Genomic DNA, 457347 nt, shown 5'->3' on the forward strand with positions numbered 1-457347 from the left:
GTCTGGGTGTGGAAGCGGAGCATCAGCGACTTGGGGTTCTTCGCGCCGAACTCCTCCTTCATCACCCGCGCCCAGATCCGGCGGGCCGCACGGAACTTCGCGACCTCTTCCAGGATCGTCGTCCGCGCSACGAAGAAGAACGACAGACGCGGAGCGAAGTCGTCGACGTCCATGCCGGCCGCGACCGCGGTCCGCACGTACTCGATGCCGTCCGCCAGCGTGAACGCGATCTCCTGCGCGGGAGACGCACCCGCCTCCGCCATGTGATAGCCCGAGATCGAGATCGTGTTCCACTTCGGGATCTCGGCCCGGCAGTACTTGAAGATGTCCGCGATCAGGCGCAGCGASGGCTTCGGCGGGAAGATGTACGTACCCCGCGCGATGTACTCCTTCAGCACGTCGTTCTGGATCGTGCCCGTCAGCTTGTCCGCCGGAACACCCTGCTCCTCACCGACCAACTGGTACAGCAGCAGAAGAAGCGAACCAGGCGCGTTGATCGTCATCGACGTCGAGACCTTGTCCAGCGGAATCCCGTCGAACAGCACCCGCATGTCGTCGATCGAGTCGATCGCCACACCCACCTTGCCGACCTCACCCGAGGAGATCGCCGCGTCCGAGTCGTGACCCATCTGCGTCGGCAGGTCGAASGCSACSGARAGACCCATCGTGCCGTTCGCGATCAGCTGCTTGTACCGGGCGTTCGACTCCGTCGCCGTACCGAAACCCGCGTACTGCCGCATCGTCCACGGACGACCCGTGTACATCGACGGATACACACCACGCGTGAACGGGTACGAACCCGGCTCGCCCAGCTTCTCGGCGGGATCCCACCCCTCCAGAGCCNACGGACGACCCGTGTACATCGACGGATACACACCACGCGTGAACGGGTACGAACCCGGCTCGCCCAGCTTCTCGGCGGGATCCCACCCCTCCAGAGCCYCCGGCCCGTAGACCGGCTCGATCGGCAGCCCCGACTCCGACTCGCGCGCCATGTGTTGTGCCTCCCCTGTGCTCAGACCGACTGATGGACGTGCCCGTTCAGGCCCAGGTGATGAGCCGCTTCGGTTGCTCCAGGATCGCGGCGGTGTCCGCGAGGAACTTCGAGCCGAGCTCGCCGTCGACGAGCCGGTGGTCGAAGGAGAGTGCCAGGGTGGTGACCTGACGCGCCTTCACCTTGCCCTTGTGGAGCCAGGGTTGGAGCTTGATCGTACCCACGGCGAGGATGGCGGCCTCGCCCGGGTTGAGGATGGGCGTACCGGTGTCGACGCCGAAGACGCCGACGTTGGTGAGGGTGAGGGTGCCGCCCTGCATGGCCGCGGGGGTGGTCTTGCCCTCGCGGGCCGTGGAGACCAACTCGCCTAGGGACGCCGAGAGTTCCGGCAGGGTCTGGGCGTGCGCGTCCTTGATGTTCGGCACGATCAGGCCGCGCGGGGTGGCCGCGGCGATGCCCAGGTTCACGTACTGCTTGAGCACGATCTCCTGCGCCGCCTCGTCCCAGGCCGCGTTGATGTCCGGGTTCCGCTTGACCGCGACGAGCACGGCCTTCGCGATGAGGAGCAGCGGGTTGACCCGCAGGCCCGCCATGTCCTTGTCGGACTTCAGCTCCTCGACCAGCTTCATCGTCCGCGTGATGTCGAACGTCACGAACTCGGTGACGTGCGGCGCGGTGAACGCCGACCCCACCATCGCCGCGGCGGTCGCCTTCCGTACGCCCTTGATGGGGACACGGACCTCCCGGGCGTCCGGCAGTACGGCGGGGGGCGCGGCCGGCCGGTCCACGATCTCGCGCGTGCCGATGTCGACCACGGCGGCGGCGTGCACGTCGGCGCGCGTGATCGTGCCGCCCCCGCCGGAGGGGCGGACGACGGTCAGGTCGACCCCGAGGTCCTTGGCGAGCTTGCGGACGGGGGGCTTGGCCAGTGGGCGGGGGCCGGCGGCGGGGCCGCGGCCGCCGGGGGACGTGCCGTTGGCCGGCTTGCGGGGGCGGCGCTTCGCGGAGGACTCCACGACTCCGTAGCCGACCAGGACCGGCCGGCGTTCCGGCCGCGCGGGCTCGTCCGCGGTCTCCGCGGCCGTCTCCGTGACGGCCGTGACGGCGGGGGCTGCCGTGACGGCCGGGACCGCGGCGGGCGCCGAGGCTCCCGCGCCCGCCGGGCCCGCCGTGTCGACCGAGATGATCACGGCGCCGACGTCGACCGTCGTGCCCTCGGGGAAGCCGATCTCCCGTACGACCCCGTCGAAGGGGACGGGGAGTTCCACCGCCGCCTTCGCCGTCTCGATCTCGCACACGACCTGCCCGTCCACGACGGGGTCGCCCGGCTTGACGTACCAGGTGAGGATGTCGGCCTCGGTCAGCCCCTCCCCCACGTCGGGCATCCTGAATTCGCGAATCGCCATGATCTCTTTTCCCTCTTGCGCCTAGTACGCCAGCGAGCGGTCGACGGCGTCGAGCACCCTGTCGAGGCCCGGCAGGTACTCCTCCTCCAGGCGCGCCGGCGGATACGGCGCGTGGTAGCCGCCGACCCGCAGGACGGGGGCCTCCAGGTGGTGGAAGCTGCGCTCCGTGATCCGGGCGGCGATCTCCGCGCCCGCACCGTAGAAGACCGGCGCCTCGTGGACGACGACCAGACGGCCGGTCTTCTCGACCGAGGTCTGGATCGTGTCGAAGTCGATCGGGGACATCGAGCGGAGGTCGAGGACCTCGATCGACTTGCCCTCCTCCTCGGCCGCGACGGCGGCCTGGAGGCAGACCTTCACCATCGGGCCGTAGGCGGCGAGGGTGAGGTCGGTGCCGGCGCGGGCCACGCGGGCCTCGTGGAGCTCGCCGGGCGGTGCGTCCCCCGCGGCGGAGCCGCTGTCGGGCAGGGTGACCTCGCCCTTGTCCCAGTAGCGCCGCTTCGGCTCGAAGAAGATGACCGGGTCGTCGCTCCGGATGGCCTGCCGCAGCATCCAGTACGCGTCGGACGAGGTCGAGGGCGACACGATCCGCAGGCCCGCGACGTGGGCGAACAGCGCCTCCGGGGACTCGGAGTGGTGCTCGACCGCGCCGATGCCGCCGCCGTACGGGATGCGGATGACGACCGGCAGGCGGACCTTGCCCTGCGAGCGGGCGTGCATCTTCGCGAGCTGGGTGACGATCTGGTCGTACGCCGGGAAGACGAAGCCGTCGAACTGGATCTCCACGACCGGCCGGTAGCCGCGCAGGGCCAGGCCGATCGCGGTGCCGACGATGCCGGACTCGGCGAGCGGCGAGTCCATGACGCGGCTCTCTCCGAAGTCCTTCTGCAGGCCGTCGGTGACGCGGAAGACACCGCCGAGCTTGCCGATGTCCTCGCCCATGAGCAGGACCTTGGGGTCGGCCTCAAGGGCCGCGCGCAGGGCCTCGTTGAGCGCCTTCGCCACGGGAAGACTCTTCGTGACCATGACTAGTTGCTCCGTCCGGCGTCCACGAAGGACGCCTGGTAGGCGGCGAACCGGGCACGTTCCTCGTCGACGAGCGCGTGCCCGTCCGCGTACACGTGGTCGAACATCGTCATCGGGTCGGGGTCGGGCATGGTCCGGACGATCTCGCGGACGCGCCGTGCGAGCGCCTCCGCCTCCTCGTCGAGGGCGGCGAACCAGGCCTCGTCGGCGTGACCCTCGCGCTCCAGGAGCCGGCGGAGCCGCAGGATCGGGTCCTTGGCCCGCCACTCCTCGACCTCCGCCTCGTCGCGGTAGCGGGTCGGGTCGTCGGAGGTGGTGTGGGCGCCCATGCGGTACGTGAACGCCTCGACGAACATCGGCCCGGAGCCGGTCCGTACGTGGTCGAGGGCGGCGCGGGTGACGGCCAGGCACGCGAGGACGTCGTTGCCGTCGACCCGGACGCCGGGGAAGCCGTAGCCGGGGGCGCGCCGGTAGAGCGGGGCCCGCATCTGGCGTTCGGTGGGCTCGGAGATGGCCCACTGGTTGTTCTGGCAGAAGAAGACGACGGGGGCGTCGTAGACGGCGCCGAAGGTGAAGGCCTCGGCCACGTCGCCCTGGCTGGAGGCGCCGTCGCCGAAGTAGGCGATGACGGCGGTGTCGGCGCCGTCCTTGGCCACGCCCATCGCGTAGCCGGTGGCGTGCAGGGCCTGCGAGCCGATGACGAGGGTGTAGAGGTGGAAGTTGCGTTCGGCGGGGTCCCAGCTGCCGTTGCTCGCGCCGCGGAACAGCGCGAGGAGGTGGGCCGGGTCGACGTCCCTGACCAGGGCCACGCCGTGCTCGCGGTAGCTGGGGAAGGCGTGGTCCCGGGGCCGCAGGGCGCGGGCGGAGCCGATCTGGGCGGCCTCCTGGCCGAGCAGCGAGGGCCACAGGGCCAGCTCGCCCTGGCGTTGCAGGGTGACGGCCTCGGCGTCGAGGCGGCGGGCCAGCACCATGTCACGGTGGAGGCCGCGCAGTTCCTCCGCGCTCGGGTCGACGGCGTACTCGGGGTGGTCGACGCGATGGCCCTCGGGAGTGAGCAGCTGGACGAGCTCGGTGGTCATTCGGGGTCTCCGGGTCTCGGTCTCAGTCGGTGCCACGGCATATGTGGGGCTCCGCCGCCGCTCCCTCGGGTTCGCCCGCGAGGAGGACGAACGGAGGCACTGTCGAGGCGGTGGGCGGCTGTGCGGCCGGGGCGAGGGGCGGTGCCGGGAGGGCCGTCGTACGGCCCAGGGCGTCGTCGTACACGAGGTTGAAGAGCTCGACGCAGGGCAGCGTCCGGGCCAGGTGGGCCTGGAGGCCGGGGGCTTCGAGGGTGAGGCGGACGTCCGAGACGGCGATGCCCCGGTCGGTGGCGCGCAGGTCGACGCGGAAGACGCCGAAGCAGAGTCCGAGGTGGAGGACGGCCGCGGCGGCCTCGGCTGCGAGGTCCTGGGGGGTGTGGGGCAGCCCGGTGGTGGGGGCCCAGCCGTCCTCGGTGGGCGCAGCGAGGAGGAAGACGTGGGGGCGGCCGGAGACGAAGGCGCCGACGGCGGTGAGCGCGGTGCCCTCGGGTGCCCGGTCGGGGTCCTCGTCGACGAGGAATCCGCCGGCGGCGAGGGCGGCGAGCCGGGCTCCGGTGTCCTGGACGCGGCGGACGGCGTCCGGGTGGTTGCCGGGCAGGTCGAGTGCGGCGGCGAGGCGGGCGGCGGCGAGCTGGACGTCCTCGCGCAGTCCGAGGACGAGGTCGAAGCGGTGGCCGGCGGCGCGGCGGTCGCGGGCCCAGGTCACGCAGGCGTCGGCGTGGACGCTGTCGAGGCCGGTCGCCTCGTCGGAGAGGATCCGGGCCTCGGGGCCGCGGGCGGCGAGGAGCTCCGCGCGGTCGAGGACCCAGGTGCGTACCCCGCTCGACCAGGTCTCCAGGAGGGTGGAGTTGGCGGCGGCCTCGCCGGGGTGCCGGTGGGGTGCCGCCGCTCCGAGGAGGAGGGCGACGGGGCCGCCCGGGGTGGCGACGGGGGCCGTGGTGGCGGGGGCGGCGGCGGGGGCCGTGATGTCCGGGGCGGCGGGCCGTGCGGCGGGCCGGTGGCGTTGCTGGAGCATCTGTCTGCCTCTCTGCGCGGAGAGAGCGGGCTGGGGATCTCCTCTCCGGGTTCCCTGGCGGGTCGGAGGGGAGGGCGGGGCCGCCGGGCGGGTGGGGGGCCGCCCGGCGGCGCTGGTCAGGACTTCGGCTCGGCGTCGGCCGCCGGGCGGCCGGCGAACCCGAGGAGGCCGATGGCCAGGTTGGCGGCGATCCAGACGAAGAGGACCAGGAAGCCGCGCTGGAGCGCCTCGGTGAACGCCTCTGCGGTGCCGACTCCCTGGGCGGTGAGCTCGGCGAGGCGGGAGCCGACGACGGTCGCCGTGACGGCGAGGGCGAGGGCGCCGCCGACCTCGGTGGAGGCGTTGAGGATGGCGGAGGTGGTGCCGGCGTCCTGCTCCGAGGCGTCCTGCGTGCCGACGACCGGGGCCGTCATCATGCAGAGCACCAGGCCGACGCCGAGGAGCGCGGTGACGGGCAGCAGCAGCGACCAGTAGCCGCTGGTGGTCTCGGCGCCGAGCATCAGGACCAGCATGACGGCGAGCAGGACGGTGCCGATGACGTACGGGACGCGGGGCCCGAACTTGGCGATGAGCACCGGGACGGCGCCGGAGACGCCGAGCATGGCGAGGCAGGTCGGGATGTAGGCGAGGCCGACCTCCATCGGGGTGTAGCCGAGGCCGAGCTGCATGTACTGCGGCAGCATGAAGAAGGCCGGCAGCATGAGGCCCGCGGTGATCAGCTGGGCGACGGTGCCGGTCGCGACGGACCGGCGGCGCAGCAGGTGCAGGGGCAGCAGCGGCGCCTTGGCGGTGCTCTCCACCCGGACGAACACGGCGAGCAGCACCACGGCGGCGGCGAGCGAGCCGAGGGCGGTCGCGTCGGTCCAGCCGTCCGTGCCCGCGGTGACGATGCCGAAGACCAGCGCGAGGAGGCCGAGGGTGCCGGTGAGGGCGCCCAGGACGTCGGCGGGCGGACGGGCACCGGTGCGGACGATCTTCGGGACGTACACGAACGCGGCGGCGATCAGCAGCACCCCGATGGGGACGTTGATGAGGAACGCCCAGCGCCAGTCGACGTCGGTGACGGCGCCGCCGAGCAGGGTGCCGAGGCTGGCGCCGACGCCCATGACGGTGCCCCAGATGCCGAGGGCCTTGGCGCGCTCGGCGGGCTCCGGGTAGGTCGTGACGAGGATGGAGAGGGCCGCCGGGGAGAGGATGGCGGCGCCGATGCCCTGGAGGCCGCGGCCGGTCAGCAGCATGCCGCCGGTGTCGGCGGTGGCCGCGGCGAGCGAGCCGAGGGTGAACAGGGCGATGCCGCTGACCAGGACGGTGCGGCGGGCGAAGACGTCGGTGAGACGGCCGCCCAGCAGCATGAGGCCGCCGAAGAGCAGCACGTAGATGTTCATGACCCACTGGAGGCCCGTGGTGCCGAGGCCGAGGTCGCCGCGGAGCTGGGGCAGCATCACGTTGGCGATGGTCGCGTCCAGGACGCAGACCAGCTGGGCGACGGCGACCACGGCGAGGACCAGTCCGCGCTTGCCGGGGGCGGGGGCGTCCGGGCCGGTGGATCCGGCCGGCGCCTGCGGCGACGCGGGCCGGGTGTCACGGGTGGTGTCCCGAGCGGTGTCCCGGGCGTCGATACTCATGTTCTCTCCTGCCTCTGCTTGGTTCCTCGGCGGTTCACGCCGCGCTGATGCGCTCGTAGATGGCGGCGAGGCTGCGGTCGGCCAGCAGCTTGCCGACGGGGACGCGGGAGCCGGTCTCGCGCTCGACGGCGGCGACGAGGCGCAGCATGTGCATCGAGTCCCAGCTCACGACGTGGTCGAAGTCCGCGGAGAGGTCGTCGACGCCCAGGGGCAGGTCGAGCTCGTCGCGTACCAGGTGGATGAAGTCCTCTTTGGTCATGACGCGGTGCCTTCCAGGGTGGAGTCGAGCAGGATGTGGGTGGGGACGGCCGGGAGGTTCTCCAGGTCGTGGCGGAAGTGGAGCTCGTCGTCCGCCGTCGCTGTGGGGGTGAAGCCCATGGAGGGCCAGAACTCCCGGACGTTCTTGTTCTTGGCGGTCGGCCGGTAGCTCGCGAGGACCGCGCGGGCGCCGGTGGCGGCGGCGTGGGCGAGGAGGCTCGCGACGGCGGTCTGCTCGATGCCGCGGGCGAAGACCCGGCAGGAGAGCAGCATGTTGTCGACGTGCAGTTCGTCGCCGGATCGACGGGCGAAGACGGCGCCGACGACGCCGTTGTCGCCGAAGCGGTCGCCGGAGCGGATCGCGAGGACCAGGTGGTCGGGGTCGTCGACCCGGGCGGTCACGTCGGCCGGCTGGAGCCGCACCGTCGTGAGGTTGAACTGGTTGGTGCGCAGGGAGAGTTGCGCGACCCGGTCGATGTCCCCGGCGCCGGCCTCGGCGAGCTTGACGCGGACGCCGAGCCCTTCGAGGTACTCCTCCATGGAGCCGGCGTTCTCGAGGAGTTCGGCGCGCTCGGACTCGGTGCGGTAGAGCGCGGCCCGTGCGCGGTCCTCGTCGGTGAGGCGGGCGGTGTCGAACCAGCCGTCGGCGAGGAGCTTCTCGATGTGCAGGGCGGGCTCTTCGTCGAGGCGGACGACGGCGACCTGCGGGAGGCTGTCGGCGACGAGGCCGCACTCGAAGGGCGAGTCGTCGGCGAAGACGAAGCTGTCGACGCCGAGGTTGAGCTTCTCGGCGATGTCGAGCAGGTTGGCGTCCTTGGGCTGCCAGTTGGCGTTGACGCGGGCGAAGTCGGCTTCGCGCAGCACCATGTCGGGGTGGTCCTTGAGGACCTGGACGACCGGCTCGTGGTCGTTCTTGCTGCTGACGGCGAGCAGGATGCCCTGGGTGCCGATCTGCTTGACGACCCGCTGGAAGTTGCCGAAGGCCTCGCCGCGGAAGGTGGTGGCGGCGGCGATGCCGTCCGGGCCGTCGTCGCCGAGGATCCCGTCCCAGAGGGTGTTGTCGGCGTCGACGACGAGGACCTTCTTGGTGCGGCCGCGGAGCATGCGGGAGAGGTGGGCGACCTCCCGGGCGTAGCGGGCGAGCAGGTCGTCGCCGAGGTTGGCCTTGGCGTAGGCGGCCATGCGGGGCTCGTCGAGCGGGACGCCGGAGGCGACGACCGGGTCGAGGTCGATCACGTGGATCCGCGGGTTGCCGAGGGCGAGGCGCAGCAGGCCGCTGTTGAAGTCGCGCCAGGCGATGCCGGCGCGGGCCCGGGACTCGTGGTCGATGAGCTGGTGGGTGACGCTGCGGGGCAGCGGCACGGTGTTGAGGACGAGTGCGGCCGTGGCGTTGCCGGTGAAGGCGGTGGCGAGGCTCTCGATCTGGGCGAGCTTGCGCTCGGCGGTCCGTACGAGGTCGTCGGCCTGCCAGGGCGTGCCCATCTCGTCGAGGAGGGTCTGCGGGTCGAGGATCCACAGGGCCAGGTCGACGTCGGGGGCGTGCAGGGCGCTCGCCGGGTCGCGCAGGTCGCGCAGGTAGGCGTCGAAGTCGCCGAGGCGGTCCTCGACGAGGACGCCGTGGCGGGCGAACTCGGCGGTCAGCGGCGCTCGTACGCCTCCGATCGTGGAGTGTCCCGTGAGGGCGACGACCGCCGTCTCGGTGTCCGGGCGGGCCGTGAGGACGGCCTGCCGGTCGAGCTGGGCGAGGAGGTTGCCGGCCCGCCGGAAGTCGGCGTCCGCGCCGCCGGACACCATGGCGGCGAGGAGCGGGGCGACGGACGGGTAGTTCTCGGCCAGAGTGCCGTCGGCGCGCAGGGCGCGCAGTGATTCCAGCGGGGACTTCCGGGTTTCGCGATCCGCCGGGCTGGATACCGTGGTCAATGATCTCTCCTCACGCGCGCGCCTCCGTCGGCCGGGCCCTGTCCTCGGTGTGCGGACAGCTCGTCGGTACGGACAGCCCGTTCGTACGGGCGGTCGGTACGGGCCGATCGTCGGTGGCGGCGCTTGAGCCGGACTCGCACTCGTGTCCAGCGCCCCCGTACGGACCATGGATTTCTCATGCATCGGCACGTTCGGGGTTCATGGGAGGCCGGTGACCTGGGCACTGTCGCCCCAACAGGCGGGCGGGCCAGACTCGGTAGCACCATGAGAGCTGGCGAGTGGAGGGGTGGAGCTGCATGGACATCAAGGTCCTGGGGTCCTTCGAGGCTTCGGAGAACGGGGTGGCGCTCCTGCCGACCGCGGGGAAGCCCCGGCAGATCCTCGCGCTGCTTGCCTTGCAGGCCGGCCAGATAGTGCCGGTTCCCACGCTCATGGAGGAGCTGTGGGACATGGAGCCGCCGAGGAGCGCGCAGACGACGCTGCAGACGTACATCCTCCAGCTGCGCAAGCGCATCGAGGCGGCGCTGCCGCCGGAGGGTCCGCGCCGGGCGAAGGACGTGCTGGCGACCCGGTACGGCGGATATCTCCTCGACATCACGCCGGAGGAGGTCGACGTGCACGCCTTCGAGCGGCTCGCGGCGGCCGGCCGCCGGGCGCTGGATCTCGGCGACCGGGAGACGGGATCGCGGCTGCTGCGGCAGTCGCTCGCGGTGTGGCGCGGCCGGGCGCTGGTGGACGTGCACCACGGGCTGCGTCTCGGCGTGGAGGTGACGCGTCTGGAGGAGAGTCACCTGTGCGTGGTGGAGTCGCGGGTCGAGGCCGATCTGGCGCTCGGCAGGCACCACGCGCTGCTGTCCGAGCTGGCGGTGCTGACGGCCCGCCATCCGATGCACGAGAACCTGTGCGCCCAGTACATGACGGCGCTCTACCGGTCCGGTCAGCAGTGGCGGGCTCTGGAGGCGTTCACCGCGCTCCGCGGTTTCCTCGTGGAGGAGCTGGGCGTGGAGCCGTCGCCGCGGCTCCAGGAGCTCCAGCGCGCCATCCTCAGCTCCGACCCCCGGCTGACCCGCTTCACGCTCCGTACCGATCTGACGGTCTGATCTGCCCATCCGCGCGGAACCCCCGCACCGCGGAAGCCCGCACCCGCATGTTCTAGGAGTCCTTCATGCTCTCGTCCCTCAAGGCCTTCAACCTCCTTGTGATGTTCCTGCTGGAACTCTCGGTGTACGCGGCGGTCGCCCTGTGGGGGTTCACCACGACCGACAAGTGGCCGTTGAAGCTGCTGCTCGGTGTGGGTGTGCCGGTCGGCCTGATCGCCGTGTGGGCGCTGTTCGGGGCGCCGCGCGCCACGTACGCGGTGCACGGCGGCGGCCGGGTGCTGCTCGAGGTGCTGTGGTTCGGAAGCGGCGCCGCCGCCCTGGCCGCCTCGGGGAGGCAGGGCTGGGCGGCGGCGTTCGCGGGGATCTTCCTGGTCAACGCCGCGCTGCGGCTGCTCTGGAACCAGTGAGTCCGGGGTGGGTCGTCACCACTGGGGGGACTCGGTGAACTCCAGGACGGCGACGGTCCACATGAAGCCGACGCCGACGCCCATGGTGATCAGCAGGTCGCCCGGCTGCGGGTTCCTGGCCTCGACCACGTGGTTCATGCCGATGAGCTGGTCGCCGGCGCCCATGTGGCCGAAGTCCTGGCCCCAGTCGTACGTGGTGGTGGCGCGGTCCACGCCGAGCAGCGAGTAGAACGAGAACTGAGCGATCGTCTCCGCGATGTTGGCGTGGACGAAGAAGCGGGCGTCGGACAGCTTGGCGTCCGCGTCGTCGAGCGCCTCCTGGAGCACCTGGGAGGCGTTCTTCGTCATCTGCTGGATGACGTGGTCGTAGGCGCCCTCCTCCTTGAGGAGGTAGTCGGACTTGCGGGTGCGCAGGTCGACCGGCTTGCCGTCGAGGAACGGGCCGTCGGTCCAGCCCTGCGTGCCGCGGTAGATGGGCTCCAGGGAGGAGTCCGTGTAGGTCGCGGTGGACTTGAGGCGGGCGAAGCCGCCCTGGTTGGAGAGGACGAGGGCGCCGGCGCCGTCGCCGTACGCCTGCTGGCTGTCGGAGCCCCAGCGGTCGAAGTACGGCAGCCGGAAGGCGTCGCCGGTGGTGACGAGGGCGGCGGCGGGCTTGCTGCGGCTCGCGAGGTGCGAGGCGGCGATCTCCAGGCCGGCGAGGCCGCCGTTGGAGCCCTGGCGGATCTCCAGGGAGAGGCCGGTGCCGCCGACCGTCTCGTTCTGTACGTAGTTGACGGGGGTCCAGAAGTCCTGGCCCTGGTGGCCGACGCAGCCGTGGAGCACGATGTCGTACTCCTCGTGGGGGCGGCCGGCGCGCTCGACGGCCTGGCGGCCGGCGTGGGCGGCCATGACCGGGCCGGGCTCGTCGGCGCGGGCGACGCGGACGGCGCGGATGCCGTTGGAGGTGGCCTCCTCGGCGTCGTAGCGGCCGGCGGCGACGGCCTCGGCGGCGGTCTCGATCTGCTCCGGAAGGTAGGCCCCGAGTCCGGCGACGTACAGGTTGTCCCAGCGCATGTGCGTTCTCCCTCTGAAGGTGGTGCGTGTGTGGTGTGCGTGCTGTGTCGTGCGGTGCGCGCTTACGCGACCTGTACGTCGTCCGCCAGGTCGAGGCAGGCCTCGATCTGGCCGACCACCTGGTCCGCCAGGGCCGGGAAGCCGGAGTCCAGGAAGTAGAAGTGGCCGCCGGGGAAGAACCGCTGGGCGAACCGCGCCCCGGTCTCGCGGCGCCACAGGTGCATGGCGGAGGCCGGGGCCCAGGCGTCCTGGGTGCCGCCGAACACCGTGAGCGGCGAGCTCAGCGGCGAACGGCCTGGCGCGGGGCGGTAGTTGTCCACGGCCTTCAGGTCGGCGCGGACGGTCCGCAGGAAGCGGTCCAGGAAGTCGCTGGCCTCGGTGACCCGTTCGGGCATGCCGCCGAGGTTCAGCATCACGTCGAGGAGCGCGGTGTCGTCGAGGGCGTGCAGCGGTACGGCTCCGACGCCCGGGTGCAGGGGCGCGACCCGGCCCGACGCCCCGGTCCACACCGGGTACCGGCCGAGGGCCTCCAGGGCCCGGGCGGTCTCCAGGGCCACCACCGCTCCCATGCTGTGGCCGAACAGGGCGAACGGCGCGTCGTCGTCCGCCCACGGCAGGACGTCGGCGACGACGGTCTCCACCACCTCGGCCATGTCGTCCAGTTGGGGCGCCGCCGCCCGCCTGCCGCGTCCCGGCAGGTCGAGCAGGAGCAGGTCCCAGTCGGCCGGCAGATGGCGGACGAAGGGGTAGTAGACGGCGGCGGAACCGCCCGCGTGGTGGAAGCCGATCAGCCGGACCGCAGGCCGATCGACCGGGCGGGGCCGCAGGAACGGGCTTCTGACGACGGTCACGTGTCCACCCCCATGGCGACGCAGACCTGCTCGCTGAGGTGGGCGAGGAGATCGGCGACCGGCATCTCCACCGGGCAGTCGAGGGTGGGCAGTTCCACCCCGTACTGCTGCTCGACGCTCTTGGTGAGGAGCATCGCGGTGAAGGAGTCGCCGCCGACCTCGCAGAACGGGACGTCGGGGGCGAGCGCCCCGTCCGCCTTGAGCACGGCGGCGAGCTCGGTGGTCAGATAGGCGCCGATCTCGGCCCGGTCGAGCGGCGCGGTACGGGTGGCGGCGACCGGGACGGGCACGGCGTGCACCGGCTCGGGGGCCGTCTCCTCGATCCAGAACCGCTTGCGCTGGAACGGATAGGTCGGCGCGTCGACGAACACCGCGCCGGGCGCGCCGAGGTGGTCGAGCCGCAGGGGCGCGCCGCCCCGGTAGAGCGCGGCGAGCGCCTCGGCGAGGAGGCGGGGCGCGTCCTCGGGGCCGGCGCCGGTGAGCGGCAGGCTCTGCCCGCCGGCCGTGATCCGGGCGCCGGGGGCCGCGTTGTCGGTGGCGAGGGTCGTCTTGACGCCGAGCAGCGTCAGGACGGCCCGCAGCCGGGCGGCGGGCGTGCCCTCCGTGCCGGTCGCCCCGGCCAGGCCGGGGAAGTGCCGGGCCAGTTCGGCGAGCGCGCCGTCCAGGGCCGCGGTGTCGGAGCCGGCGGTCAGGACGACCCGGTCGGCGGAGCGCGCGCCGTCCGCCGGCTGCCCGGCGGCGAGGGCGTCGGCCAGGGCGGCCGCGTCGGTGCCGACGACGGCGAGCCGGTGGCCGAAGTGGACCCGGCCGGCACGCAGGGTGTGGGCGAGGGAGGCGACACCGGCGGCGTCGAGTCCCGTCAGCGCCTCCTGCACCCGCTCGGACAGCTCGGCGAGCGCCCGGGGGTCCTTGGCGGACAGGGTGAGCAGCTCCGGGTGGTGCGCCAGGGCGTCCACGGGGGCGGCGGGTGCCGGGGCGTACGAGGAGAGCACGGCGTGCGCGTTGGTCCCGGAGAGACCGAAGGCGCTGATGCCGGCGGTGCGGTCCCCGGGGGCGGCCGCCCACGGTGCCGCCTCGCGGGGCACGGTGAGGGCGATCCGGTCCCAGGGGATGAGCGGGTTGAGCCGCCCGTCGCCGGGCTGGGCGCCCGCCGGGACGGTCCCGTCGCCGAGCATGAGGACCAGCTTCAGGACGCCGGCGATGCCGGCCGCGGCCTCCAGGTGCCCGATCCGGGCCTTGACGCTGCCGAGGGCGACGGGGGCGGTCCGCTCCCCCGCGCCGGTGCCGAGGACGGCGTCCAGGGCGCCGACCTCGATGGGGTCGCCGAGGGCGGTGCCGGTGCCGTGCGCCTCGACGTAGCCGACGGAGCCGGGGGCGACCCGGGCGTCGGCCAGGGCCGCGCGGATCACCTCCTGCTGGGCGGGGCCGCTCGGCACCGTGAAGCCGGAGGAGGCCCCGTCGTGGTTGACGGCGCTGCCCCGGACGACGGCGAGGACCGGGTGGCCCTGCGCGAGGGCGTCGTCGAGCCGCATCAGGGCGACCATGCCGACGCCCTCGCCCCGGCCGTAGCCGTCGGCGTCGGCGAGGAAGCTGCGGGACCTGCCGCCGGGCGAGAGGGCCTCGCCCTGGCACAGGGAGACCATCAGGTCGGGGCCGAGGATCAGGTTGGCGCCGCCGGCGAGCGCGTAGTCGCACTCGCCGCCGCGCAGCGCCCTGACCGCCTGGTGGATCGCCACCAGGGAGGAGGAGCAGGCGGTGTCGACGCTGGTCGCCGGGCCGGAGAGGCCGAGCGCGTAGCTGATCCGGCCGGCGACGAAGCAGTGGCCGCTGCCGGTGCTGTGGTAGGGGTCGATGCGGCTGTAGTCGCCGTCGTGGACGAACCTGCGGCCGTACTCGGAGGCCATGACGCCGACGAACACGCCGATCGGCAGCCGGTCCTGGCGGCGGGCGGCGATGCCGCCGCGCTCCAGGGCCTCCCAGGCCACTTCGAGCAGCAGGCGCTGCTGCGGGTCCATGGTCTCGGCCTCGCGCTGGGAGATCCCGAAGAACGCCGCGTCGAAGGAGGCGATGTCGTCCAGGAACCCGGCGCGGTCCACGTAGGAGTGGCCCTCCTTGCCGCGCTCGGGGTGGTAGACGGACCGCAGGCCGGTGCGGTCCTCGGGGATCGGGCCGACGGCCCGGGTGTCGGGGTCGGCCGCGTACAGGAAGTCCCGGTACGCGTCGGGGGTGTCGATGCCGCCGGGCAGCCGCATCGCCGTGCCGACCACGGCCACGGGGGCGTGGGTGCGGGCCTCCAGCTCGGCCACGCGGTCCTTGAGGCGGCGGGACAGCTTGAGCTGGTCCTGGATGACCTGCCGCAGTGCTGCGGTGTCGGGGCCGGTCGCCATCACTCTGCTCCTGCGTGGGTGGGTGTCGCCGTGTTCTCGGGTATCGGTATCGCCTTCATCGCCTGCTCACCGCTCCTGGGAGAGGTCGTCGTGGACGGCCTGGAGCAGATCGTCGAGGGACAGCTCGTCGAGCTCCTCGGACGACGGCCCGGCCTGCGGGGTGTCGGCGGTGCTGGGCACCAGGGCGGACACCGGCGTCTTCGCCGGTGCGGGGGTGGTCGTGGCGAGGGCGGCCGGCGACGCGGCGTCCTCGGCCAGGAGGAACTCGCTCATCGACAGGACGCTCGGGTGGTCGATGGCGACGGTGGCCGGCAGGTCCTTGCCCATCGCGTGGGCGAGGGCGGCCCGCAGGTCGATCGCCATGATCGAGTCGAGGCCGAGCTCGGAGAAGCCCTCCGCGTCGGCGGAGCCGTCGGCGGGGAGTCCGTCGTCGGAGCCGAGCATCCGTGCGACGAGCGAGCGGACGGCGGCGCGCAGGACGTGCTCGCGCTCCTCCTCGTCCGTGCCGTGCAGGCGCTCGGTGATCCAGCCGGCCGGTTCGGCGTCGCCGCCGGCGGCGCGCTCGGCGGCCGGTGCGGGGCCGGTGAGTTCGGCGACGAGGGCGGCGCGGGCGTGGCCCGCGTTCTGCTCGGCGTACCGGGCGGGGTCGAGGCCGACGACGACGAGCCGGGCGAGCGGGGCGTCCGTCGCGAGGGCGAGCGGGCCGGCCGCGTCGGCGTCGGACAGGGCGCGGATGCCGAGGCGTCCCGCGGCGCGTTCGACGGCCGCGGCGGCCGCCATGCCGCCCTTCGCCTCCGGGACCCAGGGGCCCCAGTTGACGCTGACGGCGGGGACTCCGCGCTCGCGGAGGTGTTCGGCGACTCCGTCGAGGTAGCCGTTGGCCGCGGCGTAGTTGGCCTGTCCGGCGGCGCCGAGGACGGCGGAGACGGAGGAGAACAGGACCAGGGCCTGCGGGTCGTGGCCGGTGATCGCCTCGGCGAGGACGTCCGCGCCGCGTGCCTTGGCGTGGAAGACCTTCTCGTACGAGGCGTCGGTGAGGGAGCCGAAGGCCGCGTCGGCGTTGACGCCGGCCAGGTGGTAGACGGTGCCGAGGGGTCCGTCGGCCGTGGCGGCCGCGACGGCGGCGGCCACGTCGGCGGGGTCGGTGACGTCGCCGCGGACGACGGTGACGCGGACGCCGGAGGCGCGCAGTCCGTCGATGACGCCCTGTTCGGTCTCGCCGGGGGCGGACCTGGCCATCAGGGTGAGCCGGTCGCCGCCGCGGGCGGCGTGCGCGGTGGCGACGGCGAGGCCGAGGGCCCCGAGTCCGCCGGTGACGAGCGCGCCGCCGGCGGGGCGGTCCCCGTCGGGTTCGGCCGCGACCTTGACGAGCCGGGCGGCGCGGACGCCGTCGTCGGTCAGCGCGAGGCGGGTCTCCCCGGGCAGCGCGCCGATCAGCCGGGCGAGGGGCCGGGCGGTGTGGGCCGCGTCGAGCCGGACCCGGGTGAGGCGGCGGTCGGCCTGCTCGGCCTCCAGGGCGGTCGCCATGCCGAAGAGCGCCTCGCGGAGCGGGGCCCGTCCTGCGGAGCCGTCGACGGCCAGGAGGTACGGCAGGGTCTGCGGGAGGGTGCGCAGGCCGGCGGCGAGGGTCCGGGCCGCGTCCAGGGCGTCGCCCGCGTCGCCGGTGCCGGGGGCGGCCCAGCGGGCGTCGACGACGAGGTCCGCGTCGGGGTGGGCGGGGAGTTCGCCGGTGTGGACGACGGCCCGGTGTCCGGCGGCGGTCAGCGCGGCGACGAGTTCGGGGACGCCGTCCTGGGAGGCTTCGTCCCCGAGGACCAGGACGCCGAGCTTTCCGCCGGCCTCCGGGGTCTCGGCGAGCGGCGCCCAGTCCAGGGTGTGGACGAGGCCGTCGCCGCGGAGGCTGGCCTCCAGGACGGCCCGGGAGGCGTGCCGGATGCGGAACTCGTCGGCGGTGAAGACGCTGTGCTCGGCGCCGGTGACGGCGTCCCTGGCGTACAGGTGGAGGTCGGCGGTCTCGACGCGCAGCCGGTCGTTCGGCAGGGGTTCGGCGCGCAGGACGCGCACCCGGCCCCACAGCTCGCCGTCGGCGAGCGGACGGCCGTGGAAGGAGAGCTCCTTCGCGGCGAACGGGATGGCGAGCGAGGGCGCCTCGACGGCTCCGTCGTCGACGAGGAAGACGGCGATGCTCTGGAAGCAGGAGTCGATCAGGCCGGGGTACAGCTCGTATCCGGCCGGGTCGTCGGGCAGTTCGGGCATCGTGTAGCGGACGAGAGCCTCGTCGCCCCGGATCCACACCTCGTCGATCCACTGGAAGGACGGGCCGAGGGTGTAGCCGAGCTCCCGGAAGTAGTCGTAGAACTCGGTCCGGGTCAGGTGCCGGTCGCTGGAGTCGATGAAGGCGGTACGGCTCTCGGCGGGCGGGCGGTGGGCCTCCGGGGTGCTGGAGTAGCGGCCGCCGATGTGCTTCTGCCAGACGCCGCGCTCGGGGTCGAGCAGGCTCTGTACGGAGAGTTCGGCGCCGCCGTCGGCGGTGGGCCGGTCGACGACGATCTGCGCCTCGTACTCCTCGCCGTCCTTGATGACCAGGGCCCGCGGGCAGATCAGGTCGCGGACGACGACGGGGCTGCCGTCGTTGCCGAGGGCGGACAGGACGGTCGCGAGGTGGGACGCGGCCGGGGTGACGACCGTGCCGTAGAGGCGGTGGTCGGTGAGGTACGCCGGGAAGCCGGAGCTGCGCTCGAAGGAGAAGGCGCGGCCCGCGAGGCCGGGCGAGCGGAGTTCGGCGCCCCAGTGGCGTCCGGCGCCGGCGCGGAGGGCGGCGGGGACGTCGGTGCGCGGGCCGGTGCCGCGGCTGCCGGCCGTGGTCCAGTACGCGGTGTCGGCGAAGGGGTAGCGGGGGGCGTCGGCCCGGCCGGTGCGGGCCCCGGTGATCTTCGTCCAGTCGAGGCTCTGGCCGCGCTCGTAGAGCGTCTTGGCGGCGCCCAGCAGGACGGCGCGGTCCTGGCCGCCGCGGCGCAGCGACGGAGTGGAGCCGCCCTCGGGGGTCAGGCCGGCGGCCCGGACGAGGTTGACGAGGGTGCGGTCGGGGCCGACTTCCAGGAGCACGTCGACGTCGAGTCCGCTCAGCGCGCGGGCGCCTTCGACGAACCGGACGGGCCGGCGGATGTGGTCGGCGAAGTAGGCGGGGGTGAAGGTGTCGGGCCCGGCCTCGGTGCCGGTGACGTTGGCGATGACGGGGAGCTTCGGGGCGCCGAACTCCAGGCCCGCGAGGGCCTGCCGGAACTCGTCGAGGACCGGGTCCATCAGCCGGGAGTGGAAGGCGTGCGAGACGGTCAGCGGACGGCACCGCACGCCCTGGTTGCGCAGGCGCTCGGCGAGCGCGTCGAGCCGGTCGGAGGGGCCGGCGACGACGACGGACTGCGGTCCGTTGACGGCGGCGACGTCGACTCCGGCCTCCTCGGCCCAGGCGGCCACGGTCTCCGGGTCCTCCGGGACGGACAGCATCCCGCCGGGTTCGGTGGACTGCATGAGCCGGGCGCGGTGGGCGATCAGCGTCATGCCGTCGTCGAGGCTCATCACCCCGGCGTGGACGGCCGCGGCGATCTCGCCGACGCTGTGGCCCATGACGGCCACGGCGCGCACGCCCCAGGACTCCCAGAGCGCGGCGAGCGCCAGCTCCAGGGCGACGAGGGCGGGCTGGGTGATCCGCGTCTGGTTGACGACGGTCGGGTCGTCGCCGTAGAAGACCAGGTTGAGGAGCGAGTCGCCGAGGTGCGGGGCGAGGGCCCGGTCGCAGGCGTCGAAGACCGCGCTGAACACCGGCTCCGTCTCGTACAGTTCGCGTCCCATGCCGAAGTACTGGGCGCCCTGGCCGGAGAAGAGGAACGCCACCCTGGGCGCCTTGACCGGGCCGGCGGCCGGGGTCGCCGAGGCGAGCGCGGCGAGCAGCTGCTCGCGGTCGCGGCCGAAGACGGCGCGGCGCACCGGGAGATGGGCCCTGCCGGCGCCTGCCGTGGCCGTGAGCTGGGCGAGCGCCTCCTCGGGGGTCTCCTCCAGGGTCCGCCGCCACTGCTCGGTGAGCCGGTCGAGACCGGCCGCGTCGGGCGCGGAGAGGGGCAGGAGGAGTCCGTCGGCGGCGTCGCGCGGCGGGGTCTGCGCGGCCTCGACGGCGGGTGCCTCGCCGATGACGACGTGGGCGTTGGTGCCGGAGAAGCCGAAGCCGGAGACGCCGGCCAGGCGCGGGACCTCGCCACGGGCCCAGGTGGCGCGGGAGTCGACGACGCGGACGTTCATGTCGCGCCACGGCACGTGCGGGTTGGGGTTCTGGAAGTGCAGGCCGCCGGGGATGCGGCCGTTGCGCAGGGCGAGGACCGTCTTGAAGACGGAGGCCATGCCGGAGGCGGACTCGCAGTGCCCGATGTTGCTCTTCACGGAGCCGATGAGCAGCGGTTCGCCGGGGCGGCGGCCGGGGCCGAAGACGTCCCAGGCGGCTTCGAGTTCGATCGGGTCGCCGAGCGAGGTGCCGGTGCCGTGCGCCTCCAGGTAGCCGATCTCGGCTCCTTCGACGCCCGCGTCGGCGAGCGCGGCGCGGATGACCTGGCGCTGCGCGGTGCCGTTGGGGGCGGTGAAGCCGGAGGAGGCTCCGTCCTGGTTGACGGCGCTGCCGTGGATGACGGCGAGGACCTGCTCGCCGTCGCGCAGGGCGTCGGAGAGGCGGCGCAGGACGAGGACTCCGCAGCCCTCGGCGCGGACGAAGCCGTCGGCGGAGGCGTCGAAGGTCTTGCAGCGGCCGTCGGGGGCGAGCATGTGGGCGCGGCTGACGGCGACCGAGCAGGAGGGTGCGGCGATGACGTTGACGCCGCCGGTGAGGGCCCGGTCGGTCTCGCCGGAGCGCAGGGAGCGCACGGCGAGGTGGAGGGCGACGAGGGAGGACGAGCAGGCGGTGTCGACGGCGAGGGCGGGGCCCTGGGTGCCGAGGTAGTAGGAGAGGCGTCCGGCGGCGGCGTTCAGCGCGGTGCCGGTCGCGAAGTAGGCGTCGAGGGGTTCGAGGCCGCCGCTCTCCAGGACGCGGGCGTAGTCGGAGTTGGAGATGCCGACGAAGACTCCGGTCCGGCTGCCGGCGAGGGACTTCGGGTCGGTGCCCGCGTCCTCCAGGGCGTGCCAGGCGGCTTCGAGGAGGAGCCGTTGCTGCGGGTCGAGGCTCTCGGCCTCGCGGGCCGGGACGTCGAAGAACGCGGCGTCGAAGCGGCGGATGTCGCTGAGGAAGCCGCCCTGGTCGGTGGAGACGGAGCCGGGGCGGGCGCCGGCCGGGTCGTGGAGGGCGGCGGTGTCCCAGCGGTCGGCGGGGACGGGGCCGACGCCGTCGCGGCCCTCGTCGAGCAGGGACCAGAACTCCTCGACGGAGTCGGCGCCGGGGAAGCGGCCGGCCATGCCGACGATGGCGATGGGCTCCTGGTCGGTGGGCGCGGGCTGTTCGGCGGCCGGTTCCGGCGTGGCGGCCGGGGCCTGTACGGGGCGGACGGCGGCCGGGGCCTTGCGCGGCGCGGGGGCCGTGGTGCGGCCGGCGAGGCGGCCGGTCAGCTCGGCGGAGAGCCGCTCGACGGTCGGGTGGCCGAAGACGTCGCCGATGCCGACGTCGACGCCGAGCGTCTCGGTGAGCGCGGCGGCCGCGTCGACGGCCATGATCGAGTCGAGGCCGAGGTCGAGGAAGCCGGTGGTCTCGGACAGGGCGGTGGGGTCGTCGTGGCCGAGGATCCCGGCGAGGACCTCGCGGGTGCGGCGGGTGACGAGGGTGGGGCGGCGGTGTTCGGGGGCCTCGGCGAGTTCCCGGGCGAAGGCGGCGGCCGGGGATTCGGTCGGGGTGGCGGACTCCGGGCCGGTGGGCTCGTCCGCCCCGGTGAGGCCGTCGAACAGGGGCCGGGCTCGTACGGAGTTCATGACCGTGCGGAAGCGTTCGGCGTCCAGGCGGCAGGCGACCGTGTGCGCGCCCGTGCCGTTTCCGGCGAGTCCGGCGAAGCCCTCGGCGGGGGCGACGGGGCTGACGCCCATCCGGGCGAGGAGCGCGCGGGCCTCGGGGCTCGCCATGCCGTCCAGGTCCCAGGGGCCGAAGGCGACGCTGGTCGCCGGGATGCCCTCGGTGGCGCCCAGTGCGGCGATCGCGTCGAGGCCGCCGTTGGCCGCGGCGTAGGCGCCGTAGCCGTCTGTGCCCCAGACCGCCGACACGGAGGAGAGGTGGACGAGGAAGTCGAGCGGCCAGTCGGCGGCGAGCAGGCGCAGCCAGGCGGCGCCGGTGAACTTGCCGGCGAGGGCGGTGGCGAAGGTGTCCGCGTCGGCCTCGGCGAGCGGCAGCCGGTCGATGCTGCCGGCGGCGTGCACGACTCCGCGTACGGGCGGCAGGCCGTCGAGGACCGCGAGGGCCTCGGTGAGGCGGGCCGCGTCGCCGGTGTCGGCGGATGCGTACACCGCCTCGACTCCGGCCGTCGCGAGTTCGGCGAGCAACTCCTGCGCCTCTGAGGGAAGTTCGTTCTGCGGCCGGCGGCCGAGGAGGACGAGGTGCCGGGCGCCGCGGGCGGCGAGGTCGCGGACGAGTCCGGTGCCGATGGCGCCGAGGCCGCCGGTGAGGACGTACGTGGCGTCGGGGCGGACGGGCAGCGGGCGCAGCGGCTCCGCGGCGGGCCGCAGCCGTGCGGTGTGGGCCGCGCCTTCGCGGACGGCGATCAGGTCCTCGGCGGAGCCGTCGGCGAGGGCCGCGAGGGCGGCCGTGGCGTCGGCGGCGGTCGGGACGGCCGGCAGGTCGACGATCCCGCCCCAGGTGTCGGGGAACTCCAGGGCGAGGACCGGCGCGAGGCCGTGCAGGACGCCGTGGTCGGCGGCGGCGATCGGGTCGGCGCCGGTCACCTGGCGGACGCCCGCGGTGACGAGGTGGACCCGGCCGGTGCCGGCCGGGAGGGCGCGGACGGCGGTGGTCGCGGCGGCGCAGAGGGCCGCGGCGTGCGCGGTGGGCGCGGCGCCGTCGAGCGCGGTGGGCAGCGGGGCGGCGGCGAGCGCGAGCAGCAGATCACCGGTGTGCCCTGCCTGAGCCCAGCCGTCGGTGTCGGCGGGCAGCGCGTCGAGGACCGTGACGGTACGGCCCGCGGTGCGGGCGGCCTCGGCGAGCAGGGCGACGGTGGCGCTGTCGTCACCGGCGACGAGGAGGGGGGCCTGCGATGCGGTCGCGGCCGGGGTGTACGGGATCCACTCGACGGCCAGCGCGGGCAGCGGCTCCACGGCGGTGTCCGACGGGGGCAGGGCCGCGGTCGCCGGGGCGGCGGTCTCCGGCGCGTACCGGACCCGCTCCCAGGGGTAGGCCGGCAGGTCGGCGACCCGGCGCGGGAGCGCGGAGGCGGCGGCGGTCGTCTCCGGGGCCGCCGTGCCGTCGGCGAGGGCGCGCAGGGCGGCGGCCGCGTCGGCCGGTCCCCCGGCGGTGATCACGGCGCGCACGGCGTGGCGGGCGCGGCCCTCGGTGACCGTGTACGCGAACGCCGGGTAGGCGTCCTCCGGCAGTTCGGCGACGCGGTCGGCGAGCCGGCCGGCCCAGGCGCGCAGGGCGTCCTCGCTGCGGGCGGTGATCTCGAAGCCGGTGACGGGGGCGGAGTCGGCCGCGGGGGTCGCGAGCTCGTCGGCGGTGAGCGGGCCGATGACGACGTGGGCGTTGGTGCCGCTCATGCCGAAGGAGCTGATGCCGAGGCAGTCGCCCGCGCCGTCCTCGCCGGTCCACGGGGTCTCGCCGCGCGGGAACTCGATGCCGGTGTCCGCGATGTCGATGCGGGGGTTGAGGGTGTCCAGGTGGACGACGGGCGGGACCGCGCGCCGCTTGACGGACGCGACGCCCCTGATGAGTCCGGCGATGCCGGAGGCGGCCTCCAGATGGCCGATGCTCGTCTTGACGGAGCCGATGCGCAGCGGGGCGCCGCCGTCGCGGCGGCCGAGCGCCTCGACGATCGCCTCGACCTCGATCGGGTCGCCGAGCGCGGTGCCGGTGCCGTGGGCCTCCAGGGCGCCGATCGCGGCGGGCGTCAGGCCCGCGTCGTCGAGCGCGGCCTTGATGAGGTTGATCTGGGCGCGGACGTTGGGGGCGGTGAAGCCGGAGGAGCGGCCGTCCTGGTTGACGGCGCTGCCGCGGATCACGGCGTGCACCCGGTCGCCGTCGCGCAGCGCCTCGGAGAGCCGCTTGAGGACGACGACGCCGCAGCCCTCGCCGCGGGTGAAGCCGTTGGCGCGGGCGTCGAAGGTCTTGCAGAGACCGTCCGGGGAGAGGGAGTTGGTCTGCTGGATGAGGCGGGTGGAGCGCGGCGACAGGATCAGGTTGACGCCGGCGGCGATGGCGACGTCGCACTCGTCGCGGCGCAGCGCCTGCCCCGCCAGGTGGACGGCGGTGAGCGAGGACGAGCAGGCCGTGTCGACGGCGACGGCCGGGCCCATCAGGCCCATGGTGTAGGCGATGCGGCCGGCGGCGAAGCAGTGGCCGTTGCCGGTGAGCCAGTAGGCGTCCTCCTGGCCCGCGGGCTGCCAGTCGCGGTAGTCCTGGCCGGTGACGCCGACGTACAGGCCGGTCCGGAGGCCGGAGAGATACTCCGGCGCGAAGGCCGCGTCCTCCAGGGCCTCCCAGGCCACTTCGAGGAGCAGGCGGTGCTGCGGGTCGAGGCTGCGGGCCTCGCGGGGGCTGATGCCGAAGAATCCGGCGTCGAACTCCAGTACTTCGTCGAGGTAGCCGCCCCGGCGCGGGAGGGTGTCCCACTCCGCGGCGAACGGGCCCTTGCGGTGCTCGGGCATCGGGGCGACCAGGTCGCGGCCCTCGGACAGTGCGTCCCAGTAGCCGTCGAGGTCGACGATGCCGCCGGGCAGGCGGAGGCCGACGCCGACGACGGCGAGCGGTCCGCTCTGCCCGGAACGGGCCTCTTCGAGTTCTCCGCGCAGCCGCTTGATGGTGTCCATCGCGCGGCTGAGCGGGGTGGTGGCGCTTCGCCCGGCACCGGTCTTCCGGTCTGCCGATTCCTCATGGGTCGGTTGCGTCGTCACAAGAAGGTCCCTCGCGGTCGGCATGTCGTACTGACTGGTTTCAAGGAGCCGGGCGGAGCTCCACTCGTCCTACGGGTGGGCGTCTTCCGTACCGCCGAGACGTCCGGTGAGCATTCCCGCGAGGGCCGCCGTGGTGCCGTAGGTCCACAGCAGCGTGGGCGACAGCTTCATCCCGAAGGCCATTTCGAGGCGGTTGCGCAGCTCCAGGCTCATCAGTGAGTCCAACCCAAGTGACTTGAAAGGAGCTTCACGGTCGATGGAGCCCGCCTCGAGCCGCAGTACACGGCCCGCGAGTTCACGGATCTTGCCCTCGACGAGGACGGGCCGCTCCGTGTCGGAGGAGCCGCGGAGCCGTCCGAGGAACTCCTCGGCGCCGCCGCCGGCGCCCGTGGCGCCGTCCTTGGCGAGCTCGGCGATGGCACGCCAGCTGGGCTGTGCGGCCGTCTCCGGGTACGCGTCGAACCAGTGCCGGGCGTCCAGGGGGACGTACGACACGACCTGCCCAGGGGCGTCCAGGAGGTGGAACAGCGCCTGCCAGCCCTCGGCGGCCGTGAAGCCGGTCATACCGTGGTCGGCGAGGCGTTCGCCGCGGATGGCCTCGTCGGCGGCGAGGCCGATGTCGGCGAACGGGCCCCATTGGACGGCGAGCGCGGGCCTGCCGCGGTGCCGCCTGGCCTGGGCGAGGGCGTCCATGAAGACGTTGCCGGCCGCGTAGCCCGCCTGTCCCGGGTTGCCGACGAGGCCGGCGACCGAGGAGAAGAGGACGAACAGGTCGAGCGGATCGTCCTCGGTGAGGGCGTCCAGGTGCCGGGCGCCGTCCACCTTGGGCGCCAGGACCTTGTCCAACTGGGCGCCGGTGAGGTTGGCGACGACCGCGTCGTCCAGGACACCGGCGGCGTGGAACACACCGCGCAGCGGCGGTAGTTCGGCCCGTACGCGGTCGAGGACGGCGGCGAGTCCTCCCCGGTCGGCGACGTCCACCGGGAAGGTGGTGACGGTGGCGCCGCGCTCCCGCAGCGCCCCGATCCGGGCCAGGGCCGCGTCACCGGGCGCGGAGCGGCCGAGCAGGACGAGACTGCGGGCGCCGTGCTCCACGAGGTGTTCGGCCAGGGAGAGGCCGAGCGCGCCGAGCCCGCCGCTGAGGAGGTAGCTCGCGTCGGGGCGCAGCCGCCCCTCGGGAAGCGGCTCCGGTACGACGGCGGTGACCCGGCCGGGCTCGGTGAGGACCAGCTTGCCGGTGTGCTCGCCGCGCGCCATGGTGCGCAGCACCTCGGCGGCCCGGTCGAAGGCGTACGGCGTGACGGGCAGCGGCGGCAGGGTGCCGTCGGTGACCTTCTGCCACACGGCGTCCAGGAGCTTCGCGAAGCGCTCCGGGCGGCGGGTGATGAGTCCCGCGACGTCGACGGCGGCGAAGCTGATGCCCTTGGCGAAGTCTCGGAGGCCGATGGTGCGGGAGGCGTAGATGTCCCGCTTGCCGACCTCGACGAAGCGGCCGTCCTCGGCGAGGGCGGCGAGACCGAGGTCGATCGCGGCGCCGGAGAGCGAGTTGAGGACGACGTCCACGCCCCGTCCGCCGGTGACCCAGGCGACGTCGTCGGCCCAGGACAGGTCCCGGGAGTCGAAGACGTGGTCGATGCCGAGGGCGCGCAGTCCGGCGCGCTTGGACTCGGTGCCCGCGGTGGCGATGACGGTGGCGCCGAGCGCCTTCGCGACGCCGACCGCGGCGAGGCCGAGGCCGCCGGCCGCCGAGTGGATGAGGACGGTCTCGCCGGCCTCCAGGCGGGCCTGCTCGGCGAGCGCGTACCAGGCGGTCGCGGTGACGAGCGGGAGTCCGGCCGCCTCGGCGTCGGTCAGGGCCGCGGGGACGGGCCTGACGTGCCCGGCGGGCACGGTCAGGTGGGAGGCGACGGCGCCGAAGCCGCAGGCGACGACCCGGTCGCCGACGGCGAGGCCGGTGACGCCGGGGCCGACGGCGGCGACCACGCCGGCGCACTCGCCGCCGATGAGGCCCGCTCCGGCGGAGGTGTCGGGGTAGGTGCCCATCGCCTTCATCACGTCGATGAAGTTGAGGGCGGCGGCGGTCACCTCGACCTCGACCTGTCCGGCGGCGGGCGCCGTCCTGGCGTGCGGGCGGAAGGCGAGGCCCTCCCAGAGTCCGGTGCCGTCGGGGCTCAGCCGGAACGGCTGGGCGGGTCCGGCCCAGGGGGCGGTGACGGTGCTCTCCGTCTCCTCGCCGCGGACGACCCGGCCGACGTGGCGGTCGGTGCCGCGCAGGACGACCTGGTCCTCCGCGTCGGCGACGAGCAGCTGCCGGGCGCAGGCCTCGGCCCAGTCCTCGGCGCCGGTGCGGACATCGAGGAGGGTGGCGGCGAGCTCGGGGTGCTCGCGGCGCAGGACCCGGCCGAAGCCCCAGTAGAGGGCGGATCCCGGGTCGGGTGCCGTGTCGGGTGCGGCGTCCGTGCGTACGGATGCGGCGTCCGCCGGTACGGACTGGGCGCCGTCGGTGACGACGAACGTCCGGGGCGGCACGGGCAGCGCCGTGACGGCCTTGACGGTGGCGGCGAGGGTGAGCAGGCCGGCGCGCTGCGCGTCCAGGCCCCGGTCGGCGCCGGGCGCGAGGAAGACGAGGCCGGAGGCGCGGTCGATCTCGCGCAGCGCGGCGGCGAGACCGGCCGTGTCGGCCGTGTCGGCCGTGTCGGCCGTGTCGGCCGTGTCGGCCGTGTCGGCCTTCAGGACGTCGATGCTGGCGCCGGCCGCGGTGAGCGCGGCGGCGAGCCGGGCGCCCTGACCCGAGGCGTCGCAGACCACCCAGTGGCCGGGGGCGCGGTCGGCGGCGGGGGCCTCGGGGGCCTCCTCGGCGGGCCGGAAGGCGAAGCGGTGCAGGCGCGCCGGGTCGACGCCCTCGGCGGTCGCCGTGTCGATGACCTGGAAGGCGAGGCCGGCCATCCGCAGCAGCGGGCGGGCGTCCTCGTCGTAGCAGACCAGGTCGAAGGTGTCGTCGTCGTTGCGGACGGCGTGCGCCAGGAGCGCGGAGACGTGGGCCTCGCGCGGCAGGGCGTAGTCGACGCGCCGGACGGCGGTGGGGACGACGGTGGCGTCGCCGGGCAGCAGGGCCAGGGTGACCTGGAGCGCCGCGTCCCACAGGGCGGGGTGCAGCTCGCCCGGGCGGACCCCGGCGAGGCAGCGGTCCGGCAGCCGCACCTCGGCGAGCGCCTCGCGCTCGGCGACGCTCAGCGTGCGCAGGCCCTGGAAGGCGGGACCGTAGTTGAGGCCACGCTCGCCGCAGGCCGCGTAGAAGGCGTCCGGCTCGACGTCCCGGGCGTCCGCCGGCGTACCGGGGAAGGCGGGCAGGTCGGGGGCGGTGTCGCCGCCGACGCGGGCGGTGGCGTGCCGGGTCCAGCCGTCGGCCCCGGAGGCGAGCGAGCTGAGCGTGAAGCCCGCCGACGCGGCCCCGTCCTCGCGCCAGACCGCGCCGAGGCGGACGGGCTCGTCGGTGAGGGTGAGGTCGCTGCGGAACCGGACGGTGTGCAGGGCGCCGGGATTCTCGCCGGTACGGGCCCGGGCGGCGGCGACGGCGAGCGCCAGCATGGCGGCGCCGGGCAGCACGACGGCGTCGTACACCTGGTGGTCGCGCAGCCACGGCAGGTCGTTCAGGGACAGCTCGGTGCGGCCCTCGTGGACGTCCTGCTCGGTGGTGGCCGGCGCGAACTCGAAGGCGAGCCCGCCGGGTCCCGCCGTACGGCGCACGGCGTCCGGCAGCCAGAAGCGGGAGCGCTGCCACGGGTAGGCCGGCACGGGGGCGCCCGGCCGGGCCGGCAGCGCGCCGAAGGGAGCGACGCCCTGGACGTAGGCGCGGGCGAGCGCCTGCGTGAAGTCGCCGAGGGAGCCCTCCTGGCGGCGCAGGCTGCCGAGGACGGCCACCGGCTCCTGCCGGGTGGCGGCCAGCTGCTCGACGGCCGGGGAGAGCACCGGGTGGGGGCTGATCTCGACGACGTGGGTGACGCCCGCGTCGAGGAGCTTGCCCATGGCGTCGGCGAAGAGCACCGGCTGCCGCAGGTTCGACGCCCAGTAGGCGGGGTCGAGGGAGTCGCCGTCGAGCTCGCGGCCGACGACGGTCGACATCAGGGGGACGGCGCCGCGCCGGGGGCGGATCGGGGCGAGCGCCTCGATCAGCTCGTCGGTGAGCTCGTCCATGTGGTGGCAGTGCGAGGCGTAGTCCACGTTGACCAGGCGGCAGAAGGTGCCGTCGGCCTCCAGGAGTTCGCGGAGCATGAGGACGGAGTCGGTGTCGCCGGAGAGCACGCAGGACGAGGGTCCGTTGTTGACGGCGAGGGAGACGGTGTCCTCGAAGCCGTCGAGCGCCTTGAGGGCGCCCTCGACGTCGAGGTCGACGGCGAGCATCCGGCCGCGGCCCGCGGTCCGCTTGGCGAGCGCGCTGCGCAGCGCGATGATGCGCGCCCCGTCCTCGTACGAGAGGTGGCCCGCGATGGTGGCGGCGGTGACCTCGCCCTGGCTGTGTCCGACGACGACGTCGGGCTCGACGCCGGCGGCCCGCCACAGCTCGGCGATGCCGATGGACATGGCCCACAGGGTGGGCTGGACCTGGTCGTTGTGGTCGAGCCACTCCTCGCCGGCGGCGCCGGAGAGGACGGCCTCCAGGTCCCAGGAGATGTACGGGCGCAGGGCCTCGGCGCAGCGCCGTACGGTCTCGGCGAAGACCGGGGACCGCTCGTAGAGTGCCTGCCCCATGCCGGCCCACTGGGAGCCCTGGCCGGGCAGGACGAAGGCGACCTTGCCGCGCTCCTTGGCGCGCCCGGTGAAGGTGCCGGGCAGCTCGGCCTCGGGCTCGGCGACGAACTTGGCCAGCCGGTCGCGGAGTTCGGCGGGGTCCTCGGCGACGACGGCGGTGCGGGCGGCGAAGTGGTCGCGCTCCCGGCCGAGGGTCGCGGCGAGCGCGACCGCCTCGGACGCCGTGACGCCCTCGGGCAGGGCGTCGAGCACGTCGGCGGCCCGCTGCCGCAGGGCCGCGTCGCTGTGTCCGGTGAGCGGAAGGAGCAGCGGGGCGGAGACCTGCGGCTCGTCGGCCGGGGCGGCCTGCGCCGGGGGCGTGCGGAGCACGACGTGGGCGTTGGTGCCGCCCCAGCCGAAGGAGTTGACGCCCGCGAACCAGGTCCCGTCGGCAGGGAGTTCGGCGGCCTCGTTGGCGACCGCGAGGTTCAGCTCGCCGAAGGGGATGTTCGGGTTGAGCTCCTCGGCGTGGAGGGTGCGCGGGATCGTCCGGTGCTTGAGGGCGAGGACGGTCTTGACGATGCCGGCGAGGCCGGCCGCCGCCTCCAGGTGGCCGATGTTCGACTTGGCCGAGCCGATGAGGAGGGGGCCGGCCTCGGCGCTGCGCGCGGTGCCGAGCGCCGTGCCGAGGGCCTCGGCCTCGATCGGGTCGCCGCGCAGGGTGCCGGTGCCGTGCGCCTCGACGTAGCGGAGGCGGTCGGGGTGGACGTCCGCTTCGGCGTAGACCCGGCGGAGCAGTTCGGTCTGGGCCTCGACGTTCGGGGAGACCAGGCTGTGGCCGCCGCCGTCGTTGTTGACGGCGCTGTTGACGATGACGCCGTGGATGCGGTCGCCGTCGGCGAGGGCCGTGTCGAGCCGCTTGAGGTAGAGGCTGATGGCGCCCTCGCCGCGGACGAAGCCGTTGGCCTGGGCGGAGAACGCCCGGCAGTGGCCGTCCGGCGACAGGCCGCCGAAGTGGGTGAGGCCGATGGAGTTGTCGGGCATCAGGATCAGGTTGACGCCGCCGACGAAGGCGCCTTCGAGGTCGCCGGAGCGCAGGGCGGCGACGGCGAGGTCCAGGGCGACGAGGCCGGAGGAGCAGCCCGTCTGGACGACGAGGCTGGGGCCGCTCAGACCGAGGAAGTACGAGAGGCGGGCGGCGACGATGTCGAGGCCGTTGCCGACGGCGCTGTGCTGGGTCGTCTGGACCCCGCGCTCCTTGCGGGCCAGCTCGTAGTCGTGCCAGAGGGCGCCGACGTAGACGCCGGTACGGGTGCCGCGGACCGTGGAGGCGGGGATGCCCGCGTCCTCCAGGGTCTGCCAGCCGACCTCCAGCATGAGGCGCTGCTGCGGGTCGAGCTCCTCGGCCTCGCGCGGCGAGATGCCGAAGAAGCCGGGGTCGAACTGGTCGACGCCGTCGACGAGTCCGGCGATGCCGGGGATCTTCTTGACGGGGTCGAGCTGGACGGAGGTGTCCCAGCGCTCGGGCGGTACGGGGCGTACCGCCTCCTCCCCCGCCATCAGGAGCTTCCAGTAGCGGTCGACGTCGGGGGCGCCGGGGAACCGGCCGGCCATGCCGACGATCGCGATGTCCCGCCGGGGGTCGCCGTGCCCGTCGCTGTTCTGTGGCAGGTCAGTCACGGCTCGCCTCCTGAAGGATCGGGCTCGCGGCGGCGGGGGCGGGCGCCGGGGCGTTCCGTGCGGCGGCGAGGTCGACGGGGTCGATGTCGTGCCGGGCGTTGATGACCTTGTTGAAGATCCGGTACTTGCCGGGGAGCGAGTTGAGGAGCCGGAAGCGGAGGCGGCGGAGCCGGATGCCGCGCGGGTCGCCGATGGCGAGGAGGCCCTCCTGCATCCGCTGGAAGCCGGTGACGTGGATCTTGTGGGCGCGGCGCTTGGCGACGAAGTCGGCGAGCTCGGCCTTGGTGACGACCTTGTCCTGACCGCCCTTGGCGAGCGAGGCGGCGATCACCGGGACGATGGTGATGGCGTCCTGCATCGCGAGGTTGACGCCCTGGCCGAGGATCGGGGTGGCGGTGTGCGAGGCGTCGCCGATGAGCAGCAGGCCGTCGCGGGCCCACTCCTCCAGCTCGGCGGTGAAGATCTCCAGGAAGCCGGTGTCGTCCCAGGTGTGGAGGTGCTCGTCGACGAGCGGGGCGAGCTGCGGGGAGATCGCCATGATGCCGCGCTTGAAGGACTCGAAGCCGGCGGCCCGCAGGTCCCCGAGGCCGCGCTTGGGCAGGTTGTGCCCGATGCGCAGGGAGTCGGGGAAGGTCGGCAGGACCACGAGGTGGCGGTCGCCCTCGATGACGAGCTGGGCCTCGCTGCCCCACTCCGGCGGGCGGGGCACCAGGAAGGAGAGGAAGTCGCGGGCCATCGGCTGGACGTCGGCGACGAGACCGGAGGCCTTGCGGACCTTGGAGAAGCGGCCGTCGGCGCCGATGACGATCCGGGCGCGGACGGAGACCTTCTCGCCGCGCCGGGTCAGGACGGCGCCGCGGACGGTGCCGGCCTCCTCGACGAGGGTGGCGAAGGACCAGCCGGAGAGGTAGACGTGGCCCGGGAGTTCGGCGGTGGCGCGGTTGAAGATGCGGATCAGCGCGGGCTGCGGGATGTCGATGGGCAGCGGCAGGCCGGCGAACTTGGAGTAGTCGACGCGCAGTACGGGCCGCTGCTCGGCGATCGTGGTGACGGCGGTGGTCTCCAGGAAGCCGTGCTCGCGCAGGGCCGGGCCGAAGCCCAACTGGTTGAGCGAGGCCACCGACGGCGCGGCGATCGTCTCGCCGCGGAAGCTGCGCTCCAGGCTGGTCTGCTTCTCCACGAGGACGGTACGGATGCCGCGGCGGGCGAGCAGGCAGGCGAGCAGGGAGCCGGCCGGGCCTCCTCCGACGATCAGTACGTCGGTCTCGTCCGGTATTCCGGCGGAGCTGTCCCGGCGGTCGGATTCGGTCATGCCAACTCCCAGTTGTCCAGGCGGTTCTTGATGCCCGCGAGGATTTCGGCGGCCATCGCGCCGTCGAGTACGCGGTGGTCGAAGACGAGCGAGAGGGTGAAGACGGGGGCGACGGCGACGGCGCCGTCGCGCACCACGGGGGCGTCGGCGATGTGGCCGACGCCCAGGCCGAGCGTTCCGGTGATGAGCGGCAGGATCGCGCCGACCTGCTCGTGGCCGATGGAGGTCACGGCGAAGGTGCCCTGGAGGGCGGCCCGGCGGACGGGGTTGCGCATCATCGTCCGGTAGACGGCGCGGAAGGCCGGCAGGGGCAGTCGCTGGAGCCGCTTGATGTTCGCGAAGGGGCCCTGGTCGTCGACGTCCGCCGTCTTGTAGTGGTCGATGGCGGACTGGACGGCGGTCACGTCGAGGGCCTGGACGTCCCGCACGATGCCGGAGACGACGCAGCGCTGGCCCTCGACGGTCTTGTCGAAGAGCACCTTGGCGTGGACCTCGGGCGAGGTGGTCAGCTTCGGCGAGCGGCCGCCGAGGATGACGGCGCGGGCGTCGGGGTAGTCGGCGAGGACGTCGGCGGTGGCCTTGACGACGTAGCTGACGTAGCTGACGGGGGTGGCGGCGCGGGCCCGGGCGGCCCGCAGCGCGGTGGCGTCGACCTCGGTCATCAGATAGACGTGGGAGGTGCGCCGGGCGTCCTCGAGGAAGACGTACGTCTGCTTGCGGGCGGCGGGCAGCGGCGAGGTGACGGCGCTCATGCCCGGGCTCCGGCGGCCTCGGTGTCGGCGACGAGGGACGCCAGGTCGGCGAGGGTCTCGGCGGCGGTGAACCGGTCGTAGTCGAGCGGGGCGCCGAGCTCGCGCTCCAGGTAGACGAGGATCCGCAGCTCGTTGACCGAGTCCCAGCCGTCGATGGACTGGAGCGGGGCGTCGAGGGCGAGGGTGTCCTCGTCGACGTCGAGCAGCTGCGCGACGGCCTCGACGACGGTCGCCACGGCGGCGTCCCGGTCGTGCTCGGAGGGCCCGTTGGGGTTCGCCTCAGGGGGCATGGAACTTCCCTTCGCCGGTGCCGACCGCCACCCAGTCGGGCAGTTCGGCGAGTTGAGTGAGGTCGTGGCGGAAGTCGCCGTCCTGCCCGGTGAATCCGAGGGCGGGGTAGAAGTCCGCGAAGCGGCCGTTCTTGGCCGTGGGCACGTGCTTGCCGCGGACGCCGGGTGCCCCGGCGTCGCGGGCGGCGCGCAGCACCAGGCCGACGACGGTCTGTTCGATGGAGCGGGAGAAGACCCGGCAGGACAGGACGAAGTTCTCGACCGTCCAGTCGCCGTCGGTCTCCCGCACGAGGGCCAGGGCGCCGACGAGTCCGTTGTCGCCGAAGGCGTCCGTGGCCCGGACGCCGAAGAAGGCGGCCCGGCCGGTCTCGACGCGCCGGGCGACCTCGTCGGCCCCGTAGCGGATGCCGGTCAGGTTGAACTGGTTGGTCTTGCCGAAGAGCTGGGTGATGCGGCCGCCGTTGAGCGTCCCGTACTCCTCGACGGTGATCTCGGTGGCCAGCTCCCGGAGGTAGTCCTCGACGCTGACGGCGGTCTGCCGCAGTTCGTCGCGCTGGGCGCGGGCCCGGTAGAGCGAGCCCCGGACGCGGTCCTCGTCGGTGAGGGCGAACTGGTTGAACAGGCCGGCGCGGGCGACGGCGGAGGCGTACCCGGCCGGGTCGTCCGGCAGGGCGACGACCGCGACCTCGGGGCGCTGGGCCTCCATGAGGCCGCGCTCGGCCGGGTTGTCGTCGACGAAGACCATCGAGTCGGTGCCGATGTTGAGCTCGGCGGCGAGCGAGGCGATGTTGCCGGGCTTCGGGTCCCAGTTCGCGCGGAAGGCGGAGAAGTGGTCGGGGCCGAGGACCATGTCGGGGTGGGTGGCCACGGCCTCGCGGGCGACGGAGTCGTCGTTCTTGGAGCAGACCGTGAGCAGGACGCCCTGCCGGGACAGGTCCTTGGCGAGGGCCTGGAGTTCGGCGTGGGCGGAGCCCGGGAAGGAGCCGCCGATCTTCAGGGCGGGGATGCCGTCGTCGCCGACGACGCCGCCCCACAGGGTGTGGTCGAGGTCGAGGACGAGGCACTTGCGGGCGCGGCCGAGGCGGGCCAGGACGACCCGGGCGACCTCGCGGGCGTACGCGTCGAGGAACTCCTCGCTCCAGGCGTGGCCCGCGATGTGCCGCATCCGGTCGGTGGCGGCGAGCGAGCCGGCGCGTGCGGCGAGGCTGTCCGTGGCGAGCACCACGACGTTCGGGCGGCCGGCGAGGTCGAGGATGCCGGCGTTCATCCGGTGCCAGGCCGCTTCGACGCGGGCCTTGGTGGCGTAGTCGACGTACCGGTCGCGGCGCAGCGCCGACAGCGGCAGGGTGTTGAGTACGGCGACGCCGCCGGGCGCGCCCTCGAAGGCCGTCAGCCAGGCGTCGAGCTCGGCGGGGAGCGCGGCGCACCGGGCCTCCACCTCGGCGGCGTCCAGCGGGTCGGCGACCTTCTCGAAGACGGCGGTGTCGTCGAGGAGGCAGGCGGTGACGGCGGGGGCGGGCTCCTTGAGGTTCGGGGCGCCGGAGAGGATCTCGAACCGCCACTGGTTGAAGCCGGTGGTGGCGGTCTCGGGCTGGACGCCCTCTTCGAGGAGCGCGGCCGTCAGCAGGTGGGGCAGTGCGTCCACGGTGGAGCTCGCGAGCAGCCCGAGGGCCACGGGCGCGTACCGGCCGGTGGAGGCGAGCGCGGCCCGGACGGCCTTGCCGCCGAGGAGCATGCCGGCGGCCTCGCGGTCGAGGGCGTCGTCGAGGGAGCGGAGGAGGCCGGGGACGCGGTCGGCGGAGTCCGCGATGCCCGCGCGCTTGAGGGCGCGGAGTGCGGTGAGGGCGTCGCCGGTCATCACCGGGCTCCGTTCTGGTGGCGCAGCGCGAGGCCCGAGGTGATCCACTTGGAGGACTCGACGTTGGCGACGAGGAGCCGTCCTTCGACGCCGAGGCCGGAGCGGATGCGGCGCATCGCCCGGTTGAGCTGGATGAAGGGGACGGCGTTGCCGTTGTTGCCGGTGTCGGCGACGCAGTTGACGGCCTGTTCGGGGCGGACGCCGAGGCGCTTGCGGATGGAGTCCGTCATCACGCCGTTGAGCTGCGGGAGGAGGACGTGCTCGACCTCGTCGAGCTGCCAGCCGGTCTCGGCGGTGAGCTCCTTGAAGATGGACTCGGCGTGCTCGGGCACGTGGTGCTCGATGGCCTTGTAGTCCTCCTCGCCCCAGGACTCGCGGTGCGGTCCTTCGGGCCCGTCGAGGAGCGGGGCGCCCTCGACGCCGAACCAGCGGGCGATCTGCGCGGGCTTGCGCCCCATGCCGGTGGTCCGCAGGAAGAGGTGCTCGACGAGGAGGCCGGGGCCGTCCGGGTCGGCGTCGACGACGGCCGCGCCGGCGCCGTCGCCGAAGAGCGCGAAGTTGATGAGCTCGGCGGGCGACATGGACTCGATCTGCCCGCTGGAGGGGAAGAAGTTGAGGCAGGTGTCGGCGCCGATGACGAGGCCGCGGCGGAGCCCGGAGGCGAGGAGCGCGCGGGCGGTGTAGAGGCCGGTGAGGGCGCCGGCGCAGCCCGACATGAGCTGGAAGGTGGGGACGTCGTTGAGCCCGATGCGGTCGGCGACCAGGTTGACGGTGGCCGGCATCAGGTGGTCGGGGGAGGCGGTGGTCAGGACGAGGAAGTCGAGTGAGGCGACGTCCACGTCGGCGTCCGCGAGGGCCGCGGTGGCCGCGGCGACGGCGAGGTCGCCGGTGCTCTTGGGTACGGAGGGTGGGGAGTCGGCCGCGCAGAAGTAGCGGGTCCGGTTCCCCGTCATCATGTCCAGCCACTTCTCGTGCAGGCCGAACCGCTCGGCCATGTCCCGATTGGTGACGGGTTCGCCCGGCAGCACTTCGCTGAATCCGGTGAGCCTCATGCCGTCGCTCCAGTCAATGTGGTGTTGACCAGGTCGAGCAGTGCGCGCGGCGTCTCCGCCGAGGCCACCCCGTCCCGGTCCAGTTCGACGCCGTACTCGCGTTGGATACGGCCGGTGGTCTGGAGCAGCGCCAGCGAGTCGTACCCCAGGTCCTGGAAGACGACGTCGAGGCTGCCGGTGTCGAGGACTCCCGGCGACTCCCGGTCCTGGAACTCGAGAAGGATCTCGCCCAGCTCCCGCAGGGTGAGTTGTGCCATCGTCAATTACCCCTTCACCACGGCAGATTCATCCGCTCCGGCGCGTCGGGGGCGGGGCAGCGGGCTTGTGGCCGGCTGCCCCGACCCGGGCGCCTGCGGTGTGAAACCCCCTCGGATCCCGAGGAGGCCCCACCGGCTCCTTAACCATGGCGGGGGTGACTCGACGACCCCTTGAGTGCAGGTAGATCCAGGTCAGGCGGGCCTGGACCGCTTGATGGCGGCCAGGATCTGGCGGTTGAGGGCGGTGCTGGCCCGGGTGTCGGGCCGGCCGGAGCGGCGGGTGTCCTGGAGGGCGACGGCGGCGACGTGGCCTCCTGGCACGGGGCAGGTGGCGAACCGCCAGGTGTGGTCCTCGACGAGGGTGCCGTCGGCGCGTTCGAGCCGGGCGTGCCCGGGCCCGGCGCGTTCGCCGCCGTCGCCGCGCTCCCTGGCGTCGCCGTCGTCGCCGTCGACGCGGAAGCCGAACTCGGTGAAGGGGAAGCGCAGTCCCTGCCCCAGGGCCTTGCTGTAGGCCTCCTTCAGGGTCCAGAGGCTGAGGAGCCGCCCGTTGCGCTCCGCCTCGGGGGTGCGGGCGATCCGCCGGCGTTCCGGTTCGGTGCACATCAGCCGCTCGACGTCCTGGCCGCTGAGCCGGCGCGTGGCCGGTTCGGTGTCGATGCCGACGACGCCGAGGGAGGTGATGCCGCAGAGGAGCAGGTCGGCGGTGTGGCTGAGGCTGACGTCGATCTGGTCGTAGCCCCGGAGGTGGACGCGGCCGTTGAGCCCGTACCGCAGCTCCAGGGAGTACGGTTCCGTGCCGAGGGCGACGGCGGCGGTGTGCCGGATGAGCATGCGGGTGGCGAAGAATCGTTCCCTCAGGTGGGTGCCGGCGAGCTTGCTGTACCGCTCCCAGTCCCGGCCGAGGATCTCCCTGCGCTCCTCCTCCGGCGGCAGCTGGGTGCGCCACTCGTCGAGCGAGGCGTGCACCATGCCGAAGCCGGAGCCCTCCAGGTCGCGCAGCAGGTTCCCCCACGGCCCGGCCGGGCCGCCGACGCGGCTCGGCGCGGGCGGGAAGTCCCGGTCGGCGACGACCGCGTTTCTCTCGGCAGTGCTCATCCGGCGAGTCCGGTACGGAACAGGTCGAGGCTCTGCGGCACGCGCACCCGCGCCAGGACCTCCTCGCAGAGGCGGGTCTCGATCTCGCGGGGCAGCGGCGGTACGGACCGGCCGACGCGCCGCAGCAGCCGGTGCAGGGCGAGGACGAGCCAGGTGGGTTCGTCGAGGAACTCGTCCGGGCCGACGCCCGCGTTGAGCCAGACGCCCACGCAGGCCGAGGCGGCGAGCAGCAGCGCGTACCGCTCGCTGAGCGGGAAGGTCCGCGTGTCGAACAGCAGCCCGTCCTCGTCGTCGGCGAGCCCGGCGGCCTCGCGCCGTATCTCGTCGGCCTCGGCGCACAGCCCGGCCACGAGGCCGGTGAGGAGCTCGCCGTGCGGGTGGCCGGTGAGCGCGGCGGGCAGCCGGCGGGCGGCGTGCCCGAGGTAGTCGAGGAGCCCGTCGCCGCCGCCGAAGCCGGAGAGCCGCTCGCCGTCGAGCGGAGGCAGCGGCGCCTCCAGGCGGAACAGCTCGGCGGGCGTGGCGGCCGCGTCCGGGTCGGCGACCGCCAGGGCCGGCAGGTAGGGCGCGATGACGGACTGGCAGATGGCGCTGCTGACGTGCCCGAAGGTGATGGTGGACAGGTCGCGGAGCTGCTTGCGGAAGACGGCGTCGTGCCCGCTCTCCGCGTGGAAGGCGTCGCCCATCACCGCCGACAGGTCGTAGAGCGCCTCGCCGACGATCTTCGGGACGATGTACTTGGTGACCGCGGCCAGCACGTCGCACTGCTCGGGCAGCAGGTGCGTGGAGCGGCCCGCCGTCAGGGACAGGCAGTCCCCGATCAGCAGGTCCGCGAACGTACCGGCGAGCGCGGAGCGCGCCGAGGCGTCGCCCACCACGCCCTGGGTGCCGAGGTCGCGTTCCTGGGCGGCGCGCACGGCGGCCCGCAGGGCGGTGTCGGCGAGGCCGATGGCCATGGAGGGGAAGGCCGCGTGCACGGCCGGGTAGGCGCGCAGGCTGAGCGCCACCCCGTCGCCCCAGGTGCCGACGAGGGACTCGCCGGGCAGCGGGCAGTTCACGAACTCGAGACCGGCGGCCTGGAGTCCGCGGACCCCGGTCGTACGGTGCCGGGGCAGCGCGCGGACGTGCGCGGGCGGGACGGACGCCGGGTCGAACATCAGGATCGAGTAGTCGGTGGCGCCGTCGCCGGTCGAGACGAAGCCGACGATCAGCTCGGCGTTGTGGGCGTTGTTGATGGCTCCCTTGCGGCCGTTCAGCCGCAGCATGCCGTCCTCGGCCCAGGCGGCGGTGAACTCCTGGGCGTGGAACTCGCTCTCGTGCTCGAAGCGCTGGCAGGCCACGCCCACCGTGCCGCCGCGGAGGATGACGTTGGCCATCCGGGAGCGCTGGCGCGCGTCGCCGTTCAGCCACACCATCTGCGCGCCGAGGAACGGCGTGAAGCCGTGGCTGAAGGCGAGGGCCGGGTCGCGGCGGAAGAACGGCCGCATGACCAGGCCGAGGAGGTCGACGCCGGCCATCCGGCCGCCGAGGTCCACCGGCACGGTCTCGGCCGGCATGCCGAGGCTCTGGAACCGCCGGATGCCGATGACGGAGCTCTCCCCCGCGTCGTCGGCGGCGAGGACGGCGGCGAGGCCGACGGGGTTGTCGGGGCTCCACGGATCGCCGAGACCGTCTTCGATCTCGGCCACCCGGGCGCGGGTGCGCGTCAGCCGGTCGGGCTGCCACTGCGGATCGGCGCCTAGCGCGGCGGCGATCAGTTCATCGGGTTCGTACATGGTCACCCCAGGGCGTCAGAGGGGGCATCGGCGGACAATCCCTCGCACCCTGTCGACAGACGCTGGAGACAGCCTTGACCGGGAGTCGACCCGGACGAGGCCCTTCGGGGTACGGCACGCGACGGACGGGTGTCGACGGGCCGGCCCGCTCGTGCCGGCCGAGCCGCTCGCGCCGGCCGGCCGCTCGTGTCAGCCGGCCGCTCGTGTCAGCCGGCCGCTCGTGTCAGCGCGTCGGCGAACCCGCCCTGCGGATCCCGTCGGCCAGCCAGCGGTGCACGGTCGCGCCGCGCGGTGCCGTCCCCCCGGTCGCGCCGAGGTCATGGAACACGGAGCTCTCCAGGGTCAGTTTGAGCAGGGCCAGGTCCTGCGGCGTGGTGAGCGGGTCGTCGGGGGCGTGGCCGACCCACACCGTCCCCCGGATCTCGTACAGCTGCTCCGGGCGCAGCGCCAGGCCTCCGAGGAGGTACGGGAGCTGCTCGCCGCCCGCCGCCCCGGTGGCGGCGACCAGCGCGTCGACCGTCGCCGGGGGGAGGCCGAGGATCCGGTCGGGCTCCTCGAAGAGCCGGGAGACGGGGGCGCCGACGAGGTGGACGGAGGCGATCCGGCGGTCGCTCGCGGCGGCGGTCAGCGCGGGGCGTCCGCCGAGGTCGAAGCCGATGACGCGGGTCCGCCGGGTGTCGGCGGTGTGGGCGTGGCCGTCGATCAGCCGGGAGACGGAGGCCGCGGTGCACTCCGTGCAGGGCACGGGCCGGGGCAGGCGTACGGCGGCCACCGCGTGGCCGTGGTCGACGAGCCGGCCGAGGAGGGGCGCGCACTCGGGGCCGCCGCCCAGGGCCCCGCCGACGACGAGCACCAGCGGCCGTGCGGGATCGAGCCCGCCGCTCCACCAGACCGGGTCCCGACCGCTCGCGGGCACGGGCCCCCGACGGGTGTCGCGCAGGGCCATCCCTCACTCCTCTCGGCGGCCACGGCCTGTCCTGAAGGTGTCCGGCGGCTCACGGCAGGACGACCCCTGGGGGGCATGCTGACACCGCTCGCTCGAATCTCGTCGGAGTCGTCGGTCACTTCCGCTGAAGCGACGCCGATTCGCCGCCGTTCCACCCGGGTTCGAGCGGGACGTGAGCGGCCGGGACGACGCTCCGGGGACGGCGGCGGCCCTAGGGCCCGGCCGCCGCCCACGAGCGGAGGAGGAGCGGTGGACGGAGTGCCGAACCGCGCCCTGGGACACGCCGTACGGGTGGCCAGGGGCGTCTACCGGGCCTTGGTGGCCTTCGGGTCCATGTGGCTGCCGCTCCCCGAGGACCAGGTGCGGCGGATCGTGTACGGGGAGGGCGAGGACCACGGTCCGGAGGCGGGCACCGCGGCCGCGCCCGCCGCCGTACCGGCGCCCGCACCCGTGCCCGTACCCACGCCGGCAACCGTGCCCGTGCCCGTACCGGCGTCCAGGACGCCCGGCCCGCCGCCCGGCCATCCGGAGCGGCTCTGCTTCGAGGTGCCGCTCAGCGAGGTGGAGCTGCGGCTGGCCCGGGAGTTGAGGGGCGTGTGACGGCCTCTTCCCGGTGACCGGCCGCCTCCCGGTCGGGGTCAGGCACTGCGCCGGGACTCCAGGGTGGAGCGCCGCTCCGCCGCAGGGGGCTCGGGGCAGCACTCCGCCGCTCCTGGATCCTCGGTCAGGAGGGCTAAACCGTCCTTCACGGCGGCCGCGTCGGCCGGGACCGCGACGACGAGCCGGAAGGTGGAGCCCCCGGTGTCCACGCCGCTGTGCAGCCGGCCTCCCACGGCGGCGGCCCGCGCCGCCAGGTTGGTGAGGCCGGTGCCGGTGCTGTCGGAGTCGACGAGCCCCCGCTGCCCCACCCCGTCGTTGACGATCTCCAGGCGGACGAATCCCTTCCGCTCGGGATCCGTACTGGTCGTGATGGAGCAGGTACGGGGCTGGCTGTGCCGCAGGACGTTGGTGACGCCCTCGCGCAGCACGGTCGCCAGGATCGTGTTCGCGATCGACGAGAGCCCCGTGCAGTCCACCTCGATCTCGGACCTGATGCCGGCCGCCTTCAGCACGGACCCGGCGGATTCGGCCTCGACGAGGAGCGACATGTCCCGGTAGCCGCGGGCCACTTCGCGGACGTCCGCCAGGGCCTGCCGGGAGATCACGAGGACCTCGGTGACCTCCTCGCAGGCGCGCTGCGGGTTGCTGATGATCAGCCGCTGGATCAGCTCGTTCTTCAGCGTGATGGACGAGAGGCTGTAGCCGAGCAGGTCGTGCAGGTCCCGGGCGAACCGGAGCCGCTCCCTGGCGACGGCCATGCGGGCGAGCTCGCCGCGCGAGTCGTGGATGGCGGTGGCCAGCATCGCGAGCCGGGCCATGGAGTACAGGACGAGGCCGGTGAGGGCGGTCGAGACGCCCATGTAGGCGATGTCGACGGGCCGCAGCTGCTCGGTCGCGGAGATCGCCATCACGCCGGCCACGGTGAGTCCGTAGAGCGTCCAGCCCAGGACCGGCGAGAGCCGAAGGAGGAACGATCCGGCGAGAAAGCCGGCCATGCCTCCCCAGTGCCATCCGAAGAGCGCGAACGGCACGAAGGTGACCAGCGCCTGGAGGATCAGGGACCACGGATGCAGCCGCTGCCTCAGACGCGCGAGATGCGGTGCGAAGTGCACGTACTGGAGAGCGGCCAGCACCGGTGGAATGGTGAGACAGGCAGTCAGCTCCGACCTCCCCGGCTGGGCTTCGAGGACGTTGACGGCCTGCATCAGCAAGTAGCCGAGGAACACCACCGCTACCAGGACATTGGCGATTCCGGGCGCGGGAGCGGCTGAACTGATGGCCGACAACTCCCTTTTGCCACCGGACCGTTCTGTGGCACCCGGCCGCAGCGAGGTGAGTCTCAGGCGAGAGGCGCCCTGTGCTGTCATCGGATCCAGCCCCCTGTCGGCCCCTCCCCCGGGGCCACCCATGGCCGGATCATAACCACACGGATCCGGTTCATGTCGCTCCGTGGCCGGATTATGGGCGTCCGCATGTCCGGGTCGCGGGACGATCTCCCGACTCAAGCGATTTGTCACCGTGGTGAAAATCTCATGCTGGTGAGGGTGAAGCGATCACTTGTGAAGAAGTCGCGAAGTTTCGTCTACTCCTATCGAGCAAATCACGGCCTCACCAACCGCTGACATCACGGGAGTTGCCATGAACAAGTCTGTCATCACGGCCCTGGAGATCGGCTCGATCGAGCAGGAGCTGGCCTTCGCCGAGCTGATGCTCCACACCTTCGTGGACCCGGCGTTCGCCGCCCGCTACGCCAGCGACCCGGACGCGGTCCTCAAGGAGTCCGGCATCGCCCTCGACGAGGGCGCCACCGCCCCGGCCATCCCCGCCCCCACCGGGCTCGGCGGCGTCACCGAGGAGTACGCGGCGATAGCCCCCGACGGCACCACCCTGCTGACCCTCTGCATCCGCGCCCTGCCCGCCGCCGCCCTGGCTCCGCTCTCCCCGGCCGGTCACTGAATCCGTACGTCCGACATGTCAGGGGAGGGGCACACGCATGCGCATGGGGTTCAAGGAGCATCTGCGGGCCGAGGTCGTGCCCGGTGAAGCGACGTACGTCATCTCCGAACGGGGCATCACCGCCTTCGACGACGCGCGGGTCGCGGTCGTCGCACCGCTCCTCGACGGCACCAGGGACTTCAGGTCCCTCGTCGCCGACGCCTCTCCCCACTGCTCGCCCACGGATGTCGCCCTGGCGATCGGCCGTCTCAACGAGGCCGATCTCCTGAACCGCGACCCGGTGCGGGCGACCCCCACGGCGGCCGCGGCCGCCGCCTACTGGGAACTGGCCGGCGCCCCCGGCCCGTTATCCCTCTCGACCGTACGGGTCCGGGCGGTCGGCGGCGCCGACGCCCGGTCCGCCGAGCAGGCCTGCACCGCCTCGGGCCTGCTGGTGAGGGAAGCCACCGACGACGATGCCGACGCCCCCGCCGACCTCACCCTCGTCGTCTGCGACAACTACCTCGACCCCGAGCTAGCCGAGGTCGACGCCGAGCAGCGCGCCGCGGGCACGCCCTGGCTGCTCGCGAAACCGCACGGCACCACCCCCTGGATCGGACCGCTGTTCCGGCCCGGCGACGGCCCCTGCTGGCAGTGCCTGTCCCACCGGCTCTCCGGCCACCGCGGCGCCGAGACGCACCTGCGCCGCGCCCTGGGCCGCCCGGTCGCGCACCCGCCGGCCGAGACGCCCGCGAGCCTCCTCCTCGGCAACCAGCTCGCCGTCGCGGAGTGCGTGAAGTGGCTGGGCGGGCACCGCCACCCCGGCCAGGACGGCGTCCTCACCTTCGACACCTTCAGCCTCACGACCCGGGTGCACCCGCTGCGGGCCCGCCCGCAGTGCTCCGGGTGCGGCGACCCCGGCCTCGTGGCCCGCCGGGTCCTCGCCCCCGTCACCGTGACCTCCCGCCCCAAGGCCGACCTCACCGGCTCGGGCCACCGCTCCGCCACCGCCGAGCAGACCCTCCGGCGGTACGAGCACCTCATCAGCCCCATCACCGGCGTCGTCAAGGCCGTGCAGCGCGACACCCGCGGCCCCGCCGGGCTCAACTCCTTCCGCGCCGGCCACAACCACGCCCGGGGGCCGCGCGGCCTGACCGGCCCCGCCTCCGAGCTCCGCAGCGAGAGCGGCGGCAAGGGCATGACCGAGCTCGACGCCCGGGTCGGCGCCCTGTGCGAGTCCCTGGAGCGGCACTCCGGCATGTACGAGGGCGACGAGCCGGTCGTACGGGCGAGCTGGCGCGAGGTCGCGGACCGGGCCGTCCACCCCGCCGACTGCCAGCTGTACGACCCCCGTCAGGGCATGGAGCCCTTCGACGAGGACGCGCCCGTCGACTGGACCCCGGTCTGGTCGCTGACCCGCGGCGAGCACCGGCTGCTGCCCACCGCGCTGCTCTACTTCGACGCCCCGCGCACCCCCGGCCTCGGCCACGTCCGCGCCGACTCGAACGGCAACGCCGCAGGCAGCAGCACGGAGGACGCGATCGTCCAGGGCTTCCTGGAACTGGTCGAGCGGGACGCGGTCGCCCTCTGGTGGTACAACCGCACCCGGCACGCCGCCGTCGACCTCGACGCCTTCGACGAGCCCTGGATCGGCCGGATGCGGGAGCTGCACGCCTCGCTCGGCCGCGAGGTGTGGGTCCTCGACGTGACCGCCGACTTCGGGATCCCGACCTTCGCCGCCGTCACGCGGCGCACCGACAAGCCCGCCGAGGACATCCTCTTCGGCTTCGGCGCGCACTTCGACCCGAAGGTCGCGCTCTGCCGCGCGCTGGCCGAGGCGAACCAGATGATGCCGGCCGTGGCCGAGGTCCGGGCCGACGGCACCGGATACGGCTGCCGGGACGAGCGGCTGCTGCACTGGTGGCGGACGGCCACCACGGCGGCCCACCCCTACCTGCTGCCCGATCAGCAGGCCCCGCTGCGCGGCCCCGGCGACTTCGCGTACGCCCCGCGCACCGACCTCCGCGACGACGTCGCCGCGATCGGGGCGGCGGTGCGCGAGCGCGGCCTGGAGCTCCTCGTCCTCGACCAGACCCGCCCGGACGTCGGGCTGCCGGTGGTCAAGGTGATCGTGCCCGGCATGCGCCACTTCTGGGACCGCTTCGCCCCCGGCCGTCTCTTCGACGTGCCCGTGAGCCTCGGCAGACGGTCCGCCCCGACCCCGTACGAGGAGCTCAACCCGGTCCCGCTGTTCCTCTGAGACCGGCGGAACAGGCTACTCATCAGTACCTCTTGAAGTTCGTGTGAACTCTGGACGACGACGGAGGCGGCAGCTCCACGGCCGCCTCCGTCGTCGTACACATCGGGCCGTCCCCGCCCGCGCGGCAATCGAAAATAGCCAGTACGCTCCATCCCCGTCGTGCGAGTGCGCACGAATGTCCACGGAGTCCGCGGGGGTGGAACGAAGCTTGATCAGGATCCTGATCGCCGAAGACATGCGCATGCTGCGCCGTGCTCTGGTGGAACTGATTTCCCTGGAGCCCGACATCGAGGTGGTCGCCGAGCTGGAGACCGGCACCGAGATCGTGCCGCGCGTCGAGGAGCTGAAGCCCGACGTGGCCGTCCTCGACATCGAACTGCCCGGTGTCGACGGCATCGCGGCGGCCGAGGCCCTGCACCGGCGGGGGGCCGGTGCCAAGGTGCTGATCCTCACCAGCCTGGGCAGGCCCGGCAATCTGCGCCGGGCCCTGGACGCGCAGGTGTGCGGCTTCCTCCTGAAGGACGCGGAGCCGGGCCGGCTCGCCGAGGCGATCCGTGCCATCGCCAAGGGCGAGCGCGTCTTCGACCCGCAGCTGATGCTCGCCGCGCTGGGCGCCGCCGAGTCGCCGCTCACCCCGCGCGAGGCGGACGTCCTGCGGCTCGCGGCCGAGGGCGACGACGTCGACGAGATCGCCGGCGCGCTCTACCTCTCGGCCGGCACCGTCCGGAACTACCTCACGGCCGTCGTCTACAAGCTCGGGGCCCGCAACCGCGTGGACGCCATCAGGATCGCGCAGACCTCCGGCTGGCTGTGAACCCCTCGCCGCGGGCGTGAGCCGGGAGCGTGGACCCGGACCGCGAGTCGGGACCTGAGCCGGGAACGTGGGCCGGGAACGTGGGCCGGGAACGTGGGCCGGGAACGTGGGCCGGGACCTGAGCCGGGAGCGTGGACCCGGACCGTGAGCCGGGACCTGAGCCAGGAGCCTGGGCCCGGACCGTGAATCCGTCACGGTGTGGCCGGGCACGGTTCACCCTTGGCCTGTTTCGGTCTCACTGGTCCCCCGGCACGGGCGCGTGCGACGGTGGAACCCACGACGAGGAGGAGGCATCGATGAGGATCGACATGCTGGGCCCGTTCTCCGCTGCCATCGCCGGCGTGCCGATCACCCCGAGCGCCCGCAAGCCCCGCCGGATCCTGGCGCTGCTCGCCCTCCACGCCGGCCAGGCCGTCCCGGTCTCCGCCGTCGTCGACGAGGTGTGGGGCCCGGCCGCCGCCCCCAAGGCGCACATCACGGTCCAGACGTACGTGCTCCAGCTCCGCAACTACATCGGCCAGGCCCTGAAGGACCCGCGCGCCGCCCGGGACGTCCTCGTGACCCGCCCCGGCAGCTACGCCCTCCTGGCCGACGAGGGCACGGTGGACGTCCACGCCTACGACCGGCTGTGCGCCCAGGGGCAGTCGGCCTTCGAGACCGGCGACGACACGGCCGCGGCCGCCCGCTTCCGGGAGGCCCTCGCCCTCTGGAAGGGGCCCGCGCTCGACGGCGTCCAGGACGGTCCCGCCCTCGGCCTCGAAGCGATGCGCCTTGAGCAGAGCCGTACGGACGTCCTGGAGCGGTGCCTGACCGCCGAGGTGCGGCTCGGCGCCGGGGAGCGGCTGCTGCCCGAGCTGTCCGCCCTGGTCGAGGAGCACCCGCACCACGAGGCGCTGCACGGGCTGCTGATGACCGCGCTCGCCCGCTCCGGCCGCGTGGCCGGCGCGCTGACCGTGTACGAGACGGTCAGGGCCCGCCTCGACGAGCGCTTCGGACTGCTTCCCTCGCCCGACCTCCGGCGCCTCGGGCAGGAGTTGCGGGAGCGCGCGGGGCAGGGCTCCCACCTCGCCTGACGTCCGGACTCCAGCGTCCCCCTAACGAGGCTGGACCGCCTGGGGGTCCCCTGGTCGCAAGAGCGTGCGCAAAGGTGCGCACGGCGCGGCCGGAGGGCGAACCCATGCGTGTCCTGTTCACCGCGCGGCACTCCGTCTCGCACCTGCTCGCGATGACGGCCGCCGCACAGGCCTGCGCGGCCGCGGGCCACGAGGTCCGCACGGCCGGCCCGCCCGGCACCCCCGTCTCCGCGGCGCTGCGCGGCACGTCGCCGCCCGGCCCCGGCTGGCACCCCGACCTGGTGGTGTCGGCGGAGGACGGCGCGGCGGCCGAGTCCCGCCGTGGCGCGCGCGTCGTGCGGTGGACGCCGCTCGACCACCGGAGCGCCGACGGACCGGCACCGGTCCGCATCGACCCCTGCCCGCCGGGGCTGCGCGACGGCGCCGACGCCGGCGGCGAAGCGGACGCCCTGTCCGTACGCCAGCCCACCTGCCACGCCGGGCAGTTGCCGTATCAACTGCGCGAGCCGCATCACCTGCTGCGGGTGTGTCTGCGGCCGGGACCCTCCGGTTCGCCGCAGAGCTGGTCGCCCGAGCGGCTGCACCTCGTCGCCCGGGCCGCGCGCGGCCTGGACGTCGAGGTGATCGCCCTGGTCCCCGCCGCCGAGCGGGCACGCCTCGGTGACGCACTCGGCCCCCAGGTCCGGTTCGCTGAACCGGAGTTGCTCGGACCGGTCCTGGCCACCTGCGTGGCCGTCGCCCACGAGGGCGGCCCGGACGTGACCCTGGAGGCCGCGGCCCACGGCGTCACGCAGCTGGTGATCTCCGACCAACGCCCGGCCGGCGACCGGTTGGACCGGATCGGCGCGGGCCGCCGGCTCGTCGCCGCCGAGGATCCCCGGGAGACCGGGAGTTCGCTGCGGCTGCGCCGCCATCTCGCCGACCTCCTCTACGGCGGCCGGGCGTTGGCGACCGCCCAGCGGCTGCGCTCCGCGATCGCCGCCCTGCCCTCGCCCGAGGCCTTCGCCGGCCGCCTGGAGGACCTCGCCGCCCGATAGAGGGCGTCCGGCCCCGCCCCGTACACCTGCCGTCCCGCCGGGCCCCGTACATCTGGCTGAGGCCCCGCCCGGCACACCGACCGTCCGTCCGCCCGTCCGAGGGGCCCCGCCCCTCCCCACTGGAGGCCACCGCCATGAGCGCATCGACCCCGTTCCCGCTTCCGCCGCACCCGGCGGATTCCACCGCCACGCCGGTCCGCCCCCTGCGGATCATCAACGGCAACCCCACGCCGGAGGAGGTCGCCGCCGTGACGGCCGCCCTGCTCGCGACCCTGCACCGCGAGCCGCCCCGCCCGCAGAGCACCGGCGCCGACCGCGCGGCGCGCTGGAGCAGGTCGCACAGCTCGCAGGCGGCGGGCTCCTGGCGCTCGGTGCCCCGCGGCCGCTGACCGGCCGGACGGCCACATACGCGTGCGCGCCGTACGGGATGCCCTCACATCCCGTACGGCGCGCACGATCAGCCTCACTTGTCCGTCGGCAGCGACCGCCCCTCACCGACCGCCAGCGGCCACAGGTCCGCCGGGTCGCGGCCCGTCTCCCGCCAGGCGGCGCGAGCCCGTTCGAGCGGGTCGAGCAGCGGCTCGCCCGACAGCGCGAACGTGCCCCAGTGCATCGTCGCCATCCTGGCGGCGCCCGCGTCGAGGCAGCCGCGGACGGCCTCCTCCGGGCTGACGTGCGCGTGGGAGAGCAGCGCGCGCGGCTCGTACGCGCCGATCGGCATCAGCGCCAGGTCGATGCCGGGGAAGGCCTCCCCGATCTGCCCGAAGTGCGGTCCGTACGCCGTGTCCCCGGCGAAGTACACCCGGTGCCCGGGACCGGAAAGCACCCACCCCGACCAGAGCGTGCGGCACAGGTCGAAGGGGCCGCGACGGCTCCAGTGGCGGGCCGGGACGCAGCCGAAGCGGACGGCGCCGAGCTCCGCCTCCTCCCACCAGTCCAGCTCGGTGACCTCGCCGAACCCGCGCTTCCTGAACCACTGGCCCAGCCCGGCGGGCACGAACACCGGTGTCGTCCGCGGCAGTCGGCCGATCGTGGCGGCGTCGAGGTGGTCGTAGTGGCTGTGGCTGATCACGACGGCGTCGACCGGCCCGACCGCGTCCCACTCCACGCCCGGCGGGGTGAGCCTGCTGCCCGCGCCGAGGATGGCCGAGGACCACACGGGGTCGGTGAGCACGGTGAGCCCGCCGATCCGTACGACGTAGGTGGCGTGCCCCACCCACGTGGCCGACGTCCCGTCCCCGTCGGAGCCGAACCCGCCGCTCCGCTCCGCCTCCGGGCGTACGGGGATGAGCGCGGCCTGCGACCGGTCGGCCGGCCGGAGCTTCCCCGCGACGACCGCGGCCAGCATGTCCCGGGGGCTCGGCAGCGGATCGGCGAGCCGGTGCCGGTACCCGTCGGGCCGGTCGCACCGCGCCCCGACCGGCCGCCGTACGACCTCGGGGCCGGCGCCCGGGTCCGCGTCCGGGCCGGCCGGCCGGGCGCCGGTCATGCGGAGACCGCCGCCTCGGCGGTCCGGGCACCGAGCTCGCGCAGGGCGGCCTTGTCCAGCTTGCCGTTGGGCAGCCGCGGCAGGGCGCCGACGGGGACCACGCGGTGCACCCGCTCGGCCTCGGGTCCTCCCTCGGCGGTGAGCCGCTCCTCCCACGTGTCCTCGGCCCCGTCCCGGACCGCCACGAACGCGGTGGTCAGGAGTGGGCCGTCGGTGCCCGGCGCGGGGAGGCCGAGCACCGCGCACTCCCGGACGGCGGGATGCGCCGCGAGGCGGCGCTCCACCCGGCCGGGCGAGACGAGCGCGCCCGCGTGGTGGTAGAGGTCGACGACCCGGTCGAGGACGTACAGGTCGCCCTCGGGCGAGAGCCGGCCCGCGTCGCCCGTGGCGAACCAGCCGTCCGGCCCGGCGGCCGGCCGCACCGCGAGCCCGCCCTCGCCGTCCGGCGAGACGTAGCCGAGGGCGACGTGCGGGCCGGTGATCTCGATCTCGCCGAGCCCGCCGTCCGTCACCGGCTCCCGGGTCGTCAGGTCGACGATCCGGGTCGCGGCCTCCGGCAGGGCGGGGCCGACCGACCCCTCGGGTGCGCCGGCGGCCCCGGCGGAGTGGGCGAGACCCGCCGTCTCCGTCAGCCCGTAGCCCTGGACGAGGGGCGCGCCGAAGGACGCGGTCAGCCGGTCGGCCGTGGCGGGCGGCAGCGGGAGCCCGCCCGTGCCGACGAGCCGGACGTCCGGCAGGGCGAGGGCCTCCGGCTCGGGGTGTTCGGCGAGCCCGGCCAGCTGGAACGGCAGGGCGTAGAAGTGGGTGGCGCGCCGTTCCCGGGCCAGCCGGACCGCGCCGAGCGGGTCCGGGCCCGCCGCCAGGAGCTGCGTGGCTCCGGCCGTGACGGCGGCGTTGAGGTGCATCGGGTGGTAGAGCGGCAGCGCGTTGAGCACGACGGCGTCCGCGCCGACGCCGTGCGCCGCGCCGATCTGCCGGGCGCCGGTGAGGAGGTTGCGGTGGGTCAGGGCGACGCCCTTGGGGCGGCCGGTGCTGCCGCTGGTGAACATGATCGCGGCGATGTCGTCGGGACCGGCCGGGACGCTCTCGTACGCGTCCTCCGTGGCGTGGGGCAGCTCCTCGAAGGTCACCACGGCCCGCAGCGACGGCACGGCCGCCAGGGCGGGGCCGACCTTGGCCCGCACGTCCGCCGCGAGCACCACGGCCGCGGCCCCGACGGAGCCGAGCAGTCCCTGCCAGACGGGCGGCGGGAGGAAGGGGTTGACGGGCGCGACGATGTGACCGGCGCGGGCCACCGCGTAGTAGACGGCGGGGAAGTCGGCTCCGAGGACCGAGGAGACCGCGACGACCTCGCGCCGCCCGGTGCCGAGCAGCCCGGCGAGCAGGGCGGCGATCGCGTCGACCCGCGCGTCGAGCTCCTCGTACGTCAGGGCGGTGCCGGCGGCTTCCACGGCGAGGTGCCGGCCGGACCGGCGTGCGGCCTCGCGGGGCAGCGCGCCCAGCAGGACCGGCGCCTCCTCCGAGGGCTCAAGACGCTGTGCGACCACGATGTTTCCCATCCCTTCTCCGGCAGGTCTTCCGGACAGCCTCTCCAGCCGAACTCGAGCGGACGTCGAGCGGTGGTGAACAAGGCCCGCCCGAGCGCCCGCCGAGCCGCCGGGGCCAGCCTGCGTCCCCACGCCCCGCGCATCCGGCGCATCCCGTGCCCGGCATGTCCCGCGCGCATCCCGCGCCCGCGCCCCGACCGAGGAGCCTCCGTGCCCGTGTCCCTCACCGCCGCCGCCCGCCGCCAGTCCCTCCTGGACTTCTACGCCCGCCAGATGCACGCCGCCGACGGCGACGACGTCGACGCGTACGCGGACACGTTCACCGAGGACACCGTCTTCCGCAGCAACGCGCTGCCCGGACCGGTCCAGGGCCGGGAGAAGATCCGCGCGGCGACCCGCAGGCTGGGCGACGCGCGCCGCGCCGACGGGGTCGTACGGCGCCACCTGCTGTCCTCCCTGGCCGTGACCGAGCTGGCGGACGGCGCGCTCGCCACCCGCGCGTACGTGCTCCTGGTGGAGACGGCCCGGGAGGGCGCCCCGCAGGCGTACCTGAGCACGGTCATGGAGGACGAGGTCGTCGCGGTGGACGGCGGGTGGCGGGTGCGCCGCCGTGACGTGCTGCGCGACGACCTCCCGCCGCTGGGGGACGTCGCGGCCTGAGAGCGGACACGGAAGCGGGGCGGAACCCTTCCCGAGGGTTGCGCCCCGCTTCCGCGTCCCGCGCCGTCGCTCACTCGGGGACGTGTGCCACCGCCCGGGTCCAGCCCGCCCCGGCCCGCGCGATCTTGACGGGGAAGCAGGTGACGGTGAAGCCGAACGGACGCGGCAGGGCCTCCAGGCCGGCGAGCCGCTCGATCTGGCAGTACTCGACCTCCCGGCCGGCGAAGTGCGCGGGCCACAGCACGTCGCGGTCGCCGGTCTCCTGGAACGTCTTGATGATGTGCCCGAAGGGGGCGTCCAGGCTGAAGGCGTCGGTGCCGATCACCCGGATCCCGAGGTCGAGCAGGTAGCGCACGGCCGAGCCGTCGAGCCCGGTGAAGTCGGTGAAGTAGCTCTGGGTGCCGACGCGCGCGGCGGCGCCGGTGTCGAGCAGCACGATGTCCAGCGGCTGCGGCTCGTACCCGATGTCGGCCACCGCCTTCCGCAGCCGGTCGGCGCCGACCGTGCCGGTGCCCGCGTCCCGCAGGTCGAGGACGAAGGCCGGGCGGTGGAACCAGTCGAGCGGCATCTGGTCGATGGTCCGGGGCACGCCGTACGTGCCGCGCGAGCCGTAGTGGGCGGGGGCGTCCACGTGGGTGCCGGTGTGCGCGGTGAGGGTGAGGAAGTCGTTGGTGAGGAACTCCCCGTCGGGGAGCACGGAGGTGTCGAAGTCGACGCCGAACACCCGCTTCATGCCCTCGGCCATGTGCCGGGCGCCCTCCTCGGCGGACATGATCGTGTGGGTGACGGTGTCCGGCTCCCAGAAGTCGCCGTCCACCGGCGAGGAGAGGTCGATCAGAGGCATGGGCGTGCTCCTTGGCAGTGGGCGGGTGGCCGCGGTCGGGACTCGGGCGGAAGCCGCGGTCGGGACTGGCGCGGTGGCGGCCATCGTCGGCGGCCCTCCTCGTACGCCCCTGGAGAGACTGTGAACCGGCCGCTCTTCAGCACCGGCCGAGCCCTCTTCGAGCCGCCCCGGCGACCGTGGTGGCGGCGGCGCGGGCCACCGCGTCCGCCGACCGCCCCACCACCGGAGGGAACACCATGCCGACCGTCCAGTCCGACGCCCCCGCCACCGGAGCGCAGACCGAACTCCGCCACGAGGTCGAGGAGTTCTACGCCCGGCACTTCCAGGCCGGGGACGGGGGCGACGCGGTCGCCTGGGCCGAGGGCTTCGCCGTGAACGGCTCCTTCAGCTCCAACGCCCGCCCCGAGCCGGTGGTCTCGCGCGCCGTCATCCTGCCCGCCGTCACCGCGATGTTCGCCGCCCGTACGGCGGAGGGCGTGCAGCACCGTCACCTGCTGAGCCAGCTGACCGTCGAGCCGCGCGAGGACGGCACCGTGCTCACCCGCTCGTACGTCCTCGTGGTCTCGACGCCCCGCGAGGACGGTCCCACCCTGCTGGCCAGCACCCTCGTCACGGACGTCCTGAACCGCGAGGAGGGCGCGCTGCGCATCCTCAGCCGGCACGTCGACCGCGACGACCTGCCGCCGACCGCCGCGCTCTGACGCGGACCGCATCACCCTCACCACCCGCCCGACTCCGTGCCCCGGTCTCATCCCCCGTGACCGGGGCACGGTCATGCGGTCATTCATGCGGTCATGCCCGGCCGTGCCCGCGCGAGTACACGGCGAAAGGGGCGGGGCCCGGCCACCTTCCGGTGGTCGGGCCCGTTCAGGCGGCGACCGCCACGGCGTCCGCGCCGTTGACCAGTTCGAGGAGGAGCGCCGGCGTCTCGGCCTCCGCCACGACGTCGTCGGGCAGGGACACCCCGAGGTCGCGCTCGATCCGGCCGGTCGCCTGGAGCAGGGCCAGCGAGTCGTATCCGAGCTCCACGAAGGGGGTGTCGAGGATGTCGCCCCCCAGGTCCACGCCCTCCTCCTCGCCCGCGCTCTCGCGGAGGATCTGCAACAGGGTGTCAAGCGTCAGCCGGGCCATGGTGGAAGTCCCTTCCCTACAAGCTCTGTTGAGCCACTTGAGTCTTTTGAATCACTTACAAGGAGATTCTCGGCCGTCTTCCTCGACGACCGATCGAGCGGATCTGAACACTCCACATCCCTCTGGCCCTCCCTCACTTGCCGGGTGTCGCGCACCGCGAGACCGACGAGGTGGGTGCCGGCCAGCGGCAGCGTCGTGAACCGCCAGGCCGGGTCGGCCACGGCCGTCCCGTCGTCCCGGAGCAGCGCGGCCCCTCCCCCGGGCCCGTCCGGCCGGAAGCCGAACGTCGTGAAGGGGAGCAGCCGACCCTGGGCCAGGGCCTTGGTGTACGCCTCCTTGAGCACCCAGAGCCGCAGCAACCGGGCGTCGCGCTCGCCCTCCGGCAGCCGGGCGAGCGCGGCGCGTTCGTACGGCGCGCACATCCGGGGCTCCAGGCCCGTGTCGTACAGCCGCCGGCCCGCGTCCTCCACGTCGACGCCGACGCAGCCGACGACGGTGACCGCGACGCACAGCAGGTCCCCGGTGTGGCTGAGGCTCAGCGCGACCCCGGGCCTGCCGCGGACGAGGGGGCGGCCGGTGAGTCCGTAGGCCAGCTCGATGCCGTCCGGCTCCGTCCGCAGGGCCCGCGCCGCCGCGTACTTGAGCAGCAGCCGGCCGGCCGCGAACCGCTCGGCGTCGGCCCCGTGCCGGGCCTCGTACCGCGCCCGGTCGTCGCCGAGCAGCGCCCGGAGCCGCGCGGGGGCGGTCAGGTCGGGGTGCCACGGCGCCACCCGGGACCACACGACGGCGGTTCCGCGGCGCTCCAGGTCACGGGCGACCGGCGCCCACGGCCCGCGCGGCCCCGGTACGTGCCGGGGTACGGGCGCCCGGCCTTCCGGTGCCGGGCTCATCCCGCGAGCACCCGGTCGTCCAGGTCGTAGCTGCGGGCCTCGGCGGCCCGGCGCAGGACCTCCTCGCAGAGGGCGGCCTCGACCCCGGGCGGGAGCGGCGGGGCGGCCCTGCCGAGCCGGCGCAGGATCCGGTGCAGGGCCACGGCGAGCCAGCCGGGGTCGGCGGCGCGGGCGTCCGGGGGGCTCTCCCGCCAGACGCCGAAGCCCGCGGCGGCGGCGAGCAGCAGGGCGTACCGGTCGGTCAGCGGGAACACCCGGGACGGGTACGGCCCCGCCCCGAACCTCCCGAGTCCGTCGCAGGCCTCCTGAAGGCGGACGGTCTCGGCGGCGAGCAGCCCGAGCTGGGCCCGCAGCGTCCGGAGGACGGGATCGGCGCCCGCGAGCCGGAGTTCGCCCGGCGCCTCGGCGAGGAGGACGCAGAGCCCGTCCCGGCCGTCGGCCGCGGTGAACACGGCGGGGTCCAGGGGCGGCAGCACGGGTCCCGGGCGGAAGAGGACGGCGGGCGGGGGCGCTTCGCCGGTCCAGCGGCCGCTGCCGATCCAGCCCAGGTGCTGGGCCATGACGGTCTGGCAGACAACGTTGCCGACATGGCCGAAAGTGACCGTGGGGAAGTCCCGTACGTGCTTCTGGAGGATGGCGTAGGCGCCGTCCCGCGCGTGGAAGGCGCCGCCCAGGATGACGGAGAGCGCGTTGAGGTTCTCCTCGACGCCCGCCGGGACCAGGTACTTGGCGGCGGCGGCCAGGACCGGGGAGCCGCCGGGCAGCAGGTGCAGGGCCCGGGCGGCCGTACGGGCGAGGGCGTCGGCGAGCAGGAGGTCGGCGAAGGCACCCGCGACGGCGGTCCGCGCGTACGAGACCTGGGGCAGCGGGCGGCTGAATGGCCGCTGCTCCGTCGCGTAGAGGGCGGCGGTGCGCAGGGCGGTGTCGGAGACCCCGATGACCATGGACGGGACGGCCGCGTGGATGAGCGGGAAGACGGAGAGGCTGTGGCGCACGCCGTCGCCCCAGCTGCCGAGCAGCGCGGTGCGGGGCAGCGGGCGCTCGGTGAACTCCAGGCTGCCGACGCGCAGTCCGCGCATCCCGGCGGCCCGGCGGGTCTCGCCGCGGCGCACCCGGGGGCCGGTGAGCGCGGCCCGGTCGAGCAGGAAGAGCGAATGCCCGCCGCCGCTCTCCTCGGCTTCGTCGCCCTCATATCCCTCGTCGCCCTCGCCCGTCCTGGCGAAGGCCACGACGAGGCGGGCGTCCTGCGCGTTGTGGACCGCTCGCTTGCGGCCGTCGAGGAGGAAGCCGTCCGGGGTGCGCCGGGCGCGCAGTTCGTCGCTGACGAACTCGTTGCCGTGGGCGAACCGGTGGTACGCGATGGTGGCGCGGCCCCCGGCGAGCAGGACCTCGGCGGTCCTGGCCCGCTGGGTGTCGTCGCCGAAGGCCCAGACCGCGGTGGCGGCCATGAAGGAGGTGAGCGCGCTGCCGACGCCCAGTGCGGCGTCGCGGCGGAACAGGGCCCGCAGGACGGGCCCGAGTTCGTCGGTGCCGCACAGCCGGCCTCCGAGGGAGGCCGGCACGAACTCGGCGTTCAGACCGAGGCGGTCGTAGAGCGCGACGCCCGCGGGGGGCAGGACGCGCTGCTCGTCGGCGGCGAGCACCGCGGCCCAGCCGACCGGGTTGGCCGGGTCGCGCGGATCACCGAGCGCGGCCTCGACGGCGTCGATCCGCGCACCGACGGGAACTCCGACCGGCACACCGGCCGGAACGCGGTCCGAAACGCTGGCCGGCACACCGGCCGCAACGCCGTCCGAAACCCCGACCGGCGCGCTGCCCGATGCCTCGGCCGACGCCCCGGCCGGACCCTCGGCCCGCGCGCCCCGGGCCCAGGGGGTCACGCCCGGGCGGCCTCGGCGTACGCCTTGGCGTGCCGAAGCGTGGTGGAGCTGTTCGTGCCGAGGGCGTGGCGCACGAGGGACCGGGCCTCGGCGAGCGTCGCGCTCTCGCCGAGGGCCTGCCGCACGCCGGCCGGGTCCAGGGTCACGGTGTGCCAGGAGGTGGCCGTGACCTCGTCGCCGTGCTGGACGATGGTCCAGCGCCCGGTGTGGCCGGCCATGACCGGCGGCACCTTCAGCTGCTTGTAGACGAGCAGGCCCCGCTCGGGGAAGCTCACGCGGACGGAGCGGGTGTTGTGGAGGGAGCCGTCGGGGCTGCGGGTGTCCATGTCGAGGACCTGGATGCCGCCCTCCTCCTCGGTGAAGCGGGTGGCGGCGACGTGCGGCAGCCGGGCGGGCCACTGGTCGGCGCGGTCGAGGAACGCGTACACGTCACGGGCGGAGCCCTGGATCCGCTCGCTGTCGCTGAAGGTGAACGTCAGCTCCTCGCCCTCGCCGCCCGCGGCGGCCTGCTCGGCGGTGTCCCGCAGGGCGGCCAGCTCCTTCACGCTGTTGGTCTCGACGGCCCTGGCCACCCACTCGGCGGCCTCGGGGTCGTCGTCGACGACGGCGTAGTCGTGCAGCAGGACCACGCGGCAGCCGCCGGCCGGGTCGGCCTCGACCTGCCATTCGCCGCCCATCGCGGCCACCGGCGCCGAGGAGACGACCTGGCGGAAGACGATCGTCCGCGCGGTCCGGTCCAGGGTGCGCTGCGAGGCCCAGGAGCGGACCTCTCCGTTGGCGAAGGCCCAGATGCGCAGGGCCTGCTCGGTGCCGTCGTCCTGGGTCACCTCGGCGTACACGGTGGGCCCGAAGACCTGGGGCCACCGGGTCACGTCCGCGACCAGGGCGAAGACCTCCTCGGGCGGGGCTGCGACGACGGTCTCGTGCCGGGTGACGTGGATGGTCGGGGCGGTGGTGGTCAAGGCGGTCTTCCTTCCGGGGGCGAGGCCGGCGCCACCGCCGGGAGGGGCGGCGCCGAGAGGGGGGTGCCGAGAGAGGGGGTGTGGACGGCCGGGACTCCGCGAACGCACGCGGACGGTCGTCGGCGGACGGTCGCGGACGGTCGTCGGCCGCGTGCGGGTCAGTAGTTGCCCAGGCCGCCGCAGACGTTGAGGGCCTGCGCGGTGATCGACGCGGCGGTGTCGGAGGCGAGGTATCCGACGAGGCCCGCGACCTCCTCCGGGGTGGAGTAGCGGCCGAGCGGGATCTTGGCCTGGAACTTCTCCAGGACCTGCTCCTCCGTGGTGCCCCAGTGATCGGCGTACCCCTGGCGCACCCGGCCCGCCATGGGCGTCTCGACGTAACCGGGGCAGACCGCGTTGACGGTGATGCCGGCACGGGCCTGGGCCAGCTCCAGGCCGAGGGCCTTGGAGAAGCCGACGACGCCGTGCTTGGAGGCGGAGTACGGGGCGGCGAGGACGACGCCCTGCTTGCCGCCGGTGGAGGCGATGCTGATGATCCGGCCGGCCTTGCGCTCCAGCATGCCGCCGGTGGTGAGCGCCTCGCGGGTCAGGCGGAAGACGGCGTTGAGATTGGTCTCGATGACGTCCTCCCACAGCTCGTCGGAGAGCTCGGCGGTGATGCCGCCGCCGCCGCGGCCCGCGTTGTTGACGAGGACGTGCAGGGGGCCGAAGCGGTCGACGGCGGCCCGGACCACGTCCTTGGCGTCCTGCTTGGAGGTGACGTCGGCGCGGACGCCGTCGGCCTCGTGGCCGGCGCTCCGCAGCTTGTCGACGACGGCGCGGACGTCGTCCTCGTTGCGGGAGCAGACGAAGACCGCGTGCCCCTGCTCGGCGAGGAGTTCGGCGCAGGCGAGACCGATCCCGCTGGTGCCGCCGGTGATGAGGGCTACGCGGCGCCCGCTGTTGCTGTCCATCTCTGGTCCTCTCGCTCTCGCGTGGAAGGGGTGGTGGGGGTGACGGTGTCCGAGGGGGCGCGGTGCCCGAGCCGATGCCCGTGGTCGCGCAACTTCCCGGCCACGGTGGCCAGTTGCTTGATGTCGAGCTGCGCTCCCGCCCGCACCGGGGAGAGGGGTACGACGGCCGATCCGTTCCGGGTGACGGCGGGGTGGCGGCGGGCGAGCATGGAGAGCCCCTGCCCGGGGCCCGCCTCGACGAGGAGGAACGGGCCGCCGCCGACGGGCCCTTCGCCGTCGAGGAGGTGGCTGAGCGCCGGGCCGAAGAGGACGGTCCTGGCCGGCTGCATCGCCCAGAACCCCGGGTCGCTCAGCTGCGGTTCGGCCAGCGGGCGCGTGGTGTACCCGGAGACGACCACGGTCCGCGGCGCCTTGTAGGCGATCCGCTCGTACGCGGGCCGGGTGCTCGCGCAGGCCGCCTCCACGGACGGGCTGTGGAAACCGGTGGTGGCCTTGGCCCGCATCCAGGTCAGCGAGCCGGCGTCCAGGGCGTCGGTGACGGCGGACAGATGGGGCTCGGGTCCGGCGATCATCACCTGCGAGGGCGCGTTGACGGCGCCGACGACGACCTGCGAGGTGAGCCAGGGCTGGAGCAGCGCCGGGCTCGCGGCCACCGCGGCCATCCCGCCGCGCGGGGCGGTGGCGAGCGCCCGTACGCGGGCGTCGAGCGCGGCCACCGCGTCGGGCAGGTTCATGATCCCGGCGAGGACGGCGGCCGCGTACTCGCCGGCGCTGTGCCCGACGAGCGCGACGGGCCGGACGCCCCAGGAGGCGAGGAGCGTGCCGTAGGCGACGTCGAGGGCGAAGAGGAGGGGCTGGGCGCGGGTGACGTCGTCGATGTCGACGAGCGGCCGCTCCGCGAGCCAGTCCTCCCGCACCCGCCGCCCCTCGGCCCCGAGGAGCCCGAGCACCTCGTCGACGACCCGGGTGAAGACCCCTTCGGTGCCGTAGAGGCCGTGGGCCATGCCGGGGTACTGGGAGCCCTGCCCCGGCAGCATGAGGATGACGGGGGTGGGGCCGGGGCCGCTGCCCGGAACCGCCCCGTTCACCGGCCGCTCCCCCGCAGGACGACCGCGCTGTTGAAGCCGCCGTGGCCGCGGGCGACGACCAGGGCCGTGCGGAGCCGGGCCTCGCGGGCGGGGCCGGTGACCAGGTCGAGGCCGTACGAGGCGTCGGGGGCGTCGACGTACGGGGTCGGCGGGATCACGCCGTCGCGCAGGGCGAGCAGCGCGGTCGCCGTGTCGAGGGAGCCGCCGCCGGCGAAGAGCCGGCCGGTGCCGGCCTTCGGCGCGGTGACGGGCACGCCGCGCGCGCCGAAGACCGCGACGAGCGCCTCGGCCTCGGCCCGGTCCCGCTCGGGCACGCCGGACGCGTCGGCGAACACGACGTCCACGTCGGCGGGGGCGGCCCCGGCCTCCGAGAGGGCCGCGCGGATCGCCCGCTCCAGGCCGGGCGGCCGTCCGGAGCCGGGCTTCGGGTCGAGGGTGGCCGCGTATCCGGCGATCTCCCCGTACACCTGGTGAGCGCCGCGGGCGCGGGCCGCCTCGGCCTCCTCGACGACGAGGAGCGCCCCGCCCTCGCCGGGCACGTAGCCGGACGCCTCGGCGGAGAACGGCAGGTAGGCGCGCTCGGGGTCGTCGACGCGGCTCAGCTCGCCGGTGGCGATCTGGGCGACCCAGCCCCACGGGCAGAGCGCGCCGTCGACGCCGCCGGAGACGACGAGGCCGGTGCCGCGGCGCAGCTGGCGCCGGGCGTGACCGAGCGCGTCGATGCCGCTCGCCTGGTCGGTGACGAGGACGCCGCTGGGGCCGCGCAGCCCGTGCCGGATGGATATCTGGCCGGTGTTGACGGCGTAGAACCAGGCGAAGGACTGGTAGGCGGAGACGTACTCCTTGCCCTTGCTCCACAGGTTCTGGAGCTCGCGGTGGCCGAACTCGACGCCGCCGCCGGAGGCGCCGGTGATGACGCCCATGCCGTACTCGTCGAGTGCGGCGGTGTCGACGGCCGCGTCGGCGAGGGCCTCGTCGGCGGCCTTCAGGGCGAGCTGCGTCATGTGGTCGGTCTGCGGGATCAGCCTGCTGGGCAGGTGCTCGGCGGCGTCGAAGCCGTCGACCTCGCCCGCGATCCGGGTGGGGTACTGCGTGGCGTCGAAGCGGGTGAGGGGCCCGAGGCCGCCCTTCCCGTCGAGTGCGGCCTTCCAATAGGCCTCGACGCCCAGGCCGTTGGGCGCGGTGACGCCGATGCCGGTCACTACCGCGGTCACGGGTTCCTCCTGTCGGGGGCGGCGAGGACCATCGCGGTCTGGAAGCCGCCGAAGCCGCTGCCGACGCTCAGGACGACGTCGGTGCGGTGGTCGCGCGCGGTCAGCGGCACGTAGTCCAGGTCGCAGTCGGGGTCGGGGTTGTGGAGGTTGGCGGTGGGCGGGACCACGTTGTGCTCGATGGCGAGCGCGCAGGCCGCGATCTCCAGGGCGCCGATGGCGCCGAGCGAGTGCCCGATCATCGACTTGATGGAGCTGACGGGCACGTCGTAGGCGTGGGCGCCGAGGCTCCGCTTGAAGGCGGCGGTCTCGTGGCGGTCGTTCATCTTGGTGCTGGAGCCGTGCGCGTTGACGTAGTCGACGGCGTCCGGGGAGATCCGGGCCTCGCCGAGGGCACGGTCGATGGCCTCGGCCATCTCCCGTCCGTCGGGCTTGAGTCCGGTCATGTGGTACGCGTTGCAGCGCGAGGCGTAGCCGGCGATCTCGGCGTAGATGTGGGCGTTCCTGCGCCGGGCGCTCTCCAGCTCCTCCAGGACGAGGACGGCGGCGCCCTCGCCGAGGACGAGGCCGTTGCGGGTGAGGTCGAAGGGCCGGGAGGCCGCGTTCGGCTCGTCGTTGCGCGGGGTGGTGGCGTGGATGGCGTCGAAGCAGGCGGAGGTGATCGGGGAGATCGGGGCCTCCGTCGCTCCGGCGATCATCACGTCGGCGCTGCCCTCGCGGATGAGTTCGGCGGCGTGGCCGAGCGCGTCGAGGCCGGAGGTGCAGCCGGTGGAGACGACGGCGGAGGGGCCCTCCGCGCCGGCCTGCCAGGCGAGTTCGGCCACCATGGAGCTGGGCACGAAGTGGCGGTAGAGGTCGGCGACCGCGTACTCGTGGTCGACCTCCCACTTGCGTCCGCCGTCGCTGACGACGACGTACTCGCGCTCCAGGCTGGTGGTGCAGCCGACCGCGTTGCCCAGCGTGGAGCCGATGCGGCCGGGGTCGTGGGCGGAGAGGTCGAGGCCGCTGTCGGCGAGGGCCTCCCGCGCGCTGACGACGGCGAACTGGGCGGCCCGGTCGAGGCGCCGGATCTCCTGGGGGCTGAGCCCGGCGGCCCGCGGGTCGAAGTCGACCTCGGCGGCGAGCCGGGAGCGGAACGGCGAGGCGTCGAAGTGGGTGATGGTCCGGGTGGCGGAGCGGCCCGCGGTCAGCAGCTCCCAGTAGGCCTTGACGCCCACGCCGCCCGGGGCGACGGCCCCGATGCCGGTGATGACGACTCTGCGGGTCACCGGCGCACCCCCGCTCGGCTGCGGAGCGCCTCGGCGGCGGCTCCTCGTCCGACGTGTACGACTCGGGTCACGACTGTGGTCCTTCCACGTGGGTGGATATGAGCGGGGCGGCGGGTACGGGCGAGGTGGCGGGGACGTCCGCCGGCGGCACCGGCGGGGTGTCGAGGACGCGGACGACGGCGCAGGACCAGGTGAATCCGGCCCCGATGCCGGCGAGCAGGCAGAGCTCGCCGGGCCGGAGTCCGCCGGTGGCGGCGAGGTGCGCGAGGGCCGCGAACTGGTCGGCGGCGCCGAGGTGGCCCACGGTGCGGCCCCAGTCGAAGACGGTGCGCTCCTCGGGGATGCCGAAGGGCTGGAAGAAGGCGGCGTCGAGGCGGCGCCAGCCCAGGTTCGGCAGGACGAAGCGGTCGATCCGGTCCAGGGTCACGTCGGCCTCGGCGAGCGCCTGCTTGAGGGCGGCGCGCTGTCCTGCGGCGACGCGGGCGACGGTGAACGACATGCCCGCCGCGCCGACGTAGGCCCGCTTGTGGCGTTCCATGTCGACGACGGGGTGCAGGGCGAACGGCGCCGCGCCGAAGGGGTCGTCCCCTCGGTGCATGCCTTCGAGTTCGGGGTCGGCGACGGTGGCGAGGCTGAGCAGCCGGGCGAACCCGGCGCGCCGGGAGAGCACGAGCGCGGCCCCGGCGTCGCCGTAGAGGGTGCCCGGGTCGGAGCGCCACCGGTCGAAGGCCGGTTCGCAGAACCGGTCTCCGGCCGTGAGCAGCGCCGCCGACCTTCCGTCGCCGCCGAGGAGGTATCCGGCGGCGAGGTCGAGGGCGGCCATGCCGCCGTTAGACATCTGCCGCACTTCCAGGGCGGGGCCTTCGCCGCAGGGGACCTCGCGCTGGATGTACGAGGCGGGCGGCCACAGGTCGTGGCCCTGGTAGTGCACGGTGGCGTGCAGCAGCAGGTCGATGTCCGCGGGGCCGAGCCCGGCGTGGGCCATGGCCCTGCGGCCGGCCGTGACGGCGAGCACCGGGCCGGGCTCGGACGCGGACACCGCGACGCTGTCCATCCGCATCTGCCGGGCGGTGCGCTCGTCGATCCGCCCTTCGGCGACGGCGTCGCGCACCCGGCGGGTTGCCGGGACGCTGCTGCCGACCCCGGCGATGAAGATGTCGCGTTCGTACCTCAACTGGGTCCCTCCACAGGGATGCTCGGGCTGTGTACGGGGGCGGTCGGTCAGCCCCGCGCGCCCACCGGCTCCTTGACGGGGCTCTCCGTACCGGCGGCCGGGGTCTTGGCCTCGGTCACGCCACCGGGGGTCGCGGTCTCCTTGCGTCCGTCGAGCCACAGCGACCAGACGGCCGCGGCGGCGACGGCGGCGGCGCCGATCCAGAGGGCGGTGACCATGCCGTCCACGAAGGTGTGGGCGTCGGTGTAGCCGCCGTAGGAGGCGAAGACCGCGGCGAGCGCGGCCACTCCGAAGACGCCGCCGAGCTCCCGGATGGTGTTGTTGACGCCGGAGGCGATGCCCTCCTCCTCGCGGCGTACCGCGCCGAGCGCCAGGTTGGCGGCGGGCCCGAAGTACAGCCCCATGCCGAGGCCGTTGAGGACGAAGGCGGGGAGCAGGGTGAGGAAGCCGGAGGTCTCGGTGACGGTGGCGGCGATGAGCGCGAGGCCCGCGGCCTGGAGCACCATGCCGGCGATCACGATCGGCCGGCCGCCGATCTTGTCGGAGAGGACGCCGCCGATGGGCGCGGCGATGAGGGTCATGCCGGTCCAGGCGAGGAGCCGGACGCCGGCGCCGAGCGGCGAGGCGCCCTGCACGGTCTGCACGTACTGGGTGACCAGGAAGATCGAGCCGAACATCCCGAAGTACATGAGGAGCGAGACGCCGTTGATGGCGTTGAAGCCGCGGTTGCGGAAGAGCGAGAGCGGCATCATCGGGTGCGGGGTCCGGCTCTCCCACACGAGGAAGACCACGAGGGAGATAACACCGACGGCGAAGCTCCCGAGGACCCGGAGGCTGGTCCAGCCGGCGGCGTTGCCCTCGACGAGACCGAAGACGAGACCGAGGATGCCGACGCTGGCGAGGACGGTGCCGGCCAGGTCGAGCGGCTTGCGCTCGCCGTGGCTCTCGGCGAGCCAGCTGGGCGCGAGGGCCAGCAGGGCGATGCCGATCGGCACGTTGATCCAGAAAATCCACTGCCACGACAGGTAGTTGATGACCACGCCGCCGACGACCGGGCCGAGCGCGACCGCGAGTCCGCCGACCGCGCCCCAGATGCCGAGCGCGGCTCCGCGCTTCTCCGGCGGGTACGCGGCGGAGAGCAGCGTCAGCGTGAGCGGCAGGACGATCGCGGCGCCGATGCCCTGCACTCCGCGACCGGCGATGAGCAGCCCCATGCCGGGGGCGAGCGCGGACATCACGGAGCCGGCGGTGAAGACGGCGATGCCGAGGGTGAAGAGCCGCTTGCGTCCGAACCGGTCGGCGACGACCGCGGCGGACAGCAGGAGGACGGCGAAGACCAGGGTGAACGAGTTGACCGTCCACTCCAGGGCACTGAGGCTGGCGTTCAGGCTGTCCCGGAGCTCGGGGAGCGCGGTGGTGACGACCAGGTTGTCCAGGGACACCATGAACACGGCCACCGCGGCGACGGCGGCGGTCCGTCCCGGATGGCCGTGTGTCACCCCGGAACCTGTGGGCGGTACGTCGATGGAGGCCATCGTGGGAACCCTCTCCTTCTTCACAACGTCGACTGCTGCCGTGAAGAAGGTCACCCCGGGCGATAGCGCACGGCTGGAGCACTTCTGAAGCGGCCCGGAGGCCGGATCCACCGGGAAACCCGGGATGCCACCTCACATTCTCGGTGGCTGCGTCGTCGGACTGTCGGGACGTCGGGCAAAGGGCGCGGGGAACCACTGTCGGGAAGCTGAGGAATCAACATGTTGCGAAGAATGGCTTCGTTGCCCGGTGGAAGAGTGGGGAAGTGGGTCGTCCTCGCGCTCTGGGCGGTGCTGCTGGTCCCGGTCCTGATGCTGGCCGGCCAGCTCGGTGACGTGGAGGAGAACGACAACTCGGCCTGGCTGCCCGGGAACGCGGAGTCGACGAAGGTCGTCGCCCGGGCGGAGAATTTCCAGCGCGCCGACACCGTGCCCGCGCTGGTGATCTACGACCGGCCGGAGGGCATCACCCCCGCCGACCTGGCCGAGGCCCGGGCCGACGCGGAAGCCTTCAAGGGCATAGAGAACGTCGTGGGGCAGCCGCAGGGCCCCGTGCCGTCCCAGGACGGCAAGGCGATCCAGACCGTGGTCCAGGTCCAGAAGGACAAGACGGGCTGGGAGGGGATCGGCAAGACCGTCGACGCGCTGATCGAGGTAGGTGAGGAGAACGCCGGGGGTCTCGGCGTCCACGTCACCGGACCGGCCGGTTACGCGTCCGACTCGATCAAGGCGTTCAGCGGAGGGGGCGCCCTGACGACGATCACGTCCTTGGTGGTCGTCCTGATCCTGCTGCTCACCTACCGCAGCCCGGTACTGCCCCTGCTGCCGCTGCTGACCGTGGGCGTCGCCCTGGTCACGTCGGAGGCGGTGATCTACCTGCTGGCGAGGAACGCCGGACTCGTCGTCAACAAGCAGACCAGTTTCATCCTGACCGTGCTGGTCTTCGGCGCCGCCACCGACTACGCGCTCCTGCTCATCTCGCGGTACCGGGAGGAGCTGCTGCGGCACGAGGACCGGCACGAGGCGATGGCGGAGGCCCTGTACCGCTCCAGCCCCGCGATCATCGCCAGCGCCGCGACCGTCGCGGTCAGCCTGATGCTGCTGATGCTGGCCACGCTCAACTCCACCCAGGGCCTCGGTCCCGCCTGTGCCGTCGGCATCCTCGTCGGCCTGCTCGCCATGGTCACCCTGATGCCGGCCCTCCTCGTCGTCTGCGGCCGCTGGATCTTCTGGCCGGTGAAGCCGTCGTACGGATCGGCCGGGACGGCCAAGGAGGGCGTCTGGACCCGCGTCGGCACCGCCGTCTCCCGCCGGCCGAGGATCGTGTGGATCGGCACCACCCTCGTCCTCGCCGTCATGGCGATCGGGGTGCTCGGGCTCAAGGCCGACGGCCTGTCCAACAAGGACCAGTTCACCGGCACGCCGCAGATGGCCGTCGGCGAGCGGATCAAGTCCGAGCACTTCCCCGCCGGGTCGGGCGACCCCGTCTTCGTCGTGGCCGAGGCCGCCGCGGCGGAGCAGGTGCGGACCGCGCTGACCGGCGTACCGGGAGTCGTCGGCGTCTCGACGCCGGTGATCAAGGACGGCCAGGCCCTCATGCTCGGGGAGCTCAAGGACGACCCCAGCAGCCGGACGGCGATGCGGACCGTCGAGCGGGCCAGGGTCGCGGTCCACGGGATCGAGGGCGCCGACGCGCAGGTCGGCGGCAGCACGGCGATCATGCTCGACACGCAGGAAGCCGCCGCCCGCGACTCCAAGGTGATCATCCCGATCGTCCTGGTGGTGGTGCTGCTCATCCTCGCGCTGCTGCTGCGGGCGATCGTCGCGCCACTGCTGCTCATGGCGACGGTGGTGCTGTCCTTCGGAGCGGCCATCGGCGTCAGCAGCCTGGTCTTCGAGCACGTCTTCGGCTTCGCCGGCGCGGAAGCCTCGTTCCCGCTCCTGACGTTCGTGTTCCTGGTCGCCCTGGGCATCGACTACAACATCTTCCTGGTCACCCGGGTACGCGAAGTGGCCCTGCTCCACGGCACCCGGCGCGGCGCGCTGGAGGGCCTGTCCACCACCGGCGGCGTCATCACCTCGGCGGGCCTGGTCCTGGCCGGCACCTTCGCGGCGATGGCCTCACTGCCCCTGGTCTTCGCCGCCGAGCTCGGCTTCGCGGTGGCCTTCGGCGTCCTGCTCGACACCATGATCGTCCGCTCGGTCCTGGTCACCGCGCTGACCCTGGACGTGGGCCGCTGGATGTGGTGGCCCAGCAAGCTCTTCAGGTCCCACGACACCCCCCGCCCCCCGGCACCCAAGCCCGACCTCGAACCCGCCCTCAGCGGCAGCTGACACCCTCACGCAACGAGAAGGGCCCCTGCCCCAGCAACGCGGCCGACCGCCACGTACTCGCCCCGGGCCGACCGGGGCGAGTAGCCCGCACGTCGTGAAGCGGGAGGCGGCGACCGGTGGGCTCCGCCGCTCCCCTCACCAGATCGGCGCTCAGCCTTTCTCGGACAGGCCCGGAAAAGCCATCGGCCGGTCGCAATCAGAAAGCGCGGAGGTACACCCGGGCTTGCTCGGCGTCCAGGTTCTCGATGTAGATCTCCATCCACGCGACGTCGCGACGTCGGTAGTCCTTGACACACGGCGGGCAGACACCCGCCCAGAGGGCATCTTTGAGTGTTTTCGGCTCTGAGAGTCCAAGGTGCTCGAAGAGTTCGGACTCTTGTGTCGACTTGATGCCCCATGGCGCCAGCGGCTCTTCGGAGTGCAGGTCCTTGGCGACCTGGGCTGCGGTGGCCTTGCCGGTACGGAAGGAGAGGATGTACTCGTCTTCGCGCGGGTTGACCTGCACGGCACCCTTCACGTCCGCGGCGCCCTCGGGGATCTGAATCTTCATGAACGCGGCCGCTTCGGTGGCGCCGGCACCCTTCTCCCAGTACGGATAAGCGCTCTCGCGCGTAGCGCTGCCGGGAGCCCCGGTCGAACACGACGTGAGAACCAGCGCGGAGATCAGCGCGACCAAGAGGCTTCCGCGCGTCTTGCGCCGCCTGTTCACCGGTTCTCCTCGTCGCCCCGCGAGACGTCCCCGCGGCCGCCCGATCGGCCGGGGTCGGCAGGGTTCACCGTAGGGCTCGCGTCGCCGTTCAAGTCGTGGGTGAACGTCGAGCTGCTACCACGCATGTCGAACTCCTGGGCGATACCGACAGTATGCAGGTGCCCCATATCATCATCTTTGATGATGATTCCTCCATCGAATGGCGTTTGCTTGCCTTTATCCCAGTTGTATCGATCCCATACGTTGACCTGGTAATCCAGTGACACGTCAGGCTTGCCGCCCTCGCCGGGCCTGACTGTGACCATGCCCGAGATGGTCTGCTGGTGCGACCCCAGGGCGTGGTACCAATCGGTGTCCTTGGTGAACGTGCCGCCGTACTGATGGCTCTCCACCGGAATAGTGACGGGTTTGTCGCCCCCGGCCTTCTCGAATTCGGCCAGCGCCTTCCTGCGCCACTCTTCCCGGTTTCGCGCGATGTGGATCTCTTCGATGTCGGACCGGAACTTGGCGTCGTCGTGCAGCATGCGGTTCACGTCGACATCGAGGGTTTCGCCGGTGCCACGCAGGTAGTGCAGCATGTTTCGGGATGCTCCGGTTTCGCCGGTGATGTCGCCAACCGTGGCGAGGCCGAGGGCCAGGGCGTGGAATTCCACGTCGCGCGGCGTGGGGTCTTCCACGTTGAAGGGGCCGGAGCCGGGGTCGGCGGAATGCCACTGGTACTGCGGATCCATGATTCCCGCCGCTCGCAGTTCGTCGCCCCGTTCCTGGAGCAGGATGCCGCGAGTGACCGGGGCGAGGCTCTGCCACCAGGCAGGGATGTCCTTGCGGTCCTTGGGCATGTTGGCGGCCTTGCCGGCCTCCTCCAGGGACGGGTAGGGGCTGACCTGGGGGTTCCGGTTGAAGCCGTTGAAGGTGCCGTCCATGGGGTCGGAGTCGAGGACGACGCCATCGAGGGCCACGCGGATGCCGTCGTCGGCGTCGGTGACCGCCTTGACCGCTTGAACGAGCTTTTCGGCCCACTCGTTCGCCTGGGTACGGGCGGTCTGCTGGAAGTCAGGGTCATGGACGTAGGCCGTGCGCTCGTCCTCGGTGAGCCGCTCCGTGTCGAAAGCGACCGTGCCCTGGTCGGAGACGCGCATGCCGGCCTTGACGGCCGCGTCACGGATCACCTTGAGCCGGTTGCGCAGGTCGGCGAGCTGCGTGTGCGCGTCACGCAGGATGCGTGCGACGGCCTTCGCCTCCTTCTGCGCTCCTTGGAGCTCCTCGAGCGTGACGGTGAACCTGGCGTTGGCGGCGTTCGCGCTCAGCCCGATCCACGACTTGCCGAGCGAGACGCCGTGGACGTCCTTCTCGTACCGGTCCTCGAGCGTCTTGAACTTGGCGGCCATCTCCTCCCACTTGCCCGCGGCGGCGGTCAGCGTGGACAGGTCGGTGCTCATGGCTTCGTGATAGGTCGGCATGACTCCCCTGCGGCCGGTCGATCGGCCCGTCAGATGCCTTGGATCCGCGACTGGCGGGCCAGCCGGGCGGCGATGTCGAGTTCGTTGTTCTGCACGCTGATGCCGGTCGCGCTGAGGGCCTGCTTCTCCGAGGACAGGCGACCGAGCAGCATCTTGACCTGCTTCTCCCACGTCTCGTGGGCTCGCTTCAGCGCGCCGGAGGTGTCCCAGCCGTGGCCGTCTTGTGCCCCGAACGCCTTGACCGCGGCATTCGTGGTCTCGCCCGCGTGCTTGCCGTCCCTCGTGACCCCCGGCTCCAGGTCGTCGTCGATCGCCTTCGCCGCCGCCTTCTTGGCCGCTGGGCTGGAGGCCAGGTCCGGCTTGCCGGCACCACCACCTCCCGCAGTCGGCGCGAGCTGGTTCAGCCGCATCGGCGTGGACTGCTGGGCTGCCGCGTTCGCCTTGATCTGCTCCCATTCGCCCCAGGCCATTACGTCTCCCCCTGCTGGTAGTCCCTGAAGTAACTTAAGGAACGGGGCCGCATACAGAAAGTTAGATCGAGTCAGAGGGCGTTGGAGTGGCTGAATCTCGCCGCGGCCGGTGCACGCTCCTGAAACCGTGCGTTTCGCGGGGTCAGGACCGAGTGGCTCTTGTCCGTGGAAATCGAATCTGCCCCCCACTGGACGGCCGCTTGGTCCGCAATCAAAAGGTCATTCCCGTCGCCGAGTGGCGACTGGTCAGGGCGATCACCTCCGCCACTCCTGCGGCGTGCCCCCTCGATCGCATGGAGAACCAGTGCGTCCGCTGTTGCGAGCACGTGGCCATGGCGCCCACCAGCACCAGCGGAGTGACCGAGAGCTCCGTGTACGAAGCCAAGTTCACGGAGGCCCAACAGAAGACCATCGGGGTGTAGGACGCGAAGCCGACGTCCGACAAGAACGAGGTCGAGCACGGCGAAGCGGTCGTTGGCGAGCATCCCGTTGATCACGTCCGCTGCAACGGCCGGCTGTGGTGCTCAGATTGGCCGGGCGGCGAATGGCACAAGCTCGCCCGAGCTCGCGGGGATTCCGTGGATCTCGATGACGAGCGTTGCGGCCCGCTGCGCCCAGTTGCCGCACTGTTGTCCGAGGGAATTCCAAGGGACTTTCCGCCGCCCAAGCGGCAAGCCCCCGAAAGACCGGAAAGGGCCTCCGACGCAGGTCAGAGGCCCTTCCGAGGCAAAGCCCCAGGTGGGGGGGCAGACGAGTCGGGCTGTACGCCGGGTTCTGTGCCCCGGGACCTCGCGGTCGTCGGGGCGACGGCCATCCATCTAGGACCGGCGTTGCCGCCGGCCTCCTGCGGTCTACCCGCGGACTCGGGCGAGCAGCCCTCGAACATCCGCGCAGGGACACCGAGGTGTCCCCTCTTGACCTTGCTCCGAGTGGGGTTTACCTAGCCGCCTGAGTCACCTCAGGCGCTGGTGGTCTCTTACACCACCGTTTCACCCTTACCGAGGACCGAGGTCCCCGGCGGTCTGTTTTCTGTGGCACTGTCCCGCGGGTCACCCCGGGTGGCCGTTAGCCACCACCCTGCTCTGTGGAGCCCGGACGTTCCTCGGGAAGATCCGAGGATCTCCACGCGGCCGTCCGCCCGGCTCGTCTGCCGTGCCGACCATGCTACCCGCCGATTCAGAGGAAGTCGGCCGTCTCCAGGTCGAACCCGAAGGGCTCGGGGAGAGGAAGGCTCTTGCCGAACGGCACGGCGTGGAGCTCGCGGTAGTCACCGCTCTCCGGGTCGGTGAAGAGCGTCACCGTGGACGTGTCCCGGTCGACCAGCAGGTAGAGCGGGATGCCGCCGCGGGCGTAGCAGCGGCGCTTGACCTCCCGATCGGCGTTCGGTCGGCCCGAGGTGACTTCCAGCACCATCGCCACGCCGGCGCAGGACATCCAGGAGTCGGCGCCCGCGAACAGGTCAGCGTCGACCGGAGCGAACGTAAGGTCCGGGATGACGTGGTTCCTCGGCCGCTCCACGGCGCTCGGCGGCTTCAGGCCCTTGTTGCCCGAGACGTCCATATCGACCACGGACCGCCTGATCACCTGCCTCAGAACCCGGCTGATGTACTTCTCGTGGTCCCCGTCCGGCGGCGGTGTCACGACGATCTCCCCCTCGATCAGCTCCGCGCGGAAGCCCTCCGGCGTCTCCAGCGCCAGGAAGCCCTCCAGCAGGACATCCGCCTGCGTGAGCGGTTCGTGCGGCATGGCAGTCATGTCGTGATCGTCGGACATCGAGGCACCCGCCGTCCCTGTGATCGGGGTCGTTCCCCCGATCGTGGCACATGATCGGGGGCGGGCTCCGGAGCGAGTGCTTGACCTTGTCGCAGCGTCAGGGTTTCTACTGAGGCCCATGCGTATCGGCGAGATCGCCGCCCTCGTCGGGGTCACCCCGCGGGCCGTGCGGCACTACCACCAGTCCGGGCTGCTGCCCGAGCCGCCGCGGCGGGCCAACGGGTACCGGGAGTACGGGATCCGGGACGCCGTGCTGCTCGCCCGGATCCGGCGGCTGACCGAGCTGGGGCTCGGGCTCGACGAGGTGCGCGGGGCGCTCGCGGACGACGAGGGGCGGGGGCTCGTGGAGGTGCTCCGGGAGCTGGAGGCGGACCTCGCCCGGCAGGAGGCGGTCATCCGGGAGCGGCGGGAGCGGCTCGCCGCGCTGCTCGACCGGGCGCGGGACGGGCTGCTGCCCGCCGAGGGGCCCGTGTCGGAGGAGTTCGGCGAGCTCCTCGCGGGGCTCGGACCGGCCTCCGACTCGCCCATGGCGGCGAAGGACCGCGAGATCCTCGCCCTCCTCGACACCGTCGTCCCGGAGGAGGAGCGGGCCAGGGTGATCGGCATGCTCCACGGGACGGCGGAGTACGCGCACGAGGTGTACGCGCGGCTCGACGACCTCGCCGAGGCGGCTCCCGACGACCCCCGCGTGGCCGAGGCCGCCCGGGTGCTCGCCGACGCCCTGCCCGACGAGGCGGGCTGGGAGCCGCCCGCCGAGGGCGCGGACGGGCTCGCGGACGTCTTCTTCGGCGACCTCGCCCCCGCCCAGTCCGCCGCCGTCCGCCTCGCCCTCCGCCTCGTCCAGGAGCGGCAGCAGAAGGGGAAGCGATGACTCGGCGCGCCGGCGAAGCCGCCGTCATACGGGGCCTGCGGTTCGTCGCGTACACCGCGCTGCCCGTCGAGGTCGTCCTCGCCGTCTGTCTCGTCGCCGGCGTGCAGATCCCCGGTGCCGTCCTCGCCGTCGCCGAGCTCGTGGTCGTGGCGCTCCTCGTCGCCGAGGGTCTCGTCTTCCGCCGGCTGCGGCGGCGCGGGCTCTCCGTCCGGGAGGCCGTCGCGGAGCTCGTGCCCGAGCCCGTGCTGCGGCTCGTCGGGCACGAGCTGCGGCTGATGTCGAGCCTGGGGCGGTGGGTCGCGCGGCGGCCGCACGGCGTCGACGGCGCGACCGGCGTCTTCCCGCACGCCCGCGACCAGGCCGCGCTGATCTACGGCTTCGCGTTCGTCTGCCTCGTCGAGACGGTCGGCATGTCGTACCTGCTCGCCGACTGGCCCGCCGCCCACGCGATCGTCCTCGTCCTCGACGTCTACACCGTGCTCTTCGTGCTGGGCCTGCACGCCGCCTCCGTGACCCGGCCGCACGTCCTCACCGGCGACGTCCTGCGGCTGCGGCAGGCCGCGCACGTGGACGTGTCCGTACCGCTCGACCGGATCGCGTCCGTCCGGCGCGAGTCGCTGTTCTCGCACGAGAAGACCGAGGGCGAGCTGAACCTCGCCGTCGGATCCCAGACCTCCGTCACCGTCGAGCTGGCGGAGCCCGTCGACGTGCCCCGGCTCCTCGGCGCGCCCCGGGCCGTCCGGATCATCCGCGTTCACGCCGACGACCCCAAGGCGCTGGCCGACGCCCTCACGCGGGCGCGAACAGCACCTTCGCCGACCCCGGGTCCGCCTCCGCGAGCCTGACCCGCAGCCACTCCCCCAGCGGCAGGTGGGAGGTGCCGCCCTGGATCCGGGCGACGACCGCCGGGTCCTCCAGGTGGACGGTGCCGACGGCCGGTTCGCGTTCCTTCACGTCGATCACGTACGCGTCGAAGACCTCGCCGACCCGCTCGCTCAGGAGCGCCGCCTCGACGATGTCGACGCTCTCGCGCTCGACGGTGTTGGCGCGGCGCGTGCCCGCCGCCATCTCGTCGGGGAGCGCGGGCAGCGCGGCCCGCACCCACTCGGGCGGTTCGTTCCCGGCGACCGCCGCCACGCACAGCTCGCCCGCGTACCGGTCGACGAGCCGGCGCAGCGGCGCGGTGCAGTGGGTGTACTCGTCGGCGACGGCGGCGTGCACGGCCGGGGTGGGGATGAGGCCGTCGGTGAAGACGGTGTACCCGGCGCCGCGCAGGAGGGTGGTGCACTCCTGGAGGAAGGCGGCGTGGCGCGGGTTCGCGGGGTCGGCGGAGCGGACGACGTCCGCGTACGAGACGTGGTGCGGCCAGTCCACGCCGAGGGCCCGCGCGGAGCGGCGCAGCCGGGCGACCGCGCCGTCGGGGGCGGTGGGCAGGGTGCGGAGGATGCCGGTGCCGGCGGCGGTCATGAGGTCGGCGGCGGCCATGCCGGTGAGCAGGGAGATCTGGGCGTTCCAGCCGTCGGCGGGGAGTGGCGCCCGGTAGGCCAGGGAGTACGTGTGGTCGCTCTCGACGATCTCCTGTTCGGGGACGCTGAGGGAGATCCCGCCGCGCTCGGCTTCGAGCGCCTCGCGGAGCCGTCCGATGTCCCGGAGCAGGGCGAGGGGTTCCTCGGCCGTGCCGGAGTCGATCTGCCGCTGCGCGCCCGCGTAGTCGAGCTTGGCGCGGCTGCGGACGAGGGCGCGCCGGACGTCGGTGGCGACCCTGCGCCCCTCGGCGTCGAGGTCGATGCGCCAGAGCAGCGCGGGGCGGGGCTCGCCGGGGAGGAGGCTGGCGGCACCCTCCGAGAGGACGGGCGGGTGGAGGGGGACCTTGCCGTCGGGGAAGTAGAGGGTGAGGACCCGCCGGTGGGCCTCGGCGTCGAGCGCCGAGCCGGGCGCGACGAACGCGGCGACGTCGGCGATGGCGTAGTGCACGCGGTAGCCGCCGTCGGCCCTGCGGGCCAGGTGCATGGCCTGGTCGAGGTCGGTGGAGGTCGGCGGGTCGATCGTGAAGAACGGCAGGTCGGTGGCGTCGTGGTCGGGGAGCCGGGGGGCCTTCGCCGCGGCTTCGGCCTCGGCGAGGACGGCGGGCGGGAAGGCATCGGGGATCGCGAGCTCGGTACGGAGTGCGCGCAGGGCGGCCCGCAGCGGAGCCTCGGCTGCGCCGGTCACGTGGATGTGGCGGCGGGGCATGGACCGAGCGTATGGCGAGGGGTGGGGTGCGGCACTTTGTAGGCTGGACAGCCGGGGCCGCACCCCCACCCCCGTCCGTACGAAGGAGAACCACCGTGCTCGTGCTGTTGCCGCCCTCCGAAGGCAAGGCCTCCTCGGGGCGCGGGGCGCCGCTCAAGCCGGAGTCGCTGTCCCTGCCGGGGCTCGCGGAGGCGCGGGCCGCGGTCCTGGACGAGCTGGTCGAGCTGTGCGCGGCCGACGAGGAGAAGGCGCGGGAGGTCCTCGGTCTGAGCGAGGGGCTGCGCGGCGAGGTCGCGAAGAACGTCGAGCTGCGGACGGCCGGCGCGCGCCCGGCGGGCGAGGTCTACACGGGCGTCCTGTACGACGCGCTGGGCCTGGCGACCCTGGACGCGGCCGCCCGGAAGCGCGCGGGGCGTTCCCTGCTGGTGTTCTCGGGGCTGTGGGGCGCGGTGAAGGTGACCGACCGGATCCCGTCGTACCGCTGCTCGATGGGGGTCAAGCTGCCGGGGCTCGGCGCGCTGGGCGCGCACTGGCGGGGCGCGATGGCGTCCGTGCTGCCGGAGGCGGCCGGGGACGGGCTCGTCCTGGACCTGCGCTCGTCGGCGTACGCGTCGGCGTGGAAGCCGAAGGGCGAGGTGGCGGCGCGGACGGCGACGGTGCGGGTGCTGCACGCGCCGACCCGGAAGGTCGTCAGCCACTTCAACAAGGCGACGAAGGGCCGGATCGTCCGGAGCCTCCTGGAGGCGGGCGCGGAGCCGGGTTCGCCGGAGGAGCTGGCCGTGGCGCTGCGGGATCTGAAGTACGTGGTGGAGGAGGGCGGCAAGGCGGGGGCGCTGGACGTGCTGGTGGACGAGATCCACTAGACCGTCATTCATTGCACCCTGCGCAACGCTCGTTGCGCATCACGCTCGCCATGGGCACGATGAGGCCCATGACGAGCGTGTTCGACCTTGCCCCGGAAGCCCTGGAATCCCTGGAAGTCCCGGCAGCCCGGGAAGTCCCGGAAGTCCCGGCAGCCCGGGCAGCCCGGGCAACCCCCGTCGTCCCCGTCGTCGTGATCGAGGACGCCGCCGACGCCGTCCCCCTCGCCCGCGCCCTCGTCGCCGGCGGGCTGCCGTTGATCGAGGTCACCCTCCGCACCCCCGCCGCGCTCGACGCGGTCCGCGCGATCGCGGCCGAGGTGCCGGAGGCGGTCGTCGGCGCGGGCACGGTCGTCTCGGCCGCCGGGGTCGCGGACGCGGTCGGCGCCGGGGCCCGGTTCCTGGTGAGCCCGGGGTGGACCGAGCGGCTCCTCGACGCGATGCGGGCGTCGGGCGTGCCCTTCCTGCCGGGCGTCTCGACGACCTCGGAGGTCGTGGCGCTGCTCGAACAGGGCGTGGAGGACATGAAGTTCTTCCCGGCGGAGGCGGCGGGCGGCGTCCCGTATCTGAAGTCCCTCGCGGGCCCGCTCCCGCAGGCCCGGTTCTGCCCGACGGGCGGCATCTCCCTCGCCTCCGCCCCGGCCTACCTCTCCCTCCCGAACGTCGGCTGCGTCGGCGGTACGTGGATGCTGCCGCCCGACGCGCTCGCGGCCCGCGACTGGGCCCGGGTCGAGGCGCTGGCACGCGGGGCGGCGGAGCTCCGGGCCCCGCTCAGTCGCCGGGAGCGGTGAACTCGACTCCCAGGTGGTCGGTCACCGGGCGGTAGCCGAGCCGCTGGTAGAGGGCGTTGCTGGTGGGGTTGGCGAGGTCCGTGAAGAGCAGGACCTGTGAGGCGCCGCCGTCCCGCGCGGCCCGGCTGACCGCCTCGGTGACACCGGCCGCGTAACCGCGACCGCGCTCGGCGCGCGGGGTGTAGACGAGGTGGACCCGGGCCTGGCCCTCGATCGTGGGCGAGACGCAGGCCATCGACACCGGGCGGCCGTCGGGCGCCTCCCAGAGGACGAGTCGGCCGTCGACGACCCGTTCCGTGACGTGGCCGGTGAAGTCCCTGCCCGTGGGGTCCTCCCCGATGTCCAGGGCGAACTCCCGGGCCCAGGCGGAGAGGAACGGGATGTCGGCCTCGCCCGCGACCCGAGGACGTCCGGCCGGGGCCGGGTCCGGCGGGACCAGCTCGCCGAGCCGGAAGAGCCGCATCCGGACGATGGCCGTCCAGGGCCGCCCGGTGGCCTCCGCGAACGCCTCGACGGCCGCCGTCTCCCCCCGGACGACCGTCGGCTCCTCGCCGGCCGGGAAGACGAGCGCGCGGGCCGCCGCCATCGTCACGGCCCCGAAGGAGGGCTCGCGCGGCGGCGACACCGCGAGCGCCCCGGTGACCCGGCCGTCGGGCTCGGCCCACCAGCCGAGCCGCCCGGCGGAGTCCATGAGGGTGAGCACGGCGGTGTTACGGGCCGCCTCGGCGGCCAGCAGGTCGGCCGCGGCGGCCCGGAAGGCGGCGGCGTCCTCGGTGAAGTACCACGTCATGAACGGTGATGGTGGTACGCCACCGGGGACCGGGTCCAGCCTTTTACCGCACGCCCGCCCGCCTGCACGCCCGCCCGCCTGCCGCCGCCACGGCTCGGCGCGGATGCGCTCGGCGCGAATGTGCTCGACGCGGATGCGCTCGGCTCGGATGTACTCAGCGCGAATGCGCTCAGCGCAGGTGCGAGGTGTCGTTGAGGAGCCGTACGGACGCGTTGCCGTCGGCGTAGTAGGCCACCGCCGAGATCGAGGCCGCCGACAGCTCCATCCGGAACAGCGACTCCGGCGGGGCGCCGAGCGCGAGCCGGACCAGGGTCTTGATCGGGGTGACGTGGGTGACGAGGAGGACGGTACGGCCGGCGTGGGCGGCGGTCAGCCGGTCCCGGGTGGCGGCGACCCGCCGGGCGACGGCCGCGAAGCTCTCGCCTCCGCCGGTCGGCGCGGCCTTCGGGGAGGCCAGCCAGGCGTCCAGGTCGTCGCCGTACCGCTCGCGGACCTCGCCGAAGGTCATCCCCTCCCAGGCCCCGAAGTCGGTCTCGCGCAGCCCCCGCTCGACCTGCACGTCGAGCCCGAGGCGGGCGGCGACGGCGGCGGCGGTCTGGCGGCAGCGGGTGAGGGGCGAGCTGACGATCTCCTGGATCGTGCCGCGCGCGGCGAGCGCCTCGGCGACGGCCTCGGCCTGGCGCAGCCCGGCGGCCGACAGCTCGGGGTCGGTGCCGCCGCTCCCCGAGAACCGCTTCTCGGGCGTGAGGGCGGTCTCGCCGTGGCGCAGCAGGACGAACGTCGCCGGAGCACCCATGTCGGGCCCGGTCCACCCCTGCGGAGCCTTCTCCGCCTGGGTGGTCGCCTCCGTCCGCGCGGCCGAGGCGAGGGAGGCGCGGGCCTGCGCCGCTACGGCCTCGTCGGGGGCGAACAGCCCGTCGTCGACCTGATCGGAGGCCTCGGACGGCTCGACCGTCCGTGTCGCGAGCGCCGCACGCGCGCGGGCCGCGCCCGCCGCCGCGTCGCCGGGCGGGCCCGACGGCGGCAGGCTCGCGGCGCTGCGGGCGGCGGCGGTGTCCAGCGCCGCCGTCGAGCCGGACGGCTCCCACTGGCGGCCCTGCTTGCCCGCGTCCATGGCCTCGTTGGCGAGCCGGTCCGCGTGCTTGTTCAGCTCGCGCGGGATCCACTCGTAGCGGACGCGGCCCGCCGGGAAGACCCGGCCCGCCTCGGCCGCCAGCGGCTTCATGTCCGGGTGCTTGATCTTCCAGCGGCCGGACATCTGCTCGACGACCAGCTTGGAGTCCATGCGGACGTGGACGGTGGCGTCCGGGAAGAGCTCCCGGGCCGCCGTGAGCCCCGCCACCAGGCCCTTGTACTCGGCGACGTTGTTCGTCGCCACGCCGATGTACTCGGCCGCCTCCGCGAGCGTCTCGCCCGTCACCGGGTCCAGGACCACGGCCCCGTAACCGGCGGGCCCCGGGTTGCCCCGGGAACCCCCGTCGGCCTCGACGATCACCTCACGCGAGGACGGAGACGGCATTACAGACCGGACTCCGAGGTGCGGACCAGGATCCGGCTGCAGTTCTCGCAGCGGACGACCTTGTCGGGCGCGGAGGCGCGGATCTCGTTCACCTCGGTGACGTCGAGCTCCAGGCGGCAGCCCTCGCAGCGGCGCTGGTGCAGCCGGGCCGCGCCGATGCCGCCCTGCTTCTCGCGCAGACGGTCGTACAGCTTGAGCAGGTCGGCCGGGATGGAACCCGCGACGAGCTCGCGCTCCTTGGTGACGGAGGCGGCCTCGGCGTCCAGCTCGCCCTGGGCGGCGTCGCGCCGGGCGGTGGCGTCGTCGGTCTTGGCCTGGACGGCGGAGACCCGCTCGGTCAGCTCGGAGACGCGCTCCTGGGCGGACTCGCGGCGCTCCATGACCTCCAGGACGATCTCCTCGAGGTCGCCCTGGCGCTTGGCGAGGGAGACGATCTCGCGCTGGAGGTTCTCCAGGTCCTTCGGGGAGGAGACGGCGCCGGAGTCGAGCCGCTGCTGGTCGCGCGCGGAGCGCTGGCGGACCTGGTCGACGTCCTGCTCGGCCTTGGTCTGCTCGCGGCCGCAGTCGCTCTCCTCGGTCTGCGCGGCGACGAGCAGGTCGCGCAGCTGCGTGAGGTCCTTGGTCAGCGACTCGATCTCGGCGTGCTCGGGCAGCGACTTGCGCTTGTGGGCGAGCTGCTGGAGTCGGACGTCCAGGCCCTGGACGTCGAGGAGGCGGATCTGGTCGGCGGGCGCGGCGTTCAGTTGGGGGCTCCAGGGGAGGTGTGGTGGGAGGACCAGGGGTCGGTGACCGTCTTCGAGACGTGGACGCGGAGGTCCCAGCCGTGGCGGTCGGAAATCGCGTCGAGCTGGGCGGCGGCCTGCTCGCACCAGGGCCATTCGGTGGCCCAGTGGGCGGCGTCGACCAGGCCCAGTAGGGACTGTTGGGTGGCCTCGGAGACCGGGTGGTGACGCAGGTCGGCGGTGAGGAAGGCGTCCACGCCCGCGGCCCGTACGGCGTCGAAGAGGCCGTCGCCGGAGCCGCCGCTGACGGCGACGCGGCGGACGGTCATGCCGGGGTCGCCGGCGACCCGGATGCCCTGCGCGGTGGCGGGCAGGCGCTTCGCGGCGCGGGCGGCGAACTCGGCGAGGGTCTCGGGGTGGTCGAGCTCGCAGATCCGGCCGAGGTTGTTCTCGGGCACGAGGGGGCCGGTGACCCGGAGGTCGAGCGCGCCGGCGAGGGCGTCGGAGACGCCGGGCTCGGCGGTGTCGGCGTTGGTGTGCGCGACGTGGAGGGCGATGTCGTGCTTGATGAGGTGGTGCACGACGCGGCCCTTGAAGTGGCCGGCCGAGACCGTCGTCGTACCGCGCAGATAGAGCGGGTGGTGGGTGACGAGCAGGTCGGCGCCGAGGGCGATCGCCTCGTCGGCGATCTCCTGGACGGGGTCGACGGCGAACAGGACGCGGCCGACCTGGGCGTCGGGGTCGCCGCAGACGGTTCCGACCGCGTCCCACTGCTCGGCGCGCTGGGGCGGCCAGAGGGCGTCGAGCGCGGCGATGACTTCAGACAGGCGGGGCACGAAGGAAAGGCTACCTGTCTCGTCTTTGCGCCTAAACCGGCGGAGCTCTCGCGGAGGTGCCGGGGCGCCGTCGGGGTTGCTCGATGCGTGGTCGCGGTGGTCTCGGACGGCAGAGCGCCCGGTGCCGTCGACGGGCGCCGGGCGCTGCGCGCTCCTACTTCTTGACGAGGTCGGTGCGCAGGTCGTCGAGGACGCTGTTCGCGGCGGTCACGCCGAGGCCGAGGTACCAGGTCTCGTCCGGGACGTCCTTGGCCTGGCCGGCCTTGACGGCCTTGAGGTTCTTCCAGAGCGGGTTGGCCTGGGCGGCGTCCTTCTTGGTGGCCTTGGCGTCGCCGTAGACGCCGGTGAAGATCCAGTCGGCGTCGGCCTCGTCGATCTTCTCGGGGCTGATCTCGGCGGCGAGGTCGTCGATCTGCTGGTTCTTGGGCCGGGGCAGGCCGGTGTCCTCCAGGATCGTGCCGATGAAGGAGGCCTTCGCGTAGAGGCGGATCTTGCCGGGGAGGTAGCGGACCATGGAGACGGTCGGCTTGTTCGGGCCGATGTCCGTGCCGAGCTGCTTCGCCTTCGTCTCGTACGCGGAGAGCTTCGTCTTCGCCTCGGCGGTCTTGTCGAGCGCGGCGGCGTTGAGGAGGTAGTTCTCCTTCCAGGTGAAGCCCGGGCGGATGGAGAAGACGGTCGGCGCGATCTTCGACAGCTCGTCGTACTTGTCGGCGGCGCGCAGCTGGCTGCCGAGGATGAGGTCGGGCTGGAGGTTGGCGATGGCCTCCAGGTTGAGGTTGTTGATGGTGCCGACGGACTTCGGGGTGCCGGCGTCCTTCCCGAGGTAGGCCGGGATGCCGTCGTCTCCCTCGGAGGGGGCGTAGCCGACGGGCTGGATGCCGAGGGAGACGACGTTGTCGAGCTCGCCGACGTCGAGGACGACGACCCGCTTGGGGGCGGCCTTGAGCTCGGTCTTGCCGAGGGCGTGGGTGAGCGTGCGCGGGTACTGGCCCGGCTTCGCGTCGGTGCCCATGGCCGCGGTCTTGGCGGCGGCGTCGCCGAAGTCCTTGCCGCCGGTGGCGACGTCCTTCTTCTTGGTCGCGTCCTCCTTCGCGGAGGCGTCGGATCCTCCGTCCCCGCCTCCGCAGGCCGCGAGGGAGAGCGCGGCGGCGAGGGCGACGACGGTGGCGGTGCCGCGACGGCGGAAGGACATGGGAAGGCTCCTGTACGTGCTTCGTGAGGCGCTCCGGGCATCCCTGGGTGCTTCCGCGGGTGCTTCCGGGCGCGCTTCTGTACGGGGTGACGGGCGCAATCGAACGGAGCCACAGGCTCCGCTTAGGCTCGCCTTACCTTACTCATCACGGGTCACTCCAGCACAGCCACCCCCTCCCCCTCAGCCGAACCGCCGGACGACCACCCTTATGTGTGAAGTGACCGGGCTCGTGTTGTTCGGCAGGAAGTGCGAAAACTAGCTTCGTGGCCGGAGGTGACGAGTCGATGACAGCGTGTGCCATCGAGACCGCGGCCGAGGACGACGACCGCGACAAGGACCCCACCGGGTCGGCCGGCTTCACGATCACGGCCAACGGCGCGTACGCGGCCAGGCTCGCGGGCGCCGGTGACGCCCTGTACGTGGAGAGGTGGACGCTCGACGGCCCCGAGCCGTACGCCGTACCACTCCCCCTCGGCCAGCCGGAGGAGCCGCACGCCCAGCTGCTGCCCCTCGCGGACGGCCGGGTCCTCGTCGCCCGCCGCGTGGACGGGCGGCGGAACACGTTCTCGCTGCTCTACCCCACGGGACCGGCCACCGGGGAGCTCCAGCTCGGCGCGGTGGAAGCACCCGGCTCCGAGCGGCTGGTCCTGCTGCCGCCCTCGCCGGACGGCATCTGCGCGTACGCCATGTGCGTCGGCCCCGACACGACGACGCTGTGGCTCGTCGCGGGCGGCGCCTTCGGCCCCGAGCAGATCGCGGAGGTCAAGGGCCGCTGCACGGGCGGGGTGTGGCTCGACCGCACGGGCCGGATGCTCGCGCTCGACCGCCGGCTCGACGACGGGCCGGTGAAGGCCGTCGCCGTCGACCTGGAGCGGGGCGGCGAGGTGACACCCCTGCTCCAAATCACCGAGGAGAGCGACGACCGGCTGCTCCTCGCCGACCCGGACAGCGGGCTGCTCCTCATCGGCTCCGACGCGCCGTCGCCGGGTCGCGAGCGGCTCGGCTGGGGGGTGCTCGGCAGCCTGCTGCCGGTGCGGTTCCCGGAGTGCCTGCGGCTGGACGACGCGGCGGTGACGCCGTTCGCGGTGCAGCCCGGGCAGGTGCTGATGCCGGAGAGCTGCTCGGTGGCGCTGCGGATCGACGCGGCGGGCGGGAGCTGGGTGGGGACCTGGGAGCCCTCGTCACGCCGGCTGGCCCAGTCGGCCGCGCCCGTGGGCTGGCTGGCCGGAGCGGGCCTGTGGACGGCCGGGGGCGTCCTGCGGCTGCCGTACGCGACGGCCGGGGCGCCGTGCGGGCTCGCGGACCTGGAGACCCCGCCCGAGCCCCTGCCGGTGCCGGTCGTGGTGGTCGCCGACGAGCCCCGGGTGTGCCGCCCGGTGCCGTTGCAGCAGGCACCGCTGGGCGACCGCAAGCCCGCCGGCTGAGACGGGACTTCCCGTAGCGGACCGGCGGACCGGCGGACGGACGGACGGTCAGCCGAGCCGCTGCCGCAGGCCCGTCTCGGCGGACCGCTTGATCGCGTCGAGCAGGCGGTGCGTGCGGACCGCCGCGCCGAAGTCGGGCCCGAAGGACTCGCCGGTACGGATCGCCCGCGCCAGGTCCGCGTACACCTGGTGCACATTGCCCACCGGCGACGGCACCCCGGCCGCCGCCGGACGGTAGCGGTCGGGCAGCGCGAGCGTGTCCACGGGGCCGCCGTTGACCTCCGCGCGCGTGAGGACGAACTCGGGTCCGACCAGCGAGTCGTCGGTGGAGCGCAGGACGAGCCGGCCGGCCCGTCCGTGCACCTCGACGCGGAAGCCGTCGCCCCGCGGTCCGCCCGTCATGAAGTGCGCGGAGGCCGCGGCCCCCGACTCCAGCAGGCCCGCCACCACGATCTGGTCCGGCGAGGTCACCTCGATCTCCTCGCCGGTCTCCTGAAGGGTGACCGTGCGGATCCGGGTCGTCAGGGACGCGGACAGCTCGGCGAAGTCACCCACGATCGACCGGTACATGTCGAGGGAGTGGCCGCCGACGACCGCCACGTGGTTGACGCCCTTGGTGTGGTCGAACAGCGCCGTGTACCGCTGCGACCAGACCTCGGGCGCCGCGAGCGAGTAGGTGAGCGAGGTGGACAGGACCTCGCCGACCGCGCCCTCGGCGAGCAGGTCGCGCAGGTACCGCACCATCGGGTGGTGGCGGGACTGCAGCCCGACCGCGGCCCGGACCCCGGCCGCCTCCGCGCTCGTACGGAACCGCTCGGCGGTCTCCGCGTCGAGTGCCAGCGGCCACTCGCTGTAGACGTGCTTGCCGGCCGCGATCGCCGCGTCCACCAGGCCGTCCCGCTGCGGGAGTTGTACGGCGATGGTGACCAGGTCGACCTCGGGGTGCGCCATCAGCTCCCGGGCGTCGGCGAAGGCGTGCCGGGCCCCCCACACCTCGGCCGCGGCGCGCGCCGACTCCGGGCTCGTACCGGCGACCGCGGTGATCTCGTAGTCGTCCTGCGAGGCCGCGAGGGCGGGCAGGTGGATGGCGCGCCCCCAGCCTCGCTCGGCGTGCGCCCCGACGACTCCTACGCGAATCCTGTCCGCCATGGTGACTCCCCCTGCTCCGACCCTGTTCCGGTGACAGGGATCATGGTCTGGGACCATCGGCCGCAGGGGAAGGAGGCACATTCATGTCCCAGGGGAACACCGATGTGACCGTCCAGGTCAGCGCCGTGCGGCAGTGCGAGACTCCTGCCGCGGAGGCCGCCTGTTCCGTGCTCGACGTGCTCGGCAGGGTCAGCGGGAAGTGGAGCATCGGCATCCTGCTGGTCACCACGCAGGGCCCGGCCCGCTTCACCGAACTGGAGCGGCAGCTCAAGGGCATCAGCCGTCGCATGCTGACGCTGACCCTGCGCAATCTGGAGCGCGACGGCCTGCTGATCCGCACCGTCTTCCCGACGGTGCCGCCGAGGGTCGAGTACACGGCGACACCGATGGCGCGGGAGCTGTACGACTCGCTGGTCGACCTCGCCGGCTGGGCCGAGCGGCACGTCGAGGCGATCGACCGCGCCCGGGTCGCGTACGACGGGACATGACGGAGTCCGCATCATTAAACTCACGGGTTGCACAGCAAGGCCGAAAGACCGATTCATACGGGGTGAGTTGCACCATGTCGGAAGCAAGCACGGAGGGTAAGGAGCCGAACGGCTCCGGAAGGCACCGCGGAGAGGCGTCGCCGGCGGAGGACTCCACGTCCTCGCCGCACGGTCGCCACCGCCGCGAACCCGACGCGCAGTGACCGAGTAGTCCAGCAGACGGTTCAGCATGACTGTTCAGCACGGTGAAGGGCCCCGGGTCTCCCCGGGGCCCTTCACCGTTCCCCACCTTCCCCCCTGACCGTCCCCCGCGTCAGCCCTTCTTCAGGCCCAGGACCTCCGCCGCGGCGAAGGTCTCGCCCGCCGGGCGGGACGCGTAGTGCGGAGTCAGCACGGAGTCCAGTTCCTCGTACGTGAACGCCTCCTTGGCCGTGTCGAACTTGGCCGACACCCTGGGCCGGTCCACGACCGCGACCATCCCGCCGTGGACGACGAGCAGCTGGCCGTTGACCCCGGCCGCCGCCGGGGAGGCGAGGTAGCCCACGAGCGGCGCCACGTGCTCCGGGGACAGCGGGTCGAGGTCCCCCTCGGCCGTCGGCTCGGCGAAGCCGGCGAAGACGTCCTCGGTCATCCGGGTCCTGGCCCGCGGGCAGATCGCGTTGGCCGTCACCCCGTACCGCGCGAGCGCGAGCGCCGACGAGGTGGTCAGGCCCACGATGCCGCCCTTGGCCGCCGCGTAGTTGGGCTGGCCGGCGGAGCCGGCGAGGAAGGCCTCGGAGGAGGTGTTGACGATCCGGCCGTAGACGCCGGTCTCCCCCGCCTTGGACCGGCCCCGCCAGTGCACCGCGGCGAAGTGCGTGGTGTTGAAGTGGCCCTTGAGGTGGACCCGTACGACGGAGTCCCACTCGTCCTCGCTCATCGAGAAGACCATCCGGTCGCGCAGGATGCCCGCGTTGTTGACCAGGACGTCCAGCTTCCCGAACTCGGCGACCGCCAGGTCGATCAGGCCCCGAGCCGTCTCGAAGTCGGAGACGTCGCCGAGGTGCGCGACCGCCCGGCCGCCCGCCGCGCGGATCTCCGCGGCGACCTCCTCGGCGGGCGCGGCGGAGGCCGCTCCGGAGCCGTCGCGGCCGGCCTGTCCGTAGTCGTTGACGACGACGGCCGCACCGAGCCTGGCCAGTTCGAGCGCCTCGGCGCGGCCGAGGCCCCGCCCGGCGCCGGTGACGATCGCGCTCAAACCCTCAAGAGGGAGTGACATCTCGCAGAAGTCCTCTCAGGTCTCTGATCTCGGATCTCAGATCTCGATGCAGGTGCGGAGCGCCGTGCCCGTCCGCATCTGCTCCAGTGCCTCGTTGATCCCGGCCAGCGGCACCCGGTGGGTGATGAGCGACTCCAGGTCGACGCGGCCGGCCCGCCAGAGCGCGATGGTCCGCTCGTACGACGTGAGCACGTCCCCGCCGCCGTACATGGAGGGCAGGATCTTCTTCTCGTCGAAGAACAGCTCGAACATGTTGAACTGGAGGAAGTCGTCGAGGGCGCCCGCGCCGACGACGCAGAGGGTGCCGCCGCGCCGGGTCGTCTCGTAGGCGGTGCGGGCGGTGGCGGACTTGCCGACGACCTCGAAGACGTAGTCGAAGCCCTCCCCGCCGGTGATCCGCTGCTTGGCGTCGGCGAGCGCGTCCGGGGCGACGGCCTCCGTGGCGCCGAAGCGCAGCGCGGCCTCGCGCCGGGACTCGACGGGGTCGACGGCGATGATCTGGGCGGCGCCCTGGAGCTTGGCGCCCTGGATCGTGGAGATGCCGACACCGCCGCAGCCGATGACGGCCACCGACGAACCGGCCTCCACCTTCGCGGTGTTGATGGCCGCGCCGAGGCCCGTGGTGACGCCGCAGCCGATGAGGGCCGCGATGTCGAAGGGCACGTCGTCGGGGATGGGGACGGCGCAGCCCGCGGGGACGACGACCTCCTCGGTGAAGGTGCCGGTGCCGGCGAAGCCGAAGACGTCCCCGCCGGGGCGCTTGAAGTTGGGCGTGCCGGCGTTCATGAAGCCGGCGAGGCAGAGCTGCGTCTGGCCGCGCTTGCAGGCGGGACAGACGCCGCAGGCGGGCAGCCAGCAGAGCAGGACGCGCTGGCCCTGGCTCAGGTTCGTGACGCCGTCGCCGACGTCGAGGATCTCGCCCGCGCCCTCGTGGCCGGGGATGAAGGGGGCGGGCTGCGGGAGGACGCCGCTCATCGCGGAGACGTCGGAGTGGCAGAGGCCGGTGGCCCGGACGCGGATCCGCACCTTGCCGGGGCCGAAGCCCACCGCCTCGACGTCGTCGAGGACTTCGAGTTTGTCCTGGCCGATCTCGTGCAGTACGGCTGCGCGCATGGTGCGGCTCCCCTCAGGAGTTCAGACGTGGGACGGAGGTGTCAGGAGTGCTCGACGACGGTGTCGGCGAGTACGGGGGCGTCGTCGCGCTCCACGGCGGTGACCGTCACCTGGACGCTGCCCTCGGCCGCCCACATCCGGACGCGCAGGGTCTCGCCGGGGAAGACGATCCCGGCGAAGCGCGTGCGGTACGAGCGGACCCGGGTGACGTCTCCGTCGAGCAGGGTGTCGACGACGGCCTTGAGGGTCATGCCGTACGAGCAGAGGCCGTGCAGGATCGGCCGGTCGAAGCCGGCGAGCTTGGCGAAGTCGGGGTCGGCGTGGAGCGGGTTCCAGTCGCCTGAGAGCCGGTAGAGCAGGGCCTGTTCCTCGCGGATGGGCCGTTCGACGGTGGCGTCGGGCTGCCGGTCCGGGAGCGCGAGGCGCTCGGAGGGTCCGCGGTCGCCGCCCCAGCCGCCCTCGCCGCGGACGAAGATCTGGGCGTCGCTGGTCCAGAGCGGGCCGTCGGCGTCGGAGGCCTCGGAGCGCAGGACGAGGACGGCGGCCTTGCCCTTGTCGTAGACGGCGGCGACGCGGGAGGTGGAGACGGCCCGGCCGCTGACGGGGACGGGCCGGTGGAGCGTGACCGACTGGCCGCCGTGCAGGACGGCGGCGAGGTCGATGTCGATGCCGGGGGCGGAGAGCCCGCCGACGACGCCCATGCCCGCGCCCGCGACGGTGGCGAAGCTGGGGAGGACGTGGAGCCTGGACTCCAGGGTGTAGCGGAGCTCGTCGGGGTCCGTGGCAGGCACGCCCGCACCCAGTCCCAGGTGGTAGAGCTGGACGTCCTTGTGGTCCCAGGAGATCTCGGCGCTGCGGGGTTCGGCGGCGACGGCCGTGGCGGGGTCGATCGGCATCGGGCTGCTGCTCCTCGTGGGCGAGGTGGCGGGGAAAGACCTCGATGCGACCGTCCGCACCGTCGGTCGCACCGAGGCCGTGCGGGACCGTCCCGGAACGCGGCCGTTCTAGAACGCGTTCTAGGTCGGTGGATCTCATGTATAGCCGAGCCGAAAGGAGTTGGGAACCCTCCGGGCACGGCTTGCCTGACGGTACGTCAGAAAGGGTGAGCCGGCGCCACCCGGGACATTTGTCACGGCCAGGTCCGTACATTCACGCCTGCCGCGCCGGGCCCCCGGATTCGTAGCGTCGTCCCCATGGACAACGAACCCGCGGTCGCCTTCGAGGCCGCCACCAAGGCGTACGGAACCGTCCGCGCCCTCGACGACCTCCACCTCACCGTCCCGCCCGGCGAGACCGTGGCCCTGCTCGGCCGGAACGGCGCCGGCAAGTCCACGGCCATCGGCCTCCTCCTCGGCCTCGACTCACCCGACAGCGGCCGGGTCCGGCTCCTCGGCGACACCCCGGACCGCGCCGTCGCGGCGGGCCGGGTGGGCGCGATGCTCCAGGAGGGGCGCCCCACCCCCCGGGTCACCGTCCGCGAGCTCGTCTCCTTCGTCGCCCGGACGTACCCGTCGCCGATGCCGGTCACGGAGGCCCTGGCGCTCGCCGGGCTGACCGAGCTGGCCGACCGCCGGGTCGAGCGCCTCTCGGGCGGCCAGGCGCAGCGGGTCCGCTTCGCCGTCGCCCTCGTCGGGAACCCGGAGCTGATCGTCCTGGACGAGCCGACCACCGCCCTCGACGTCGAGGCCCGCCAGGAGTTCTGGGACGCCATGCGCGGCTACGCGCGCCGGGGCAACACCGTCCTGTTCTCCACCCACTACCTGGAGGAGGCCGACGCGCACGCAGACCGGATCGTCGTCCTCGACTCCGGCCGGCTCCTCGCCGACGGCACGGGCGAGGAGCTCAAGCGGGCGGCCGGCGGCAGCCTCGTCGCCTTCGACCTGGCGGGCGGCCCTACGGAATGGCTCGGGACGCTGCCCGGGGTCGCCTCCGTCGAGATCCGCGGCGACCGCGCCCGGCTCCGTACCGACGACTCCGACGCCACGGTCCGCGCCCTGGCCGCACGGGACGCGATCCGGTCCCTGGAGGTCGCCCCGGTCTCCCTGAACGACGCCTTCCTCACCCTGGTCCACCGGACCCACGAGCGACTGGAGCTCGCCAAGTGATCACCGCCTACGTACGTCTCGAAGCCCGGCGCACCCTGCGCGAGACCGGATTCGTCATCTCCACCGTCGCCGTCCCGGTGATGATGTACCTCCTCTTCACCAACCTCGGAGGCTCGGACGGGACCGACTGGAAGGCCGCGGCCATGGTCGGCATGGCGGGGTACGGAGCGCTCGGCGCCGCCCTCTCCGTCGGCAACGCGATCTCCGAGGACAGGACGACCGGCTGGCTGCGCCAGCTGCGCATCACCCCCATGACGCCCCGCCAGGTGGTGACCGGCCGCGCCCTGACCGGCGCCGTGGTCGTCCTCCCCTCCATCGTCGCGGTCCTCCTGGCGGGCGCGCTCGTCAACGGCGTCCGGATGGCGGCCTGGCAGTGGGTGGCGGTCGCCGTCACGCTCTGGCTGGGCTCCCTCCCCTTCACCCTCCTCGGCATCGGCAACGGCTACCGCCTCTCCGCCCAGACGACCGGAGTCGTCAACGTGGCCTGCAACCTCGGCCTCGCGGTGGTCGGCGGCCTCTGGTTCCCGACCGTCCTCTTCCCGTCCTGGCTCCGCACGATCTCCGAGTACACCCCGACGAACCGCTTCGCGGAGCTGGGCGTCGCGGTGACGGAGGGCACGGCGCCGGGGGCGGCGGCCCTGGCGGTCGTGGCGGTGTGGGCGGCACTCTTCGGCGTGTACGCGGCGGTCTCGTACCGTCGCTCGGCGAGGACGGTGTGAGGAGGGGAACGAGGGAAACGGCGTGAGGGACACGACGGCACAAGGGAGACGACGGCATGAGGAAGAGGGCGACATGAGGAAGACGACGGCATGAAGAAGAGGGTGGCGGCATGAGGAAGACCACGGCATGAAGAAGAGGGTGGCGGCATGAGGACCTGGCGGCGGTGGAGAAGGGTGGCCCGGGCCCACTCGGACCGGGGCCCGACCGGCCTCAGCCTCCTCCCCTGGCTCCTGATGGGGATGGGCGCGCTCTCCCACCTCCTCGGCGGCGAGGCCCCGAACCCCTGGATCGGCGGCCTCGGCCTCCTCACCTTCAACACCCTCTACATCGCGATCATCTTCCGCGCGTTCGTCCCGGAGCTCCGCGAGTCCCGCCTGACGTGGACCCTCCTCGGCGCGCTGGCGGCGCTCACCTTCGCCCTGGCCATCGGCTACGGACGGGAGTGGCTGCTCTTCTTCCCGCTCCTGGGCCTGGCGGTGGGGGCGGTGGTGCGCCGGGGCAGGAAGCTGCCCCTGGTCACGGTCCCGCTGGTCCTGGGGGCCGGGGTGGTGACGTTCTGGCGGGACGACTGGGACTCGATCAGCGTGGTGTACGGGACGTTCATCTCGGTCATGGTGACGGCGGCGATCCTCGCCCTGGACGAGACGGTCCGGCAGCTGCGGGCGACCCGGGAGGAGCTGGCCCGGTCGGCGGTGGAGAAGGAACGGCTCCGCTTCTCCCGGGACCTGCACGACCTCCTCGGCCACACCCTCTCGGTGGTCGTGGTGAAGTCGGAGGCGGTACGCCGCTTGGCGCCGCACGACCTCGACGGCGCCCTGTCCCAGCTCGCGGACATCGAGTCGGTGGGCCGCCAGGCGCTCACCGAGATCAGGGAGGCGGTCACGGGCTACCGCGAGGGCAGCCTCGCCACGGAGCTGGACCGGGCGCGCGACGCGCTCTCCTCCGCCGGCATCGAGCCGGTGGTACGCCGCTCGGGCCCGCTCCTGGAGCCGCAGACGGAGGCGCTGCTCGGCTGGGTCGTCCGGGAGTCGGTGACGAACGCGGTCCGGCACAGCGGCGCGACCCGCTGCGAGATTGCCCTCGACGGCACGGCCGACCGGGCCCGCCTCACCGTCACGGACGACGGCCGGGGCCCGACCGAAGGCCCCCCGGGAACCGGCCTCCAGGGCCTGCGCGAGCGCGTCGCGGCGGCGGGCGGCACCCTGGACTCGGGCCCGGCGCCCCGGGGCGGCTTCCGGGTCACGGCGGAACTCCCCACGGAGACCGGGGTCTCGGCGGACACTCCGCCCCGGCAGGACTGCTGACGCGTGTGATCGAATCGCAGACGACCCGCCTCACCGACGGCATCCCCGACGCATGGCAGGTGGTGATCGCCGAAGCCGATCACCACCTGCCGCTACGGGCTCCCGGCCCCCTTCTCGACCGCAGTTGGGCAGGCCCCAACGAGTGGTCCCGCCTACGCTGTTTGCTGTGACCGAGATGCCGCAGGACCACCGCCCGACAAAGTCCGTCCGCGTCCTCCTCGCCGAGGACCAGGGCATGATGCGCGGGGCGCTGGCCCTGCTGCTCGGGATGGAGCGTGACATCGAGGTCGTGGCGCAGGTGGGGCGGGGTGACGAGATCGTGGATGCCGCGTTGCTCGCGCGGCCCGATGTGGCGCTTCTCGACATCGAGCTGCCGGGGCGCAGCGGGCTCGACGCCGCCGCCGATCTGCGGGACGAGGTGCCGGACTGTCGGGTGCTGATCCTGACGACGTTCGGTCGGCCGGGGTATCTGCGGCGGGCGATGGAGGCCGGTGCGGTGGGGTTCCTGGTGAAGGACGGGCCCGTGGAGGAGTTGGCCGAGGCGGTGCGGAAGGCGCTGCGGGGCGAGACGGTGATCGACCCGGCGCTCGCGGCCGCCGCGCTCGGCGCGGGGCCGAATCCGCTGACGGCCCGCGAGCGGGAGGCGCTGGCCGCCTCGGTGGACGGCGCGACGATCGCGGACATCGCGGCGCGGCTCCATCTGTCCGAGTCCACCGTCCGGAACTACCTCTCCTCGGCGATCGGGAAGACGTCCACCCGCAACCGCATGGAGGCGGTGCGGGCGGCACGTCGGCAGGGGTGGTTGTAGAGGGCCGGGGGTCCTAGAGGCCTTCGGTGAGCGACGCCGTCCGCTGCGCCTCGAAGTTCCGGACGTACGCGTCGAAGACCGTCGCGTCCTCGTACTTGAGGAGCGTCTCGTCGTTGTACCGGAGCGCCGTCACCGTGTAGGTGTGGCTGCCGGTGAAGACGATCTTCTTGTTGACGCCGCCGTAGTACGTGCCCTCGACGAGCAGGTACTTGGTGTGGGAGTCGGAGCCGCCGCGCTTGTCGTTGTCGAGCTGGTGCAGGGTGATGCGGCCCTTCCCGGTGACGGGCCTGGTCAGCCAGTTGGCGACCTCCGACATGGCCTTGCCGGTCGTGTCGCTCCAGTTGTCGAGGGACCGGTAGACGATCTCGATCTGGCAGCCCGCGTTGGCGAGTTCCCACAGCTTCTTGGCCACGTCGGTGCGGGTGATGTGGCCCTGGGCGATGCGGATCTTCGTACGGCCGTCGGTCGTGCCGAAGCCCGGGGAGTTGCCGCCGCAGGAGTCAGGGGTGCCGACCGGCGCGACCGTCCCGAGGATGTTGACGACCGTGTCCGAGCCGGAGCGCGGGAAGAAGTAGACCTTGGCCTTGCCGGCCTGCGTGTCGTGGGCGTAGTCCGCGACCTGCGGCGTCTGCCCGATCGCGGCGGCGGCCTGGTCGGTGAAGTACCGGGTGTACGCGTCGAACAGGGCCGGGTTGTCGGCGACCGTCAGCGCGTCGTTCCACCAGTCGTCGAGGTCCTGCGAGGTGAGGTTCCCGGAGGACTGCACCACGACGTTGTCGGCGTAGGTGTCGCCCTTGCCCTTGGTGCGGGAGAACAGGAAGAACTTGTTGTGGTTGACGTTGTCGTACGTGCCGTTCGGGTCCGTCTCCGTGGTGCCGGGGTCCAGGGCCAGGCAGGCTTCCTCCGTCTTGCAGCTACGCACCCAGGAGTCGGGGCTGCCCGCCGGGTCCGCGAGCCGGGTCTTCAGGGTGTCGAGCCCCGCGGACTTGCTGTCGTCGTCGACGACGACCTGGACGGTGACGCCCCGCTTGTGGGCGTCGCCCAGCTTGTTCGCCAGGTACCCCGACTGGAACAGGTAGAGGGAGATCCGGATGGACGACCCCGCCTCGGCGCCGTCGACGAGGTCGGCGAGGTGGAAGAGGATCCGTCCCCGGGCGGCGGCGTCCGTGCTGTTCGGCTCGTTGAACAGGGCGCCGGTGGTCACCGCGAGGACCGGCTCGGCCGACGCCGACGGCGCGACCGTCAGGGCGGCGCCGACGGCGAGGGCCGTCACGAACGTTCTGAACTTGCTCTTGATCGATATCACGAGGACATGGTGGCCTGTCGCGCTCCGGCGGCCGACTTCGGGAGCCACAGGAGCATCAGGACCGAAGCCGCCACGAGGACCGCGGCCGAGACGCGGAAGGCCATCGCGTAGCCGGGGACCAGGTAGGCCTGGGAAGAGGCCAGTTCCGCGACTCGTTCGAAGGGGACGGGGGTGGGAGCGGTCGCCGTCGCCGCGGCGACCGTGGAGAGGACGGAGAGCCCGAGGGCGCCGCCCATCGTGCGGGAGGTGTTGACGAGGCCGGAGACGAGGCCCGCGTCGCCCGGTCCGGCATGCGAGGTGGCGAGCGTGGCCAGCGGGGTGGTGGCCAGGCCGAGGCCCACCATCATCAGGACGCCGGGGCCGAGGATCGTCCCGAGGAAGGTGCCGTCGGCGGTCAGCGTCGACTGCCAGGCGAAGCCCGCGGCCCCGAGGAGCGCGCCGGCCACGGCGACGTTCCGGGCGCCGAAGGCCGGCATGAGGCGCGGGGCCAGCTTGGAGCCCAGGATGACGCTGAGGGAGCTGGGGACGAGGGCGAGGCCCGCCTGGAGCGGGGTGTAGCCGAGGACGTTCTGCGCGTACACCGTCATGAAGAACCACATGCCGAAGGAGCTCGAACCGCACAGCAGGATCGCCACGTTGGCCGCGGACACGGCCCGGTTGCGGAAGATCTTCAGCGGCATCAGCGGGGCCGCCGTGCGCGCCTCGACGGCGACGAAGACGGCGAGGAGGGCGAGGCCGCCGAGGAGCGTCAGGAGGGTGGCCGGGTCGCTCCAGCCCGCCTCCTCGGTCTGGACGATGCCGTACGCGAGGGTGGCGAGGCCGCCGGTGACGAGGACGGCGCCCGGCAGGTCGAGGCGGCGGCCGCTGCTCGTGGGGCCCTCGCGGAGCCAGAGCAGCGCGGCGGCGAGGACGAGGATGCCGATGGGGACGTTGATGAGGAGGACCCAGCGCCAGGAGAGCAGGTCGACGAGGAGGCCGCCGACGAAGCCGCCCGCGGCGCCGCCGGCCGCGCCGACCGCCGTCCAGGTGCCGATGGCCCGGGTGCGGGCGGGTCCGGCCGCGACGGCGCCGGTGACGAGGGTCAGCGTGGCGGGCGAGAGGAGGGCGGCGCCGAGGCCCTGCACGGCGCGCGCGCCGATCAGGTACTGGCCCTCGGGCGCGAGACCGCCGACGACGGACGCGGCGGTGAAGAGCCCGAGCCCGAGCAGGAACATCGCCTTCCGCCCGTAGAGGTCGGCGGCCCGGCCGCCGAGCAGCATGAAGCCGGCGAAGGCGATCGAGTACGCGCTGAGGACCCATTGCAGCCCGAACGCGGAGAGTCCGAGGTCGGTCCGCATCGACGGCAGGGCGACGTTCACGACGGAGACGTCGAGGACGACGAGGAACTGTCCGGCGCAGGCGGTCAGGACGACCAGCCACGGGCGGGGCGTGCGTATCGGGGAGGTGGGGGAGGGGGTGTCCGTGGCGGAGTCGGTCTGCGGCATGAATGTCATGGTCGCAGACCGCCTCAGCCCCGTACATGGGTATTCCGCCCTACGGCCTGCGCAGCGCCCCGTGCCGCCGGGGCACTACGACCTCCGCAAGCGCCCCCGCCTCCGGGGCCTACGCCCTACGCCTTCCGCAGCAGTGTCACCACCGCAGCCCCGCCCAGCCCGATGTTGTGCGCGAGCCCGACCCGCGCCCCCACGACCTGCCTCGGTCCCGCCTCGCCCCGCAGTTGCCACACCAGCTCCGCCGCCTGCGCGAGGCCCGTCGCGCCGAGCGGGTGGCCCTTGGAGATCAGGCCGCCGGACGGGTTCACGACCCAGCGCCCGCCGTACGTGGTGGCGCCGGACTCGACGAGTTTGCCGGAGGCGCCCTCCTCGCACATGCCGAGCGCCTCGTACGTGAGCAGTTCGTTGATCGAGAAGCAGTCGTGGAGCTCGATGACGTCGACGTCCTCGATGCCGAGCCCGGAGCGCTCGTACACCCGGCGCGCGGCGGCCCGGGACATGGGGCGGCCGACGGCGTCGATGCAGGAGCCCGAGGCGAAGGACTCGTCGGTGTCGGTGGTCATCGCCTGGGCGGCGATCTCCACCGCCCGCCCGCGCAGCCCGTGTTCCTCGACGAACCGCTCGGAGACGACGACGGCCGCCGCCGCGCCGTCGGAGGTGGGCGAGCACTGGAGCTTGGTGAGCGGCCGGTGGACGGTCCTGGCGGCGAGGATCTCGTCGACGGTGTAGACGTCCTGGAACTGCGCGTTCGGGTTGTTGGCGGAGTGCTGGTGGTTCTTGGCGCCGACGGCCGCGAGCTGCACCTCGGTCGTCCCGTACCGGTCCATGTGCTCCCGCGCCGCGTTGCCGAAGATCTGCGCGGTGGGCGGGGACATCTCGAAGCCGTGGGCGGCGGCCATGATCCCGTAATGCCGGGCGACGGGCGAGGTCTTGAAGTCCTCGGCGCCCGCCGAGCCGCCCCCGCCGAGCGAGCCCCGGGCCATCTTCTCGAAGCCGAGCGCGAGGACGCAGTCGGCGATGCCGCCCTCGACGAACTGGCGGGCGGTCATGAGGGCGGTGGAGCCGGTCGCACAGTTGTTGTTGAGGTTGTAGACGGGGATGCCGGAGAGGCCCAGTTCGTACACGGCCCGCTGTCCGGCGGTGGACGGCTGGAAGCAGTAGCCGACGGCGGCCTGTTCCACGCTCGCGTAGGGGACGCCCGCGTCGGCGAGGGCGGCCGTGCCGGCCTCCTTCGCCATGTCCCAGTACTGCCAGTCCCGGCTCTCCGGCTTCTCGAACTTCGTCATCCCGACGCCGACGACGTATGCCTTGCCCATGAGCTGTTCCCCCTCAGTCCCTCGGTAGGCCGAGCAGGCGCTCGGCGACGACATTGAGCTGTACTTGGGTGGTGCCGCCCGCGATGGTGAGGCAGCGGGACATGAGCATTCCGTGCAGCGCCCGTTCGCCGGGGCCCTCGCGCAACGCGCCCTCGGGGCCCAGGAGTTCGAGGGTGAGTTCGGCGACCTTCTGCTGGTGGAGGGTCTGGACGAGCTTGCGGACGCTGGCGCCCGCGCCCGGTTCGAGGCCGGAGACCTGGAGCAGGGTGGTGCGCAGGCCGATGCAGGCGAGGGCGTGCGCCTCGGCGAGGAGCGCCCCGATCCGGGCGCGGACGGAGCTGTCGGCCTGCGCGGCCTGCTCGATGAGGGCTTCGAGGCCGGTGTCGAAGGCGACCTGGTCGGCCATGTGGACGCGTTCGTTGCCGAGGGTGTTGCGGGCGACCCGCCAGCCGTCGTTCACCTCGCCGACGACGGCGTCGGCGGGGAGGATCGCGTCGTCGAACCACACCTCGTTGAAGAGGGAGTCCCCGGTGATCTCCTTGAGCGGCCGGATGTCGATGCCGGGGGTGTTCCGCATGTCGACGAGGAAGTAGGTCAGCCCCTTGTGCTTGGGGGCGGTGGGGTCGGTGCGGGCGAGCAGGATGCCGTGGTGGGCCCACTGGGCGGCGCTCGTCCACACCTTCTGTCCGGTGATCCGCCAGCCGCCGTCCTCGGTGCGCTCGGCGCGGGTGCGGAGGGAGGCGAGGTCGGAGCCGGCGCCGGGTTCGGAGAAGAGCTGGCACCAGAGGCGCTCGCCGCGCAGGGTCGGCCCGAGGTGGGTCTCCTGCTGCTCGGGGGTGCCGTGGGCGAGGAGGGAGGGCACGACCCAGGCGCCGATCCCGAGCCCGGGGAGTGCGATCCCGGCCTCGTCCAACTCCCTCTGCACGGACAACTGTTGGAGCGGGTCGGCGCCGAGTCCGTACGGCTCCGGGAGGTGCGGGGCCGCGTAGCCGGTGGGTGCGAGGGCGCGCCGGGCGGCGGCCGGGTCGAGCCCGACGGCGGGGGCGAGGGCCTCGCGGGCCTCTCTTCTGTACGCGTCGGCCTCGGGCGGCAGGTCGAGGCGGAGGCCGCGCCGGACGCCGTCGGCGGCGTACCGCAGGGCGGCGAGCCGGTGCAGGTCGCCGGAGCCGAGGAGCTGGCGGGCGACGACGGCGCGGCGGAGCAGCAGGTGGGCGTCGTGCTCCCAGGTGAAGCCGATGCCGCCGAGGATCTGGATGCAGTCCTTGGCGCAGGTGTAGGCGGCGTCGAGGGCGGTGGCCGCGGCGAGCGCGGTCGTGAGGGAGCGGACTCCCTCATCGGCGTCCTGGCCGGCGCGTGCGGCGTCCCAGGTGAGGGCGCGGGCCTGTTCGAGCCGGACGAGCATGTCGGCACAGAGGTGTTTGACGCCCTGGAACTGTCCGATGGGCCGCCCGAACTGCTCGCGGGTACGGGCGTGTTCGGCGGCGGTCTCGACGGCGCGGGCGGCGGTTCCGCAGGCGTCGGCGGCGAGGAGGACGGCGGCGAGGTCCCGTACGAGACCGGTTCCGGAGCCGGTCTCGACACCGACACCAATACCGGCACTGGCGCCGGCACCGACTCCATGGGAATCGGTACCGAAGTCGAGTTCGCGGGCGGCGGGGACGTGGGCGGCCCGGGCGGTGATCTCACCGGTGGGCCGGGTCGGGTCGGCGCTCTCGTGGGCGCGGACGGCGAGCCCTTCGGTGTCCACGGCGAGCCAGACGGAGCCGTCGGCGGTGGCGGCCCGGAGGAGGACGAGGTCGGCCTGCGCCCCGCCGAGGACCGGGGGCGCGGCGCCGTCGAGGAGCCAGCCGCTCGCGGTACGGACGGCGGCGAGGCTCCCCGTGCCGCCGAGGGCGACGGCGGCGATGCGCTCGCCGCGCGCGATCGAGGCGGCCAACTCCCCCTGTCCGGCGCGGTGGAGGACCTCGGCGGCGAGCACCGAGGGGAGGTACGGCCCCGGCAGCAGCGCCCGGGCGGCCTCCTCCACGACGACGGCGAGGTCCACGAGGTCGCCGCCCCCGCCGTCGTACTCCTCGGGGAGGTGGAGCCCGAGGAGCCCCTGCTCGGCGGCGGCGTCCCAGTACGCGGGCCGTCCGGCGGCGGCGTCGGGGACGTCCAGGTGCTTGCGGACCTCTTCGGGCGGTACGGCGCGGGCGAGCCAGCCCCGGACGGATCGGCCGAGCTCCCGCTGTTCGTGCGTGATGGCGATGCCCATGCGCCGCAGACTAGAACACGTTCCATTCTGACGGAAGGTCAGATGCCGGTCGGATCCGGCCCCCTGGGGCCGTTAGGGTCGCGCCATGAGCAAGAAGATCCCCGTGACCGAACTGCCGGAGGCCGAGTACGGGCGTGTCTGGGACCGCTTCTACGAGCAGTTCGCCTTCCGACCGAGCGTGCACCCGACGCGTTGGCCGGCCATCAAGGAGCCGGCGGCGTCGGCCACTTGGAGCCTCGCCGCGCTGGACGACGACCCCGACTACGAGGGCCTGGACCGTCTCGTCCAGGTGGTCCGGGAGGCGCTCGCCCTCTGCGTCGGCCCGCGCGGCACGCTGCTCGCGCTCGACTGGCAGCACACGTCGTACCGGTTCTCGCCGCAGGACGTCGGCGGCCCCGGACAACCACGCTGGCCGCTGAGCCCGTTCCCCGACGGGGACTACTACATCTACCTCACCGAGGACTTCCTCCTCGGCACCTTCGGCCACCCCTGGGAGAGCTCCCTCTGCCTCTTCGGCGAGGAGCTCCTCGCCGTGGCGTCCGCGGAGATCGACAAGGTCCTCGGCCCGCCGATCCGCAGGTCGGGCGGATCGTGCTGATGATCTGACGGTCGGGAAGAGAAAAAAGGCGCGCGGTTTCGGACAACCCTGGAGGGCTTTCGCCGGTCGGAAGGGTGAGAACGAAACAGACGCAAGGGGAACCCGATCATGTTCGAACGACGCAGGCCCGGACTGAAGGCGGCGCTCGTCGCCACCGCCGTCGCGGTGGCGACCGCCAACGGCGCTGCCTCCGCCGCCGCCGCGCCGGCCGCCGACCCGGCGGTGGCGCCCGCCTTCCACCTGTACGGCGTCCACAAGCAGACCCACGAGCTGTGGGAGTGGTACCACCGAGGACCGCTCCTCTACACCGACGGGCCCGACATCTCCGGGCCCGACGCGGGCGATCACTCGGATCTCGCCGACCTCATCCCCGCCGACAACGAGAACAACGGCGGGCCCAACGACGGCGAGTGGATCCTCTACAAGAACGGCCGGCTGGAGTTCGACACCTTCCTCGACGGCCAGTTGGGGTCGGCGAAGACCGTCGGCCGGGGCTGGGACATCTACCGCACGGTCCTCTCGCCCGGCACTCTGGGCGGAGCCAAGGAGGCCGACCTGATCGGCCTCGACAGGGCCGGCGTGCTGTGGAGCTACCTGGGTTACCCGGACGGCCGCCTCACCACCCGCGCGCGGGTCGGCGGCGGCTGGGGCCAGTACACCGAGCTGGCCGGCCAGGGCGATCTGACCGGTGACGGCAAGCCCGACATCACCGCTCGCGACAACGCCGGCGTCCTCTGGCTCTACAAGGGCACGGGCGACTACAAGGCGCCGTTCGCGGGCCGTACGAAGATCGGCGGCGGGTGGAACGTCTACGACCGGCTGCTGTCCATCGGCGACAGCGACGCCGACGGCAAGGTGGACCTGCTGGCCCGGAAGAAGACGGGCGAGCTGCTCCGGTACTCGGGCACGGGTAACGCGGCGCGGCCGTTCACGGCGCCGGTGCAGATCGAGGACAACCGCATGAAGGAGTACAACCTCCTCTAAGAACTCCTAACGGAATGAAGGCTGGACAATGTGGTGGCGGCGGAGGGGCTGAGTCTCGCACCATGGCCGTGACGGTTGACGAGTGCGGCATCGCAGAGGTTGTGTAGTGGATCTGATCCATCTCTCAGACGGCATCAACAGCTTCCGGGTTCGAGTGCTGGGCCGTCGCATGCCGGGGGTACTTCCGCTGCACGACCTTCTTGATGCAGAGGTCCTCATCGAGAGTGGTTTCGGGAACGGGCGCCTGGAGCTAACCCTGCTTCCTGACGACTTGGACGGATGGGCCCAGGGCCTGGACATGCTTGCTGCTGGTCAGGACATCTGCTGGATCGACGACAACCGCAGCCCTGAGATCCGTGTCCTGGCGCTTGATGAAGAGCAGGAGACGCCAGCCGTGAGGATTGAAGACATCTCTGGCTCTGGTGCGTCCATGTTCCTGCCGATCTGCCTTGAGGAGGGATGGATCGACGACCAGCGCAGGCTGCTGCAGCAGGTACGGCGAGAGTGGCCGCGCGAGGTCCAGAAGACTTCATCCATGGCCTACGAGTGGCGCCGCTGAACGGCAGCAAGTCGACGCCAGCAGATCAGCGCACATCCGAGGGTGAGGAAGGCTTCGTGGATGTCGTCGCGGATCTCCCAGCGGATCCGCAGGCGGCGGAACCAATGCAGGTGGGCGAACGCGCGCTCGACAACCCAGCGTTGGGTGCCCAGGCCGGAGCCGTGCTCCGTGCCGCGGCGGGCGATGAGCGGTTTCACACCGAGATCCCAGACCAGGCGGCGGTACTTGTCGTGGTCGTAACCGCGGTCGGCCAGCACGACGTCCGGGCGGCGCCGAGGCCGACCGCGCTTGCCCCGCACCGGCGGCACGGCTTGCAGGAGCGGGATCAGCTGGGTGACGTCGTTGCGGTTGCCGCCGGTCAAGGTGGCGGCGAGCGGGATGCCGGTGGCATCGGTGATCAGGTGGTGCTTGCTGCCCGTCCTGCCCCGGTCGACAGGACTTCGTCCCGTCTTCGATCCCCCTTTAACGCCCGGATGTGAGAGCCGTCCACAGCCGCCCGGGAGAAGTCCAGGGCGTTCGCGCCGCGGAGCTTGGCCAGGAGGACCTCGTGCAATCGGGGCCACACGCCGGCCTCCGTCCACTCGGCCAGTCGGCGCCAGCAGGTCATGCCCGAGCCGAAGCCGAGTTCCTGCGGCAGGTGTTCCCAGCCGATCCCGGTGTTCAGGACGAACAGGATGCCCTGGAACACCAGCCGGTCCGGATGCCGCTTGCGTCCCGGATGCCGGGCTCGGCGCTCGACCTTCGGCAGCAGTGGCTCGATCACCGCCCACAGCTCGTCGTCGACATCCCACGGCTTCCGCCGAGCCACCCCGCACCCCCAGATCAACGGCCCCGGAGTGATCCAACCACCTCGAAGATCATTTCGTTAGGAGTTCTAAGGCCCAGGAGGCCCAGGAGGCCTGGCGGGCCGGGGCCCGAAGCCCCGGACCCGACCCGGTCCGGACGACTAGCCGATCTTGATGAGCTCGACGTCGAAGATCAGCGTCGCCTTCGGCGGGATGGCGCCCGGGACGCCCCGGTCGCCGTAGCCGAAGTCGGAGGTGATGGTCAGCGTGGCACGCTCGCCCAGGGACATCTCGGGGACGCCCTCGTCCCAGCCCTGGATGAGCTGGCCGATGCCGATCTGGCAGACGAACGGCTCGTTCCGGTCACGGGACGAGTCGAACTTCTGCCCGTTCTCCAGCGTGCCGGTGTAGTGCATCGTCACGGTGTCCCCGGGCTTGGGAAAGTTCTTCCCGTCTCCGGCCTTGATGACCTCACGCGTGACACCCATGGGGTTCCTCTTCTCGATAGGGAGCGGTGATACGTACCCATCGACGATACGTCGCCCGGGCCGGTCACCTGCGACGATCTACTTCTCCCAGGCCGCCGCGCCGCGCAGGAGGTGGTGGTCGGATTGCCCCGACGTGCAGGGCAGGGCGTCTCCCTGCACGGTCTTGAACCACTCGTAGCTCAGGAAGACGTAGTCGATCTTGCCGGTCTCGGTGGTGTGGTCCGAGCAGGCCGGGCTGGCCGTCTCCTCACCGCTGCGGCAGCGGGCCGCTTCCTGGGGGCAGTCGGTGCCCTGGAACTCCGCCTTGTCGTTCTCGTCGACCTCCTGGAACCGGCCGGCGGAACCCGTCCCGTGGTTGTAGAGCGCGTTCATGTCGGCGTGCTCGGGCACCTGGTTGAAGTCCCCCGCGAGCACCACGGCCTCGCCGTCCTGCCGGGCCGCCTCGGCGAGCTCCGCGACCTTCGGGATCTGGAGGGCCGTGGTCGCGTCGTGGAAGTCGATGTGGGTGTTGCAGGCCCGGGCCACCCGGCCGTCCAGCTTCGTCTGGGCGCACAGGAGGATGCGGTCCTCCGTCGGGGCGGTCGGCACCTCGGGGAGGAACGTGACGGTCCGCGTCCCCGCGACGACGGAGCCCTGCCCCTTCGAGAAGATCGCGAGCCCGAAACGACGGTCGGCCGCGTCCCATTGGCCGCATCCGGAGGCGGACGACAGCGACGCGCCCCACACGGTGTCGTAGCTGTCCTCGCCGGCACGCTGCGGCGCGAGCGCGTCGCGGATCAGCTTCCACTGCCCGTAGCAGAGCTCCTGGAGCATGACCAGGTCGGAGTCCCAGGTGTCGACCTCCGCGACCAGCCCGGACACCCACGCGGCCCTGGCCGCGGCCACCTCCGCCTCCGTGCCCGCCCCCACATCGAGGGGACAGCTCGCCCCGCACACGTTGTACGAGATGAAGCGCACCGGCTTCGCGGTCTCCGGGGTGACCTCGTCCGCCTGGGCGGGACCCGTCCCGGCAGTGAGGAGCAGGCCTATCGAGAAGAGCGCGGCGAGCAGCGCTCTGAACGACGCGCGCATGGGCACGTCCTTTCATGATCGGTTACGGACGGCGCATCCTCGCACGGCCGTCCGCGCCCGGGCCCGTTGTCAGTGGGGCCTGTCACGATCCCCTCAGTAGGCGAGCAGAACGCGAACAGAGGAACGAACACATCATGGGAACCTGGGACATCGGCCCGTTCGACAACGACATGGCCGCCGACTTCTCGTACCGCGTGGACGAGGCCCCGGCGGAGAAGCGGGCGGAGGTGCTGCGCGCGGCCTTCCGCGAGGTGACCGCGATCGGCGACGACGACTTCCTGGACTCGGACGTCGCGGTGGAGGCGATCGCCTCGGCCGCGCTGGTCGCCGCGCAGTGCCCGGGCGGGGACCCGGTCACCACCTCGTACGGCCCGAAGCAGCCCCTCCCCGAACTCCCGGCGGAGCTCCGCCCGCTGGCCGTCGCCGCCCTCGACCGCGTACTCGGCCCCGACTCGGAGCTCCTGGAGCTGTGGGAGGAGTCGGACGGCGAGGAGTGGAAGGCGGGCATTCGGAAGCTGCGGGCGGTCCTCGCGCAGATATGACGGGAAGCCCCGCCGGGGTTCTCCCGGCGGGGCTTCGGTTTCATCGAGCCGTCCAGCGGATCAGGGGCGGCGACCCCGCACGTACACCGCGGTTCCGTGCGTGTGGGGATCCGGTTCCTCGACCTGGAATCCGGCCGAGGCGAGGATCCCGGTCAGGGCGTCCCGCATGAACGCGTGAACGTTCCGGTGGTGGCGCACGACGGAAGGCGGATCGTCGTAGTCGATCCCCTTCGCAAAGAGTTCGAGGGCGGGGATCCGCAACTCCGCGTCCGTCTCCCAGTCCACGTACACCCCGCCGTCGGCGACGGGATCCACGTGGACCTCCGCGCCGGGTCCGGCCTGTGGTCCGTCGTCGAGGTCGCCCCTGCGAGCGGGGAGGCCGGCGCGGGCCAGCTCGCGGCAGACCCTGTCGGCCAGGTCGTTCCACTCGGCGATGACTTCGGGTGCCGCCCGGGGAGGCAGGTCGAACTCGGGGTCACTCATGCGCTTCTCGTTCCTCGGCGTGGCCGCCGTCCGTCGCGGAGCGCGCGAGGCGTCCTCCACCGGCCCGCTTCACGTATTCGGCGAGGAGGCCCTTCGCCTCGCGCGCGAACGAAGGGTGGTACGGGACGGACCAGGTGACGGGCGTGCCCTGCTTGAGGGCGCCCGTCAGGGCCGAGGCGCAATCCGGACAGGGCTGGCGTTCAGTGTACAGAGCGGTGATCTGGGTGGTCTCGAATCCCTTGCTCTTCAGCTTCTCCAGGAGCATCACCTCCGAGTGTCCGCTGAAGCTGCTGTTGGCGATGACGAAGTCACCGGTCTTGGGGTCGTTCCATCCCGGCACCTTCGCGACGGCGACGTTGTGGTCGGCCCCGAAGTACCCGGACTCCGTCCTGAACTCGTACGCCAGCCGACCCATTTCGTCGCTGTTGTAGGCGATCAGGCCCACCGGGCAGCCGTCGACGGGGTTGGCGGCGGCCGCCCGTGCGGCGAGCGGCACCCGGCCCCTGGTGCAGGTCTTGACGACTCCGTCGAGCCCCTTGATCCCGATGCTGTAGATGACTTCGTCGCTCAGGCCGACGGCGCGCAGGGCCTTGTAGGCGTCGGCGAAGGCGATGCCCGTCCTCGCGGCGGCGTCCACCGCCAGGACGGCGTCCGCGATGGGCCTGAGGATCTTGCCCGCGAAGAGGGTGACGACGTCCACGGCAGCCCAGGCGCAACCGCCCCAGCTTCCGTTCTCACCGCCGGGCGCGATCTTCTGGGCGCACCTGATCCAGCTGCCGAAGAGGATGTCGATCGGGTCGATGTTCGCCTGGTACTCGGCGATCGTGATGGTGTGCGTGAGCTCTTGGGAGAGTTCCTTGGTCGGGTACTCGCCCAGGTACTTGGTCGCGTCGGCCGGGCACGTGGCCTTCGAGGGGTTCAGCTCCGGCGCGGAACACAGGTACAGGTCGAGGTACGCCTTGTACGTGATCTTCGCCGTGATCGTGCAGTTGCCCGTGTAGAAGAGCTTGTCGATCCAGCCGTCGCAGCCCTCCGTCTTGCGGATCGTCTTCGGTTCACCGATGTTCTCGATGCGGTCGACGACGTAGAACATGTTGCCGATGGAGCCGCCGAGTTCGTCGACGACGGTTCCGGTGCCGATCTGCTGCGCCTTCGCGGCCTTCTCGGCCCTGTCGGCCGCTTCCTGGGCCTCCTTGGCGTATGCGGCGGCGTCCTTGGCGGCCTGTTCCGCTTCGGTGGCGGCGGTGGCGGCGCGGTCGGCGGCGGCGCGGGCGTCCTTGGCCGACTGCTCGGCCGCGGCGGCTGCCTCGCGGGCGGCCGTGGCGTCGAGGGCGGCCTGGTCCGCGGAGTCGCGGGCCTGCTTGGCGTAGCCTTCGGCGCGACCGGCGGCCTTGTCGGCGGCGGCGGCGTCCTCGGCGGCCTTGCGGTCGTACTCGACGGTGCGGGCCAGGGACTGCGCGGCCTTCGCGGCGGCCGTGGCGGCATCGGCCGCGTAGCCGAGGGCCTCCTTGGAGTAGCCGCGGGCGGTCGCCGCGTGTCCGGCGGCGTTGGCGGCGTACTGGTAGGCGATCTTCGCGTCGCCGGCCGCCTGGTCGGCGATGCTCTTGGCGGCCACGGCCTCCGACTGCGCGTTCTTCGCGTGGGCGTCGGCGACGGCCTTCTGCTGGTCGGCGATCGTCTTGGACGCCTGCCCGGTCAGCACGACCAGGCCGGCGGCCGAGTCGGTGGCGGCGTAGGGCGAGCCGAGCTGGATCGCGTCGTTGGCGGGCTTGGCGACCTGTACGGCGGCCTTGCCCGCGTCCACGGCGGCCTGAGCGGTGACGTACGCGAAGCCCGCCGCCTTCACGGAGGCGGCGAGGGCCTTGGCGGCCTCCTTGCTCGCCGCGTCCGCTTCGGCCTTGGCGGTCTTGGCGAGCCGCTCGGCCTCCTCCGCGAGCCTGACGGCGGTCTTGGCCTCTTCGGCGGCGTGCGCGGAGGCCGCGATGGCATCGGCGGCGGCACTGGTCGCGGTCCGCACCGCGGCGTCGGCCTTCAGCTTGGCGGCCTGGGCGGCGTCCGCGTTCGCGCGGGACCGCTTGGCGGCCGCCTCGGCGCGGGTGGCAGCGGCGTCGGCCGCGGCTGCCGCCTCGGTCGCGGCGTCCGCCGCGGTACGGGCCCGGCCCGCGGCGGCCTCGGCGTCGTTCGCGTGCCGGTTCGCCGCGTCTGCGGCGACACGGGCGGCGTCGGCGGCCGTGCCGGCGTCCAGGGACCGTGCGTAGGCGTCCTTGGCATCGGCCTTGGCGCGGGCGGCCTCGGCCTTCTGCTCGGCGTCCCAGGCGTCGTCCCGCTTGGCCTTGGCGTCGTCGCGCGCCTTGACCGCGTCGTTCTTCCGCGCGACGGCTGTGGCCTCGGCGGCTTCGGCGTTCTCCTTGGCCTGCTGGGCGTTGGCCGCTTCGGTCTGCGCGGTCTGCTTGTGCCGGGCCGCCTCGCCCTGCTTGGCGGCGGCGGTGTCCTTCTCCGCCTTCGCCTTGGCCTCCTCGGCCTCGGCCGCGAGGCGCTTGGCGTGCGCATCGGAGGCGGCCGCCTTGGCGTCGCCCTCGGCCTTCAGGGCCAAGGCGAGCTTGGCCTCCGCCGTCTCCTTGTCCTTCTTGGCGTTGTCGCGGTGCAGCTTGGCTCCGTCGGCGGCGGCCTTCGCCTGCAACTCGGCGATGTGCGCGGCTTCCTTGCGGAACTCGGCGTTGACCTGCGCGGTCTGCGCGAGGGCGCGCTGCGTGATGGTCGCGCTGTCGGCGGCGGCGGCCCGGGTGGCGGCCTCGGCGGTCTCACCGGCCTTGACCATGGCTGTCAGCGCGGCGACGGCACCCTTGGTGACCTGCGCCTTCTGCTGGCCGACCAGGAGACCACGGCCCCGCGGGGCGCCGGCGGCGTCCGCGATCCCGTAGGCCGCCTGCACGGCCGCGTCGGAGGAGACGACCGACTTCTTGGCGTTCTCCAGCTGGGCCTTGACCGTGGCCAGGTGGGTCTTCGCGGCCGCCTGGGCGTCGGCGAGGCCCTTCTTCGCCGTGTCGAACTGCGCCTTCTCCGGGTAGGGGGTGCTGCCGGCGCCCTTCTTCCCGTTCGGCTTGATCAGGAACTTCTGCGCGCTGGTGCCCTTGCAGTCGTACAGCCGCGCGTCCGTGCTCTTGGTGAACGTGCTGAGGTCCAGGCACTTGCCCGTGGTCACGCTCTTCAGGGTCGAGGGGGCGCGGACGTCGGCCTTCCACGACTGGCCCTTGGTGCTGTAGCAGTCCGTGATCTGGATCTTCGTACCGTTGGCCGACGCGTTCCCGGCCACGTCCAGACACTTGAACGAGCCGGTGTTACGGAGGTGGAGGTCCTCCTCGCCGCCCTCCAGCGACCATTCCTGCGAGGCGCCGCCGTTGCAGGTGTAGATCTGGACCGGCGTGCCGTTGGTCTTGCCGCCGCCCTGGACGTCCAGGCAGTTGCCCGGCGCGCCCGGCACCTCGATCACCGTGTAGCCGTTGCCGATCCAGCCGACGCCGCCGGGGGTCCAGTGGTCCTGCCAGCGGGTGTAGTAGTCGGCGAGCCACGACTGGCCGAGGAGCATGCTGAGGGCGTACGTGCCGTCCTGCAGCGCCTTCCCCGCGTCCTTGCCCGCGGTGAGGATCTGCTGCCGCTGCGCGGCCTGGCCGGCGATCTCCTGCTGCCACTCGGCCGCGGCCTGCGCCACCTGCTTCCCGAGGACCTTGTTCGGGTCGATCGGGTCGTGCCAGCCACAGGCTCCGAAGCGGGCCTTCAGGTCCTCGACCGCGATCCGGAACTCCGCGCTGTCCGGCTCGGGGGCCGTACGGGGAAAGCCACCGGACGCGAGGAAGATGCGGGCGTCATCTCCGAACACCCGGGGCACGAAGAGCTGGTTGGGCTCGACCTTCCCGGAGTTCTTCTTCCACAGCGCCCACGCCTCCTGCTCCTTCGCCGTCCCGCCGCTCGTGTAGAGCGGGTCACCGATCGCGAGCGCGGCGGCCTTCGTCTTGTCGTCGGCCGTGGGCGAGGAGTCGTAGAAGGGGTTGAACAGGTTGAGCGGGTCCGAGTAGCCCTGGTACAGCCACGGGAGCAGCCCGGTCCGGTCGAAGATCTCGCCCGGGTCCTTCGGCGCGTTGGGGTACGAGTCGAGGCCGGCGGCGCTCTTCCACGCGTACCCCTGGTTCCGGACCTTCTCCAGCCACTGGTCCGTGAGGGCCCGGTCCGCGTTCCAGGCCGCGTGCAACGGGGTCTTGTCGTTGTACATGTCCCGTACGAGCTTCGTGTGAAGCTGATCGGGCGGCAGCGTGAGGGCATTCTGCGCGAGGGCGTGCAGATTGGGCCCGCCCATGCGCAGGGCCTCGGTGCCCATGCACTGGTCCTCGCGCAACTGCTGCGCGGCCTTGGCGTCGTAGCCGTCGTACGAGTCGGCCACCGCGGCGACGGGCGCGGCGTCCGGCCCGGCCAGGTCGGGCCGGACGCCCACGCCGCCGAGGACGGCCAGGGCGGCGACGGACGTGACGGCGGTGGTGAGAGTGGTGGACGTACGTGATCGAGAGGTGAACAACCCCGGTTTGAACCGCAAGGAGGACATCCTTCACAGCGAACGAGGGCAGGCAGGGGGTAGCCCCGGGCGGCGTTCACAGTGAGCGGGCATCGCGATGCGGCGATGCCGTTCTTCCCCCGTGGCGGTGGTGTCCCCCCGACCGCCGATGACGTAGGCGCGTCACGACGGGATGGTCAGTCCCTGACGCGCACGACGCTACTTAACCCCGAGTAAACATCGCTCGGCAAGAGTTGACCGCGAAGTCCGTTACGCGGAACGGCGATCCGCCGTCCGGAGAGCTCGCCGCGCGACGCGGCGCCGCAGCGCGAGGACGACGCTCGTGACGGTCGCGCCGACGGCGGTGACCGCGAGGACGAGCAGCGCGGGGTTCAGCCACCACGGGACGATCTCCTCGCCCGCGCACACCAGACTGACGGGGAGCGCGCTGCTGGAGTCGGGGACGCCCATGTACCCCGCGTTGAACCAGCACGCGTCCTCCGGGAAGAGGAACGGCAGGTACGAGAGCCCGTACAGGTGCAGCGCCCCGCCCGCGAGGTAGGCGAGCCCGGCGATCCAGGCGGCCTTCTTGGCCGGTGTACGGCGGAGCCGGGGCGGATCGGGCTGGGGCAGTTCGTTGCCCCGGCGAGCCCGGACCAGCCCGACGTACGTGATCCCCGCCCAGGCCGGCAGGCCGATGGCGAGGATCATCGTCCCTATGAGGGTCGTCATGCTCAGCGACCGATGCGCCCCTCGGCGGCGGCCGTCACGAAGACCGCGAAGGCGGCGGGGGTGGCGCGGAAGGCGGGGCCTTCGGGGTTCTTGGAGTCACGGACGGCGATGTGGGCGGTGAGGTCGGCGACCTCGACGCACTCGCCGCCGTTGTCACCGCTGTACGAGGACTTGCGCCAGGCGGCAGCGCCGAGCGGGGCGCATTCGACGCACTGCCCGCCGTTGTCGGCGCTGTACGAGGACTTACGCCAGCGCGCTCCCGCCAGGTTCCTGTTGGTCTCCATAGTGTTCCTCCATGACGCGGGTGATCAGCGCGGACGAGTCCTCCACCGAGAGAGCGGCCGCTCGGAGGCGATCGTAACGGAGCGACCCCTCCCTGAACGCGGCCGAATCCACGGTCATATGTCCCTGGACGAAGTCCTCGGTGTAGACGAGGTCGGGGTCGCTCTCGAAGCGAAGGAGGGTGAAGGAACCGTGCGATCCCGCATGCGCCCCGACCTCGAACGGAAGCATCTGGATCTTCACCCATTCGCGCTCCTGCATCCCCAACAGGTGGGCCAGTTGCTCCCACATCACCCCACGTCCGCCGATCTCCTGGCGCAGTGCCGCCTCGCTCATGACGACCCAGAGCAGCGGCGGGTGTTCACGGTCCAGGATTCGCTGGCGCTCGATGCGCGCGGCGACCAGAGCGTCGAGCTCGCTCTCGAACCTGGCGCCCATGAGAGCCCGGGCATATCCCTCCGTCTGAAGCAGACCGTCGACCAGCTGCGCCTGGAAGGAGCAGAGGTACGTCGCCTTCGCCTCCATGTCCGCGTACGGCCTGAACCACGTCGGCAGTTGGCTCTTCAGCACCAGCCCCACCAGGCGTGTGAAGAACCCACCGGTCATCAGAGCGGCGTCCAGCCGCTCCGAGAACTCCCTGGTCGGGACCTTTCTCGCCGTCTCGACCTGGCCGACGAGCGAGCCGGTGCAGAAGAGGATGTCGCCCAGCTGCGATTGACTAAGGCCGGCCCCTTCTCTCAGGCGGCGGAGTTCCGATCCGTAGTAGTCCAGCGGCGAGGCGCTGGGATCCAGGCTGCGGATGTTGACCACGACGAGGTCACCCCCAAGCTCACGCGGTGAGGCGTTGCGTTCAGTCCGTAGCCGAGCGTAACGAAGGCCGCCCAATCTGGAGGCATGAATCAGGCAACAGACCTCTATCCTGCGGCACTTGCGACGAGCTACCGCATGGGGTTCACCGTCGGTGAGCACTCGGCCGGTCACATGCGCCGCATCCTGCGCATCTACCTCACCCGTTGGGAGCTCGACCGCCTCGCCGACCCGGCGGCCCTCGCGCTCACCGAGCTCGTCGCCAACGTCGTGCGGCACGTGCCGGGGCGGCGGTGCTCCGTCCTGATGCTGCGGGAGCCGTACGGGGTGCGGGTGGAGGTCGCGGACGCCGTCCCCGGGACGGTGATCGCGAAATGCGCCGACCCGCTCGACGAGAGCGGGCGGGGGCTCGCGCTGGTGGAGGCGGTGACGGACCGGTGGGGGGTCGACGAGCGGGCCGACGGGAAGACGGTGTGGTTCGAGTGCGACGCGTAGGGCACGATGGGCGGCCGTAGCCGCGTACTCGCCAGTAGGAGACCACCATGTCCGTGCCCGCGCCCGAGATCCTTGCCGCCTTCGAGGCCGCGAAGGGCTTCATGCCCGTCGGGGAGGGCCTCGCGCTGTACGAGGCGGCCACGGACGCCGCCAAGCTCGGGCTGCCGCTCCTTGAGGTCGGGACGTACTGCGGGCGGTCCACGATCCTGCTCGCGGACGTGGCCCGGCAGGCGGGGACGGTCGCGGTGACCGTGGACCACCACCGGGGCAGCGAGGAGCAGCAGCCGGGCTGGGAGTACCACGACCCGACCGTCGTCGACCCGGAGGTGGGGCTCATGGACACCCTGCCCACCTTCCGCCGGACCCTGCACAAGGCGGGCCTGGAGGAGTACGTCGTGGCGGTCGTGGGCCGGTCGCCGCTGGTCGCGAAGGCGTGGGGCGGGCAGCTCGGCCTCGTGTTCATCGACGGCGGGCACACCGACGAGCACGCCACGAACGACTACGAGGGCTGGGCCCCCAAGGTCGCCCCCGGGGGCCTGCTCGTCATCCACGACGTCTTCCCGAACCCGGAGGACGGCGGCCAGGCTCCGTACCGGATCTACCTGCGCGCGCTGGAGTCGGGCGACTTCGAGGAGATCTCGGTCACCGACTCGCTGCGGGTCCTGCGCCGCCTGTAACGCTCCGAGACACTCCGAGACGCTCCGACGGCCGCCCCCTCGCAAGGTGACGGCCGTCGGGATGAACGCGGACTCAGAAGCCTGACGTCACGTACAGGCAGTTGGTGTAGCTGTAGCCCGGCTCGATCTTCGCCTTGCTGGACTTGGTGTCCCCTGCCGTGGACGTGCCGGTGGACACCCGCTTCTGGAGGAAGTGGTAGTCGCCGGCGGGGAGCAGCAGGGTCGCCTTCGGGTACTTCGAGGACGGCCCGGTGCAGGCCTTGATCTTCTTGCCCTGGGAGAGGATCGGGCCGGGGTACTTGGTGCAGGTGGTGCAGGTCTTGAGCGTGACCTTGCCGGTCATCGGACCGGTGTAGAGCAGCTCGACCTCACCCGGGCCGTCGTTGCTCACCACCATGATCATCCGGGAGCCGCCGGGGACCGTGGCCGGGGGCAGGCTCTTGCCGGCCGCCGGCTCCTCGTCGGCGATCTCGGCGGCGATGGCGATGGAGCGGGCGTGCGCGGCCTGCGTGCTGTCCGGGTACTCCTTGGCGTACTCGGTCATGGTCTTGGCCGCGTCGTCGTAGTCCTTGTCCTTGAACTGGTCGGTCCCGCAGGCGAAGTCGCCCCGCTGGACCGCCTCCTTGGCCTCGCGCGTGGCACCGTCGAGCGCGGCGTCCGACACGGCGAGGAGGGACCGCCGGAGCGTGCGGAGCTCGTTGGTGGTGTCGCAGGGGGTGGTGCCGCTGTCGAGCGCGGCCGTGCGGGTCTTGATCGCCGCCCGGACCGCCGGCTCGACGCGGGTGGTGTGAGAGGACTTCGGGAAGGTGTCGAAGAGCTCGTTGAGGCTCTCCTCGGCCGCCGGGGTGGCGGTGGACACGCCGAGCGCCGACGTCCCGCACTCGTAGAGGGAGTGGGCCAGCGGGTCGTCGGTCTTGGCGGGCCGGGCCCCCAGGAGGTCCTTGTCGAAGGTGCCCCCGAGCCCCCTGAGGTGCTTGAGCGGGGCGATCGCCTCGCAGTACGTCTTGTTCCTGTACGGGGCGGAGACCGACTCGTAGTACGCGTCGAGCCGCGCGGGGACCAGCTTCCCGGCCCGCGAGCCCGCCTTGTTCGTGCCGAGGTCCTCGTACGCGTCGAGCGCCTTGGCCAGGATCGGCTCGGCCTTGTCGAAGGCCAGGCCGTCGGCCGACTTCACCTGCGCGTCCGCCGCGGAGAGCCGTTCGAGCAGGGCCTGCTCCTTCGCCTCGTCGCGGGCGGCCCCGTAGGCGAGCGAACCGCCCGCGGGGACGGCGAGCAGCACGACGGCGAGCGGGAGCGCCAGGCGCCGGAAGGAGGCGCCGAGGCTGAGGGTCGCCCGCAGGCCGCGGCGGGCTCCGTCGGCGGCGACGAGGAGCAGGAAGACGCCGTAGCCGATGAGGAGGCCCGCGGGCACGCCGTCGACGTCGGCGGGGAGCGCCAGGACGAGCAGGGCCACGGTGGCGGCCCAGCAGAGCGCGGCGCCGATCCAGTTGCGCAGGACGACGTAACCGAGGCCCAGGCAGGAGAGGTTGAGCAGGCCTACGAGCGCGGCCTGCGCCGGGTTCGCGTCGCCGCGCGGCCCGGGGCCGGGCGGCGGGCCGTAACCCGGCGGTGCGGCGGGCGGCGGCGGCAGCGTCCCGGCGCCGGCCCAGCCGGGCGCGGTCGCGGGGCCGGGGCCGGGGCCGGTGCCGGGCTGGGAGCCGTATCCGTATCCCTGTCCCTGTCCGGGCGCGGCTCCAGGCGGCGGGCCGAAGCCGGGGGCCGGGGCTCCGGAGGCGCCGGGGGCGCTCGAAGCTCCCGGCGCGCTCGGACCACTCGGAGCACTCGGAGCGCTCGAAGCTCCCGGAGCAGGAGCCTCCCAGGGCGCCGGCCCCCCGAAGCCCCCACCCGTACCGCTGCCACTGTCGCTGCTACTGGCGCCGTTCTGGGCACCGGGCGTGCCCTGCGGCGGTCTGTTTAACGGTCCGTCCCCCGGAATGCGGTCGGACGGCTCAGGACGTGCGTCGTTCGGTTCTTCCCCCACCACGGTTCCCCTCGTGGGTCCATGCGCGGTGACACCCCACCGTCGCCTCTTTCCACCTACCCTTCACCGTCCACGCACACGCGTCCACGGTTCCGCGAAGCCGGTGACCAACCTGCGACCTACCCGCTACCGGCATTCCCCCCGCCCAGGGCCTAAAGTCGCGGGGTGCCGTACGACCACCGGAAGACCGCCCCCCGTACCCTCGCCCTCGCGCTGGCCGTCGCGGGCTCCTGCGCCGCTCTCGCCGGCTGCGGAGCCTCCCAGGCGTCCGAGGCCTCCCCGACGGCCGGGAAGGGCGGGACGCAGACGCCGCCGCCCGCCGTGTCCGCCGCCACACCGAGCGGGCCCTCTTCCTCCGCCGCCGCGGACGGACAGCAGACCAGAACTCCGCTCCCGGACTCCTCCGCGCCCCAGGAATCCCGCTCCCTCGCCGGCCGGACGGTCGTCGTCGACCCCGGCCACAACCCCGGGAACTTCCGGCACTCCCGGGAGATCAACGCGAAGGTGAACATCGGCACGGGCCGCAAGGAGTGCGACACGACCGGCACCTCCACGAACGGCACCGCCACGGAAGCGGCCTACACGGAGGCCGCCTTCACCCTGGACGTCTCCCACCGGCTGCGGGACCTCCTCACCGCGCGCGGCGCGAAGGTCGTCCTCACCCACGACGCGGACCGCCCCTGGGGCCCCTGCATCGACGAGCGGGCCGAGATCGGGAACAAGGCCGGCGCCGACGCCGTCGTCTCCGTCCACGCGGACGGTTCGGCCGTCGGCCACCGCGGCTTCCACGTGATCCTGCCCGCCCGGGTGAGCTCCGGCGCCGCGGACACGGCCCCGATCGTCGGGCCGTCCCGTGAACTCGGGGAGAACATCGCCGACCGCTTCGCGCGCGCGACGGGCACGTCCCCCTCCAACTACCTGGGCGCGGGCACAGGGTTGGACGTCCGCGACGATCTCGGCGGGCTGAATCTCTCAACCGTCCCCAAGGTCTTCGTGGAATGCGGCAATATGCGTGATCCGAAGGATGCCGAGCTGCTGACGTCGGCGGCCTGGCGGCAGAAGGCCGCCCGGGGCATCGCGGACGGCATCGCCACCTACCTCAACGGGTAGAACCCGCGAGCGATAGATTCGCTCCGTAATATGGGGCCGCCCCCGTGCCACGACCTTGAGCGCCACCCCGACGCGACGACGACGCGACGACGACCCGACGAAGGACTCTTACGTGAATATCCGCTCCCTCACCCGAGGCGATGGCGTGCTGATCGGTGCAGCGGTGGTGCTGTTCATCGCTTCTTTCCTGGACATCTCCGGCTGTGACGCCGCCCCGGCCATCTGCGACCAGGTGCCGACCACGAACTCCTGGGAGGCGTCGCCCCTCGGCTGGGGCGCCTTCTTCCTCGGCATCGCCGGCGCCGCGCTGGTGGTCGCCTCCCGCGCCCTGCCGCAGCAGCGCAAGGTGGCCGGTCTGGAGCTGGGCCAGGTCGGTGCCGCCTTCACCATCGCCTCCGCCTGGACCCTGCTCATGTGGATCTTCGAGGCGACCAACGCCGGTGCCGGCCTCATCCTCGGCCTGATCGCCTCGCTCGTGGTCGCCGGTGCCGCCGTCGCCGGTCCGCTGGTGCCCGCCCTCAAGGCCCCGCTCGTCGGTGCGCCCAAGCCGCAGACCCCGCAGCCGTACGGCATGCAGCCCGGTCAGCCGGGTCAGCCGGGCGTCCCCGGTGGCTACGGCTACCCGGGTGCGCAGCAGCAGTACGGTGCTCCGCAGGACCCGTCGCACGGTGCGGGCCAGCCGTTCGGTGCGCAGGGTGCCCCGCAGCCGCACGCCCCCCAGCCGCACGCTCCGCAGCAGCCGGAGCCGCAGGCCGCCGCCCCGGCCCCGCAGCCGCAGGCCGCGGCGCAGCCTTCCGCGGACTTCACGCCGTTCTGGTTCGCGGTCCCGGTCGCCCGCCAGCTGTACGCGGAGGACGGCTCGCAGGCCCCGATCGCCGAGCTGGCCCCGGGTACCTGGTACCTGGCGGTCGAGCAGCGCGGTCCGGCCCTGGTGGCCCAGACGCAGGACGGCCGCCGCGGCGTCCTCCAGGACACGACGGGCATCCAGCGCGGCTGATCCCGCGCAGCCCTTCGAAGGCTCTTCGACGGCCCCTCGTCCGGAATCACTTCCGGGCGGGGGGCCGTTGGCGTACAGTCCCGGGGAACTGAGCTGACGGATCGTCAGAAAGGTTGCCCGGCATGCGCCTCGGACTCGCCCTCGGCTACTGGGGCCGCGGCCCCTCCCCCGCCCATCTCGACCTCGCCCGTGAGGCCGAGCGGCTCGGGTACAACTCCGTGTGGACGGCGGAGGCCTGGGGCTCCGACGCCTTCACCGCGCTGACCTGGATCGCCGCGCACACCTCCCGCATCAAGCTCGGGACCGCCGTCGCGCAGATGGCGGCCCGGACCCCGACCGCCACCGCGATGCACGCGCTCACGCTCGACCACCTGTCGGGCGGGCGCGTGATGCTCGGACTCGGCCTGTCCGGGCCGCAGGTCGTCGAGGGCTGGTACGGCCGTCCCTTCCCCCGCTCCCCGCTGACCGCCACCCGCGAGTACGTGGACGTGATCCGCCAGGTGCTGCGCCGGGAGGGGCCCGTCGCGCTCGACGGGCGCTTCCACTCGCACCCGTACGCGGGCGAGGACGGCACCGGGCTCGGCAAGGCGCTCAAGCCGATCACGCACCCCCTCCGGGCCGGCCTCCCCGTCCTCCTCGGCGCCGAGGGCCCCAAGAACATCGCGCAGACCCTCGCCATCGCCGACGGCTGGCTGCCGCTCTACTGGTCCCCGGACCGCTGGGCCGAGGTGTACGCGCTGCCGGCGAAGCTCCCCGAGGGCTTCCTCGTCGCCCCGATGGTCCGCGCGCAGGTCTGCGAGGACGTGGCGGCCGGGCTGCTGCCCGTCAAGGCGATGCTCGGCTTCTACATCGGCGGCATGGGGCACGCCGCCCGGAACTTCCACGCCGACCTCATGGGGCGGATGGGATACGCGAAGGAGGCCGGCCGCATCCAGGAGCTGTTCGCGGCGGGGCGGCGCGAGGAGGCCGTGCTCGCCGTACCGGACGCCTTCGCCGACGAGATCTCGCTCGTCGGCCCCAGGAAGCGGATCGCAGAACGCCTCGACACATGGCGGCGGGGCCCGGTGACGGACCTGTTGGTCACCTCACCGGACCCCGTCACGCTCCGCACCCTCGCGGAGCTCAACGCGTCACGCTAACCGCCGAGTTGTGATGTGCTCGGCACCTTGTCGACGACCTCGGCGCCGGCGCTCTTGCCCGCGTCCTTGATGCTGTTGATGACGGACTCGAAGGCGCCGACGTCCGCGTCGCCCGCCTCGCCCTTGCGGAGCTTCGTCCCGAGCTCCTTGAGCGACTCGATCCCGGCGGTGAGCGGCACGACCGCCTTCGAGAGCAGCGGGTCGCCCTTGGCGTTGTTCACCGCCGCCTTGAGCCGGTTGTACGTGAACGCGCCCGCGAGCCCGGCCTTCACGAGGGCGAAGGTCCGCCCGTCCGCGCCCTTCGTGAACTTGCCCGCGCGGTACGGCTTCACGATCCACTGGTACGTGGCACCCGCGGCGAGCCCCGCGTTCGCCACGAACCGGGTCTTGGCCAGCTTCTGCTGCTCGAAGGTGCTCGTGCTCGTCGGCGTCGCCGCACCGCTCGCGCTCTGCTCGTCGTCGCCGTTGCAGGCGGCGGTGGTCATCAGCAGGACGCAGGACAGCAGCAGTGCCACGACACCGCGCGAAGGACTTCTGGGCACGACGGAACCTCCCTGGGGGCTTGTGGCGCCAGCCTCACCCCGGCCCGGGGCATGCGCCACCGGGGCGGCTCCGAACGGGGGCACGCCCCGCACGGACGCCCGCCGGCGACGTCCCGCTCAGCAGCAGTCGGGCTCCAGGCCCGTCGGGAGGCGTTCGCCGCCGAAGACGGCCACGGTGGCCTCCTCGCCGCCGAGGGCCGCCACCGCGAGCAGCAGCGAGCCGGCCGTCCAGCTGGTCTGCTCCTCGGGCCACATGGCCTTGTCGCTCTCCTTCTCGCCCTCGAAGACGTACCCCGTCCAGTACATGCCGTTCTTCGCGCGCAGGTGCTGGATGTCCTGGAGGATCGTGAGGGCCCGGTCGGACTCCCCCATCGCCCAGAGGGCGAGGGCGAGTTCGCAGCTTTCGCCGCCGGTGACCCACGGGTTGGGGATCACGCACCGCACTCCGAGGCCGGGCACGACGAATGCGTCCCAGTCGGCCTCGATGCGGGCCAGCGCGTCCGGTCCGGTGACCGCGCCGCCGAGGACGGGGTAGTACCAGTCCATCGAGTAGCGGGACTTGTCGAGGAAGCGCTCGGGGTGCCGGCGGATCGCGTGGCCGAGCGCACCGGCCGCCAGCTCCCAGTCCGGCTGCGGCTCCTCGCGGGCCTCGGCGATGGCGAGGGCGCAGCGCAGCGCCTGGTGGATCGACGAACTGCCGGTGAGCAGCGCGTCGTTCACCGGCGTGCCGTCGGCCTCGCGCTTCCAGCCGATCTGGCCGCCGGGCTGCTGGAGCCCGAGGACGAACTCGACGGCCGCGTAGACGACGGGCCACATCCGGTCGAGGAAGGCGTCGTCGCCGGTGGAGAGGTAGTGGTGCCAGACGCCGACGGCGATGTACGCGACGAAGTTGGACTCCCGGCTCCGGTCGGTGACCTGGTCGGGCTCGCCGTCGTGGTACGCCGCGAACCAGGAGCCGTCGTTGTTCTGGTGGCGGGCGAGCCACGCGTAGGCGCGGTCGGCGGCGGCGTGCTCGCCGGCCGCGTCCAGGGCCATGGCCGCCTCGGTGTGGTCCCACGGGTCGAGGTGGTGGCCCCGGAACCACGGTATGGCCCCGTCCTCGCGCTGCACGGCGAGTATCCCGGTGACGGTCTCGGCGGCCTGCTCGGCGGTGAGCACCCCGGGCAGGACGAGGTGCTCCGCGATCCGCTCGGGAGAGGTCACTTGGCCGCGTCCGCGGCGTCGGCCTTGGGCAGGTGCGGCTTGGTCGCGTACGCCACGAAGCTCTTGCCGACGACCGGGTTGAGCAGCTGCTCGGTGACCCGGGTCAGGGCGGGCTTCTTCATGATGTCCCAGACCAGGAGCTTGTGGTACGCGCGGACCGGCAGGGCCTTGTCGTTGTCGACGCCGAAGGCGCACTTCAGCCACCAGTACGGCGCGTGCAGGGCGTGCGCGTGGTGGGTGCCGTACGGCTTGAGGCCGGCCTGCCGGATCTTGCCGAGGAGCTCGTCGGCCTTGTAGATGCGGATGTGGCCGCCCTCGACCTCGTGGTACGCGTCGGAGAGCGCCCAGCAGATCTTCTCGGGGCCGTAGCGGGGCACGGTGATCGCGATCCGGCCGCCCGGCTTGAGGACGCGGACCATCTCGGCGAGCACGCCCTTGTCGTCCGGGATGTGCTCCATGACCTCGGAGATGATGACGACGTCGAAGGACTCGTCGGGGAAGGGGAGGTTGAGGGCGTCGCCCTCCATCGCGGTGGCGGTCGCCCCGGCGGGCGCCTCCCCGGCCTCCTTCATCGCCGCGAACCACTTGGCGACCTCGCGGATCTCGTCGCCGTTCTGGTCGAGGGCCACGACCTGGGCGCCGCGCCGGTAGCACTCGAAGGCGTGCCGGCCCGCACCGCAGCCCAGATCGAGCACGCGGTCGCCGGGGGCGAGCGGGAAGCGGGTGAAGTCGACGGTCAGCACGAGGGCCTGCCTTCGCGGTCGGGACGGGGGTGGTGCGGGTGCGGGTGTGGCTGGAGGGGGCGGTGCGGGCGGGCCCGCGTGAGCGGGGTCGTCACCGGGCGATGCCCTGGCGGGCGCCTCGGCCGGCTGCCTGCCCGGCTCCCTGGCGGGCGACGGCCTCGCGGTAGAGCTCGGCGGTGCCCTGGGCCGCGCGGGCCCAGGTGAAGCGCTCCAGGACCCGGGCCCGGCCCGCGGCACCGAGACGGGCCCGCAGCTCCGCGTCGCCGAGGACCCGGCCGAGCGCGGCGGCCAGCGCCCCCGCGTCGCCCGGCGGCACCGCGAGGCAGGTCTCGCCGTCGGCTCCCGCGACCTCGGGGATCGCGCCGCCGGTGGTGGCGACGAGCGGCGTCCCGGTGGCCATGGCCTCGGCGGCGGGCAGCGAGAAGCCCTCGTACAGCGAGGGCACGCAGGAGACCTGGGCGGAGCGCACGAGGTCGACGAGTTCCGCGTCGGTGATGCCCTTGACGAACTCGACGGCTCCCCCGAGCCCGTACCGCTCGATGGCCTGCGCGACGGGGCCGTCCTCGGCGCGCTTGCCGACGACGACGAGGTGGGCGTCGGGGTTCTCGGTGCGGAGCTTGGCGAGCGCCTCGATGAGGTGGACGAGGCCCTTGAGGGGGACGTCGGCGCTGGACGTGGTGACGATCCGGCCGGGGACCTCGGCGACGGCCGGGTCCGGGGACCAGAGCGTGGTGTCGGCGCCGATGTGGACGACCCGGATGCGGTCCTCGCGTACGCCGAGGTGCTCGACGATCTCCTGGCGCGAGGTGCCGGAGACGGTGAGGACGGACGGCATCCGGCGGGCGACGCGCTTCTGCATGCGGGTGAAGGCGTACCAGCGGCGGACGGAGGCGCGGCGCTTCCAGTCGGCGGCGGCGTCGAGTTCGAGCTGCCGGTCGACGGTGATGGGGTGGTGGATCGTGGTGACGAGCGGCGCGCCCAGGGCCCTGGGGCCGCCGAGGAGGCCGTAGCCGAGGGTCTGGTTGTCGTGGACGACGTCGAAGTCGCCGCGTCGGGCGGCGAGCATGCGCCGGGCCCGCAGGGAGAAGGTGAGCGGCTCGGGGAAGCCGCCGGTCCACATGGTGGCGACCTCGAGGCCGTCGATCCAGTCCCGGTACTCGTCGCGCTTCGGCGTCCGGAAGGGGTCCGGCGAGCGGTAGAGGTCGAGGCTGGCGATCTCGGTGAGCGGCACGCCGTCGTCGAGCGTGGGGTACGGCTGGGAGCCGATGACCTCGACGTGGTGACCGAGGCGGGCGAGCTCACGGGAGAGGTGGCGGACGTAGACGCCCTGGCCGCCGCAGAACGGGTTCCCCTTGTACGTGAGGAGAGCGATCCGCAAGGGCCCGGCACCGTCCGCGGTGACGCCCTGTCGGGGGCTTGCCGGGCTTGCCTCTATGGCTTCCGCGGTCATGCGCGACCCCCTTCGAGCGTGTTTCGCCGGAGCGTAACCGCTCGCGCTAATCTAGAACAAGTTACAGACTTGATCGTTCTCGATCTTCTTGCATGATCTTCTTGAGCGTTCAAGGAGGACAGAATCTACCGGCAGGTAGCCCCGTGGTGAGAGCCGGAACAGGTGATTCGCGCCACGACGGCCGGACCGCGATACTGTCGCTCCCCACCTCCGCTCCCACCGCACGGAACGGGACCTCATGACCGCAGACAACAGAGCGGACCTCAGCCCCTCGGCACCGGCCCTCACGGAGCGCCAGGAGGCGCGGCGCCGCCGCATCCTGGACGCCAGCGCCCAGCTCGCGGCGCGGGGCGGCTTCGACGCCGTACAGATGCGTGAGGTCGCCGAGGCGGCCGGGGTGGCCCTCGGCACGCTGTACCGCTACTTCCCGTCCAAGATCCACCTGCTGGTCGCGACGATGCAGGACCAGCTCCAGCACATGCACACCACCCTGCGGAAGCGGCCGCCGGCGGGCGCGGACCCGGCGGAGCGGGTCTCCGAGACCCTCATGCGGGCCTTCCGGGCGCTCCAGCGGGAACCCCAGCTCGCCGACGCGATGGTGCGGGCTCTGACCTTCGCGGACCGCGGGGTGAGCCCGGAGGTCGACACGGTCTCGCGGCTGACGACCGCGATCATCCTGGACGCGATGGGGGCGGAGCACCCGAGCCCGGAGCAGCTGTCGGCGGTGCGGGTGATCGAGCACACCTGGCACTCCGCGCTGATCACCTGGCTGTCCGGGCGCGCCTCGATCGCGCAGGTGAAGATCGACATCGAGACGGTCTGCCGGCTGATCGACCTGACGGCACCGGCGACGGGCCCGGCGGCGCGCTGAGCGCTCGCGTCCCGCCGGAACGAGAAGTCCCGCCCACGCCCCGGCGGTTCGCTCTCCGGGGCACGGGCGGGGCCAGGTCAGGACTTGGCCTTGGCGTTCTCCTCGGCGATGGCCGCCGCGCACGTCGGGCCGCCGTCGACGGCGACGAACATGACCAGCTTCAGCGGGCCCTGGGAGTGGTTGCTGGCCTGGAGCTGCCAGCTGCCGTTCTTCAGGGACTTGATGACCGAGCCGCCCTGCCCGGAGCTCCGCTCCTCCGCCCAGCCGCCCTTCACCAGGGTCGCCACGGTGTCCGTGTAGGACTTCGCCGGGTCGGCCGCCTTCTCGGCGTCGGCCGTCCAGCTGACCATGCAGTCCTTGACCTCGGCCGGCACCTGCTCGCCCGAGGGGTCCTGCGTGAAGCCGGCCCCCGTCGCCGCGTCGGTCAGCTGCTTGGTGACAGCGGCCCCGTCGAGCCGGTCGCCGCCCCCGCCGCCCGAACCGCCCGTCGCGGCCGAACCCGCCGACGAGGAACCGCCCTTGTCCGTACCGCCCTCGCCGCCGCAACCCGCGACCAGCAGCACCACACCGGCGGCCGCGGCCACCCACTTCGCCTTGCGCACAGCACTCCCAAAAACGTGCGCACGAAGGCCCCTTGCCCCCGTGACCAGGCGCATAGTTTTGCACAAGGGAATGACAACGCGCCGACTTCCAGGCGCTGATCGACAGCGGAACGACTACCGTCCGGCTGGATGCACCGAGGCCCCGGCACCCGCGTCGCCGCCCCCGGACCCGGTGCCGAGCGGCGTCACCGCCGCCGCGCCCGCCCCGGCGGCGGCCGGCGCCCACCGTGTCCCCCGCATGTCGCGTCCCCCACTCCCTCGGCCGCCGCGCCGAGGGAGTGGGGGCCGGGGCCGGGGCCGGTCACTCCTCCGGCGGGAACACCGGTTCCCCGCCGTCCGCGAGGGCGATCAGGATGGCCTCCACCGGGCAGCCCTCGGCCGCCGCGAGCACCGTCTCGCCCGCGTCGACCTCCGGTTCCACCGGGTGGGACTGGCGGGCCGTGTCGAGGCGGAAGGAGGCCGGGGCGTGGTTGACGCACATGCCGGAGCCGATGCAGACGCTCCGGTCGACCTCGACGTGCCAGCGGTCCCCCATCACTCCCCCGCCGGGGACTCGTAGCCGCCGGGCAGGTGGATCATCTTGTGCTCCAGGTACTCGCCGAAGCCCTCGGGGCCGAACTCCCGCCCCAGACCGGAGTTCTTGTAGCCGCCGAAGGGCCCGAGCATGTCCAGGCTGAACGTGTTGACGTTGAACGTGCCCGTGCGCACGCCCCGGGCGAAGCCGATGCCGTGCTCCACGTCCCCGGTCCAGACGCTGCCGCTGAGGCCGAAGTCGGAGTCGTTCGCGATCCGGAGGGCCTCGGCCTCGTCCCCGTACGGCAGGAGGCAGATGACCGGGCCGAAGATCTCCTCGCGGGCGATCCGCATCGAGTTGTCGACGCCGCCGAAGAGCGTGGGCTCGACGTACCAGCCGCGGTCGAGGGAGGCCGGACGGCCGCCGCCCGCGAGGATCTTGGCGCCCTCGGCCTGGCCGATGCCGATGTAGTCGAGGGAGCGCTGCTGCTGGCGCCGGGCGACGAGCGGGCCGACCTGGGTGGCCGGGTCGAGCGGGTCGCCGACGACGAGGGCGCCGGCCGCCGCGGCGAAGGCCTCGGCGAACTCCTCGTAGCGGGAGCGCGGCGCGAGGATCCGGGTCTGGGCCACGCACGCCTGACCGTTGTTCATCCAGGCGGCAGGGACGATCCCGGCGACGGCGGTGTCCAGGTCCGCGTCGGGCAGGATCACGGCGGCCGACTTCCCGCCGAGTTCGAGCGTGACGCGGGTGAGGTTGCGGGAGGCGACCTCCATCACGCGCTTGCCGGCCGCGACCGAGCCGGTGAAGGAGACCTTGTCGACGCCGGGGTGGCCGACGAGGTACTCGCTGACCTCGCGGTCGGCGGGCAGGATGCTGAGCACGCCCTCGGGCAGCCCGGCCTCGGTGGCGATCTCGGCCAGGATGTACGAGTCGAGGGGCGACTCCGGCGAGGGCTTGAGGACCACCGAACAGCCGGCGAGCAGCGCGGGCCCCAGCTTGGCGGCGGCGGTGAACTGCGGCACGTTCCAAGGGATGACGGCCGCGACCACGCCCACCGGCTCGCGCCGGACGAGCAGCGGGCCGAGGACGCCGCCGCGCCGCTCCTCGAAGGCGAAGTCCCGCGCGACGGTGATCGCCGCGTCCCAGACCATCATCGCGCCGAGCGCCTGGGCGAGGACGGACCAGGAGTACGGGGAGCCGTTCTGCGAGCTGATGGAGCGGGCGATCTCCTCGTACCGGACGGCGATCGCGTCCTTGATGCGGGTGACGACCGCGATCCGCTCCTCCACGGTCATCCGCGGCCAGGGCCCCTCGTCGAAGGCCCGGCGGGCGGCGGCGACGGCCAGGTCGACATCTTCCGCGGAGGCGTGCGGGACGCGCCCGATGACCTCCTCGGTGTGCGGCGAGATCACCTCGATGACCGCATCGCCCATGGGGCCTCCCCCGCTCGAGCGAAGTCGAGAGCTTGGGGAAGGGTCGGTCCACTCCCCGCCGATGAACAGCTTTCCGTGCTCCACAAGCTCGGTCATGACCGCGGCCTCCCGAGGAGATGAAATTCTCTGACGATGCCTCAGAACTGATACCAGTTCTAGTTATGATGGGCAACGGAACGGGCACCGGAACGGCCAACCGAACCGGCGACGGTCGAGCCAAGCTCCGCAAGGTCTTGGAGAGATGAGGGCACATGACCCAGGTGACCGAGCACGGCGGAGGCGTCTGGTCGCTGCGGGTGCCCATCCCGGACAATCCGCTCGGCCACACCCTCGTCCACGTCCTCGACACCGACCGCGGGCCCGTCCTCGTCGACACCGGCTGGGACGACCCGGACTCCTGGCACGAACTCACCGGCGGACTCGACGCGTTGGGTCTCTCCGTCCAGGAGATCCACGGGGTCGTCATCACCCACCACCACCCCGACCACCACGGCCTCTCCGGCCGGGTCCGCGAGGAGTCCGGGGCCTGGATCGCGATGCACGCCGCCGACACCGCCGTCGTCCGCCGCACCCGCGAGGCCGAACCCGGCACCTGGCTCGACTACATGGTCCACAAGCTGACCGCCGTCGGCGCCCCCGAGGACCACGTCGCGCCGCTGCGGGCCGCCCGGGCCGCCGGCCACCTGCGGACCCTGCCGGGGCTGCGCTCCGCCGTCCCCGACCGCGAGATCGTCCCCGGCGAGCTCCTCGACCTCGCCGGCCGGCGGCTGCGCGCCATCTGGACGCCCGGCCACACCCCGGGCCACGTCTGCCTCCACCTGGAGGAGGAGCACCCCGCCGGGCTGCCGGGCCACGGCCGGCTCTTCTCCGGCGACCACCTGCTGCCCGGGATCTCCCCGCACATCGGTCTGTACGAGCACCCGGGCGACGCCCACGAGACCGACCCCCTCGGCGACTACCTCGACTCCCTCGAACGCATCGGCCGCCTCGGCGTCGCCGAGGTCCTCCCCGCCCACCAGTACGCGTTCGCCGACGCCGCAGGCCGGGTCGACGAGCTCCTCACCCACCACGAGGAACGGCTCACCGGACTTCTCGGCCTGCTCACCACCCCGCTCACGCCGTGGCAGCTCGCCGAGCGCATGGAGTGGAACCGCCCGTGGGCGGAGATCCCGCACGGCTCCCGGAACATCGCGGTCAGCGAGGCCGAGGCCCACGTCCGCCGGCTGGTGAAGCTGGGCCGCGCGGAGGCGGTGGGGAACACGGACCCCGTCACGTACGTCGCGGTGTGAGGCGCGGGGGCCCGGCGGCGCGCGGCGGTGCGAGGCGCCCGGCGTCCCAGGACCGAGGTGGTGAGGCCCGCCCCCCGGGGGCGAGGGTGTGAGGCGCCTCCCACCCCCCGGGTGGCGGGCGTACGGGCCGGTAGAGTGAGCGGGTCGTCATCATGCCCGTAACGGGGGAAAGCCGGTGCGAATCCGGCACTGACCCGCAACCGTGAGCCGCCCCGCCAAGGGCGGCGAGTCGGAATGCCCCGTCCGGGACGTGACCGCCGGCACCGTCGAGGAATACGGAGCCGGAGCCTGGTGCCCCTGAGGCGTGCCGGTGCCCGGCCGCAGGAGAGGGCCCCATGAACACCGTCCGCCGCGCCGCCGCCGCGCTCGCCGCCGCCGCCGTCGTACTCGGCACCGGAGCGGCCCTTCCGGCCGCCGCCGACACACCCTCCCCGTCCACCTCCGGCGGCATGTCCACCGGCGGCCTGTACGGCACGGGCGACCCGACGTACGACGGCGTGTGGCGCCAGTCGCTCGCCTTCCTCGCCCAGCGCGGCACCGGCTTCCAGCCCGCCGACCGGTCCGTGGACTGGCTCCTCGGCCAGCAGTGCGCCGACGGCTCCTTCAGCTCCTACCGCGCGGACGCGACGAAGCCCTGCGACGCGAAGACGATGCGGGACACCAACGCCACCGCCCTCGCCGTCCAGGCGCTCGGCGCCGTCCGCCGCCAGGCCGCCGACCCCGAGAAGGTCGACAAGGCCGTCAAGGCCGGCCACGGCTGGCTGCGGTCCGTGCAGAACAAGGACGGCGGCTGGGGCTACGTCCCCGGCGGCGGCCCCAGCGACGCCAACTCCACCTCGGTCATCATCGGCGCCCTCGCCGCGACCGGCGTCCGGCCCGGCTCCTTCACCTCCGCCGAGGGCCGCACCCCCTACGACGCGCTCCTCACCTTCGCCGTGCCCTGCTCCGACAAGGCCGGCGCCGGCGCCTTCGCGTACCAGCCCGACAAGACCGGCAAGCTCCTCGCCAACGCGGACGCCACCGCCGCGGCCACCCTCGCCGGGCTCGGCAAGAGCGTCGTCTCCACCAAGGCCTCCCCCGAGCAGGCCCCGACCTGCCAGGACCTGACGAAGCCGACCGTCGAGCGGGCCGCGCTCAACGGCGCTTCCTACCTGACGAAGGCCCTCGCGAAGACCGGCCACCTCACCGCCCCGCCGATGCCCGGCTCCACCGACACGACGGAGAAGCCCGACATCGGCAACACCGCCGACGCGGTCGTCGCGCTCGCCGCGGCCGGTGCCGCCCAGCAGGCGCAGCCGGCGCTGGAGTGGCTGGAGAAGAACTCCGCCACCTGGGCGAAGCAGAGCGGCCCCGCCGCCTACGCGCAGCTGATCCTGGCCGCCCGCGCGACGGAGACCGACCCCCGCGAGTTCGGCACGGCCGACCTGGTCGAGCAGCTCAACGCCCTGGGCCCGGCCCCCAAGAGCCCCGACACCTCCGCCGCGGCCACCAGCGACGACGAGGAGTCCGGCTTCGACGTCTGGTGGATCATCGGCATCGGCATGGTCGTCGGCGTCGGCATCGGCTTCCTCGTGAGCGGCCGCAAGAAGTGAGGTCGCTCCTCGCCGGACGCACGGCCCGGATCGCGGGCGCCGCGGCCGGGGCGTTCCTGACGCTCACCGCCGTCGCGGCGGCCCCGGCGCAGGCCGCCGGGTACCGCTACTGGTCGTTCTGGGAGAGCGACGGCGGGAAGTCCTGGACCTACGCCACGCAGGGCCCGGCGACCGCCCGCCCCGCCGACGGCGACGCGATCGGCTTCCGTTTCGCGCTCAGCCAGGGCACGAGCGACACGTCCAAGCCCACCGCCGCCCCAGACTTCGCCAAGATCTGCGCGGGCGTGGAGAAGAAGGACGGCAGCAAGCGGATCGCCGTCGTCGTCGACTTCGGCGGCCCGAAGGACACCCCGCCCGGCGAGAAGCCGCCGGCGAAGCCGGTCGAGACGGGCTGCGCGCAGGTCCGCGAGGACGCGACGGGCGCGGAGGCGCTGGCCGAGGTGGCGAAGCCGCTGCGGTACGACGGCGCGGCGATGCTGTGCGGGATCGCGGGCTATCCGGCGCGGGGCTGTGGCGAGCCGGTCGCGGAGGGCGGCGATCAGCCGACTCCGTCGTCCGCATCCGCCGCTCCCGCCTCCGCCTCCGACGGGGAGGGCGGCGGCCCGTCGTTCGGCGTGCTCGCCGGCGGGGCGGCCGTGCTCGCGCTCGGCGGCGCCGCGATCTGGAAGGCCCGCCGTCGCGGATGAGCCCCGCCCGTAACCGCAGGAACAGCAGCAGGTTCTCGGCCCCCGTGGCGAACAGGTCGAACGCGCTCCACGCCGGAGCGTGGTGGCTGTGGGCGCTCGGCCTCGCCGTCGCCGCCTCGCGCACCACCAATCCGCTGCTGCTGGGCCTGCTCGTCGGGGTCGCCGGTTACGTCGTGGCGGCCCGCCGCACGGACGCGCCGTGGGCGCGCTCGTACGGGGCGTTCGTGAAGCTCGGCCTGTTCGTCGTCTTCCTGCGGGTGGTGTTCTCGCTGCTGCTGGGCTCCCCGATCCCGGGGACGCACGTCCTGTTCACGCTGCCCGAGGCGCCGCTGCCCGAGTGGGCGCAAGGGGTACGGATCGGGGGCCGGGTCACCGCCGAGCAGCTGGTCTTCGCCCTGTACGACGGCGCGAAGCTGGCGACCTTGTTGATCTGCGTGGGCGCGGCGAACGCGCTGGCCAACCCGGCGCGGCTGCTGAAGTCGCTGCCGGGGGCGCTGTACGAGGCCGGGGTCGCCGTCGTCGTGGCGATGACCTTCGCGCCGAACATGGTCGCCGACGTGGTTCGGCTGCGGACCGCCCGGCGCCTCCGGGGCCGCCCCACGGGCGGGGTCCGGGCGGTGCTCCAGATCGGACTGCCGGTGCTCGAAGGAGCGCTTGAGCGGTCGATCGCTGTGGCGGCCTCGATGGACGCGCGGGGTTACGGCCGGACGGCTCAGGTCCCCGCGTCCGTACGCCGTACGACGAACGCGCTGACCCTGGGCGGGCTGCTCGGTGTCTGCGCCGGTTCGTACGGACTGCTCGCCGCGGAGGGCGCCGGCTACGGGCTGCCCCTGCTGGCCGCCGGGCTCCTCGCGGCCATGGCCGGGCTCCGGCTCGGCGGACTGCGGACCGTTCGGACCCGGTACCGGCCCGACCACTGGGGCGTACGGGCCTGGCTGGTCGCGGGCTCCGGGATCGCGGTCGCGGTCCTGATGATCTGGGCGAACGCGTACGCACCGGAGGCGCTGCATCCCGGGATCGTCCCCCTGGAGGCGCCGGAGCTGCCGCTCTGGCCGGCCGTCTCGATCCTGGTGGGCCTGGTCCCGGCGTTCGTGGCGCCCGTACCGCAGGAGTCCGTACGCCAGGAGCCCGTACGTCAGGAGCCCGTACCGCAGGAGTCCGTTCCCAAGGAGAGTTCGTGATCCGCTTCGAGAACGTCTCGGTGAGGTACGAGGAAGGTGCCGAGCCCACCCTGCGGGACGTGAACCTCACCGTGCCCGAGGGCGAGCTCGTCCTGCTCGTCGGCCCCTCCGGCGTCGGCAAGTCGACCCTCCTCGGCGCGGTCTCCGGCCTCGTCCCGCACTTCACGGGCGGCACCCTCACCGGCCGCGTGACCGTCGACGGCCGGGACACCCGCACGCATCCGCCGCGCGAGCTGGCGGACGTGGTGGGCACGGTCGGCCAGGACCCGTCGGCGCACTTCGTCACGGACACGGTCGAGGACGAGCTCGCGTACGGGATGGAGTCGCTGGGCCTTGCACCGGCCGTCATGCGGCGCCGGGTCGAGGAGACCCTCGACCTCCTGGGCCTGGCGGAACTCCGCGACCGCCCCATCGCCACGCTCTCCGGCGGCCAGCGCCAGCGCGTCGCGATCGGCTCGGTCCTGACCCCGCACCCCAAGGTCCTCGTCCTCGACGAGCCGACCTCCGCGCTGGACCCGTCGGCGGCGGAGGACGTCCTCGCGGTGCTCCAGCGCCTGGTCCACGACCTGGGCACGACGGTTCTCCTGGCGGAGCACCGCCTGGAGCGGGTCGTCCAGTACGCGGACCAGGTCATCCTCCTGCCCGACGGCGTCATGGGCCCGCCGGCCGAGATCATGGCGGTCTCCCCGGTCCACCCGCCCGTGGTCGCCCTCGGCCGCCTGGCGGGCTGGGACCCGCTGCCGCTGACGGTGCGGGATGCGCGGCGGAGGGCGGACGAGCTGAAGGGGCGGCTGGAGGGGCGGGACCCTGCGGGGCTTCTCCCCCATCCCGCCCCTTCCCGAAACCGGGGCTCCGCCTCGGACCCCGGTCCTCAAACGCCGGACGGGCTGGATCTCGGCACCTCCATTTCAGCCCCGCCGGCGTTTGAGGCGCGGGGGTCCGGGGGCAGCGCCCCCGGTTTCGGGAAGGCGCGCGGTGGGGGAATCTCCCTCTTCCGACGGCGCCGCACCCACCCGACCGACCCCGCCCCCGCCTCCCCCCTCGTCCTCGCCGAAGGCCTCGGCGTGCGACGCGGCCGGGTCGAAGCCCTCCGCCGCATCGACCTCCAGGTCGTGCCCGGCGAGACCGTCGCCCTCATGGGCCGCAACGGCGCGGGCAAGTCCACCTTCCTCTCCACCCTCGTCGGCATGATCCCGCCCACCTCCGGCACGGTCCGCGTCGCCGGCCGCACCCCCCACACGACCACCCCCCGCGAGCTGATCCGCCAGGTCGGCCTCGTCCCGCAGGAGCCGAGGGACCTGCTGTACGCGGACACCGTCGCCGCCGAGTGCGCGGCGGCCGACGCGGACGCGGGCGCGGCGCCGGGGACCTGCCGGGCCCTGGTCTCCGAGCTCCTCCCGGGGGTCGCGGACGACACCCACCCCCGGGACCTCTCCGAGGGGCAGCGGCTCGCGCTCGCGCTGGCCGTGGTCCTGACGGGCCGCCCGCCGCTCCTCCTGCTCGACGAGCCGACGCGCGGTCTGGACTACGCGGCGAAGGCCCGGCTGGTCACGCATCTGCGGGCGCTCGCGGCGGAGGGTCACGCGATCGTGCTGGCCACGCACGACGTGGAGCTCGCGGCGGAGCTGGCGCACCGGGTGGTGATCATCGCGGACGGCGAGGTGGTCGCGGACGGCCCGACGGCCGAGGTCGTCGTCTCCTCCCCCGCCTTCTCCCCGCAGGTCGCGAAGATCCTGGCGCCGCAGCACTGGCTCACGGTCGAACAGGTGGAGGCGGCGCTGTGAAACAAGTGAGCGGCCGCCCGGTCCGGCTCGGCCCGCGCTCGATCACCGCGCTCGCCCTGGTCTCCTTCATCGGGGTCGCCGCGTTCTGCTGGCCGCTCTTCGCGGGCGCCGGCTCGGCGGTCACCTCGCACGCCGGTGACGCGCCCTGGCTCTTCGCGGCCCTCCTGCCGCTCCTCGTCGCGGTCGTGATCGCGACGATCGCGGACTGCGGGATGGACGCGAAGGCGGTCGCGATGCTGGGGGTGCTCGCCGCCGTGGGGGCGGCGCTCCGCCCGCTCGGGGCGGGGACGGCGGGCCTGGAGCCGATGTTCTTCCTGATGGTGCTGAGCGGCCGGGTCCTCGGGCCGGGCTTCGGTTTCGTCCTCGGCTCGGTGACGATGTTCGCGTCGGCGCTGCTCACGGGCGGGGTGGGCCCGTGGATGCCGTTCCAGATGCTCGCGATGGGCTGGTTCACGATGGGCGCCGGGCTGCTGCCGGCCCCGCGGGGGCTCCGGGGCCGGGGTGAGCTGCTGATGCTCTCGGCGTACGGCTTCGTGGCGGCGTTCGCGTACGGAACGGTCATGAACCTTCAGGGCTGGGTCCTGCTCCAGGGCCTGAGCAGCGGGATCTCCTTCGTCCCGGGCGCCCCGCTCCACGAGAACCTGGTCCGTTTCCTCGCCTACGTGGTCGCGACCTCCCTCGGCTGGGACCTCGGCCGCGCCGCCCTCACCGTCGTCCTCACCCTCACCATCGGATCCACGCTTCTGAAGGCGCTTCGCCGTGCCACACGACGGGCGAACTTCGAGGCCCAGGTCACATTCGAAGGCCCGGAAAAGGCCTCTCCGGGTGAGCCGCCCCACAGGACCTACGTCACGTACGAGCCGAAATAGTAGCCAGACGTACCCGTCCAAAATGCCCCACAGCAGGGCATGACCTGCGGAAATCCCCCACACCCACCCCCCGGGACCTTCCGCTCGGGTCCGAACCTTCCTCGTACAGGGGGTCGTTGCGTCGGGGCTCCGGCCCTGGTTTCGTAGTGGACGTCGCCAGGCAGCCGGTGCTCACCACAGCGCCTCGGACGGCCGGTTCCCCCCAGTTCCCGGGTCTCCCGGGCTCTGGTTCCGGCTTGCCGAAATCGCCCGGCGCGACCCTTGTTCCCGACGTTAGGTAGATACGTTGTTCCGCTCGCTCACCACTCGTGCCACCGCCCGCAACAAGAAGATCGCCGCCACCGCAGCCGTGCTGCTGGGTGCGTCGGGTGCGGTGCTCGGCACGACCGGCTCGGCTTCGGCCGCCAGCCCGCAGGAGCTCGCTCGCGACATCGTCCCCGCCTCGCAGTACGCGGCCTTCAGCAAGATCGTCTCGCACGAGTCCGGCTGGAACCCCGCCGCCACCAACTCGTCCAGCGGCGCCTACGGCCTCGTCCAGGCCCTCCCGGCCTCGAAGATGTCCTCGGCCGGTTCCGACTGGAAGACCAACCCGGCCACGCAGATCAAGTGGGGCCTGAACTACATGAACGAGCGCTACGGCTCCCCGAACGCCGCTTGGGCGTTCTGGCAGGCCAACGGCTGGTACTAAGAGTCCCTGCCGCCGCACTGCGCACCCGCAAGGCCCCGCCCTCCTCTCGGAGGGGCGGGGCCTGCGGCGTTTTCCGCGCGAAGGATTTAGTAGACCGGTCGTCTAGCTTCGCTTACTGTCTCCGGTGTCGGCGGATCCAGGATCCCGCCGCGACGCCGGAGGCTGCCCATGTCCACCACCGCACCCACCCCCCTCGACCCCACCCCTCTCGGCCCCACCCCCCTCCTCCCCGGCCGGTTCGGCAAGCTCGTCGGGATCGCGCTCCCCGTCGTCCAGGGCCCCTTCGGTGGCGGCCTGTCCTCCGTCGCACTCGCGGCGGCGGTCTCCGAGGGCGGCGGCCTCGGCTCGTACGGGGCGCACATCCACACCCCCGACGAGATCACCGCTCTCGTGGCCCGGCTCCGTGCGGCCACCGACCGCCCGTTCGCTGTGAACCTCTGGGTCCCCCAGGAAGGCGAGGCCGAGGCCCTCGCCTCCGCCGACCCCGATCGGCTGGCGGCGCACGCCGAACGCCTCCGGCCGTACTACGAGGAGCTGGACGTACGGCCGCCGAGCGCCGGGGACGTACGGGCGTGGCCGGACTTCGACGAGCAGCTGGACGCCCTGCTCGCGGCGGCCCCGCCGGTGATCAGCCTGGTCATGGGCCTGCCGCCGCGCCGCCTCGTCACCGAGGCCCGGCGGCGCGGGATCGTCGTGGTGGGCACGGCGACGACCGTGGACGAGGCCGTGGCCCTGGAGCGGGCGGGGGCGGACGCGGTCGTCGCCTCCGGCAGCGACGCGGGCGGGCACCGGGGCGCCTTCCTGCGGCCCGTACGGGAATCCCTGGTCGGCACCTTCTCCCTCGTCCCGCAGGTGGCGGACGCGGTGACCGTCCCCGTCGTCGCGGCGGGCGGGATCGCCGACGGGCGCGGGATCGCCGCCGCGCTGACCCTGGGCGCGGACGCCGTACAGATCGGCACGGGCTTCCTCGCCGCCCGCGAATCGGGGGCGAGCGAGCCCCACCGGCGGGCCCTCGGCACCCCGGAGGCCAGGACGACGGTGCTCACCCGGCTCTTCTCCGGGCGCACGGCCCGGGGCATCCCGAACGCCTTCGTCCGGGACATGGCGGCGCACGAGGAGCACGTGCCGCCGTACCCGGTGCAGAACGCCCTGATGCAGCCGATCCGCCGGGCCGCCGCCGAGCAGGACCGGCCGGCGTACGTGAACCTGTGGGCCGGGCAGGCGGCGGCCCTGGCGCAGGAAACCCCGTCGGCGGCGGCGTACCTCGCCGACCTGGTCACGGACGCGGGGAAGCGGCTCCCGGCCTGACGGCACACGGAGCCGCTCCCCACATCGGAGGCGTCACACCAAGGACGTCACACCAAGGAGTCCACACCAGGGACGTCACACCGGAGACGTAACTCCGCGATCAGAGCCGCTGGATGATCGTCCCGGTCGCCAGCGCCCCGCCCGCGCACATCGTGATGAGCGCGAACTCCTTGTCCGTGCGCTCCAGTTCGTGCAGGGCGGTGGTGATGAGCCGCGCGCCGGTGGCGCCGACGGGGTGGCCGATGGCGATGGCGCCGCCGTTGACGTTGACCTTCTCCAGGTCCTGGTCGAAGACCTGCGCCCAGCTCAACACCACCGAGGCGAAGGCTTCGTTGATCTCGACGAGGTCGATGTCCTTGAGCGACATGCCGGCCTTGCCGAGGACGGCGCGGGTCGCGTCGATCGGCCCGTCGAGATGGAAGTGCGGGTCGGCGCCGACGAGAGCCTGGGCGACGATCCGGGCGCGGGGCTTCAGCTTGAGGGCGCGGGCCATCCGCTTGGAGGCCCACATGATCGCGGAGGCGCCGTCGGAGATCTGGGAGGAGTTCCCGGCGGTGTGGACGGCGGTCGGCATGACGGGCTTGAGCCGGGCCAGGCCTTCCATGCTGGTGTCGCGCAGGCCCTCGTCCCGGTCGACGAGCCGCCACATGCCCTGCCCCGCGGCCTGTTCGGCCTCGGTGGTGGGGACCTGGACGGCGAAGGTCTCGCGCTTGTACCGCTCCTCGGCCCAGGCGACGGCGGCCCGCTCCTGGGAGAGGAGGCCGAGGGAGTCGACGCGCTCGCGGGTGAGGCCGCGGCGGCGGGCGATGCGCTCGGCGGCCTCGAACTGGTTGGGCAGGTCGACGTTCCACTCGTCGGGGAACGGCTTGCCGGGGCCGTGCTTGGAGCCGGAGCCGAGCGGGACGCGGGACATGGCCTCGACGCCGCAGCTGATCCCGATGTCGATGGCGCCGGCCGCGACCATGTTGGCGACCATGTGGCTGGCCTGCTGCGAGGAGCCGCACTGACAGTCCACGGTCGTGGCGGCGGTCTCGTAGGGCAGCCCCATGGTGAGCCAGGCGGTGCGCGCCGGGTTCATGGACTGCTCGCCGGCGTGGGTGACCGTACCGCCGACGATCTGTTCGACGCAGTCGGCGTGGATGCCGGTGCGGCCGAGGAGTTCACGGTAGGTCTCGCCCAGGAGGTAGGCGGGATGGAGGTTGGCGAGCGCGCCTCCGCGCTTGCCGATGGGGGTGCGTACGGCTTCGACGATGACGGGTTCCGCGGCCATGAGCTCGTCCTCTCCTCGACCGGTCGGGGTGTCCCGGCACCTCGCCCGGTCGGCATCCCGGGGGAACTAGTACGCGTTCTAGTTCTGAGTGCAGTCTTATGACTGCTACCCCGGGTACGCAAGGGTCCGGGGCGCAACAGTTCTCGCTCCACCTCTTGCTACTTGGCGAAGTCGTTACTAGCTTTCCCGGCAGTTTCTGATGGGCCATCAGATAATCATCGGATAATGGAGCGTGTTGCCGATGCCCTGCCCTCATCTCCCCGAAGGGTTCGACGCCACCGACCCCGACCTCCTCAGTACGCGCATACCCTTCCCGGAGTTCGCCCAACTGCGGCAGACCGCACCCGTCTGGTGGTGCTCCCAGCCGGCCGGCATCACGGGCTTCCAGGACGAGGGGTACTGGGCCGTCACGCGTCACGCGGACGTCAAGTACGTCTCCACGCACCCGGAGTTGTTCTCCTCGAACCTCAACACCGCCGTGATCCGCTTCAACGAGAGCATCGCCCAGGAGCAGATCGACGTCCAGAAGCTGATCATGCTCAACATGGACCCGCCCGAGCACACCCGGGTCCGCCAGATCGTCCAGCGCGGCTTCACCCCCCGGGCGATCCGGAACCTGGAGACGGCGCTGCGCGACCGTGCCCGCGCCATCGCCGAGGAGGCCCGGCGGAGCGCCGGACCCGACGGCAGCTTCGACTTCGTCACCCAGGTCGCCGTCGAACTGCCCCTCCAGGCGATCGCCGAGCTCATCGGCGTCCCCCAGGAGGACCGCTCCCGGATCTTCGACTGGTCGAACAAGATGATCGCGTACGACGATCCCGAGTACGCCATCACCGAAGAGGTCGGCGCCGAGGCCGCCATGGAACTCATCGGCTACGCGATGACCATGGCCGCGGCCCGCAAGGAGTGCCCGGCCGCCGACATCGTCAGCCAGCTCGTCGCCGCCGAGGGCCAGGGCAACCTCTCCTCCGACGAGTTCGGCCTCTTCGTCCTCCTCCTCGCCGTCGCCGGCAACGAGACCACGCGCAACGCCATCAGCCACGGCATGCACGCCTTCCTCACCCACCCCGACCAGTGGGAGCTCTTCAAGCGGGAACGGCCGGCGACCACCGCCGAGGAGATCGTGCGCTGGGCGACCCCGGTGGTCTCCTTCCAGCGGACCGCGACCCAGGACACCGAGATCGGCGGGCAGAAGATCCGCGCGGGCGACCGCGTCGGCATCTTCTACTCCTCCGCCAACAACGACCCCGAGGTCTTCACCGACCCCGAGCGCTTCGACATCACCCGCGACCCGAACCCGCACCTCGGCTTCGGCGGCGGCGGACCGCACTTCTGCCTCGGCAAGTCGCTCGCCATCAAGGAGATCGACCTGATCTTCAACGCGATCGCGGACGTCCTGCCCGACCTGACGCTCGTGGGCGAACCCCGCAGGCTGCGGGCGGCCTGGCTGAACGGCGTGAAGGAGCTCAGGGTCCGCACGGCGTGAGCCGTACGACCGACGGAACCGGAACGGCGCAGGCGACGTCCGACCCCACATGCGGGGGACCCACGGAACAAGCCTGACCAGCCGACTCGCCATGAGCAGAGTCGTCGCCATCGTCATCGCGCTGCTCGCGCTCCAACTCGGCCAGCTCGTCGCACCGGCGTACGCCTGCGGCTGCGGCGCCATGATCCCGGACACGGCCGAACGCATCGGCGTCGACCGGGAGGAGTCCGCCGTCCACTGGGACGGTGACACCGAGACCGTCGTGATGCGCTTCCGCGTCCACGGGAACGCCCGGCGGGCCGCCTGGATCATGCCGGTGCCCGCCCGGGCCGACGTGTCCCTCGGCGACCCGGCGCTCTTCGACGCCCTCGACCGGCTCACGGAGCCCGAGCAGCGCGACCGCTTCCACTTCTGGCCGCGCGGCGGCGACTGGCCGTTCTCCGACACGTACGGGGACGGCGCGGGCGCCGCCGCCCCGCCCGGCGCGGGCGCCGGCGTCGGGGTCGTCGGCCGCGAGCGTCTCGGCCCCTTCGACGTGGCCCGGCTGACCGCCACCGACCCCGACGCCCTCGGCGACTGGCTGCGCGCCAACGGCTTCGAACTGCCCGAACGGCTCACCGGCGCGCTGCGGCCGTACGTGGACCGGAAGTGGGAGTACGTCGCGGTCCGCCTCGCGCCCGAGGAGAAGGACGCGGTGCTCCACGGCGAGCTCACCCCGCTGCGGATCGCCTTCGCCTCGCCCGAACTCGTCTACCCCATGCGGCTGTCGCGGCTCGCGAAGAACGCCCAGACCCTCGGCCTCCACATCCTCGCCGACCACCGGATGGAGCCGCGCTCCCCCATCGGAGGCGACAGCCCCGAGGTCACCTTCGCGGGCCGGGTCGACGCCCCCGAGGGCGCGGTGGCCGGCCTCGCGGGCTCCGGACCGACGTACCTCACCGCCCTGGAGCAGAGGTTCCCGCAGCCCGACCGCATCGACGACGACCACCACCTCCGCACGGTCGCGGACACCCCGTACCGCGAAGTCGTCTACACCGACCGCCTGTTGACGTTCGGCGACGGGATCCCCGTGTGGCTCGCGACCGTCGGCGGCGGCGCGCTGCTCGCGACGGCGGCGACGCTCCTCGCCGTACGAGCGTCAAGGCGCCGGTCCGACCCCACCCCAGGTGTACGTTCGCCCGCATGACGAACCCTCAGTGGAACGAAGTCGACCGATACGTCACCGAGCTGCTCGCCCCCGCGGACGAGGCGCTGACCGGCGCGCTCGCCGCGTCCACGGCGGCCGGCCTGCCCGAGATCGCGGTCGCCCCGAACCAGGGCAAGCTGCTGCACCTGCTCGCCGCGATGCAGGGCGCCCGGAACATCCTGGAGATCGGCACCCTCGGCGGCTACAGCACGATCTGGCTGGCGCGCGCCCTGCCCGCCGACGGCCGGCTGATCACCCTGGAGTACGACCCCGCCCACGCGGACGTCGCCCGCGGCAACATCGCCCGCGCCGGCCTCGACAAGCTCGTCGAGGTCCGGACGGGCGCGGCGCTCGACAGCCTGCCGCTGCTGGAGGAGGAGGGCGCGGGCCCCTTCGACCTCGTCTTCATCGACGCGGACAAGGTCAACAACCCGCGGTACGTGGAATGGGCGCTGAAGCTCTCCCGACCGGGCACGGTGATCATCGTCGACAACGTGGTGCGCGGCGGGAAGGTCGCCACCGCACACCCGGACGACCCGGCGATCACGGGCACCCGCGAGATGTTCGAACTGGTCGCCCGCGAACCCCGGCTGGACGCAACCGCGCTCCAGACGGTCGGCGTGAAGGGCCACGACGGCCTGCTGCTGGCCCGCGTGGTGGGCTAGGGGCGAGGGCCTGGGCGGCCCTAGGAAGTGCCCTGGCGCCACCCCACGAACAGAGGCACCTCCCCGTCCTCCTCCCCGTCGAGGACGACGACGCCGAAGGGCCGGTCGAAGGCGATCCGCTCCACCACGGCGGGGCGGGGCGCGGCCGCGCTCCGGGTCATCGTGACCTGGGTGACGGCCGCGGCCTCGACCCCCTCCTCGGCGACCTCGACGACGGCCTCCTGGACGACCTTGTCGATGTACATGGCGGTGGCGGAGATCCCGGAGAGGTCGGCCTCGGGCCCCAGGGCGAGGCGGACGCCGAGGGCGTCGAGATGCCGCCGGACGTCGGTCTTCGTGCGCAGCGTGAAGCGCGGCAGGGCGAGATCGACCGAGTCGGCGGCGAGCGGCGTCCGCTCCCCGCACGGCGCCCAGGCGGCGGGCAGCACGTCACGCGGCCCGGCGCCCTCGGCCCCCAGCACGAACCGCACCCGGGCGCCGCTCCCCGCGCACGGCAGCTCGACGACGACGGCCCCGTCCGCGTACCAGGCCCATCCGGCGGGGATCCGCTGCCGCATGGTCGGTACGGGCCGGGTGACGCCGCCGCCGTCGGTGAAGGGCTCGTCGCGGGTGAGGTGCGCGGGGAAGGCGGTCAGCCAGGAGGCCTTCAGGGCGAGGGCGTTGACGAGGACGAGGTCCTCGGACCCGTCGAGCGTGAGCGGCAGCCCCGGAATCCGCCCGCCGGTGGCGCCCCGCACCCAGTCGTCGATCTCCTTCTGGGCGTCGGGGATCTCCCCGAAGGAGATGTCGTCCGTCGCCCCGAAGACCTCGTCGGGCAGGGCGAAGTAGCCCGCTTCGGGCAGGACCCCGAACCGGACCCCGGGCAGCCCGCGGCGGAAGCCGTCGAGCAGCGGCATCGTGCTCCACACCCCGGTCGCCACCGCGACCCCGTCCGTCGCGCCGAGCCACCGCCCGGCCTCGGTCACGGCCCGCGCCGCCGCCTCCCCGTCGACCCCGAGCAGCCCCGCCAGCTCCTCCCCGGTCCGCCCCCGCGCCCCGGAGGCGACGGCCCCGAGCGCCAGCCACAACCCGACCGGCGACACCACGAAGTCCCTGCTCCCGAGCTGCGGCAGCCACCGCCCCGCCAGCTCCCGCACCGCGTCCGCACCAGCCGCAGCCTCGAACCCCGCCATGACCCGCCCCCGTTCTCCCGTCCCGTGCCTTCCCCAGCATCATGACCGCTCCGGGGCCGGGCCTCACGCCGTCCCGACGGGTCGGTGTAGGAGACTGCGGACACATGACCAAGGCCCGGCGCAGCGCCCGGCCTGCAGGTACGTACTGAGAGGTGTCGTGTGCCCAGTGTGGTGAAGATCAACGTCCTGACCGTTCCGGCCGAGCAGCGTGAGGTCCTGGAGCAGCGCTTCGCCTCCCGCGCCGGGGCCGTGGAGGGCTCCGACGGCTTCGAGTGGTTCGAGCTGCTGCGCCCGCTGGAGGGCACCGACCAGTACCTGGTCTACACCCGCTGGCGCAGCGAGGAGGACTTCCAGAACTGGATGAACGGCTCCATGAAGGCCGCGCACGGCGGTGGCGGTGGTGGTGAGGGCGGCGAGCGGCCGAAGCCGGCCGCTTCCGGGTCCACCCTGTGGTCGTTCGAGGTCGTGCAGCAGGCGTCCCCGAAGAACTGAGCTGCGCCCCGGGTCGTGCGCGCCGCACAATGGCGCGCATGACCTGGACTTTCTCCCCCGAGCGCGTCGACACCCCGGACGCCACCGCCCTCCGCCGTGACTACTACGGCGACGTCGCCAGCCGCTACTGGAAGCGCCCCGCGACCGAGGCCGAGATAGACGAGGGGCTGACGAACGACGGGGTCGAGCTGCTCACGCCGCCGACCGGGCAGTTCCTCGTCGCGCGGTACGAGGGCAAGGCGGCCGGCTGCGGCGGGGTCCTGATGCTCGACGGCGAGCGCGCCGAGCTGACCAGGGTCTTCCTGCGGCACGCCTTCCGCGGCCTGGGCGGGGCCGGGGGCCTGCTCGGCGAGCTGGAGGACGCGGCGCGCGGCCTCGGCGCCCGCCGGATGGTCCTCAACACCCGCCTGGACCTGGTCGAGGCGCGCGCCCTGTACACGCGGCACGGGTACGCGGAGATCCCGGCGTACTGCACCGGCCCGTACATGGACATCTGGTACGGCAAGGAACTCTGACGGCGCGGGAGTCATGACGGCGAGCAGGTCCGCCGGCGAGGAGGCCCGGACCCGTGGGTCAGCGGCTCCAGACGACGACGTCGAAGATGCCGGTCGTGTCGGAGGACTGCCCGGTCAGTTCCTTGACGGTCAGCCGGGCGAGCCGGCCGTCGTTCGTGCGGGCGCAGACGACCAGGCCCGTCGTCAGCTTCATCTCCGTCGACGTTCCGAGGGTGTCGACGACGCCGGCGCAGTCCGCGTACGCGGGCACCTTCGACGCGTCCTTCCACACCAGCGCCTTGGTCTCGCCCTCGGGCTGCAGCATGTGGTCGCCGAACGGATAGACGGAGAAGTCGTTCCTCACATTGATCTCGGACTCCACGGGGGGCGCGGAGTCGAGGTCCTTGGGGTCGGTGTACGTGATCGCCAGGGCGCCCTGCCACTCGACCGTCCCGGCGGGCTTCGCGGGCGGGGTGGTGGGCGGGGTCGTAGGCGGAGTGGTGGGCGGGGTGGTGGGCGGGGTGGTGGGCTCGCTCGTGGTCGCGGTCGGGGTCGCCGGCGCGCTCTCGCCCGCGGTCGCCGGGGCCTGTGATTCCGGGGCCTTCGAGGAGTCCGGGCCCTGCGCCGCGGCGGCGGGCGGGGTGGCCTTCGTATCGTTGTTGGCGTTCACCAGGTACGTACCGACGACGCCGATGACCGCCGCCACCAGGGTGGCTCCGGCGCCTATCCAGGCCCCTCGGTGCGAGGCGGTGCGGGCCGGTGCGGGCGGAACCTGCGTGCCGTACCCGCCGTTCGCCACGTAACCGTCGTGACCGGTGCCTCCGCCGTTCGGCCAGTTCTGATGACGTGGCTCTTGGTTGTTCATCCTGCCCATCCCCCTGTGATGCGATCTTGGAGGGGACAGACTACTGAGGGGTCCTGAGCAGCCGTCATACAGGGCTCAAGGCCGCCGAGTTGCGACCTGGCGCCGCGCACGGCGAGCGACTACGCGTGATGGTCGGGGGGCGGCTCGGGCGTGTGGGGCCGCTCGCCGTCCGAGCCGTTCAGTTCGGACGTCAGCTCCTCGACCAGCTTCACGAGGTCGGTCGGCCGGTCGGGCCCCCACCAGTCGCCGAGGAGTTCGGCGAGCGACTCCTCGCGGGCCTTGTCGAGCTTCGCCGCCGCCTCCACGCCCTCCTCGGTGAGGAACAGCTGGACCCCCTCGCGGGCGGCAAGCCGTCGTTGCTCGACCTGTCGGGAGGCTTCCGTGATCACCCGCAGCGGTACGGGGGTGGTCTCGGCGAGCCGGGCGGGTTCGACGGTGCCGTGGCGGCGGATCCGGAGCAGCAGCCAGCTCGCGGCGGGCAGCAGGTCGAGCCCGGCGCGGGCGGTGATCTTCTCGTAGATCGCCTTGCGGCCCTCGCGGGAGCCGAGGACGGAGAGCGCGCGGGCGCACTCGTCGTACGAGGAGCGTTCGACCGGGTTGGAGGCGAGGGTCTGGCTGGTGTCGGGCGCGGTGACCGAGGCGCGCAGCTTGTCCTCCTTCAGGAACCAGGCGACCACGAAGGCGACGAGGACGACCGGAGCCGCGTACAGGAAGACGTCGGTGATGGACGTGGCGTACGCGTGGAGGACGGAGGGGCGGAGCTCCGCCGGGAGTTCGGCGACGGCGCGCGGGTCGGCGGCGACCTGTTCGGGGCCGATGCCGGGCGGGATCCGCTCTCCGGCGGCCTCCGCGCTCGCGAAGACGTCGTCGAGTTTGCCGGTGAGCCGGTTGGTGAAGATGGTGCCGAAGACGGCGACGCCGAAGGACGCGCCGATGGAGCGGAAGAAGGTGGCTCCGGAGGTGGCGACGCCGAGGTCCTGGTAGGAGACGGCGTTCTGCACGACCAGGACGAGGACCTGCATGACGAGGCCGAGTCCGGCGCCGAAGACGAAGAAGTAGGCGCTCATCTCCCAGGTGGAGCTCGTCTCCGTCAGTTGGTTGAGGAGGAGCAGCCCGAGGGCGGTGAGGGCCGTGCCGGCGATGGGGAAGACCTTCCAGCGGCCGGTGCGGGAGACGATCTGGCCGGAGGCGGTCGAGGTGATGAGCATGCCGAGGACCATGGGCAGCATGTGGACGCCGGACATGGTCGGCGTGACGCCCTGCACCACCTGGAGGAAGGTGGGGAGGTAGGTCATCGCCCCGAACATCGCGAAGCCGATGACGAAGCTGATGACCGAGACCAGGGTGAAGGTCCGGATCCGGAACAGCTTGAGCGGCAGGACGGGTTCGGCGGCGCGGCGCTCGACGTACACGAACCAGACGAGGAGTACGGCTCCGAGGACGGCGAGACCGATGATCTGCGCCGAGCCCCAGGCCCAGGTGGTGCCGCCGAGGGAGGCCACCAGGACGAGGCAGGTGGCGACCGAGGCGATGAGGAAGGTGCCGAGGTAATCGATGGCGTGCGAGGTGGAGCGGGCCGGGATGTGGAGCACCGCGGCGATCACGAAGAGCGCGACGATCCCGATGGGCAGGTTGATGTAGAAGACCCAGCGCCAGGAGAGGTGCTCGGTGAACAGCCCGCCGAGCAGCGGCCCGAGGACGCTGGTGGCACCGAAGACGGCGCCGAAGAGGCCCTGGTACTTGCCGCGTTCGCGCGGGGACACGAGGTCGCCGACGATCGCCATCGACAGGACCATGAGGCCGCCGCCGCCGAGGCCCTGGACGGCGCGGAAGGCGATGAGCTGCGGCATGTTCTGGGCGATGCCGCAGAGCGCGGAGCCGATGAGGAAGATGACGATGGCGGCCTGGAAGAGCTTCTTGCGGCCGTACTGGTCGCCGAGCTTGCCCCAGAGCGGGGTGGCCGCCGTGGACGCCAGCATGTAGGCGGTGACCACCCAGGAGAGGTGGTCCATGCCGCCGAGCTCGCTGACGATGGTCGGCAGCGCGGTGGAGACGATGGTCTGGTCGAGGGCGGCGAGCAGCATGCCGAGCAGCAGCGCGCCGATCGCGACGAGGACCGTGCGGTGGCTCTGCCCCTCCCCCGGCACGGGATCGCCGCCGAGCTGGGACGGGCTCACTTCCTGGGCCATGGGCGTGTCTCCTCGGGCGTCTCCTCGGACAACTCCTCCATCCTGATCTGAATGTCCTGATATGGCCTGCTGGGAGGCACTGCCGTCCCACCCCGGAGGCACTGCCGTCCCACCCCGGAGGCACTGCCGTACCACCACCACTCCTGGGCCTCCCCGCCGTTTCCCCTCCGCCGGAGAGAGCGCCGAACAGGGGCAAGCTGCATAATCGCTCGCAGTTGTCTCGGGGAGGGGACCCATCATGACCGGACATGTCTGTCCTGAATGCGGTGTACAAAGACCTGGCTGCGCCTGCGCCCAGGCGGAGATAGCGGCGGCCGAGGACTTCGACCCGCTGCGGATCAGGCCGTACGTGACGCTGGAGGCGGCGGGGGCTGGGGGGCCTTCGGAGTCTGCGGGGCTCACGGAGGGTGCTGTGGGGCCTGCGGGGCCGTCGTACGCGGAGGAGGATCCGCCGACGACCCAGCTGGCGGCGATCCGCCCGGAGGGCGGCCCTTACGCCGGTACGTACGCCGGTACGTACGCCGGTCAGCGCCCCGACCCGTACACCGATCCGCGCCCCGACCTCCCCCACCCCGACCCGCCGTACTCCGACCTGCCGCACTCCGACCCGCCGTACTCCGAAGGCGATGCCTCCGAGACGATGCCGCTGCTCCTGCACGGCATCGGCCGCGTCGAGGGCCCGGCGGACGAGCGGGGGCAGGATTCGGCGCGCGGGCGCAAGCGGGGCATGGTGGTCGCGGCGGTGGCCGCCGTGGCGGTGGCGGGCACCGCGGCCTTCGCGGCGGCCGTACTCGGCGGCGCGGACGAGTCCGGCGACCGGGCCTCCGGGCTGGAGGTGACCACGAGCGCGTCCCTCAACGTCGCCGTGTCGGAGGCCCCGTCCCCCTCCGCCTCGTCCGAGACCCCGGAGCCGAGCGCGTCGTCCCCGTCCGCGGGCCCGACCACCACCTCCGCTTCCGCCTCCGCCTCACCGTCCGCCACATCCACCCCCTCGGCCTCCAGGACCACCGCGTCCTCCAGCGCCACGACCGGCGCGGCGGCCCCGCCGGCCACCACCACGGCGGCCCCGACGGCCACGACGCCGACGGCAGCGCCCACGACGACGGCCCCGCCCGCCTCACAGGCGCCCCAGGAGCCGGAGGAGACCGATGAGGCCCCGACCACTCTGAGCTTCGGCTCCAGCGGCGCCGAGGTGAGGGAGCTCCAGGAACGCCTGACCCTCGCGGGGGCGTACCACGGCGACCTCGACGGGGAGTACAGCCAGGAGGTCTGGCGCGCGGTGAAGAACTACCAGTCCTGGATGTTCATCGAGGAGGACCCGAAGGGCGTGTACGGCCCCCACACGCGGGAGGCGCTGGAGCGGAGCACCTGGCTCTGAGATGCCCTCGGGGCGCGGCGGGATCCCGGATCGCGGACCGGTTGGCCAAGACGGCCCCCGGTTTTGTATCGTGGAAAAACAAAGTGGCCCCGCCCGTACTCCCTGACCGGCGGGCGGGACCGCTTCGTTCTCCGCACCCCTCTCTGGAGACCCGATGCCTGCCACCACCCCGGCACAGCTCACCGCCCGCGCCCTCCTCCTCGACATGGACGGCACCCTCGTCAACTCGGACGCCGTCGTCGAGCGCTGCTGGCGCCGCTGGGCCGAGCGGCAGGGACTCGACGCGGACGCGGTCCTCAAGGTCGTCCACGGCCGCCAGGGGTACGCGACGATGGCCGTCCTCCTCCCCGAGCGCCCGATGGAGGAGAACTACGCCGACAACCGGCTGATGCTCGCCGAGGAGACCGCCGACCTCGACGGCGTCGTGCCCGTCCCCGGCGCCCCCGCCTTCCTGGCCGCGATCACCGAGCTGCCGTACGCCCTGGTGACCTCGGCCGACGAGGCCCTCGCGCAGGCGCGGATGGGCGCGGCGGCCCTGCCGATGCCCGCGATCCGGGTCACCGCCGAGTCGGTCGGGGCCAGCAAGCCGGACCCCGAGGGCTTCCTCAAGGGCGCGGCGGAGCTGGGCTTCGACCCCGCGGACTGCGTCGTCTTCGAGGACTCGGAGGCCGGCATCCAGGCGGGCCGCGCGGCCGGCATGCGGATCGTGGGCGTGGGCCCGCGCGCGGCGGCCTTCGCCCCGGACCTCCACGTCGAGGACCTGACCCGCCTGCGGGTCGAGACCGCGCCCGACGGCACGATCACCCTCACGGCCCTGGCGTAGGACTCGCCGAGGGCAAATCGCCGGGGGCGCGGGGCGCTCCCTCCCCCACCGCGGCGCAGGACGCCCCCCACCCCGGCGCAGGGCTCTCCCTCACCGCCCCACCCGGGCACAGGACACCCCTCACCGCCCCACCCCAGCACAGGACTCTCCCTCACCGGCCCACCCGGGCGCAGGACACCCCCTCACCACCCCACCCCGACACAGGACTCCCCCTCACCGCCCCACCCGGGCGCAGGCCCCCTCGCCACCCCGCCCCGACGCAGGGCCCCGCCCTCACCGCCCTGCCGCAGACCTCTCCACGCCCGACGCCCCCACCCGGGGCCGGGTGATCCGGCCGCGCGCGACCAGCTCCAGGGTGGTCGCGGCGGCCACCGCCTGCACGGCGAGCAGCGCGATGAGCACGAAGAGCTGAACGGCACCCGCGTGCAGCGGTGACGCGCCGCCGAGCAGCATGCCGACGAAGGCCCCCGGCAGCGTGACGAGACCCACCGTGCGCGTCTGGTCCATGCCGGGGAGCAGGGCGTCCGCCGCGGCCTTCCGCGCCACTTCGAGGCGCGCGTCCCGCTCGACGAGCCCGATCGCGAGCCCCGCCTCCACCTCCCCGCGCCGCGTCTCCAGCTCGTCGAGCGAGCGCCGTCCCGCGAGGACGGTGGCCGTGAGCGCGCCGCCGACGAGGATGCCGGTGACGGGGACGAGCGTGATGCCCTTCACCGGTACGAGTCCGGTGACGACGAGCGCGAGGACGACCGGCGCCACGGCGGCGGCGATCGGCACGCCCGCCCACACCCAGGCGCGCCCCGGCGCGGGCACGACCCGCCGCCCCGCCGTCCGTACCGCCACCGCGTACATGAGGAGCAGGAAGCAGAGCAGCAGCGGTACGGAGCGGACGACCCACCCGATCACGAGCGAGACGGCGATCAGCTGGACGGCGGCGCGTACGCCGGCGAGCAGGGTGTCGCGGGCCCGGCCGAGGTGCGCGAGGGCGACGACGCCGGCGGCGAGGGCGAGCAGGACGGCCAATACCGCCCCAAAGGTGACGTTCACGTCCAGAAGCACACGGCCACAGTAGAGCGCCGCCACAACGGAGAAGCGCCGGGCGGAATCTGTCGCTCCATCAGTACGCGTCACACCCCTTGATGTGACGTGTCCATGTCGCCACTCTGTTACCTGGCGCACCCCCCAACGAAACCTGGCGCCGCCACGATGACCGGGCCAACGCCCGGCCCCCCGCGGGGACGGCACCCAGCCAAGGTCCCCCCACCTCAAGGGAGTTCCCATGCCCGTCGGCATGATCTACGCGCGTCGACTCGCTGTACTCGCCACCTCCGCCGCCCTCACCGTCACCGGCCTCCTCGCCACGGCACCGGCCGCCCAGGCCGCCATGCCGACCCCGGTCAGCGCGGCCACCGCCCGTACCTACCTGGCCGCCCTCACGGTCAAGGCGGAAGGTTCCTCCACCGGCTACAGCCGGGATCTCTTCCCGCACTGGATCACCCAGTCCGGGGCCTGCAACACCCGCGAGACCGTCCTCAAGCGCGACGGCGTGAACGTCGTCACCGACTCCAGCTGCGCCTCGGTCAGCGGCAGCTGGTACTCGGAGTACGACGGCGCCACCTGGACCGCAGCCTCCGACCTCGACATCGACCACGTCGTTGCACTGTCCGAGGCCTGGCGCTCGGGCGCGAACGCGTGGACCACCGCCCAGCGCCAGGCCTTCGCGAACGACCTGACCCGGCCCCAGCTCATAGCCGTCACCGACAACGTCAACCAGGCCAAGGGCGACCTGGACCCGGCGGAGTGGCTGCCCTCGCGCACGGCCTACCGCTGCACGTACGCCCGGGCGTGGGTGCACGTGAAGTACCACTGGAACCTCAGCATCGACTCGGCCGAGAAGAGCGCCCTGCAGTCCGTCCTCAACGGCTGCTGACCGCAGACCCCCTGAACCACCGTCACCACAGCGGCCCCGGGGAGTGAACTGCACCACACGCTCCCCGGTGGCCGAATGTTGAACTTGCAAGTACTGGTGAGGGGTGCCTAACCTTACGGCCTCGTCGGTTTCCGTCCCCCACATCCCGTCCTCCCCACGGACGGGATCAGGCCGAAGGAGTTCCCCCATGAACGCCAGCCAGAGCACCAGTCAGAACGGCCTCACGACCCGCCTGAACCAGGCCCAGCCCTACGCGCTCGGCCTGTTCCGCATAGTCGTCGGCCTGCTCTTCGCCTGCCACGGCGCCGCCTCGCTCTTCGGCGTCCTCGGCGGCGCGATGGGCGGCGGCAGCATCCCCGCCGGCACCTGGCCGGGCTGGTACGCGGCCGTGATCCAGCTCGTCGGCGGCGTCCTGGTCCTGGCCGGCCTCGGCACCCGGACCGCCGCGTTCATCGCCTCCGGCTCGATGGCGTACGCGTACTTCAAGGTCCACCAGCCGGAGGCCCTCTTCCCGCTCCAGAACGGCGGCGACACCGCGGCCCTGTTCTGCTGGTCCTTCGCCCTGCTGATCTTCACCGGCCCGGGCGCGCTGGCCCTCGACGGACTCTTCGGCGCCCGGAACGGCGCGGCCACGAGGACCGGCGAGGAGCACGAGAAGCAGGGCGCGCCGATCGCGGCCTGAGCGAGGAACGAACGGAAGGCGCCGGAAACCGGAGGACGGTTTCCGGCCTTTCCTGTACGGGGCGGGGGGCGGGGCGTACGCACGCCCCGCCCCCTCCGGGACCGCCCCGAGAAAGGCCCGCCTCAGGCCCCGGCCCGAGGTCCCAAGGCCAAGCCCGACCCGAGCGCGCCCGACGCCCGCCCCCGGGACCGGAGCACGCCCCACGGCCTACCCGACCTCAAGCACGCCCCACGCCCTCCCGACCTCAAGCACACCCCCCCACGGCCCGCACCGCCTCCCCTCCCCGGCGCACCCCCACCACACACCCCACGTCCCACAGCCCCCCTCCCCCTCCCCCTCCTCCTCCCCTCCCTCCCTGGCACCCGCCCGGCAGGGGCTCCCCCACCCCCGCGTAGGCTCTGGCCCTGTGAATCTGCTCGACAGCCTCGGCTCGCTGCGGTCGTTGACCGCCGGCCCGTGGATCTACCCGGTGGTGGCGGCGTCGATCCTGCTCGACGTCTTCCTGCCCGTGCTGCCGAGCGGCTTCCTGGTGATCACCGCCGCCACGGCCGCGGCGACGGCCACCGCGGCCTCCCCCGACGTGCCGTCGCTCCTCCCACTGCTCCTCTGCGCGGCGTCCGCTTCCGTGCTCGGCGACTTCCTGGCGTACCGCCTGGCCCGGCGGGGCGGCGCGCGGCTTGACCGGGCGATCGCCCGCTCGCGGCGCCTCTCCCTGGCGCAGGAACGTCTCGGCACCGCACTGGCCAGGGGCGGCGGGCTGCTCGTGGTGCTCGCGCGCTTCGCCCCGGCGGGCCGCTCCGTGGTCTCCCTGGGCGCGGGCGCGGCCAAGCGCAGGATCAAGGACTTCCTGCCGTGGTCCGCGCTCGCGGGCGTGACCTGGGCGTCCTACAGCGTGGGGCTCGGCTGGCTGGGCGGGCAGTGGCTGGGCGCGACCTGGTTCAGCGCGGGGGTGTCGACCCTCGCGCTCTTCCTGGCGGGCGGCCTCGCCGCGTACCTCATACGGCGTCCGGCTGCGGCTCCCGCTCCGGTCTCGTGACGGCGGGGTGCGCCCCGCGCACCTCCAGACCGGCGAGGAGCCTGGCGGTCGCCTCGGTGATCTCGTCCACGGCGCGGTCGAAGACCTCGCGGTTGTGGGCGGCGGGCGCGCGGAAGCCGGAGACCTTGCGGACGTACTGCAGGGCGGCGGCGTGGAAGTCCTCCTCGGTCGCCTCCTCGGGCAGCGCGGGCGGTCGGAGCGTCTTGATGCTGCGGCACATGTCTCCAGTGTCGCGCGCCCCACTGACAATCGCCCCGGATCCTCACGTCACGAGAGGCCACGCCTGCTGCGCGCGTTGATCTCGGCGGCACGGGCCCGCAGCTCGCGCAGGGGGGTGGCGAGCTGTACGTCGGCCGGCTCGGCCTCCCACTCGACGCCGCCGTGGACGGTCCGGATCAGAAAGCGCCCGGAGACGCTCTCCACATAGAAGCCGACCCGCCCGGTGGCGGTGTCGCGGACGAGGTCACCGACCTCCGGCAGTGGCTGCACGCATCCCCTCCGTCCCGAATTCCTGAAGCCTGGGGACCACAAGAGAAGCGGGGCCGCCCCGCCCTGTCAACGTATCTCTAGAGATGTCCCCCGATGGATGGATCGACCCGGCGGGACGGCGCACACGTGTGCACCCTGGCCCGGGGGTGCGCCGTAGGGTGTCCCGCAGATGAAGGGAGTGGTCCACCCGTGACTGACCAGGACAGCGCTCGTCGGCCCAAGTACCAGCGCATCGCCGACGAGTTGAGAACCGCGATCCAGTCAGGCGCCTTCGCGCCGGGCGACCGGCTCCCCGGCGAGAACGACCTCATGTCGACGTACGACGTGGCCCGGATGACGGCGCGCCAGGCCCTCTCCGTGCTGCGCACCGAGGGTCTCGCCGAGGCCCGCAAGGGCGCCGGGGTCTTCGTCCGGGTGTTCCGCCCGCTGCGCCGCCGGGGCATCCCGCGCCTCGCCGGGGACCACTGGGGCAGCGGCCGCTCGGTCTGGTCGGCGGACGTGGAGGACCGGAGCCTGGTGGTCGACCGGATCGAGGTGGCGGAGACGGAGGCCGGGGCCAGGGTCGCGGGGGCGCTGAACCTCGCGCCGGGCGCGCCCGTATGCGTCCGCAGCCGCCGCTTCGTCCTGGACGCGAAGCCGGTGCTGCTCTCGGTCTCGTACCTCTCAGCGGAGCTGGTGCGCGGGACGGCGATCACGGAGCCGGACACGGGCCCGGGCGGCACCTACGCCCGGCTGGCCGAGCTGGGGCACCGGCCGGTGCGGTTCCGGGAGGAGATCCGCTGCCGGATGCCGACGGCGGACGAGTCGGACCGGCTGGCCCTGGAGTTCGGCACACCGGTGGTGCTGATCGGGCGCACGGCGTTCACGGAGCCCGGGGTGGCGGTGGAGCTCAACGAGATGACGCTCGATTCGTCGTCGTACGTCCTGGAGTACGACTTCGACGCGTGACCTCGAAGCGCGCGCCGGGGTCGGCGTGGGCGACGTCGCCGGGGAACTCGGCGGCGGCCAGGGCGACGGCCTCGGCGGGCTCGACGCCGGACCCGACATGGGTCACGACGAGCCGCCCGGCACCGGCCTGGGCGGCGCTGCGCCCGGCCTGCGCCGCGGAGTGGTGGCCGGGCACGTCTCCGTCGGCCTCGCAGACGAACAGGTCGCAGTCCCGGCCGAGTTCGACGAGCGAAGAACACGGCCGGCAATCCCCCGAGTACACGAGGGAGCACCCATCCTCGTCCTCGACGCGCAAGGCGAAGGCGGCGGGGCCGTCATGGTCGACGGCGCGCGACCGGAGGGTCAGCCCGCCGATGCGCACCTCATGCCCGTCGTACAACTCCTGGACGGCGAAGGCGCTTTCGACGGGACTGCGTTCCGCCCCATTGGTCAGGAATCCGGCGAGACGATCGGCGATGCCCGCGGGCCCGAGAAGGGGCACCGGCAAGGACACGTCCAGCCCCGCGTAGAGCAAGCCGTAGTAGGCGGTGAGCAGATCGGCGCTGTGGTCGGCATGGAGATGGGAGATCCAGACGGCGTCGACGTCGCCGAGAGCGACGTACCGCTGGAGCTCCGCGAGGGTGCCGGTGCCGGCGTCCACCCACACGCGGACGCCGCCGCCCTCGACGAGATAGCCGGAGCAGGGATTGCCGGGCCGGGGGAAGGGGGTGGCGGATCCGAGGACGGTGATCCGCAGCGCGTCGCGGTCCATGGGCTCACCCTAGGGGGTGGCTCCGTCCTCCCTGGCCTAATTGTGCGGAAGAGGTGAAGACGATGCGTATCCTGTGTGCTCGCCGGGCCCCATCGGCGGGTGCCCGGCAGAAATTGAGGGACATTCATGCTTCGTGCACGCACGCTCGCGGCTGTGACCGCGGCCGCCGCCTCCGGCGTTCTGCTGCTGCCTTCGCCGGCCCAGGCCGCCGGCTCGGTCCACCTGTACAAGATCTACTACGACAGCCCGGGCTCGGACCGCGGCGCCAACACGAGCCTCAACGCCGAGTACGTGCAGATACGCAACACGACCGGCGCCGCGGTGAACCTGCGGGGCTGGACGGTCACGGACGCCGCCAACCACAAGTACACCTTCGGCTCGTTCACCCTGGGCAAGGGCAAGATCGTGACGGTCCGCACGGGCCGCGGCACGAACACGTCCGCGAACGTCTACCAGAACCGCAGTTGGTACGTCTGGAACAACGACAAGGACACGGCGACGCTGCGCAAGAGCAACGGCACGTGGGTCGACAACTGCTCGTACAACTCGACGCGAGTCGACTACAAGTGGTGCTGACGCCACACCGCGCCTGACGAACCGCGGACCCCGGAAACCCCGGGGCCCGCGGCCGTCTCAGGACGCCTCGGACCCCTGCGGGGACTCCTGCCGGGCGGCGGGAACACCGTGCTGTGCCACATCGGCGTTGACCTGCCCGCCGAGCGTCATCACGTTCAACGTCGCCGAGTTCTCGCCGGCGATGGCCCGCTCGACCCGGGCGACGAGCGTGGAGAAGGCCTCTCGCCTCGAAAGGCCTTGGTAGGGACCCACCTTGGTCTCGAAGTACACCCGCTCGTGGCCGAGGAGCTGCTCGGTCGACCGATAGTTCTTCCACTGCTCGCGGTACCGGTACACGCTCTCCAGCGACACGGCGGCGACGACCACGACGCTCAGCACGGTGGCCGTGACCCGCGCGAACGCCAGGTCCACGTTCACGAACACCGGCACGAGCGCCCCACCGACGACGGACACGGTCCGCATCCGCAGATGCATCGCCTTCATCCGGGTCGCCTTGACGTCGTACCACTCCTGGTACTGCGCGAGCCTGGTCTCGATGTACCGCTGCGACGTCATCTCGCCGCTCTGCACCACGGATTCGGGCGCGTCCCCCACCTCAGCCATGTCCCGGAGTACACCCGCCCGGTCAGGCCCACGTCAACTCTCCCCCATTCCCCCACGCACGCCCCCAAGGTACGTTCACCCCACCGTCGACCAGCGCCCCCCAGGGAGGACCCATGGCGCACCGGCTGCGCCTGCTGCCGCCGCACCGGTGGTCAGGTGGTCCCAGTCACGCCATTGAACGCGGCGCCCAGCTTCACCTCTGCCCAACGGGCATTCGTTTCCGGAACAACGCCGCCACCAGGCTGCCAAGACTTGACGCACAGCCAGAGACTGCACTTGCCGGCTTTGGTGACCATGGTCATCTCGCCGGCCTCTGCGATTTTCGGCAGATGCGGGCGGGGATTTCCTTGTGGGTCTTCCCCGAAATCTACCTCTCTGGGTACGAGCCGGATCTGTCCGCGCTTCGTGGACTTCGCGATGATGCCACTCGTAGCACCGTGGAACCTGCCGCCGGCTCCGAGTTCACTCCAACCGACGACACCCTCGTCTCTGTGCCCCACCCCGAGAACTCCGTATCCGAACCCGTGTCCCGGCAGAGACACTTCTCCTACGACTCCCGATGCTGTTTTCAGGTTGATCATAGGATCTGTGGCAACTTCAGCCACATTGGAGGTTGTTCCCCAAACACCGGCAGAGACGGCAACTGCGAAGTGTGCTGAAGATGGAGGGGATTGCTCGTCATCGTCGAATATTCCCCAGACCCCGCGTTTGCCGAAAGTCCATCCCCTTCCGACCACTCCATTACCCGTATGGCTCTGGCCAAAGACTCCTTCACCTGAGCCATTTGTTTCCCCGACCACGCCGTTGCCGTTAGCGTCGTTTCCGCCGTAGACCCCGGGGATCCCGTCCTGCTGTGACTTGCCAACGAGGTTGTCCGCCATGATCCCGTCATCCCTTTCTGCGGGTACCCTCACTTCTCCGGCACGGCAGCAGTCAGCCGTCGGTTCGCCGTCGGTTAGGGGGCGGCGTCGGCCAGGGGTCGGCGTGGCCCTGCCACCAGTATCGGCCCTAACTGGTCCCGTCGCACCCGAAAGCTGCCGTGGGCACGGAGGACGCATGCCGGCGTCACACACACCAAGGTCTGTGATGAGGGCGGGGGTTGTCGCCCTTCGAACGGCAGTCGCGAAGGATCTTCCAGGTCTTCATCCGGGCGAAGACGCGCTCGCCGCGTTCCCGGAATTGCGTGCCCGTTGATGTCAGACGTGGATGTCACTTCACGAGGTTGGGGTACGGGGGCAGATCTCCATGGGATCGTCCGGCCGATCGGCCCAATGCCACCAGAGATGCCGATCCGGGCCGCCACGCAGCGCGGCAGACACGCTTGCCGTCCTCCTCGCGCTGGAAGTGGAAGAACCCACGCGCCACCATCGGCGCGTCGCACGTAGGACAGAGGGGAAGTCGACTCGACATGCGGCGCAACATACTCGGACGCGGCTAGCGGCCAACCACCGGTAGGACTCCCCCACTACCGACTAACGGGCACCTCTTAGCCGACCCGGGAAGCTGACCGTGTCCGATCGCGCTTAGCGGCGTGCCCACTTGGTGTTCCACCTCGTAGGTGTCGTCCTCATCCAGTCGCCCGCATCGTGGTCGGTCAGCCGCTGAACAACCATGTTCTCCCTGTTCCGCAGCCTGGCAAGTATCGACTCGATCGTGGAGTCATTGGTCGCGCGCCAGGCGTCCGCGGATCAGCGCGACAAGCTCACGAGGAGACGTCGACCGGCGGTCTCCTCGTCAGGAAGAGGCACGTCGAGCTCGCTTAACGCCTGGACGTACAGCTCGCGGACCTCGGTCGCATCGCTCTGGCGTGGCCGGCCGGCCAGCTCACTCAGGGCAGGAGAATCGTGCCCGTTAACTAGCGCGTACGCAGCGAGCATCGGGAGACGCCCGGGCCGCCGCCCTGTTCCGGTCCGTCTCCGACTCCGCCGGGCGGCCCACGATCCTCTACGACGAGATCGACACCGTCTTCGGACCCAAGGCCGGAGACAACGAGGAACTCCGCGGCTTCCTCAACGCCGGACACCGACGCTCCGGCGTCACCTACCGGTGCGTCGGAGACGGCGGCAACCAGACCGTGGTCGAGTTCCCCTCCTACAGCGCCGTCGCCATCGCCGGACTCGGCGGCCTCCCCGACTCCATCACCACCCGATCCGTCATCATCCGCATGCGCCGCCGCGCCCGGAACGAGCACGTCGAACCCTTCCGCCAGCGGCTCCGCGAAGCCGAGGGCAACAAGCTCCGCGGCCGGCTCGCCCAGTGGGCCGAGCAGATCCGCGAGGACATCGCCGGACGCTGGCCCGAGATGCCCGACGGCGTCACCGACCGGGCCGCCGACGTCTGGGAACCTCTCCTCGCCGTCGCGGACGCCGCCGGCGGCGACTGGCCCGAACGCGCCCGCGCCGCCTGCGTGGAACTGGTCAACGCCGCCCGCGCCGACGACAAAGGATCCCTCGGCATCCGGCTGCTGACCGACCTCCGCGACCACGTCATGGTCGGCATCGACCGCCTGCCGACCGTCGCGATCCTCGACCGGCTCTGCGCGCTGGAGGAGGCGCCCTGGGCCGACATGGCCGGGCGCCCGCTCGACTCCCGTGGCCTGGCCAAGATGCTCGGGGGGTACATGACCAGCGACAACACCCCCATCAAAGCCCGGAACATCAAGGCCGCCGGCGCCGTGCTGAAGGGCTACTACACGGCCGACCTGTACGACGCCTGGGAGCGCTACTGCCCCCTCCCCTCCTGAGGGCCGCTACTTCCGCTACCGCCGCTACCCCGCAGGTCAGCGAGCCGGAAACGGTAGCGGAAGGGCTCTTCCCGTCCGCTACCTGATCCGCTACCCCGCTACCCGCCCCCGGCGCCTCAGCCCGGGGCCGGTAGCGGGCCTATCCGCTACCGCTACCCCTTCCGCTACCTCCGATCACGCCCCTGACCAGGGCGGTAGCGGCGGTAGCGGAAGTAGCGGACCTGACAGGAAGGGGCCCGAGGAGGCCCCACGCGCCGAGGAGGTACCGCCTTGACCACCGCGATCCCGACCAGCCACACCGCCGTGACGGTCCCTGAGGTCATGGACGCCCTGAAGCTCAGCCGCAGCAAGGTCTACGACCTCATCCGCTCCCGCGCCCTGCCCAGCTACACCGAGGGGCGCTGCCGCCGCATGCCCCTCGACGCTCTCCGCACCTACATGCACAACCGACTGGAGGAAGCCTCCTGATGGCCCGCAAGAGGAACCCGAACGGCGCCGGCAGCATCTGGCAGCGCAAGGACGGGCGTTACGAAGCCCGGGTGAACGTCCCCCAGCCCGACGGAACCCGCAAAAGGAAGACAGTCTGGAGCTCGTCCTGCGCGACCGCCAGGGCATTCCGACCCCCACCCGCTCCGCCAAGCTCTCCGAGTGGCTACCGTACTGGCTTGAGGAGTTCGTCAAGGACGACCACAAGAAGACGACCTACGCCAAGTACGAGACCCACGTCCGCCTCTACCTGATCCCGAACATCGGCTCCAAGCGCCTGGAGAACCTGGGTGCGGCGGATGTGCGTCGCCTGCTCACGGCAGTCTCGGCCCAGGCGTCGCCGGCCACGGCCAAGGAGTCGCACCGCGTCCTGCGGAGTGCGCTCAGCGCCGCGTGCCGGGAGGAGCTGATCAGCAGGAACGCGGTCAAGCTCGTACCGGCCCCCCGGGTGCAGCAGAGGGAGCTGAAGCCGTGGGACTTGGAGCAGACGACGACTTTCCTGGAGGCGGTGAGGGGCGACGCGCTCTACGCCGCGTTCATCTTGGCCGTGGCGCTCGGACTGCGCCGAGGAGAGGCACTCGGGCTTCGCTGGTCGGACATCGACCTGGAGCGTCGCACGCTCACCGTGCGGAACCAGATCCAGCGGGTACAGAACGAGCTGTACGCGGACTCCACGAAGAACCGCCGGAGCCGTGTCATCCCTCTCCCCCTCATGTGCGTGCCGCCGCTGCGCTGGCAGCGTCTCCGGCAGGCCGCGCAGCGGGACGCGGCGGGACAGGGCTGGCAGGACAGTGACTACGTCTTCACGACGCGTTCGGGCCGCACGGTCGAGCCGATGAACCTCAGCCGCTCGTTCCAGCGCATCACTGAGGCGGCTGGGCTCCCCCGGATTCGGCTGCACGACGCACGACACGGGTGCGCGACGCTCCTGTTCGCCGCAGGAGTGCCGGCGCGGGTCGTGATGGAGATCCTGGGGCACTCGCAGATCGCCGTCACGATGAACATCTACACCCACGTCTCCGACGAGCGTCGGAGGGAGGCGATGTGGCACATGGACCGGCTGCTCCGCCGGCGCCGTCCTGAGTGAGACTGCCGTCAGCCACTACCGTCAAAGGCCCCCGCAGCGATGAGCTGCGGGGGCCTTTGTGCTGGTGGGCGCGGACGGTTTCGAACCGCCGACATCTGCTTTGTAAGTTCGATCGGGCCACGGCCGGTGAGGGTGCACCCCAGCTCGCGGACACCACGAAGGGTCGTACAGGACTGCTGTCATCCACCGTCGTTGATGTCAGATGTGGATGTCACCTGTCGCCGGTCAGCGAACGGCCGCCGATAGTCCGCGGCCTCCCCGACCGGGGGATAGTCTCGGCCGAACAGCACGTAGACGGGGTGTTCGGGCTCCCCGACTTCCAGGTTCAGAAAGATGTCCACGTCGTGGTCCGCAAACCGGTGCAGGTACTGGACGAACAGCTCCAGCTCTTCATCGGACAGTCGCTCGTCGTGCCGCTCGTTGTGCATGCCACTCCCACTACCCACTGATCAACCGGGTCGGACGATATCCGAGCCGAAACACACGGGCGGCTCGTGGGCGCCACCGCTACCGTGCGGGCATGAAGCGCAGACGAAAGCACTGGCGGGACGGGTTCGGGACACCGAAGACGTTCGTTCTGTACCGCACGCCCAGCGTGTGGCGATTTGCCATGTACTTCTCCGGCGCCATCGTCGACGGCTACCTCGCCCAGCCCAGCGCCAACAGCGAACCGGGCGAAGCCCAGACAGCCGCTCACGGCCAGGCCGAGGACCTGGCCGGCCGACCGCTGACGATCGCCTGGGAAGCAGGCCACGAGCCGGGCTGGTGGACGGGAACCATCACAACCAAACCCATGGGCCTGACGCCTAGCTCTGCTGCCGGTTGATGAGGGATCTCGCAGAGGTCCACGAAGCCGCCTCCAGCTCCGCGCACTCCAAGGCTGCGATCGTCCTGCGTCGCCACCGAACAACCACAATCGACCCGATCACAGTCACCAGCAATGCGGCGATCACAGCGCCCCAGACCAAGGCGCCTATGAGATACCCGGCTGACTCCATGGATCTCCCCCTCGTGTGCAGCCCCGCTAACGGCTGATGGGAATCTCGTAGACGATCTCGCACAGGGCGGCAGGGACGACGATGTCAGCCGTCTCAACCGGCCGGCCCTCGTCGCTGTAGTACGTCCGCCGGATGTGCGTCACGAGAGAGGCCTTCTGGATCCCCAGGAGCGACGCCTCCTCGGCGGTGGCCTGCCGCGGCTCCGGCTGCTCCACTGCATGGCTGACCGTGATGCCGATCTCGGCCATGCGATTCGCGACGCCCACCCCAGCGTGCGGCCCTCCCTCGGGAAGGACGACGACGGTGCCGGCGGTGAGGTCGTACGGCTCCCAGCTCGTAGACAGTTGTACGGGCCGCCCGTCGGCAAGGAACTCGTACACGGTGCGGACGCACAGGCCTCCTTCGGCGATACCGAGACGCGCCGCGATCTCCGCCGGCGCAGGAACCTTGGCCTCGGTCCGGCTCTCCCAGTCCCCCAGCTTCCCCACGGCGTTCATGTCGGCGCGGAACGGAGAACCTCCCCGCTGCTCGCGCGCCGACGACCGGACCACGCGCACACGCTGACGGGGTTCGGCCACGTACGTACCGGAGCCCGCCCGGCCCTCCAGGACCCCCTGCGAGATCAGTAGCTCCTGAGCCCGGCGCACGACGTTCTCCCCGACGCCGCACTCCTCGGCAATCTGGGCACGCGAGGGAAGCCGATCCCCCGGTGTCCACTCCTGTTCCGCGATCTTCTGCCGGAGTACGTCAGCGATGCGGAGATAAGGCGGCTGCTCAGGCATATGGAAAATCTAGTCCACTAGCTCTAATCTAGTTAACTAGCTTCACGCAACGTGATCACCGGTGACGGAGGCTTCCCTGTGCCTGCTTCGGACGTAACCGCGGAGGACATCGCCGCCCGGTTGTCCGCCATCGGACTCACCACGCGCATGGAGGAACACGCCGCACACACGTCGATCGAAGCGGAGGTACCGGAATCCCTCCCGGCCGAGTCATGGCGGGAGGCCCTGGAGGTGGTGGCGGAGGCCGATCGATTCGGGCTCGTCGCCACCAGCCTGAACGGCCGCACCTTATGGGCCGCCGTACAAAAAGCGGTCCCCGCGACAGGCGACGTCCGGGGACCTGGCCGTCAGCGATAGGAGCTGATCAGCGTGCTCAACCGTATCCGCCGCGCCATCACGCGCACCAGAGAGCGGTACCTCCCGAAGGGCCGGCACCGCCGCGCCTTAACGCCCGTCCATCCGACGGTCATCCACCTCGGCCTCTCCGCCCGATCAACGCTGCCCACGGGCCAGCGCCGAGACCGCACGGAAGTCCTCCTGGGCGAGGACACCGCGCTCGTCCGCCCGTACGTACTGGCCAACGAGGAACGCGCACCGCGACGCCAGGACGCCGCACCTCACGACTTCCTCACGCTCACCTGGTTCGCTCCGGCGGAGGCCCTCTGATGCCTCGCCGTCACTTGCCGCGCGTGACACACCCCGCCACCCCCTACCGATCGAGCGCATGCCGGATCGGCACACACCACGAGTGCGCCCACTCCTCCCCCGCCGCGGCGCCGGTCGACATCCCCGTGATCTACGAGGCATGCGACTGCCCCTGTCACTCGGCGAGCACCCGTCACACCCCGACGGAGGCACCCCAGTGAGGGGATGGGCGCCCAGCGGCGCGCTGGCCTCCAACGTCGAGATCACCTCGACCAGCGTGCAACGGGGAGACGTCATCCAGATCGGCGGTCAGCCGTGCCGCGTAGCCGACCTCTTCCAACTCCCCGGCGGCGCCAAACGCCTCCTCTTCGAATCGGGCGAGCTGCTGACGATGCACACCCGGACCCGACTCATCGCCCTGCGGATGATGAGAGGCGGTGACTCGTTCCGTGCCTTCCCGCCGCCACACCATCGCCGATGACCTCCGAACCCAAATCTCGACGGGCCGCCTCAAGGCCGGCGAACGCCTCCCCTCGGAGACCCAGCTCGCCGCCCACTACAAGGTCAGCACGCCGACCCTGCGGAACGCCCTCGCGCTCCTCCAGGCCGCGGGACTGATCGAAAAGGTCCACGGCAAAGGGAACTTCATCCGTTCCCCACTCCGCCGCATCACGTACACCGGCGGTGGCCGCACGCCCTTCGATCCCACACTCCAGGTCAGCATCCGCACGACCAACCTCCGGGCGCGGGGGCATCTCAGAGCCCTACTGAGGGTCTCGTCCAACAGCCCCTTGACCGAGTTCCTCTGCGTCACCCACGAGGGAAAGTCGCCCCACAGCCTGGCCCGCATCTACGTCCCCCGCGACCTGGCGCCGACCGTCCAACTCGGCTTGTCGGGCGGGCTCCAGGGAACGGAGGCGACACCAACCAGGATCCGAGAGACGGTCACCGCCCGCCTCCCCACCCCGGAGGAAGCGACCACACTCAGGATCAGCTCCGCTCTGGCTGTACTCGCGATCACCAGCGTCGCAACCGACGCCACCGACCGCGTAGTAGAGGCCGCGCTCCTGGTCCTCCCCAGCGACCGCGCCGACGCAGTCTTCACCGCCCACCTGACGACCGAAGAAATGAGGGAGACGGAAGGATGACGCCTCACAACGAACTGCGGCTCCTCCCTTGGTCAGGCCCCGACGGCAAACCGTGCTTCCTGAGCACCGCCGATAGCAACAGCCGCCTGTCCCGCCTGGCCGACAACGCCGAAGCGACTCAGCTCGGCTTCGCGGCCGAACTCTTGGACCACGCATCCGCGGTACTCGGCGACGGAGAGGCGGACCTGGAAGAGGTGCGAGCCCTGGCGACGGACCTCACGGGAGTCCTGCGGGAGACGCTGCGAGTAGCGGAGAGCCGCGGTCACCGTTTGCTGGCTCCAGGCCCGGGCACCCACGTCGACGACACCGACGACCCCACGCTGCCGGCGGCGGCCTTCGGCTAGCGGGCCACGGACCCCAGCAACGACGAGAAGCCCCGGACTCAGTCCGGGGCTTCTCTGCACACGGCTCCGGAGGCCCATGCGTCTCGGGTGTACTGCCAGGTCAGAGGGCTAGCTCGAATGTGATCACGAGGCCCCGTCCACACATAGGCCGCGCGCCTGGATCCTGGCGTCGAGACTCCGATGGGACTGCGCTGCAGCGCCCAGGGCGACTAGTCAAGAAGTCCGAAACGCTCGCGCACGCGATCGTCCAGCTTTCCTTCTTCCAGGTCGCTAAGCGCGGCTGCGTACCCGGCCAGGGCCGCCTCGTGTACGAGGTCGTGCACTTCGACCGGGATCATCGCGTAGACGCCCGAGCAGATGTTCTCGGCTGCGTCGTGGGCTGGGCGATAGTGGGGATCGCGGATGTTACCGCCCAGATGACGGACAAGATCGTGTATGTCTTTCTGCAGGTCGTCGGCCATGCTGAGCCAACTACCCCTCCCTACTGAGCGACAACCTCACCGCCAGCCATGAACAGGTCAGTTCTCTTCCCGTCCACAGATACGGCACTCAAGACCCGCTTGCGACGGCATCATGGGCGCCATGGATGCGGGGATAGCCGCCGTGCTGGGCGCGGGAGTCGGAACATTGGGCATGATCGTGACTGGCTGGACCGCGAGGTCAGCAACCAAGCTGCAGATGCGCAACGAGTCGCTGCGTGAGCGAAGGGAGCCACGAAGAGCCTCCTATGAGGCGTTTTCCTCGGCTGTTACGACGCTCCACGATCACCTACAACCCTGGGTGCACTTCGGTCGACTCCTCAACCGGTCGAAAACCTCTGACGACGGGATCACAAACGCTGTGGCATTCCTGAAGCACAGTGAGTTTAAGGATGGCTATGTCGATCAGGCCCTTGCGCTCGCTGACGAGGTTAGCCGATACGGCCGGCACGTTGTCCTGGACGGACCGGCGGAACTCGAACCGTTCGTAGCCAAGGTGGCGGAGCTTTCGAGTGACCTCGTAGCCCCGTTTCGAATCCTGCTGAGCTTCGCTCGCCTCTCCGACGAGGTAGGCGACTCAAGCGTTGCTTACGACACCTCACAGTTCCCTAAGAAACTGAAGCAGTTGGACCATGGGGTGCGAGAGTTCCTTCAACATGCGAGTTCGGCGCTGGACCGTGACGTCGCCAGGTGACCGAGCGGTCGACGGACTCCCCATGACTCCAGTCAAGCCTCGATGACTGTGTCATGGAGCGCTGCTTTGTAAGCCTGAAGACGGCGCTGACAGGTCTTCGCTGGTCACTCGCCGTCGAGACTGCTGGGTGCGCCAACGTAGCGGCGCATCGCTACGTCCCCCAAATGACCGCAGCTGACCCATGCTCTTGGAACGGATCTGGCACGCCGACAGCTGCCTTGCGAGTCTCTATATCGGGGCAGTCTCCTGCCACACGCGCAGCGCGATAGCGGAGCTACGTCGCACCGTGCGCCCCGTCGCGCGCCGGATGCACACTTGCGCTGCTGACCCTCACGCTGCACGGTTCCGTTGAATGCTGCTCGGCACTCAGGTGCCACAAGGGGGAAGGGCGGTAGGCCATGGGGACCGTGACGGGCTGGGCTGAGAAGACCTTCGGCGACGCCGCAAGGCATTTGACCGACCTGATCCCTGCCAGCCTGGTTCGCGCCCACGACCGAGCGCGTAGCGGCCACGAGGGAGTGCAGACCCAGACGTTAGAAGCATACGGACACGGCCTGTACGCCGCTCAGTACGAAGAACTGGAAGTTGGCCTCGCCTCGCTCCCCGCCGCCGCACCGGTGCGCTTACAAGGACGAACCCTCGTGGTCCTGGGCGACCACGTGATCTATCCGTTGCGCTACGCGAAGAAGGACGTACCCGTCACGGCAGCACGACTACGACGGGCCACGGGCTTCCGAGCCGACCTGATACGCCGGCACGGCCCTGAACCCATGCAACAAGCTCTCGATCTGGGCATCGACGAGTTGAACGAGCAAGAGCCACACCCTGACCTCGCCTTGCTGTCAGAGGACGTCAAGCTCGTCCTCGTCGCCTACGCCTGCTCCATGGCTCAGGGCGTCATGCGCATCGAGTGGGGCTCCGCGGAACTGCGCCAAGAGGACCGATACCTCATCTGGCACCATCACGAGCAACTTCATCTGCCGCCACGTCAAGAGACACCCCATCTTGCCTGACCGCCACCCCCGGGGGCGAACCAGTAGGTGGGGCACCCCCTGACCTGCGGCTTCCCGGGTCACCCTCGTAGCCGACCTGTCACCGTTGGTCGCTGCCGATCGCCCTTGAGCCCCCTCGCACGGCACAGGGACGGCCCGGCGGCGCAGCCGGCAACCTCAACATGAGGCAGCACAGTTGGACTGGTGACACGGCGCCATCAGGATCGGCTGGGCTACGATGCCGCATCCAGGGGTTGTGGGCACCGCCCACGGTAGAGGGGGACCGGTGAGCGCCGTCACCTTGAAGCGAGAGCTAGATATCGCCAAGCGACTCCTTTTGAAATCGCAGGCCGCCTCAGAACTGCCCGACATAATCTCCCATGCAGACCTGCATTACCAATGGGGTCCAATCAGGGAAGAAATTGATCGACAACTGCAGGCCGAAGAATGCGGCCCCCTCAATACGGAAATCCTCGATTACCCCAAAGGTGCGATCGACGTCCGACCACTTAGTCGATTTTCCGTGCGAGATCACCTCGTGTACGACGCGCTCGTATATCGCCTTGCTGCAAAAATCGACGCCACCCTATCCGAGAGCGTATACAGCTATCGCTGGCAACCGAAAACGAGCCAGCTAGGCTTCCCCATTACCTCGTGGCTCAGAATGCGAGACTACGCTACTCGACGCATCAAGCGTGACCGGTCGCTTCGAATTGCATCGACGGACGTCTCATCCTTCTACGAGCATGTCGACATAGCCACGCTCACCGACGACCTTCATGCGGTAACGCCAGACATGTGGACTCTCAAGCGACTGGAGAGATTCCTCAAAAATTTCCAGGACATAAATCACGCATGGGGACTCCCCCAAGGGTCAGACGCGTCAGGAATTCTTGCGAATCTATACCTTTCTCCCGTAGATGAGCACCTGCGAAAGAGTGGATTCACTTTCGTTCGATACTCAGACGACATGATGATATTTCACCCCGAGTGGAATGCGCTTCGGGATGCACTCGCGGGCACAAACAGAATTCTTCGATCCCGACGCCTCTCCACCTCAGGGAGCAAAACTCGAATATGGGAACCAGCGGAGGCAAAGACTCTCCTGGATGATAGCTACAAGACCGCACTCGCCTACGGAATCACAATCTCCGCACCTGGATCCAAGGATGAGTTGCGGCGCTACTTCAGCTCGATTACAGCCACGGCGTCTCCGGACATGCGGGATCTAAAGTTCGCCCTGAACAGGCTTAGGCAGACACGCGACGACTACGCCGTGCAGTGGTGCCTCGAAAACCTCAAGTACGTCGCAAACCTTGCGCGCGAGATATTCAACTATTTCGAGTCGATGCCGGGCTGGTCTTCACGCATAACGAAGAGCCTCAGCGATTTCATGGAAAACAGCGAGAGCCGCAGCTACCCCTACCTGGAGCAGCGAATCCTGAAGTACTTCATAAAGTCAGGAATTCGAGATGAGGTGATGCTGCAAAGAGCATGGCACATCCTCCAGGACCGCAACCGGGTCAGATTCCCGAGAGAATTCGCCGCAAGGTACATCGGAAATCACGCTCGCCTCGCCGAATCTCAGCTCTTGTTGCACATGTTCGAGGGGGAGCCGGACAGTGACATGCGGCGAGCGCTACTAGTGGCTCTATACGATGCAAACTATTGCTCCCCTAGGCTCCTAAACAGGGTGACGGGAGCTTTCCCCGACCTCAAATGGATCTGCGGATACCTAATAAACTCTCCACAACTTCCTTTGACCGGAAAGGCAGTGTCATGGCTCTGAGTGATGACGAAATAGCTCCGTACCTCACGGAGCTTGAAAGGCTCCAAGGTAACTCTCTTTATAGCGCCCAGGCTTATTTCGAAGCGGCGAAGTTCTCGGAGGCCGTCGGACGCCTATTCGTCTTCCTGCCTGCTCTGGTATCAGCCATTGCTGGGGCCATCATTGCCGCCGGTGGTGCCAAAGCGTGGGGGATCGCTTCTGCCGTGGCGGGAGCCGTGGCCGCCACGGCGTCGTATTTGGGCTCCGAAAGAAAAAGTACTTCATATAAGTCTTCGGCTCGCAGCTACACGGGGCTGCGGCATCGCCTCGCATTTGAGGCGAGCCTCCTGCGCAATAGGTCTACGATCACAGAGGTAGAAGAAACCACGCGCTCCCTGTCAACGGAGTACCAGAAGATCGTGTCTTCCGACGATCCCGTGCCAAACTTCCTTTACGAAAGAGCTAGAAAGCGAATCAACGGAAATATTGTTTGACGAATTTCCATTGCTGATGATCTGGGCTGGCTGCGACACACAGTTCTCATCCGATGGCCTCTGCCGGCAAGCGCCCCAGCTCCCATCCCGTCTGCCGTCGACCCACACACCGTGGAGCAGGCGCGGTGCCGGGCGTCCAGGTGGAGCGCGCCACTGTACGAACGACCTGGACGCCCGGTGCCGTGTCTGCTCGGCTCTGCCTGGGTCGACGGCAGGCGGGATGGGAGCCCCCACCTCCACCACAACACTGCCGGCAGACGCCCACGGGCCCCCTCCATCCCGGAGCCTGAGCGCTCCCGCCGGAGGCATCGTCCTGGCCGGCACGTCACCGTACTCGCCCCGGCCACGCCGTGGTTCTTCTCGCCCATCAACCCAAGCTGTCAGGCGTGCGGGCGGCGGCCGGGCTGGAGCGGGGCGTAGACAGGAGCGCAGGCCCGGGCGACGGGCCGCGCGCACCGCGCCGTGCGCGGTGGGTGTCTTGATGAAGTAGAGAATCTCTTACCGCGCCGGTTCCGTGGCTTCTGGTGCGCTGCCTTGCTCTGCGAGGAACTCGTCGAGGAGCGCGAAGAAGAGCTGGATGGCTGGCATGCCCCTTCGCTCGGCCTCTCGTTCGGTCTCGGCAGCCCACCCCAGCGCGCTGGGGTACGACATGCCAAGCCGTTTCCAAAGCCACTCGCTGAACGGGCCACCGTGGGCGAAGTCGGAATCCTCGTCAACGCTATGGATCTCCAGGGCGACCCGGTAGCCGGTCAACATAGAGTCGAGATGCTGAATAGAGCTGCGTCGGATCCACATACCTGGGCGCAGTCGCACCTCTTCGAGCAGGTCATAGACACCCTGCAGCTCGCTGAGAGGGCGCGGTGCTCGTCTGGCAGGCGTCGATTCGGTCATGCGCAGCACACTAGTGACGGATGAGCTGCTTGCCGTCGTGGCTTCGGACGTGGGGGCCGTTTCCGTCGACCGCGTCCAGGAGGCGGATCGCGTAGACCTCGGACATTCGGTCCTCGATCTCTGCCGGTGTTAGCCAGTCGACCGCGGTCGACTCGGCCGATGTGCGCTCAATGCCGCCTGACGGCTTGCAGCGGAAGACCAGGGCGACGATGCCTCGCGTCGTGTTCTTGTAGACGCCGGTCAGCTCGTCTACCTCTACGTGGATGCCCGTCTCCTCCAGGACCTCGCGGGCGACGCCGGCCTCGGGGGCCTCAGTGAGTTCGAGGACTCCGCCCGGGAGTTCCCACGTTCCGTTGTCCGCTCGGCGGATCGCGAGGAGGCGCCCGTCGTCGCGGACCACTGCTCCCGCCACAGACACGGAGTGCAGTGGCGTTGACTGGGCTTCGCGGGCGCTGTTACTCATGTACAGGAGCATAGGAGAGTGAGTAGGACCGTGGGAACTTCAGTGGGAGGTGATCGGGCCGTACCGCGGTACGTGCAGATCGCCAACGAGATCGTTCAGCAGATCCGGGCCGGCGTCCTCAAGCCCGGCGACATGGTGCCCAGTGAGTCGGAGCTCGTAGAGCGCTATGGGGTTGCCGGGGGGACCATTCGTAAGGCCATGGTTGAGGTTCGGGCCAGTGGGCTCGTTGACACTCGGCACGGGAAGGGCTCGATCGTTAAGGATCGGCCTCCTGTGCGGCTCCGCTCCTCAGATCGGTTCCGTGCCTCGCACCGGCGGGGCGGCAAAGCCGCGTACCTCGCTGAGTCCGCGCAGTCCGGCGCCACCGCGAAGGTCAGCGTCCTCTACATCGGGCCTATGGAAGCGCCGGCGGACATCGCCGAGCGGCTCGGCGTCGACGTGGGTACGCAGGTGCTCGCGCGGCGGCGTCTGTACTTCCGGAACGGGACCCCTGTTGAGACAGCCTCGTCGTACCTGCCGTGGGATGTCGTCAAGGACATCCCTGAGTTGTTCGCTGAGAACCCTGGGCCTGGCGGCATCTATGCCCGGCTCGAAGACCACGGGCACACCTTCGTCGAGTTCGTCGAGACGCTTCAGGCGCGGCCGGCCGCGAAGGCAGAGGCTTCGGAGCTGGCTCTGAGTCCCGGAGCTCCTGTGGTTCACCTACTGCGGGACGCGGTGACCAAGAAGGGGCGCGTCGTCGAGGTCTGCGACACCCTCATGGCCGCTGACCAGTTCGTCTTCCAGTATCGGATCCCCGCCACCGACTGACGCTCGCTCAACTCCCCACAGCCCGCTGCGGTTTCTTCTTCGCAGCGGGTTGACTCATGTACAGGAGTCAGGCACTCTTCTTCATGTCACTCCTATACATGAGTGACGGAGTTCATCATCTATAGAGGAGTGATCCACTGTGCGTCAGATCCCCGTCGACACGTCCACCGCGATGGTGATGGTGGCCCAGCCCCCGGCCCCGAAGATCGCGAACCGGCAGACCGGCGAGGTCGCCACCGACCGCGAGACCGGCGCGACGCTGATGACCGTTGACGTCATGTTCGTCATGGACGGCAGCGCCGAGATCCTGAACCTGGTCGTGCCCTCGACCGGGGTCTCCGGCGAGCTGACGATGGGTACCCCGGTCGCGCTGACCGGAGTCGTCGCCCGGCCGTGGGAGAACGAGTTCAACGGCCAGAAGCGCCACGGCATCAGCTTCCGCGCCGTCGCCGTCACCTCCCTCGCCGCCGCGAAGGCGGCCTGATCATGACCGGCTTATCGGTCGCCCTCGCTCTGGTCGCCTCCGTCGCACTGCTGCTGCGGTGGCAGCGTCCGGCCTGGTACTGGATGACCTTCGGCATCCTCTTCGCGCTCGTGCGGGTCCTCGGCCGGTACTCCTCCGTGATGGACGCGTGCGGGCTGACCGTCCCGCCCCCTCGCTGGCGCCTCGCGGTGGCCCGGATGACCGGCCGGCCCATCCCGGAGGCTCGGGCGCCTCGGATCCTGCGGCTGCGGCCCACCCGGACAGGGCTGGTGCTGCGGGTGAAGCTCCGGCCTGGTCAGGACGCGTTCGACTTCTCCGCCGCGTCAGACCGGCTGCGGCACTCGTTCGTCATGCGGAACGTCACCACCCGGGAGATTCGATCCGGTGTTGTCGAGCTGCGGATGACCGGTTACGACGTCCTCAAGCGGGTCCAGATGCCCGCTCTGCCTGATGGTGGGGTGATGCGGGTTCCGGTCGCCATGCGGGAGGACGGAGAGGTCTACTACCGCGATTACCGACAGATCCCGCACGCGTTGAACGTCGGTGCCACTCAATCAGGTAAGTCCGTCTATCAGCGCAACCTTGTTGCCGCTCTCGCCGCGCTCGATGTTGCCCTGGTCGGGATTGACTGCAAGCAAGGTGTCGAACTCGCGCCGCTCGCCCGTCGGTTCACCGCACTCGCCGACAATCCCGACACCGCGGCCGACCTCCTCGACGCGCTCGTCGGACACATGGAAGGCGTCTATCAGCTCATCCGACGCGAACAGCGGCTGAGTGCGGATCTCCCTGATGCGGATATCACCGCGGACATCTGGGACCTGCCCGATCACCTCCGCCCGACCCCGATTGTCCTGATGGTCGACGAGGTCGCCGAACTCGCCCTGTTCGCCACGAAGGACGAGGAGAAGCGTCGGGATCGGATCATTACCTCCTTGGTCCGTCTCTCCCAGCTCGGCCGCGCCGCCGGCATCTATCTGGAGATCTGCGGGCAGCGCTTCGGCTCCGAACTCGGCAAGGGCATCACCATGCTCCGTGCCCAGCTCACCGGCCGCACCGCCCACCGCGTCAATGACGAGACCAGCGCCAACATGGCCTTCGGGGACATCGCGCCGGATGCCGTGCTCGCCACCATCCAGATCCCCACCGACCGGCCCGGTACCGCCGTGGTCGGCGACTCCTCCGGCGGCTGGGTCCGCATCCGTACGCCGCACCTCACCCTGCGACGGGCCGTGAACACCTGCAACGCCCACGCCCACCGCACTCCGGAGATCCCCGCACTGGACGCCTTCCGGCCCGTCCTGCCGCCCCTGGCCAAGGCCTCGGAGCCTTCTGCCGCTGTGGCTCCCGCAATCGCCTGACACCCCTCGCTCCACGGCTGGCGTGACCGCGTCACGCCATGCCCCTACCCCTCCCATGCCCAAAACCGGAAGGAGGCCCCCGCGATGCGCTCGACACTGCGACCTGACGCCGTTCTCGTACAGGCCGTGATCGCCGGTGCCCTGTCGTTCGCCCACCTTCACGACCTCGCCGAAGCGGCTGGCCAGACCGGATGGAAGGCGTGGGCCTACCCCGTCTCCGTCGACCTCCTGCTCGTCGCCGCCTGGCGCCGCCTCCGGAGCCTCCGGGCCGCTGGGGACTCCGCCCGCTCCGCGTGGACCTGGTTCACCGTCGCCCTGGTCGCGTCGCTCGGCGCGAACGTCGCAACCGCCGGACTCCTCGACCTCACCGACGTGCCCGACTGGCTGCGCATCCTCGTTGCCGGATGGCCCGCTCTCGCCTTCCTCGGCGGCACCCTCCTCGTCCACACACCGGCCGTGCCCACGACGGCGCCTCATCCCGTGGAACCCGTAGCCGTCGACACGGTCATCGGGCGAAGCGACTCGTACGAGCCGGATGCCGGTCCCGCATCTCCGTCAGCGCTACCCGTCATCGAGCCGGAGCCGGAGCCCGCAACCACCGCCCTCGCTGTCCCTCCAGCTCTGGTCGCTCACGCCCAGAAGGTCGCTGCCGACCATCGAGCCCGCACCGGCTACCCGATCGACGCCGACACCCTGCGTACCCGCCTCGGCGTCCCGTCCCAGATGGCCGACGCCATCGCCGCCCAACTCGCCTGAGAGAGAGATCCATTCATGCGCGACTCGACCCGGCATGCCTTGGAGCTTGCCGCCGAACTGACCCGGAACAACCGCCTCGTGGACGCCATGGCCATCGCCGAACCGGTGATCATCGCCGCCGACGAGTTCGAGTCGGCCGAGATCCGCCAGTGGCTCCGCGAGCACGCCGACGACTTCTCGAAGGAGGTCTGAGCGATGGCCCCTCGCGATCACTTCCACTCCGTGATGCGGATCGGCCCCGTGCAGATCGGCACCCACCGCGACCGCCACGGCCACACCAAGTACGCCGCCGTCTGCACCGCCGACCGCTGCGGCTGGTCCTCCGACTACTCCAGCTCCTCCGCCGCCCAGCTCGCCGCCCGCACCCACCGCTGCCGCATCGCCAACTGAACGGATACCGCTCGTGGACGTCCCGCTCTGGCTCGCCCTGGTCGTCGTGGGCGCCCTCGGCATCAAGCTCATCCGCCCGCCCTGGTGGCTCGTCGCCGTGATCCTCCTCGGCGGCTACCTCCTCGCCGACAGCCTCTTCGCCCCGCTCATCGACCCGATCACCAAGTAGGGAGACCCGCCATGTTCCGACCGCGCATCCCGGTCAACCCGCTCCCGACCGGCATCGTCAGCCCCCTCATCCAGCCGACCACCGCCACGGCGACCGGCATCGAGTCGCCCACCTGCCACCACGCCCACACCCCGGCCCCGGCCCCGGCTTCTCCGCGGGCTCAGGTCCCGGTTGTCCGCCTTACCCCGACCGGCCTCGTCACGGTCGTCGCCAGCGGCGCCGGACTCGTCCTCATCATCGGCACGGTCCTCGTCTCGATGCTCCTCGCCGTCGCCATCAGCGCCGCCTCGGTCGCCGTCTGCGCCGTCGTCATGCGCTCGCTCCTCAGCAGCCAGCACAAGCACCGCTAGTCGGGCTCCCGGGCGGCTCAACCGCCAAGTCTCCGCCGCCCGGGAGCCCCGCCCCTACCAAGTCCAGAGAACAGGAAGGCGCCCGCCCATCATGGCCGACCACCACCACGCCCCCTTCACCCTCCGCCTGGCCACCCCGGCGGTGGCCGCGTGATCGAGACCCCGCCCCTCATGGGACTGGACTCGGCCACCCTGAGCGACATGCTCCGGCTGGCTGCGTCCCCCGGGTACGACCGCTGGAAGGATCAGACCCACCGCACCGGCGGCTGCTCCAGCCCCATCCACCTCACCGGGTGGACCCTCTCCCGGGACAAGACCACCGGCGAGACCCTCCACCGCTACTCCACCGACACCGAGCCGGACGGGCGCCTCCGCATCGCCTGCGGCAACCGCCGCGCTTCCCGCTGCCCCTCCTGCGCCTGGACCTACGCCGGCGACACGTACCACCTCATCCGCGCCGGCCTCGCCGGAGACGACCGCCGTGACATCCCCACCGCCGTTCGCGACCACCCCCGCGTCTTCCTCACCCTCACCGCCCCGTCGTTCGGACCGGTCCACAACCGTCCCGGTACGCGCTCCTGCCGCTGCGGTATCCGGCACGCTGAGGACGCGACCGAGCTGGGTACTCCCCTCGACCCCGCGTCGTACGACTACGAAGGCGCCGTCCTCTTCAACAACCACGCCGGACAGCTCTGGCAGCGGTTCGCGACCCGCCTGCGCCGAGAGGTCGCCGCCTCCGCCGGACTGTCCCAGCGAGCGCTGAAAGACGTCCTCCGGCTCTCGTACGGGAAGGTGGCCGAGTTCCAGAAGCGGGGCGCCGTCCACTTCCACGCCGTGATCCGCCTCGACGGACCCGACGGACCGGGCACCCCGCCCCCGTCCTGGGCCACCGCCGAGCTCCTCACCCAAGCCATCCACACCGCCGCAGCCCACGCGTACACGACGATCACCGTCCCCGCCGTCGGCAATCAGCCCTCACACCGACTGCGCTGGGGCACCCAGCTCGACATCCGGCCCGTCAAAGCCTTCGGCGACGGCTCCGCCATCACCGAACAGGCCGTCGCCTCCTACATCGCCAAGTACGCCACCAAAGCCGCCGAGACCACCGGCAGCCTCGACCGCCGTGTCGGTAACCGCGAAGCCCTGCTCCTCCTCGGTGTCCCCGACCACACGCGCCGCCTCGTCGAAGCCTGCTTCGACCTCGACCCGCTCTACCCCGACCGCCGGCTCCTCGCCTGGGCCCACATGCTCGGCTTCCGCGGCCACTTCTCCACCAAGTCCCGCCAGTACTCCACCACCCTCGGCGAACTCCGCCAGACCCGCGCCGACTACCGCGCCGCCCAGGAACGCACCGCCCGCGGCCTGGACGCCATCGAGCCGGACACCGTCCTCGTCCTCACCTCCTGGCAGTACGCCGGCCAGGGCCACTCCCCCGGGGAAGCAGCCCTCGCCACCTCCATCGCCCGGGACATCCAGCTCAACCGCGAAACCGCCCGGGAAGCCCTGCGCGACCAACTGGCCCTGGAAGGAGCCGCAGCATGACCATCGCCACCGCCGAACTGCTCACCGTGCCCCAGGTCATGGCACGGCTCAAGCTCGGTCGCTCCACGGTCTACGACCTCATCCGCTCGCGCCGCCTGACCTCCATCACCATCGGGCGGGCGCGGCGCGTCCCCGCTGATTCGGTACGGGACTTCATCAATCACGAGATCGAGGAGGCAGCCTGATGGCCACCCCGCGCAAGCGCAACCCGAACGGCTCCGGCACCATCACGAGGCGCAAGGACGGCCGCTACCAGGCCGCCGTCTACGTCCTCCAGCCGGACGGCACCCGCGCCCGCAAGTTCGTGTACGGCAAGACCTGGGCCGACTGCGACGCCAAGCGCCGCGCACTGCTGGAGAAGGTCGACAACGGCATCCCGGTCCCCACCCGGTCCATGAAGCTGGCCGAGTGGCTGCCGTACTGGCTCGACAACATCGTCAAGCCCCGTCGCAAGCGGACCACGGCCGCCAAGTACGAGGTGCACGTCCGGCTCTACCTCGTCCCGATGATCGGCTCCAAGCGGCTGGAGTCCCTCAGCGTCGCCGACGTACGGAAGTTCGTCGTCGCGTTGGAGAACAAGACCAGCGCCGCCACGGCGAAGGAGTCGCATCGCGTCCTGCGGACGGCTCTCACCGCGGCCTGCCGCGAGGAGCTCGTTACACGGAACGTCGCCACGCTCGTCGAGCCGCCGACAGTGGCGGATCGGGACCTGGACCCCTGGTCTCTGGACGAGACGCTCGACTTCCTCACCGCTGCCCGGAAGGACCCGCTGTACGCCGCGTTCGTGCTCGCCATCGCACTCGGCTTCCGCCGCGGTGAGATCGTCGGTCTCCGTTGGGAGAACGTCGACCTCGACAAGCGGGAGATCCGGGTCAGGACTCAGCGTCAGCGGGTCGGTGGAGAGGTGTACGAGGACGACCCCAAGGGGCGGCGCCGCAAGCAGACTCTTCCCCTGCCCGGGATCTGCGTCGCTCCCCTGCGCTGGCAGCGCATGCGGCAGGCAGCCATGCGTGAGCAGGTCGGAGAGAAGTGGGAGGAGACCGGCTACGTGTTCACCACCCGCACCGGCAAGCCGATCGAGCCGCGCAACCTCTACCGCTCGTTCACCCGCGTCGCGAAGAACGCCGGCCTTCGCGTCATCCGCCTGCACGATGCCCGCCACGGGACGGCGACGCTCCTCACCGCCGCCGGCGTCGCTCCCCGCGTCGTGATGGAGATCCTCGGACACAGCCAGATCGCTGTCACGATGAACGTCTACGCCCACGTCGTCCAGGACACGCAACGCGAGGCCGTCAGCCACATGGACCGGCTGCTCAGGAGGCGTCCCCGGTCATAGGACCTTCGAGTTCAGTTCGCCGGCTCGCCTGATCGGCTGCCCAACGGAGGACAGCGTCACGGACCTCCGTCTGGGAAGCCGATCGCGTCCGGTAGCGCTCACCGGTCGTACTCGCTTGGTGTTCCACCTCGTAGGTGGCGTCCTCGGCAAACAGGACCAGGATGTAGCAGTCACCTTCATCATGGTCGGTCAGCCGCTGGAGAAGCAGGTGTTGCCTCTCTTGCAGTGCGGCGAGCAGCGCCTCGATGGCACGGGCGTCGGGGTCGTGCACCATCCGCCCGTCATCGGCCAGCGCAATAAGACTGACCGGCCCGAGACCTCTCCTCTGCTGCCCCTCCTGGGTCCACTGCTTCTCCTGGGCGTTCAGGAGAGGCGGCGGAACCGGGGGGCCGTCAGGGTTGTAGACGGCTATGGGGTCGTCCGGATCGGACCACGACCCCACCGTCCACAGGCGGTACATGTGGACACCGCCCTCCGCCAGCGACACCGCGAGAGTTGCCGGCGCCGGAGGGCCGGGAATGCAGCGCCCCACGTCCTCCCCGTACGGGCCACCATGGAAGATCGCGTGCATCCAGCCCTTCGGCGGTCTCCCGGTCGTGTCGAAAACGTCCTCCACCGTTCCCCCTTCGACGGAATCGCAGCCCTGACGCTCACCACGATCGACCGGACGACCCCCAGGCCGCGGTGACCATGGACGTTGATGTCAAAAGTAGATGTCAAAGGCCCCTCGCCATGATCGGCGAGGGGCCTTTGCACTGGTGGGCGCGGACGGTTTCGAACCGCCGACATCTGCTTTGTAAGAGCAGCGCTCTACCCCTGAGCTACGCACCCGTGGAGGAGGCAACAGCCTACATGGCCGAGGGGTGGGGGCCGAATCCGATGAGGGCGGGCTGGGGGTAGCCCCACCTTGGGGACGGTGGGTCGCCGGATCGTGACGGGGGGTGGTGGGTTCGTAGCGTGGGGGTCCGACGTTTTCTTCTGGGGGTTCGATCGTCATGGGCGCAGCACGCCACCCGTTCCGTGTGTCCTTCGCCGTCGGCGGGGTCTTCGTCGCCGTGTTGGCGCTGAGTGGCTGTGGGACGGCCGATGCCGGGGAGGCGCCCGTGGAGAGGCGGACGTTCGCGTTCGACGGGGACGCGCTCGTCGTGGACTCCGACGATTCGAAGCTCGTCGTCACGGCCGCCGACGTGGACGACGTGGTCGTCGAGCGGCAGGTCGACGGGTGGGTGTTCATGGGGTCGGGGCCCGATCCGAGCTGGAAGCTGGAGGGTGGGCGGCTCACGTTGCGCGTGGACTGTGACGCCGTCTCCTCCAACTGTGACGCCGTGCACCGCGTCCAGGTGCCGCGCGACGTCGCCGTCTCCGTCGACAGCGAGAACGGGGACGTCACGGCGGAGGGCTTCGCCACGCCGTTGAAGCTGCGGTCCGACAACGGGGACGTGCGGGTGGCCGGGAGCAGTGGCGCGCTCGATCTCGGTAGTGAGAACGGCGACCTTGTCGTCGACGGTGGCACCAGAGCGCCCAAGGTGCTCGTGCGGTCCGACAACGGCGACGTGAGCGTCGCCCTCGGGGCCGTACCCCGGCAGGTCGACGTGGGCAGCGAGAACGGTGATGTCGAGGTCGTGCTGCCCTCCGCCGAGTACGCGGCCACCGGCTCCAGCGACAACGGTGACGTCCGCATCGACGTCCCGCGCCGCGACGGCAGCGAGCATTCCGTGAGCGTCCGCAGTGACAACGGTGACATCGTCGTCCGAACGGCGAACTGACCGGCCCGTGTGTTCGTCCTTACCGGGTGGGAGAATGAACCCGGACCGGGGACGGCGACACAGCACGGGGAGAGGTACGTGGCGGCGAGCGACGGCAGGACACCCCCTGGGGGCAGTGCGACGCCCAGGATTCCGTCCACCTTCGGGCTGGCCCTCGCGCTGCCGCTGCTGGTCGGGGCGCTGCTGCCGCAGGCCTTCGCCGGGGGCGGTACGCGACGCTGGTTCGGCGGGCGCGGCGAGGGGCAGCGGGCCGAGGCCCAGGCCGCCAAGGACGCCGCCGCTGCCGCCTTCTACGAGCTCGACACCGCCCAGCGCGGGCTCCGGATTTCCATTGAGACGATCACCGCTGTCGACAGCTCGCCCGAGACGCGACGCGCCGTGGAGGGGTTCGAGGCCCTTGGGCGGCGGATCGACGAGGTCAGTCACGCCTACATCAGCGCCGTCGACGCCCACGACCTCGACCGTGACGAGCTGGACGCGGCCACCGCGAACCGGGCCCGCGGCGAGCTGAACCACGCCAAGGAAGAGCTCGACCGGGTCAAGGGCGAGTTGGACCGGTTCGAGGAAGGACTCACTCCGCTCCTCGACCGTGCGGAGACCCAGCTCGCCCGGCTCGCCCCCGCCGTCGAGCGGGCCCGCCAGGCGCTGCGCGGCGCGAGTGCCGCGCTCGACGCCGTACGGGAAGGGGGGCTGCGCGCCGACGACCTCGCGCTGCGGCTCGCCCAGCTCGGGCCCGAGCTGACCCGGCTCAACGAAGGGGCCGGGCGGCACGGCGTCCCCGAGACCCTCCAGCGCGCCGACCGTGTCCTGCGGGACGCCGAGGCGGTACGCGCAGAGGCCGAGCGGCTGCCGCAGCGCGCCGCCGAGATCGACCGGCGGCTCGTCTCCCTGCGCACCCGCACCGAGGCGCTGACCACCCGCGCCGGGGGTGTCGAACCGGTCCTCTCCGAGCTGCGCCGACGGTTCTCCGCTGCCTGCTGGCAGGACCTCCAGCACGTGCCCGAGCAGGCCGCCGGCACGCTCCGGCAGGCCGAGGAGCGGCTCGCCGAGGCCGTGAAGGCCCGCGAGGAGCAGCGCTGGCCCGACGCGACGTCCCGGCTCTCCACCGTCCGCGCGCTCCTCGACTCCACCGACGAGGCCGTGTCGGCGGCCGGGGAGCGGCTGCGCCGCCTGGACGCCGTCGCGAAGGACCCGAAGACGGAGACGGACCGCGCCCGGTTCGCGGTACGGGACGCCCAGCGGCTCGCGATGGATGGCCGGAGCACCCCCGACCCGCGCCACGCCCGCCCCCTCGACGAGGCCGTGGCCCGGCTCGACCGGGCGGTCGGCACGCTGGAGGGCCGCCACCCGGACTACTGGCACTTCCTCACCGAGCTGGAGGGCGTCCGCGCCACGGCCGCGCGCGTCGTCGAACAGATCCGGGAGGACCGGGGCGCGACCGCCGCAGGTCACTGAGTGCTGTGTTCACTGCGTTCAGCACCTCGTCGCAGGTCACCGAGCGCTGTGTTCAGCGACTCGCCGCAGGTCACCGAGTGCTGTGTTCAGCGACCCGCCGCAGGGCACTGAACACCGTGCTCAACGACCGCCCGCCGGTCATTGAGCACTGCCGTCCGCGACCGCCCGCCGTTAGCCTGTCCCCATGCCTCGTTACGAATTCCGCTGCCGGACCTGCGGCGACACCTTCGAGATCAGTCGGCCCATGGCCGAGTCCTCGGCTCCGGCCGCCTGCCCCGCCGGGCACGACGACACCGTGAAGCTGCTCTCGGCCGTGGCCGTCGGCGGCAGCAGCACCGCCGCCCCCGCGCAGGGCGCGGGCGGTGGCGGTGGCGGTGGCGGTGGCTGTTGTGGTGGGGGTTGCTGCGGCTGACCCGCCGGACAGGCCGTAATCCGCCGGTCAGGTCGTAATCCGCCGGACAGGCCCTAGCCTGCCGCTGCCGCCCGGAAGCGGCGGAGGATCTCCTCCCCCGCCGCGACCCCTCGTTCCGCGAGGACGTCGAGGTGGGGGGCCGTCCACTCGCTCTCGGCGAGTTCGCCGTGGCCGGGGCGCCACGCCCGGTCCGCGGCCATCAGCAGGTCGGCGTCGAGGAGCGAGTCCCCCGCCGCCAGGGTGAGCGTGGCGCCGATGCGGCGGGCGACCTCGCGGACGGCCGCGCTCTTCGTGAGCGGCTTCGGCACCGCGTACACCTTGCGGCCCTGGAGCGAGACGGTCCAGCCGCGCTCGCCCGCCCACTCGCCGAAGCGGCGCAGCCACTCCTCGGGGAGCCGCTCGCGCTCGACGACGAGGTAGGCGAAGAGGTCCTCGGCCACGCGGTGCTTGCGGACCCACGACAGGTCCGTGGTGGCCGTGAGGTAGGCGCGGATCTCGGAGAGCGGGGCGCACTCCTCGACGAGCCGGCGCACCACCGAGGCGTGCCACGCGCGGTCGGAGACGCCGTCGACGAGGATGTGCCCGCCGTTCGCGCAGATCGCGTACTTCGGTGTGGTGCCCGGGAGTTGGATGCGCTGGTACTGCTTGCGCGTCCGGGTCGTGGCGGGGACGAAGACGGTCTCCTCGGCCAGCCGCGCGAGCAGGCCGGCCGCGTCCTCGGTCATGTAGGAGAGCGGCTTCGACTCGTGGACCTCGACGCAGAGGAGCCGGGGCGCCTGGGCGTCAGGCATGCCGAGGGCGAGGGCCGCGCTGGAGTAGATGAGGGTGCGGTCGAGGTCGCTCGCGACCAGGGTCGTGTTCGGCTGCTCGCTCACTGGGACACCACCGTCTTGCCGTCGGCGCCCGTCGCGCCCCTCGTGTACTGAGGGTGGATCAGGCCCACGCAGCTGTACGGGAGTTCGTCGACCTCCTCGACCGGCACACCACGCTGCTCGGCGAGCAGACGGACGTGGGCGAGGTCGGCGTCGGCGCCCCGCTTGGCCAGGATCTTCCAGGGGACGCGGCGCAGCAGGACGCGGGTGGTCTCGCCGACGCCGGGCTTGACCAGGTTGACGTCGTGGATGCCGTACTCCTCACTGATCCGCTCGACGGCGGCCCAGCCCTCCCAGGTGGGGGTGCGGTCGGCGGCGAGGAGTTCCTTGACGTCCAGGTCGACGCCCTCGGTGACCTCGTCGAAGCGGGCGGCGACGGCGTCGAGGAAGGCGACGGAGACGTCGGAACCGGCCAGTTCGCGGTAGAACTTGGCGCCGTGGAAGTCGTTCGGTCCGACGAGGTCGGAGCGGAGCACGGTGCGGGATATCAGGCCGGAGACCGTGGAGTTGAGGCAGGCGGAGGGGATGAGGAAGTCCTCGCGGGTGCCGTACGTGCGGACGCAGGAGCCGGGGTCGGCGAGGACCGCGATCTCCGGGTCGAAGCCGGCGATCCCCTCGGTGCCCTCGAACTCCTTGACGGCATCGGCGAGTTCGCGGGTGATGGCGCCCTTGCCGGTCCAGCCGTCGACGAAGACGACGTCGGCGGGGTCGTGGTGGGCGGCGAGCCAGCGCAGCGCGTTGGCGTCGATGCCGCGGCCGCGCACGATGGAGACGGCGTAGTGCGGGAGGTCGAGGCCGTGGCGGGCCTTCGCCCAGCGGCGCATGAGGACGCCGACGGGGGTGCCGGCCCGGGCGAGCGAGACGAGTGCGGGGCTGCGGCCGGGGCGTTCGGCGAGGACGGTCTCGGTGACCGTGCCGACCGCGCGGGCTATTCGGGCGGCGGAGCCCTCCAGGGCGGAGTGGAAGAGGTCCTGGTAGCGGGCGCTGGGCTGGTACTCGACGGGGAGCGATTCGGCGTAGTGCGCGCCGCCGCTCTGGATGGCTTCCTCGCGTTCCTCGGTGGGCGCCTCCAGCTCGACGTCCGAGAGGTCCTGGAGCAGCCAGCCGACCTCCTCGGGTGCGTACGAGGAGAAGGCGGGGCCGCGGAGGGGCTCGGGCAGCATGGAGCTCCTTTCGGGAGCTTCGGGGGCTTCGAGAGCTTCGGGGTCTTCGGAGACTTCGGAGACTTCGGAGACTGTGGGCTTGTAGGACGGGACGGGCGCCGTGGGTCCGTACGACGGGACGGGCGTCGGCGCGTACGACGGGACCACCGCGAGGACGACGCGCGGGACGTGCGCGGCGAGCTGGGCGAGCAGGCCGTCCGGGGCGTGCAGTTCCGGGGTGTCGGCGGCGGAGTCGACGACGAGGACGACGGCGTCGAAGCCCCCGCCCGCCACGTTGTAGGCGTAGCGCTCGCCGGGGCCGTCGGCCGGGGCGTCGTGGGCGGGGAAGACGAGCCGGGTGCGTATCGCGTAGCCGGGGTCGTCGACGGCGAGGACGGGCGAGCGGGTGGTGGTGGAGTAGTGGACGTCGTGCCCGGTCTCCTCCAGGGCCGTGGCGAGGCGCAGCGGTGCGTACATCAGCTCCTCGAAGCCCAGGACGAGGACACCGCGGCCACCGCGGTCGCCGGGGGTGCGGGGGGCCGCCGGGGCCTCCCGGTCCGCCCCCGGAGCCGTCTCCAGGGCCCGGCCAAGTCCCGCCGCCAGGTCCGGCAGGGCCGCCTCCAGGAGATCGCGGTGCTCGGGCGTGAAGCCGTGCCGCCCGCCGTCGGGCAGCCCCTCGGGCCAGTCGAGCGTCACCCGTACGGGCTCACGCGCCCCGGTGACCGCGCCGGCGGCCTTCTCCCCGTACGCCTTCTCGTGCTCCGCCACCAGGGCCCGGCCCTTCTCCAGGACCCCCTCGGGCAGGCGTACGGTCCCGGCGGCGGCGGATATCAGGTCGACGCGGGCGCCGATCTCCTCCGCGAAGGCGTCCAGCCGGCCGAGGTCCGCGGTGGAGCGCATGTCGACGAGGGCCACGACGACGTACCGCTCGCGCGGGTAGCGGGCGTGCAGGTCCCTGATCGTGTTGAGGACGGTGTTGCCGGTGGAGAACTCGTCGTCGACGAGGACCAGCGGCCCGCCGCCGGCGAGGAGCTTCGGGTCCTCGGGCAGGAGCAGGTGCGAGGTCGCGTGCGAGTGGGACTCCTCGAAGCCGCCCGCGCGGGCGACCCCGGCCACCGGCCGCCGGGTGGAGTGGAGGTACGGGGCGAGGCCGAGGCCGTCGGCGACGGCGTGGCCCAGCGCGGTGGCGGTCTCCGCGTAGCCGAGGACGACCGAGCGGGCCGCCTCCTCGTCGCCGAGGAGCTCGCGGACGCGTACGCCGAGGCCGAGGCCGGAGCCGTACACGACGGAGGGCCGCTGCGGCACGTGCTTGCCGAGCACGCTGGAGACGAGCAGGTGCGCCCGCTTGGGGTTACGACGCAGTGCGAGGCCCAACAGGGCCGGTAGCTCCTCGCCGCCGATCAGTTCGACGCCCAGTCGCTCCGCGACCCACGTTCCGGTCCACACCACGTCGTCGACGTCCCTTCGTCAGCCGGCAAGTCCGGCGGTGAGCAGATCCACGAAGCCGACGTCTTCCTTCGCGACGCCGAAGACCTCGGCGCGCTGGAGAGTGCGTTCGGCCCACGCGCGATGCGGCTTCACTTCGTTCATTTTGTTCGTATACGCGGAGCGCAGCACCCCGCCGCCGCCCTGTTCGGGCCGCAGGACGTCCTGGGCGTCGCTCCACTCCTCGTGGCTGACCACGGAGAGCGCATGCACCGGCACCACATGGGTGGGGTGGATGCAGGTCTTGCCGAGCAGGCCGTTCGCGCGGTCGAGCTCGATCTCGCGCAGGAGGCCGTCGAGGTCGTGCTCGATGAGCGCGGTGCGCAGGTCCTCGGCGCGGCCCTCCAGGAAGGGACTGCGGCGCAGCTGCGGCTTGAACATGCGCTCGCCGGGTCGGAAGTACTCCCAGACGGGCCCGGTGATGGTGAATCCGGTGCCGTCGGAGCGGCCGAGGACGTTGACGACGTCGGCGATGACGTTCGCGACGATCTTGACGTCGTAGGCGGTCATGTCGGGCGAGCGGCGCAGGCCGTAGGCCGAGCAGAAGTCGGTGACGCCGAGGCGGAGGGCGAGGACGCGGTCGCGGTACTTGTCGGTGATCGAGGCGATCCCGGCGAGGGTCTCGGCCCGGGTCTCCAGGTGGAGGAGCTCGGGGGACTCGAGGACGGGCATGGCGAAGAGGCGCCTGCCGCTCGTCCGCTCGGCCTGGGTGAGCGCTTCGAGGAAGGCGTGGCCGCGGCTCTCGGTGAATTTGGGCAGTACGAATCCGGACAGCAGCCGGACCGTTTCGCCGAGCCGGGCGGTGAGGTCGGTGATCTGGTGCGGATCGCGAACGCGAATGAAGAGCAGGGGCACGGCGGTGCCGCCGCCCGCGTCCGTCGTGGTCCCGCCGGCGCCCGGCCCGGTCGCGCCCGCGAGGTCGGCGAACTGCCGGACGAGGTTGGCCTCGCCCGCCACGACGTCGGCGTCGCTGATGGAGTCCTCCAGGCAGAGCACCATGGAGACCACGCCGCGCGCCGCCTGTTTACGGATGTCGTCGGCCAGCCGCGGCCGGGTGGCCGGGCTGTAGAGCGTGGCCCCGAGGGCCGTCGCGAGCGTGCGCGCGGGCGAGTCGGCCGTGAACTCGGCCGGCTCGCGGTGGAACAACCCGGTCCGCGTTGCGGACGGGATGTGCCCGAAATGACGCATCTAAGTCCCCCGTCTGCCTCTCTGGGCCCTGACGACATGTGGCCGGTAATAGTACGTAGGTGCGGGTGTCCGTAGTTCCCTCCGAGGATGAAATTCAGGTAACTCGTCAGCATCCGTCATCTCGTACCGGTATCGGTGACGCCCCCGCGTTGTCCGCGGGTCGGGCGGGAGGGCAGGATTGCGGTCATGACGCACGCGATGCTGAAGGGCTCCAACGTCCCTCTCGACACCGCGGCCGTACGGGCCGTGCTCTGCTGGACCCCGGGCCCCGGGGTCCCCGACGTGGATGCCTCCGCCCTGCTCCTCGGCGCCGACGGTCGCGTGCGGTCCGACGAGGACTTCGTCTTCTACAACCAGCCGCGCCACCCCTCGGGCGCCGTGCGGCGGCTGCCGAAGAAGCGGGTGGGCCAGGGCCTCACGGACACCGTGGAGGCCGATCTGGGCGGTCTCGAGGCCTCGGTCGACCGGGTGGTCGTCGCGGCCTCCTCCGACGGCGGCACCTTCCGGTCCGTCTCCGACCTGCGGATCCTGCTGTACGACGCGACGGCCGGGCCCGACCGCGAGCCGCTGGCGCTGTTCGACGTGACGGCGGAGACCGGCGAGGAGACGGCGGTCATCTGCGGCGAGCTGTACCGGCGCGGGGACGGCTGGAAGTTCCGTGCGGTGGGCCAGGGCTATCCGACGGGTCTCGTCGGCCTCGCCACGGACTTCGGCATCTCGGTCGACGAGGACGCCCAGGAAGCGGCCCAGGAAGCCGCCCAGGGGGCCGCCCAGGGGGCCCAGGACCTCCCCGAGGCCCAGGACGGCACGTCCGGCGTCCCGGCCCCGGATTTCCCCGTCGCAGGCTCCCCCGATCCCGACGCGACCGTGATCCACGCGCCCGTACCGCCGCAGCCGACGGTGCCGCCCGTGCCGGACCGCGCGCCCGCCTACGGGTACCCGCAGCCGCCGGTGAACGCCCCGGCCCCCGTCCCCTCCCCCGCGTACGGCTATCCCCAGCCCGCTCACCGGCCCGATCCGCACGCGGCTCCGGAGTTCCGGATGCCTCCCATGGGCCCTCAGTTCGTCAGGAACTGAGACCCGGGGGCGCCAGGCCGGGAGCACGGTCACGCCTTGGTCTTGTAGCCGCGCCCCCACTGCAGTCCCCAGCCGTACAGCCGGTCCAGCTCGGCCTGGAAGCCGTAGACGAACCGCACCTCGCGCCGGACCGTCAGGTCGCCCTTGATGTTGTCCACGGAGAAGACCGCGCAGGAGCGGGCCTGCGGGGCGCGCTCGTCCAGCTCGATCTCGATCCGGGGGCCGTTGCTCGGGTAGAGCGTGATCTTGGCGTGCGTACGGTCGAAGGCCGGCGTCTGGTCGTAGATGTACACGAAGAAGAGCAGCCGCTTGATCTCGTCCCGCTGGTCCAGGTTGACGAATATCGTCTCGCCCGAGGAGCCGCCGAAGCGGTCGTCGCCGCTGAGCTTCACGTAGGGGGCGCCGTTCAGGTCGCCGAAGAAGCCCCCGAGCGGCTGCACCACGCCCTTGCTGCCGTCCTTGAGCTCGTAGAGGCAGCCCAGGTCCAGGTCGACGTTGACCATGCCCTGGGTGTGCGCCTGGACGACCTCGGGCTTGAAGAACTGCGCGGGATTCCGCAGCAGCCGGCCGCTCTGCCGGGACCGCCCTTCGAGGTCGGAGGTCCGCATCCGCCAGGAGAGGTTGACCCGGAGATTGCCGGTCGCCGCGCCCTGTTTGGTGAGCGAGACCGACGGGCGCCTCTTCGTCAGGTCGATCGTGTTCGACGCGGCGCCGCCGCCCATGTCGAACTGTGCCGCCCTCCCCGGAAACAGGTTGTCCCAGAAGGCCATGACGCCCCCACCCCCACCACTGATCGCTCACTCGTCGTCGCACATGCCTGCGGGGCGGCCGGGTGCACCGGCCGCCCCGCAGTGAAGCGTTCCTCGTTACCGGGGGTGTCACACCCCGGAGGAGACCTCTGTCTTGTCTGCCGCGCCGCCCTCGGCCGCCGCGAGGGCCTTGTTGCGCCGGACGGAGGACCAGAAGGACCAGGCGATGAGGGCGACACCGATGCCGCCGGTGACGATCTCGGGGATCTCGTAGCGGATGGAGACCATGAGGATCGCGGCCAGGGCGCCGATCGCGTAGTGGGCGCCGTGCTCCAGGTAGACGTAGTCGTCGAGGGTGCCCTGACGGACCAGGTAGACCGTCAGCGAACGGACGTACATGGCACCGACGCCGAGGCCGAGCGCCATGAGGACGATGTCGTTGGTGATGGCGAAGGCGCCGATGACACCGTCGAAGGAGAAGGAGGCGTCGAGGACCTCCAGGTAGAGGAACATGAAGAAGGCGGCCTTGCCGGCCAGCTGGACCGCGGTGACCTTCTTGCCGCTGCGCTTGGCCTCTTCCTCGGCCTCGTGCTCGCGCTCCTCTTCCTCCTCCAGCTTGTTCTCGAAGTAGCTGGAGAGACCGCCGACGATGAGGTAGGTGATCAGACCGAAGACGCCGGAGAGCAGCACGGTCGACGCCGCGTCGATGTGCGTACCACCGTGCTGGTGGGCCTGGGTCGCGAAGGTCATGGCGCTGATCGCCAGGACGATGAGGGCGATGCAGACCGAGAGCATGTCGATCTTGCCGAGCTTGGCCAGCGGGCGCTCCAGCCAGCCGAGCCACTTGATGTCACGGTCCTCGAAGATGAAGTCGAGGAAGATCATCAGCAGGAACATGCCGCCGAAGGCCGCGATCGACGGGTGCGCGTCGGTCACGAGCTGCTCGTAGCGCTCGGCGTCGTTGAGAGCGAGATCGACGGCCTCGATGGGACCGATCTTGGCGCTGATCGCGACGATCACGACGGGGAAGACCAGTCGCATGCCGAAGACGGCGATGAGCACACCGATCGTGAGGAAGATCTTCTGCCAGAAGGCATTCATCTTCTTCAGGATTCCGGCGTTGACCACCGCGTTGTCGAAGGACAGCGAGATCTCGAGGACGCAGAGGATCGCGACGATCCCGAACGCTTCCCACCCCCCGTAGAGGACTGCTGCGACCAGACCGAGCGCAGTGATCGCGAACGACCAGCCGAAGGTTTTCAGAACCACTGTCTACCCCATCGTGAAATTACATGGCTTTACGAAACGTTGACCCCGAAGTCTAGAGCGATGCCCCGCAGCCCGGACGCGTACCCCTGGCCGACCGCCCGGAACTTCCATTCGCCGTTGTAGCGGTAGAGCTCGCCGAAGATCATCGCGGTCTCGCTGGAAGCGTCCTCGGAGAGGTCGTAGCGGGCGAGCTCCTGGCCGTCCAGCTGGTTCACGACCCGGATGAAGGCATTGCTGACCTGGCCGAAGCTCTGGCCCCGATTGTCGGCGTCGTGGATCGACACCGGGAAGACGATCTTGTCGCAGTGGGCCGGGACCTGCGTGAGGTCCACGATGAGGGACTCGTCGTCCCCGTCACCCTCGCCCGTGAGGTTGTCGCCGGTGTGCTCGACGGAGCCCTCGGGGCTGCGGAGCTGGTTGTAGAAGACGAAGTACTCGTCCCCCAGCACGCGGCCGGACTGGCAGAGCAGGGCGCTGGCGTCGAGGTCGAAGGGGGCTCCGGTGGTGGAGCGCGCGTCCCAGCCGAGCCCGACGAGGACCTTGGTGAGGTTGGGAGCGGCCTTGGAGAGGGAGACATTGCCTCCCTTGGCGAGTGTGACGCCCATGTGATCTTTCCTCCCCGGTGGTGATGAGGCACGTCCGGCGCCGCACGAGAGGTGCGGCGCCGGACGGTTGGAACGGTTCGGCTCAGACGTTGACGCCGAAGTCCTGCGCGATACCGCGCAGACCAGAGGCATACCCCTGACCGACCGCGCGGAACTTCCACTCCGCGCCGTGGCGGTACAGCTCGCCGAAGACCATGGCGGTCTCGGTCGAGGCGTCCTCGGAGAGGTCGTACCGGGCGATCTCGGCGCCGCCGGCCTGGTTGACGACGCGGATGAACGCGTTGCGCACCTGGCCGAAGGACTGCTGGCGGTTCTCGGCGTCGTAGATCGAGACCGGGAAGACGATCTTGGCCACGTCGGCCGGTACGGTCGCCAGGCTGACCTTGACCTGCTCGTCGTCGCCCTCGCCCTCGCCGGTGAGGTTGTCACCGGTGTGCTCGACCGAGCCGTCGGCGCTCTTCAGGTTGTTGAAGAAGACGAAGTCCTGGTCGTTGCGGACCTTGCCCTCTTCGCTCACCAGGATGGCGCTGGCGTCGAGGTCGAAGTCCGTCCCGGTGGTGGTGCGGACGTCCCAGCCCAGACCGACGGTCACGGCGGTGAGGCCAGGGGCCTCCTTGGTCAGCGAGACGTTGCCGCCCTTGCTGAGGCTGACTCCCACGAGTCCCTCCATACGTTTTCAGGGGCAGCGCCCCAGTCGTGCGTTGGCATCGGATCAACGAGTGGATCCTAGTGACGGGTTCCCGGTCGAAACAGTCGATTCGCCCCGCGAATCGGAGATGTCGGCCCGGGGCCGGCTCAGATGGCGTCGAGCGCCTTGACGTAGTCGCCGAGGTCACGGGCGTCCGGCAGGGCGTTCACGACGGTCCAGCGGACGACGCCCTCCTTGTCGATGATGAAGGTGCCGCGCACCGCGCAGCCCTTCTCCTCGTCGAAGACGCCGTAGGCACGGGAGGCCTCGCCGTGCTTCCAGAAGTCGGAGAGCAGCGGGAAGTCCAGGTCCTCCTGGTCGGCGAAGACGCGGAGGGTGTGGATGGAGTCGTTGGAGACGGCCAGAAGCTGCGTGTCGTCGTTGACGAACGCCGGGAGGTTGTCGCGCAGCTCGCGCAGCTCGCCGGTGCAGACGCCGGTGAAGGCGAAGGGGTAGAAGAGCAGCACCACGTTCTTCTCGCCGCGGAATTCCGAGAGCTTCACGGTGCGTCCGTGGTTGTCCTTCAGCTCGAATTCCGGGGCCTCGGTGCCGGCCTCGATCGCCATCGCCCACGCATCCCTTCGCCGGAGCCCGGCCCAGATCTTGGGCCCGAAACGGTGAGGTCCAGCCTACGGCCTGTGCACGAAAGCCCCCGCCGGCGTACCGGCGGAGGCTGTTCGTCACATGGTGATCAGCGCTTGGGGGCCACCAGACGGGCGCCCGCCCAGTCCTTGGCGACGCTGATGCTCTTGGTCTGGGAGAGACCAGCAGTCTGCGCGGCATCGTTGATATCGCTCGGCTCGATGTAGCCGTCACGGCCGGTCTTCGGCGTCAGCAGCCAGATCACGCCGCCGTCCTCCAGAAGACCGATGGCGTCCACCAGTGCGTCGGTGAGATCGCCGTCCTCGTCGCGGAACCAGAGGACAACGGCGTCGGCGACGTCGTCGTACTCCTCGTCCACGAGCTCGGCCCCGATGACGGACTCGATGCCTTCACGGAGATCCTGGTCGACGTCGTCGTCGTAGCCGATCTCCTGGACCACCTGTCCGGGCTCGAACCCCAGCCTCGCTGCCGGGTTGGTCCGCTCCTCCGCGTGGTCCGCGGTCGCGCTCACGGCTTGCCTCCTGCTCATTCGGAAAATGCTAGTGGGCCACGCGTAGGCGCGTGGCGCTGGCCGTAGTCCACACGTGCCGGGGCTCATCGCGCAAGTACTGGGCCACGGAGACCGCCGAAACGGTGACGTTTGGGGCCGTCTCGCCCCAACTTCCGGCACGCTCCGACCGCCCTCCGTGATCAGTCCCACATGATTCATCCCGGTTTACGAACTTCTGCGGTTTCAGTCTGCCGAACGCCCGGACGAAACGCATGCGCGGGTTGAGCGTAAGGTTGCGATTTGAACACATCCGAACGCATGGAGGACACCGCGGACACCGCCGGGCACCTCACAGGGGTTACCCCTCGGTAAATGTGACGTCTGGCGTCGACGGGGTACACGATGGACATCCCGACCACTTCGTGGCCCGTGGGCACCACCGAACAGCGAAGGAAGAGCGTGGCTCCCGGATCCGATCGCAACCCGATCATCATTGGCGGCCTTCCCAGCCAGGTCCCGGATTTCGACCCGGAAGAGACCCAGGAATGGCTCGACTCCCTGGACGCGGCCGTCGACGAGCGGGGCCGTGAGCGCGCCCGCTACCTCATGCTCCGCCTGATCGAGCGGGCGCGTGAGAAGCGCGTGGCCGTGCCCGAGATGCGCAGCACGGACTACGTCAACACCATCGCGACCAAGGACGAGCCCTTCTTCCCCGGCAACGAGGAGATCGAGCGCAAGGTCCTCAACGCCACGCGGTGGAACGCGGCCGTGATGGTCTCGCGCGCGCAGCGCCCGGGCATCGGCGTCGGCGGTCACATCGCCACGTTCGCCTCCTCGGCCTCGCTCTACGACGTCGGCTTCAACCACTTCTTCCGCGGCAAGGACGAGGGCGACGGCGGCGACCAGATCTTCTTCCAGGGACACGCCTCCCCCGGCATCTACGCCCGCGCCTACCTCCTGGACCGGCTGAACGACACTCAGCTCGACGGCTTCCGCCAGGAGAAGTCGAAGTTCCCGAACGGCCTTTCGTCGTACCCGCACCCCCGGCTGATGCCGGACTTCTGGGAGTTCCCGACGGTGTCGATGGGCCTCGGCCCGCTCGGCGCGATCTACCAGGCGCGGATGAACCGCTACATGGAGGCGCGCGGCATCGCCGACACCTCCAAGTCGCACGTCTGGGCGTTCCTCGGCGACGGCGAGATGGACGAGGTCGAGTCGGTCGGCCAGCTGTCCATCGCCGCCCGCGAGGGCCTGGACAACCTCACGTTCGTCGTCAACTGCAACCTCCAGCGGCTCGACGGCCCGGTGCGCGGCAACGGCAAGATCATCCAGGAGCTGGAGTCGATCTTCCGGGGCAACGGCTGGAACGTCATCAAGCTGATCTGGGACCGCTCCTGGGACCCGCTGCTCGCGCAGGACCGCGACGGCATCCTGGTCAACAAGTTCAACACCACCCCGGACGGCCAGTTCCAGACGTACGCGACGGAGACCGGCGCCTACATCCGCGACCACTTCTTCGGCGACGACCACCGGCTGCGGGCCATGGTCGAGGGCATGTCGGACAACCAGGTCCTGCACCTGGGCCGCGGCGGCCACGACCACAAGAAGATCTACGCGGCCTACGCGGCGGCGAAGGCGCACGCGGGCCAGCCGACCGTGATCCTCGCCCAGACCGTCAAGGGCTGGACGCTGGGCCCGAACTTCGAGGGCCGCAACGCGACCCACCAGATGAAGAAGCTGACGGTCGACGACCTCAAGCGCTTCCGCGACCGGCTGCACATCCCGGTGACGGACCGGCAGTTGGAGGACGGCCTGCCGCCGTACTACCACCCGGGCCGGAACTCCGAGGAGATCCAGTACATGCACGACCGGCGCAACGCGCTGGGCGGGTACGTGCCGACCCGTGTCGTGCGGGCGAAGCCGCTGGTCCTCCCGGACGACAAGACCTACGCGGCGGCCAAGAAGGGCTCGGGGCACCAGTCGATCGCCACCACGATGGCCTTCGTCCGCATCCTGAAGGACCTCATGCGGGACAAGGAGATCGGCAAGCGCTTCGTGCTGATCGCCCCCGACGAGTACCGCACCTTCGGCATGGACGCCTTCTTCCCGAGCGCCAAGATCTACAACCCGCTGGGGCAGCAGTACGAGGCGGTGGACCGCGAACTCCTCCTCGCCTACAAGGAGTCGCCGACCGGCCAGATGCTGCACGACGGCATCTCCGAGGCCGGCTGCACGGCCTCGCTGATCGCCGCGGGCTCGGCGTACGCCACGCACGGCGAGCCGCTGATCCCGGTGTACGTCTTCTACTCGATGTTCGGTTTCCAGCGGACCGGCGACCAGTTCTGGCAGATGGCCGACCAGCTGGCGCGCGGCTTCGTGCTCGGCGCCACCGCCGGCCGCACGACGCTGACCGGTGAGGGCCTCCAGCACGCGGACGGCCACTCGCACCTGCTGGCCTCGACCAACCCGGCCTGCATCGCGTACGACCCGGCCTTCGGTTTCGAGATCGCGCACATCGTCAAGGACGGTCTGCGGCGGATGTACGGCCCGGCCGCCGAGGACGTCTTCTACTACCTGACGGTCTACAACGAGCCGATCCAGCACCCGGCCGAGCCGGCGGACGTGGACGTCGAGGGCATCCTCGCCGGCATCCACCGCTTCAAGCCGGCCGAGGCCGGGTCGATCCCGGCGCAGATCATGGCCTCCGGTGTCGCCGTGCCGTGGGCGATCGAGGCGCAGCGGATCCTCGCCGAGGAATGGAACGTCCGGGCCGACGTCTGGTCCGCGACCTCGTGGACCGAGCTGCGCCGCGAGGCCGTGGCCGTCGAGGAGCACAACCTGCTCCACCCCGACGAGGAGCAGCTCGTCCCGTACGTGACGCGCAAGCTCCAGGGCGCCGAGGGTCCGTTCGTGGCGGTCTCGGACTGGATGCGTGCGGTCCCGGACCAGATCTCCCGCTGGGTGCCGGGCACGTACACCTCGCTGGGCGCGGACGGCTTCGGCTTCGCGGACACGCGGGGTGCGGCCCGCCGCTACTTCCACATCGACGCCCAGTCGGTCGTGCTCTCGGTGCTGACCGAGCTCGCCCGCGCGGGCAAGGTCGACCGGTCGGCCCTGAAGCAGGCCGTGGACCGCTACCAGCTGCTCGACGTGGCGGCCGCCGACCCGGGCGCCGCGGGCGGCGACGCCTGAGTCCGTAGCGCATAGCACCTGGTGAGGGGCGGTGGGGCCGACGGTCTCGCCGCCCTTCGGCGTTCTCTACGATGCCCGGCATGAGGGATCGCTGGGAAGAGCGCACACAGGTGCCGCTGCTGGTGCTGGCCGTGGGGTTCGGCATCGCGTACGCCGTGCCGATCGTCGCCCCCGGCGCCGACCCGTGGGTGCACCGGCTGTGCACCCATGTCGAGTGGGCGGTGTGGGCCGCCTTCGCCCTGGACTACCTGGTCCGGCTCGCCATCGCCCCGGCCCGCTGGGCCTTCGTCCGCTCCCACCCCCTGGATCTGCTCGCGGTCCTGCTGCCGATGGTGCAGCCGCTGCGGCTGCTGCGGGTCGTCTCCACGCTCCTCCTCGTGGGCCGGCGGGCCCGGATGGCCCCGCAGATAACGCTCACCACCTATGTGGCGGGCGCGGTCGTCGGGCTGATGATGTTCGGCTCGCTGGCCGTGCTGCACGTCGAACGGGACGCCCCGGACGGCAACATCAAGACGCTCGGGGACGCGGTCTGGTGGTCCTTCACCACGATGACGACGGTCGGCTACGGCGACCACGCCCCGACCACGGGTCTCGGCCGGGTCCTCGCGGTGGGGCTGATGCTCTCGGGCATCGCCCTGCTCGGTGTGGTCACCGCCAACATCGCGGCCTGGTTCATCTCCCGCTTCGACCGGGACGACGCGGTGGAGCGCCGGCAGACCGAGCTCCTGGAGGCGCTGACCCGGGAGGTGCGGGAGCTGCGCGCGGAGGTCGCCCGGCTGTCGCCGCCGGTGGAGGCGCCCGCGCCGGACGGGGCGCCGGACGTCCCCGCGCCTATCGCTCCCAGATCTTGAACGCTCTGACCTCGTACGGCGTCTGCGGCACCCAGGTCCCCCGCCCCGGGTAGGTCTCGAACTCCCCGGCCTCGGCGCACTCGGCGGACTGGTACGTCGTCACCGGCCGCCCCGTGCGGTTGGCGAGGGACTGGGCCGAGGCGCCCGACGGCAGGGCGACGCAGCTGTCGACGTCCGTCGTGGCCAGCTCGTGGGTCTGCGCCCGGCCCTTGAAGTCGGGCTTGGGCCAGAGGCAGAGCCGCCCGGGCCCACAGGCTCCGAGAGCGGTCCCGGACGGGCCGGCTGCCGCCGGGGCCACCGGGGCCACCGGGGCCGCCGGGGCTGCCGGGGCTGCCGGGGCTGCCGGGGCTGCCGCGAGGAGCCCGAGGAGCGCGATCAGTACGGCGGCGACTGCGGTAGGTGCCGCGACGGCGCGTGTGGTCTTCGTATACATGCTGATGAACCCCCGTTTGGTCACTCTCTGTAATCAAAAGCATGGCGGAGGTGACCCGGAGACGGAAGAGGGGCCGCCCCCGTTCATGCGAACGGGTGACGGCCCCTTACGAGAAGGCGACGGACGTCAGATGTGACCGCCCATGCCGCCCGCCTCCGCGTTCGCGCCGCGCTTGGTGAGCGTGGCGACGAGGGCCGCGACGACCGCGACCCCGCCGGCGACGGTGAAGGCCAGGCCCATGCCGTCCAGGAAGGTGTCGTGGATGACCCCGGAGATCTTGTCGAAGAGGTCGGGGGTCATCCCCGGCGCCTTGGCCAGCTCCGGCGGGGCCATGCCGAACTCGGCGGCCTCCTCCAGCTGCGGGTTGACCGGGGCCGGGATGCCGGCCTCCTTCCAGTTGTCCGCGAAGGAACCGGCCACCTTGGAGGACATGACGGCACCGAGCACCGCCGTACCGAGCGCGCCGCCGACCTGCATGGCGGCCTGCTGGAGACCGCCGGCGACGCCGGAGAGCTCCAGCGGGGCGTTGCCGACGATGACCTCGGTGGCGCCGACCATGACCGGGGCGAGGCCCAGGCCGAGCAGCGCGAACCAGAGGGACATCACCAGCGTGCCCGTTCCGGCCGAGAGCGTGATCATGCCGAACATCGCGACGGCCGTGCAGACCATGCCGCCGACGAGCGGGACCCGCGGGCCGAACTTGGTGATCAGGGCACCCGCCAGCGGCGAGGAGACGATCATCATCGCGGTCAGCGGAAGCAGGCGCAGACCGGCGTCGATCGGGCCGAGCCCCTTCACGCCCTGGAGGTAGAACGTCACGAAGAACAGGCCGCCCATGAAGGCGAAGGCCATGAGGACCATCAGCACCACGCCGGCCGAGAGCGGCACGGAACGGAACATGCCCAGCGGGACGAGCGGCTCCTTGACCCGGGTCTCCCAGAAGGCGAAGACCAGGAAGAGCAGCAGGGCGCCGATCAGGCAGCCCCAGGTCTTGATGTCGCCCCAGCCCCAGTCCGCACCCGCCTGGATGATTCCCCAGATGAGCGAGCCCATCGCGCCGGAGAGCAGCAGGATGCCCACGATGTCGAAGGAGCGCGGCGCGTTCTCGGCGCGGTGGTCCGTGAGGATCACGAGACCGAGCACGAGCGCGATCACACCGACCGGCACGTTGATGAAGAAGACGGACTGCCAGCTGACGTGCTCGACGAGGAAGCCGCCGAGGATCGGGCCGCCGGCCGTCGAGGCGCCGATGACCATGCCCCAGATGCCGATCGCCATGTTCAGCTTCTCGGCGGGGAAGGTGGCGCGCAGCAGGCCGAGCGCCGCCGGCATGAGCAGGGCGCCGAAGACGCCCTGGAGGACACGGAAGGTGATCACGGCCCCGATGGAGTCGGAGAGGCCGATCGCCCCGGAGGCCGCGGCGAAGCCCGCGATGCCGATGAGGAAGGTCTGGCGGTGTCCGAAACGGTCACCGAGCTTGCCGGCGGTGATCAGGGCGACGGCGAGCGCGAGCAGGTAGCCGTTGGTGATCCACTGGAGCTGGCCCAGCGTGGCGCCGAGGTCGGCCTGGATGGCGGGGTTGGCGATGGCGACGATGGTGCCGTCGAGCGCCACCATCATCACGCCCACGGCAACGGCGAACAGGGTCAGCCACGGGTGACCGCGCAGCCCCTTCGTCGGGATCGGAGCGGGTTCCCGGACGCTCCCCTGACCCTGCGGGGCCTTTTCCACGGTGGTCTGACTAGTCATGCGACGAGGCTAATGACAGTCACTGACAATTGACAAAGCGATTCACACGCCGGTAACTGTCACGTAGCTCACAGGTACCCTGACTCGGGCGAAACGCCTGAAATGACAGAGAAGAGGACCCGCGTTGACCGTGCCCGCCCCCGGCCTTCGTGAGCGGAAGAAGCAGCGCACGCGCGACGCGCTGATCCGGGTCGCCCTGGAGCTCTTCACCGAGCAGGGGTACGAGCGGACCACCGTCGACGAGATCGTCGACGCCGTCGAGGTCTCCCAGCGGACCTTCTTCCGCTACTTCGCCTCCAAGGAGGAGGTCGCCTTCGCCGTCCAGCACATGGTGGAGGCGCTGTTCGTGACCGCCCTCGAACAGCGGCCGCCCGGCGAGGGACCCTTCGACGCCCTGCGCCACGCCGTCCTCAGCGCCTGGGACCACGCGGGCGAGGCGATCTCCGAGGCCGTCCCGATCGAGCTGTACCTGCGGACCTTCGAGATGATCGAGTCGACGCCCGCACTGCTCGCCGTCCACCTGCGCCGCTCGGCGGAGACGGAGGAGACGATCGCCCGGATCATCGCCGAGCGGGAGGGGCTCGACGTCGACGAGGACCCGCGCCCCCGGATCGCGGTGGCGGCGTTCAGCGGCGTCATGCGGGTGACCGGCCAGATGTGGGTCCGGGGCACGGACCAGAGCCTGGAGGCCATCCGCGCCCTCACCGAGCGGTACCTCGACCACCTCGGCCCGGCGCTCGCCCCGCACTGGCGGAACAGCGCGCCCGGCGACACCCCGTAACGTCCGAGCGAGACCGATCCAGGCCCGAGCCAGGCCCGATCCGGCCCGATCCGACGACACCCCGTAGGCGTCCCGTACCCCTCCGAAGTGCACGGCGGCACTCTTTGGGCCGGGCGCGTCCGCCCCCGTAGGGTGGCGCCCCGTGACCTCCGCCGATGCCTCGCCCGCCCTCGCAGTGACGCGCGCGCTCCTCGCGCTCGCCGTCGTGTTCGTGCTGCTCGCGATCACCGGGTGGACCACGATCCGGCACCACCCCGAGCCCGGACCGTCCCGCGCCGCCGCGCTCGCCGCGTGGGCGCGCGACCGGGTCGGCCACCGCCCGCTGCCCGACCCGGCGGCCACCCCGCCCCGTACGGTCGCCGCGTTCTTCTCCCGGCTCGGACCGACCGGCGGTCTCCGGCTCGCCGAGCGCCACCCGCTCGTCGTCGGCAATCTCAACGGCGCCCCCGTCGCCCTCCGTTACCGCGCCAACCGGCTCACCCTCGGTCTCGCGCTCGCCGCCGAGCGGGACAGGCTCGACGACCCCCGGCTGTCCGCCGAGGGCCTGCACGAGGCGCGGCGCCGGGTCGACCGCTTCGCCTCCCTGATGCGGCCGGGCCGCCAGGTCCTCGCCTTCGACCCGACGGGCAAGGGGCGCGCGGCCGAGGTCCTCGGCGACCTGGCGCGGGCCGAGCGGGTCTCGGTGATCGTGCCCGGCGTCGACACGACCCTCCTCACCTTCCAGAAGACCCACGGCCGGTACGCGGCTCCCGCCGGCATGGCCCGGGCGCTGTACGCCGCCGAGCGGCGGGCCTCCCCCGACGCCCGGGTCGCCGTCATCGCCTGGGCCGACTACACCGCGCCTGCCGGGGTCGGCGTCGACGCGATGACCGGCCGGCTCGCCGCGAACGGCGCCGTCCGCCTCGTGGAGCTGACCTCGGCGCTGCCCGGGACCGCCCGGGTGGCGCTCTTCTGCCACAGCTACGGCTCCGTCCTCTGCGGGCTCGCCGCACCCCGGCTGCCCGCGCGGGTGACGGATCTCGCCGTGGCCGGCAGCCCCGGCATGCGGGTGGAACGGGCGGCGGACCTCGCCACCCGGGCCCGGGTGTGGGCCATGCGGGACGCGGACGACTGGATCGCCGACGTGCCGCACGTGGAGGTGGGCGGGGTCGGGCACGGCGCGGACCCGGTGGAACCGGAATTCGGCGCGCGGCTGCTCTCGGCGGACGGCGCGGTCGGCCACGGCGGCTATTTCGAGCCGGGGACGAAGAGCCTCGGCAACTTCGCCGCGATAGGCGTCGGGGCGTACCGGGACCTGGTCTGCGCACGTGCCGACAGCGCTTGCCACCACGGAATATCCGGTGCGGAAGGGTCCTGACGCGCGTAGATCACGGAATTTCCCGACCTTTCACAGGGGCGACGCACGGGCACGCGCCGCTTACGATGAGGCGTATGGGTGATGTGCTGGCCGGAATTCATGCCACCTGGGAGTTCGAGAGCGATGCCCTCGTCATCCGCTTCGAACGGGGGAACCGCAATACGCCGAAGCTCTTCGGCGCGCTTCGCGAGCGACGAGTGCCGCACGAGGCGTTGGCGTCCGTGACGCTCACGCCCGGCAAGCGGGGCACCGTCGTGCTGCACGCCGTGCCCAGGCCCGGCGCCGATCCGCTGATGGAGGCGGCCGCGGGGCAGCTCAAGGAGACCTGCGATCCGTACCGCCTGGTGCTGCCGGCGGACCGGGAGACGCTCGCCGAGTACTACCGGGACGAGCTGCGGGCGCTGCTCCCCCGGGACGCGACGGACGGCGCGGACGGCTCCGCCGAAGGTGACGACGCGGCCTTGATGCCCACCGACGGTTTCCTGGTGGCCGCTCCCGCGGGACCGCTGTCCTTCAAGACGTACGACGGGAGGGCGAGCTTCGACGGGATGTCGGAGATCGCTTTCCGCTGGTCCTGGACGGGCGCGTCCTCGGAGAAGTGGAAGGCGGGCGACCAGACCTTCTCCGTACGGGAGCTGAGCGGCGTCGAGTGGCGCTCGCCGGAGATCCTCGACGGGTACCTGCGCCTGGTGCCGCGGGACGGTGCGCCCCGGCCCGCGCAGCCCGACCGGGACCCGGCCTCGGTCGTCTTCGGTCTCGGTCTCGGTCCGGTGCACGAGTCCCTCCCCTTCGCGGCGGCGGTCCTCGCGGCCATCCGGGGCAAGGACCGCGCGCCCGTCGCCGTCCCGGCCGGCGCCCCCGACGCGGCGCGCCGCGACCCCGGGGCGGTCGCGGACCGGATCCGGCACCTGGGCGACCTGCACCGGGCGGGGCTCGTGACGGACGAGGAGTTCTCGGCGAAGAAGGCCGAACTGCTCGCGGAGCTCTGAGGGCACGGAGCTCCTGGGGCGCGGAACTCCGTGCTCCGAGGGCGCGGAGCTCCTGGGGCGCGAGCTCTGAGCGCACGGAGCTCTGAGCGCACGGAGCCCTGAGGGCACGGAGCTCCGAGGGCGCCGGACCCGCCCCGGCCCCACCCCTCACCAGGCCCGATGCCGTACGGACGTCATACCCCGGTATCGGGTCGCGGCCCCCTCCCCGGTATGACGCCCGGGGCCACGGCGGCTGCCTACCCTGGGCGGGTCATGGCTACCGAACAGCGGCACGAGCCGCCCATCCGCCGCCTCGGCCGGTTCAGCGCCCGGTCACGCGAGTTGTTCCAGGGCCTCGGGGCGGCGCTCACCACCCCGACCCCCGGCGCCCCCCTGCTCGCCGAGGCCTCCTCGCGCTGGGTGCGGCTCCTGCCGTACGTCGTCGCGCTCGCCTTCGTCGCCTCGCTGCTGCCCTCCACCGTCACCGTCCTCATCAACGACTACGGCGTCAACGGCGCCCTGGCCGGGGCCATCGCCACCGCGCAGACCGTGCCGCTGCTGCTCGCCGTCTCCCGCCCCCTCCAGGCCTGGTGGGTGATCTTCACCGCCGACGTGCTCGGCGCGCTCGCCCTCCTCGGCTCGGACGGCGTCCACGCCGACCTGTGGCCGTGGACCCCGCCGGTCGTCATCGGCTACTGCGCGCTGATGGTCGCGCTCGGGCTGCGCGAGTCCCGCCGGGCCCTGTTCGGCGTCTGGCTGGCGACCGGCACCGCCGGGTACGTCCTGGAGGCCTTCCGGCCCGACGGCGACACCAGCGTCCACACGCTGCTGCTCGTCCTGAGCGGTGTGCTGCTGCTCCTCACCTCGGCCGTACGCGCCCGGGGCGACGCGCAGCGGCGGCTCGTCGAGCAGGAGTCCATCAACGAGGCCGAGCGCTCCCGCCGCACGCTCCTGGAGGAGCGGGCGCGGATCGCGCGCGAGCTGCACGACGTCGTCGCCCACCACATGTCCGTGATCACCGTGCAGGCGGACTCGGCGCCGTACCGCATCCCGGACCTCCCGGACGCGGCCCGGGAGGAGTTCACCTCCATCGCGACGAGCGCGCGCGAGTCGCTGGCCGAGATGCGGCGGCTGCTCTCCGTGCTGCGCAGCGACGGCAGCGAGGGCGAGCGGGCCCCGCAGCCGGGGCTCGACCGGGTCCAGCAGCTGGTCGAGGCGACGGTACGGGCCGGGGTGCCGGCCGAGCTGTCGCTCGCCGCCGACCTCGGGGACGTGCCGCAGGCGGTGGACCTGTCCGCGTACCGGATCGTGCAGGAGGCCCTCGCCAACGTCGTCCGGCACGCGCCGGGTGCCGCGACCCGGGTGTCGGTGCGGCCCTCGGACGACGGCTGGCTGACGGTCCTCGTCGTCAACGGGCCGGGCGCGGAGGCGGGTTCCGGGGTGGAGCGCGGTGCCACCGGCACGGGGCACGGCCTCGTCGGCATGCGGGAGCGCGTACGGTTGACCGGCGGCTCTCTGGACACCGGGCCGCTGCCGGACGGCGGCTTCCGGGTGGCCGCACGGCTCCCGCTGACGGCGGACCCGGCGCCCGACCCGGCCGCCTACCCGGACTCGGAACCGGACTCGGAACCGGCGCGCTGACCGGCGCGCCGACCGGACCTCCGGCCGGCCCGGCGATACGACTCCGCCCCGCCCCGCCCCCGACCCCCAAGGACCCCGAGTGACCATCCGCGTGATCATCGTCGACGACCAGGCCATGGTGCGGGCCGGTTTCGCCGCGCTGCTCGCCGCCCAGCCCGACATCGACGTGGTGGGCGAGGCGCCGGACGGACGGCAGGGCGTGGACGTGGCCCGGTCGACGCATCCGGACGTCGTGCTGATGGACGTGCGGATGCCGGAGCTCGACGGGCTCGCGGCGGCCCGGGAGATCCTCCACCCGCCGACCGGCGTCACGCACCGGCCGAAGGTGCTCATGCTGACCACCTTCGACGTGGACGACTACGTGTACGAGGCGCTGCGCGCCGGCGCGTCCGGCTTCCTCCTGAAGGACGCTCCGCCCGCCGACCTCATCGCGGCGGTACGGATCGTCGCGGCGGGCGAGGCGCTGCTCGCCCCGTCCGTGACGCGTCGTCTCATCGCCGACTTCGCCGCCTCCCGGCCGGCCCCGCGCAAGGACACCACCGCGCTGCGCCTGAACGGTCTGACCCCGCGCGAGACGGAGGTCCTGGAGCTGATCGCCCGGGGCCTGTCCAACCAGGAGATCGCGGACCACCTGGTCCTCGCGGAGCAGACGGTGAAGACCCACATCGGGCGGGTCCTCGCCAAGCTGGACCTGCGCGACCGGGCGCAGGCCGTCGTCTTCGCGTACGAGTCGGGCCTGGTGACCCCCGGCACGGCCTGACCCCGCCCTCCCGGGCCCGGAGAACCTCGGCCCGTGGAGAACCCCGGCCCGGAGAACCCCCGGCCCCGGAGAACCCCGGCCCGGGAGAAAACCCCGGCCCGTGGAGAACCCCGGCCCGGGGGAAAACCCCACCCCCGTCCGGTGGTTGGCTGCTCCTCCACCCCCTACCCCGGTATCAGCCCGTGGTTGGCCCCCCGGTGTGACGTGCCGTCACCCGTCGTCTTCCTACCTTCCTCTCGCCGACGAAAGAGCGAGAACCGGAGAGGGAGGGCGACACGATGCGCCGCTTCGCGAGGACCCTGACCACCGTGGCCGTGGTGGCGACCGTGATCACCGGGACGGCCGGCTGGGCGTCCGGGAACGCCCAGGAGCCCGTCACCGGCGCCCCGGCCGGGACGGGGGCGTGGCGGGATGCCGGGCTTCCGGACCCCGAGGGGATGAGCCCGGCCGGGACCGCGCGGTTCTTCGCGGGACTCGCTCCCGTACGACGAAGCGAGCTGGCCCGCACGCACCCCACGGTCGTCGGGAACCTCGACGGCGCTCCCCTGGCCCTGCGGTACGAGGCCAACGACCGTGCCGTGCGCGGCCGGTTCGACGGGGCGCGGGTCCTGGCCCACGATCCGCGCGGCCGGGGGCAGATCGCCCTCGTGTACGGGGACCTGGCGCGGGCCGAGCACGTCGCCGTGATCGTGCCCGGCTCCGACACCGACCTCGACCACGTCACGCCGCTCGCGGACATGGCGCGGTCCCTGCACCGGGCGACCGGCGGCCGGACGGCGGTCGTCGCCTGGGCCGGGTACACCACCCCCGTCGGCGTCGGCCTGGACGCGGCCACCGGCCGGCTCGCCGAGGCCGGCGCGGACCGCCTCACCCGCTTCGTCGACGGTCTCGCGGCCGTCAGGCCCGCCGGGGCCGCCGAGCCGTCCGTCTTCTGCCACAGCTACGGCTCCGTCGTCTGCGGCCTCGCCGCCCACGACCTCAAGGCGAAGGACCTCGTGGTCTTCGGCTCCCCCGGGATGCGCGCCGCGAACGTCGCCGAGCTCGGCACCTCCGCCCGCGTCTGGGCGGCGAAGGATCCCACCGACTGGATCGACCGGATCCCGAACGTCGAGCTCGCCGGGCTCGGCCACGGCACCGACCCCACCGACCCGGACTTCGGGGCCCGCAGGATCCCGGCCGAGGACGCCGCCGGTCACGGCGGCTACTTCGCGCCCGGCACCAGCTCGCTCCGCACGTTCGCCGCGATCGCCGAGGGAGACGTCCGATGAGCACGCTGACGACGACGGTCCGGAAGATCGAAGCCGGGACTCCCGCCCACCGCGACCGGGCGATCGACGGGCTCCGCGCCCTCGCCCTGCTCGCCGTGCCGACCGGGCACTGGCTGCTCGGCGGCTTCACCCTCTCCTCCGACGGGGCCATCCACAACGCCAGCCCGCTCGGCACCTTCGCCGGGCTCGCCCCGGTCAGCTGGGTCCTCCAGATGCTGGGGATCTTCTTCCTCGTCGGCGGCTACGCCTCCGTCCTCTCCTACCGGCGCCACAAGGGCTCGACCGGCGAGTGGCTCAAGGGCCGGCTGGCCCGGCTCGGCCGCCCGGTGCTCGGCGTCACCGCCGTGTGGGCGGCGCTGCTCCCCGTGCTCCACTTCGGACTCGACGTGCCCGTCGACACCCTGCGGACGGCGTCCACGCTGGTCATCCAGCCGCTCTGGTTCGTCGGGGTCTACACGGTGGTCACCGCCCTCACCCCGTACTGCGTCCGGGCCGCCCGCCGCCTCGGCGTCTGGGCCGCGGCGCCGCTGCTCGCCTCGGTCGCCGTCGTCGACTTCCTCCGCTACGGGCCGTACGCCGACGCCGTACCGTCCTGGCTGAGCCTGCTGAACATCCTGCCCGGCTGGCTCTTCGCCTATCAGCTCGGCGTCTCCTGGGGTGAGGGCCGGGTCACCCGGCGCCACGCCTGGGCCCTGCTCGTCGGCGGCGCCGCGCTCTTCGCCGCCCTCCTGCTCGCCTTCGGCTACCCGGCGTCCATGGTCGGCGTCCCCGGCGAGGCCCGCACCAACTCCCACCCGCCGTCGCTGCTCGTCCTCGCCCTCGCCGCCGCGCAGAGCGGCGCGGCGATCCTGCTCCGCGACCGGCTCGGCAGGCTCCTGAAGCGGCCCGCGCTGTGGGCGCCGGTCGTCGTGGTCAACCTGTCCGCGATGACGATCCTGTGCTGGCACCAGACGGCGATGCTCGCGGCGGCGATCCCCGGCTCGTACCTCGGGGAGATCCCCGGCCTGGTCGGCGCGCCGGACTCGGTCGGCTGGATCCTGGCCCGGCTGGCGTGGATGCCGGTCTTCGCCGGACTGCTCGTCCTCATCGGGCGGTTCGCCCGGGGCTTCGAGTCCCCGTGGACGAGGACCGGGCCGGCCCGCCGCACCCTTGCGGGGCTGCTCGCGGCGGGCTTCGCGGTCTTCGCCCTGGGGCTGGCGTGAGCGCGGTGTCAGACCTCGCGGGACGCGGACGTGAACCGCATGTCGGGGTAGCGGTCGCCCGCCACCTGACCGGCGATCGGCTCCAGTTCGGCCAGCTCGGCCGCGGTGAGGACGATCCGGGTGGCGGCCGCGTTCTCCTCCAGGCGGGAGCGCTTGCGGGTGCCGGGGATGGGGACGACCGTCAGGCCGTGGACGGCGGACCGCTGCTGCACCCAGGCGAGGGCGATCTGCGCGGGGGTGGCGCCGTGCGCGGCGGCGATCTTCCGGACCGGGTCGAGCAGGGCGGCGTTCCGCTCGGCGTTCTCACCGGTGAACCGCGGCTGGTGGCGGCGGAAGTCGCCGCCCGACAGCTCCTTGCCGGCGTCCGCGAACGCCCCGGTCAGGAAGCCCCGGCCGAGCGGCGAGTACGGCACGAGGGTCACGCCGAGATCGGCGGCGGCGCCGACGGCGCTGCGCTCCACGTCCCGGGAGAAGAGCGACCACTCCGACTGGAGGGCGGCTATCGGGTGCACCGCGTGGGCCTCGCGCAGCTCGGGCCCGGTCACCTCGCTCAGCCCGAGGAAGCGGACCTTGCCCTCCTGGACGAGTTCGGCCATCGCGCCGACGGACTCGGCGAAGGGGACCTCGGGGTCGCGGCGGTGCATGTAGTAGAGGTCGATCGTCTCGACGCCGAGGCGGCGCAGGCTGTCCTCCGCGGCCCGCTTGATGTACGCGGGGTCGTTGCGGACGCCCCGGTAGGCCGGGGCGTCGGCGCGCCGCTCGATGGCGAACTTGGTGGCGAGGGTGATCTCGTCGCGGTGGGCGGCGACGAAGGGCGCGAGGAACTCCTCGTTGGCGCCGCTGCCGTAGACGTCGGCCGTGTCGATCAGGGTGACGCCGGCCTCCAGGGCAGCGTCGAGGGTGTCGCGGGCCGCGGCCTCGTCGGTGTCTCCGTAGAACTCGCTGATGCCCATGGCGCCGAAGCCCTGGACGCCGATCTCCGGGCCGTCCTGCTCCGGGCCGCCGAGCCGTACGGTGTCGATCCTGGTCATGTGGGTGTACCTCCGCAGACGGTCCCGTAATGGCTGATCTTGATGTCGAGCACGGCGAGCGTGTCCTGGAGCTCGGTGATCCGGGTGAGGACGTCCCGCCGGGTGGCCTCCAGGAGCTCGCGCCGTTCGTCCCTGGTGTGGTCGCCCTCGCGGACGAGTTCGGCGTACCGGACCATGTCGGCGACCGGCATGCCGGTCAGCCGCAGCTTGCCGACGAAGGCCAGCCAGCCGAGGTCCCGTTCGCTGAAGCGGCGCTGCCCGGTGTGCGAGCGGTCGACGTGCGGCATCAGGCCGATCCGCTCGTACCAGCGCAGGGTGTGCGCCGTGAGGCCGGTCAGGGCCGCGACCTCGCTGATGGTGTAGTGCGGGCGGGTTCCGCTCGTACTCGCCGCCGTACTCGTGCTCGCGATCGCGCTCATGCCCCCCACGCTAAAACGTTGGAGTGCACTCGAAGCAAGTAGGCTCGGCCCATGCAGAGCAGCAGCGTGCCGAGCCTGGCGTCGATCGAGAACTGGCCCGTCCCCACCGCGGCCGCCGCCGTGGTCCGTGCGGACGGCACCCTGGCCGGGACCCACGGCCCCACCGGGCGGCGGTTCCCGCTCGCCTCGGTCACCAAGCCGCTCGCGGCGTACGCCGTCCTCGTCGCGTACGAGGAGGGGGCGATCGACCTCGACGAGCCCGCCGGGCCCGAGGGCTCGACCGTCCGCCACCTCCTGGCCCACACCTCGGGGCTCGCCTTCGACGAGAACCGGGTGATGGCGGCCCCCGGCACCCGCCGCATCTACTCCAACACCGGCTTCGAGGCGCTCGGCGACCACCTCGCCAAGGCGACCGACATCCCCTTCGCCGAGTATCTGCACCAGGCGGTCCTGGAGCCGCTCGGCATGGTCTCGACGAGCCTGGAGGGCTCGCCCGCCAAGGACGGTGTGTCGACCGTCGACGACCTGGTGCGGTTCGCCGCCGAGGTGCAGGCGCCCCGGCTGCTCGACGCCCGGACCGTCCTCGACGCGATGACCGTCACGTACCCCGGTCTGACCGGCATCCTGCCCGGCTACGGGCACCAGCGGCCGAACGACTGGGGGCTCGGCTTCGAGATCCGCGACGGCAAGTCGCCGCACTGGACGGGCGCCACGTCCTCGCCGCGCACCTTCGGGCACTTCGGGCAGTCCGGGACCTTCCTGTGGATCGACCCGGACGCGCGCGCGGCGTGCGTGGCCCTCACCGACCGGCCCTTCGGGGCGTGGGCGGTCGAGGCCTGGCCGGCGTTCACGGACGCGGTCCTCGCGGACCTGCGCGCGTCCTGACCGGCGGGGCGGTCCGCTAGAGCGTGTCCGCGCAGGTGGTCGGCGTCAGGGAGCCGTCGGGGCCGGTGACGGTCACCTCCGCGAGGCCGAGTCGGTCCCTCGCGTAGACGGTCGTGCACACCAGCTGGCGGACGGCCCCCGGCGGCAGGTCGGTGACCTTGAACGGGGTCCGCAGGCGCAGCAGCCGGCGGCCTTGCGGACCGCCGGTGACCTTCTCCTCCTGGATGTGCGGGATCCCGGGGCCGTGCGGCAGGGCGGTCGTGAGGCCCGCGGCGGCCTCGGCCTCGTTCGGTCCCGCGAGGAGTGCGGCGATCACCTTGTCGTCGGCCGCGCGTGCGCGGGCCAGGGCCTTCTCGTCGATCTCGTAGCCGGGGCCGAATTCGTCCAAGGGGACGCGCTCGTCCTCCGCGTGGCCGGGCAAGGAGGTGGGGTCCGGGATTCGGGGCCCCGACTCGCGGACCACCGGCACGGAGCGGCCCTGCGGCCCGAGGAAGAACAGCACCGTCCGGGTCTCGGGGATCGGCGAGACCACGACGGTCGCGGCGCCGCCCGCCTCGACGACGTCGCTCTCCTGGATCCCGCACGCGGCCAGCGGCAGGAGCCCGGCCAGCGCCGCGGCCGCCGCGACGGCCGCCCGGCGGCGGGTCACAGCGGAATCCTCACGGTGAAGACGGCGCCGCCGCCGGGATCGTTGGCGGCCTCCACAGTCCCTCCGTGCAGGCGTACGTTCTCCAGGGTGATCGCGAGGCCGAGGCCGCTGCCCGCCGAGCGCGTCCGGGCCGGGTCCGCCTTGTAGAAGCGGTCGAAGACGTGGGGCAGGACGTCCGGGTGGATGCCGGGCCCCCGGTCGGAGACCTCCGTCACGAAGTGGTCCTCCGCCTCGTACACCCGGACCGTCACCGGCGCGCCGCCGTGCCGCAGGGCGTTGCCGACGAGGTTGGCGACGACGACGTCGAAGCGGCGCGGGTCGAGGCGGGCCCTGATGCCCGGGACGAGGTCCTGGACGACGGCCGCGGGGTCGGTCCAGTGCCGGTTCTGGAGGGTCTTGCGGACGCAGTCGGCGGCGTCGACCTCGTCCGTGTGGAGCTCGGCGGCGCGCGCGTCGAAGCGGGAGATCTCCATCAGGTCCTCCACGAGGACGGCGAGCCGGCCGGTCTCGGCGCTGATCAGCCGGACGGCGCGGGCGGTGTCGCTGTCGAGGGTCCCGGAGTCGGCGTCCTCGTCGAGGACCTCGGTGACGGCGAGCATGCCGGCGAGCGGGGTGCGCAGTTCGTGCGAGACGTCGGAGGCGAAGCGGCGGGCGCGGGCCTCGGCTCGGCGGAGTTCGGCGACGGACCGTTCGAGCGCGGCGGCGGACTCGTTGAAGGTGCGGGCGAGGTCGGAGAGTTCGTCGCTGCCCTTGGCCTGGATCCGGGTGTCGAGCCGGCCGCGGCCCATGTTGTGGGCGGCGAGCCGCAGCTCGCGTACGGGGCGGAGGACGCCGCGCGCGGCGAGGAGCGCGGGGATCAGGGCGACGGCGAGGGCGGGGAGGGCGCCGTCGCGGGCGGCGGCGACCATCGCCTCGATGTTGGCTTCCTCCTCGTCGAGCTCCAGGACGGCGTAGTAGACGAGGCCGGTGTGCTGAGCCGCGTCCTCCTTGGCGAAGGCGTGGAAGAGGGCGGGCACGGCCATGGTCAGGTACGGGGTGCCGTTCTTGACGACGCGCTGGAAGCTGCCGTGCGGGGTCGCGACGGACGCGTTGGCCCGGGCCCGCAGCTCGGGGGTGATGACGGAGGAGGTGGGGCGGTCGGTGGAGGAGACGCGGAGGGTGCCGTACTCGGCGTAGACGCGCCAGGGGCGGGGCTTGCCCTGGCGGGCGATCAGGAGGACGTGGCTCTTGAGGGTCTCGGCCTCGGGGGGCAGGGAGGTGCGCATGTTCTCGACCTGCTCGCGGAAGGCCGAGACGGCGGTGTCCTGGGTCTGTTCCAGGATGGCGTTGCGGGCGGCCCGGTAGGTGAGGGCGGCGGTGGTGCCGCAGCCGACGGCGGCGACCAGCAGGAACGCGAGGACGAGCCGGGTCCGCAGGCCGAAGGGGCGGCGGCGGGGGCCGCGGGCCCTGCGGCGACGCCGGGGGGCCGGTTCGGGTTCCGGTCCGTGGCCGGCGGCCGGCGCGTGCCCGGCCTCCCGCTCCGGACCCGTACGGGTCTCCGCGCCCGCCTCCGCACCCGCCTCCGCGCGGGTCTTCACGCGGGTCTTCACGCGGGTCTTCACAGGGGACCGAAGCGGTAGCCGAAGCCGCGCAGGGTCTGGATGTAGCGGGGTTCGCCGGGGGTGTCCTCGATCTTGTTGCGCAGGCGGCGGACGCAGGCGTCGACCAGCCGCGCGTCGCCGTGGTAGCTGTGCTCCCAGACGTGTTCGAGGAGCTGCTGTCTGCTGAAGACCTGCTCGGGCGCGGCCGTGAGGTGGAGCAGCAGCTTCAGCTCGGAGGGGGCGAGGCCGAGCCGCTCGCCCGACTTGGCGACGGTGAGTCCGGCCCGGTCGACGGCGAGCTCGCCGTGGAACTCGACGCTCGGACGGCCCGCGCCGGGCTCCTCGATCCGCCGCAGCACGGCCCGGATCCGCGCCTCGATGACCTCGGTACGGGCGGGCTTGACGATGTAGTCGTCGGCGCCGGCCTCCAGGCCTATGACGACGTCGAAGTCGTCGCCGCGGGCGGTGAGCATGATGATCGGGAGCTGGCTGCTCTCCCGGACCCGGTGGCAGACCTGGACTCCGTTCATGCCGGGGAGCATCAGGTCGAGGAGGAGCAGGTCCGGCCGGAACTCCCCGAGGGCGGCGAGCCCGGCTTCCCCGGTGGCCGCGGTCCGTACCTCGTGCCCGCGGCGGCGCAGCCCGAGTTCGACGCCCTCCCGGACGGAGGGGTCGTCTTCTATGAGGAGCACGCGGGGCATCTGTGGAGTATCCCAGGATCGTTCGGGCCCTCCCCGTGAGGGGGGCGGTGGGGTCAGGCGGCCTTGCGCGCGAGCGAGCGGAGGCGGGTGGTGCCGGTGGCGAGGAGGGCCTGCGTCTCGGTGAGACGGAGGGGGCGGGCGAGCAGGGCGAAGACGGCGAGGACGGTGAGGCCTCCGGCGAGCCCGGCGACGACGGCGCCGGCCGCGCCGGTCAGGTCGGCGACGCACAGGCCGTATCCGGCGGCGGGGACGGCGGCGACGAGGAGCCGCGCGAGCGCGGAGCCCGCGCCGCCGCTCTCCCCGGCGGCGTCCCGGCCCGCGGTGCCCCGCAGCCGGCGCCCGAGGACGTACGCCGTGAGGGCCCAGCCCGCCCACAGGGCGAGCGAGTAGCCGGCGGCCATGCCCGCGACGGCCCAGTGGGTCGGCAGGTAGTGGTACGCGGCCAGGGAGAGCCCGGCGTTGAGGCCGGCGATCACCAGGTTGAGGAGGAACGGCGTGCGGGTGTCGCGCAGGGCGTAGAAGGCGCGGGTGCACACGTACTGGCCGGAGAGGGCGACGAGGCCGGGCGCGAAGGCGATCAGGATCCAGGACATCGCGCGGACGTCGTCGTCGCCGGTCTGCCCGTACCCGAAGACCACGGTCATCAGCGGGACGGCGAGGGCGAGGAGCGCGCAGGCCGCCGGGACGACGGCCGCCGCGCTGGTCCGCTGCGCGTAGGCGACGTCCCGGCGGACGCCCGCGAGGTCGCCGTCGGCGGCGGCGCCGCTCATCCGGGGCAGCAGCGCGGTGACGAGGGAGACGGTGATGATGCCGTGCGGGACGGTCCACAGCAGATAGGCGTTGTTGTACGCGGCGAGGCCGCCGCCGCCCGAGGTGTCGGAGCCCGAGGAGGTGGCGAGCCAGGTGGTCACCCAGTACGCGCCCTGGTTGGTGAGGACGAGCAGCACCAGCCAGCCGGCCGCGCGCAGCGGCGCGGCGAGGCCGCTGCCGCGGAAGTCGAAGCGCGGGCGCCAGCGGAAGCCGGCGGCGCGCAGCGAGGGCACGAGGGCGAGGGCTTGGACGGCGATGCCGGCGGTGGTGCCCCAGCCGAGGAGGGCGGTCTCGCCGGAGGTGAGCTCGCCGCCGTCGCTCGCGACGAGGAAGAGGCCGAAGACGGCGACGACGACCACGTTGTTGAGGACGGGGGTCCACATCATGGCGCCGAACCGGCCGCGGGCGTTGAGGACCTGGCCGAGGAGGGTGAAGAGGCCGAGGAAGAGGATCTGCGGCAGGCAGGTCCGGGCGAAGGCGACCGTCATCTCGCGCTGTGCGCCGGTGTAGTCGGTGTACGTGTCGACGATCAGCGGCGCGGCGAACACGGCGGCCGCCGTGAGGACGGTGAGGGCGAGCCCGCAGAGCGTGAGGAGCCGGTCGGTGTAGGCGACGCCGCCGTCCTCGTGCTCCTTGGCGGCCTTGACCAGCTCGGGGACGAAGACGGCGTTGAGGGCGCCGCCGAGGAGCAGCATGTAGACGATGGTGGGGACGGAGTTGCCCACCGCGTAGCCGTCGGCGACGGCGGCCGCGCCGAGCGCGGCGGCGACGACGGAGGCCCGGACGAAGCCGGTGGCGCGGGAGACGAGCGAGCCCGCGGCCATGAGGGCTCCGCTGCGGAGCGCGGAGGGTGCCTTCGTCTTCGGGCGCTCGGCGGCGGTGAGCGTGGCGGCCGGGCTCGTCACCGGCGGGCCAGATATGCCTGGAAGGCGCGGAACAGCGCCCCGTTGGTCGTGCCCTGCATCGGAATCTCCCACTCCCCCAGCGTCTCGACGACCTGTCCGCCCGTGCCGAGCTTCCAGCGCAGGAGCCCGTGGGCGCGGTCGCCCGGATCGAGGGTGGAGGGTACCCCGCGGAGGTCGTACACCGCGGCGCCGAGGGCGTGGGCGTCGAGCATCATGCGCCACTGGAGGGCGTTGGAGGGGCGGACCTCGCGGCGGTGGTCGGCGGAGGCGCCGGTCTGGTACCAGACGCGGGCGCCGACGGTGACCATGGTGTGGGCCGCGAGTATCTCGCCCTCGTGGCGGGCGAGGTAGAGGCGCATGCGGCCGGGCTGTTCGGCGTTGAGGACGGCGTACTGGCGCTCGTAGTAGGCGAGGGAGCGGCCGAGCCGGAAGCCGTCGCGCTCCTCGGTGATGCGCAGGAGCCGGTAGAACTCGGGCAGGTCGGCGGCGGAGCCGATGGTGATCTCGACGCCGGACTTGCCGGCCTTGCGGACGTTGCGCCGCCACTCCTGGTTGAGGCCGGACCAGAGGTCGTCGGTGGAGCGGCCGGCGAGCGGGACCTGGAAGACGTGCCGGGGCTGGGCGTCGGCGCCGTTCTCGGAGTCGCCGCCGCACTTGCGCCAGCCGCGGGCCCTGAGGCGTTCGGCGACGACGGTGCCGAGGGGGTCGACCTCGTCGGCGAGGACGTCGGCGAGACGGCGGCCGGGGCCGGTGGCGGCCTTGGCGGTGGCGGCGGTCCAGCGGCGGTACGCGGGCCCGGGGCCCATGCGGACGGCGAAGACGCCGGAGGCGCGCAGGTGGCCGAGGAGCGGGGAGAGCCAGCCGTCGATGTCGGGGTCGGACCAGTCGGCGACGGGCCCTTCGGGGAGGTACGCGAAGTACTTGCGGGTGCCGGGAAACTGGCGGAGCAGGACGAGCGCGACGCCCGTGAGATCGCCGGAATCCGGTCCCCAGCCGAGGAGTTGGTGACTCCAACCGTCCTTCACCTGAGCCCAGGAGGGCAGTTGGAGGAAGCTGGGGCCGTCCGCCCCGGTGCCCCGGGAGGCGAGGAACGCACGGTACGTCTCGGGTGTCACGGGGCCGAGCCTGACCGGGCCCGCGGGGGCGCGGCGGTCGGTGGGTGCGGCCGTCACGAGCAGCGCTGACACAACGGGAGCCTCCTGGTTCCGCCCCTCGGTGGTGGGGCGCACAGCAGGCTCACAGCCGAATTCGACGGGTGCGCGCGGTGATTGTGACCGGACGATGACGGTTGCGCCGCAGCCCTTGTCACACGGGCTCCCGGCCGCCCGCGGGCGGCGTTCGCGGCTTACAGTCCGGAACATCCCCCCTTCTTCCTTCCCTTCTCTCCTCTCGCGGAGGTCTTCCGTGCTGCCGATACGCACATCCCGTTCCGCCCGTCCCGTTCTCGCGGCCGTCGCACTGGGCGTCTCGCTCACCGCCTGCTCCGCCCAGGCGGCGAGCGGCCCCGGCTCCTCGAAGTCGCAGGCGCCCGCGTCGGCGGCGGCCCCGGCGAAGGTGACGGTCGTGGACCCGGCGGCCGGCCGGCCGGTCTCGGTGACCGCCTCGGGCGGCACGCTCGCGGTGGTGAAGGTCGCCGACGCGGAGGGCGGGGTCCTCGTCGGCCGTACGGGGGCGGGCGGGACGAGCTGGACGTCGGACCGCAAGGCGGCGCCGGGCACCTCGTACACCGTGGAGGTGACGTCCCGTACCGCCGACGGCAAGGAGGCGACCACCCGGTCGTCCTTCGAGACGCCGGAGCCGAAGGAGGTCAACAAGCTGACCCTGGCGCCCGGCAAGAACACGACGGTGGGCGTCGGGCACCCGCTGTCGATCGTCTTCGACCTGCCGGTGACGCGGAAGGCGGACGTGGAGCGCCAGCTGAAGGTCACCACGTCGAACGCCACCGAGGGCTCCTGGGGCTGGGTGAAGGACTACTCGGGCCGCGACCGGGCGGACTGGCGGCCCCGGGAGTACTGGAAGCCCGGCACCAAGGTCACCCTCGAAGCGGACCTGAACGGCACCGACTCGGGCGGCGGCTGGTTCGTCCGGGACTACCGCACCGGCTTCACCGTCGGCGCCTCCCAGGTCGTCAAGGTCGACCTGGACCGGCAGAAGCTGACCCTGGAGCGGGACGGGCGCGCGGTGCGCACGATCCCGGTCTCCGGCGGCACCCCGGGCGGCGACAAGCGGTCCTGGCGGGGCACGGCGGTCCTGATGGCGAAGGAGGGCACCATCAACATGAACTCGGAGACGGTGGGCCTCGGCGACGCCTACGACAAGATGGTCGACCACTCGATGCGGCTGACCTGGTCGGGCATGTACGCGCACGCGGCCCCGTGGAACGCGGCGTACTTCGGCAAGGCCAACAAGAGCTCCGGCTGCATCGGCATGAGCGACGAGAACGCCGCGTCGTTCTACGCCCAGGTGAACGTCGGCGACCCCTTCGAGATCACCGGCCGCGACACCAAGGGCACGGTCGCGGAGGGCAACGGCTACGGGGCGTGGAACCTGAGCTGGGCGCAGTGGAAGGCGAAGAGCGCCCTCGCCTGAAGGATCAGCCCAGGTCCTTGCGCGGGTCCCGCATCCCCCAGATCAGGACCTCCGCATCGGTCGTGGCGACGAGCGTGCGGCCTTCGCCACCGGTGATCCGGGCCGCGTCGCCGGGGCCGAGCTCGTCGTCGTCGAGCTTGACCGTGCCGCGTACGACATGGACGTACGCGAGGTCGGCGGCCGGTACGGCGGTGTGTTCCCCGGCCGCCGGCCGCAGGACGTGCAGCCGCGCGCCCGCCGCCGGCAGGTCGTACGGCCCGTCGAGACCGCGGACCACCTCGTACGAGGGGTCCCCGCCGGGCGCGTTCGGCGCGAGCCACATCTGCACGAAGACCAGGGGCGTGCCGGCGTCGTTGCGTTCGACGTGCCGGACGCCGCCGGCGGAGCTGAGCCGCTGGAGGTCGCCCGGGCGGACGACGGTGGTGTGACCGGCCGTGTCGTGGTGGGTGAGCTCGCCCTCGACGACCCAGGTGACGATCTCGGTGTGGCTGTGCGGGTGCTCGTCGAAGCCCGCGCCCGGCGCGAGCCGCTCCTCGTTGCAGGCGAGGAGCGCGCCGAAGCGGAGGTTGTCGGGGTCGTAGTACGGCCCGAAGGACAGGGCGTGGCGGGTCTCGATCCCGGCCGCCGGTTCGCCCCCGGGATACCGCTCGTCCGCCCGCTGGATGCGTGTCACGGTACGTACGGTAGTGCGGGCGCCCCGGGCGAATCCGCCCCGCCCCCGCATACGGGTGGCCTGATAAGGCAGTCTTGTCCCCGTGCCAGAACCCACGAACGCCGCTCATCCGCACTCCGCGACCCTGAAGCGCCTCGAACAGTCCTCCGGGAGGCTCGCCGCCGGCGCCATCGCCCGCATGGACGAGACGCTGCCGTGGTACCGGGCGATGCCGCCCGAGAACCGTTCGTGGATCGGTCTGGTCGCCCAGGCCGGCATCGCCGCGTTCACCGAGTGGTTCCGGCACCCCGAGACGCCGCAGGCGATCTCGACGGACGTCTTCGGCACCGCGCCCCGCGAGCTGACCCGCGCGATCACCCTGCGCCAGACCGTGGAGATGGTCCGCACGACCATCGAGGTCATGGAGTCGGCGATCGAGGAGGTCGCCGCCCCCGGTGACGAGTCCGTGCTCCGCGAGGCGCTGCTCGTCTACGCCCGGGAGATCGCCTTCGCCACGGCCCAGGTGTACGCGCAGGCCGCCGAGGCCCGCGGCGCGTGGGACGCGCGCCTGGAGTCGCTCGTGGTGAACGCGGTGCTCTCCGGCGAGGCCGACGAGGGCGCCGTCTCCCGGGCCGCCGCCCTCGGCTGGAATTCGCCGGACCACGTCTGCGTGATCCTCGGCACCGCCCCCGACGGGGACAGCGAGCTGACCGTGGAGGCGATCCGGCGGGCCGCCCGCCACGCCAAGCTCCAGGTCCTCACCGGCGTCCTCGGCGACCGGCTCGTCGTCATCGCCGGCGGCAACGACAACCCCCTCGCCGTGGCGAAGTCGCTGATCGGGCCGTACGCGCCGGGGGCGGTCGTGGCCGGTCCCGTCGTCCCCGACCTGCTGGCCGCGACCCGCTCCGCGCAGGCCGCGGCGGCCGGCCTCAAGGCCTGCACCGCCTGGCAGGACGCGCCCCGCCCGGTCCTGGCGGACGATCTCCTCCCGGAGCGCGCCATCGCCTCCGACCCTTCGGCGCGCGAGCAGCTGGTGGAGGAGATCTACAGACCGCTGGAGGAGGCGGGCTCGGCGCTCCTGGAGACGCTGAGCGTCTACCTGGAGCAGGCGAGCAGTCTCGAAGGCGCGGCGCGCATGTTGTTCGTGCACCCCAACACCGTGCGCTACCGGCTTCGACGTGTGACCGACGTCACCGGTTGGTCACCCTCCGATGTCCGCTCGGCGTTCACGCTGCGGATCGCGCTCATTCTCGGACGCTTGGCCGACGGAGATCCCCAGTCCTAGACTTTTGTCGAAGACCAACAATTCCCCCGACGGTTCTTCGTCCTTGTCCTCACGGGCGCTGGGAGCCGTCCGCAAGAGAGAGTGTGAGGGTGCTCGTACTCGTCGCTCCCGGCCAAGGCGCTCAGACGCCCGGCTTCCTGACTCCCTGGCTCGAACTCCCCGGTGCCGCCGACCGCATCGCGGCCTGGTCCGAGGCCATCGGGCTGGACCTCGTCCACTACGGCACGAAGGCCGACGCGGACGAGATCCGTGACACCGCCGTGGCGCAGCCGCTGCTGGTCGCCGCCGGCCTGCTCTCGGCCGCGGCCCTCGGTGACGTGGCGCCCGGCGCGGTCGCCGGCCACAGCGTCGGCGAGTTCACCGCCGCCGCGTTCGCGGGCGTCCTCGACGACACCGCCGCGCTGCGTCTCGTCCGTACCCGTGGTCTCGCGATGGCCGAGGCCGCCGCGGTCACCGCGACGGGCATGTCGGCGCTGCTCGGCGGCGACCCCGAGGTGACCGTCCCGCACCTGGAGAAGCTCGGTCTGACCGCGGCCAACGTGAACGGCGCGGGCCAGATCGTGGCCGCCGGCACGCTGGAGCAGCTGGCCGCCCTGGAGGCGGACAAGCCGGAGGGCGTCCGCCGCGTCGTGGCGCTGAAGGTCGCCGGCGCGTTCCACACGCACCACATGGCGCCCGCCGTCGCGAAGCTGGAGGAGGCGGCCGCCGCGCTGTCCCCGGCGGACCCGGCCGTGACGTACGTCTCCAACAAGGACGGGCGGACCGTCGCCACCGGCGCCGAGGTCCTCGCGCGCCTGGTCGGCCAGGTCGCGAACCCGGTCCGCTGGGACCTGTGCATGGAGACCTTCCAGGAGCTCGGCGCGACGGCCCTGATCGAGGTGTGCCCCGGCGGGACCCTCACCGGCATCGCCAAGCGCGCGCTGCCGGGTGTGGCCACCGTCGCCCTCAAGACCCCCGACGACCTCGACGCGGCCCGTACGCTCATCGCCGAGCACGCGGCCGTCTGAGAAGGAGTGTCGAGAAGCATGTCGAAGATCAAGCCCAGCAAGGGCGCCCCGTACGCGCGGATCCTGGGTGTCGGCGGCTACCGCCCGACCCGGGTCGTGCCGAACGAGGTGATCCTCGAGAAGATCGACTCGTCCGACGAGTGGATCCGCTCACGCTCCGGCATCTCCACCCGCCACTGGGCGTCCCCGGAGGAGACCGTCACCGCCATGTCGGTGGAGGCCTCCGGCAAGGCCATCGCGGACGCCGGGATCACTCCCGAGCAGATCGGCGCCGTGATCGTCTCCACGGTGTCGCACTTCAAGCAGACCCCGGCCGTCGCCACCGAGATCGCCGACAAGGTCGGCGCGGGGAACCCGGCCGCGTTCGACATCTCCGCCGGCTGCGCGGGCTTCGGCTACGGCCTGACCCTCGCCAAGGGCATGATCGTCGAGGGTTCTGCGGAGTACGTCCTCGTGATCGGCGTCGAGCGGCTCAGCGACCTGACGGATCTGGAAGACCGCGCGACGGCCTTCCTGTTCGGCGACGGCGCCGGTGCCGTGATCGTCGGCCCCTCGGACGAGCCGCACATCGGCCCGACCGTCTGGGGCTCCGAGGGCGACAAGTCCGAGACGATCAAGCAGACCGTGCCGTGGAACGAGTTCCACGTCGGCGACGTCTCGAAGCTGCCCCTCAACGAGGCCGGCGAAATCAAGTTCCCCGCCATCACGCAGGAGGGCCAGGCGGTCTTCCGCTGGGCCGTCTTCGAGATGGCGAAGGTCGCCCAGCAGGCGATGGACGCCGCCGGCATCACGGCGGACGACCTGGACGTCTTCATCCCGCACCAGGCGAACATGCGGATCATCGACTCGATGGTGAAGACTCTGAAGCTGCCGGAGCACGTCACGGTCGCCCGTGACGTGGAAACCACCGGCAACACCTCGGCCGCCTCGATTCCGCTCGCTATGGAGCGGCTCCTGGCGACCGGGAAGGCGAAGAGCGGCGACACCGCGCTCGTCATCGGCTTCGGGGCGGGTCTCGTCTACGCCGCGACGGTCGTTACCCTCCCCTAGGCACCCGGATCCTTCCGGAAGCCCTTTTACCGAAGCAATCACAGAAGGAGCGCCACCATGGCCTTCACCCAGGAGCAGGTCGTCGAGGGTCTCGCCGAGATCGTCAACGAGATCGCCGGCATCCCGACCGAGGACGTCCAGCTGGACAAGTCCTTCACCGACGACCTGGACGTCGACTCCCTGTCCATGGTCGAGGTCGTCGTCGCCGCCGAAGAGCGCTTCGAGGTCAAGATCCCCGACGCGGACGTCAAGGACCTCAAGACGGTCGGCGACGCCGCCAACTACATCCTGAAGCACCAGGCCTGATTCGGCCCCTGCTGACTCGGTCCGCCACCCGGCGGTGGCGCCGTATTCCGACCATCACACACATGGAGAACGAATTCCTGTGAGCTCGACCAATCGCACCGTGGTCGTTACCGGTATCGGCGCAACCACACCGCTGGGTGGCGACTCCGCGTCGACCTGGGAAGGTCTTCTCGCGGGGCGCTCCGGCGTCCGGCCCCTCGAGGGCGAGCGCTTCGCGGAGCTGCCCGTGCAGATCGCCGCGACCGCCGCCGTCGACCCCGGTGACGTCCTGCCCCGCCCGCTCGCCCGCAAGCTGGACCGCTCGGCGCAGTTCGCGCTGATCGCGGCCCGTGAGGCCTGGGCCGACGCGGGCTACACCGCCCCTGCGGGCGAGGACGACAAGATCGTGCCCGAGCGGCTCGGTTCCGTCATCGCCTCCGGCATCGGCGGCGTCACCACCCTGCTCGACCAGTACGACGTGCTGAAGGAGAAGGGCGTTCGCCGCGTCTCCCCGCACACCGTGCCCATGCTCATGCCGAACAGCCCCTCCGCCAACGTGGGTCTGGAGGTGAACGCCCGGGCGGGCGTCCACACCCCGGTCTCCGCGTGCGCGTCGGGTGCCGAGGCGATCGGCTACGCCGTCGAGATGATCCGTACCGGCCGGGCCGACGTGGTCGTGGCCGGCGGTACCGAGGCCGCGATCCACCCGCTGCCGATCGCCGCCTTCGCCAACATGATGGCGATGTCCAAGAACAACGAGGAGCCGACGAAGGCCTCGCGTCCGTACGACACCGGCCGGGACGGCTTCGTCCTCGGCGAGGGTGCGGGCGTCGTGATCCTGGAGTCCGAGGAGCACGCGAAGGCGCGCGGCGCGCGTGTCTACTGCGAGGTCATCGGCCAGGGCCTGTCGGCCGACAGCCACCACATCGCGCAGCCCGAGCCGACCGGCCGGGGCATCGCCGCCGCGATGCAGAACCTGCTCGACTCGACGGACCTCAAGCCCTCCGAGGTCGTTCACCTGAACGCGCACGCCACGTCGACGCCGCAGGGTGACGTCGCCGAGATCAAGGCGCTGCGCAAGGTCCTGGGCGACGACCTCGACCACGTCGCGATCTCCGCGACCAAGTCGATGACGGGTCACCTCCTGGGCGGCGCGGGCGGCATCGAGACCGTCGCGACGGTCCTGGCGCTCTTCCACCGCGTGGCCCCGCCGACGATCAACATCGACGACCTGGACGCCGAGGTCGACGCGGACATCGTCCGCGGCGAGCCCCGCGAGCTCCCCCAGGGCACGATCGCCGCGATCAACAACTCGTTCGGCTTCGGCGGCCACAACGTGGTCCTCGCCTTCCGCACGGTCTGATCTCCACACGCCGGAGGCCCACCCCCGCTTCGGGGGTGGGCCTTCGGCGTGTTCGCGTGCCGTCAGCGCAGGGCGAAGGCCGCCGGTTCGGCCTGCATCCCGCGTCCTCCGGCCAGTCGGCGACGGCGCCCGGCGCGCCCCGGCGCGCCCCGGCGGAATCCACAACGCGCGGGTGAAGCCGGTCAGACGACTTGGTGCAGCCAGCGGACCGGGGCGCCCTCGCCCGCGTACCGGAAGGGCTCCAGCTCGTCGTCCCAGGGCTTGCCGAGGAGTTTGGCGACCTCGGCCTCCAGCTGGGTCTCGCCCTGGAGGGAGCGCGCAAGGGCGGCCCGCAGCCGGTCCTCGGGAATGAGGATGTCCCCGTGCATGCCGGTGACGGCGTGGAAAATGCCCAGCTCGGGGGTGGCGCTGTAGCGCTCGCCCTCGGCGGTGGGGCAGGGTTCCGCGGTCACCTCGAAGCGGAGCATCTGCCAGCCGCGCAGGGCGGAGGCGAGTTTGGAGGCGGTGCCGGTCTGGCCCTTCCAGGAGAACTCGGCTCTCCAGGTGCCGGGGGACGCCGGCTGGCGGATCCAGTCGAGCTGGACCCGCGCACCGAGGACACCCGCGACCGCCCATTCGACGTGCGGGCACAGCGCGCGCGGTGCGGAGTGTACGTACAGGACTCCACGTGTCGTCACCGGGACCTCCAGTGTGGGACGAGGGTCGCCTTCCCAGCGGCCTCAGTTAACAGCATCCGGAGTAAAATGTCGCAAACCCTCAAAAAGGGGACAGCATGTGACGTGACGTAATTTACCGGAGCCCGTCGGCGAAGGCGCCTCTGGTTCGACGGGGGAAAAGCTACCGTGCCGCACCGTCATCGGTGTGACGTACGGTCGGTCCGGGAGCCGGTGGACACGAACCTTTCACCCGCCAGGACGCCGAAGGAGGGGCCGGGGATGCGCGGTCGACGCGAATTCCGTACCGCTGTGCGTGCCGCTGCGGCACTGTTGTGCGCAGGGGTCCTTTTCGGCTGCACCACCGCCGGGCCCGACGCGGCGGCTCCGGTTCCGACGCGGACCGCGAAGCCCACGCCCTCCCCCACGCCGACGTCGCTGTGGGACGTCTCCCCCGCCTCCGTCGCGGCCGTCGGCGATTCCGTCACGCGCGCCTTCGACGCCTGCGCGGTCCTGGCGGACTGCCCCGAGGTGTCCTGGGCGACCGGGACGGACACGGCCGTCAACAGCCTGGCGCTGCGGCTGCTCGGCCCGGAGAAGGTGGCCACGCGCAGTTGGAACCTGGCGCGGACGGGTGCGCGGATGGCGGAGCTGCCCGAGCAGATGGCGGGGGCGGCGGCCGAGAAGCCGGAGCTCGTGACGGTGATGATGGGCGCCAACGACGCCTGCCGACCCACGCCGGAGCTCATGACCCCGGTCGCCGACTTCCGCTTCTCCTTCGAGACGGCGCTCGCCCGGCTGCGGGCGGGTGCGCCGAAGGCGCAGGTGTACGTGTCGAGCGTGCCGGACCTCAAGCACCTGTGGTCGACGGGGCGGGTCAGCCCGGCGGGGCTGCGGGTGTGGAAGCTGGGGATCTGCGGCTCGATGCTGGCGGACGCGGAGGACCTGGGTCCGGCGGCGGAGCGGCGGCGGACGCGGGTGCGGGAGCGGGTGGTGGCGTACAACGAGGTCCTGAGGGAGGTCTGCGCCGAGGACGAGCGTTGCCGGTACGACGGCGGGGCGGTCTTCGGTTTCCGTTTCGACGGCGGGCAGTTGAGCCCGTGGGACTGGTTCCATCCGAGCAGGGACGGGCAGGCGCGGCTCGCGGAGCTCGCGTACCGGCGGATCACGAAGGAGTGAGGAGCCCCGGGACGGTTGTCAGGTTCCGTCCCGGGGCCCGGTCTTGAGGGGATCGGCCGGTCAGATCTCCAGGGTGGTGGTCAGGCGGGCGTCCGTGAGGGAGTGGGCCGCCAGGACCTCGTAGGCGCCGGGGACGAAGGCCCAGCCGTTCTTCTCCTCGTCCCAGATCTCGAAGGCGCGGCGGGGCAGTGCGATCTCGGTCTCGACGGTCTCGCCGGGCGCTGCCTCGACGCTCGCGAAGCCGGCGAGCCAGCGCGCCGGGCGGTCGTGGTCGTCGGAGACGGGCGCCAGGTAGACCTGGACGACCTCGCGGCCGGTGCGGTCGCCGGTGTTGGTGAGCCGGACGGTGACCGTGTCGGGGCCCGCGGCCAGGGAGTCGTACGACCAGGTGGTGTAGCCGAGGCCGTGGCCGAAGGGGTACGCGGGGACGGCGCCGGCCTTGTCCCAGGCGCGGTAGCCGATGAAGACGCCCTCGGTGTAGTCGAGTACGCCCTCGGTGGGGGTGACCTCGGTGACAGGGACGTCGGCGAGGGCGGCCGGCCAAGTGGTGGGGAGGCGTCCGCCGGGCTCCTCGGCGCCGGTGAGGACGTCGGCGAGGGCCGCGCCGCCCTCCTGGCCGGGGAACCAGCCGAGGAGGATCGCGGCGACGTCCTCGCGCCACGGCATCTCGACCGGGGAGCCGGAGTTGACCACGACGACGGTGTTCGGGTTGGCGGCGGCGACGGCCCGTACGAGCTCGTCCTGGCGGCCGGGGAGGACGAGGTCCTTGCGGTCGAAGCCCTCGGACTCGACGCGCTCGGTGGTGGCGACGACCACGACGGCGGTGTCGGCGGCGCGGGCCGCCTCGACGGCTTCGGCGATCAGTTCGTCGGGGTCACGGCGCGGACCGAGGTGGACGAAGGAGAACATGACGGCCGGCAGCGGGCTCGCGAACTCCTTGTTCAGGGTGTGGTGCAGGGAGACCTCGACGGTCTCGCCCGCGGTGAGGGCGACCTTGGCGCGCTCGACCGGGGAGCCGAAGAAGGCCTCGAAGGGGTCGGTCTCGGGGCCCATCGCCTGGACGCCGTCGAAGACGGTCTCGCCGGCGACGGCGAGGGTGAAGGCGCCGAGGCCGCGGGTGCCGAAGGAGTGCTCGCCGGACTCGAGCGGGGTGAAGGTGCCGAGGACCTCGATGGAGGCGAGCTCGTCGTGGGTGACGCCGGCGGGCAGGTCGTCGCCGATCCACTGGACCTGGCCGTTGGGCAGGGAGCCCTCGCCGAGGACCCGGCCCTCGGCGTCGCGGCAGCGGGCGCGGAGGGTGAAGCCCTCGCCGGCGGGGGTGAGTTCGTCGCTCGGGTCGGCGCCGACGGTGAAGGTGAGCGCGCCGTCCGGGAGTGCGGCGGTGAGGCCGTCGAGCGGGGAGACGACGTGGTCGGGGAAGACCTGGGCGGAGCCGCCGCCGAGGACGCGGGCGGCGCGGGCGGCGGCGCCGGAGAGAGCGACCGTGCCAGTCCTGAGGGGCAGGGCGGCGTTCTCGTTGCGGACGAGGACGAAGCCGCGGCGGGCGATCTCGCGGGCGAGGGCGTCGCCGTCGACGGCGGCCGGGTGCTCGGTGACGACGGCCGGGGCGCCTTCGAGGGCGCCGACGCGGGCCGCGAGCCGCAGGACGTTGCGTACGGCCGCGTCGACGGCGGACTCCTCGGCCTCGCCGGCGCGGACGGCGGCGGCGAGGGCCTCGCCGTAGACGGTGGCGGGGCCGGGCATGGCGACGTCGAGGCCGCCCTCGATGTCGCCGGTGGTGGAGCGGGCGGCCATCCAGTCGGAGACGTTGTAGCCGTCGAAGCCCCACTCGCCGCGCAGGACCTCGTTGACGAGGTAGCGGTGCTCGGTCATCGTCACGCCGTTGACCTGGTTGTAGGCGGTCATGATGCCCCAGGGGTGGGCGTTCTTGACGATGGCTTCGAAGGGCGCGAGGTAGAGCTCGCGGAGGGGGCGGGCGGCGATCCTGTTGTCGACGGTGAAGCGCTCGGTCTCGGCGTCGTTGGCGACGAAGTGCTTGACGGTGGTGCCGACGCCGCCGTCCTGGACGCCCTGGACGTAGCCGGTGCCGATCGCGCCGGTGAGGTACGGGTCCTCGCTGTAGGCCTCGAAGTGGCGGCCGCCGAGCGGCGAGCGGTGCAGGTTGACGGTGGGCGCGAGGAGGACGTGGACGCCCTTGCGGCGGGCTTCCTGCGCGAGGAGCCGGCCGGCGCGGCGGGCGAGCGCGGGGTCCCAGGCGGCGGCGAGCGCGGTCGGGGACGGCAGGGCGACGGACGGGTCGTCGGCGGTCCAGCGGACGCCGCGGACGCCGATGGGGCCGTCGGACATGACCAGGGAGCTCAGTCCGATCTCCGGCAGTGCGGGCAGGGACCACATGTCCTGGCCGGCGAGGAGCCGGGTCTTGGTGTCCAGGTCGAGCTTGCCGAGCGCCGCCTCGACGGCCGCTTCCCTGATCGCGTCCGCGCTGGTGCCCGTGGGCGTCTCCGCCATGGCCGTACCTCCTCGTTGACGTACCCCGATGGCCCCATCGTGCACCCACTTACCTGTAGATCGGTAGGTGACGTTACTGTTCTGTTATTTTCATGAGGGGGTACGGTCCTGTCGGGACGACGTCGGAGAAGGAGGCCGGGACGATGGTGCGAGCCAGGAGCGAGGAGCGCCGCGCGGAGATCCTGCGCGCCGCCCTCGAGGTGATCGCCGAGCGCGGCTACCGGGGCGCGACCCTCGGCTCCGTCGCCGAACGCGTCGGACTGACCCAGCAGGGGCTGCTGCACTACTTCCCGACGAAGGAGGCCCTGCTCGTCGCGGTCCTCCAGGAGCGCGACCGCTGGGACACGAGCGGCGGCCGCGACCGCGAGAACTGGCGGCTCGACCTGCTGGAATCCCTCGTCGAGTACAACGCGATGCGCCCGGGGATCGTGCAGACCTTCTCCGCGCTGCTCGGCGAGAGCGTCACGGACGAGCACCCCGCGCGGGAGTTCTTCACCGAGCGGTACGGGCAGGTGCGGTCGAGCATGGCGGACGTGCTCCGCCTGGAGTTCGGCGAGCGGCTGCCGAGCGGCCTCACGCCCGAGCGGGCGGCGCCGCTCCTGACGGCGGTGCTCGACGGGCTCCAGTACCAGTGGCTCCTCGACCCGTCGGCGGTGGACATGCCGGACGCCTTCCGGGACTTCCTGCGGCTGCTGCGCGGGGACGACTCCCGGCCCTGAGGCGGGGGTTCGGGTGCGGGGCCGACGGGATTCGAACCCGCGGGGTCCGGCCACCAGGTTCGGCGACCGGCCGCTCTCCCCGGGGGTGGGAACCTCCACCACCCGGATCCGCATTCGACCGTGCTCTGCCACGGCCCCGCACCCTGGCGGGACCGCGCGATCCCGCATGCAGCGGAGTGTAGGGGCCCGACACCGGTGGCCCGCTAGCGGATTACGGCGGCCAGGTCCCGGTCGCGCAGGTCCGGGTCCGCCGTCAGGGCCGTGTGGACGGCCTCCAGGACGGGAAGCTTCGCCGTCGCCGTGGCCAGGGCGACGTCCTTCGCGGCGAGCGCGACCGGGAAGTGCACGCCGGTGGCGGTGGCCCGGCCGACGGCTCCGGCCAGCGGGCCCGCGGCGAGGGTGCGCAGCGCGAGCTCCCGGGGCAGGCCGAGGGAGCCGGCGAGTGCGAGGGCCTCGCCGATGAGGGCGACTCCGCCGATCGCGGCGTTGATGAGGACGAGTTTGAGGGCGGCGCCCGTGCCGGGGCCGCCGCACGGCGTGGTCGCGCCGAGCAGGTCGAGGACGGCGGCGACGGGCGCGGTGTCGCCGCCCGCGAGGATGGTCAGCTCCCCGGTCGCCGCCCGGTCCACACTGCCCATGACGGGCGCGTCGATGAGGGTGACCCCCTCGGGGAGCCGGGCGGCCAGCTCGCGGACGGTGTCCGGGCCGACGGTCGAGGTGTCGATCCAGTGGGTGCCGGGGCGCAGCGCCGGGATCAGCTCGTCGGCGACGGCGAGCGCGGCGGCCGGGTCGGCGAGCATCGTGAGGACGACGTCGGCGTCGCGGACGGCCTCGGCGGGGGTCGCGGCGCGGACGGCCCCGTCGGCGACGAGGGCGTCGGCCTTGGCGGCCGTGCGGTTCCAGACGGTCAGCGGGTGGCCGGCGTCGAGGAGGCGGCGGGCCATCGGCCGGCCCATGGAGCCGAGACCGAGGAAGGCGATCTTCTGCGTCGTGTTGTCCATGGAGGCGACGCTAGGCGGGGGCCCGTCATGCGACAAGCGAATGTCTCGCATGGTTCCCATGCGGAAGGAGCATGCAGAATGGCCGGGTGAATGGTCATGTCCTGTACGAGGTCTTCCTCGCCGTCGCCCGCGAGGGTTCCTTCACCGCAGCCGCCCGCGTCCTCGGCTACACCCAGTCCGCGGTCTCGCGCCAGGTCCAGTCCCTGGAGGACGAGACGGGCGCGGCGCTCTTCGAGCGGCTGCCGCGCGGGGTGCGGCCGACCGAGGCGGGCCGGGTGCTGCTGCCGCACGCCGAGGCCGTGCGGGACCGGCTGCTCGCGGCCCGCGCCGAACTGGACGCGCTGCGCACCCTGGAGGGCGGTCTGCTCCGGCTCGGTTCGTTCTCCAGCGCCAACGCCGCGCTCGTCCCCCGCGCGCAGGCCGCGTTCCGCGTCCGGCATCCGGGCGTGACCGTGACCCGCACCGAGGGCCCGTCGGTGAAGCACCTGGCGCAGCTCGCCGCCGGTGAGCAGGACCTGGCGGTGGTCAGCCCGGCGCTCGCCGCTCCCCCGCCGGAGGGTGTGACGCTCCATCACCTCCTCGACGAGCCGATGCTGGTGGCCCTGGAGCATGGGCATCCGTACGCGGGCCGCCAGGCGGTGCGGCTGGCCGAGCTCGCCGACGAGGAGTGGATCGTCGGTGCGGAACGCCTGGAGGACACCCTCTTCCGGCCGGCCGTGGCCGCCGGGTTCCGGCCGCGCACCGGGCTGATGGCCCACGACTGGATCGCCAAGCTCGGGGCGGTCGCCGCCGGTCTGGGCATCACCCTCGTACCGGCGCTCGCGGCGGAGGCCGTACGGCGGGACGTCACGCTCGTCACGATCCACCCGGACGACGTCCCGTACCGCCGGATCTGCGCGGCGACGCCGTCGGCACCGACCGTGGCGGCGGCCGCGTTCCTGGAGCAGCTGCGGGAGACGGCGGAGGCGCTGCGGGACGGCCCGGGGGGTGCGGGATGATGGGGGTCATGATCGTCGCAGCCACGCAGTTCGCCCCGGTCGCCGGGGACATCGACGCCAACGTCCGTACGATCGCGGAGCTCGTCCGGGCCGCCGGAGCCGAGGGGGCCCGGGTGGTCGTCTTCGCGGAGCTCTGCCTCAGCGGCTACGAGCCGTCGCTGATCCGGGACACGCCCGCCTTGGTCCTCACCGAGGACGACCTCCGGCTCGCACCCGTGCGGGAGGCCTGCCGTGCGGTCTCGGCGGCGGCCGTGGTCAACGGGCCGGTGCGGACGGCGGACGGCCGGACCGCCGTCACCACGCTGGTGATCGGGCCCGACGGCGGACTCCTCGCCCGCTACGACAAGCGGCATCTGTACGGGATCGAGGAGGAGGTCTTCGCGCCGGGCACGGCCGACGGGCGGTTCGCGCTCGACGGGGTCCGGTTCGCCCTGGCCACCTGCTACGACAACCGCTTCCCGGAGCTGGCGGAGCGGGCCGCGGCCGACGACTGCGCGGTGTACCTGGCGAGTTCGGTGCTCTCCGCCGACAACGACTCGTTCGAGAAGGTCTATCCGGTACGGGCCCGGGACTTCGGTCTGCACGTGGTCCTCGGCAACGTCCTCGGGGCCAACGAGGACGGGGTCGGCACCGGCCGGGCCGGGGCCTGGGGCCCGGACGGCGAGCGGCTCGCGGACGCGGGGACGGACGCGCCGGGGTTCGTGCTCGCCGAGGTCGGCTGAGGCCCCGGAGAGCACGCCGGAGCCGGACAGGCCCTGAGGCCGCCCGGCTCCGGGTGGACCGTCACGGGACCCCCGGCCCGTGACGGTGCCCCGCCCCCCTGTTACGGGGCGCTCAGGCCCAGCGTGTACGCGCCGGAGCCGCTGTACGCGTGGACCACGTACCGGTAGTAGCCCGCGGTGCCGTAGTAGCTGGTGTCCTCGTCGGCGGTCGCCGTGCCGCCGACCGCCACGTCCGCCCAGCCCGACCCGTTCCACTTCTGCAGGTAGAGGTCGAAGTCGGTGCCGGCCGGGCCGCGCAGGCAGCCCACGTGGGTGCCGGAGGTCGCCGAGTAGTAGTACGAGCCGTCGGGCTGGGCCGCGGCCTGACCGGACGTCAGGCTGCCCTGGTAGCTGTACTCGGTGTTGTCGCAGCCGGTCGGCGGGGTCGTGGTGCCGACCGCCAGCTGGTAGGTGACGGTGTGGGTGGCGGAGCCCGTACCGGTGACGGTGATCGGGTAGGTGCCGTTGGCCGTGCCCGCCGCGACCTGCACGGTCATCGTGGACGAGTTGCCGGAGGTCACCGAGGCGGGGCTGAAGGAGACGGTGACACCGCTCGGGGCGCCGCTCGCGGAGAGCTGGACGGTCTGCGCGCTGCCGCCGGTGGTGCTGGTGTTCACCGTCGAGGTGACGGAGGCACCCGGCTGGACCGAGCCCGAGGACGGGTTGAGGGCCAGCGAGAAGTCCGGGGTCGTGGTGCCGCCGCAGTCGGTCTCACCGGACTGGGCGGGCACGCCGATCGCGTTCCACGCGGCCTTCACCGCGTTGCACTCGGCGCTGCCGTAGGTGTTCTTGGCGCTGGTCAGCGTCGCCTTGCGGGCGGCGAGGTGGTTCCAGGAGGAGGTCTTCATGAGCAGCGCGCCCATGAAGATCTTGCCGGCCTTCTGGATGCCGATGCCGGTCACGGAGGACGGACCGCCGGAACATATCGGGCTGTTGGGCTTGCCGCCGCCCGGGTTGGAGCCCTCGGCGAGCAGGTAGAACCAGTGGTTCTGCGGGCCGGCCGCCGCGTGCACCTCGGTGCCCGAGGTCAACTGGGGGTAGCAGTTGGGGTCGTTGCCGATGAGCGAGGGGTTGTACATGTTGCGGATCGGCTGGTTGTTGCCGGTGAAGTTGAGCTTCTCGCCGACGGTGTAGTCGGGGGTGTCGTTCGGGTTGTTGGCGTAGTGCTCGGTGAGCGCGCCGAAGATGTCGCCCGTCGACTCGTTCAGGCCGCCGTTCTCGTTGGACGAGCCGGAGCTGCCCGGGGTCCGGTCGAAGATCTCGTGGCCGTACTCGTGCGCCACCACATCGATGCCGGTGAGCTGGTTGGTGCCGTTCTGGTTGCGGCCGTACGTGGTCTTCGTACCGTCGTAGTAGGCGTTGACCTCGCTCAGTCCGGCGCGGGCCGGGACCATGCCGCCCTGGCCGTTCTGGCCGTTGTAGCCGAACCACTCCTTGAGCATGGAGTGTTCCTTCTGCGCCGCGTACATGATGTCGACGCAGGCGGTGACCAGGTCGTTGGCGCCGTTGTTGCCCCAGGGCGAGGAGCCCGTGTACGCGCTGCCGTTCTGGCCGCCGCACTTGAAGCCGCCGCGGCTGGTGTCGGTCATGGAGCTCGCGGCGGTGTCGATGGTGACGTTGCCGTTGTGGTAGCCGCGGCCGTCGGCGTGCAGGATCTTGTCGGTGGCCCGGGCGACGGCGCCGGTGCGGGCGTCGACGTAGGTGTCGAGGGAGCTCGGGGCGTCCTGCGCGGTCCGGCCGATGACCAGGGTGTGCCAGGTCAGGACGGCCTTGCCGCCCTTGAGGAGCACGGTCAGCTCGGGGGCGCTCGCGGACTCGACCGAGGCGAGCTGCTTCCGGGCGGTGGCGAGGGCCGCGTCGGCCGTCACCTTGGCCTTGGTGGCGACCTTGATGGCGGGGGCCTTGGCGCCGGTCACCTCGCGGACCTTGCCGGAGCTGTCGGAGACGACGACCGCGTCGCCGCCGACGACGGGGAGGCCGCGGTAGGTGCGCTCGTACGCCGCGTAGTACAGGCCGTTCGCCCAGGGGGTGACGGACGTCCGGACGAGTTCCTCGTCGGCGCCGTGCCGCAGCTCGTCGAGACCGCTGTCGGCGGCCCGGTCGGCGGCGGCCAGCGCGAGGGACTTGCCCTGCCCGGGCGGTACCGGCTGCGCCTGCGGCGCCGCGGCGGCCGGCGCGGCGGTGGCCGGTCCGGCGAGGGCGGTCGCGAGGCTCGCCGAAAGCGCCAGGGCGGCCACGGCCGCCGTGAGTCTGGTGGGGTGCAACGTACGCTCCGATCGGGGTGTGGATCAGGGTGGGGGAGACGGATCGTCGCGCCGAGTATGGGCGTGGACATGGCCAGTTCGGGACATCTCATCCGGCATAAGACGCGGGTTATGGTGCGGCCGTGCCGTGCTGCGTACGCTGCTGAAATGCAGCTGGAGTTGAGGCATCTTGAGGCCGTCTGCCGGATAGCGGAAGCGGGCAGTCTGGGACGCGCGGCCGGGCGGCTCGGGGTCTCGCAGCCGGCGCTCTCGGCGCAGCTGCGCCGGATCGAACGGGTCGCGGGCGGGGAGCTGTTCCTCCGCGGCCGGCACGGTGTGGAGCCCACTCCGCTGGGCGAGTTCGTCCTCTCCAAGGCGCGGCTCGTCCTCGGCGAGATGGACGCGCTGGCCGCCGGTGCGCGGGCCGTCGCCCCGCACACCCCGCTGCGTCTCGGCTGCATCCTGCTCGTCCTCGTCGACGGGCTGCTCGGGCAGGTGGAGGAGCTCATGGCGGGGCAGGACATCGCGGTGACGGTGGAGCACTCGGCGACGACGCTGACCCGGCAGCTCGGCGCGGGCCGGTACGACGCGGTGCTGTACGGGGAGGTCAACGACCACGAGGTGCCGCTGCCGGAGGGGACGACGGCCCGGACGCTGGTGCCCAAGGAGCCGTTCTGCGTGCGGCTTTCGGCCGCGCATCCGCTGGCCGCGAGGGACCGGATCGCGCTGGCCGAGCTGGCGGGCGAGGACTGGATGACGCTGGTGGAGGACGACGACGGCGGCCCGGAGGCGCTCGTCGCGGCCTGTGCGAAGGCCGGGTTCACGCCGTCGCTGCGGCACCGGGTGGCCGACCGGAAGATGCACTACGACCTGATCGCGGCGGGCCGGGCGATCTCGATGAGCCAGCCGACGGCCCCGCCGGCGGCGGGCACGGTGCTGCGCCCGCTGGAGGGCGACCCGGTCATGGGGCGGATCCGGCTCGCCTGGAACCGGGCGGCGGTCCCGGCGCCGCACGCGGAGCTGCTGTACCGGGCGGCGGTCCGGGCCTACCTGGCGAACGTGGACAACAACGCCTTCTACCGGGCCTGGTGGGACGCGCGGCCGGAACTGCACCCGGTCCTCGACGTCTGAGGCGACGGCGAGGACCGGGTGCGGCCGGGTCAGTCGTAGGAGAGGTCTCCGGCCTCGTAACGGCAGGTGGTGCCGTCCGGTCCCGTGCCGATCTCCTTGGGCTCCTTGCCGGTGTCGTTGCCGGTGAAGCGGGTGCACGGCTTGATCTTCTTCTTGGCGTCGCCGTGGATCCGGATGTTCCGCAGGGTCGCGGTGTCGCCGTAGTTGGCGTTGACGCCGACGATCGACTTGCCGGGCGTGGTGACGTCGACGTCGTTGATCAGGATCGTGCGCGGGTACTGCTTCTTGCAGTTGCCGCAGGAGCGGACCAGCTTGCCGAAGTCGGCGACCTGGAACTTGTTGACGACCAGCTTGCCCGCGCCGTTGAACTGGAAGACCTTGTCGGAGGCGCCCTTCGCCCCGCCGCCATGGACCGCGTACACCGCCGTCTTCGAGGTGCCCTTGAAGGTGGCGGCGTCCTCGCCGACGTTCTCCCACCAGACGTTCTGCAGGGTGCAGCTGCCGAGGCAGTGGACCCCGTCGGCGGCGGGGGTGCCGATGACCACGTTCTTGAGGGTCGCGCCGTCCTTGAGGACGAAGAGGGGCTTCTGGCTCTCGCTCTGCCCGTCGGAGCCGAGCTCACCGGTGCCGGAGAAGCGCGCGAGCTTGCCGTCGTACGTGCCCGAGACCTCGATGGTCGTGGCGACCGGCTTGCTGCCCTTGGCCTGCGGCCAGGCCGCCACGGTGGTCGCGGCGCCCGCCGGCGCGAGGAGGGTGCTGGTGACGATCGCCGCGCCGGTGATGCCGAGGGCGCTGAGGCCGCCGACGATCGCGCGGCGGCGGCCCGTCTTCCGCTGGTGTGACGTCATGGTGCTCTTCTCTCAGTGGGGGAGGTGGTGCACCCCCTGGTCGCCACCGGAGAAGGGAAGGTTGCCGCGCGCCTGATCATTTTCCGCGGAGGCGCCGTTCCGCTCGTCGTCGTCCCGGTCGCCGCCGCCCGTCTCGCCGCGCAGGTCGCGGGCCATGAGCGTGGCTCCGGCGACGGCTCCCGGCATCAGGAAGACGGCGACGAACGGCACGAGGAAGGCGAGGGTCAGCGGCACGCCGAAGCCGAGCGTGGCCATGCGCCGCCCGCGCAGCAGCGCGAGGCGCTCCTTGAGTTCGACGCCCCGGCGCTGGAGCGCGACGGCCGTGAGCTCCTCGGCGAGGAAGAAGCCGGAGACGCAGAAGCCGAGGACGGGGACGACGGTCTGGCCGATCACCGGGATGAAACCGCAGGCGAAGAGCAGGATGCCGTAGAACGCGACGCGCAGCACGACCCGCAGGCTGTCCCGGGCCGAGATCCACAGCTCGCGCCAGAGCGGGAGCCCGGACTCGGGCACGTCGCCGCCCTCGCTGCGGTCGACCTCTTCGGAGAGGGACTCGTAGAAGGGCTGGCCGACGAGGAGCGTGACGGCGGTGAAGGTGATGACCGCGAGGAAGAGCCCGAAGACGAAGACGAGGCCGGTGAGCGTGCCCCGGAAGAAGCCGAGCCAGGGCGAGGTCCAGTCGTCGGCGAACGGTGTCAGCCAGGCCACCAGGTCGTCGGCTCCGTAGCCGAGGCCGACGAGCGCCCCCGCGTAGAGCACGAGGGTCACGAGCCCGGGCAACAGCCCGAATCCGAACCACCGTCCGTGCCGCCCGACCCACTTCTGGCCCTGTGCCAGGTATCTGAAACCCACCCCGAGATCACGCATGCGTGCAGCCTACTGACGCACGCGGTGAGGGCCGCACCCCGGTCGGTCGGGGTGCGGCCCTCACTCAGTGTGCCGGTCCGGAGCTCAGACGGCGAGCTCGACCGTGATGTTGCCGCGGGTCGCCTTGGAGTACGGGCAGACCTGGTGGGCCTTCTCGATCAGGCTCTTGGCGGTCTCGACGTCCACGTTCGGAATGGTCGCCGAGATCTTGACGATGATGCCGAAGCCGTCGTCGTTCTTGCCGATGCCCACCTCGGCGGTGACCGTCGAGCCGGAGATGTCGGCGTTCTCGTTGCGGGCGACGACGCCGAGCGCGCCCTGGAAGCAGGCGCTGTAGCCGGCCGCGAAGAGCTGCTCGGGGTTGGTGCCGGCGCCGGAGCCGCCCATCGCCTTCGGCGGGTTGACGACGAGGTCGAGCTGGCCGTCGTCGGTGGCGACACGGCCGTCGCGCCCGTTCTCGGCGGTGGCGACGGCGGTGTAGAGAACGTCGGAGTGCTGGATCGACATGCGAGGTACTTCCTTCGTCAGTTCGCCGCGACTCGCGCCCACGATCGCGGCGGCTGAGGGAAGACTAGCGGGTCACCGAGACGATCATCTTTCCGGTGTTGTCCCCGCGGAGCAGTCCGAGGAAGGCGTCCACGCCGTTCTCGATGCCCTCGACGAAGGTCTCGCGGTGCTTCAGCTCGCCGGAGCCGAGCCAGCCGCCGACCTCCTGGACGAACTGGTTCTGCAGACCGTAGTGGTCGCCGACGAGGACGCCCTGGAGGCGCAGCCGCTTGCCGATGATCATCGCCATGTTGCGCGGACCGGGGACCGGCTCCATGTCGTTGTACTGGGCGATCATGCCGCAGATGGTGGCGCGGCCGTGCACGTTGAGCGAGGAGATCGCGGCTTCGAGGTGGTCCCCGCCGACGTTGTCGAAGTAGACGTCGATGCCGTCCGGGGCGGCCTCGCGGAGCTGGTCCTTGACCGGGCCGTTCTTGTAGTTGAAGGCCGCGTCGAAGCCGAGCTCCTCGACGAGGAACTTCACCTTCTCGTCGGAACCGGCGGAGCCGATGACCCGGGAGGCACCCTTGAGGCGCGCCATCTGGCCGACCTGGCTGCCGACGGCACCGGCCGCGCCGGAGACGAAGACGGCGTCGCCCTCCTTGAAGGAGGCGACCTCGAAGAGGCCCGCGTAGGCCGTGAGGCCGGTCATGCCGAGCACGCCGAGGTAGGCGGAGAGGGGGGCGAGCGCCGGGTCGACCTTGGTCGCGTGCTGCGCCGGGACGTCCGCGTACTCGCGCCAGCCGAGGCCGTGCAGGACGTGGTCGCCGACGGCGAAGCCCTCCGCGTTGGACGCGACGACCTCGCCGACCGCGCCGCCGTCCATGGGCCGGTCGAGCTGGAACGGCGGGATGTACGACTTCACGTCGTTCATCCGGCCGCGCATGTACGGGTCGACGGAGAAGTGCAGGTTGCGCACGAGGATGCGACCCTCGGCGGGCTCGGCGACCGGGGTCTCGCGCAGGGCGAAGTCCGCGGCGGTCGGCCAGCCGTGCGGACGGGCGACGAGGTGCCACTCACGGCTGGACGCGGGAAGAACGGACATGAGCTCGGCCTCCGGAGATAAGTTTCAGGTCAAAAAAGTTTCACTGACTGAAACAACCATGCGCCTTGATATTTCACGTTGTCAAGTAACTGGGTAGGATGATGCCCATGGCCACCTCACGCACGGACCCCCTGACCCTCGAAGTCGTCGAGCTGATCGGCACGGTCGTGGCGCGCTACTACGAGGAGTACGAGCAGGCGGCCGCTCAGCACTCGCTGACCGGCGCGCAGGCCCGGGTCCTCGGGCTGCTCTCGCTCGACCCGCTGCCGATGCGCAGGATCGCCCAGAAGCTGAAGTGCGAGCCGTCCAACATCACGGGGATCGTCGACCGCCTGGAGGCCCGCGGCCTGGTCGAGCGGCGGCCCGACCCGGACGACCGCCGGGTCAAGCTGGCCGTCCCCACGGACGAGGGCCAGGACACCGCCCGGCGGCTGCGCGAATCGCTGGACTTCGCCCGCGAGCCCCTCGGCGAGCTGACCGAGGTCGAGAGAACCCTCCTGCGGGACCTGCTGAAGCGGATGCTCGGCGTGGACGCGGTCTAGGACCGGACGGGCCCTGACGCGTCGCGTCAGACGCACCACCACAGGAAACGGGTGCAGGTCGGCGTCGGGGTCGGCGTGGGGCTCGGAGCAGCCGTCGCCGTCGCCGTCCCGGACGGGGTGCCGCTCGGGGCGGGCCCGGTGCCCGTGGCCGTCGGCGTCGCCGTGCCCGAGGCGGTCGGCGTGCCGGGCTGAGTGACGTCCGGCGTGGCGGTCGGGGACTCCGCGTGGGTGGGGGTCGGCGATTCCGCCGGGGCGCCGCCTCCGGAGCCGGAACCCGTACCCGTACCCGAGCCGGAGCCGGAGCCGCTACCGGACCCCGAGCCGGAGCCCGAGCCCGAGCCGGAACCTGCCCCTGAGCCCGTACCGGAGCCGGATCCCGCACCCGAGCCTGTGTCCGAGCCCGTGTCCACCTGCTGCTCGCGGGTGGGTGCGTTCGTGCGCGGGGCGTCCGTGACCTCGGACGGGCCGGAGCCGTCCGGCGGTGCGGCGCTCTCGGCGGTCTCGGTCGGGGTGGGCGGCAGCGAGGTCTCGACGACCTCCTGCTCCTGCACGGCCGAGGCCGCGCCGCTCGCCTCCGGCTCGTCCAGAGCCAGCTGCACCACGCCCAGCGTCCCGGCCGCCAGCACCAGGCCGACCGTACTCATCAGCACCGTACGCCCCCGGCGCGCCCTCGCCCGCCTGCTCCCCCGGGACGCGGACCGGCCCCGCGCGGCGGTGCGGGCGGCGCGGCGGCCGCTCGTCGCGGGCCGCGGCGGCTCGACGACGTCCAGCTCGTAGACGTACTCGGGCTCGGCGGGCGGCGGAACGGGTACGTGGGGGGTCTCGTACCGCAGTTCCTCGACGGGGGTCCCGCACCCGGCACAGGCGAGGGCCCCGTTGAGATGCCGCCGGCACGCGTGGCAGTAGTCCATGGGGCCCGCAGGCTATGCGGCGCGGTGCGGCGGCAGGTAGGCGCGGAAGTGAGGATCCTGTGAGGAAACCGCAGGTCGTCGGCGGTGCGTCGCGATTCTCCCGCTTCGGTCAGGATCGTCTCCGGCTTGCCGCCACCATCCACGACGCCATCCCCGCCACCATCCTCGCCGCCGCCCCCACCGCCGACCGGGTGGCCCAAGCGGCGCAGCCCAGCGCGCGCCGGGCCCGGGGCGGTCGCACGATGCGAACTAGGACGTGTCCGGTCGATGAGGGTCGGAAGGGCCGGGATCGGCCGGACAGGACCTGGGACCGCGCAACGCGAAACACCTCGCCCGTGCCAGCACCGCATTCCGGAGGATCCGCCGTGACCGTCAGCCTTGAGCAACTGCGCCGTTGCCATGTCGCCGTCGACCTGGGGGCCGCTCGCACCCGGGTCTACGTCAAGGGCGCCGGACTCGTCGTCGACGAGCCCAGCGTCGCCGCCGTCAACACCCGTACAGGAGCGCTGATCGCCGTCGGCGCGCTGGCGGAGAAGATGACGGGCCGCACCCCCGACTACATCCGGGTCGTCCGCCCCGTCTCGGGCGGCACGGTCGTCGACATCGAGATGGCGCAGCGGATGCTCCGTCACCTCCTCGGCGAGAAGCTGCGCCGTCAGCTGCGCCGCAAGCCGCGGCTGCGCGCGGCGGCCTGCACGCCCCACGACAGCGACCCGCTCGCGCAGCGCGCCGCCGTGGAGACCCTCGTCGGGCTCGGCGCGCGCCGGGTCGAGCTCGTCGACACCCTGATCGCCGCGGCCGTGGGCTGCGGGCTCCCGGTCGAGCAGCCGACCGCGACCATGATCCTGGTGTGCGGGGCGGCGACCACGCAGGTCGCGGTCCTCTCGCTGGGCTCGATCGTCACGGCCGAGCGGATGCCGATCGGCGGCGACGCCATCGACCACGCCGTCATCCAGCACCTGCGCCACCACCACGAGCTGATGCTGCCGAGCCAGTCGGTGCGCCCGCTCCAGCTCGCCCTCAGCGGCAACGGCCTGACGCCGCACGGCCCGGCCTCCACGGAGATCCACGGCCGGGACGTCGCCACGGGTCTGGCCCGCTCGGTGACCGTCGACACCGCCGCCGTGCGGCAGGCGATCCACACCCCGCTGACGGCGGTCCTCGACGGCATCGGGAAGGTGCTGCGCGACTGCCCGCCGGACCTGGTGGCCGACCTCGCGGACCGCGGGATCATGATGGTCGGCGGCAGCGCCCTGCTGCCGGGGCTCGACCAGATGCTGCGCGAGGCGACCGGCATGCCGGTGCACATCGCCGAACGGCCCGACGTGTGCGCGGTCCTGGGTCTCGGCGCGATGCTGGAGGGCAAGGTCCAGCCGATGGTCCTCGACCCGCTGGCGGTGCGTGACCCGCTCGCCGACGTCGACTGATCCGGAGAATCACCCGATTCGTACGACAATGAGATCATGACGATCATGGATGAGGACGGCGCCCGCCTGCCCTTGCTGCTCGAAGCGGTCCTCAGCGTCGGCACGGATCTCGAACTCCGCGCCACCCTCCAGCACCTCGTGGACTCGGCGACCGAGCTGACGGGGGCGCGCTACGGGGCGCTCGGGGTCGTCGACCCCGAGCGCCGGCGGCTCACCGAGCTCTTCACCTCCGGCATGAGCGAGGCGGAGCGGCAGCGGATCGGCCGGATCCCCGATGGTCACACCGGCCTGTTCGGCGTCATGGTCCAGGACCCGCGGCCGCTGCGGATCGACGACCTGACGGCCGATCCGCGCGCGTCCGGAGTGCCGGAGGGCCACCCGGAGATGCGCTCCTTCCTGGGCGTGCCGATCCGGGTCCACACGCAGGTCTTCGGCAATCTGTACCTCACCGAGAAGCGGACGGGCCGCTTCACCGAGGAGGACCTCGCGCTCCTGCGGGTCCTCGCCTCCCAGGCCGGGATCGCCATCGGCAACGCCCGGCTGTACGAGACGGCCCGGCAGCGCGAGCGCTGGATCGAGGGCGCGGCGGCCGTGACCACCGCCCTGCTCACCGGGGCGACCGCCGAGAACGCCCTGATGACCGTCGCCGAGCAGGCTCGGATCCTCGCCGACGCCTCGGCCGGCGTGGTCCTCCAGCCCACCCCGGAGGGCGGGATGGAGATCGTCGCCGCCTCGACCAACGACGACCCCGGCGATCTGGTCGGCACGACGATCGCGCCCGGCTCCCCCGTCCTCGTCCAGCTCCTCGGCGGGGAGCCCGTCTTCCTGGAGGACTCGGCGACGGACCCCCGGATGACCACCCATGTCCGGTCCCGTTTCGGCCCGTCGATGATGCTGCCGCTCCAGAGCGGCGGGAAGCTCATCGGCACGCTCGCCCTCCCCCGGCGGCGCGGCGGCCCGCCGTACTCGGCGGTGGACCGCCTGCTGGCCTCGCAGTTCGCCTCGCAGGCGGCGCTCGCGCTGGTCCTCGCGGACGCCCGGCACGACCGGGAGCGGCTCGCGGTGTACGAGGACCGGGACCGGATCGCGCGGGACCTGCACGATCTGGTCGTCCAGCGGCTGTTCGCCACGGAGATGATGCTGGAGTCGACGCGGCGGCGGGCGCTCGCCGCGGCCCCGGGCGCGGGCTCCGCCACCGAATCCGGCACCGCCGCCTCCACCGAATCCGGCACCGCCACTACCGCCGAATCCGGCACCACCACCACCGCCACCGCCTCCGACTCCGACCTCGACGAGAGCGCGCTCCTCAGCCGGGCCGTGGACGAGCTGGACTCCACGATCCAGGAGGTCCGGACGACGATCTTCGCGCTCCAGCAGCCCCCGGCGGACGCGCCGGCCTCCTTCCGCGGCCGGGTGCTGCGCGAGACCGGCGGGGCGGCCGCCCTGCTCGGCTTCCAGCCGTCCGTGCACTTCTCGGGCGCGGTCGACACGCTCGTGGAGGACGAGCAGGCCGGGAAGCTCCTCGCCGCGCTGCGCGGCGCGCTCGCGGCGGCCCACCGGCGGTCCGGAATCACCGCGATCACGGTCGAGGTGTCGGCCGGGGCCGAGGGCGTACGGCTCCGGGTCGAGGACGACGGGACCCCGCCGACCACCGTCGCCTGGCCGTAGGAGCGGATCCCGGCCCCCTCCCCCCGTACGGAGCAGTCCGGCGCGCCGCGCCCCCCGTCCGGATCTTGACTGGTGGCGTGGACACCGAGACGAAGCCCCCGACCGCGGCGGCCTACCGCAATCTGGCGATGGCCACCATCGGCTTCACGCTCACCTTCTGGGCGTGGGACCTGATCGCTCCGATCGCCGGCTGGTACGGCGACCGGCTCGACCTCAGCTCCTTCCAGCAGTCGCTGCTCGTGGCGGTGCCCGTCCTGGTCGGCTCGGTCGGCCGCATCCCGGCGGGCGCCCTGACCGACAGGTACGGCGCGAAGCTGATGTTCCCGGTCGTCTCGGCGCTGACGATCATCCCCGTGCTCCTCCTGATCGTCGCCAAGGACAGCTACGCCCTGATGCTGGTCGTCGGCTTCCTCCTCGGCCTCGGCGGCACGACGTTCGCCATCGGCATCCCGCTGGTCAACTCCTGGTTCCCGCCGGCCAAACGCGGTCTCGCGCTCGGCGTGTTCGGCATGGGCATGGGCGGTGTGGCACTCTCCGGCTACTTCACGCCCCGGATCGCCAAGCACGGCGAGAACCTCCCCTTCATCGTGGTGGCGATCGCGCTCGCCGTGTACGCGGTGCTGGCCGCCGTCCTCATCACCGACCGGCCCGACCGGCCCGTGCCCACGGCCTCCCTCGCGACCCGGCTGGCCTCGGCGGGGCGGCTGCGGGTGACGTGGGAGCTGTCGGCGCTGTACGCGATCGGCTTCGGCGGCATCGTCGCCTTCGGCGTCTACCTGCCGACGTACCTGAAGACCTGGTACGAACTCGACCCGACGGACGCGGGCACCAAGGCCGCCGGTTTCGCCCTGGTCACCGTCGTTTTCCGGCCGATCGGCGGCTGGCTCTCGGACCGGGTCCACCCGGCGGTCGTGACGTCCGCCGCGCTCGGCGTGGTCGCCCTCTTCGCGATCGTCCAGGCCTTCGACCCGAAACTGAACCCGGGCGGCACGATCGCCCTGCTGGTCATGGCCGCCGGTCTCGGCACGGCGAGCGGCTCCGTCTTCGCCCTGGTCTCCCAGGTCACCCCGCAGGCCAAGGTCGGCAGCGTCACCGGCATCGTCGGTGCGATGGGCGGCCTCGGCGGTTTCGTGCCGCCGCTGGTGATGGGCGCGATCTACAGCGCCAAGGGCTCGTACTCGATCGGCTTCATGCTCCTCTCCGACCTGGCGCTCGCGGGCTGTGTGTACGCGTACGGGCGGATGCGCGGGATCCGGCCGGACGGGGACGCGGAGGAGCCCGAGCCGACGAAGATCACAGCCCGCCGGACCTGACGGGCGGGCAGAATTCTCCCGGCAACCCTCGACCTCGACAGACCCGAGGAGTACGACCGGTGAGTGCGCTCTTCCCCGCCCTGGCGGTCCCGTCCGACCGGCCCGCGCTGCGCTGCGGCGCGGACACGCTGACGTACGTCGAACTGGCCCGCGCCGCAGGTTCCCTGGCGGTACGGATCGGGGGCGCGGACCGGGTCGCCGTCTGGGCCACGCCGAGCGCGCACACGGCGGTCGCCGTCGTGGCCGCGCTGCTCGCGGGCGTGCCCGCCGTACCCCTCAATCCGCGTACGGGCGAGCGCGAGCTGGCGCACATCCTGGGCGACAGCACGCCCGGGGCGGTGCTCGCGGGTCCGGAGGACGTCCTGCCCGCCGGACTCGCGGGACTCCCCCGGATCGACGTGGAGCTCACCCCGACCACCGGGCCGTCCCTGGCCGAACCGGACGACGCCGAGTCCCCCGCGCTCATCGTCTACACCTCCGGCACCACCGGTCCCCCGAAGGGCGTCGTGCTCTCCCGGCGGGCGGTCGCCGCCTCCCTCGACGCGCTGGCCGAGGCCTGGGCGTGGACGGCGGACGACGTCCTCGTGCACGCGCTGCCGCTGTTCCACGTCCACGGGCTGATCCTCGGGATCCTGGGCCCCCTGCGGCGGGGCGGCGAGGTCCGGCACCTGGGCGCGTTCTCGGTGGAGGGCGTGGAGCGGGAGCTGGGCGCGGGCGGCACGATGCTGTTCGGCGTACCGACGATGTACCACCGGATCGCGGACGCGCTCGGCGGGGACGCCGGCCTCGTGAAGGCGCTGGCGGGGGCGCGGCTCCTCGTCTCGGGTTCGGCCGCGTTGCCGGTCCACGACCACGAGCGGATCACGGCGGCGACGGGCCGGACGGTCGTCGAGCGGTACGGCATGACCGAGACGCTCATGAACACCAGCGTGCGGCCGGGCGGCGAGCCCCGGCCGGGGACGGTCGGGACGCCGCTCGCGGACGTCGGCCTGCGCCTGGTGGACGAGGACGGCTCCGTCCTGAGCCCGCTCGACGGGGAGACCGTCGGCGAGGTGCAGGTCCGCGGCCCGAACCTCTTCTCCGGCTATCTGAACCGGCCGGACGCGACGGCGGCGGCCTTCGACGGCGACTGGTTCCGCACCGGCGACATGGCGGTCCGCGAGGCGGACGGCGCGGTGCGTCTGGTGGGCCGCAAGGCGACCGACCTCATCAAGAGCGGCGGCTACAAGATCGGGGCGGGCGAGATCGAGAACGCGCTCCTCGACCACCCCGGCATCAGGGAGGCCGCCGTCACCGGAGAGCCGGACCCGGACCTCGGCGAGCGGATCGTGGCCTGGGTGGTGGCGGAGGACGCCTCGGCGCCGCCGGCGGAGGCGGAGCTCGTCGACCACGTGGCGGGGCTGCTCGCCCCGCACAAGCGGCCCCGGGTCGTGCGCTATCTCGACGCGCTCCCCCGCAACGACATGGGCAAGATCCTCAAGAAGGCGCTCCCCGCGGCTCGTTGAACAGGCGTGAGGCCGGGCCCCCGGCTCACCGGGGCCCGGCCTCACGCGTCGAGGGGTGGCGCTCGCGGGTGTCCGGCGGATCACGGCCGGACACCCACGCGCGTCACTTCACGCCGAGCGCGCGGATTACTTCACGCCGAGCGCGCGGATCAGCTCCTGCGTGACCGTGCCGCCCTGGTCGTCGCTCGCGCCCGCCCGCAGCGAGACGGAGGCCGCCCCGGACGGGATCCGCAGCTCACCGCTCCAGGAGGCGCCGCGCCACGAGGGCTTGAGGGCGACCTTCGTCCAGGTCTTGCCCTCGTCGTAGGAGACGTCCAGGGTGCCGCCGGTGATCGTGCCGGTGCCGGCCGCGCCCTTCACGTACTCCGCGAAGGTCCGTACGGGCAGCTTGGAGCCGGCCCGGACGTCGCCGTCGAGGTCGGTGTCCACGTCGAAGCCGAGGTTGAGCATCGGCAGGTAGGTGGCCTTGTCGGCCGGGGTCTCGGCCGAGCGGAACGTCCACTCGGAGCGGCCCTTGGTCGCGAGCCGCCAGCGGGCCGGGTCGAGCGCGGTGTCGGTGACGACCTTGTAGGTCGCCTCCTGCGCCGGGGCGTCCCAGGCGTAGGCGCCGGAGCTCATCTTCCGGTCGACGCGGACGCCGTCGACGTACACCTCGGTGAACTGGGTCATCGAGTCGTCGCCCCACACGTTGCCGAAGCCGGTGTGGTCGGTGCCCGAGTCGCCCCAGCCGGGGGTGTTGAAGCGCAGGTCGTTGCCGGACCGCTGCTGGCCCCAGCCGAGGCCGGTGCCGAGCCACGGGTGCCAGACGGGGCCGAACCAGTCGAGGTCGACGCGGCTGCCGCCCTTGTACGACGGGGTGCCGCCGCGCTCCTCCAGGGAATCGCCGAGGTCGACGGACTCGTGCCAGCGCTGGCCGGTGCCGGTGGAGACGTACTCGGTGCGCTCGGTCGGGAAGGAGATCCACTCCTTGAAGCCGAAGCCGACCGGGAAGGTGTCGGTGATCGAGTAGCGGAACTCGCCGCCCAGTTCCTTGCGCTTGGTCGGCGCGTAGAAGGTGGAGCTGATGGTGGCCAGTTCGTCCTCGTCGGGACGGAAGACCAGGTCCTTGCCGATGGCCCCGGGGTGCCCCTCGGAGAGGTCGTACGTGAACGGGGTGAAGCGGGTGCCGGTCAGCTCGACGCGCTTGCCGCGGGCCGCGCCGGCGGCGAGCCGCTGGGCGTCGGCGGTGTTGACGGTGGCGACGGCGAGCGGCCGGTCCTCGTAGTCGGCGGTGCCGAACCACTTCATCAGGCGGCCGGGCTGGTCGTCGGTGACGAACAGGGCCTTGGCGCCCGCGTCCTGGGCGGTCTGTGCGAGCTCCGTCGGGTCGGCGCCGGCGGTCAGCCGGACGAGGACGGCCTTGCCGGTGACGTTCTTGCCGGTGTACTCGGCGGGGGTGCCGGTGCCCGCGTCGACGAGGCCGAGGCGGTGGCCGCCCTCCAGGAGCGTGCCGCCGGCCTGCGGGGTGGCGCCGGAGAGACGGGTGCCGTCGACGCTCGCCTCAAGGAGCGGCTTGCCGAGGCGCCAGACGGTCCGGTACTCGAAGGTGCCGGTGGCGGGCTTGGCGGTGGGCGCCGCGAAGATCGAGTCGTACATCGGCGGGACCTGGACGGCGCCGCCGTAGGAGGCGCCGTTCGCCTCGCGGTCGAACTCCATGAGGAGCTGCCGGGTCTCGGTGCGCTTCTCGACCTCGGCGCGGATCTCGCGCAGCTGCCGCCCGTCGAGGGTGATCTCGCGGTCGCGGTCGAGGGTGATCTCCGGCGCGGTGAGGAAGCCGAGGCCGAGGGAGTCCTTGCCATGGGAGCCGCGCACGTCGAGGAAGGTGTCGACGGTGTACGTGCCGGGCTTGAGGCGCAGTTCGAGGGTGCCGGACTCGCCGACCGCGGCCGGGAAGGGGTCCACGTCCTTCGTGAGCTGCTGGACGCCCAGGTGCGCGGCGGTGGGGGCGCCGTCGCGGTCCTTGACGTGGACGGTGAGGGTGTAGCGCTCCTCCTCCTTCACGAGGCCGAGCGCGGTGTGCGCGACGGGCGCGCCGCCCGCGGTGGCGGTGATCCGGCCGGAGGACTGGCCGACGGGGGCCTTGGTGCCGTCGCCCGTGACGGTGGTGCTCGCGGAGCCGTGGGCGGGGACGGTGAGGGTGGTGTCGGCGAGGGCGGCGACCCCGGCCGGCATGCCCTCGACGGCGAGGTTCAGCTCGACGGGGGCGTCGGAGGCGTTGGTGTACGTGACGGTCCTGGTGACCGGCTCGCTCTCCTCGTACGGCCAGGAGACGAAGCCGAGGTCGGCGGAGCCGGTGGCGGTGACGTTCGCGGAGATCGCCGCGGCCACGTCGACGCGGCCGGCGCCGAGGGCGTAGGCGGAGGCGTCGAGCGTCTTCGACGAGGACATCAGGGCGTTCTTGAGCTGCGCGCCGGTCCAGTCGGGGTGCTTCTCGGCGAGCAGCGCGGCGACGCCCGCGATGTGCGGGGTCGCCATCGACGTACCGCTCATGGAGGTGTAGAGGCCGCTGCCGGCGACGAGCTGGGAGCGGGCGGCGAGGATGTCCACGCCGGGCGCCGACAGGTCGGGCTTGAGGGCCTGGTCGCCGTAGCGGGGGCCCTGGCTCGTGAAGTAGGCGGCCTCGTCGGCGGAGTCGACGGCGCCGACGGTGAGCGCGGAGTCGGCGGCGCCGGGCGAGCCGATGGAGCCGGGGTAGCCGGAGTTTCCGGCGGCGATGACGAAGAGGGCGCCGGTCTCGGCGGTGAGGGTGTTGACGGCCTGGGCCATCGGGTCGGTGCCGTCGCTGGGTTCGCGGGAGCCGAGGCTCATCGACACGACCTTCGCGTCGATGTCCTTGGCGGCCCACTCCATGCCGGCGATGATCTGCGACTCGCTGCCGGAGCCCTCGTCGCTGAGGACCTTGCCGACGGCGAGGGTGGCGCCGGGGGCGACGCCCTTCTCCTTGCCGTCGGAGCCCGCGCCGCTGCCGCCGACGGTGGAGGCGACGTGCGTGCCGTGGCCGTTGCGGTCGGCGACCTCCTGGCCCTCGATGAAGGACCTCGTCTCGGCGACCCGGCCGCCGAGGTCGGGGTGGGCGAGGTCGGCGCCGGTGTCGAGGACGGCGACCTTGACGCCCTTGCCGGTGAGCCCGGCCTCCCAGGCCTTCGGGGTGCCGATCTGGGCGTTGGACTCGGCCATGGCGGCCTCGACCCTGCCGTCGAGCCAGACCTTGGCGGGGGCGGCGGCGCGGGCGTTCGGGGTCGTCGCGGCCTGCTGGGCGGTGAAGCCCTGCCAGAAGGCGGCCGGGTCGGTGGCCGTGACGGCGGCGCCGCCGATGCTGGGCAGCGGGCGGACGGTCTCGGCGCCGCGCGGGGTGGAGGCGGCTGCCCGGGCGCCCTTGGCTCCGTACGTGACGATCAGCGGCAGTTCGCCGGTGACGCCCTGTTCGACGAGGCCGGTGACGTCGAAGAGGCGCGGGTCGAGCGCGCCGGAGGCCAGGTAGGGGCGGGCCTCGTCGGGGATGACGGTGACCCGGCCGTTCGCGATCTGGCTGCGTATCGCGCCGGTGGCGCCCTTGGCCCGGTCGACGGTGACGGTCTGCTTGCCGCCGCCGAGGTCGGTGAGGGTGACGCGGTCTCCGGTGACGAGGGTGACGGTGCTGCTCGTCGCGGACGCCTTGAAGGTGTCCGGCACTGCGGAGGCGGTGTTCCCGGCGGCGGCGGTCTGCCCGGCCGAGAGCATCACGAGGGAGACACCGGCGGCGAGCAGCCCGGCCCTCCCTCTGGCGAAGGGGGTGATCCTCGACGTCATCGACGAAACTCCTCGCGGACCCGGGGTCGGGGGTGTTTTCCGGGTGCCGCGAGGAGTCTTGGCCTGTGGGGCGGGAGTTGACCCCGTTCACTGCTGGCGGTTATGTGCCGTGGCGGCCAACCGCCAGGTCAGGACGGTGGCTTCGGGGTGAAACCCGCCCGGAGCCTCACGGAGTGGGGTCGAGTGCGTCGTACCGGCGGAAACGGCGCCCGTAGAGGGCCAGGAGGCCGACGGCGAGGACACAGGCGATCCCGCCGCCCGTGATGGCGACGGCCGGGGAGGTCAGGTCGGCCACGGAGCCCGCGAGGAAGTCGCCGAGCCGGGGCCCGCCGGCGACGACCACGATGAAGACGCCCTGGAGCCGACCGCGCATCTCGTCGGGCGCGGCGACCTGCATCATCGTGTTCCGGAAGATCATCGAGACGGTGTCGGAGTAGCCGGCGAGGGCGAGCAGGAGCAGCCCCAGCCAGAGGTTCCGGGTCAGCCCGAAGACGGCGATGGCCGTGCCCCAGCAGGCGACGGCGATGAGGATCGCCTGCCCGTGGTGGCGGATGCGGCCCTGCCAGCCGGACAGGACGCCGCCGAGGAGCGCCCCGAACGCGGGCGCCGCGACGAGGAGTCCGGCGGTCTTCGCGTCCCCGCCGTACCAGAGGACGGCGACGGCCGGGAACAGCGCGCGGGGGTGGGCGAGGATCATCGCGCAGAAGTCGGAGAAGAACGTCATGCGCAGGTTGGGGCGGGTGGCGAGGAAGCGCAGCCCGTCGAGGACGGACGCCCGCTTGCTCCCCTTCCGGTCCGGGAGCATCGACGGCAGCCGCCACATCGCGTAGAGGCTCGCGGAGAAGGCGAGGGCGTCGACGAGGTACGCCGTCTGGTAGCCGGCGACGCCGACGATCAGGCCGCCGAGGCTCGGCCCGACGAGCGTGCCGAAGGTCATGACCATCGAGTTGAGCGCGTTGGCGGCGCGCAGCTGCTCGGGCGGCAGGAGCCGGGGAATCATCGAGGTGCGGGCGGGCGAGTTGAGCGCGGCGCACACGGACTGGAGCGCGACGATCCCGTACAGGAACCAGACGCGGTGGAAGCCGGCGAACGCGGCGCCCGCGAGGGCGATCGACAGGACGGCGGAGCCGAGGGCGCTGGCGAGGCCGAGCTTGCGGCGGTCGACGGTGTCGGCGACGGCGCCGCCGTACAGCCCGAAGACGACGAGCGGGACGAGGGAGAACAGCCCGACGAGCCCGACGGAGAAGGGCGAGCGGGTGATCTCGTACACCTGGAGGGAGACGGCGAGGGCGGTCATGCCCTGGCCGACCCAGGAGACGGTGCTCCCGAACCAGAGGCGACGGTAGTCGGCGGAGGTCCGCAGCGGGGTGAGGTCGGCGAAGACCCGGCGGCGGGTGGTTTCGTCCTGTGGCTTCTCGGTGGTGGTCACGCGACGTCGTACCGCAGCTCGGGGCGGGCCCAGTGGATCCGTCCGGCGGGCGGGAGGACGCCGGTCCTGACGGCGCCGGTGCGCAGGTAGAACTCTTCGGCGGGCGGGTGCGCGACGACCCGCACGGCGGCGAGTCCGGCGGCCCTGGCCTGCGCGGTCATGTGCTCCATGAGCAGCCGGCCGATGCCGAGGCCCTGGGCGGAGTCGGCGACGAAGGCGAGGTCGAGCTCGGCCTCGCCGAGGAGGAGGGCGTAGAAGCCGAGCACGCGGTCGTTCTCGTCGACGGCGACGAAGACGGGGTGGTGCTCGATGTACGCCCCGCCGACCTGGTACCCCTCGACCATGGCGGCGTAGTCGCCCCGATAGGCGGCGGAGGTCCGGACGAGCCGGGTGAGCCGCTTGGAGTCGTCGGCGGTGGCGCGCCGGATGGTGATGTCGGGCATGGGGCGAGTATAGGGACGTAGGCGGTTGTTACTCCTTACAGTTTGGTGAACGTGCGGGCGGGGGGCTGCCTCGGCGCGCGTGACGCTCCCCGCTTGCCCGTCGCTCCCCCGCTCGCGTGTCGTTCCCCCGCTTCCGTGGTGTCCTCAGCCTCCGTGGGCCGCCTCGCTCACGGCGGTGGCGTGCGGGAGGCTCCCGCCGTGGGCGAAGGCCGTGGCGAAGGCGGCTTCGCCGGCCGCCCACGAGAGCCTCGGCGCGGCGCTCTCCCTGACCGACGAGCGCCTGATCGCCCAGGCCCGGGAGGCGTTCACCACGGCCCTGCACTCGACCTCGGCGCTAGCGCGGCCTTCGCCCTGGTGACGGCGGTCGCGGTCCTCGCCCTCCTGCGGGGCGTCCCCCGCACATGAGTTCCCCCGCAGCAGCACATGACGGGCCCGGCCGGTCGGCATCAGCCGCTCGGCCGGGCCCGTTCAGCGCGCCCCCGCCGCAGCCGCGCCCCGCGCGAACTCGCCTTCCTCCGCACGCTGTTCGAGCTCCGCGAGGGCCGCATGCCAGGCCTCGGGCAGCCGGTCGGCGGCGGCGAGGGCGGTGTCGGTCGTGAACGTGACGTGGAGGCGGCGGCGGTGCGTGACCCAGGCGACGAAGAGCGGCTGCCCCGGGACCATGACGGGCAGGGCGTACACCCCGGAGGCGGGGACGCCGTCGAAGCCGAGGGGCCGCCGGATCCGCAGGTCGGCGACGCCGACCGGGGTGTACCGGGCGTCGATGCTGCGGGTGAGCGCCAACCTGCCGACCCGGTAAGGGAGTCGGCGCAGGATCACGCGGTGGGCATCGGCCAGCCGGGCGAGCCGGGTGTAGTCGAGCGCCCGCCCGACGCGGTCGAGCCGTCGGCGGGGGTCGGGGTCGCCGCAGGGCAGGTCGATCCCGGCGACGGCGACGCGGTTGCCGAGGAGCGGCAGGGGGTCGTCGGGGTCGCGGACGCCGATCGCGAGGTTCGTGCGCAGATCGTGGCCGTGTCCGGGGCGGCCCGGCTTCCAGGCGTCCGGGTGCCAGGCGCGCAGCGCCTCGGTCGTCAGCGCCAGGCAGAGCTGCGGGACGGTGGCCCCGGTGAGGCGGCCGAGTGCGTGGAGCCGGGCCGTGTCGACGTCGGCGACGGTCGTGGCGTAGGCCTGGGAGGGCGGGGCGTCGAGGGCCGGCCACCAGGTGACGCGGCGCGGGGGCCGGAGTTCGGGCAGGACGGCGGCCCAGGGCACGGGCCGGGGCGGCCGGAAGGAGAGGGCACGCGGGCGCGGAGCCTCCTCGGGGCCGAGGAGGCGCTCCAGCGTCGCGACGGCGGCGGCGCCGTCCTGGAAGGCGTGGTGGGCGCGGTAGCAGAGCCCGTATCCGCCGCCGACCCGGTGGACGAGCCAGAGCCCCCACAAGGGCCGGTCGCGCGGGAGGGGTTGCCGCAGGAGCTCGGCGAGGACCGCCGCCGGGTCGGTGGAGCCGGGTAGCTCGTACAGGTGACGCTCGGGGTCGAAGCGGGGGTCGGGCTCCCAGTGCGGCCGCCCGGTGCGCCCGGCCAACCGGTGGGCGAGCTCGGGGATGCGGGCGATGCGCGCCCTCAGGTGCTCCAACAGCCGACCCCTGGAGGGTGGTTCGCCCTCCAGGGTGACGAGCCCGCCGAGGTGGAGCGCGGAGTCCGTGGCGTGGAGCGCCGCCACGTCGAGGGAGAGCCGGTCGAGCACCGAGAGCGGAACGGCCCCGGGAGGCCGGGGAGATGACCGGAGAGACGATCCGGCGGAGGGCCGGACGGTGGAGAGCACAGGATCTGAAGATCGCACGGACCGCTACGATACGTCATCATGCAATCGCAATGCGTGACGGATGGCATGCACCCCGACGTCCCCGATGTCCCGAAGCTCCCCGATTTCCTCGACGACGCCGCCGTGGCGGCCTGGTCGGCCTCCGGCGCGCCGCTCGTCGACCTCCTGCGCCAGGCCCACACGCCGGGCCGGCTCACCGGCTTCCGCCGTGGCGGCCGGGCGGCGGTCCTCGTCACGGACCCCCGGCACGTCCACCAGGTCCTCGGCGTGGGCGGCGACCGGTACGTGAAGCGGTCTCACCGGGCGAGACCCCTCATCGGCGACGGGATGCTGACCGCCACGGGCGAGGCCTGGCGGTCCCAACGACGCCTCCTCCAGGCGATGTTCACCGGCCGGGGCATCCAGCGCTGGGAGCACCACATCGCCGCGGCGGCCGACCGCGTCGTCGGCCGCTGGGCGGAGCGGGCCCGCCGGGGCGAGCCGACGGACATCGCCGAGGACGTCCAGTTCTTCACCGTCGACACCATCTGGCGCTCGCTGACCGACCGTCCCCTGGACCAGGAGACGTACGTCGACCTGGCGGCCGTACAGGACATCGTCGCGGCGCTCCCCGCCGACGTGGGCGGCGGCGCGGCGCTCCCGCCCGAGGTGGAGACCGCGCTCGCCGCGCTCGACGAGCGGATGCACCGGGCCATCGCGGAGGCCCGAGGCCGCCGCACGGCCGACGGCGCACCCGACGGCGACGCTCCCGGGGATGGTGCTCCCGGCGGTGGCGCTCCCGGGGATGGCACTCCCCGGGATGGCGCTTCCGGCGGTGGCGCTTCCGGCAGTGGACCGAGCGTCCTCGACCGGCTCCTCGGCGCGGCCGAGACCGATCCCGCGTACACGGACCGGCTGATCCGCGACGAGCTCGTCACGCTGCTCGTCGCCGGCTACGAGAGCAGCGCCCGCACCCTGACCTGGGCCTTCGTCCTGCTGGACCGGCACCCCGAGGTCATGGAGCGGGCGGCGGGCGACGCGCGGGCCGTCGAGGCGGTGCTCTCCGAGACCCTGCGGCTCTACCCCACGGGCTGGCTGCTCCCGCGCCAGGCCGTGGCCGACGAGACGCTCGACGGCCTGCGGATCCCCGCCGGCACGGACCTCCTCGTCTGCCCCTACCTCACCCATCGCGACCCGGAGGTGTGGCCCGATCCCGAGGCCTTCGTGCCGGAGCGCTTCCCCGTCCGGACACCGCTGCCGCCGGGCGCGTACCTCCCCTTCGGCATCGGCCCGCGCGCCTGCCTGGGCACGCGCTTCGCGATGCGGGAGATGGAGGTGCTGCTCGGCGGGCTCCTCGCCCGGTTCACCGTCGAGACGACCGAGCCGGTGGGCGAGCCGGTGTTCGGCATCAACCTGCGCCCGGCCGGTCCGCTGTACGCGCGCGTCCGCGAGCGGACGTGAACGCGCAGCCCCACGAGCGGGTCGACTATGTCGATCCCGGCGACCGGGTGGTCGCGCAGGGCGGGCGGGCGACCGGAACCCCGTCCGGTCTGCTGCGCCGGTACGCGGCGACCGTCTGCACCGACCACGCCGGCCGCGTCCTGCTGTACCGGCGGACCGCCACGGCGCCCGCCTATCCGGACCACTACGACGTGCTCGTGGGCGGCGCGGTGCGGGCCGGCGAGGAGTACCGCGCGGCGGCGCTGCGGGAGCTCCGGGAGGAGCTCGGCTGGGCGGCCGCGCCCGGTCTCGCCGAGGCGTACCGGATCCGCGTCGACGATCCCCACGGCGACTGCTTCCTGACCGTCCACCGCTGGGTGGCGGACCGGGCACCACGGCCCGACCCGGCGGAGATCGCCTGGTGCGGCTTCGTCACGCCGCTGTCGATCCTGACCGGCGGATACACCCCGCTGGTCCCGGCAGGCGCGGAGGCCGTCCGCCGCCTCTTCCCCCTCTGACCGGCACCTCTCCCGTACGACCCCGACGAAGGACCCCACCATGTCGACGTCCTGTGCGCTGCCCTTACGCGGCGTCTCCCTGGCCGTCCCGGGCGCGCTGCCCGGCTCGGTTCCGCCCACGGACCCCGGCCGTCCCGGCCTCGACCGGGCCCGGGCCCGGCTGGCCACCCGGCTGGTCGCGGCGGCCGGTCCCGACGGCCTGCTCCGCGCCCCGTGCGACGGCCGGATCCTGGAGTCCGCCCTGGCCCTGCGGCTGCTGACGGTGACGGGCGTGGACCCGGACGCCCAGGAGCGGCTGACCCGCTATCTGAAGATCACACTCGACGAGGGCGACCCCGACCCCGTGCAGGAGGCCGCGGCGCGGGCGGCGCTCGGCGAGTACGTGGACGGGCGGGCCGCGCTGAACCGCCTGCTCGGCGGCTTCGACCACTTCACCGCCGGGCGCAAGCGGCTGATGTTCCGGACGGTCCTGGCCGAGCTCGGCGCGCACCCCTTCCCCGAACTCGCCTCGGGCGAGCCGGACTTCGAGGCACGCGGCCAACAGCGGTGGCTGGTCACGGAGATGGCCGCCCTGAAGACCCTGTACGCCTTCGGCACCGGCGTCCCGCACCTCGTCACCGAGGACGACTGGCGGGCCCTCGCACCCTGCTCGCTCCCCGGCCCGCCCCCGTACGGCAACCATCTCGCCCGGATCCTGGCCCTGTTGGCGCTCCGGCACCGGCCCGGGTACGCGGCGGCCGTCCGCGCGCGGGCGCGGGAGCTGCGGACCTGGCTGCGCGCGGACGGCGGGCTGCCCTTCATCACCGGGATGGACGTCTTCGCGACGGCGACCGGCGGGCTCGCGCTCGCCGGGGCGGGCGTCCCGGCGCACACGCTGCGGGCCCTGGCCGCCGCGCTGGCCGAGCGGCAGAACCCGGACGGGGGCTGGGGGTTCGACCGGGGCGTCGGGCAGAGCGACGTCGACGACACCGCGTACTGCGTGGAGTTCCTGCGGGCCTCGGCACCGGAGCTCAGCGGCCCCGCGGTGGCGGCGGGCGAGCGGTACCTCCTCGACCGGCAGGGCGGCGACGGCGGCTTCCCGACCTTCGAGCACGGCACCGCCTCCGAGGTGGCGATAACGGCGGCCGCCGTGAACGCCCTCGCTCCCGAGCCCGGCCACCGGCCGGCGGTGGAGGCCGCGGTCCGGTTCGTCGTGGCGCGGCAGGAGGACGCCGGGGCGTTCGAGCGGAGCTGGAGCCTGAACGAGAGCAACGCCCTGTTCCGTTCCGTCCTCGCGTACGACTCCTTCCGCGCCGTCGCCCCGCCCGGTCACGCCCTGGAGGCCGGGGTCGCGCGGGCGCGGGCGCGGGCCGTCGACCGGCTCGTCGGGACGCAGAACGCCGACGGCGGCTGGGGGCACGTACCGGCCGACCCGAGCGACCCGATCTCCACCGCGTACGCGCTGATCGCCGTCTGCCGGGGGCGGGACGGGCCGTCCGTGCCGTGCGGGCCGAGCGCCCGGGGGGCGGCGGAGCGCGCGGTGCGCCACCTCCTGGAGCGGCAGCGGGCGGACGGTGGCTTCGTCTCCCGCCCCGACCAGGCGGGCCCGCGGCCCCTCGCGTACCACGTACCGCTCCTGACGGACATCTGTGTCCTGCTCGGCCTCAACCACGCGCGCGCCCCGCACCCCCTCTGAAACACCCGACCCCTTGAGGAACGTCATGACCTTCGACGAACTGAAGAACCTGCTCGTCTCGCTCGGCCTCGACCCGGCGGAGATCACGCCCGAGTCGACCCGCGAGGAGGCCGGTCTCGACTCGCTGCTGCTCACCGAGCTCGCGCTCGTCCTGCGCAAGGAGCGGGGCATCCCGGTGCCGGAGGAGGAGCTGTACGCGGCGCCGACCGTCGCCGCGATCGAGGGCCTGGTCGCGCGGTACGCGGCGGTGGCCTGATGCCCGGGGGCCGCCCGGCCCGCCCGGGCGCGGCCGTCACCGGCGTGGGGCTCTTCACGCCGGCGGGCGCGGACCGTGCGACGACCTGGGAGACGGTGCGTGTGGGGAAGCCCACGGCGGGCCTGGAGGAGCTGGACGGCATCCGCTACCTGGCGTGCCGGGCGCCCGAGCTGCCGGACGGGCCCGGCGGGCTCGGCAGGGCGGCGGTGGCCCGGCGGCCGGACCGGAGCGCCGCGCTCGCGCTGGTCGCGGCGCGCGAGGCGCTCGCCGACGCCGGTCTGGACGCCGGGACCTGGGACGGGATGCGGGTCGGGGTGGTCGCGGGGACGGGGGCGGGCGGCACCCTCACGTACGAGCGGCAGCTCGCGGTGGTCCGGGAGGACGGGCCCGGGGACATGTCCCCGTTCGCCGTGCCCGGCGCCCTGCCGAACGCGGTCGCGGCGCAGCTGGCGGTGGAGTTCGGCATCCGCGGCCCGTCGATGGCGGTGACCACGGCGTGCGCCTCGGGCGCCACGGCGATCGGGGTGGCGCTCGACCTGCTGGCGCTCGGCCGCTGCGACGTCGTCCTCGCGGGCGGCTCCGACGCCTCGCTGAGCTCCTTCTACATCGCCGGTTTCGACCGGCTCCGGGCGTTGTCCCACCGCTTCCACGACCCGTCGGGCGGGCTGCGGCCCTTCGACGTGGACCGGGACGGGTTCGTGATGGCGGAGGGGGCCGGCTTCCTGGTCCTGGAGCGGCCGGCCGACGCGGCGGCGCGCGGGGCCCGTACGCGGGCGCTGATCGGGGGGTACGGGGCGACGTCGGACGCGCATCACGTGGTGGCGCCCCGGCCCGATGGCTCCGGGCTCGCCGCGGCGGTCCGGGAGGCGCTCGCGGAGGCGGGCGCGGCGCCGGGCGACGTCGACCTGGTGAACGCGCACGGGACGGGGACGCCGCGCGGTGACGCCGTGGAGGCGGCGGTCCTCGCGCGGCTGCTGCCGCACGGGCCGCCGGTGACCTCGACGAAGGGGGTGACCGGGCACCTGCTGGGTGCGGCGGGCGCGGTGGAGGCGGCGCTCACGGTGCTCTCGGTCGCGGAGGACACGGTGCCGCCGACCGCGAACTTCACCGAGCCGGGCGAGGGCGTCGACCTCGACGTGCCGACGGTCGCCAGGTCGTCCCGGGTCCGGCTGGCCGTCTCCACGTCGGTGGGCTTCGGCGGGCACAACGCGGCCCTGGTGATCACCGCGCCGTAGGGCGGGTCAGGTGCAGGAGGAGAGGGCGTCCGGGTCGACGGCGTCGAGCCGGACGGCCAGCGCGTCGAGCCGTTCCCGCAGGTCGCGGATGTCCTCCAGCGAGAGGCCGGTCGCGGCGGCGATCCGGCGCGGCACGCCGAGCGCCTTCTCCTTGAGCGCGGTCCCGTCGCCGGTCGGCCGTACGGTCACGGACCGCTCGTCCTCGGGGCTGCGCCGCCGCTCGACGTATCCGGCCGCTTCGAGCCGCTTGAGCAGCGGCGACAGGGTCCCGGAGTCGAGCCGCAGCCGCTCGCCGATCCCCTTCACGGGCAGCTCGCCGTGCTCCCAGAGGACGAGCATGACGAGGTACTGGGGATAGGTGATCCCGAGCTCCTTGAGGGCCTCGCGGTAGACGCCGTTGAAGGCGCGGGTCGCCGCGTGCAGCGAGAAGCAGATCTGGTGGTCGAGCCGGAGGAAATCCTCGTCCGGGACCGTGTCGAGCGTCTCCATGGCTCCAGGGTACGCGAGGACACCTCACACGCGATTCAGTTGTGCACAACTGAATAGTGCGCTACTAATGGAGTCACGCCGCAGAGGGACACCGCCCCGAGGGCTCCGAGGACAGGAACGGAAGAACCATGGACGCGATCTACACCGCAGTCGCCACCGCCAACGGCCGCGAGGGCCGCGCCGTCAGCTCCGACGGCCACATCGACCTCCCCCTCGCCCACCCGCAGGCCCTCGGCGGCAACGGCCTGGGCACCAACCCCGAGCAGCTCTTCGCCGCCGGGTACGCGGCCTGCTTCGCCAGCGCGATGGGTGTGGTCGCCCGCCAGGAGAAGATCGACATCGCGGACGCCTCGGTCACGGCCGAGGTCTCCATCGGCAAGGACCCGGCGGACGGCGGCTTCGGCCTCGCGGTGATCATGCGCGCCGAGTTCCCGGACCACCTCCAGGGCGAGGCCGGCGTGACCCTGCTGGAGAAGACCCACGCCTTCTGCCCGTACTCGAAGGCCACCCGCGGCAACATCCAGGTCGAACTGGTCGTCGAGTAGTTTTCTGTTGCTTTTCGCGCGCCCCCGGAGGTCATCGACCCACCGGGGGCGTTCACTTGTGAGTTTTCACGTTCGGGCACGGGGGATTCGTCTGCCGTACGACGGGCAGTCATGGGACGGCCGCCGGGCGGTGGCCCACGGCCGCTCTCCTTGGGGCGCCCGCGGGCCGGCCCGCCGGTCACGCACCCGCACCCCCACCGTCCGTACGCACTCCCGGAGGGCAACTCCCCCATGGCCGACCTCAACCGCCGCCGGTTCCTTCAGCTGACCGGCGGCGCCGCCGCGCTCACGATGCTCTCGGAGAGCATCGCCCGCGCCGCCGCGATACCGGCGCAGGGCTCCACCGGCACGATCCAGGACATCGAGCACATCGTCGTCCTGATGCAGGAGAACCGTTCCTTCGACCACTATTTCGGCGCGATGAAGGGCGTACGGGGCTTCGGCGACCCGCGCCCCGTGACGCTGCCCAGCGGGAAGTCGGTCTGGAATCAGGAGGACAACTCCGGGAAGGTCACGCTGCCCTTCCGGCCGACCAGCGACAAGCTGGGCATGGAGTACCTCCAGGGCCTGAACCACGACTGGCAGGGCGGCCAGAGCGCGTGGAACAAGGGCAAGTACAACAACTGGATCCCGGCCAAGACCAAGGCCACGATGGCGCACCTCACCCGTGAGGACATCCCGTTCCACTACGCGCTCGCCGACGCCTTCACCATCTGCGACGCGTACCACTGTTCCTTCATCGGCGCGACCGACCCCAACCGCTACTACATGTGGACCGGTTACGTCGGCAACGACGGCACCGGCGGCGGGCCCGTCCTGAACAACGCCGAGGCGGGCTACGGCTGGACCACCTACCCCGAGCGCCTGGAGACGGCGGGCGTCTCCTGGAAGATCTACCAGGACATCGGCGACGGCCTGAACGCCGCCGGCTCCTGGGGTTGGATCGGCGACGCCTTCCGCGGCAACTACGGCGACAACTCGCTGCTCTACTTCAACAACTACCGGAACGCGCAGCCGGGCAACCCGCTGTACGACAAGGCCCGCACGGGCACGAACGCCAAGGCCGGCGAAGGTTACTTCGACAAGCTCCGCGCCGACGTACAGGCAGGCAATCTCCCCCAGATCTCCTGGATCGCCGCGCCCGAGGCCTTCTCGGAGCACGCCAACTGGCCCGCGAACTACGGCGCCTGGTACATCGCGCAGGTCCTGGACGCGCTGACCTCGAACCCGGATGTGTGGGCCCGTACGGCGCTCTTCATCACGTACGACGAGAACGACGGCTTCTTCGACCACGTGGTCCCGCCGTACGTCCCCGCCGACGCCTCCTGGGGCAAGTCCACGACCCCCACCGCCCAGGACTGGTTCCCCGGCAAGATCGGCTACGCGGCCGGCCCGTACGGCCTCGGACCCCGCGTCCCGATGATCGTGGTCTCCCCCTGGTCGAAGGGTGGTTACACCTGCTCGGAGACCTTCGACCACACCTCGGTGATCCGCTTCATGGAGAGCCGCTTCGGGGTGCGCGAGCCCAACATCTCGCCCTGGCGGCGGGCCATCTGCGGCGACCTGACCTCGGCGTTCGACTTCACGCGCACGGACACGCAGCCGGCCCCGCTCCCGCCGACGGCCGGCTACTACCCGCCGGACAAGAACCGCCACCCCGACTTCCTCGCCACCGCCCCGGCCGTCGGCACGATGCCCCGCCAGGAGCCCGGCACCAAGCCCACCCGCCCCCTGAAGTACGCCCCGTACGTGGACGGCGCCGCGGACACCACGGCCGGCACCTTCCGCCTCACCTTCAGCGGAGGCCCCGCGGCGGGCGCCCAGTTCTACGTGACCTCGGCGAACCGCACGGACGCCCCCTGGACGTACACGACCGAGGCGAACAAGTCCCTCTCGGACACCTGGAACACCAAGTACTCCAAGACCCTCACCGACCTCACGGTCCACGGCCCCAACGGCTTCCTGCGCCACTTCCGCTCCCCCGGCAAGACCGCCGTCCCCGAGGTCACCGCCCGCCACAACGCCACCACGGGCAACCTGGACCTGACCCTGACGAACGCCACCGCGGCCGCCGTCACCCTCACGATCACCAACACCTACGCGGGCACCCCGCAGACGGTGACGGTCCCGAAGGGCGGCACGGCCACCCACACCGTGAGCCTGTCGGCCTCCGCCCGCTGGTACGACGTGACCGTCACGACCCCGTCGCAGACGGACTTCCTCCGCCGCCTGGCAGGCCACGTGGAGACGGGCGCCCCGAGCACGACGGACCCCGGCATCCTCACGTACTGACACCCGTCCCCCGCCCCGGCACCTCACACGGTGCCGGGGCGGGCACGGCGGGTGCGGTCGGCTCCGTCGTCGAGCACGCTCACCCGGTGACCGCGATACTCGAAGAGAGGCGCCTTCGCCCGACATCCCGAGGAGGCAGTACCAGATCGACGGCCGAAGGGATGCCCGGCAACGCGACGCGAGCTGCGAGGTGACTTCGATGAGCCAGCAAGCACCGACCGGAGGGCAGGGGAACACCGGCCGCGCACCAGGAAACGCGCACCGGTCCGGAGGCGGCGGAGGCCTCGCCGGCGGAGGCACCGTGTTCGCCGCGGTGCTGCTGTCCCTCTCGGGCATCCTGGCCGTCCTCCAGGGCATCACGGCCATCGCCAAGGACGACGTGTACACCCGCGTCGGCAACTACGTCTTCGAGTTCGACCTGACGGCCTGGGGATGGATCCACCTCATTCTCGGCATCGTCGTCGTCCTGACCGCGGTGGGCCTCTTCATGGGCTCGAACTGGGCGAGGGCGGCGGGCATCTGCCTGGCCGGCCTCAGCATGATCGCCAACTTCATGTGGCTGCCGTACCAGCCGTGGTGGGCACTCACGATCCTGGCGATCGACGTGTTCGTCATCTGGGCGCTGTGCACCAGTTGGACACACACCCCCGAATGACGGTCCCGACACCCCACAGGAGGACGTACGCCATGTCCACCGCATCGGAAACCCCCGTCCTGGACACCCTCGCCGCCATGACGATCGATTCGATCGAGCGCTGCGGCCTGGCTCCGGACATGCTCATGGTCGCGCGGATCGCGGCCCTCGCCGCCTCGGACGCCCCGCCGATCTCCTACGCGGCCCACATCGAGATGGCCATCGAGACCGGCATGACCGCCGAACAGGTGCAGGACGTCCTGGTCGCCATCGCGCCGATCGTGGGCACCGCGCGCGTCATGACGGCGGCCGGCAACATCTCCGCGGCACTCGGCATCGCCATCGCCGTCGCGGACGCCGAGATCGAGACACAGGGCTGAGCGAGGCCCCCACCTCCACGGGCTGAGCAAGCCCCCCACCTCCACGGGCTAGCAGGCCCCCCACCTCCAACGGCCCGCACAGTGGCCGGGCAGAAGGGGTTCAGATGCCGAAGAACGTGACCACGGCGGCGATGCGCGCGGCACGCCACGCCACACCGGAGGAGCGTGCGGCGCTCGGCAAGGAAGCCCGGGGGCGCTCGCCGCGCTCGGGCCACGCCGAGTACCGGCCGTCCGCCGACAGGCCCGACCCGCTGGCGATCCTGGAGGCGCAGTCGGCGACACGGGTCCCCGAGCTCGTCCCGATCCGCTACGCCCGCATGACGGAGTCCCCGTTCCGCTTCTACCGCGGCGCCGCCGCCATCATGGCCTCCGATCTGGCCGCCACCCCCCGCTCGGGACTCACGGCCCAGCTGTGCGGGGACGCCCACTTGCTGAACTTCCGCCTCCTCGCCTCACCGGAGCGGCAGTTGATGTTCGACATCAACGACTTCGACGAGACGCTTCCGGGCCCCTGGGAGTGGGACGTCAAACGGCTGTCGGCGAGTTTCGTGATCGCCGCCCGGGCCAACGGCTTCGACGACGCCGAGCGCAGGCGCATCGTCCGGGGAACGGTCCGTTCGTACCGCGAGGCGATGATCCGGCTCGCGAACATGCGCGACATCGACGTCTGGTACGCGAAGATCGACGCGGACCGCCTCAAGGCCCTGGCCGCGGACCAGCTCCACAAGCGCGGACGGAAGAACCTGGCCCGCGCCATGGCGAAGGCCCGTACCCGCGACAGCCTCCAGGCCTTCGACAAGCTCACCGAGACGGTCGACGGCCGGCCCGTGATCGCGGCCGATCCTCCGCTGCTCGTTCCGGCGAGCGACCTGATGCCCGACGTCGAGCGCACCGCTCTCGAACGCCAGTTCCGCAGTCTGATCGACCGGTACGGCAGCACCCTGCAGTCCGATCGGCGCACGCTCCTGGCGGAGTACCGCCTGGCGGACGTCGCCCGCAAGGTGGTCGGCGTCGGCAGCGTCGGAACCCGCTGCTGGATCTTCCTGCTCCTCGGCCGGGACGACCAGGACCCGCTCTTCCTCCAGGCCAAGGAAGCGGACACCTCCGTGCTCGCCGAGCACGTCGGCGCGAGCGCGTACCGCAACCAGGGCGAGCGCGTCGTCTCCGGCCAGCGGCTGATGCAGGCCGCCAGCGACATCTTCCTCGGCTGGGAGCGCGTGGACGGGTTCGACGGCAAGCGGCGCGACTTCTACGTGCGCCAGCTGCGCGACTGGAAGGGCATCGCCGTGCCGGAGCAGATGACGCCCAGGGTCATGGAGGCCTTCGGGGAGGTGTGCGGGGTCACCCTGGCGCGTGCGCACGCGCGGTCCGGCGACCGGATCGCGATCGCCGCGTACCTCGGCGGCGGCACCTCGTTCGACCGGGCCCTCGCGACGTTCGCGGAGGCCTACGCCGACCAGAACGAGCGCGACCACCAGGCCCTGGTCGACGCCGTACGCGCGGGCCGGCTGCCCGCGGAGGAGCTGCCGGCGGCCTGAGGCGGAGACGGCGGACGAGCGTGTCCCCCTCGGGATACCCGGTCACCGCGCGGGGGGCGGGCCGCCGTCCTCGTCTCCCGGCACCCTGATGCCCCGCAGACGCCGGCCCTCCTGGACCGCGCCCAGCAGGAAGCGGGCCGCCACGCCGATCAGCAGGAAATTGGCCGTCATCTGTCCCGTGGTCAACAGCCGGGCGACTTCGCTGCGCGGGGCGATGTCGCCGAAGCCGACCGTGCTGAACACGGTCATCGTGAAGTAGAGGGCGTCGGTCCGGGTCATCGTTTCGGTGAAGCTCCCGGGTGCGCTGCGCTCCAGCAGGTAGTAGGTGGCGGCGAAGAGCAGGACGAAGAACGGCAGCGCCGTCGCCACCCCCGCGATGGCCCGGAGTCCCGGGCGCGCGGAAGCCATGATCGTGTGCACCTGCCAGGCGAGGAGCAGCGCCACGAGGACGACGCCAAGGACGAGCACCACCACGGTGCCCGCGGTGAAGGCCGAATCCAACGGCAACAGGTAGTAGGCGGCCAGGACGGCCGCCAGCGTCAGGGTCGAACGCACGGCGGTGAGCACGGCCGACCTGCGGACCCCCGGATTCCCTTCCACGTTTCCCCGTTCCCCTCTCGTTCGCACGGAACGCCATGACGGTGCCGCGCCCCTGTCAGAGGGCGGTCACTGTCCCAGACGGTCCCGGCACGGTGCGGGAGGCGCACCGGGAGGTCGCCCGTCCGGGGTGCGGCGAGCTCGGCAGCGGCGCACGCTGTAAGGAGATCGTCACGCCGGTCGCGGCGTCCGAAGGGACAGCCGCGGCCGGCACGAGCGGCAGGAGATCGACCATGAAGGACTCGATGGTGACCTTGGCAGTGGACTACCCGCTGCTGAACATGTTCTGGACCATGCTGATGATCTTCTGCTGGGTCCTCTGGTTCATGCTGCTGTTCCGCATCATCGGCGACATCTTCCGCGACGACGAGCTGGGCGGCTGGGGCAAGGCGGGGTGGACCGTGTTCGTCATCCTGCTGCCCTTCCTCGGCGTGTTCGTCTACCTCATCGCCCGCGGGCGCGGCATGGGCGAACGCGAGCTGAAGCGGGTCCGCCAGAACGAGGAGGAGTTCCGCTCCTACGTGCGCGAGACCGCCGGGACCGGCGGCGGTCACGCGGAGGAACTGGCCAGGCTCGCCGAGCTGAAGGACCGCGGCGCGATCACGGAGGACGAGTTCGCGCAGGCCAAGGCCAAGGTCCTCGCGAGCTGACCACGTCCGGGGTGCCCGCCCGTGATCCTCGACCTGTTCCTCATCGGCCTGGCCATCGCTCTCTACCCCATCCCGGTCATGGCCTTCGTCCTGGTCGTGTCCGCACCCCGCGGGGTGTACAAGGGGCTGGCCTTCATCATCGCGTGGCTCGCCTGCCTCGTGGCCGTGATCGCCATGGTCCTGCTCTTCACGGGCGGGCAACCGCCCGCGCCCCGCTCCCCGCCGTCGATCGCGGCACTCGCCGCCACGCTGGTCATCGGCCTGAGCCTGATCGCCTACAGCGAGCACAGGCGCCGCCGAAGCCGCCGCACAGCGGCCGTATCCGCCTCACACGAAAAACGGCCCAAGGGTTCAGGCCGGTCACTGACGTCCCGGATGGACCAGGCCACCGGATGGTCCGCGGCCGGACTGGCCGTTCTCCTCCAGCCCTGGGGAATGGTCAGCGCCGCGGCCGCCACCGTCGTGAAGGCCGACCTCTCCCAGGTCGCGTCCTTCCTGGCGCTCTTCGGCTTCTGCGTCCTGGCCACGGCCGGCCTGCTGGCCATGGAGCTGTACATGGTGTTCGCGCCCGAGAAGGCCCAGCTCAGCCTGGTGAGGCTGCGGGGGTGGCTGGAACGCCACAAGGACCCGGCGATCGTCCTGATCTGCCTGGTGCTGGGCCTGTGGCTGGTGGGCAGGAGCCTGTACCAACTGACAGGCTGAACCCCCACTCGGGGACAGCCGGAAGCTCAAGGACAACTGGAAACCGGATCGTCGTGGACGAGCGCGCAGATCATCTGCTCTCCGCGCCGGTCGTCCGGATAGGTCCTGCGCAGTTCGGCCGCGAAGTCGTTCCACTGGCGGGTGGTCTCGGCGGTGGCCCCGGAAACGGCCCGGTCGAAGTTGTCGCCGGTCCTCGAACGGCGGGACGCGGCGGTGTCCTTGTTCAGGTCGCGGTTGTGCGTGACTCGGCCGGCGCAGTCGGCGTCCTTGACGCCGGTGGAGTCGATGTCGGAGTAGCAGCCGGTGGCGAGGTCCACGGGTACGAGGGCGCGCGCCTCCCGGGTCCAGTCGGCGTCCTCCATGGTGCTGTAGCGCCGGATGTCGAGGAAGGGGGCGGCACCGGTACGGCCCAGCCCGGGCGGGTTGTCCAGGCCGACCGGACCGGGGGCGGCCCGGTCGGACCAGTTCGCGTGCGTGTGGAAGTCCTGGAGCTGGTGCCAGCCGCGGCCGAGCTGTTCGAGCACGTCGCACTTGGCACGGTCGGGTTTCTCGTTCCACACACAGGCGGAGGAGAGATCACTCTGCTCGGCCCGGACCTTGCCCTGGGCGTCGACGAGCCCGTCGGCCGCCAGGACCGCGTTCCGGAAACGGGCGACGGAGGTACGGACACAGGCGAGGAGCTCGGTGGTGGCCTCGTCCCGGCTGCGGGGATAGTCCTGGGCGTAGCGGGGGGCGAGGTAGTCGGCGTTGTCGCAGTGGAGAGGGCCGACGAGGAAGTACCCGCCGTGGTCGTTGGCGTTGATCGCCCCGTCGCGGTCGTCCGCCATCGCGGAGAGCGTGGCCGGCTCCCAGGGCAGGGCCGCCCGCGTGATGCTCTCGTGGTTGCCCCCGGTGAACGCCTGCGCGGGAGGGCCGGGAGCGGCGGCCAACGCCACCGCGAACACGGCCGCGAGACCCGTACGCGTCAGGCCGGGCGCTGAACGAAAGGGCATACGCCGCTCCAGCAGTGGAGGTGCTTCCGACGGAGACGAACGCCTGTCAGCAAGCGTAACGAAGAGGGCGTACGTTCGCGCGTAAGGCCGCCGGCGGCGGTCACACCACCGATGTTCACCGACCCCGTGACCGCCTCCCGCCCGCTACGGGCGCCTGACCACGACCACCGCGTTGCTCACCGCGCGCTCGCGCGGTGCGGTGTCCTCCCACTGGTCCCAGGGCCGGTTGTAGAGGCTGTTCTCCACCATCAGGGTCGTGTCACCGCCGCTGCCGAGCCCGACGGCGTCGCGCGCCCCCAGCCACTCCATCACCCGGGCGGCCTCGGGAAGCGTCACACCGACGCTGGCCTGAGGGTTCCGGCCGTCGATGGTGACGAGCATGAGGTGGCCCTCCGCGGAGATCCCGGCGAGGGTGCGCGGGTGGCGGGCGGTGAGCACACCACTGGGGCGGCAGCCCGTGGCCGGGGCGGGCAGGGCGCAGGAGACGTGCGCCGTGCCGTTGGCGGCCGGATTGAGCCACACCTGGCCGTCCCGCATCAGCGCGGGCGTGCCGCCCCCGAAGGCGGCGAGAGCCGACGAGGTGACCGGGGTCCCGGCCATGTCGGTGACGCTGGTGTGCGGGGTGACCCGGTCACCGGTCTTCAGGGTCTTCAGCCACTCGCCGCCCTTGCCGATGCCCTGGAGGACCCGGCCGCCCGCCGGTATCGGTCCGGGGGCGTCGCGGAGGAAGAGCACGTCCCAGTTGCCGTTCATGACGACCTCGGTGACGGGCGCGCCGGCCCACTCCTTGGCGGGTGCGGGGGTGTCGGTGCCGGTGCCCCACTCGGGCCGGAAGACCACGATCTCGTTCGGGTCGTAGCAGGTCCCGTTGCGCCAGGGGTCGAGGCGCGGCATGTCGCCCTCGGCCGCGGTCTTCCGGAAGTCGTCGCCGACGCCTCCGCAGCCGAGGATCTGGCCGGCGACCCGGTTGATGCCGTCGACGTCCCGGGTGCTCCCGTCCGGCGCGGTGATCCACGTCCGGGACTTGACCTCGGCGATGCGGTGCCCACCGCCCACGGTGTTCAGGAGCAGCGCGGTACGCCCGTTGTTGGGGGCCCCGAGCAGCACGTTGTTCTTCATGTAGAGGCCCTGGGGGACGCCCTCGTGGCCCATGAAGTGGGTGTTGTTGACGGAATTGATGTCGAACTCGGTGCCGTTGACGGCGGCCAGCGCCCCGGCGGACGCGGAGAGCTGCCGCACGGTCTCGGAACCGGAGACGCTCGCGCCGTGCTCGGCGCGCAGATCGACCTGGGCATCCGGCCTGACGGTGACCACCCGAATCTGCCAGGGCCCCCGGCTCTCGGGGTTCGTCTCGGCCGTGTACAACACCCGTGAGTCGGCGAACCCCTTGCCCTTCAGCTCCGACTGAAGGACCTTGGCCTCCGCCGCACCGGCATACGAGCCGACATGCACGCCGTAGAACGTCTGGGCATACGTGTCCGCCGTGGCGGGCGAGCTCACGGGCACGATCCGGGCGTCACCGAACCCGGCGGCCCGCAACTCCTGGACACGGGTGGCGGCGGTGCTCTGCGTCGCGCTCAACTCCTGCCCGTCGGCGTACCGCACCCACACCGTCCAGACGTCCCCGGCGACACCCTGGGTGAACACCCGATAGGTGACACCGGGTGCCAGCTCCTTGAACCCGGCCTTCGGCGCCGAGTGGTCCCCCAGGGGAAAGACCGCGCCGAGCGCCGGAAAGTCGGGCAGGGGTTCGGCGGTGGCCGTGGTGGCGAACAACGGGGACGCGGCGACGAGAAGCGCTGCGCCCACGCGCGCGGCTCTCCGGGACGGGGAAGAAGAAGATCGAATCACCCCGACTAGACACACGACGGGGACTCGGGGTTGCCCTCGCCGGCCGAGGAAGTCACCACCCACAGCCCGGCGACCTCGAATGCGCCGGAGTCGATGACCTCCTGCCGGTCGAGCGGGTCGACGACCACCCAGGATGCGTATCGGCGGTCCATTCGGGCTCGACCGGGTCCACGAAGGTGAGGCCGGCGAACGCCACCCCTCCCACCGGCCCGACGCACGCGCTTCTCACGAGGCAACCGTGCACGGGCTCGTCCCTGAGACCCACGCCTAGCGACGGTCGGCGGGGTCCTTCTCGTCCTCGGAACGATTCCGGCCGTGGTCCTGTCCGTCGGCTCTCGCCTCAAGGGGGGTCTTGTCGCGGGCCTTGGACCCGCCTGTGAGCTTCTCGCAGAAGACCGGCACGGCCTCTTTCCCGCCTGCTGCCTCGACCAGGCGCCGCAGAGCGGTCGCGTCCAAGGCCTCGCCCGCGTGTCCGTTCCTCTGCTCGTACGCGCGGCACAACGCCTCGTGACTCTTCGCGGCGCCGGGCGGCACCTGCTCCGATTCCGTCGGACCCGGCACGGAGGTCTCCCGTACGGGTGCCGTGGACGCAGCCGGCTCCGAGGGCGACGCGGACGCGATGCCTTCCTCGGGGGACGCGGACGCAGTAGCGTCCTGGGGCGACGTCGGCAGGAGCGTGCTGACACCCGGCTCGGGACGGCGTTCGGGCAGATCAGGAAGAGGATTCGGCAGTTTGCCCGTGGCTACCGCCACGCCGCCCAGCGTCATGCCGGAGACCAGCGCGATCAGCGCCGCCTTCGGCCAGGGTCCGATACGCCGGCCGGTGACCGGCCGCCAGTCGTCACGGCGACGCGTCCGCGGCGCGCCCGGCCCCGAGTGCAGGCCCGCGTCGCGAGCGGCGCGGAACGCGGCGACCGCCTGGTGCGCCTCGTTCTCGCTCACGGGCTGGTTCGGACGCAGGGCTGCTCCCAACGTCTCCGCCGCAGCGTCGCTTTCGTGGTCGTCGTCCCGTGCACGGCCCCGCCTCATTTGTCACCTCCCCGTAGCTGGTTCGCCAGTCGTCTCAGTCCGCGATGCGCAGCGGACCGTACCGCACCGGGCCGTTTGCCCAGTACCCGTGCCGCGGTGGGCCCGTCGAGTCCGACCACCACCCGCAGCAGCACGGCCTCCGCCTGCTCCCGGGGGAGGCCGGCAACCAGCCCTAACACCCGTCCGGTTGCCAGCGTCTCCATGGCCTCGCCCGCCGTGTCCCGCTGCGCGGGCAGTTCCAGCACGTCCTGGTCGAAGAGGTCGTGGCGCGGACGGGAACGCACGCGGCGGAGATGGTCGAGCGCCCGGTGACGAGCGATGGTCGCGGTCCAACCGCGGAAGCCCGCACCGTCACCGCGGAACCGCCCGAGGTCCCTTGCTATCTCCAGCCAGGCGTCGGAGGCAACGTCCTCGGCGTCCTGCCCGACCATCCCCCGCAAGTACCCCAGCAGCCCCGGGTGCACGATCCGATAAGCCTCTGCGAAGGCCTCCTCGTCGCCGGCTTGGGCTCGCTCGACAGCACGCCCCAGCACAACGTCGTGAGCCTTCATCGGTGCCAGTCGATCTTCCTGCGTGATGTCGTCTGGGAACGCGGCAACTGATGGCGCCGTCGGCCCCTTCCCGGCCCGTTACCTTACGCGTCCGCCGGCACACCCCGTGAGCGGGGACGTCCGGACTCGCCCCGGGATCAGGAAGGAGAGTTCGTGCACGGACTCCGCGGCGCCCAGCTCGAAACGGTTCACGACCTTGCCCAACGGGTTCCAGGCCCGCCCGTCCGTGCTCCGCACGCCGACCGGCTGTTGGAAGAGCCCGTAGGTCTCCTCGTCGAAGTCGACCCAGCGCGCGCCGTGTCTGCGCACGAACACCTCTCCGGCGTACGCGCCGAGCCCGTGCAGGGCTTGCCTGACATCGGAAGGGTCGTCGGTCGTCCGTCTCAGCCCGTCCACCACGCGGTCCACGATGCGCAGACTGGTCACCGAGTAGTCCAGCGGCAAGCGCGCCCTCGCCGTCGCGCGGGAGACGAAATCGGCGGCATGCCCACTCATCTCGGAAGCTCGCAGCGTCCGACCGAAGCGGTCCATCATTCCCACCCCTCGTACGCGAACCGGCGCAGTCACCGGTCCTCCGTGGTCCTCGGAGGGCACTGGGTTCTTCGTGGCCCTCGCGGAATCCAGCGGAACGAGCCCAGGGATCATCACGGCTTCGGGCTGTGATCACCGCCACATCGCGGGAACGGCCCCGCCGGACCGTACCGGGAGCGGCCCGCGGGCCCAGGCGACGCATTCGTCCGCTACGGCCGCGAAGCCACTGCCGCACGATCCGGAAGCGTGGCCTGCCCGCCGATCGCATGGATCGACGGGCAGCCGGCCGGGCAGACCGCCCCACCACGCGGCCGGAGCCTGCGCCACGCGGCCGGAGCCTGCGCCAGGGGGCCCGTCGTGCTGCGACGGGCTCAGTCTCGACCCACCTCTTGAGCAAGTAGCGCCGCCTGACGCCCTGCCAGCACCGATGCCGAGTCCCAGTCCCAGAGGGGAGTGCCGCTCAGGCTGAGCACGACGAGGTACTTCCCGACCACGCCGGCAAGGAGCAAGGTGAGTCCGGTGAAGTCGCCCGTGCCGGCATGGCGGCTTCGCTGTTCGCGGGCCCACACCGTCGTCGCACCGGCGAACGGCTTCACCTCGACATCGCGCTCGTCCGTGATCCCGATTCCCGCACGCGGATTGGTGAGCAGCCGATCACCCGTCTCACGCAGTGCCCGATGCGCGTCGGATTCGGAGGCCAGCGGCACGACCTGGATCCACGCCCAGCGGTCGCGTCCGTCGTGATAGGAGCGCCACGCGGTGACGCTGCCGTTCTTGCGTGCGGCTTCGGACCAGGGCGTCGACGCTCCCGCTCGTCCGGTCAGCCACGTGCGCTCGTCGACCACAGTCCATGTGCCGGGCAGATCGTCACCGGCCAGAAGGCGAGACAGTGCACCCTTGTGACCTTTGCCCGCCGCGAACTGGGCCAGTGCAAGCCTTAGATGTCGGAACATGCGTTCAGTCTCCTGACATTCCCCAGAAGACCAGCCCCACGCGGTCTCCCTTGTCGCTGTAGACGGGAGCGCAGCAACCCGAGCCGCGGAACATGGGAGGAAGGTTCGAGGCGGACTTTCGATAGACGTCCTCGATGCGCTCTCTCGTCGGCTGATTCGTACCGAAGTACTCGATCAGCTCCTCGTAATGAACCACCCTGATCGTGCCGGTCTCCTCGTAATCAATGTCGTCCGACACGATCACGCGATCGACATCGAGGATGGAATGCGCTCCTTCGGCTTCCAGGCCTCCCCCGTCGATCAGTTCTTCAATTGTTTCCGGGTAGGGATCCTCATGCCGCCATGACTCTTCGAAAACCTGCTGGCGGAGATCCTCGAGCGCAACCTGAGGATCGTCGGTCTTGTCGGTGAAATAGATCCACCTGGATGCTCCCACTGTGACTCCCATCGTTGCGACCGCCCTGGGCGAGGCGGATATGGCCCTGCCGGGCACACGGACAGTGTGCCCGGCAGGGGTCGTGCTCAGTGTTACAGGACCACGGCGCACGCAGGCATCGCGGGCCCGCAGGCCGGGGAGAGAAGCTTCCCGAGCCACCACAGTGTGCCGCCGACCGCGAGGGCGCCGGCACCTGCCTTGACCTCGGTCGGCACCTTCATCGGTTCGGTCGCCGGTTCCGTGACGGGGCCGGGGGTGCGGGACGTCGGCAGATAGAACGCCTCATACGTGACGACTCCATGCTGACCGGACCAGAAGTCGGAGTTGTCGAGTTCGAGGAACTGGCCTCGTTTCCCGCCGGGACCGACGAGCGGATGCGGCAGCCGGAATCCCGGCTTGACGTCGAGCCCGGCGTATCGCGAATCCCGCTTCATGAAGTCGACGTACCAGTCGACATCATCGATTCCGTATCCCTCCGCGGGAGCGTACTGGTTGTTCAGCCACGGAAGCTTCGCCTTGTGCTTCAGCTCCCAGACATAGAGGGTGTTCCCGTCCTGGTAGGTGATGTCGGCAGCGCCTTCGCCACCCGTTCCCTCCTTCGCGCCACCCGCGACGGGGGCCTCCATCTGAACGCGCCATCCGCCGCCGGGGCCGTACTTCTTGATGGCCTGGGCTTCGAGCCAGCCGAACATGATCAGCTGGGCCATGTAGTGCGTGTTCGAGGTGATGGAGGATGCCGCGGTCTTGGAGGTCGACGTCGGCGCACACGGCCCGATGAAGCCGGGCGAGCCGCAACCGCTGGTGGGGGTGGATCCGCCGTCGTCGGTCCTGTGGCCGTCGAGCTCGACGTTGGTGACGGGGTTGCCGCCGGTGAACGCGTACCGATTGCCGGTGTACGGGTCGGATCCGAGGCTCATGTCGGCGAGCGCGCCGTTGTACATGTCCCGGGTGGTGAAGCGGTTCAGCCCCGGGTTGTAGTCGCGGAACCCCATGTCGTAGGTGCCGGTGGCGGCATCCCAGCGCTTGGAGTTGAAGCGGTACGGGTTGTACGCCTCCTTGTCGGGGTTGGCCGTCTCGGGCTTGTCGATGCCGGTGAACTCGGACTTGTCGTCGGAGCCGTAGGCGGTGTAGCCGTAGGTGGCCTTGGTGTCACCGGCGCTGTCGGTGAGGGTTTCGGCGTCGGTGTGGCTGTTGTAGCCGTAGACGCCGAGTTCCTCGCCGCCGGCACTGGTGTGCTTGATCTGCGAGAGCCGCTCGCCCCAGGGGCTGTACTGGTAGGACTTGGTGACCGCCCCTGCCACCTGCTCGTCCAGCACCTCGGTGCTGGTGCCGAGGTAGTTGAAGTCGGTGGTCTTCGTGCCCTCGGTCTTGCTGGTGGTGCGGTCCAGCGGGTCGAACACGTACGTGGTCTTCTTCGACGTGCCGTCACTCTGCATCTTGGTGTGCTCGATGACGTGGTCGAAACCGTCGTACGTGTTGTCCTCGATCGTCTGGCCGCCCGAGGTGACCTTGTCCAGCCGCCCGTAGGCGTCGTAGGCGTAGTTCGCCGTGGCCCCACCGGTGGTGGCGGTCAGCAGCCGGTTGCGGTCGTAGGTGAAGCCGGAGGCGACACCCTTGACGTTCTGGCTGATGACATTGGCGTTGTCGTCGTGGACGTACGTCTCGGTGCCGGCGCCGTTGCCCGTCTTGACCGACTTGGCGAGCCGGTCGGCCGGGTCGTAGCTGTAGTCGGTGGTCGAGGCGAGAAGCGCCGAGTGATCGTCGGCGTTCATCTTCTTCGCCACGTCCTGGGCCTTGTTCCCGTTCGGGTCGTAGGCGTAGGCGTGGGAGGAGACGAGGGTGCCGTTGGGCTTCTTCTCGATCTGGGTCTTGACGGCCCCGTTGAGGTAGTAGGTGTGGTCGACCGTGTTGCCGTTGGCCTTGGTCTCCTTCAGACGCTGGCCGCGGTCGGTGTACGTGTACTCGGAGACCTTCGGGGAGGCGTCGGCCGCGGTCTTGCCGACCTTGACCGTCTTGACCATTTCCCGCAGGTCGTAGATGTACGACGAGTACTGGTCGGGGTGGCTGACCGTTTCGGGCTGGCCGTTGACGTCATACGTGTAGGCGGTGGACTTCCGCTCCTGACCGGCCAGCGCCTCGGTGACCTTGTCGACCTGGTTGAGGCCCGTGTAGGTCATCGTGTAGGCGTCGACCCGTGCACCCGTGGAGGTGTCGTCGATCGAGGTCAGGTTGCCGTTCGCGTCGTAGGCGTACGCGAAGTTCTTCCGGTCGGCGCCGGCCGACGGCGCGTCCGTACGCGTCCGCAGCGTGCCGTCCGGCCAGTAGTCCGTGGTCTGCGTACGGGACGGGGAGCCGCCGGCGCCCGTCAGCGTCCGCTTGGTCTGCTTGCCGTTGTTGTCGTAGTCGTACTCGGTGCGGATGTCCCAGCTGTCGACCGAGGTCCTGGTCCAGCCGTTGTCGAAGTACGTGTAGTCGGTCTCGTTGCGCGTCGACTGTCCCTCGGACGGCGGCGCGGAGACCTTCTTCACGCGGCCGATCTCGTCGTAGGACGTCTGCGTGTAGACGTTGGGATCGTTGTAGCGGGCGTCCGCCGGGTCGTACGGCTGGTACTTCTTGACCGGACGGTTGAGCTTGTCGTACTCCGTGCGGGAGGCGAAGTCCTCGGTGTTCGACGTGGCCGTGCCGCGCGGGGTGACGACCTTGAGGGTGTTGCCGACCTGGTCGTACTCGAACCGCGTGCTGCGGATCGTCGTGCCCTCGTACGGCGTCTTCTGCTCGACGACCTTGGCCCGGTCGTCGTAGACCACCTCGGACTTGTTGCCCTCCTTGTCGGTGGTCGCGACGGCGAGGGAGTCCTTGTCGTACGTGGTGGTGGTGTACTTGCCGAGCGCGTCCGTGACCTTGACGACACGGTGGTTCAGGTCGTAGTCGGTCTTGGTCGTGTAGTCGGTGGTGTCGGCGGTGGCGTTCTTCTTGGGGTCGATCACCCGCACCGGGTTGCCGGCGTTGTCGTACTCGTACGACACCTTGTCACCACGCGCGTTGACGACGCTGATGAGCTGGTAGATCGCGTCGTAGTTGTTCGTGGTCACGAAGTCGGTGGCGTCCGCGGTGGTCGCCACGCCCTTCGGCTCGGTGGTCGTCCTGACGTTGCCGACCTTGTCGTACGTGTAGGTCGACCTGCGGTTCGTGGTGTTGTTGTCCGGCCCGGTGGCCGTGGTGACCTGGTCCGCCGCGTCGTAGACCGCCAGCGAGACCGCCCCGTTGGGGCCGGTGGTCCTGAGGACGTTGTCGTTGGCGTCGTACTGCGGGGCCGGAGTGGTGATGTACGCACCGGCCGCCTGGTCCTTCGGCACCACGCTGACCAGCGGACGTCCGAACGTGTCGTACGTCTGCGTGGTCACCTTGTTCAGCGCGTCGGTGACGGAGAGCACGTTGCCGCGCACGTCGTACGCCGAGGTGGTGGCGTGGGTCTCCGGGTCCGTGATGGTCTCGGGGTACCCGGTGGGGCCGTATCCACCGAACGTCGTGGCGTTGCCGTTCGCGTCTGTGGACTTGGTCTCTTGCCCGTAGCCGTCGTACTCGTGCTTCGTGGTGAAGTCGTCGACCGTGGCGGTGGCGACACCCTTGGGGTCGGTGACCGACGTCAGGTTGCCGAAGGCGTCGTAGCCGAACTGCCAGCGGCGGCCCTCGGGCGAGGTCTTGGCGGCGAGATCGGCCGCGTAGCCGTCGACGCGGGTCTGGTACGCGTACTTCGTGGCGTTCGGCAGCCCGGCCTCGTTCGCCGGATCACAGAAGTACGTCGAGACCAGCTGCTCCGACGACCAGGACTTCGTGGTCTCCGGGTGCCACTGCCGCAGGGGGTAGCCGGTCTTGGGGTCGTAGCAGAACGTCGTCTTGGCGCCGTTCGGCTCCTCCAGGTAGGTGACGTTGTTGTCCGCGTCCCAGTTGATCCTGGTGATCTCGGACTTGGCGTTCGTCACCTGCACCGAGCGGCCGAAGTCGTCGACCACGTAAGAGGTGGCGTGCGACTCGGCGTCGGTGACCTTGGCGTCGGTGAACTTGCTGTTCGACGCGTTGACGGCGTACGTGAAGCCGGTGTCGTAGGCGAGCCGGTCCGTGACGCTCTTCGTCCACCAGTGGTACTTCGGGTCGTCACCGGCCTGCGGGGCGTAGTACGCCAGCTGCGTGGCATTACCGCGCGGGTCCGTGGCCTTGACCAGCTTGACGTTCTTGTTGCCCTGCGTGGCGTCGTAGGTGAACGTGAAGACCTTCGGCTGCGCCGAGCCCACACCGTCGGTGAACTGCCCGAGCAGACCCTTGGTGGTGTAGAAGAACTCGATCTTCCGGCCGGAGATGTCGGTGACCGAGCGGATGTGATCGTAGATCTTCGAGTTGTTGAGCGATCCCGCGTCCGTGGTCAGGACACCGGAGTCGTTGACGTACTGGTAGCCGCTCTGGCCCTTCTCCCAGTAGTCGACGGCCAGGGTCTGCCGGACGGCCGGGTCGGTGATGTACTTGAGGAACTTGGTCGGCTTGTTGTTGGACTTCCGCTCCTCGTAGGTGAACGACATGGTGTTGCCGTTCCGGTCGACCGTGGACGTCATGTAGCCGTCGCAGCCGAAGAGGAATCGGGTCCCGTCGGGCCTGGTCATGGTCCAGGCGTCCGGGATCGCGTCCTTGGTGGGCCGACAGTCCAGGCCCGACTTCATCGTCAGCTTGAAGTGGACGCCCGCGGGCGCCTTCCACACGCTGTTGGCGGCGTCCCAGCGGAAGACGTGCGTGGTGCCGTCGCCGTCCGGAAGCCGGATCTCGGTGGGGTTGGGCTTGGGGTGGAACTCGAGCGGAGCGCCCAGCCGGATCGGACCCGATGCCTGGAACGACCAGCCGTGACCGGCGACCGTGTCACTCGTGTCCTGGCTGTTGTAGGCCATGCGGAAGAACGTGTTCAGTCCCCGACCGGGGTTGTTGAACGCGTTGTACTGCCACACGTTGTTGCCCGAGGCCAGGTTGTTCATGACCGTGGACCCGGCGCCGGTGTTCTTGCCCGCGTAGGCGTAGAACTTCTCCAGGCCCAGCAGGTTGGAGGTGGGGTCCTCGACCGCGACGTTCTGCTTCAGCGACGGGATGCCGCCGGTGCCGGCGGAGAGCCAGCTGCCGTCGGAGATCTTGCGGACGTCCCAGCCGAGCACGTACTCGTTGCGCTTGTTGCCGGAGTCCGAGTTGATCGGGGTGGCGACCTGAGCCTGGATCGTGGCGGACTTGCCCGGCAGCAGGGCCGGGATCGCGGTCTTGAGCTGGTTGCCGCCCGTCGTCACATCCGTGCCGTCGGGGAGCTTCCAGGTGTAGGACAGCTCGCGCTCACCGGCCGCCCACGCGGCGGACGTGGTGTTGGTGACCGTGAACTCCACCGTGTACGTGGTGTTCGGCGTCATCCGCGCCGGGGTGGTCGGCGCGTAGTACGTGTCCTCGGTGGTCGAGTCGACGTAGATGACCTGCATGTACGGGCGCAGCTGCGGGTCGGAGGCCTCGGCGGACAGGAACAGGGTGCGTTCCTGGGGGCCGGTGGTGGTCTCGTCCTTCAGCTTGACCAAGACGCCCTTGTTGTTGGCGGGCGTCTTGACCCAGGACTGCATGAGCCCGGTGGCGTCCCACCAGTGGCGGCCGACCTCGTCGGTGATCTGCGGGACGGTGTCGGAGACGGTGGCGGAGAAGTCACCGCCGGCGGTGGTCCACGGGGTGGTGGAGTTGGCGTTGTTCCACGTGGCCTGGGTTTCGGTGAAGTCCCGGGTCAGGGAGTGGAGTTCGTAGATCGCGCCGTTGGTGGTGCTGGTGGTCTCCGCTCCCCACATGTACATCTTGTTCTCCAGCACCGTGGCGGTGGTGGGGATGGACGTGGTGGGGAACTTCAGGGCGGCGCGGGTCTTGCCGTACGTGCCGGAGTTGTTGCCGACGCTCAGCCAGGTCTGCGCCTTGCCGGAGACCAGACCGTCGTGGTTGACGGTCGGCTGCTGCGAGGACAGCGTGGTGTCGACCTGACCCGCCTGGATGATCTTCATCGTCCGGCCGGCCTTGGGGATGCCCACGATGCGGGTCGGCGAGCCGAGCAGCTGGCCGTTCTTCGTCTTGACCGCGAGCTGGTAGTAGTACGACTTGCCGATCTCGCTGGAGCTGGAGTCCGGGGTCGGTACCGCCGTGGTGTCCGTGTACGCGGTCGTGGTCGACGCGAGCGGGGCGATCAGCGTCGCGGCGGACGGGGTGAAGACCTGCTGCGTGGAGCGGTGCAGCTGGTACTCGACGATGTCCAGACCGGTGTCACCGCTGCCGTTGGCGTACGCGGGCCAGGAGAGTTCCGGACCGGTGGAGTGGACCACGGTCGGCGAGTTCAACGACGTGCCGACAGCCCCGTAGGTCACCGTCAGGCGCGGGTACGTGGAGGTCTCGTCGCCGTAGGCGTTGCCGTCGGCCGCCTCGTAGCGCGGGCCGCCGGTCGGGGCGGTGCCCGACTCGTCCTTGGCCTTGAGCACGAAGCCGTGGTTGACGGCCGTGCCCGAGACCCACTTCTGGACCGTGTCGGCGACGGGGAAGTCGTGCCACTTGTTGTAGTCCCAGGCGGCCTTGGTGATCTCGGAGGGGTTCACCAGCCGCACCGAGTCCGCGAGGCTCCGGGTCGTGGCCGAGCCGGTGTCACCCAGGACGATCTTCCCGGCGTTGCCCTTGGCGAAGCTCAGCTCCGCCGCGTCCAGGGTCTTCCAGACGCCGCCGGTGCCGGTCTGGTTGACCGTGTAGTTCTTGGTGCCGCCGTTGTGGGTGACGGTGTACGGGGCGGCCGTGGCCGCGTCCGCCGCGGCCGGGTAGTGCACGTCCACCCGGTAGGTGTCGGTCTCCGGGACCCTCGGCTGCCAGGTGTACGACTCGCCGGCGAGCGCGTTCTTGTTGAAGGCGTAGTCGTCGTTGGTCGCCGCGCCGCCGGTGGTGGTGCCGCGCGGCCATTCGCCGACCGCCGCCGTACCGGCGTCACCGTCGTCCAGCTGCACGGTGGTGCCGGACAACTCGCCGACCAGCGCGCTGGTGTTGGACCAGGTCGCGGGCGTGGCCCCCGCCTCGCTCCAGGCCCCGGTGGCCCGGTGTGCTTCGAGGGCGACCGCGTTGGCGTTGGTGGTGTGCGACTGGTCGTAGTACAGACTCAGCCGGGCCGCGTCGACCTTCACCCCCGCCGGGATCTCGCTCAGCGGGAACTTGATCAGCGAGCGGGCGATGCCGGTGTCCGTCTTGCCGACCGACAGCTTCCAGGTGTTGTTGAAGTTCGCCGCCGGCTGGTCCGACAGGACCATCGTGTCCTCGGAGACCGAGGCGATCGGCGTGATCGTGATCGTCGGGTCGATGACGACCGGGTACTGCCGCTCCTTCGCCGCGAGCCAGTTCGCGTCCGGCGTGACGGTCAGCTTCCAGCCCTTGCCATCGGCGTCCCGGACCAGCTTCTGGCTGACCCTGGTGCTGTAGGTGCCGCCGGTGACCGACTGCGGATCCTTCTTGGCGTCCGTCATGTACGGAGCCGGGATCACCATCACCGGAGTACCCGGAGCCTCGCCGAAGAAGGCGATCGAGCCGTCCTTGCGGGTCTTCGGCGTCAGACCGCCCTCGGTGCCCAGGGCGAAGGTGAACGACACCGGTCCTGCCGGGCGTTCGGCGAGGACGATGTCCTCCTTCACCTGGCCGTTGCCGACCCGGTACGACAGGTCCGCGCCGGAGACGGCGTCCTTGTAGACGACCCGGTCGCCCTTCGCCTCCGGCTTGAGCGCGCCGACGCCTGCGCCGGTCAGGCCGAACGTGACCGCCCCGCCGCCCTCCGCCTCGAAGCGCATGAACTTCTCCGCGTCGGAGCCGAACCAGCTCTTCCCGGCGTTCGCGGTGTTGGCGAAGTCGAAGCCCTTGTCGCGGGTGGCGCGCACGGTGGTCTCGACCGGCTTCCAGGAACTCCCGGACCGGTACGAGGTCGGCACCGCCGTCAGCTCGGCCTCGATGCGGCCGTCGGAGAGCTGCCAGAAACGCGCCTGCGAGGTGCGCCTGTCCGTCAGCTCCTTGACCCGCTTCGCCTTCGGGAGCTTCTCGCCCTTCGGCAGCTTCTCCCGGCTGGGTATCTCCGACGCCCCGCCGACGGGCGGAACAGCCGGTTCCTCACCGTCGTCCGAGAACCAGCCCGAGATCGTGTCGAAGACACCGGTGTCGTCGCCCGTGGACGGCGATGATTGAGCCGCATATGCGGCCTGCGGCAACAGCGTGCCCGCTATCGCCGATACGACCAGACAGGAGAGGATTCTCCTGTGTGGAACTTTCACCACGAAACCTTTCGGTATCGGCGCGCTCGCGCCACTGCACGCGAAATGGGCACGCCGAACGAGCCGGAGCGGAGGTTTCCGCCCGGCTTGGTGCAATGCGAGCCCCATCGCGAGAAGCAGAAAGGATGCGAGCTCGCGGAGTCGCGGTGGGGTTTCTAGTCAGCCTTCTGACGTCAAGTCAACCCTGGTGACATTAGGGACAATCGAGCGCCCTGAAGGGGTTCTGTTCGCCCGATTCTTCCGCCCGCTCGCGCCTGACCGGTGGCGTGGTGTATAACCGCCCGATTCATCTGTCAGTCCATCGGAAGCCGGGCCCTTTCATGCCATCCAGCGAAATCGCTGTAAACACCGAACAGCAGGAGAGCGAACACGAGAGCACCGAGGGCTCGCCGGACCGGCGGGGGCTGCTGGTCGCCGGAATCGTCCTGCTCGCCTGCCTAGGATTGGCGGGCTACGGCATGCTCGACACCGATGAGCAGCCGAGGCCGCAAGCTGCGCCAACGGTCGAGGTGATGTACGAGGTCACGGGCACGGGGACCGCCGAGATCTCCTACGCCGCTCGCAGCGAGGACGGCATGGACACGGTCGAGAAGGACGTCACCCTCCCCTGGAGGAAGTCAGTTCGGGCGCCTCTCGGCAAGGCCCCGACCGTCGCTGTCGTCCTCGATGGAAAGGGCGGACAGGCGGCCTGCACACTGGCGATCCGCGGCAAGCACGTCCAGCGCGCCACCGCCACGGGAGAGTTCGGACGCGCCACGTGTTCCGGCGAGCCACTTACCGGCGAGCCGAATTCCGGCGAGCTGCTTTCCGGCGACGGCGAAGACTGACGGGCCCGACTTCAGGGAACTCACTGTCCGGTTTGCGCGCTCGGGTGCACCGGAGCGGGCAGATCGTGTATAACCGCCGAGCTGTGCGGCGGGCATTCGGGGTTCGAACTCTCGGAAACCACAATGCGATTGACGCCGAAGGGTTTCTGAATCCGTGCTGCCGACCTCGTTTCCCGTACCACGGCATGAACAGCCGTCGGCGACCGGCCACCGCGCATACTGATCAGCTGCTCACAAGGGATGGGACATTGAGTCCAAGAGGAGCCCGCGCCAGGCGGGCGAACGGTAAGAAGCACGCGACGTGGCTCGCGGCAGGAGTCGTCGTCCTGGGAGGCACGGGGGTGACCGCCGTCGCCGCCTCGGCCGGTGGCGAGGACACCGGGCCGGGTGAGGGGACGCAGTCGGCGAAGGCGCACGTGCTGGCCCTGGACGGCAAGGACCCCAGGAAGCGCGCGCTCCCGCGCACCGGGACACAGACGTTCTCGCTCATCGGCGTCTCGTGGGCGGACAGCAGCGACACCTTCGAGGGCACCGCTCAGATCCGTACCCGCAAGGCCGCCACCGGCGAGTGGAGCGAATGGCGGGACCTCGACCTCGACGTACGGGCGCCGGAATCCACCGAGGGCGAAGAGCCGGACGTGCGGGGCGCCTCGGAGCCGCTGTGGGTCGGCCCGTCGGACGGGGTCGAGGCGCGGGTCGTCGCAGACGGCGAAGAGACCGCGGTGCCCGATGCGCTCCGCCTCGACATGATCGACCCCGGCGAGACCGTCAAGGGCAAGGGCAGCGACGGCAGGAAGGTGAGCGGAAAGGGGGGCGGCAAGCCCACCGTCTCTCCCGACGCCACGCAGGCCACCCCCACCGGCCCCGCACCGGAGCCTTCCGATCCCGCACCGACCGACGCGTCGACGACAGTCGCGCCCAGCAACACTCCTGGCGACACGACAGGGGACTCCGGCAGCGGCGAGGCATCGCAGCCTCCGACCGAGGAGCCGACGGGTTCGACCGGTACGCCCGAGGACCCGACTCCGTCCACCGCCCCGACCGAGTCCGCCCCGGGCACGGACCCGACGGACGCGCCGACGGACGCACCCACCGGGACTCCGACCGACGGGCCCACCGAAGGACCCTCGACCGAGCCCCCCACCAGCGAAGCCCCTACGGACCCGACCCCCAGCACGGTGCCCACGCAGGAGCCCACCGGACCCGCTCCCACCACCGAGCCGCCCCAAACCCCCGCACCCAGCACCACCACTCCGACCGCTCCGACCGCTCCCGCCATCGTCAGCCGTGCCGACTGGGGCGCGGACGAGTCGCTCGTCCAAGACCCGCCCTCGTACCTGAACAAGGTCGACGCCGTCTTCGTCCACCACACCGCCGGGACGAACGACTACACCTGCGCCGACTCTCCGGCCATCATCCGCGCGATCCTCACGTACCACGTGCGGACGAACGGCTGGAACGACATCGGCTACAACTTCTTCGTCGACAAGTGCGGAACGGTCTTCGAGGGCCGGGCGGGCGGCGTGGACCGGCCCGTCCTCGGGGCACACACCTACGGGTTCAACAGCTACTCCTCGGGCATCTCCCTGCTCGGCAACTACGAGACCGGCGGCACGCCGACGGCCGCGGCCCAGAAGGCCATCGCCGACCTCGCCGCCTGGAAGCTCGGTCTGCACGGCGTCGACCCGGAGGCCAAGGTGACACTCACCGCCGCCGCCGACACCGGCGTGTGGACGAAGGGCCAAGCCGCCACGCTGAACACCATCTCCGGACACCGCGACGGCTACGCCACGCTCTGTCCCGGCGCGACCCTCTATTCCGCGCTCCCGGGAATCCGTACGGCCGCGGGCAGTTCCCCGTACGCCACCGGAAACTGACGAGCACGACCACCACGAACACACCGGCGGCCGGGACCCTCACAGGTCCCGGCCGCCTGGCGTCGCACGGTGCGACTCAGCCGATGGCTATCCGCGGGTTCGCCGACGGCTTGACCCAGCCCATGAAGCGGTCCATCGTCGCCCGCGGCACCGACACACAGCCGGCCGTCGCGCCGTTTCCGTTGACGTGCAGGAAGATCCCGGCACCGCGGCCGGGCACGGCGGGCCACCGGTTGAAGTTGATGACCAGCGCCTTGGCGTACTGCGTCGGGTAGTTGATCAGATGCTCGCTACCGCGCTCTCCGGACTCGGTGAGCGGGAAGTCCGCACCCTCCGCGGTATGCATCTGGTTGTAGAACTTCGACTCCGGGTCCTGCACCCACCAGTGGCGGTCGTCGACCTTGGTGTACGGCATGGCGGTCCCACCGGACTCGACCCCGAAGCCCTCGGTGATCGTGTACGTGCCCGAGGGCGTGGTGTACGTGCTCTGCCGGCGGGTCGCGCCGTCCACGACACCGTTGGAGCCGACGCGTCCGGCGCTCGTGGAGAACTGCGCCTTCCAGCCGGAGGAGCCCTTCTGCCACGCGGTGACAGTGGCGTACGAGCCGCCGGCCTTGACCGTGATGACCTGCGTCGCGTTCCCCACTTCCACCGGCACGGGGAAATCCGGCGCCACGGCGGGCGCGGACGTCTGCCCCCCGGACCCGCTGCCCGTCCCGCCGCCGACCGAGGTACCCGCGGGCTTCGTCGTGGGAGCCGTGCTTCCGGACGGCTCGGCAGAGGCGGACGGGGACGCGGAGGGCGCCACGGAGGGGGATGCCGAGGTGGAGGGTGACACCGAGGCAGAGGGTTCCGCCGAGGTGGCAGCAGATGCGGAGCGTGACGCCGAGGTGGTGGCGGAGGGCGAGGCGTCCGGACTCGCCGGCGCCGAGCTGTCCCCCGCGGCCTGGTCGTCCAGGTCGGCACCAGGCGCGGCGGAGACCGCGGAACCGGCGGGCTCCTTCTGGTCGCCACAGGCCGATACGAGAGTCATCGCCCCCACGACGGCCAGCACGGACGCATAGCTACGGGAAGAACGCAGCACGGAATCAATCCTCGGTTCGTCGAAACAGCGCGGCGAACACCACCGCGCGTCAATGCGGCCCGGTTATACAGGTTCCGCGCTCGTCGACACCAAGCAGCAGACATTACGGACAGTCGCCGGCGGCGCCGGCCACGTTCCGGACCGCGAGCCTGGTCTGGTGCTGCCCACGCCACAGCGGACTCACCTCGGCGATGAGTTCAAAGGAGCAAACATTCAGCACAGTGTGCGGCGTGTCACACGCGGGGGCCTCGGGATCGCCATGGGATCATCGTCGTGGCTCCACACCCAGGTTCCACCCAAACCCCAGGCCAAGAAGGTCAAGGCCCGGTGGGGCAGACCGGAAGCACGCGTTTCGCCTCACCGACGCGAGGCGATCGCCGCACGCGAAAGCACCCCTTCCGGGGCGTCTTCGCAGGTCAGAACGTTTTTCTATGGTGGGGCGGGTGGGACTCGAACCCACGGCCGACGGATTGTGAGTCTTTGGGATCTTGGCGGCCCTTGGCGTTCAGTGATCAGGATTGACGTTTCGCCTGGTCAGGATGGGTGTAAGTGCTTCACTCTCTCCTATCCTTGTAAGTCCTTTCCTGTCCTTGCGCCCAAACCCTGTCCAAACCCGTCCCATCCGCCGGCGGCTCGGCAGCCTGTGTGAGCGTCGTGCCAGCTCAGCAGGTTGGCTCAGACTTGCGCGCGGCAGATTCTCCTTCCCATGCGCAGAGGCTCCGCCCCGTACAGAGTGCGGATCCCATGGACCGGGCTGCCCGACCCCGTGCGCTTGCGCGAGTTCGGCTATATCTGCCGGCGGCTGCCTGGTTGACGTAGGGGATGCCGATGATGGACGGCTTGTCCGCCTTGAGCCAGCCTCCGGTGAGTGAACTGGCGGAGGTGACCAGGGAGTCGCGGTCGACATCTCTGCCGGAGGGCTTGCCCTTACGGAGCATGAGTCCTTGGTCGGCGACGGCGCCCTGGAACAGGAGGTCAGGAGTGAGGTCACCGTTGAAGTCGTCGACGGTGACGATCGCGGCCGGTCCAGGTGCCGCCGTTGATGAAGCGAGATCGCGAGAAGGAGGAGGCCTCGACAAGGCCGGATCGAGCTTGCGTAGTGGAAGGAACACTGTGGGAAACGCTGGCAGGTTCACACCCAATGCGAGTGTCCATGCGGAGTTGAACTACGCCCTTCCGGAAGGAGGAGGAGGCTACCGACGCCTGGTGGAGGAGTGGTTCATCGACGCTGCCGGGAGTTTGAGCGGGGCAGCACTGGACCCGTTCGTGCATGGCCTCGACCTATCGGGGCGTGGAGCGGTGCTGGGTACGTCGGGAGTGCCGTACGGCGAACCCGGCGAATTGTGGGGAAGTCTGTTGACCACGAAAACGGCCCGTGGCAGGCGCACGCGTTCCAGCCGGGCCTGGTCGCCGGCGGAGTGGGAGTCGTTCTTCGACGGTCTTGAGAAGGTCCCCTTCGAGGTGACACTCAAGCTGACGCGGCTCGGTTCGGACGGGTACCCCGCGGGCCCCTGGTTGAAGGTCACCGCCGAGCGGGACATCGAGGCCCCCGAGTGGGTGCGGCTCATGGCCGATCGATCCTCGGAGGAGTTCTTCGCCCCGGATCACTCTCCCGACGTCCAGCGGCAGTGGACCGCGTTCCTGCGCCGCCGGCTGGAGGGGGCAGGGCAGACCTGTCTGTTCGGGTGTTTGACGGACGATGTCGAGACGACGACTCAGCGGACGGCTCTGGAAGCCTCGCTGGGGTTGTTCCAGGACGAGACCGTCCCCGAGCTCGACACCACGCTGCGCGGCTACTCGTGGACCACCGTGTGCTCGCCCGGTGTCGCGAGCCGTCTCGGAGGCCCTGCCACGCTAAGCGCCACAGGAGCGTTCACGACAGTCACGGAGCTGACCGACGGCGGCTTGGTGCTGCAGGCGACCGAGGACTTCCGCGGCTACACGCCCGACCGGATCGCCATGGTCTACCGGCAGCTGCGGGCGGTGCTACCGCCCGGCGAACCGGTGGGCGGACTCTCCGACATGACTCCCAGGCTCGTCTTCGGAAGCCCTGAAGCGCGATAGAGTCCGCCTCCACGCAGACAGGGCACAGGCGGCTTGTTCCGGCGCCGACTTGAGGGCCGAGTACACGTAGGTCACGGGTTGAGGCGGACAGTCGCTTCCGGCAGCACTCGCCAATCAGGCAGCACTCTTCCGTTCGGTCGGCGTCCAGGCCCTGGGCACAGCACTGGCAGGTGGTACGGAGTCGGTCGAGGACGTGCCTACGGCCTTGGCGGTGAGGCGCGCAATCTTCCTGGTGCCGAGGCCGGGAATGAGGTGGAGGCGGCGTAGCGGGTGTGGGTGTCCTCGCGGAGCCGGTGTACGGCGACGCTGCCGAGGTGATCAATGAGCGGTGCACCAAGAGAGGCGGCTGAACGTCCTGTGGGTCGAGACCCAGTGCCGTTCACCGGGGCCCACGGCCGAACCTCGCGGTGCTCGGTTCGTACTCTCGCGGATCACGACGGCGGAGGCTGTGGGGTGGATCACAGGGGGCTGGACGGGGCCGGGCTTGCGGCGTCCGGGTGACTTGGGCGTGTCGCACCACTCGCGTCCAAACACTCTGTCCCAACAATGGTGGGACGCCACGGCGAAGGCTCTGTGTGAGCGCGGTGAGAGTCGTCCGACCAGGAAAAGTCCCTGGTCAGATCGATTCTGCTGCACCGTGCGGTGGTGGGGCGGGTGGGACTCGAACCCACGGCCGACGGATTATGAGTCCGCTGCTCTAACCGGCTGAGCTACCGCCCCGAACGGTGAGGCGCGTACATGTGTGCGCGCCGTCTGCCGCAGCATAGCCGCTCATACGATCTCCTGCTCCGGAAGATCGGCTCTGCTGACCATGAAGACCGCGCCGCGCCGCACATGGTTCCCCCGGACGCAAAAAAGGACCCCGAAGGGTCCCTTTTTCTTCTGCTCCCCCGACTGGACTCGAACCAGTAACCTGCCGGTTAACAGCCGGCTGCTCTGCCAATTGAGCTACAGGGGATCGCGCTCCCCCGACTGGACTCGAACCAGTAACCTGCCGGTTAACAGCCGGCTGCTCTGCCAATTGAGCTACAGGGGATTGCTGCGTTGCATCGAACGTACCCAGTCCGGCCGAACCGGGAGGGCGCTCGCTCGCTGCGAGACATACATTAGCGCAAGCAGGGGGGTGCTCCGCCAATCGGTATCCCCAGGGCCTCCAGGGAAGGATCGCAGCCTTGCGGTACAAGCTGACGTTCGTCGTGGGACTTGCCCTCGGTTACGTGATCGGCACGCGAGCCGGACGCGAGCGCTACGAGCAGATGAAGAAGTCGGCCAGGGACTTCGCGCAGAACCCGGCCGTGCGCAACGCCGCCGAGTCCGCCGCCCAGACAGGGCGGCAGGTCGCGGGCAAGGCCGCGCACGTCGTGGGCGAGAAGGTGGGCGACAAGTTGCCGTCCTCGGTGACCGACCGGGTCCACGCGATGCGCGAGCGCAGCCGCGGGAACGGGCGCGTCGAGGACGACGACTGGGGCACCACCAACACCTGATCCCCGTCCGGCCCCCGCGTGCGGCAGAATCAAGTGCCATGGGGATAGTCGCCGGACTCGACAGCTCTGCAGGATTCACCCGCATCGTCGTCTGTGACGCGGACACGGGTGCCGTACTGCGCCAGGGGTACGCCCCTCACCAGGGCGATCCGAAGGCGGCCGAGGTCGATCCGCAGACCTGGCTGCTCTCGCTCGGGGAGGCCGCCACCGGCGGGCTCCTGGAGGGCGTGCAGGCCATCGGCGTCTCCGCGCAGCAGCACGGGCTCGTGCCGCTCGACGCGCAGGGCGGTCTCGTGCGGCCCGCGCTCGTCGGCAACGACAAGCGGGCGCAGGTCGCCGCCGCCGATCTCGTCGAGTCGCTGGGCGGCCGCCAGGCGTGGGCCGAGGCCGTGGGCTGCGTCCCGGGGTCCGGGCAGCCCGTCGCCAAGCTGCGCTGGCTGGCCCGTACGGAACCCGAGAACGCCCAGCGGACCGCGGCCGTCCTCCAGCCGCACGACTGGCTGGTCTGGCAGCTCCTCGGCCGCCCCGCCCGGCGCACCACCGACCGCGGCGCCGCCTCCGGCACCGGCTACTGGTCGCCCGGCACGGGCGCGTACCGCCCCGACCTCGTGGAGCTGGCGCTCGGGCACCAGGCCGTGCTGCCCGAGGTCCTCGGCCCGGCCGAGGCCGCCGGCACCACCCCCGAGGGGCTCCTGATCTCCGCCGGTACCGGCGAGACGATGGCCGCCGCGCTCGGCCTCGGGCTCGGCCCCGGCGACGCGGTGGTCTCGCTCGGCGCCTCCGGCTCCGTGATGGCCGTCCACCACGAGGCCCTCGCCGACCCCGGCGGCATGATCACCTCCTTCGCCGACGCCACCGGCATGCACCTGCCCGTCGTCCCCACCTCCAACGCGGTGCGGGCCCTGCGCGGCACCGCCGAGATGCTGGGCGCCGAGTCGCTGGACGAGCTGTCCGCGCTCGCGCTCAAGTCGACGCCCGGCGCCTCCGGGCTCGTTCTCCTGCCGTATCTCGAAGGCGAGCGCACCCCCAACCTGCCGCACACCGCGGGCACGCTCAGCGGGCTGCGGCGCGAGTCGATGAAGCCCGAGCACCTGGCGCGGGCCGCGTTCGAGGGCATGCTCTGCGCGCTCGCCGACGCCATGGACGTCCTGCGCGGGCGCGGGGTCGAGGTGCGGCGGATCTTCCTGCTCGGCGCCGCGGCCGGCCTCCCGGCCGTCCAGGCCCTCGCTCCGGCCCTCTTCGGCGCTCAGGTCGTCGTCCCCCAGCCGGCCGACTACGCGGCGCTCGGCGCGGCCCGGCAGGCCGCCTGGGCCCTCGGGGTCGCGCACGGCACGCTGTCGCCCTCCGCTCCCCCGGCCTGGCAGGGTGCGGCCGCGCAGGTCCTGGAGCCGGGCGAGGAGCTGGCCGCGGGGCAGGCCGTGCGGCAGCAGTACGTGGCCACGCGGGAGCAGATCCACCCGGGAGCCTTCGGGCAGTAGTCAGCAGTCGGTAGGCCGTAGCCGGTAGGCCGTAGGCGGTAGTCGGTAGGCCGTAGTCGGTAGCCGGTCCGCTCCCGGGCAGCGGATCCGCCCGAGGGACCTCGGTCGTCGGCGCCGTCCCCAAACCCCTCGTTCGTAAAGTCTTTCCCAGGGCTCGTCCCTGCCCCGGAAACCGAGTCGTCTCGCGGAAGGGTGCGGGCGATAGTAGGTCCCGTGCTCATAAGACTTCTCCGAACCCACCTCCGGCCCTACCGAAAACCCATCGCGCTGCTCGTCCTGCTCCAGTTCCTGCAGACCTGCGCGAGCCTCTACCTGCCGACCCTGAACGCCGACATCATCGACAACGGTGTCGTCAACGGGGACACCGGCTACATCCTGCGTTTCGGCGCGCTGATGGTCGGCGTCTCGATCGTGCAGGTCGTCTGCAACATCGGGGCTGTCTACTACGGCGCCCGGACGGCCTCCGCCCTCGGCAGGGACGTACGCGGTGCGATCTTCGACCGGGTGCAGTCGTTCTCCGCCCGGGAGCTCGGGCACTTCGGCGCGCCCTCGCTGATCACCCGTACGACCAATGACGTGCAGCAGGTCCAGATGCTGGTCCTGATGGCGTTCACCCTGATGGTCTCCGCGCCGATCATGTGTGTCGGCGGCATCGTGATGGCCCTCGGTCAGGACGTGCCGCTGTCGGCCGTGCTGCTCGCGGTGGTGCCGGTCCTCGGCGTCTCCGTCACCCTCATCGTCCGGCGGATGCGGCCGCTCTTCCGGACCATGCAGGAGCGCCTCGACACGGTGAACCGGGTGCTGCGCGAGCAGATCACCGGCAACCGCGTCATCCGGGCCTTCGTGAAGGACGGGTACGAGGAGGAGCGGTTCCGGCGGGCCAACGCCGATCTGACGGACGTGTCGATGGCGACGGGCCGGCTGATGGCGCTGATGTTCCCGGTCGTGATGACCGTCGTGAACGTCTCCAGCGTGGCCGTCGTGTGGTTCGGCGCGCACCGCATCGACAGCGGCGGGATGCAGATCGGCGCGCTGACCGCGTTCCTCGCCTATCTGATGCAGATCGTGATGGCGGTCATGATGGCCACCTTCATGTTCATGATGGTGCCGCGGGCCGAGGTGTGTGCCGAGCGCATCGAGGAGGTCCTCGCGACCGAGTCCAGCGTCGTGCCGCCGGCCGAGCCGGTGACGACCCTCGACCGGCGCGGGCACCTGGAGGTCAAGAGCGCGGACTTCCGTTACCCGGGTGCCGAGGAGTCGGTCCTCAAGGACGTCGGGCTCGTCGCCCGGCCCGGCGAGACCACCGCGATCATCGGGTCCACGGGCAGCGGCAAGTCGACGCTCCTCGGGCTCGTCCCGCGGCTCTTCGACGCGACCGGCGGCGAGGTCCTCGTCGACGGCGTCGACGTGCGGAAGCTCGACCCCGTGCTGATGGCGAAGACGGTGAGCCTGGTGCCGCAGAAGCCGTACCTGTTCTCCGGGACGGTGGCGACGAACCTGCGGTACGGGAAGCCCGACGCGAGCGACGAGGAGCTCTGGCACGCCCTCGAGAACGGGCTGAACGCCCCGATCGCGCAGGGCGGCACGAACGTCTCCGGCGGTCAGCGGCAGCGGCTCGCGATCGCGCGGACGCTGGTGCAGAAGCCGGAGATCTATCTCTTCGACGATTCGTTCTCGGCACTCGACTACGAGACGGACGCCCTGCTGCGCGAGGCGCTCCGGCGGGAGACCGCGGACTCGACGGTGGTGATCGTCGCCCAGCGGGTGGCGACCATCCGGGACGCGGACCGGATCGTCGTCCTCGACGAGGGCCGGGTCGTCGGCACGGGCCGGCACCAGGAGCTGATGGCGGAGAACGAGACGTACCGGGAGATCGTGCTCTCCCAGCTGACCGAGGCGGAGGCAGCCTGATGGCCGGTCCTGGCGGACGCATGATGGCCGGTGGCGGCCCCGACCAGCGGTCGATGGATTTCAAGAACTCGGGCAAGCGGCTGCTCAAGCAGCTGGCGCCCGAGCGCGCCACGCTCTGGGTGATGCTGCTCGCGGGTGTGCTGTCGGTGGCGGCCTCCGTGGTCGGGCCGAAGATCCTCGGCAAGGCGACCGACCTCGTCTTCGCGGGTGTCGTCGGGCGGCAGACGGCCGACGCCTCCTCGAAGGCGGAGGCGATCGCGGGGCTCCGCGCGTCGGGCGACTCCGGTATGGCGGACATGCTGTCCGGGGTCGACTTCACCCCCGGGCAGGGCATCGACTTCGGCGCGGTCGGCGAGGTCCTGCTCTGGGTCCTCGCGGTCTACGTGGCGGCGGGCCTGCTCATGCTGGTCTCCACCCGCCTGTCGATCAAGGTGATCAACCGGACGGTCTTCCGCATGCGGGAGGACGTCCAGACGAAGCTGGCGCGGCTGCCCCTGTCGTACTTCGACAAGGCGAAGCGCGGCGAGGTGCTGTCCCGGGCGACGAACGACATCGACAACATCTCGCAGACGCTCCAGCAGTCGATGGGCCAGCTGATCAACTCGCTGCTCACGATCGTCGGCGTGCTGGCGATGATGTTCTGGATCTCGCCGCTGCTCGCGCTCGTGGCGATCGTCACGGTGCCGGTCTCGGTCTTCGTCGCGGCGAAAATCGGCAAGCGCTCGCAGCCGCACTTCGTGCAGCAGTGGAAGTCCACGGGCACGCTCAACGCGCACATCGAGGAGATGTACACCGGGCACAACCTGGTGAAGGTCTTCGGCCGGCAGGCGGAGTCCGCTCAGGACTTCCGCGAGCAGAACGAGGCGCTGTACGAGGCCGGGTTCAAGGCGCAGTTCAACAGCGGTGTGATGCAGCCGGTGATGTTCTTCGTCTCGAACATCAACTACGTCCTGGTGGCCGTCGTCGGCGGTCTGCGGGTGGCGAGCGGCACGCTCTCCATCGGTGACGTGCAGGCCTTCATCCAGTACTCGCGCCAGTTCTCGATGCCGCTGACGCAGGTCGCGTCGATGGCGAACCTGGTGCAGTCGGGCGTGGCCTCGGCGGAGCGGGTCTTCGAGCTCCTCGACGCGGAGGAGCAGGAGCCGGACTCCCCGGCGAGCGAGCACCCGGTGGACCTCAAGGGCAAGGTAGCCCTGGAGGGGGTGTCCTTCCGTTACGAGGCCGACAAGCCGCTCATCGAGGACCTGTCGCTCACGGTGGAGCCGGGCCAGACGGTCGCGATCGTCGGACCGACGGGCGCCGGCAAGACGACCCTGGTGAACCTGCTGATGCGGTTCTACGAGGTCACGGGCGGCCGGATCTCCCTGGACGGGACGGACATCGCGAAGATGTCCCGCGAGGACCTGCGCAGGGGCATCGGCATGGTCCTCCAGGACACGTGGCTCTTCGGCGGCACCATCGCGGACAACATCGCGTACGGCGCGACGCGCGAGGTGACCCGGGAGGAGATCGAGGAGGCCGCGCGGGCCGCGCACGCCGACCGGTTCGTCCGTACGCTCCCCGAGGGGTACGACACGGTCATCGACGACGACGGGGCCGGGGTCAGCGCGGGCGAGAAGCAGCTGATCACCATCGCCCGGGCGTTCCTGTCCGACCCGGTGATACTCGTCCTCGACGAGGCCACCAGCTCGGTGGACACCCGTACCGAGGTGCTGATCCAGAAGGCGATGGCCCGACTGGCCCACGGGCGCACGTCGTTCGTCATCGCGCACCGGCTCTCCACGATCCGGGACGCGGACGTGATCCTGGTGATGGAGAGCGGATCGATCGTCGAACAGGGCACGCACGAGGAGCTGTTGCTGTCCGGTGGGGCCTATGCCCGGCTGTACGCGGCGCAGTTCGCGCAGGCGGTCGCCGAGGTCGACTGACCGGGCCGTGACCTGTGTGTGACCCGTGCCGCATGATGTGCGGCATGGGTCACACAAGCGAGAGTTCCTGGGTGCCGTCGGTCACCCTTCTGGTCGGCGTCGGGAGCGAGGGCATATCGGCGCTGCTGCTCGGCGCGGACGGCCGGGTCCGCGGGGACGCGGACATGGTCTTCGAGGGCCAGCCCGTCCACCCGTCCGGCGCGGTGCGGCACACGAAGCGGTCGCTCTCCCTCGCGCTGCACGAGGTGGAGCCGGAGGTCGAGCGCATCGTGATCGCCGGTCCGGCGGTCTCCGGCTCGCTGGCCGCGATGGCCCCGGACAGGCAGGTGGTCGTCGCGTGGCTGATCGCGCGCCCGGACGACGCGAAGGCCGTCGTGTTCGGTGAGTTCTTCCGCGAGTCGGGCGGCTGGAAGTTCACCGGGATCGGGAAGGGGTACGCCTCCGGGCTCGCGGAGCTCGTCACGGCGTACGGGGTCGAGGTCGCCGAGGAGGAGCCGGTCGCGGAACCGGTGGCTCCGCCGGCCGCCGGCCCTGTCCCGCTGACGAGTGTCGCCAAGGTGCCGCCGACGCACGCGCCGTCCCCGTACAGGAAGCACCACGGAACGCCGGTCGCGGCGGGAGTCGCGGGTACGCCGGATGTACCGGGCTTGCCGGCCTTCCCGCCTGTCGAGCGGAAGCACCGGAGCGCCGAGGGTTGGGACTTCGGTCCGGTCTTCGAGCCGTTCACCGTCACAGGCCGCGCGAACGACGTCATCACCGCGGACTCCCGTGTCCCCGCCGGTCCCGTCCTCGTCGAGCTCGCGCACAAGGGCGGCGGCTACGTCGGCCTCAACCCGCTCGACGAGCGGAACAAGAGCCAGCGCTACATCTTCAATTCGACCCTGCCCGATTTCCGGGGCAGCCGGGTCACCCTGGCTCCCGAGGGCCGCCCCCTGCGGATGCGTCTCCAAGCCGACAACGAGTGGACCCTGCGGGTGAGGCCCGTCGCCGCCGCCCGCCGGCTGGAGGGAACGATCCGGGGGTATTGCTTCGAGGCCCTGCTGTACACGGGCGGACCGGCCGACCTCCAGGTGGACTTCGAGGGCGACCCGGAGACGAACGGCGGCTACATCGGCATCAACGGCTACGAGGTCGCCGGGCAGACGGACTTGACCGGTCCGCACACCCTGGTCCTGAACTCACCCGACGGCAAGGGTCGGCACACCGTCCCGATCCCGGCGGGTCCCATGCTGCTGCTCCTGCAGGCGGACGGCCCCTGGACCCTCACCGTCCGCGAAACGGGGTTCTAGTCGAGATACCCCCGCAGCTGGTCCGCGTACGCGTGGTCCCGCAGTTTGTTGAGGGTCTTGGACTCGATCTGGCGGATGCGTTCGCGCGTCACGCCGAAGATGCGGCCTATCTCCTCCAGGGTGCGGGGCCTGCCGTCGTCGAGGCCGTAGCGGAGCTGGACGACCTTCCGTTCGCGCTCGCCGAGGGTGGAGAGCACGTCCTCCAGGTGGCGGCGGAGCAGCAGGAAGGCGGCGGACTCGACGGGTGACGCGGCGTCGCCGTCCTCGATGAGGTCGCCGAGGGCGACGTCCTCCTCCTCGCCGACGGGGGCGTGCAGGGAGACCGGTTCCTGGGCGAGGCGGAGGACCTCGCCGACCCGTTCGGGGGCCAGGTCGAGCTGGGCGGCGACCTCCTCGGCGGTGGGTTCGTACCCCCGCTCCTGGAGCATGCGGCGCTGGACGCGGATGACGCGGTTGATGAGTTCGACGACGTGCACGGGGACGCGGATGGTCCGGGCCTGGTCGGCGAGGGCCCGGGACATCGCCTGGCGGATCCACCAGGTCGCGTACGTGGAGAACTTGTAGCCGCGCGCGTAGTCGAACTTCTCGACGGCCCTGATGAGGCCGAGGTTTCCCTCCTGGACGAGGTCGAGCATGGTGAGGCCGCGGCCGACGTATCGTTTGGCGACGGAGACGACGAGGCGGAGGTTGGCCTCGATGAGTTTGCGTTTGGCGATCCGGCCGAGGACGACGAGCCGGTCCAGGTCGCTCGCCAACCGGCTGTCCAGGTCGGGGGTGTTGGCGAGTTTCTCCTCGGCGAAGAGTCCGGCCTCGACGCGCCGGGCCAGGTCGACCTCCTCTTCGGCGCTGAGGAGCGGGATGCGTCCGATCTCGCGGAGGTACTGGCGGAAGAGGTCGGAGGAGGGCCCGTTGCCGCCGAGGTCCGTCCGGCGCCGCTGGACCGGGACCTCGGGGAGTTCGGCCTGCTCGTCCGGTTCGGTGGTCTGGATCTCGGTCTGCACGGCGGGCGACCTCCAGGTGGGGCGGAACGGCACCGTCATCCAGTGTGGGGTACGACACATCGCCGCCACGAGGGGCGTGCGGTGACTTTTTGAATCCGCCGGGTGACGGAACGTGCGTCAGAGGGCCGCTGCGCCGTTGTTCCGCAGGGACTGCCCGTACTGGGTGAGGACCCACAGCTCGTTCTGCACGGCCGCGAGCTGTTCCGGGTCGCCGTTGGCGCCGAGCCGGGCCAGGGTGCCCTGGACGTCGCGGATGCGGCGGTCGACGGCGCGGAGCCGGACGGTGACGAGCTGGTCGCCCGCGTAGGCCTCGTCGACGTTCTTGGCGAAGATCGTCTCGACGGCGAGCTCGGTGACGAGCGCGCGGACGCCGTCGTTGGGGGCGGCCTCGCGGACGGCGTCGAGGTAGTCGGCGGGGGCGCCGGTGGCGCCGCCGGCGTCCTGGACGCACTGGCGGACGGCCGCGTAGGGCGGGGCGGTGAACTCGTCGATGCCGTACGCGTCGAAGGCCGGGGAGACCAGTTCGGGGCGCTGGAGGGCGAGCTTGAGGAGTTCGCGCTCGGTGCGGTGGGCGGGGCTGCGCAGGTTGAGCGCGGGGCCGGAGGCGGCGGCCGCCGGGGCCGGGGTGTCGTAGCCGCGCTGCGGGGCCGGCTGCGCGGGGCCCTTGCCGCCACGGTCGCGGGCCCAGCGGGCGAGCTGTGCGACCCGCTTGACGACGAACTGGGTGTCGAGGATGCCGAGCATGCCGGCGAGCTGGACGGCGACCTCGTGCTGCGCGCCGATGTTCTTGATGCGGGCGACGACGGGGGCGGCCTCGTCGAGGGCGGCGGCGCGGCCGGCCGGGGTCTCCAGGTCGTAGCGCTTCACGATCTGGCGGAGCGCGAACTCGAAGAGGGGGGTGCGGGGCTGGACGAGTTCGACGACGGCCTGGTCGCCCTTGGCGAGCCGCAGTTCGCAGGGGTCCATGCCGTCGGGGGCGATGGCGATGTACGTCTCGGCGGCGAACTTCTGGTCGTCCTCGAAGGCGCGCAGGGCGGCCTTCTGGCCGGCGGCGTCGCCGTCGAAGGTGAAGATGACGCGGGCCGAGCCGTTGTCCATGAGGAGGCGGCGGAGGATCTTGATGTGGTCGCCGCCGAAGGCGGTGCCGCAGGTGGCGATGGCGGTGGTGACGCCGGCGAGGTGGCAGGCCATGACGTCGGTGTAGCCCTCGACGACGACGGCCCGGCTGACCTTGGCGATGTCCTTCTTGGCCAGGTCGACGCCGTAGAGCACCTGGGACTTCTTGTAGATCGGCGTCTCGGGCGTGTTGAGGTACTTGGGGCCGTTGTCGTCGTCGCGGAGCTTGCGCGCGCCGAAGCCGACGACGTCGCCGCCGACGTCCCTGATCGGCCACATGAGGCGGCCGCGGAAGCGGTCGATGGGGCCGCGGCGGCCGTCCTGGGAGAGGCCGGAGAGGATCAGTTCCTTGTCGGAGAAGCCCTTGCCGCGGAGGAAGCGGGTGAGGTGGTCCCAGCCGGCCGGCGAGTAGCCGACGCCGAAGTGGGCGGCGGCGGCCTGGTCGAAGCCGCGCTCGGCGAGGAACTTGCGGCCGATCTCGGCCTCGGGCGAGTCGAGTTGGTCGATGTAGAACTGGGTGGCGACCTTGTGGGCCTCGACGAGGCGGATGCGCTCCCCGCGCTGGTGGCCGGGGTTGTAGCCGCCTTCCTCGTACCGCAGGGTGATGCCCGCCTTCGCGGCGAGGCGCTCGACCGTCTCCGAGAAGGAGAGGTGGTCGATCTTCATCACGAAGGCGAGGGTGTCGCCGCCTTCCTGGCAGCCGAAGCAGTGGAAGAGACCCTTGCTGGGGCTGACCTGGAAGGAGGGCGACTTCTCGTCGTGGAAGGGGCAGAGGCCCTTGAGGTTGCCGCCGCCCGCGTTGCGCAGCTGGAGGTACTCGGACACGACGGCGTCGATCGGGACCGCGTCCCGGACCGCCTTCACGTCGTCATCGTTGATCCTGCCTGCCACGCATGAAGTCTACGGGCTCAGACCAGTGACTCCAGAGGTACGGAGGGGTCGGCGAGGGCCTCCGGGTCCACGGCCGTACGGGAACGGATGAGCTGCTGGATCGGCTCTGTGACGTCCCACACATTCACGTTCATGCCCGCGAGGACCCGGCCCTCCTTCAGCCAGAAGGCGATGAACTCGCGCTTGCCGGTGTCGCCGCGGACGACGACCTGGTCGTACGTGCCCGGGGGCGCCCAGCCGGAGTACTCCATGCCCAGGTCGTACTGGTCGGAGAAGAAGTAGGGCACCCGGTCGTAGGAGACGGTCTGCCCGAGCATGGCGCGGGCGGCGGCCGGGCCGCCGTTGAGGGCGTTGGCCCAGTGCTCGACGCGGAGCCGGGTGTGGAGCAGCGGGTGGTGGGCGGCGGCGACGTCGCCCGCGGCGTAGATGTCGGGGTCGGAGGTGCGCAGCGACTCGTCGACGGCGACGCCGCCGCCGTCGGCCCGGTCGACGAGGGCGAGCCCGGAGTTCTCGGCGAGGGCGGTGCGGGGGGCGGCGCCGATCGCGGCGAGCACGGCGTGCGCGGGGTGCTCCTCGCCGTCGTCGGTGCGGACGGCGAGGACCATGCCGTCCTGGCCGACGATCTCGGTGAGCTTCACGCCGAAGTGGAAGCGGACGCCGTGGTCGGTGTGGAGGTCGGCGAAGAGCTGGCCGAGCTCGGGGCCGAGGACGCGGTGGAGCGGGGTGGGCTCGTACTCGACGACGGTGACCTCGGCGCCGTAGCCGCGGGCGGCGGCGGCGACCTCCAGGCCGATCCAGCCGGCGCCGGCGATCACCAGGTGGCCGTTGTCCCGGCCGAGGGACGCGAGGACCTGGCGGAGCCGGTCGGCGTGGGCGAGCCGGCGCAGGTGGTGGACGCCGGCGAGCTCGGTGCCGGGGACGTCGAGGCGGCGCGGCTCGGCGCCGGTGGCGAGGAGCAGCTTGTCGTAGCGGATGACGGTGCCGTCGCCGAGGCGGACCGTGCGGGCCTCGCGGTCGACGGCGGTGACGGACTGGCCGAGGTGCAGCTCGACGTCGTTCGCCGCGTACCAGGCGGCCTCGTGGACGAAGACGCTGTCGCGTTCCTTGGCGCCGGTGAGGTAGCCCTTGGAGAGGGGTGGGCGCTCGTAGGGGTGGTCGCGTTCGTCGCCGATGAGGATCACCCGGCCGTTGAACCCCTCGGCGCGCAGTGTCTCCGCCGCTTTGGCCCCTGCCAGGCCCCCGCCGACGATGACAAAGGTCTGATCTGCGTCGACCACGTCGTTTCCTCCTCGTTGCGACCGGTTCCAACCTACGCCCCCGGGCGTTCGTCGGGCCGTACCGCCTCGGGGCGTGCATGCGAGCGTCCCGCACGGAAGGTGGTGAGGGAAGACCGCCCGCACGCACGCGCGGCGGGCAGGCCCTACGCGTGGTGGGGGCGGAGGCGGGCGTGGAGGGCGCGGGCGGAGGCGTCGGTGAGGTTGGCGATCTGGTCGACGATGACGCGCTTGCGGGCGCGGTCGTCGCGGGCCGCGTCGAAGGCGGCCCGGAACTGCGGTTCGAGGCCGTCGGGGGCGCGGACGACGAGGGCCTCGGCGAGTTCGGCGACGACGATGCGCTGGTCGGCGCGGAGGGCCTCCTGCTCGGCGCGCTGCATCACGTACCGGTCGGCGACGGCCTTGAGGACGGCGCATTCGTTGCGCGCCTCGCGGGGGACGACGAGCTCGGCGCCGTACCGGGTGAGGCGGCCGGAGCCGAAGGCCTGTCGGGTGGCGCCCTCGGCGGCGAGGCAGAGGCGGCCGATGAGCTGGCTGGTGGCGTCCTTGAGGCGGGCCTGGGCGACGGCCGAGCCGTCGTAGCCGTGCGGCCACCACTCCTGGTCGATGAGCCGGTCGAGGGCCTCGGCGAGCTCCTGGGGGTCGGTGTCCTCGGGGACGTAGCGGCCGATGGCGACGGACCAGATGTCGGCGCGCTCGGGCTCGGCGAAGAGCATGTTGGGGTCGATGTGGCCGGCGTGCAGGCCGTCCTCGAAGTCGTGGACGGAGTAGGCGACGTCGTCGGACCAGTCCATCACCTGGGCCTCGAAGCACTTGCGGTGGGTGGGGGCGCCCTCCCGGATCCATTCGAAGACGGGGAGGTCGTCCTCGTACACGCCGAACTTGGGCGAGCCGGGGTCGGTGGGGTGGCCGGCGCGCGGCCAGGGGTACTTGGTGGCGGCGTCGAGGGCCGCCCGGGTGAGGTTGAGCCCGACGCTGACGAGCTCGCCGTCCGCGTCCTTCACGAAGCGCTTGGGCTCGATGCGGGTGAGGAGGCGGAGCGACTGGGCGTTCCCCTCGAAGCCGCCGCAGTCCTTGGCGACGTCGTTGAGCGCCTGCTCGCCGTTGTGCCCGAAGGGCGGGTGGCCCATGTCGTGGGAGAGGCAGGCGGCCTCGACGAGGTCGGGGTCGCAGCCGAGGGCGGCGCCGAGCTCGCGGCCGACCTGGGCGCACTCCAGGGAGTGGGTGAGCCGGGTGCGGGGGCTGGCGTCCCAGGCGTGGCTGCGGGTGCCGGGGGTGACGACCTGGGTCTTGCCGGCGAGCCTGCGCAGCGCGGAGGAGTGCAGCACGCGGGCGCGGTCGCGTTGGAAGGCGGTGCGGCCGGGGCGCTTGTCGGGTTCGGGCGCCCAGCGCTCGGTCGCGGCCCGGTCGTAGCCGGGGGTGTCGGTGGTGTCCGCGCTGCCCTTGGTGTCTTCGGTGCCTTCGATGCCTTCCATGCGTCGACGGTAACCGGAGGGACCGACAGAAGAGCTCAGATGGCGGCGAGTTCCCTCGCGGGGAGGCGGGTGCGGACCCGGTCGTAGCGGTGGAGGACGAGGCGGGCGAGGGCGGGGTGGGCGCCGAGCGGGTCGGCGGCGATCCAGGGGGCGTGGGCGGCGGCGCGGGTCGCGAAGAGGCCGGGGGCGGTGAAGCAGGAGGCGACGGCGACGCGGTGGCGGCCCCGGGCGGCGAGGGCGCGGACGGCCTCGGGGACGGTGGGCGCGGCGGCGGAGGCGTACGCGGGGAGGACGGGCACGCCGCCGAGGCGCTCGCCGAGGAGGGTGGCGATGCGGCGGATCTCGGCGCCGGACCGGGGGTCGCGGGAGCCGGCGGAGGCGAGGACGACGCCGGTGGCCGGGGAGGTGCCGTCCGCGGGGCTCCAGCCGGCCTGGGCGAGCCGGTCGGCGAGGGCCTCGACGAGGAGGGGGTGGGCGCCGAGCGGCTCGGCGACCCGGGCCCGGAGGCCGGGCGCGGCGGCGAGGGCGGCGGGGAGGTCGTGGGTGACGTGGTGGCCGGGGGCGAAGAGGAGGGGTACGAGGACGGCGTCCCGGCCTTCGGCGGCGAGTCCGGCGAGGGTGTCGTCGAGGAGGGGTGCGTTCAGCTCGATGTGGGCGAGGCGCACGTCGAGCCCGGGGCGCAGCTCGCGGACCCGGTCGAGGAGGCGGCTCAGGGTGGCGCGGGCGCGGGGGTCGCGGCTGCCGTGTCCGACGGCGACGAGGGTCGGGGCGGTTGCCGCGCGGGCGGCGGCGGGCGGGACGAGGGTGGGGACGTTCATCGGTGGGCGTGCCTCCTCGTCGTGCTTCCGCGGCCGACGGCCGTACGGATGCACGTGGCCGAGCTGGGTCCCGAGCTGCTCGGTGATCCTGCCGAGCAGCTCGGCGGCGCTGTCGAACGTGCTGTCCGGCTCCGTCATGCACCGATCCTGAAGGCGGCACGTTGCCTGCCCGTTGCGCGGGGGTCACGACTGGTTGCCATGGCCTCACGCGGGCAGCCCGGACGGTGTCAGGCGCCCAGCCAGACCCGCAGCGGGCCGATCTCCTCGAAGCCCGCGGCGAGTGCGGGAGGCAGGTCGCCGCCGGACTCGTAGCCGACGACGGGGCGGTCGACCGGGGCGGCGGCGAGGGCGCCCGCCCAGATGTGGGACGGGTCGGTGTCTCCCGTGGCGAAGAGGTTGGTCACGCCGGTGACACCTGCGCTCTCGCTGAGGACCGCGCCTCCGAGGATCCGGCCGTCGGCGGCGTATCCCGCGACGATCGTCGTCGCCGGGTCGGCGAGGAGTTCGGGGCGGAAGAGCGCCGCGTCGTCGGCGTCGTCGCCGCTCCAGGCGAGGGCCCAGGCGGAGAGCTCCTCCGGGGTGCGGACGGGGCGCCAGTCGCCGGTGGCGGCGGGGGCGGGGAGGCCCGCGGGCCGGTGGATCCAGCTCGCCTCGAAGAGCAGCCGGAAGCCCTCGGAGGCGAGGTCGAGGCGGGCGAAGCTGTCCTTGACGGAGGCTCCGGGGGTGGTCCGGTCGATGCCGGCCAGGACGTCCGCCGCGGTCGCGTCCTCGGTCAGCGTCACGCCGTCCGGGTAGTAGAGCGGGGTGCGGCGGCCGTTGGTCCAGGCGCGGGGCCCGAAGGTGCCGGGGTGTCCGTGGGCGTGGCACATGGCCTGGCACCACTCGGCGTTGTTGCGGACGGCGTCGATGATCATGGGCGGATCGTAGGGGTGCGCCGGGATTCCCGCCTCCCTATTTCTTCCTGCATTCCGTTCTGCGGAATATATTTTCCACCATGAGAATGTCCCCGCCCGCGCTCCCCCGGCGCGCCGCCGCCGAGTTCATCGGCACCGCCTCCCTCGTCGCCGTCATCGTCGGCTCCGGCATCCGCGCCGACTCCCTCAGCCAGGACATCGGCGTCCGCCTGCTCGCCAACGCCGCCGCCTCCGCCCTCGGCCTCGGCCTGCTCATCGCCCTCATCGGTCCGCTCTCCGGCGCCCACTTCAACCCCGTCGTGACCCTCTCCGAGTGGTGGTCCCGGCGCCCCGGGGGCGGCGGGCGCGAGGTGCTCGCCTACATCGGCGCCCAGCTCGCGGGCGCGGTCGCCGGCGCCCTGCTCGCCGAGGCCATGTTCGGGCGGGCGCCCGGCGCCTGGGCCACCGAGCCCCGCTCGGCGCTGCACCTCCTGCTCGGCGAGGCCGTCGCCACCGCCGGGCTCGTCCTCGTCGTGCAGGGCCTGCGCCACATCGGCCGCCCCGGTCTCGCGCCGGTCGCCGTCGCGGGCTACATCGGGGCGGCGATCTGGTTCACCTCCTCCGGCTCCTTCGCCAATCCGGCGGCCACCCTCGGCCGCGCCTTCTCCGACTCCTTCACCGGGATCGCCCCCGGCTCCGTCCCCTCCTACGCCGCCGCGCAGCTGCTCGGCATGCTGCTCGGGATGGTCCTGGCCGGTGTGTTGTACGGAACACGCGGGCCCTCCGGCGAACCGAAGTCCCCCGATCCGCGTCGGACGGGGTGACAGCACCACACCCAGCCCTGGAGGTTCCCGCATGCCGGCACGGCCGATCCGGTGGCCCCGCACGACGCGGGGCCGTCGCCGCACCGTCCAGGCCCTCATGCTCGGCGCCGTCCTCGCACTCGCCCCGGCGACCTGGATGCACACGGTCGCCGAGCCCCGGCTGCGGACGACCGCCGACGTGCCCGCCCGGGACGTCGCCGTCGTCTTCGGCGCCGGGCTGTGGAAGGGGCGCCCCACCCCGTACCTCGCGCACCGCCTCGACACGGCCGCCGAGCTGTACCGCACGGGCAAGGTCCGGGTCCTGCTCGTCACCGGGGACAACAGCAGGACCGCGTACGACGAGCCCAGCGCCATGCGCGCCTACCTCGCCGAGCGCGGGGTGCCAGAGGAGCGGATCGTCAGCGACTACGCGGGCTTCGACACCTGGGACTCCTGCGTCCGCGCCAAGAAGGTCTTCGGCGTCGACCGGGCCGTCCTCGTCACCCAGGACTTCCACATCAAGCGGGCCGTCGCCCTGTGCGGCCGGGCGGGCGTCGACGCGTACGGGGTCGGGGTCGCCGAACCCCGCGACCGCACCTGGTACTACGGCACCACCCGGGAGCTGTTCGCGGCCGGCAAGGCCTCCCTCGACGCAGCCCTGCGGCCGGATCCGCAGTTCCTCGGCCCGCGGGAGAAGGGCGTCACCGAGGCGCTGGCCTCACCTCGGAAGCCGTAGGGAACGGAGGGCATGGCACCGCTCCCGTAATACGGGGCGCCGCCCCGCGTAACACGCCTGACCCACGCTGGCGGCATGTCCGACGCCACCGCCGTCCCGACCCACTGCCCCTACTGCGCCCTGCAGTGCGGCATGTCGCTCCGCCCCACCGGCTCCCCCGAGCTGCCCGTCGAGGTGGTCGACCGGACCGATTTCCCCGTCAACCGGGGCGCGCTGTGCGGCAAGGGCCGCACCGCCCCCGCCGTACTCTCCTCCCGGGTCCGGCTCACCGAGCCCCTGGTCCGATGCCCTGACACGGGGGATCTGCGGCCCGCGACCTGGGAGGAGGCGCTCGCCGCCGTCGCCGACGGACTGCGCCGGACCCGCGCCGACCACGGTGCCGATGCCGTGGGGGTCTTCGGCGGCGGCGGGCTCACCAACGAGAAGGCGTACACGCTGGGGAAGTTCGCCCGGCTCGTCCTCGGGACCTCGCAGATCGACTACAACGGGCGCTTCTGCATGTCGTCCGCCGCCGCCGCGCACGGCAGGGCCTTCGGCCTCGACCGGGGACTCCCCTTCCCGCTGGAGGACATCCCCCGGACCGGCTGCGTGATCCTCGTCGGCTCCAACCTCGCCGAGACCATGCCGCCCGCCCTGCGCTACCTCACCGAGCTGAGGGAGAACGGCGGGAAGCTGATCGTCGTCGACCCGCGCCGCACCCGCACCGCCGAGCAGGCCGACCTCCACCTCGCCCCGCGACCCGGCACCGACCTCGCGCTCGCCCTCGGCATGCTCCATCTCGTCGTGGCCGAGGGCCGGGTGGACGAGGAGTTCGTAGAGGAGCGCACCACCGGCTGGGCGGCGGCCCGCGCCGGGGCCATGGCGCACTGGCCCGAGCAGGTCGAGCGGATCACCGGGGTCTCCGTGCCGGAGCTGCGCGAGGCGGTCGCGATGTTCTGCGACGCCGGCAGCGGCATGGTGCTGACCGCGCGCGGCCCCGAGCAGCAGTCCAAGGGCACGGACACCGTCGGCGCCTGGATCAACCTGTGCCTCGCCACCGGAAGGGCGGGCCGGCCGCTGAGCGGCTACGGCTGCCTCACCGGCCAGGGCAACGGCCAGGGCGGCCGGGAACACGGCCAGAAGGCCGACCAGCTGCCCGGCTACCGCAAGCTCGACGACCCGGCCGCCCGCGCGCACGTCGCCGGGGTGTGGGGCGTGGACCCGGATTCGCTGCCGGGGCCGGGGCGGAGTGCGTACGAGCTCCTCGACGCGCTCGGCGGCGACGTGAAGGCCCTGCTCCTCATGGGCTCCAACCCGGTCGTCTCCGCGCCCCGCGCCGCGCACGTCGAGGGGCGGCTGCGCTCGCTCGACTTCCTCGCCGTCGCCGACGTCGTGCTCTCCGAGACCGCCGCCCTCGCCGACGTCGTCCTGCCCGTCACGCAGTGGGCCGAGGAGACCGGGACGATGACCAACCTGGAGGGCCGGGTGCTGCTGCGCCGCCGCGCGCTCACCCCGCCGGCCGGGGTCCGCAGCGACCTGGAGGCGCTGCGGGGGCTCGCCGGGCTGCTCGGCTGGGAGAAGGGTTTCTCCGCCGACCCCGAGGAGGTCTTCGACGAGCTGCGGCGCGCCTCGGCCGGCGGGCCCGCCGACTACGCGGGCATCAGCTACCGGCGGATCGAGGAGGAGCAGGGCGTCTTCTGGCCCTGTCCCGACGAGGACCACGGCGGTACGCCCCGGCTCTTCCTCGACCGGTTCGCGACCCCCGACGGGCGGGCCCGGTTCGTGCCGGTGGTGCACCGGCCGGCGGCGGAGGAGACGGACGCCGAGTACCCGGTGGTCCTCACCACGGGCCGGGTCGTGTCCCAGTACCAGTCGGGGGCGCAGACGCGGCGGGTCGCCGAGCTGAACGCGGCGGCGCCCGGGCCCTTCGTGGAGCTCCACCCGCGGCTCGCCGAGCGGCTCGGGGTGGCCGAGGGCGAGCGGCTCGCGGTGGTCTCGCGGCGCGGGCGGGCCGTCGCGCCGGCCCGGATCACGACGGCGATCCGGCCGGACACCGTCTTCATGCCGTTCCACTGGGCGGGCGAGGGCCGGGCGAACACGCTGGTCAATCCGGCACTGGACCCGGTCTCCCGGATGCCCGAGTTCAAGGTGTGCGCGGTCCGTCTGGAACGGGACGCCTGAACCAGTCTCCGGTGGGGATGAGCGGGCCGAGTTCCGTCTCCGGGCTCGCGACGTACGTCCAGGCCCGGACCGTCTCGCCGTCGCGGAGCCGGACCGTCTCGACGGCGGTCCGCTCGTACCCGGCGTCGCCCTCCATCCGGTCGAGTGCGCCGAGCAGTTCGCCGTACGCCTCGGGCGCCGCCGTCACGAGCGTGCCCGTGACCGTGCCCTCCCCCGGCACCGCGTACGGGTAGCCGGGGCCGTCGTGCAGGAGGGCGCCCGGGAGCCTGGCCTCCTCCTCTGCGATCGTCCGGCCGAGGAGCAGCCGGTCGTGGTTGTACGCGCCGGGGCGCAGCGTCCCGTAGACGAAGAAGGGGAGGGCCGATGGCGCGGTCACGGGTGCGCCACCTCCCTGCCGAGCCAGGCCAGGTAGGCGGAGGAGGCCCGGACGACGGGGGTGGCGATGATCTCCGGGGTGTCGTAGTCGTGGGCGGCGAGGAGGTGGTCCTCCAGGGCCTCGTAGCGGGCTTCGGTGGTCTTGAACACGACCTGCCACTCCTCGGCGGTCTCGATCGCCCGCTGCCAGTGGTAGACGGAGGTGACGGGCCCGGAGATCTGGGCGCAGGCGGCGAGACGGGCCTCGACGGCGCCGCGCGCGAGCGCCTCGGCCTTCTCGTGGCTGTCGGTGGTCGTGAGGACGGTGAGGGCGAGAGTGGTCACGCCCTCACCGTACTGAGCGTTCACGCCGCCGCGAACTGGGCTTCGTACAGCCGGGCGTACGCGCCGCCGGCGGCGAGCAGTTCGTCGTGGGTGCCCTGTTCGGCGATCGAGCCGCTCTCCATCACCAGGATCACGTCCGCGTCGCGGATCGTGGAGAGCCGGTGGGCGACGACGAAGCTGGTGCGGCCCGCGCGGAGGGACGACATGGCCTGCTGGACGTGGAGTTCCGTGCGGGTGTCGACGGAGCTGGTGGCCTCGTCGAGGACGAGGATGACCGGCTCGGAGAGGAAGGCGCGGGCGAGGGTGACGAGCTGCTTCTCGCCGGCGCTGAGGCCTCCCCCGTCCTCGTCGAGGACGGTGTCGTACCCGTCGGGGAGGGTCCGGATGAAGCGGTCGGCGTGCGCGGCCCGCGCAGCCTCGACGATCCGCTCGCGGGGGACCTCGCCGGGCAGCCCGTAGGCGATGTTGTCGGCGATGGTGCCCCCGAAGAGCCAGGTGTCCTGGAGGACCATGCCGATGTCCTTCCGCAGGTCCTCGCGGGACATCGTCGCGATGTCCGTGCCGTCCAGGGTGATCCGGCCGCCGGTGACCTCGTAGAACCGCATGAGGAGGTTGACGAGGGTCGTCTTGCCGGCGCCCGTGGGGCCGACGATCGCGACGGTCCGGCCGGGCTCCACGGTGAGCGACAGGTCCTCGACGAGCGGCTTGTCGGCCTCGTAGCGGAAGGCGACCTTCTCGAAGGAGACCCTGCCCTTGACCTGTGCGGGGCGCTCCGGCCGGGCCGGGTCCGGGGACTCCTCGTCGGCGTCGAGGAGGTCGAAGACCCGCTCGGCGGAGGCCACTCCGGACTGGAGGAGGTTGGCCATGGCGGCGACCTGGTTGATCGGGCCGTTGAACTCGTACGAGTACTGGATGAAGGCCTGCACGTCGCCGACGGTCAGGGTGCCGCTCGCCACCCGCAGACCGCCGACGACCGCGAGGACGACGTAGTTGAGGTTGCCGACGAAGGTCAGCGCGGGCTGGATGAAGCCGGAGACGAACTGGGCGCGGAAGCTCGCCCGGTACAGCTCCTCGCCGAGCTCGTCGAAGCGGTCCACGGCCTCGGCGCGGCGGCCGAAGGCGACGACCTCGGTGTGACCGGTGATCATCTCCTCGACGTGGCTGCCGAGGCGGCCGGTGACCGCCCACTGCTTCACGAACTGCGGCTGGGCACGCCGTCCGACGAAGGCGGCGACGGCGACCGAGACGGGCACGGTGGCGAGGGCGACGAGGGCGAGGACCGGGCTGATCCAGAACATCATCGCGAGGACCCCGATGAGGGTCAGCAGGGCGCGGGTCATCTGGCTGAAGGTCTGCTGGAGGGTCTGGGTGATGTTGTCGATGTCGTTCGTGGTGCGGGAGAGGACCTCGCCGCGCTGCTGCCGGTCGAAGTACGTGAGGGGCAGCCGCCCCAGCTTGTGCTGGGCCTGCTCGCGGAGGCGCCGGCCGGCCCGCTGGACGACGGTGGTGGCGATCCGGAGCTGGATCCAGGTGAAGAGGGACGAGCCGGCGACGACCGCGGCGGAGAGGGCGAGGAGCCGGCCGACGGCGGCGAAGTCGACCCCGGCCGGGCCGGTGGCGCCGGTGACGACGAGGTCGGTGGCGCGGCCGAGGAGGAGGGGGCTGAGGACGCCGAGGGCGACGGCCGTGGCGCCGACGGCGAGGACGGCGAGCAGTAAGGCCTTGTCGGGGGCGAGGGTGCGCAGGAGGCGGAGGCCGGAGGCACGGAAGGCGAGGGAGCGTTCGAGGGCGGGGGTGGGGAGGCCGGGGCCGGGGGTGCGCTGTCGGGGCGGGGGGCCGCTGCGGGCGGGGGCGGCGGAGGATCCGTTCGTCGTGCGGGTGGGCGTCGCCGTACTCATGCGGCTTCCTCCTCGGTGAGCTGGGAGAGGACGATCTCCCGGTAGGTGGCGCTGTCCCGCATGAGGGACTCGTGGGTGCCGGTGCCGACGGTCCGGCCCCGGTCGAGGACGACGATCCGGTCGGCGTGCCGGATGGTGGAGACCCGCTGGGCGACGATCACCACGGTCGAGTCGGCCGTCTCCCGCCGGAGCGCCTCGCGCAGCAGGGCGTCGGTGCGGGCGTCGAGGGCGGAGAAGGAGTCGTCGAAGAGGTAGATGCGGGGGCGGGCGACGAGGACCCGGGCGATGGCGAGCCGCTGCCGCTGGCCGCCGGAGAGGTTGGTGCCGCCCTGGGCGACCGGGGCGTCGAGGCCGTCGTCGAGGGCCCGGACGAAGTCGGCGGCCTGGGCGRYCTCCAGGGCGTGCCAGAGCTCCTCGTCGCTCGCGTCGGGCTTCCCGTACCGCAGGTTCGTCGCCACCGTCCCGGAGAACAGGTACGGCTTCTGCGGCATCAGGGCGGGATCGAGTTCGCGGACGTCGACGCCGTCGACGAGGACCTCGCCGCCGGTCGCGTCGAAGAGCCGCGGGACGAGCCCGAGGAGTGTCGACTTGCCGCTGCCGGTGGAGCCGATGATCGCGGTGGTCCGTCCGGGGCCGGCGGCGAGGTCGACGTCCTTGAGGACGGACTCCTCGGCGCCCGGGTAGCGGAATCCGACGCCCGTGAGGTCGAGCCGGCCGGAGCCTTCGAGGGCGCGGACGGGGTGGAGGGGCGGGGTGACGGAGAGCGGGGTGTCGAGGACCTCGCGGATGCGCTCGGCGCCGACCTCGGCGCGCGGCATGTGCATCAGGAGGAAGAGGACCATCATCACGGCCATGGAGGTCTGGAGCAGGTAGCCGAGGAAGGCGACGAGCCCGCCGGGCTGGAGGTCGCCGCCTTCGATGCGGTGGGCGCCGACGTAGATGAGGGCAACGGTCGTCAGCTCCCAGATGACGAGGACCATCGGGAACATGAGGGCCTGGAGCCGGCCGGCCCGGAGGCCGACGGTGAGGAGTTCGTCGTTGGCCGCGCCGAACCGTTCCCGCTCGTGCCGGTCGCGGACGAAGGCGCGGACCACGCGGACACCGGTGATCTGCTCGCGCAGCACCCGGTTGACCCGGTCGACGCGCTCCTGCATGCCCCGGAAGAGGGGCCGCATCCGCAGGACGACGGTGCCGACGGCGCCGGTCATCACGGGCAGGAAGAGGAAGAGGACGAGGGCGAGCGGCACGTCCTGGCGCAGGGCCATGGCGAGTCCGCCGAAGCAGAGCAGGGGCGCGGCGACCAGCATCGTCAGGACGAGGACGGTGAACGTCTGGACCTGCTGGACGTCGTTGGTGGTCCGGGTGATGAGGGAGGCGGCGCCGAAGCGGCCCCGCTCCTGGGCGGAGAAGTCCTGGACGCGGCGGAAGACCTCGGAGCGCAGGTCGCGGGCGACGCCCATGGCGATCCTGGCGCCGGTGTAGGTGGCGGCGGCCGCCGCCGCGGCCTGGAGGAGGGTGATGCCGAGCATCTCGGCGCCCCCGCGGAGGACACGGTCGGTGTCCCCGCGGAGGACGCCCTCGTCGATGACTCCGGCGTTGAGGGTGGGCAGGGCGAGCGAGGCGAGGGACTGGACGAGCTGGAGGAGGACGAGGAGGACGAGGAGGGCCCGGTAGGGCTTGAGGCGGGGGGCGAGGAGTCGCAGCAGCATGGTGACGGTCCCTCACGCGGCGTACGGGCGGGCGGACTTGGCTTCCTTGAGCGCGAGGGCCCACCAGGCGAGCTGGTCGAGGAGCACCTTGGCCGCGCCCTCGGCGCCGTCCGGGTCCTTGTGGCGGCCTTCCTCGTCGAACAGCCCCCAGGCGGAGTGGAAGGAGACGGTGTCGCGGACGGTGACGGCGTGCATCTCGGCGAAGACCTGGCGGAGTTGCTCGACGGCGCGCAGGCCGCCGGAGATGCCGCCGTAGGAGATGAAGCCGACGGGCTTGGCCTGCCACTCGGTGTAGTGCCGGTCGATGAGGTTCTTGAGGGAGGCGGGGAAGGAGTGGTTGTACTCGGGGGTGAGGACGACGAAGGCGTCGGCGGCGGCCAGCACCGGGGAGACCTTGGCGAGTTCGGCGCGGACGGCCGGGGACGGGTTGTGGGAGAGGCCGGTGGGGAGGTCGATCTCGGCGAGGTCGACGACCGTCACGGCGAAGTCCTCGCGCTCGGCGAGCCGGGAGCGGAACCAGTCGGCGATGACGGGGGCGAAGCGGCCTTCGCGGTCGCTCGCGACGATGAGGGCGAGGGCGAGGGGGGCGGTGGCACCCTCGGTGGAGGTGGCGGAAACGGCGGGCGAGGTGGAGTTCGTGATGTCCATGCCGATGATCGTGGTACCTCAAGTTTGGTTGAGGTCAAGCGCTCCCCCGGGGACCGTTCCGGAGACTTTTCCCGAGCCCGTTCCCGGCACGTACGGTGAAGGCATGACGACTCCTCACGTACCGCCCGCCGACTCGCCGCACGTCGAGGTCGACGGAGTCCCGGCGACCGACCCGGCGCTCCTGACGACCCTCATGAGCGGCTTCGGCCACTTCACGGCGATGCAGGTGCGGGACGGACGCGTACAGGGACTCGGCCGCCACCTCGAACGGCTCGACCGCTCCACCCGCGAGCTCTTCGGGGAGGCACTGCCCGGCGACCGCGTCCGCGCCCTGCTCACCGGGGCCGTACAGGCCTCCGGCCGGCGGGACTGCTCGGCCCGGGTGTACGTGTACGACGGCGTCCGCCTCGTGGTCGTCGTCCGCGAGCCCGCCGCCGACGGGCCCGGGGCGCCGCAGCGCCTGAAAAGCGTCGACTACCTGCGCCCCGCGGCGCACATCAAGCACCTGGGCGGCTTCGGCCAGAGCTACCACGGCGAGGCGGCCCGGCGGGACGGCTACGACGAGGCCCTGCTGACCTCCCCGACCGGCGAGATCGCCGAAGGGGCGGTCACCAACATCGCCTTCTGGGACGGCACTTCGGTGGTCTGGCCGTCGGCGCCCTGCCTGACGGGGATCACGATGGGCCTCCTCGAACCGCTGCTCGGCTCGGTGCGGCGGCCGGTGACGCTCGCGGACCTGGGCCGGTACCGTGCTGCGTTCGTGACGAACTCCCGTGGCATCGCCCCGGTTTCGGGGATCGACGCGGTCGGCTTCGCGGTGGACGAGGACCTGATGAAGAGGGTCTACTCGGCGTACGAGTCGGTGGAGTGGGACGCGCTGTAGCCACGGCGGAACCGTAGGAGGCAAGGGAACGATGGCCGCGAGATACCTCGTCTCGCCCCGGGGCGGCCGCCGCGCCTACCCCGACATCACCTCCGCGCTCCGCGCCGCGGAGGCACGGGGCAGGGCGGCGCTGATCGAGATCGCGCCCGGCCACTACGAGGAGGCGCTCACCGTCAGGGGCGAGATCCGGCTCGCCGCGGCCGAGGGCCCGGGCTCCGTCCTGGTCAGCCGGCCGCACGGCGCCGTCCTCGACGCCTTCGGCGCGGTCTCCGTCCACGGCCTGACGCTGGCCGGCCGCGACGCCGCCGTGGACATCGTCGGCTGCCACACGGGGACGCTGACACTGGATCGCACGGAGATCCGGGCGCACGACGGCGTCGCCGTGCACGCCCGGCCGCACACCTCCGTCACCCTGCGGGACAGCATCGTCCTGTACGGCCGCACCGTCTTCACCGGCTCGGCCGGACTGATCGAGCGGTGCCGGTTCACCGACGCCGCGAACAACGCGATCGCCGCGATCGAGGGCGCCCGCGTCACCGTCCGGGGCAGCCGGATCGAGGGCAGCCGGATCCACGGGCTGCGGGTCTGCGGCGCGCGGGCCGAGATCGTCGGCTGCGAGGTGACCGGTACGGGGCAGGCGGCGGTCGTCGCGGACACCCGTGGGGAGCTCGCCGTGACGGAGTGCGCGATCAGCGCCACCCACGCGGAGGGGATCATGTTCATCGAGCAGTCCCGGGGCTCCGTGGACCGCACCACCGTCACCGACGCGCTGCACGGAATCGTCACGAAGAGCGGCGCGGGACCGGTGGTGCGCGGCTCCGTCTTCGCCGACTGCCGCGACACCGGCATCAACGTCCAGGACGCCGGCCTGGGGACGTTCGAACACTGCCGGGTCACGCACGCGCGCAACGTCGCGGTGTTCTCGACCAAGGGCGGCGCGCCCGAGGTGCGGGACTGCGTCGTCTCCGGAGGGAACGTCGGCATCGCCGTCATCGAAGGCGGCAGGGGCCGCTTCACCCGGGTCGGGGTCGAGGACCTGGCGGGCACCGCGCTGCGGGTCTACGACGAGGCCTCGGCCACCTTCACGGACGTCCGCGTGGAGCGCTGCCCGGCCGGCCTGGAGGCCCGGGGCAACGGCGGCACGACGGCCGAGGTGTCCGGCGCGGTGTTCCGCGACATCTCCCTGGGGGCGGTGGCCATCGACGGCCAGTCGCGCGTCACCCTCAGGAACGTGACGGCGGAGCGCGGCGTCATGGGCTTCGCCGTCGCCGGCGAGGCCATGCTCCAGGTCGCCGACAGCGACGTCACGGGGGTGAGCGGCGGCGGGTTCGCCGCCCTCGGGAGCGGGCGGCTCGTCGCGCGGAACATCACCGTGACCGGCTCGGAGGGCCTGGGCGCGTTCGGGACGGGCAGCTCCTACGTGGACATCACCGACGCCACGTTCACCGACTGCGCGGTGGCCGCGAGCTTCGACGAGAAGGCGGCCGGCCGGCTGGTGGACTGCGCGGTGAACGGTACGAGCGGGGTGGCCGTCCAGCACAACGGCCTCGTCGACCTGGTCTCGCTGCGGACGTCGCTGCCGGTCGTCCGGCACAAGGAGAAGCCGGCCGCGCCCGCGCAGATCGTCCAGGTCCTCAACAACCCGGTGTTCAACGGCCCGGTCTTCAACGGCCCCGTGCACGATGTCCAGTTGGCCTGGAACAACGGCCATGTCGTCCAGCAGCAGCCCGAAGGGGACGGTACGCACCCATGAGCGACCCGCGGAACACCCACAGCGACCCGCAGAACACCCACAACCACGACGGACCCGTCTTCAACGCGGGCGTCTCCCACGCCCAGTTCGCCTGGAACAACGAGACGGTCACCCAGAACCAGCAGAGCAACGGCGGCACGGTCGCCCCCGGCTACGAGGCGCTCGCCGAGCTGGTGACCCGGCTGCTCGGGCAGCTGCCCGAGCAGGGCCTCGCCGACCGGGACCGCGAGGACGCGGAGGCGGCGGCACAGGAGGTCCTCGGGGAGATCACCCGCACGGACGCCGCCCCCGAGGAGGGCAGGCTGCGCCGTGCCCTCGCCGGGCTCAGGGGGGCGCTGGCCCCGGTGGCGACGGGTATCGCGGCCGGGACGACGGTCGGGGCGCAGGAATGGGCCCTGGCGGCGATCGCCGGCCTGACCGGCGCCGGGTGACCCCGCGGGAGAGGGCTCAGGGCCGAACGGGGAGCGGGGCGGCACTCCACGTCACCCGTTCGGCACGAGCCGTCAGCTGACGCCACGTAACCAGCTCTGACCTGCGTAAACGTCGGAAATCCAGCCGACACACCGCACCGGACGGCGCAATCCTGATGCCCCATCAGCAGGCGGGGGGCGCGGGGCGGCTCTTATCTCGGTCACAGAAGGTCCGTTCCGGGAAGTCCCTCCCGGGAGGATCCCCGGCTTGACCGGCATGACCGCTCGCGCGCCCCGGAGGACCCCATGCGCACCCTTGCCCGCCTGTTCACCGGTACCGCGCTGACGGTCGCCGCGATCGGGGCGTTCGCCGCCCCCGCGGCGTACGCCAACAACGAGAACGACAACGACCGCGGCTTCCAGTCGCTGGAGGTCTACCCCTCCTCCGCCACGCCCGGGGAGACCATCACGGTCAACACCCTGGCCTGTGGCAAACACGGCCACGGCGTCGGCGACGCGAACTCGCTGGGAGCCGGAGAGTTCCAGCTGGAGTCCAGCACGCACAAGGAGGTCGTGGTCGGCCAGTTCCGCGTGCCGGAGCACGTCAAGCCCGGTACGTACGGCATCAGTGTCGCCTGTGACAACGGGAAGACGGCCCGGGGAGACCTGACCGTCAAGCACCGGAATCCGAGCGGCCACGTCCAGACCGGCGTCGGGGGCAGTGTCGGCCCCGACTCCGCCCAGGTCACGGCAGGCGCGGCGGTGCTGGCCGCGGCTGCCGTAGGCGGTGTCTGGCTCCTGCGCCGCCGGGCGAGCGGCGCGCAGGGGCACTGAGGACCCCGCCCGTCCTGCCCCCGCCGCGCGCCCGCACACGGCCCGGCGGGGGCAGGGCCACACCCCCATGGCCGGATCGCCGGATCGCCGGATCGTCCGAGAGACCGACAGACCGAGAGACCGAGAGACCGACCGTCCGAGGGACCGCTGAGGAATCCAGGTGAGCAACAGGAGCAAAGGCTGGGGCATAGCCGTGGCCGCCTGCGTCGGACTCTGGCTCGTCCAGAACGGCTCGCAGGACATCACCCCGCCCGTACCGTCGGCCGCCCAGGCCTTCGCGGCCGGGCCGAGCGTGCACACCGACGCCGCCGCCGACCCGCTGCCGCCCTCGGCGCCCGTACGGCTCCGCATCCCCGAGACCGACGTGGACACCCCGATGATGCGGCTCGGCCTCGCCGCGAACGGCACCCTCGACGTGCCGCCCGCCGGGGACCGGAACCTGGCCGGCTGGTACGGGGACGGGATCACTCCCGGCGCCAAGGGCGCCGCGATCGTCGCGGGCCACGTCGACAACGCCCAGGGGCCCGCCGTCTTCTACACGCTGGGCGCCCTCAAGAAGGGCCACCGGATCGAGGTGGACCGGCAGGACGGCCGTACCGCCGTCTTCACGGTCGACGCGGTCGAGGTGTACGCGAACGAGGAGTTCCCGGACAAGAAGGTGTACGGGGAGACGGACCGCGCGGAGATCCGGGTGATCACCTGCGGCGGCGGCTTCTCGAAGAAGAACGGCTACCAGGGGAACGTCGTCGCCTTCGGCCACCTCATCGGGGTGCGGTAGGGCGTGCGGTGGGGCGTCGCGCCCGGGTCACGCCCACTGGTCGAAGGCGAGCTTCGCGACCAGCGAGAAGACCACGACCAGCAGCACCCCGCGGACGAACTCGGCACCCTTGCTCAGCGCCATCCGGGCCCCGACCATGCCGCCCGCGAGGTTGAAGACGGCCATGACGGCCGCCAGCTGCCAGAACACGCTGCCCTGGTAGGCGAACATGGCGAGCGCGCCCGCGTTGGTGCAGACGTTGACGATCTTCGCGGTGGCGGAGGCGGTCACCAGGTCCAGGTGGAGGACGGCGGTCAGCGCGAGGACCAGGAAGGTGCCGGTGCCCGGCCCGAACAGGCCGTCGTAGAAGCCGATCCCGCCGCCGACGACCACGATCGCGGTCACGATCCTCGCCCGGGTCAGGGGCGCCCGCTCCTCCCCCTGGGCCTTCGCGCCGAAGGAGGGCCGTAGCATCACGAAGGCCGCCACGGCGAGCAGCACCACCATGATCACCGGGCGCAGGACGTCGCTGCTGATCCCTGCGGCGAAGAAGGCGCCGATCATGGAGCCCAGGAGGGCCGCGAGCCCGATCCGTACCGCCGTCCAGACCTGGACGGGCGCCTTGCGGACGTAGGTGACGGCGGCCCCGGTGGTGCCCACGATCGCGACGGCCTTGTTGGTGCCGAGGATGTGCGCGGCGGGGACGTGGGGCAGCCCGAGCAGGAGGGCGGGGAGCAGGAGCAGCCCGCCGCCGCCGACCACGGCGTCGATCCAGCCCGCCACGAGCGCGGCGAGGCAGAGCAGGACAAGCGTCGTCAGCGTGATCTCGGGCATGGTCGAGAGACTAGGGAGGAGATCGTTGCCCCGTCCATCAATCCCGTGATCGTTGAGCTACGTCTGAGGTTGCGGCGGTCGCGTCGCCCGGTTCGCGGTCGGGCGCGGGCGGGGCTGCCGGGGCGACGGCGGCCGTGAGGAGGGTCGCGGCGAGCGCGCCGGCGCCGAGGAGCGCGGCGGCGAGGCGGCGGCGGGCCCGCTCTTCGCGGCCGGTCGCGCGGTGGGCCCGGTGGGCGCGGTGGCTAGGCATGGTCGAAGTCCTCCTTGTGGACGCGGGAGGCGGGCACCCCGGCCCGGAGCAGGGACGCGGTCGCGGCGCGCATCATGGCGGGCGGGCCGCACAGGTACACGTCGTGGGCGGCGAGGCCCGGCACGAGGTTGCGCAGGGCGCGCGGCGCGAGGGGGTCGAAGGAGCCGTCCGAGGGGCCGAGGAGGTAGTGGAGGGCGGCCTGCCGTTCGCGGGCGATGGCCTCCAGCTCCTCGCGCAGGACGAGGCCGCCCGCGTCGGATGCCCGGTAGAGCAGGGTGATGTCGCCGGGCCCGCCGGGCAGGGTCTCGAAGAGGGCGCGCAGCGGGGTGATGCCGACGCCGCCCGCGAGCAGCAGGACCTTGCGGCGGGTGCGGCGATGGGCGGTGAGCGCGCCGAACGGGCCGGAGGCGAGGACGCGGACCCCGGGTCGGAGGCGGCGGATGCGGCGCGTGTGGTCGCCGATCGCCTTGACGGTGATCCGCAGGGTGTCGTCGCGGACGGGCGCGGAGAGGGAGAAGGGCAGGGCGGTCGCCCAGAGCCCGCGCCGGAGGAAGCGCCAGCGGAAGAACTGGCCGGGTTCGGCGCGCAGCCGGGCCACTCCCCTGCCCTGGACGAGGACGGAGACGACGCCGGGGCCCTCGTCGCGGACCTCGGCGACCCGCAGCTCGTGCCGGAGGGCGGCGCGGACGGGGACGACGATCCGGTACCAGACGAGGAGGACGCCGACGGTGGCGTGGGCCATCGACCAGAGCCAGACGGTGACGAGGCTCCCGGCGACGTCGGGGCCCGCGAGCTGGTGGACGAAGCCGAGCGCGGCGGCGAGCAGCCCGCTCAGGTGGACGGCCCGCCAGGTCTCGTGCCCGACGCGGCGCCGGACGGCCCGGGCGGAGGTGACGCCGACGGCGACGAAGAGGGCGGTGCCGGCGGTGGCGGCGGCGATCGCCCCGTAGGAGAGGAGGTCCCCGGTGGCGGTGACGAGGTCGGTACGGGTGTGCACGGCGTACCCGCAGAGCGCGAGGGCGGCGTGGGCGGCGATGAGACCGAGGACGTACCGGCCGCCGCGAGAGTGCCAGCGGGCGAGCCGGTCGGCGCCGACGCCGTGCTCGACGGCCGGGACGCGGGCCATGAGCAGGAGCAGGACGAGGACGCCGTATCCGGCGAGGAGTCCGGTGAGGTGGGCGCCGGTCGCGAAGAGCGCGTCGAGGCGGGCGGAGGCCCGGGCCTGGAGCCCCCAGAGGAGGGCGACCGCTCCGGCGCCGACGACGACCGCGGTCCGCAGCCGCTCGGGGGCGAGCCGGAGCGCGGGGACGGGAGCGGGGGCGGGGGCGGGAGGGGCGGCGGTCGGCGGCGCGCTGGGGAGCGGCACGTAGAGGGGGTGGTGCCTGGCCTCGGTGGTCACAACCGGCACCCTAGGTCCGCCCCCTTACGGGAATCCGCCGCTCCGCCCCGCCTCCCGCATCCTTAAGCCGGGCTTGAGCCGAGCCTCACGGCGGGTTAAACCTCGGCCTTCGTGGTGGCCAGTCCGGGCGCGGGCCGTATACGGCTGGGCGTCATGGGCACGCTCGGACAAAGAACTCCGCCGTCACATCGACGCGTTCCGCAGCGGCTACCCCGGCGGCGACGTGCGCTTCACCCCCCGACGCACCCGAGAGACGGACGTGAACGTGCTGTGGCTGCCCGTCGCCGGCCCCTCATCGCCCCGACCCTCCGGCCCTCACAGTGCTCGGGACCGGGGACGGAGATCAGCGTTCCGTACGGGAAACAGTCGGGATGCCGCCGGGTAACACCGGCCGCGCACGCTTCCCGGTATGAGTACACGGATCGTGGTGGTCGGGGGCGGAACGGCGGGCGCCCGGCTCGCCCAGCGCCTGCCCGTCACCCTCCTCGGCGAGGAGCCGCACGCCCCGTACAACAGGGTGCTGCTCGCCGACGTCCTCGCCGGGCGGTACGCCCCCGAGGTCATCGCCCTGCCCGAGACCCGGGAGCCGGTACGGCTCGGGGTGCGGGCGGTGCGGATCGACCGGGCGGCGCGGACGGTGGAATGCGCGGACGGCTCGCTCGTCGGCTACGACCGGCTGGTCCTCGCCACGGGCTCCAACCCGGTGCTGCCGCCGCTGCGCGGACTGCGCGGGGCGGAGCTGCCGGAGGGCGTCCACCCCTTCCGTACGCTCGACGACTGCCTGACGCTGCGCGCGCTCGTCCGGCCCGGGGTACGGGCGGTGGTCATCGGCGGCGGGCTCCTCGGGGTCTCGGCCGCCCGGGCGCTCGCCGCGCTGGGCGCGGAGGTCGTCCTGACCCAGCAGGGCGAACGCCTCATGGAACGCCAACTCGACTCCCACGCCTCGTCCTTGCTCCGCGACCACGTGGAGTCCCTCGGCGTCGAGGTCCACACGGAATGCCGGGTCAGCGGCCTGCGCCAACGGAACGGCGCGGTCACCGCGGTCGAACTCGCCGACGGCTTCGTCCTCGACGCCCAGGTCGTGGTCCTGGCCTGCGGGGTCCGCCCCAGGACGGCCCTGGCCAGGGAGGCCGGACTCGATGTCGCCACCGGCATCGTGATCGACGACGAACTCCGCACCTCCGACCCGTACATCCACGCGGTCGGCGACTGCGCGGAACACGCGGGCAGGGTCTACGGCCTGGCAGGCCCGGCCCTGGAACAGGCGGACGCCTTGGCGGACCTGCTGCTGGCGGAGTCCGCCGAACACGCGGCCACAACGGCCGCGGGCAACGCCCCCACCCCCCGCTACACCGGCACCCGCTCCCTCACCCGTCTGACCCTCGGCGGCGCCCACCCCCTCGACCTCGCCGCCTTCGGCGAAGCCACCCCGCGGCCGGGCGACGACGTCGTCCAGCTCGCCGATGCCACGCGCACCGCCTACCGCAAGGTCGTCGTCCGCGGTGACCGGCTCGTCGGGGGCGTCCTCCTCGGCGATCTGGCCGCGGTCGGCGCGCTCGCCCGGGCCTGGGAGGGCGACGAAGCCCTGCCCGACGAGGCCCCCCTGCTGCACCTGCTCACCCACGACGGAGGCTCCTCATGACCACCCCCACCATCGTCCTGGTCGGCCACGGAATGGTCGGCCAGCGGTTCCTTGAGGCGCTCGCCGACCGTGGCGTCACGGAGCGGGCCCGGATCGTGGTCCTCTGCGAGGAGCCGCGCCCTGCCTACGACCGCGTGCAGTTGACCTCGTACTTCTCGGGGAAGACGCCCGACGACCTGTCGATGGTCGAGGCGGGCTTCCTGGAGAAGCACGGCATCGAGCTGCACCTCGGCGACCCGGCGGAGTCGGTGGACCGGGCGGCCCGCACGGTCACGTCCCGTTCCGGCCGGGTCTTCGCGTACGACTCGCTGGTCCTCGCCACCGGCTCGTACCCCTTCGTGCCGCCGGTCCCCGGCAAGGACGCCCGCGGTTGTTTCGTCTACCGCACGATCGAGGACCTGCTCGCCATCGAGGAGTACGCGAAGACGGCGACGACGGGCGCGGTCGTCGGCGGCGGCCTGCTCGGCCTGGAGGCGGCGGGCGCGCTGAAGGGTCTCGGACTCGACACGCACGTCGTGGAGTTCGCGCCGCGCCTGATGCCGGTGCAGGTCGACGAGGGCGGCGGCGCCGCGCTGCTGCGCACGATCGAGCGGATGGGTCTGAGCGTCCACACGGGGACGGGCACGCAGGAGGTCGTGACGGCGGACGGCGCCGTGACGGGCATGAAGCTCTCGGACGGCTCCGAACTGGCGACGGACATGGTGGTGTTCTCGGCGGGCGTCCGGCCCCGGGACCAGCTGGCCCGCGACTGCGGCCTCGACGTCGGCGAGCGCGGCGGCATCGCGGTGGACGAGCAGTGCCGGACCTCGGACCCGGCGGTCTTCGCGATCGGCGAGTGCGCGCTGGCCGTGGACGGCCGGGTGTACGGCCTGGTGGCGCCGGGCTACGAGATGGCGCAGACGGTGGCCGCGACCCTGGCCGGCGAGGCCGGCGAAGGGAGCGGCTTCACGGGCGCCGACATGTCGACGAAGCTGAAGCTGCTCGGCGTGGACGTGGCCTCGTTCGGCGACGCGCACGGCACGGCCGAGGGCTGCCTCGACGTCGTCTACTCCGATTCCCGCTCGGGCGTCTACAAGAAGCTGGTGATCTCCGGCGACGGGGTGCTGCTCGGCGGCGTCCTGGTCGGCGACGCCGAGCAGTACGGGCTGCTGCGGCCGCTCACCGGTTCCGTACCGCCGGTCTCCGCCGAGCAGTTGGTGCTCCCGGCGGGCGCGGGCGCGCCGGTCGCGCTGGGCCCTTCGGCGCTGCCGGACGACGCGGTGATCTGCTCCTGCCACAACGTCACGAAGCACGCGATCGGCCAGTGCGAGTCGCTGGCCGAGGTGAAGAAGTGCACCAAGGCCGGTACGGGCTGCGGCAGTTGCGTGAAGGTGATCGAGAAGCTGCTGCCGGCGGCCAAGGACAAGGGCCTCTGCGGCTGCTTCTCGTACAACCGCAGCGAGCTCTACGAGATCGCCCGCACGCTCCGGGTGACCTCCTTCGCCGCGCTGCTCGACTCGCACGGCCGGGACGCGGCGAAGGGCGGGGAGGGCTGCGAGGTCTGCAAGCCGACCGTCGGCTCGATCCTCGCCTCCCTCAACAACGGTTACATCCTCGACGGCGAGCAGGCCTCCCTCCAGGACACCAACGACCACTTCCTCGCCAACATGCAGCGCAACGGCTCGTACTCGGTCGTGCCGCGCATCCCCGGTGGCGAGATCACCCCGGAGAAGCTGATCGTGATCGGCGAGGTGGCGCGGGACTTCGGGCTCTACACGAAGATCACGGGCGGCCAGCGGATCGACCTCTTCGGCGCGCGGGTGGACCAACTCCCGTCGATCTGGACGCGCTTGGTCGACGCCGGCTTCGAGTCCGGGCACGCGTACGGCAAGTCGCTGCGCACGGTGAAGTCCTGCGTCGGGCAGACCTGGTGCCGGTACGGCGTCCAGGACTCGGTGAGGATGGCGATCCAGCTGGAGCTGCGCTACCGGGGCCTGCGCGCCCCGCACAAACTCAAGTCGGCGGTCTCGGGCTGCGCCCGCGAGTGCGCGGAGGCCCAGTCGAAGGACTTCGGGATCATCGCGACGGCGAACGGCTGGAACCTCTACGTCGGCGGGAACGGCGGCGCGACCCCGCGCCACGCGGACCTGCTCGCCCAGGACCTCTCGGACGCCGAACTCGTCCGTCTGATCGACCGGTTCCTGATGTTCTACATCCGGACGGCGGATCGCCTGGAGCGGACGTCGACCTGGCTGGAGCGCCTGGAGGGCGGGCTCGACCACCTCAAGGACGTGGTGGTCCACGACTCGCTCGGGCTGTGCGACGAGCTGGAGGCGCTGATGGCGGCGCACGTCGAGGACTACCAGGACGAGTGGGCGCAGACCCTGGACGACCCGGACCGGCTGCGGCGCTTCGTCTCCTTCGTGAACGCGCCGGACGCGCCGGACCCGTCGGTCCGCTTCACGCCGGAGCGCGACCAGATCAAGCCGGACCTCACGTTCCTGACGCTCGGCCCGACGAACGCCACCCTGGAAGGGGCTTCCTCCCGATGACGACACTCACCACGACGACGCTCACCACGGCGATGCTCGAACTCTCCCCCTCCCCCGGCTCCTGGATGACGGTCTGCGAGGAGTCCCGGCTGACCCCGGGCCGGGGCGTGGCGGCGCTGCTGCCGGACGGCCGGCAGGCGGCGGTCTTCCGGGACCGGTCGGGACGGACGTACGCGATCGACAACCGCGATCCGTTCACGGGGGCGCAGGTGCTGTCCCGGGGGCTGGTCGGCTCGGCGGACGGGCGGCCGTTCGTGGCCTCGCCGCTCCTGAAGCAGCGCTTCGACCTGGAGACGGGCCGCTGCCTGGACGACGACGAGGTCGCGGTCGCGGTCTATCCCATCCGAGCCGTATAGCTTGACCGACCGTTCCAGAAAGACGTACGGTCTCTTGGTGGCCAGGACCAAGGAATTCGATCCCGACGCCGCGCTCCAGGCCGCTCTCGACCTGTTCTGGGCGCGCGGCTACGAGGCGACGACGATGTCGGACCTCGTGGAGCACCTCGGTGTCGGCCGCGCCAGCATCTACGCGACCTTCGGGAACAAGCACGACCTGTACATGAAGGCGATGGACCGCTACCTGGAGACCTGCGACCCGGCGATCGTCGGGGAGCTGTCCGCGCCGGGCCCGGCGCTGCCGGCCGTGCGCGGGCTGGTCCGCCGCTTCGCCGCCGAGGCGGCGACGGAGGGCCGGCGCCTGAACGGCTGCTTCGTCACCAACTCGGCCGCGGAGCTGGCCCCGCACGACTCGGCCGTCGCACGCCGGGTCGAGCTGAGCTGGGAGCAGATCGAGACGCTCCTGTACGCGGCGCTCACCCGGGCCCGGGCCGGGGGCGAGCTCCCGGCGGACCGGGATCCGCGCGCCCTGGCCAGGATGCTGCTCGTCCTGCTCCAGGGCATCAGGGTGGTCGGCAAGGCCTCGACGGACCCGGGCAGGGTCCTGGACGCGGCGGAGCAGGCACTGGGACTGCTGGACTGAGGAGCGGGCGCCCGCAGGGGCGCCCTTTCTTCGGGGCTCATATTGGAATGTACGGTCAAGTACAGCACTACGGGGGATGCGTCATGCGGGCGACGAAGGCGACCACGACGACCACGACGACCACGGCACGGGAACGCGACGGCGCGACCGGCCACGACCGGCCAGGGGCCCGCACCCGCGGCGGGTTCCTCCTCCTCGGCGGCGTGCAGATGACGCTCATCTTCACGCTCGCCTCCCTCGCCGTCCCCCTCCCCCGCATCGGCGCCGACTTCCGGCTCGACCGCGCCGACCTGATCCTGCTGAGCGCCGCCTACGGGCTGACCTTCGCCGGACTGCTCCTGCTCGGCGGCCGGCTCGCCGACCGGTTCGGCGGCCGCAGGACCCTCACCGCCGGCCTCCTGGTCTTCGGCACCGCCTCCGCCCTCGCACCGCTCGCCCCCGGATACGAGGCGCTGCTCGCCGCCCGCTTCGGGCAGGGCGTCGGCGCGGCGCTCGTCGCCCCGGCCGCGATGGCCGTGCTCCGGGCGCTGTTCCCCGCACCGGCCGCGTACGGCAGGGCGATGGCCACCTGGGGCGGGCTCTCCGTGCTCGGCGCGACCGCCGGGAACCTCCTCTCCGGGGTGATCGCCGCCGCCTCCTCCTGGCGCGGCACCTTCGCCGTACCGGTCGCGGTGACGCTCGCCGCGCTGCTCCTCGCACCCCGGCTGCTGCCCGCGACCCCGCCCGGCACGGACCGGGCCCTGGACCTGCCGGGCGCGCTGCTCGCGACCGCCGGGATCACGCTCGCCAGCTTCGGGCTCGTCCTCACCGACGCCCACTCCTGGGGCTCCGCCCCGGTCCTCGTCCCGCTGCTGACCGGACTGGCGCTGCTCGCCGCCTTCGCGGTCGTGGAGCGGCGGACCGCCGACCCGCTCCTGCCGCCGGACTTCCTGCGCGACGGCCGCCGGGGCCTCGGCCTGGCCGCCATCGGACTCACGGCGGCCGGGACGGCCACGGTCTTCATCCTGCTGTCCCTCGCCCTCCAGGAGGGACGCGGCTGGTCCGCGCTGCTCACCTCCGCCGCCTTCGTGCCCTTCGCGGTCGCCCTGCTCGGCGCGGGCCGGCTCGCGGGCCCGCTGATCGGGCGGTACGGCCCCGGCCGGGTCACCGGAGCCGGGCTCGGCACGGCCGCCGCGGGGCTCGGGCTGCTCGCCGCGACGGGCTTCGACGGCTCCGTGCCGTACGCGTACGGGCTGCTGCCCGGCCTCCTGCTCCTGCCGGCCGGTGGCGCGCTGTCCTTCGCGGGCGCCGCCGTCCTCGCCACCGAGGGCGTCCCGGCGCACCGCGCGGGGCTCGCGGGCGGCGTCCTGAACACGGCGATGGAGCTCGGGCCGACCGTGCTCTTCGCCGCACTGCTCACCCTCGGCGGCGACGCGGTGTCGCTGGCGGCCGCGGCCGTCCTGTTCACCGCCCTCGCGGCCACCACGATCCGCACCACGTAGCCAAGCGGTACAGCCACCAAGCAGCACATCCACAAAGCAGCACAGCCACCCGGCAACAGCACGTCTTCACAGGGGAGTCGACCCGCATGTCCGCATCATCCGCACGCTTCGCCGACCGCACCGTCCTCGTCACCGGCGCCGGCTCCGGTCTCGGCCGGGCCATCGCGCTCGCCTTCGCCGCCGAGGGCGCGAGGGTCCTCGCCGCCGGCCGTACCGCCGGGCCGCTCGACGAGACGGTCGCCCTGATCGAGGCCGCCGGGGGCACCGCGGCGGCGGTCACGGCCGACGTGGCCCGCGCCGAGTCCACACGGGAGCTGGTCCGGCGCACGGTCGAGCTGTTCGGGGGTCTCGACGTCGCCGTGAACAACGCCGGGGTCTTCCGGGGCGGCGGCCACAGCGCGGCCGACTTCCCGCTGGAGGACTGGCAGACGCTGCTCGACATCAACGTGACGGGGGTGCTGCACGCCCTCCAGGCCGAGGTCGCGCACATGCGGGCGCACGGCGGCGGGGCGATCGTGAACGTCTCGTCCAACCTGGGCCCGCACGTCCGAATCCCCGGGGTCTTCGGCTACCAGGTCTCGAAGGCGGCCGTCTCGGCCCTCACCAGGGCCGCGGCCCTGGACCACATCGCGGACGGGGTCCGGATCAACGCGGTCAGCCCGGGCGCCTCGGAGTCCTCGATGTCCCTGCGGCCCGGCGAGACGGACGCCGACCGGGCGGTCCGGATGAAGGAGGAGTCGCCGCTGGGCCGGATCTCGTCCGCCGCGGAGATCGCGGCGGCCGTCCTGTACCTCGCGTCGGACGCGGCGGGCTCCGCCGTCGGCACCGACCTGGTGATCGACGGCGGGGTCTCCGCCTGACGTACGTCGGGCCCGTGGTCCCGTGGTCCCGTGGTCCCGTAGGCCCGTAGGCCCGTAGGGGGCCGGGGAGGGCTCAGCCCTGGGCGGCGGCCGGGTCCATCCAGAAGACCTCCCAGTGGTGGCCGTCCGGGTCGGCGAAGGAGCGGCCGTACATGAAGCCCATGTCCATCGGCTCCTTCGCCGGGCCGCCGCCGGCGGCGAGGGCGGCGTCGGCCAGTTCGTCGGCCTTCGCGCGGCTCTCGGCGCTCAGCGTGATGAGGACCTCGGTGGCCTTCGTGGCGTCGGAGATCTCCTTGCCCGGGGCGGTGAAGCTCTTGAACTTCTCCTCGGTGAGCAGCATCGCGAAGATCGTGTCGCTGATGACCACACAGGCGGCGGTCTCGTCGCTGAACTGCGGGTTGATGGAGTAGCCGAGCTTCTCGTAGAAGGCCTTGCTGGCGTCGAGGTCCTTCACGGGCAGGTTCACGAAGATCATCTGCGGGGCCATGGCGTTCTCTCTTCCGTCGGGCGGCCGGAGTGCTCGGTGCGTACCGGCGCTTTCAAGAGGTAAGACGGGCGGTCCGCCCGGAACTCATCGCTCTCCCGAGGATCTTTTTCGCTCAGGCCGCGGAGCGCAGCTCAAGGGCCGCCAACGGTACGAATCCCCCGCCGCCGGTCGCGCCGTCCGCGCCGGCCCCGCCACCGGTCCCCCCGGCCGCGGCGTCCGGTCCCGCGAGCCTGCGCAGCATCGCGACGGCGATCCGCTCGCCCTGCGCCTTGGCCCGCTCGGCCCTCGGCCCCTGGTGGAGGCCGTCGACGGTGGCGCGCCAGAGCTGGACCCAGCGCCCGAAGTGGGCGGCGGTGAGCGGGCGCGCGGAGTGGAGGGCGGCGTGCGGCGCGAAGGCGTCGCGCCCGTAGTCGGCGGTGCGGAAGAGGGCGCGCTCCCAGAAGTCGGTGATCCGCGGCAGGTGGACCTCCAGGTCCGTGCCGGCGATCTCGGTGAAGAACGGCCCGATCAGCGGATCGGCGAAGGCGGCGCCGTAGAACCGGCGCAGGATGACGTCGAGGTCGTCGCGGTCGCTGATGTCCCGGGTGGCGCGCATGCTCCCCAGTGTCCCCTCTCGGCCACCCCTCTCCCAGTGCCGAACGTCCCGGGCGCGCAGTCCCCCCGGGTTCCACCTGCGGCGCCGCCCTTCGCCCCGCGCCCGCCTCTTCCCCTTCATCGCTTGTTGATGCACCGTCAACTCCGTACTCCTAGGTTCCGGAAGCGCGCGACCCCGCAGCCGACCGGCTTGGCGGGGCGGTTCATCACCCTCTTCAGGAGTGAGACGTGGAGCGACGCAGTTTCCTGCGTGGAGCGGTCATCGGCACCTCCGCCGCCGCCTTCGGCGGCAGCCTCTGGCACGGGGCGGCCTTCGCCGCGCCCGCCCAGCCCGGCGCGGGCCCGTACGGGGCGCTCGGCTCGGCGGACGCCAACGGCATCCAGCTGCCGGCCGGGTTCACCAGCCGGGTGATCGCCAGGTCCGGCCAGACCGTGTCCGGCACCTCGTACACCTGGCACAACGCCCCCGACGGCGGCGCCTGCTTCGTCGACGGCACTGGCTGGATCTACGTGTCGAACTCGGAGATCAACCCGAGCGGCGGCGCGAGCGCGGTGCGCTTCGACTCCGCGGGCGCGATCACCGGCGCGTACCGGATCCTCTCCGGCACCCGGCAGAACTGCGCGGGCGGCGCCACCCCGTGGAACACCTGGCTCTCCTGTGAGGAGGTGTCCCTCGGCTACGTCTACGAGTCGAACCCGTGGGGCGGCACCGCCTACCGCCGCGACGCGATGGGCCGCTTCAAGCACGAGGCGGCCGCCGCCGACCCGGTCCGCAAGGTGATCTACCTGACCGAGGACGAGTCGGACGGCTGCTTCTACCGCTTCATCCCGACCACCTGGGGCAACCTCTCCGCGGGCACGCTCCAGGTCTTCAAGGCCGGCACGGCCACCTCCGGCTCCTTCACCTGGCAGAACGTCCCCGACCCGGACGGCTCGCCGACCACGACCCGCACCCAGGTGTCCGGTGCGAAGAAGTTCAACGGCGGCGAGGGCTGCTACTACGCGAACGACACCGTCTGGTTCACCACCAAGGGCGACAACCGGGTCTGGCAGGTCAACCTCGCCACCGGCACCTACGAGCTGGCCTACGACGACTCGCTCGTCTCCGGCACCGCCCCGCTGACCGGCGTCGACAACATCACCGGCACCACCTCCGGCGATCTGTTCGTCGCGGAGGACGGCGGCAACATGGAGATCTGCGTCATCACCCCGGACGACGTCGTCGCCCCGTTCGTCCGCATCACGGGCCAGTCCGGCTCGGAGATCACCGGACCGGCCTTCTCGCCCGACGGCCGGCGGCTGTACTTCTCCAGCCAGCGAGGCACGTCGGGCAGCTCCTCGGGCGGCATCACCTACGAGGTGACCGGCCCGTTCCGCGCGTAACGGCGCAGTTCCACCGTCCGTAGTTCCACCGTGCGCAGGTCCACGGTCCGTTGGGCGCCGCCGAGCAGGGCGGCGCCCAACGGCGTCAGCGTGTGCAGGACCGCGTTGCCGTGGCGCAGGGTCGCGATGAGCCCGGCCTCCCTGAGCACGCCCGCGTGCTGGCTGGCGGAGGCGAGCGAGACCCCCGCGCGGCGCGCGAGCTCGCTCGTCGTCCCGCCGTCCCCGATGGCGTGCAGCACCGCCGAGCGGGTCTGGCCGACCAGCTTGGCGAGCGAGGAGCCGCCCGGCGCGCGGACCGTCGGCGCCTCGCCGTGGGTGACGGGGTAGACGAGGACCGGCGGCAGCGCGGGGTCGCGCAGCACCACCGGCGTCCCCCGGCAGAAGTACGAGGGCTGGAGCAGCAGCCCCCGCCCGTCGAGGTGGACGTCCCGGTCGACCGGGTAGTCGGCCTCCAGGACGGGCGCGCGCCAGCGCAGCATCGGCGGCAGCGAGGCGAGCAGTTCCTCGGCGCCGCCGTCGAGGAGCGCGCGGCCGCGGCGCGCCCGGTCGGCCTCGACGCGGGCCCGGATGTGCGGCCAGTACGGCTCGATCGCGGCCCGGTGATAGCTGCGCAGGGCCCCCACGAGCCGGTCGAAGGGCTCCGCGCCGCCGTCGGCGAGGGCGCGCAGCGAGTGGGGCACGGTCCGGCCTCCGGAGCGGTCCGCGGCGAGCATCGAGAGCTCGCTGCGGAGCCGGCCGGAGTCGGTCGCGCGGATCGCCCGGAGGCCCTCGTCGAGGCCGTGGACGCCTTCTGCGGGCGTCAGGAAGTCGGGAAAATAGCCGCGGCTGGGAACGAGGGCGGCGAGGAGGCGGGTCTCACCGCCGAGCCGCATCCGGGCGTCCGAGCGCCATTCCCGGTAGACGACGGATCCGCGCCGGTCCCTTAAGCGGTGAAAGCTGAGAATGGTTTCCCACAGAACATCCGGCCGGGCGGCCGTCCGCACCCCCGCCAAGTCGTTTCCGGTGAAATGAATCCGCAGCATGACGTCCCCACCTGTGCACTCGCAACCACCCCCGACGACGAGTATGCACAGCATCACAGCACGTTACCAGGGTGTTTCAGCCACAGTTGAAAAGCATCGCGGCAATCGGGGGAGAAACGAAAAGCTGTGCGGGTCGGACAGGAAACCTTCAGGACCGAGGTGACGTGGCGAAGACCGTGGGGGGCTTTGCGCGTCCGGCGGCGGTCGGCGAGGTTGCGGCTCACCTGCCCGACATCGGTAAAGGGCGCGGCCTCCGGGTGGGGATCCGGGGGTCGCGCCCGACCCGTTCTTTGCGCCGAGGAAACAGAAAAGTTCAATGGCCAATAATTCAATCGGCCGAAATTGAACACGAACTCACATCTGATCGACGATCAAGCAAAATGAGCACCCACGTTCGGGGTGAAATGCGACGGGGCGGACACCTCCGCACAAAGGTGTCCGCCCCGTCTCTCTTTGGTGCCCGGAGCCGCCGCCCGTCGGTGAGGGTCGAAAGGTGACCGACGGCGGCCCCGGTGGTGCGGGTGGTTCCGCTGTCTCCGCTGCTGAACAGGGGTTCAGGAGCGCGCGGGACCGCTGCTGAACCGGGGTTCAGGAGGGCCCGACCGCCACTCCTGACCCCCGGTTCAGCAGGACTCAGCGGCTGTCGCTGCCCTTCGACTCGGCCGCGGCACGGCCGGCCTCCAGACGCGCCACCGGGATCCGGAAGGGCGAGCAGGAGACGTAGTCGAGACCGACCTCGTGGAAGAAGTGCACCGACTCCGGGTCGCCGCCGTGCTCGCCGCAGACACCGAGCTTGATGTCGGGGCGGGTGGCGCGGCCGGCCTGGACGGCGCTGCGCACGAGCGCGCCGACACCGTCCTTGTCGATGGTCTCGAAGGGGCTGACGCCGAAGATGCCCTTCTCCAGGTACGCGGTGAAGAACGAGGCCTCCACGTCGTCGCGGGAGAAGCCCCAGACCGTCTGCGTCAGGTCGTTCGTGCCGAAGGAGAAGAACTCCGCGGCCTCGGCGATCTGACCGGCGGTCACGGCGGCGCGCGGCAGCTCGATCATGGTGCCGAGCGCGAGCTTCAGGTCCACGCCCGTCTGCGCCCGGACCTCCGCGATGACCTGCTCGGCCTCCTCGCGGACGATCTCCAGCTCCTGGACGGTGCCGACGAGCGGGATCATGATCTCGGCGCGCGGGTCGCCCTTGGCGTCGATGCGCTGGGCCGCGGCCTCGGCGATCGCCCGGACCTGCATGGTGAACAGGCCGGGGATGACCAGGCCGAGGCGGACGCCGCGCAGACCCAGCATCGGGTTCTGCTCGTGCAGGCGGTGCACGGCCTGGAGCAGGCGCAGGTCGTTCTCGTGCGGCTCCTTGCGGGACTCGGCGAGGGCGACGCGCACCGACAGCTCGGTGATGTCGGGCAGGAACTCGTGCAGCGGCGGGTCGAGCAGGCGGACCGTGACGGGCAGCCCGTCCATGGCCTCGAAGAGCTCGATGAAGTCCTGCTTCTGCAGCGGGAGCAGCGCCTTCAGCGACTCCTCGCGCTCGGCGTCCGTGTCGGCCAGGATCAGCCGCTCGACGTACTGGCGGCGCTCGCCGAGGAACATGTGCTCGGTGCGGCAGAGGCCGATGCCCTGGGCTCCGAAGCGGCGGGCGCGGAGCGCGTCCTCGGCGTTGTCGGCGTTGGCGCGGACGCGCAGCCGGCGGACGCGGTCCGCGTAGGCCATGATCCGGTGGACGGCGGCGACGAGCTCGTCGGCGTCGTCGGCGCCGGCGTGCATGCGGCCCTCGAAGTACTCGACGACCGGGGACGGTACGACGGGTACCTCACCGAGGTAGACCTTGCCGGTGGAGCCGTCGATGGAGACGACGTCACCCTCCTCGACGACCTGGCCGTCGGAGGTGGTCATCCGGCGGCGCTTGGTGTCGACCTCGAGCTCCTCGGCGCCGCAGACACAGGTCTTGCCCATGCCGCGGGCGACGACGGCGGCGTGCGAGGTCTTGCCGCCGCGGGAGGTGAGGATGCCCTCGGCGGCAATCATGCCGTCCAGGTCGTCCGGGTTGGTCTCGCGGCGGATCAGGATGACCTTCTCGCCGGAGCGGGACCACTTGACCGCGGTGTACGAGTCGAAGACGGCCTTGCCGACGGCCGCGCCCGGGGAGGCGGCGATGCCGCGCCCGATCTGCTCGACCTTCGCGTCCTCGTCGAACTTGGGGAACATGAGCTGGGCGAGCTGGGCGCCGGTGACGCGCTGGAGCGCCTCGGCCTCGTCGATCAGGCCCTGGTCCACGAGCTGCGTGGCGATGCGGAAGGCGGCACCGGCGGTGCGCTTGCCGACACGGGTCTGGAGCATCCAGAGCTGGCCGCGCTCGATGGTGAACTCGATGTCGCAGAGATCCTTGTAGTGGGTCTCCAGGGTGCTCATGATGTGCATGAGCTGGTCGTACGACTTCTTGTCGATCGACTCGAGGTCGGCCAGCGGCACCGTGTTGCGGATGCCGGCGACGACGTCCTCGCCCTGCGCGTTCTGCAGGTAGTCGCCGTAGACGCCGGCGTGGCCGGAGGCGGGGTCGCGGGTGAAGGCGACGCCGGTGCCGGAGTCCGGGCCGAGGTTGCCGAAGACCATCGAGCAGACGTTGACGGCGGTGCCGAGGTCGCCCGGGATGCGCTCCTGGCGGCGGTACAGCTTCGCGCGGTCGGTGTTCCAGGAGTTGAAGACGGCCTCGATGGCGAGGTCCATCTGCTCACGCGGGTCCTGGGGGAAGTCGCGGCCGGTCTCGGCCTTCACGATCTTCTTGAAGCCCTTGACGACCTTCTTGAGGTCGGCGGCGTCGAGGTCGGTGTCGCTGGCGACCTTCTTCGCGGCCTTCGCCTCGTCCAGCGCGTCCTCGAAGAGCTCGCCCTCGACGCCGAGGACGGTCTTGCCGAACATCTGGATGAGCCGGCGGTACGAGTCCCACGCGAAGCGCTCGTTGTCCGCCTGGCGGGCGAGGCCGACGACGGACTCGTCCGAGAGGCCGATGTTGAGGACGGTGTCCATCATGCCCGGCATGGAGAACTTCGCTCCGGAGCGGACGGAGACGAGCAGCGGGTCGTCGGCCTGGCCGAGCTTCTTGCCCATCTGCTGCTCGAGCGCGTCGAGGTGCGCACTGACCTCGTCGCGGAGCGCGACGGGCTCCGAGCCACTCTCGAGGTAGACCTTGCACGCTTCGGTGGTGATCGTGAAGCCGGGGGGAACCGGCAGGCCGAGGTTGGTCATCTCGGCGAGGTTCGCGCCCTTGCCACCGAGCAGGTCCTTCAGGTCCCTGTTGCCCTCGGTGAAGTCGTAGACGAACTTCTGATCATTGTTTTCCGACACGGGTCCCGACTCCTCGATGACTCGGTTGGCTGCCCTGACGGCGAGGAACATACCCAGATCGAAGGCGTCTGTGGAGGTACGCCTGCCGGTCACATGGTCTTAACCACCCGTCCGCCAGCACATCGAAAGTAACTGAGAGGTAGCTTCCGCTTTCAGGCCCCGAAGCTCAGATGACCCAAAATAGAGGTTTACCGCTCAGATGAGCGCCCATCCGAGCACTTGCGTTCACTTCTTGAACGCAAAAAGGGTGGCACCCGGTGCCACCCTTCAGGCGATGCAGTCGTCCGTAACCTGCTCATGTGAGCGCTACCCCCCTCAGGGGTGGCGAGGATCACTCCCCAGGAAAGGCCGATTCCCGCGCGGATCTCACCCGCCGGACGTGTCCAGCTCGGCGTCCTCACTGACCCCGGCGCAGTCGTACGGGTCCTTCAACCAGCCATCCGGCAGGACAACTCGGTTGTTTCCGGACGTACGACCCCGAGGACCGTCCGCGCCCACGGGCCACGGCTGGTCCAGGTCGAGCTCGCTCAACTGAGCGCGGAGCTCGTCCAGGGAGGAGGTGATGGCGAGCTTCTTGCGCATCTCCGAGCCGACCGCGAAGCCCTTCAAGTACCAGGCGACGTGCTTGCGGAAGTCGATGACACCGCGTGCCTCGTCGCCGAGCCACTCGCCGAGCAGCCGCGCGTGCCGCACCATCGCGTCCGCGACCACCCGCAGACCCGGCTGCGCGTACTCGCCGGTGCCCTCGAAGCCCGCCACCAGGTCGCCGAAGAGCCACGGCCGGCCCAGGCAGCCGCGCCCGACGACCACGCCGTCGCAGCCCGTCTCCCGCATCATCCGCAGCGCGTCGTCGGCCGACCAGATGTCGCCGTTGCCGAGCACCGGGATCTCCGGCACGTGCTCCTTGAGGCGCGCGATCGCGTCCCAGTCCGCCGTACCGCCGTAGTGCTGGGCGGCGGTCCGTCCGTGCAGGGCGATGGCGGTGACGCCCTCCTCCACGGCGATCCGTCCGGCGTCGAGGTAGGTGATGTGGTCGTCGTCGATGCCCTTGCGCATCTTCATCGTGACCGGCAGGTCACCCGCGTTGCCCACGGCCTCGTTGAGGATCGCGCGCAGCAGCGGCCGCTTGTAGGGCAGGGCCGAGCCGCCGCCCTTCCGCGTCACCTTGGGGACCGGGCAGCCGAAGTTCAGGTCGATGTGGTCGGCGAGGTCCTCGTCGACGATCATCCGCACGGCCTTGCCGACCGTCACGGGGTCCACGCCGTACAGCTGGATCGAGCGCGGCTGCTCGGTCGCGTCGAAGCGGATGAGCTGCATGGTCTTCTCGTTGCGCTCGACCAGGGCGCGCGTCGTGATCATCTCGCTCACGAACAGCCCCTTGCCGCCGCTGAACTCACGGCAGAGGGTACGGAAGGGGGCGTTGGTGATGCCGGCCATCGGGGCGAGCACCACCGGCGGCTGCACGATGTGCGGCCCGATGGCGAGGGGGGAGAACGCGGTCATTCGGCCATTGTCGCGCACTGCGGCGGTCATTAGTTAGCCGTACTATCCGCACATGCCGGAGCTCACACCCTCGCGGCTCCCCCGCGGCCGGGAACGCGTCGTCCTGGCGATCTGCTGCATGAGCCTGCTCATCGTCAGCCTGGACAACACCGCGCTCAACGTCGCCCTGCCCTCCATCCGCGCCGACCTGGGCGCCTCCGTCTCCGGACTGCAGTGGACGATCGACGCGTACACCCTCGTCCTGGCCTGTCTGCTGATGCTCTCGGGCTCCACCGCCGACCGGATCGGCCGCCGCAAGGTCTTCGCCACCGGCCTCGTCGTCTTCGCGCTCGGCTCGCTGCTCTGCTCCCTCGCGCCCAGCCTGGAGACCCTGATCGCCTTCCGGGCGGTGCAGGCCGTCGGCGGCTCCATGCTGAACCCGGTCGCCATGTCGATCATCACCAACACCTTCACCGAACCGGCGGCACGCGCGCGTGCCATCGGCGTCTGGGGCGCGGTCGTCGGCGTCTCCATGGCCGCCGGGCCGCTGGTGGGCGGTGTGCTCGTCGAGTCGGTCGGCTGGCGGGCGATCTTCTGGGTGAACCTGCCGGTCGCCCTCGTCGCCCTGCTCCTCACCCTGCGGTACGTCCCCGAGTCCCGCGCGCCCCGGCCCCGCCGCCCCGACCCCGTGGGACAGCTCCTGGTCGCGGTGCTCCTCGGCTCGCTCACGTACGCGATCATCGAGACCGACCCGCGCTTCGCCGGGATCTCGGCCGTCGCGCTCGCCGGGGTGGTCCTGTACGAGCCGAGGCGGAGCGAGCCCCTGATCGATCTGCGGTTCTTCCGCAGCGCGCCGTTCAGCGGGGCCACCGTCATCGCGGTCTGCGCCTTCGCGGCGCTAGGCGGCTTCCTCTTCCTGAACACCCTGTACCTCCAGGACGTGCGCGGCCTCTCCCCGCTGGAGGCGGGGCTCTCCATGCTGCCGATGGCCGGCATGACCTTCGTCTTCGCGCCGCTGTCGGGCCGCCTGACGGGCGCGCGCGGGCCACGCCCCTCGCTGCTGCTCGCGGGCACGGCGATGACGGCCGGGCCGCTCCTCTTCGCCCTCTTCGAGGCCGAGACCAGCGATCCGCTGCTCTTCACCGGGTACGTCGTCTTCGGCATCGGCTTCGGCCTGGTGAACGCGCCGATCACGAACACCGCCGTCTCCGGCATGCCCCGGGCGCAGGCCGGGGTGGCGGCGGCGGTCGCGTCGACGAGCCGCCAGGTCGGGCAGACCCTCGGGGTGGCGGTGGTCGGCGCGGTCCTGGCGGCGGGGATGAGCGCGGGCACGGCCCCGGGGGCGTTCGAGGCGGCGGCCCGCCCGGGCTACTGGATCGTCACGGGCTGCGGGGCCGCGGTCCTCGTGGTCGGGGCGCTGACGAGCGGGGCGTGGGCGCGGCGCACGGCGGAGCGGGCGGCCCGGTCGCCGGCGGCGGAGGAGGACGGGGCTCCGGTCGCGGCGCGCCGCTGACGGCCCCCCTCGTCCTCCTCCTCGCGTACGGCCTCTTCGCGTACGGCCTCTTCGTGTACGACCAGCTCCAGGAGCCGTTCGACGCCGGCCCGGGTCTCGTCGTCGACGGGGACGTACGTGACGAGGTGCGGCCCGGTTGTCGGACCGAGCCAGAGGTTGGTGTGCTCGAACCTGAGCACGCCCACCAGGGCGTTGTGGATGACCTTGGTGCGACCGCCCGGCGCGACCACGTCGTGCCGGGCCCAGATCTCGCGGAACGCGGGCGAGGCCGCTTCGAGCCGCTGGACGAGCGCCTTCCAGGCGGGCTCGGCCAGGTGCTCGGCCATGGAGGCGCGGAGCTTCCCGGCGAGGATGGGGAGGAGGTCCGGCAGATCGGTGGCGGCTGCCCTGAAGTCGTCGTTGGTGAAGGCCAGCCAGAGCGAGTTGCGGTCCTCGCGGGGCAGGGCGTCCAGGTCGCAGAAGAGCCGCCCGAAGGTCCGGTTGTGGGCGAGGAAGTCGAAGCGGCTGTTCTGGACGGCGGCGGGGACGGGCTCCAGCTGCTCCAGGAGCGCGCGCAGCGCGGGGGTCACGGCCGGGCAGGGGGCGCCGGGGCGCGGGTCGGCGTGTCCGGCGAGGGCGAAGAGGTGGCTCCGCTCGGTCGGGTCGAGGAGCAGCGCGTCGGCGAGGGCGTCGAGGACCTGCGGGGAGACCTGGATGTCGCGGGCCTGTTCGAGCCAGGTGTACCAGGTGACGCCGACGGCGGAGAGGTGGGCGACCTCCTCGCGGCGCAGGCCGGGGGTGCGGCGGCGGCGCCCGCGGGGCAGGCCGACCTGCTCGGGGGTGATGCGTTCCCGTCGGCTGCGCAGGAAGGCGGCGAGTTCGTGCCGCCGCGTCTCGGGTCCGGCCGTCGTCATGGTCGTCACGCTCCCAGGGTGCCGGGGAAGTCAGCCCGTTGCCAGGTAGTGTTTGTACCAGGATAAAGACACTCTGGTACCAGGCTGAGCGACGGCGGATCGTCGGATGCGTGACTTCGACCTCCGCTTCTCCCCGGGCCGCTGCCCCGGCCCCCGCCCACGACCGTCCGGCCCTCGGGCCGCTCGGCCTCTTCACCGTCCTGCTCGGCGCCTCGCTGCCCCTGATCGACTTCTTCATCGTCAATGTCGCCCTGCCGTCCATCGACCACGACCTGGCGGCGGGCCCGGCGCTCCTCGAACTGATCGTGGCCGGATACGGACTGTCGTACGCCGTCCTGCTGGTCCTGGGCGGGCGGCTCGGCGACCTCTTCGGGCGCCGCCGGCTCTTCCTCGCGGGCATGGCGGCCTTCGGCCTCACCTCGCTCGCCTGCGGCCTCGCCCCGGACGCCTGGACGCTGGTCGGGGCGCGGGTGGCGCAGGGCGCGGCGGCGGCGCTGATGCTGCCGCAGGTCCTCGCGACCATCCACTCCTCGACGGAGGGCGCGCGGCGCGCCAAGGCGCTGAGCCTGTACGGGGCGACCGCGGGTCTCTCCATGGTGGCCGGGCAGATCCTGGGCGGGGTCCTCGTGGCCGCCGACCTCGCGGGCTCGGGCTGGCGTGCGGTGTTCCTGGTGAACGTGCCGGTGGCGGTGGCGGGCCTGGTCCTGGCCCTCCGTACGGTCCCGGAGACCCGCTCGGACCGCCCGGCGCCGGTGGACGTACCGGGCACGCTGCTGCTGGCCCTCGCCCTGACCACCCTGCTCGCGCCGCTGACCGAGGGGCGGGCGGCGGGGTGGCCGCTGTGGACGTGGGTCTCGTTGGCCGTGTTCCCGTTCGCGGCGGCGGCCTTCTGGCGGGCGGAGCGCCGCCTCGACCGCCGGGGCGGCACCCCGCTGGTGCCGCCGAGCCTGCTCGGCCTGGTCTCGCTGCGGCGCGGGCTCGTCCTGCTGCTGCCGCTCTGCATGGGCTTCGGCGGCTTCATGTTCGTGATCGCGGTCGCGCTCCAGCAGGGCCTGGGTCTGGGCGCGGTGGCCTCGGGGCTCGCGCTCGTCCCGATGGCGGTGGCCTTCTTCGGGGCCTCCCTCGCGGGTCCCCGGCTGGTACGGCGCTGGGGCACGCGCGTGGTGACGGCGGGCGGCCTGATCCAGGGCGTGGGCATCGCCCTGCTTGCGGTGACGGCCTGGCGTTCCTGGCCGGACCTCTCGGTGGGCGTCCTGCTCCCCGGCATGGCGATCGCGGGCCTGGGCCAGGGCCTCCAGCTGCCGGTGATCTTCCGGGTGATCCTCTCCGAGGTCCCGGCGGAGCGGGCGGGCGTGGGCAGCGGCGTGATGGTGACCGCCCAGCAGTCGTCCCTGGCCCTGGGCGTCGCCACCCTCGGCTCCCTCTACCTGAGCCTGGCCGCCTCCGGCTCCGACGCGGCTCTGCCGGTCACGCTCCTGGTCCAGCTGGCCATGATCCTGCTGACGACGGCGCTGTCGCTGCGCCTGCCGAGGACGGTGAGGTAGGCGGCGGGACACGGCGGAGGGCCCGGAGCGTCGAACGCTCCGGGCCCCCGGCCGTGCTGGGGCGACTACTCCTGGCCGGCCTCTGCGGTGCCCGGCGTGTTGTCGGCGGCTTCGGCTCCCTGCGCGCGCTCGCGCATCTTCCTCAGGAGCTCCTGCTTCTGCTCGTCGGCCGTGCGCGGGGCGGTGGAGCGGGTCTGGACGGCGCCGTACTGGTCGGCGCGGGACAGCTTCCTCCGCTGTCCGCCGACGCCGAGGAGGTTGTTGCGGCTCTTGGCCATGGGGTTCTCCCGTCAGTGAGGTGGGCGTGATCGGTGATCGTTCGGCCTGTACGGCGCGCTCACTCGTAGATCTGGAAGAACAAAGACATGCCGGAGACGCTACCCCGGCACCATCCGGGCAGCACTCGTTTTTCCCCACCCCCGCCTCCATCCCACTCCACCCCACCCAAACGAATGACAGATATTGAAATCTGTCATCGGTCATGTCATGGTTGTCGTGCAAGCCCCTCCATCGCATCCCTCCCTCCAAGGAGATCGCCATGACCACCCCCCGCCGCCCCCTCCCCACCCGCCCCCTCGGCGCCACCGGCCCGACGGTCTCCGCCCTCGGCCTCGGCTGCATGGGCATGTCCGCGCTGTACGGGGAGAGCGACCGCGCCGAGTCGATCGCGACCATCCACGCCGCCCTGGACGCCGGGGTGACCCTGCTCGACACGGGCGACTTCTACGGGATGGGGCACAACGAACTGCTGATCGCCGAAGCCCTGCGGAGCGCCCCCGCCGCCGCCCGCGAGCAGGCGCTGACCAGCGTGAAGTTCGGTGCGCTGCGCACGGTCGAGGGCGGCTTCACCGGATACGACGGCCGGCCGGCCGCGGTGAAGAACTTCGCGGCGTACTCGCTCCAGCGCCTCGGCACCGACCACATCGACGTCTACCGGATCGCGCGCGTCGACCCGGACGTGCCGATCGAGGAGACCGTCGGCGCCATCGCCGAGCTGGTCGAGGCGGGACACGTCCGGCACATCGGCCTCTCCGAGGTCGGCGCGGACACCCTGCGCAGAGCGGCGGCCGTGGCCCCGATCGCCGACCTCCAGATCGAGTACTCCCTGATCTCCCGCTCCATCGAGGAGAAGATCCTCCCGACCGCGCGCGAGCTGGGCATCGGCGTCACCGCGTACGGCGTGCTGTCGCGCGGCCTGATCAGCGGCCACTTCACCCGGGACCGGGAGCTCGGCGCCGGCGACTTCCGCGGCATGTCCCCCCGCTTCCAGGGCGACAACCTCCACCGGAACCTGGACCTGGTGGACCGGCTCCGCGCGATCGCCGAGGCGAAGGGCGTGACGGTCGCACAGACCGCGATCGCCTGGGTCCTCGCCCAGGGCACGGACATCGTCCCCCTGGTCGGCGCCCGCCGCCGCGACCGCCTCACGGAGGCCCTCGGCGCCCTGGACATCACCCTGGACGCCGCCGACCTGGCAGCCATCGAGGCGGCCGTCCCGGCGGGCGCCGCCGCCGGCGACCGCTACCCGGCGGCACAGATGGCCCACCTGGACAGCGAGCACTGACGGGTACCGACGGGGGATCTCGGCTGACAGGTAGTGTCATTCCATGGCCGCCACCGAGACCCTGACCGCAGAGCGCATCCTCGAAGCCACCGAGGAGGTGCTGCGGCGCTACGGGCCGGCGAAGGCGACCGTCGTGGATGTGGCCCGGGTGCTCGGGGTCAGTCACGGCAGCGTCTACCGCCACTTCCGGACCAAGGCGGCGCTGCGCGAGGCGGTGACCGAGCGGTGGCTGGAGCGGACGATCGTCGCGCTCCGGCCGTACGCGGAGGCGCCGGACGCCGCCGACGAGCGGCTGACCGGGTGGCTGACCGCGCTGTTCGCCCTCAAGCGCCGCAAGGCGGGCGGGGACCCGGAGCTGATGGCCACCTTCCAGGTGCTGATCGGTGAGAACAGCGATGTGGTCCACCGGCACGAGGAGCACCTCGTGGAGCAGATCGCCCGCATCGTGGAGGACGGCCACCGCGAAGGGGTGTTCGCCGCGCCGGAGCGGGACTACGCGACGACGGCCCGGGCGGTCTTCGACGCCACCGACCGGTTCCACGACCCGGCGCACGCCGCCGACTGGGCGACCACGGACATCGAGGACGCGTTCGCGGCGGTCATCTCGCTGACGCAGCGCGCCCTGCGGGCCTGACCCGCACCCGCACCCGCACCCGCACCCGCACCCGCGCCTGCGCCTGCGCCCGCTTGAAGATCATTTGGCCTGGAGTTTTCCCTTCCCTGTCCGGCGGATCACTAGCGTTCTCCCCCGTCTCGACCGTAAGAGCTCTCAGGGGGAACCATGTCCGCACCCGCCCAGCCACCGGCCCGCTCAGGGGCCTCCTCGGCGATCGGCTGGATCCTGACGATCGGGCTCAACGTCGTCGCGCCGATCCTCACGTACAACACCCTGACCGAGGACCACGGCTGGTCCGAGTTCACGGCCCTGCTGGCCGGCAGCGCCTGGCCGGTCCTGGACAGCGCGATCATGGTCGCCTGGCGGCGCAAGATCGACGAGTTCGCCGTCGTCACGCTGGTGTTCCTGGTGATCACGGCGCTCGTCTCCCTGATCGGCGCGCACACCGCCCGTGCGCTGCTGGTCAAGGACTCGGGTGTGACGGGCCTGTTCGGGCTGCTCTGTCTCGCCACCCTGCTCGCGCCGCGACCGCTGATGTTCTACTTCGGCCGGAAGTTCGCCACCGACGGCACCCCGGCGAGCACCGCCTGGTGGAACGGCATGTGGCAGTACGAGGGCTTCCGCTCCACCATGCGCACGATGACGCTGGTGTGGGGTGTGGCCTACGTCGCCGAGGCACTGGTCCGCATCGCCCTCGCGTACGCGCTGCCGACGAAGACCATGGTCACGCTCAGCCCGCTCATGATCTACGGCGTCCTCGGCGCCCTGGGCGTGTGGACGGCCTGGTTCGGCAAGCGCCGGGCGGCCGAGGGTGCCCGCCGCCAGGCCGAGGCCGAAGCCCAGGCCGGGGCTGAAGCCGGGGCCGCCGCGACCGCCTGACCGCACGCACTGACCCCGCCCACGGGAAAGCCCCCGGTTCCGACATCGGAACCGGGGGCTTCGCCGTACGCGATCAGGGAGTTCAGCAGCCGAGCAGGCGGCTGCCCAGGTAGCCCTGGATCTGGTCGAGGGAGACGCGCTCCTGCTTCATGGTGTCGCGCTCGCGCACGGTCACCGCGTTGTCGTCGAGGGTGTCGAAGTCGACGGTCACGCAGTACGGGGTGCCGATCTCGTCCTGGCGACGGTAGCGGCGGCCGATGGCGCCGGCGTCGTCGAACTCGATGTTCCAGTTCTGGCGCAGGTCCGCCGCGAGGCCCTTGGCCTTCGGGGAGAGCTGCGGGTTCCGGGACAGCGGCAGGACCGCGACCTTGACCGGCGCCAGGCGCGGGTCGAGGCGCAGCACGACGCGCTTCTCCATGACGCCCTTGGCGTTGGGAGCCTCGTCCTCGTTGTACGCGTCGAGGAGGAAGGCGAGCATCGCGCGGCCGACACCGGCGGCGGGCTCGATGACGTACGGCGTGTACCGCTCGCCGGACTCCTGGTCCAGGTACGTGAGGTTGGCGCCGGAGGCCTTCGAGTGCGCGTTCAGGTCGTAGTCGGTGCGGTTGGCGACGCCCTCGAGCTCGCCCCACTCGCTGCCGCCGAAGGAGAAGCGGTACTCGATGTCGGCGGTGCGCTTCGAGTAGTGGGAGAGCTTCTCCTGCGGGTGCTCGAACCAGCGCATGTTCTCCTCACGGAGACCCAGGCCGGTGTACCAGTTCCAGCGCTGCTGCATCCAGTACTCCTGCCACTGCTCGTCCTCGCCCGGCTTGACGAAGAACTCCATCTCCATCTGCTCGAACTCGCGCGTGCGGAAGATGAAGTTGCCCGGAGTGATCTCGTTCCGGAAGGACTTGCCCATCTGCGCGATGCCGAACGGCGGCTTCTTGCGCGAGGTCTGCTGCACCTGACCGAAGTTGGTGAAGATGCCCTGCGCGGTCTCGGGGCGCAGGTACGCGACGGAGCCGGTGTCCTGCGTCGGGCCGAGGTGCGTGGAGAGCAGGCCGGAGAACTGCTTGGGCTCGGTGAAGGTGCCCTTGTTGCCACAGTTGGGGCAGTTGAGGTCGGCGAAGCCGTTCTCGGGGAGGCGGCCGTGCTTCGCCTCGTACGCCTCCTCCAGGTGGTCGGCGCGGAAGCGCTTGTGGCAGGAGGTGCACTCGGTCAGCGGGTCCGTGAAGGTGGCGACGTGACCGGACGCCTCCCAGACCTCGGTGGCCAGGATCACCGACGAGTCGATGCCGACGACGTCCTCGCGCGCGGTGACCATGTAACGCCACCACTGGCGCTTGAGGTTCTCCTTGAGCTCGACACCCAGCGGTCCGTAGTCCCAGGCGGCACGCTGGCCGCCGTAGATCTCACTGCACGGGTAGACGAAGCCACGGCGCTTGCTCAGGCTGACGATGGTGTCGATCTTGTCGGCGGCCACGGTGCTCTCTTCATTACGACGACGAAGTGCGAATGCCACAGGTTACCGGCGCCCGTACCCCCTGCATCAAATCGGTTCTGTGCAAGGGGAGCGCGAGGGCGTCCGAGGGGGTCGCGTGGGCGGGGCCACACGTACGACAATTGACAATCGTTTCCAGTTTTGTTGAAAATGAGTGTCATGAACGTACGTCGCCTGATACCCACCACCGCCGTCGCCGGAGCCGTCGCGCTCGGCATCGTCTCCCTGTCCGCCTGCGCCGGAACCTCCGACGCCGCCGACAAGGGGAGCAGCGGCAAGCTGGACGTGGTCGCGTCGTTCTATCCCATGCAGTACCTGGCCGAGCAGATAGGCGGCGGCCACGTCGCCGTCGACACGCTCACCAAGCCCGGCGTCGAACCCCATGACCTGGAGCTCAAGCCGAAGCAGATCGGCGAGCTCGGTGAGGCCGACGTCATCCTCTACCTCAAGGGCATCCAGCCCGCCGTCGACGACGCCATCGCCCAGGCCGGCGTCAAGAACACCGTCGACGCCGCCACCCTCACCACGCTCGAAGCGCACGGCAACGAGGTCGGCCACGAGCACGAGGGCGAGGAGCACGGCGCCGAGGAAGCGGGCCACGAAGGCCACGACCACGGCTCCGAGGCCGGCACCGACCCGCACATCTGGCTCGACCCCGTGAAGTACGCCGAGGTCGCCAAGGGTGTCGGCGCGGCCCTGGAGAAGGCCGACCCGGCGCACGCCGCGGACTACGAGAAGAACACCGACGCCCTGGTGAAGAAGCTCGGCGCCCTGAACACCGAGTTCGAGACGGGCCTGAAGAACACCGCCACGAAGACCTTCATCACCACCCACTCCGCCTTCGGCTACCTCGCCGAGCGGTACGGCCTGGAGCAGGAGGGCATCACCGGCATCGACCCCGAGTCCGAGCCGAGCCCCGCCCGCATCAAGGAACTCCAGGACATCGCGGAGAAGGACAAGGTCTCCACCGTCTTCTTCGAGACCCTCGCGAGCGACAAGACCGCCAAGACCCTCGCCGGCGACACCGGTCTCACGACCGACGTGCTCGACCCGCTGGAGGGAATCACGGACAAGTCCAAGGGCGATGACTACATCGAGGTCATGCAGTCGAACCTCGCCGCGCTGAAGAAGGCCCTCGGCGCGAAGTGACCGCAGCGACACAGCAGGAGGCACGTGCCATGGCAGCGCTGGACCAGGACCCCGTCATCTCCGTCCGCGGTGCCACGGCGACCCTCGGCGCCCGGCCCGTCCTCCGGGGCGTCGACCTCACCGTGCACCGCGGTGAGGTCGTCGCCCTGCTCGGCGCCAACGGCTCGGGCAAGTCGACGGCCGTCCGCTCCGTCATCGGCCAGGTGCCGCTGACCGGCGGCCGGATCGAGCTGTTCGGCACGGAGCAGAAGCGGTTCCGCGACTGGGCCCGCGTCGGCTACGTACCGCAGCGCACGACCGCGGCGAGCGGCGTCCCCGCCACCATCCGCGAGGTCGTCTCCTCCGGCCGGCTCTCCCGCCGCCGCTTCGGCTGGCTGACGAAGGCCGACAAGGCCGCCGTCGAGGCGGCCATCGACCTGGTCGGTCTGACCGACCGGGCCAAGGACTCCGTCTCCGCGCTCTCCGGCGGCCAGCACCAGCGCGTGCTGATCGCCCGCGCGCTCGCCTCCGAGCCCGAGCTGCTGATCATGGACGAGCCGATGGCCGGCGTGGACCTCGCGAGCCAGGAGATCCTCGCCGCGACCCTGCGCGAGCAGGTCGCGGGCGGCACGTCGGTCCTCCTCGTCCTGCACGAGCTGGGCCCGCTGGAGCCGCTGATCGACCGCGCGGTGGTGCTCCGCGAGGGCTGTGTCGTCCACGACGGCCCGCCGCCGGAGGCCGTCGGCCAGCACGCGCTCCCCGGCCACGACCACGTCCATCCGCACGCGGCCGGTGAGCCGCTCCGTACGGGTCTGCTGACCTGAGACAGCCGACCTGAGGAATCGACCTGATCATGGAAATGCTCGATCTCGCCTTCATGCAGCGCGCGCTCCTCGCGGCCGTGCTCGTCGGCATCACCGCGCCCGCCGTCGGCATCTACCTCGTCCAGCGCCGCCAGGCGCTGATGGGCGACGGCATCGGCCACGTCGCGATGACCGGTGTCGGCCTCGGATTCCTGCTGAACTCCAGCCCGGTCTGGATGGCGACGATCGTCGCCGTCGTCGGCTCGGTCGCCATGGAGCTGATCCGGGCGTACGGGAAGACCCGCGGCGACCTGGCGCTCGCCCTGCTCTTCTACGGCGGCATGGCCGGCGGCGTCCTGCTGATCAACCTGTCGCCGACCGGCTCCAACGCCAACCTCAGCTCGTACCTCTTCGGCTCGCTGTCCACGGTCTCGTCCGAGGACATCACCGCGATCGCGATCCTCGCGGCCTTCGTGGTCCTGGTCACGGTCGGCCTGCGCCGCCAGCTCTTCGCGGTCAGCCAGGACGAGGAGTTCGCCCGGGTCACCGGCCTGCCGGTGCGCGCCCTGAACCTGCTGATCGCGGTCACGGCCGCGGTGACGGTCACGGTCGCCATGCGGGTCGTCGGCCTGCTCCTGGTCAGCGCGCTGATGGTGGTGCCCGTGGCGGCGGCCCAGCAGCTGTCGAAGTCGTTCCGCACGACCTTCGTCCTCGCGGTGGCGACCGGCATCACGGTCACCCTGGCGGGCACGGCCACCTCGTACTACCAGGACGTCCCGCCCGGCGCGACGATCGTCCTGTACGCGATCGGCGTCTTCGTCCTCCTGACGCTCCTCGCCACCCCGCTCGCCAAGCGGCGGGCCCGGGCGACCGAGGCGGAGGCCGACGCGGGCACGGATGGCTGCGGTGCCCCGCTCCCGGCCACGCGCCGTCCGACGGACGACGTGAAGGTCTGATGCGCGGCTGACCGCGGGGACACGGGGGACTGGCAGAATGGCGGGGGCAGACAAGCATTCAAGGAGGCCCCCGTGGTGACGGCAGGACCCCCCGTACGAGGCCGCTCGACCAAGCAGCGGGCCGCCGTGTCGGCGGCGCTGAACGAGGTGGACGAGTTCCGCAGCGCCCAGGAGCTGCACGACATGCTCAAGCACCGCGGCGACTCGGTCGGCCTCACCACCGTCTACCGCACGCTCCAGTCCCTCGCGGACGCGGGCGAGGTCGACGCGCTGCGCACGAGCGACGGCGAGACCGTCTACCGCCGCTGCTCGACCGGCGACCACCACCACCATCTGGTCTGCCGCGTCTGCGGCAAGGCCGTGGAGGTGGAGGGCCCGATGGTGGAGCAGTGGGCCGAGACGATCGCCTCGGAGCACGGCTTCGTGAACGTGGCGCACACGGTCGAGATCTTCGGCACCTGCGCGGAGTGCGCGCAGAAGTAGCGCCTGGACGCATACGAGAGCGGGCCCGTACCGAAGGGATATCGGTACGGGCCCGCTCGTCGTGTCTGAGTCGTGTCAGAGCCGTGTCAGACCCTGCTGCTGTTCCGGTCGAGGACCGCCCGCAGCCGGTCCGCGTCGGCGGGGTCCGCGAGACCGCTCTTGGGCAGGTAGGCGAAGCCGGTGCCGGACTGCTTGGCGGTGAGCAGGACGAAGAGCCGGGGCGTCTCGACGTAGCGGGGCAGCATGGCCCAGCGGATCGTCGCCTCGGTGTCCCGGGAGGTCCACCGCCCCCCGTCGTCGTCGACGACGGCCGTGGCGTCGCCCTGCGCCCCGATCAGCCGGAAGAGGCTCCAGGCCGTCAGCCAGGGCAGCGACTCCGCGCAGCCCACGGCCACGATGCAGAGGGCCACCAGCGGGACGGCCTCCCCCGGTTCGGGCGAGGGCGGCAGCAGGCTCAGGATCGTGACCAGCAGGGCGAGCACGCTCGCACCCCACGCCGCCCACCGCAGCAGCTTCCACCACGAGGTGGCCCGCAGGCGGACCCGTACCGCCTCGTGCACGTCCTTGAACTCGGCCGGATAGGCCAGCTCGATCCGCTCGTTCGTCTCCACGGACCCCCCCCCGGTTCCCGTCAGGCCTTGTCGAGGACGGCCATGTCGGCCGGGTCGACGCCGCCGAAGCGGCGGTCGCGGGACGCGTACTCGACGCAGGCGCGCCACAGGTCGCGGCGGTCGAAGTCGGGCCACAGCACGTCCTGGAAGACCATCTCGGCGTACGCGCTCTGCCAGATCAGGTAGTTGGAGGTGCGCTGCTCGCCGCTGGGCCGCAGGAAGAGGTCCACGTCCGGCATGTCCGGGTAGTACAGGTACTTCTGGATGGTCTTCTCGGTGATCTTCGCCGGGTCGAGCCTGCCCGCCTTCACGTCCTCCGCGAGCGCCTGCGCCGCGTCCGTGAGCTCCGCGCGACCGCCGTAGTTCATGCAGAAGTAGAGCGTGAGCTTGGTGTTGTCCTTGGTCTGCTCCTGCGCGACCTGGAGCTCCTTGGCCACCGACTTCCACAGCTTGGGCATCCGGCCGACCCACCGGACCCGGATGCCGAGCGCGTCGAGCTGGTCGCGGGTCTTGCGGATGAAGTCGCGGTTGAAGTTCATGAGGAAGCGCACCTCTTCGGGCGAGCGCTTCCAGTTCTCGGTGGAGAAGGCGTAGAGGGAGATCGCTCCGACGCCCATCTCGATGGCGCCCTGGAGGACGTCGAGGACCTGCTCGGCGCCGACCTTGTGGCCCTCGGTGCGGGGCAGGCCGCGCTCCTTGGCCCAGCGGCCGTTGCCGTCCATGACGATCGCGACGTGCTCCGGGACGAACTCGGGCTGGAGCTTCGGCGGGCGGGCACCGGACGGGTGCGGCTCGGGGGTGCTGTACTCCCGGCGCTGGCGCCCGAGCAGTCGTGCGATGGCCATGGCGTGGTCTCTCCTAGCTTTTCTCTACGTACCGCAGGGAGCGCAGGCCGCGCTCCAGGTGCCAGTGCAGATAGGCGGACACGAGCCCGCTGCCCTCCCTGACGTGACGCGGCTCGCACGCGTCCGCCGTCGCCCAGTCGCCGGTGAGCAGCGCGCTGAGCAGGCCGATGGCCTCCGCAGAGGGTACGACGCTTCCGGGCACCCGGCAGTCGCCGCATATGACCCCACCCGCCCCGACCGAAAAGAACCGGTTCGGTCCGTGGAGTCCGCATTTCGCACAGTCGTCGAAGCTGGGCGCGTAGCCGTTCACGGCGAGCGAGCGGAGGAGGAAGGCGTCGAGGATGAGGTGGGGCGCGTGCTCGCCCCTGGCGAGCGTCCGCAGACCCCCGACCAGCAGCAGGTACTGCTGCACGGCGGGTTCGCCCTCGTGGTCGGTGAACCGTTCCGCCGTCTCCAGCATGGCCGTGCCGGCGGTGTACCGGGCGTAGTCGGTGACGATCCCGCCGCCGTACGCGGCGATCGTCTCGCTCTGCGTGCAGAGCGGCAGCCCGCGTCCGACCAGCTCACTCCCCCGGGCGAAGAACTGCACGTCCACGTGCGAGAACGGTTCGAGCCGCGCCCCGAACTTCGACTTCGTCCGCCGCACCCCGCGCGCGACGGCGCGCACGCGCCCGTGACCGCGCGTGAGGATCGTGATGATGCGGTCCGCTTCACCCAGCTTCTGGGTGCGCAGCACGATGCCGTCGTCGCGGAACAGACTCATGGGCCCATTCTCCCGTACGGCGCGGGCGCTCCGACCGCCGGGAAGGCTTTCCGCATCCGGGCGAGGAGCGCGCCGGCCGCCGGGGCGGCGGGACCGTCCGCCGGCCAGGCGAGGGCGACCCGGCCCCGGAGGTCCGGTTCGGTGAGGGGGAGGGTACGGAGTCCCAGCCCGGCCGCCGCCCCGGCGGGCAGCTCCGGGAGGACGGCGACGCCGAGGCCTCGGGCGGCGAGCTGCGCCAGGACCTGCGGGGCGGCGGCCTCGAAGGCGACCCGGGGCCGGAAGCCCGCCTCCGTACAGGCGCGCTCCAGGACTCCGCGCAGACCGGTGCCGCGCGGGAGGCTGATCAGGGGGCGGCCGGCGAGCGCGGCCAGCGGGAGCCCCGTACGGCCGCCGGGGGCGGTGAGCAGCGGGTCGTCCGGGGCCATGGCGGCGACCAGGGGCACGTCGACGAGGACCTGGAGGCCGACGCCCTGCGGGGGCTCGTCGTCGGCGAGGCCGATCACGGCGAGGTCGAGCTCTCCCCCGCGCAGGGCGGCGAGCATCCGCTCCGACGTGTCCTCGGTGAGGGAGATCTCGACCTGCGGGTGGTCGTCGTGGAAGTCGGCCAGGACGGCGGCGACGTCGAACTCGTCGGCGGCGGCACCGGACACGAGCCCGACGGTGACCTGCCCCCGGACGAGCCCGGTGAACTCGTCCACGGTGCGCCGCACCCCCTCGACGGCCGCGAGCGCCGCCCGCGCGAAGGGGAGGACCGCCTCGCCGACGGCGGTCGGGGTCACGGTCCGGCCGGAGCGGTCGAGCAGCGGCTGCCCGAGCTCCCGCTCCAGCTGCCGGATCTGGGCGCTCACCCCCGGCTGCGCGAGGTGGAGGCGGGCGGCGGCGCGGGTGAAGTTGGCCTCCTCGACGACGGCGAGGAAGTAGTGCAGCTGACGGAGCTCCATAACCAGGAATTCTAGTGAGGAGAAGAACTCGCTCTTGGACTTCTGGCCGGCGCCTCGGCACGCTGGTGATCATGGAGACCACGGCAGCGGAGATACGGACCGAGCTCGCGGCCGAGCGGCGCGAACTGGCGGACATCCTGGACGGACTGACCGACGCGCAGTGGGACGCGCCGACGCTCTGCGGCGGCTGGCGCGTGCGGGAGACCGCCGGCCACATGAGCATGGGCTTCCGGTACTCGTTCGGCAGGACGGCGCTGGAGCTCCTCCGCGCGGGCGGCAACCTGCACCGGATGACCGACCGGGCCGCGCGCCGCGACGCCACCGCCCTCTCACCTCGCGAGCTCGCCGCAGCCCTGCGGGACAACGCCGATCACCCCTGGAAGCCGCCGGTCGGCGGCCTGGCCTCGGCCCTCGGCCACGACGTCGTCCACGGCCTGGACATCACCGTCCCGCTCGGCCTCGGACGGCAGGTCCCCGAGCAGCGCCTGCGGATCCTGCTGGGCACCGTCACCCCTCGAACCCTCCGCTTCTTCAAGGCGGACCTCGAAGGCGTCACGCTGCGGGCCACCGACCTGGACTGGTCGTACGGGACAGGCGCTCGGACGGTGAGCCGCCCCGCCCAGGAACTCCTCCTGCTCACGTACGGACGCACGCTCCCCCGGCCGGAGTGACCGACACCGCCCCGGCCGGAGGAGACGCGGACGGTTTCAGGGCACCTCGCCCCGGCTCCGGGCGTTGACGTGGGCCGTGGCGGCGCTCAACCTCTCCGACGAGGTCGCCTCGCGCACGCCCTCGGGCTCCACGTCCCACTCACGCCCGCCACCGAGCGGCCGGATCTGGACGTAGGGCCCCTCGTGCCCCATCACTCTCCCGACCCGCCCGGTGCGGATCTCCACCACGTACGACCCGATGGGCAGTGTCATGTACGACTCTCCTCCCCTGGCAGTAGGGCGGCGGCGATCAGCCGTGCCGTTTCCGCCGTGCAGCATCCCAATTCGACGAGCGGCCTCGGGGGGTCGGCGGCGAGGGTGACGACGTCGAGCCCCAGCGAGGGGAGAGTGATTCCCGCCCTCGCGAGCGCCTCGCGCAATTCCGTCACTGCCTCTTGAGCGGCTTCGAGTGCCCCCGTGGTCGTCTTCATGATGTCTTCCTTCACCAACGTATGCCTTTCTGAATCCATTTCCTGCTTCGCCTCTCCAGGGTGGGTCGGGATCCGTAGAATCGGCAGATGCGCAGGTCGTACAACTGCGGCGTAGGGTTGGGGAGTTAATCCATGGCCAAGGGCAAGCAGGACGAAGCGTGGGAGTTCTTCGGCGAGCTCCTGAAGGACCGCCGCGAGGCGGCGGGGCTCTCGCAGAGCGAGCTGGGCGCACGGGTGTTCGTGTCCGGCGGATACATCGGACTGTTCGAGCAGGGAATTCGAAAGCCGCAGTTGGATGTGGCGAAGAGAATCGACGAGGTCCTACAAACCGGCGGTATTTTCGAACGAACGTGGCGCAAGCTCATCAACAAGTCGCCGTATGCGTCTTATTTCCACGCGGTGGCGGAGCTGGAGGCAGTGGCGACGAAGATCTGCGAGTTCGCGCCGGTGGTGGTGCCCGGGCTGCTCCAGACGCCGGAGTACGCACGAGCGGTGACGGTGGCGACGCACCCGTTCGCCACGGAAGAGTTCATCGAGGAGAAGGTCACCTCGCGGATCGACAGGGCCGCGATCCTGAAGGACACCACAAGGCCTGAGTACTGGGTCGTTCTGCACGAGAACGCCTTGCTCATCCCCGTGGGTGGCCCGGCGGTGATGGCCGCGACGCTGGAGCACATCGCAGCGCTGATTCGTGAGCGATGGGTCCTGGTGACCGTGATCCCCCGGACGGTCGGCGCCCACTCCGTCATGGAGGGCTCGCTCCGATTGATGGAGTTCGAGGATCAGCCGCCAACGGCCTATACAGAGACCGCGTTTACGGGGACGCTTCTCGACGATCCGGCGGTGGTGAAGCAGGCACAGCGCGCCTACGATCTGCTCAGGGTCGCCACCTTGTCGCCAGAGGCATCCCTGGATCTGATCGAGTCGGCGGCGGAGGACTACAGACGATGCGCGCGTACGACCTGAACAACGCCCACTGGCGCAAGAGCTCCTACAGCAACGGCGACGGCGGCAACTGCGTCGAGGTCCTCGACGACGTCCCCGGCGTCGTCCCCGTCCGGGACAGCAAGGTCCAGGACGGCCCCGTCCTGATCGTGCCCGCCGCCGCCTGGTCCGTGTTCGTCGCCGGCATCGCGGGATGACGACCGCCCGCTTGCCCCTCGTGGCCGTCACGGCCCTGAAGGGCTGAGCGGCTTCACGGGCCGTCGGCGCGCCCCTACGATCGCGCCATGTCGATCACGCCTTCCATACCCGTCGTCCAGGGCAGGGCGAAGACGACCCTCCAATACGAGGGCGACGCGCTGCTCCTGAGCCGCCGTCACGACGAGGTGCGCATCCCCTTGGCCGCGATCGCGCAGGTCCGTACCGAGGGGCGGTCTCTCACGGTCGAGCTGACGGCGCCGGCCGGAGCGACCTCGTACGCGCACCGGGTCGACGGGGTGAGCGAGGCGGCGGCCGTCATGTTCGCCGCGGCCGTGAACGCCGCGCTGCCCGAAACGGCCGGGCGGGACACGACGGCCGACGGGACCGCGCTCGTCGAGACGCGCGACCGGCCCGTGACCAGGCGGGAGAGGAAGGCGCGGCTGATCAAGCGGTGGGCGGCCGCCACGCTCGGCCTGCTCGTGCTCCTGTGCGTGCTCGTCGCGGTCGCCGGACAGCCGATCGGCATCCTCATCTACACGCCGGCGGGCCTCGTCGCGGCGGCGTCCTCCGTCGTCGGCGTCATCGCCCTGACCGACTGGCACCGCGAGTGGCGCCTGATGCGGCACGGCATCACGGCCTTCGCCGCGGAGGTCCCGGAGAGGCCGGGGCAGTATCTGTACGTGGACCCCGCGGGCATGATCCGCAACGTGTTCACCTGGCCGGGCGGTATGGCCGTCAAGGTCAGCTACGACCCCCAGGACCCGGGGAACGTGGTCCTCCCGAGGCGGGCGTTCTCGCGGCGCGTGGAGCTCTGCGGCGGGCTGTTCTTCGCCGGTCTCGGGCTCGCCGTCTTCGCCTCCCTGATCGCGTTGACCGTCGGCGTACTCCTCGGCACGGTCGGCCTCCTGGAACCCGCCTAGCCATACTTATGGAAGTCATAAGTTCGACTTATGAGTCCATAGACCGGGCCCGGGTACCACTCCGCGTGTGTTGTTATTTAGGGTGACCTAAGTGTCGGCGGCCTCGCCGCCACGTCGTTTGCGAAGGGAATCCCGTCATGCCCCGCCCCCTCCGGGTCGCGATCGTCGGCGCCGGCCCCGCCGGAATCTACGCCGCCGATGCGCTGCTGAAGTCCGAGGCCGCCGCCGAACCGGGCGTGTCCATCGATCTCTTCGAGCGGATGCCGGCCCCCTTCGGCCTCATCCGCTACGGCGTCGCCCCCGACCACCCGCGGATCAAGGGCATCGTGAACGCCCTCCACCAGGTCCTCGACAAGCCGCAGGTCCGCCTCTTCGGCAACGTCGACTACGGCACGGACGTCCACCTCGACGACCTGCGCTCCTTCTACGACGCCGTGGTCTTCTCGACCGGCGCCATGGCCGACCGCGAGCTCCGCATCCCTGGCGTCGAGCTCGACGGTTCGTACGGCGCCGCCGACTTCGCCTCCTGGTACGACGGCCACCCGGACGTCCCGCGCACCTGGCCGCTGGAGGCCGAGAAGGTCGCCGTCCTCGGCGTCGGCAACGTGGCGCTCGACATCGCCCGCATCCTCGCCAAGACCGCCGACGAGCTGCTGCCGACCGAGATCCCGGCGAACGTCTACGACGGGCTCAAGGTCAACAAGGCCGTCGAGATCCACGTCTTCGGCCGTCGCGGCCCGGCCCAGGCCAAGTTCAGCCCCATGGAGCTGCGCGAGCTGGACCACTCCCCCACGATCGAAGTCATCGTCAACCCCGAGGACATCGACTACGACGAGGGCTCGATCGCCGAGCGGCGCAAGAACAAGCAGACCGACATGGTCGCCAAGACCCTGGAGAACTGGGCGATCCGCGACGTCGGCGACCGCCCGCACAAGCTCTTCCTGCACTTCTTCGAGTCGCCCGTCGAGATCCTCGGCGAGGACGGCAAGGTCGTCGGTCTCCGCACCGAGCGCACCGAGCTCGACGGCACCGGCAACGTCAAGGGCACCGGCGCCACCACCGACTGGGACGTCTCCGCCGTCTACCGCGCCGTCGGCTACCTCTCCGACGAGCTGCCCAAGCTCCCCTGGGACACCACGACCGGCACCGTCCCGGACCAGGGCGGCCGGGTCATCGAGGAGACCGGCGAGCACATGGCCTCCACGTACTGCACCGGCTGGATCCGGCGCGGCCCCGTCGGCCTCATCGGCCACACCAAGGGCGACGCCAACGAGACCGTCGCGAACCTCCTCGACGACTTCGCGAACGGCCGCCTGCTGACGCCCGACACCCCGGAGACGGACGCGGTCGTGTCCTTCCTGGAGGAGAAGGGCATCACCTACACGACGTGGGAGGGCTGGTACGCCCTGGACGCCGCCGAGAAGGCGCTGGGCGAGCCGCAGGGCCGCGAGCGCGTGAAGATCGTCGAGCGCGAGGACATGCTGCGCGCGAGCGGCGCCATCCAGTAGTCACCTACCGGTAGCCACGTACCGGTAGTCACATAGTCACACCTGCTCGCGGGCGCCCTCGCCCCTTCCCGGTCCTACCCTGAAAGGACCGGGAAGGGGCGAGGCCATGTCCGCACCCACGCTGCACACCGCTCATCCGACCGACGCGGTCGAGCGCGCCCGGGACGCGGCCGACCGGGAGTCCTGGGCCGAGGCGTACGCGCTGCTCCACGCCCACGACCTGCACCCCTCCCGCGGTCTGACCGCCGACGACCTGTCCGTGCTCGCCGACGCCGCCTGGTGGTCGGGGCGCACCGACGAGTCCGTCACCGCCCGCCTCCGCTCGCACGCCGCCTTCCTCGCGGCCGGTGACCACCGGGGCGCCGGGCTCGCCGCCTGGTGGCTGCACTACGAGTACGCGAGCCTCGGGCGGCCCGCCGCAGCGGCCGGCTGGCTCCACCGCGCCCGGCACCACCTGGAGGACCTGCCGCCCTGCCCCGAGCAGTGCTTCCTCGCCTGGACGGACGCCGAGGAGGCCGAGCAGCACGGCGACGGGGCCGCCGCCCTCGCCGCGGCCCGCCGCATGACCCGCCTCGCCGTCCGCTCCGCCAGCCCCGACCTGGTCGCCCTCGGCCGCCAGGCCGAGTCCGCCGTCCTCCTCGCGAACGGCCGCAGGGCCGAGGCCCTCGCCCTCCTCGACGACGCGATGTGCGCGGTCACCGCGGGCGAGCTGAGCAGCATGTTCACGGGCTGGCTGTACTGCCTGGCCCTCACCCAGTGCATGGAGGCGGCGGACTTCGGGCGGGCCGTGGAGTGGACGAACGCGGCGATGGAGTGGTGCGCGCCCCCGTGGACCGGCCGCCCGGCGGAGCCGGGGCGGGAGGCCGAGACCCTCGCCACCACCTCCCTCGCCGACGAGAACCCCTTCCGGGGCGTCTGCCGGGCCCACCGCGTCGAGGTCCTCGACCTCCTCGGCGCCTGGGCCCTCGCCGAGGAGGAGGCGCGGCAGGCGTGCCGGGAGGTGCCGGTGGACTGTCTGGAGTCGGCCGCCGCCGCGTTCTACGCCGCCGGGGACGTCCAGCGGCGGCAGGGCCGCCTCGACGAGGCCGCCGTGTCGTACGCGCACGCCCATGAGCTGGGCCGGATCCCGCAGCCGGGACTGGCGCTGCTGCGCCTCGCGCAGGGCAGGGCGGACGCGGCCGTCGCGGGCGTCGACCTCGCCCTGGCCTGCCAGAGCGACCCGCGCCACGACCTCCTGGGCCGGGCCCGGCTGCTCGCCGCCCGTACGGAGGTGGCCCTCGCCGTCCGGGACGTGCCGGGCGCCTCCCGGGCCGCGGTGGAGCTGGACGCGCTGGCCGGGGACGTACCGCTGCTCCGGGCGACGGCCGACACGGCCCTGGGCTCCGTCGCCCTCGCCGAGGCCCGCCCCGGCCCCGCGCTGCGGCTGCTGCGGCAGGCGCTCGCCGGGTGGCTGGCGCTCCGCGTCCCGTACGAGGCCGCGCAGGTGCGGATGCTGCTCGCGGCGGCGGACCGGACGGCGGGCGACGAGGAGGCGGCCCGGCTGGAGCTGGCGGCCGCGCGGGCGGTGTTCGAGCGGCTCGGGGCCGTACCGGACGCCCGGCGCGCGGCGGCGCTGCTTTCCGGCGGGAAGCGGCGGCGGCTGCCGGGCGGGCTGACCGCCCGCGAGGCGGAGGTCCTGCGGCTGGTCGCCGGGGGCGGGACGAACAAGGACATCGCCCACGCCCTCGTGATCAGCGAGCACACGGTCTCCCGGCACCTGAACAACATCTTCGCCAAGCTCGGTGTCGGCTCCCGCTCGGCCGCGACGGCCTACGCGTACGCCCACGACCTGCTCTGACGCCCGCCCCACCCCGGCCCCGGCCCGGCGGGCCACGACCCGGCTCCGCCCGCCCCACCCCGACCCCGACCCGGCCCCGGCCCGACCCCGGCCCGACCCGGCCCGGCCCGGCCGGAAGGGACACGACCCGGCCCCGCCCGCCCCGTCCCGCCCCCGGTCGGGCCGCCCGACCGGCCTCCGACTCCACCCCGCCGCGCGAGCCCCCGACCCCGGCCGCCGTCGCGGCATGGTCCGAACCGCCCATGCCCGTCCTCGCCCCGGATGGGCCGTTCGGGCGATGCCCCGCCCCTCTCCCCCGGGCTACACCGGAAGCATGACCACCACGACCAACCCCCTGGACACGCTCCGCGGTGCCGTGCGCGGCACCGTCGTGACCCGCGGCGACCCGTCGTACGACGCGTCCCGCCGGGTCTACAACGCCCTGCACGACCGCCGGCCGGCCGTCGTCGTCCACGCCGTGGACGCCGGTGACGTCATGGCGGCGGTGCTGTACGCCCGGGAGCACGCCCTCCCGCTCGCCGTGCGCGGCGGTTCCCACTCGGTCGCCGGGTTCGGCACCGTGGACGACGGCCTCGTCGTCGACCTGTCCCGGATGCGGGGCGTCCGGGTCGACCCGGAGGCCCGTACGGCCCGGGCCGAGGGCGGCGCCACCTGGGGCGACTTCAACCACGCCACCCACGCCTTCGGGCTCGCCACCACCGGCGGGGTGATCTCCACGACCGGCATCGGCGGTCTGACGCTCGGCGGCGGCATGGGCCACCTGTCCCGCCGGTGCGGGCTGAGCTGCGACAACCTGATCGCGGCGGACGTCGTGACCGCCGAGGGCACGCTCGTCTCCTGCGACGCCGAGCGGCATCCGGACCTGTTCTGGGCGCTGCGCGGCGGCGGCGGAAACTTCGGGGTCGCCGTCTCGCTCGCGTACCGGCTGCACCCGGTGTCGGACGTCTTCGGCGGCCTGACCTGCTATCCGCTCGACGGGGAGGTGGCGCGCGCCTGGCAGGAGATGATCACGGTGGCGCCCTGGGAACTGAACGCGATCCTGGTCCTCGCGCTCGGCCCGGAGGAACCGTTCCTCCCCGAACGCTGGCACGGGCGCCCGATCTGCGCCGTGTTCACCTGCTTCAGCGGCCCGGCGGCGGACGACGAGAAGGTCCTCGCCCGCCTGGACGGACTCGGCCCGGTCATCGGCCGTTTCATGGAGCGCATGCCGTACCCGGTGACCAACACCCTCTTCGACGAACAGCTGCCGCCCGGGCTCTACCACTACTGGAAGGGCAACTTCAGCCGCGAACTGACGGACGGCGCGATCGCGGCCCACATGGAGTACGGCGCCACGATGCCGTCCCTCGAATCGGACACGGCGATCTTCCCGATCGACGGCGCCTGCCACCGCATGGGCCCGGAGGACACCGCGTTCGCCTACCGCGACGCCGTCTTCTCGCACTCCTTCGGCGGCTCCTGGACCGACCCGGCGGACTCGGAGGCCAACATCGCCTGGACCCGCGCCTACGACAAGGCGCTGCGGCCGCACACCGAGGAGGGCGGGTACGTGAACTTCATGGACACCGACGACCAGGACCGGGTGCGGGTCAACTACCGGCAGAACTTCGACCGGCTGCGGACGGTCAAGCGGCGGTACGACCCCGAGAACGTGTTCCGGCTCAACCAGAACATCGCGCCCTGAGGTCCTGACGAGAGCCGCTACGACACCGTCCGCGCCGAGGTGAGGAGGCGGACGGTGTCGTCGGGAGCCAGCGCGAGCGCGTTCCCGACGGTCCCGAGAACCTCCATCTCGGTCGGGCTGTAGACGCCGTCGGCGAGGGCGATCCTGGCGGCCTGGAGCAGGATCGACTCCCGCCCGGCGGGCGCCAGGTGCGGGGTGAGCGGCTCCAGGGCCTCGTGGAGCTCGATCGCGAGGAGGCTGCCCTCGGGGTTCACCTCGGGCATGAAGCGGCCGGTGTCGGCCTCCAGGGCCTCGACCAGGTCGACGAGCTGGACGGCCGTGCACTCGGCGAAGCCGGCGGACCGGACCGCGCTCACCGCCCGGTCGAGGACCGCGCGGGAGTCGGTGCCGCCGGCGGCGAGGACGGCCAGGGCGACGGTGTGCACGCCGTCCCGCAGCATCGCCGAGAAGCGGCTCGTCGTCGGACGGTCGAGGACCTCCGTACCGAAGTGCGTGTGACAGGCCGCGCACTCGACGACGGGGCCCGTACAGCCCCGGGGCAGGACCGGGACGCCCAGGACGGCGAACCTGCGGCGGCCGGTGCGGCGCCGGTAGTTCCGGTCGCCGCCGCACTCCTCGCAGAAGAACTCGCCGTCTCCGACCGTGTTCCAGGAGGTGCGGATTCCGCAGACGCCCACTTTCCCACCACGTGAATTCCGGGCAGACCGCACACGCACCTCCTCAACGGCCCGGCTGCACTGCCGGCGTTGGCGTGATGTTAGCCACATCCTTGATGTGGCGTCAGCACCCCGTCAGCAGATCGCCGTGGAGATGGCCGAGACACGACACCGTCCGCGCGGCCTCAGGAGGCGCGGCGGCGGCGCTTTGCGAAGGCCAGGAAGCCTCCGCCGACGAGGACGGCGGCCGCAGCGGCACCGATCGTGCCGGGTCCGATGGCCGAACCGGTCGTGGCGAGATCACCCTCCGGGGTGGCGGACGGCGCCGGGGTCGAGGCCGGGGCGGTGGTGGCCTCGCCGGGGGTCTCCGGGGCGGCCGGGGTCTCCGAGGCCTCGGGGGTGCCGGCCGGGGTCGACGGGGACGCGGAGGAGCCGGGCGTCTCGGAGGCGCCCGGGGTCTCCGGGGTCGTGGGCGTCGCGCCGCCCTCGCTGGGGGTGGGCTCGGGGGTCGCGGGCGGGGTGGGGACGGCCGTCTCGGTCGGCGTCGGCGGCTCCGGGGTGACGACCGGGCCCGGCGTCGTCTCCTTCGGGAGGCAGCCGGAGAAGTTCATCTGGTGGGTCTCGGCGCCGGGGACCGTCGTCAGGGACTCGGCGATGACGGAGCCGTTGACGTGGCCGGGGCCGACGTTCTCGCCGCCCATCTCGACCTTGGCGTTCGGCGCGAGGATCGTGCCCGGCCAAGAGGTGTAGTTCTTCTTCACGCTCTCGGCCTGCGGGAAGTTCCACAGCAGCTTGGAGCGGATCCGGCGGAACTCGTCGCTCGCCAGGATGTAGTCGTCGATGACCGGGGCCGTGCCGTCCGCGCCCTGGTAGTAGACGCCGTAGGTGGCGGACTTGTTCATGTCGTACGAGTCGCCGAGGACGTTCACGAGGGTGGAGGAGCCGGCCGGGACCTTGAGGGTGATCGCCCGGGCCTTCTCCAGGTCGGCGGCGTCCACCGCGAAGACGTTGAGCTTCGCGTCCGTACCGGTGAGGAAGAGGCCCTGGGCGCCCTGGTCGCCGGCGACCGTGCCGTTGGGCGTGGTGGCCGCCCAGCCGGTGGAGAGCGCGCGCAGGCCCGCGAACTCCTCGGCGAAGTCGATCGGGGAGGTCGGGGAGCCGCCCTCCGCGACCCTGTCGCCGTCGACGCCGAAGCCCTGACCCGGGGTGGAGCGGTCGACGACCTTGCCGGCTATGCCCGTGCCGTTGTCCAGGACGACCTGGTTCGCGTACAGCGTGCCGCCGACGACGAGGCTGTGTCCGCCGGGCAGCTTCGCGAGGTCGGCGCCGGTGAGCTTGTGGCCGATCGAGAAGCCCGAGGGCTGCTTCGGGTCGCCGAAGGTGGCGTCGCCGCCGACCGCGACCGCGCCCTCGGAGTCGGAGTGGCGGACGGAGTCCTTCTCGACGAACTCGGCGTAGAGGCCGGCGGTGCCGAGGGGATGCGCCGCGCACGACGTGGCGGGGGTGGCGGAGGCGGCGGGGGCCCAGACGAGGGCGGTGCCGGTCACCGCGAGGACAGCGGCCACTGCAGCAGTCGTGCGCATACGAAACTCCAGGTCAGGGAGGTGCGAAGGGGGCGCGTGGGGGGTGTGTCCGAAGGGACGAGCCGACCTTCCGCCATTCCCCGATGTGCCGTCAACTCACCTGATATGACGCCGATTCCGACATGGCGGGATGATCTTCCTTAAGCGAACCTGAAACCGTGATGCAGCTCACAAACAGAGCTGCCCCGCACCCTCCGGGAGGAAGGGTGCGGGGCAGCGGCCGTGGAGCGCGTCAGCGGCTCAGCGGGTCATCGGGCGGAGCGGTTGACCGCCGAGATGACCGCCTTCAGCGAGGCGCGGGTCGTGTTGGCGTCGATGCCGATGCCCCACAGGACCTGACCGTCGATGGCGCACTCGATGTACGAGGCGGCCTGCGCGGAGGCTCCCTCGCTCATCGTGTGCTCCTGGTAGTCCAGCAGGCGGGCGTCCACGCCGATCGACTGCAGTGCGGCGAAGAAGGCCGAGATCGGGCCGTTGCCGGAGCCCGTCAGGACGGTGTCGACGCCGTCCACGACCGCCTCGACGGTCAGCGTGTCCGTGCCGTCGGTGTCGGAGGTCGTCTGGCCCGAGCGCAGCTGGATCCGTCCCCAGGCGTTGTCCGGGTTGGGCAGGTACTCGTCCTGGAAGACGGCCCAGATCGCGGCCGGCGTGACCTCGCCGCCCTCGCTGTCGGTCTTCTGCTGGATGATCTTCGAGAACTCGATCTGCATCCGGCGGGGCAGGTCCAGCTTGTGGTCGTTCTTCAGGACGTACGCGATGCCGCCCTTGCCGGACTGCGAGTTGACCCGGATGACGGCCTCGTAGGAGCGGCCGACGTCCTTCGGGTCGATCGGCAGGTACGGCACGGCCCACTCGATGTCGTCCACGGTGACGCCCTTGGCGGCCGCGTCGGCCTCCATCGCGTCGAAGCCCTTCTTGATGGCGTCCTGGTGGGAGCCGGAGAAGGCGGTGTAGACCAGGTCGCCCGCGTAGGGGTGGCGCGGGTGGACCTCCATCTGGTTGCAGTACTCGCTCGTGCGGCGGATCTCGTCGATCTGCGAGAAGTCGATCTGCGGGTCGACGCCCTGGCTGAACAGGTTCATGCCCAGGGTGACCAGGTCGACGTTGCCGGTGCGCTCGCCCTGGCCGAACAGGCAGCCCTCGATGCGGTCGGCGCCGGCCATGATGGCCAGCTCGGCGGCGGCCACGGCCGTACCGCGGTCGTTGTGCGGGTGGACCGACAGGCAGACGTGCTCGCGGCGGGTCAGGTTCCGGGACATCCACTCGAACCGGTCCGCGTGCGTGGACGGCGTCGAACGCTCCACGGTGGCGGGCAGGTTCAGGATGATCTCGCGGCCCGGGCCCGGCTGCCAGACGTCACAGACGGCCTCGCAGACCTCCAGGGCGAAGTCCAGCTCGGTATCGGTGAAGATCTCCGGGCTGTACTGGTAGCCGAAGGTGGTGCGCTCGTCGAGCAGCTTCTCCGCGTACTCCATGACCAGGCGGGTGCCGTCCACGGCGATCTGCTTGATCTGCTCCTTCGAGCCGCGGAAGACGACCCGGCGGAAGGTGGGCGCGGTGGCGTTGTACAGGTGGACGGTGGCGCGCTTGGCGCCGACCAGGGACTCCACGGTCCGCTCGATCAGGTCCTCGCGGGCCTGGGTCAGTACGGAGATGGTGACGTCGTCCGGGATCGCGCCCTCTTCGATGATGGAGCGCACGAACGCGAAGTCGGTCTCGCCGGAGGACGGGAAGCCGACCTCGATCTCCTTGTAGCCCATGCGGACCAGCAGGTCGAACATCTCGCGCTTGCGGGCCGGGGACATCGGGTCGATCAGGGCCTGGTTGCCGTCGCGCAGGTCGGTCGACAGCCAGCGGGGCGCCTTGGTGATGCGCTGCTCGGGCCAGGTGCGATCGGGGATCTCCACGGCCTCGTAGCGGCCGTACTTGTGGATCGGCATCCCGGACGGCTTCTGCAGCTGCGTCGCGTTGGTGACGGGCGTGGGGCGGCTGACGAAGGGGGACTGGCTCATTGCGTTGGGCTCCTCGGGTCCAGCATCAAGAAGGACGGCCGACTGTCGAACGCAACACCAGGTCCCGCGGGGAGGGGGTCGGCCTACGACTACAGGCCCTCGCCGCGGCAGCTAAGGAGAAGCAGCCCGAAACGCATGATGTGCCGCAGCCTAGCTCAGGGAGCCCGGAGGCGGACGTCCCGTTTCAGTATGCGGGACGCGTCGTACGTCAAGGCCGATCAGTGACGCATCACTCCATTTCGCCAATCCTCGTCCCATCCCGTGACAGTGGCATCACGCAGTGCCACATTGCAGGGATGAATCCCCACACGCCGGTCTTCTGCTCGATCGTCCCGCCGCACCTCCTGGAGCACCTGGCGCGCTCCTCGAACCCGGCCGTCGCCGCCGCCGCCCGCCGCACCCTCATCGCGGACGCCTCGGCCCGTACGAGCCGGGTGCTGCCGCTGCCCGGCAGCGCGCCCACGCTCGCCCCCGCCGACGTCGGCCGCCCGCACCGCACGGTGTACGACTGCGAGCGCGGGACCGAGCTGCCGGGCGTGCGGGTCCGCGCCGAGGGCGAGGACGCGACCGGCGACTCCACCGTCAACCGCGCCTACGCGGGCCTCGGCGCCACCTTCGACCTCTTCCTGAAGGCCTTCGGCCGGGACTCGATCGACGGCGCCGGGCTCCCGCTGCTCGCCTCCGTCCACTACGACGAGAACTACGGCAACGCCTTCTGGAACGGCGAGCAGATGGTCTTCGGCGACGGTGACGACGAGATCTTCCTCGACTTCACGCTGCCCGTGGACGTCATCGGCCACGAGCTCGCGCACGGCTTCACGCAGTACACGGCGAACCTGGAGTACTTCAGCCAGTCGGGCGCCCTCAACGAGTCCGTGTCGGACGTCTTCGGCTCCCTCGTGAAGCAGTACGCGCTCGGGCAGGGCGCCGATCAGGCCGACTGGCTCATCGGCGAGGGGCTCTTCCACCCGAACGTGCAGGGCACGGCCCTGCGCTCGATGAAGGCCCCGGGCACCGCGTACGACGACGACGTCCTCGGCAAGGACCCGCAGCCCGGCCACATGGACGACTACGTCCGCACGAGCCGGGACAACGGCGGGGTGCACATCAACTCGGGCATCCCCAACCACGCCTTCTACCTGGTGGCGACCGAGCTCGGCGGGAAGGCCTGGGAGCGGCCCGGGCAGATCTGGTACGACGTGATGACCGGCGGGACGCTGGCCCCCGAGACCCGCTTCTCCGAGTTCGCGGCGGCCACCGTGGCGGCGGCGAAGGCGCGGTACGGCGACGGGGAGGAGATCCAGGCCGTCCTGAAGGCCTGGGCGGCCGTGGGCGTGCCGACCGACTGACCCTGCTGGTACACAGGTTCCATGCGGATTCGAGTGCGGCGCACGGGCGGTTTCGCGGGCATCGAGCGGTCGGCGGAGGTGGACACCGCCGACCCGGACCTGCGGTCCCTGGCGCGGGAGGTCCTCGCCGGAGGCAGCGACGAGCGCCGGGGCGTCCCGGACGGCTTCCTGTACGAGATCGCGATCGACGGCGTGACGATCCGCTGCTGCGACCCCGACCTCACGGCCGCCCAGAGGACCCTCATCACGAGGGTCCTCAAGGAAGGCGCGTAGGTACTCGTCGGTACCGACAGGCACTCGTCGGTACCGGCAGGTACTAGCGGGAGGCGCGCCGCCAGAATCTGTTCTCCTTCGGCGGCCGAACCTTCAGGGTCCAGTCCCCGTCGGCGCTGACGAGCTGCACGAGCAGGGGTCCCTCGGGCAGGGGACGCGTCTCCCGGGGAAACCTGCTCGCCTCGTTGGCGAGCAGGTGATCCCGGCCGTCCGGCTCGTAGCCGTGCACGTTGAACCACTCGAAGCCGAGCCTCGTGCGAAGCCGGGAGGAGAGCAGGCCGGCCGGGCCCGTGTACAGCAGCACGTCGGAGCCCCGCCCCTCGGCGGTGCCGTCGAGGATCTCCACGGTGCTCACCGGGCGGACGGCGATCGTCCACGGCTCGCCGTAGGCACTCACGCGCAGGCGGAGCGGGGCCTTGCCGTCGTACCGCAGGACCCGACGGGCCCCCTGGTCCTTCATCACCGTGTTCGCGAGCAGAGCGTCGCTGTCGCCCTTCCCGTCGATGCTGTGCACGGCGAAGTAGCCGTCCCCCCTCCGGGTCGATTCGACGACGACGTAACCGGCCGGGATCGGCACGTCGACCGTGATGTCGGCCTTGCCCTCGCCGCTGCGGACGAACTCCGGAAAGTCCTGCCCGAAGAGCTCCGCGTCCGACTGCGGACCGGTCTGCGGGGGTCGCTGTACGGGGACTCGCGGCGTTGCCCGTACGGAGGCGGCCCCGGCCGCGGCCTCGGCCTCCCGGACCTTGGAGAGGAGCTCTTCGGGGATGGCCTCCGGGGAGGCGCCGGAGGAGGCGGGCTCGTCGTCGTGCACGGGCTCGTCGTCGGGGGCGACCTCGGCCTCGGCCTCCGGGTCCCTGCCCACGATGCCGAAGTCCTCGGCGAGGCCGACGAGGCCGGAGTCCCACCCCTGGCCCACGGCGCGGAACTTCCACGCCCCCTCGCGCCGGTAGAACTCGCCGAGGACGAACGCCGTCTCGGTGCTCGCGTCGTCGACCTCGTACAGTGCCAGCTGCTCACCCGTGCCGGCGCTGATCGTCCGTATGTGGAGTCCGGGCACCCGGCCGAACGTCCCGTCCTCGCTGGAGGCGGTGATGGCGATGCGCTGGACACCGGGCTCGACGAGCGCGGTGTCGATCTCCAGCCAGTCGGCGACCCGCCGCTCCCCGTCCCGCACCTGCTCCAGCAGGCGCACCGCGCCGGACGCGTGTGCGGGCTGGTTGTAGAAGACGAGGTCGCCGTCGCCCCTGACCCGGCCCTCGGCGTCCAGGAGCAGCGCCGAGGCATCGACCTCCGGGACCCCGTCTCCGGCCGCCTGCCGGACGACCGCGACCCGCCAAACCTGCCCGGGGACCGGCAGATTTCCCCCCTTGATGATCTGCGTCACCGCGTCATGCTGGCACGTGCCCGGGGGATGTCGACGGACTAGAAGCCGAGCTTCCTCAGCTGCTTCGGGTCGCGCTGCCAGTCCTTCGCGACCTTCACGTGCAGGTCGAGGAAGACCGGAGTGCCCAGGAGCGCCTCGATGTGCTTGCGGGACTTCATGCCGACCTCCTTGAGGCGGCTGCCCTTCGGGCCGATGATGATGCCCTTCTGGCTGGGGCGCTCGATGTACACGTTGGCGTGGATGTCGAGCAGCGGCCGGTCCGCCGGGCGGTTCTCCCGCGGGATCATCTCCTCGACGACCACCGCGATCGAGTGCGGCAGCTCGTCCCGTACGCCTTCGAGCGCGGCCTCGCGGATCAGCTCCGCGACCATGACCTGCTCCGGCTCGTCCGTGAGGTCGCCCTCCGGGTAGAGCGGCGGGGACTCCGGGAGCAACGGGACGAGCAGGTCCGCGACGAGCTGGACCTGCTTGTCGCCGACGGCCGAGACCGGGACGATCTGCTGCCACTCGAAGCCCAGCTCCTTGCCGAGCTGGTCGACGGCGATGAGCTGCTCGGCGAGCGTCTTGGAGTCGACCAGGTCGGTCTTGGTGATGATCGCGACCTTGGGGGTCTTCTTGATCGCGGCGAGTTCCTTGACGATGAACTTGTCGCCGGGGCCGAGCTTCTGGTCGGCGGGCAGGCAGAAGCCGATCACGTCGACCTCGGCCCAGGTGGTGCGCACGACGTCGTTGAGCCGCTCGCCCAGGAGGGTGCGCGGCTTGTGGAGGCCGGGGGTGTCGACCAGGATCAGCTGCGCGTCCGGGCGGTGCACGATGCCGCGGACGGTGTGCCGGGTGGTCTGCGGCCGGTTCGAGGTGATGGCCACCTTCTGGCCGACCAGAGCGTTCGTGAGGGTGGACTTGCCCGCGTTGGGGCGGCCGACGAAGCAGGCGAAGCCGGCCCGGTGGACGGCTTCGGTTTCTTGGTTGCGAGCGCTCATGGGGGCCATTGTCCCCGATGAGCGCCCGCCTCACGTACCCAGGACGTCCCCGGGCCTCGCTCCGCGGCCCCTCAGGCCTCGCCCGGGACCGTCCCGGACCCGCTCAGGGCCCGGCGGCGGCGCATCCGCAGGCCGAGGAAACCGGTCGGAACCGCGACGAGGAGGATGCCGGCGGCGAGCCAGGGCAGGGCGAGGAAGGACACCGTCCCGGTCTCCTTCACGCCCTTCGCGCTGGCCGTGAGCGTCACGTCGCCCCAGTCGAACTGCGGGGAGCCGCTCCACCGCTCGGTGAGCCGGATCTTCTGGCGGGGTAGCAGCTCGGACGGGACTCCGCCCAGGTCGCGGGCGAGGAGGGTGCGGCCGAAGAGGCCCTCCGCCTTGAGGGCGACCTTGGGGTTGAGGGTGACGTTGCCCCGGTTGTGGAGGGTGTACGAGACGACGGCGCTGCTCCCGCCGGCGCCGGGGACGAGCGGCCGGTCCTGGGTGAGGGTGATGTCCTCGACGGCGAGGGCGGGGACGGTCGGCCCGTTGACCCGGAGGTAGACGCGGGCGCCGACCGCGCGCTGGACGCCCATGGCGACGGAGCCCTGCCCGCTCGGGCTGATCCGCTCGTCGAGGGCGACGAGGGCGCCCGGGTGGTCGCCGGGGTCGGCGTCGGCGGGGACGGTCAGCGTGTACGGGACGGTGACGGCGGAGCGCGCCGGGACGGTGACCCGGGTCCGCTGCGGCTTGATCCAGGCACCGGCGCCGGTCTGCTTCTCCTGCTGCGTGCGGACGGCGAAGCCGCCGTCCCGGTCGGTGTTGTAGGCGTCGGCGCCGTACAGCCGGAAGGTGAGCGGGGCGGCGGTCTTGTTGGTGACGGTGACCCGGTCGGTGAGCGAGGTGCCGGGGTCGACGGAGAGGTAGAAGTACGGGCGGCTGCCGAGCTTGGCGGCGGCCGGGTAGACGGCCCACTCGCCGTTCTCGGCGGCGGCGGCCTGCGGCGCGGCGCCGAGGAGCACGAGGAGCGCGCTCAGGAGGAGTACGTACAGCTTGCTGCGCACGGTTCGCGGAAACCCCCGGGTGCGGAGCGGGCCGGCCGGGGGTCGCCCGGCCGGCCCGCCGGGTGGTCAGGACAGGGTCAGCGTCAGCACGCCCGCGTACGAACCGGGCGCGGTGAACGCCGGGACGTCGAGGGAGAGCTTGGCGTCGACGGTGAACTCGCCGCCCGTGAGGGTGCCGTTCGGCGTGGAGGCGAGGGTCGCGCCACCGCTGCCGACGGGACCGGCCGAGCCGGCCGCGCAGGTGCTGGGGCTGCCGGCCTTGGCGGTGCAGGCAGGGGTCCAGCTGAGGTTCCCGGCGCCGATCGCGCCGCCGGGGCCGGTGAAGTCGGTGACCTTGCCGGTCAGGGACCAGCCCGCGGGGCCGCCGCGGAAGTCCTTGACCGTCACCGTCTTCAGGTCGCCGGTGGCCGCGCCGCCCTGCCCGAAGTCGACCGAGGTCAGCTCGACGGCGTCCCCCGCCTGACTCATGGAGAGCTCGCCCGCCGTGACGGCCGCGGTGATCGTCTGGCTGTTCGGCGGGTTCGGCACGACGACCTTGTACGCCGCGGGTCCCGCGCCCTTCTCGGGATCCCAGGCCGCGCCCTCGTAGGCCACGACACCGGTGGTCGCCGCGTCGTTGACCTTCAGGCGCGCGGTGAACCCGCCCTCGCTGTCGGTCGTGACGGTCATCTTGTCGGCGGTCTCCGCCCCGCCGGCCCGGCCGACGACCGTGACCTCGGCGAGCGGGGTGAACTTGGCGCCGGTGACGGTCACCCGGACCCCGGGGTCACCCGAGGCGCTGTCGAGCTGGAGCGTCCGGGTGTTGGGGCTGGTCACGGGGCTCGCGACGACCGTCTCGGAGACCGGGGCGGGCGGGTTGAGCACCGTACAGGGGGTGTCCAGCTCCATGATGTAGCTGGTGTGGATGTTGTAGTCGCCCGGCGAGAGGGTGATCGATCCGGCCTGGGTGACCGTGAAGGTGCCGGTCATGGAGAAGGCCGGGAAGGAGCCCTTGGCCGGGATGGGCGGGTTCTTCTTGGGTCCCGTGACGGTGACCGCGCCGGTCTGGGCACCGCCGAGGACGATCTTGCCGCTCGGGGTCATGATGTCGGCCGGGAGCGCGAGGTCGACGGGGTTCGACGCGGCGGGCTTGGTGATCGTGTAGGTCACCGTCACCGTGTCGCCGACCTTGGGCGCGGCTTTGTCGACCGTGATGTCGGCGGTCGTGGTGCCCGTGATGGGCGGGATGCCGGCGATCGGCGGCGGGACGCAGCGGGTCTGGAATTCCACCGGGGTGGAGCCGGCGGTCGCGTGGGCCGGAGCGGCGATGGCGCCGCCTGCGGCGACCGCGAGGGCGCCGGCGCCGAGGACGGCGGTCCAGCGCCGTCTTCGGGTCGCCGCCCTGGATCGGTTGAGTGCCATGTGTGGGCCCCCTCCTGAGGGATGAGAGGGCGCCATTGACGGCTGCGGGCCGAGAGAAGTCAATGGAATCGAAAACCACCGACTGATGACCCATCAGTTTCTGTCAAGATCAGCAGATCGTCGCGTTTTCGCAGGTCAGACACGTCTGTCGGACACGTCGGAGACCGGTGCCGCCATCGGCGACACCGGTCAGGGGTGGAGCAGGGTGGGGCAGGGGTCAGCTGAACACGAACGGGCCCGGCGACTGCGACGTCACGGCGTCACAGTTCACCGTGACCCCGAAGATCACCATCTTCAGGGCGACACCCGCGAAGTACGAGTTGAGGCTGTCGCCCGAGGCCACGGTCCCGCTCAGGGGGCCGATGGTGACGGGCTGCCCGGCGCCGACCGCCGGGTTCTTCTTCCCGGTGAAGACCCGGGTGCCGCCGCCCGCCTTGGCCAGCGTCAGCGTGGCGTTGATCTGGTCGGCGCCGACCGAGATCGGCGTCGTGACGGCCGTGCTGATCGTCATGGTCGCGGCCGTGCCGCTCTGGGTCGCGGTGATGTTGGCGGTGCCGCCGCCCCAGCTGCCGCAGTCGTACTGCGCCGACGCGGACCCCGGCGAGACGGCTCCGGCCGTCGGGGCGAAGGCGAGTCCGGCGGCGGCGAGCGCTCCGGTGAGTACCGCGACCGTCCCTAAGGTGCTTCTGCTTCTCATGGCGAGTTCGAACCCCTTCCGATGGCGAACGCAGGGGTGCGGACACTGCGTGAATGGCGAATATCTGACGGTCCGTCGGGCGAACCGATGCTCATTGAGACGCAGACCGCCAGGGAAGGCAAGAGAAGATGCGGTGATCCTTCACAAACGCGCAAGGGCCCGGCGTGCCGCCGGGCCCTCGATGTCCTGTTCCCGTCCCTCAGCCGGCCGTCACGGCCTCGCGCAGCTGTCCGTCCGGACCGGCGAGCAGCACGGGCGTCTCCGGGCCGCCGAGGTCCCGTACGGCCGCGCGGTCCGCCGCCGACGCGGCCTCGGAAGTCGAGACGACGGCCGCCGCCTCCAGGGACTGGGCTCCGCTGGCCACCGCCATCGCCACCGCGGTCTGCAGCGCGCTCAGCTTGAGCGACTCCAGCTCCACGGTCCCCGCCACGTACGTCCGCCCGGTCTCGTCCCGTACGGCCGCCCCCTCGGGCACGCCGTTGCGCGCGCGGGCGCTGCGCGCCAGGGTGATGATCTTGAGGTCCTCGGCGCCGAGGTCGCCGTGCTCGCTGCTGAGTGTCATGGCCCGAGCATAGGTCGGGGCCCGGAAACCGCCGGACCCCGTCTCATCCCACGGCCGCACGGGTCTCAGCCCGCGACCTCCCGGAGCTCACCGCACGTGCCCACAGGTCTCAGCCCGCGACCTCACGGTCTCACCGCACGCACCGCCTGCAAGGCTCAGCCCGCGACCGGGTACATCGCCCCGCGGCGGCCCTCCGGGGAGACCAGCCACTCCAGCTTCGCGGCCGTGTCGGCCTCCGGGAGCGGGGTGTGCATGACGATGACCAGGTCCGGCCGGGCCGGGACCCTGAGCTGCGTGGCCTCGACGACCAGCGTGCCGACCAGCGGGTGCTCCATCTCCTTGCGGTTCTGGCCGCCCGGCAGGATGTCCCGTCGCTCCCACAGCTCGGCGAACTCCGGGCTCAGCTCCTTGGCCTCCTCGACGACCGCGCGGAAACCCTCGTCGTCCGGGCACTCCGAGCAGGCGGAGCGGAACTGGGCGACGACCCGCGGCGCGAGCTCCTCCCAGTGGACCGTCCGCGAGCGGTACAGCGGGTCGGTGAAGAAGGTGACGAGACAGTTCTGCGGGGTCTCCGGACGCATCCCGAGCACGATCGCCGCCGCGTCGTTGTAGATGACCGTGTTCCAGTACACGTCCATGATGTGCGCCGGGAACGGCATCCACGTGTCGATGAGCCGCCGCAGCCCCTGGCACATGTCCCGGTCCTCCGGAGCGGCCTCCAGGGCCGGCGGGTTGAGCGCCGCGAGGACGTACAAATGGCGCCGCTCCGCCGGGCTCAGCCGCAGCACGCGCGCCACCGAGTCCAGGACCTGCGGCGAGACCGTGATGTCGCGGCCCTGCTCCAGCCACTGGTACCAGGACACCCCCACGCCCGCGAGGACCGCGACCTCCTCGCGGCGCAGCCCCGGGGTGCGGCGGCGCGCCCCGCCGTCCGGGAGCCCCGCCTCGGCCGGGCTGACCCGGGCGCGGCGGCTCATCAGGAACTCGCGCAGTTCGCCGAGGCGGTGCTGCTTGGCGGTGGTGCTCTCAAGAGCGGTGGCCACGTGTGCTTCCTCCCCCTGGATGCGTGGTGGTGCCTGGTGGTGCCTGGTGGTGCCTGGTGGTGCGACCAACAGGATAAGTACCCGCTCCCCACCCTTGTTCCCGTGGCGGGAGAGTCGTCGGCATGGCAACGACGACCACTTCCCCCGCTCCGCCCGCCGCTCCCCCGGCCGCCCCGGCCTCCCTGACCGGCCGCAACCGGCTCATCCTCTTCGTCCTGTGCGCCGCCCAGTTCATGGTGGCGCTCGACTTCTCCGTCCTGAACGTCGCCCTTCCCGTCCTCGGCGCCGACCTCGGCCTGAGCCAGTCCGCCCTCCAGTGGGCCGTCACCGCCTTCGCCCTGCCGTCCGGCGGTTTCCTGCTCCTCTTCGGACGGATCGGCGACCTCTACGGACGCAAGAAGCTCTTCCTCGCCGGGCTCGCGCTCTTCGGCGCGGCCTCGCTGCTCGCCACCTTCGCCTGGAACCCGGCCGCCTTCCTCGCCGGCCGCGCCCTCCAGGGCATCGGCGCCGCCGCGATCGTCCCCACCGGCATGTCGCTCCTGACGACGACCTTCCCCGAGGGTCCGCTGCGGGACAAGGCGCTCGGGATCTCCGGCACCCTGCTCTCGCTCGGCTTCACCGTCGGCATGGTGCTGGGCGGGGTCATGACCGACACCCTCGGCTGGCGCTCCACCATGGGCCTGCTCGCCCTCTTCACCGTGATCGTGCTCCCGCTGGCGCCGGGCCTGCTGCCCGAGTCCCGCACCCCCGAGAAGCCCCGGCTCGACGTGCCGGGCGCGGTGACCGTCACCGGTGGTCTGCTCGCCCTGATCTACTCGCTGTCGACGGCCGCCGAGCACGGCTTCGGCCGGACGGACGTGCAGGTCACGCTGGTGGCGGGGCTGCTGCTGCTCGCGGTCTTCGTCCGGGTCGAGTCCCGGCACGCGGCCCCGCTGGTCTCGCTGCCGATGCTGCGGCGGCGCACGGTCGCCTTCGGCAACCTGGGCGGTCTGATCACCTTCTCGATGATGTCGACCGTCGTCTTCGTCCTGACGCTGTACCTCCAGGAGACGCTGGACCTCTCGCCGTTCGGCACCGGGCTCGTCTTCGGCGTCCAGGGCGTCTTCGCGGTCGTGGCCGGGATGCTCGCACCGAAGGTGATCGGCAGGTTCGGCGCCCGCCGCGTCCTGGTCGGCTCGCTCGCCGGGCAGGGCCTCCTGACGGCCGCGATCCTCGGCGTCGGGCGGGACTCGGGCGTGCTCCTGGCGACGGTCGCGGCCTCGCTGGCCTGCATGTTCCACCTGGGCGCGATCATCTCGTACGGACTGATCGTCACCTCGGGCGTCCCGGACGAGGAGCAGGGCCTGGCGACCGGCCTGGTGACGACCACTCAGCAGGTCGGGCTCACGATCGGGATCCCGCTGCTCGGGGTGCTCGCCACGACGGGCGGCGATCTGTTCGGGGGCGTCCGCACGGTCCTCGCCCTGGACGCGGCGATCGTGCTCGGTACGGCGGTGCTCGTCGCCCTCGGCCTGCGGCGACGCGCCTGACCTACGGCCGGTCGAGGCGGAGCCGTACCGCCTTGGGGAGACCGGCGACGACGAGGTCGTACGAGTCCTCGACGAGCTCCCGGACCATCAGGTCCGGGAGCTCTCCGACGGTCACCGTGTTCCAGTGGCGCTTGTTCATGTGATAGCCGGGGGCGACGGCCGGATGCTCCTCGCGGAGCCGTACGGCCTCGTCCGGATCGCACTTGAGGTTGACCCGCAGCGGCTCGGCATCGAGCCACGACAGCGCGAACATCTTCCCTACGACCTTGAACACGGAGAAGTCAGGACCGAAGGGGAACTCCTCCACCGCGTCGTTGAAGTCCAGGCAGAAGGCGCGCAGCTCGTCGGGGGTCATCGGCTACTCCTCGGGTTCCTGCGGTTCCAGCGGTTCCACGAGCACGGTGACGATCTTGTTCCGGCGGCCGGCCGGGGACTCGGCCGTGAGCCGCAGCGAGCGGCCGTCCGGCAGGGCGACGACCGCCTTCGCGCCGGCGATCGGCACGCGGCCGAGGGCCTTGGCGAGCAGTCCGCCGACGGTCTCCACGTCCTCGTCGTCGTACTCGTCGGGGCCGAAGCCGTACAGCTCGCCCAGGTCCCCGATGTCGAGGCGGGCGGTGACGCGGTGGCTGCCCGCGCCCAGGTCCTGGACGGGCGGCAGTTCGCGGTCGTACTCGTCGGTGATCTCGCCGACGATCTCCTCGAGGATGTCCTCGATGGTGACGATGCCGGCCGTGCCGCCGTACTCGTCGATGACGACGGCGACGTGGTTGCGCTCCTGCTGCATCTCGCGCAGCAGGTCCCCGGCGTTCTTCGTGTCGGGCACGAAGGTGGCGGCCCGCATCGCGGTCGACACGAGGTCCGCCTCGGACTCGCGGTTGATGTGCGTCTTGCGGACGAGGTCCTTCAGATACACGATCCCGACGATGTCGTCCTCGTTCTCGCCGGTGACCGGGATCCGGGAGAAACCGGAGCGCAGCGCGAGGGTGAGGGCCTGACGGATCGTCTTGTACCGCTCGATGCAGACGAGGTCGGTGCGCGGCACCATGACCTCCCGGACGAGCGTGTCGCCGAGTTCGAAGACCGAGTGCACCATGCGGCGCTCCTCGTCCTCGATGAGCGACTCGCTCTCGGCGAGGTCGACCATGGCCCGCAGCTCGGCCTCGGAGGCGAAGGGGCCCTTGCGGAAGCCCTTGCCCGGCGTCAGCGCGTTGCCGATGAGGATGAGCAGCTGCGGGATCGGCCCCATGATCCGGGCGAGCGGCAGCAGGACGTACGCGGCGGCGGTCGCCGTGTTCAGCGGGTGCTGGCGGCCGATGGTGCGCGGCGAGACGCCGACGGCCACGTACGAGACGAGGACCATGACGGCGATGGCGACGAGCAGTGCCTCCCAGGTCTCCGGGAAGGCTTCGAGGCAGGCGTACGTGACGAGGACGCCGGCCGCCATCTCGCAGGCGACGCGGACGAGCAGCGCCACGTTGAGATAGCGGGTCGGGTCGGCGGCGATCTGGGCGAGCTTCTCGGCCCCGCGCCGCCCGGACCGTACGGCCTCGGCGGCGCGGAAGCTGGTGACGCGGGCGAGACCGGCCTCGGCGCAGGCGGCGAGCCAGGCGACGACGACCAGGGCGACCGCGCCGAGGATCAGCGACACGTCCATCGGGTCAGGAGACGGTCGGCGCCGGGGACGGGCCGGTGAGGCCCTTCTCCGCGCGCCAGCCGTCGACGATCGCCGCCTGGAGGCCGAACATCTCGGCCTTCTCCTCGGGCTCCTCGTGGTCGTACCCGAGGAGGTGGAGCACCCCGTGGACGGTGAGGAGCTGGAGCTCCTCGTCCATGGAGTGCTCCGTCGGCGCGTCCTTGCCCTGCTGGGTGGCGACCTCGGGGCAGAGCACGATGTCGCCCAGGAGCCCCTGCGGGGGCTCCTGGTCGTCCTTCGCCGGCGGACGGAGCTCGTCCATCGGGAAGGACATGACGTCCGTCGGCCCGGGCAGGTCCATCCACTGGATGTGGAGCTGCTCCATCGCCTCCGCGTCCACGACGATCACCGAGAGCTCGGAGAGGGGGTGGATGCGCATGCGCGCGAGCGCGTAGCGGGCGATGTCGAGGATCGCCTGCTCGTCGACCTCGGTACCGGACTCGTTGTTGACGTCGATCGACATGTGTTCTGCGTTCTACTTCCCGTTACGGCCGCGCCGGTGCTCGCCGCGGTCGTCGCGGCTCTCGGTGCGGAGGTCGTACTGCTCGTACGCGTCGACGATACGGCCGACGAGCTTGTGCCGGACGACATCCTGCGACGTGAGCGTCGAGAAGGCGACGTCCGGGACACCGTCCAGGATGTCGCGGACCTGGCGAAGACCGCTCTTCGTGCCGTTCGGCAGGTCGACCTGGGTGACGTCACCGGTGATGACGATCTTCGAGTCGAAGCCGAGACGGGTGAGGAACATCTTCATCTGTTCGGGGTTCGTGTTCTGCGCCTCGTCGAGGATGATGAACGCGTCGTTGAGCGTCCGTCCTCGCATGTAGGCCAGCGGCGCGACCTCGATCGTCCCGCTCGCCATGAGCTTGGGGATCGAGTCGGGGTCGAGCATGTCGTGCAGCGCGTCGTAGAGCGGGCGCAGGTACGGGTCGATCTTCTCGTAGAGCGTGCCGGGCAGGAAGCCGAGCCGCTCGCCCGCCTCGACGGCGGGCCGGGTCAGGATGATCCGGGTGACCTGCTTGGACTGCAGGGCCTGGACCGCCTTGGCCATGGCGAGGTAGGTCTTGCCGGTACCGGCGGGGCCGATGCCGAAGACGATCGTGTGCTTGTCGATCGCGTCGACGTACCGCTTCTGGTTGAGCGTCTTGGGACGGATCGTGCGGCCCCGGCTGGAGAGGATGTTCTGCGTGAGCACCTCGGCGGGGGTCTCGCCGCCGCCGTCCGCCGATCCGTTCTCGCTCGCCCTGAGCATGGCGATCGAACGTTCCACTGCGTCCTCCGTCATCGGCTGACCGGTGCGGAGCACCAGCATCATCTCGTCGAACAGGCGCTGTATCAGGGCGACTTCCGCCGCGTCCCCGACCGCGCTGACCTGGTTGCCCCGGACATGGATGTCGGCCCGCGGGAAGGACTTCTCGATGACGCGGAGCAGCGCGTCACCGGAGCCCAGCAGGCTCACCATCGGATGCTTCGCGGGGACGGTGAAGTGGGCGCGGGCCTGGTCGGTCGTCCCGTCGAGGGACGATCCGTCGTGGGCTGTGGGTGTCTGAGTCATGGGCCGGCACTGTGGCCTGCGCATACCTCCCGTTGCAGGGTTCTCGCTGCTCGACAACCTCTCGGCTTCCAAGCCTACGACCTGGCGGGGACCGACCGAAGGGATTTACGAAGCGGCCGCACGGAAGCCGATCGTGGGCACCGCCCGGCGCAGCGGCCAGGGGCGGGCGGGGGCGGGCAGGAGCCGCTCCAGGAAGGCGTACCGGCCGCGCAGCGCCTCGGGGTCCTGCTTCGCGTGCCCCTGGACGTGCTGCCACCAGGCGGCGATCTCGCCCCAGGTGGGGGCGGAGAGCGAGCCGCCGAACTCCTGGACGGAGAGGGCCGCGGTGAGGCCGGCGAAGGCGAGCCGGTCGGCGAGGGGCCAGTCCGCGAGGGTGCCGGTGACGAAACCGGCGACGAAGACGTCCCCCGCACCGGTCGGGTCGAGGGCGGAGACCTGGATGGCGGGGACCTCGGCGGTCTCGCCGGTGGCGCCGTCGACCGCGTAGGCGCCCTCGGCACCGAGAGTGACCACGGCGTAGCGGACCTTGTCGGCGAGGGCGCGGGCGGCGGCCCGGGGGCAGTCGGTGCGGGTGTACCGCATGGCCTCGGCGGCGTTGGGCAGGAAGGCCTCGCAGTGCTCCAGGTCGGTGAGGCCCGCGAGGTCCCAGTGGCCGGTGTCGTCCCAGCCGACGTCGGCGAAGACCTTGGCGCCGCCGCGGGCGGCCTGGGCGACCCACTCCTCGCTGCGGCCGGGGACGAGGGAGGCGACGGCGGCGCGGGCGTGCGGCGGGTAGGCGGGCAGGGCGCCGTCGAGCGGCGGGGCCTCGTGGCCGTGGGAGACCATCGTGCGCTCGCCCTCGTAGGCCATGGAGACGGTCACCGGGGAGTGCCAGCCGGGGACGGTGCGGGAGAGGCTCAGGTCGATGCCCTCGCCCTGCTCCAGGGCGTCCCAGCAGTACTCGCCGTAGTGGTCGTCGCCGAAGGCGGCGGCGAGGGAGGTGCGCAGGCCGAGGCGGGCGAGGGCGGTGGCCATGTTGGCGACGCCGCCGGGGCTGGAGCCCATGCCGCGGGCCCAGGACTCGGTGCCGCGGACGGGGGCGCTGTCGAGGCCCGTGAAGATGATGTCGAGGAAGACCGTGCCCGTCAGGAAGACGTCGCAGTCGGGGTCGGTGGGCTCGCGCAGGCACACCAACGGGTCGACCCCGGCGTGGTGTTGCGGCTGGTCTCCCCTTGCTGTGCTCACGGCGGCTCCCCGTACGTGGTGCGGATCAGTTCAGTGTGCCCGATGGGGGCCGGGTGACGGGTGGGACGCACGAGGAAGGTCTACCCCCTACCCGCAAACCCGCAGACCAAACCGATAGTGACCCGGATCACACACTTTACCCTCGGATACCACCTTCTCGGGCAACTCACCTGCTTGATACACATGGTTCCGCGACCCCGTGCTCCGTGCACCACCGGGCGCTCCACCCCTCCCTTTTCCTTTCCCGGGAACGCCCATGTCGTCGCGCCTGCGCGGCTCGGGGGCCCTCGTCGCCCTCGTCGCCCTCTTCACCGCCGGTTACCTCGCCCCGTACCTGCTGCCGACCGTCGTCGGCCGCCTCGCCTCGGGCCTCGGCCTCGGCCCCTCCCAGGCCGGCCTGGTCGGCTCGGTGCTGCTGCTCGGCTCCTCCGCCGCCGGATTCACGCTCGCCGCGCGCGGCGAGCGGATCGGCCCCCGCACCGCGGCCCGCGCGGGCCTCCTCGCCATGGCCGTCGGATACGGCTCCGCCGCCGCGACCCACACCGTGCCCCTGGTGGTCGCGGGCGCCGTCCTCGGCGGCCTCGGCTCGGGCACGGCGACGGCGGTCGCCGCGGCCGGGATCGCCGGCGAGCGCGACCCGCACCAGGCCTCGACGCTGGGCCTGCTCACCGTCTCGGCCACCGCGGGCGCCCTCTACCTCACGCTGCCGCACCTGGGCGGCGGCCACGCGCCCCCGCTGCTCGCGATCGCCTGCGCGGCGGTCCTGGTGTGGCCGCTGACGGGCCGGCTGGCGGGCTCCACGCGCGCGCGCGGAACCCGTACGGACTCCCCCGCGGGCCCGCTGCCGTACCGCAGGGCCGGGGCCGTGCTCGCCGGGGGCATCCTGTGCTGGTCCCTCGCGCAGAACGCGCTCTGGGGCGTGAGCGGCCGCATCGGACTGACCCAGGCCGGGCTCTCCGAGGTCACCGTCGGCGCGGTCTTCGCGGCGGCGCTCGGCGCGGGGCTCGCCGGGGTCACGGCGGCCGGCGCGCTCGGCTCGCGCCTCGGCCGGGCGGTGCCGATCGGCGTGGGCACCGCCGCCATCGCGGGTTGCGTGCTGCTGAGTTCGGCCGCCGGGAACCTGGCCTCCTTCGCGACCGGCGAGATCCTGTGGAACGCCGTCTACCCGGTCGTCCTCTCGTACCTCCTCGGCCTGGCCGCCTCCCTCGACCCGCGCGGCCGCTGGGCCGTCCTGGTCGGCTCGGCGTCCTCCCTGGGCGTGGCCTGCGGCCCGGTCGTCGGCAGCCTGCTCTCGGAGAGCGCCGGGTACCCGGGCATGGGCGTGGTCCTCTGCGCCCTGCTCCTCCTCGTCGCGGTCCCCATGACGGCCGTGGCCCGCCACGCCTCCGGCCGCCCCCTCGTCCCGGGCTCCGTCCGGCGCCGCGGCGGCGCCCCTGCCGCGGTCCTCGCGGGCACGGCCTCGGCGTCCTCCGCCCTCGTCCCTCAGATGGGCGCCCCGGAACAGCCGGTCACCGAGTTCCCCGTCGGCACCGCCCGCCGCCGCGCGGCGAAATCGGCCTTCCGTCTGGCGCGTCCCTCGGACCGCGGATAGCGGCGGGCTCCACCCCCTGCCACCTGCGGCGTTCATCTCGTGGTGAATCCGCTTGTTGGGTGATACGAGCGCCACCCGGCCGACTTCTTCGTGTGATCCGCCAATACGGAGGCCGTGCGGGGCGGGCGCAGACTCACTGCCACGACCACTGCCGGCCAACCCTCCTCCACCGGGGGGGCTGTTCGGCATGGCCGCCCACAGGACCGACGCAGATGGGGGAAGCACGTGAGCGTGCAGGATCAGTACGACGAGATCGGTGAGGCCTTCGAGGGATTCAAGTCCCTGCCGCTGATGCGTTACGGCGAGGTACCGAGCTTCCTTGCCCTGGTCGGGGACGTGACCGGCAGGTCGGTCCTCGACCTGGCGTGCGGCACCGGCTTCTACAGCAGGGAGTTCAAGCGGCGCGGCGCCGCCGAGGTCCTCGGCGTCGACATCTCCGTCGAGATGATCGCCGCCGCGAAGGAGATCGACCAGCGTGACCCGCTGGGCGTGGTCTACGAGGTCGGCAACGTCTCCGAGCTGCGGCAGCTCGACCGGCGCTTCGACATCGCACTGGGCGTGCAGTGTCTCAACTACGCCGGGGACATCGCCGAGATGGAGCGGATGTGCGCGAACATCCACAAGAACCTGAAGCCGGGCGGTGAGTTCTTCCTGCTCGTCCAGACGCCCGACTTCCGGTACGACGGCCCGCCGCTGGACAAGTACGGCTTCCGCATCGAGGCGACCGGCGAGGAGATCGAGACGGGCAGCCGCGGGCGGCTCACGGCGCTCCTCGACCCGCAGCCGATCACCATCATCACGACCTGCCCGCGCCGCGAGGTCTACGAGCAGTCCCTGAAGGCGGCCGGGTTCGGCGCACTGGAGTGGGTCCCGCTGTCGGTGTCCGAGGCGGGCATCCGTGAGTACGGCGAGGAGTTCTGGGCGGACATGCGCTCCAACCCGCCGCTGGAACTGCTGCGCTGCCGCGCCTGACGTCCGCTACGCCCCGAAGTCGAAGGCCTCCACCTCCGCGAGGTACCGGGCCCTGCGCGGCTCGTCGTCCTCCAGGAAGGAGGCCTCGAAGGAGTTGCGGGCGAGTTCGCGGAGCTGTTCCGGCTCCAGGGCCAGGGCGGCCCGGACGGCGTCGAAGTTGTCGCCCGCGTAGCCGCCGAAGTAGGCCGGGTCGTCGGAGTTCACCGTCACCAGCAGGCCCGCGTCCATCATGGCGCGCAGCGGGTGGTCGGCGAGGGTGTCGATGACGCGCAGCCGGACGTTCGACAGGGGGCAGAGCGTCAGCGGCACCCGCTCGCGGGCCAGCCGGGCGACGAGCTCCGGGTCCTCCATGCAGCGCAGACCGTGGTCGACGCGCTCCACGCCGAGGACGTCCAGGGCCTCGCGGACGTACTCCGCGGGGCCCTCCTCGCCCGCGTGGGCGACGCGGCGCAGTCCGAGCCGGGCGGCCTCCTCGTACACCTCGCGGAACTTCGCCGGCGGGTGGCCGACCTCCGCCGAGTCCAGACCGACGCCGGTGATCCGGTGCAGGTGCGGCTTCGCGGCCTCCAGGGTGGCAAGGGCCGACTCGGCGGACTCGTCGCGCAGGAAGCACATGATGAGCCGCGTCGAGATGCCGTACCGCTCCTCGGCCCGGTCGAGGGCGGCCCCGAGGCCCTCGACGACGGTGCCGATCGCGACTCCGCGCGCGGTGTGCGCCTGCGGGTCGAAGAAGATCTCGGCGTGCCGGACGCCCTGGGCCGCGGCCCGCTCCAGATAGGCGTCGGCGAGCTCGGTGAAGTCCTCTGCGGTGCGCAGGACCGCCATCAGGCCGTAGTAGAGGTCCAGGAAGGACTGGAGGTCGCTGAACTCGTACGCCTCGCGCAGGGCGTTCGTGTCCGCGTAGGGCAGGGTGACGCCGTTGCGCGCGGCGAGCGCGAAGGCCAGCTCGGGTTCGAGGGTGCCTTCGATGTGGAGGTGCAGTTCGGCCTTGGGAAGAGCCGTCGGGAGTGCCGTGGGGAGGGGCATGGGTGGTGCTCTATCTCTTCGGTACGGGGACCCTCATGAGGTCCTGGGCAATGCTCAGTTCGCCGTCGAACCCGGCCGCCCGCGCCTGCCGCTCGAACTCGGCCGGGTCGCTGTAGCGCTGGGAGAAGTGGGTCAGGACGAGGTGGCGCACGCCCGCGTCCCGCGCGACGGCCGCCGCCTGTCCTGCCGTCAGATGGCCGTGGTCTGTGGCGAGCCGGACGTCCTCGTCGAGGAAGGTCGACTCGATGACGAGCATGTCGGCGCCCTCGGCCAGCGCGTACACCCCGTCGCAGAGACGGGTGTCCATGACGAAGGCGAAGCGCTGCCCCCGCCGGACCTCGCTGACCTCGTCGAGCGTCACGCCGCCGAGCACGCCGTCGTGCTGGATCCGGCCCACGTCGGGGCCCTTGATGCCGTGCGCGGCGAGCCGCTCGGGCAGGATGCGGCGCCCGTCGGGCTCGACGATCCGATAGCCGTACGACTCGACGGGGTGGGAGAGCTTGCGCGCGTCGAGCGTGAAGGTCTCGGTGACCGCGAGCGGCCCGTCGGCGGCGACGGGCGCCTCGGTCAGCTTCACGGTCTCGCGGTAGGCCGTGGCGTACCGCAGCCGCTCGAAGAAGTGCTGCCCGCTCGCCGGGTAGTGGGCGGTGACCGGGTGCGGGACCTGGTCGAGGTTGATCCGCTGGATCACCCCGGCCAGGCCGAGCGAGTGGTCGCCGTGGAAGTGCGTGACGCAGATCCGGTCGAGGTCGTGCGCGGCGACCCCGGCCCGCAGCATCTGGCGCTGGGTGCCCTCGCCGGGATCGAAGAGGATGCCCTGACCGTCCCAGCGCAGCAGATAGCCGTTGTGGTTGCGGTGCCGGGTCGGGACCTGGCTGGCGGTCCCGAGGACGACCAGTTCGCGTACGGACACGGGTTATCCGGGGGGCCAGTTGAGACCGCGGCCGCCCAGCACGTGCGCGTGGGCGTGGAAGACGGTCTGGCCCGCGCCGGCTCCGGTGTTGAAGACGATCCGGAAGCCGTGGCCGTCGACCTTCTCCTGCGCGGCGACCTCTCCGGCCTCGCGCAGTATGTCGGCGGCGACGGTCGGCGCGGCGGCGGCCAGGGAGGCGGCGTCCGGGTAGTGCAGCCGCGGGATGACGAGGACGTGCGTGGGCGCCTGCGGGTTGATGTCGCGGAACGCGACGGTCGTCTCGGTCTCGCGCACGATCGTCGCCGGCACCTCCCCTTCCGCGATCTTGCAGAACAGGCAGTCGCTCTGCGGCTCTCCGGCCATGTCCCGGGCCTCCTCGCTCTGGTGTGGATCGGTACGACGGGAATGCTATCCGCCGCCACCGGCCGGACCGCTCCCCGGTCAGTCCTTCGGCGCGCGCCGGTTCAGGGCCGAGCGGCTCACCCAGTACGTGATGATCACACCCCAGAACAGGGGCGTGCCGAATCCGCTCACCACCCCCGAGTCGAAGGACCACAGGCCGAGCGAGACGAGCGAGTAGAGACCGAGCAGCCCGACGGCCCCGGCCATGAACAGCACGGGCCGGCAGTTGCGCGCCACGAGGAGCAGCGGGCGGCGCAGCCTGGCCGGCACCCGGCGCGACATCCACACCGCCCACCCGGTCCAGGCGCCGACGAGCACGGCCCCGCCGAGCAGGAGCGGGACGGCCGCGTCGCCCCAGGTCGCGCGGTCGGGGATCGAGACGACGGCGACGGCGGAGGCGACGAAGCCGACGAGCGCCACCCAGCGGGCCCCGGCCGCGGTGTTCCAGGCCATGGCCTCCAGGTTGTAGCGGGCCTTGCGGTCGTCGATGTCGAGCGCGGCGGAGGCCACGAAGCCCTCGGCGGCCTGCGTCCAGGCCCCGCGCCGGAACCAGCGGCGCCGCAGCCGCAGCAGCGAGAGGTTGTTGTGGGCCTCGCTGCTCTGCGGGTTGAGCCGCAGAGCCGCCTCGTACGCCCGCTGCGCGGTGGCGTGGTCGCCCCGGCGCTGGGCGGTCAGGCCCACCAGGAAGTGCGCCGCGTCCTCCTCGGGGCCGAGGGAGACGGCGGCCCGCGCCGCCTCGTACGCCTCGAACGTGAGCATCGGGGTGCGGGCGTGCTCGGCGTGTTCGGCGAGGGCGGTGCCGAGCGCGTAGTGGCTGCCCCAGTACTGCGGGGCGATCGCGACGGCGCGCCGGGCGGTCGTCTCGGCCTCCGGGAACCTCTTCAGGCCCAGCAGGATCTGGACGCGCATCAGCCAGCCCATGAGCAGCTCGGGCCGGGCGCCCAGCGCCTGGTCCACGGCGGCCAGGGCGGCCTGTCCGTCGCCGGCCCGGTGGTGGCAGCGGGCGAGCAGGACGAGGGCGTCGGCGTCCTCCGGGTCGGTCGCCAGGTGCTGGGCGACGAGCGCCCCGGCCTGCTCGTACCGTCCGGTGTCGTACAGCGCCTCGGCGCGCAGGAGCGCGTTCGGGGTGGTCACAGCTTGCGCTTCCGCTTCAGGTAGGCGAGGAGGTCGTCGTACAGCCCGCCCTCGTTGGCGAACATCGCGACGTTCCGGGCGGCAGCGAACCACGGCTCCGTGGACGGCTTGATCTGCTTGGCCGCGCCGAGGAGGTCCTTGGTGGTGATCAGGCGTACGGCGCCGCTGCGGGCGGAGTCGAGGAGCGCGGCCTCGGCGGCGGTCTCGCAGAGGTGCGCGAGGTCGGCGCCGGAGAAGTCCTCGGTGACCTTGACGAGCTTGCCGAGGTCGATGGCCTCGATGGGGCGCTCGCGCAGGTGGTAGCGGAGGATCGCCTCCCGGGCGGCGGCGTCCGGCGGCAGCACGAGGAGGGTCCGGTCGAGGCGGCCGGGGCGGCGGAGCGCGATGTCCACGTCCCAGGGCACGTTGGTGGCGGCGAGCACGAAGACGCCCTCGTTGCCGGCGCCGCTCGCGATGCCGTCGAGCTCGGTGAGGAGCTGGTTGACGACGTTGCGCAGACCGCTGTGGTGCGTACGGGAACGCTTGGCGCCGAGGGCGTCCAGCTCGTCGAGGAAGACGACGCAGGGGGCCTGGCGACGGGCCGTCTCGAAGATGTCGTGGATGTTCTTCTCGGAGGCCCCGATCCACATGTCGAGGACGTCGGAGAGCGAGACGGTGAGGAAGTTCGCGCCGAGCTCGCCCGCGACGGCCCGGGCGATGAAGGTCTTGCCGCAGCCGGGCGGCCCGTACAGGAGCAGTCCGCCGCGCAGCGACTTGCCGTACAGCCTGCGCAGTTCGGGATTGCGCATGGGGGCGAGGAAGGCGGCCTCCAGCCGGTCCTTGACCTCCTCCATGCCGCCGACGTCGGCGAGGCGTACGGCTCCGGGGGCGTCGACGTCCCAGGCGGCGGCGTCCCCGGCGGCACCCTCGCCGTCGGCGGCCTGCGGGTCCTCCAGGAAGCGCGGCCCGACGAGGTCCTGGACCTGCTGCTCGGCGGCGGCCCAGTCGAAGGCGGGGGCGGGAGCGGGGGCCTCGGGCGCTTCGGCCGCGGGCGCCTCGGGAGCCGCGGGCGTCTCGGCGGCGGGAGGCGTCACCGGGGGCACCACAGGAGACACCACGGGCGGCGCCACGGGCGGCATGCCCATCGCCCGCATCATCAGCGCACGGGCGGCCGCGTCCCCGGGCGCGTGCTGGAGGGCGACGGCCGCCTCCGCGACGGCCTCCTCGTTGCGTCCCTCGGAAAGGAGCAGCTCGGCGAAGTGGAGGCGCAGGGGTACGTCACCGGGAGCGGCGGCAACGGCGGTGCGCAGACTGCGGATCAGAGGGGACTCGTCGGCCATGCGGCCACCCTATGAAGCTCCCCGGGTCGGCCGTCCACCGGGTTCCGGCAAAAAGGGCCGTCCGGCAAGAACGCCATCCGTACACTGCGCCGGATGAGACGGGACGGCGCGCTGCGCAAGCTGACGGTGGACGGCACGACGTGGCTCTGGAACGTCCGCCACCGCCACCCCGACTGCCGTACGGTCCTCACCCTGCGCCGTGCCGAGACCCGGCACGCCCAGCTCCGCCTGGTCTTCCGGGACCTGCCGGGCCGCATCGTGGCCGGCTACCCGATGGGCCTCGGCGAGGTGGCGGCCGTCGGGGGTGGTTGGCTCAACCTCAACGAGCCGGGTGTGGTGCGCCGTTTCCTCGAAGAGGCCCTGGCCCGCGACCTCGTCCCCACCGCACACGGGCAGACGGAAGAGGACGGATGGCAGCTCTTCGACACCCTGACGGCGACAGAAGCCCCGCAGGCCGACCAGGGCCTGTCCGACCCTGACCCGCCGGACAGGCCCTAGCTCCAGCTAGCTCCAGCGGCCGGTGCGCCCCAGGACGAGCGCCGTCGCCGCCGTGCCCGCCGTGGAAGTGCGCAGGACGCTGCGGCCCAGCCGGTACGGCTTCGCCCCGGCCGCCTCGAAGGCCGCGAGCTCGTCCGGGGAGACCCCGCCCTCAGGGCCGACGATCAGCACGATCGAGCCCTTCGCGGGCAGTTCGGCGGTGGCCAGCGCGCCCGACGGATGCGCGCGGTCCTCGTGCAGGACGGCGGCGAAGTCGGCGGTGGCGAGGAGCGCGGCGAGCTGCTTGGTCGTCATCAGGTCGGCGACCTCGGGGAAGCGGGTGCGCCGCGACTGCTTGCCCGCCTCGCGGGCGGTGGAGCGCCACTTGGCGAGCGCCTTGAGGCCCCGGTCGCCCTTCCACTGGGTGATGCAGCGGGACGCGGCCCACGGCACGATCGCGTCGACCCCGGTCTCCGTCATGGTCTCCACGGCGAGTTCGCCCCGGTCGCCCTTGGGCAGCGCCTGGACGACGGTGATCCGCGGCGACTCCTCGGGGTCCTCGTGCACCTCGGCGACCCGCACGGTCAGCTGGTCCTTGCCCTCGGCGGCGAGCACCACGCACTCGGCCCAGCGGCCCCGGCCGTCGGCGAGGACGAGCTCCTCGCCCTCGTGCAGCCGCTTCACGGAGACGGCGTGCCGGCCCTCGGGCCCGTCCAGGAGGAAGCTCCCGGGGCCGGGGACGGTGTCGACGACGAAGACGGGTGCGGTCATGAGGCGCTCCTGTGGGCCAGGTCGGAGAGTGCGGTGTCGAGTTCGGCGGCCAGGACCTCGACGAGCTGCCCGGCGGGGAGTTCGCGGGCGAGACGGTGACCCTGCCCGGCCCACAGGGCCATGCCCTGGGCGTCGCCGGAGGTGGCGGCGGCCTTGCGGAGCGGGGCGGTGAGGTGGTGGACCTCGGGGTAGGCGGCGGGGGCGTACGGCCCGTGCTCGCGCATGAAGCGGTTGACGAGTCCGCGCGCGGGACGCCCGGAGAAGGCCCGGGTGAAGGCGGTCCGCGTGAAGAGCGGATCGGTCAGGGCCCGCTTGTGCAGCGGGTGCGCGCCGGACTCGGGGCAGCCGAGGAAGGCGGTGCCGAGCATGGCGGCGTCGGCCCCGGCGGCGAGGGCGGCGGCGATCTGCGCGCCGCGCATGATCCCGCCGGTGGCGACGACCGGCAGCGCGACGCTCTCGCGGACCTGGGTGACGAGGGCGAGGAGCCCGGTCCCCGGGGTGCCGTCGTCGGCCGGGTCGTCGCGGTACGTGCTCTGGTGGCCGCCGGCCTCGGCGCCCTGGACGCAGACGGCGTCGGCACCGGCCCGCTCGGCGGCGACGGCGTCCTCGGCGGAGGTGACCGTGACGAGCGTGAACGTTCCGGCGCGGGCGAAGGCGGCGAGCGTCTCCGGCGCGGGACAGCCGAAGGTGAAGGAGACGACGCGGACCGGGTCGTCCAGGAGGATGGCCAGCTTGGCGTCGTAGCCGTCGTCGCGGCAGTCGTCGGCCTCGCCGAGGGAGGTCTCGTACCAGGTCGCCTCGCCGGCGAGCTGGTGGCGGTAGACCTCGACGGCGGCGGGGTCGGCGTGCGGGCCGCCCTGCGGCATGAAGAGGTTGACGCCGAAGGGGCGCGAGGTGAGCCCGCGCACCCGCTTGATCTCCTGGTACAGCCCTCCGGCCGTCTTGTACCCGGCGGCCAGGAAGCCGAGCGCACCGGCCTCGCAGACGGCCCCGACGAGCTCGGGACAGGAAGCGCCACCCGCCATGGGGGCCTGCACGATCGGATGCCGAAAGAGATCGTTCAGTGCGGTGGTGGACATACGGGCATCGTTTCATGACGGATCCGGCGGGCCGAATCGGTACGAGGTCCGTACGTCAGGTAGGGAAGAGCGGCAGCCGCCGGGTACGGAAAAGGGCGGCACCCGTGAACCACGAGTACCGCCCTCTTTGCTCTCCGAGCCTTGCCTACCGCCCGTTGAAGGCGTCCTTCAGGCGCGAGAACAGGCCCTGCTGACCGGGCTGGAACTGCCCGGTGGGCCGCTCCTCGCCGCGCAGCTTGGCCAGCTCGCGCAGGAGCCGCTCCTGCTCCGCGTCGAGCTTGCCCGGGGTCTGCACCTCGACGTGCACGATCAGGTCGCCCCGGCCGTTGCCCCGCAGGTGCGTGACGCCGCGGCCGTGCAGCGGGACCGACTGGCCGGACTGCGTGCCCGGCCGGATGTCGATCTCCTCGATGCCGTCGAGGGTCTGCAGCGGCACCTTCGTGCCGAGCGCGCCCGCCGTCATCGGGATGGTCACCGTGCAGTGCAGGTCGTCGCCGCGCCGCTGGAACGTCTCGTGCGGGATCTCGTGGATCTCGACGTACAGGTCGCCGGCCGGGCCACCGCCGGGGCCGACCTCGCCCTCGCCGGCGAGCTGGATCCGGGTGCCGTTGTCGACACCGGCCGGGATCTTGACGGTGAGGGTGCGGCGGGAGCGGACCCGGCCGTCGCCCGCGCACTCGGGGCACGGGGTCGGGACGACGGTGCCGAAGCCCTGGCACTGCGGGCAGGGCCGGGAGGTCATGACCTGGCCCAGGAAGGACCGGGTGACCTGCGAGACCTCGCCGCGGCCGCGGCACATGTCACACGTCTGCGCGGAGGTGCCGGGCGCGGCACCCTCACCCGAACAGGTGGTGCAGACGACGGCCGTGTCGACCTGGATGTCCTTGGTGGTGCCGAAGGCCGCCTCGTTGAGGTCGATCTCCAGGCGGATCATCGCGTCCTGGCCGCGGCGGGTCCGCGAGCGCGGACCGCGCTGTGAGGCCGTGCCGAAGAAGGCGTCCATGATGTCGGAGAAGTTGCCGAAGCCACCCGCGCCGAAGCCGCCCGCGCCGCCCCCGCCGGAGGCCGAGAGCGGGTCGCCGCCGAGGTCGTAGACCTGCTTCTTCTGCGGGTCCGAGAGGACCTCGTAGGCGGCGTTGATCTCCTTGAAGCGTTCCTGCGTCTTCGGATCGGGATTCACATCCGGGTGCAGCTCGCGCGCGAGCCTCCGGAAGGCCTTCTTGATCTCGTCCTGGGAAGCGTCGCGGCGCACGCCGAGTACGGCGTAGTAGTCCGTGGCCACTTACGACTCCGCCAGGATCTGTCCGACGTAACGTGCCACTGCGCGTACCGCTCCCATCGTTCCGGGGTAGTCCATGCGGGTCGGTCCGACCACGCCGAGTTTGGCGACTGCTTCGCCGCCCGAACCGTAGCCGACCGAGACGACGGACGTGGAGCTCAGCCCCTCGTGGGCGTTCTCGTGCCCGATGCGTACGGTCATGCCCGATTCCTTGGCCTCGCCGAGCAGCTTGAGGAGCACGACCTGCTCCTCCAGAGCTTCCAGGACGGGCCTGATCATCAGGGGGAAGTCGTGTCCGAAGCGGGTGAGATTGGCGGTGCCGCCGATCATCAGCCGCTCCTCGTGCTCCTCCACGAGCGATTCGAGGAGGGTCGCGAGCACGGTCGAGACCGTGGCGCGGTCCTCGAGCTCCTCGAAGGACTCGGGGAGGTCCTGCACCAGCTGCGGCACGTCGGCGAACCGGCGGCCGACGACCCGGCTGTTGAGCCGGGCCCGCAGGTCGGCGAGGGAGGTCTCGCCGAAGGGCGCGGGGCAGTCGATGACGCGCTGCTCCACCCGGCCGGTGTCCGTGATGAGCACGAGCATCAGGCGGGCCGGGGCCAGCGCGAGCAGCTCCACGTGCCGGACGGTCGAGCGGGTCAGCGAGGGGTACTGGACGACGGCGACCTGCCGGGTCAGCTGCGCGAGCAGCCGGACCGTGCGCCCGACGACGTCGTCGAGGTCGACGGCTCCGTCCAGGAAGTTGTGGATCGCGCGCCGCTCGGGCGTGGACAGCGGCTTGACGCCGGCCAGCCGGTCGACGAAGAGGCGGTAGCCCTTGTCGGTCGGGATGCGTCCGGCGCTGGTGTGAGGCTGGGCGATGTAGCCCTCCTCCTCCAGCACGGCCATGTCGTTGCGGACCGTGGCGGGCGAGACGCCGAGCTTGTGGCGCTCGGTGAGCGCCTTCGAGCCGACCGGCTCCTCCGTCCCGACGTAGTCCTGGACGATGGCGCGCAGCACCTCGAGTCTGCGTTCGCTGAGCATCGTGCGCACCTCCGCCTGTCGTCGTCGTTCCGGTTGCTCCGGATTTGGCACTCACCCTGCCCGAGTGCCAGCAATCCCCCGGCCAGTGTACGGCGGCGGACAACGCTCCTGGCAAGGAGGCGGGGGCGCACCGGCTAGCGTCGCCCCATGGACGTCGATTGGGAAGCGTACGGCTGGGAGCGGTTGGCGGACGGAGTGGGCAGGCGCCGCCTGCCCGGCTGGGACGCCACGGTGGGCCTGGTCGTGGGCGCGAAGGCGCTGCTGCTGTACGACACGGGCTCGACGCTCGCGGAGGGCGCCGAGCTGCGGGGGCAGATCTCGGCCCTGACGGCCGGCCGGAGAGTGACGCACATCGCACTGAGTCACCCGCATTTCGACCACGTCTTCGGTACCGCGGCCTTCGCGGGCGCGGAGGTCTTCGGCGCGGTCGGGGTGGACGAGCTCCTCGGCCGGGAGCGGGACCGGGAGGCGCTGCGCGCCGACGCGGTACGGCACGGGGTCGGGGCGCGGGAGGCGACGGAGGCCGTCGACGTCCTCGTGCGCCCGCGGCACGTGGTCTCCGGCGAGTGGACGCTCGACCTGGGCGGCCGGCAGGTGCTCCTGGCGAACGTCGGCCCCGGCCACACGGGCCACGACCTGGCGCTCTTCGTGCCCGGGGAGCGCGAGGTCGTCTTCTGCGGGGACCTGGTGGAGGAGTCGGGCGAGCCGCAGGCCGGCCCGGACGCGATCCCGTCCCGCTGGCCGGACGCCCTGGACCGGCTGCTCTCGCTCGGCGGCGAGGACGCGGTGTACGTACCGGGCCACGGGGCGGCGGTCGACGCCACGTACGTACGGACACAGCGCGAGGAACTGGCACGCCGCTTCGCCGTGTCATAACCTCGCCCAAATGCGCAGCTACGACCCGGATCTGACACCCTCTTGGAAGAAGTCGGCACCCGTCCCGGAGGTCCCGGCGGACCACGACCTCGTCGTCGAGGAGGTCTCGACGGGATTCTGCGGGGCGGTGATCCGCTGCGAGGCGGGCACGGTGACCCTGGAGGACCGCTTCGGGAAGCACCGCGTCTTCCCGATGGAGCCCCGCGGCTTCCTCCTGGAGGGCCGGGTCGTCACCCTCGTCCGCCCGTCCGCCGCCGCGCCGGTACGCCCCACCCGTACGGCCTCCGGTTCGGTCGCCGTCCCGGGCGCGCGGGCGCGCGTGGCGCGGGCGGGCCGGATCTACGTGGAGGGCCGCCACGACGCCGAACTCGTCGAACGCGTCTGGGGCGACGACCTCCGCATCGAGGGCGTCGTCGTCGAGTACCTGGAGGGCGTCGACGACCTGCCGTCGATCGTCGCGGAATTCGCCCCGGCCCCGGACGCCCGCCTCGGCGTCCTCGTCGACCACCTGGTCCCGGGCTCGAAGGAATCCCGCATCGCCGCCCAGGTCACCTCCCCGGACGTCCTGGTGGTCGGCCACCCGTACATCGACATCTGGGAAGCGGTGAAGCCGTCCGCGGTGGGCATCAAGGCCTGGCCGGCGGTCCCCCGCGGCCAGGACTGGAAGACGGGCGTCTGCCGCGCCCTGGGCTGGCCCTCGGACAACACCGGCGCGGTCTGGCAGGCGATCCTCAAGCGCGTGCACTCCTACAAGGACCTGGAGCCGGAGCTCCTGGGCCGAGTGGAAGAACTGATCGACTTCGTCACGGCCCCCTGACGAGCCCGGTAGGCACCTGCCCCGCACCCACCCCGTTGTGGGCACTCGCCCCACAGGACGGCCCCCACCCCGTGTGGGCAATCGTCCCGCAGGGCGGGACGGGTGGGCACACGGGACGGCGCCCCGTGCCGGGCCAAGGCTCCTGGGCCCGGACCTCAGTCCACCAGGTCCCGCACGACCGCATCCGCAAGCAGCCGACCCCGCAGGGTCAGAACCGCCCGCCCGGCCTCGTACGACGCGGGGTCGAGACGCCCGTCCGCCAACGCAAGCCGGGCCGCCGCAAGTCCCGCCGGCTTGAGGATCGACAGCTCGACACCGTCCCGCAGCCGCAGCTCCAGCAGGATCCGCTCCACCCGCCGGTCCTCCTCCGAGAGGATCTCCCGCCCGGCGCCCGGCGACTTCCCACCCGCGAGGGCCGCCGCGTACGTCCCCGGATGCTTCACGTTCCACCAGCGGACGCCCCCGACGTGCGAGTGCGCCCCCGGCCCCGCGCCCCACCAGTCCGCGCCGCGCCAGTACAGCTCGTTGTGGAGGCAGCGCCCGGCATCGGAGGTGGCCCAGTTGGACACCTCGTACCACGAGAAGCCCGCCTTCTCGAAGGCCTCCTCGGCGATCAGGTAGCGGTCGGCGTGCACGTCGTCGTCGGTCATGGGCACCTCGCCGCGCCGGATGCGCCGCGCCAGCTGCGTCCCCTCCTCGACGATCAGGGCGTACGCGCTGACGTGGTCGGGTCCGGCGCCGATCGCCGCGTCGAGCGAGGCACGCCAGTCGTCGTCGGTCTCCCCGGGCGTGCCGTAGATGAGGTCCAGGTTGACGTGGTCGAAGCCGGCGGCCCGCGCCTCGGCGACGCACGCCTCGGGGCGCCCGGGGGTGTGCGTCCGGTCGAGGATCTTCAGGACGTGCTGCTTGGCGCTCTGCATGCCGAAGGAGACCCGGTTGAATCCGCCCTCCCGCAGCTCGGCGAGGTACGCGGGGTTCACGGACTCCGGATTGGCCTCCGTCGTCACCTCGGCGTCGTCCGCGAGCCCGAACTCGTCACGGATCGCCCCCAGCATCCGGACGAGGTCCCCGGCGGCCAGCAGCGTCGGCGTGCCGCCGCCGACGAAGACGGTCCGCACCGGCCTGGGGTCGTCGCCGAGGACCTTCCGGGCGAGCCGGATCTCCTCGACGACCTGCTCGGCGTAATTGTCCCGGGAGGCGAGCACGCCCCCCGTACCGCGCAGCTCACTCGCCGTGTACGTGTTGAAGTCGCAGTAGCCGCACCGCGTGGCGCAGTACGGCACGTGCAGGTAGAACCCGAGCGGCCGCTCCCCCGCCCCTTCGAGGGCGTGCGGGGGCAGCGCCCCGTCGTCGGGAACGGACTCACCATCGGGCAGTACGGAAGGCATGAGCCCATTGTCCCGTACTGCCCGAGGTAACCGGTCTGCCTGTGGACAACCGCAGTCCGCGCAGGTCAGGACTCGCGCGAGCCCGCGTACATCTCCTCGATGAGCTCCTTGTACTCGCGCTCCACCACCGGCCGCTTCAGCTTCAGCGACGGCGTCAGCTCGCCGTGCTCGATGTCGAGGTCGCGCGGCAGCAGGCGGAACTTCTTGATCGTCTGCCAGCGCTGCAGGCCTTCGTTGAGGCGGTCGACGTAGCCCTGGATGAGCTTCTGGGTCTGCGGGGCGGCGACGACCTCGGCGTACGACTTGCCCGCGAGCTCGTGGTCGGCGGCCCAGCCGAGGATGGAGGGCTCGTCGAGGGCGATGAGGGCGGTGCAGAAGTTCCGGTCGGCGCCGTGGACCAGGATGTTCGAGACGAACGGGCAGACGGCCTTGAACTGGCCCTCGACCTCGGCCGGCGCGATGTACTTGCCGCCGGACGTCTTGATCAGGTCCTTCTTGCGGTCCGTGATCCGGAGGTAGCCGTCGGCGGAGAGCTCGCCGATGTCGCCGGTGTGGAACCAGCCGTCGGACTCCAGGACCTCGACGGTCTTCTCGGGCAGGCCGTGGTAGCCCTCCATGACGCCGGGGCCGCGCAGCAGGATCTCGCCGTCGTCGGCGATCCGGACCTCGGTGCCGGGGAGCGGCTTGCCGACGGTGCCGGTGCGGTAGGCCTCGCCCGGGTTGACGAAGGAGGCGGCGGAGGTCTCCGTGAGGCCGTAGCCCTCCAGGATGTGAATGCCGGCGCCGGCGAAGAAGTAGCCGATCTCGGGGGCGAGCGCGGCGGAACCGGAGATGCAGGCGCGCAGGTTGCCGCCGAAGGCCTCGCGGATCTTGCTGTAGACGAGGACGTCGGCGACCTTGTGCTTGGCCGTGAGGCCGAAGGGCGCGGAGGCGGTGCCCGTGCGGCGGAAGTTGTCCTGGCTGGCCTTGGCGTACTCGCGGGCGACCTCGGCGGCCCACTGGAAGATCTTGTACTTGGCGCCGCCGGCGGCTCGGGCCTTGGCGGCGACCCCGTTGTAGACCTTCTCGAAGATGCGGGGCACGGCCGCCATGTAGGTCGGCTGGACCACCGGCAGGTTCTCGATGATCTTCTCCACCCGGCCGTCGAGGGCGGTGACGTGCCCGACCTCGATCTGGCCCGAGGTGAGGACCTTGCCGAAGACGTGCGCGAGCGGCAGCCACAGGTACTGGACGTCGTCCTGGGTGACGAGGCCGGTGGCGGCGATGGCCTTGGCCATGTACGACCAGTTGTCGTGCGGGAGGCGGACGCCCTTGGGGCGGCCGGTGGTGCCCGAGGTGTAGATGAGGGTCGCGAGCTGGGTGGCGGTGATCGCCGCGACGCGCTCCTTGACGGCCTCGGGGTGCTTCTCCAGGTAGGCGCGACCGCGTGCCTCCAGGTCGGCGAGGGAGAGGACCCAGTCGCCGTCGGTCTCCACGCCCTCGGCGTCGATGACGACGACGTGGTGGAGGTCCGGCAGGTCGGCGCGGCGCTCGACGGCCTTGGCGAGCTGGGAAGCGTCCTCGGCGATGAGGACCCTGGACTCGGAGTCGGAGAGGATGAACGCCGACTCCTCGGCGTTGGTCGACGGGTAGACCGTGGTGGTCGCCGCGCCCGCGCACATCACGCCGAGGTCGGCGAGGACCCACTCCACCCGGGTGGCCGAGGCGAGCGCGACGCGCTCCTCGGGCTGCACGCCGAGGTCGACGAGGCCGGCGGCGATCGCGTAGACCCGCTCGGCGGCCTGCCCCCAACTGAGCGACTTCCAGTCGTCGGGACCGGTACCGGAGGCGGCGGGCACCGGGTACCGGTAGGCCTCCGCGTCGGGGGTCCGCTCGACGCGCTCAAGGAAGAGCGTCGCCACGGAGGGCGGCCGGTTCTCGATCAGGGTCTGTGTGTCGCTCACGACGTCCTCCGGGCGGCGGCGGTGCCTGCTGGCGGTGCGTAACTACGTAACCGTCTAACCGTCTACGTAACTAACTGGCGAGTAACCTTCGATTCGGGATCAGAGTAAAGGGCCGGGGACCGGCGCGTAAGAGCTTGCAGGGCCCCGCTTCATAACGAACGGGTCCACGCGCCGACGGCGCGTGGACCCGTTAGATGCACAGAGCAGCTACTCGCTGCCGCTCCTCGCCGACCGGCTACTTCTTCTTGCCGGAGGACTCGTCGCTCGACAGCACGGCGATGAAGGCCTCCTGCGGCACCTCCACCGAACCGACCATCTTCATGCGCTTCTTGCCTTCCTTCTGCTTCTCCAGCAGCTTCCGCTTACGGGAGATGTCACCGCCGTAGCACTTGGCGAGGACGTCCTTGCGGATGGCGCGGATGGTCTCGCGGGCGATGACCCGGGAGCCGATCGCGGCCTGGATCGGCACCTCGAAGGCCTGGCGCGGGATGAGCTCGCGCAGCTTGGCGACGAGCCGCACACCGTAGGCGTACGCGGCGTCCTTGTGGGTGACGGCGGAGAACGCGTCGACCTTGTCGCCGTGCAGCAGGATGTCGACCTTGACCAGGCTGGAGGCCTGCTCGCCCGTGGGCTCGTAGTCGAGGGAGGCGTAACCGCGCGTCTTGGACTTCAGCTGGTCGAAGAAGTCGAAGACGATCTCGGCGAGGGGCAGGGTGTAGCGGATCTCGACCCGGTCCTCGGAGAGGTAGTCCATGCCGATCAGGGTGCCGCGACGGGTCTGGCACAGCTCCATGATCGCGCCGATGAACTCGCTCGGGGCCAGGATCGTGGCGCGTACGACGGGCTCGTACACGTCGTTGATCTTGCCCTCGGGGAACTCGCTCGGGTTGGTGACGGTGTGCTCGCTCCCGTCCTCCATGACCACGCGATACACCACGTTGGGCGCGGTGGCGATGAGATCGAGCCCGAACTCCCGCTCAAGCCGCTCACGAATGACGTCGAGGTGCAGAAGCCCCAGGAAGCCGACGCGGAAGCCGAAGCCGAGCGCGGCGGAGGTCTCCGGCTCGTAGACGAGCGCGGCGTCGTTGAGCTGGAGCTTGTCGAGGGCCTCGCGGAGGTCCGGGTACTCCGAGCCGTCCAGCGGGTAGAGGCCCGAGAACACCATCGGCTTGGGGTCCTTGTAGCCGCCGAGCGCCTCGGTCGCTCCCTTGTTCAGGGAGGTGATCGTGTCACCGACCTTGGACTGGCGGACGTCCTTCACACCGGTGATGAGGTAGCCGACCTCACCGACACCAAGACCGTCGGACGGCGTCATCTCCGGGGAGGAAACACCGATCTCCAGCAGCTCGTGGGTGGCGCCGGTCGACATCATCTTGATGCGCTCGCGCTTGTTGAGCTGTCCGTCGACCACTCGCACGTACGTCACGACGCCCCGGTACGAGTCGTACACGGAGTCGAAGATCATCGCGCGGGCGGGCGCGTCGGCGACACCGACCGGGGCGGGAACGTCCCGGACGACCCGGTCGAGCAGCGCGTCGACCCCGACACCGGTCTTCGCGGAGACCTTGAGGACGTCCTCCGGCTGGCAGCCGATGAGGTTCGCGAGCTCCTCGGAGAACTTCTCCGGCTGGGCGGCCGGCAGGTCGATCTTGTTCAGCACGGGAACGATCGTGAGGTCGTTCTCCATCGCCAGGTACAGGTTGGCGAGGGTCTGCGCCTCGATGCCCTGGGCCGCGTCGACCAGCAGGACCGTGCCCTCGCACGCCGCGAGCGAACGCGAGACCTCGTAGGTGAAGTCGACGTGCCCGGGAGTGTCGATCATGTTCAGGATGTGCGTCTTGCCCTCACCCTGCCCGTCGGTGGGCGCCCACGGCAGCCGGACCGCCTGGGACTTGATCGTGATGCCGCGCTCCCGCTCGATGTCCATCCGGTCGAGATACTGGGCACGCATCTGCCGCTGGTCGACCACACCGGTGAGCTGGAGCATCCGGTCGGCGAGCGTGGACTTGCCGTGGTCGATGTGCGCGATGATGCAGAAGTTGCGGATCAGAGCCGGGTCGGTACGGCTCGGCTCGGGCACGTTGGTAGGAGTCGCGGGCACGCAGGGTCTCGTCTCGGGGCGATGTCGGATCGATACGTAGGCTCCATGGTCCCATGCCCGCCGCCCTGCGCCCGGTTTGGGCGGCCCCGAGAGTGACTGGTACTGTGGACAGCTGTGTCTCGTGTGCCCTCTCAGCTTGCGAGTCACACTCCAGAAGGAACATCGAACCTGTAAAGGCTCTTTTCGTGGCGAACATCAAGTCCCAGATCAAGCGGAACAAGACCAACGAGAAGGCGCGCCTGCGTAACAAGGCCGTCAAGTCGTCGCTCAAGACCGCGATCCGCAAGGCCCGTGAGGCTGTCGCCGCCGGTGACGTCGAGAAGGCCACCGTTGCCACTCGCGCCGCCTCGCGTGCGCTCGACAAGGCCGTCTCGAAGGGTGTCATCCACAAGAACGCCGCCGCCAACAAGAAGTCGGCGCTGGCGATCAAGGTTTCCTCCCTTCAGGGCTGAGCTCTGATGTAACCGGTCGTACGGGACCCAGCGGGCCCTCTCTCCCGCTCCCGCCCGACCACCAGGACTCGCACGCGGACGCGTTCGCCACGCGGGTGCGAGCCCACCCATCTCCACGCCGAAGGCCCCGCCGCCTCCTCCCCAGGAGCCGCCGGGGCCTTCGCCGCGTCTGGGCGACGTTGGATCGGCCAAGTGCAGTAGGGGCCGCCGGGACTGCGCGGGGCGAAGCCGCCGGGGCGGGGGCGAAGCCCTTAGCCCACCGGGCGGGGCAAGGCCGCTGGCCCACGGGGCGCACCGCGGCGCGAGGCTGCCGCCAGCCCACCCGGGACACTGCGGCGCGAAGCTGCCGCCGGCCCGTCGGGGGGCCGGGGGGCGGAGCCCCCGGGAACTCAGCTCGACCCCCGCCAGCCCCCGGCAGGGTTTCGGGAAGGGGTGGGGTGGGGGAATCCGCCCCGGCACCAGCCACGACGCACCCCGCACAGGCCTACAGGCCCGGGCCCGGCCCGCACCGCCCCGGCCCGGCAGGGCCAAGCAACAAAAACAGGCCCTCTACGCCCGCCGCAGCCGCGCCGCCCGCGCCACCGCCACAACCGCCTTCTCCAGGGCGTACTCCGGGTCGTCGCCCCCGCCCTTCACCCCCGCGTCCGCCTCCGCGATCGCCCGCAGCGCGAGGGACACCCCGTCCGGGGTCCAGCCCCGCATCTGCTGCCGGACGCGGTCGATCTTCCAGGGCGGCATGCCCAGCTCACGCGCCAGATCCGCCGGCCGCCCGCCCCGCGCCGACGACAGCTTGCCGATCGCCCGTACGCCCTGCGCCAGCGCACTGGTGATGAGCACCGGCGCCACCCCGGTGGAGAGCGACCAGCGCAACGCCTCCAGGGCCTCCGCCGCACGCCCCTCCACGGCCCGGTCGGCCACGTTGAAGGACGAGGCCTCCGCGCGGCCGGTGTAGTACCGCCCGACGACCGCCTCGTCGATCGTCCCGTCGACGTCCGACGTCAGCTGCGCGCACGCGGACGCCAGCTCCCGCAGGTCGCTGCCGATCGAGTCCACCAGCGCCTGGCACGCCTCCGGCGTCGCCGAGCGCCCGAGCGCCCGGAACTCCTGCCGTACGAACGTCAGCCGCTCCGCCGGCTTCGTCGTCTTCGGGCAGGCCACCTCCCGCGCCCCCGCCTTGCGCGCGGCGTCGAGCAGGCCCTTGCCCTTCGCGCCGCCGGCGTGGAGGAGGACGAGCGAGATGTCCTCGACCGGGTCGCCGAGGTAGGCCTTGACGTCCTTGATCGTGTCGGCGGAGAGGTCCTGCGCGTTCCGCACGATGAGGACCTTGCGCTCGGCGAAGAGCGACGGGCTGGTCAGCTCGGCCAGCGACCCGGGCTGAAGCTGGTCGGAGGTGAGGTCGCGCACGTCCGTGTCGGCGTCGGCGGCCCGCGCGGCCGCCACCACCTCCTGGACGGCGCGGTCGAGGAGCAGGTCCTCCTGCCCCACGGCGAGCGTCACGGGGCCGAGGAGGTCGTCGGGGGAAGTCTTTCTGGTGGCCATCGCGTTCCAGCATCCCACGGGCCACTGACACCCATACCCCCGAACCGCTCCCGACGGCCATGCCCGAGAATGGCGCGGTGAGCGAACGACGACACGTACTGGTACTCCCCGACCGCGACGCCGCCGAGGAGGTCGCCCAGGAACTCCCCGACCGTTTCGGCGTGGCCGAGGCTCCGCAGCTCGTCCGAGACGCCCTGGCCGGGGAGGACGACGCCGAGGACGCGCAGTGGCTGGTGGTCGTCGAGGACCCGGACGGCCGGCTGGACGCGACGGCGCTCGACGAACTCGCCGCCGAGTACGAGGGCTGGCTCGAAGCCCCGTAACCCCTGGGCCCCGCCCGCTGCCCCCTGCCCGCCGACCCCTACGCGCTCTTGGGCACGATCTGGATGTCGAGGTCGATGCTGATGCTGGACCCGACGGCCGCGATCCCCCGCGCGAGCATCGTCTGCCACGTGAGGGTGAAGTCCTCCCGGTGCAGCTCGGTGGTGGCCCGGCAGGCCCCCCGCGTCTCGCCCTCGAGCCCGTTCCCGAGGCCCAGGTACTGGGTGTCGAGCGTCACGGTGCGACTCACCCCGTGGAGGGTGAGCGCGCCGGTCACGGCCCAGCGGCTGCCGCCCCGGTGCACGAAGCGTTCGCTGTAGAACTCCAGCGTCGGGTACGCGCCGACGTCGAGGAAGTCGCCCGAGCGCAGGTGGTCGTCGCGCATCTGCACCCCGGTGTCGATGGAGGCCGCGTCGATGACGACGTGCATCGCCGACTGCTCCATGCGGTCGGCGATCCGCACCGCGCCGGCGAAGCCGTTGAACCGGCCGTGGATGCGCGCGAGGCCGATGTGGCGGGCGGTGAAGCCGATCTGCGAGTGCGCCGGGTCGATCTCCCAGTCACCCGGCTCCGGGAGCTGCGGCTGCGGCGCGACCTGGAGCAGGACGTCGCCGACGCCGGTGTGTCCGCCCTCGGTGACGACGGCGCCGCCGTGGTACGGCGTGTACCCCTCGGCGGTGACCACGAGCCGGTACTCGCCCGCCGGTACGGTCGCGAGCGCCGTGCCGTACGGGTCGGTCTCCCCGCCCAGCACCTTGCGGCCCGCACCGTCACTGAGGACGAACTCGGCCTGCCGGACCGGTTCGTGTACGGGGTCGAGGACCCGGCAGCTCAGCACCCCCGCCGAGGCCGGGACCGAGAGACCGGCGAGCGGGCCACCCCGTGCGGCCCCCGCCGCCCGCTTCCCGAAGAGACGATCGAACATTCTCCACGCACCCCCGCATGACTCGTTCACTATGCAACGAAGTCGCATTCGATCACCATTGAGGTGTTCGAGGCAAACGAGCCAAGTGTTACCGAGGGTCCGAATTGAGAGCTCCGCGTCAGGGATTCGGCTTCGCGACGACCGGCAGCTCGTCGAGCACGATGCCGAACAGGTCGCGATACGCGTCCCGCACCTCCTCGTCCCCGTCGAAGACCCGCTCGACGCGTTCCCCGTGGGTGCGAGTGATCAACTTGCTGCCGCTGAGGGTGATCCGGCCCTCCTCCGTGAGCAGGGAGCAGATGAGGGACCGCGGGAAGTGCGAATCGGGCGAGGTCCGGTGGTACCAGGCCCCGGCGGTGAAGTCCGCGAGCTCGCGGGGCCGCACCTCCAGCCGGTACTGCGGCTTCCCGTCCCGCAGCACGTCCAGATCGCCCGGCTCGCCGTCGGCGACCTCCTGGATGCGGAAGACACCGCCCGGGTCCTCCTGGTCCCCGCGCTCATCGAAGGCCAGCGGGTAGTGACTGTGGTCACCGAACCCGACGTCGGCCAGCAACCGCTCCCCGTCCGCCGTCTCCACGAGGAGCGCCATGTGGTCGTACGGGATCCCGAGCTTCCCCTCCGAGTCGATGACGCGCGCCTGGAGCAGCGAGACGCGGTAGCCGAGCTCCCGCAGCAGGACCGCGAAGGTGGTGTTGATCTCGTAGCAGAAGCCGCCCCTGTGATCGGTGACCACCTTGTCGACCAGCGCCTTCTCGTCCAGGACGATGTCCTCGCCGAGATGGATCGAGAGGTTCTCGAAGGGCACGCTCAGCAGGTGCCGCAGATGCAGCTCCCGCAGGGCGGCGGCGTCCGCGCGGGCGGGCCGCTGCGCGCCGATCCGCGCCAGATAGGCACCGGCGTCCGGTTCGGTACTCATACGGTCGGTCTCCCTCTCCTCGGATGCTCACGACGATGATCACAGAGCTGGTCACGACGCCCCGACGGGGGTCGACTCCTCTTCCTTCACGGGCAGTTCACGCATCCGCGGCAGCGGCGAGGGCAGCAGCCAGAGCACGGCGAGGACGGCTCCGCCGGTGGCGATCCACAGCGTCGGGCGCAGTCCGATCGCGGCGCCGAGCATGCCTCCGGTGAGCGCTCCGAGGGGGCGGAAGCCGTGGTTGAGCATGCGGTACGCGCCCATGACCCGGGACCGTACGGCGTTCGGGATCACCGCCATCTGGAACGACCCCGCGGCGATGTCCACGATCATCACCGCGACGCAGGAGAGGAACTCCGCCACGAACAGCACCGCCACCACCAGCGGAAGCGGCCCGTCGGCCAGGGGTATCAGGAGCAGGGGCAGGGTGAACCCGAGGAAGCCGACGACGAGCGAGGCACCGATGCCGATCCGCCGGACGACCGCACCGCTGCACGCGGCCCCGATGAGGCCGCCCACCGCGCCGGCTCCGAGGATCAGGCCGAGCAGCCCGGCACTGATGCCGAGTTCGGCGGTCGCGTAGAGCACGAAGAGGGTGTGGAACATGTAGTTGAAGAACTGGACCGTGCCGGAGGAGGCGAACAGCGCGCGCATCGAGGAGTTCCGGAGCACCCAGCGCAGTCCTTCGGTGAAGTGCCCCTTGGCCACGGGGGCGGGCGGGGGTTCGACCGCCTTGATCCGGGCCAGGTATCCGGCCGACACCACATAGGTGAGGGCGTCGGCGACCAGGGCGAAGGGCGCGGTGAGGACCTGCACGAGGACACCGCCGATGCCGGGTCCCGCGAGCCAGGACATCGAACGGCTGCCGTTGACCAGCGCGTTCGCCTGGATGTACCGGTCGGTGGGGACGAGCGCCACGAGGAGCGTGGCGTTGCAGGCCTCGAAGAGCACGGTGAGCGCGCCGATCCCGAAGGCCACCGCGTACAGCTGACCGAGCGTCAACGCGTCGAGCGCGTAGGCCACGGGGAGGGTCAGCATGAGCGCCGCCCGCCCGAGGTCCGCCGCGATCATGGCGCGCCTGCGGCGGGCCTGTCGGTCGACCCAGGCGCCGAGCGGCATGTTGAGCAGGAGGGCGGGCAGGAGTTCGGCGGTCTTGAGCCAGCCCATCTCGGCGGCGTCGGCGCCGAGGATCAGGACGGCGGCGAGCGGGAGGGCGATGAGCGAGATCTGGTCCCCGACGAGCGAGACCGTCTGCCCGGTCCAGTAGCGACGGAAGGTCCGCTCGCGCAGCAGTGCCGGTATGCGTTCCACGAGGGCCATCTCGCCTACTCCTCTTCTCGTTCTTCGTGGTGGGGGATGTCCTGTTCCAGGTGGGCGATCCGCAGGATGCTGATGGCCCGGGCGCCCTCGGGCCTCAGGGACGGGTCGGACTCGCGGCCCTCGTAAGGCCGGAGCAGTGCGTCGATCCGCTCTCCGAGGTCGGTCAGCTCCTCGGGGGTGAGGAAGAGCAGGGAGTCGCTGAACTGCTCGGCCTCCCGCCACTCCCTCGGCAGCGTGTGCCGGCGCTCCATGGCCCGGTTGACCCGCTCGAAGTACCGCTCGGCGACGGCGCCCATCAGTGCGTCGGCGGCCTGCGTGACCGTCGCGTCCTCGCTGTAGTCCGGCCACTCGGTGTACCGCGCGGTGGCCCGCCAGGGCTTCTCCCGCCCCCGCCCGCCGGGCGCCTCCTCCACGAGGCCGTACTTGGCGAGTATCCGCAGGTGGTAGGAGCAGCTGGCCACGGACTCGCCGGTCAGCTCGGCGGCCTTGGTGGCGGTGAAGGGGCCGGTGCTGCGCAGGAGCCCCACCAGGGTCATCCGCAGCGGGTGGGCGTAGGCCCGCAGGGCACGCGGGTCGGTGAGGCGGATGCTGCGGGGCTGCTCGCCCTCGGGTCGCGGTTCGCTGATCTCCGGCATGATGAAAAGGTATCTTTAGAAAGACTTCTTTACAAGCACTTCTTTACATGAGGATCGCCCTCCCACCCGAACGGCTCATCCCGATGGCTCGCCCTCCCCTCCGATGGCCGACTCACCGCCCCCTCGGCACGGCCACGAGCCCGCGCCCCGCCCCCACCACCGCGATCGCCCCGTCCCGGTCGGTCCGCAACACCCGCGCCCCGCCCGCCCGCAGCGCCTCCACGGTCCGCGGTGCCGGATGTCCATACGGGTTGTCGCTTCCCGCCGAGACCAGCGCGAGTCGCGGTCGCGCCGCCCGTATCAGCCCCGGATCCTGGTGCGCGGACCCGTGATGGGCGACCTTCAGCACGTCCACCGGCCCCAGCCCCGGACTGCTCCTCAACAGCGCACGCTGAGCCGGTGGTTCGAGGTCGCCCAGGAGCAACAGACTCAACCCTCCGGCGGCGCGGACGAGGAGGGTGACGCTGGCGTCGTTCGCCCCGCCTGCCAATCCGCCGGAACCCGCCGGCGGCCACAACACCCGCCACTCCAGGGCCCCGACCCTCCGCTGCTCCCCCGGCACCGCACGGACCAGCGGAACCCGCGCGGCGGCCGCCGTCCGCCGCACGAACGCGGCCTGCGCGGGCGGCTCTTCGAGCCCCGTGGTCTGGATCGCCCCCACCGACCGCCCCCGCAACACCCCCGTCAGCCCGGCCACATGGTCGGCGTGGAAGTGCGTGAGCACCAGCAGGGGCACCCGCCGCACCCCGAGCTCCCGCAGACAACGGTCCACCGGTACGGGATCGGGCCCCGCGTCCACCACGACGGCCGCGTCACCGCCCGCCGCCAGCACCGTCGCGTCCCCCTGCCCCACCTGGCACATCGCGAACACCCAGCCCGGCGGCGGCCACCCGGTGGCCCACCTCGTCAACGGCACGGGCCGTACGACGACAAGGAAGAGCAGCGCCGCGACAACGGCGGCGATCCACCCCCGGTACGGCAGTCTGCGCGCCCCGAGCAGGACGAGTCCCGTGAGCAGCGCCAGGGCAAGACCGCCCCACCACCCGTCGGGCCAGGCCAGCTGAGCCCCCGGCAGCTCCCCGCCCGCGCGGGCCACCCCCGCGATCCACCCGGCCGGCCACCCCGCCAACCACGCGGCCCCCACGGCGGCCGGCTCCCAGACCTGCGCCAGGGCGAGCGCGGCGAAGCCGAGCACCGTCGCGGGCGCGACCGCCAGTTCGGCGAAGAGGTTCGCCGGGATCGCGACCAGACTCACCCGGGCGGCGAAGACCACCACCACCGGTGCGCACACCGCCTGCGCCGCGAGGGCCGCCCCCAACGCCTCCGCGAGCCGACCCGGCACCCCGCGCCGCCGCAGCGCGTCGCTCCACCGCGGGGCGACCGTCAGCAGGGACCCGGTGGCCAGGACCGAGAGCAGGAACCCGTAACTCCGCGCCAGCCAAGGGTCGTAGAGCACGAGGACCAGGACGGCGGCGGCCAGCGCGGGGATCAGCGATCTCCGGCGCCCGGTGCCGATCGCCAGGAGGACGACGAGCCCGCAGGCCGCGGCCCGCAGCACGCTCGGATCTGGCCGGCAGACGACCACGAAGGCCAGCGTCAGGGCTCCCCCGGCCACCGCGGTCGCCCGCAGCGAAAGCCCGAGCCGGGGAGCGAGCCCGCCCCGCTCCACCTGGTGCGCCCTCCCGGGGCGCCCGATGAGAAGGAGCAGGACGACGGAGAGGTTGCTGCCGGAGACCGCGAGGAGATGCGTGAGGTCGGTGGCCTCGAAGGCGCCCCGCAGATCCGGTCCGATCCTGGAGGTGTCCCCGACGACCAACCCCGGCAGCAGAGCCCGCGCGTCGGGAGCGAGCCCCTCGGTCGCTCTCCGCAGCCCGGCGCGCAGCTCGCCGGCCGTGCGCTGGGGCGCGCTCGGCTGCCCGATGATCCGCGGCGGTCCCCCTCCGTCGACCTTGAGCACCGCGGCGAACGGATCGCCGGAGCGCAGCGGCAGCGCCAACCGGGCCCCGACCCGCAGCCGGGTCGAGGGGAGGAGCCGCAGCCACTCCTCCCGCCCCTCCCCCGGCGGCACGATCAGCAGCACGGGCGCGCGCGTCCGGTGCGCCGCGCCGTCCGGGCGCTCGACGCGGGTCACCTCGCCGTCGAGGACCACCGAGACCGGCGCCATCGCGTTGCCCCGCACCTGTGGCCTGGTGAGCCGCGGATCGGAGGTGACGGTGACCTCCACCTGCGCCCGGCCGTACTCCCGCGCCAGAGCCGGTACGGGACCACGCCGCAGATCCGCCGCGTGCAGCCCCGCCGAGGCCGCCCCGGCAGCCGCGCAGAGCAGGACCCCCGCGCACGCGGTCGCCCGCAGCCTCCACCCGGGCGCCACCCGGGATGCCCCCGGAACGTCCGGTCCCCCAACCGAACCGTCGAACCGCCGGGCAAGGACCGGAGTCAGCAGGGCGACGGCCCCCGCCAGACAGACCGTGACACCGGCCAGCGTCCACCACCCGGTGACGCCCACGGCACAGGCCGCGGCCGCCCAGGCCGCCAGCGCCAGGGGAACGAGCCGCAGATCGGCCGACCCCTCCGGCTCCCCGACCCGGCTCACGGCCGGACCAGCGTTTCGAGGTCGGCGAACCGGCGCTCCCCGATGCCGTTGACCTCCCGCAGCTCGGCCACCGACCGGAAGCCGCCGTGCTCCGTGCGATGGTCGACGATGTGCCGCGCGAGGACAGGACCGACGCCGGGCAGTGTGTCGAGCTGTTCCACGGTGGCCGCGTTGAGACTCAGCGGCGCCCCCACCCCACCGGCACCGGCACCGGACCCGGGACCGATGCCGCCGACCGGCACCCCCGGCAGCCCGACCAGGACCTGTTCGCCGTCCATGAGGACGCGGGCCCGGTTGATCCCGGTGAGATCGGCCCCGGGTTTCGCCCCGCCGGCGGCCCGCAGGGCATCCGCCACCCGTGAGCCCGCGGGCAGGGTCAGCACTCCGGGCCTGCGCACCTTGCCACCGACGTCGACGACCACCTCCGGCCCACCCGCTCCGGCCGCCCCACCCGCTCCCGGCGCCGCCGGACCCGACTCCTTCCCCGGCCCGGCCCCCGCCACGGATGTGGCGGGTGTGGCCGCCTCAGGGGCGGCACGGACGATCTCGGGGGCACGGACCGGCTCCGGCCGCCCCGTCCAGAAGTACCCGCCCGCGAGGCCCGCGGCGACGAGCAGAATCACGGTCAGCGCGGCGAGCGCCCTCGGTTCGAGCCCACACCGCGTCTGCACCCACAGCGGAGTCCGCTCCCGCAGCGCCGCCGCCAGCCGCCCCCGGAGCCGTACCGGAGAACCACGCTCCGTCGCCTCCGGCGTCTCGGACCCGACCGAAGGCGCCGACGACACCGGCGGCACCGGAGATGCCGAAGGCGTCGGCGAGGCCGGAGGCGCCGGAGATGCCGAAGGCGTCGGCGAGGCCGGAGGCGCCGGCCCTGCCACCGGCGGGAACAAGGCGTCCCCCCGCGGCCGCACACCGGCCGCGGGCACCTCGGAGCCCCGGCGCACCCGGGCGCGCCTCCCGGCCCGTCCAGGAGGCCTGCCGCGCCCTCCCGGGCGGCTGCGCCCGTCCGAACCCAGCGCCCGGCCGGGCCCGCTCGTCGGAGCCCCGGGCCTGTCCGCGTCTCCGGTGGTGATCGATGCGATACGTGTACGAAGAACCATGCTCGTGACGGTAGAGATCACGACCGCCCTGTGCGGGGCTCACCCAAGTCCCGTGGACAAGACTCCCGTTGTGGATATCTCCGTCACTCTCGCGGGGGATGGACGCGCTCAGCGCGGCGAGACGACCACCGCGAGGAGCCCCGGGCCCGTGTGCGCGCCGATGACGGCCCCCACCTCGCTGACGTGGAGTTCCTCGATGCCCGGGATCCGCTCCTTGAGCCGGTCGGCCAGCACGGCGGCCCGCTCCGGTGCGGAGAGGTGGTGCACGGCGATGTCGACGGCGCCGGAGCCGGCCCGCTCCACGGCGATCTCCTCCAGGCGCGCGATGGCCTTCGAGGCCGTCCGCACCTTCTCGCGCAGCTCGATCCGCCCGCCGTCGAGTTCGAGGAGCGGCTTCACCGCGAGCGCGGAGCCCAGCAGCGCCTGCGCGGCGCCGATGCGCCCGCCGCGCCGCAGGTAGTCGAGCGTGTCGACGTAGAAGTAGGCGGAGGTCCCCGCGACGCGCTTCTCGGCCGCCGCGACGACCTCGTCGAGGGAGCCGCCCGCCTCCGCGACCTCCGCCGCGGCCAGGGCGCAGAAGCCCAGCGCCATGCCGACCATGCGGGTGTCCACCACGCGCACCGGCACGGGGGCGTCCTGCGCCGCGAGCACGGCGGCGTCGTACGTCCCGGAGACCTCGGCGGACAGGTGCAGCGAGACGATTCCCCGCGCTCCCGCCTCCGCCGCCTCGCGGTAAGCCGCGGCGAAGATCTCGGGGCTCGGTCGCGAGGTGGTGACGGGCCGCCGCTTCTGCAGGGCCTCGGCGAGCGACCGGGCCGAGATCTCGGTGCCCTCCTCCAGCGCGCGGTCGCCGATGACGACGGTCAGCGGGACCGTCGTGATGGCGTGCCGCTCCCTCGTCTGGGGTGGCAGATAGGCCGTGGAATCGGTGACGATCGCGACATGCCGGGACATGAGCGGGAGGTTACCCGCCGGAGCCGCGGCGCGGCAGCCCGGCCCCCCGCCGGACGCCCCCGGCGTCCCCGGCGCCCCAGGCGCCCCATGCGCACTACGGAGCGCGGTGCCGTCGGATCAGGTGGTGGTCTCCGGGCGGGCCGACTTCTCCCACGGGTACTCGGCGCGCCGGGGATCACGCGCCGTGATCGCCGGCGGCACGTCTCCGGCCGCCGGACCCGCCGACCCGGCGGGGCTCCCCCAGGCTCCGCCCGCGGCCTGCTCCGGCGCGGCCTCCGGGCCGTCCCAGTGGCGCAGGGCGCCCGCCTCGACGTCGATCTGGGCGCTCAGCGACGACAGGTCGTCCTCGGCGAACTTCAGCGCCCGCTCCCGGGCGGCCCGGCGCAGCGCGTCGGCCGACCCCGTGATCTGCTCGGTCCGCCGCGTGAGCTCGGGAAGCTGTCCCGCCACCCACGCCTTGTCGGGCTCGCGCTCGATGCGCTTGAGGTCGTCGTCCAGCTCGAGCCCGTGCGCGCTGAGCCGGTGGAAGAGGTCGAGCGATTCCTTCAGCGAGGCGTCCTCGCCGACGCCCGCCTGCAAGGCCTCCTGCGTGGCCCTCATCGAGGTGCGCAGCGAGAGCCGCAGCCGGGCCAGCTCGCTCGCGGCCCCGGCCTGGCCGAAGCTCTTGGCCCGCAGCGTGGTGTCCTCCACCGTGCGCCGGGCCTGGTCCAGAGTGCGGTCCACTCCGCGCTTGGCCGCCTTGGCCACCTTCACGGTGGCGTAGACCCCGAGCGCCACGAAGGCCAAGAAGAGCAGCGCCATGATCGTGATAATCGCGGCTTCCATGTCCGCCCCTCCGGCATCCGTCGAGTCCCCACGACTGTGGTTCTTCCACCGTAAACGGAAAGGGCAGGCCAGGGGTTCCATCGGAACCCCCAACCTGCCCGTAGGGGAAACCCCTATGTGCCGTCAGGCGACGATGTTGACCAGCTTCGGCGCGCGCACGATCACCTTGCGGATCTCCGCGCCGCCCAGCGCCCCCACCACGTGCGGGTCGGCCAGCGCCAGCGCCTCCAGCTCCGCGTCCGTGATCGACGGGGAGACCTCCAGGCGGGCCTTGACCTTGCCCTTGATCTGCACGACGCAGGTCACGGTCTCGTCGACGACGTACGCCGGGTCGGCGACCGGGAAGCCCTGGTGGACGACCGACTCGGTGTGGCCCAGCCTGCGCCACAGCTCCTCGGCGATGTGCGGGGCCAGCGGGGCGACCAGCAGCACCAGCTGCTCGGCGACCGGCCGGGACAGCGCCCCGCCGGTCTTCGTCAGGTGGTTGTTCAGCTCGGTGACCTTGGCGATGGCGGTGTTGAAGCGCATCGCCGCCATGTCCTGCGCGACACCGTCGATCGCCTTGTGCAGGGCGCGCAGCGTGTCGTCGTCGGCGGCGGTGTCGACGACGGTGACCTCGCCGGTCGACTCGTCGACGATGTTGCGCCACAGGCGCTGCAGCAGCCGGTACTGGCCGACCACGGCGCGCGTGTCCCAGGGACGCGAGACGTCCAGCGGGCCCATCGCCATCTCGTACAGGCGCAGGGTGTCGGCGCCGTACTCGGAGCAGATCTCGTCCGGCGTCACGGCGTTCTTCAGGGACTTGCCCATCTTGCCCAGGACGCGGCTGACCTTCTCGCCCTCGTACCAGAAGGCGCCGTCCCGCTCCTCGACCTCGGCCGCCGGCACGGCGATGCCGCGCGCGTCCCGGTAGACGAAGGCCTGGATCATGCCCTGGTTGTACAGCTTGTGGAACGGCTCGGCCGAGGAGATGTGGCCCAGGTCGAACAGCATCTTGGACCAGAAGCGCGCGTACAGCAGGTGCAGCACCGCGTGCTCGGCGCCGCCGACGTACAGGTCGACGCCACCGGTCGGCATGCCCTCGCGCGGGCCCATCCAGTACTGCTCGACGGCGGGGTCGACCAGCTTCTCGGAGTTGTGCGGGTCCAGGTAGCGCAGCTCGTACCAGCAGGAGCCGGCCCAGTTGGGCATGGTGTTGGTCTCGCGGCGGTAGCTCCGCGGGCCCGCGCCGTCGCCCAGGTCCAGGGTGACGTTCACCCAGTCCTCGTTGCGGGACAGCGGGGTCTCCGGCTGCGTGTTCGCGTCGTCCGGGTCGAAGGTGCGCGGCGAGTAGTCCTCGACCTCGGGCAGCTCCAGCGGCAGCATCGACTCGGGCAGCGAGTGCGCGACGCCGTCCTCGTCGTAGACGATCGGGAAGGGCTCGCCCCAGTACCGCTGGCGGCTGAACAGCCAGTCGCGCAGGCGGAAGTTGACGGTGCCCTCACCGATGCCGCGGTCGGCCAGCCAGGTGGTGATCTTCGCCTTGGCGTCGACGACGCCCAGGCCGTCCAGCGAGATCTCGTCGTTGGCGGAGTTGATCAGCTTCGCCTCGTACGAGGCGAAGGCGTCGTCCCAGACCGAGGTGTCCGTGCCGCGGTCGTCCGACGGCTCGACGACGCAGCGCATCGGCAGCTCGAAGGCGCGGGCGAAGGCGAAGTCGCGGGTGTCGTGCGCCGGGACGGCCATGATGGCGCCGGTGCCGTAGCCCATCAGGACGTAGTCGGCGATGAAGACCGGGACCTGCTCGCCGCTGACCGGGTTGGTCGCGTACGCGCCGGTGAAGACGCCGGTCTTCTCCTTGGCGTCGGCCTGCCGCTCGACGTCGGACTTGGAGGCGGCCTGCTTGCGGTAGGCGTCGACGGCCTCGGACGGGGTGGCGTGTCCGCCGGTCCACACGTCGTGGGTGCCCTCGGGCCAGACGGCCGGGACGATCTTCTCGATCAGGTCGTGCTCGGGCGCCAGGACCATGTAGGTGGCGCCGAACAGGGTGTCCTGTCGGGTGGTGAAGACCGTGATCGCGCCGGTGTCGCCGACCTGGAAGTCGACGCGGGCGCCCTCGGAGCGGCCGATCCAGTTCCGCTGCTGCAGCTTGATGGCCTCGGGCCAGTCCAGCGCGTCCAGGTCGTCCAGCAGGCGGTCCGCGTAGGCGGTGATCCGCATGTTCCACTGGCGCAGCTTGGACTTGAAGACGGGGAAGTTGCCGCGCTCGGAGCGGCCGTCTGCGGTGACCTCTTCGTTGGCCAGGACCGTGCCCAGGCCGGGACACCAGTTGACGGGCGCGTCGGAGGCGTACGCCAGGCGGTACTCGCTCAGGACGTCGGAGCGCTCGGCGGCGCTCAGCTCGCTCCACGCGCGCGTGCCGGGGGCCTCACGCGTGCCGTTCTCGAACTGCTCGATCAGCTCGGCGATCGGACGGGCCTTGGCGGCCTCGTCGTCGTACCAGGAGTTGAAGATCTGCAGGAAGATCCACTGGGTCCACTTGTAGTACTCCGGGTCGATCGTGGCGAACGACCGGCGCTTGTCGTGGCCCAGGCCCAGCCGGCGCAGCTGGACCTTCATGTTCTCCATGTTGGCCTCGGTGGACACGCGCGGGTGCGTGCCCGTCTGCACGGCGTACTGCTCGGCCGGCAGGCCGAAGGCGTCGAAGCCCAGGGTGTGCAGCACGTTGTGGCCGGTCATACGCGCGTGGCGGGCGTAGACGTCCGTGGCGATGTAGCCCAGCGGGTGGCCGACGTGCAGGCCCGCACCCGAGGGGTACGGGAACATGTCCATGATGAACTTCTTGGGCCGGGCGGCGACCTCGGGGTCGCCCGCCAGGTCACCGGAGGGGTTCGGCGCCTCGTAGGTGCCCTCGGCGTCCCAGAAGTCCTGCCAGCGTGCCTCGATGTCCGCGGCCATGGCCGCCGTGTAGCGATGCGGGGCCGCCGTCTCGGCGGTCGTAATGATCTCGGTCATGGTCCTTGAAGCTCCATCGATCGTCTCTGCCCACTGCCACGAACTGCCACGAAATGAAAAATCCCCTCGCACAGGAGGGGAAGCCGCGCCGACTCCGGCGGGATGGCGGTCGACGGAGCGACAGTCATGCGCCGGGACTGTTCAGCGCGGCTCGGTAAGCAGGAGGCGTACGGCACGCATGGCGCCAGGGTACCGCAGCGCCCGCGCGAGCCGCACCGGCGTTCCACGCGTGGACACACGAAGAAGCGGGCCACCCGATCTGGGTGACCCGCTTCTTTTCTGTGGAGCTAAGGAGAATTGAACTCCTGACCTCCTGCATGCCATGCAGGCGCTCTACCAACTGAGCTATAGCCCCTTGCTGTTTTCCGTCTCCGTTTCGGTTTCCCTCGCGGCGACAGACAGAACATTAACCGGCTCCCCGGCAGAACTCCAAATCGATTCTCCGACCCCCTCCGACCTGCCCGGTAGGGTCGCCGACTGTGTCCGTCTCCGTGCTCTCCAAAACCCGCGCCCGGCCGTGGCCCCTGGCCACCGCCGCGGCGGTCTGCCTGCTCTCGTTCGCGTCCTTCTGGGTGGCGCAACGCCTCGCCCACGTGAACATGCTCGACGTGATGGTCTACCGGGCCGAGGGCGAGACGGTGCGGGCCGGCGGGGACCTCTACGCGATGCGCGCCACCTCGGCGAACCTCGCCATGACCTATCCGCCCTTCGCGGCCCTGCTGTTCGTCCCGCTGACCCTGGTGAGCGTCCCCGTGATGCGGACGCTCGCGACCGCGGGGAACCTGCTCCTGGTGATCGCCCTGGTCCAGCTGTCGCTCCAACTGGTCCGTCCGGCGCTGTCCCGGACGGACCTGTGGCGTACGACACTGTGGGTCGCCGCGGCCGTGGTCTGGTGCGAGCCGGTGTGGACGACGCTGCGGTACGGGCAGATCAACCTGCTCATAGCGGTGGCGGTCCTCTGGGACCTCACCCGCCGCGAGGGCAGCCGCTGGGCCGGTCTCGGCATCGGTCTCGCGACAGCGGTGAAGCTCACACCGGGCCTCTTCGTGGTCCTTCTGTTCGCCGCCGGTCTGCTGCTGTGGCGCCGGGACCGGGTCTGGAACCAGTGGCTGCGCACGGGAGTGACGGCGACCGGGGTGTTCCTGGCGACGACGCTGGCCGTGGCGCTGGCCCTGCCGGCGGACTCGAAGAAGTTCTGGACGGAGACGCTCTTCGCGACCGGCCGGGTCGGCTTCGCCGAGGAGACCGCCAACCAGTCCATCAGCGGTGTCCTGGCCCGGCTGATGCACACGGACTCGCCGGGCATCTGGTGGGTGCTGACGGCAGCCGTCATGGGCGGGGCTGCGATGGTACTCGCGGTACGGGCCGCTCTCCGCGGCGACAAGCCTGTGGCCGTCGTCATCTGCGCGTTCACGGCGCTGATGATCAGCCCGATCTCGTGGTCCCACCACTGGGTCTGGTGCGTACCCCTGCTGATCCTGCTCGCGGACCGCGCCACGCGCGCGTGGCTGGTGACCGGTGCGGTGGCCCTGGCCTTCGCGTCGTTCGCGCTGTGGTGGGTTCCGCACGACCCGGGCCGTCCCGAACTGAACCAGAACGCGGGACAGATGCTGCTCTCCGCCGTCTACCCGCTCACGGCGACGGCGCTCCTCGTGGCGTACGTGCTGGCGGAGCGGCGCAAGGAGTCGGGGCTTCAGGCTCTGGCGAAGGAGTAGAACCGCTTGAGGGTGCAGTGCTCGTCGAGGAGCCGGCCGTAGATCGGCTCCCCCTCCAGCTCGCGGTACGTCTCGATGGGGTCGCCTTTTATGATCAGCGCCCGCGCGCACTCCTCGCACCAGTACTGGAACTCGGGGTTGACGGGGTCCATGTCGCGCACGATGGGCGTACCGCTGCCGCACCAGTCGCATTTCCGCCTGTGTGCACCCATCAGTCAGCTCCAGCTGTGGCCGCAGGCCGTGCACCCATAGGACACCCTGCCGTTGTCGCCGAGCACTTGGGTCACCCTCCCGTCCGGATCCTCGTCCCCCTCCGGCCGTCCGATTCTGCCATGGCCCCGCAAGGGGGTCAGCGCGCTCGGCGGGGCAGCCCGGCCACGGCGCCCACGAGCGCCGCGGCGGCCAGGGCCAGGGCGGTCGCCCACAGCGCGTCGGCGGACGCCTGCGCTCCGGGAGCCGTCACCCCGCCCAGGAAGAGGGTGCCGAAGGCCGCGACTCCGACGAGCTGGCCGAGCTGGGTGACGGTCGCGAGCAGTCCACTGGCATCGGCCGCGTCCTCGGGCCGTACGGTGGCCAGCGCGCCGGTCAGGGCGGGGCTGAAGGCCAGCGCGATGCCCGTGCCCACACCGCACAGGGCCGGGTAGAGCGCCCAGCCGCCCGATCCGCCGTCCCCTAGGGACAGGCCGAGGACGAGCAGGGAGGCGGCCCCGAGCAGGAATCCGCCCGGGATCAGCGCGCGTTGCGTCCGTGCCGGCCAGCGCCGCCACGTCAGCCCGACGGCGCCGAACGCGACGGCGGCGGGACCGAAGGTGAGTCCGGCGCGCAGGGCGCTGTGGCCGAGCCCGCCCTGCAAGTGCAGCGTGAGGGTGAACAGGAACCCGGCGTTGACGCCCATCGCCACGGCGATCCGGAAGACGGCCCGCCCCATGCCGGGAACGCGCAGGACGCGCGGGGCGATGAGGGGCGCGCCGCCGCGCCGGGCCAGCCGCGACTCGTACGCGCCGAACACGGCGAGGAGCACCAGGGAGCCGCCGAGCGAGACCCACGACCACAGCGGCCAGTCCTGCTCCTCCCCGAGGACCAGGGGGACGGTCAGCAGGGAAACGGCGGCCGCGAGGAGCAGCAGCCCCGGCAGGTCGAGGCCGCGGGTCCGCTCGGGCCCTGTGCGGGCGTCGCGGGGCAGGATCCGGGCGCCGAGGACGAGCAGGGTGAGCCCGATCGGGACGTTGACGAGGAAGACCGGCCGCCAGCCCGTGCCGAACAGGTCGGCGCTGACGAGGATGCCGCCGACGACCTGACCGGCCGCGGCGCCGGTGGCCAGGACCGCGGAGTACGCGCCGAGCGCCCGGACCCGCGCCTCTCCGGTGAAGTTCCGCTGGATGAGGCTGAGCACCTGCGGGAGCATGAGGGCGGAGCCTGCGCCCTGGACCAGCCGGAAGGCGATCAACTGGCCGGTTCCGGCGGCGAGTCCGCAGGCCAGGGAGGCCACGGTGAAGAGGGCGAGGCCGCCGAGGTACATCCGCCGGTGGCCGAGCAGGTCGCCGAGCCGGGCCCCGGTGATGAGCAGCACCGCGTAGGTGATGGTGTATCCGGCGACGACGAGCTGAAGTCCGGCTCCGGACGCGGAGAGTTCGGCGCGGATGGTGGGGGCGGCGACGTTGACGATGAAGACGTCGAGGAGCGCCATGAACTGGGCGACCAGCACCACGGCGAGCAGCGGTCCGGGGCGATTGTCGGTGCCGGGGTCTTTACTGAGTACGGGACGTGTTGTGGTCGAGGGCATACGACGAGAGTGGCCTCGGTCCGATACGGGTAACGAGAGCCCGCTGATGCTGGTACTGACACCACCTGGCAACGGCGGCACGGGGACTCGACCATGGGGGTGTGACGATTTTGGCAGCTGTACCGATCCAGCCGCGCCGACGGCCCGAGCTGGCCGCGTTCCTGCGCAGCCGCAGGGCCCGGGTGACACCGGAGGACGTGGGCATGCCGCCGGGGTTCCGCCGCCGCACCCCGGGGCTGCGCCGCGAGGAGGTCGCCCAGCTCTCCGGCGTCGGGGTGACCTGGTACACGTGGCTGGAGCAGGGTCGTCCGATCAACGCCTCCGCGCAGGTGCTCGACGCCGTCGCCCGCACGCTCCGCCTCGACCGGCCCGAGCGCGAGCACCTCTACCACCTCGCCGAGGTGCCGTACGCCCCCGAGCGCGCCGCCTCTGACGTCGAGACCGTCAGCCCCGAGATCCAGGGGATCCTCGACGCCCTGGTCCCGCACCCGGCGGTGCTCTACAACGCGCGGTACGACGTGCTGGCGACGAACACCACGTACGAGCGGCTCTTCCTGTGGGACGGGAACAGCATGGACACCGGCCCGTTCGGCTTACGCAACGTGCTGTGGGCGCTCTTCACCGCGCCGGAGCCGATGTGCCCCCTGGTCGACCGCGAGCAGGAGCTGCCCCTCATGGTGGCCCAGCTGCGGGGCGCGTACGGGCGCCATGTGGGCGAGCCGTCCTGGGAGGCGTTCGTACGGCGGCTGGCGGAGGCCAGCCCTCTCTTCGCGCGGCTCTGGCGGAGCGGCGACGTCGTCCCGCCCGGGACCCGGGTGAAGACCTTCCGTCACGAGGCGGTCGGCGAGATCCGGATGACCTCGGTCTCCCTCTCCGTCAACGGGATGCCGGAGTGCCGGATCGTGACCTACACGCCCAACGACGAGGAGAGCCGCCGCGCGATCCGCGGACTGGGCTGAAACGACGAATCCCGCCCCCTGTTGGGGACGGGATTCGGTGACTGTGGAGCTAAGGAGAATTGAACTCCTGACCTCCTGCATGCCATGCAGGCGCTCTACCAACTGAGCTATAGCCCCTCGTGTTCTTCGCGCTCTGCGCTGCGAACAAGAAGAACTTTAGCCTGTGACCTGCCGGAAAGTGAAATCCGGGTCCGGCAGGCCGCTCACGTGCCTCAGTCGTCGTCGCCGAGGACCGGCTCGGGCAGCGTGCCGGCGTTGTGCTCCATCAGGCGCCAGCCACGGGCGCCCTCGCCGAGGACGGACCAGCAGCAGTTGGAGAGCCCACCCAGGCTCTCCCAGTGTTGGGCCTCCAGGCCCAGGAGCCGGCCGATGGTGGTGCGGATCGTGCCGCCGTGGCTCACGACGACGAGCGTGCCGTCCTCGGGGAGCTTCTCGGCGTGCTCCAGGACCACCGGAGCGGCCCGGTCGGCCACCTCGGTCTCCAGTTCGCCGCCGCCCCGGCGCACGGGCTCGCCGCGCTTCCACGCGGCGTACTGCTCGCCGTACCGCCCGACGATCTCGTCGTGGGTCAGCCCCTGCCACTCCCCCGCGTACGTCTCGCGCAGCGCGGAGTCGTGGTCGACGGTGTGGCCGGTGAGCGCGGCGAGCTCGGCGGCGGTGGCCGATGCCCGCTTCAGGTCGGAGGCCACGATGGCGTCCGGCTTCAGCGCGGCGAGCAGCCGGGCGGCACGGCGCGCCTGGGCGACACCGGCCTCCGTCAGCTCGATGTCCGTGGACCCCTGGAACCTGCGCTCCAGGTTCCAGGAGGTCTGGCCGTGACGCCAGAGGACGATGCGGCGGCCGCTGCCGCCCTTGGTGGTGCTCAGCTCAGCTCACCGTCCGGTCCCTCGGGCAGGCCCGACCCGGCGTCGATGTCGGCACCGGTCAGGGCGGCGTGCTCGGCCGCCTTGCCGCGGGTCTTCAGGGCTTCCTCGGGCAGCGGGAGCTCGGGGCAGTCCTTCCACAGGCGCTCGAGGGCGTAGAAGACACGCTCCTCGCTGTGCTGGACGTGGACGACGATGTCGACGTAGTCCAGGAGGATCCAGCGGGCGTCGCGGTCGCCCTCGCGGCGCACCGGCTTGGCGCCGAGGTCCTTGTTCAGCCGCTCCTCGATCTCGTCGACGATCGACTTGACCTGGCGGTCGTTGGGCGCGGAGGCGAGCAGGAAGGCGTCGGTGATCGACAGCACATCGCTGACGTCGTACGCGATGATGTCGTGAGCGAGCCGGTCGGCGGCCGCCAGAGCGGCGGCGTTGACGAGCTCGATGGAGCGATCCGTAGCGGTCACAAGCAGGCTTTCGTCGGCGGTCCAGTACCCCTCCAGGGTCTCACGGACCGCCGACGACGCCGCCAACGTTTACCGGGGGGCCTCTAGCGGGCCCCCGGGACCTTGTAGTCCCGGCCCAGGACCACGGTCACGGCGGCCGTTCCCGAGGGCTTGCCCTTCTGGACCGAGCCGGCCGGGAGGCCGAGGGTCTTGGCCACCTCGGCGGCCGTCACCTTCTGCGCGTCGTCACCGTAGATGACCTGCGACTTCTCCTGGGTGTCCGCGTCGGCACCGCCGATGAAGGCGTAGCCGCCGTTGATCAGGACGACCCGGGCCGACTCGGTGGCGTCCTCGCCGGAGGCGTCCCGCACGGAGACCCGCGGCACGTCGCCCGCCTCGGGGGCGGAGACCTTGCCGCCGAGGATGTCCTTCACCACGCTGTCGCTGGCGCCCTCGGTCAGCGTGCCGTCCTGCTCGACCGGCAGCAGGGCGGTCTTGTAGGCGCCGATCTTGGCGTGCTCGGCGAGCTTGGCGAGGGAGGCGCCGAGGTCCTTCTCGGGGAGCGACGGGTCGAGGATCTGGACCAGGGACTCGACGGTGACCGTGGCGGCCTTGGGGTCGTCGGAGATCTTCCGCAGCACCCCGTTCATGACCTGTCCGAAGCGCTGGAGCTGCTTGGTCTCGGCCTCGCCGGGCGCGCGGTAGGTCGCGTAGGCGACGGCCGCGCGGCCGTTCAGGGTCTGCTTCTCGCCCTTCTCGACGAGCGGCGGCGCACCCTTCTTCCTGTCGGGCACGGCCGTGTCGGTGTCGACCTCGATGCTGCTGACCAGCTCGACGAGGTTCTCCAGGAACGGGGTGTCCAGCCGCCAGGTGCCGGTGATCTTCGCGCCGAGGAGGTTGCCGATCGCCTCGCGGGTGCCGCCCGAGCCGTCGTCCTCGACCGACTTGCCGAGGGTCGTCGCGGAACCTTCGCCGTCGGCGACGGCGAGCGAGTTGGGGAGCAGGATGGTGGTGCCCTGCTTGGTGGTGGTGTTGTCCACGAGCAGGGCGGTGGAGGTCCCGCCGCCCCTCGTGTCGTGGAGGTGGACGACGATCGTGTCGCGCTTCTGCGGGCCGGTCGCCGTGCCCTGCTTCTGCTCCGGTGCGGAGGTGCCGGGGAGCATCCCCGCGGACCAGAGGTAGCCGACACCGCCCGCGGCGGCGAGCACGAGGACGACCACGAGCGCGACGACCCGGTTGCGGCCGCGCCGCCTGGCCTCCTCGCGCCGCTCCGAGCGGCTCTCGGTGAACTTCAGCCAGTCGATGACGTCCTCGGAGTCCTCGTCGGGCTCCTCGATGAACGAGAACTGCTCGGTGCGGTACTCCCGGTCGTCCTCGTCCTGCCGGGCCGGCGCGGTCCGCTCGGAGGCCGGGCGCTGCCCGGGGACACCGGCCGGAGCCGTCTGCGGGGGCTGCACCGCCTGCGCGGTCGGCATGGCCTGCGTGGTCGGCATCGCCTGCGTGGCCTGTACGGGGGCGGGCTCGGCCTGTGCGGCCCACTGCTGCCGGCCGGTGCCCGTGTCGTACGAGGGGTAGGCGTAGCCCTGCTGCCCGTACGGGTCGTACTGCGGCTGCTGGACCGGCTGGGCGGGCTGCTGCTGGGCGTAGGGGTCGTAGCCGTACGCCTGCTGCGGCTGCGACTGCTGCTGACCGCCGTACGGGTCGTCATGCTGCTGACCGGGCTGCTGCTGTGACTGCGGCTGCTGGTACACCGGCTGCCCGTACGCGTCGTAGCCGATGATCTGCGGCTGCGGATAGTACGGGTCGTACGGATTCTGCTGGTCGTTCACCGGTGGCCCTCCCCGAAGCTCACTCGCCGCGGTACAACTGGCGCTTGTCGATGTAGCGCACCACACCGTCCGGGACGAGATACCAGACGGGATCGCCCTGCGCGACCCGCGCGCGGCAGTCGGTGGACGAGATGGCGAGCGCGGGAACCTCGACCAGCGAGACGCCGCCCTTGGGCAGTCCGTCGTCGGTGAGGTCGTGGCCCGGCCGGGTGACGCCGATGAAGTGCGCGAGCGAGAAGAGCTCCTCGGCGTCGCGCCAAGTGAGGATCTGCGACAGCGCGTCGGCCCCGGTGATGAAGAAGAGGTCCGCGTCGCTGTTGAGAGAACGCAGGTCCCTCAGCGTGTCGATGGTGTAGGTCGCGCCGGGTCGGTCGATGTCGATCCGGCTGACCGAGAACTGCGGGTTGGACGCGGTGGCGATGACCGTCATCAGATAGCGGTCCTCCGCCGCCGACACGGCCTTGTGACCCTTCTGCCACGGCTGCCCGGTCGGCACGAACACCACCTCGTCGAGGTGGAACAGGGCGGCCACCTCACTGGCGGCCACCAGGTGACCGTGGTGGATCGGGTCGAACGTTCCGCCCATCACGCCGAGTCGGCGTTTGCCGCGGCCGCCGGTAGACACTTCCTGCTCTCCCATGCGTGCAGAGCCTACTGGCACCGCGGCGGACGCCGGATCGGCGGTCGGCGGATCAGCGGTCGCGGTTGAAGCGCGTGGTGATCCACAGCAGCAGGAGCAGCGCACCGAACGCGCCGAAACCGGTGAGGTACGGGTTGAGGCTGTCGTGGTTGCCACCGTGCTCGGCGGCACCCTCGGCGAGCGAGACCAGGTTGGCGGCGGTGCTGTGGAGGCTCATCGTCAGCAGGACCTATCGATCGGGAAGGGGAGCGGAGACTTCGAGCACATCGTATGCGGGCCCTCCTGACACTCTCACGCCGACTCAGGCGTTGGCGTCGTCGACGGTGTTGCTGTCGGCGTCGGTGTCCTCGGTGCGGTAGCCGCGCAGCAGGAACCAGGCGAGCAGCACGCCGCCCACGAGCGAGGCGAGCAGCACGATCCGGAGGGTGTCCCCCAGGCCTTCCGGTGCGGCCTCCGCGAGCAGGGCCGCGGCGGCGTCGATGGTGTCCGGCATGTCGGTCGTGCTCCTCGCTGGTACGCGGTGCCCGAGTTATCCACAGGCTCCGGCACACGGTAGCGCCAACGCCTAGTCTGGGTTCCGTCAGGGGGACGAGCACCGACTCGTACGAACAGGGGGCATCCATGACCGAGAACCACCAGGGGAACGTGCCGAGCAGGCAGCGAAAGCGGTTCCCCGGCATCTCCTCGCGGGCCTATGAACATCCGGCCGACCGCTCGGCGCTGGTCGCGCTGCGCAAGCTCAGCGGCTTCGACACGGCCTTCAAGGCGCTCAGCGGACTCCTCCCCGAGCGCAGCCTGAGACTGCTCTTCCTCTCCGACTCCGTCCGGGTGAGCGACGCGCAGTTCAGTCAGCTCAACGACATGCTGAGGGACGCCTGTTACATCCTGGACCTGGAGAAGGTCCCGTCGATGTACGTCACGCAGGACCCCAAGCCCAACGCGATGTGCATCGGCATGGACGAGCCGATCATCGTGGTCACCACGGGCCTGGTGGAGCTGCTCGACGAGGAGGAGATGCGGGCGGTCATCGGCCACGAGGTGGGGCACGCGCTCTCCGGCCACGCCGTGTACCGCACGATCCTCCTGTTCCTCACGAGCCTCGCGCTGAAGATCGCCTGGGTGCCGCTGGGGACCGTGGCGATCACGGCCATCGTGACGGCGCTGCGCGAGTGGTTCCGCAAGTCGGAGCTCTCGGCCGACCGGGCGGGGCTCCTCGTCGGGCAGGACGTGCAGGCCTCGATGCGCGGTCTGATGAAGATCGCCGGCGGCAACCACCTCCACGAGATGAACGTGGACGCGTTCCTCGCGCAGGCCGACGAGTACGAGAAGGCCGGCGACCTGCGGGACTCGGTCCTGAAGATCCTCAACGTGCTGCCCCGCTCGCACCCCTTCACCACGGTCCGCGCCGCCGAGCTGAAGAAGTGGTCGGAGAGCCGCGAACACCAGCGGATCATGGACGGGCACTACCCCCGGCGCTCCGAGGACAAGGACACCTCGGTCACGGACGCCTTCCGTGAGTCGGCCGGGCACTACGCCGAGACCGTGCGGACCAGCAAGGATCCGCTGATGAAGCTGGTCGGCGACATAGCCGGTGGCGCCGGTGACCTCGCGGGCGACCTGGGCGGGCGACTGCGCAACCGCTTCGCCGGCGGTCCGGGCACCAAGGAGGCCGACGGCAAGCCGGGCGGTGGGGCCGCGGACGGCAGGACCGCCGGCGGCGAGGCGGGGGACGGTCAGAGCGAGGGCTGAGCGCTCGGCGCCAGCGCTCCGCACAGGGACGGGGCCGCGGGCCTGGTCGTGGCGTACGGGTCGGTGACCGCCGGCCCGCCCGCTTCCGGGGCCCGCGCTCCGGCCAGGAGCGGCTTCAGGATGCCGGTGGAGCCGGGGCCGCACGCCTGCGGTCCGGCCTCCACCGTGCTGGCCACCAGCTCGGCCCGGTGCATCCGCAGGTCCTCGCGGTCGAAGCGGAAGTGCACCACGCGGTGCACGGTGAAGAGCGAGGCCGCGGCGACCGGTCCCACGCCCCCGGTCGCCGGTCGCAGGGCGTAGGTGTACGTGTGGTCGGCGGTGACGTCCAGCGTGTCCATAGCGGACTCCTCGAAGCGGAGCGTGCCCTGTACGCGGGTGGTGGGTTCGGCGAGCACGGCCTGCCGCGGGTCGAAGCGGACGAGCCAGCCGGCGAGGGCGTGCCGTCCGTCGTCGGCCGGCGACTCGACGCTCCGGTCGAACTGCGCCAGCTGATCCGGATCGAGCAGCAGCCGGACGGACCGCACGCTCGCCCCGGAGAGGACGTCGGGATCCAGCGAGGAGGCGACGAGGTAGTCCTTGGCGATGCTGAGGGCCGAGACGACCTGGCTCTCGGCGAAGTGGGAGGTGCGTCCGACGACGGGCAGATTGATGCCGGCGGCTCCCGTGCGGTACTCGGCGACCGGGCTGTGGGAGAAGAGCTGCTCCGGCGATCCGCCCGGGACGGCGCCCTGCGGGGCGAGCGGGACCACCGTGGTCCGCAGCGGTTCCGCCCGCTGGTCGGCGGGGGGCAGGTACGGGTTGCGGACGCCCAGATAGATGGCGGTGCCGAAGGCGAGGAGGATCAGCAGGACCAGCAGGATGGCCTGGCGGGAGCCGGTTCTGCCCTCCCTGGAGGCCCGGGGCCTGACGGGCTGGGCGTACTCCCCCATCCGCTCCTGGGCGGAGAACTCCTGGAGGCGGGCAGCACGGACGAACGCCTCGTCGAAGACGACGGATCGGTATTCGTCCTCACCACCGCCGGGGAGACCCTCGGGTGTCCCCTCAGGCGGGTCGCCACGCCCTGCCATACCTTCAGGGTAGGTCGGCGGAGGCTTCGGTAAACGCCGAGGTGCACGACAACTTCGGAAGAGTGCAGCCGTCAGGGTGTACGCGGGGCGACGGAGACCCGCGGCGGCGCGTACTCGGCGGACGCCGAATGGGCCGCGGGCACGGGTGCGGGCACCGTCGCGGGCACGGGCGGCGGCACCGGGGAGCCATGGGCCGCGGGCGGGGCCGGGGCCGGGTTCGGGGTGTCCACGCCGGTGGTGGCCGGCGGGGGGATCTGGTCCTGGCGGTTGGCGACGGCGCCGCGGTAGACGGCGCTGAAGGCGAGGGCGACCATGCCGATGCCCATGACCAGGGCCAGGACCCAGGCGACGGGTCGGTGCCAGCGGGCGCGGCCCCGGTAGGGGCGCAGGGCGCCGCCGTGGCGGCCGTAGGGGCTGGCGTCGTCCCCGATGTCGTCGGGCTCGTAGGTGAGGCCCGGAGGGTCGTAGCCGTCCCCGTAGGAGTCGTCGTCGACGGACGGGCCGCCGGCGCGGGCCCGGGCGGATTCGGCCTCGGCGCGGGCCTGGGCGGCGGCGAGGAGTCGCTCGACGGCGCTCGGTTCGTGGACCGTGGCGGCCCGGACGAAGGCCTCGTCGAAGACCACGGTGGCGTAGTCCTCGTCGGCGCCTCCGCGGTCGACAGAGTCCTCAGGGTCTCCGCCGTCCGGGAACGGCGTGCCCCCCACGTCGTCCGGCACGGATTCAGAGTAGACCCGGGAGGTGGTTTTGGGCAGGGAGAGTGCGAACCCTCCCTGCCCGTACCGAAAGGAAGGGGTTATCGAACGTGGCCGTCGCCGGTGACGATGTACTTGGTCGAGGTCAGCTCGGGAAGCCCCATGGGGCCCCGGGCGTGGAGCTTCTGCGTGGAGATGCCGATCTCGGCGCCGAAACCGAACTGCCCGCCGTCGGTGAAGCGGGTGGAGGCGTTCACGGCCACCGTGGTGGAGTCGACCAGCTGGGTGAAACGGCGCGCCGCGGCCTGCGAGGTGGTCACGATCGCCTCGGTGTGACCGGACGACCACATGCGGATGTGCTCCACGGCCTTGTCGAGGGAGTCGACGACGGCGGCGGCGATGTCGTAGGAGAGGTACTCGGTCTCCCAGTCCTCGGGCGTGGCCGGTACGACGGTGGCCTTGGAGGCCGGGGCGTGGGCGAGGACCCGCTCGTCGGCGTGGACGGTCACGCCGGCCTCGGCGAGGGCGTCGAGGGCCCGGGGCAGGAAGGCCTCGGCGATGTCCTGGTGGACGAGGAGGGTCTCGGCGGCGTTGCAGACGCTGGGCCGCTGGGCCTTGGAGTTGATGAGGATGTCGACGGCCATGTCGAGGTCGGCGTGGGCGTCGACGTAGACGTGGCAGTTGCCGGTGCCGGTCTCGATGACCGGGACGGTGGACTCCTCGACGACGGTGCGGATGAGGGAGGCGCCGCCGCGCGGGATGAGGACGTCGACGAGGCCGCGGGCGCGCATCAGCTCGCGGACCGATTCGCGGGACTCGCCGGGGACGAGCTGGACGGCGTCGGCGGGCAGTCCTGCGCCGCCGACGGCGTCGCGCAGGACCTTCACCAGGGCGGTGTTGGAGGCGTACGCGGAGGACGAGCCGCGGAGGAGGACGGCGTTGCCGGACTTGAGGCAGAGGGCGGCGGCGTCGACGGTGACGTTGGGGCGGGCCTCGTAGATGATGCCGACGACGCCGAGGGGGACGCGGACCTGGCGGAGGTCGATGCCGTTGGGGAGGGTCGAGCCGCGGACGACCTCGCCGACGGGGTCGGGCAGCGCGGCGACGTGGCGGACGTCGGCGGCGATGGCCCGGACGCGCTCCGGGGTGAGGGTGAGCCGGTCGATGATCCCCTCGTCGGTGCCGGCCTCGCGGGCCTTGGCGATGTCCTCGGCGTTGGCCTCGACGATCTCGGCGGTGCGGACTTCGAGGGCGTCCGCGATCGCCAGCAGGGCGTCGTCCTTGGCCGCGCGCGGGAGTGGCGCGATTTCGGCGGCGGCGCCACGGGCCCGGTAGGCGGCCCGGGTGACCGGGGAGAGGTTGTCGAGGGGCGTGAGCGAGGTCATGCCCGCAGGGTACTGGCACCCCTGCGGACATCCCTCACGTATCCCGCACTCCGAGACACACCTCGACGACTCCAAGACGCCCCTCGGCGACTCCGAGACACCCCTGGCGACTCCACGACGCCCCTCGGCCACTCCGAGACACCCCTCGGTGACTCCGAGACGCCGCTCGGTGGCTCCACAACGCCCCTCAGTAGGGGTGGACACCGACCGGGGCCGCCGGTGGCGGGCCGTAGCCCTCCGCGATCCGCTGGTGGTAGGTCTCGCGGTCGATGACCTCGAGCCCGACGATCTCCCAGGGCGGCAGCTTGGCGGTCTGCCGGTGCTCGCCCCACAGGCGCAAGGCGACGGCCGCCGCGTCGTGGAGGTCGCGGGCCTCCTCCCAGTACCGGATCTCGGCGTGGTCGTTGGCGTAGCGGCTGGTCAGCAGGAAGGGGTGGTCATGGGCCAGCTGTTCGAGCCCGCGCCGCACCTCCTTCAGCGGTGACTCCGCGCCGGAGACACTGAGGGTGATGTGCCAGAGTTTGGACACGGGCCGCTCCTCGGCGCGCGATTCCCGTGTCTCGATCGTGGTGGTCTCGGTCTTCCTGTCCGTGGACCTGTCCCGTGCCTCGTCGAAGTCGGCTCCGGCCTCGACACTGGTCAGGGCGCGTTCGGCAGTCCCGCGGGGCGGTGCCCCAGGGCGCGCTCGTCTCACCGGCGGCCTCCTGTGTGATGCGTCTGGTGCTGTACCCCGCCTTGCTACTTACCCCCGAGACAAAGTTGACCAGCCCGAGGCGGCAGATGGGGCGGTTTTGGTAAACGTCCCTTCCGGATGGCCGTACTTTCAGCCGTTTCAGCGGATGACGACCAGGTCGTCGCGGTGGACGACCTCGCGCTCGTACTCAGGGCCGAGTTCGCGCGCGAGCTCGGGGGTGGAGCGGCCGAGCAGCTGCGGGATCTCCTTGGCGTCGAAGTTGACGAGGCCGCGGGCGACGGCCCGTCCGTCCGTGTCGCGGAGCTCGACGGGGTCACCGGCCACGAAGTCGCCCTCGACGCCCGCGATACCGGCCGCGAGCAGGGACTTCTTGCCCTCGACGACGGCGCGCACGGCTCCGGCGTCGAGAGTCAGGGAGCCCTGCGGGGTGGAGGCGTGGGCGAGCCAGAGGAGCCGGTCGGCGGAGCGGCGGCCGGTGGGATGGAAGTACGTGCCGGTGTCCCGGCCCATGAGGGCGTCGGCGGCGCGGCTCGCGGAGGTGAGGACCACGGGGGTGCCCGCGGCGGCGGCGATCCGGGCCGCCTCGACCTTGGTGACCATGCCGCCGGTGCCGACGCCCGCCTTGCCCGCCGCGCCGATCTCGACGTGGGCGATGTCCTGGGGGCCCGTGACCTCCGCGATCCGGGACGTGCCGGGCTTGGCCGGGTCGCCGTCGTACAGCCCGTCGACGTCGGAGAGCAGGACGAGCAGGTCCGCCCGGACGAGGTGGGCGACGAGGGCGGCGAGCCGGTCGTTGTCGCCGAAGCGGATCTCGTCCGTGGCGACGGTGTCGTTCTCGTTGACGACGGGCAGCGCGCCCATGGCGAGGAGCTGGTCGAGCGTCCGGTAGGCGTTGCGGTAGTGGGCGCGGCGGCTGGTGTCGTCCGTGGTGAGGAGGACCTGGCCGACGCGGACGCCGTAGCGGGCGAAGGAGGCGGTGTAGCGGGCGACGAGGAGGCCCTGGCCGACGCTGGCGGCGGCCTGCTGGCGGGCGAGGTCCTTGGGCCGGCGGGTGAGGCCGAGGGGTGCGAGGCCCGCCGCGATGGCACCGGAGGAGACGAGGACGATCTCCTTCTCCCCGCCGCTGCGGACCTTGGCGAGGACGTCCACGAGGGCGTCGACGCGGTCGGCGTCGAGGCCTCCGGAGGCGGTGGTGAGCGAGGAGGAGCCGACCTTGACGACGATCCTGCGGGCCTCCGTCACGTACTGCCTTGCCACGTCCGTCTGTCCCGTCACCTGCGTCGCCACCTGCGTCGTCCTCACTCGGATGTCCCACGCGCCGCGCGTGCCACGCCGCGGCTGCCAGGCAATCTACGCGAGCCGGGAGGGCTGACGCTCGTCCATTCCGTTCTCTGGACCGGGCCCCTCGGGACCGTCAGGACCGTCCTTGGGCTTCCGGGGCACCAGGATCCGCTGGGAGATCAGATAGGTGAAGGGGATCGCGACGACGGCCGCGACGAGGGGCGCGACCCTGTCGTCCATGCCGGCCCAGGTGACGAGCGCGTACAGGCCGACGCTCTGCACGAGGTAGTTGGTGACGTTGGTGAGGGGGAAGAGGGCGAACTTCTTCCAGGTCGGACGGGTGCGGTAGGTGAAGTAGGTGTTGAGGAAGAAGGAGCCGATCATGCTGATGAGGAAGGCGAGGGAGTACGCGGCGAAGTACGGCATCCAGGGGTGGAGCAGCAGGTAACACCCGAAGAACGTGCCGGTGTTGACGCCGCCGACCAGCGCGAACCGAAAGATCTCGGCCAGCCGCGCGCGCCGCGCGCTCCCCCCGCCCGTCGTCATCAGCGCTCCCGGTCGGTGGCCGTGACGCGGATGCGCTCGGCGGCGGCCCGCTCGGCCGCCCCGCGCCCGAAGGAGCGGTGGGTCTCCTTCACGAGGAAGTGCGGCCGCCGTTTCGTCTCGTAGTAGATCCGGCCGATGTACTCGCCGATCAGTCCCAGCATCACCATCTGCACTCCCCCGAGCCCCACGATGATCGCGACCAGGGTGACGTATCCGGGGGCGGTGACGCCCTGGGTGATCGCCGCGACGGCCACCCAGACCGCGTACAGGACGGCGAGGCCGCTGAGCATCATGCCCAGCCAGAGCGCGATGCGCAGCGGTCGGTTGTTGAAGGAGATCAGCCCGTCCATGCCGTAGTTGAGCAGGGAGCTGAACTTCCACTTCGTCTCACCGCCCTCGCGGGCCGCGTTCTGGTAGTCGAAGGTGACGGTGTCGAAGCCGATCCAGGAGAACAGCCCCTTGGAGAAGCGGTTGTACTCGGGCAGCGAGAGCAGGGCGTCGACGGCGGGGCGGGACAGCAGGCGGAAGTCCCCGACGCCGTCGGTGAGTTCCACGTCGACCCAGCGGTTGACGGCCCGGTAGTACACGCGGCTGAGCGCGGAGCGGAGCTTCTTGTCCCCTTCGCGGGTCCGCCGCGCCATGACCTGGTCGTGGCCTTGGTGGAAGAGGTCCAGCATGCGCGCGAGGAGCTCCGGCGGGTGCTGGAGATCGGCGTCCATGATCACCACGGCGTCCCCGGTGGACTTGCGCAGACCGGCGAGCATGGCGGCCTCCTTGCCGAAGTTGCGGCTGAAGGAGGCGTACTGGGTGCGGTGCGGGTGCCGGGCGGCGATGGCGCGGAGCTTGCCGAGCGTTCCGTCGGAGCTGCCGTCGTCCACGTAACAGATCTCGTAGCCGACCGGGAGACCGTCGAGCACCTGGCGCATGCGCGCGTCGAACCGTTCGATGACGTCCTCTTCGTTGTAGCAAGGGACGACGACGGAAAGCCTGGTCATGGAACGGTCACTCCAGTGGGATGAGCGAGAGTACGTCCTGAGGGACCGCCACCGGAGTCTCCTTCGAGCAGCGCGGCCACGGTACTGAGCGGCGGTGACCGCCGGGCGTCGCCCGGGTGACCTCTCCCGGTCGGCATGTCGTCCATGCAGCAAAGCATGCGGGGCAGATATTCATATACAGGGCATTCATGCCCTTTTATCACCCGTAGGGATGCCGTGCCACGGACCTTGACCACCTGGAGCGATGACCGGTGAGTAGGACGACCACCCCGGAGCACGGCGATACGCGGCGGCCGGGCGGCGGACCGGAGACCGGCGCCGCAGACACGGACGGAGACGGGGACGGCCGCACGGATCGGGACACCACCGGACTCCGGCGGGCCCTGTCCTGGATCGCGCTGGTCGTCTCCGCCGGCGCCGGAGCGCTCCTCTCGGTCGGAGCCTTCCTCGGGCTCTACGTACGCCCCACATCGGACGACTGGTGCGCCCTCTGGAAGGCCCGCGACATGGGCGTCCTGGGCATCACCGCGGACTTCTACCGCACCCAGAACGGGCGCGTCACGAACGCCTTCCTCACCGGGGTGATCTACTCCGACGACATGCGGGGCCCGAAGCTGCTGCCCGCCTTCCTCGTCGTCACGCTCGGCGCCGCGCTCTTCCTCCTCGCCCGCGCGGCCCTGCGCGCCCTGCGCCTGCCCGCGCCTCCGCCCGTGCTGCTCGCCGCCGCCGCGGCGCTCGTGTCGGCGCTGCTGTTCTTCGCCGGCACCCGCTCGTACCAGGTCCTGCTCTGGGCTCCGGCGACCGTCTCCCACACCCTGCCGAGCGTGATCGGCCTCTGGGCGGTGCTCTGCGCCGTGCGGGCCGCGCGCGCCGGCCACCGGTGGGCCCGGACGGCGGCGGTGGTCGCGGCGTTTCCGACGGGGGTGGCCCTCGGCATGCTCAGCGAGCCCTTCGCCATGGTGGCCGGGATCCTCGCGGGCACCGCCGCCCTCCTCTGCCTGCCCCGACTCGGCTGGACGAAGGACCGGTACGTGCCGACCTGGTGCGCTTCCCTGTGCCTCGGACTCGCCACGGGCCTCGTCCTGCTCACCACGTCACCCGGCGCCCGGTGGCGGCGCGCCCAGCATCCGCGGGAGCCGCTGTCGACCGAGCTGGTGGGAGAAACGTTCCGTGACTGGTGGCGCGTGTGGGAGACGATCGCGGGCCAGGGGGCGTACGCGGGCGCGGCCGCCATCGGCGCGCTCCTGGGCCTCGGCCTGGCCCTGACCCTCCCCCACGCCAACGCCCACCCCCACAGCCACACCCACACCCGGGAACCCGCCGGCCTCCCCCCGCGCCGCCTGTTCCGGATCGCGGTGCTCCTGCCGCTCCCGCTGATCGCCCTCGCCAGCCTGGCCGTCACCTACGGACTGCGCACCGGCTACGGAGACGTGGGCTGGACGTACGGGCGCACCTGGACCAGCTTCCTGCTCCCACTGCTGCTCACCCTCTGCGCGTACGGCACGTGGGGCGGGTACCGCCTGGGGCTCCTGCTCCGGCGGGCCGGCCGGCCCGCCGCCCGCGCCGCGGCGCTGGTCGCGGTGGGGGCGATCGCCGTCGGGAGCACGGCCGCGCTGGTGCGGCCGGTGTACGAGCTGACCACCAGCACGGTGGTCCGCGCGACCGCCTGGGACCGGCAGAACGCGCGGATCCGGGCGGAGGCCGCGGCGGGCGCCCGGGACGTCGCCTACCGGCCGCTCCTCATCGGCGGGCTGACCGAGCCGCTGTTCGCCCGCACCTACGCGCGGGACTGGGCGGCGCAGTGCACGGCCACGTACTACGGCGTGGACCGCATCCACCGCCCCTGAGGCGCGTCCTCCCCACACGACGGAGTGGGGCGCCCCGGGCCGAAGCCGGGACACCCCACTCCCTCACACCGTCTCGGGCCTCAGCCGGCCGTGCGGGACGCCCGGTTCGCTACCCAGCCCTCCCAGGCGGAGCCGATCATGGTGCGGACGTCGTGACGGGCCTTCCAGCCGAGCTCCGACTCGATGCGCTCGGCGGAGGCGACCACGCGGGCCGGGTCGCCCGGACGGCGCGGGGTGACCACGGGTTCGACGCTGTGGCCCGTGATCTCGTTGATCAGGTCGACCATCTCGCGCACCGACACGCCCTCGCCGCGCCCGATGTTCAGGGTCAGCGTGGCCGTCTCGCCGGCCTCGCCCGCCGCGGCGAGCGCGCGGGCCGCCGAGAGGTGGGCGTCGGCGATGTCGGCGACGTGGATGTAGTCGCGGATGCAGGTGCCGTCCGGGGTCGGGTAGTCGTCACCGAAGATGCGCGGGGACTCGCCGGAGTCGAGCCGCTCGAAGACCATCGGCACCAGGTTGAACACACCGGTGTCGGCGAGCTCGGGGGCCGCTGCGCCCGCCACGTTGAAGTACCGCAGGCAGGCGGTGGAGATGCCGTGGGCCTGGCCGACCGCGCGCGCCATCCACTCGCCGACGAGCTTGGTCTCGCCGTACGGGCTGAGCGGCAGGCACTCGGTGTCCTCGGTGACGAGGTCCACGTCGGGCATGCCGTAGACGGAGGCGGAGGACGAGAAGAGGAAGCTCTTCACCCCGGCGCCGGCTGCGGCCTCCAGGATGGTCTGCAGACCCGTCACGTTCTCGCGGTAGTAGAACAGCGGCTGCTCGACCGACTCGCCGACCTGCTTCTTGGCCGCCAGGTGCACGATGCCCTTGACCGCGTGCTCACGCAGCACCCGGTCGAGGAACTCGCGGTCCAGGACCGAGCCCTTCTCGAGCGCGACGCCCTCGGGGACGCGCGCCGGGTTGCCCGTGCTGAGGTCGTCGACCACGACGACACGCTCGCCGGCCTCGGTCATTGCTTTGACGACATGGGAACCGATGTATCCGGCGCCGCCGGTGATGAGCCAGGTCATTCCGACAGTTTAGCCACAGGCCCGACACCGCCCGGCGGCCCCGCACAAGGGGTCCGCCGGGGCCGCTCTCCGGCGCTTCCGGCGCTCCCCTACCGCTCGATCTCGGCGAACACGGCGTCCCACCGGTCGAGGACCTCCGGCAGCGACAGGCGCGCGACGTGCTCCCGCCCCGCCGCGCCGTACCGCCTCCGCAGCTCCGCGTCGTCCATGAGCTCGCCGAAAGCGGCGGCGAGCCCGGCCACGTCGGCCGGCGGCACCAGGGTGCCCGTGACGCCGTCGTCGACGAGCTCCCGGACACCGCCCGAGACGTCGAAGCTCACGCACGGCACCCCGCACGCGGCGGCCTCCGCCAGCGCCATCGGACGGCCCTCGCGCTCGCTGCTGATCGCGACGACGGACAGCTCGCGGTAGGCGGCGGCCATGTCCTTGACCGTGCCGCGCAGGACGACCTGGTCGGCGACGCCGAGGTCCTCGGCCTTCATGCGCAGCTCGTTCTCCAGCGGCCCGTCGCCGAAGAGGTGCAACTCCCACCCCTCGCGACCCGCGCCCCCGCGCCCCGAGCCCTCGCCCGCGCGGGCGCGCGCGAAGGCCTCGATCATCCGGTCGTACCGCTTGATCGGGTCGAGCCGGCCGACCGCGCCGATCCTGAGAGTGTCGAGCGGGGCCCGCTCGTCCGGGTAGAACGGCAGCGGGTTCGGCATCACCCGTACGTTCGGCAGGCGCTGGTTGACGAACTCGACCGCGTCCCCCTCGGAGAGGACGAGGGTCTGCTCCAGAGCCGGGTAGTGACGCCGGATCAGCCCCAGGTTGGCACTGCGCCGGGCCTGCGCGAAGGACTCGTGGTACTGCCCGATGCCCTTGAGGTGACGCCATTCCAGCGGCATGACCCAGTCCACGGCCCACGGCGAACCGAAGACGATGTAGCCGTCGTCGACCGCCGACAGTTTCCGCTGCATCTCCGCCCGCGCGTGGTCGCGGGCGGCCCGCGCCCGCCGGGCGTCGGAGCGCCGCGCCAGGCTGAGCCGGTCGCCGACCGTCCGCACCGGCGGCTTGGGGGCCGCGGCCGGCGGATAGAGCGTGGCGTGGCGGTACGCGCGCGTGGCGTTGTACGGGAAGGGCTCGGCGCTCGGCCGGATGCCGATCAGCTCGACGCGGTGGCCCCGCTCGCCCATGCCCTGGGCGAGGGTGTGCAGCACCCGCTGGGATCCGCCCATCGAGTCGACGTCGACACCGACGAAGAACACGTTGCGGGCAGGGGAGGCCTCAGTCATGGGTGCCGCCTTCGAAAAAAGCGTCGACCACCAGCTTGCTCGCGTGGCCGGTCTCGTACGAGCAGAACATCTCCTGGAAGCGCGCGTAGCGCTCCGCGTGCCCCTTTTGCACGCCCTCCAGGTCCCGCACGGCGGCGGCGAGTTCCTCGGTGGTCGTCAGCATCGGCCCGGGGGCGATGTCCTCGAGGTCGTAGTACGTGCCCCGGTCGCCGCCCTTGTAGTCCTCGTAGTCGTCCGTGTACAGCAGTATCGGGCGGCCCGTGTTGGCGTAGTCGAACATCAGCGACGAGTAGTCCGTGAGCACCGCGTCCGAGGCCAGCATCAGGTCGTTGACGTCGGCGAACGCGGAGCCGTCGCGGAGGAAGTGGCCGAGCTCCGGGTCGACCTTGAACCGGTCGTACGGGTGGGCGCGCACGACGACGATCCACTCGTCGGAGAGCTGCGGGGCCAGCTCCTCGAAGTCCACCCGGATCGACTGTCCGGTGCGGCGCGCCGCGTCGCGGAAGGTGGGGGCGTAGAGCAGCACCTTGCGGTCGGCCGGGATGCCCAGGGATTCGCGGACGGCGGCCGCCCTGACCCGCTGCTCCGGCTCCGCCCAGCGCACGAGCACGTCGTTGCGCGGGTAGCCGGAGCGGATCAGGTCGGCCGTGACCTCGAAGGCCGGGACGAAGGTCCGCTCGAACTCGGCGCTCGGGCAGACGAGCGCGTCCCAGCGGCCCACGGCGGCGCGGAACCGGCCCTTCTCGATCTCCGAGGCACCGCGCAGCGACGGGACGTCGAAGCCCATCGCCTTGAAGGTCTGGCCGTGCCAGGTCTGGAGGTACCGGGTGCCCTTGGGCTTCCGGTAGAGGTAGGGGAGGTTGTGCGAGTCGACCCAGTACGTGGCCCGGGCCAGCGCGCGGCCGTAGGCGAAGCTGCCGCGCTTCACGAGCGTGACGTCGTCGGGGAAGGAGTCCCGGCTGCCGGAGTACGCCCAGATCACGTCGATCGGGAGGTTGCGGCGCTTGAGCTCCTCGTAGACGTAGCGGGGGTTGTCCGCGTAGCCGCGGCCCTCGATCGCCTCGAAGACGGCCAGGCCGCGCTTGCGCGGGAGCTTGGCGACGGCGTCGTAGGCCGTCGCCTTGCCCTCGTTGCCGACGATGATCTTCTTGACCTTGCCGACCTTCGCCTTGGTCTTGCGGGCGTAGGGGCCGAGCGGTTCGAGGGACTTCAGGACGCCGGAGCGCTGCCAGGTCACCTCCAGGCGCCCCGCGCCCTTCTGCTCGGCCTGGACGCGCAGGTGGTGGATGCCGAACGTGTGGTAGCGGAGGGTGGCGCGGAAGTCGGGCTGGTCGTGCCGGGCCAGCAGGATGTCCGTACGCCGGGCGCCGTCCTGCTCCAGGGCGATCACCGGGTGGCGGCGGGTCGCCACGCCGACCTTGCCGACCGGGACCTTCCGCAGGTCCAGCTCGGCCCTGGAGACGTACTGCCCCTCGCCGTCCGGGACGAGCGTGAGGGGCACCGTCAGCGGCGTCTTGTGGGCGGCCAGCTTCGCCGAGGCCTCGGTGTCCTCGGTGATCAGGCCGACCGGGTCGTACGTACGGATCTCCAGGCGCATGACCGGGCCGAGCATCGACACGGAGGTCAGCTCGTGCCGCAGGCGCCCGCTGCCGAGGCCCTGTTCGCGCAGGTGCCACTCGCTGAGGTCGAGCTCGCGGCGGCTCGCGTCGTCGGCCGGCGCGACGGCGCCCCAGTAGGGGACGCCGGCCACCTCGGTGACGGCGCGGGGCGCGAGCTGCGGCCGGCCGAACTGGCGGGCGGCCACGGCGGCCTCCTCCAGCCTGCCGGTGCGCAGCAGGTGGACGCAGACGCGCTCCTCGCGGGAGAGCCGCTCGTAGGTCTCGTCGGCGATCTCGTCGAGGTACGGGGTGACCTCGGCGGCGAACTCCGCGATCCATTCGGCGTCGCGGAACGGCAGGTCGCCCAGGTACAGGCGGAAGTCGTGCCGGAGGAACTTGTGGTCCTTCTCCGCGCGGAGCCCGTCGTCGCCGCGCTCCTCCAGCCAGGCGTCGATCAGCCGCGCCACGCCGATGCGGTCGCGGACGTTCTGGATCTTGTGGCGGCTCGACGAGATGGAGACGCTCTCGGGCGCGAGGCGCCAGGTGTAGACCGGCCACGGGACGACGGCGAAGGTCTCCGCGAGCGTGTACGCCTGCGCGGAGAACAGCTGGTCCTCGTAGTGGATGCCCTCGGGGAAGGCGAGGCCGTTCTCCCGGATGAAGGCGGTGCGGTAGAGCTTGTTCGTCGACAGGTGGTCGAAGAAGTACTCGGGCCGCTCGGCGATGCCCTCGACGACCCGCTGCTCGGTGAAGAGGTGCGGGTACCACAGGCCCGTGGAGTCGGTCGCCTCGTAGAGCCGGGTCACCTCACCGGTCACGAAGTCGACGCCGGTCTCCTCGGCGACCAGCAGCATGCTCTTGCAGGCGTGCCGGGGCAGTTCGTCGTCGCTGTCGAGGAACATGACGTACGGGGCGCGCGCGACGGCGATGCCGCGGTTGCGGGGGGCGCTGCAGCCGCCGCTGTTCTGCTCCAGGCGCGCGTAGCGCACGCGCGGGTCGGAGGCCTCCAGGGCCCGCGCGACACGCTCGGTGCCATCGGTCGAACAGTCGTCGGCGATGATCACTTCGAGATTGTTCAGGGTCTGGTCGAGTACGGACCGAACCGCTCGCGGGAGCCGTTCCTCATCGTTGTAGACGATGACGACGACGCTCACATCGGGGACGTCGCTAGTCGGCATCCAAGTCCTCTCACACGGGCATGCGGTGGTACGGGCGCGCTCACAGTTGATTGATGAACGCCCCCGGCGACCGCCAAGTCACGACCGGGCGGAAAATTGTTCCGAAACTCGTCCCCCGCGCATCGGATGGTGTTCACCGCCTCGCCAGGAGCCTCCTGATCCGGCCGGACACGACCTGGCGGGCACCGGCCGCGCCCCCCGTGAGCCGGAGGACCAGGCCGCGGCGCGCCGTGGCGACGACCTGGACGAGGAGGACGCGGCCGAGCCGGCCGAGGACCACGCCGCGCCGGCCCGCGAAGCCGTCGGGGGCCCTGATCTCGGCGCATCCGGTCGAGCCGTCCGCGTACCGCAGCTCGGCGAGGAGCGACCAGGAGGCGAGCCGGCCGGAGCGCAGGAGCTTCGTGGTGGGGACCCGCACGGTGGCCGTCCAGCCCTCGTCGGCGGGGAGCAGCGGGGCCTCGGCGGAGAGCTTGGTGGCCGACGTGCGCTCGGTGAAGCCGACCCGGACGGACACGGGGTGCCGGGCGCCGACCCGCCCGTACAGCTCGTGCACGGTCAGCGTCAGCCGGGTGGCCCCACCGACGGAGGCGGCGCCGTCCACGGCGACCGGCAGCTCCGCCGGGGTCAGCTCGGCGAGACCGTCCAGCGGTACGTCGGCGGGGGCGGCGGCCAGCACCGGGGCGCCGTCCTCGGCGCGGGGGTACGGAGGGGCGAGCCGCGGGCGGCCGGCGGCGAGCTCGGCGAAGCGGGTGAGCTCGCGCCCCTCGGGTACGGCGGTGAGGGCCATGAGGCCGGCGTACAGCCAGCGGTTCGGCGCGGGGGCGGCGGCGACCGCCGCGGCGTCGAAGCCGGCAAGGTGGTCGCGGGTGACCGTCCACCAGTCGGCGCGGTAGGCGGCGGTCCGCCGGGGCAGCTCGCGGAGGTACATGGGGAGGTCGTAGTCGAGGAACTTCGTCTGTGCGGCGGTGGCGAGCGCGGGGTGCCCGGCCTTGAGGAAGACCTCGACGACGGCGCGGTGCGCGGCGACCCGGTGCTCCCAGTTCGCCAGGGAGGCCTGGCGCAGCGAGATCGACAGGTTCGCGGCCTGGCGCCGCACGTGCCAGACGTACAGCGGCACGTCGGTGACGGCGAGCCGCGGGGCGGCGGCCTGGACGCGGGCGCCGAAGACGAAGTCCTCGTAGTGGAAGGCCCCTTCGGGGAAGCGGATCGCATGTCCGTTCAGGAAGGCGCGCCGGTAGAGCTTGTTGACGGAGAGGGTGTCGAGCACCAGCTCGGGGTGGTCCTCGATGCCGTCGAGGACGGTGCCGGGGAGGGTGGCGCCCCGGGAGACGTCGTACAGCGGGGCCGCCCAGACGGTCTCGCGGCCCCCGGGGAGCTCGCGCCGCACGCAGATGCCGGTGACGACGTCCGCGCGCTCCGCCGTCGCGACGGCGAGGAGCCCGTCGACGGCGCCGGGGATCAGCACGTCGTCGCTGTCGAGGAACAGCACGTACGGGTGGACGGCTGCGGCGATGCCGTCGTTGCGGGGGGTGCCGCAGCCGCCGCTGTTGACCTCGCGGCGCAGCGGCCGTACGCGCGGCTCGTCCGCGAAGCCGGCGAGCACGTCGGGCGTCGCGTCCTCGGAGGCGTCGTCGACGACGAGGACCTCACCGACGCCCTCGCCCTGCGCGAGGGCGGAACGGATCGCGTCGCCGAGGTGCTCGGCGTCGTTGTACGCGATGACGACGACACTGACCCGTGCCGTGTCCGGTGACTCGGGGGGCTGAATCATCCGCGCATCGTAGCGGTGCGCACACGGACCGTAAGACCGGAAGGTGAAAGGAGAGGGCCGCCGCACACATCGGCGGCCCTCTCCTCGACAAACCCTTCCAGAACGGGTCGGACCCGATCCAGAATCTGTCGGACCCGATTTAGAAGGGGTCGAACTCGTCGAACTCGCGCTGGGCGTCGTCCCGCGCCGCGTCGCGGTCGCGGCGGCGCTGCGCCGCCGGACGCGGGGCCTCCAGACGGTGGTCCTCGCCACGGCGGCCGAGCATCTCGGCGCCCGCCATCATCGAGGGCTCCCAGTCGAAGACGACCGCGTTGTCCTCGGCACCGATCGCGACGCCGTCGCCCGCACGGGCGCCCGCCTTCATCAGCCGGTCCTCGACGCCGAGGCGGTTGAGGCGGTCGGCGAGGTAGCCCACGGCCTCGTCGTTGTTGAAGTCGGTCTGGCGGACCCAGCGCTCGGGCTTGTCGCCGCGCACCCGGTACACGTCCTCGGCCTCGTCGTAGATGACGGTGAAGCCCGCGTCGTCGACGGCCTTCGGAGTGATGACGATCCGGGTCGCCTCCTCCTTCGGCTTGGCCGCGCGCGCTTCCGAGACGATGCCGGCGAGGGCGAAGGAGAGCTCCTTCAGACCCGTACGGGCCACGGCGGAGGCCTCGTACACCTGGTAGCCGCGGGCCTCCAGGTCCGGGCGGATCATGTCCGCGAGGTCCTGGCCGTCCGGGATGTCGATCTTGTTGAGGACGACGATGCGGGGCCGGTCCTCAAGGCCGCCGTACTGCCGGAGCTCCTCCTCGATGATGTCGAGGTCGGAGATCGGGTCGCGGTCGGACTCCAGCGTCGCCGTGTCCAGGACGTGCACGAGGACCGAGCAGCGCTCGACGTGCCGCAGGAACTCCAGGCCCAGGCCGCGGCCCTGGCTCGCGCCCGGGATCAGGCCCGGCACGTCGGCGATCGTGTAGACGGTCGAGCCGGCCGTGACCACGCCCAGGTTCGGGACGAGCGTCGTGAAGGGGTAGTCCGCGATCTTCGGCTTGGCGGCCGACAGGACGGAGATGAGCGAGGACTTGCCGGCGCTCGGGTAGCCGACGAGGGCCACGTCGGCGACGGTCTTGAGCTCCAGGACGATGTCCCGCGACTCGCCGGGCTCGCCGAGGAGTGCGAAGCCGGGGGCCTTGCGGCGGGCGGAGGCCAGCGCCGCGTTGCCGAGGCCGCCGCGGCCGCCCTGGCCGGCGACGAAGGTGGTGCCCTCGCCGACGAGGTCCGCGAGCACGTTGCCCTGCTTGTCGAGGACGACGGTGCCGTCGGGCACGGTCAGGACGAGGTCCTGGCCCTCCTTGCCGGAGCGATTGTCACCGGCGCCGGGCTGACCGTTGGTGGCCTTGCGGTGCGGCGAGTGGTGGTACTCGAGCAGGGTGGTGACCGACTGGTCGACGACCAGGGTCACGTCTCCGCCGCGGCCGCCGTTGCCGCCGTCGGGTCCGCCGAGCGGCTTGAACTTCTCCCGGTGAACGGAGGCGCAGCCGTGGCCTCCGTTACCCGCGGCGACATGCAGCTCGACGCGGTCCACGAAGGTGGTCATGGTTGTGCCTCCAGTTGTTCCGTACGGAATGTCTATCTAGTAACACGCGAAAGGCGGACCCGCTTCCCGTACGGGAAGTGAGGTCCGCCTCCGCAAAGATCCGATCAGGCGACCGGAACGATGTTCACGACCTTGCGGCCACGGTGGGTGCCGAACTGCACCGAGCCGGGCAGCAGGGCGAACAGCGTGTCGTCGCCGCCACGGCCGACGCCGGAGCCCGGGTGGAAGTGGGTGCCGCGCTGGCGGACGAGGATCTCACCAGCGGAGACGACCTGACCGCCGAAGCGCTTCACGCCGAGCCGCTGAGCGTTGGAATCGCGCCCGTTCCGGGTGGACGATGCGCCCTTCTTGTGTGCCATGTCTCAGTCCCTCTTACTTCGCAGCCGCGGGGATACCGGTGACCTTGATCGCCGTGTACTGCTGGCGGTGACCCTGGCGACGGCGGTAGCCGGTCTTGTTCTTGTAGCGCAGGATGTCGATCTTGGCGCCCTTGTGGTGGTCCACGATCTCGGCCTGAACCTTGATCCCGGCCAGGACCCACGGGTCGCTGGTCACGGCGTCGCCGTCGACAACGAGCAGGGTCGAGAGCTCGACCGTGTCGCCAACCTTGGCAGTGGGAATCTTGTCAACCTCAACGATGTCGCCGACAGCAACCTTGTGCTGGCGACCACCGCTGCGCACGATGGCGTACACGCGGATCTCTCTCTCACTCGGGATGAAACCTCTGAAGCCAGCCACTCACACGGACCCGAGGGCCCGCGGCGTTCCGGAATCGGACGAGCGGCCTCTCCCGGCAAGCGGGAGGGAGGTGCTCAGAGGCGCGACGTATCCAGTCAGACACGCCGACGGTCTAGGTTACGGGCGGCTGCCGCAGGGGGTCAAATTCGCCCGACCGGGTGCGGGCCGTCCCGAAGGGGACGGCCCGCACCCGATGGATCAGTCCTGGGCCGGAGCCGTGGTCTTCTCCGCCGCCTTCTTGGCCGGGGCCTTCTTGGCGGTGGTCTTCTTCGCGGCCGTCTTCTTGGTCGCCGCCGTCTTCTTGGTGGCGGCCTTCTTGGCCGTGGTCGTGGCCTTCTTCGCCGTCTTGCGCGCGGCCGTCTTCTTGGCCGGCGCGGCCTCGGCCTCGGGCTCCGCCTCCGCGGACCCGGCCGGGGCGGTGGCGACCACGAGAACGGCCGCCTCCTCGGCGCCCGCGGGCGAACCGGCGGGAGCGGTGGCCTTGCGGACCACCCGGCGACGGGCGCGCGGCGGGGCGGCCACGGGGGCCTCCTCGACGACGGGCTCGGGCGCGGTCTCCACGACGGGCTCCGGCTCCGGGGCAGTGACCACCTCGGCGACCGGCTCTGCGACCGGCTCTGCGACGGGCGCGGCGGCCGGCTCTGCGGCCTCCGTGGTCGACACGACCGGGGACGTCACGCGGCGCGTGGCGCGACGGCGGCCGCGCGCCGGGGCGGCGGTCTCCTCGGCCACCGGCTCGGCGACGGGCTCGGCCACCGGCTCGACGACCGGCTCGGCCTCGACGACGGGGGCCGGCGCCACGACCGGCTCCGGCTCGACCACGTAGGTCTCGGTCTCGACGACCCGGGCCGGGGCGGAAGGCGCGGTCACCCTGCGGGTGGCGCGACGGCGGCCACGACCGCGCGTGGCGGCGGCCTCGGCCTCGGCGATGCTGCCGTACAGCTCCTCGTCCGCGGCGATCGGCTCGGGCAGGGCCACCGGTGCGGCCAGCTCCGCCGCGACCTCGGCCTCGGTCTCCGCCTCGGTCTCGACGGTCTCGTGCTCGTGCTCGTGCTCGTGGACGTGCTCGGCGCCGCCACGGCGCTTCTTCGCCCGCTTGCCACCGCCGCCGGCGGCCGCCGGCTGCTCCATGTGGACGATGACACCGCGGCCGTTGCAGTGGACGCAGGTCTCGGAGAAGGACTCCAGGAGGCCCTGGCCGACCCGCTTGCGGGTCATCTGGACCAGGCCGAGCGAGGTGACCTCGGCCACCTGGTGCTTGGTCCGGTCGCGGCCCAGGCACTCCAGGAGGCGGCGGAGCACCAGGTCGCGGTTGGACTCCAGGACCATGTCGATGAAGTCGATGACGACGATGCCGCCGAGGTCGCGCAGGCGCAGCTGGCGCACGATCTCCTCGGCCGCTTCGAGGTTGTTCCTCGTCACGGTCTCTTCGAGGTTGCCGCCCTGGCCGGTGAACTTGCCGGTGTTGACGTCGACGACGATCATCGCCTCGGTCTTGTCGATCACCAGCGAGCCGCCGGACGGCAGCCAGACCTTGCGGTCCAGCGCCTTCATGAGCTGCTCGTCGATCCGGTACGTCGCGAAGACGTCGACCTCGCTCGTCCACTTGGACAGGCGGTCGGCCAGGTCCGGGGCGACGTGCGAGACGTAGCCGTGGATGGTCTCCCACGCCTCGTCGCCGCTGACGATGACCTTGGAGAAGTCCTCGTTGAAGATGTCGCGGACGACCCGGACGGTCATGTCCGGCTCGCCGTAGAGCAGGCTCGGCGCGCTCGTCGAGATCTGCTTCGCCTTCTTCTGGATGTCCTCCCACTGCGCCTGCAGACGCTCGACGTCACGGCGCAGCTCGTCCTCGCTCGCGCCCTCGGCGGCGGTGCGCACGATGACGCCCGCGTCCTCGGGGACGATCTTCTTGAGGATGGTCTTCAGGCGGGCGCGCTCGGTGTCCGGGAGCTTGCGGCTGATGCCGGTCATCGAGCCCTCGGGCACGTACACGAGGTAGCGGCCGGGCAGGGAGACCTGGCTGGTCAGGCGGGCGCCCTTGTGGCCGATCGGGTCCTTCGTGACCTGCACGAGGACCGACTGGCCGGACTTGAGGGCGGTCTCGATGCGGCGCGGCCCGTTGGCCATGCCGAGCGCCTCGAAGTTGACCTCACCGGCGTACAGGACGGCGTTGCGGCCCTTGCCGATGTCGACGAAGGCGGCCTCCATCGACGGCAGGACGTTCTGGACCTTGCCCAGGTAGACGTTGCCGACGTACGAGGTGGCCTGCTCCTTGTTGACGTAGTGCTCCACGAGCACGTTGTCTTCCAGGACGCCGATCTGGGTGCGCTCGCCGCTCTGGCGGACGACCATGACGCGCTCGACGGCCTCGCGGCGGGCCAGGAACTCGGCCTCGGTGATGATCGGGACGCGGCGGCGGCCCTGCTCGCGGCCCTCGCGGCGCCGCTGCTTCTTGGCCTCCAGGCGGGTCGAGCCCTTGATGGACTGGACCTCGTCGGCGCCGGTGCCGGGCTCGGCCTTCTCGCGGGCCGGGCGGGGCTCGCGGACCTTGACGACCGTACGGACGCCTTCCTCGTCGGTGCCCTCGACATCGGCGGCGGCGTCCCCGCTGCGACGGCGGCGGCGACGGCGACGGCGGGAGCTGCTGGAGCCGCCGGCGTAGGCCTCGGACTCGTCCTGCTCGTCCTCGCCCTCCTCGGCCTCTTCCTCGGCCTGGAGCTCGTCGGACTCCTCGGTCTCGTCGACCTCGGTGAGCTCACCGCGGCGACGGCGACGGCCGCCACGGCGGCGACGGCGGGACGGGCGGTCGCCGTACTCGTCCGTCTCCTCGGTCTCCTCGGCCTCTTCGAGCTCGTCGGCGGAGGCCTCGATCTCGGGCTCGTCGGCGACGGTGGCCGGGACGGGCTCGACGGCGACGGGCTCGCCGCGGCGACGACGGCGACGGCGGGAGCCGGACTCGGCGCGCTCGACGGGCTCGGGGGTCTCCTCGACCTCGGCGGCCTCGACGGTCTCGACGGTCTCGTCGAGCTCGTCCTCCTCCGGCTCCGGCTCCACGACCTCGGCGGCTGCCATGGCGGCCGTCTCCGGGGTCTGGAACATCGGCTCGGAGAAGACCGGGGCCTGGAAGACGGCGACGGCGGGACGCTCGGCGCGGCGGGCGCGGGACGTCTCCGGCTTCGTGACGGGCTCGGAGGTGAACTGCGGCGAGGTGGCGCGGCGGCGGCCGCGGCCACGGGTGGCGGCGGTCTCGGCGGCGGCGACCTCGGCCTCGTCGGCGGCGATCTGCGCGACGGCGGCCTGCGGCAGCGACTCACCGGTGGCGGCCTCGACGGTCGCCTCGGGGGCGGCCTCGGGCGAGGTGACCCTGCGGGTGGCGCGGCGGCGGGTGCGCGGGGCGGGGGCCTCGGCGGCCTCCTCGACCGGAGCGGCGRCGGYCTCGGCGACGGGCGCGGYCTCGACCGCGGGCTCCTCGGCAGCGGCCGGGGAGGTCACCGGCGAGGTGGCCTTACGGGTCGCACGGCGACGCGCCGGGCGCGCCGGAGCGCGAGGTGGCCTTACGGGTCGCACGGCGACGCGCCGGGCGCGCCGGAGCGGCCTCGGCCTCGTCGGCYKGAGCGGCGGCGGTCTCGGCGACSGGCGCGGTCTCGGCGGGGACGTCCGCGAGGGGGGCGCCGACCTCGACCGTCTCGACGGCCGGGGCGGTGGCCTTGCGGGTGGCGCGGCGGCGGGTGCGCGGCGCGGGGGCGGCCTCGGCCTCGACCGGGGCGGCCTCCACGGCCGGGGTCTCGGCGGCCGCTGTGGTCTGGGTGGCCTCGGCGGCGCCCGTCACCGGCGGACCGGCGGGGCGGGAAGCGGCGCGGCGCCGACGGCGCGGCGGCAGCTTGTCACCGGGGGCGTTGGTGTCTTCGTTGGACTCGAGCATGCGGGCGGTTCTCCCGTCACGCTCCCGGGCGCCGCGTCTGGTTCCGGTCCGGCGGCACGATCACGCCTATAGCGCGGTGCCGCCGTCCGGGGCGCGGGCGCCGCACGGGAGCTGATGTCTGGCTCGCCGGTTCCGTACGCCCTGTGCGTACGGCCTGGCGAAAGTCTCCTGGTCAGTGCGCTGCCCGACCCAGGTGGCTCCCGAGTACCAGGGCGGCGCTACAACGACCGCTCCCTACGCGGTACCTGCACCCGGCGCCGTCGCTGAGGCGGTCGCGGCGGCCGTGGATGAAGCGGCCGTGACTGCCTCGCGGTCGGGCGCGAGCGGGTCGGTCACCGTGCCGGACTCCTCGTCGAAGAGCCCCTGCGCCAGCCTGGTCACCGCAGCGGGGACCGGCGGCGCCAGGTCGGCCACAGCTCGGAGACCGGACAGGACGTCGTCGGGTCGTACGGCAGGTGTCACGTGCCGAACAACCAGCCGCAGTATCGCACAGGCGCTGTCCAGCGGCCTATCACCCTGGGGATCGCCCTGGGGACGGGAAACCGTCAGCTCGGTGACCGCGGAGCGGGCGTCGAAGGTGCGGATGCCGTTCTTGGTCTTGCGCTGTACTTCCACCGTCTCGGCCGCGAGAAACGCCTCGGCGGCCTTCTGCGCGTCCTCGACGGAGACGCCTTCGAGTCGCAGCTCCCACACGGAGGCGGTGAGCCGCTCGGCGAGGCCCGAGGTCCGGGCCTCGACGGCGTCGGTGATGTCGAGGCCCGCGGGAAGGGACTCGTCGAGAAGCGCCCGCAGCGTCTCCGGGTCGCGCGTCTGGGTGAGCGCGATCTCCAGGTACTCGGCCTCGGAGCCCGTACCGGTCGGGGCGGCGTTGGCGTACGACACCTTGGGGTGCGGGGTGAAGCCGGCCGAGTACGCCATGGGCACCTCGGCGCGGCGCAGCGCACGCTCGAAAGCGCGCTGGAAGTCACGGTGGCTGGTGAACCGGAGGCGGCCGCGCTTGGTGTAGCGCAGTCGGATGCGCTGCACCGCCGGTGCGGGCGGCGGGCCTTCGGGCTGTCGCTTGCCCAGTGGTTCTTCTCCTCGGTGCGGGGCGGGCGCGGGGGGCGCGCCGCCCTCGGGTGTACGGGGGTTCCCTCGGGGCCGCGCCGGCTCACCCCCGCTTGTGCAGGGAGATCTCGGCCTCGGCCACCATGCCGGGAAGGGTCTGTTGTGGTGCAGCACCTCCCAGGTTACGCGCCTGGCCCCGTATGGCGTTCACAGGCTCGGGCTGCCGCTCCCCGCCGACGAGTGCGTGCCACGCGTCGCGGCGCGCCCGGCGCACCGTCTCCCGTGCCGAGGCGAGGGCCGCGCGGACGGCTCGGCCGGTCTCCACGGCGGCCTGCTTCGCCGGGCGCCACAGGGCGTCGCGGACGACGTGCCCGACCGGGGTGCACACGTCGCGGTAGAACCAGCGCAGGGGGCGGCCGAGCAGGTTCCAGGCGAGCCACTTCAGGGCGCGGCCGACCGCGAGGGAGAGGTAGCCGGCGACGCGCCAGGCGACCGCGAGGGCGTCGCCGATCTCGCGGCCGATGACCGCGAGGACGCGTCCGACGGGGGCGAGGACCCAGCGGTAGAGGAAGACGGCCGGGATGACGACGAGGACCTTTCCGAGCCACATCAGGCCGGTGGCGATGCCCTTGCCGACCCACATCAGGCCTGCGGCGATGCCCTTGCCGAGCCATACGAGGCCGCGGCCGATCCAGGCGAGGCCATGGCCGAGCGGGGTGAGGAGGTAGCGGTACGCGCCCGAGGCGAGCGGCACGACCACGTACCGCCAGAGGGCCGTCCACGGCCACACCAGGGCCGCCCACAGCGCCAGGCGGGTGCCGCGCCCGAGCGGTGCGAGCAGCCGGGTGTACAGCCAGGCCGCCCCACGGGCAAGCCCGTGCCCGAGGGGCGTCAGGACGGTCCGGTACAGCCAGGCCGCAGGAGCGGCGATCAGGTGGACGGCGAGCGGCACGACGACGTAGCGCCACAGCCCGAGCCAGGGCCAGTAGAGGACGGCTTTGCACAGCCACCACGCCGCCGTGGCGACGGCCTCGGCCATCCGGGCGATGCCACGCCCGACGGGGGCGAGGACGTGCTCGTGGAACCAGTCGAAGGCCCGGCCGAGCGGGCGCAGCAGCACCCGTCCCAGGAAACCGCCGCACAGGGCGAGCGCGTCCCATACGAGGCGCACGGGGACGACGACGATCAGCACCACGATGCGTACGGGAATCCTGATGGCCGCCGTCAGACAGCCCTCGGGATCCGGCCGGCGCTCCGCTTTCTCCGGATACATGTGTCGGGAGACGCAAAAGGTCCGTTCACGGTTCACCGGGGCGACCGGATCCGGACTGTTCGGTGCCACCTCAAAGGGTGGCCCCGTAGCCTAGGTCCCTACGACTGTCCCCCCACACTCACCTTGCGCATCCCCCCACCTACCCCAGGACACGTTGAGGCCCGGTATGAAAATATCTTTCCTTCTGGTTGATCGCTGTCACATCGGCGGCGTGGTCAGCGCCATCCACAACCTGGCCAAGGCGCTCGCTGACCACCACGAAGTCGAGCTGGTGTCCATGCGCCGCAACCTCGACCAGGCGTTCTTCCCGCTCGACCCCCGGGTGAAGACCCTCGCCCTGTCGGACATGCGGAAGCACTCGCACACGTACGACGGCGACGACCCGATGATCGAGGTCTTCCCGCACATCTACCCGAACGAGCCCACGGACAAGAAGCCCTGGGTCAGCCGGCTGGCCGAGAAGCGGCTGATGGAGTACCTGGCCACGACCGACGCCGACGTCGTGGTCAGCAACAACCCCAAGATCACCATCATGCTGGCCCACTCCGACCGCGACTTCCTGAAGGTCGCCATGGAGCACTCGCGCCCCGCGCGGTACGGCCCGCACATCCGGGACGCGCTCTTCCGGGACGCGTACCCGAAGATGGACGCGATCACCGCGCCGACGCCGGACGAGTGCAAGACCATCGCCGGGGTCGTCCCCGCCGTGAGCCACCTGCTCTCCCCGATGCCCAACTGCATCCCGGCCCACGAGGGTCAGATGTCCACCGGTGACAACAAGATCGTCGTCACCGCGGGTCTGCTCAAGACGCACAAGGGCTTCGCGGACCTCATCGAGGCCTTCTCCACCGTGGCGCCGCGGCACCCGGACTGGAGCCTGCGGATCTACGGCTCCGGCCCCGAGCGCGCCAACCTGCGCAAGAAGATCAACGACACGGACAGCAACAACCAGATCTTCCTGATGGGCCCGGCCACCCCGGTCACCCCGGAGTTCGCCAAGGCGTCCCTGTTCGTCCTCCCCTCCCACCTGGAGGCCTTCGGCAACGTCACCGTCGAGGCGATGGCGGCCGGTCTGCCGGCGATCTGCTACGACGCCCCGCACGGCCCGCGCAACATCATCAAGCAGGGCGAGGACGGCTACGTCGTACCGCTCGGCGACAAGGCAGCGCTCGCCGAGCACATCGAGAAGCTGATCTCCGACGAGGACCTGCGCCGGAAGATGGCGGCCGCCGCCGTGGCCAACGTGGTCCGCTTCCAGGAGGCCGAGACCGCCGCCCGCTTCGAGCAGCTCGTGGAGACCATGCGGGCCCGTCGGGCGGTCCCCCGCTCGGCCGCCGCCGTGGTCACCCCGCAGGGCGACGTCCGGGTCCGGATCGACGGGCTGCCCGCCGACAGCGACGCCGAGCTGGTCTGCAAGGACATCCGCAAGAAGGCCGACGAGGTCGTCCTGCCCTTCGTCGGCGGCGAGGCCGTGGTCCCGGCGCTCGGCAAGCTCGTCGAGGGCGACTGGGAGCTGACGATCCGCGCCGCCGGTTCGCAGATGCCGCTGAAGTCGGCCGGCTGCGACACCCTCCACATCCTGTCGCTGAAGCTGCCCCGCACCGAGGGCCCCGCCCTGTCCGTGCTGCTGCCGTACGCCCACACGGACGGCACCCTGCGCGTGCAGAGCCGCGTGCGCGCCCAGCACGTCGAGGTCTCGGCCCTGCACGCCGGCGCCACCTCGATCGTCGTCGACGCCGCGGCCTGGGGCGTCACGCCCGGCAGCGGCAGCGTGATCGAGGCCGTCCACCGCAAGGAGGCCGACAAGAACTTCACCTTCCCGGTGAAGGCCGGCGCCGACGGACGCTTCACGGCCACCCTGGACAACGCCGCCGCGGCCCGCCTCCACCAGCCGGGTGCCGAGGACGTCTGGGACCTCTTCCTGCTGCCGGACAAGGACTCCGCCCGGATCCGCGTCTGCAAGCTGGCCACGGACGTGCTCACGCCGATGGACGTCTTCACCTACCCGTACCCGGTGGTGAAGCAGTCCGGCGCCCCGGTCGCGGCCCCCGTGGACACCAAGGCGAAGAGCGGCTGGCGCAACCGGCTGTCGGCCGTCCCCACCGCCGTCGCCGGAGCCCGGCACGAGCTGCGCCCGTACTTCTCCAGCAACGGCCAGCTCTCGCTGAAGATCATCGACAAGAAGTGACCGGCGAGCGGTAGCCGGACCCCCGGCTACCGCTCCACGGGCCCCAGCCAGGCACCACGGGCCCGAGCCGCGCACCACGGGCCCCAGGCCCGGCACCACCCACGGCCCGGCACCACGGCCCGGCCCGGCCCGCACGACGGAGCCCCGGCCCGCAGGGAGAACCTGCGGACCGGGGCTTTGTCGTGTGCCCGGGGCGCCTAGAGCGGCGCGCCGTCCTCGGCGATCTTGAACATCAGGTCGGCGAGGCGCTCGGCGGCGTGGCCGTCGTCGAGGTCGCAGAACTGGTGGTGGAACTCGTCGTACTTCTCCTGGTACGCGACCTTCACCTCGTCGATCTCCCGGATGGCCTGGAGCAGGTCGTCCGAGGTCTCCACGAGCGGGCCCGGGGCGTCGTTCTCGAAGTCGAAGTAGAAGCCCCGCAGACGGTCGCGGTAGTGCTCCAGGTCGTACGTGAAGAACAGCATCGGACGACGCAGGTGCGCGTAGTCGAACATGACCGAGGAGTAGTCCGTGATCATGATGTCGGCGGCCAGGTAGAGGTCCGCGATGTCCGGGTACTCGGAGACGTCGTAGACGAAGCCGTTACCGGCGCCGGGGATGCTGTCCACGATGTTGGAGTGGCGCCGGATGAGGAAGACGTGGTCGTCCCCGAGGCGGCGGCGGGCGTCCTCCAGGTCGACCCGGAGGTCGAACTTGAACTGGCCGCGGGCGTGCGAGAGGTCGTCGCGCCAGGTCGGCGCGTACAGCACGACCTTCTTGCCCTCGGGGAGCCCGAGGCGCGCCTTGACCTCCGCGGCCCGCTCGTCGCGGTCCTCGGAGTACAGGTAGTCGTTGCGCGGGTAGCCCGTCTCGGCGATCAGGCCGTTGTAGCCCATGGCCCGCTTCAGGATGGGCGTGCTGAACCGGTTCGAGGAGACGAGGATGTTCCAGTTCGCCGCCTCCTGGACCAGGCGCTCGTGGTAGTTCGGGTCGAACTTCGGCGCCTCGATGTCCAGGCCGATCTTCTTCAGCATCGTGCCGTGCCAGGCCTGCACGATCACCTGTCCCGGCCGCCGCTTGATCCAGTGCGGGAGGTGGGCGTTGGTGATGATGTAGCGCGAGCGCGCCAGGGCGTCGTACCAGTCGGTGCCCTGGAAGCGGACCGCTTCGAGCGTGTCGGGCAGCTCGACCTGGCCGTCGCGGACCAGCCAGCGGTGCTTCAGGTCCGAGCCGCGGCGCAGCAGCTCCTCGTGGACGGCGCGCGGGCTATCCGAGAACTGCTTGCCGTTGTAGCTGATGTACAGGACCTCGTCGCGCAGCGGCAGCTCGCGGCCGCGCTCGTAGACCTCGTGGCGCAGCTGGTACTGGCGGTTGGCGCCCCGCTCCAGGTCCGTGAGGTCCGGGAGGCAGTTGAGCTGGGGGTGGTCCTGCCAGTGGACCTCCATCCGGTAGTCCCGGCCGTTGTGCGAGCCCTCCAGCGGGAACTGGGTCACGGCAAGGCGGTCGACGACGAGCGGCAGGGGCTGCTCGCCCTCTTCGGAGGTCTCCAGACGGAGCACCCAGCGGCCGGCCTTGAGCGGCAGGCGGCTGTTGGTGCCGGTCATCGTGGCGGGACGGAAGGAGGCCTCGAAGGTGCCGTCCGGCAGGACGTTCAGCGGGACGGTGCGCTCGTCGAAGCGGCCCTTGGCGCTGATGACGAGGTGGTGGTCCGCCAGGTCCACGGGCGCGGCGCCGCGGACGAGGAACGTCCCGTCGGCGAAGGCGATGCCGGTGATCCGGGCGCGCAGCGGGCGGCCGGAGAACTTCAGGTAGCCGTTGGCTCCGGAGAGGACGGCCACCTCGTTCTGCATGGCCTCCTCGCCGAACTCGGCGGGCAGACGGACCTGGAGGTCCGCGAGGCCGTCGCGGACGACGACCTTGACGGAGCGCTGCTTGGCGCCGGGCTCCGTGACGCGTATCTGGGTGCTCCAGTTGCGGCGCATCGTCTTCGCGGCGTCGGCGCCACCGCCGGAGGCGGCCTCGGCGCTGTCCTGGTGCTCCGGGAGCAGGGCTATGTCGCGCAGGGGGACGCGGATCCGCAGCTGCGTGTGGCCGCCGGAGACGCCCACGACCTCGGCCGGGTAGGTGAGCACCTCGCCGCTGTTCTGGTTGGCGACGCGGAAGAGGATCTCGGTGCCCATGGCGAAGGTCTCACGGAAGACGCCGTCGATGACGATCTCGTCGCCTTCGGACGTGAAGCCGTTGATGACGACCGGCACCTTCTCGATGCGCAGCTTGAGCGCCGCGCGCCGGATCTCCGGGACCATCCGGAAGTCGTCGTCGAGCCACTGGTAGGGCGGGTACGTCAGGCGGTCCGTGCCGTACGAGTGCACGGAGCGGGAGCGCACGAGGCCACCGGACATGACGCGCATGCCCACGTGCCAGAGGCCCTCCTGCCACTTGCCGCCCTTGCGGAAGCGGGCGGGGTCGATGACGGTCTCCCAGCCGGCCCAGTCGAAGCTGTGGCCGCGGCCCTTGTGGCCGGAGGCGGTGGTGGCCTCGGGGGCGAACCGGTTGCCCAGCGGGACGAGGACGCGGCGCTGGGTGCCGTCCTTCTTCAGCTGGAGCAGCTTGACGACGCTGCGCTTGCCGGTCTGGTCGACGCGGTCGATCCAGGCGTGGCCGGACAGCTTCAGCTTGCCGTCCTCCCACGTCAGCTCGTCCAGCGGGGAGCGCAGCTGGAGGTCCTTGTCGACGCGCAGGAGCTTCTTGGGCACCAGGTCGCCGCGGGCTTCCAGGGCCGAATAGCGGGCGTACTTGCGGACGACGCCGTCGAGGCCGACGGGCTCGCCGAGCCGCTCCGCCTCGATGAACTCGACCAGCTCGTTCGCGGCGTGCTTGCGGGTCAGCAGCCACTTGACGCGGAGCGCCGTGGGCAGCGTGTTGATCAGCTTGGGGTCGATCTGGTCGAGGAACTTGTTCGCGACGCGTATGAACTCGGCGCGGTACTCCTCGTCACCGTCGGGCATCACGTTGAGGAAGATGCGCAGGTCGCCGGTGAGGACGGTCTTGTCGTACGCGAGCTTCAGCGCGTCGGCGTCGGGGTCGTTCTGCTCCGCGAGGAAGCGGCTGACGTGCTCGCAGCCGGTGGCCCGGTCGCGGGCCGCCTTGGGCTCGTTGCGGCGCTGGGTGATCGAGGGGTTGGCCTCGCCCTCGCGCAGACGCCAGTAGTACGTGGCGTCGCTGATGATGTCGACGGACTCGGCGAGGAACTGGGCGGGGACGATGACCGGGGTGTCCTCGTACAGCACGCCCTCGGGGAAGCGCAGGCCGTGCTGCTCCCAGAAGTCGCGCCGGAAGAGCTTGTTGCAGGCGAGGCGGTCCGTGAGGAGGTTCCGGTTCTTCCGGACGTGCGTCTTCTTCACGGCGCCCCGGGAAAGGAACCGGTGCATCGGGGACTGCCACACCCGGGTGGAGTTGATGTGCTCCACGTTGCCCGTGGCGAAGGAGGAGCCGGTCTCGTCCAGGCTGCTGATCATGAGCCGGAAGGCGTCCGGCGGGATCAGGTCGTCGCTGTCGACGAACGTCACGAACTCGCTCTCCGGCGCCAGGCTGTCGAGTCCCGTGTTGCGGGCGGCACCCAGGCCGGCGTTCTCCTTGCGGATGAGCCGGAACCGGGCGTCCTTGTCGGCGAACTCCGCCGCGATGGCGTTGGAGTCGTCGGTGGACCCGTCATCGATCATGAGAACTTCCAGGTCCTGGAAGGTCTGCACGGCCAACGAGTTGAGGCAGGCGGGTAGGTACTCCGCCACGTTGTAGATCGGGACGATGACGCTGAGCCGGGGTGCCATGGAGTTCTGCGTTCCTTTCTGGTTCAGACCCGCTCGACGAGCTCGAGCGCCTGAGGGGGTGACGGGGCGTGCCAGGGGTGTTCCGGCGGCCTGCTGGGGGGCGTCTTCACCCTCCGAGACGGATCCGCCGGGCGACGTGCTGGGCCGCACGCCCGCCGTCGAACTGCAGTACTTGTCCCGGTACCCGGTCCGCAGCTTAGCCGCCGGGTCCCGGCCCGCCCTGGACGGACGAGGACCTGGTCCCACACCGTGATCCGGGGAGTGGTGACCAGGGACACCGAAGAACGCAGGACCGTTTCCGCGCGCCCCGGAGTGCGGGAGCGCGCGTGACGTATGGGGACCACCAGGGTCGCTCGGGACATTCCTCACCGGTCCATCGGCCTGCATGACTGTGCGGCGGTCCCCGACCGCCGCAGCACTCCAGGGTAGACGATCCGCAATTCGGGCGTTCTCCCGTCGTTGGGCCCTCCCTCACCCGCAGGGAGGGGCCCGTTCACCCCGTACGCGGGCGCCCGCGGTTTCCGGGGTGCGGAAGGCCTCCTGCATACTGCGGTTGAGCGGTTCGACTGAGGAGACACGACGCATGCCGGCTGCAGCTACCCCCCGATTCAGCGTGATCATCCCGGTGTACGGGGTCGAGGGCTACATCCGCGAGTGCCTCGAATCGGTGACTACGCAGAGTTACCGGGATTTCGAGATCATCGCGGTCGACGACTGCTCCCTCGACGGCAGCGGCGCCATCATCGACGAGTTCGCCGCGCGCGACCCGCGCGTGCGCGCCGTCCACCGCGCCCAGAACGGCGGCATCGGCGCCGCCCGCAACACGGGCGTCGAGCACGCCCGCGGCGACTACCTGCTCTTCATCGACGGCGACGACTCCATCCGCCCCGGCTCCCTCGAGGCCATGGCGGACCGGCTCGCCGAGGCCGAGGACCCCGAGGTCCTGCTCTTCGACCACGTCCGTACCTACACGGACGGCACCGTCGAGACCAGCAACTCCGGCCCGTTCCTCGCCGGCATCCGCGACCAGGTGATCCGCCCCGCCGACCGCCTCGAACTGCTGCGCATGTTCGCCGTGGTGTGGAACCGCCTCTACCGCCGCGACTTCTTCACCGGCGAGGGCTACGCCTTCACCGACGGCCTGTACGAGGACGCGCTCATGGTCTACACGACCATGGCCGCCGCCCAGCGCGTCGCGGGCCTGGAGTACGTGGTCGTCGAGTACCGGCAGCGCCGGGTCGGCAGCTCGATGCGCAGCAGCTCCCCGCGCAAGCACTTCGTGATCTTCGACCAGTACCGGCGGGTCTTCGAGTACCTCGACGGCCGCCCCGGCCTCGACGAGTACCGCAAGACCGTCTTCGGGCGGATGATCTCCCACTTCCTGTTCACCTTCGCCCGGGACTTCCGTATACCCAAGGGCCACCGCCGCGCCTACCTGAAGCAGGCCTCGAAGGTCTACCGCAGCCTCGAACCGGCGGGCTTCACGCCGCCGCCCGGCGTCCTCGGCCTGAAGTTCAAGGTGCTGAAGAGCGGCTCGTACTCCGGCTTCGAGGCCCTCAAGGTGGTCAACGGCACCCGCGAGGGGACCATCCGCTCCCTCGGCCGGTCCAAGCGCTGGGGCGGCCGCAAGGCCCTGCGCGCCTACTACGCCGTGCAGCGCCGCCTCCCCGTGGACGAGAACCTCGCCGTGTACTCGGCGTACTGGGGCCGCACCCCCAGCTGCAACCCGCTCGCCGTGCACGAGGCCGCCAGGAAGCTCGTGCCCGGCGTCCGCGGGGTGTGGGTCGTGAACCAGGAGTACGCCGCCGGCCTCCAGCCCGGTCTCAAGCGGATCGCCCCGGCCACCTTCGGCTACTGGAAGGCGATGGCCCGGGCCAAGTACCTGGTCAACAACGTCAACTTCCCCGACGCCGTGATCAAGCGCCCCGGCCAGATCCACCTCCAGACCCACCACGGCACGCCGCTCAAGCGCATGGGCCTGGACCAGCAGCGGTACCCGGCCGTCTCCCGCAGCATGGACTTCGACAAGCTGCTGGAGCGCGTCGACCGCTGGGACTACAGCGTCTCCTCGAACGGGCACTCCACCGAGAACTGGGAGCGCGTCTACCCGGCAGACTTCCGGACCCTCAACACCGGTTACCCGCGCAACGACGTCTACTACCGCGCCACCGCGGCGGACGTCCGCCGGATCCGCGGCGAGCTCGGCATCGCGCACGACAAGACGGCGATCCTGTACGCCCCCACCGTGCGCGACCACCAGAAGGACGCCTTCGTCTCCCGGCTCGACCTCGCCCGCTTCGCCCGCGAACTCGGCCCGGACTTCGTCCTGTTGGTCCGCGCCCACTACTTCTACGGCGGAGACCGGGAGTTGAACTCCCTCGCCGAGCGGGGCGCGCTCGTCGACGTGTCGCGGCACCCGTCCGTCGAGGAGCTCTGCCTGGCGGCGGACGCGCTGATCACGGACTACTCGTCGATCATGTTCGACTACGCCAACCTCGACCGGCCGATCGTGACGTACGCCGACGACTGGGAGGCGTACCGGACCTGCCGAGGCGTCACCTTCGACCTGCTCTCCGGCGAGCCCGGCGACACCCCCGGCGTGATCACGACCACCGAGGACGAGCTCATCGAGGCGTTCCGCAGCGGCGCCTGGGAGGGCGAGCCGGCGGCGGCGCTGCGCCAGGCCTTCCGCGAGCGGTTCTGCACGTGGGACGACGGCTCCGCGGCCGAGCGGGTCGTCCGCCAGGTCTTCCTCGGCGAGGAGGGCCTGCGTCCGGCGGTCGTCCCCGTGGCCGAGCGCACCCCGGCCCCGTCGCCGCGCCTGGCCGAGGGCACCGGCCCCTTCCGCTCCCAGCCGAAGGACCAGACCGACCGCGACGAGCTGACCGCGGCCGGGTCCGACCACTAGGACGCGGTGCCGAGACACGAAGAGGCGCCCGGAGGATTTCCTCCGGGCGCCTCTCTTCGTTCTCTGTGCCTACGGGCCGGGGCCCGCTACTTCACGACCGACAGCGGCAGCAGCTTCTTGCCCGTCGGGCCGACCTGGATCTCGGTCTGCATCGCGGGGCAGACACCGCAGTCGAAGCACGGCGTCCAGCGGCAGTCGTCGACCTCGGTCTCGTCGAGCGCGTCCTGCCAGTCCTCCCAGAGCCAGTCCTTGTCGAGACCGGAGTCCAGGTGGTCCCAGGGCAGGACCTCCTCGTAGGTGCGCTCGCGGGTCGTGTACCAGGCGACGTCCACGCCGAAGCCGGGCAGCGTCTTCTCGGCGCACGCCATCCAGCGGTCGTACGAGAAGTGCTCGCGCCAGCCGTCGAAGCGGCCGCCGTCCTCGTACACCGCGCGGATGACCGAGCCGATGCGGCGGTCACCGCGCGAGAGCAGGCCCTCGACGATGCCGGGCTTGCCGTCGTGGTAGCGGAAGCCGATCGAGCGGCCGTACTTCTTGTCGCCGCGGATCTTGTCGCGGAGCTTGCGCAGCCGCTCGTCCGTCTCCTCGGCCGACAGCTGCGGGGCCCACTGGAAGGGGGTGTGCGGCTTGGGGACGAAACCGCCGATGGAGACGGTGCAGCGGATGTCGTTCTGACCGGAGACCTTGCGGCCCTCGGCGATCACGTTCATCGCCATGTCGGCGATCTGGAGGACGTCCTCGTCGGTCTCCGTCGGCAGGCCGCACATGAAGTACAGCTTCACCTGGCGCCAGCCGTTGCCGTACGCGGTGGAGACGGTCCGGATGAGGTCCTCCTCCGAGACCATCTTGTTGATGACCTTGCGCATGCGCTCGGAGCCGCCCTCGGGGGCGAAGGTGAGGCCGGAGCGGCGCCCGTTCCGGGTCAGCTCGTTGGCCAGGTCCACGTTGAACGCGTCGACACGGGTGGACGGGAGGGACAGGCCCACCTTGTCCTCCGTGTAGCGGTCGGCGAGGCCCTTCGCGATGTCACCGATCTCGGTGTGGTCCGCGGAGGACAGCGAGAGGAGGCCGACCTCCTCGAAGCCCGTCGCCTTGAGGCCCTTCTCGACCATCTCGCCGATGCCGGTGATGCTTCGCTCCCGCACGGGGCGCGTGATCATGCCGGCCTGGCAGAAACGGCAGCCGCGGGTGCAGCCGCGGAAGATCTCGACGGACATGCGCTCGTGGACGGTCTCCGCGAGCGGGACGAGGGGCTGCTTGGGGTACGGCCACTCGTCGAGGTCCATGACGGTGTGCTTGGAGACGCGCCACGGCACGCCGGACCTGTTGGGCACGACACGGCCGATGCGGCCGTCCGGCAGGTACTCGACGTCGTAGAACGCCGGGATGTAGACCGAGCCGGTCTTCGCGAGACGGAGGAGGACCTCCTCGCGGCCGCCCGGCCTGCCCTCGGCCTTCCAGGCGCGGATGATCTCGGTCATGTCGAGGACGGCCTGCTCGCCGTCGCCGACGATCGCCGCGTCGATGAAGTCCGCGATCGGCTCGGGGTTGAAGGCCGCGTGGCCGCCGGCGAGCACGATCGGGTGGTCGACGGTCCGGTCCTTCGACTCCAGCGGGATGCCGGCGAGGTCGAGGGCGGTCAGCATGTTCGTGTAGCCGAGCTCCGTCGAGAAGCTCAGGCCGAAGACGTCGAAGGCGCCGACGGGGCGGTGCGAGTCGACCGTGAACTGCGGGACCTTGTGCTCACGCATGAGCTCCTCGAGGTCCGGCCACACGCTGTACGTGCGCTCGGCGAGGACGCCCTCGCGCTCGTTGAGCACCTCGTACAGGATCATGACGCCCTGGTTGGGCAGACCGACCTCGTACGCGTCCGGGTACATCAGCGCCCAGCGGACGTCGGCGGACTCCCACGGCTTCACCGTGGAGTTCAGCTCTCCACCGACGTACTGAATCGGCTTCTGCACGTGCGGGAGCAGAGCTTCGAGCTGCGGGAAGACAGACTCGGCAGCAGACATCTCGAACCTTCGTGAGCTGGCAGGGGGGCGACTCTCAAGCGTACCCCGGTGCTCAGCGGGTCAGCGCCGCCCGGATCCCCGGGGCCGCGGCCCGGGCCCAGACCGCGGGGAGATCGCGCTCCCCGGCCGCCGCCTCCGCTTCCTCGCGGCCGTGGAGAAGTCCCCAGGTGAAAGCGGACTCCCCGGCCGCGTGGGCCTGGGTCGCGAGCTCGCGCAGGGCCTCGCGGGCGACGACTCCGTCCTGGTGTTCGCCGAGGAGTGACTGGACGGACTTCACACGCTTGGCAAGCCTGCGCGCGGGCTTCCCGAGGGTGGGAGCGGCGGCCTCGGCGGCGTACCGGGCGCGCTTGGCGGCCTTGCGGGCCGCGTGGAGCGCGAGGTCGCGGTCCTGCCCAGGGTCGAGGGCGAGGGCGCGGTCGACGCGGGCGGCGAGGCGGGCGTGGTCCTTGAGGACGGCGCGGGCGAGGACCGCGCGGGCGTCGCGGGCCGCGGCCTTCCGCAGGGGCGGGTCGGCGAGCAGCTCGTCGAGGGTGTCGAGGAGGGCGAGGTAGCGGGCCGACTCCAGCGCGGCGAGGGTACGGCGCCGGCCGCCCCGGGCGCGGACGGCGGCCCAGCTCCGCAGCCGGCCGCGGACCGGGCCGAGGCGCAGGGTCCGGGGCAGCGCGTCGATCCGGCCGCGCAGCCGCTCGGCCAGCACCTCCTGGTCCCGGGCGGCACCGAGCTCGCCCGCCAGCCACTTCAGCTCCGTACCGACGGGCTCGGTGGCGTCCCGGTCGAGGACCTTCCGGTACGACCTGAAGGCGCTGCGCAGCCGCCGGCAGGCGACCCGCAGCTGGTGCACGGCGTCGGGCAGGTCCCGGCGCACGGCGGGGTCGAGCTCGACGATCGCGTCGACCTGCTCGCGTACGTAGGCGAGGACGGCGTGACCGGCGGTGCCGGGGGCGAGATCGGGGCCGGGGCCATGCGGGGCCCTCCCCGTCTCCCTGTCCGTCTCCGTCTCCGTCTCCGCGAGTGCCCTCGCCAGCTTCGAGGCGGACTCCGAGGGGCGGATGCCCGCCTTCTTGAAGCGCTTCTCGACCGCGTCGAGGAGTGCCGTGCCGGCGTCGGTATCGGCCTCCGTGTCGGCCTCGGCTTCGTCGTCGGCGAGCTCGACCTCGATCTCCGTCCAGGCGGCCTCGGCTCCCCCGGGAGCTCCCCCGAGCAGCCGCTCGGCGCGGACCGTGTCGACGGACAGCTCGGCGAGGAGCCTGCCCTTCGCGTCGACGAGGTGGCGGACGTCCCGCGCGGACCGGAGGCGGACCACGGGGACGACCTCGGCGTCCCGGATCCGGGAACGCAGAAGCCCCGCCAGCTCACCCGGGAGGGTGTCGGCCAGCGGGGCCCTGATCTCGTCGCGGATGCCGGAGGCGACGGGGAACTTGAGGTGCCAGCCCTCGTCCTCCCCGCCCGTGCGCCGCCGCAGCGTGAGCGCGTCGGCGGCGAGCCGCAGGTCGGGGGTGTCGTAGTAGACCGCGTCGAGTTCCACGACGCCCCGGTCCACGACCGCCGAGACCCCGGGGACCCGGGTCAGGTCCGGCAGCCGGGTCTCACCCGTGGCTTCGTACTTCCGCTCGACCTCGCGCTTCGTCTCCGCCATGAGACGAATCTAGCCCTTCGGACCGCGGCCCGACCGCTGTACGGCCATAGGGCCGGGCCGTCATGGGCCGGACCGACATAGGCCGGGCCGTCACGGGCTACGCCGTCATGGGGCGCTGCACCCTGATCGACTGCAGCAGCCCGATCGCCACCCAGACCGCGAACATCGACGAGCCGCCGTACGACACGAACGGCAGCGGCAGGCCCGCGACCGGCATGATGCCGAGCGTCATGCCGATGTTCTCGAAGGACTGGAAGGCGAACCAGGCGATGATGCCGGCCGCGACGACCGTGCCGTAGAGCTCGGTGGTCTCGCGGGCGATCCGGCAGGCCCGCCAGAGCACGACCCCGAGGAGGACGAGGATCAGGCCGGCGCCGACGAAGCCCAGCTCCTCCCCCGCGACCGTGAAGACGAAGTCGGTCTGCTGCTCCGGTACGAACTGGCCGGTCGTCTGCGAGCCCTTGAAGAGGCCCGCGCCGAGGAGGCCGCCGGAGCCGATCGCGATGCGGGCCTGGTTGGTGTTGTAACCGACGCCCGCGGGGTCGAGGTCGGGGTTGGCGAAGGCCGCGAAGCGGTTGATCTGGTACTCGTCCAGCATGCCGAGCGCGGTGACGAGGACCGCGCCGCCGATGCCCGCGCCGATCAGTCCGAGGACCCATCGGTTGGAGGCGCCGGAGGCGAGCAGCACGCCGAGCACGATGACGGCCATGACCATGACCGAGCCGAGGTCGGGCATCAGCATGACGATGCCCATGGGGAGGGCGGCCAGCGTGAGGGCCTTGGCGACGGTGCGGTGGTCGGGGTGGAGCTGGTCGCCCGCGTCGACCTTGGCGGCCAGCAGCATCGCCATGACCAGGATGATCGTGATCTTCACGAACTCACTGGGCTGGAGGGAGAAGCCGCCGCCGACGACGATCCACGCGTGGGCGCCGTTGATGGTGGCGCCGAGCGGGGTGAGGACGGCGAGGATCAGCACGATCGAGAGCGTGTAGAGGATCGGGACCGCGCCGCGCAGCGTGCGGTGGCCGAGCCAGATCGTGCCGATCATCAGGGCGACCCCGATGCCGGTGTTGAGCGCGTGCCGGAAGAGGAAGTAGTACGGGTCGCCGTTGTTGAGCTCGGTGCGGCCCCGGGTGGCGGACCACACGAGGAGCGCCCCGATGAAGGAGAGCGCGAGCGCCGAGAGCAGGATCGGCCAGTCGAGGCGGCGGACCACCGAGTCGCGGGCGGTCAGCTTGGCGAGCGTGCCGCGCTCGGGGGCGTACCGGGAGACGGAGAAGCCGTGGGGTGCGGTCATCGGTTCAGTCCCTCCGCCAGGTGGCGGGCGGGCCCGCGAGTTCCTGGTCGTCGTCCGGCTTCGCCGGGTCGGCGGCCGTGGCCGTGCCCGTGCCCGTGCCGTCCTGCTCCTTCAGCGGGTCCACCTTCTGCGCCTCGGGGTCGTACGGCTTGATCTTCGGGGCGTCGATGGAGCCGTCGGCCTCGATCTTCGGCAGGGCCTGCTGCGGCTGCGGCAGCAGGGCCTTCTTCAGGTCCTGGTTGCCGGCGTCGTCGAGTCCGTAGAGCGCGTCGTAGATGTTGCGCACGGCGGGGCCGGAGGCGCCGGAGCCCGTACCACCCTGGGCGATCGTCATGATGATCGAGTAGTCCTTGGTGTACGTGGCGAACCACGAGGTCGTCTGCTTGCCGTAGACCTCGGCCGTACCCGTCTTGGCGTGCATCGGGATCTTGTCCTGCGGCCAGCCGCCGAATCGCCAGGCGGCCGTACCGCGGGTGGCGACTCCCGCGAGGGCTTCCTCTATCAACGCCTGCGTCTTGGCGTCCATGGGGAGCCTGCCGTGGGACTTGGGCTTGATCTCGGTGACCTTCTTGCCGTCGGGGCTGATGATCGCCTTGCCGACGGTGGGGTTCCAGAGGGTGCCGCCGTTGGCGATGGCCGCGTAGATGGTGGCCATCTGGATCGGCGTGACGAGGGTGTCGCCCTGGCCGATGGAGTAGTTGACGGAGTCACCGGCGCGCATGAGGTTGCCTTCGAGGCAGTTCTCGTAGGAGAGCTGCTGGACGTAGGTGCCGCCGCGCTTGCCGATCTTGCACCAGTAGTCCTTGTTGGCCGCCCAGAAGTCCTGCTTCCACTTCCGGTCGGGGACGCGGCCCGTGACCTCGTTGGGGAGGTCGATGCCGGTCTCGGCGCCGAGGCCGAACTGATGGGCCGTCTTGTAGAACCAGTCCTTGGCGTCCTTCTTCGGCTTCATGCCGCCGTCGTTCAGCCACTGCTGGTGGGAGAGGGCGTAGTAGACGGTGTCGCAGGAGACCTCGAGGGCCTGGCCGAGGGTGATGGAGCCGTGGCCCTGGGACTCGAAGTTCTTGAAGACCTGGCCGCCGATGGCGTACGAGGAGGGGCACGGGTAGCGCCCGTTGAACTCGTATCCGGCGTTGACGGCGGCGGTCGTCGGGATGACCTTGAAGATCGAGCCGGGGGCGGCCTGGCCCTGGATGGCCCGGTTGAGGAGCGGGAAGTTGGAGTCCTTGCCGGTGAGGGCCGCGTAGTCCTTGGCGGAGATGCCGCCGACCCAGGCGTTGGGGTCGTAGTCGGGCTGCGAGGCCATGGCGACGATCCGGCCGGTCTTGTTCTCCATGACGACGACGGCGCCGGAGTCGGCCTTGTAGTTCTCGTTGGTGTTCTTGTCGTGGACCTTGCGGGCCTCCACCATCGCGTTGTGCAGCTCCCACTCGGCGACCGCCTGGACGCGGGCGTCGATGGAGGTGACGACGTTGGAGCCGGGGACCGCGGGGTCGTTCTTGGCCTGGCCGATGACGCGGCCGAGGTTGTCGACCTCGTAGCGGGTGACGCCGGCCTTGCCGCGCAGCTCCTTGTCGTACGTGCGCTCCAGGCCGGAGCGGCCGATCTGGTCGGAGCGGAGGAACGGCGAGTCGCTGTCCTTGGCCTTCTCGATCTCGGCGTCGGTGACGGGCGAGAGGTAGCCGAGGACCTGGGAGGTGCGGGACTTGCCGGGGGCCGGGTAGCGGCGGACGGCGGTCGGTTCGGCGGTGATGCCGGGGAAGTCCTCGGCGCGCTCGCGGATCTGGAGGGCCTGCTGGGTGGTGGCCTCGTCGGTGACGGGGATCGGCTGGTACGGCGAACCGTTCCAGCAGGGCTTGGGCGTCTTGGAGTCGCAGAGCCGGATCTTGTTGATGACCTCGTCGGGCTTCATGTCGAGGACGTCGGCGAGCCGGGTCAGGACGGCCTTGCCGCGGTCCTTCATCTTCATGAGCTCGGTGCGGGACGCGGAGACCACGAGCCGGGTCTCGTTGTCGGCGAGCGGGACGCCCCGGGCGTCGAGGACGGAGCCGCGGACGGCGGGCTGGACGACCTGCTGGACGTGGTTGTTCTTCGCCTCGTCCGTGTACTCCTTGCCGTTGCGGATCTGGAGGTACCAGAGGCGGCCCCCCAGGGTCAGGAGCAGCGAGAAGACGAGGATCTGGATGACGACGAGCCGGATCTGGACCCGCGGGGTCCGCCCGGTCTCGGGGATGTTGCTCATACTGCCGGGACCCCCTCGGTCACAGTCGCTTGACTCCCTTGATGCGTCCGGCCCGTGAGGCGCGGCTGCGGGCGGCCTTCACGCGCAGGCCGCCGCGCTGGTTGCCGATCCGCAGGCCGGTGCCGGAGGAGAGCCAGCCGGAGGCCACGTCGGCGCCGTTGCCCCCGCCGGCGTCGGCGAGCGGATCGTTCTCGGCGCGCCGGGCCAGGGCCATGATGAGCGGCACGGTGAAGGGCGCGAGGAGCAGGTCGTAGACCGCCGCGGTGAACAGCAGGAAGCCGAGGCCCACATGGCGGGCGGCGGTGTCTCCGACGAGGGCGCCCACGCCCGCGTAGAGGAGCGTGGAGCCGACGGCCGCGGCGACGACGACGGCCATGGGGCCGGTCGCGGAGGTCAGCCGGCCGTTCTCGGGCTTGGCGAGGCCGACCAGGTAGCCGATGACGCAGAGCACGAGGGCGTAGCGGCCGGCGGCGTGGTCGGCGGGCGGGGCGAGGTCGGCGAGGAGACCGGCGGTGAAGCCGATGAGGGAGCCGCTGACGGGGCCGTAGACCAGGGCGAGGGCGACGACGGTCAGGAGGACCAGGTCGGGGACGGCGCCGGGGAGTTGGAGGCGGGCCAGGACGGAGACCTGGACGACGAGGGAGACGACGATCAGGGTCGCGGAGAGGAGGATGCGGTTGAACTTCACGGTGTCGCGTCCCCCTGGTCCTGGCCCTGCTGGTTCTCGTTCGGCTTCTGCCCGTCGGCGGGCTTCTGTCCGTCCGGTGGCGGCGGGCTGACCGTGACGGTGACGGTCGGCGCGGGCTTGGGCTTCTGCGGCAGGACCGTGTCGCGGGGGTCCGAGCGCGGGGCCTGGACGACGACGCCGACGATGTCGAGCTTGGTGAAGCCGACGTACGGGCGGACGTAGATGTTACGGGTCAGGCCGCCGCCCGCCGGGTCGACGCGCACGACCTCGCCGACCGGGACGCCGGGCACGAAGGGCTTGTCCGCGCGCGAGCCGAAGGTGACGAGCCGGTCGCCGGTCTTCACCTTGGCCTTGCCGTTGAGGAGCTGGACGAGCAGGGGGCCGTCGCCCTGGCCGGTGGCGAAGCCGAGTTCGTCGCTCTTCTCCATGCGCGTGCCGACGGTGAAGTCGGGGTCGTTGGCGAGGAGGACCGTGGAGGTGGACGGGCCGACGGTGGTGACGCGGCCGACGAGTCCGGAGCCGTTGAGCACGGTCATGTCCCGCTTGATGCCGTCGCGGGCGCCGACGTCGACGGTGACCGTCCAGGAGAAGCCCTGGGCCGCTCCTATGGCGATGACCTGGGCGCCCTTGATGCCGTACTGCCCGGCGCCGGCCGTCTTGAGCATGGAGTCGAGCTCGCGCAGCCGGTTGCGGTTGCGGTCGTCGCTGCCGAGCTCGGCCTTGAGCTGGGCGTTCTCCTTCTCCAGGGCGGCGATCCGGGTGTGCCGCTCACCGGAGTCGCGGACCGCGCCTATGGCGTTCCCGATGGGGTCGACGGCCGCCGCCACACCGTTCTCGACGGGCCCGAAGACCGCGGCGGCGGCCTGTCGGGCACCGTCGACGGGTGACTCCTGGCCTCCGCGGATGTCCACCGTGATCAGTGCGAACGCGATGGCGATCAGCAGCACCAGGAGCAGCCGGCTCTCTCGTGTGTCCCTCACGTGCGGCGGCCGTGCCTTTCCTCGTGGTTCGTTTTCGGCTGTGCTTGTTCTCTTGTCGGGTTCCGCGTGGTGCGTTCGTGCGGTGGTGCTAGCGGCGCGGCTGGGCGTCCAGGACCTGCTGGAGGGCCTCGAACTCCTCCACGCACTTGCCGGAGCCGAGCGCCACCGAGTCCAGCGGGTCCTCGGCGATGTGGATCGGCATGCCGGTCTCACGGCGGAGCCGCTCGTCGAGGCCGCGGAGCAGTGCGCCTCCACCGGTGAGAACGATGCCGCGGTCCATGACGTCACCGGAGAGCTCCGGCGGGCACTTGTCCAGGGTCGTCTTCACGGCGTCGACGATCGCGTTCACCGGCTCCTCGATGGCCTTGCGGACCTCGGCGGCCGAGATGACCACGGTCTTGGGCAGGCCGGAGACGAGGTCGCGGCCGCGGATCTCGGTGTGCTCGTCGTTGTCGAGGTCGTAGGCCGAGCCGATGGTGATCTTGATCTGCTCGGCGGTCCGCTCACCGAGGAGGAGCGAGTACTCCTTCTTGATGTGCTGGATGATCGCGTTGTCCAGCTCGTCGCCGGCGACCCGGATCGACTGTGCCGTGACGATTCCGCCGAGGGAGATGACGGCGACCTCGGTGGTGCCGCCGCCGATGTCGACGACCATGTTGCCGGTGGCCTCGTGGACGGGGAGGCCCGAGCCGATGGCCGCCGCCATGGGCTCCTCGATGATGTGCACCTGGCGGGCGCCGGCCTGCGTGGAGGCCTCGATGACGGCGCGGCGCTCCACGCCGGTGATGCCGGAGGGCACGCAGACGACGACGCGGGGGCGGGCCAGGTAGCGGCGCTTGTGGATCTTGAGGATGAAGTAGCGGAGCATCCGCTCGGTGATCTCGAAGTCGGCGATCACGCCGTCCTTGAGCGGGCGGACGGCGACGATGTTGCCGGGTGTCCGGCCGATCATCTTCTTCGCCTCGGCACCGACCGCCAGGATGCCGCCGGTGTTGGTGTTGATCGCGACGACGGACGGCTCGTTCAGAACGATGCCCCGCCCCCTGACGTACACCAGCGTGTTGGCGGTCCCGAGGTCGACAGCCATGTCACGGCCGATGAACGACATTGAGTTCCCCTTGATTTCCCATGGCTGAGAGTGGTGCGGCGTGGAGTTTTCCATCGTAGTGCCGCCCGCGCGGATGCCGCGCGTTGGTCCACCTCAGTACTGGTGACGGCAGGACGCGGCGATCCGTTCCCGGGATTGGCGTTCATATGCCTGGGGGCGACCGAAATTCCTTCGGTCGCCCCACAGGGTTGTGCTGATCGACTGACGCCGGGTCAGCACCGGATCTGCGCGATCGTACGGATCGACAGGTCCGTCGGATCAGACGAGACCCGGGAAGAAGATCTTCAGCTCGCGGAGCGCCGACTCCTCGGAGTCCGAGGCGTGGATCAGGTTCTCACGGACGATGGTGCCGAAGTCGCCCCGGATGGAGCCGGGCGCGGCGGCGATCGGGTCGGTCGGGCCCGCGAGCTGGCGGACGCCCTCGATGACGCGCTCGCCCTCGACGACAAGTGCGACGACCGGACCGGAGGCCATGAAGCCCATCAGCGGCTCGTAGAAGGGCTTGCCCTTGTGCTCGCCGTAGTGCTGCTCCAGCGTGTCCTGGTCCAGCTCGCGCAGCTCCAGGGCCGCGAGGGTCCAGCCGGCCTTGCGCTCGATACGACCGATGATCTCGCCGATCAGGCCACGGCGGACGGCGTCGGGCTTGAGCAGGACGAGCGTGCGCTGGCTCACGGGGGAACTCCTTCGGAAAAGCGGTGTGCGGGACCTCCGAGGCTACAGGTCCCGCACGCCCCTCGATTACGCAGCGTCAGGCCCTGCCGTGGCCTGTGCGGGCTGCGCGGGCTGCGCGCCCTGCGACTCGGCCCAACGCGCCTTGATGTCGTCGACCTTGCGGCCGTAGTGCACCGAGGCCCACCACAGGACGGCGAAGGCCGCCCCGAGGACGTACATGACCGGCACGAAGAAACCGCTGGCGATCAGGCCGATCTGGAGGGCCCAGCCGAGCTGCACACCGCCGGGACGGGTGACCATCCCGCACAGCAGCACCGAGAGGACCATCGCGACACCGCAGACCCACCAGACGGTGGACATCTCCAGGCTGTCGTCCTTCATGGCGACGAGACCGGCGAAGCCGATCACGAAGAACTCGCCGATGAGCGTCGAGGAACAGAGCACGCGCATCGGTTCAGCCCCTTCGCAGCAGCAGTCGGGCGTCGCCGACCGTGAAGATCGAACCGGTCACGAGGACTCCCGCGCCGCCGTACTCGGCCTCTTCCTCCGCGAGGGTGATGGCCGCTTCCAGCGCGTCGGGCAGCCGCGGCTCGACGACGACCCGGTCCTCGCCGAAGACCTCGACCGCGATCGCGGCGAGCGCGTCGACGTCGGTGGCCCGCGGGTTGGAGTTCGCCGTGATCACGACCTCCGCGAAGATCGGCTCGAAGGCCTCCAGGAGACCCCGGGCGTCCTTGTCGGCGCTCGTGGAGACCACGCCGACGAGCCGCGAGAAGCCGAAGGACTCGCTCACGCCCTCCGCCGTCGCCCGAGCGCCGTGCGGGTTGTGCGCGGCGTCCAGGATCACCGTCGGGGAGGAACGGACGATCTCCAGACGGCCGGGCGAGGCGACCTGGGCGAAGGCCCGGCGGACCGTGTCCGCGTCCAGGGTCCTCGCGTGGTCCGAGCCGATCCCGAAGAAGGCCTCGACCGCGGCGAGCGCCACGGCCGCGTTGCGCGCCTGGTACGCGCCGTGCAGCGGCAGGAAGACGCCGTCGTACTCGCCGCCGAGACCACGCAGGGTGAGGAGCTGCCCGCCGACCGCGACCTCGCGGGAGACGATGCCGAACTCCATGCCCTCGCGGGCGACGGTGGCGTCCGCCTCGACGGCCTTCTTCAGCAGGACCTGGGCCGCGTCCACCGGCTGCTGGGCCAGGATGACGGTCGCGCCCTGCTTGATGATCCCGGACTTCTCGCCGGCGATCTCGGCGGTCGTCCCGCCGAGCCGGTCGGTGTGGTCGAGGTCGATCGGGGTGACGACGGCGACGGAGGCGTCGATGACGTTCGTCGCGTCCCAGGTGCCTCCCATGCCGACCTCGACGACGGCCACGTCGACCGGCGCGTCGGCGAAGGCCGCGTACGCCATTCCGGTGAGGACCTCGAAGAAGGAGAGGCGGTACTCCTCGCGGGCGTCGACCAGCTCCACGTACGGCTTGACGTCCTGGTACGTCTCGACGAACCGCTCGGCGGAGATCGGGGCGCCGTCCAGGCTGATCCGCTCGGTGATCGTCTGCACGTGCGGCGAGGTGTACCGCCCGGTGCGCAGCTCGAAGGCGCCGAGCAGCGCCTCGATCATGCGGGCCGTCGACGTCTTGCCGTTGGTGCCGGTGATGTGGATCGAGGGGTACGCGCGCTGCGGCTCGCCGAGCACGTCCATCAGGGCCGCGATCCGCGTGACGGAGGGCTCCAGCTTGGTCTCGCCCCAGCGGGTGGACAGCTCGGTCTCGACCTCGCGCAGCGCCTTGTCGAGCTCCGGGTCCTCGGGACGGCTCGGCACGGGGTCGCCCTGGACCGGGCCCGCCTGTGCGCGCAGGGTGCGGCTGCCGGCCTCGATCACCGCCA

The 457347-nt window shown here is 72.0% G+C and carries 404 protein-coding genes, 6 tRNA genes, 1 other RNA gene, 5 pseudogenes and 1 riboswitch (1 of these 417 only partly in view); of the genes and pseudogenes, 177 read left to right on the top strand and 239 right to left on the bottom strand.

What is annotated here, in order from left to right; translation table 11 throughout:
- The 9 genes and pseudogenes from ASC82_RS00005 to ASC82_RS00040 form a co-directional block, all read right to left on the bottom strand.
- Positions 1–839, bottom strand: an 839-nt coding sequence (locus tag ASC82_RS00005) for a methylmalonyl-CoA mutase family protein (protein WP_242427496.1), incomplete at its 3' end; no start/stop codon positions are given.
- A gap of 5 nt (positions 840–844) precedes the next feature.
- Positions 845–995: pseudogene (locus ASC82_RS30840) on the bottom strand (methylmalonyl-CoA mutase family protein); the annotation flags it as partial.
- Positions 996–1041: 46 nt separating this feature from the next.
- Positions 1042–2400: a dihydrolipoamide acetyltransferase family protein gene (locus ASC82_RS00010; RefSeq protein ID WP_056639589.1), complete on the bottom strand. Its 1359-nt coding sequence runs from the start codon at positions 2398–2400 to the stop codon at positions 1042–1044.
- Positions 2401–2421: 21 nt separating this feature from the next.
- The gene (locus ASC82_RS00015) at positions 2422–3426 is read right to left on the bottom strand and encodes an alpha-ketoacid dehydrogenase subunit beta (protein ID WP_056639591.1); all 1005 of its coding nucleotides are present in this window, start codon (positions 3424–3426) and stop codon (positions 2422–2424) included.
- Positions 3427–3428: 2 nt separating this feature from the next.
- The gene (gene pdhA, locus ASC82_RS00020; RefSeq protein ID WP_056639594.1) at positions 3429–4541 is read right to left on the bottom strand and encodes a pyruvate dehydrogenase (acetyl-transferring) E1 component subunit alpha; all 1113 of its coding nucleotides are present in this window, start codon (positions 4539–4541) and stop codon (positions 3429–3431) included.
- The gene (locus tag ASC82_RS30500) at positions 4528–5520 is read right to left on the bottom strand and encodes a hypothetical protein (protein ID WP_056639597.1); all 993 of its coding nucleotides are present in this window, start codon (positions 5518–5520) and stop codon (positions 4528–4530) included. The genes pdhA and ASC82_RS30500 overlap by 14 nt, the downstream gene beginning before the upstream one ends.
- A 116-nt stretch (positions 5521–5636) precedes the next feature.
- Complete coding sequence (locus ASC82_RS00030) at positions 5637–7145, bottom strand: MFS transporter (RefSeq protein WP_079038944.1); 1509 nt, start codon at positions 7143–7145, stop codon at positions 5637–5639.
- Between the two features lie 34 nt (positions 7146–7179).
- Positions 7180–7404, bottom strand: a complete 225-nt coding sequence (locus tag ASC82_RS00035; protein ID WP_024761885.1) for a phosphopantetheine-binding protein — start codon at positions 7402–7404, stop codon at positions 7180–7182.
- Complete coding sequence (locus ASC82_RS00040) at positions 7401–9323, bottom strand: HAD-IIIC family phosphatase (RefSeq protein ID WP_056639600.1); 1923 nt, start codon at positions 9321–9323, stop codon at positions 7401–7403. Before ASC82_RS00040 ends, ASC82_RS00035 begins: the two co-directional genes overlap by 4 nt.
- A 296-nt stretch (positions 9324–9619) precedes the next feature.
- Between ASC82_RS00040 and ASC82_RS00045 the strand changes: the two genes are divergently transcribed.
- Together ASC82_RS00045 and ASC82_RS00050 are read left to right on the top strand one after the other, a co-directional pair.
- Positions 9620–10423, top strand: coding sequence for an AfsR/SARP family transcriptional regulator (locus ASC82_RS00045; protein ID WP_024761883.1), 804 nt, complete (start codon positions 9620–9622; stop codon positions 10421–10423).
- A gap of 65 nt (positions 10424–10488) precedes the next feature.
- A complete protein-coding gene (locus ASC82_RS00050; protein ID WP_024761882.1) occupies positions 10489–10830 on the top strand; it encodes a YrdB family protein in 342 nt (113 codons plus the stop codon).
- Between the two features lie 15 nt (positions 10831–10845).
- Here ASC82_RS00050 and ASC82_RS31320 read toward each other — a convergent pair whose 3' ends face one another.
- From ASC82_RS31320 to ASC82_RS00120, 14 genes are all read right to left on the bottom strand, one after another.
- Positions 10846–11883, bottom strand: a complete 1038-nt coding sequence (locus ASC82_RS31320) for a ketoacyl-ACP synthase III family protein (RefSeq protein ID WP_056639604.1) — start codon at positions 11881–11883, stop codon at positions 10846–10848.
- Between the two features lie 62 nt (positions 11884–11945).
- Entirely contained in the window at positions 11946–12734 is a 789-nt protein-coding gene (locus tag ASC82_RS00060) for an alpha/beta fold hydrolase (RefSeq protein WP_056639607.1), read from the bottom strand.
- A complete protein-coding gene (locus ASC82_RS00065) occupies positions 12731–15121 on the bottom strand; it encodes a type I polyketide synthase (RefSeq protein ID WP_056639609.1) in 2391 nt (796 codons plus the stop codon). Before ASC82_RS00065 ends, ASC82_RS00060 begins: the two co-directional genes overlap by 4 nt.
- A gap of 66 nt (positions 15122–15187) precedes the next feature.
- Positions 15188–24178, bottom strand: coding sequence for a type I polyketide synthase (locus tag ASC82_RS00070; RefSeq protein WP_199862441.1), 8991 nt, complete (start codon positions 24176–24178; stop codon positions 15188–15190).
- 69 nt (positions 24179–24247) lie between these two features.
- Entirely contained in the window at positions 24248–30586 is a 6339-nt protein-coding gene (locus tag ASC82_RS00075) for a type I polyketide synthase (RefSeq protein ID WP_079038946.1), read from the bottom strand.
- Positions 30579–31898, bottom strand: a complete 1320-nt coding sequence (locus tag ASC82_RS00080) for an FAD-dependent oxidoreductase (protein ID WP_079038947.1) — start codon at positions 31896–31898, stop codon at positions 30579–30581. Before ASC82_RS00080 ends, ASC82_RS00075 begins: the two co-directional genes overlap by 8 nt.
- On the bottom strand, positions 31895–32650 hold the full coding sequence (locus tag ASC82_RS00085; RefSeq protein WP_024758530.1) for a 2-oxo acid dehydrogenase subunit E2: 756 nt from the start codon (positions 32648–32650) through the stop codon (positions 31895–31897). Before ASC82_RS00085 ends, ASC82_RS00080 begins: the two co-directional genes overlap by 4 nt.
- Positions 32647–32940: a phosphopantetheine-binding protein gene (locus ASC82_RS00090; RefSeq protein ID WP_079038948.1), complete on the bottom strand. Its 294-nt coding sequence runs from the start codon at positions 32938–32940 to the stop codon at positions 32647–32649. Before ASC82_RS00090 ends, ASC82_RS00085 begins: the two co-directional genes overlap by 4 nt.
- Positions 32930–34798: an HAD-IIIC family phosphatase gene (locus ASC82_RS00095; RefSeq protein ID WP_056639615.1), complete on the bottom strand. Its 1869-nt coding sequence runs from the start codon at positions 34796–34798 to the stop codon at positions 32930–32932. The genes ASC82_RS00090 and ASC82_RS00095 overlap by 11 nt, the downstream gene beginning before the upstream one ends.
- Positions 34798–35850, bottom strand: a complete 1053-nt coding sequence (locus ASC82_RS00100) for a 3-oxoacyl-ACP synthase III family protein (protein ID WP_056639618.1) — start codon at positions 35848–35850, stop codon at positions 34798–34800. Before ASC82_RS00100 ends, ASC82_RS00095 begins: the two co-directional genes overlap by 1 nt.
- Positions 35847–36107: an acyl carrier protein gene (locus ASC82_RS00105; protein ID WP_024758534.1), complete on the bottom strand. Its 261-nt coding sequence runs from the start codon at positions 36105–36107 to the stop codon at positions 35847–35849. The genes ASC82_RS00100 and ASC82_RS00105 overlap by 4 nt, the downstream gene beginning before the upstream one ends.
- Positions 36108–36299: 192 nt before the next feature.
- Positions 36300–37202 (bottom strand): 4'-phosphopantetheinyl transferase superfamily protein, encoded by a 903-nt coding sequence (locus ASC82_RS00110; RefSeq protein ID WP_056639620.1) that lies wholly within the window; start codon positions 37200–37202, stop codon positions 36300–36302.
- Positions 37199–38974, bottom strand: coding sequence for an acyl-CoA dehydrogenase (locus ASC82_RS00115; protein ID WP_125747785.1), 1776 nt, complete (start codon positions 38972–38974; stop codon positions 37199–37201). Before ASC82_RS00115 ends, ASC82_RS00110 begins: the two co-directional genes overlap by 4 nt.
- 223 nt (positions 38975–39197) lie before the next feature.
- Positions 39198–39920, bottom strand: coding sequence for an alpha/beta hydrolase (locus ASC82_RS00120; protein ID WP_056639626.1), 723 nt, complete (start codon positions 39918–39920; stop codon positions 39198–39200).
- Positions 39921–40169: 249 nt separating this feature from the next.
- Here ASC82_RS00120 and ASC82_RS00125 point away from each other — a divergent pair, with 249 nt between their 5' ends.
- Entirely contained in the window at positions 40170–40520 is a 351-nt protein-coding gene (locus ASC82_RS00125) for a DUF6059 family protein (RefSeq protein WP_056639629.1), read from the top strand.
- Positions 40521–40558: 38 nt separating this feature from the next.
- Here ASC82_RS00125 and ASC82_RS00130 read toward each other — a convergent pair whose 3' ends face one another.
- Positions 40559–41653, bottom strand: a complete 1095-nt coding sequence (locus tag ASC82_RS00130; protein WP_157863414.1) for a histidine kinase — start codon at positions 41651–41653, stop codon at positions 40559–40561.
- 505 nt (positions 41654–42158) lie between these two features.
- On the opposite strand from ASC82_RS00130, the gene ASC82_RS00135 reads away from it, so the two are divergent.
- The 6 genes from ASC82_RS00135 to ASC82_RS00160 all read left to right on the top strand — a co-directional run bounded on the left by ASC82_RS00135 (position 42159) and on the right by ASC82_RS00160 (position 48028).
- Positions 42159–42476, top strand: a complete 318-nt coding sequence (locus tag ASC82_RS00135) for a hypothetical protein (RefSeq protein WP_056639635.1) — start codon at positions 42159–42161, stop codon at positions 42474–42476.
- A 37-nt stretch (positions 42477–42513) separates the two neighbouring features.
- Positions 42514–44715, top strand: a complete 2202-nt coding sequence (locus ASC82_RS00140; RefSeq protein WP_056639638.1) for a TOMM precursor leader peptide-binding protein — start codon at positions 42514–42516, stop codon at positions 44713–44715.
- Positions 44716–44923: 208 nt separating this feature from the next.
- Positions 44924–45529 (top strand): response regulator transcription factor, encoded by a 606-nt coding sequence (locus tag ASC82_RS00145; protein ID WP_024758542.1) that lies wholly within the window; start codon positions 44924–44926, stop codon positions 45527–45529.
- A 296-nt stretch (positions 45530–45825) separates the two neighbouring features.
- Positions 45826–46602, top strand: coding sequence for an AfsR/SARP family transcriptional regulator (locus ASC82_RS00150; protein ID WP_056639641.1), 777 nt, complete (start codon positions 45826–45828; stop codon positions 46600–46602).
- A 104-nt stretch (positions 46603–46706) separates the two neighbouring features.
- On the top strand, positions 46707–47639 hold the full coding sequence (locus ASC82_RS00155; protein WP_056639645.1) for a nucleotide disphospho-sugar-binding domain-containing protein: 933 nt from the start codon (positions 46707–46709) through the stop codon (positions 47637–47639).
- 134 nt (positions 47640–47773) lie between these two features.
- Positions 47774–48028, top strand: a complete 255-nt coding sequence (locus ASC82_RS00160) for an acyl-CoA carboxylase epsilon subunit (protein WP_056639648.1) — start codon at positions 47774–47776, stop codon at positions 48026–48028.
- Between the two features lie 74 nt (positions 48029–48102).
- Here ASC82_RS00160 and ASC82_RS00165 read toward each other — a convergent pair whose 3' ends face one another.
- A complete protein-coding gene (locus ASC82_RS00165) occupies positions 48103–49128 on the bottom strand; it encodes an MBL fold metallo-hydrolase (RefSeq protein WP_056639651.1) in 1026 nt (341 codons plus the stop codon).
- Positions 49125–50687 (bottom strand): class I adenylate-forming enzyme family protein, encoded by a 1563-nt coding sequence (locus ASC82_RS00170; RefSeq protein WP_056639654.1) that lies wholly within the window; start codon positions 50685–50687, stop codon positions 49125–49127. The genes ASC82_RS00165 and ASC82_RS00170 overlap by 4 nt, the downstream gene beginning before the upstream one ends.
- 198 nt (positions 50688–50885) lie before the next feature.
- Between ASC82_RS00170 and ASC82_RS00175 the strand changes: the two genes are divergently transcribed.
- On the top strand, positions 50886–51335 hold the full coding sequence (locus tag ASC82_RS00175) for a nuclear transport factor 2 family protein (protein WP_125747809.1): 450 nt from the start codon (positions 50886–50888) through the stop codon (positions 51333–51335).
- A 70-nt stretch (positions 51336–51405) separates the two neighbouring features.
- Here ASC82_RS00175 and ASC82_RS00180 read toward each other — a convergent pair whose 3' ends face one another.
- Positions 51406–52179 carry a cyclase family protein gene (locus ASC82_RS00180; RefSeq protein WP_056639660.1) on the bottom strand — a complete coding sequence of 258 codons (774 nt, stop codon included), beginning with the start codon at positions 52177–52179 and terminating at the stop codon, positions 51406–51408.
- A 236-nt stretch (positions 52180–52415) separates the two neighbouring features.
- Here ASC82_RS00180 and ASC82_RS00185 point away from each other — a divergent pair, with 236 nt between their 5' ends.
- The gene (locus ASC82_RS00185) at positions 52416–52880 is read left to right on the top strand and encodes a nuclear transport factor 2 family protein (RefSeq protein WP_107105803.1); all 465 of its coding nucleotides are present in this window, start codon (positions 52416–52418) and stop codon (positions 52878–52880) included.
- 166 nt (positions 52881–53046) lie between these two features.
- Here the strand turns inward: ASC82_RS00185 and ASC82_RS00190 are convergent, their stop codons facing one another.
- The 10 genes from ASC82_RS00190 to ASC82_RS00235 all read right to left on the bottom strand — a co-directional run bounded on the left by ASC82_RS00190 (position 53047) and on the right by ASC82_RS00235 (position 64271).
- A complete protein-coding gene (locus ASC82_RS00190; RefSeq protein ID WP_056639665.1) occupies positions 53047–53310 on the bottom strand; it encodes an acyl carrier protein in 264 nt (87 codons plus the stop codon).
- Positions 53298–54200 (bottom strand): 4'-phosphopantetheinyl transferase superfamily protein, encoded by a 903-nt coding sequence (locus ASC82_RS00195; protein ID WP_079038950.1) that lies wholly within the window; start codon positions 54198–54200, stop codon positions 53298–53300. Before ASC82_RS00195 ends, ASC82_RS00190 begins: the two co-directional genes overlap by 13 nt.
- Positions 54197–55939 carry a hypothetical protein gene (locus ASC82_RS00200; RefSeq protein ID WP_056639670.1) on the bottom strand — a complete coding sequence of 581 codons (1743 nt, stop codon included), beginning with the start codon at positions 55937–55939 and terminating at the stop codon, positions 54197–54199. The genes ASC82_RS00195 and ASC82_RS00200 overlap by 4 nt, the downstream gene beginning before the upstream one ends.
- Before the next feature lie 137 nt (positions 55940–56076).
- On the bottom strand, positions 56077–57042 hold the full coding sequence (locus tag ASC82_RS00205) for an aromatase/cyclase (protein ID WP_185909468.1): 966 nt from the start codon (positions 57040–57042) through the stop codon (positions 56077–56079).
- Positions 57043–57200: 158 nt separating this feature from the next.
- Positions 57201–57995, bottom strand: coding sequence for an SDR family NAD(P)-dependent oxidoreductase (locus tag ASC82_RS00210; protein WP_024759135.1), 795 nt, complete (start codon positions 57993–57995; stop codon positions 57201–57203).
- Entirely contained in the window at positions 57968–59083 is a 1116-nt protein-coding gene (locus ASC82_RS00215) for an acyltransferase domain-containing protein (RefSeq protein ID WP_079038951.1), read from the bottom strand. Before ASC82_RS00215 ends, ASC82_RS00210 begins: the two co-directional genes overlap by 28 nt.
- A complete protein-coding gene (locus ASC82_RS00220) occupies positions 59080–60297 on the bottom strand; it encodes a ketosynthase chain-length factor (protein WP_056639673.1) in 1218 nt (405 codons plus the stop codon). The genes ASC82_RS00215 and ASC82_RS00220 overlap by 4 nt, the downstream gene beginning before the upstream one ends.
- Positions 60294–61562 (bottom strand): beta-ketoacyl-[acyl-carrier-protein] synthase family protein, encoded by a 1269-nt coding sequence (locus ASC82_RS00225; protein WP_056639676.1) that lies wholly within the window; start codon positions 61560–61562, stop codon positions 60294–60296. Before ASC82_RS00225 ends, ASC82_RS00220 begins: the two co-directional genes overlap by 4 nt.
- 67 nt (positions 61563–61629) lie before the next feature.
- The gene (locus ASC82_RS00230; RefSeq protein WP_079038952.1) at positions 61630–62736 is read right to left on the bottom strand and encodes a ketoacyl-ACP synthase III family protein; all 1107 of its coding nucleotides are present in this window, start codon (positions 62734–62736) and stop codon (positions 61630–61632) included.
- A gap of 47 nt (positions 62737–62783) precedes the next feature.
- Entirely contained in the window at positions 62784–64271 is a 1488-nt protein-coding gene (locus tag ASC82_RS00235) for a DHA2 family efflux MFS transporter permease subunit (RefSeq protein WP_079038953.1), read from the bottom strand.
- Between the two features lie 219 nt (positions 64272–64490).
- On the opposite strand from ASC82_RS00235, the gene ASC82_RS00240 reads away from it, so the two are divergent.
- Positions 64491–66602 carry an MMPL family transporter gene (locus ASC82_RS00240; protein WP_056639679.1) on the top strand — a complete coding sequence of 704 codons (2112 nt, stop codon included), beginning with the start codon at positions 64491–64493 and terminating at the stop codon, positions 66600–66602.
- A 196-nt stretch (positions 66603–66798) separates the two neighbouring features.
- Here the strand turns inward: ASC82_RS00240 and ASC82_RS00245 are convergent, their stop codons facing one another.
- The 3 genes from ASC82_RS00245 to ASC82_RS00255 are packed head-to-tail and all read right to left on the bottom strand — an operon-like array spanning position 66799 to position 69241.
- Positions 66799–67311, bottom strand: coding sequence for a hypothetical protein (locus ASC82_RS00245; protein WP_056639682.1), 513 nt, complete (start codon positions 67309–67311; stop codon positions 66799–66801).
- Positions 67308–68750, bottom strand: coding sequence for a hypothetical protein (locus ASC82_RS00250; protein WP_242427498.1), 1443 nt, complete (start codon positions 68748–68750; stop codon positions 67308–67310). The genes ASC82_RS00245 and ASC82_RS00250 overlap by 4 nt, the downstream gene beginning before the upstream one ends.
- A gap of 50 nt (positions 68751–68800) precedes the next feature.
- Complete coding sequence (locus tag ASC82_RS00255; protein WP_056639689.1) at positions 68801–69241, bottom strand: hypothetical protein; 441 nt, start codon at positions 69239–69241, stop codon at positions 68801–68803.
- Between the two features lie 293 nt (positions 69242–69534).
- Here ASC82_RS00255 and ASC82_RS31325 point away from each other — a divergent pair, with 293 nt between their 5' ends.
- A complete protein-coding gene (locus tag ASC82_RS31325; protein ID WP_277914768.1) occupies positions 69535–69663 on the top strand; it encodes a hypothetical protein in 129 nt (42 codons plus the stop codon).
- A gap of 325 nt (positions 69664–69988) precedes the next feature.
- Here ASC82_RS31325 and rnpB read toward each other — a convergent pair.
- Both rnpB and ASC82_RS00265 read right to left on the bottom strand, forming a co-directional pair.
- An RNA gene (rnpB, locus tag ASC82_RS03825) (RNase P RNA component class A) lies at positions 69989–70387 on the bottom strand.
- Positions 70388–70417: 30 nt separating this feature from the next.
- Complete coding sequence (locus ASC82_RS00265; RefSeq protein WP_199862442.1) at positions 70418–70996, bottom strand: Uma2 family endonuclease; 579 nt, start codon at positions 70994–70996, stop codon at positions 70418–70420.
- Positions 70997–71132: 136 nt separating this feature from the next.
- Between ASC82_RS00265 and ASC82_RS00270 the strand changes: the two genes are divergently transcribed.
- Positions 71133–71885: a MerR family transcriptional regulator gene (locus ASC82_RS00270; RefSeq protein WP_056639695.1), complete on the top strand. Its 753-nt coding sequence runs from the start codon at positions 71133–71135 to the stop codon at positions 71883–71885.
- Positions 71882–72730: a hypothetical protein gene (locus ASC82_RS00275; protein WP_056639698.1), complete on the top strand. Its 849-nt coding sequence runs from the start codon at positions 71882–71884 to the stop codon at positions 72728–72730. Before ASC82_RS00270 ends, ASC82_RS00275 begins: the two co-directional genes overlap by 4 nt.
- Here ASC82_RS00275 and ASC82_RS00280 read toward each other — a convergent pair.
- Complete coding sequence (locus ASC82_RS00280; RefSeq protein ID WP_056639700.1) at positions 72675–74117, bottom strand: RNB domain-containing ribonuclease; 1443 nt, start codon at positions 74115–74117, stop codon at positions 72675–72677. The two genes, ASC82_RS00275 and ASC82_RS00280, sit on opposite strands and share 56 nt — an antisense overlap.
- Positions 74118–74212: 95 nt before the next feature.
- Here ASC82_RS00280 and yaaA point away from each other — a divergent pair, with 95 nt between their 5' ends.
- Positions 74213–74980 carry a peroxide stress protein YaaA gene (gene yaaA, locus ASC82_RS00285; protein WP_056639703.1) on the top strand — a complete coding sequence of 256 codons (768 nt, stop codon included), beginning with the start codon at positions 74213–74215 and terminating at the stop codon, positions 74978–74980.
- A gap of 68 nt (positions 74981–75048) precedes the next feature.
- A complete protein-coding gene (gene eda, locus ASC82_RS00290; RefSeq protein ID WP_079038954.1) occupies positions 75049–75768 on the top strand; it encodes a bifunctional 4-hydroxy-2-oxoglutarate aldolase/2-dehydro-3-deoxy-phosphogluconate aldolase in 720 nt (239 codons plus the stop codon).
- On the opposite strand, the gene ASC82_RS00295 is transcribed toward eda, so the two are convergent.
- The 5 genes from ASC82_RS00295 to ASC82_RS00315 form a co-directional block, all read right to left on the bottom strand.
- Positions 75749–76558 carry a GNAT family N-acetyltransferase gene (locus ASC82_RS00295; protein WP_056639706.1) on the bottom strand — a complete coding sequence of 270 codons (810 nt, stop codon included), beginning with the start codon at positions 76556–76558 and terminating at the stop codon, positions 75749–75751. The two genes, eda and ASC82_RS00295, sit on opposite strands and share 20 nt — an antisense overlap.
- A 169-nt stretch (positions 76559–76727) precedes the next feature.
- Positions 76728–78077, bottom strand: a complete 1350-nt coding sequence (locus tag ASC82_RS00300) for a bifunctional RNase H/acid phosphatase (protein ID WP_056639709.1) — start codon at positions 78075–78077, stop codon at positions 76728–76730.
- A complete protein-coding gene (locus ASC82_RS00305) occupies positions 78077–78820 on the bottom strand; it encodes a C4-type zinc ribbon domain-containing protein (RefSeq protein WP_199862453.1) in 744 nt (247 codons plus the stop codon). The genes ASC82_RS00300 and ASC82_RS00305 overlap by 1 nt, the downstream gene beginning before the upstream one ends.
- On the bottom strand, positions 78817–79635 hold the full coding sequence (locus ASC82_RS00310; protein WP_056639712.1) for a Nif3-like dinuclear metal center hexameric protein: 819 nt from the start codon (positions 79633–79635) through the stop codon (positions 78817–78819). Before ASC82_RS00310 ends, ASC82_RS00305 begins: the two co-directional genes overlap by 4 nt.
- 154 nt (positions 79636–79789) lie before the next feature.
- On the bottom strand, positions 79790–80827 hold the full coding sequence (locus ASC82_RS00315; RefSeq protein ID WP_056639715.1) for an iron-siderophore ABC transporter substrate-binding protein: 1038 nt from the start codon (positions 80825–80827) through the stop codon (positions 79790–79792).
- Between the two features lie 284 nt (positions 80828–81111).
- Between ASC82_RS00315 and ASC82_RS00320 the strand changes: the two genes are divergently transcribed.
- Positions 81112–82251, top strand: coding sequence for a hypothetical protein (locus ASC82_RS00320; protein WP_056641335.1), 1140 nt, complete (start codon positions 81112–81114; stop codon positions 82249–82251).
- A gap of 48 nt (positions 82252–82299) precedes the next feature.
- On the opposite strand, the gene ASC82_RS00325 is transcribed toward ASC82_RS00320, so the two are convergent.
- Positions 82300–83400 carry a Gfo/Idh/MocA family oxidoreductase gene (locus tag ASC82_RS00325; RefSeq protein WP_056639717.1) on the bottom strand — a complete coding sequence of 367 codons (1101 nt, stop codon included), beginning with the start codon at positions 83398–83400 and terminating at the stop codon, positions 82300–82302.
- A gap of 83 nt (positions 83401–83483) precedes the next feature.
- Here ASC82_RS00325 and ASC82_RS00330 point away from each other — a divergent pair, with 83 nt between their 5' ends.
- The gene (locus ASC82_RS00330; protein WP_056639720.1) at positions 83484–83888 is read left to right on the top strand and encodes a helix-turn-helix domain-containing protein; all 405 of its coding nucleotides are present in this window, start codon (positions 83484–83486) and stop codon (positions 83886–83888) included.
- Positions 83889–84201: 313 nt separating this feature from the next.
- Here ASC82_RS00330 and ASC82_RS00335 read toward each other — a convergent pair whose 3' ends face one another.
- The 3 genes from ASC82_RS00335 to ASC82_RS00345 are packed head-to-tail and all read right to left on the bottom strand — an operon-like array spanning position 84202 to position 87155.
- Positions 84202–85146, bottom strand: a complete 945-nt coding sequence (locus ASC82_RS00335) for a 3-oxoacyl-ACP reductase (protein WP_056639723.1) — start codon at positions 85144–85146, stop codon at positions 84202–84204.
- A 36-nt stretch (positions 85147–85182) separates the two neighbouring features.
- Positions 85183–86259 (bottom strand): Zn-dependent alcohol dehydrogenase, encoded by a 1077-nt coding sequence (locus tag ASC82_RS00340; RefSeq protein WP_056639726.1) that lies wholly within the window; start codon positions 86257–86259, stop codon positions 85183–85185.
- 41 nt (positions 86260–86300) lie between these two features.
- On the bottom strand, positions 86301–87155 hold the full coding sequence (locus ASC82_RS00345) for a MaoC/PaaZ C-terminal domain-containing protein (protein WP_056639729.1): 855 nt from the start codon (positions 87153–87155) through the stop codon (positions 86301–86303).
- A 297-nt stretch (positions 87156–87452) separates the two neighbouring features.
- On the opposite strand from ASC82_RS00345, the gene ASC82_RS00350 reads away from it, so the two are divergent.
- From ASC82_RS00350 to ASC82_RS00365, 4 genes are all read left to right on the top strand, one after another.
- Positions 87453–88364, top strand: a complete 912-nt coding sequence (locus ASC82_RS00350; RefSeq protein ID WP_056639732.1) for an ABC transporter ATP-binding protein — start codon at positions 87453–87455, stop codon at positions 88362–88364.
- Entirely contained in the window at positions 88364–89083 is a 720-nt protein-coding gene (locus ASC82_RS00355; RefSeq protein ID WP_056641338.1) for an ABC transporter permease, read from the top strand. The genes ASC82_RS00350 and ASC82_RS00355 overlap by 1 nt, the downstream gene beginning before the upstream one ends.
- Before the next feature lie 147 nt (positions 89084–89230).
- Positions 89231–90388 (top strand): sensor histidine kinase, encoded by a 1158-nt coding sequence (locus ASC82_RS00360; protein WP_056639735.1) that lies wholly within the window; start codon positions 89231–89233, stop codon positions 90386–90388.
- Between the two features lie 175 nt (positions 90389–90563).
- Entirely contained in the window at positions 90564–91196 is a 633-nt protein-coding gene (locus ASC82_RS00365; RefSeq protein WP_056641341.1) for a response regulator transcription factor, read from the top strand.
- A gap of 13 nt (positions 91197–91209) precedes the next feature.
- Here the strand turns inward: ASC82_RS00365 and ASC82_RS00370 are convergent, their stop codons facing one another.
- The 4 genes from ASC82_RS00370 to ASC82_RS00385 form a co-directional block, all read right to left on the bottom strand.
- Positions 91210–92502, bottom strand: coding sequence for a phospholipase D-like domain-containing protein (locus tag ASC82_RS00370; protein WP_056639738.1), 1293 nt, complete (start codon positions 92500–92502; stop codon positions 91210–91212).
- Complete coding sequence (locus tag ASC82_RS00375; RefSeq protein ID WP_107105784.1) at positions 92499–93986, bottom strand: MFS transporter; 1488 nt, start codon at positions 93984–93986, stop codon at positions 92499–92501. The genes ASC82_RS00370 and ASC82_RS00375 overlap by 4 nt, the downstream gene beginning before the upstream one ends.
- 125 nt (positions 93987–94111) lie before the next feature.
- Positions 94112–95311 (bottom strand): lipid-transfer protein, encoded by a 1200-nt coding sequence (locus ASC82_RS00380; RefSeq protein ID WP_056639745.1) that lies wholly within the window; start codon positions 95309–95311, stop codon positions 94112–94114.
- A gap of 13 nt (positions 95312–95324) precedes the next feature.
- Positions 95325–97565: an acyl-CoA dehydrogenase gene (locus tag ASC82_RS00385; RefSeq protein ID WP_056639748.1), complete on the bottom strand. Its 2241-nt coding sequence runs from the start codon at positions 97563–97565 to the stop codon at positions 95325–95327.
- An 85-nt stretch (positions 97566–97650) separates the two neighbouring features.
- Here ASC82_RS00385 and ASC82_RS00390 point away from each other — a divergent pair, with 85 nt between their 5' ends.
- From ASC82_RS00390 to ASC82_RS00400, 3 genes are all read left to right on the top strand, one after another.
- Positions 97651–98163 (top strand): DUF2716 domain-containing protein, encoded by a 513-nt coding sequence (locus ASC82_RS00390; RefSeq protein WP_199862443.1) that lies wholly within the window; start codon positions 97651–97653, stop codon positions 98161–98163.
- A 108-nt stretch (positions 98164–98271) separates the two neighbouring features.
- Entirely contained in the window at positions 98272–99147 is an 876-nt protein-coding gene (locus ASC82_RS00395; protein WP_056639751.1) for a VCBS repeat-containing protein, read from the top strand.
- Positions 99148–99253: 106 nt separating this feature from the next.
- Positions 99254–99706, top strand: coding sequence for a DUF5959 family protein (locus ASC82_RS00400; protein ID WP_056639753.1), 453 nt, complete (start codon positions 99254–99256; stop codon positions 99704–99706).
- On the opposite strand, the gene ASC82_RS29110 is transcribed toward ASC82_RS00400, so the two are convergent.
- The 3 genes from ASC82_RS29110 to ASC82_RS00420 all read right to left on the bottom strand — a co-directional run bounded on the left by ASC82_RS29110 (position 99688) and on the right by ASC82_RS00420 (position 102050).
- Positions 99688–100514 (bottom strand): IS5 family transposase gene (locus ASC82_RS29110; protein WP_242427499.1). Its coding sequence is split into 2 segments (ribosomal slippage): positions 99688–100185 and positions 100188–100514, totalling 825 coding nucleotides; the frame shifts between segments, so codons are not numbered across the junction. The genes ASC82_RS00400 and ASC82_RS29110 overlap by 19 nt on opposite strands.
- A gap of 138 nt (positions 100515–100652) precedes the next feature.
- Positions 100653–100979: an FKBP-type peptidyl-prolyl cis-trans isomerase gene (locus ASC82_RS00415; protein WP_056639757.1), complete on the bottom strand. Its 327-nt coding sequence runs from the start codon at positions 100977–100979 to the stop codon at positions 100653–100655.
- Positions 100980–101057: 78 nt separating this feature from the next.
- The gene (locus ASC82_RS00420) at positions 101058–102050 is read right to left on the bottom strand and encodes an endonuclease/exonuclease/phosphatase family protein (RefSeq protein WP_056639759.1); all 993 of its coding nucleotides are present in this window, start codon (positions 102048–102050) and stop codon (positions 101058–101060) included.
- Between the two features lie 134 nt (positions 102051–102184).
- Between ASC82_RS00420 and ASC82_RS00425 the strand changes: the two genes are divergently transcribed.
- The gene (locus ASC82_RS00425) at positions 102185–102592 is read left to right on the top strand and encodes a DUF4259 domain-containing protein (RefSeq protein WP_056639763.1); all 408 of its coding nucleotides are present in this window, start codon (positions 102185–102187) and stop codon (positions 102590–102592) included.
- 60 nt (positions 102593–102652) lie between these two features.
- Here ASC82_RS00425 and ASC82_RS00430 read toward each other — a convergent pair whose 3' ends face one another.
- The 5 genes from ASC82_RS00430 to ASC82_RS00450 all read right to left on the bottom strand — a co-directional run bounded on the left by ASC82_RS00430 (position 102653) and on the right by ASC82_RS00450 (position 109442).
- Complete coding sequence (locus ASC82_RS00430; RefSeq protein ID WP_056639766.1) at positions 102653–103075, bottom strand: hypothetical protein; 423 nt, start codon at positions 103073–103075, stop codon at positions 102653–102655.
- Positions 103068–107660 (bottom strand): ricin-type beta-trefoil lectin domain protein, encoded by a 4593-nt coding sequence (locus ASC82_RS00435; RefSeq protein ID WP_347336060.1) that lies wholly within the window; start codon positions 107658–107660, stop codon positions 103068–103070. Before ASC82_RS00435 ends, ASC82_RS00430 begins: the two co-directional genes overlap by 8 nt.
- 228 nt (positions 107661–107888) lie before the next feature.
- Complete coding sequence (locus ASC82_RS00440) at positions 107889–108350, bottom strand: hypothetical protein (protein WP_056639772.1); 462 nt, start codon at positions 108348–108350, stop codon at positions 107889–107891.
- A 2-nt stretch (positions 108351–108352) separates the two neighbouring features.
- A complete protein-coding gene (locus ASC82_RS00445) occupies positions 108353–108634 on the bottom strand; it encodes a DUF397 domain-containing protein (RefSeq protein ID WP_056639775.1) in 282 nt (93 codons plus the stop codon).
- Entirely contained in the window at positions 108594–109442 is an 849-nt protein-coding gene (locus tag ASC82_RS00450; protein ID WP_056639777.1) for a helix-turn-helix transcriptional regulator, read from the bottom strand. Before ASC82_RS00450 ends, ASC82_RS00445 begins: the two co-directional genes overlap by 41 nt.
- A gap of 135 nt (positions 109443–109577) precedes the next feature.
- Between ASC82_RS00450 and ASC82_RS00455 the strand changes: the two genes are divergently transcribed.
- Positions 109578–109934, top strand: a complete 357-nt coding sequence (locus tag ASC82_RS00455; protein ID WP_079038957.1) for an ATP-binding protein — start codon at positions 109578–109580, stop codon at positions 109932–109934.
- 47 nt (positions 109935–109981) lie between these two features.
- Entirely contained in the window at positions 109982–110611 is a 630-nt protein-coding gene (locus ASC82_RS00460; RefSeq protein WP_056639783.1) for a class I SAM-dependent methyltransferase, read from the top strand.
- 73 nt (positions 110612–110684) lie between these two features.
- On the opposite strand, the gene ASC82_RS00465 is transcribed toward ASC82_RS00460, so the two are convergent.
- On the bottom strand, positions 110685–112631 hold the full coding sequence (locus ASC82_RS00465) for a hypothetical protein (RefSeq protein ID WP_242427500.1): 1947 nt from the start codon (positions 112629–112631) through the stop codon (positions 110685–110687).
- Between the two features lie 165 nt (positions 112632–112796).
- Here ASC82_RS00465 and ASC82_RS00470 point away from each other — a divergent pair, with 165 nt between their 5' ends.
- From ASC82_RS00470 to ASC82_RS00480, 3 genes are all read left to right on the top strand, one after another.
- Positions 112797–113741, top strand: a complete 945-nt coding sequence (locus ASC82_RS00470; protein ID WP_056639785.1) for an N-acetylmuramoyl-L-alanine amidase — start codon at positions 112797–112799, stop codon at positions 113739–113741.
- Positions 113742–113853: 112 nt separating this feature from the next.
- Positions 113854–114738: a DUF5336 domain-containing protein gene (locus ASC82_RS00475; protein WP_056639789.1), complete on the top strand. Its 885-nt coding sequence runs from the start codon at positions 113854–113856 to the stop codon at positions 114736–114738.
- Positions 114739–114860: 122 nt separating this feature from the next.
- The gene (locus ASC82_RS00480; protein WP_056639793.1) at positions 114861–115877 is read left to right on the top strand and encodes an LLM class F420-dependent oxidoreductase; all 1017 of its coding nucleotides are present in this window, start codon (positions 114861–114863) and stop codon (positions 115875–115877) included.
- Here ASC82_RS00480 and ASC82_RS00485 read toward each other — a convergent pair.
- The 4 genes from ASC82_RS00485 to ASC82_RS00500 all read right to left on the bottom strand — a co-directional run bounded on the left by ASC82_RS00485 (position 115874) and on the right by ASC82_RS00500 (position 119815).
- Complete coding sequence (locus tag ASC82_RS00485) at positions 115874–116362, bottom strand: hypothetical protein (protein WP_242427533.1); 489 nt, start codon at positions 116360–116362, stop codon at positions 115874–115876. The two genes, ASC82_RS00480 and ASC82_RS00485, sit on opposite strands and share 4 nt — an antisense overlap.
- Before the next feature lie 174 nt (positions 116363–116536).
- Positions 116537–117622 carry a prenyltransferase gene (locus ASC82_RS00490; protein ID WP_056639799.1) on the bottom strand — a complete coding sequence of 362 codons (1086 nt, stop codon included), beginning with the start codon at positions 117620–117622 and terminating at the stop codon, positions 116537–116539.
- Complete coding sequence (locus ASC82_RS00495; protein WP_056639801.1) at positions 117619–118365, bottom strand: class I SAM-dependent methyltransferase; 747 nt, start codon at positions 118363–118365, stop codon at positions 117619–117621. Before ASC82_RS00495 ends, ASC82_RS00490 begins: the two co-directional genes overlap by 4 nt.
- A 91-nt stretch (positions 118366–118456) precedes the next feature.
- Positions 118457–119815 (bottom strand): glycosyltransferase family 4 protein, encoded by a 1359-nt coding sequence (locus ASC82_RS00500; RefSeq protein ID WP_056639804.1) that lies wholly within the window; start codon positions 119813–119815, stop codon positions 118457–118459.
- Between the two features lie 238 nt (positions 119816–120053).
- Here ASC82_RS00500 and ASC82_RS00505 point away from each other — a divergent pair, with 238 nt between their 5' ends.
- A complete protein-coding gene (locus tag ASC82_RS00505; RefSeq protein ID WP_056639807.1) occupies positions 120054–120686 on the top strand; it encodes a TetR family transcriptional regulator in 633 nt (210 codons plus the stop codon).
- Positions 120687–120763: 77 nt separating this feature from the next.
- Here the strand turns inward: ASC82_RS00505 and ASC82_RS00510 are convergent, their stop codons facing one another.
- The 3 genes from ASC82_RS00510 to ASC82_RS00520 all read right to left on the bottom strand — a co-directional run bounded on the left by ASC82_RS00510 (position 120764) and on the right by ASC82_RS00520 (position 123331).
- Entirely contained in the window at positions 120764–121288 is a 525-nt protein-coding gene (locus ASC82_RS00510) for a hypothetical protein (RefSeq protein WP_056639810.1), read from the bottom strand.
- A gap of 301 nt (positions 121289–121589) precedes the next feature.
- Complete coding sequence (locus ASC82_RS00515) at positions 121590–121823, bottom strand: ferredoxin (protein WP_056639813.1); 234 nt, start codon at positions 121821–121823, stop codon at positions 121590–121592.
- Positions 121823–123331, bottom strand: coding sequence for an aldehyde dehydrogenase (locus ASC82_RS00520; protein ID WP_056639816.1), 1509 nt, complete (start codon positions 123329–123331; stop codon positions 121823–121825). The genes ASC82_RS00515 and ASC82_RS00520 overlap by 1 nt, the downstream gene beginning before the upstream one ends.
- A gap of 155 nt (positions 123332–123486) precedes the next feature.
- Between ASC82_RS00520 and ASC82_RS00525 the strand changes: the two genes are divergently transcribed.
- The 8 genes from ASC82_RS00525 to ASC82_RS00560 all read left to right on the top strand — a co-directional run bounded on the left by ASC82_RS00525 (position 123487) and on the right by ASC82_RS00560 (position 132632).
- Entirely contained in the window at positions 123487–124524 is a 1038-nt protein-coding gene (locus tag ASC82_RS00525; protein ID WP_056639819.1) for an MBL fold metallo-hydrolase, read from the top strand.
- 165 nt (positions 124525–124689) lie between these two features.
- Positions 124690–124764: riboswitch (cobalamin riboswitch) on the top strand.
- A gap of 95 nt (positions 124765–124859) precedes the next feature.
- Entirely contained in the window at positions 124860–126116 is a 1257-nt protein-coding gene (locus ASC82_RS00530) for a prenyltransferase/squalene oxidase repeat-containing protein (protein WP_056639823.1), read from the top strand.
- A 29-nt stretch (positions 126117–126145) separates the two neighbouring features.
- Entirely contained in the window at positions 126146–126802 is a 657-nt protein-coding gene (locus ASC82_RS00535; RefSeq protein WP_056641356.1) for an SCO2322 family protein, read from the top strand.
- The gene (locus tag ASC82_RS00540; protein ID WP_056639826.1) at positions 126799–127983 is read left to right on the top strand and encodes an energy-coupling factor transporter transmembrane component T; all 1185 of its coding nucleotides are present in this window, start codon (positions 126799–126801) and stop codon (positions 127981–127983) included. Before ASC82_RS00535 ends, ASC82_RS00540 begins: the two co-directional genes overlap by 4 nt.
- Positions 127980–129767 carry an ABC transporter ATP-binding protein gene (locus ASC82_RS00545; RefSeq protein WP_056639829.1) on the top strand — a complete coding sequence of 596 codons (1788 nt, stop codon included), beginning with the start codon at positions 127980–127982 and terminating at the stop codon, positions 129765–129767. The genes ASC82_RS00540 and ASC82_RS00545 overlap by 4 nt, the downstream gene beginning before the upstream one ends.
- Positions 129764–130636, top strand: coding sequence for an ECF transporter S component (locus ASC82_RS00550; RefSeq protein ID WP_056639832.1), 873 nt, complete (start codon positions 129764–129766; stop codon positions 130634–130636). Before ASC82_RS00545 ends, ASC82_RS00550 begins: the two co-directional genes overlap by 4 nt.
- Before the next feature lie 286 nt (positions 130637–130922).
- Positions 130923–131324, top strand: a complete 402-nt coding sequence (locus tag ASC82_RS00555) for a transglycosylase SLT domain-containing protein (RefSeq protein WP_056639835.1) — start codon at positions 130923–130925, stop codon at positions 131322–131324.
- Between the two features lie 168 nt (positions 131325–131492).
- Complete coding sequence (locus ASC82_RS00560; protein WP_079038958.1) at positions 131493–132632, top strand: nitronate monooxygenase; 1140 nt, start codon at positions 131493–131495, stop codon at positions 132630–132632.
- Positions 132633–132732: 100 nt separating this feature from the next.
- On the opposite strand, the gene ASC82_RS00565 is transcribed toward ASC82_RS00560, so the two are convergent.
- A complete protein-coding gene (locus ASC82_RS00565; RefSeq protein ID WP_056639836.1) occupies positions 132733–133902 on the bottom strand; it encodes a steroid 3-ketoacyl-CoA thiolase in 1170 nt (389 codons plus the stop codon).
- A gap of 241 nt (positions 133903–134143) precedes the next feature.
- Between ASC82_RS00565 and ASC82_RS00570 the strand changes: the two genes are divergently transcribed.
- The 3 genes from ASC82_RS00570 to ASC82_RS00580 all read left to right on the top strand — a co-directional run bounded on the left by ASC82_RS00570 (position 134144) and on the right by ASC82_RS00580 (position 137239).
- Positions 134144–135388 carry a cytochrome P450 gene (locus ASC82_RS00570; protein WP_056639837.1) on the top strand — a complete coding sequence of 415 codons (1245 nt, stop codon included), beginning with the start codon at positions 134144–134146 and terminating at the stop codon, positions 135386–135388.
- Positions 135389–135479: 91 nt separating this feature from the next.
- The gene (locus tag ASC82_RS00575; RefSeq protein WP_056639842.1) at positions 135480–136574 is read left to right on the top strand and encodes a DUF2330 domain-containing protein; all 1095 of its coding nucleotides are present in this window, start codon (positions 135480–135482) and stop codon (positions 136572–136574) included.
- Positions 136571–137239, top strand: coding sequence for an O-methyltransferase (locus ASC82_RS00580; RefSeq protein WP_056639846.1), 669 nt, complete (start codon positions 136571–136573; stop codon positions 137237–137239). The genes ASC82_RS00575 and ASC82_RS00580 overlap by 4 nt, the downstream gene beginning before the upstream one ends.
- Positions 137240–137259: 20 nt before the next feature.
- On the opposite strand, the gene ASC82_RS00585 is transcribed toward ASC82_RS00580, so the two are convergent.
- Positions 137260–138411 (bottom strand): serpin family protein, encoded by a 1152-nt coding sequence (locus tag ASC82_RS00585; protein ID WP_056639849.1) that lies wholly within the window; start codon positions 138409–138411, stop codon positions 137260–137262.
- A 159-nt stretch (positions 138412–138570) separates the two neighbouring features.
- On the opposite strand from ASC82_RS00585, the gene ASC82_RS00590 reads away from it, so the two are divergent.
- Together ASC82_RS00590 and ASC82_RS00595 are read left to right on the top strand one after the other, a co-directional pair.
- Positions 138571–138903 (top strand): antibiotic biosynthesis monooxygenase, encoded by a 333-nt coding sequence (locus ASC82_RS00590; RefSeq protein WP_199862444.1) that lies wholly within the window; start codon positions 138571–138573, stop codon positions 138901–138903.
- A gap of 29 nt (positions 138904–138932) precedes the next feature.
- On the top strand, positions 138933–139418 hold the full coding sequence (locus tag ASC82_RS00595; protein ID WP_056639855.1) for a GNAT family N-acetyltransferase: 486 nt from the start codon (positions 138933–138935) through the stop codon (positions 139416–139418).
- Between the two features lie 58 nt (positions 139419–139476).
- On the opposite strand, the gene ASC82_RS29800 is transcribed toward ASC82_RS00595, so the two are convergent.
- On the bottom strand, positions 139477–140262 hold the full coding sequence (locus tag ASC82_RS29800) for a hypothetical protein (protein WP_157863416.1): 786 nt from the start codon (positions 140260–140262) through the stop codon (positions 139477–139479).
- Between the two features lie 119 nt (positions 140263–140381).
- Positions 140382–142451, bottom strand: a complete 2070-nt coding sequence (locus tag ASC82_RS00605) for an MFS transporter (RefSeq protein ID WP_056639861.1) — start codon at positions 142449–142451, stop codon at positions 140382–140384.
- A 412-nt stretch (positions 142452–142863) separates the two neighbouring features.
- On the opposite strand from ASC82_RS00605, the gene ASC82_RS00610 reads away from it, so the two are divergent.
- The gene (locus ASC82_RS00610; RefSeq protein ID WP_056639864.1) at positions 142864–143829 is read left to right on the top strand and encodes a peptidoglycan-binding domain-containing protein; all 966 of its coding nucleotides are present in this window, start codon (positions 142864–142866) and stop codon (positions 143827–143829) included.
- A 154-nt stretch (positions 143830–143983) separates the two neighbouring features.
- Positions 143984–144652: an HAD-IA family hydrolase gene (locus tag ASC82_RS00615; RefSeq protein WP_024761240.1), complete on the top strand. Its 669-nt coding sequence runs from the start codon at positions 143984–143986 to the stop codon at positions 144650–144652.
- 273 nt (positions 144653–144925) lie between these two features.
- On the opposite strand, the gene ASC82_RS00620 is transcribed toward ASC82_RS00615, so the two are convergent.
- Positions 144926–145708, bottom strand: coding sequence for an ABC transporter permease (locus ASC82_RS00620; protein ID WP_056641363.1), 783 nt, complete (start codon positions 145706–145708; stop codon positions 144926–144928).
- A gap of 220 nt (positions 145709–145928) precedes the next feature.
- Between ASC82_RS00620 and ASC82_RS00625 the strand changes: the two genes are divergently transcribed.
- The 3 genes from ASC82_RS00625 (at position 145929) to ASC82_RS00635 (ending at position 148297) form a co-directional block, all read left to right on the top strand.
- A complete protein-coding gene (locus ASC82_RS00625; RefSeq protein ID WP_056639866.1) occupies positions 145929–146579 on the top strand; it encodes an HNH endonuclease family protein in 651 nt (216 codons plus the stop codon).
- A gap of 187 nt (positions 146580–146766) precedes the next feature.
- Positions 146767–147261, top strand: coding sequence for a DoxX family protein (locus ASC82_RS00630; RefSeq protein ID WP_056639868.1), 495 nt, complete (start codon positions 146767–146769; stop codon positions 147259–147261).
- 412 nt (positions 147262–147673) lie between these two features.
- Positions 147674–148297 carry a VTT domain-containing protein gene (locus tag ASC82_RS00635; RefSeq protein ID WP_056641366.1) on the top strand — a complete coding sequence of 208 codons (624 nt, stop codon included), beginning with the start codon at positions 147674–147676 and terminating at the stop codon, positions 148295–148297.
- Here the strand turns inward: ASC82_RS00635 and ASC82_RS00640 are convergent.
- Together ASC82_RS00640 and ASC82_RS00645 are read right to left on the bottom strand one after the other, a co-directional pair.
- Positions 148257–148517 carry a DUF2277 domain-containing protein gene (locus ASC82_RS00640; RefSeq protein WP_056639871.1) on the bottom strand — a complete coding sequence of 87 codons (261 nt, stop codon included), beginning with the start codon at positions 148515–148517 and terminating at the stop codon, positions 148257–148259. The genes ASC82_RS00635 and ASC82_RS00640 overlap by 41 nt on opposite strands.
- A gap of 47 nt (positions 148518–148564) precedes the next feature.
- On the bottom strand, positions 148565–148786 hold the full coding sequence (locus ASC82_RS00645; protein WP_056639874.1) for a hypothetical protein: 222 nt from the start codon (positions 148784–148786) through the stop codon (positions 148565–148567).
- A gap of 189 nt (positions 148787–148975) precedes the next feature.
- On the opposite strand from ASC82_RS00645, the gene ASC82_RS00650 reads away from it, so the two are divergent.
- The gene (locus ASC82_RS00650; protein WP_056639877.1) at positions 148976–149734 is read left to right on the top strand and encodes a GntR family transcriptional regulator; all 759 of its coding nucleotides are present in this window, start codon (positions 148976–148978) and stop codon (positions 149732–149734) included.
- Here ASC82_RS00650 and ASC82_RS00655 read toward each other — a convergent pair.
- Positions 149676–150485, bottom strand: a complete 810-nt coding sequence (locus ASC82_RS00655; protein ID WP_056639881.1) for an MBL fold metallo-hydrolase — start codon at positions 150483–150485, stop codon at positions 149676–149678. The two genes, ASC82_RS00650 and ASC82_RS00655, sit on opposite strands and share 59 nt — an antisense overlap.
- Before the next feature lie 126 nt (positions 150486–150611).
- Between ASC82_RS00655 and ASC82_RS00660 the strand changes: the two genes are divergently transcribed.
- On the top strand, positions 150612–151061 hold the full coding sequence (locus ASC82_RS00660) for a lamin tail domain-containing protein (protein ID WP_056639883.1): 450 nt from the start codon (positions 150612–150614) through the stop codon (positions 151059–151061).
- Between the two features lie 57 nt (positions 151062–151118).
- Here ASC82_RS00660 and ASC82_RS00665 read toward each other — a convergent pair whose 3' ends face one another.
- Positions 151119–151664 (bottom strand): DUF4231 domain-containing protein, encoded by a 546-nt coding sequence (locus ASC82_RS00665; RefSeq protein WP_242427501.1) that lies wholly within the window; start codon positions 151662–151664, stop codon positions 151119–151121.
- 152 nt (positions 151665–151816) lie between these two features.
- On the bottom strand, positions 151817–152545 hold the full coding sequence (locus tag ASC82_RS30265) for a hypothetical protein (RefSeq protein ID WP_157863417.1): 729 nt from the start codon (positions 152543–152545) through the stop codon (positions 151817–151819).
- Positions 152546–153546: 1001 nt separating this feature from the next.
- On the opposite strand from ASC82_RS30265, the pseudogene ASC82_RS00675 reads away from it, so the two are divergent.
- The 4 genes and pseudogenes from ASC82_RS00675 to ASC82_RS00685 all read left to right on the top strand — a co-directional run.
- A pseudogene (locus ASC82_RS00675) lies at positions 153547–154493 on the top strand (DUF3631 domain-containing protein); the annotation flags it as partial.
- A gap of 184 nt (positions 154494–154677) precedes the next feature.
- Positions 154678–154875: a helix-turn-helix domain-containing protein gene (locus ASC82_RS00680; protein WP_056639891.1), complete on the top strand. Its 198-nt coding sequence runs from the start codon at positions 154678–154680 to the stop codon at positions 154873–154875.
- 145 nt (positions 154876–155020) lie between these two features.
- Positions 155021–155146, top strand: a pseudogene (locus ASC82_RS31435) (site-specific integrase); the annotation flags it as partial.
- A 48-nt stretch (positions 155147–155194) separates the two neighbouring features.
- A complete protein-coding gene (locus ASC82_RS00685; RefSeq protein WP_347336061.1) occupies positions 155195–155980 on the top strand; it encodes a site-specific integrase in 786 nt (261 codons plus the stop codon).
- 179 nt (positions 155981–156159) lie between these two features.
- Here the strand turns inward: ASC82_RS00685 and ASC82_RS00690 are convergent, their stop codons facing one another.
- Positions 156160–156408 (bottom strand): hypothetical protein, encoded by a 249-nt coding sequence (locus ASC82_RS00690; protein ID WP_056639893.1) that lies wholly within the window; start codon positions 156406–156408, stop codon positions 156160–156162.
- A gap of 92 nt (positions 156409–156500) precedes the next feature.
- Here ASC82_RS00690 and ASC82_RS30270 point away from each other — a divergent pair, with 92 nt between their 5' ends.
- Positions 156501–156806, top strand: coding sequence for a hypothetical protein (locus tag ASC82_RS30270; RefSeq protein WP_157863418.1), 306 nt, complete (start codon positions 156501–156503; stop codon positions 156804–156806).
- Positions 156807–157004: 198 nt separating this feature from the next.
- Here the strand turns inward: ASC82_RS30270 and ASC82_RS00700 are convergent, their stop codons facing one another.
- Positions 157005–157760, bottom strand: coding sequence for a GntR family transcriptional regulator (locus ASC82_RS00700; protein ID WP_056639899.1), 756 nt, complete (start codon positions 157758–157760; stop codon positions 157005–157007).
- Between the two features lie 78 nt (positions 157761–157838).
- Here ASC82_RS00700 and ASC82_RS00705 point away from each other — a divergent pair, with 78 nt between their 5' ends.
- From ASC82_RS00705 to ASC82_RS00725, 5 genes are all read left to right on the top strand, one after another.
- Positions 157839–158117 (top strand): hypothetical protein, encoded by a 279-nt coding sequence (locus ASC82_RS00705; protein WP_056639901.1) that lies wholly within the window; start codon positions 157839–157841, stop codon positions 158115–158117.
- A gap of 12 nt (positions 158118–158129) precedes the next feature.
- On the top strand, positions 158130–158426 hold the full coding sequence (locus ASC82_RS00710) for a hypothetical protein (protein ID WP_056639906.1): 297 nt from the start codon (positions 158130–158132) through the stop codon (positions 158424–158426).
- A 196-nt stretch (positions 158427–158622) separates the two neighbouring features.
- Complete coding sequence (locus ASC82_RS30855) at positions 158623–158886, top strand: hypothetical protein (RefSeq protein WP_024761256.1); 264 nt, start codon at positions 158623–158625, stop codon at positions 158884–158886.
- Positions 158855–159553: a GntR family transcriptional regulator gene (locus ASC82_RS00720; protein WP_056639908.1), complete on the top strand. Its 699-nt coding sequence runs from the start codon at positions 158855–158857 to the stop codon at positions 159551–159553. The genes ASC82_RS30855 and ASC82_RS00720 overlap by 32 nt, the downstream gene beginning before the upstream one ends.
- On the top strand, positions 159550–159897 hold the full coding sequence (locus ASC82_RS00725) for a hypothetical protein (protein ID WP_056639910.1): 348 nt from the start codon (positions 159550–159552) through the stop codon (positions 159895–159897). The genes ASC82_RS00720 and ASC82_RS00725 overlap by 4 nt, the downstream gene beginning before the upstream one ends.
- A gap of 209 nt (positions 159898–160106) precedes the next feature.
- Here ASC82_RS00725 and ASC82_RS00730 read toward each other — a convergent pair whose 3' ends face one another.
- Positions 160107–160358, bottom strand: a complete 252-nt coding sequence (locus tag ASC82_RS00730; RefSeq protein WP_056639913.1) for a hypothetical protein — start codon at positions 160356–160358, stop codon at positions 160107–160109.
- 121 nt (positions 160359–160479) lie between these two features.
- Between ASC82_RS00730 and ASC82_RS30275 the strand changes: the two genes are divergently transcribed.
- From ASC82_RS30275 to ASC82_RS30280, 4 genes are all read left to right on the top strand, one after another.
- Complete coding sequence (locus tag ASC82_RS30275; protein ID WP_157863419.1) at positions 160480–161070, top strand: hypothetical protein; 591 nt, start codon at positions 160480–160482, stop codon at positions 161068–161070.
- 398 nt (positions 161071–161468) lie between these two features.
- Entirely contained in the window at positions 161469–162083 is a 615-nt protein-coding gene (locus ASC82_RS00740; protein WP_056639919.1) for a hypothetical protein, read from the top strand.
- A 265-nt stretch (positions 162084–162348) separates the two neighbouring features.
- Positions 162349–163851: an RNA-directed DNA polymerase gene (locus tag ASC82_RS29135; RefSeq protein ID WP_157863420.1), complete on the top strand. Its 1503-nt coding sequence runs from the start codon at positions 162349–162351 to the stop codon at positions 163849–163851.
- Complete coding sequence (locus ASC82_RS30280; protein WP_157863421.1) at positions 163842–164324, top strand: hypothetical protein; 483 nt, start codon at positions 163842–163844, stop codon at positions 164322–164324. Before ASC82_RS29135 ends, ASC82_RS30280 begins: the two co-directional genes overlap by 10 nt.
- Before the next feature lie 498 nt (positions 164325–164822).
- Here ASC82_RS30280 and ASC82_RS00755 read toward each other — a convergent pair whose 3' ends face one another.
- Complete coding sequence (locus ASC82_RS00755) at positions 164823–165215, bottom strand: hypothetical protein (protein WP_056641372.1); 393 nt, start codon at positions 165213–165215, stop codon at positions 164823–164825.
- A 10-nt stretch (positions 165216–165225) separates the two neighbouring features.
- A complete protein-coding gene (locus ASC82_RS00760) occupies positions 165226–165690 on the bottom strand; it encodes an NUDIX domain-containing protein (protein WP_056639927.1) in 465 nt (154 codons plus the stop codon).
- Between the two features lie 18 nt (positions 165691–165708).
- Between ASC82_RS00760 and ASC82_RS00765 the strand changes: the two genes are divergently transcribed.
- The 11 genes from ASC82_RS00765 to ASC82_RS00805 all read left to right on the top strand — a co-directional run bounded on the left by ASC82_RS00765 (position 165709) and on the right by ASC82_RS00805 (position 172873).
- Positions 165709–166488 carry a GntR family transcriptional regulator gene (locus tag ASC82_RS00765; protein WP_107105804.1) on the top strand — a complete coding sequence of 260 codons (780 nt, stop codon included), beginning with the start codon at positions 165709–165711 and terminating at the stop codon, positions 166486–166488.
- 139 nt (positions 166489–166627) lie between these two features.
- Positions 166628–166972, top strand: a complete 345-nt coding sequence (locus tag ASC82_RS00770) for a hypothetical protein (RefSeq protein WP_024761265.1) — start codon at positions 166628–166630, stop codon at positions 166970–166972.
- Between the two features lie 2 nt (positions 166973–166974).
- Positions 166975–168330, top strand: coding sequence for an FtsK/SpoIIIE domain-containing protein (locus tag ASC82_RS00775; protein WP_056639933.1), 1356 nt, complete (start codon positions 166975–166977; stop codon positions 168328–168330).
- An 84-nt stretch (positions 168331–168414) separates the two neighbouring features.
- Positions 168415–169086 carry a DUF2637 domain-containing protein gene (locus ASC82_RS00780; RefSeq protein ID WP_056639936.1) on the top strand — a complete coding sequence of 224 codons (672 nt, stop codon included), beginning with the start codon at positions 168415–168417 and terminating at the stop codon, positions 169084–169086.
- Between the two features lie 15 nt (positions 169087–169101).
- Complete coding sequence (locus tag ASC82_RS30505; protein ID WP_199862446.1) at positions 169102–169278, top strand: hypothetical protein; 177 nt, start codon at positions 169102–169104, stop codon at positions 169276–169278.
- Between the two features lie 3 nt (positions 169279–169281).
- A complete protein-coding gene (locus tag ASC82_RS00785; RefSeq protein WP_056639939.1) occupies positions 169282–169476 on the top strand; it encodes a mobile element transfer protein in 195 nt (64 codons plus the stop codon).
- A gap of 13 nt (positions 169477–169489) precedes the next feature.
- On the top strand, positions 169490–169645 hold the full coding sequence (locus ASC82_RS29805) for a hypothetical protein (protein ID WP_107105786.1): 156 nt from the start codon (positions 169490–169492) through the stop codon (positions 169643–169645).
- Positions 169646–169656: 11 nt separating this feature from the next.
- A complete protein-coding gene (locus tag ASC82_RS00790; RefSeq protein ID WP_056639942.1) occupies positions 169657–169995 on the top strand; it encodes a hypothetical protein in 339 nt (112 codons plus the stop codon).
- 171 nt (positions 169996–170166) lie between these two features.
- On the top strand, positions 170167–171537 hold the full coding sequence (repSA, locus tag ASC82_RS00795) for a replication initiator protein RepSA (protein ID WP_056641374.1): 1371 nt from the start codon (positions 170167–170169) through the stop codon (positions 171535–171537).
- A complete protein-coding gene (locus ASC82_RS00800; RefSeq protein WP_056639946.1) occupies positions 171534–171722 on the top strand; it encodes a helix-turn-helix domain-containing protein in 189 nt (62 codons plus the stop codon). The genes repSA and ASC82_RS00800 overlap by 4 nt, the downstream gene beginning before the upstream one ends.
- Positions 171722–172873, top strand: coding sequence for a site-specific integrase (locus ASC82_RS00805; RefSeq protein WP_056639949.1), 1152 nt, complete (start codon positions 171722–171724; stop codon positions 172871–172873). Before ASC82_RS00800 ends, ASC82_RS00805 begins: the two co-directional genes overlap by 1 nt.
- Here ASC82_RS00805 and ASC82_RS00810 read toward each other — a convergent pair.
- Positions 172851–173489: a hypothetical protein gene (locus ASC82_RS00810; RefSeq protein ID WP_056639953.1), complete on the bottom strand. Its 639-nt coding sequence runs from the start codon at positions 173487–173489 to the stop codon at positions 172851–172853. The two genes, ASC82_RS00805 and ASC82_RS00810, sit on opposite strands and share 23 nt — an antisense overlap.
- Positions 173490–173629: 140 nt before the next feature.
- Positions 173630–173704: transfer RNA gene (locus tag ASC82_RS00815), tRNA-Val, on the bottom strand.
- A gap of 272 nt (positions 173705–173976) precedes the next feature.
- Between ASC82_RS00815 and ASC82_RS00820 the strand changes: the two genes are divergently transcribed.
- The 3 genes from ASC82_RS00820 (at position 173977) to ASC82_RS29140 (ending at position 176506) form a co-directional block, all read left to right on the top strand.
- Positions 173977–174639 (top strand): DUF4097 family beta strand repeat-containing protein, encoded by a 663-nt coding sequence (locus ASC82_RS00820; protein ID WP_347336062.1) that lies wholly within the window; start codon positions 173977–173979, stop codon positions 174637–174639.
- Positions 174640–174786: 147 nt separating this feature from the next.
- Positions 174787–176094, top strand: coding sequence for a hypothetical protein (locus ASC82_RS00825; RefSeq protein WP_107105805.1), 1308 nt, complete (start codon positions 174787–174789; stop codon positions 176092–176094).
- Positions 176095–176278: 184 nt separating this feature from the next.
- Positions 176279–176506, top strand: a complete 228-nt coding sequence (locus ASC82_RS29140) for a zinc ribbon domain-containing protein (protein WP_079038965.1) — start codon at positions 176279–176281, stop codon at positions 176504–176506.
- A 53-nt stretch (positions 176507–176559) separates the two neighbouring features.
- On the opposite strand, the gene ASC82_RS00830 is transcribed toward ASC82_RS29140, so the two are convergent.
- Genes ASC82_RS00830 through ASC82_RS00840 form a run of 3 tightly spaced genes read right to left on the bottom strand, consistent with a single transcriptional unit; the run spans position 176560 to position 181193 of the window.
- Complete coding sequence (locus ASC82_RS00830; protein ID WP_056639958.1) at positions 176560–177381, bottom strand: hypothetical protein; 822 nt, start codon at positions 177379–177381, stop codon at positions 176560–176562.
- Positions 177378–179969 (bottom strand): phosphoribosyltransferase, encoded by a 2592-nt coding sequence (locus ASC82_RS00835; RefSeq protein WP_056639962.1) that lies wholly within the window; start codon positions 179967–179969, stop codon positions 177378–177380. The genes ASC82_RS00830 and ASC82_RS00835 overlap by 4 nt, the downstream gene beginning before the upstream one ends.
- An 18-nt stretch (positions 179970–179987) precedes the next feature.
- Positions 179988–181193 (bottom strand): HpcH/HpaI aldolase/citrate lyase family protein, encoded by a 1206-nt coding sequence (locus ASC82_RS00840; RefSeq protein WP_056639964.1) that lies wholly within the window; start codon positions 181191–181193, stop codon positions 179988–179990.
- 186 nt (positions 181194–181379) lie between these two features.
- On the opposite strand from ASC82_RS00840, the gene ASC82_RS00845 reads away from it, so the two are divergent.
- Positions 181380–182270 (top strand): TerD family protein, encoded by an 891-nt coding sequence (locus ASC82_RS00845; protein WP_056639966.1) that lies wholly within the window; start codon positions 181380–181382, stop codon positions 182268–182270.
- 29 nt (positions 182271–182299) lie between these two features.
- Here ASC82_RS00845 and ASC82_RS00850 read toward each other — a convergent pair whose 3' ends face one another.
- The 6 genes from ASC82_RS00850 to ASC82_RS00875 form a co-directional block, all read right to left on the bottom strand.
- Positions 182300–183040, bottom strand: coding sequence for a Tellurium resistance (locus ASC82_RS00850; protein ID WP_056639969.1), 741 nt, complete (start codon positions 183038–183040; stop codon positions 182300–182302).
- Positions 183041–183148: 108 nt separating this feature from the next.
- Complete coding sequence (locus ASC82_RS00855) at positions 183149–184288, bottom strand: DUF475 domain-containing protein (RefSeq protein ID WP_056639972.1); 1140 nt, start codon at positions 184286–184288, stop codon at positions 183149–183151.
- Positions 184289–184317: 29 nt separating this feature from the next.
- Positions 184318–184893 carry a TerD family protein gene (locus ASC82_RS00860; RefSeq protein WP_056639976.1) on the bottom strand — a complete coding sequence of 192 codons (576 nt, stop codon included), beginning with the start codon at positions 184891–184893 and terminating at the stop codon, positions 184318–184320.
- 82 nt (positions 184894–184975) lie between these two features.
- Positions 184976–185551 carry a TerD family protein gene (locus ASC82_RS00865; protein ID WP_026058190.1) on the bottom strand — a complete coding sequence of 192 codons (576 nt, stop codon included), beginning with the start codon at positions 185549–185551 and terminating at the stop codon, positions 184976–184978.
- Between the two features lie 137 nt (positions 185552–185688).
- Positions 185689–186147, bottom strand: a complete 459-nt coding sequence (locus ASC82_RS00870) for a peroxiredoxin (RefSeq protein WP_024761284.1) — start codon at positions 186145–186147, stop codon at positions 185689–185691.
- 125 nt (positions 186148–186272) lie between these two features.
- Positions 186273–186695, bottom strand: a complete 423-nt coding sequence (locus tag ASC82_RS00875) for a DUF3052 domain-containing protein (protein WP_024761285.1) — start codon at positions 186693–186695, stop codon at positions 186273–186275.
- Between the two features lie 438 nt (positions 186696–187133).
- On the opposite strand from ASC82_RS00875, the gene aceE reads away from it, so the two are divergent.
- Positions 187134–189866, top strand: coding sequence for a pyruvate dehydrogenase (acetyl-transferring), homodimeric type (aceE, locus tag ASC82_RS00880; RefSeq protein ID WP_056639980.1), 2733 nt, complete (start codon positions 187134–187136; stop codon positions 189864–189866).
- An 80-nt stretch (positions 189867–189946) separates the two neighbouring features.
- On the top strand, positions 189947–190717 hold the full coding sequence (locus ASC82_RS00885; protein WP_242427502.1) for a potassium channel family protein: 771 nt from the start codon (positions 189947–189949) through the stop codon (positions 190715–190717).
- On the opposite strand, the gene ASC82_RS00890 is transcribed toward ASC82_RS00885, so the two are convergent.
- Both ASC82_RS00890 and ASC82_RS00895 read right to left on the bottom strand, forming a co-directional pair.
- Positions 190698–191150 (bottom strand): peptidase inhibitor family I36 protein, encoded by a 453-nt coding sequence (locus ASC82_RS00890; protein WP_056639986.1) that lies wholly within the window; start codon positions 191148–191150, stop codon positions 190698–190700. The genes ASC82_RS00885 and ASC82_RS00890 overlap by 20 nt on opposite strands.
- A gap of 126 nt (positions 191151–191276) precedes the next feature.
- A complete protein-coding gene (locus ASC82_RS00895) occupies positions 191277–192899 on the bottom strand; it encodes an MFS transporter (protein WP_056639989.1) in 1623 nt (540 codons plus the stop codon).
- Positions 192900–193029: 130 nt separating this feature from the next.
- Here ASC82_RS00895 and ASC82_RS00900 point away from each other — a divergent pair, with 130 nt between their 5' ends.
- The 7 genes from ASC82_RS00900 (at position 193030) to ASC82_RS00930 (ending at position 200876) form a co-directional block, all read left to right on the top strand.
- Positions 193030–193680, top strand: a complete 651-nt coding sequence (locus tag ASC82_RS00900) for a TetR family transcriptional regulator (protein ID WP_107105807.1) — start codon at positions 193030–193032, stop codon at positions 193678–193680.
- A gap of 142 nt (positions 193681–193822) precedes the next feature.
- Positions 193823–195037, top strand: coding sequence for an alpha/beta hydrolase (locus ASC82_RS00905; RefSeq protein ID WP_056639995.1), 1215 nt, complete (start codon positions 193823–193825; stop codon positions 195035–195037).
- A gap of 74 nt (positions 195038–195111) precedes the next feature.
- Positions 195112–196026, top strand: coding sequence for a DUF4429 domain-containing protein (locus ASC82_RS00910; protein ID WP_056639998.1), 915 nt, complete (start codon positions 195112–195114; stop codon positions 196024–196026).
- A 252-nt stretch (positions 196027–196278) separates the two neighbouring features.
- The gene (locus ASC82_RS00915) at positions 196279–197646 is read left to right on the top strand and encodes a sensor histidine kinase (RefSeq protein ID WP_242427503.1); all 1368 of its coding nucleotides are present in this window, start codon (positions 196279–196281) and stop codon (positions 197644–197646) included.
- Between the two features lie 79 nt (positions 197647–197725).
- Positions 197726–198406, top strand: a complete 681-nt coding sequence (locus ASC82_RS00920; protein WP_056640003.1) for a response regulator transcription factor — start codon at positions 197726–197728, stop codon at positions 198404–198406.
- A 278-nt stretch (positions 198407–198684) separates the two neighbouring features.
- Positions 198685–199674 carry an alpha/beta hydrolase gene (locus ASC82_RS00925; RefSeq protein WP_056640006.1) on the top strand — a complete coding sequence of 330 codons (990 nt, stop codon included), beginning with the start codon at positions 198685–198687 and terminating at the stop codon, positions 199672–199674.
- Positions 199671–200876, top strand: coding sequence for an acyltransferase (locus ASC82_RS00930; protein ID WP_056640009.1), 1206 nt, complete (start codon positions 199671–199673; stop codon positions 200874–200876). Before ASC82_RS00925 ends, ASC82_RS00930 begins: the two co-directional genes overlap by 4 nt.
- 8 nt (positions 200877–200884) lie before the next feature.
- Here the strand turns inward: ASC82_RS00930 and ASC82_RS00935 are convergent, their stop codons facing one another.
- Positions 200885–201907 (bottom strand): aldo/keto reductase, encoded by a 1023-nt coding sequence (locus ASC82_RS00935; RefSeq protein WP_056640012.1) that lies wholly within the window; start codon positions 201905–201907, stop codon positions 200885–200887.
- On the bottom strand, positions 201904–202326 hold the full coding sequence (locus ASC82_RS00940) for a MerR family transcriptional regulator (protein ID WP_056640014.1): 423 nt from the start codon (positions 202324–202326) through the stop codon (positions 201904–201906). The genes ASC82_RS00935 and ASC82_RS00940 overlap by 4 nt, the downstream gene beginning before the upstream one ends.
- Positions 202327–202377: 51 nt before the next feature.
- Between ASC82_RS00940 and ASC82_RS00945 the strand changes: the two genes are divergently transcribed.
- On the top strand, positions 202378–203211 hold the full coding sequence (locus tag ASC82_RS00945) for a serine hydrolase domain-containing protein (RefSeq protein WP_056640017.1): 834 nt from the start codon (positions 202378–202380) through the stop codon (positions 203209–203211).
- Between the two features lie 16 nt (positions 203212–203227).
- Here ASC82_RS00945 and ASC82_RS00950 read toward each other — a convergent pair whose 3' ends face one another.
- The 5 genes from ASC82_RS00950 to ASC82_RS00970 are packed head-to-tail and all read right to left on the bottom strand — an operon-like array spanning position 203228 to position 209043.
- Positions 203228–203860, bottom strand: a complete 633-nt coding sequence (locus tag ASC82_RS00950) for a hypothetical protein (RefSeq protein ID WP_056640020.1) — start codon at positions 203858–203860, stop codon at positions 203228–203230.
- Complete coding sequence (locus ASC82_RS00955; RefSeq protein WP_242427504.1) at positions 203857–205449, bottom strand: HAMP domain-containing sensor histidine kinase; 1593 nt, start codon at positions 205447–205449, stop codon at positions 203857–203859. The genes ASC82_RS00950 and ASC82_RS00955 overlap by 4 nt, the downstream gene beginning before the upstream one ends.
- A gap of 8 nt (positions 205450–205457) precedes the next feature.
- Positions 205458–206141, bottom strand: coding sequence for a response regulator transcription factor (locus tag ASC82_RS00960; RefSeq protein ID WP_056640023.1), 684 nt, complete (start codon positions 206139–206141; stop codon positions 205458–205460).
- Positions 206142–206194: 53 nt separating this feature from the next.
- Positions 206195–207856, bottom strand: coding sequence for a murein biosynthesis integral membrane protein MurJ (murJ, locus tag ASC82_RS00965; RefSeq protein ID WP_056640026.1), 1662 nt, complete (start codon positions 207854–207856; stop codon positions 206195–206197).
- Entirely contained in the window at positions 207853–209043 is a 1191-nt protein-coding gene (locus tag ASC82_RS00970) for a peptidoglycan bridge formation glycyltransferase FemA/FemB family protein (protein WP_056640029.1), read from the bottom strand. Before ASC82_RS00970 ends, murJ begins: the two co-directional genes overlap by 4 nt.
- A gap of 217 nt (positions 209044–209260) precedes the next feature.
- Between ASC82_RS00970 and ASC82_RS00975 the strand changes: the two genes are divergently transcribed.
- Positions 209261–210445 carry an Ig-like domain-containing protein gene (locus tag ASC82_RS00975; protein WP_056640032.1) on the top strand — a complete coding sequence of 395 codons (1185 nt, stop codon included), beginning with the start codon at positions 209261–209263 and terminating at the stop codon, positions 210443–210445.
- Between the two features lie 4 nt (positions 210446–210449).
- On the opposite strand, the gene ASC82_RS00980 is transcribed toward ASC82_RS00975, so the two are convergent.
- A complete protein-coding gene (locus ASC82_RS00980; protein ID WP_056640035.1) occupies positions 210450–211118 on the bottom strand; it encodes a pirin family protein in 669 nt (222 codons plus the stop codon).
- Between the two features lie 82 nt (positions 211119–211200).
- On the opposite strand from ASC82_RS00980, the gene fasR reads away from it, so the two are divergent.
- The 5 genes from fasR to fabF all read left to right on the top strand — a co-directional run bounded on the left by fasR (position 211201) and on the right by fabF (position 216087).
- Complete coding sequence (gene fasR, locus ASC82_RS00985) at positions 211201–212382, top strand: fatty acid biosynthesis transcriptional regulator FasR (protein WP_056640038.1); 1182 nt, start codon at positions 211201–211203, stop codon at positions 212380–212382.
- 89 nt (positions 212383–212471) lie between these two features.
- On the top strand, positions 212472–213389 hold the full coding sequence (locus ASC82_RS00990) for an ACP S-malonyltransferase (protein WP_056640041.1): 918 nt from the start codon (positions 212472–212474) through the stop codon (positions 213387–213389).
- An 18-nt stretch (positions 213390–213407) separates the two neighbouring features.
- Positions 213408–214439, top strand: a complete 1032-nt coding sequence (locus tag ASC82_RS00995; protein ID WP_056640044.1) for a ketoacyl-ACP synthase III — start codon at positions 213408–213410, stop codon at positions 214437–214439.
- Between the two features lie 57 nt (positions 214440–214496).
- The gene (locus ASC82_RS01000; RefSeq protein WP_024761310.1) at positions 214497–214745 is read left to right on the top strand and encodes an acyl carrier protein; all 249 of its coding nucleotides are present in this window, start codon (positions 214497–214499) and stop codon (positions 214743–214745) included.
- Positions 214746–214824: 79 nt separating this feature from the next.
- Positions 214825–216087 carry a beta-ketoacyl-ACP synthase II gene (fabF, locus tag ASC82_RS01005; RefSeq protein WP_056640047.1) on the top strand — a complete coding sequence of 421 codons (1263 nt, stop codon included), beginning with the start codon at positions 214825–214827 and terminating at the stop codon, positions 216085–216087.
- A 182-nt stretch (positions 216088–216269) separates the two neighbouring features.
- Here the strand turns inward: fabF and ASC82_RS01010 are convergent, their stop codons facing one another.
- Complete coding sequence (locus tag ASC82_RS01010) at positions 216270–216764, bottom strand: DUF3145 domain-containing protein (protein WP_024761313.1); 495 nt, start codon at positions 216762–216764, stop codon at positions 216270–216272.
- A gap of 258 nt (positions 216765–217022) precedes the next feature.
- Between ASC82_RS01010 and ASC82_RS01015 the strand changes: the two genes are divergently transcribed.
- Positions 217023–217919, top strand: a complete 897-nt coding sequence (locus ASC82_RS01015; protein ID WP_056640050.1) for an SGNH/GDSL hydrolase family protein — start codon at positions 217023–217025, stop codon at positions 217917–217919.
- A gap of 60 nt (positions 217920–217979) precedes the next feature.
- On the opposite strand, the gene ASC82_RS01020 is transcribed toward ASC82_RS01015, so the two are convergent.
- On the bottom strand, positions 217980–220427 hold the full coding sequence (locus ASC82_RS01020) for a glycoside hydrolase family 3 C-terminal domain-containing protein (RefSeq protein ID WP_056640053.1): 2448 nt from the start codon (positions 220425–220427) through the stop codon (positions 217980–217982).
- Between the two features lie 143 nt (positions 220428–220570).
- Between ASC82_RS01020 and ASC82_RS01025 the strand changes: the two genes are divergently transcribed.
- On the top strand, positions 220571–221146 hold the full coding sequence (locus tag ASC82_RS01025) for a TetR/AcrR family transcriptional regulator (protein WP_056640056.1): 576 nt from the start codon (positions 220571–220573) through the stop codon (positions 221144–221146).
- Between the two features lie 203 nt (positions 221147–221349).
- Here the strand turns inward: ASC82_RS01025 and ASC82_RS01030 are convergent, their stop codons facing one another.
- Positions 221350–222147 carry an NAD(P)-dependent oxidoreductase gene (locus ASC82_RS01030; protein ID WP_056640059.1) on the bottom strand — a complete coding sequence of 266 codons (798 nt, stop codon included), beginning with the start codon at positions 222145–222147 and terminating at the stop codon, positions 221350–221352.
- Positions 222148–222233: 86 nt separating this feature from the next.
- Between ASC82_RS01030 and ASC82_RS01035 the strand changes: the two genes are divergently transcribed.
- Both ASC82_RS01035 and ASC82_RS01040 read left to right on the top strand, forming a co-directional pair.
- Positions 222234–223145: a LysR family transcriptional regulator gene (locus tag ASC82_RS01035; RefSeq protein WP_242427505.1), complete on the top strand. Its 912-nt coding sequence runs from the start codon at positions 222234–222236 to the stop codon at positions 223143–223145.
- 8 nt (positions 223146–223153) lie between these two features.
- Positions 223154–223867 (top strand): carbon-nitrogen hydrolase family protein, encoded by a 714-nt coding sequence (locus ASC82_RS01040; protein ID WP_056641384.1) that lies wholly within the window; start codon positions 223154–223156, stop codon positions 223865–223867.
- A gap of 101 nt (positions 223868–223968) precedes the next feature.
- Here ASC82_RS01040 and ASC82_RS01045 read toward each other — a convergent pair whose 3' ends face one another.
- Positions 223969–226170 carry a M4 family metallopeptidase gene (locus ASC82_RS01045; protein WP_242427506.1) on the bottom strand — a complete coding sequence of 734 codons (2202 nt, stop codon included), beginning with the start codon at positions 226168–226170 and terminating at the stop codon, positions 223969–223971.
- 147 nt (positions 226171–226317) lie between these two features.
- On the opposite strand from ASC82_RS01045, the gene ASC82_RS01050 reads away from it, so the two are divergent.
- Positions 226318–227280 carry a LysR family transcriptional regulator gene (locus ASC82_RS01050; protein WP_056640068.1) on the top strand — a complete coding sequence of 321 codons (963 nt, stop codon included), beginning with the start codon at positions 226318–226320 and terminating at the stop codon, positions 227278–227280.
- 29 nt (positions 227281–227309) lie between these two features.
- Here ASC82_RS01050 and ASC82_RS01055 read toward each other — a convergent pair whose 3' ends face one another.
- From ASC82_RS01055 to ASC82_RS01070, 4 genes are all read right to left on the bottom strand, one after another.
- A complete protein-coding gene (locus tag ASC82_RS01055; RefSeq protein ID WP_056640072.1) occupies positions 227310–228128 on the bottom strand; it encodes a pectate lyase in 819 nt (272 codons plus the stop codon).
- A gap of 12 nt (positions 228129–228140) precedes the next feature.
- Positions 228141–228995 (bottom strand): EI24 domain-containing protein, encoded by an 855-nt coding sequence (locus ASC82_RS01060; RefSeq protein ID WP_056640075.1) that lies wholly within the window; start codon positions 228993–228995, stop codon positions 228141–228143.
- An 84-nt stretch (positions 228996–229079) separates the two neighbouring features.
- Positions 229080–229502 (bottom strand): organic hydroperoxide resistance protein, encoded by a 423-nt coding sequence (locus tag ASC82_RS01065; protein ID WP_056640078.1) that lies wholly within the window; start codon positions 229500–229502, stop codon positions 229080–229082.
- A 64-nt stretch (positions 229503–229566) separates the two neighbouring features.
- Positions 229567–230586, bottom strand: coding sequence for an NADP-dependent oxidoreductase (locus ASC82_RS01070; RefSeq protein WP_056640081.1), 1020 nt, complete (start codon positions 230584–230586; stop codon positions 229567–229569).
- A 107-nt stretch (positions 230587–230693) separates the two neighbouring features.
- On the opposite strand from ASC82_RS01070, the gene ASC82_RS01075 reads away from it, so the two are divergent.
- A complete protein-coding gene (locus ASC82_RS01075; protein WP_024761326.1) occupies positions 230694–231128 on the top strand; it encodes a MarR family transcriptional regulator in 435 nt (144 codons plus the stop codon).
- Between the two features lie 26 nt (positions 231129–231154).
- On the opposite strand, the gene ASC82_RS30285 is transcribed toward ASC82_RS01075, so the two are convergent.
- Entirely contained in the window at positions 231155–232039 is an 885-nt protein-coding gene (locus ASC82_RS30285) for a hypothetical protein (RefSeq protein WP_056640085.1), read from the bottom strand.
- 365 nt (positions 232040–232404) lie between these two features.
- On the opposite strand from ASC82_RS30285, the gene ASC82_RS01085 reads away from it, so the two are divergent.
- From ASC82_RS01085 to ASC82_RS01100, 4 genes are all read left to right on the top strand, one after another.
- Entirely contained in the window at positions 232405–233466 is a 1062-nt protein-coding gene (locus ASC82_RS01085; protein WP_056640088.1) for a rod shape-determining protein, read from the top strand.
- 36 nt (positions 233467–233502) lie between these two features.
- Positions 233503–235134 (top strand): GAF domain-containing protein, encoded by a 1632-nt coding sequence (locus ASC82_RS01090; protein WP_107105788.1) that lies wholly within the window; start codon positions 233503–233505, stop codon positions 235132–235134.
- Positions 235135–235262: 128 nt separating this feature from the next.
- Entirely contained in the window at positions 235263–236447 is a 1185-nt protein-coding gene (locus tag ASC82_RS01095; RefSeq protein WP_056641389.1) for a NarK/NasA family nitrate transporter, read from the top strand.
- Positions 236448–236506: 59 nt separating this feature from the next.
- The gene (locus ASC82_RS01100) at positions 236507–237952 is read left to right on the top strand and encodes an acyl-CoA synthetase (protein ID WP_056640090.1); all 1446 of its coding nucleotides are present in this window, start codon (positions 236507–236509) and stop codon (positions 237950–237952) included.
- Between the two features lie 126 nt (positions 237953–238078).
- Here the strand turns inward: ASC82_RS01100 and ASC82_RS01105 are convergent, their stop codons facing one another.
- From ASC82_RS01105 to ASC82_RS01115, 3 genes are all read right to left on the bottom strand, one after another.
- A complete protein-coding gene (locus ASC82_RS01105; protein ID WP_056640093.1) occupies positions 238079–241780 on the bottom strand; it encodes a S8 family serine peptidase in 3702 nt (1233 codons plus the stop codon).
- Positions 241781–241946: 166 nt separating this feature from the next.
- Positions 241947–243209: an MFS transporter gene (locus ASC82_RS01110; RefSeq protein ID WP_056640096.1), complete on the bottom strand. Its 1263-nt coding sequence runs from the start codon at positions 243207–243209 to the stop codon at positions 241947–241949.
- Positions 243206–243652: a GNAT family N-acetyltransferase gene (locus tag ASC82_RS01115; RefSeq protein WP_056640099.1), complete on the bottom strand. Its 447-nt coding sequence runs from the start codon at positions 243650–243652 to the stop codon at positions 243206–243208. The genes ASC82_RS01110 and ASC82_RS01115 overlap by 4 nt, the downstream gene beginning before the upstream one ends.
- Before the next feature lie 211 nt (positions 243653–243863).
- Here ASC82_RS01115 and ASC82_RS29810 point away from each other — a divergent pair, with 211 nt between their 5' ends.
- Positions 243864–244010 carry a hypothetical protein gene (locus ASC82_RS29810; protein ID WP_199862447.1) on the top strand — a complete coding sequence of 49 codons (147 nt, stop codon included), beginning with the start codon at positions 243864–243866 and terminating at the stop codon, positions 244008–244010.
- 110 nt (positions 244011–244120) lie between these two features.
- On the opposite strand, the gene ASC82_RS01125 is transcribed toward ASC82_RS29810, so the two are convergent.
- On the bottom strand, positions 244121–245377 hold the full coding sequence (locus ASC82_RS01125; RefSeq protein WP_056640105.1) for a wax ester/triacylglycerol synthase domain-containing protein: 1257 nt from the start codon (positions 245375–245377) through the stop codon (positions 244121–244123).
- 132 nt (positions 245378–245509) lie between these two features.
- On the opposite strand from ASC82_RS01125, the gene ASC82_RS01130 reads away from it, so the two are divergent.
- Genes ASC82_RS01130 through ASC82_RS01150 form a run of 5 tightly spaced genes read left to right on the top strand, consistent with a single transcriptional unit; the run spans position 245510 to position 250558 of the window.
- Complete coding sequence (locus tag ASC82_RS01130; protein ID WP_242427507.1) at positions 245510–246895, top strand: cytochrome P450; 1386 nt, start codon at positions 245510–245512, stop codon at positions 246893–246895.
- Positions 246892–247392, top strand: coding sequence for an NUDIX domain-containing protein (locus tag ASC82_RS01135; RefSeq protein ID WP_056640111.1), 501 nt, complete (start codon positions 246892–246894; stop codon positions 247390–247392). Before ASC82_RS01130 ends, ASC82_RS01135 begins: the two co-directional genes overlap by 4 nt.
- A gap of 40 nt (positions 247393–247432) precedes the next feature.
- Positions 247433–249067: a prenyltransferase/squalene oxidase repeat-containing protein gene (locus tag ASC82_RS01140; RefSeq protein WP_107105789.1), complete on the top strand. Its 1635-nt coding sequence runs from the start codon at positions 247433–247435 to the stop codon at positions 249065–249067.
- Between the two features lie 25 nt (positions 249068–249092).
- Positions 249093–249323, top strand: coding sequence for an acyl carrier protein (locus ASC82_RS01145; protein ID WP_024758253.1), 231 nt, complete (start codon positions 249093–249095; stop codon positions 249321–249323).
- A complete protein-coding gene (locus tag ASC82_RS01150; protein WP_056640114.1) occupies positions 249323–250558 on the top strand; it encodes a beta-ketoacyl-[acyl-carrier-protein] synthase family protein in 1236 nt (411 codons plus the stop codon). Before ASC82_RS01145 ends, ASC82_RS01150 begins: the two co-directional genes overlap by 1 nt.
- A 6-nt stretch (positions 250559–250564) precedes the next feature.
- Here the strand turns inward: ASC82_RS01150 and ASC82_RS01155 are convergent, their stop codons facing one another.
- A complete protein-coding gene (locus tag ASC82_RS01155; protein WP_056640118.1) occupies positions 250565–251047 on the bottom strand; it encodes a MarR family transcriptional regulator in 483 nt (160 codons plus the stop codon).
- A gap of 128 nt (positions 251048–251175) precedes the next feature.
- Here ASC82_RS01155 and ASC82_RS01160 point away from each other — a divergent pair, with 128 nt between their 5' ends.
- From ASC82_RS01160 to ASC82_RS01180, 5 genes are all read left to right on the top strand, one after another.
- Entirely contained in the window at positions 251176–251592 is a 417-nt protein-coding gene (locus tag ASC82_RS01160; protein WP_056640121.1) for an organic hydroperoxide resistance protein, read from the top strand.
- A 231-nt stretch (positions 251593–251823) separates the two neighbouring features.
- Complete coding sequence (locus tag ASC82_RS01165; protein WP_056640123.1) at positions 251824–253884, top strand: phospholipase C, phosphocholine-specific; 2061 nt, start codon at positions 251824–251826, stop codon at positions 253882–253884.
- A gap of 199 nt (positions 253885–254083) precedes the next feature.
- Positions 254084–254539: a hypothetical protein gene (locus ASC82_RS01170; protein WP_056640127.1), complete on the top strand. Its 456-nt coding sequence runs from the start codon at positions 254084–254086 to the stop codon at positions 254537–254539.
- 32 nt (positions 254540–254571) lie between these two features.
- Positions 254572–254898, top strand: coding sequence for a carboxymuconolactone decarboxylase family protein (locus ASC82_RS01175; RefSeq protein ID WP_056640130.1), 327 nt, complete (start codon positions 254572–254574; stop codon positions 254896–254898).
- 104 nt (positions 254899–255002) lie between these two features.
- Positions 255003–256436, top strand: a complete 1434-nt coding sequence (locus ASC82_RS01180) for a DUF2252 domain-containing protein (protein WP_056640133.1) — start codon at positions 255003–255005, stop codon at positions 256434–256436.
- A gap of 42 nt (positions 256437–256478) precedes the next feature.
- Here ASC82_RS01180 and ASC82_RS01185 read toward each other — a convergent pair whose 3' ends face one another.
- Positions 256479–256991, bottom strand: coding sequence for a potassium channel family protein (locus ASC82_RS01185; RefSeq protein WP_056641392.1), 513 nt, complete (start codon positions 256989–256991; stop codon positions 256479–256481).
- A gap of 275 nt (positions 256992–257266) precedes the next feature.
- Here ASC82_RS01185 and ASC82_RS01190 point away from each other — a divergent pair, with 275 nt between their 5' ends.
- Together ASC82_RS01190 and ASC82_RS01195 are read left to right on the top strand one after the other, a co-directional pair.
- The gene (locus ASC82_RS01190; RefSeq protein ID WP_056640136.1) at positions 257267–257683 is read left to right on the top strand and encodes an SHOCT domain-containing protein; all 417 of its coding nucleotides are present in this window, start codon (positions 257267–257269) and stop codon (positions 257681–257683) included.
- Positions 257684–257704: 21 nt separating this feature from the next.
- On the top strand, positions 257705–258385 hold the full coding sequence (locus ASC82_RS01195; RefSeq protein ID WP_056640139.1) for a GAP family protein: 681 nt from the start codon (positions 257705–257707) through the stop codon (positions 258383–258385).
- Between the two features lie 26 nt (positions 258386–258411).
- Here ASC82_RS01195 and ASC82_RS01200 read toward each other — a convergent pair whose 3' ends face one another.
- From ASC82_RS01200 to ASC82_RS01235, 9 genes are all read right to left on the bottom strand, one after another.
- Positions 258412–259377: a hypothetical protein gene (locus ASC82_RS01200; RefSeq protein WP_157863422.1), complete on the bottom strand. Its 966-nt coding sequence runs from the start codon at positions 259375–259377 to the stop codon at positions 258412–258414.
- 144 nt (positions 259378–259521) lie between these two features.
- Positions 259522–261186, bottom strand: a complete 1665-nt coding sequence (locus ASC82_RS01205) for a phosphodiester glycosidase family protein (protein ID WP_242427508.1) — start codon at positions 261184–261186, stop codon at positions 259522–259524.
- 47 nt (positions 261187–261233) lie between these two features.
- Positions 261234–261380: a hypothetical protein gene (locus ASC82_RS30290; protein WP_157863423.1), complete on the bottom strand. Its 147-nt coding sequence runs from the start codon at positions 261378–261380 to the stop codon at positions 261234–261236.
- Between the two features lie 115 nt (positions 261381–261495).
- Positions 261496–262170: a hypothetical protein gene (locus ASC82_RS01210; protein WP_157863424.1), complete on the bottom strand. Its 675-nt coding sequence runs from the start codon at positions 262168–262170 to the stop codon at positions 261496–261498.
- An 83-nt stretch (positions 262171–262253) separates the two neighbouring features.
- Positions 262254–262808: an RNA polymerase sigma factor gene (locus ASC82_RS01215; RefSeq protein ID WP_056640149.1), complete on the bottom strand. Its 555-nt coding sequence runs from the start codon at positions 262806–262808 to the stop codon at positions 262254–262256.
- 78 nt (positions 262809–262886) lie between these two features.
- Positions 262887–263234: a hypothetical protein gene (locus ASC82_RS01220; RefSeq protein ID WP_242427509.1), complete on the bottom strand. Its 348-nt coding sequence runs from the start codon at positions 263232–263234 to the stop codon at positions 262887–262889.
- Between the two features lie 476 nt (positions 263235–263710).
- A complete protein-coding gene (locus ASC82_RS01225; RefSeq protein ID WP_056640155.1) occupies positions 263711–264292 on the bottom strand; it encodes a hypothetical protein in 582 nt (193 codons plus the stop codon).
- 4 nt (positions 264293–264296) lie between these two features.
- Positions 264297–264728 (bottom strand): hypothetical protein, encoded by a 432-nt coding sequence (locus tag ASC82_RS01230; protein ID WP_056640158.1) that lies wholly within the window; start codon positions 264726–264728, stop codon positions 264297–264299.
- Between the two features lie 92 nt (positions 264729–264820).
- The gene (locus ASC82_RS01235; RefSeq protein WP_242427535.1) at positions 264821–272062 is read right to left on the bottom strand and encodes a DNRLRE domain-containing protein; all 7242 of its coding nucleotides are present in this window, start codon (positions 272060–272062) and stop codon (positions 264821–264823) included.
- Between the two features lie 1325 nt (positions 272063–273387).
- On the opposite strand from ASC82_RS01235, the gene ASC82_RS01240 reads away from it, so the two are divergent.
- Both ASC82_RS01240 and ASC82_RS01245 read left to right on the top strand, forming a co-directional pair.
- Positions 273388–273894: a hypothetical protein gene (locus ASC82_RS01240; protein ID WP_079038971.1), complete on the top strand. Its 507-nt coding sequence runs from the start codon at positions 273388–273390 to the stop codon at positions 273892–273894.
- Between the two features lie 341 nt (positions 273895–274235).
- Positions 274236–275771, top strand: coding sequence for a peptidoglycan recognition protein (locus tag ASC82_RS01245; protein WP_242427510.1), 1536 nt, complete (start codon positions 274236–274238; stop codon positions 275769–275771).
- 76 nt (positions 275772–275847) lie between these two features.
- On the opposite strand, the gene ASC82_RS30860 is transcribed toward ASC82_RS01245, so the two are convergent.
- Positions 275848–276429 (bottom strand): L,D-transpeptidase family protein, encoded by a 582-nt coding sequence (locus ASC82_RS30860; protein WP_242427511.1) that lies wholly within the window; start codon positions 276427–276429, stop codon positions 275848–275850.
- Positions 276430–276520: 91 nt separating this feature from the next.
- Between ASC82_RS30860 and ASC82_RS30865 the strand changes: the two genes are divergently transcribed.
- Together ASC82_RS30865 and ASC82_RS01260 are read left to right on the top strand one after the other, a co-directional pair.
- On the top strand, positions 276521–276835 hold the full coding sequence (locus tag ASC82_RS30865; protein ID WP_242427512.1) for a hypothetical protein: 315 nt from the start codon (positions 276521–276523) through the stop codon (positions 276833–276835).
- 1226 nt (positions 276836–278061) lie between these two features.
- Positions 278062–278919 carry a hypothetical protein gene (locus ASC82_RS01260; protein ID WP_056640165.1) on the top strand — a complete coding sequence of 286 codons (858 nt, stop codon included), beginning with the start codon at positions 278062–278064 and terminating at the stop codon, positions 278917–278919.
- 643 nt (positions 278920–279562) lie between these two features.
- Here ASC82_RS01260 and ASC82_RS01265 read toward each other — a convergent pair.
- From ASC82_RS01265 to ASC82_RS01275, 3 genes are all read right to left on the bottom strand, one after another.
- Positions 279563–279639 (bottom strand) — tRNA-Ile (locus ASC82_RS01265).
- 165 nt (positions 279640–279804) lie between these two features.
- Positions 279805–279877 (bottom strand) — tRNA-Asn (locus ASC82_RS01270).
- A gap of 5 nt (positions 279878–279882) precedes the next feature.
- Positions 279883–279955 (bottom strand) — tRNA-Asn (locus tag ASC82_RS01275).
- A gap of 136 nt (positions 279956–280091) precedes the next feature.
- Between ASC82_RS01275 and ASC82_RS01280 the strand changes: the two genes are divergently transcribed.
- The 5 genes from ASC82_RS01280 (at position 280092) to ASC82_RS01300 (ending at position 287009) form a co-directional block, all read left to right on the top strand.
- The gene (locus ASC82_RS01280; protein ID WP_056640168.1) at positions 280092–280403 is read left to right on the top strand and encodes a hypothetical protein; all 312 of its coding nucleotides are present in this window, start codon (positions 280092–280094) and stop codon (positions 280401–280403) included.
- Between the two features lie 38 nt (positions 280404–280441).
- Positions 280442–281881, top strand: coding sequence for an FGGY family carbohydrate kinase (locus ASC82_RS01285; protein ID WP_056640170.1), 1440 nt, complete (start codon positions 280442–280444; stop codon positions 281879–281881).
- 213 nt (positions 281882–282094) lie between these two features.
- Positions 282095–283792: an ABC transporter ATP-binding protein gene (locus ASC82_RS01290; RefSeq protein WP_056640173.1), complete on the top strand. Its 1698-nt coding sequence runs from the start codon at positions 282095–282097 to the stop codon at positions 283790–283792.
- A complete protein-coding gene (locus ASC82_RS01295; protein WP_056640176.1) occupies positions 283792–285720 on the top strand; it encodes an ABC transporter ATP-binding protein in 1929 nt (642 codons plus the stop codon). Before ASC82_RS01290 ends, ASC82_RS01295 begins: the two co-directional genes overlap by 1 nt.
- Before the next feature lie 44 nt (positions 285721–285764).
- A complete protein-coding gene (locus ASC82_RS01300; RefSeq protein WP_242427513.1) occupies positions 285765–287009 on the top strand; it encodes a TerD family protein in 1245 nt (414 codons plus the stop codon).
- Here ASC82_RS01300 and ASC82_RS01305 read toward each other — a convergent pair.
- The 6 genes from ASC82_RS01305 to ASC82_RS01330 form a co-directional block, all read right to left on the bottom strand.
- On the bottom strand, positions 287006–288049 hold the full coding sequence (locus tag ASC82_RS01305; protein WP_242427514.1) for an RNA polymerase sigma factor: 1044 nt from the start codon (positions 288047–288049) through the stop codon (positions 287006–287008). The two genes, ASC82_RS01300 and ASC82_RS01305, sit on opposite strands and share 4 nt — an antisense overlap.
- Before the next feature lie 78 nt (positions 288050–288127).
- Positions 288128–290017, bottom strand: coding sequence for a DNA primase (gene dnaG, locus ASC82_RS01310; RefSeq protein ID WP_056640181.1), 1890 nt, complete (start codon positions 290015–290017; stop codon positions 288128–288130).
- 17 nt (positions 290018–290034) lie between these two features.
- Positions 290035–291294, bottom strand: coding sequence for an FAD-dependent oxidoreductase (locus ASC82_RS01315; RefSeq protein ID WP_056640184.1), 1260 nt, complete (start codon positions 291292–291294; stop codon positions 290035–290037).
- Positions 291295–291437: 143 nt separating this feature from the next.
- Positions 291438–292766 (bottom strand): deoxyguanosinetriphosphate triphosphohydrolase, encoded by a 1329-nt coding sequence (locus tag ASC82_RS01320; RefSeq protein ID WP_242427515.1) that lies wholly within the window; start codon positions 292764–292766, stop codon positions 291438–291440.
- A gap of 35 nt (positions 292767–292801) precedes the next feature.
- On the bottom strand, positions 292802–293722 hold the full coding sequence (locus ASC82_RS01325; RefSeq protein ID WP_079038973.1) for a sirohydrochlorin chelatase: 921 nt from the start codon (positions 293720–293722) through the stop codon (positions 292802–292804).
- An 89-nt stretch (positions 293723–293811) separates the two neighbouring features.
- Entirely contained in the window at positions 293812–294498 is a 687-nt protein-coding gene (locus ASC82_RS01330) for a hypothetical protein (protein WP_056640187.1), read from the bottom strand.
- A gap of 80 nt (positions 294499–294578) precedes the next feature.
- Between ASC82_RS01330 and ASC82_RS01335 the strand changes: the two genes are divergently transcribed.
- From ASC82_RS01335 to ASC82_RS01345, 3 genes are all read left to right on the top strand, one after another.
- Positions 294579–295301 (top strand): aquaporin, encoded by a 723-nt coding sequence (locus tag ASC82_RS01335; protein ID WP_056640190.1) that lies wholly within the window; start codon positions 294579–294581, stop codon positions 295299–295301.
- Between the two features lie 31 nt (positions 295302–295332).
- A complete protein-coding gene (locus ASC82_RS01340) occupies positions 295333–296016 on the top strand; it encodes an ElyC/SanA/YdcF family protein (RefSeq protein WP_056640193.1) in 684 nt (227 codons plus the stop codon).
- 75 nt (positions 296017–296091) lie between these two features.
- The gene (locus ASC82_RS01345) at positions 296092–298176 is read left to right on the top strand and encodes a molybdopterin oxidoreductase family protein (RefSeq protein WP_056640196.1); all 2085 of its coding nucleotides are present in this window, start codon (positions 296092–296094) and stop codon (positions 298174–298176) included.
- On the opposite strand, the gene ASC82_RS01350 is transcribed toward ASC82_RS01345, so the two are convergent.
- From ASC82_RS01350 to ASC82_RS01370, 5 genes are read right to left on the bottom strand one after another with little or no spacing between them, the layout of a single operon-like run.
- On the bottom strand, positions 298139–298552 hold the full coding sequence (locus ASC82_RS01350) for a gamma-glutamylcyclotransferase family protein (protein WP_056640200.1): 414 nt from the start codon (positions 298550–298552) through the stop codon (positions 298139–298141). The genes ASC82_RS01345 and ASC82_RS01350 overlap by 38 nt on opposite strands.
- Complete coding sequence (gene cutA / locus ASC82_RS01355) at positions 298549–298875, bottom strand: divalent-cation tolerance protein CutA (RefSeq protein ID WP_056641412.1); 327 nt, start codon at positions 298873–298875, stop codon at positions 298549–298551. Before cutA ends, ASC82_RS01350 begins: the two co-directional genes overlap by 4 nt.
- 20 nt (positions 298876–298895) lie before the next feature.
- Positions 298896–300773 carry an ABC transporter ATP-binding protein gene (locus tag ASC82_RS01360; RefSeq protein ID WP_056640203.1) on the bottom strand — a complete coding sequence of 626 codons (1878 nt, stop codon included), beginning with the start codon at positions 300771–300773 and terminating at the stop codon, positions 298896–298898.
- Positions 300770–302482, bottom strand: coding sequence for an ABC transporter ATP-binding protein (locus ASC82_RS01365; RefSeq protein WP_056640206.1), 1713 nt, complete (start codon positions 302480–302482; stop codon positions 300770–300772). Before ASC82_RS01365 ends, ASC82_RS01360 begins: the two co-directional genes overlap by 4 nt.
- A gap of 12 nt (positions 302483–302494) precedes the next feature.
- Positions 302495–303130, bottom strand: coding sequence for an NAD(P)H-dependent oxidoreductase (locus ASC82_RS01370; protein WP_056640209.1), 636 nt, complete (start codon positions 303128–303130; stop codon positions 302495–302497).
- 103 nt (positions 303131–303233) lie between these two features.
- Between ASC82_RS01370 and ASC82_RS01375 the strand changes: the two genes are divergently transcribed.
- The 5 genes from ASC82_RS01375 to ASC82_RS01395 all read left to right on the top strand — a co-directional run bounded on the left by ASC82_RS01375 (position 303234) and on the right by ASC82_RS01395 (position 307788).
- The gene (locus ASC82_RS01375; protein WP_056640212.1) at positions 303234–304013 is read left to right on the top strand and encodes an aminotransferase class IV; all 780 of its coding nucleotides are present in this window, start codon (positions 303234–303236) and stop codon (positions 304011–304013) included.
- Positions 304014–304044: 31 nt separating this feature from the next.
- Positions 304045–305766, top strand: coding sequence for a right-handed parallel beta-helix repeat-containing protein (locus ASC82_RS01380; protein WP_056640215.1), 1722 nt, complete (start codon positions 304045–304047; stop codon positions 305764–305766).
- Complete coding sequence (locus ASC82_RS01385) at positions 305763–306197, top strand: hypothetical protein (protein ID WP_056640218.1); 435 nt, start codon at positions 305763–305765, stop codon at positions 306195–306197. Before ASC82_RS01380 ends, ASC82_RS01385 begins: the two co-directional genes overlap by 4 nt.
- Before the next feature lie 285 nt (positions 306198–306482).
- Positions 306483–307010 (top strand): hypothetical protein, encoded by a 528-nt coding sequence (locus tag ASC82_RS01390; protein ID WP_056640221.1) that lies wholly within the window; start codon positions 306483–306485, stop codon positions 307008–307010.
- A gap of 160 nt (positions 307011–307170) precedes the next feature.
- On the top strand, positions 307171–307788 hold the full coding sequence (locus ASC82_RS01395) for a class F sortase (RefSeq protein ID WP_056640224.1): 618 nt from the start codon (positions 307171–307173) through the stop codon (positions 307786–307788).
- A gap of 27 nt (positions 307789–307815) precedes the next feature.
- Here the strand turns inward: ASC82_RS01395 and ASC82_RS01400 are convergent, their stop codons facing one another.
- The 3 genes from ASC82_RS01400 to ASC82_RS01410 are packed head-to-tail and all read right to left on the bottom strand — an operon-like array spanning position 307816 to position 310250.
- Positions 307816–308601, bottom strand: coding sequence for a TSUP family transporter (locus ASC82_RS01400; RefSeq protein WP_056640227.1), 786 nt, complete (start codon positions 308599–308601; stop codon positions 307816–307818).
- Positions 308602–308638: 37 nt separating this feature from the next.
- Positions 308639–308851: a hypothetical protein gene (locus tag ASC82_RS01405; RefSeq protein WP_056640230.1), complete on the bottom strand. Its 213-nt coding sequence runs from the start codon at positions 308849–308851 to the stop codon at positions 308639–308641.
- Positions 308844–310250, bottom strand: a complete 1407-nt coding sequence (locus tag ASC82_RS01410) for a ferric reductase-like transmembrane domain-containing protein (RefSeq protein WP_242427516.1) — start codon at positions 310248–310250, stop codon at positions 308844–308846. Before ASC82_RS01410 ends, ASC82_RS01405 begins: the two co-directional genes overlap by 8 nt.
- 409 nt (positions 310251–310659) lie before the next feature.
- On the opposite strand from ASC82_RS01410, the gene ASC82_RS01415 reads away from it, so the two are divergent.
- From ASC82_RS01415 to ASC82_RS01440, 6 genes are all read left to right on the top strand, one after another.
- Positions 310660–311892: an FAD-dependent oxidoreductase gene (locus ASC82_RS01415; RefSeq protein ID WP_079038974.1), complete on the top strand. Its 1233-nt coding sequence runs from the start codon at positions 310660–310662 to the stop codon at positions 311890–311892.
- Positions 311889–314423: a nitrite reductase large subunit NirB gene (gene nirB / locus ASC82_RS01420; protein ID WP_056640233.1), complete on the top strand. Its 2535-nt coding sequence runs from the start codon at positions 311889–311891 to the stop codon at positions 314421–314423. Before ASC82_RS01415 ends, nirB begins: the two co-directional genes overlap by 4 nt.
- A 32-nt stretch (positions 314424–314455) precedes the next feature.
- Positions 314456–314779 (top strand): nitrite reductase small subunit NirD, encoded by a 324-nt coding sequence (gene nirD, locus ASC82_RS01425; protein WP_242427536.1) that lies wholly within the window; start codon positions 314456–314458, stop codon positions 314777–314779.
- A gap of 37 nt (positions 314780–314816) precedes the next feature.
- On the top strand, positions 314817–315401 hold the full coding sequence (locus ASC82_RS01430; protein ID WP_056641420.1) for a TetR/AcrR family transcriptional regulator: 585 nt from the start codon (positions 314817–314819) through the stop codon (positions 315399–315401).
- An 83-nt stretch (positions 315402–315484) separates the two neighbouring features.
- Positions 315485–316882 (top strand): MFS transporter, encoded by a 1398-nt coding sequence (locus ASC82_RS01435; protein ID WP_056640240.1) that lies wholly within the window; start codon positions 315485–315487, stop codon positions 316880–316882.
- 86 nt (positions 316883–316968) lie between these two features.
- Positions 316969–317742, top strand: coding sequence for an SDR family oxidoreductase (locus ASC82_RS01440; protein ID WP_056640244.1), 774 nt, complete (start codon positions 316969–316971; stop codon positions 317740–317742).
- Positions 317743–317815: 73 nt separating this feature from the next.
- Here ASC82_RS01440 and ASC82_RS01445 read toward each other — a convergent pair whose 3' ends face one another.
- Positions 317816–318229, bottom strand: coding sequence for a VOC family protein (locus ASC82_RS01445; RefSeq protein WP_056640246.1), 414 nt, complete (start codon positions 318227–318229; stop codon positions 317816–317818).
- Between the two features lie 112 nt (positions 318230–318341).
- Entirely contained in the window at positions 318342–318824 is a 483-nt protein-coding gene (locus ASC82_RS01450; RefSeq protein ID WP_056640248.1) for a group III truncated hemoglobin, read from the bottom strand.
- 227 nt (positions 318825–319051) lie between these two features.
- On the opposite strand from ASC82_RS01450, the gene ASC82_RS01455 reads away from it, so the two are divergent.
- On the top strand, positions 319052–320206 hold the full coding sequence (locus ASC82_RS01455) for an alkaline phosphatase PhoX (protein WP_056640251.1): 1155 nt from the start codon (positions 319052–319054) through the stop codon (positions 320204–320206).
- Here ASC82_RS01455 and ASC82_RS01460 read toward each other — a convergent pair.
- The 3 genes from ASC82_RS01460 to dusB all read right to left on the bottom strand — a co-directional run bounded on the left by ASC82_RS01460 (position 320176) and on the right by dusB (position 326076).
- A complete protein-coding gene (locus tag ASC82_RS01460; protein ID WP_056640253.1) occupies positions 320176–321228 on the bottom strand; it encodes a helix-turn-helix domain-containing protein in 1053 nt (350 codons plus the stop codon). The genes ASC82_RS01455 and ASC82_RS01460 overlap by 31 nt on opposite strands.
- Positions 321229–321861: 633 nt before the next feature.
- Positions 321862–324573 (bottom strand): pyruvate, phosphate dikinase, encoded by a 2712-nt coding sequence (ppdK, locus tag ASC82_RS01465; RefSeq protein WP_056640256.1) that lies wholly within the window; start codon positions 324571–324573, stop codon positions 321862–321864.
- A gap of 366 nt (positions 324574–324939) precedes the next feature.
- A complete protein-coding gene (dusB, locus tag ASC82_RS01470; protein ID WP_056640258.1) occupies positions 324940–326076 on the bottom strand; it encodes a tRNA dihydrouridine synthase DusB in 1137 nt (378 codons plus the stop codon).
- A 52-nt stretch (positions 326077–326128) separates the two neighbouring features.
- Here dusB and ASC82_RS01475 point away from each other — a divergent pair, with 52 nt between their 5' ends.
- Positions 326129–327568 carry an MFS transporter gene (locus ASC82_RS01475; RefSeq protein WP_056640261.1) on the top strand — a complete coding sequence of 480 codons (1440 nt, stop codon included), beginning with the start codon at positions 326129–326131 and terminating at the stop codon, positions 327566–327568.
- Between the two features lie 59 nt (positions 327569–327627).
- On the opposite strand, the pseudogene ASC82_RS01480 reads toward ASC82_RS01475, so the two are convergent.
- A pseudogene (locus tag ASC82_RS01480) lies at positions 327628–328461 on the bottom strand (helix-turn-helix domain-containing protein); the annotation flags it as partial.
- Positions 328462–328571: 110 nt separating this feature from the next.
- Between ASC82_RS01480 and ASC82_RS01485 the strand changes: the two are divergent.
- On the top strand, positions 328572–330005 hold the full coding sequence (locus tag ASC82_RS01485; RefSeq protein ID WP_056640264.1) for an MFS transporter: 1434 nt from the start codon (positions 328572–328574) through the stop codon (positions 330003–330005).
- 65 nt (positions 330006–330070) lie between these two features.
- Here the strand turns inward: ASC82_RS01485 and ASC82_RS01490 are convergent, their stop codons facing one another.
- Complete coding sequence (locus tag ASC82_RS01490) at positions 330071–330283, bottom strand: DUF6243 family protein (protein WP_056640268.1); 213 nt, start codon at positions 330281–330283, stop codon at positions 330071–330073.
- A 260-nt stretch (positions 330284–330543) separates the two neighbouring features.
- Between ASC82_RS01490 and ASC82_RS01495 the strand changes: the two genes are divergently transcribed.
- The 3 genes from ASC82_RS01495 (at position 330544) to ASC82_RS01505 (ending at position 333064) form a co-directional block, all read left to right on the top strand.
- The gene (locus tag ASC82_RS01495; protein WP_056640271.1) at positions 330544–331569 is read left to right on the top strand and encodes an aldo/keto reductase; all 1026 of its coding nucleotides are present in this window, start codon (positions 330544–330546) and stop codon (positions 331567–331569) included.
- 43 nt (positions 331570–331612) lie between these two features.
- A complete protein-coding gene (locus ASC82_RS01500) occupies positions 331613–332203 on the top strand; it encodes a TetR family transcriptional regulator (RefSeq protein WP_056640276.1) in 591 nt (196 codons plus the stop codon).
- A gap of 147 nt (positions 332204–332350) precedes the next feature.
- Positions 332351–333064 (top strand): VC0807 family protein, encoded by a 714-nt coding sequence (locus ASC82_RS01505; protein ID WP_056640278.1) that lies wholly within the window; start codon positions 332351–332353, stop codon positions 333062–333064.
- A gap of 82 nt (positions 333065–333146) precedes the next feature.
- On the opposite strand, the gene ASC82_RS01510 is transcribed toward ASC82_RS01505, so the two are convergent.
- A complete protein-coding gene (locus tag ASC82_RS01510) occupies positions 333147–334529 on the bottom strand; it encodes a glycine--tRNA ligase (RefSeq protein ID WP_056640281.1) in 1383 nt (460 codons plus the stop codon).
- Between the two features lie 177 nt (positions 334530–334706).
- On the opposite strand from ASC82_RS01510, the gene ASC82_RS01515 reads away from it, so the two are divergent.
- The 4 genes from ASC82_RS01515 to ASC82_RS01530 all read left to right on the top strand — a co-directional run bounded on the left by ASC82_RS01515 (position 334707) and on the right by ASC82_RS01530 (position 337917).
- Positions 334707–335696 (top strand): metal ABC transporter substrate-binding protein, encoded by a 990-nt coding sequence (locus tag ASC82_RS01515; RefSeq protein WP_056640284.1) that lies wholly within the window; start codon positions 334707–334709, stop codon positions 335694–335696.
- A gap of 29 nt (positions 335697–335725) precedes the next feature.
- Positions 335726–336499 (top strand): metal ABC transporter ATP-binding protein, encoded by a 774-nt coding sequence (locus tag ASC82_RS01520; RefSeq protein WP_056640287.1) that lies wholly within the window; start codon positions 335726–335728, stop codon positions 336497–336499.
- A 29-nt stretch (positions 336500–336528) separates the two neighbouring features.
- Entirely contained in the window at positions 336529–337434 is a 906-nt protein-coding gene (locus ASC82_RS01525; protein WP_056640289.1) for a metal ABC transporter permease, read from the top strand.
- 72 nt (positions 337435–337506) lie between these two features.
- Entirely contained in the window at positions 337507–337917 is a 411-nt protein-coding gene (locus tag ASC82_RS01530) for a transcriptional repressor (RefSeq protein ID WP_056640292.1), read from the top strand.
- Between the two features lie 86 nt (positions 337918–338003).
- On the opposite strand, the gene ASC82_RS01535 is transcribed toward ASC82_RS01530, so the two are convergent.
- The 4 genes from ASC82_RS01535 to ASC82_RS01550 are packed head-to-tail and all read right to left on the bottom strand — an operon-like array spanning position 338004 to position 341077.
- Positions 338004–338528 (bottom strand): YcxB family protein, encoded by a 525-nt coding sequence (locus ASC82_RS01535; RefSeq protein WP_056640297.1) that lies wholly within the window; start codon positions 338526–338528, stop codon positions 338004–338006.
- Between the two features lie 20 nt (positions 338529–338548).
- Entirely contained in the window at positions 338549–339373 is an 825-nt protein-coding gene (locus tag ASC82_RS01540) for an isoprenyl transferase (protein WP_056640300.1), read from the bottom strand.
- Between the two features lie 13 nt (positions 339374–339386).
- On the bottom strand, positions 339387–340136 hold the full coding sequence (gene recO / locus ASC82_RS01545; RefSeq protein WP_055643554.1) for a DNA repair protein RecO: 750 nt from the start codon (positions 340134–340136) through the stop codon (positions 339387–339389).
- A complete protein-coding gene (locus tag ASC82_RS01550) occupies positions 340133–341077 on the bottom strand; it encodes a LysR substrate-binding domain-containing protein (RefSeq protein WP_056640303.1) in 945 nt (314 codons plus the stop codon). The genes recO and ASC82_RS01550 overlap by 4 nt, the downstream gene beginning before the upstream one ends.
- A gap of 71 nt (positions 341078–341148) precedes the next feature.
- Here ASC82_RS01550 and ASC82_RS01555 point away from each other — a divergent pair, with 71 nt between their 5' ends.
- On the top strand, positions 341149–341748 hold the full coding sequence (locus tag ASC82_RS01555) for a maleylpyruvate isomerase family mycothiol-dependent enzyme (RefSeq protein WP_056641423.1): 600 nt from the start codon (positions 341149–341151) through the stop codon (positions 341746–341748).
- A gap of 36 nt (positions 341749–341784) precedes the next feature.
- Here the strand turns inward: ASC82_RS01555 and ASC82_RS01560 are convergent, their stop codons facing one another.
- Both ASC82_RS01560 and ASC82_RS01565 read right to left on the bottom strand, forming a co-directional pair.
- Complete coding sequence (locus ASC82_RS01560) at positions 341785–342000, bottom strand: hypothetical protein (protein ID WP_055643552.1); 216 nt, start codon at positions 341998–342000, stop codon at positions 341785–341787.
- A complete protein-coding gene (locus ASC82_RS01565) occupies positions 341997–342218 on the bottom strand; it encodes a hypothetical protein (protein ID WP_056641424.1) in 222 nt (73 codons plus the stop codon). Before ASC82_RS01565 ends, ASC82_RS01560 begins: the two co-directional genes overlap by 4 nt.
- Before the next feature lie 132 nt (positions 342219–342350).
- Between ASC82_RS01565 and ASC82_RS01570 the strand changes: the two genes are divergently transcribed.
- From ASC82_RS01570 to ASC82_RS01595, 6 genes are all read left to right on the top strand, one after another.
- The gene (locus ASC82_RS01570; RefSeq protein WP_056640306.1) at positions 342351–343184 is read left to right on the top strand and encodes a helix-turn-helix transcriptional regulator; all 834 of its coding nucleotides are present in this window, start codon (positions 342351–342353) and stop codon (positions 343182–343184) included.
- Positions 343166–343360, top strand: a complete 195-nt coding sequence (locus ASC82_RS01575) for a DUF397 domain-containing protein (RefSeq protein ID WP_056640309.1) — start codon at positions 343166–343168, stop codon at positions 343358–343360. Before ASC82_RS01570 ends, ASC82_RS01575 begins: the two co-directional genes overlap by 19 nt.
- An 87-nt stretch (positions 343361–343447) precedes the next feature.
- Positions 343448–344281 (top strand): hypothetical protein, encoded by an 834-nt coding sequence (locus ASC82_RS01580; RefSeq protein ID WP_056640311.1) that lies wholly within the window; start codon positions 343448–343450, stop codon positions 344279–344281.
- 137 nt (positions 344282–344418) lie between these two features.
- Positions 344419–345789 carry an FAD-dependent oxidoreductase gene (locus ASC82_RS01585; protein ID WP_056640314.1) on the top strand — a complete coding sequence of 457 codons (1371 nt, stop codon included), beginning with the start codon at positions 344419–344421 and terminating at the stop codon, positions 345787–345789.
- 106 nt (positions 345790–345895) lie between these two features.
- Positions 345896–347626 (top strand): LuxR family transcriptional regulator, encoded by a 1731-nt coding sequence (locus tag ASC82_RS01590; protein WP_056640316.1) that lies wholly within the window; start codon positions 345896–345898, stop codon positions 347624–347626.
- A 313-nt stretch (positions 347627–347939) separates the two neighbouring features.
- The gene (locus ASC82_RS01595; protein ID WP_056640320.1) at positions 347940–349310 is read left to right on the top strand and encodes an FAD-binding oxidoreductase; all 1371 of its coding nucleotides are present in this window, start codon (positions 347940–347942) and stop codon (positions 349308–349310) included.
- A 17-nt stretch (positions 349311–349327) separates the two neighbouring features.
- Here ASC82_RS01595 and ASC82_RS01600 read toward each other — a convergent pair whose 3' ends face one another.
- The 3 genes from ASC82_RS01600 to leuA form a co-directional block, all read right to left on the bottom strand.
- Positions 349328–350020 (bottom strand): TerB family tellurite resistance protein, encoded by a 693-nt coding sequence (locus ASC82_RS01600; protein WP_056640323.1) that lies wholly within the window; start codon positions 350018–350020, stop codon positions 349328–349330.
- A gap of 131 nt (positions 350021–350151) precedes the next feature.
- Complete coding sequence (locus ASC82_RS01605) at positions 350152–351549, bottom strand: choice-of-anchor A family protein (protein WP_056640326.1); 1398 nt, start codon at positions 351547–351549, stop codon at positions 350152–350154.
- A gap of 248 nt (positions 351550–351797) precedes the next feature.
- Positions 351798–353561: a 2-isopropylmalate synthase gene (gene leuA / locus ASC82_RS01610; RefSeq protein ID WP_056640329.1), complete on the bottom strand. Its 1764-nt coding sequence runs from the start codon at positions 353559–353561 to the stop codon at positions 351798–351800.
- A gap of 296 nt (positions 353562–353857) precedes the next feature.
- Here leuA and ASC82_RS01615 point away from each other — a divergent pair, with 296 nt between their 5' ends.
- Both ASC82_RS01615 and ASC82_RS01620 read left to right on the top strand, forming a co-directional pair.
- Positions 353858–354910 (top strand): M4 family metallopeptidase, encoded by a 1053-nt coding sequence (locus tag ASC82_RS01615; RefSeq protein ID WP_056640332.1) that lies wholly within the window; start codon positions 353858–353860, stop codon positions 354908–354910.
- A 21-nt stretch (positions 354911–354931) separates the two neighbouring features.
- Positions 354932–355183, top strand: coding sequence for a protealysin inhibitor emfourin (locus tag ASC82_RS01620; protein WP_056640334.1), 252 nt, complete (start codon positions 354932–354934; stop codon positions 355181–355183).
- A gap of 43 nt (positions 355184–355226) precedes the next feature.
- Here ASC82_RS01620 and ASC82_RS30510 read toward each other — a convergent pair whose 3' ends face one another.
- From ASC82_RS30510 to ASC82_RS01655, 7 genes are all read right to left on the bottom strand, one after another.
- Positions 355227–356570 (bottom strand): TerD family protein, encoded by a 1344-nt coding sequence (locus ASC82_RS30510; RefSeq protein WP_056640337.1) that lies wholly within the window; start codon positions 356568–356570, stop codon positions 355227–355229.
- A 38-nt stretch (positions 356571–356608) separates the two neighbouring features.
- On the bottom strand, positions 356609–357550 hold the full coding sequence (gene era, locus ASC82_RS01630; protein WP_024757703.1) for a GTPase Era: 942 nt from the start codon (positions 357548–357550) through the stop codon (positions 356609–356611).
- Positions 357551–357621: 71 nt separating this feature from the next.
- Entirely contained in the window at positions 357622–358593 is a 972-nt protein-coding gene (locus tag ASC82_RS01635) for a DUF916 domain-containing protein (protein WP_056640340.1), read from the bottom strand.
- A 66-nt stretch (positions 358594–358659) separates the two neighbouring features.
- Complete coding sequence (locus ASC82_RS01640) at positions 358660–359994, bottom strand: hypothetical protein (protein ID WP_056640343.1); 1335 nt, start codon at positions 359992–359994, stop codon at positions 358660–358662.
- A gap of 217 nt (positions 359995–360211) precedes the next feature.
- Entirely contained in the window at positions 360212–360691 is a 480-nt protein-coding gene (locus ASC82_RS01645) for a hypothetical protein (RefSeq protein WP_024757706.1), read from the bottom strand.
- 199 nt (positions 360692–360890) lie between these two features.
- Positions 360891–361253 carry a hypothetical protein gene (locus ASC82_RS01650; protein ID WP_024757707.1) on the bottom strand — a complete coding sequence of 121 codons (363 nt, stop codon included), beginning with the start codon at positions 361251–361253 and terminating at the stop codon, positions 360891–360893.
- A gap of 155 nt (positions 361254–361408) precedes the next feature.
- Positions 361409–362296 (bottom strand): helix-turn-helix transcriptional regulator, encoded by an 888-nt coding sequence (locus ASC82_RS01655; RefSeq protein ID WP_056640346.1) that lies wholly within the window; start codon positions 362294–362296, stop codon positions 361409–361411.
- 122 nt (positions 362297–362418) lie between these two features.
- Here ASC82_RS01655 and ASC82_RS01660 point away from each other — a divergent pair, with 122 nt between their 5' ends.
- Complete coding sequence (locus ASC82_RS01660) at positions 362419–363825, top strand: MFS transporter (RefSeq protein WP_056640348.1); 1407 nt, start codon at positions 362419–362421, stop codon at positions 363823–363825.
- A gap of 1 nt (position 363826) precedes the next feature.
- Here ASC82_RS01660 and ASC82_RS01665 read toward each other — a convergent pair whose 3' ends face one another.
- The 5 genes from ASC82_RS01665 to ASC82_RS01685 form a co-directional block, all read right to left on the bottom strand.
- Complete coding sequence (locus ASC82_RS01665; RefSeq protein WP_056640351.1) at positions 363827–364180, bottom strand: MmcQ/YjbR family DNA-binding protein; 354 nt, start codon at positions 364178–364180, stop codon at positions 363827–363829.
- 3 nt (positions 364181–364183) lie between these two features.
- A complete protein-coding gene (locus tag ASC82_RS01670; RefSeq protein WP_056640353.1) occupies positions 364184–365479 on the bottom strand; it encodes a hemolysin family protein in 1296 nt (431 codons plus the stop codon).
- 4 nt (positions 365480–365483) lie between these two features.
- The gene (ybeY, locus tag ASC82_RS01675; RefSeq protein ID WP_024757712.1) at positions 365484–365981 is read right to left on the bottom strand and encodes an rRNA maturation RNase YbeY; all 498 of its coding nucleotides are present in this window, start codon (positions 365979–365981) and stop codon (positions 365484–365486) included.
- 12 nt (positions 365982–365993) lie between these two features.
- Positions 365994–367073: a PhoH family protein gene (locus ASC82_RS01680; protein ID WP_056640356.1), complete on the bottom strand. Its 1080-nt coding sequence runs from the start codon at positions 367071–367073 to the stop codon at positions 365994–365996.
- 105 nt (positions 367074–367178) lie between these two features.
- Entirely contained in the window at positions 367179–368297 is a 1119-nt protein-coding gene (locus tag ASC82_RS01685) for a PfkB family carbohydrate kinase (RefSeq protein ID WP_056640358.1), read from the bottom strand.
- Between the two features lie 256 nt (positions 368298–368553).
- On the opposite strand from ASC82_RS01685, the gene ASC82_RS01690 reads away from it, so the two are divergent.
- Entirely contained in the window at positions 368554–369888 is a 1335-nt protein-coding gene (locus ASC82_RS01690; protein WP_056640361.1) for an MFS transporter, read from the top strand.
- 225 nt (positions 369889–370113) lie between these two features.
- Positions 370114–370860 carry a class I SAM-dependent methyltransferase gene (locus tag ASC82_RS01695; RefSeq protein ID WP_056640364.1) on the top strand — a complete coding sequence of 249 codons (747 nt, stop codon included), beginning with the start codon at positions 370114–370116 and terminating at the stop codon, positions 370858–370860.
- A 6-nt stretch (positions 370861–370866) separates the two neighbouring features.
- Here the strand turns inward: ASC82_RS01695 and ASC82_RS01700 are convergent, their stop codons facing one another.
- The 5 genes from ASC82_RS01700 to ASC82_RS01720 form a co-directional block, all read right to left on the bottom strand.
- Positions 370867–371886, bottom strand: a complete 1020-nt coding sequence (locus ASC82_RS01700; protein ID WP_056640369.1) for an adenosine deaminase — start codon at positions 371884–371886, stop codon at positions 370867–370869.
- 10 nt (positions 371887–371896) lie between these two features.
- The gene (locus ASC82_RS01705) at positions 371897–372799 is read right to left on the bottom strand and encodes a ribonuclease Z (RefSeq protein ID WP_056640372.1); all 903 of its coding nucleotides are present in this window, start codon (positions 372797–372799) and stop codon (positions 371897–371899) included.
- Positions 372800–372802: 3 nt separating this feature from the next.
- Complete coding sequence (locus ASC82_RS01710; RefSeq protein WP_024757720.1) at positions 372803–373162, bottom strand: histidine triad nucleotide-binding protein; 360 nt, start codon at positions 373160–373162, stop codon at positions 372803–372805.
- A 78-nt stretch (positions 373163–373240) separates the two neighbouring features.
- Positions 373241–374335, bottom strand: coding sequence for a tetratricopeptide repeat protein (locus ASC82_RS01715; protein WP_056640374.1), 1095 nt, complete (start codon positions 374333–374335; stop codon positions 373241–373243).
- Entirely contained in the window at positions 374332–375654 is a 1323-nt protein-coding gene (locus ASC82_RS01720; RefSeq protein WP_056640377.1) for an ATP-binding protein, read from the bottom strand. Before ASC82_RS01720 ends, ASC82_RS01715 begins: the two co-directional genes overlap by 4 nt.
- Positions 375655–375747: 93 nt before the next feature.
- On the opposite strand from ASC82_RS01720, the gene ASC82_RS01725 reads away from it, so the two are divergent.
- Complete coding sequence (locus ASC82_RS01725) at positions 375748–376152, top strand: hypothetical protein (protein ID WP_056640381.1); 405 nt, start codon at positions 375748–375750, stop codon at positions 376150–376152.
- 6 nt (positions 376153–376158) lie between these two features.
- On the opposite strand, the gene ASC82_RS01730 is transcribed toward ASC82_RS01725, so the two are convergent.
- The 4 genes from ASC82_RS01730 to hrcA all read right to left on the bottom strand — a co-directional run bounded on the left by ASC82_RS01730 (position 376159) and on the right by hrcA (position 380283).
- On the bottom strand, positions 376159–376902 hold the full coding sequence (locus ASC82_RS01730; RefSeq protein WP_056640384.1) for a 16S rRNA (uracil(1498)-N(3))-methyltransferase: 744 nt from the start codon (positions 376900–376902) through the stop codon (positions 376159–376161).
- A complete protein-coding gene (locus tag ASC82_RS01735) occupies positions 376899–377981 on the bottom strand; it encodes a nitronate monooxygenase (RefSeq protein ID WP_056640388.1) in 1083 nt (360 codons plus the stop codon). Before ASC82_RS01735 ends, ASC82_RS01730 begins: the two co-directional genes overlap by 4 nt.
- 145 nt (positions 377982–378126) lie before the next feature.
- Positions 378127–379263, bottom strand: a complete 1137-nt coding sequence (gene dnaJ, locus ASC82_RS01740; RefSeq protein ID WP_056640391.1) for a molecular chaperone DnaJ — start codon at positions 379261–379263, stop codon at positions 378127–378129.
- Positions 379264–380283, bottom strand: a complete 1020-nt coding sequence (hrcA, locus tag ASC82_RS01745; RefSeq protein WP_056640393.1) for a heat-inducible transcriptional repressor HrcA — start codon at positions 380281–380283, stop codon at positions 379264–379266. It lies immediately after the preceding gene.
- Between the two features lie 147 nt (positions 380284–380430).
- Between hrcA and ASC82_RS01750 the strand changes: the two genes are divergently transcribed.
- Both ASC82_RS01750 and ASC82_RS01755 read left to right on the top strand, forming a co-directional pair.
- The gene (locus ASC82_RS01750) at positions 380431–381159 is read left to right on the top strand and encodes an MBL fold metallo-hydrolase (protein ID WP_056640397.1); all 729 of its coding nucleotides are present in this window, start codon (positions 380431–380433) and stop codon (positions 381157–381159) included.
- Positions 381160–381169: 10 nt separating this feature from the next.
- On the top strand, positions 381170–381976 hold the full coding sequence (locus ASC82_RS01755) for a DUF3097 domain-containing protein (RefSeq protein ID WP_056640400.1): 807 nt from the start codon (positions 381170–381172) through the stop codon (positions 381974–381976).
- Positions 381977–382131: 155 nt separating this feature from the next.
- Here ASC82_RS01755 and hemW read toward each other — a convergent pair whose 3' ends face one another.
- The 3 genes from hemW to lepA all read right to left on the bottom strand — a co-directional run bounded on the left by hemW (position 382132) and on the right by lepA (position 387408).
- Positions 382132–383364: a radical SAM family heme chaperone HemW gene (gene hemW / locus ASC82_RS01760; protein ID WP_056640403.1), complete on the bottom strand. Its 1233-nt coding sequence runs from the start codon at positions 383362–383364 to the stop codon at positions 382132–382134.
- A gap of 65 nt (positions 383365–383429) precedes the next feature.
- Positions 383430–385307, bottom strand: a complete 1878-nt coding sequence (locus ASC82_RS01765) for a long-chain fatty acid--CoA ligase (RefSeq protein ID WP_056640406.1) — start codon at positions 385305–385307, stop codon at positions 383430–383432.
- Positions 385308–385542: 235 nt separating this feature from the next.
- Complete coding sequence (lepA, locus tag ASC82_RS01770; protein ID WP_056640408.1) at positions 385543–387408, bottom strand: translation elongation factor 4; 1866 nt, start codon at positions 387406–387408, stop codon at positions 385543–385545.
- A gap of 185 nt (positions 387409–387593) precedes the next feature.
- Between lepA and rpsT the strand changes: the two genes are divergently transcribed.
- The gene (gene rpsT / locus ASC82_RS01775) at positions 387594–387860 is read left to right on the top strand and encodes a 30S ribosomal protein S20 (RefSeq protein ID WP_056640411.1); all 267 of its coding nucleotides are present in this window, start codon (positions 387594–387596) and stop codon (positions 387858–387860) included.
- 549 nt (positions 387861–388409) lie between these two features.
- Here rpsT and holA read toward each other — a convergent pair.
- Positions 388410–389399, bottom strand: coding sequence for a DNA polymerase III subunit delta (gene holA / locus ASC82_RS01780; RefSeq protein ID WP_056640413.1), 990 nt, complete (start codon positions 389397–389399; stop codon positions 388410–388412).
- A gap of 59 nt (positions 389400–389458) precedes the next feature.
- On the opposite strand from holA, the gene ASC82_RS01785 reads away from it, so the two are divergent.
- A complete protein-coding gene (locus tag ASC82_RS01785) occupies positions 389459–389722 on the top strand; it encodes a hypothetical protein (RefSeq protein ID WP_056640417.1) in 264 nt (87 codons plus the stop codon).
- A gap of 38 nt (positions 389723–389760) precedes the next feature.
- Here the strand turns inward: ASC82_RS01785 and ASC82_RS01790 are convergent, their stop codons facing one another.
- The 10 genes from ASC82_RS01790 to ASC82_RS01835 all read right to left on the bottom strand — a co-directional run bounded on the left by ASC82_RS01790 (position 389761) and on the right by ASC82_RS01835 (position 402337).
- Entirely contained in the window at positions 389761–390645 is an 885-nt protein-coding gene (locus ASC82_RS01790; protein ID WP_056640421.1) for a YceI family protein, read from the bottom strand.
- 118 nt (positions 390646–390763) lie between these two features.
- Entirely contained in the window at positions 390764–391561 is a 798-nt protein-coding gene (locus ASC82_RS01795; protein ID WP_056640423.1) for an arylamine N-acetyltransferase, read from the bottom strand.
- Positions 391562–391612: 51 nt separating this feature from the next.
- Positions 391613–392881: an MFS transporter gene (locus tag ASC82_RS01800; protein WP_056640426.1), complete on the bottom strand. Its 1269-nt coding sequence runs from the start codon at positions 392879–392881 to the stop codon at positions 391613–391615.
- Between the two features lie 5 nt (positions 392882–392886).
- Positions 392887–393516, bottom strand: a complete 630-nt coding sequence (locus ASC82_RS01805; protein ID WP_056640429.1) for a helix-turn-helix domain-containing protein — start codon at positions 393514–393516, stop codon at positions 392887–392889.
- A gap of 112 nt (positions 393517–393628) precedes the next feature.
- On the bottom strand, positions 393629–396109 hold the full coding sequence (locus ASC82_RS01810; RefSeq protein WP_056640433.1) for a ComEC/Rec2 family competence protein: 2481 nt from the start codon (positions 396107–396109) through the stop codon (positions 393629–393631).
- Positions 396106–397209, bottom strand: coding sequence for a ComEA family DNA-binding protein (locus ASC82_RS29165; protein WP_079039011.1), 1104 nt, complete (start codon positions 397207–397209; stop codon positions 396106–396108). The genes ASC82_RS01810 and ASC82_RS29165 overlap by 4 nt, the downstream gene beginning before the upstream one ends.
- Positions 397210–397317: 108 nt before the next feature.
- A complete protein-coding gene (locus ASC82_RS01820) occupies positions 397318–398163 on the bottom strand; it encodes a DegV family protein (RefSeq protein WP_056640436.1) in 846 nt (281 codons plus the stop codon).
- A 117-nt stretch (positions 398164–398280) separates the two neighbouring features.
- Positions 398281–398988, bottom strand: coding sequence for a hypothetical protein (locus ASC82_RS01825; protein WP_056640438.1), 708 nt, complete (start codon positions 398986–398988; stop codon positions 398281–398283).
- A gap of 123 nt (positions 398989–399111) precedes the next feature.
- Positions 399112–401982, bottom strand: coding sequence for a leucine--tRNA ligase (leuS, locus tag ASC82_RS01830; protein WP_056640441.1), 2871 nt, complete (start codon positions 401980–401982; stop codon positions 399112–399114).
- 282 nt (positions 401983–402264) lie between these two features.
- Positions 402265–402337, bottom strand: a tRNA-Ala gene (locus tag ASC82_RS01835).
- A gap of 124 nt (positions 402338–402461) precedes the next feature.
- On the opposite strand from ASC82_RS01835, the gene ASC82_RS01840 reads away from it, so the two are divergent.
- The gene (locus ASC82_RS01840) at positions 402462–403697 is read left to right on the top strand and encodes a glycosyltransferase 87 family protein (protein WP_056640444.1); all 1236 of its coding nucleotides are present in this window, start codon (positions 402462–402464) and stop codon (positions 403695–403697) included.
- Here ASC82_RS01840 and ASC82_RS01845 read toward each other — a convergent pair.
- Positions 403676–403909 (bottom strand): hypothetical protein, encoded by a 234-nt coding sequence (locus ASC82_RS01845; protein ID WP_024756723.1) that lies wholly within the window; start codon positions 403907–403909, stop codon positions 403676–403678. The genes ASC82_RS01840 and ASC82_RS01845 overlap by 22 nt on opposite strands.
- 137 nt (positions 403910–404046) lie before the next feature.
- Positions 404047–405402 carry an MFS transporter gene (locus tag ASC82_RS01850; protein WP_242427538.1) on the bottom strand — a complete coding sequence of 452 codons (1356 nt, stop codon included), beginning with the start codon at positions 405400–405402 and terminating at the stop codon, positions 404047–404049.
- Between the two features lie 179 nt (positions 405403–405581).
- Between ASC82_RS01850 and ASC82_RS01855 the strand changes: the two genes are divergently transcribed.
- Positions 405582–406439 carry a helix-turn-helix transcriptional regulator gene (locus ASC82_RS01855; protein WP_079038976.1) on the top strand — a complete coding sequence of 286 codons (858 nt, stop codon included), beginning with the start codon at positions 405582–405584 and terminating at the stop codon, positions 406437–406439.
- 44 nt (positions 406440–406483) lie between these two features.
- Here ASC82_RS01855 and ASC82_RS01860 read toward each other — a convergent pair.
- The 7 genes from ASC82_RS01860 to ASC82_RS01885 form a co-directional block, all read right to left on the bottom strand.
- Positions 406484–406556, bottom strand: a tRNA-Ala gene (locus ASC82_RS01860).
- Between the two features lie 95 nt (positions 406557–406651).
- Positions 406652–407305: a histidine phosphatase family protein gene (locus ASC82_RS01865; RefSeq protein ID WP_056640450.1), complete on the bottom strand. Its 654-nt coding sequence runs from the start codon at positions 407303–407305 to the stop codon at positions 406652–406654.
- Complete coding sequence (gene rsfS, locus ASC82_RS01870) at positions 407302–407766, bottom strand: ribosome silencing factor (RefSeq protein ID WP_024756719.1); 465 nt, start codon at positions 407764–407766, stop codon at positions 407302–407304. The genes ASC82_RS01865 and rsfS overlap by 4 nt, the downstream gene beginning before the upstream one ends.
- An 83-nt stretch (positions 407767–407849) precedes the next feature.
- Positions 407850–409574, bottom strand: coding sequence for an LCP family protein (locus tag ASC82_RS01875; protein WP_056640453.1), 1725 nt, complete (start codon positions 409572–409574; stop codon positions 407850–407852).
- A gap of 19 nt (positions 409575–409593) precedes the next feature.
- Entirely contained in the window at positions 409594–410214 is a 621-nt protein-coding gene (nadD, locus tag ASC82_RS01880) for a nicotinate-nucleotide adenylyltransferase (RefSeq protein WP_056640457.1), read from the bottom strand.
- A gap of 52 nt (positions 410215–410266) precedes the next feature.
- A complete protein-coding gene (locus ASC82_RS30515) occupies positions 410267–410431 on the bottom strand; it encodes a hypothetical protein (protein WP_024756716.1) in 165 nt (54 codons plus the stop codon).
- Between the two features lie 84 nt (positions 410432–410515).
- Positions 410516–410707: a hypothetical protein gene (locus ASC82_RS01885; RefSeq protein WP_056640460.1), complete on the bottom strand. Its 192-nt coding sequence runs from the start codon at positions 410705–410707 to the stop codon at positions 410516–410518.
- 128 nt (positions 410708–410835) lie between these two features.
- Here ASC82_RS01885 and ASC82_RS01890 point away from each other — a divergent pair, with 128 nt between their 5' ends.
- Positions 410836–411963: a M48 family metallopeptidase gene (locus tag ASC82_RS01890; RefSeq protein ID WP_056640463.1), complete on the top strand. Its 1128-nt coding sequence runs from the start codon at positions 410836–410838 to the stop codon at positions 411961–411963.
- On the opposite strand, the gene ASC82_RS01895 is transcribed toward ASC82_RS01890, so the two are convergent.
- The 7 genes from ASC82_RS01895 to ASC82_RS01925 all read right to left on the bottom strand — a co-directional run bounded on the left by ASC82_RS01895 (position 411948) and on the right by ASC82_RS01925 (position 418623).
- Complete coding sequence (locus ASC82_RS01895) at positions 411948–413030, bottom strand: hypothetical protein (protein ID WP_056640466.1); 1083 nt, start codon at positions 413028–413030, stop codon at positions 411948–411950. The genes ASC82_RS01890 and ASC82_RS01895 overlap by 16 nt on opposite strands.
- A 71-nt stretch (positions 413031–413101) precedes the next feature.
- Positions 413102–413746 carry a hypothetical protein gene (locus tag ASC82_RS01900; protein WP_056640469.1) on the bottom strand — a complete coding sequence of 215 codons (645 nt, stop codon included), beginning with the start codon at positions 413744–413746 and terminating at the stop codon, positions 413102–413104.
- A gap of 77 nt (positions 413747–413823) precedes the next feature.
- Positions 413824–415107, bottom strand: a complete 1284-nt coding sequence (locus tag ASC82_RS01905; protein WP_024756712.1) for a glutamate-5-semialdehyde dehydrogenase — start codon at positions 415105–415107, stop codon at positions 413824–413826.
- 187 nt (positions 415108–415294) lie between these two features.
- A complete protein-coding gene (locus tag ASC82_RS01910) occupies positions 415295–415801 on the bottom strand; it encodes a hypothetical protein (protein WP_056640473.1) in 507 nt (168 codons plus the stop codon).
- Positions 415802–415939: 138 nt separating this feature from the next.
- Entirely contained in the window at positions 415940–417043 is a 1104-nt protein-coding gene (gene proB, locus ASC82_RS01915) for a glutamate 5-kinase (protein ID WP_056641433.1), read from the bottom strand.
- 108 nt (positions 417044–417151) lie between these two features.
- Complete coding sequence (locus ASC82_RS01920) at positions 417152–417628, bottom strand: GtrA family protein (RefSeq protein ID WP_056640476.1); 477 nt, start codon at positions 417626–417628, stop codon at positions 417152–417154.
- Positions 417628–418623 (bottom strand): glycosyltransferase family 2 protein, encoded by a 996-nt coding sequence (locus ASC82_RS01925; protein WP_056640478.1) that lies wholly within the window; start codon positions 418621–418623, stop codon positions 417628–417630. Before ASC82_RS01925 ends, ASC82_RS01920 begins: the two co-directional genes overlap by 1 nt.
- Before the next feature lie 251 nt (positions 418624–418874).
- On the opposite strand from ASC82_RS01925, the gene ASC82_RS01930 reads away from it, so the two are divergent.
- On the top strand, positions 418875–420470 hold the full coding sequence (locus ASC82_RS01930; RefSeq protein WP_056640481.1) for a DUF6056 family protein: 1596 nt from the start codon (positions 418875–418877) through the stop codon (positions 420468–420470).
- An 80-nt stretch (positions 420471–420550) separates the two neighbouring features.
- Here ASC82_RS01930 and galE read toward each other — a convergent pair whose 3' ends face one another.
- The 10 genes and pseudogenes from galE to ASC82_RS01980 form a co-directional block, all read right to left on the bottom strand.
- Positions 420551–421543 carry a UDP-glucose 4-epimerase GalE gene (gene galE, locus ASC82_RS01935; protein WP_056640484.1) on the bottom strand — a complete coding sequence of 331 codons (993 nt, stop codon included), beginning with the start codon at positions 421541–421543 and terminating at the stop codon, positions 420551–420553.
- Positions 421544–421632: 89 nt separating this feature from the next.
- Positions 421633–422814 (bottom strand): glycosyltransferase, encoded by a 1182-nt coding sequence (locus ASC82_RS01940; RefSeq protein ID WP_056640486.1) that lies wholly within the window; start codon positions 422812–422814, stop codon positions 421633–421635.
- Positions 422807–425590: a CDP-glycerol glycerophosphotransferase family protein gene (locus ASC82_RS01945; RefSeq protein ID WP_056640489.1), complete on the bottom strand. Its 2784-nt coding sequence runs from the start codon at positions 425588–425590 to the stop codon at positions 422807–422809. The genes ASC82_RS01940 and ASC82_RS01945 overlap by 8 nt, the downstream gene beginning before the upstream one ends.
- 133 nt (positions 425591–425723) lie before the next feature.
- Complete coding sequence (locus ASC82_RS01950) at positions 425724–427361, bottom strand: glycosyltransferase family 2 protein (protein ID WP_056640492.1); 1638 nt, start codon at positions 427359–427361, stop codon at positions 425724–425726.
- A gap of 139 nt (positions 427362–427500) precedes the next feature.
- On the bottom strand, positions 427501–428940 hold the full coding sequence (obgE, locus tag ASC82_RS01955) for a GTPase ObgE (protein ID WP_056640494.1): 1440 nt from the start codon (positions 428938–428940) through the stop codon (positions 427501–427503).
- A 104-nt stretch (positions 428941–429044) separates the two neighbouring features.
- Positions 429045–429299, bottom strand: a complete 255-nt coding sequence (gene rpmA, locus ASC82_RS01960) for a 50S ribosomal protein L27 (RefSeq protein WP_056640498.1) — start codon at positions 429297–429299, stop codon at positions 429045–429047.
- A 13-nt stretch (positions 429300–429312) separates the two neighbouring features.
- Entirely contained in the window at positions 429313–429633 is a 321-nt protein-coding gene (gene rplU / locus ASC82_RS01965; RefSeq protein WP_056558958.1) for a 50S ribosomal protein L21, read from the bottom strand.
- A 243-nt stretch (positions 429634–429876) separates the two neighbouring features.
- Positions 429877–433603, bottom strand: a pseudogene (locus ASC82_RS01970) (Rne/Rng family ribonuclease).
- A gap of 234 nt (positions 433604–433837) precedes the next feature.
- Positions 433838–434629, bottom strand: a complete 792-nt coding sequence (locus ASC82_RS01975) for a TIGR03936 family radical SAM-associated protein (protein ID WP_056640501.1) — start codon at positions 434627–434629, stop codon at positions 433838–433840.
- Positions 434630–434753: 124 nt separating this feature from the next.
- Positions 434754–435923 (bottom strand): hypothetical protein, encoded by a 1170-nt coding sequence (locus ASC82_RS01980; protein ID WP_056640503.1) that lies wholly within the window; start codon positions 435921–435923, stop codon positions 434754–434756.
- A 211-nt stretch (positions 435924–436134) separates the two neighbouring features.
- Between ASC82_RS01980 and ASC82_RS01985 the strand changes: the two genes are divergently transcribed.
- On the top strand, positions 436135–438111 hold the full coding sequence (locus ASC82_RS01985; RefSeq protein ID WP_056640506.1) for a glycosyltransferase: 1977 nt from the start codon (positions 436135–436137) through the stop codon (positions 438109–438111).
- A 197-nt stretch (positions 438112–438308) separates the two neighbouring features.
- Here the strand turns inward: ASC82_RS01985 and ASC82_RS01990 are convergent, their stop codons facing one another.
- A complete protein-coding gene (locus ASC82_RS01990) occupies positions 438309–441920 on the bottom strand; it encodes a bifunctional glycosyltransferase/CDP-glycerol:glycerophosphate glycerophosphotransferase (protein WP_056640509.1) in 3612 nt (1203 codons plus the stop codon).
- A 583-nt stretch (positions 441921–442503) separates the two neighbouring features.
- Between ASC82_RS01990 and ASC82_RS01995 the strand changes: the two genes are divergently transcribed.
- The gene (locus ASC82_RS01995; RefSeq protein ID WP_056640512.1) at positions 442504–444828 is read left to right on the top strand and encodes a bifunctional glycosyltransferase family 2 protein/CDP-glycerol:glycerophosphate glycerophosphotransferase; all 2325 of its coding nucleotides are present in this window, start codon (positions 442504–442506) and stop codon (positions 444826–444828) included.
- An 86-nt stretch (positions 444829–444914) separates the two neighbouring features.
- Here the strand turns inward: ASC82_RS01995 and ASC82_RS02000 are convergent, their stop codons facing one another.
- The 10 genes from ASC82_RS02000 to ASC82_RS02045 all read right to left on the bottom strand — a co-directional run.
- Entirely contained in the window at positions 444915–446843 is a 1929-nt protein-coding gene (locus ASC82_RS02000) for a TIGR03960 family B12-binding radical SAM protein (RefSeq protein ID WP_056640514.1), read from the bottom strand.
- Positions 446844–446895: 52 nt separating this feature from the next.
- A complete protein-coding gene (locus ASC82_RS02005) occupies positions 446896–448479 on the bottom strand; it encodes a CYTH and CHAD domain-containing protein (RefSeq protein ID WP_056640517.1) in 1584 nt (527 codons plus the stop codon).
- A gap of 97 nt (positions 448480–448576) precedes the next feature.
- Positions 448577–449776: a rod shape-determining protein RodA gene (gene rodA, locus ASC82_RS02010; protein ID WP_056640520.1), complete on the bottom strand. Its 1200-nt coding sequence runs from the start codon at positions 449774–449776 to the stop codon at positions 448577–448579.
- A 4-nt stretch (positions 449777–449780) separates the two neighbouring features.
- Positions 449781–452018: a penicillin-binding protein 2 gene (gene mrdA / locus ASC82_RS02015; RefSeq protein ID WP_056640523.1), complete on the bottom strand. Its 2238-nt coding sequence runs from the start codon at positions 452016–452018 to the stop codon at positions 449781–449783.
- 19 nt (positions 452019–452037) lie between these two features.
- A complete protein-coding gene (gene mreD, locus ASC82_RS02020; protein ID WP_056640526.1) occupies positions 452038–452706 on the bottom strand; it encodes a rod shape-determining protein MreD in 669 nt (222 codons plus the stop codon).
- A complete protein-coding gene (mreC, locus tag ASC82_RS02025; RefSeq protein ID WP_056640529.1) occupies positions 452703–453686 on the bottom strand; it encodes a rod shape-determining protein MreC in 984 nt (327 codons plus the stop codon). The genes mreD and mreC overlap by 4 nt, the downstream gene beginning before the upstream one ends.
- Before the next feature lie 88 nt (positions 453687–453774).
- Positions 453775–454794, bottom strand: a complete 1020-nt coding sequence (locus ASC82_RS02030) for a rod shape-determining protein (protein ID WP_056640532.1) — start codon at positions 454792–454794, stop codon at positions 453775–453777.
- 258 nt (positions 454795–455052) lie between these two features.
- The gene (gene ndk, locus ASC82_RS02035; RefSeq protein WP_056640535.1) at positions 455053–455466 is read right to left on the bottom strand and encodes a nucleoside-diphosphate kinase; all 414 of its coding nucleotides are present in this window, start codon (positions 455464–455466) and stop codon (positions 455053–455055) included.
- Positions 455467–455532: 66 nt separating this feature from the next.
- Positions 455533–455916 carry a DUF4233 domain-containing protein gene (locus tag ASC82_RS02040; RefSeq protein ID WP_056640538.1) on the bottom strand — a complete coding sequence of 128 codons (384 nt, stop codon included), beginning with the start codon at positions 455914–455916 and terminating at the stop codon, positions 455533–455535.
- A gap of 4 nt (positions 455917–455920) precedes the next feature.
- Positions 455921–457347: the 3' portion of a folylpolyglutamate synthase/dihydrofolate synthase family protein gene (locus tag ASC82_RS02045; protein WP_056640540.1), read on the bottom strand. 73 nt of this gene lie beyond the right edge of the window; the window shows 1427 of its 1500 coding nt (coding positions 74–1500); its start codon lies beyond the right edge, outside the window; its stop codon occupies positions 455921–455923.

Source organism: Streptomyces sp. Root431 (assembly GCF_001426585.1).
GTDB classification, from domain to species: Bacteria; Actinomycetota; Actinomycetes; order Streptomycetales; family Streptomycetaceae; genus Streptomyces; species Streptomyces stackebrandtii.

What these genes read in the sequence shown, in the direction of transcription:
- ASC82_RS00010 (WP_056639589.1), bottom strand. Translation starts at nt 2,400, where the DNA reads ATGGCGATTCGCGAATTCAGGATGCCCGACGTGGGGGAGGGGCTGACC.
- ASC82_RS00015 (WP_056639591.1), bottom strand. Translation starts at nt 3,426, where the DNA reads ATGGTCACGAAGAGTCTTCCCGTGGCGAAGGCGCTCAACGAGGCCCTG.
- ASC82_RS30500 (WP_056639597.1), bottom strand. Translation starts at nt 5,520, where the DNA reads ATGCTCCAGCAACGCCACCGGCCCGCCGCACGGCCCGCCGCCCCGGAC.
- ASC82_RS00030 (WP_079038944.1), bottom strand. Translation starts at nt 7,145, where the DNA reads ATGAGTATCGACGCCCGGGACACCGCTCGGGACACCACCCGTGACACC.
- ASC82_RS00035 (WP_024761885.1), bottom strand. Translation starts at nt 7,404, where the DNA reads ATGACCAAAGAGGACTTCATCCACCTGGTACGCGACGAGCTCGACCTG.
- ASC82_RS00045 (WP_024761883.1), top strand. Translation starts at nt 9,620, where the DNA reads ATGGACATCAAGGTCCTGGGGTCCTTCGAGGCTTCGGAGAACGGGGTG.
- ASC82_RS00050 (WP_024761882.1), top strand. Translation starts at nt 10,489, where the DNA reads ATGCTCTCGTCCCTCAAGGCCTTCAACCTCCTTGTGATGTTCCTGCTG.
- ASC82_RS31320 (WP_056639604.1), bottom strand. Translation starts at nt 11,883, where the DNA reads ATGCGCTGGGACAACCTGTACGTCGCCGGACTCGGGGCCTACCTTCCG.
- ASC82_RS00065 (WP_056639609.1), bottom strand. Translation starts at nt 15,121, where the DNA reads ATGGCGACCGGCCCCGACACCGCAGCACTGCGGCAGGTCATCCAGGAC.
- ASC82_RS00080 (WP_079038947.1), bottom strand. Translation starts at nt 31,898, where the DNA reads ATGACCGAATCCGACCGCCGGGACAGCTCCGCCGGAATACCGGACGAG.
- ASC82_RS00085 (WP_024758530.1), bottom strand. Translation starts at nt 32,650, where the DNA reads ATGAGCGCCGTCACCTCGCCGCTGCCCGCCGCCCGCAAGCAGACGTAC.
- ASC82_RS00090 (WP_079038948.1), bottom strand. Translation starts at nt 32,940, where the DNA reads ATGCCCCCTGAGGCGAACCCCAACGGGCCCTCCGAGCACGACCGGGAC.
- ASC82_RS00095 (WP_056639615.1), bottom strand. Translation starts at nt 34,798, where the DNA reads ATGACCGGCGACGCCCTCACCGCACTCCGCGCCCTCAAGCGCGCGGGC.
- ASC82_RS00100 (WP_056639618.1), bottom strand. Translation starts at nt 35,850, where the DNA reads ATGAGGCTCACCGGATTCAGCGAAGTGCTGCCGGGCGAACCCGTCACC.
- ASC82_RS00105 (WP_024758534.1), bottom strand. Translation starts at nt 36,107, where the DNA reads ATGGCACAACTCACCCTGCGGGAGCTGGGCGAGATCCTTCTCGAGTTC.
- ASC82_RS00110 (WP_056639620.1), bottom strand. Translation starts at nt 37,202, where the DNA reads ATGAGCACTGCCGAGAGAAACGCGGTCGTCGCCGACCGGGACTTCCCG.
- ASC82_RS00115 (WP_125747785.1), bottom strand. Translation starts at nt 38,974, where the DNA reads ATGTACGAACCCGATGAACTGATCGCCGCCGCGCTAGGCGCCGATCCG.
- ASC82_RS00120 (WP_056639626.1), bottom strand. Translation starts at nt 39,920, where the DNA reads ATGGCCCTGCGCGACACCCGTCGGGGGCCCGTGCCCGCGAGCGGTCGG.
- ASC82_RS00135 (WP_056639635.1), top strand. Translation starts at nt 42,159, where the DNA reads ATGAACAAGTCTGTCATCACGGCCCTGGAGATCGGCTCGATCGAGCAG.
- ASC82_RS00140 (WP_056639638.1), top strand. Translation starts at nt 42,514, where the DNA reads ATGCGCATGGGGTTCAAGGAGCATCTGCGGGCCGAGGTCGTGCCCGGT.
- ASC82_RS00150 (WP_056639641.1), top strand. Translation starts at nt 45,826, where the DNA reads ATGAGGATCGACATGCTGGGCCCGTTCTCCGCTGCCATCGCCGGCGTG.
- ASC82_RS00155 (WP_056639645.1), top strand. Translation starts at nt 46,707, where the DNA reads ATGCGTGTCCTGTTCACCGCGCGGCACTCCGTCTCGCACCTGCTCGCG.
- ASC82_RS00160 (WP_056639648.1), top strand. Translation starts at nt 47,774, where the DNA reads ATGAGCGCATCGACCCCGTTCCCGCTTCCGCCGCACCCGGCGGATTCC.
- ASC82_RS00165 (WP_056639651.1), bottom strand. Translation starts at nt 49,128, where the DNA reads ATGACCGGCGCCCGGCCGGCCGGCCCGGACGCGGACCCGGGCGCCGGC.
- ASC82_RS00170 (WP_056639654.1), bottom strand. Translation starts at nt 50,687, where the DNA reads ATGGGAAACATCGTGGTCGCACAGCGTCTTGAGCCCTCGGAGGAGGCG.
- ASC82_RS00180 (WP_056639660.1), bottom strand. Translation starts at nt 52,179, where the DNA reads ATGCCTCTGATCGACCTCTCCTCGCCGGTGGACGGCGACTTCTGGGAG.
- ASC82_RS00185 (WP_107105803.1), top strand. Translation starts at nt 52,416, where the DNA reads ATGCCGACCGTCCAGTCCGACGCCCCCGCCACCGGAGCGCAGACCGAA.
- ASC82_RS00190 (WP_056639665.1), bottom strand. Translation starts at nt 53,310, where the DNA reads ATGGCCCGGCTGACGCTTGACACCCTGTTGCAGATCCTCCGCGAGAGC.
- ASC82_RS00195 (WP_079038950.1), bottom strand. Translation starts at nt 54,200, where the DNA reads ATGAGCCCGGCACCGGAAGGCCGGGCGCCCGTACCCCGGCACGTACCG.
- ASC82_RS00210 (WP_024759135.1), bottom strand. Translation starts at nt 57,995, where the DNA reads ATGGACAGCAACAGCGGGCGCCGCGTAGCCCTCATCACCGGCGGCACC.
- ASC82_RS00235 (WP_079038953.1), bottom strand. Translation starts at nt 64,271, where the DNA reads ATGGCCTCCATCGACGTACCGCCCACAGGTTCCGGGGTGACACACGGC.
- ASC82_RS00240 (WP_056639679.1), top strand. Translation starts at nt 64,491, where the DNA reads ATGTTGCGAAGAATGGCTTCGTTGCCCGGTGGAAGAGTGGGGAAGTGG.
- ASC82_RS00250 (WP_242427498.1), bottom strand. Translation starts at nt 68,750, where the DNA reads ATGAGCACCGACCTGTCCACGCTGACCGCCGCCGCGGGCAAGTGGGAG.
- ASC82_RS00255 (WP_056639689.1), bottom strand. Translation starts at nt 69,241, where the DNA reads ATGGCCTGGGGCGAATGGGAGCAGATCAAGGCGAACGCGGCAGCCCAG.
- ASC82_RS31325 (WP_277914768.1), top strand. Translation starts at nt 69,535, where the DNA reads ATGGAGAACCAGTGCGTCCGCTGTTGCGAGCACGTGGCCATGGCGCCC.
- ASC82_RS00265 (WP_199862442.1), bottom strand. Translation starts at nt 70,996, where the DNA reads ATGACTGCCATGCCGCACGAACCGCTCACGCAGGCGGATGTCCTGCTG.
- ASC82_RS00270 (WP_056639695.1), top strand. Translation starts at nt 71,133, where the DNA reads ATGCGTATCGGCGAGATCGCCGCCCTCGTCGGGGTCACCCCGCGGGCC.
- ASC82_RS00275 (WP_056639698.1), top strand. Translation starts at nt 71,882, where the DNA reads ATGACTCGGCGCGCCGGCGAAGCCGCCGTCATACGGGGCCTGCGGTTC.
- ASC82_RS00280 (WP_056639700.1), bottom strand. Translation starts at nt 74,117, where the DNA reads ATGCCCCGCCGCCACATCCACGTGACCGGCGCAGCCGAGGCTCCGCTG.
- eda (WP_079038954.1), top strand. Translation starts at nt 75,049, where the DNA reads ATGACGAGCGTGTTCGACCTTGCCCCGGAAGCCCTGGAATCCCTGGAA.
- ASC82_RS00295 (WP_056639706.1), bottom strand. Translation starts at nt 76,558, where the DNA reads ATGACGTGGTACTTCACCGAGGACGCCGCCGCCTTCCGGGCCGCCGCG.
- ASC82_RS00300 (WP_056639709.1), bottom strand. Translation starts at nt 78,077, where the DNA reads ATGCCGTCTCCGTCCTCGCGTGAGGTGATCGTCGAGGCCGACGGGGGT.
- ASC82_RS00315 (WP_056639715.1), bottom strand. Translation starts at nt 80,827, where the DNA reads ATGTCCTTCCGCCGTCGCGGCACCGCCACCGTCGTCGCCCTCGCCGCC.
- ASC82_RS00320 (WP_056641335.1), top strand. Translation starts at nt 81,112, where the DNA reads ATGACAGCGTGTGCCATCGAGACCGCGGCCGAGGACGACGACCGCGAC.
- ASC82_RS00325 (WP_056639717.1), bottom strand. Translation starts at nt 83,400, where the DNA reads ATGGCGGACAGGATTCGCGTAGGAGTCGTCGGGGCGCACGCCGAGCGA.
- ASC82_RS00330 (WP_056639720.1), top strand. Translation starts at nt 83,484, where the DNA reads ATGTCCCAGGGGAACACCGATGTGACCGTCCAGGTCAGCGCCGTGCGG.
- ASC82_RS00335 (WP_056639723.1), bottom strand. Translation starts at nt 85,146, where the DNA reads ATGTCACTCCCTCTTGAGGGTTTGAGCGCGATCGTCACCGGCGCCGGG.
- ASC82_RS00340 (WP_056639726.1), bottom strand. Translation starts at nt 86,259, where the DNA reads ATGCGCGCAGCCGTACTGCACGAGATCGGCCAGGACAAACTCGAAGTC.
- ASC82_RS00345 (WP_056639729.1), bottom strand. Translation starts at nt 87,155, where the DNA reads ATGCCGATCGACCCCGCCACGGCCGTCGCCGCCGAACCCCGCAGCGCC.
- ASC82_RS00350 (WP_056639732.1), top strand. Translation starts at nt 87,453, where the DNA reads ATGGACAACGAACCCGCGGTCGCCTTCGAGGCCGCCACCAAGGCGTAC.
- ASC82_RS00360 (WP_056639735.1), top strand. Translation starts at nt 89,231, where the DNA reads ATGAGGACCTGGCGGCGGTGGAGAAGGGTGGCCCGGGCCCACTCGGAC.
- ASC82_RS00365 (WP_056641341.1), top strand. Translation starts at nt 90,564, where the DNA reads ATGCCGCAGGACCACCGCCCGACAAAGTCCGTCCGCGTCCTCCTCGCC.
- ASC82_RS00375 (WP_107105784.1), bottom strand. Translation starts at nt 93,986, where the DNA reads ATGCCGCAGACCGACTCCGCCACGGACACCCCCTCCCCCACCTCCCCG.
- ASC82_RS00380 (WP_056639745.1), bottom strand. Translation starts at nt 95,311, where the DNA reads ATGGGCAAGGCATACGTCGTCGGCGTCGGGATGACGAAGTTCGAGAAG.
- ASC82_RS00385 (WP_056639748.1), bottom strand. Translation starts at nt 97,565, where the DNA reads ATGGGCATCGCCATCACGCACGAACAGCGGGAGCTCGGCCGATCCGTC.
- ASC82_RS00390 (WP_199862443.1), top strand. Translation starts at nt 97,651, where the DNA reads ATGAGCAAGAAGATCCCCGTGACCGAACTGCCGGAGGCCGAGTACGGG.
- ASC82_RS00395 (WP_056639751.1), top strand. Translation starts at nt 98,272, where the DNA reads ATGTTCGAACGACGCAGGCCCGGACTGAAGGCGGCGCTCGTCGCCACC.
- ASC82_RS00415 (WP_056639757.1), bottom strand. Translation starts at nt 100,979, where the DNA reads ATGGGTGTCACGCGTGAGGTCATCAAGGCCGGAGACGGGAAGAACTTT.
- ASC82_RS00420 (WP_056639759.1), bottom strand. Translation starts at nt 102,050, where the DNA reads ATGCGCGCGTCGTTCAGAGCGCTGCTCGCCGCGCTCTTCTCGATAGGC.
- ASC82_RS00425 (WP_056639763.1), top strand. Translation starts at nt 102,185, where the DNA reads ATGGGAACCTGGGACATCGGCCCGTTCGACAACGACATGGCCGCCGAC.
- ASC82_RS00430 (WP_056639766.1), bottom strand. Translation starts at nt 103,075, where the DNA reads ATGAGTGACCCCGAGTTCGACCTGCCTCCCCGGGCGGCACCCGAAGTC.
- ASC82_RS00440 (WP_056639772.1), bottom strand. Translation starts at nt 108,350, where the DNA reads ATGACGACCCTCATAGGGACGATGATCCTCGCCATCGGCCTGCCGGCC.
- ASC82_RS00445 (WP_056639775.1), bottom strand. Translation starts at nt 108,634, where the DNA reads ATGGAGACCAACAGGAACCTGGCGGGAGCGCGCTGGCGTAAGTCCTCG.
- ASC82_RS00455 (WP_079038957.1), top strand. Translation starts at nt 109,578, where the DNA reads ATGGGGTTCACCGTCGGTGAGCACTCGGCCGGTCACATGCGCCGCATC.
- ASC82_RS00460 (WP_056639783.1), top strand. Translation starts at nt 109,982, where the DNA reads ATGTCCGTGCCCGCGCCCGAGATCCTTGCCGCCTTCGAGGCCGCGAAG.
- ASC82_RS00480 (WP_056639793.1), top strand. Translation starts at nt 114,861, where the DNA reads ATGCGCCTCGGACTCGCCCTCGGCTACTGGGGCCGCGGCCCCTCCCCC.
- ASC82_RS00485 (WP_242427533.1), bottom strand. Translation starts at nt 116,362, where the DNA reads ATGACCACCGCCGCCTGCAACGGCGACGACGAGCAGAGCGCGAGCGGT.
- ASC82_RS00500 (WP_056639804.1), bottom strand. Translation starts at nt 119,815, where the DNA reads ATGACCGCGGAAGCCATAGAGGCAAGCCCGGCAAGCCCCCGACAGGGC.
- ASC82_RS00505 (WP_056639807.1), top strand. Translation starts at nt 120,054, where the DNA reads ATGACCGCAGACAACAGAGCGGACCTCAGCCCCTCGGCACCGGCCCTC.
- ASC82_RS00515 (WP_056639813.1), bottom strand. Translation starts at nt 121,823, where the DNA reads ATGGGGGACCGCTGGCACGTCGAGGTCGACCGGAGCGTCTGCATCGGC.
- ASC82_RS00520 (WP_056639816.1), bottom strand. Translation starts at nt 123,331, where the DNA reads ATGACCGAGCTTGTGGAGCACGGAAAGCTGTTCATCGGCGGGGAGTGG.
- ASC82_RS00525 (WP_056639819.1), top strand. Translation starts at nt 123,487, where the DNA reads ATGACCCAGGTGACCGAGCACGGCGGAGGCGTCTGGTCGCTGCGGGTG.
- ASC82_RS00530 (WP_056639823.1), top strand. Translation starts at nt 124,860, where the DNA reads ATGAACACCGTCCGCCGCGCCGCCGCCGCGCTCGCCGCCGCCGCCGTC.
- ASC82_RS00540 (WP_056639826.1), top strand. Translation starts at nt 126,799, where the DNA reads ATGAGCCCCGCCCGTAACCGCAGGAACAGCAGCAGGTTCTCGGCCCCC.
- ASC82_RS00560 (WP_079038958.1), top strand. Translation starts at nt 131,493, where the DNA reads ATGTCCACCACCGCACCCACCCCCCTCGACCCCACCCCTCTCGGCCCC.
- ASC82_RS00565 (WP_056639836.1), bottom strand. Translation starts at nt 133,902, where the DNA reads ATGGCCGCGGAACCCGTCATCGTCGAAGCCGTACGCACCCCCATCGGC.
- ASC82_RS00570 (WP_056639837.1), top strand. Translation starts at nt 134,144, where the DNA reads ATGCCCTGCCCTCATCTCCCCGAAGGGTTCGACGCCACCGACCCCGAC.
- ASC82_RS00575 (WP_056639842.1), top strand. Translation starts at nt 135,480, where the DNA reads ATGAGCAGAGTCGTCGCCATCGTCATCGCGCTGCTCGCGCTCCAACTC.
- ASC82_RS00580 (WP_056639846.1), top strand. Translation starts at nt 136,571, where the DNA reads ATGACGAACCCTCAGTGGAACGAAGTCGACCGATACGTCACCGAGCTG.
- ASC82_RS00585 (WP_056639849.1), bottom strand. Translation starts at nt 138,411, where the DNA reads ATGGCGGGGTTCGAGGCTGCGGCTGGTGCGGACGCGGTGCGGGAGCTG.
- ASC82_RS00595 (WP_056639855.1), top strand. Translation starts at nt 138,933, where the DNA reads ATGGCGCGCATGACCTGGACTTTCTCCCCCGAGCGCGTCGACACCCCG.
- ASC82_RS29800 (WP_157863416.1), bottom strand. Translation starts at nt 140,262, where the DNA reads ATGAACAACCAAGAGCCACGTCATCAGAACTGGCCGAACGGCGGAGGC.
- ASC82_RS00605 (WP_056639861.1), bottom strand. Translation starts at nt 142,451, where the DNA reads ATGGCCCAGGAAGTGAGCCCGTCCCAGCTCGGCGGCGATCCCGTGCCG.
- ASC82_RS00615 (WP_024761240.1), top strand. Translation starts at nt 143,984, where the DNA reads ATGCCTGCCACCACCCCGGCACAGCTCACCGCCCGCGCCCTCCTCCTC.
- ASC82_RS00625 (WP_056639866.1), top strand. Translation starts at nt 145,929, where the DNA reads ATGCCCGTCGGCATGATCTACGCGCGTCGACTCGCTGTACTCGCCACC.
- ASC82_RS00630 (WP_056639868.1), top strand. Translation starts at nt 146,767, where the DNA reads ATGAACGCCAGCCAGAGCACCAGTCAGAACGGCCTCACGACCCGCCTG.
- ASC82_RS00640 (WP_056639871.1), bottom strand. Translation starts at nt 148,517, where the DNA reads ATGTGCCGCAGCATCAAGACGCTCCGACCGCCCGCGCTGCCCGAGGAG.
- ASC82_RS00655 (WP_056639881.1), bottom strand. Translation starts at nt 150,485, where the DNA reads ATGGACCGCGACGCGCTGCGGATCACCGTCCTCGGATCCGCCACCCCC.
- ASC82_RS00660 (WP_056639883.1), top strand. Translation starts at nt 150,612, where the DNA reads ATGCTTCGTGCACGCACGCTCGCGGCTGTGACCGCGGCCGCCGCCTCC.
- ASC82_RS00665 (WP_242427501.1), bottom strand. Translation starts at nt 151,664, where the DNA reads ATGGCTGAGGTGGGGGACGCGCCCGAATCCGTGGTGCAGAGCGGCGAG.
- ASC82_RS30265 (WP_157863417.1), bottom strand. Translation starts at nt 152,545, where the DNA reads ATGGCGGACAACCTCGTTGGCAAGTCACAGCAGGACGGGATCCCCGGG.
- ASC82_RS00690 (WP_056639893.1), bottom strand. Translation starts at nt 156,408, where the DNA reads ATGCACAACGAGCGGCACGACGAGCGACTGTCCGATGAAGAGCTGGAG.
- ASC82_RS30270 (WP_157863418.1), top strand. Translation starts at nt 156,501, where the DNA reads ATGAAGCGCAGACGAAAGCACTGGCGGGACGGGTTCGGGACACCGAAG.
- ASC82_RS00700 (WP_056639899.1), bottom strand. Translation starts at nt 157,760, where the DNA reads ATGCCTGAGCAGCCGCCTTATCTCCGCATCGCTGACGTACTCCGGCAG.
- ASC82_RS00725 (WP_056639910.1), top strand. Translation starts at nt 159,550, where the DNA reads ATGACGCCTCACAACGAACTGCGGCTCCTCCCTTGGTCAGGCCCCGAC.
- ASC82_RS00730 (WP_056639913.1), bottom strand. Translation starts at nt 160,358, where the DNA reads ATGGCCGACGACCTGCAGAAAGACATACACGATCTTGTCCGTCATCTG.
- ASC82_RS30275 (WP_157863419.1), top strand. Translation starts at nt 160,480, where the DNA reads ATGGATGCGGGGATAGCCGCCGTGCTGGGCGCGGGAGTCGGAACATTG.
- ASC82_RS00740 (WP_056639919.1), top strand. Translation starts at nt 161,469, where the DNA reads ATGGGGACCGTGACGGGCTGGGCTGAGAAGACCTTCGGCGACGCCGCA.
- ASC82_RS30280 (WP_157863421.1), top strand. Translation starts at nt 163,842, where the DNA reads ATGGCTCTGAGTGATGACGAAATAGCTCCGTACCTCACGGAGCTTGAA.
- ASC82_RS00755 (WP_056641372.1), bottom strand. Translation starts at nt 165,215, where the DNA reads ATGACCGAATCGACGCCTGCCAGACGAGCACCGCGCCCTCTCAGCGAG.
- ASC82_RS00760 (WP_056639927.1), bottom strand. Translation starts at nt 165,690, where the DNA reads ATGCTCCTGTACATGAGTAACAGCGCCCGCGAAGCCCAGTCAACGCCA.
- ASC82_RS00775 (WP_056639933.1), top strand. Translation starts at nt 166,975, where the DNA reads ATGACCGGCTTATCGGTCGCCCTCGCTCTGGTCGCCTCCGTCGCACTG.
- ASC82_RS00780 (WP_056639936.1), top strand. Translation starts at nt 168,415, where the DNA reads ATGCGCTCGACACTGCGACCTGACGCCGTTCTCGTACAGGCCGTGATC.
- ASC82_RS30505 (WP_199862446.1), top strand. Translation starts at nt 169,102, where the DNA reads ATGCGCGACTCGACCCGGCATGCCTTGGAGCTTGCCGCCGAACTGACC.
- ASC82_RS00785 (WP_056639939.1), top strand. Translation starts at nt 169,282, where the DNA reads ATGGCCCCTCGCGATCACTTCCACTCCGTGATGCGGATCGGCCCCGTG.
- ASC82_RS00790 (WP_056639942.1), top strand. Translation starts at nt 169,657, where the DNA reads ATGTTCCGACCGCGCATCCCGGTCAACCCGCTCCCGACCGGCATCGTC.
- repSA (WP_056641374.1), top strand. Translation starts at nt 170,167, where the DNA reads ATGGGACTGGACTCGGCCACCCTGAGCGACATGCTCCGGCTGGCTGCG.
- ASC82_RS00800 (WP_056639946.1), top strand. Translation starts at nt 171,534, where the DNA reads ATGACCATCGCCACCGCCGAACTGCTCACCGTGCCCCAGGTCATGGCA.
- ASC82_RS00805 (WP_056639949.1), top strand. Translation starts at nt 171,722, where the DNA reads ATGGCCACCCCGCGCAAGCGCAACCCGAACGGCTCCGGCACCATCACG.
- ASC82_RS29140 (WP_079038965.1), top strand. Translation starts at nt 176,279, where the DNA reads ATGCCTCGTTACGAATTCCGCTGCCGGACCTGCGGCGACACCTTCGAG.
- ASC82_RS00840 (WP_056639964.1), bottom strand. Translation starts at nt 181,193, where the DNA reads ATGCGTCATTTCGGGCACATCCCGTCCGCAACGCGGACCGGGTTGTTC.
- ASC82_RS00845 (WP_056639966.1), top strand. Translation starts at nt 181,380, where the DNA reads ATGACGCACGCGATGCTGAAGGGCTCCAACGTCCCTCTCGACACCGCG.
- ASC82_RS00850 (WP_056639969.1), bottom strand. Translation starts at nt 183,040, where the DNA reads ATGGCCTTCTGGGACAACCTGTTTCCGGGGAGGGCGGCACAGTTCGAC.
- ASC82_RS00860 (WP_056639976.1), bottom strand. Translation starts at nt 184,893, where the DNA reads ATGGGCGTCACACTCGCCAAGGGAGGCAATGTCTCCCTCTCCAAGGCC.
- ASC82_RS00870 (WP_024761284.1), bottom strand. Translation starts at nt 186,147, where the DNA reads ATGGCGATCGAGGCCGGCACCGAGGCCCCGGAATTCGAGCTGAAGGAC.
- ASC82_RS00885 (WP_242427502.1), top strand. Translation starts at nt 189,947, where the DNA reads ATGAGGGATCGCTGGGAAGAGCGCACACAGGTGCCGCTGCTGGTGCTG.
- ASC82_RS00890 (WP_056639986.1), bottom strand. Translation starts at nt 191,150, where the DNA reads ATGTATACGAAGACCACACGCGCCGTCGCGGCACCTACCGCAGTCGCC.
- ASC82_RS00895 (WP_056639989.1), bottom strand. Translation starts at nt 192,899, where the DNA reads ATGACTAGTCAGACCACCGTGGAAAAGGCCCCGCAGGGTCAGGGGAGC.
- ASC82_RS00910 (WP_056639998.1), top strand. Translation starts at nt 195,112, where the DNA reads ATGGGTGATGTGCTGGCCGGAATTCATGCCACCTGGGAGTTCGAGAGC.
- ASC82_RS00915 (WP_242427503.1), top strand. Translation starts at nt 196,279, where the DNA reads ATGGCTACCGAACAGCGGCACGAGCCGCCCATCCGCCGCCTCGGCCGG.
- ASC82_RS00925 (WP_056640006.1), top strand. Translation starts at nt 198,685, where the DNA reads ATGCGCCGCTTCGCGAGGACCCTGACCACCGTGGCCGTGGTGGCGACC.
- ASC82_RS00930 (WP_056640009.1), top strand. Translation starts at nt 199,671, where the DNA reads ATGAGCACGCTGACGACGACGGTCCGGAAGATCGAAGCCGGGACTCCC.
- ASC82_RS00935 (WP_056640012.1), bottom strand. Translation starts at nt 201,907, where the DNA reads ATGACCAGGATCGACACCGTACGGCTCGGCGGCCCGGAGCAGGACGGC.
- ASC82_RS00940 (WP_056640014.1), bottom strand. Translation starts at nt 202,326, where the DNA reads ATGAGCGCGATCGCGAGCACGAGTACGGCGGCGAGTACGAGCGGAACC.
- ASC82_RS00945 (WP_056640017.1), top strand. Translation starts at nt 202,378, where the DNA reads ATGCAGAGCAGCAGCGTGCCGAGCCTGGCGTCGATCGAGAACTGGCCC.
- ASC82_RS00960 (WP_056640023.1), bottom strand. Translation starts at nt 206,141, where the DNA reads ATGCCCCGCGTGCTCCTCATAGAAGACGACCCCTCCGTCCGGGAGGGC.
- ASC82_RS00995 (WP_056640044.1), top strand. Translation starts at nt 213,408, where the DNA reads ATGTCGAAGATCAAGCCCAGCAAGGGCGCCCCGTACGCGCGGATCCTG.
- ASC82_RS01000 (WP_024761310.1), top strand. Translation starts at nt 214,497, where the DNA reads ATGGCCTTCACCCAGGAGCAGGTCGTCGAGGGTCTCGCCGAGATCGTC.
- ASC82_RS01015 (WP_056640050.1), top strand. Translation starts at nt 217,023, where the DNA reads ATGCGCGGTCGACGCGAATTCCGTACCGCTGTGCGTGCCGCTGCGGCA.
- ASC82_RS01020 (WP_056640053.1), bottom strand. Translation starts at nt 220,427, where the DNA reads ATGGCGGAGACGCCCACGGGCACCAGCGCGGACGCGATCAGGGAAGCG.
- ASC82_RS01025 (WP_056640056.1), top strand. Translation starts at nt 220,571, where the DNA reads ATGGTGCGAGCCAGGAGCGAGGAGCGCCGCGCGGAGATCCTGCGCGCC.
- ASC82_RS01030 (WP_056640059.1), bottom strand. Translation starts at nt 222,147, where the DNA reads ATGGACAACACGACGCAGAAGATCGCCTTCCTCGGTCTCGGCTCCATG.
- ASC82_RS01040 (WP_056641384.1), top strand. Translation starts at nt 223,154, where the DNA reads ATGATCGTCGCAGCCACGCAGTTCGCCCCGGTCGCCGGGGACATCGAC.
- ASC82_RS01050 (WP_056640068.1), top strand. Translation starts at nt 226,318, where the DNA reads ATGCAGCTGGAGTTGAGGCATCTTGAGGCCGTCTGCCGGATAGCGGAA.
- ASC82_RS01055 (WP_056640072.1), bottom strand. Translation starts at nt 228,128, where the DNA reads ATGACGTCACACCAGCGGAAGACGGGCCGCCGCCGCGCGATCGTCGGC.
- ASC82_RS01060 (WP_056640075.1), bottom strand. Translation starts at nt 228,995, where the DNA reads ATGCGTGATCTCGGGGTGGGTTTCAGATACCTGGCACAGGGCCAGAAG.
- ASC82_RS01065 (WP_056640078.1), bottom strand. Translation starts at nt 229,502, where the DNA reads ATGTCGATCCAGCACTCCGACGTTCTCTACACCGCCGTCGCCACCGCC.
- ASC82_RS01070 (WP_056640081.1), bottom strand. Translation starts at nt 230,586, where the DNA reads ATGTCCGTTCTTCCCGCGTCCAGCCGTGAGTGGCACCTCGTCGCCCGT.
- ASC82_RS01075 (WP_024761326.1), top strand. Translation starts at nt 230,694, where the DNA reads ATGGCCACCTCACGCACGGACCCCCTGACCCTCGAAGTCGTCGAGCTG.
- ASC82_RS30285 (WP_056640085.1), bottom strand. Translation starts at nt 232,039, where the DNA reads ATGGACTACTGCCACGCGTGCCGGCGGCATCTCAACGGGGCCCTCGCC.
- ASC82_RS01090 (WP_107105788.1), top strand. Translation starts at nt 233,503, where the DNA reads ATGACGATCATGGATGAGGACGGCGCCCGCCTGCCCTTGCTGCTCGAA.
- ASC82_RS01095 (WP_056641389.1), top strand. Translation starts at nt 235,263, where the DNA reads ATGGCCACCATCGGCTTCACGCTCACCTTCTGGGCGTGGGACCTGATC.
- ASC82_RS01105 (WP_056640093.1), bottom strand. Translation starts at nt 241,780, where the DNA reads ATGACGTCGAGGATCACCCCCTTCGCCAGAGGGAGGGCCGGGCTGCTC.
- ASC82_RS01115 (WP_056640099.1), bottom strand. Translation starts at nt 243,652, where the DNA reads ATGCCCGACATCACCATCCGGCGCGCCACCGCCGACGACTCCAAGCGG.
- ASC82_RS01140 (WP_107105789.1), top strand. Translation starts at nt 247,433, where the DNA reads ATGTCGACGTCCTGTGCGCTGCCCTTACGCGGCGTCTCCCTGGCCGTC.
- ASC82_RS01145 (WP_024758253.1), top strand. Translation starts at nt 249,093, where the DNA reads ATGACCTTCGACGAACTGAAGAACCTGCTCGTCTCGCTCGGCCTCGAC.
- ASC82_RS01150 (WP_056640114.1), top strand. Translation starts at nt 249,323, where the DNA reads ATGCCCGGGGGCCGCCCGGCCCGCCCGGGCGCGGCCGTCACCGGCGTG.
- ASC82_RS01155 (WP_056640118.1), bottom strand. Translation starts at nt 251,047, where the DNA reads ATGGAGACGCTCGACACGGTCCCGGACGAGGATTTCCTCCGGCTCGAC.
- ASC82_RS01160 (WP_056640121.1), top strand. Translation starts at nt 251,176, where the DNA reads ATGGACGCGATCTACACCGCAGTCGCCACCGCCAACGGCCGCGAGGGC.
- ASC82_RS01165 (WP_056640123.1), top strand. Translation starts at nt 251,824, where the DNA reads ATGGCCGACCTCAACCGCCGCCGGTTCCTTCAGCTGACCGGCGGCGCC.
- ASC82_RS01170 (WP_056640127.1), top strand. Translation starts at nt 254,084, where the DNA reads ATGAGCCAGCAAGCACCGACCGGAGGGCAGGGGAACACCGGCCGCGCA.
- ASC82_RS01175 (WP_056640130.1), top strand. Translation starts at nt 254,572, where the DNA reads ATGTCCACCGCATCGGAAACCCCCGTCCTGGACACCCTCGCCGCCATG.
- ASC82_RS01180 (WP_056640133.1), top strand. Translation starts at nt 255,003, where the DNA reads ATGCCGAAGAACGTGACCACGGCGGCGATGCGCGCGGCACGCCACGCC.
- ASC82_RS01190 (WP_056640136.1), top strand. Translation starts at nt 257,267, where the DNA reads ATGAAGGACTCGATGGTGACCTTGGCAGTGGACTACCCGCTGCTGAAC.
- ASC82_RS01200 (WP_157863422.1), bottom strand. Translation starts at nt 259,377, where the DNA reads ATGCCCTTTCGTTCAGCGCCCGGCCTGACGCGTACGGGTCTCGCGGCC.
- ASC82_RS30290 (WP_157863423.1), bottom strand. Translation starts at nt 261,380, where the DNA reads ATGGACCGCCGATACGCATCCTGGGTGGTCGTCGACCCGCTCGACCGG.
- ASC82_RS01215 (WP_056640149.1), bottom strand. Translation starts at nt 262,808, where the DNA reads ATGAAGGCTCACGACGTTGTGCTGGGGCGTGCTGTCGAGCGAGCCCAA.
- ASC82_RS01225 (WP_056640155.1), bottom strand. Translation starts at nt 264,292, where the DNA reads ATGTTCCGACATCTAAGGCTTGCACTGGCCCAGTTCGCGGCGGGCAAA.
- ASC82_RS01235 (WP_242427535.1), bottom strand. Translation starts at nt 272,062, where the DNA reads ATGGTCCTGTCGGACCAGCCGGCGGCGAACTTCAACAACACCTGGAAG.
- ASC82_RS01240 (WP_079038971.1), top strand. Translation starts at nt 273,388, where the DNA reads ATGCCATCCAGCGAAATCGCTGTAAACACCGAACAGCAGGAGAGCGAA.
- ASC82_RS01285 (WP_056640170.1), top strand. Translation starts at nt 280,442, where the DNA reads ATGGGGATAGTCGCCGGACTCGACAGCTCTGCAGGATTCACCCGCATC.
- ASC82_RS01295 (WP_056640176.1), top strand. Translation starts at nt 283,792, where the DNA reads ATGGCCGGTCCTGGCGGACGCATGATGGCCGGTGGCGGCCCCGACCAG.
- ASC82_RS01300 (WP_242427513.1), top strand. Translation starts at nt 285,765, where the DNA reads ATGGGTCACACAAGCGAGAGTTCCTGGGTGCCGTCGGTCACCCTTCTG.
- ASC82_RS01305 (WP_242427514.1), bottom strand. Translation starts at nt 288,049, where the DNA reads ATGACGGTGCCGTTCCGCCCCACCTGGAGGTCGCCCGCCGTGCAGACC.
- ASC82_RS01320 (WP_242427515.1), bottom strand. Translation starts at nt 292,766, where the DNA reads ATGGAAGGCATCGAAGGCACCGAAGACACCAAGGGCAGCGCGGACACC.
- ASC82_RS01325 (WP_079038973.1), bottom strand. Translation starts at nt 293,722, where the DNA reads ATGACGGAGCCGGACAGCACGTTCGACAGCGCCGCCGAGCTGCTCGGC.
- ASC82_RS01330 (WP_056640187.1), bottom strand. Translation starts at nt 294,498, where the DNA reads ATGATCATCGACGCCGTCCGCAACAACGCCGAGTGGTGCCAGGCCATG.
- ASC82_RS01335 (WP_056640190.1), top strand. Translation starts at nt 294,579, where the DNA reads ATGAGAATGTCCCCGCCCGCGCTCCCCCGGCGCGCCGCCGCCGAGTTC.
- ASC82_RS01340 (WP_056640193.1), top strand. Translation starts at nt 295,333, where the DNA reads ATGCCGGCACGGCCGATCCGGTGGCCCCGCACGACGCGGGGCCGTCGC.
- ASC82_RS01345 (WP_056640196.1), top strand. Translation starts at nt 296,092, where the DNA reads ATGTCCGACGCCACCGCCGTCCCGACCCACTGCCCCTACTGCGCCCTG.
- ASC82_RS01360 (WP_056640203.1), bottom strand. Translation starts at nt 300,773, where the DNA reads ATGAGTACGGCGACGCCCACCCGCACGACGAACGGATCCTCCGCCGCC.
- ASC82_RS01370 (WP_056640209.1), bottom strand. Translation starts at nt 303,130, where the DNA reads ATGGACATCACGAACTCCACCTCGCCCGCCGTTTCCGCCACCTCCACC.
- ASC82_RS01375 (WP_056640212.1), top strand. Translation starts at nt 303,234, where the DNA reads ATGACGACTCCTCACGTACCGCCCGCCGACTCGCCGCACGTCGAGGTC.
- ASC82_RS01380 (WP_056640215.1), top strand. Translation starts at nt 304,045, where the DNA reads ATGGCCGCGAGATACCTCGTCTCGCCCCGGGGCGGCCGCCGCGCCTAC.
- ASC82_RS01385 (WP_056640218.1), top strand. Translation starts at nt 305,763, where the DNA reads ATGAGCGACCCGCGGAACACCCACAGCGACCCGCAGAACACCCACAAC.
- ASC82_RS01390 (WP_056640221.1), top strand. Translation starts at nt 306,483, where the DNA reads ATGCGCACCCTTGCCCGCCTGTTCACCGGTACCGCGCTGACGGTCGCC.
- ASC82_RS01400 (WP_056640227.1), bottom strand. Translation starts at nt 308,601, where the DNA reads ATGCCCGAGATCACGCTGACGACGCTTGTCCTGCTCTGCCTCGCCGCG.
- ASC82_RS01405 (WP_056640230.1), bottom strand. Translation starts at nt 308,851, where the DNA reads ATGCCTAGCCACCGCGCCCACCGGGCCCACCGCGCGACCGGCCGCGAA.
- ASC82_RS01415 (WP_079038974.1), top strand. Translation starts at nt 310,660, where the DNA reads ATGAGTACACGGATCGTGGTGGTCGGGGGCGGAACGGCGGGCGCCCGG.
- nirB (WP_056640233.1), top strand. Translation starts at nt 311,889, where the DNA reads ATGACCACCCCCACCATCGTCCTGGTCGGCCACGGAATGGTCGGCCAG.
- nirD (WP_242427536.1), top strand. Translation starts at nt 314,456, where the DNA reads ATGCTCGAACTCTCCCCCTCCCCCGGCTCCTGGATGACGGTCTGCGAG.
- ASC82_RS01435 (WP_056640240.1), top strand. Translation starts at nt 315,485, where the DNA reads ATGCGGGCGACGAAGGCGACCACGACGACCACGACGACCACGGCACGG.
- ASC82_RS01440 (WP_056640244.1), top strand. Translation starts at nt 316,969, where the DNA reads ATGTCCGCATCATCCGCACGCTTCGCCGACCGCACCGTCCTCGTCACC.
- ASC82_RS01445 (WP_056640246.1), bottom strand. Translation starts at nt 318,229, where the DNA reads ATGGCCCCGCAGATGATCTTCGTGAACCTGCCCGTGAAGGACCTCGAC.
- ASC82_RS01450 (WP_056640248.1), bottom strand. Translation starts at nt 318,824, where the DNA reads ATGCGCGCCACCCGGGACATCAGCGACCGCGACGACCTCGACGTCATC.
- ASC82_RS01460 (WP_056640253.1), bottom strand. Translation starts at nt 321,228, where the DNA reads ATGCTGCGGATTCATTTCACCGGAAACGACTTGGCGGGGGTGCGGACG.
- dusB (WP_056640258.1), bottom strand. Translation starts at nt 326,076, where the DNA reads ATGACCGCGTTCTCCCCCCTCGCCATCGGGCCGCACATCGTGCAGCCG.
- ASC82_RS01475 (WP_056640261.1), top strand. Translation starts at nt 326,129, where the DNA reads ATGCCGGAGCTCACACCCTCGCGGCTCCCCCGCGGCCGGGAACGCGTC.
- ASC82_RS01490 (WP_056640268.1), bottom strand. Translation starts at nt 330,283, where the DNA reads ATGGCCAAGAGCCGCAACAACCTCCTCGGCGTCGGCGGACAGCGGAGG.
- ASC82_RS01495 (WP_056640271.1), top strand. Translation starts at nt 330,544, where the DNA reads ATGACCACCCCCCGCCGCCCCCTCCCCACCCGCCCCCTCGGCGCCACC.
- ASC82_RS01500 (WP_056640276.1), top strand. Translation starts at nt 331,613, where the DNA reads ATGGCCGCCACCGAGACCCTGACCGCAGAGCGCATCCTCGAAGCCACC.
- ASC82_RS01505 (WP_056640278.1), top strand. Translation starts at nt 332,351, where the DNA reads ATGTCCGCACCCGCCCAGCCACCGGCCCGCTCAGGGGCCTCCTCGGCG.
- ASC82_RS01515 (WP_056640284.1), top strand. Translation starts at nt 334,707, where the DNA reads ATGAACGTACGTCGCCTGATACCCACCACCGCCGTCGCCGGAGCCGTC.
- ASC82_RS01520 (WP_056640287.1), top strand. Translation starts at nt 335,726, where the DNA reads ATGGCAGCGCTGGACCAGGACCCCGTCATCTCCGTCCGCGGTGCCACG.
- ASC82_RS01525 (WP_056640289.1), top strand. Translation starts at nt 336,529, where the DNA reads ATGGAAATGCTCGATCTCGCCTTCATGCAGCGCGCGCTCCTCGCGGCC.
- ASC82_RS01540 (WP_056640300.1), bottom strand. Translation starts at nt 339,373, where the DNA reads ATGGCCATCGCACGACTGCTCGGGCGCCAGCGCCGGGAGTACAGCACC.
- recO (WP_055643554.1), bottom strand. Translation starts at nt 340,136, where the DNA reads ATGAGTCTGTTCCGCGACGACGGCATCGTGCTGCGCACCCAGAAGCTG.
- ASC82_RS01550 (WP_056640303.1), bottom strand. Translation starts at nt 341,077, where the DNA reads ATGGAGCTCCGTCAGCTGCACTACTTCCTCGCCGTCGTCGAGGAGGCC.
- ASC82_RS01555 (WP_056641423.1), top strand. Translation starts at nt 341,149, where the DNA reads ATGGAGACCACGGCAGCGGAGATACGGACCGAGCTCGCGGCCGAGCGG.
- ASC82_RS01560 (WP_055643552.1), bottom strand. Translation starts at nt 342,000, where the DNA reads ATGACACTGCCCATCGGGTCGTACGTGGTGGAGATCCGCACCGGGCGG.
- ASC82_RS01565 (WP_056641424.1), bottom strand. Translation starts at nt 342,218, where the DNA reads ATGAAGACGACCACGGGGGCACTCGAAGCCGCTCAAGAGGCAGTGACG.
- ASC82_RS01570 (WP_056640306.1), top strand. Translation starts at nt 342,351, where the DNA reads ATGGCCAAGGGCAAGCAGGACGAAGCGTGGGAGTTCTTCGGCGAGCTC.
- ASC82_RS01575 (WP_056640309.1), top strand. Translation starts at nt 343,166, where the DNA reads ATGCGCGCGTACGACCTGAACAACGCCCACTGGCGCAAGAGCTCCTAC.
- ASC82_RS01580 (WP_056640311.1), top strand. Translation starts at nt 343,448, where the DNA reads ATGTCGATCACGCCTTCCATACCCGTCGTCCAGGGCAGGGCGAAGACG.
- ASC82_RS01585 (WP_056640314.1), top strand. Translation starts at nt 344,419, where the DNA reads ATGCCCCGCCCCCTCCGGGTCGCGATCGTCGGCGCCGGCCCCGCCGGA.
- ASC82_RS01590 (WP_056640316.1), top strand. Translation starts at nt 345,896, where the DNA reads ATGTCCGCACCCACGCTGCACACCGCTCATCCGACCGACGCGGTCGAG.
- ASC82_RS01595 (WP_056640320.1), top strand. Translation starts at nt 347,940, where the DNA reads ATGACCACCACGACCAACCCCCTGGACACGCTCCGCGGTGCCGTGCGC.
- ASC82_RS01605 (WP_056640326.1), bottom strand. Translation starts at nt 351,549, where the DNA reads ATGCGCACGACTGCTGCAGTGGCCGCTGTCCTCGCGGTGACCGGCACC.
- leuA (WP_056640329.1), bottom strand. Translation starts at nt 353,561, where the DNA reads ATGAGCCAGTCCCCCTTCGTCAGCCGCCCCACGCCCGTCACCAACGCG.
- ASC82_RS01615 (WP_056640332.1), top strand. Translation starts at nt 353,858, where the DNA reads ATGAATCCCCACACGCCGGTCTTCTGCTCGATCGTCCCGCCGCACCTC.
- ASC82_RS01620 (WP_056640334.1), top strand. Translation starts at nt 354,932, where the DNA reads ATGCGGATTCGAGTGCGGCGCACGGGCGGTTTCGCGGGCATCGAGCGG.
- era (WP_024757703.1), bottom strand. Translation starts at nt 357,550, where the DNA reads ATGAGCGCTCGCAACCAAGAAACCGAAGCCGTCCACCGGGCCGGCTTC.
- ASC82_RS01640 (WP_056640343.1), bottom strand. Translation starts at nt 359,994, where the DNA reads ATGGCACTCAACCGATCCAGGGCGGCGACCCGAAGACGGCGCTGGACC.
- ASC82_RS01645 (WP_024757706.1), bottom strand. Translation starts at nt 360,691, where the DNA reads ATGAGAAGCAGAAGCACCTTAGGGACGGTCGCGGTACTCACCGGAGCG.
- ASC82_RS01650 (WP_024757707.1), bottom strand. Translation starts at nt 361,253, where the DNA reads ATGACACTCAGCAGCGAGCACGGCGACCTCGGCGCCGAGGACCTCAAG.
- ASC82_RS01660 (WP_056640348.1), top strand. Translation starts at nt 362,419, where the DNA reads ATGGCAACGACGACCACTTCCCCCGCTCCGCCCGCCGCTCCCCCGGCC.
- ASC82_RS01665 (WP_056640351.1), bottom strand. Translation starts at nt 364,180, where the DNA reads ATGACCCCCGACGAGCTGCGCGCCTTCTGCCTGGACTTCAACGACGCG.
- ASC82_RS01670 (WP_056640353.1), bottom strand. Translation starts at nt 365,479, where the DNA reads ATGGACGTGTCGCTGATCCTCGGCGCGGTCGCCCTGGTCGTCGTCGCC.
- ybeY (WP_024757712.1), bottom strand. Translation starts at nt 365,981, where the DNA reads ATGTCGATCGACGTCAACAACGAGTCCGGTACCGAGGTCGACGAGCAG.
- ASC82_RS01680 (WP_056640356.1), bottom strand. Translation starts at nt 367,073, where the DNA reads ATGACTCAGACACCCACAGCCCACGACGGATCGTCCCTCGACGGGACG.
- ASC82_RS01690 (WP_056640361.1), top strand. Translation starts at nt 368,554, where the DNA reads ATGTCGTCGCGCCTGCGCGGCTCGGGGGCCCTCGTCGCCCTCGTCGCC.
- ASC82_RS01700 (WP_056640369.1), bottom strand. Translation starts at nt 371,886, where the DNA reads ATGCCCCTCCCCACGGCACTCCCGACGGCTCTTCCCAAGGCCGAACTG.
- ASC82_RS01710 (WP_024757720.1), bottom strand. Translation starts at nt 373,162, where the DNA reads ATGGCCGGAGAGCCGCAGAGCGACTGCCTGTTCTGCAAGATCGCGGAA.
- ASC82_RS01720 (WP_056640377.1), bottom strand. Translation starts at nt 375,654, where the DNA reads ATGGCCGACGAGTCCCCTCTGATCCGCAGTCTGCGCACCGCCGTTGCC.
- ASC82_RS01725 (WP_056640381.1), top strand. Translation starts at nt 375,748, where the DNA reads ATGAGACGGGACGGCGCGCTGCGCAAGCTGACGGTGGACGGCACGACG.
- ASC82_RS01730 (WP_056640384.1), bottom strand. Translation starts at nt 376,902, where the DNA reads ATGACCGCACCCGTCTTCGTCGTCGACACCGTCCCCGGCCCCGGGAGC.
- ASC82_RS01735 (WP_056640388.1), bottom strand. Translation starts at nt 377,981, where the DNA reads ATGTCCACCACCGCACTGAACGATCTCTTTCGGCATCCGATCGTGCAG.
- hrcA (WP_056640393.1), bottom strand. Translation starts at nt 380,283, where the DNA reads ATGCTCAGCGAACGCAGACTCGAGGTGCTGCGCGCCATCGTCCAGGAC.
- ASC82_RS01750 (WP_056640397.1), top strand. Translation starts at nt 380,431, where the DNA reads ATGGACGTCGATTGGGAAGCGTACGGCTGGGAGCGGTTGGCGGACGGA.
- ASC82_RS01755 (WP_056640400.1), top strand. Translation starts at nt 381,170, where the DNA reads ATGCGCAGCTACGACCCGGATCTGACACCCTCTTGGAAGAAGTCGGCA.
- hemW (WP_056640403.1), bottom strand. Translation starts at nt 383,364, where the DNA reads ATGCCTTCCGTACTGCCCGATGGTGAGTCCGTTCCCGACGACGGGGCG.
- holA (WP_056640413.1), bottom strand. Translation starts at nt 389,399, where the DNA reads ATGGCCACCAGAAAGACTTCCCCCGACGACCTCCTCGGCCCCGTGACG.
- ASC82_RS01785 (WP_056640417.1), top strand. Translation starts at nt 389,459, where the DNA reads ATGCCCGAGAATGGCGCGGTGAGCGAACGACGACACGTACTGGTACTC.
- ASC82_RS01790 (WP_056640421.1), bottom strand. Translation starts at nt 390,645, where the DNA reads ATGTTCGATCGTCTCTTCGGGAAGCGGGCGGCGGGGGCCGCACGGGGT.
- ASC82_RS01795 (WP_056640423.1), bottom strand. Translation starts at nt 391,561, where the DNA reads ATGAGTACCGAACCGGACGCCGGTGCCTATCTGGCGCGGATCGGCGCG.
- ASC82_RS01800 (WP_056640426.1), bottom strand. Translation starts at nt 392,881, where the DNA reads ATGGCCCTCGTGGAACGCATACCGGCACTGCTGCGCGAGCGGACCTTC.
- ASC82_RS01805 (WP_056640429.1), bottom strand. Translation starts at nt 393,516, where the DNA reads ATGCCGGAGATCAGCGAACCGCGACCCGAGGGCGAGCAGCCCCGCAGC.
- ASC82_RS29165 (WP_079039011.1), bottom strand. Translation starts at nt 397,209, where the DNA reads ATGGTTCTTCGTACACGTATCGCATCGATCACCACCGGAGACGCGGAC.
- ASC82_RS01820 (WP_056640436.1), bottom strand. Translation starts at nt 398,163, where the DNA reads ATGTCCCGGCATGTCGCGATCGTCACCGATTCCACGGCCTATCTGCCA.
- ASC82_RS01825 (WP_056640438.1), bottom strand. Translation starts at nt 398,988, where the DNA reads ATGGAAGCCGCGATTATCACGATCATGGCGCTGCTCTTCTTGGCCTTC.
- leuS (WP_056640441.1), bottom strand. Translation starts at nt 401,982, where the DNA reads ATGACCGAGATCATTACGACCGCCGAGACGGCGGCCCCGCATCGCTAC.
- ASC82_RS01845 (WP_024756723.1), bottom strand. Translation starts at nt 403,909, where the DNA reads ATGGGTGCACACAGGCGGAAATGCGACTGGTGCGGCAGCGGTACGCCC.
- nadD (WP_056640457.1), bottom strand. Translation starts at nt 410,214, where the DNA reads ATGGGAGAGCAGGAAGTGTCTACCGGCGGCCGCGGCAAACGCCGACTC.
- ASC82_RS30515 (WP_024756716.1), bottom strand. Translation starts at nt 410,431, where the DNA reads ATGAGCCTCCACAGCACCGCCGCCAACCTGGTCTCGCTCGCCGAGGGT.
- ASC82_RS01885 (WP_056640460.1), bottom strand. Translation starts at nt 410,707, where the DNA reads ATGCCGGACACCATCGACGCCGCCGCGGCCCTGCTCGCGGAGGCCGCA.
- ASC82_RS01890 (WP_056640463.1), top strand. Translation starts at nt 410,836, where the DNA reads ATGACCGAGAACCACCAGGGGAACGTGCCGAGCAGGCAGCGAAAGCGG.
- ASC82_RS01895 (WP_056640466.1), bottom strand. Translation starts at nt 413,030, where the DNA reads ATGGCAGGGCGTGGCGACCCGCCTGAGGGGACACCCGAGGGTCTCCCC.
- ASC82_RS01905 (WP_024756712.1), bottom strand. Translation starts at nt 415,107, where the DNA reads ATGACCTCGCTCACGCCCCTCGACAACCTCTCCCCGGTCACCCGGGCC.
- ASC82_RS01920 (WP_056640476.1), bottom strand. Translation starts at nt 417,628, where the DNA reads ATGACGACGGGCGGGGGGAGCGCGCGGCGCGCGCGGCTGGCCGAGATC.
- ASC82_RS01925 (WP_056640478.1), bottom strand. Translation starts at nt 418,623, where the DNA reads ATGACCAGGCTTTCCGTCGTCGTCCCTTGCTACAACGAAGAGGACGTC.
- galE (WP_056640484.1), bottom strand. Translation starts at nt 421,543, where the DNA reads ATGACCTGGCTCATCACCGGCGGCGCCGGATACATCGGTTCCCATGTC.
- ASC82_RS01940 (WP_056640486.1), bottom strand. Translation starts at nt 422,814, where the DNA reads ATGACTGAGGCCTCCCCTGCCCGCAACGTGTTCTTCGTCGGTGTCGAC.
- ASC82_RS01945 (WP_056640489.1), bottom strand. Translation starts at nt 425,590, where the DNA reads ATGCCGACTAGCGACGTCCCCGATGTGAGCGTCGTCGTCATCGTCTAC.
- ASC82_RS01950 (WP_056640492.1), bottom strand. Translation starts at nt 427,361, where the DNA reads ATGATTCAGCCCCCCGAGTCACCGGACACGGCACGGGTCAGTGTCGTC.
- obgE (WP_056640494.1), bottom strand. Translation starts at nt 428,940, where the DNA reads ATGACCACCTTCGTGGACCGCGTCGAGCTGCATGTCGCCGCGGGTAAC.
- rpmA (WP_056640498.1), bottom strand. Translation starts at nt 429,299, where the DNA reads ATGGCACACAAGAAGGGCGCATCGTCCACCCGGAACGGGCGCGATTCC.
- ASC82_RS01980 (WP_056640503.1), bottom strand. Translation starts at nt 435,923, where the DNA reads ATGTATCCGGAGAAAGCGGAGCGCCGGCCGGATCCCGAGGGCTGTCTG.
- ASC82_RS01990 (WP_056640509.1), bottom strand. Translation starts at nt 441,920, where the DNA reads ATGGCACCCCGGCTCAGCGTCATCGTCCCGATCTACAACGTGGCGGAG.
- ASC82_RS01995 (WP_056640512.1), top strand. Translation starts at nt 442,504, where the DNA reads ATGCCGGCTGCAGCTACCCCCCGATTCAGCGTGATCATCCCGGTGTAC.
- ASC82_RS02000 (WP_056640514.1), bottom strand. Translation starts at nt 446,843, where the DNA reads ATGTCTGCTGCCGAGTCTGTCTTCCCGCAGCTCGAAGCTCTGCTCCCG.
- ASC82_RS02005 (WP_056640517.1), bottom strand. Translation starts at nt 448,479, where the DNA reads ATGGCGGAGACGAAGCGCGAGGTCGAGCGGAAGTACGAAGCCACGGGT.
- rodA (WP_056640520.1), bottom strand. Translation starts at nt 449,776, where the DNA reads ATGACCGCACCCCACGGCTTCTCCGTCTCCCGGTACGCCCCCGAGCGC.
- mrdA (WP_056640523.1), bottom strand. Translation starts at nt 452,018, where the DNA reads ATGAGCAACATCCCCGAGACCGGGCGGACCCCGCGGGTCCAGATCCGG.
- ASC82_RS02030 (WP_056640532.1), bottom strand. Translation starts at nt 454,794, where the DNA reads ATGTCGTTCATCGGCCGTGACATGGCTGTCGACCTCGGGACCGCCAAC.
- ASC82_RS02040 (WP_056640538.1), bottom strand. Translation starts at nt 455,916, where the DNA reads ATGCGCGTGCTCTGTTCCTCGACGCTCATCGGCGAGTTCTTCGTGATC.